Annotated in this window: 426 protein-coding genes, 1 tRNA gene and 3 pseudogenes (2 of these 430 cut by a window edge); 223 read left to right on the top strand and 207 right to left on the bottom strand. The window is 69.5% G+C overall.

The window, feature by feature from the left end:
* Positions 1-936, bottom strand: partial view of a HAMP domain-containing hybrid sensor histidine kinase/response regulator gene (locus tag KME78_RS02910; protein WP_219527123.1) — the 5' portion only. Its footprint begins 2775 nt before the window's first position; only the first 936 of its 3711 coding nucleotides appear in the window; its start codon is at positions 934-936; its stop codon lies beyond the left edge, outside the window.
* Between the two features lie 122 nt (positions 937-1058).
* Positions 1059-1871 carry an SAM-dependent methyltransferase gene (locus KME78_RS02905; RefSeq protein ID WP_219527122.1) on the bottom strand — a complete coding sequence of 271 codons (813 nt, stop codon included), beginning with the start codon at positions 1869-1871 and terminating at the stop codon, positions 1059-1061.
* A 181-nt stretch (positions 1872-2052) separates the two neighbouring features.
* Here KME78_RS02905 and KME78_RS02900 point away from each other — a divergent pair, with 181 nt between their 5' ends.
* Positions 2053-4194: an alpha/beta hydrolase-fold protein gene (locus tag KME78_RS02900; protein WP_219527121.1), complete on the top strand. Its 2142-nt coding sequence runs from the start codon at positions 2053-2055 to the stop codon at positions 4192-4194.
* Positions 4195-4395: 201 nt separating this feature from the next.
* On the opposite strand, the gene KME78_RS02895 is transcribed toward KME78_RS02900, so the two are convergent.
* From KME78_RS02895 to KME78_RS02880, 4 genes are read right to left on the bottom strand one after another with little or no spacing between them, the layout of a single operon-like run.
* Positions 4396-5235 carry an SCO6745 family protein gene (locus tag KME78_RS02895; RefSeq protein WP_219527120.1) on the bottom strand — a complete coding sequence of 280 codons (840 nt, stop codon included), beginning with the start codon at positions 5233-5235 and terminating at the stop codon, positions 4396-4398.
* On the bottom strand, positions 5232-6011 hold the full coding sequence (locus KME78_RS02890; RefSeq protein ID WP_219527119.1) for an SDR family oxidoreductase: 780 nt from the start codon (positions 6009-6011) through the stop codon (positions 5232-5234). The genes KME78_RS02895 and KME78_RS02890 overlap by 4 nt, the downstream gene beginning before the upstream one ends.
* Positions 6012-6058: 47 nt before the next feature.
* Entirely contained in the window at positions 6059-7540 is a 1482-nt protein-coding gene (locus KME78_RS02885) for a long-chain-fatty-acid--CoA ligase (protein WP_219527118.1), read from the bottom strand.
* 56 nt (positions 7541-7596) lie between these two features.
* Complete coding sequence (locus tag KME78_RS02880) at positions 7597-8934, bottom strand: PucR family transcriptional regulator (RefSeq protein WP_219527117.1); 1338 nt, start codon at positions 8932-8934, stop codon at positions 7597-7599.
* A gap of 182 nt (positions 8935-9116) precedes the next feature.
* Here KME78_RS02880 and KME78_RS02875 point away from each other — a divergent pair, with 182 nt between their 5' ends.
* The 5 genes from KME78_RS02875 to KME78_RS02855 are packed head-to-tail and all read left to right on the top strand — an operon-like array spanning position 9117 to position 13793.
* Positions 9117-9878, top strand: coding sequence for an ABC transporter ATP-binding protein (locus tag KME78_RS02875; RefSeq protein WP_219527116.1), 762 nt, complete (start codon positions 9117-9119; stop codon positions 9876-9878).
* Positions 9871-10587, top strand: coding sequence for an ABC transporter ATP-binding protein (locus KME78_RS02870; RefSeq protein WP_219527115.1), 717 nt, complete (start codon positions 9871-9873; stop codon positions 10585-10587). Before KME78_RS02875 ends, KME78_RS02870 begins: the two co-directional genes overlap by 8 nt.
* 2 nt (positions 10588-10589) lie before the next feature.
* Positions 10590-11471: a branched-chain amino acid ABC transporter permease gene (locus tag KME78_RS02865; RefSeq protein WP_219527114.1), complete on the top strand. Its 882-nt coding sequence runs from the start codon at positions 10590-10592 to the stop codon at positions 11469-11471.
* Positions 11468-12523 (top strand): branched-chain amino acid ABC transporter permease, encoded by a 1056-nt coding sequence (locus tag KME78_RS02860; RefSeq protein WP_219527113.1) that lies wholly within the window; start codon positions 11468-11470, stop codon positions 12521-12523. Before KME78_RS02865 ends, KME78_RS02860 begins: the two co-directional genes overlap by 4 nt.
* A 4-nt stretch (positions 12524-12527) precedes the next feature.
* Positions 12528-13793, top strand: a complete 1266-nt coding sequence (locus KME78_RS02855; RefSeq protein ID WP_219527112.1) for an ABC transporter substrate-binding protein — start codon at positions 12528-12530, stop codon at positions 13791-13793.
* A gap of 951 nt (positions 13794-14744) precedes the next feature.
* Here KME78_RS02855 and KME78_RS02850 read toward each other — a convergent pair.
* From KME78_RS02850 to KME78_RS02835, 4 genes are all read right to left on the bottom strand, one after another.
* Positions 14745-15917 (bottom strand): CU044_5270 family protein, encoded by a 1173-nt coding sequence (locus KME78_RS02850; protein ID WP_219527111.1) that lies wholly within the window; start codon positions 15915-15917, stop codon positions 14745-14747.
* Positions 15910-16461: an RNA polymerase sigma factor gene (locus tag KME78_RS02845; RefSeq protein WP_219527110.1), complete on the bottom strand. Its 552-nt coding sequence runs from the start codon at positions 16459-16461 to the stop codon at positions 15910-15912. Before KME78_RS02845 ends, KME78_RS02850 begins: the two co-directional genes overlap by 8 nt.
* A 413-nt stretch (positions 16462-16874) precedes the next feature.
* Entirely contained in the window at positions 16875-17384 is a 510-nt protein-coding gene (locus tag KME78_RS02840) for a WbqC family protein (protein WP_219527109.1), read from the bottom strand.
* A complete protein-coding gene (locus KME78_RS02835; protein ID WP_308126782.1) occupies positions 17326-18204 on the bottom strand; it encodes a YdcF family protein in 879 nt (292 codons plus the stop codon). Before KME78_RS02835 ends, KME78_RS02840 begins: the two co-directional genes overlap by 59 nt.
* Positions 18205-18552: 348 nt before the next feature.
* Between KME78_RS02835 and KME78_RS02830 the strand changes: the two genes are divergently transcribed.
* Genes KME78_RS02830 through KME78_RS02820 form a run of 3 tightly spaced genes read left to right on the top strand, consistent with a single transcriptional unit; the run spans position 18553 to position 19786 of the window.
* Entirely contained in the window at positions 18553-19098 is a 546-nt protein-coding gene (locus tag KME78_RS02830; RefSeq protein ID WP_219527108.1) for a TetR/AcrR family transcriptional regulator, read from the top strand.
* Positions 19098-19460 carry a DMT family transporter gene (locus KME78_RS02825; protein WP_219527107.1) on the top strand — a complete coding sequence of 121 codons (363 nt, stop codon included), beginning with the start codon at positions 19098-19100 and terminating at the stop codon, positions 19458-19460. The genes KME78_RS02830 and KME78_RS02825 overlap by 1 nt, the downstream gene beginning before the upstream one ends.
* Positions 19460-19786 (top strand): DMT family transporter, encoded by a 327-nt coding sequence (locus KME78_RS02820; protein ID WP_219527106.1) that lies wholly within the window; start codon positions 19460-19462, stop codon positions 19784-19786. The genes KME78_RS02825 and KME78_RS02820 overlap by 1 nt, the downstream gene beginning before the upstream one ends.
* 82 nt (positions 19787-19868) lie before the next feature.
* Here KME78_RS02820 and KME78_RS02815 read toward each other — a convergent pair whose 3' ends face one another.
* Together KME78_RS02815 and KME78_RS02810 are read right to left on the bottom strand one after the other, a co-directional pair.
* Positions 19869-21224, bottom strand: coding sequence for an NsdA family TPR-like regulatory protein (locus tag KME78_RS02815; RefSeq protein WP_219527105.1), 1356 nt, complete (start codon positions 21222-21224; stop codon positions 19869-19871).
* Between the two features lie 26 nt (positions 21225-21250).
* Positions 21251-21709, bottom strand: coding sequence for a DNA-processing protein DprA (locus KME78_RS02810; RefSeq protein ID WP_219527104.1), 459 nt, complete (start codon positions 21707-21709; stop codon positions 21251-21253).
* Positions 21710-21773: 64 nt separating this feature from the next.
* Here KME78_RS02810 and KME78_RS02805 point away from each other — a divergent pair, with 64 nt between their 5' ends.
* The 6 genes from KME78_RS02805 (at position 21774) to KME78_RS02780 (ending at position 25030) form a co-directional block, all read left to right on the top strand.
* Positions 21774-22097 (top strand): hypothetical protein, encoded by a 324-nt coding sequence (locus KME78_RS02805; RefSeq protein ID WP_219527103.1) that lies wholly within the window; start codon positions 21774-21776, stop codon positions 22095-22097.
* Positions 22098-22614: 517 nt separating this feature from the next.
* On the top strand, positions 22615-22872 hold the full coding sequence (locus tag KME78_RS02800) for a hypothetical protein (RefSeq protein WP_219527102.1): 258 nt from the start codon (positions 22615-22617) through the stop codon (positions 22870-22872).
* A gap of 259 nt (positions 22873-23131) precedes the next feature.
* On the top strand, positions 23132-23386 hold the full coding sequence (locus KME78_RS02795; protein ID WP_219527101.1) for a hypothetical protein: 255 nt from the start codon (positions 23132-23134) through the stop codon (positions 23384-23386).
* Between the two features lie 54 nt (positions 23387-23440).
* Entirely contained in the window at positions 23441-23581 is a 141-nt protein-coding gene (locus KME78_RS02790) for a hypothetical protein (RefSeq protein ID WP_219527100.1), read from the top strand.
* Entirely contained in the window at positions 23578-23937 is a 360-nt protein-coding gene (locus KME78_RS02785; protein ID WP_246650133.1) for a helix-turn-helix domain-containing protein, read from the top strand. The genes KME78_RS02790 and KME78_RS02785 overlap by 4 nt, the downstream gene beginning before the upstream one ends.
* 448 nt (positions 23938-24385) lie before the next feature.
* A complete protein-coding gene (locus tag KME78_RS02780; protein WP_219527099.1) occupies positions 24386-25030 on the top strand; it encodes an NYN domain-containing protein in 645 nt (214 codons plus the stop codon).
* A 311-nt stretch (positions 25031-25341) separates the two neighbouring features.
* Here the strand turns inward: KME78_RS02780 and KME78_RS02775 are convergent, their stop codons facing one another.
* On the bottom strand, positions 25342-25788 hold the full coding sequence (locus tag KME78_RS02775; protein WP_219527098.1) for a DUF2690 domain-containing protein: 447 nt from the start codon (positions 25786-25788) through the stop codon (positions 25342-25344).
* Positions 25789-26156: 368 nt separating this feature from the next.
* Between KME78_RS02775 and KME78_RS02770 the strand changes: the two genes are divergently transcribed.
* Complete coding sequence (locus tag KME78_RS02770) at positions 26157-26747, top strand: HAD hydrolase-like protein (RefSeq protein WP_219527097.1); 591 nt, start codon at positions 26157-26159, stop codon at positions 26745-26747.
* Positions 26748-27073: 326 nt separating this feature from the next.
* Entirely contained in the window at positions 27074-27496 is a 423-nt protein-coding gene (locus KME78_RS02765) for a hypothetical protein (RefSeq protein ID WP_219527096.1), read from the top strand.
* A gap of 151 nt (positions 27497-27647) precedes the next feature.
* Here the strand turns inward: KME78_RS02765 and KME78_RS02760 are convergent, their stop codons facing one another.
* A complete protein-coding gene (locus KME78_RS02760; RefSeq protein ID WP_219527095.1) occupies positions 27648-30839 on the bottom strand; it encodes a S8 family serine peptidase in 3192 nt (1063 codons plus the stop codon).
* Between the two features lie 185 nt (positions 30840-31024).
* Between KME78_RS02760 and KME78_RS02755 the strand changes: the two genes are divergently transcribed.
* Together KME78_RS02755 and KME78_RS02750 are read left to right on the top strand one after the other, a co-directional pair.
* Positions 31025-31603, top strand: coding sequence for an RNA polymerase sigma factor (locus KME78_RS02755; RefSeq protein WP_308126781.1), 579 nt, complete (start codon positions 31025-31027; stop codon positions 31601-31603).
* Positions 31600-32475 (top strand): hypothetical protein, encoded by an 876-nt coding sequence (locus KME78_RS02750; RefSeq protein WP_219527094.1) that lies wholly within the window; start codon positions 31600-31602, stop codon positions 32473-32475. The genes KME78_RS02755 and KME78_RS02750 overlap by 4 nt, the downstream gene beginning before the upstream one ends.
* A 91-nt stretch (positions 32476-32566) precedes the next feature.
* Here the strand turns inward: KME78_RS02750 and KME78_RS02745 are convergent, their stop codons facing one another.
* From KME78_RS02745 to KME78_RS02705, 9 genes are all read right to left on the bottom strand, one after another.
* Complete coding sequence (locus tag KME78_RS02745) at positions 32567-33790, bottom strand: acyl-CoA dehydrogenase family protein (protein WP_219527093.1); 1224 nt, start codon at positions 33788-33790, stop codon at positions 32567-32569.
* Between the two features lie 20 nt (positions 33791-33810).
* Positions 33811-35925, bottom strand: a complete 2115-nt coding sequence (gene recD2 / locus KME78_RS02740; protein ID WP_308126780.1) for an SF1B family DNA helicase RecD2 — start codon at positions 35923-35925, stop codon at positions 33811-33813.
* A 90-nt stretch (positions 35926-36015) separates the two neighbouring features.
* Positions 36016-37779 carry an ABC transporter substrate-binding protein gene (locus KME78_RS02735; protein WP_219527092.1) on the bottom strand — a complete coding sequence of 588 codons (1764 nt, stop codon included), beginning with the start codon at positions 37777-37779 and terminating at the stop codon, positions 36016-36018.
* A gap of 20 nt (positions 37780-37799) precedes the next feature.
* Complete coding sequence (locus KME78_RS02730; RefSeq protein WP_219527091.1) at positions 37800-38072, bottom strand: DUF2160 domain-containing protein; 273 nt, start codon at positions 38070-38072, stop codon at positions 37800-37802.
* A gap of 2 nt (positions 38073-38074) precedes the next feature.
* Positions 38075-38917 carry a carbohydrate ABC transporter permease gene (locus KME78_RS02725; RefSeq protein WP_219527090.1) on the bottom strand — a complete coding sequence of 281 codons (843 nt, stop codon included), beginning with the start codon at positions 38915-38917 and terminating at the stop codon, positions 38075-38077.
* Positions 38918-38922: 5 nt separating this feature from the next.
* Positions 38923-39882 carry a carbohydrate ABC transporter permease gene (locus KME78_RS63825; RefSeq protein ID WP_219527089.1) on the bottom strand — a complete coding sequence of 320 codons (960 nt, stop codon included), beginning with the start codon at positions 39880-39882 and terminating at the stop codon, positions 38923-38925.
* A complete protein-coding gene (locus KME78_RS02715) occupies positions 39879-40973 on the bottom strand; it encodes an ABC transporter ATP-binding protein (protein ID WP_219527088.1) in 1095 nt (364 codons plus the stop codon). Before KME78_RS02715 ends, KME78_RS63825 begins: the two co-directional genes overlap by 4 nt.
* Positions 40966-42057, bottom strand: a complete 1092-nt coding sequence (locus tag KME78_RS02710) for an ABC transporter ATP-binding protein (protein WP_219527087.1) — start codon at positions 42055-42057, stop codon at positions 40966-40968. Before KME78_RS02710 ends, KME78_RS02715 begins: the two co-directional genes overlap by 8 nt.
* Positions 42058-42278: 221 nt before the next feature.
* Positions 42279-43787 (bottom strand): golvesin C-terminal-like domain-containing protein, encoded by a 1509-nt coding sequence (locus KME78_RS02705; RefSeq protein WP_219527086.1) that lies wholly within the window; start codon positions 43785-43787, stop codon positions 42279-42281.
* Between the two features lie 182 nt (positions 43788-43969).
* Here KME78_RS02705 and KME78_RS02700 point away from each other — a divergent pair, with 182 nt between their 5' ends.
* Complete coding sequence (locus KME78_RS02700; RefSeq protein WP_308126779.1) at positions 43970-45943, top strand: family 10 glycosylhydrolase; 1974 nt, start codon at positions 43970-43972, stop codon at positions 45941-45943.
* On the opposite strand, the gene KME78_RS02695 is transcribed toward KME78_RS02700, so the two are convergent.
* Entirely contained in the window at positions 45933-46817 is an 885-nt protein-coding gene (locus tag KME78_RS02695) for an NAD-dependent epimerase/dehydratase family protein (RefSeq protein WP_219527084.1), read from the bottom strand. The genes KME78_RS02700 and KME78_RS02695 overlap by 11 nt on opposite strands.
* Before the next feature lie 250 nt (positions 46818-47067).
* Here KME78_RS02695 and KME78_RS02690 point away from each other — a divergent pair, with 250 nt between their 5' ends.
* The 5 genes from KME78_RS02690 (at position 47068) to KME78_RS02670 (ending at position 54560) form a co-directional block, all read left to right on the top strand.
* Positions 47068-48375: an ABC transporter substrate-binding protein gene (locus KME78_RS02690; RefSeq protein WP_219527083.1), complete on the top strand. Its 1308-nt coding sequence runs from the start codon at positions 47068-47070 to the stop codon at positions 48373-48375.
* Positions 48372-49319, top strand: coding sequence for a carbohydrate ABC transporter permease (locus KME78_RS66965; RefSeq protein WP_219527082.1), 948 nt, complete (start codon positions 48372-48374; stop codon positions 49317-49319). Before KME78_RS02690 ends, KME78_RS66965 begins: the two co-directional genes overlap by 4 nt.
* Complete coding sequence (locus KME78_RS02680) at positions 49316-50143, top strand: carbohydrate ABC transporter permease (protein WP_219527081.1); 828 nt, start codon at positions 49316-49318, stop codon at positions 50141-50143. The genes KME78_RS66965 and KME78_RS02680 overlap by 4 nt, the downstream gene beginning before the upstream one ends.
* 17 nt (positions 50144-50160) lie before the next feature.
* A complete protein-coding gene (locus KME78_RS02675) occupies positions 50161-52743 on the top strand; it encodes a family 78 glycoside hydrolase catalytic domain (protein WP_219527080.1) in 2583 nt (860 codons plus the stop codon).
* A 131-nt stretch (positions 52744-52874) separates the two neighbouring features.
* On the top strand, positions 52875-54560 hold the full coding sequence (locus KME78_RS02670) for a DUF4434 domain-containing protein (RefSeq protein ID WP_219527079.1): 1686 nt from the start codon (positions 52875-52877) through the stop codon (positions 54558-54560).
* A gap of 99 nt (positions 54561-54659) precedes the next feature.
* Here KME78_RS02670 and KME78_RS02665 read toward each other — a convergent pair whose 3' ends face one another.
* The 3 genes from KME78_RS02665 to KME78_RS02655 form a co-directional block, all read right to left on the bottom strand.
* Positions 54660-55763 (bottom strand): Gfo/Idh/MocA family protein, encoded by a 1104-nt coding sequence (locus KME78_RS02665; RefSeq protein ID WP_219527078.1) that lies wholly within the window; start codon positions 55761-55763, stop codon positions 54660-54662.
* On the bottom strand, positions 55760-56503 hold the full coding sequence (locus KME78_RS02660; RefSeq protein ID WP_219527077.1) for a sugar phosphate isomerase/epimerase family protein: 744 nt from the start codon (positions 56501-56503) through the stop codon (positions 55760-55762). Before KME78_RS02660 ends, KME78_RS02665 begins: the two co-directional genes overlap by 4 nt.
* 66 nt (positions 56504-56569) lie before the next feature.
* Positions 56570-57469: an arginase family protein gene (locus KME78_RS02655; RefSeq protein WP_246650131.1), complete on the bottom strand. Its 900-nt coding sequence runs from the start codon at positions 57467-57469 to the stop codon at positions 56570-56572.
* 29 nt (positions 57470-57498) lie between these two features.
* Here KME78_RS02655 and KME78_RS02650 point away from each other — a divergent pair, with 29 nt between their 5' ends.
* The gene (locus KME78_RS02650) at positions 57499-58074 is read left to right on the top strand and encodes a CGNR zinc finger domain-containing protein (protein ID WP_219527076.1); all 576 of its coding nucleotides are present in this window, start codon (positions 57499-57501) and stop codon (positions 58072-58074) included.
* A 53-nt stretch (positions 58075-58127) separates the two neighbouring features.
* On the opposite strand, the gene KME78_RS02645 is transcribed toward KME78_RS02650, so the two are convergent.
* The 6 genes from KME78_RS02645 to efeU form a co-directional block, all read right to left on the bottom strand.
* Positions 58128-58724, bottom strand: coding sequence for a hypothetical protein (locus KME78_RS02645; RefSeq protein ID WP_219527075.1), 597 nt, complete (start codon positions 58722-58724; stop codon positions 58128-58130).
* 30 nt (positions 58725-58754) lie between these two features.
* On the bottom strand, positions 58755-60158 hold the full coding sequence (locus tag KME78_RS02640) for a DUF2207 family protein (protein WP_219527074.1): 1404 nt from the start codon (positions 60156-60158) through the stop codon (positions 58755-58757).
* Positions 60158-60712: a LemA family protein gene (locus KME78_RS02635; RefSeq protein WP_219527202.1), complete on the bottom strand. Its 555-nt coding sequence runs from the start codon at positions 60710-60712 to the stop codon at positions 60158-60160. Before KME78_RS02635 ends, KME78_RS02640 begins: the two co-directional genes overlap by 1 nt.
* Before the next feature lie 71 nt (positions 60713-60783).
* Entirely contained in the window at positions 60784-62037 is a 1254-nt protein-coding gene (gene efeB, locus KME78_RS02630) for an iron uptake transporter deferrochelatase/peroxidase subunit (RefSeq protein ID WP_219527073.1), read from the bottom strand.
* 13 nt (positions 62038-62050) lie between these two features.
* The gene (gene efeO / locus KME78_RS02625; protein ID WP_219527072.1) at positions 62051-63190 is read right to left on the bottom strand and encodes an iron uptake system protein EfeO; all 1140 of its coding nucleotides are present in this window, start codon (positions 63188-63190) and stop codon (positions 62051-62053) included.
* A gap of 11 nt (positions 63191-63201) precedes the next feature.
* Positions 63202-64035 (bottom strand): iron uptake transporter permease EfeU, encoded by an 834-nt coding sequence (gene efeU, locus KME78_RS02620; RefSeq protein ID WP_219527071.1) that lies wholly within the window; start codon positions 64033-64035, stop codon positions 63202-63204.
* A 135-nt stretch (positions 64036-64170) separates the two neighbouring features.
* Here efeU and KME78_RS02615 point away from each other — a divergent pair, with 135 nt between their 5' ends.
* The 3 genes from KME78_RS02615 to KME78_RS02605 are packed head-to-tail and all read left to right on the top strand — an operon-like array spanning position 64171 to position 67231.
* On the top strand, positions 64171-65019 hold the full coding sequence (locus KME78_RS02615; protein ID WP_219527070.1) for a metallophosphoesterase family protein: 849 nt from the start codon (positions 64171-64173) through the stop codon (positions 65017-65019).
* A 2-nt stretch (positions 65020-65021) separates the two neighbouring features.
* Positions 65022-65681: a 4'-phosphopantetheinyl transferase family protein gene (locus KME78_RS02610; protein WP_219527069.1), complete on the top strand. Its 660-nt coding sequence runs from the start codon at positions 65022-65024 to the stop codon at positions 65679-65681.
* Between the two features lie 53 nt (positions 65682-65734).
* Entirely contained in the window at positions 65735-67231 is a 1497-nt protein-coding gene (locus tag KME78_RS02605) for a lanthionine synthetase LanC family protein (protein ID WP_281428580.1), read from the top strand.
* A gap of 228 nt (positions 67232-67459) precedes the next feature.
* Here the strand turns inward: KME78_RS02605 and KME78_RS02600 are convergent, their stop codons facing one another.
* The 9 genes from KME78_RS02600 to KME78_RS02560 are packed head-to-tail and all read right to left on the bottom strand — an operon-like array spanning position 67460 to position 76551.
* A complete protein-coding gene (locus KME78_RS02600; protein ID WP_219527068.1) occupies positions 67460-68719 on the bottom strand; it encodes a phospholipase D-like domain-containing protein in 1260 nt (419 codons plus the stop codon).
* A gap of 52 nt (positions 68720-68771) precedes the next feature.
* Positions 68772-69788 (bottom strand): ABC transporter ATP-binding protein, encoded by a 1017-nt coding sequence (locus KME78_RS02595; protein ID WP_308126778.1) that lies wholly within the window; start codon positions 69786-69788, stop codon positions 68772-68774.
* The gene (locus KME78_RS02590) at positions 69766-70773 is read right to left on the bottom strand and encodes an ABC transporter ATP-binding protein (protein ID WP_219527067.1); all 1008 of its coding nucleotides are present in this window, start codon (positions 70771-70773) and stop codon (positions 69766-69768) included. Before KME78_RS02590 ends, KME78_RS02595 begins: the two co-directional genes overlap by 23 nt.
* 2 nt (positions 70774-70775) lie before the next feature.
* Entirely contained in the window at positions 70776-71633 is an 858-nt protein-coding gene (locus tag KME78_RS02585; RefSeq protein ID WP_219527066.1) for an ABC transporter permease, read from the bottom strand.
* The gene (locus KME78_RS02580; protein WP_219527065.1) at positions 71630-72556 is read right to left on the bottom strand and encodes an ABC transporter permease; all 927 of its coding nucleotides are present in this window, start codon (positions 72554-72556) and stop codon (positions 71630-71632) included. The genes KME78_RS02585 and KME78_RS02580 overlap by 4 nt, the downstream gene beginning before the upstream one ends.
* Entirely contained in the window at positions 72553-73605 is a 1053-nt protein-coding gene (locus KME78_RS02575) for a LacI family DNA-binding transcriptional regulator (protein ID WP_219527064.1), read from the bottom strand. The genes KME78_RS02580 and KME78_RS02575 overlap by 4 nt, the downstream gene beginning before the upstream one ends.
* A gap of 33 nt (positions 73606-73638) precedes the next feature.
* A complete protein-coding gene (locus KME78_RS02570; RefSeq protein WP_219527063.1) occupies positions 73639-75186 on the bottom strand; it encodes an ABC transporter substrate-binding protein in 1548 nt (515 codons plus the stop codon).
* A 14-nt stretch (positions 75187-75200) separates the two neighbouring features.
* Positions 75201-75530: a hypothetical protein gene (locus tag KME78_RS02565; RefSeq protein ID WP_219527062.1), complete on the bottom strand. Its 330-nt coding sequence runs from the start codon at positions 75528-75530 to the stop codon at positions 75201-75203.
* Positions 75531-75537: 7 nt separating this feature from the next.
* A complete protein-coding gene (locus KME78_RS02560) occupies positions 75538-76551 on the bottom strand; it encodes a DUF6772 family protein (RefSeq protein ID WP_219527061.1) in 1014 nt (337 codons plus the stop codon).
* A gap of 371 nt (positions 76552-76922) precedes the next feature.
* Between KME78_RS02560 and KME78_RS02555 the strand changes: the two genes are divergently transcribed.
* The 3 genes from KME78_RS02555 to KME78_RS02545 all read left to right on the top strand — a co-directional run bounded on the left by KME78_RS02555 (position 76923) and on the right by KME78_RS02545 (position 79392).
* On the top strand, positions 76923-77921 hold the full coding sequence (locus tag KME78_RS02555; RefSeq protein WP_219527060.1) for an ArsR/SmtB family transcription factor: 999 nt from the start codon (positions 76923-76925) through the stop codon (positions 77919-77921).
* Positions 77922-77939: 18 nt separating this feature from the next.
* A complete protein-coding gene (locus KME78_RS02550) occupies positions 77940-78224 on the top strand; it encodes a hypothetical protein (protein WP_219527059.1) in 285 nt (94 codons plus the stop codon).
* A gap of 61 nt (positions 78225-78285) precedes the next feature.
* A complete protein-coding gene (locus tag KME78_RS02545) occupies positions 78286-79392 on the top strand; it encodes a transglycosylase SLT domain-containing protein (RefSeq protein WP_219527057.1) in 1107 nt (368 codons plus the stop codon).
* Here the strand turns inward: KME78_RS02545 and eccB are convergent.
* Entirely contained in the window at positions 79386-80783 is a 1398-nt protein-coding gene (gene eccB / locus KME78_RS02540) for a type VII secretion protein EccB (RefSeq protein ID WP_219527056.1), read from the bottom strand. The genes KME78_RS02545 and eccB overlap by 7 nt on opposite strands.
* A gap of 184 nt (positions 80784-80967) precedes the next feature.
* On the opposite strand from eccB, the gene KME78_RS02535 reads away from it, so the two are divergent.
* Together KME78_RS02535 and KME78_RS02530 are read left to right on the top strand one after the other, a co-directional pair.
* The gene (locus KME78_RS02535) at positions 80968-81282 is read left to right on the top strand and encodes a hypothetical protein (protein WP_219527055.1); all 315 of its coding nucleotides are present in this window, start codon (positions 80968-80970) and stop codon (positions 81280-81282) included.
* Entirely contained in the window at positions 81279-82121 is an 843-nt protein-coding gene (locus tag KME78_RS02530; RefSeq protein ID WP_219527054.1) for a hypothetical protein, read from the top strand. Before KME78_RS02535 ends, KME78_RS02530 begins: the two co-directional genes overlap by 4 nt.
* On the opposite strand, the gene eccD is transcribed toward KME78_RS02530, so the two are convergent.
* Positions 82118-83509, bottom strand: coding sequence for a type VII secretion integral membrane protein EccD (gene eccD / locus KME78_RS02525; RefSeq protein ID WP_219527053.1), 1392 nt, complete (start codon positions 83507-83509; stop codon positions 82118-82120). The two genes, KME78_RS02530 and eccD, sit on opposite strands and share 4 nt — an antisense overlap.
* A 130-nt stretch (positions 83510-83639) precedes the next feature.
* On the opposite strand from eccD, the gene eccCa reads away from it, so the two are divergent.
* Positions 83640-87638 (top strand): type VII secretion protein EccCa, encoded by a 3999-nt coding sequence (gene eccCa, locus KME78_RS02520; RefSeq protein ID WP_219527052.1) that lies wholly within the window; start codon positions 83640-83642, stop codon positions 87636-87638.
* On the opposite strand, the gene KME78_RS02515 is transcribed toward eccCa, so the two are convergent.
* The 8 genes from KME78_RS02515 to mycP all read right to left on the bottom strand — a co-directional run bounded on the left by KME78_RS02515 (position 87635) and on the right by mycP (position 92681).
* Entirely contained in the window at positions 87635-88069 is a 435-nt protein-coding gene (locus KME78_RS02515; protein WP_219527051.1) for a hypothetical protein, read from the bottom strand. The two genes, eccCa and KME78_RS02515, sit on opposite strands and share 4 nt — an antisense overlap.
* Entirely contained in the window at positions 88066-88773 is a 708-nt protein-coding gene (locus KME78_RS02510) for a hypothetical protein (RefSeq protein WP_219527050.1), read from the bottom strand. Before KME78_RS02510 ends, KME78_RS02515 begins: the two co-directional genes overlap by 4 nt.
* A 12-nt stretch (positions 88774-88785) precedes the next feature.
* Complete coding sequence (locus KME78_RS02505; protein ID WP_219527049.1) at positions 88786-89112, bottom strand: hypothetical protein; 327 nt, start codon at positions 89110-89112, stop codon at positions 88786-88788.
* 2 nt (positions 89113-89114) lie between these two features.
* Positions 89115-90431, bottom strand: coding sequence for a WXG100 family type VII secretion target (locus KME78_RS02500; RefSeq protein WP_219527048.1), 1317 nt, complete (start codon positions 90429-90431; stop codon positions 89115-89117).
* Positions 90432-90439: 8 nt separating this feature from the next.
* Positions 90440-90811 carry a hypothetical protein gene (locus KME78_RS02495; protein WP_219527047.1) on the bottom strand — a complete coding sequence of 124 codons (372 nt, stop codon included), beginning with the start codon at positions 90809-90811 and terminating at the stop codon, positions 90440-90442.
* An 8-nt stretch (positions 90812-90819) separates the two neighbouring features.
* On the bottom strand, positions 90820-91119 hold the full coding sequence (locus KME78_RS02490) for a WXG100 family type VII secretion target (RefSeq protein WP_219527046.1): 300 nt from the start codon (positions 91117-91119) through the stop codon (positions 90820-90822).
* A 16-nt stretch (positions 91120-91135) separates the two neighbouring features.
* A complete protein-coding gene (locus tag KME78_RS02485) occupies positions 91136-91459 on the bottom strand; it encodes a WXG100 family type VII secretion target (RefSeq protein ID WP_219527045.1) in 324 nt (107 codons plus the stop codon).
* A 97-nt stretch (positions 91460-91556) separates the two neighbouring features.
* On the bottom strand, positions 91557-92681 hold the full coding sequence (mycP, locus tag KME78_RS02480; protein ID WP_219527044.1) for a type VII secretion-associated serine protease mycosin: 1125 nt from the start codon (positions 92679-92681) through the stop codon (positions 91557-91559).
* Between the two features lie 124 nt (positions 92682-92805).
* On the opposite strand from mycP, the gene KME78_RS02475 reads away from it, so the two are divergent.
* From KME78_RS02475 to KME78_RS65885, 3 genes are read left to right on the top strand one after another with little or no spacing between them, the layout of a single operon-like run.
* Complete coding sequence (locus KME78_RS02475) at positions 92806-93444, top strand: hypothetical protein (protein WP_219527043.1); 639 nt, start codon at positions 92806-92808, stop codon at positions 93442-93444.
* Positions 93441-94631, top strand: coding sequence for a hypothetical protein (locus tag KME78_RS02470; RefSeq protein WP_219527042.1), 1191 nt, complete (start codon positions 93441-93443; stop codon positions 94629-94631). Before KME78_RS02475 ends, KME78_RS02470 begins: the two co-directional genes overlap by 4 nt.
* The gene (locus KME78_RS65885; RefSeq protein ID WP_219527041.1) at positions 94628-96421 is read left to right on the top strand and encodes a serine/threonine protein kinase; all 1794 of its coding nucleotides are present in this window, start codon (positions 94628-94630) and stop codon (positions 96419-96421) included. The genes KME78_RS02470 and KME78_RS65885 overlap by 4 nt, the downstream gene beginning before the upstream one ends.
* Positions 96422-96423: 2 nt before the next feature.
* Here the strand turns inward: KME78_RS65885 and KME78_RS02460 are convergent, their stop codons facing one another.
* The 4 genes from KME78_RS02460 to KME78_RS02445 all read right to left on the bottom strand — a co-directional run bounded on the left by KME78_RS02460 (position 96424) and on the right by KME78_RS02445 (position 100139).
* On the bottom strand, positions 96424-97233 hold the full coding sequence (locus tag KME78_RS02460) for an alpha/beta fold hydrolase (RefSeq protein WP_219527040.1): 810 nt from the start codon (positions 97231-97233) through the stop codon (positions 96424-96426).
* Between the two features lie 82 nt (positions 97234-97315).
* Positions 97316-98785 carry a hypothetical protein gene (locus KME78_RS02455; RefSeq protein ID WP_219527039.1) on the bottom strand — a complete coding sequence of 490 codons (1470 nt, stop codon included), beginning with the start codon at positions 98783-98785 and terminating at the stop codon, positions 97316-97318.
* 74 nt (positions 98786-98859) lie between these two features.
* The gene (locus tag KME78_RS02450; RefSeq protein WP_219527038.1) at positions 98860-99726 is read right to left on the bottom strand and encodes an NAD(P)H-binding protein; all 867 of its coding nucleotides are present in this window, start codon (positions 99724-99726) and stop codon (positions 98860-98862) included.
* Positions 99727-99764: 38 nt separating this feature from the next.
* On the bottom strand, positions 99765-100139 hold the full coding sequence (locus KME78_RS02445) for a nuclear transport factor 2 family protein (RefSeq protein ID WP_219527037.1): 375 nt from the start codon (positions 100137-100139) through the stop codon (positions 99765-99767).
* Between the two features lie 136 nt (positions 100140-100275).
* Here KME78_RS02445 and KME78_RS02440 point away from each other — a divergent pair, with 136 nt between their 5' ends.
* A complete protein-coding gene (locus KME78_RS02440) occupies positions 100276-101295 on the top strand; it encodes a helix-turn-helix transcriptional regulator (RefSeq protein WP_219527036.1) in 1020 nt (339 codons plus the stop codon).
* Here the strand turns inward: KME78_RS02440 and KME78_RS02435 are convergent.
* Complete coding sequence (locus KME78_RS02435) at positions 101264-102205, bottom strand: DUF5996 family protein (protein WP_219527035.1); 942 nt, start codon at positions 102203-102205, stop codon at positions 101264-101266. The genes KME78_RS02440 and KME78_RS02435 overlap by 32 nt on opposite strands.
* A gap of 102 nt (positions 102206-102307) precedes the next feature.
* Here KME78_RS02435 and KME78_RS02430 point away from each other — a divergent pair, with 102 nt between their 5' ends.
* Positions 102308-102841: a hypothetical protein gene (locus KME78_RS02430; RefSeq protein WP_219527034.1), complete on the top strand. Its 534-nt coding sequence runs from the start codon at positions 102308-102310 to the stop codon at positions 102839-102841.
* Between the two features lie 29 nt (positions 102842-102870).
* Here KME78_RS02430 and KME78_RS02425 read toward each other — a convergent pair whose 3' ends face one another.
* The 4 genes from KME78_RS02425 to KME78_RS02410 form a co-directional block, all read right to left on the bottom strand.
* The gene (locus tag KME78_RS02425; protein ID WP_219527033.1) at positions 102871-103068 is read right to left on the bottom strand and encodes a GNAT family N-acetyltransferase; all 198 of its coding nucleotides are present in this window, start codon (positions 103066-103068) and stop codon (positions 102871-102873) included.
* Positions 103062-103487, bottom strand: a complete 426-nt coding sequence (locus tag KME78_RS02420; protein ID WP_219527032.1) for a hypothetical protein — start codon at positions 103485-103487, stop codon at positions 103062-103064. The genes KME78_RS02425 and KME78_RS02420 overlap by 7 nt, the downstream gene beginning before the upstream one ends.
* A 273-nt stretch (positions 103488-103760) precedes the next feature.
* The gene (locus KME78_RS02415) at positions 103761-104486 is read right to left on the bottom strand and encodes a 5-formyltetrahydrofolate cyclo-ligase (protein ID WP_219527031.1); all 726 of its coding nucleotides are present in this window, start codon (positions 104484-104486) and stop codon (positions 103761-103763) included.
* Positions 104487-104498: 12 nt separating this feature from the next.
* A complete protein-coding gene (locus KME78_RS02410; RefSeq protein ID WP_219527030.1) occupies positions 104499-105653 on the bottom strand; it encodes a helix-turn-helix transcriptional regulator in 1155 nt (384 codons plus the stop codon).
* Between the two features lie 141 nt (positions 105654-105794).
* On the opposite strand from KME78_RS02410, the gene KME78_RS02405 reads away from it, so the two are divergent.
* On the top strand, positions 105795-106214 hold the full coding sequence (locus tag KME78_RS02405; protein WP_219527029.1) for an ATP-binding protein: 420 nt from the start codon (positions 105795-105797) through the stop codon (positions 106212-106214).
* Complete coding sequence (locus tag KME78_RS02400) at positions 106211-106531, top strand: hypothetical protein (RefSeq protein ID WP_219527028.1); 321 nt, start codon at positions 106211-106213, stop codon at positions 106529-106531. Before KME78_RS02405 ends, KME78_RS02400 begins: the two co-directional genes overlap by 4 nt.
* Before the next feature lie 255 nt (positions 106532-106786).
* On the opposite strand, the gene KME78_RS02395 is transcribed toward KME78_RS02400, so the two are convergent.
* The 3 genes from KME78_RS02395 to ilvA form a co-directional block, all read right to left on the bottom strand.
* A complete protein-coding gene (locus KME78_RS02395) occupies positions 106787-107029 on the bottom strand; it encodes a hypothetical protein (protein WP_219527027.1) in 243 nt (80 codons plus the stop codon).
* A gap of 113 nt (positions 107030-107142) precedes the next feature.
* Entirely contained in the window at positions 107143-108039 is an 897-nt protein-coding gene (locus KME78_RS02390) for an Ig domain-containing protein (protein WP_219527026.1), read from the bottom strand.
* 638 nt (positions 108040-108677) lie between these two features.
* Positions 108678-109922, bottom strand: coding sequence for a threonine ammonia-lyase IlvA (ilvA, locus tag KME78_RS02385; protein WP_219527025.1), 1245 nt, complete (start codon positions 109920-109922; stop codon positions 108678-108680).
* Positions 109923-110436: 514 nt separating this feature from the next.
* On the opposite strand from ilvA, the gene KME78_RS02380 reads away from it, so the two are divergent.
* A complete protein-coding gene (locus KME78_RS02380; protein ID WP_219527024.1) occupies positions 110437-110982 on the top strand; it encodes an RNA polymerase sigma factor in 546 nt (181 codons plus the stop codon).
* Positions 110979-111869, top strand: a complete 891-nt coding sequence (locus KME78_RS02375) for a hypothetical protein (RefSeq protein ID WP_219527023.1) — start codon at positions 110979-110981, stop codon at positions 111867-111869. The genes KME78_RS02380 and KME78_RS02375 overlap by 4 nt, the downstream gene beginning before the upstream one ends.
* Positions 111870-112329: 460 nt before the next feature.
* Here KME78_RS02375 and KME78_RS02370 read toward each other — a convergent pair whose 3' ends face one another.
* The 4 genes from KME78_RS02370 to KME78_RS02355 all read right to left on the bottom strand — a co-directional run bounded on the left by KME78_RS02370 (position 112330) and on the right by KME78_RS02355 (position 118848).
* Positions 112330-114573, bottom strand: coding sequence for a transglutaminase TgpA family protein (locus KME78_RS02370; RefSeq protein WP_219527022.1), 2244 nt, complete (start codon positions 114571-114573; stop codon positions 112330-112332).
* A gap of 464 nt (positions 114574-115037) precedes the next feature.
* Complete coding sequence (locus KME78_RS02365; protein ID WP_219527021.1) at positions 115038-116162, bottom strand: DUF58 domain-containing protein; 1125 nt, start codon at positions 116160-116162, stop codon at positions 115038-115040.
* Entirely contained in the window at positions 116159-118288 is a 2130-nt protein-coding gene (locus KME78_RS65880; protein WP_219527020.1) for an NHL repeat-containing protein, read from the bottom strand. The genes KME78_RS02365 and KME78_RS65880 overlap by 4 nt, the downstream gene beginning before the upstream one ends.
* Before the next feature lie 137 nt (positions 118289-118425).
* Positions 118426-118848: a YbaB/EbfC family nucleoid-associated protein gene (locus tag KME78_RS02355; protein WP_219527019.1), complete on the bottom strand. Its 423-nt coding sequence runs from the start codon at positions 118846-118848 to the stop codon at positions 118426-118428.
* 133 nt (positions 118849-118981) lie between these two features.
* Between KME78_RS02355 and KME78_RS02350 the strand changes: the two genes are divergently transcribed.
* Positions 118982-119398, top strand: a complete 417-nt coding sequence (locus KME78_RS02350; protein WP_219527018.1) for a hypothetical protein — start codon at positions 118982-118984, stop codon at positions 119396-119398.
* Here the strand turns inward: KME78_RS02350 and KME78_RS02345 are convergent.
* Complete coding sequence (locus KME78_RS02345; protein ID WP_308126777.1) at positions 119329-121260, bottom strand: zinc ribbon domain-containing protein; 1932 nt, start codon at positions 121258-121260, stop codon at positions 119329-119331. The genes KME78_RS02350 and KME78_RS02345 overlap by 70 nt on opposite strands.
* Positions 121261-121331: 71 nt before the next feature.
* On the bottom strand, positions 121332-121961 hold the full coding sequence (locus KME78_RS02340) for an IS607 family transposase (RefSeq protein ID WP_219527016.1): 630 nt from the start codon (positions 121959-121961) through the stop codon (positions 121332-121334).
* Between the two features lie 35 nt (positions 121962-121996).
* Between KME78_RS02340 and KME78_RS02335 the strand changes: the two genes are divergently transcribed.
* Complete coding sequence (locus KME78_RS02335) at positions 121997-122134, top strand: hypothetical protein (RefSeq protein WP_219527015.1); 138 nt, start codon at positions 121997-121999, stop codon at positions 122132-122134.
* Here KME78_RS02335 and KME78_RS02330 read toward each other — a convergent pair whose 3' ends face one another.
* The 3 genes from KME78_RS02330 to KME78_RS02320 are packed head-to-tail and all read right to left on the bottom strand — an operon-like array spanning position 122135 to position 124516.
* Positions 122135-122932: an aminotransferase class IV gene (locus tag KME78_RS02330; RefSeq protein WP_219527014.1), complete on the bottom strand. Its 798-nt coding sequence runs from the start codon at positions 122930-122932 to the stop codon at positions 122135-122137.
* Between the two features lie 13 nt (positions 122933-122945).
* Positions 122946-123389, bottom strand: coding sequence for a MarR family transcriptional regulator (locus KME78_RS02325; protein ID WP_308126776.1), 444 nt, complete (start codon positions 123387-123389; stop codon positions 122946-122948).
* Between the two features lie 26 nt (positions 123390-123415).
* A complete protein-coding gene (locus KME78_RS02320; protein WP_219527013.1) occupies positions 123416-124516 on the bottom strand; it encodes an alpha/beta hydrolase family protein in 1101 nt (366 codons plus the stop codon).
* Between the two features lie 133 nt (positions 124517-124649).
* On the opposite strand from KME78_RS02320, the gene KME78_RS02315 reads away from it, so the two are divergent.
* The 8 genes from KME78_RS02315 to KME78_RS02280 all read left to right on the top strand — a co-directional run bounded on the left by KME78_RS02315 (position 124650) and on the right by KME78_RS02280 (position 131823).
* Positions 124650-125792, top strand: a complete 1143-nt coding sequence (locus KME78_RS02315) for a sensor histidine kinase (RefSeq protein WP_219527012.1) — start codon at positions 124650-124652, stop codon at positions 125790-125792.
* On the top strand, positions 125789-126433 hold the full coding sequence (locus KME78_RS02310) for a response regulator (RefSeq protein WP_219527011.1): 645 nt from the start codon (positions 125789-125791) through the stop codon (positions 126431-126433). The genes KME78_RS02315 and KME78_RS02310 overlap by 4 nt, the downstream gene beginning before the upstream one ends.
* Before the next feature lie 38 nt (positions 126434-126471).
* On the top strand, positions 126472-126828 hold the full coding sequence (locus KME78_RS02305) for a nucleotide pyrophosphohydrolase (RefSeq protein ID WP_219527010.1): 357 nt from the start codon (positions 126472-126474) through the stop codon (positions 126826-126828).
* 75 nt (positions 126829-126903) lie between these two features.
* A complete protein-coding gene (locus KME78_RS02300) occupies positions 126904-127296 on the top strand; it encodes a GntR family transcriptional regulator (protein WP_219527009.1) in 393 nt (130 codons plus the stop codon).
* Positions 127293-128183 (top strand): ABC transporter ATP-binding protein, encoded by an 891-nt coding sequence (locus KME78_RS02295; protein ID WP_219527008.1) that lies wholly within the window; start codon positions 127293-127295, stop codon positions 128181-128183. Before KME78_RS02300 ends, KME78_RS02295 begins: the two co-directional genes overlap by 4 nt.
* Positions 128183-129235: an ABC-2 membrane transporter-related protein gene (locus tag KME78_RS02290; protein ID WP_219527007.1), complete on the top strand. Its 1053-nt coding sequence runs from the start codon at positions 128183-128185 to the stop codon at positions 129233-129235. The genes KME78_RS02295 and KME78_RS02290 overlap by 1 nt, the downstream gene beginning before the upstream one ends.
* The gene (locus KME78_RS02285) at positions 129232-130650 is read left to right on the top strand and encodes a S41 family peptidase (protein WP_219527006.1); all 1419 of its coding nucleotides are present in this window, start codon (positions 129232-129234) and stop codon (positions 130648-130650) included. The genes KME78_RS02290 and KME78_RS02285 overlap by 4 nt, the downstream gene beginning before the upstream one ends.
* Positions 130651-130662: 12 nt before the next feature.
* Positions 130663-131823 carry an alpha/beta hydrolase family protein gene (locus tag KME78_RS02280; protein ID WP_219527005.1) on the top strand — a complete coding sequence of 387 codons (1161 nt, stop codon included), beginning with the start codon at positions 130663-130665 and terminating at the stop codon, positions 131821-131823.
* On the opposite strand, the gene KME78_RS02275 is transcribed toward KME78_RS02280, so the two are convergent.
* Complete coding sequence (locus KME78_RS02275) at positions 131814-133322, bottom strand: MFS transporter (protein WP_219527004.1); 1509 nt, start codon at positions 133320-133322, stop codon at positions 131814-131816. The two genes, KME78_RS02280 and KME78_RS02275, sit on opposite strands and share 10 nt — an antisense overlap.
* Positions 133323-133502: 180 nt before the next feature.
* On the opposite strand from KME78_RS02275, the gene KME78_RS02270 reads away from it, so the two are divergent.
* Positions 133503-134270, top strand: a complete 768-nt coding sequence (locus tag KME78_RS02270) for an AfsR/SARP family transcriptional regulator (RefSeq protein ID WP_246650343.1) — start codon at positions 133503-133505, stop codon at positions 134268-134270.
* The gene (locus tag KME78_RS02265; protein WP_219527002.1) at positions 134270-134704 is read left to right on the top strand and encodes a S26 family signal peptidase; all 435 of its coding nucleotides are present in this window, start codon (positions 134270-134272) and stop codon (positions 134702-134704) included. Before KME78_RS02270 ends, KME78_RS02265 begins: the two co-directional genes overlap by 1 nt.
* Here KME78_RS02265 and KME78_RS02260 read toward each other — a convergent pair.
* From KME78_RS02260 to KME78_RS02245, 4 genes are all read right to left on the bottom strand, one after another.
* Positions 134587-136503 (bottom strand): ABC transporter ATP-binding protein, encoded by a 1917-nt coding sequence (locus KME78_RS02260; RefSeq protein ID WP_219527001.1) that lies wholly within the window; start codon positions 136501-136503, stop codon positions 134587-134589. The genes KME78_RS02265 and KME78_RS02260 overlap by 118 nt on opposite strands.
* Positions 136500-137060, bottom strand: coding sequence for a TlpA family protein disulfide reductase (locus KME78_RS02255; RefSeq protein WP_219527000.1), 561 nt, complete (start codon positions 137058-137060; stop codon positions 136500-136502). Before KME78_RS02255 ends, KME78_RS02260 begins: the two co-directional genes overlap by 4 nt.
* 16 nt (positions 137061-137076) lie before the next feature.
* A complete protein-coding gene (locus KME78_RS02250) occupies positions 137077-137604 on the bottom strand; it encodes a MauE/DoxX family redox-associated membrane protein (RefSeq protein ID WP_219526999.1) in 528 nt (175 codons plus the stop codon).
* 88 nt (positions 137605-137692) lie between these two features.
* On the bottom strand, positions 137693-137923 hold the full coding sequence (locus KME78_RS02245) for a hypothetical protein (protein WP_219526998.1): 231 nt from the start codon (positions 137921-137923) through the stop codon (positions 137693-137695).
* Between the two features lie 150 nt (positions 137924-138073).
* Here KME78_RS02245 and KME78_RS02240 point away from each other — a divergent pair, with 150 nt between their 5' ends.
* Positions 138074-141250 (top strand): AfsR/SARP family transcriptional regulator, encoded by a 3177-nt coding sequence (locus tag KME78_RS02240; RefSeq protein ID WP_219526997.1) that lies wholly within the window; start codon positions 138074-138076, stop codon positions 141248-141250.
* A 7-nt stretch (positions 141251-141257) separates the two neighbouring features.
* Here KME78_RS02240 and KME78_RS02235 read toward each other — a convergent pair whose 3' ends face one another.
* Complete coding sequence (locus tag KME78_RS02235) at positions 141258-141719, bottom strand: SRPBCC family protein (protein ID WP_219526996.1); 462 nt, start codon at positions 141717-141719, stop codon at positions 141258-141260.
* A 79-nt stretch (positions 141720-141798) separates the two neighbouring features.
* Entirely contained in the window at positions 141799-142833 is a 1035-nt protein-coding gene (locus tag KME78_RS02230; RefSeq protein ID WP_219526995.1) for an alpha/beta hydrolase-fold protein, read from the bottom strand.
* A gap of 93 nt (positions 142834-142926) precedes the next feature.
* Between KME78_RS02230 and KME78_RS02225 the strand changes: the two genes are divergently transcribed.
* Complete coding sequence (locus KME78_RS02225; protein WP_308126775.1) at positions 142927-143619, top strand: helix-turn-helix domain-containing protein; 693 nt, start codon at positions 142927-142929, stop codon at positions 143617-143619.
* Between the two features lie 5 nt (positions 143620-143624).
* Here the strand turns inward: KME78_RS02225 and KME78_RS02220 are convergent, their stop codons facing one another.
* Positions 143625-144323 carry a hypothetical protein gene (locus tag KME78_RS02220; protein WP_219526994.1) on the bottom strand — a complete coding sequence of 233 codons (699 nt, stop codon included), beginning with the start codon at positions 144321-144323 and terminating at the stop codon, positions 143625-143627.
* A 290-nt stretch (positions 144324-144613) separates the two neighbouring features.
* Positions 144614-144955 carry a histone-like nucleoid-structuring protein Lsr2 gene (locus KME78_RS02215; RefSeq protein WP_219526993.1) on the bottom strand — a complete coding sequence of 114 codons (342 nt, stop codon included), beginning with the start codon at positions 144953-144955 and terminating at the stop codon, positions 144614-144616.
* A gap of 628 nt (positions 144956-145583) precedes the next feature.
* Between KME78_RS02215 and KME78_RS02210 the strand changes: the two genes are divergently transcribed.
* From KME78_RS02210 to KME78_RS02190, 5 genes and pseudogenes are all read left to right on the top strand, one after another.
* Complete coding sequence (locus tag KME78_RS02210; protein ID WP_219526992.1) at positions 145584-146024, top strand: ArsR/SmtB family transcription factor; 441 nt, start codon at positions 145584-145586, stop codon at positions 146022-146024.
* A gap of 5 nt (positions 146025-146029) precedes the next feature.
* Positions 146030-146722 (top strand): cation efflux transmembrane domain-containing protein, encoded by a 693-nt coding sequence (locus KME78_RS02205; RefSeq protein WP_372454861.1) that lies wholly within the window; start codon positions 146030-146032, stop codon positions 146720-146722.
* Between the two features lie 37 nt (positions 146723-146759).
* Positions 146760-146903: pseudogene (locus KME78_RS63805) on the top strand (DUF3703 domain-containing protein); the annotation flags it as partial.
* Between the two features lie 90 nt (positions 146904-146993).
* Entirely contained in the window at positions 146994-147350 is a 357-nt protein-coding gene (locus KME78_RS02195) for a BlaI/MecI/CopY family transcriptional regulator (protein WP_219526990.1), read from the top strand.
* On the top strand, positions 147347-148279 hold the full coding sequence (locus tag KME78_RS02190; protein WP_219526989.1) for a M56 family metallopeptidase: 933 nt from the start codon (positions 147347-147349) through the stop codon (positions 148277-148279). Before KME78_RS02195 ends, KME78_RS02190 begins: the two co-directional genes overlap by 4 nt.
* Before the next feature lie 20 nt (positions 148280-148299).
* Here the strand turns inward: KME78_RS02190 and KME78_RS02185 are convergent, their stop codons facing one another.
* The 4 genes from KME78_RS02185 to KME78_RS02170 form a co-directional block, all read right to left on the bottom strand.
* Positions 148300-149313, bottom strand: coding sequence for an FKBP-type peptidyl-prolyl cis-trans isomerase (locus KME78_RS02185; protein ID WP_219526988.1), 1014 nt, complete (start codon positions 149311-149313; stop codon positions 148300-148302).
* Positions 149247-149756, bottom strand: coding sequence for a hypothetical protein (locus KME78_RS02180; protein WP_219526987.1), 510 nt, complete (start codon positions 149754-149756; stop codon positions 149247-149249). Before KME78_RS02180 ends, KME78_RS02185 begins: the two co-directional genes overlap by 67 nt.
* Positions 149757-150404 (bottom strand): DUF4142 domain-containing protein, encoded by a 648-nt coding sequence (locus KME78_RS02175; protein ID WP_219526986.1) that lies wholly within the window; start codon positions 150402-150404, stop codon positions 149757-149759.
* 183 nt (positions 150405-150587) lie between these two features.
* Positions 150588-152081 (bottom strand): CehA/McbA family metallohydrolase domain-containing protein, encoded by a 1494-nt coding sequence (locus KME78_RS02170; protein WP_219526985.1) that lies wholly within the window; start codon positions 152079-152081, stop codon positions 150588-150590.
* Between the two features lie 173 nt (positions 152082-152254).
* On the opposite strand from KME78_RS02170, the gene KME78_RS02165 reads away from it, so the two are divergent.
* Both KME78_RS02165 and KME78_RS02160 read left to right on the top strand, forming a co-directional pair.
* Positions 152255-152989, top strand: coding sequence for a DsbA family protein (locus tag KME78_RS02165; RefSeq protein ID WP_219526984.1), 735 nt, complete (start codon positions 152255-152257; stop codon positions 152987-152989).
* Positions 152970-153611: a vitamin K epoxide reductase family protein gene (locus KME78_RS02160; RefSeq protein ID WP_219526983.1), complete on the top strand. Its 642-nt coding sequence runs from the start codon at positions 152970-152972 to the stop codon at positions 153609-153611. Before KME78_RS02165 ends, KME78_RS02160 begins: the two co-directional genes overlap by 20 nt.
* 31 nt (positions 153612-153642) lie before the next feature.
* Here the strand turns inward: KME78_RS02160 and KME78_RS02155 are convergent, their stop codons facing one another.
* On the bottom strand, positions 153643-154554 hold the full coding sequence (locus KME78_RS02155) for a cobalamin-binding protein (RefSeq protein WP_219526982.1): 912 nt from the start codon (positions 154552-154554) through the stop codon (positions 153643-153645).
* A gap of 128 nt (positions 154555-154682) precedes the next feature.
* On the opposite strand from KME78_RS02155, the gene KME78_RS02150 reads away from it, so the two are divergent.
* Positions 154683-155453, top strand: a complete 771-nt coding sequence (locus KME78_RS02150; RefSeq protein ID WP_219526981.1) for an enoyl-CoA hydratase-related protein — start codon at positions 154683-154685, stop codon at positions 155451-155453.
* A 70-nt stretch (positions 155454-155523) separates the two neighbouring features.
* Here KME78_RS02150 and KME78_RS02145 read toward each other — a convergent pair whose 3' ends face one another.
* Both KME78_RS02145 and KME78_RS02140 read right to left on the bottom strand, forming a co-directional pair.
* Entirely contained in the window at positions 155524-156027 is a 504-nt protein-coding gene (locus tag KME78_RS02145; protein ID WP_219526980.1) for a hypothetical protein, read from the bottom strand.
* Between the two features lie 151 nt (positions 156028-156178).
* Entirely contained in the window at positions 156179-158119 is a 1941-nt protein-coding gene (locus tag KME78_RS02140; RefSeq protein WP_372454860.1) for a heavy metal translocating P-type ATPase, read from the bottom strand.
* Positions 158120-158284: 165 nt separating this feature from the next.
* Here KME78_RS02140 and KME78_RS02135 point away from each other — a divergent pair, with 165 nt between their 5' ends.
* On the top strand, positions 158285-158668 hold the full coding sequence (locus KME78_RS02135) for an ArsR/SmtB family transcription factor (RefSeq protein ID WP_219526978.1): 384 nt from the start codon (positions 158285-158287) through the stop codon (positions 158666-158668).
* A gap of 63 nt (positions 158669-158731) precedes the next feature.
* On the opposite strand, the gene KME78_RS02130 is transcribed toward KME78_RS02135, so the two are convergent.
* The 11 genes from KME78_RS02130 to KME78_RS65875 all read right to left on the bottom strand — a co-directional run bounded on the left by KME78_RS02130 (position 158732) and on the right by KME78_RS65875 (position 167599).
* Positions 158732-158911: a hypothetical protein gene (locus KME78_RS02130; protein ID WP_219526977.1), complete on the bottom strand. Its 180-nt coding sequence runs from the start codon at positions 158909-158911 to the stop codon at positions 158732-158734.
* Positions 158912-159014: 103 nt separating this feature from the next.
* Positions 159015-160160 (bottom strand): WD40 repeat domain-containing protein, encoded by a 1146-nt coding sequence (locus KME78_RS02125; protein WP_219526976.1) that lies wholly within the window; start codon positions 160158-160160, stop codon positions 159015-159017.
* A gap of 447 nt (positions 160161-160607) precedes the next feature.
* Positions 160608-161621 carry a LacI family DNA-binding transcriptional regulator gene (locus tag KME78_RS02120; RefSeq protein WP_219526975.1) on the bottom strand — a complete coding sequence of 338 codons (1014 nt, stop codon included), beginning with the start codon at positions 161619-161621 and terminating at the stop codon, positions 160608-160610.
* Between the two features lie 97 nt (positions 161622-161718).
* Complete coding sequence (locus KME78_RS02115) at positions 161719-162849, bottom strand: methyltransferase domain-containing protein (protein WP_219526974.1); 1131 nt, start codon at positions 162847-162849, stop codon at positions 161719-161721.
* Complete coding sequence (locus tag KME78_RS02110; RefSeq protein WP_219526973.1) at positions 162846-163019, bottom strand: hypothetical protein; 174 nt, start codon at positions 163017-163019, stop codon at positions 162846-162848. Before KME78_RS02110 ends, KME78_RS02115 begins: the two co-directional genes overlap by 4 nt.
* Before the next feature lie 137 nt (positions 163020-163156).
* Positions 163157-163795 carry an alpha-ketoglutarate-dependent dioxygenase AlkB family protein gene (locus tag KME78_RS02105; protein WP_219526972.1) on the bottom strand — a complete coding sequence of 213 codons (639 nt, stop codon included), beginning with the start codon at positions 163793-163795 and terminating at the stop codon, positions 163157-163159.
* Positions 163792-164565 (bottom strand): type 1 periplasmic-binding domain-containing protein, encoded by a 774-nt coding sequence (locus tag KME78_RS02100; RefSeq protein ID WP_219526971.1) that lies wholly within the window; start codon positions 164563-164565, stop codon positions 163792-163794. The genes KME78_RS02105 and KME78_RS02100 overlap by 4 nt, the downstream gene beginning before the upstream one ends.
* Positions 164562-165248 carry a 2OG-Fe(II) oxygenase gene (locus KME78_RS02095; protein ID WP_246650128.1) on the bottom strand — a complete coding sequence of 229 codons (687 nt, stop codon included), beginning with the start codon at positions 165246-165248 and terminating at the stop codon, positions 164562-164564. The genes KME78_RS02100 and KME78_RS02095 overlap by 4 nt, the downstream gene beginning before the upstream one ends.
* A gap of 26 nt (positions 165249-165274) precedes the next feature.
* Entirely contained in the window at positions 165275-165781 is a 507-nt protein-coding gene (locus tag KME78_RS02090; RefSeq protein WP_219526969.1) for a methylated-DNA--[protein]-cysteine S-methyltransferase, read from the bottom strand.
* 31 nt (positions 165782-165812) lie between these two features.
* A complete protein-coding gene (locus tag KME78_RS02085; RefSeq protein WP_219526968.1) occupies positions 165813-166490 on the bottom strand; it encodes a response regulator in 678 nt (225 codons plus the stop codon).
* The gene (locus KME78_RS65875) at positions 166487-167599 is read right to left on the bottom strand and encodes a sensor histidine kinase (RefSeq protein ID WP_219526967.1); all 1113 of its coding nucleotides are present in this window, start codon (positions 167597-167599) and stop codon (positions 166487-166489) included. The genes KME78_RS02085 and KME78_RS65875 overlap by 4 nt, the downstream gene beginning before the upstream one ends.
* Before the next feature lie 133 nt (positions 167600-167732).
* On the opposite strand from KME78_RS65875, the gene KME78_RS02075 reads away from it, so the two are divergent.
* The 5 genes from KME78_RS02075 (at position 167733) to KME78_RS02055 (ending at position 175047) form a co-directional block, all read left to right on the top strand.
* Entirely contained in the window at positions 167733-168644 is a 912-nt protein-coding gene (locus tag KME78_RS02075; RefSeq protein ID WP_219526966.1) for an ABC transporter ATP-binding protein, read from the top strand.
* On the top strand, positions 168641-169420 hold the full coding sequence (locus tag KME78_RS02070; RefSeq protein ID WP_219526965.1) for a hypothetical protein: 780 nt from the start codon (positions 168641-168643) through the stop codon (positions 169418-169420). The genes KME78_RS02075 and KME78_RS02070 overlap by 4 nt, the downstream gene beginning before the upstream one ends.
* A gap of 20 nt (positions 169421-169440) precedes the next feature.
* Positions 169441-170586, top strand: coding sequence for an alpha/beta hydrolase family protein (locus KME78_RS02065; protein WP_219526964.1), 1146 nt, complete (start codon positions 169441-169443; stop codon positions 170584-170586).
* Positions 170587-171303: 717 nt separating this feature from the next.
* Entirely contained in the window at positions 171304-173454 is a 2151-nt protein-coding gene (locus KME78_RS02060; RefSeq protein ID WP_219526963.1) for an NACHT domain-containing protein, read from the top strand.
* Positions 173455-173628: 174 nt separating this feature from the next.
* Positions 173629-175047, top strand: coding sequence for an IS4 family transposase (locus KME78_RS02055; RefSeq protein ID WP_219526962.1), 1419 nt, complete (start codon positions 173629-173631; stop codon positions 175045-175047).
* Positions 175048-175194: 147 nt separating this feature from the next.
* Here KME78_RS02055 and KME78_RS02050 read toward each other — a convergent pair whose 3' ends face one another.
* A complete protein-coding gene (locus KME78_RS02050; RefSeq protein ID WP_219526961.1) occupies positions 175195-175536 on the bottom strand; it encodes a hypothetical protein in 342 nt (113 codons plus the stop codon).
* A gap of 530 nt (positions 175537-176066) precedes the next feature.
* Between KME78_RS02050 and KME78_RS02045 the strand changes: the two genes are divergently transcribed.
* From KME78_RS02045 to KME78_RS02020, 6 genes and pseudogenes are all read left to right on the top strand, one after another.
* Positions 176067-176426, top strand: coding sequence for a hypothetical protein (locus KME78_RS02045; RefSeq protein WP_219526960.1), 360 nt, complete (start codon positions 176067-176069; stop codon positions 176424-176426).
* A gap of 67 nt (positions 176427-176493) precedes the next feature.
* Positions 176494-177372, top strand: coding sequence for a thiamine pyrophosphate-dependent dehydrogenase E1 component subunit alpha (locus tag KME78_RS02040; protein WP_219526959.1), 879 nt, complete (start codon positions 176494-176496; stop codon positions 177370-177372).
* Positions 177369-178355 carry an alpha-ketoacid dehydrogenase subunit beta gene (locus tag KME78_RS02035; RefSeq protein WP_308126774.1) on the top strand — a complete coding sequence of 329 codons (987 nt, stop codon included), beginning with the start codon at positions 177369-177371 and terminating at the stop codon, positions 178353-178355. The genes KME78_RS02040 and KME78_RS02035 overlap by 4 nt, the downstream gene beginning before the upstream one ends.
* Positions 178348-179523 (top strand): 2-oxo acid dehydrogenase subunit E2, encoded by a 1176-nt coding sequence (locus KME78_RS02030; protein ID WP_219526958.1) that lies wholly within the window; start codon positions 178348-178350, stop codon positions 179521-179523. Before KME78_RS02035 ends, KME78_RS02030 begins: the two co-directional genes overlap by 8 nt.
* 67 nt (positions 179524-179590) lie before the next feature.
* Positions 179591-180408, top strand: a pseudogene (locus KME78_RS67820) (MFS transporter).
* Positions 180409-180505: 97 nt separating this feature from the next.
* Positions 180506-181072 carry a Uma2 family endonuclease gene (locus tag KME78_RS02020; RefSeq protein ID WP_219526956.1) on the top strand — a complete coding sequence of 189 codons (567 nt, stop codon included), beginning with the start codon at positions 180506-180508 and terminating at the stop codon, positions 181070-181072.
* A 791-nt stretch (positions 181073-181863) separates the two neighbouring features.
* Here the strand turns inward: KME78_RS02020 and KME78_RS02015 are convergent.
* Positions 181864-182082, bottom strand: coding sequence for a hypothetical protein (locus KME78_RS02015; RefSeq protein ID WP_219526955.1), 219 nt, complete (start codon positions 182080-182082; stop codon positions 181864-181866).
* Positions 182083-182180: 98 nt separating this feature from the next.
* On the opposite strand from KME78_RS02015, the gene KME78_RS02010 reads away from it, so the two are divergent.
* From KME78_RS02010 to KME78_RS02000, 3 genes are all read left to right on the top strand, one after another.
* Positions 182181-182441: a GntR family transcriptional regulator gene (locus KME78_RS02010; RefSeq protein ID WP_219526954.1), complete on the top strand. Its 261-nt coding sequence runs from the start codon at positions 182181-182183 to the stop codon at positions 182439-182441.
* A gap of 80 nt (positions 182442-182521) precedes the next feature.
* Positions 182522-182902 carry a hypothetical protein gene (locus KME78_RS02005; protein ID WP_219526953.1) on the top strand — a complete coding sequence of 127 codons (381 nt, stop codon included), beginning with the start codon at positions 182522-182524 and terminating at the stop codon, positions 182900-182902.
* Positions 182899-183426 (top strand): DUF6036 family nucleotidyltransferase, encoded by a 528-nt coding sequence (locus tag KME78_RS02000; protein ID WP_219526952.1) that lies wholly within the window; start codon positions 182899-182901, stop codon positions 183424-183426. Before KME78_RS02005 ends, KME78_RS02000 begins: the two co-directional genes overlap by 4 nt.
* Positions 183427-183436: 10 nt before the next feature.
* Here the strand turns inward: KME78_RS02000 and KME78_RS01995 are convergent, their stop codons facing one another.
* Genes KME78_RS01995 through KME78_RS01980 form a run of 4 tightly spaced genes read right to left on the bottom strand, consistent with a single transcriptional unit; the run spans position 183437 to position 197683 of the window.
* The gene (locus KME78_RS01995; protein WP_219526951.1) at positions 183437-188770 is read right to left on the bottom strand and encodes a non-ribosomal peptide synthetase/MFS transporter; all 5334 of its coding nucleotides are present in this window, start codon (positions 188768-188770) and stop codon (positions 183437-183439) included.
* Positions 188767-194796: a non-ribosomal peptide synthetase gene (locus KME78_RS01990; protein ID WP_219526950.1), complete on the bottom strand. Its 6030-nt coding sequence runs from the start codon at positions 194794-194796 to the stop codon at positions 188767-188769. The genes KME78_RS01995 and KME78_RS01990 overlap by 4 nt, the downstream gene beginning before the upstream one ends.
* A complete protein-coding gene (locus KME78_RS01985) occupies positions 194793-196271 on the bottom strand; it encodes a condensation domain-containing protein (protein ID WP_219526949.1) in 1479 nt (492 codons plus the stop codon). The genes KME78_RS01990 and KME78_RS01985 overlap by 4 nt, the downstream gene beginning before the upstream one ends.
* A 2-nt stretch (positions 196272-196273) precedes the next feature.
* Entirely contained in the window at positions 196274-197683 is a 1410-nt protein-coding gene (locus tag KME78_RS01980; RefSeq protein WP_219526948.1) for a class I adenylate-forming enzyme family protein, read from the bottom strand.
* A 145-nt stretch (positions 197684-197828) separates the two neighbouring features.
* On the opposite strand from KME78_RS01980, the gene KME78_RS01975 reads away from it, so the two are divergent.
* From KME78_RS01975 to KME78_RS01965, 3 genes are read left to right on the top strand one after another with little or no spacing between them, the layout of a single operon-like run.
* Positions 197829-198068 (top strand): acyl carrier protein, encoded by a 240-nt coding sequence (locus KME78_RS01975; protein WP_308126773.1) that lies wholly within the window; start codon positions 197829-197831, stop codon positions 198066-198068.
* Positions 198061-199305: a condensation domain-containing protein gene (locus tag KME78_RS01970; RefSeq protein ID WP_219526947.1), complete on the top strand. Its 1245-nt coding sequence runs from the start codon at positions 198061-198063 to the stop codon at positions 199303-199305. Before KME78_RS01975 ends, KME78_RS01970 begins: the two co-directional genes overlap by 8 nt.
* Entirely contained in the window at positions 199302-201422 is a 2121-nt protein-coding gene (locus tag KME78_RS01965; protein ID WP_219526946.1) for a N,N-dimethylformamidase beta subunit family domain-containing protein, read from the top strand. Before KME78_RS01970 ends, KME78_RS01965 begins: the two co-directional genes overlap by 4 nt.
* Here KME78_RS01965 and KME78_RS01960 read toward each other — a convergent pair.
* The 4 genes from KME78_RS01960 to KME78_RS01945 are packed head-to-tail and all read right to left on the bottom strand — an operon-like array spanning position 201401 to position 205641.
* Positions 201401-203038 carry an NAD(P)-dependent oxidoreductase gene (locus KME78_RS01960; protein WP_219526945.1) on the bottom strand — a complete coding sequence of 546 codons (1638 nt, stop codon included), beginning with the start codon at positions 203036-203038 and terminating at the stop codon, positions 201401-201403. The genes KME78_RS01965 and KME78_RS01960 overlap by 22 nt on opposite strands.
* Positions 203023-203964, bottom strand: coding sequence for a methionyl-tRNA formyltransferase (locus KME78_RS01955; RefSeq protein WP_219526944.1), 942 nt, complete (start codon positions 203962-203964; stop codon positions 203023-203025). Before KME78_RS01955 ends, KME78_RS01960 begins: the two co-directional genes overlap by 16 nt.
* Positions 203961-204650 (bottom strand): PIG-L deacetylase family protein, encoded by a 690-nt coding sequence (locus tag KME78_RS01950; RefSeq protein ID WP_219526943.1) that lies wholly within the window; start codon positions 204648-204650, stop codon positions 203961-203963. The genes KME78_RS01955 and KME78_RS01950 overlap by 4 nt, the downstream gene beginning before the upstream one ends.
* On the bottom strand, positions 204637-205641 hold the full coding sequence (locus KME78_RS01945) for an NAD-dependent epimerase/dehydratase family protein (protein ID WP_219526942.1): 1005 nt from the start codon (positions 205639-205641) through the stop codon (positions 204637-204639). Before KME78_RS01945 ends, KME78_RS01950 begins: the two co-directional genes overlap by 14 nt.
* A 205-nt stretch (positions 205642-205846) precedes the next feature.
* On the opposite strand from KME78_RS01945, the gene KME78_RS01940 reads away from it, so the two are divergent.
* Positions 205847-206656, top strand: a complete 810-nt coding sequence (locus KME78_RS01940; RefSeq protein ID WP_219526941.1) for an alpha/beta hydrolase — start codon at positions 205847-205849, stop codon at positions 206654-206656.
* Position 206657: 1 nt separating this feature from the next.
* On the opposite strand, the gene KME78_RS01935 is transcribed toward KME78_RS01940, so the two are convergent.
* Both KME78_RS01935 and KME78_RS01930 read right to left on the bottom strand, forming a co-directional pair.
* A complete protein-coding gene (locus KME78_RS01935) occupies positions 206658-207176 on the bottom strand; it encodes a hypothetical protein (protein WP_219526940.1) in 519 nt (172 codons plus the stop codon).
* Positions 207177-207235: 59 nt separating this feature from the next.
* Positions 207236-208360 carry an FAD-dependent oxidoreductase gene (locus KME78_RS01930; RefSeq protein ID WP_219526939.1) on the bottom strand — a complete coding sequence of 375 codons (1125 nt, stop codon included), beginning with the start codon at positions 208358-208360 and terminating at the stop codon, positions 207236-207238.
* 62 nt (positions 208361-208422) lie between these two features.
* On the opposite strand from KME78_RS01930, the gene KME78_RS01925 reads away from it, so the two are divergent.
* Entirely contained in the window at positions 208423-208872 is a 450-nt protein-coding gene (locus KME78_RS01925; RefSeq protein ID WP_219526938.1) for a MarR family winged helix-turn-helix transcriptional regulator, read from the top strand.
* A gap of 38 nt (positions 208873-208910) precedes the next feature.
* On the opposite strand, the gene KME78_RS01920 is transcribed toward KME78_RS01925, so the two are convergent.
* Positions 208911-209057: a hypothetical protein gene (locus KME78_RS01920; protein WP_219526937.1), complete on the bottom strand. Its 147-nt coding sequence runs from the start codon at positions 209055-209057 to the stop codon at positions 208911-208913.
* Positions 209058-209089: 32 nt separating this feature from the next.
* Positions 209090-209302 (bottom strand): hypothetical protein, encoded by a 213-nt coding sequence (locus KME78_RS01915; protein ID WP_219526936.1) that lies wholly within the window; start codon positions 209300-209302, stop codon positions 209090-209092.
* Between the two features lie 128 nt (positions 209303-209430).
* Between KME78_RS01915 and KME78_RS01910 the strand changes: the two genes are divergently transcribed.
* The 3 genes from KME78_RS01910 to KME78_RS01900 are packed head-to-tail and all read left to right on the top strand — an operon-like array spanning position 209431 to position 211776.
* The gene (locus KME78_RS01910) at positions 209431-209823 is read left to right on the top strand and encodes a GntR family transcriptional regulator (RefSeq protein ID WP_308126772.1); all 393 of its coding nucleotides are present in this window, start codon (positions 209431-209433) and stop codon (positions 209821-209823) included.
* 46 nt (positions 209824-209869) lie between these two features.
* Positions 209870-210766: an ABC transporter ATP-binding protein gene (locus KME78_RS01905; protein ID WP_219526934.1), complete on the top strand. Its 897-nt coding sequence runs from the start codon at positions 209870-209872 to the stop codon at positions 210764-210766.
* Positions 210763-211776, top strand: a complete 1014-nt coding sequence (locus tag KME78_RS01900; protein ID WP_219526933.1) for an ABC-2 membrane transporter-related protein — start codon at positions 210763-210765, stop codon at positions 211774-211776. The genes KME78_RS01905 and KME78_RS01900 overlap by 4 nt, the downstream gene beginning before the upstream one ends.
* 409 nt (positions 211777-212185) lie before the next feature.
* Here KME78_RS01900 and KME78_RS63795 read toward each other — a convergent pair whose 3' ends face one another.
* Positions 212186-212443: a hypothetical protein gene (locus KME78_RS63795; protein ID WP_246650126.1), complete on the bottom strand. Its 258-nt coding sequence runs from the start codon at positions 212441-212443 to the stop codon at positions 212186-212188.
* On the opposite strand from KME78_RS63795, the gene KME78_RS01895 reads away from it, so the two are divergent.
* The 5 genes from KME78_RS01895 (at position 212442) to KME78_RS01875 (ending at position 217341) form a co-directional block, all read left to right on the top strand.
* A complete protein-coding gene (locus KME78_RS01895; RefSeq protein ID WP_246650125.1) occupies positions 212442-213473 on the top strand; it encodes an alpha/beta hydrolase family protein in 1032 nt (343 codons plus the stop codon). The genes KME78_RS63795 and KME78_RS01895 overlap by 2 nt on opposite strands.
* Before the next feature lie 115 nt (positions 213474-213588).
* Positions 213589-214287 carry a maleylpyruvate isomerase family mycothiol-dependent enzyme gene (locus KME78_RS01890; RefSeq protein ID WP_219526931.1) on the top strand — a complete coding sequence of 233 codons (699 nt, stop codon included), beginning with the start codon at positions 213589-213591 and terminating at the stop codon, positions 214285-214287.
* A 36-nt stretch (positions 214288-214323) separates the two neighbouring features.
* On the top strand, positions 214324-214920 hold the full coding sequence (locus KME78_RS01885) for an ArsR/SmtB family transcription factor (RefSeq protein WP_219526930.1): 597 nt from the start codon (positions 214324-214326) through the stop codon (positions 214918-214920).
* A 324-nt stretch (positions 214921-215244) separates the two neighbouring features.
* Complete coding sequence (gene sigJ, locus KME78_RS01880) at positions 215245-216117, top strand: RNA polymerase sigma factor SigJ (protein ID WP_308126771.1); 873 nt, start codon at positions 215245-215247, stop codon at positions 216115-216117.
* 69 nt (positions 216118-216186) lie between these two features.
* A complete protein-coding gene (locus KME78_RS01875; protein ID WP_219526929.1) occupies positions 216187-217341 on the top strand; it encodes an NAD(P)/FAD-dependent oxidoreductase in 1155 nt (384 codons plus the stop codon).
* A gap of 346 nt (positions 217342-217687) precedes the next feature.
* On the opposite strand, the gene recQ is transcribed toward KME78_RS01875, so the two are convergent.
* Together recQ and KME78_RS01865 are read right to left on the bottom strand one after the other, a co-directional pair.
* Positions 217688-219487, bottom strand: coding sequence for a DNA helicase RecQ (recQ, locus tag KME78_RS01870; protein ID WP_219526928.1), 1800 nt, complete (start codon positions 219485-219487; stop codon positions 217688-217690).
* A 4-nt stretch (positions 219488-219491) separates the two neighbouring features.
* The gene (locus tag KME78_RS01865; RefSeq protein ID WP_308126770.1) at positions 219492-220685 is read right to left on the bottom strand and encodes an MFS transporter; all 1194 of its coding nucleotides are present in this window, start codon (positions 220683-220685) and stop codon (positions 219492-219494) included.
* Positions 220686-220727: 42 nt separating this feature from the next.
* Here KME78_RS01865 and KME78_RS01860 point away from each other — a divergent pair, with 42 nt between their 5' ends.
* The 3 genes from KME78_RS01860 to KME78_RS01850 all read left to right on the top strand — a co-directional run bounded on the left by KME78_RS01860 (position 220728) and on the right by KME78_RS01850 (position 222082).
* Positions 220728-221489, top strand: coding sequence for an SDR family NAD(P)-dependent oxidoreductase (locus KME78_RS01860; RefSeq protein WP_219526927.1), 762 nt, complete (start codon positions 220728-220730; stop codon positions 221487-221489).
* 28 nt (positions 221490-221517) lie between these two features.
* Positions 221518-221763 carry a type B 50S ribosomal protein L31 gene (locus KME78_RS01855; RefSeq protein WP_219526926.1) on the top strand — a complete coding sequence of 82 codons (246 nt, stop codon included), beginning with the start codon at positions 221518-221520 and terminating at the stop codon, positions 221761-221763.
* A gap of 85 nt (positions 221764-221848) precedes the next feature.
* Positions 221849-222082: a DUF3040 domain-containing protein gene (locus KME78_RS01850; RefSeq protein WP_219526925.1), complete on the top strand. Its 234-nt coding sequence runs from the start codon at positions 221849-221851 to the stop codon at positions 222080-222082.
* Positions 222083-222093: 11 nt separating this feature from the next.
* Here KME78_RS01850 and KME78_RS01845 read toward each other — a convergent pair whose 3' ends face one another.
* Positions 222094-222798 carry a maleylpyruvate isomerase family mycothiol-dependent enzyme gene (locus KME78_RS01845; protein ID WP_219526924.1) on the bottom strand — a complete coding sequence of 235 codons (705 nt, stop codon included), beginning with the start codon at positions 222796-222798 and terminating at the stop codon, positions 222094-222096.
* A 196-nt stretch (positions 222799-222994) separates the two neighbouring features.
* Entirely contained in the window at positions 222995-223732 is a 738-nt protein-coding gene (locus KME78_RS01840) for a hypothetical protein (protein WP_219526923.1), read from the bottom strand.
* 191 nt (positions 223733-223923) lie between these two features.
* On the opposite strand from KME78_RS01840, the gene KME78_RS01835 reads away from it, so the two are divergent.
* Positions 223924-224796 carry a sugar kinase gene (locus KME78_RS01835; protein ID WP_219526922.1) on the top strand — a complete coding sequence of 291 codons (873 nt, stop codon included), beginning with the start codon at positions 223924-223926 and terminating at the stop codon, positions 224794-224796.
* On the opposite strand, the gene KME78_RS01830 is transcribed toward KME78_RS01835, so the two are convergent.
* Positions 224793-228056 (bottom strand): galactose-binding domain-containing protein, encoded by a 3264-nt coding sequence (locus tag KME78_RS01830; RefSeq protein WP_219526921.1) that lies wholly within the window; start codon positions 228054-228056, stop codon positions 224793-224795. The genes KME78_RS01835 and KME78_RS01830 overlap by 4 nt on opposite strands.
* 238 nt (positions 228057-228294) lie before the next feature.
* Here KME78_RS01830 and KME78_RS01825 point away from each other — a divergent pair, with 238 nt between their 5' ends.
* The 8 genes from KME78_RS01825 (at position 228295) to KME78_RS66960 (ending at position 236003) form a co-directional block, all read left to right on the top strand.
* The gene (locus KME78_RS01825) at positions 228295-229281 is read left to right on the top strand and encodes a LacI family DNA-binding transcriptional regulator (RefSeq protein ID WP_219526920.1); all 987 of its coding nucleotides are present in this window, start codon (positions 228295-228297) and stop codon (positions 229279-229281) included.
* Positions 229282-229375: 94 nt separating this feature from the next.
* On the top strand, positions 229376-230725 hold the full coding sequence (locus KME78_RS01820) for an ABC transporter substrate-binding protein (RefSeq protein WP_219526919.1): 1350 nt from the start codon (positions 229376-229378) through the stop codon (positions 230723-230725).
* 5 nt (positions 230726-230730) lie between these two features.
* Positions 230731-231597 carry a carbohydrate ABC transporter permease gene (locus KME78_RS01815; protein WP_219526918.1) on the top strand — a complete coding sequence of 289 codons (867 nt, stop codon included), beginning with the start codon at positions 230731-230733 and terminating at the stop codon, positions 231595-231597.
* Complete coding sequence (locus KME78_RS01810) at positions 231594-232523, top strand: carbohydrate ABC transporter permease (RefSeq protein ID WP_219526917.1); 930 nt, start codon at positions 231594-231596, stop codon at positions 232521-232523. Before KME78_RS01815 ends, KME78_RS01810 begins: the two co-directional genes overlap by 4 nt.
* Before the next feature lie 3 nt (positions 232524-232526).
* Positions 232527-234041 (top strand): glycoside hydrolase family 13 protein, encoded by a 1515-nt coding sequence (locus KME78_RS01805; RefSeq protein WP_219526916.1) that lies wholly within the window; start codon positions 232527-232529, stop codon positions 234039-234041.
* The gene (locus KME78_RS01800) at positions 234038-234565 is read left to right on the top strand and encodes a carboxymuconolactone decarboxylase family protein (RefSeq protein ID WP_219526915.1); all 528 of its coding nucleotides are present in this window, start codon (positions 234038-234040) and stop codon (positions 234563-234565) included. Before KME78_RS01805 ends, KME78_RS01800 begins: the two co-directional genes overlap by 4 nt.
* Positions 234566-234590: 25 nt before the next feature.
* Positions 234591-234755 (top strand): hypothetical protein, encoded by a 165-nt coding sequence (locus KME78_RS01795; protein WP_219526914.1) that lies wholly within the window; start codon positions 234591-234593, stop codon positions 234753-234755.
* A 78-nt stretch (positions 234756-234833) separates the two neighbouring features.
* A complete protein-coding gene (locus KME78_RS66960) occupies positions 234834-236003 on the top strand; it encodes a right-handed parallel beta-helix repeat-containing protein (protein ID WP_219526913.1) in 1170 nt (389 codons plus the stop codon).
* 219 nt (positions 236004-236222) lie between these two features.
* On the opposite strand, the gene KME78_RS01785 is transcribed toward KME78_RS66960, so the two are convergent.
* From KME78_RS01785 to KME78_RS01765, 5 genes are all read right to left on the bottom strand, one after another.
* On the bottom strand, positions 236223-237467 hold the full coding sequence (locus tag KME78_RS01785; RefSeq protein WP_219526912.1) for an NAD(P)/FAD-dependent oxidoreductase: 1245 nt from the start codon (positions 237465-237467) through the stop codon (positions 236223-236225).
* Between the two features lie 149 nt (positions 237468-237616).
* Complete coding sequence (locus KME78_RS01780) at positions 237617-239224, bottom strand: PucR family transcriptional regulator (protein WP_219526911.1); 1608 nt, start codon at positions 239222-239224, stop codon at positions 237617-237619.
* A 57-nt stretch (positions 239225-239281) separates the two neighbouring features.
* Positions 239282-239623 (bottom strand): TraR/DksA family transcriptional regulator, encoded by a 342-nt coding sequence (locus tag KME78_RS01775; RefSeq protein WP_219526910.1) that lies wholly within the window; start codon positions 239621-239623, stop codon positions 239282-239284.
* A gap of 86 nt (positions 239624-239709) precedes the next feature.
* Entirely contained in the window at positions 239710-239946 is a 237-nt protein-coding gene (locus tag KME78_RS01770; RefSeq protein ID WP_219526909.1) for a hypothetical protein, read from the bottom strand.
* A 439-nt stretch (positions 239947-240385) separates the two neighbouring features.
* Positions 240386-240778: a hypothetical protein gene (locus KME78_RS01765; protein ID WP_219526908.1), complete on the bottom strand. Its 393-nt coding sequence runs from the start codon at positions 240776-240778 to the stop codon at positions 240386-240388.
* Positions 240779-240901: 123 nt separating this feature from the next.
* On the opposite strand from KME78_RS01765, the gene KME78_RS01760 reads away from it, so the two are divergent.
* On the top strand, positions 240902-241252 hold the full coding sequence (locus KME78_RS01760; protein WP_219526907.1) for a hypothetical protein: 351 nt from the start codon (positions 240902-240904) through the stop codon (positions 241250-241252).
* A 38-nt stretch (positions 241253-241290) separates the two neighbouring features.
* Positions 241291-243540, top strand: a complete 2250-nt coding sequence (gene secD, locus KME78_RS01755; protein WP_219526906.1) for a protein translocase subunit SecD — start codon at positions 241291-241293, stop codon at positions 243538-243540.
* 228 nt (positions 243541-243768) lie between these two features.
* On the opposite strand, the gene KME78_RS01750 is transcribed toward secD, so the two are convergent.
* From KME78_RS01750 to sigJ (KME78_RS01740), 3 genes are all read right to left on the bottom strand, one after another.
* The gene (locus tag KME78_RS01750; RefSeq protein ID WP_219526905.1) at positions 243769-243939 is read right to left on the bottom strand and encodes a hypothetical protein; all 171 of its coding nucleotides are present in this window, start codon (positions 243937-243939) and stop codon (positions 243769-243771) included.
* A gap of 133 nt (positions 243940-244072) precedes the next feature.
* Positions 244073-244891, bottom strand: coding sequence for an NAD(P)H-binding protein (locus tag KME78_RS01745; RefSeq protein ID WP_219526904.1), 819 nt, complete (start codon positions 244889-244891; stop codon positions 244073-244075).
* The gene (sigJ, locus tag KME78_RS01740; RefSeq protein WP_219526903.1) at positions 244888-245781 is read right to left on the bottom strand and encodes an RNA polymerase sigma factor SigJ; all 894 of its coding nucleotides are present in this window, start codon (positions 245779-245781) and stop codon (positions 244888-244890) included. The genes KME78_RS01745 and sigJ (KME78_RS01740) overlap by 4 nt, the downstream gene beginning before the upstream one ends.
* 167 nt (positions 245782-245948) lie before the next feature.
* On the opposite strand from sigJ (KME78_RS01740), the gene KME78_RS01735 reads away from it, so the two are divergent.
* On the top strand, positions 245949-246548 hold the full coding sequence (locus tag KME78_RS01735; protein ID WP_219526902.1) for a dihydrofolate reductase family protein: 600 nt from the start codon (positions 245949-245951) through the stop codon (positions 246546-246548).
* 55 nt (positions 246549-246603) lie between these two features.
* Here the strand turns inward: KME78_RS01735 and KME78_RS01730 are convergent, their stop codons facing one another.
* The gene (locus tag KME78_RS01730; protein WP_219526901.1) at positions 246604-247197 is read right to left on the bottom strand and encodes a TetR/AcrR family transcriptional regulator; all 594 of its coding nucleotides are present in this window, start codon (positions 247195-247197) and stop codon (positions 246604-246606) included.
* Between the two features lie 117 nt (positions 247198-247314).
* Between KME78_RS01730 and KME78_RS01725 the strand changes: the two genes are divergently transcribed.
* The 3 genes from KME78_RS01725 to KME78_RS01715 all read left to right on the top strand — a co-directional run bounded on the left by KME78_RS01725 (position 247315) and on the right by KME78_RS01715 (position 250650).
* Positions 247315-248694, top strand: coding sequence for an MFS transporter (locus KME78_RS01725; protein ID WP_219526900.1), 1380 nt, complete (start codon positions 247315-247317; stop codon positions 248692-248694).
* 11 nt (positions 248695-248705) lie between these two features.
* Positions 248706-249116, top strand: a complete 411-nt coding sequence (locus KME78_RS01720; protein ID WP_219526899.1) for an organic hydroperoxide resistance protein — start codon at positions 248706-248708, stop codon at positions 249114-249116.
* 367 nt (positions 249117-249483) lie between these two features.
* The gene (locus KME78_RS01715; RefSeq protein ID WP_246650124.1) at positions 249484-250650 is read left to right on the top strand and encodes an erythromycin esterase family protein; all 1167 of its coding nucleotides are present in this window, start codon (positions 249484-249486) and stop codon (positions 250648-250650) included.
* A gap of 29 nt (positions 250651-250679) precedes the next feature.
* On the opposite strand, the gene KME78_RS01710 is transcribed toward KME78_RS01715, so the two are convergent.
* The 7 genes from KME78_RS01710 to KME78_RS01680 all read right to left on the bottom strand — a co-directional run bounded on the left by KME78_RS01710 (position 250680) and on the right by KME78_RS01680 (position 258348).
* On the bottom strand, positions 250680-251279 hold the full coding sequence (locus KME78_RS01710) for an RloB family protein (protein ID WP_219526897.1): 600 nt from the start codon (positions 251277-251279) through the stop codon (positions 250680-250682).
* Positions 251280-251363: 84 nt separating this feature from the next.
* On the bottom strand, positions 251364-252602 hold the full coding sequence (locus tag KME78_RS01705; protein ID WP_219526896.1) for an AAA family ATPase: 1239 nt from the start codon (positions 252600-252602) through the stop codon (positions 251364-251366).
* A gap of 269 nt (positions 252603-252871) precedes the next feature.
* Positions 252872-253867 carry a LacI family DNA-binding transcriptional regulator gene (locus KME78_RS01700; protein WP_219526895.1) on the bottom strand — a complete coding sequence of 332 codons (996 nt, stop codon included), beginning with the start codon at positions 253865-253867 and terminating at the stop codon, positions 252872-252874.
* 65 nt (positions 253868-253932) lie between these two features.
* On the bottom strand, positions 253933-255303 hold the full coding sequence (locus tag KME78_RS01695) for a GH1 family beta-glucosidase (protein ID WP_219526894.1): 1371 nt from the start codon (positions 255301-255303) through the stop codon (positions 253933-253935).
* Positions 255300-256103 (bottom strand): carbohydrate ABC transporter permease, encoded by an 804-nt coding sequence (locus KME78_RS01690; RefSeq protein ID WP_219526893.1) that lies wholly within the window; start codon positions 256101-256103, stop codon positions 255300-255302. Before KME78_RS01690 ends, KME78_RS01695 begins: the two co-directional genes overlap by 4 nt.
* Positions 256100-257056: a carbohydrate ABC transporter permease gene (locus KME78_RS01685; RefSeq protein WP_219526892.1), complete on the bottom strand. Its 957-nt coding sequence runs from the start codon at positions 257054-257056 to the stop codon at positions 256100-256102. The genes KME78_RS01690 and KME78_RS01685 overlap by 4 nt, the downstream gene beginning before the upstream one ends.
* Positions 257053-258348, bottom strand: coding sequence for an ABC transporter substrate-binding protein (locus tag KME78_RS01680; RefSeq protein ID WP_219526891.1), 1296 nt, complete (start codon positions 258346-258348; stop codon positions 257053-257055). Before KME78_RS01680 ends, KME78_RS01685 begins: the two co-directional genes overlap by 4 nt.
* 333 nt (positions 258349-258681) lie before the next feature.
* Here KME78_RS01680 and KME78_RS01675 point away from each other — a divergent pair, with 333 nt between their 5' ends.
* Together KME78_RS01675 and KME78_RS01670 are read left to right on the top strand one after the other, a co-directional pair.
* Entirely contained in the window at positions 258682-259761 is a 1080-nt protein-coding gene (locus KME78_RS01675; RefSeq protein ID WP_219526890.1) for a HesA/MoeB/ThiF family protein, read from the top strand.
* Positions 259758-260945, top strand: a complete 1188-nt coding sequence (locus KME78_RS01670) for a hypothetical protein (protein WP_246650123.1) — start codon at positions 259758-259760, stop codon at positions 260943-260945. Before KME78_RS01675 ends, KME78_RS01670 begins: the two co-directional genes overlap by 4 nt.
* A gap of 8 nt (positions 260946-260953) precedes the next feature.
* Here KME78_RS01670 and KME78_RS01665 read toward each other — a convergent pair whose 3' ends face one another.
* Entirely contained in the window at positions 260954-261844 is an 891-nt protein-coding gene (locus KME78_RS01665) for a serine/threonine-protein kinase (protein ID WP_219526888.1), read from the bottom strand.
* A 42-nt stretch (positions 261845-261886) separates the two neighbouring features.
* Complete coding sequence (locus tag KME78_RS01660; RefSeq protein WP_246650122.1) at positions 261887-263635, bottom strand: HsdM family class I SAM-dependent methyltransferase; 1749 nt, start codon at positions 263633-263635, stop codon at positions 261887-261889.
* A 76-nt stretch (positions 263636-263711) separates the two neighbouring features.
* Here KME78_RS01660 and KME78_RS01655 point away from each other — a divergent pair, with 76 nt between their 5' ends.
* Both KME78_RS01655 and KME78_RS01650 read left to right on the top strand, forming a co-directional pair.
* Positions 263712-264482 carry a PP2C family protein-serine/threonine phosphatase gene (locus tag KME78_RS01655; protein ID WP_219526886.1) on the top strand — a complete coding sequence of 257 codons (771 nt, stop codon included), beginning with the start codon at positions 263712-263714 and terminating at the stop codon, positions 264480-264482.
* A gap of 189 nt (positions 264483-264671) precedes the next feature.
* Positions 264672-265721, top strand: a complete 1050-nt coding sequence (locus KME78_RS01650) for a CHAP domain-containing protein (RefSeq protein WP_219526885.1) — start codon at positions 264672-264674, stop codon at positions 265719-265721.
* A gap of 4 nt (positions 265722-265725) precedes the next feature.
* Here KME78_RS01650 and KME78_RS01645 read toward each other — a convergent pair whose 3' ends face one another.
* Positions 265726-266766, bottom strand: coding sequence for a glucose 1-dehydrogenase (locus tag KME78_RS01645; protein ID WP_219526884.1), 1041 nt, complete (start codon positions 266764-266766; stop codon positions 265726-265728).
* 90 nt (positions 266767-266856) lie between these two features.
* On the opposite strand from KME78_RS01645, the gene icmF reads away from it, so the two are divergent.
* Positions 266857-270084 carry a fused isobutyryl-CoA mutase/GTPase IcmF gene (gene icmF / locus KME78_RS01640; protein WP_219526883.1) on the top strand — a complete coding sequence of 1076 codons (3228 nt, stop codon included), beginning with the start codon at positions 266857-266859 and terminating at the stop codon, positions 270082-270084.
* 1 nt (position 270085) lies between these two features.
* On the opposite strand, the gene KME78_RS01635 is transcribed toward icmF, so the two are convergent.
* Positions 270086-270397, bottom strand: a complete 312-nt coding sequence (locus KME78_RS01635) for an alpha-amylase inhibitor (RefSeq protein WP_219526882.1) — start codon at positions 270395-270397, stop codon at positions 270086-270088.
* 146 nt (positions 270398-270543) lie between these two features.
* Between KME78_RS01635 and tpx the strand changes: the two genes are divergently transcribed.
* Positions 270544-271044 carry a thiol peroxidase gene (tpx, locus tag KME78_RS01630; RefSeq protein WP_219526881.1) on the top strand — a complete coding sequence of 167 codons (501 nt, stop codon included), beginning with the start codon at positions 270544-270546 and terminating at the stop codon, positions 271042-271044.
* 24 nt (positions 271045-271068) lie between these two features.
* On the opposite strand, the gene KME78_RS01625 is transcribed toward tpx, so the two are convergent.
* Positions 271069-271872 (bottom strand): SAM-dependent methyltransferase, encoded by an 804-nt coding sequence (locus tag KME78_RS01625; RefSeq protein ID WP_219526880.1) that lies wholly within the window; start codon positions 271870-271872, stop codon positions 271069-271071.
* Positions 271873-272017: 145 nt separating this feature from the next.
* Between KME78_RS01625 and KME78_RS01620 the strand changes: the two genes are divergently transcribed.
* A complete protein-coding gene (locus tag KME78_RS01620; protein ID WP_219526879.1) occupies positions 272018-272767 on the top strand; it encodes a helical backbone metal receptor in 750 nt (249 codons plus the stop codon).
* A 77-nt stretch (positions 272768-272844) separates the two neighbouring features.
* Complete coding sequence (locus KME78_RS01615; protein WP_246650121.1) at positions 272845-273813, top strand: NADP-dependent oxidoreductase; 969 nt, start codon at positions 272845-272847, stop codon at positions 273811-273813.
* Here the strand turns inward: KME78_RS01615 and KME78_RS01610 are convergent.
* From KME78_RS01610 to KME78_RS01595, 4 genes are read right to left on the bottom strand one after another with little or no spacing between them, the layout of a single operon-like run.
* A complete protein-coding gene (locus tag KME78_RS01610) occupies positions 273810-274970 on the bottom strand; it encodes an ROK family transcriptional regulator (RefSeq protein WP_219526878.1) in 1161 nt (386 codons plus the stop codon). The two genes, KME78_RS01615 and KME78_RS01610, sit on opposite strands and share 4 nt — an antisense overlap.
* Positions 274971-274972: 2 nt before the next feature.
* Positions 274973-275818, bottom strand: coding sequence for a carbohydrate ABC transporter permease (locus KME78_RS01605; protein ID WP_308126769.1), 846 nt, complete (start codon positions 275816-275818; stop codon positions 274973-274975).
* Positions 275805-276725, bottom strand: coding sequence for a carbohydrate ABC transporter permease (locus KME78_RS01600; protein WP_219526877.1), 921 nt, complete (start codon positions 276723-276725; stop codon positions 275805-275807). Before KME78_RS01600 ends, KME78_RS01605 begins: the two co-directional genes overlap by 14 nt.
* The gene (locus KME78_RS01595) at positions 276722-278083 is read right to left on the bottom strand and encodes an ABC transporter substrate-binding protein (protein ID WP_219526876.1); all 1362 of its coding nucleotides are present in this window, start codon (positions 278081-278083) and stop codon (positions 276722-276724) included. Before KME78_RS01595 ends, KME78_RS01600 begins: the two co-directional genes overlap by 4 nt.
* Positions 278084-278401: 318 nt before the next feature.
* Between KME78_RS01595 and KME78_RS01590 the strand changes: the two genes are divergently transcribed.
* The 3 genes and pseudogenes from KME78_RS01590 to KME78_RS67815 all read left to right on the top strand — a co-directional run.
* Positions 278402-279484: a zinc-binding dehydrogenase gene (locus KME78_RS01590; protein WP_219526875.1), complete on the top strand. Its 1083-nt coding sequence runs from the start codon at positions 278402-278404 to the stop codon at positions 279482-279484.
* Positions 279481-280266: a sugar phosphate isomerase/epimerase family protein gene (locus KME78_RS01585; protein ID WP_219526874.1), complete on the top strand. Its 786-nt coding sequence runs from the start codon at positions 279481-279483 to the stop codon at positions 280264-280266. The genes KME78_RS01590 and KME78_RS01585 overlap by 4 nt, the downstream gene beginning before the upstream one ends.
* A pseudogene (locus KME78_RS67815) lies at positions 280197-281441 on the top strand (MGH1-like glycoside hydrolase domain-containing protein); the annotation flags it as partial. The gene KME78_RS01585 and the pseudogene KME78_RS67815, both read left to right, overlap by 70 nt.
* A 9-nt stretch (positions 281442-281450) precedes the next feature.
* Here KME78_RS67815 and KME78_RS01580 read toward each other — a convergent pair.
* Together KME78_RS01580 and KME78_RS01575 are read right to left on the bottom strand one after the other, a co-directional pair.
* Positions 281451-282554: a zinc-dependent alcohol dehydrogenase gene (locus KME78_RS01580; protein ID WP_219526873.1), complete on the bottom strand. Its 1104-nt coding sequence runs from the start codon at positions 282552-282554 to the stop codon at positions 281451-281453.
* On the bottom strand, positions 282547-283548 hold the full coding sequence (locus KME78_RS01575) for a Gfo/Idh/MocA family protein (protein WP_246650270.1): 1002 nt from the start codon (positions 283546-283548) through the stop codon (positions 282547-282549). Before KME78_RS01575 ends, KME78_RS01580 begins: the two co-directional genes overlap by 8 nt.
* 64 nt (positions 283549-283612) lie before the next feature.
* On the opposite strand from KME78_RS01575, the gene KME78_RS01570 reads away from it, so the two are divergent.
* Positions 283613-284584 (top strand): glucosyl-3-phosphoglycerate synthase, encoded by a 972-nt coding sequence (locus KME78_RS01570; RefSeq protein WP_219526871.1) that lies wholly within the window; start codon positions 283613-283615, stop codon positions 284582-284584.
* Positions 284581-285711, top strand: coding sequence for a glycosyltransferase (locus KME78_RS01565; protein ID WP_219526870.1), 1131 nt, complete (start codon positions 284581-284583; stop codon positions 285709-285711). The genes KME78_RS01570 and KME78_RS01565 overlap by 4 nt, the downstream gene beginning before the upstream one ends.
* Here KME78_RS01565 and KME78_RS01560 read toward each other — a convergent pair.
* Positions 285683-286477, bottom strand: a complete 795-nt coding sequence (locus tag KME78_RS01560) for a universal stress protein (protein ID WP_308126768.1) — start codon at positions 286475-286477, stop codon at positions 285683-285685. The genes KME78_RS01565 and KME78_RS01560 overlap by 29 nt on opposite strands.
* A 137-nt stretch (positions 286478-286614) precedes the next feature.
* Between KME78_RS01560 and KME78_RS01555 the strand changes: the two genes are divergently transcribed.
* Complete coding sequence (locus KME78_RS01555; RefSeq protein WP_219526869.1) at positions 286615-287172, top strand: phosphatase PAP2 family protein; 558 nt, start codon at positions 286615-286617, stop codon at positions 287170-287172.
* Here KME78_RS01555 and pip read toward each other — a convergent pair.
* The gene (gene pip, locus KME78_RS01550; protein ID WP_219526868.1) at positions 287117-288088 is read right to left on the bottom strand and encodes a prolyl aminopeptidase; all 972 of its coding nucleotides are present in this window, start codon (positions 288086-288088) and stop codon (positions 287117-287119) included. The genes KME78_RS01555 and pip overlap by 56 nt on opposite strands.
* Before the next feature lie 54 nt (positions 288089-288142).
* Between pip and KME78_RS01545 the strand changes: the two genes are divergently transcribed.
* Positions 288143-289054: a threonine ammonia-lyase gene (locus tag KME78_RS01545; RefSeq protein WP_219526867.1), complete on the top strand. Its 912-nt coding sequence runs from the start codon at positions 288143-288145 to the stop codon at positions 289052-289054.
* 4 nt (positions 289055-289058) lie between these two features.
* Here KME78_RS01545 and KME78_RS01540 read toward each other — a convergent pair whose 3' ends face one another.
* From KME78_RS01540 to KME78_RS01520, 5 genes are all read right to left on the bottom strand, one after another.
* Positions 289059-289634 (bottom strand): hypothetical protein, encoded by a 576-nt coding sequence (locus KME78_RS01540; protein ID WP_308126767.1) that lies wholly within the window; start codon positions 289632-289634, stop codon positions 289059-289061.
* 80 nt (positions 289635-289714) lie between these two features.
* Positions 289715-290134, bottom strand: a complete 420-nt coding sequence (gene mscL / locus KME78_RS01535) for a large conductance mechanosensitive channel protein MscL (protein ID WP_219526866.1) — start codon at positions 290132-290134, stop codon at positions 289715-289717.
* Between the two features lie 43 nt (positions 290135-290177).
* Positions 290178-290375, bottom strand: a complete 198-nt coding sequence (locus KME78_RS67810) for a DUF397 domain-containing protein (protein WP_219526865.1) — start codon at positions 290373-290375, stop codon at positions 290178-290180.
* A 139-nt stretch (positions 290376-290514) separates the two neighbouring features.
* Complete coding sequence (locus tag KME78_RS01525; RefSeq protein WP_219526864.1) at positions 290515-290703, bottom strand: DUF397 domain-containing protein; 189 nt, start codon at positions 290701-290703, stop codon at positions 290515-290517.
* 121 nt (positions 290704-290824) lie between these two features.
* Entirely contained in the window at positions 290825-291676 is an 852-nt protein-coding gene (locus tag KME78_RS01520) for a helix-turn-helix domain-containing protein (protein ID WP_246650118.1), read from the bottom strand.
* A gap of 323 nt (positions 291677-291999) precedes the next feature.
* Here KME78_RS01520 and KME78_RS01515 point away from each other — a divergent pair, with 323 nt between their 5' ends.
* The 8 genes from KME78_RS01515 to KME78_RS01480 all read left to right on the top strand — a co-directional run bounded on the left by KME78_RS01515 (position 292000) and on the right by KME78_RS01480 (position 302350).
* Positions 292000-292278, top strand: a complete 279-nt coding sequence (locus KME78_RS01515; protein ID WP_219526863.1) for a hypothetical protein — start codon at positions 292000-292002, stop codon at positions 292276-292278.
* Positions 292275-292826 (top strand): hypothetical protein, encoded by a 552-nt coding sequence (locus KME78_RS01510; protein ID WP_219526862.1) that lies wholly within the window; start codon positions 292275-292277, stop codon positions 292824-292826. The genes KME78_RS01515 and KME78_RS01510 overlap by 4 nt, the downstream gene beginning before the upstream one ends.
* Positions 292827-293000: 174 nt before the next feature.
* Positions 293001-295094 (top strand): glycogen debranching protein GlgX, encoded by a 2094-nt coding sequence (gene glgX / locus KME78_RS01505; RefSeq protein ID WP_219526861.1) that lies wholly within the window; start codon positions 293001-293003, stop codon positions 295092-295094.
* On the top strand, positions 295087-297264 hold the full coding sequence (gene treY, locus KME78_RS01500; RefSeq protein WP_219526860.1) for a malto-oligosyltrehalose synthase: 2178 nt from the start codon (positions 295087-295089) through the stop codon (positions 297262-297264). Before glgX ends, treY begins: the two co-directional genes overlap by 8 nt.
* On the top strand, positions 297254-298966 hold the full coding sequence (treZ, locus tag KME78_RS01495; RefSeq protein WP_219526859.1) for a malto-oligosyltrehalose trehalohydrolase: 1713 nt from the start codon (positions 297254-297256) through the stop codon (positions 298964-298966). The genes treY and treZ overlap by 11 nt, the downstream gene beginning before the upstream one ends.
* A 131-nt stretch (positions 298967-299097) precedes the next feature.
* Positions 299098-300357 carry a hypothetical protein gene (locus KME78_RS01490; RefSeq protein ID WP_219526858.1) on the top strand — a complete coding sequence of 420 codons (1260 nt, stop codon included), beginning with the start codon at positions 299098-299100 and terminating at the stop codon, positions 300355-300357.
* A gap of 37 nt (positions 300358-300394) precedes the next feature.
* The gene (locus KME78_RS01485) at positions 300395-301369 is read left to right on the top strand and encodes a coiled-coil domain-containing protein (protein WP_219526857.1); all 975 of its coding nucleotides are present in this window, start codon (positions 300395-300397) and stop codon (positions 301367-301369) included.
* A gap of 171 nt (positions 301370-301540) precedes the next feature.
* Entirely contained in the window at positions 301541-302350 is an 810-nt protein-coding gene (locus KME78_RS01480) for an NAD-dependent epimerase/dehydratase family protein (RefSeq protein ID WP_219526856.1), read from the top strand.
* Positions 302351-302392: 42 nt separating this feature from the next.
* On the opposite strand, the gene KME78_RS65870 is transcribed toward KME78_RS01480, so the two are convergent.
* The gene (locus tag KME78_RS65870) at positions 302393-303529 is read right to left on the bottom strand and encodes a winged helix-turn-helix transcriptional regulator (protein ID WP_219526855.1); all 1137 of its coding nucleotides are present in this window, start codon (positions 303527-303529) and stop codon (positions 302393-302395) included.
* Positions 303530-303591: 62 nt separating this feature from the next.
* On the opposite strand from KME78_RS65870, the gene KME78_RS01470 reads away from it, so the two are divergent.
* Genes KME78_RS01470 through KME78_RS01455 form a run of 4 tightly spaced genes read left to right on the top strand, consistent with a single transcriptional unit; the run spans position 303592 to position 306384 of the window.
* The gene (locus KME78_RS01470) at positions 303592-304389 is read left to right on the top strand and encodes an ABC transporter permease (protein WP_219526854.1); all 798 of its coding nucleotides are present in this window, start codon (positions 303592-303594) and stop codon (positions 304387-304389) included.
* Positions 304389-305318, top strand: coding sequence for an ABC transporter ATP-binding protein (locus tag KME78_RS01465; protein ID WP_219526853.1), 930 nt, complete (start codon positions 304389-304391; stop codon positions 305316-305318). The genes KME78_RS01470 and KME78_RS01465 overlap by 1 nt, the downstream gene beginning before the upstream one ends.
* Positions 305315-305566, top strand: coding sequence for a hypothetical protein (locus tag KME78_RS01460; protein WP_219526852.1), 252 nt, complete (start codon positions 305315-305317; stop codon positions 305564-305566). Before KME78_RS01465 ends, KME78_RS01460 begins: the two co-directional genes overlap by 4 nt.
* Positions 305563-306384, top strand: coding sequence for an ABC transporter permease (locus tag KME78_RS01455; RefSeq protein ID WP_219526851.1), 822 nt, complete (start codon positions 305563-305565; stop codon positions 306382-306384). The genes KME78_RS01460 and KME78_RS01455 overlap by 4 nt, the downstream gene beginning before the upstream one ends.
* 105 nt (positions 306385-306489) lie before the next feature.
* Here the strand turns inward: KME78_RS01455 and KME78_RS01450 are convergent, their stop codons facing one another.
* Entirely contained in the window at positions 306490-308085 is a 1596-nt protein-coding gene (locus KME78_RS01450; protein WP_219526850.1) for an FAD-dependent monooxygenase, read from the bottom strand.
* A gap of 218 nt (positions 308086-308303) precedes the next feature.
* Here KME78_RS01450 and KME78_RS01445 point away from each other — a divergent pair, with 218 nt between their 5' ends.
* Genes KME78_RS01445 through KME78_RS01435 form a run of 3 tightly spaced genes read left to right on the top strand, consistent with a single transcriptional unit; the run spans position 308304 to position 312901 of the window.
* Positions 308304-308876: an RNA polymerase sigma factor gene (locus KME78_RS01445; RefSeq protein WP_219526849.1), complete on the top strand. Its 573-nt coding sequence runs from the start codon at positions 308304-308306 to the stop codon at positions 308874-308876.
* Positions 308869-309711, top strand: a complete 843-nt coding sequence (locus KME78_RS01440) for a CU044_5270 family protein (protein ID WP_219526848.1) — start codon at positions 308869-308871, stop codon at positions 309709-309711. The genes KME78_RS01445 and KME78_RS01440 overlap by 8 nt, the downstream gene beginning before the upstream one ends.
* Before the next feature lie 37 nt (positions 309712-309748).
* Positions 309749-312901 carry a S8 family serine peptidase gene (locus KME78_RS01435; RefSeq protein ID WP_219526847.1) on the top strand — a complete coding sequence of 1051 codons (3153 nt, stop codon included), beginning with the start codon at positions 309749-309751 and terminating at the stop codon, positions 312899-312901.
* A 95-nt stretch (positions 312902-312996) separates the two neighbouring features.
* Here the strand turns inward: KME78_RS01435 and KME78_RS01430 are convergent, their stop codons facing one another.
* From KME78_RS01430 to KME78_RS01395, 8 genes are all read right to left on the bottom strand, one after another.
* Positions 312997-313287, bottom strand: coding sequence for an MTH1187 family thiamine-binding protein (locus KME78_RS01430; protein ID WP_219526846.1), 291 nt, complete (start codon positions 313285-313287; stop codon positions 312997-312999).
* An 80-nt stretch (positions 313288-313367) separates the two neighbouring features.
* The gene (locus tag KME78_RS01425) at positions 313368-313691 is read right to left on the bottom strand and encodes a hypothetical protein (RefSeq protein ID WP_219526845.1); all 324 of its coding nucleotides are present in this window, start codon (positions 313689-313691) and stop codon (positions 313368-313370) included.
* Positions 313692-313701: 10 nt separating this feature from the next.
* Positions 313702-314379: a uracil-DNA glycosylase gene (locus KME78_RS01420; RefSeq protein WP_219526844.1), complete on the bottom strand. Its 678-nt coding sequence runs from the start codon at positions 314377-314379 to the stop codon at positions 313702-313704.
* Positions 314380-314448: 69 nt separating this feature from the next.
* Positions 314449-315795, bottom strand: a complete 1347-nt coding sequence (locus KME78_RS01415; RefSeq protein WP_219526843.1) for a M1 family metallopeptidase — start codon at positions 315793-315795, stop codon at positions 314449-314451.
* A gap of 72 nt (positions 315796-315867) precedes the next feature.
* Complete coding sequence (locus KME78_RS01410) at positions 315868-316767, bottom strand: carbohydrate ABC transporter permease (protein ID WP_219526842.1); 900 nt, start codon at positions 316765-316767, stop codon at positions 315868-315870.
* A complete protein-coding gene (locus tag KME78_RS01405; RefSeq protein WP_219526841.1) occupies positions 316764-318143 on the bottom strand; it encodes an ABC transporter permease in 1380 nt (459 codons plus the stop codon). The genes KME78_RS01410 and KME78_RS01405 overlap by 4 nt, the downstream gene beginning before the upstream one ends.
* A gap of 12 nt (positions 318144-318155) precedes the next feature.
* On the bottom strand, positions 318156-319481 hold the full coding sequence (locus KME78_RS01400) for an ABC transporter substrate-binding protein (RefSeq protein ID WP_219526840.1): 1326 nt from the start codon (positions 319479-319481) through the stop codon (positions 318156-318158).
* 7 nt (positions 319482-319488) lie between these two features.
* Positions 319489-320736, bottom strand: coding sequence for an ABC transporter substrate-binding protein (locus tag KME78_RS01395; protein WP_308126766.1), 1248 nt, complete (start codon positions 320734-320736; stop codon positions 319489-319491).
* Positions 320737-320864: 128 nt separating this feature from the next.
* Between KME78_RS01395 and KME78_RS01390 the strand changes: the two genes are divergently transcribed.
* Genes KME78_RS01390 through KME78_RS01380 form a run of 3 tightly spaced genes read left to right on the top strand, consistent with a single transcriptional unit; the run spans position 320865 to position 324357 of the window.
* The gene (locus tag KME78_RS01390; RefSeq protein ID WP_219526839.1) at positions 320865-321371 is read left to right on the top strand and encodes a PadR family transcriptional regulator; all 507 of its coding nucleotides are present in this window, start codon (positions 320865-320867) and stop codon (positions 321369-321371) included.
* Positions 321368-322093: an ABC transporter ATP-binding protein gene (locus KME78_RS01385; protein WP_219526838.1), complete on the top strand. Its 726-nt coding sequence runs from the start codon at positions 321368-321370 to the stop codon at positions 322091-322093. The genes KME78_RS01390 and KME78_RS01385 overlap by 4 nt, the downstream gene beginning before the upstream one ends.
* Positions 322090-324357: an FtsX-like permease family protein gene (locus tag KME78_RS01380; RefSeq protein WP_219526837.1), complete on the top strand. Its 2268-nt coding sequence runs from the start codon at positions 322090-322092 to the stop codon at positions 324355-324357. The genes KME78_RS01385 and KME78_RS01380 overlap by 4 nt, the downstream gene beginning before the upstream one ends.
* Here KME78_RS01380 and treS read toward each other — a convergent pair.
* On the bottom strand, positions 324349-326049 hold the full coding sequence (gene treS, locus KME78_RS01375) for a maltose alpha-D-glucosyltransferase (RefSeq protein ID WP_219526836.1): 1701 nt from the start codon (positions 326047-326049) through the stop codon (positions 324349-324351). The genes KME78_RS01380 and treS overlap by 9 nt on opposite strands.
* A 260-nt stretch (positions 326050-326309) precedes the next feature.
* A complete protein-coding gene (locus KME78_RS01370) occupies positions 326310-327944 on the bottom strand; it encodes an asparagine synthetase B family protein (protein ID WP_219526835.1) in 1635 nt (544 codons plus the stop codon).
* A gap of 70 nt (positions 327945-328014) precedes the next feature.
* On the opposite strand from KME78_RS01370, the gene KME78_RS01365 reads away from it, so the two are divergent.
* The 5 genes from KME78_RS01365 to atpE (KME78_RS01345) all read left to right on the top strand — a co-directional run bounded on the left by KME78_RS01365 (position 328015) and on the right by atpE (KME78_RS01345) (position 333928).
* Complete coding sequence (locus KME78_RS01365; protein WP_308126765.1) at positions 328015-329862, top strand: hypothetical protein; 1848 nt, start codon at positions 328015-328017, stop codon at positions 329860-329862.
* A 10-nt stretch (positions 329863-329872) separates the two neighbouring features.
* Positions 329873-330484, top strand: coding sequence for an anticodon-binding protein (locus tag KME78_RS01360; protein WP_219526834.1), 612 nt, complete (start codon positions 329873-329875; stop codon positions 330482-330484).
* Positions 330485-330605: 121 nt separating this feature from the next.
* Entirely contained in the window at positions 330606-331988 is a 1383-nt protein-coding gene (gene lysA / locus KME78_RS01355; RefSeq protein WP_219526833.1) for a diaminopimelate decarboxylase, read from the top strand.
* Positions 331985-333274, top strand: a complete 1290-nt coding sequence (locus KME78_RS01350; RefSeq protein ID WP_308126764.1) for a homoserine dehydrogenase — start codon at positions 331985-331987, stop codon at positions 333272-333274. Before lysA ends, KME78_RS01350 begins: the two co-directional genes overlap by 4 nt.
* A 420-nt stretch (positions 333275-333694) precedes the next feature.
* Positions 333695-333928 carry an ATP synthase F0 subunit C gene (atpE, locus tag KME78_RS01345; RefSeq protein ID WP_219526832.1) on the top strand — a complete coding sequence of 78 codons (234 nt, stop codon included), beginning with the start codon at positions 333695-333697 and terminating at the stop codon, positions 333926-333928.
* 383 nt (positions 333929-334311) lie between these two features.
* Here the strand turns inward: atpE (KME78_RS01345) and tnpA are convergent, their stop codons facing one another.
* Complete coding sequence (gene tnpA, locus KME78_RS01340) at positions 334312-334743, bottom strand: IS200/IS605 family transposase (RefSeq protein ID WP_219527185.1); 432 nt, start codon at positions 334741-334743, stop codon at positions 334312-334314.
* A gap of 49 nt (positions 334744-334792) precedes the next feature.
* Here tnpA and KME78_RS01335 point away from each other — a divergent pair, with 49 nt between their 5' ends.
* Complete coding sequence (locus tag KME78_RS01335; RefSeq protein WP_219526831.1) at positions 334793-336130, top strand: RNA-guided endonuclease InsQ/TnpB family protein; 1338 nt, start codon at positions 334793-334795, stop codon at positions 336128-336130.
* 665 nt (positions 336131-336795) lie between these two features.
* Positions 336796-336942, top strand: coding sequence for a hypothetical protein (locus tag KME78_RS01330; protein ID WP_219526830.1), 147 nt, complete (start codon positions 336796-336798; stop codon positions 336940-336942).
* A gap of 63 nt (positions 336943-337005) precedes the next feature.
* Here KME78_RS01330 and KME78_RS01325 read toward each other — a convergent pair whose 3' ends face one another.
* Entirely contained in the window at positions 337006-337404 is a 399-nt protein-coding gene (locus KME78_RS01325; protein ID WP_219526829.1) for a plastocyanin/azurin family copper-binding protein, read from the bottom strand.
* A 167-nt stretch (positions 337405-337571) separates the two neighbouring features.
* Between KME78_RS01325 and KME78_RS01320 the strand changes: the two genes are divergently transcribed.
* Positions 337572-338438, top strand: a complete 867-nt coding sequence (locus KME78_RS01320; RefSeq protein WP_308126762.1) for an oxidoreductase — start codon at positions 337572-337574, stop codon at positions 338436-338438.
* 196 nt (positions 338439-338634) lie between these two features.
* Here KME78_RS01320 and KME78_RS01315 read toward each other — a convergent pair whose 3' ends face one another.
* The 5 genes from KME78_RS01315 to KME78_RS01295 form a co-directional block, all read right to left on the bottom strand.
* Positions 338635-339189: a hypothetical protein gene (locus KME78_RS01315; RefSeq protein ID WP_219526827.1), complete on the bottom strand. Its 555-nt coding sequence runs from the start codon at positions 339187-339189 to the stop codon at positions 338635-338637.
* A 642-nt stretch (positions 339190-339831) separates the two neighbouring features.
* Positions 339832-340305: a hypothetical protein gene (locus KME78_RS01310; protein WP_246650225.1), complete on the bottom strand. Its 474-nt coding sequence runs from the start codon at positions 340303-340305 to the stop codon at positions 339832-339834.
* Positions 340302-340664, bottom strand: a complete 363-nt coding sequence (locus KME78_RS01305) for a transposase family protein (protein WP_308126787.1) — start codon at positions 340662-340664, stop codon at positions 340302-340304. Before KME78_RS01305 ends, KME78_RS01310 begins: the two co-directional genes overlap by 4 nt.
* Before the next feature lie 199 nt (positions 340665-340863).
* Positions 340864-341001, bottom strand: a complete 138-nt coding sequence (locus KME78_RS01300) for a hypothetical protein (protein ID WP_219526826.1) — start codon at positions 340999-341001, stop codon at positions 340864-340866.
* A gap of 183 nt (positions 341002-341184) precedes the next feature.
* The gene (locus KME78_RS01295; RefSeq protein ID WP_308126761.1) at positions 341185-341637 is read right to left on the bottom strand and encodes a MarR family winged helix-turn-helix transcriptional regulator; all 453 of its coding nucleotides are present in this window, start codon (positions 341635-341637) and stop codon (positions 341185-341187) included.
* 108 nt (positions 341638-341745) lie between these two features.
* Between KME78_RS01295 and KME78_RS01290 the strand changes: the two genes are divergently transcribed.
* Positions 341746-342579 carry an alpha/beta fold hydrolase gene (locus KME78_RS01290; RefSeq protein ID WP_219526824.1) on the top strand — a complete coding sequence of 278 codons (834 nt, stop codon included), beginning with the start codon at positions 341746-341748 and terminating at the stop codon, positions 342577-342579.
* An 80-nt stretch (positions 342580-342659) separates the two neighbouring features.
* Complete coding sequence (locus KME78_RS01285) at positions 342660-343010, top strand: VOC family protein (RefSeq protein WP_219526823.1); 351 nt, start codon at positions 342660-342662, stop codon at positions 343008-343010.
* Here the strand turns inward: KME78_RS01285 and KME78_RS01280 are convergent.
* On the bottom strand, positions 342964-343443 hold the full coding sequence (locus KME78_RS01280; protein ID WP_219526822.1) for an ATP-binding protein: 480 nt from the start codon (positions 343441-343443) through the stop codon (positions 342964-342966). The genes KME78_RS01285 and KME78_RS01280 overlap by 47 nt on opposite strands.
* A gap of 232 nt (positions 343444-343675) precedes the next feature.
* Between KME78_RS01280 and KME78_RS01275 the strand changes: the two genes are divergently transcribed.
* Together KME78_RS01275 and KME78_RS01270 are read left to right on the top strand one after the other, a co-directional pair.
* The gene (locus tag KME78_RS01275; RefSeq protein ID WP_219526821.1) at positions 343676-344497 is read left to right on the top strand and encodes a helix-turn-helix domain-containing protein; all 822 of its coding nucleotides are present in this window, start codon (positions 343676-343678) and stop codon (positions 344495-344497) included.
* A complete protein-coding gene (locus KME78_RS01270) occupies positions 344488-344700 on the top strand; it encodes a DUF397 domain-containing protein (RefSeq protein ID WP_219526820.1) in 213 nt (70 codons plus the stop codon). The genes KME78_RS01275 and KME78_RS01270 overlap by 10 nt, the downstream gene beginning before the upstream one ends.
* Here the strand turns inward: KME78_RS01270 and KME78_RS01265 are convergent.
* The 6 genes from KME78_RS01265 to KME78_RS01240 all read right to left on the bottom strand — a co-directional run bounded on the left by KME78_RS01265 (position 344697) and on the right by KME78_RS01240 (position 354696).
* On the bottom strand, positions 344697-348038 hold the full coding sequence (locus KME78_RS01265; protein ID WP_219526819.1) for a WD40 repeat domain-containing serine/threonine protein kinase: 3342 nt from the start codon (positions 348036-348038) through the stop codon (positions 344697-344699). The two genes, KME78_RS01270 and KME78_RS01265, sit on opposite strands and share 4 nt — an antisense overlap.
* Positions 348039-348083: 45 nt before the next feature.
* Positions 348084-349124: a hypothetical protein gene (locus KME78_RS01260; RefSeq protein WP_219526818.1), complete on the bottom strand. Its 1041-nt coding sequence runs from the start codon at positions 349122-349124 to the stop codon at positions 348084-348086.
* Positions 349125-349197: 73 nt separating this feature from the next.
* Positions 349198-350883, bottom strand: a complete 1686-nt coding sequence (locus KME78_RS65865) for a glycosyltransferase family 2 protein (RefSeq protein WP_219526817.1) — start codon at positions 350881-350883, stop codon at positions 349198-349200.
* Complete coding sequence (locus KME78_RS01250; RefSeq protein ID WP_219526816.1) at positions 350880-352772, bottom strand: glycosyltransferase; 1893 nt, start codon at positions 352770-352772, stop codon at positions 350880-350882. The genes KME78_RS65865 and KME78_RS01250 overlap by 4 nt, the downstream gene beginning before the upstream one ends.
* Entirely contained in the window at positions 352769-354262 is a 1494-nt protein-coding gene (locus KME78_RS01245) for a glycosyltransferase family 2 protein (RefSeq protein ID WP_219526815.1), read from the bottom strand. The genes KME78_RS01250 and KME78_RS01245 overlap by 4 nt, the downstream gene beginning before the upstream one ends.
* A complete protein-coding gene (locus KME78_RS01240; RefSeq protein WP_219526814.1) occupies positions 354259-354696 on the bottom strand; it encodes a hypothetical protein in 438 nt (145 codons plus the stop codon). Before KME78_RS01240 ends, KME78_RS01245 begins: the two co-directional genes overlap by 4 nt.
* A gap of 237 nt (positions 354697-354933) precedes the next feature.
* On the opposite strand from KME78_RS01240, the gene KME78_RS01235 reads away from it, so the two are divergent.
* Positions 354934-356043 (top strand): glycosyltransferase family 2 protein, encoded by a 1110-nt coding sequence (locus KME78_RS01235; protein ID WP_219526813.1) that lies wholly within the window; start codon positions 354934-354936, stop codon positions 356041-356043.
* Complete coding sequence (locus KME78_RS01230; RefSeq protein WP_219526812.1) at positions 356040-357662, top strand: glycosyltransferase family 2 protein; 1623 nt, start codon at positions 356040-356042, stop codon at positions 357660-357662. Before KME78_RS01235 ends, KME78_RS01230 begins: the two co-directional genes overlap by 4 nt.
* Here the strand turns inward: KME78_RS01230 and KME78_RS01225 are convergent.
* Positions 357659-359176, bottom strand: a complete 1518-nt coding sequence (locus tag KME78_RS01225; protein WP_219526811.1) for a glycosyltransferase family 2 protein — start codon at positions 359174-359176, stop codon at positions 357659-357661. The two genes, KME78_RS01230 and KME78_RS01225, sit on opposite strands and share 4 nt — an antisense overlap.
* 159 nt (positions 359177-359335) lie before the next feature.
* On the opposite strand from KME78_RS01225, the gene thrC reads away from it, so the two are divergent.
* From thrC to KME78_RS01200, 5 genes are all read left to right on the top strand, one after another.
* Positions 359336-360394: a threonine synthase gene (gene thrC, locus KME78_RS01220; protein ID WP_219526810.1), complete on the top strand. Its 1059-nt coding sequence runs from the start codon at positions 359336-359338 to the stop codon at positions 360392-360394.
* Positions 360395-360938: 544 nt separating this feature from the next.
* Positions 360939-361985: a homoserine kinase gene (locus KME78_RS01215; protein WP_219526809.1), complete on the top strand. Its 1047-nt coding sequence runs from the start codon at positions 360939-360941 to the stop codon at positions 361983-361985.
* Positions 361986-362441: 456 nt separating this feature from the next.
* Positions 362442-364538, top strand: a complete 2097-nt coding sequence (gene rho / locus KME78_RS01210; protein ID WP_219526808.1) for a transcription termination factor Rho — start codon at positions 362442-362444, stop codon at positions 364536-364538.
* A 409-nt stretch (positions 364539-364947) separates the two neighbouring features.
* Complete coding sequence (locus KME78_RS01205) at positions 364948-366120, top strand: sensor histidine kinase (RefSeq protein ID WP_246650114.1); 1173 nt, start codon at positions 364948-364950, stop codon at positions 366118-366120.
* A 9-nt stretch (positions 366121-366129) separates the two neighbouring features.
* Positions 366130-366765, top strand: a complete 636-nt coding sequence (locus KME78_RS01200; protein WP_219526806.1) for a response regulator transcription factor — start codon at positions 366130-366132, stop codon at positions 366763-366765.
* Here the strand turns inward: KME78_RS01200 and KME78_RS01195 are convergent, their stop codons facing one another.
* Positions 366766-367803, bottom strand: a complete 1038-nt coding sequence (locus KME78_RS01195) for a hypothetical protein (RefSeq protein WP_219526805.1) — start codon at positions 367801-367803, stop codon at positions 366766-366768.
* Between the two features lie 215 nt (positions 367804-368018).
* Between KME78_RS01195 and rpmE the strand changes: the two genes are divergently transcribed.
* The 19 genes from rpmE to KME78_RS01100 all read left to right on the top strand — a co-directional run bounded on the left by rpmE (position 368019) and on the right by KME78_RS01100 (position 385358).
* Positions 368019-368240 (top strand): 50S ribosomal protein L31, encoded by a 222-nt coding sequence (rpmE, locus tag KME78_RS01190; RefSeq protein WP_219526804.1) that lies wholly within the window; start codon positions 368019-368021, stop codon positions 368238-368240.
* A gap of 89 nt (positions 368241-368329) precedes the next feature.
* The gene (gene prfA / locus KME78_RS01185; protein WP_219526803.1) at positions 368330-369382 is read left to right on the top strand and encodes a peptide chain release factor 1; all 1053 of its coding nucleotides are present in this window, start codon (positions 368330-368332) and stop codon (positions 369380-369382) included.
* Positions 369379-370233, top strand: coding sequence for a peptide chain release factor N(5)-glutamine methyltransferase (gene prmC / locus KME78_RS01180; RefSeq protein WP_219526802.1), 855 nt, complete (start codon positions 369379-369381; stop codon positions 370231-370233). The genes prfA and prmC overlap by 4 nt, the downstream gene beginning before the upstream one ends.
* Positions 370234-370323: 90 nt before the next feature.
* Positions 370324-370971 (top strand): L-threonylcarbamoyladenylate synthase, encoded by a 648-nt coding sequence (locus KME78_RS01175; protein WP_219526801.1) that lies wholly within the window; start codon positions 370324-370326, stop codon positions 370969-370971.
* A gap of 503 nt (positions 370972-371474) precedes the next feature.
* Positions 371475-373586, top strand: coding sequence for a hypothetical protein (locus tag KME78_RS01170; RefSeq protein WP_219526800.1), 2112 nt, complete (start codon positions 371475-371477; stop codon positions 373584-373586).
* Complete coding sequence (locus tag KME78_RS01165) at positions 373586-373963, top strand: hypothetical protein (RefSeq protein ID WP_219526799.1); 378 nt, start codon at positions 373586-373588, stop codon at positions 373961-373963. Before KME78_RS01170 ends, KME78_RS01165 begins: the two co-directional genes overlap by 1 nt.
* Before the next feature lie 478 nt (positions 373964-374441).
* On the top strand, positions 374442-375707 hold the full coding sequence (glyA, locus tag KME78_RS01160; protein WP_219526798.1) for a serine hydroxymethyltransferase: 1266 nt from the start codon (positions 374442-374444) through the stop codon (positions 375705-375707).
* Between the two features lie 70 nt (positions 375708-375777).
* Positions 375778-377055: a glycosyltransferase family 4 protein gene (locus tag KME78_RS01155; protein WP_219526797.1), complete on the top strand. Its 1278-nt coding sequence runs from the start codon at positions 375778-375780 to the stop codon at positions 377053-377055.
* 131 nt (positions 377056-377186) lie between these two features.
* Positions 377187-377609, top strand: coding sequence for a Cg1360 family ATP-synthase-associated protein (locus tag KME78_RS01150; protein WP_219526796.1), 423 nt, complete (start codon positions 377187-377189; stop codon positions 377607-377609).
* 65 nt (positions 377610-377674) lie between these two features.
* Positions 377675-377890 (top strand): AtpZ/AtpI family protein, encoded by a 216-nt coding sequence (locus tag KME78_RS01145; RefSeq protein WP_214641702.1) that lies wholly within the window; start codon positions 377675-377677, stop codon positions 377888-377890.
* A 67-nt stretch (positions 377891-377957) separates the two neighbouring features.
* Positions 377958-378749, top strand: a complete 792-nt coding sequence (atpB, locus tag KME78_RS01140; protein WP_219526795.1) for a F0F1 ATP synthase subunit A — start codon at positions 377958-377960, stop codon at positions 378747-378749.
* Positions 378750-378822: 73 nt separating this feature from the next.
* Positions 378823-379053 carry an ATP synthase F0 subunit C gene (gene atpE, locus KME78_RS01135; protein ID WP_185071369.1) on the top strand — a complete coding sequence of 77 codons (231 nt, stop codon included), beginning with the start codon at positions 378823-378825 and terminating at the stop codon, positions 379051-379053.
* 31 nt (positions 379054-379084) lie between these two features.
* Positions 379085-379636 carry a F0F1 ATP synthase subunit B gene (locus KME78_RS01130; protein ID WP_219526794.1) on the top strand — a complete coding sequence of 184 codons (552 nt, stop codon included), beginning with the start codon at positions 379085-379087 and terminating at the stop codon, positions 379634-379636.
* A gap of 8 nt (positions 379637-379644) precedes the next feature.
* Positions 379645-380454 (top strand): F0F1 ATP synthase subunit delta, encoded by an 810-nt coding sequence (locus tag KME78_RS01125; protein ID WP_219526793.1) that lies wholly within the window; start codon positions 379645-379647, stop codon positions 380452-380454.
* Between the two features lie 24 nt (positions 380455-380478).
* The gene (gene atpA, locus KME78_RS01120; protein WP_219526792.1) at positions 380479-382128 is read left to right on the top strand and encodes a F0F1 ATP synthase subunit alpha; all 1650 of its coding nucleotides are present in this window, start codon (positions 380479-380481) and stop codon (positions 382126-382128) included.
* 3 nt (positions 382129-382131) lie between these two features.
* Entirely contained in the window at positions 382132-383034 is a 903-nt protein-coding gene (locus KME78_RS01115) for a F0F1 ATP synthase subunit gamma (RefSeq protein WP_219526791.1), read from the top strand.
* A gap of 1 nt (position 383035) precedes the next feature.
* Complete coding sequence (gene atpD / locus KME78_RS01110; RefSeq protein ID WP_219526790.1) at positions 383036-384481, top strand: F0F1 ATP synthase subunit beta; 1446 nt, start codon at positions 383036-383038, stop codon at positions 384479-384481.
* Between the two features lie 61 nt (positions 384482-384542).
* Positions 384543-384944, top strand: a complete 402-nt coding sequence (locus tag KME78_RS01105; protein ID WP_219526789.1) for a F0F1 ATP synthase subunit epsilon — start codon at positions 384543-384545, stop codon at positions 384942-384944.
* A gap of 36 nt (positions 384945-384980) precedes the next feature.
* Positions 384981-385358: a DUF2550 domain-containing protein gene (locus KME78_RS01100; RefSeq protein WP_308126786.1), complete on the top strand. Its 378-nt coding sequence runs from the start codon at positions 384981-384983 to the stop codon at positions 385356-385358.
* Here KME78_RS01100 and KME78_RS01095 read toward each other — a convergent pair.
* Entirely contained in the window at positions 385355-385945 is a 591-nt protein-coding gene (locus KME78_RS01095) for a cob(I)yrinic acid a,c-diamide adenosyltransferase (protein ID WP_219526787.1), read from the bottom strand. The genes KME78_RS01100 and KME78_RS01095 overlap by 4 nt on opposite strands.
* Positions 385946-386071: 126 nt before the next feature.
* Here KME78_RS01095 and KME78_RS01090 point away from each other — a divergent pair, with 126 nt between their 5' ends.
* The 4 genes from KME78_RS01090 to KME78_RS01075 all read left to right on the top strand — a co-directional run bounded on the left by KME78_RS01090 (position 386072) and on the right by KME78_RS01075 (position 389664).
* Complete coding sequence (locus KME78_RS01090; RefSeq protein ID WP_219526786.1) at positions 386072-386968, top strand: ABC transporter ATP-binding protein; 897 nt, start codon at positions 386072-386074, stop codon at positions 386966-386968.
* Positions 386965-388086, top strand: a complete 1122-nt coding sequence (locus tag KME78_RS01085) for an ABC transporter permease (protein ID WP_308126760.1) — start codon at positions 386965-386967, stop codon at positions 388084-388086. Before KME78_RS01090 ends, KME78_RS01085 begins: the two co-directional genes overlap by 4 nt.
* Positions 388087-388125: 39 nt before the next feature.
* Positions 388126-389256: a sensor histidine kinase gene (locus KME78_RS01080; RefSeq protein WP_219526785.1), complete on the top strand. Its 1131-nt coding sequence runs from the start codon at positions 388126-388128 to the stop codon at positions 389254-389256.
* Positions 389257-389346: 90 nt separating this feature from the next.
* Positions 389347-389664 carry an STAS domain-containing protein gene (locus tag KME78_RS01075; RefSeq protein ID WP_219526784.1) on the top strand — a complete coding sequence of 106 codons (318 nt, stop codon included), beginning with the start codon at positions 389347-389349 and terminating at the stop codon, positions 389662-389664.
* Between the two features lie 197 nt (positions 389665-389861).
* On the opposite strand, the gene KME78_RS01070 is transcribed toward KME78_RS01075, so the two are convergent.
* The 4 genes from KME78_RS01070 to nucS form a co-directional block, all read right to left on the bottom strand.
* Positions 389862-390404 (bottom strand): TetR/AcrR family transcriptional regulator, encoded by a 543-nt coding sequence (locus tag KME78_RS01070; protein WP_246650113.1) that lies wholly within the window; start codon positions 390402-390404, stop codon positions 389862-389864.
* A 144-nt stretch (positions 390405-390548) separates the two neighbouring features.
* The gene (locus KME78_RS01065; RefSeq protein ID WP_219526782.1) at positions 390549-392021 is read right to left on the bottom strand and encodes an aldehyde dehydrogenase family protein; all 1473 of its coding nucleotides are present in this window, start codon (positions 392019-392021) and stop codon (positions 390549-390551) included.
* Between the two features lie 32 nt (positions 392022-392053).
* Positions 392054-393367: a carotenoid oxygenase family protein gene (locus KME78_RS01060; RefSeq protein ID WP_219526781.1), complete on the bottom strand. Its 1314-nt coding sequence runs from the start codon at positions 393365-393367 to the stop codon at positions 392054-392056.
* Between the two features lie 76 nt (positions 393368-393443).
* The gene (nucS, locus tag KME78_RS01055) at positions 393444-394106 is read right to left on the bottom strand and encodes an endonuclease NucS (protein ID WP_219526780.1); all 663 of its coding nucleotides are present in this window, start codon (positions 394104-394106) and stop codon (positions 393444-393446) included.
* A gap of 116 nt (positions 394107-394222) precedes the next feature.
* On the opposite strand from nucS, the gene KME78_RS01050 reads away from it, so the two are divergent.
* The 6 genes from KME78_RS01050 (at position 394223) to KME78_RS01025 (ending at position 406950) form a co-directional block, all read left to right on the top strand.
* Complete coding sequence (locus KME78_RS01050; RefSeq protein WP_219526779.1) at positions 394223-394513, top strand: Rv1322 family protein; 291 nt, start codon at positions 394223-394225, stop codon at positions 394511-394513.
* Between the two features lie 103 nt (positions 394514-394616).
* Positions 394617-395321, top strand: coding sequence for an alpha/beta hydrolase (locus KME78_RS01045; RefSeq protein ID WP_219527182.1), 705 nt, complete (start codon positions 394617-394619; stop codon positions 395319-395321).
* Between the two features lie 163 nt (positions 395322-395484).
* Complete coding sequence (locus KME78_RS01040; RefSeq protein ID WP_219526778.1) at positions 395485-398793, top strand: LamG-like jellyroll fold domain-containing protein; 3309 nt, start codon at positions 395485-395487, stop codon at positions 398791-398793.
* A 142-nt stretch (positions 398794-398935) separates the two neighbouring features.
* Positions 398936-405067, top strand: coding sequence for an RHS repeat-associated core domain-containing protein (locus KME78_RS65860; RefSeq protein ID WP_219526777.1), 6132 nt, complete (start codon positions 398936-398938; stop codon positions 405065-405067).
* Positions 405068-405183: 116 nt separating this feature from the next.
* Entirely contained in the window at positions 405184-405945 is a 762-nt protein-coding gene (locus KME78_RS01030) for an SDR family NAD(P)-dependent oxidoreductase (protein WP_219526776.1), read from the top strand.
* Positions 405946-406125: 180 nt separating this feature from the next.
* Positions 406126-406950, top strand: a complete 825-nt coding sequence (locus KME78_RS01025) for an alpha/beta fold hydrolase (protein WP_219526775.1) — start codon at positions 406126-406128, stop codon at positions 406948-406950.
* Positions 406951-406965: 15 nt separating this feature from the next.
* On the opposite strand, the gene KME78_RS01020 is transcribed toward KME78_RS01025, so the two are convergent.
* The 3 genes from KME78_RS01020 to mce all read right to left on the bottom strand — a co-directional run bounded on the left by KME78_RS01020 (position 406966) and on the right by mce (position 410114).
* Positions 406966-408051, bottom strand: a complete 1086-nt coding sequence (locus KME78_RS01020) for an AI-2E family transporter (protein WP_308126759.1) — start codon at positions 408049-408051, stop codon at positions 406966-406968.
* 142 nt (positions 408052-408193) lie between these two features.
* Positions 408194-409498, bottom strand: coding sequence for a DivIVA domain-containing protein (locus tag KME78_RS01015; RefSeq protein ID WP_219526773.1), 1305 nt, complete (start codon positions 409496-409498; stop codon positions 408194-408196).
* 166 nt (positions 409499-409664) lie between these two features.
* Complete coding sequence (gene mce / locus KME78_RS01010; RefSeq protein ID WP_219526772.1) at positions 409665-410114, bottom strand: methylmalonyl-CoA epimerase; 450 nt, start codon at positions 410112-410114, stop codon at positions 409665-409667.
* An 84-nt stretch (positions 410115-410198) separates the two neighbouring features.
* Between mce and KME78_RS01005 the strand changes: the two genes are divergently transcribed.
* Entirely contained in the window at positions 410199-411383 is a 1185-nt protein-coding gene (locus tag KME78_RS01005) for an acetyl-CoA C-acetyltransferase (protein WP_219526771.1), read from the top strand.
* Between the two features lie 101 nt (positions 411384-411484).
* On the opposite strand, the gene KME78_RS01000 is transcribed toward KME78_RS01005, so the two are convergent.
* The 3 genes from KME78_RS01000 to KME78_RS00990 all read right to left on the bottom strand — a co-directional run bounded on the left by KME78_RS01000 (position 411485) and on the right by KME78_RS00990 (position 413850).
* The gene (locus KME78_RS01000) at positions 411485-411637 is read right to left on the bottom strand and encodes a hypothetical protein (protein WP_219526770.1); all 153 of its coding nucleotides are present in this window, start codon (positions 411635-411637) and stop codon (positions 411485-411487) included.
* A 151-nt stretch (positions 411638-411788) separates the two neighbouring features.
* Positions 411789-412460 carry a DUF4230 domain-containing protein gene (locus KME78_RS00995; protein WP_219526769.1) on the bottom strand — a complete coding sequence of 224 codons (672 nt, stop codon included), beginning with the start codon at positions 412458-412460 and terminating at the stop codon, positions 411789-411791.
* 28 nt (positions 412461-412488) lie between these two features.
* The gene (locus KME78_RS00990) at positions 412489-413850 is read right to left on the bottom strand and encodes a hypothetical protein (protein WP_219526768.1); all 1362 of its coding nucleotides are present in this window, start codon (positions 413848-413850) and stop codon (positions 412489-412491) included.
* Between the two features lie 232 nt (positions 413851-414082).
* Here KME78_RS00990 and KME78_RS00985 point away from each other — a divergent pair, with 232 nt between their 5' ends.
* Genes KME78_RS00985 through KME78_RS00970 form a run of 4 tightly spaced genes read left to right on the top strand, consistent with a single transcriptional unit; the run spans position 414083 to position 417662 of the window.
* Positions 414083-414634 (top strand): MarR family winged helix-turn-helix transcriptional regulator, encoded by a 552-nt coding sequence (locus tag KME78_RS00985; protein WP_219526767.1) that lies wholly within the window; start codon positions 414083-414085, stop codon positions 414632-414634.
* Positions 414618-415556, top strand: a complete 939-nt coding sequence (locus KME78_RS00980) for a tetratricopeptide repeat protein (RefSeq protein WP_219526766.1) — start codon at positions 414618-414620, stop codon at positions 415554-415556. The genes KME78_RS00985 and KME78_RS00980 overlap by 17 nt, the downstream gene beginning before the upstream one ends.
* A 9-nt stretch (positions 415557-415565) precedes the next feature.
* On the top strand, positions 415566-416195 hold the full coding sequence (locus KME78_RS00975; protein ID WP_219526765.1) for a cytidylate kinase-like family protein: 630 nt from the start codon (positions 415566-415568) through the stop codon (positions 416193-416195).
* Between the two features lie 57 nt (positions 416196-416252).
* Positions 416253-417662: an NAD-dependent malic enzyme gene (locus tag KME78_RS00970; RefSeq protein WP_219526764.1), complete on the top strand. Its 1410-nt coding sequence runs from the start codon at positions 416253-416255 to the stop codon at positions 417660-417662.
* Between the two features lie 257 nt (positions 417663-417919).
* On the opposite strand, the gene KME78_RS00965 is transcribed toward KME78_RS00970, so the two are convergent.
* Complete coding sequence (locus KME78_RS00965) at positions 417920-419299, bottom strand: MFS transporter (RefSeq protein ID WP_219526763.1); 1380 nt, start codon at positions 419297-419299, stop codon at positions 417920-417922.
* A gap of 67 nt (positions 419300-419366) precedes the next feature.
* Between KME78_RS00965 and KME78_RS00960 the strand changes: the two genes are divergently transcribed.
* Together KME78_RS00960 and KME78_RS00955 are read left to right on the top strand one after the other, a co-directional pair.
* Complete coding sequence (locus KME78_RS00960) at positions 419367-419978, top strand: TetR/AcrR family transcriptional regulator (RefSeq protein ID WP_219526762.1); 612 nt, start codon at positions 419367-419369, stop codon at positions 419976-419978.
* Between the two features lie 83 nt (positions 419979-420061).
* Positions 420062-420640, top strand: a complete 579-nt coding sequence (locus tag KME78_RS00955) for a YqgE/AlgH family protein (protein WP_219526761.1) — start codon at positions 420062-420064, stop codon at positions 420638-420640.
* A gap of 13 nt (positions 420641-420653) precedes the next feature.
* Here KME78_RS00955 and KME78_RS00950 read toward each other — a convergent pair whose 3' ends face one another.
* Positions 420654-421265: a TetR family transcriptional regulator gene (locus KME78_RS00950; protein ID WP_308126758.1), complete on the bottom strand. Its 612-nt coding sequence runs from the start codon at positions 421263-421265 to the stop codon at positions 420654-420656.
* 157 nt (positions 421266-421422) lie between these two features.
* Between KME78_RS00950 and KME78_RS00945 the strand changes: the two genes are divergently transcribed.
* From KME78_RS00945 to KME78_RS00915, 7 genes are all read left to right on the top strand, one after another.
* Entirely contained in the window at positions 421423-423030 is a 1608-nt protein-coding gene (locus tag KME78_RS00945; protein ID WP_219526759.1) for an MFS transporter, read from the top strand.
* Positions 423031-423148: 118 nt separating this feature from the next.
* Complete coding sequence (locus KME78_RS00940) at positions 423149-423403, top strand: DUF3039 domain-containing protein (RefSeq protein ID WP_219526758.1); 255 nt, start codon at positions 423149-423151, stop codon at positions 423401-423403.
* Positions 423404-423480: 77 nt separating this feature from the next.
* A complete protein-coding gene (locus KME78_RS00935) occupies positions 423481-424518 on the top strand; it encodes a zinc metalloprotease (RefSeq protein ID WP_219526757.1) in 1038 nt (345 codons plus the stop codon).
* Positions 424519-424544: 26 nt separating this feature from the next.
* A complete protein-coding gene (locus KME78_RS00930; RefSeq protein WP_219526756.1) occupies positions 424545-425951 on the top strand; it encodes an MFS transporter in 1407 nt (468 codons plus the stop codon).
* 514 nt (positions 425952-426465) lie between these two features.
* Positions 426466-427254 (top strand): hypothetical protein, encoded by a 789-nt coding sequence (locus tag KME78_RS00925; RefSeq protein ID WP_219526755.1) that lies wholly within the window; start codon positions 426466-426468, stop codon positions 427252-427254.
* A 133-nt stretch (positions 427255-427387) separates the two neighbouring features.
* Positions 427388-429136, top strand: a complete 1749-nt coding sequence (locus tag KME78_RS00920) for a DEAD/DEAH box helicase (protein ID WP_219526754.1) — start codon at positions 427388-427390, stop codon at positions 429134-429136.
* 259 nt (positions 429137-429395) lie between these two features.
* The gene (locus KME78_RS00915) at positions 429396-429773 is read left to right on the top strand and encodes an STAS domain-containing protein (RefSeq protein ID WP_219526753.1); all 378 of its coding nucleotides are present in this window, start codon (positions 429396-429398) and stop codon (positions 429771-429773) included.
* Here KME78_RS00915 and KME78_RS00910 read toward each other — a convergent pair.
* From KME78_RS00910 to KME78_RS00900, 3 genes are all read right to left on the bottom strand, one after another.
* Positions 429763-430290, bottom strand: a complete 528-nt coding sequence (locus KME78_RS00910) for a hypothetical protein (RefSeq protein WP_219526752.1) — start codon at positions 430288-430290, stop codon at positions 429763-429765. The two genes, KME78_RS00915 and KME78_RS00910, sit on opposite strands and share 11 nt — an antisense overlap.
* A gap of 127 nt (positions 430291-430417) precedes the next feature.
* Complete coding sequence (locus KME78_RS00905; protein WP_219526751.1) at positions 430418-430987, bottom strand: nicotinamidase; 570 nt, start codon at positions 430985-430987, stop codon at positions 430418-430420.
* Between the two features lie 15 nt (positions 430988-431002).
* Positions 431003-432286 carry a nicotinate phosphoribosyltransferase gene (locus KME78_RS00900; protein ID WP_219526750.1) on the bottom strand — a complete coding sequence of 428 codons (1284 nt, stop codon included), beginning with the start codon at positions 432284-432286 and terminating at the stop codon, positions 431003-431005.
* A 64-nt stretch (positions 432287-432350) separates the two neighbouring features.
* On the opposite strand from KME78_RS00900, the gene clpS reads away from it, so the two are divergent.
* The 5 genes from clpS (at position 432351) to KME78_RS00875 (ending at position 434935) form a co-directional block, all read left to right on the top strand.
* Positions 432351-432626 (top strand): ATP-dependent Clp protease adapter ClpS, encoded by a 276-nt coding sequence (clpS, locus tag KME78_RS00895; protein ID WP_372454859.1) that lies wholly within the window; start codon positions 432351-432353, stop codon positions 432624-432626.
* A gap of 10 nt (positions 432627-432636) precedes the next feature.
* Positions 432637-433161, top strand: a complete 525-nt coding sequence (locus KME78_RS00890) for a DUF2017 domain-containing protein (protein WP_219526748.1) — start codon at positions 432637-432639, stop codon at positions 433159-433161.
* Positions 433162-433171: 10 nt separating this feature from the next.
* A complete protein-coding gene (locus KME78_RS00885; protein ID WP_219526747.1) occupies positions 433172-433573 on the top strand; it encodes a M67 family metallopeptidase in 402 nt (133 codons plus the stop codon).
* Between the two features lie 140 nt (positions 433574-433713).
* A complete protein-coding gene (locus KME78_RS00880) occupies positions 433714-433986 on the top strand; it encodes a MoaD/ThiS family protein (RefSeq protein WP_219526746.1) in 273 nt (90 codons plus the stop codon).
* Position 433987: 1 nt separating this feature from the next.
* The gene (locus KME78_RS00875; RefSeq protein WP_219526745.1) at positions 433988-434935 is read left to right on the top strand and encodes a PLP-dependent cysteine synthase family protein; all 948 of its coding nucleotides are present in this window, start codon (positions 433988-433990) and stop codon (positions 434933-434935) included.
* 35 nt (positions 434936-434970) lie between these two features.
* Here the strand turns inward: KME78_RS00875 and KME78_RS00870 are convergent, their stop codons facing one another.
* Positions 434971-436800, bottom strand: coding sequence for a DUF3352 domain-containing protein (locus tag KME78_RS00870; RefSeq protein ID WP_219527181.1), 1830 nt, complete (start codon positions 436798-436800; stop codon positions 434971-434973).
* Between the two features lie 151 nt (positions 436801-436951).
* On the opposite strand from KME78_RS00870, the gene KME78_RS00865 reads away from it, so the two are divergent.
* The 3 genes from KME78_RS00865 (at position 436952) to KME78_RS00855 (ending at position 439378) form a co-directional block, all read left to right on the top strand.
* A complete protein-coding gene (locus tag KME78_RS00865) occupies positions 436952-437743 on the top strand; it encodes a thioesterase family protein (RefSeq protein ID WP_219526744.1) in 792 nt (263 codons plus the stop codon).
* Positions 437744-437804: 61 nt separating this feature from the next.
* Positions 437805-438629 (top strand): glutamate racemase, encoded by an 825-nt coding sequence (murI, locus tag KME78_RS00860; RefSeq protein WP_219526743.1) that lies wholly within the window; start codon positions 437805-437807, stop codon positions 438627-438629.
* A complete protein-coding gene (locus KME78_RS00855) occupies positions 438626-439378 on the top strand; it encodes an MBL fold metallo-hydrolase (protein WP_219526742.1) in 753 nt (250 codons plus the stop codon). The genes murI and KME78_RS00855 overlap by 4 nt, the downstream gene beginning before the upstream one ends.
* Before the next feature lie 277 nt (positions 439379-439655).
* On the opposite strand, the gene KME78_RS00850 is transcribed toward KME78_RS00855, so the two are convergent.
* Positions 439656-440894: an MFS transporter gene (locus KME78_RS00850; protein ID WP_246650112.1), complete on the bottom strand. Its 1239-nt coding sequence runs from the start codon at positions 440892-440894 to the stop codon at positions 439656-439658.
* A gap of 68 nt (positions 440895-440962) precedes the next feature.
* Here KME78_RS00850 and rph point away from each other — a divergent pair, with 68 nt between their 5' ends.
* The 5 genes from rph (at position 440963) to KME78_RS00825 (ending at position 446702) form a co-directional block, all read left to right on the top strand.
* Positions 440963-441682: a ribonuclease PH gene (rph, locus tag KME78_RS00845; RefSeq protein WP_219526740.1), complete on the top strand. Its 720-nt coding sequence runs from the start codon at positions 440963-440965 to the stop codon at positions 441680-441682.
* Entirely contained in the window at positions 441679-442269 is a 591-nt protein-coding gene (rdgB, locus tag KME78_RS00840) for an RdgB/HAM1 family non-canonical purine NTP pyrophosphatase (RefSeq protein WP_219526739.1), read from the top strand. The genes rph and rdgB overlap by 4 nt, the downstream gene beginning before the upstream one ends.
* Before the next feature lie 51 nt (positions 442270-442320).
* Entirely contained in the window at positions 442321-444069 is a 1749-nt protein-coding gene (locus KME78_RS00835; protein ID WP_308126757.1) for a molybdopterin-dependent oxidoreductase, read from the top strand.
* A 1905-nt stretch (positions 444070-445974) separates the two neighbouring features.
* Positions 445975-446436: a toxin glutamine deamidase domain-containing protein gene (locus tag KME78_RS00830; protein ID WP_308126756.1), complete on the top strand. Its 462-nt coding sequence runs from the start codon at positions 445975-445977 to the stop codon at positions 446434-446436.
* On the top strand, positions 446433-446702 hold the full coding sequence (locus KME78_RS00825) for an SUKH-4 family immunity protein (protein ID WP_219526738.1): 270 nt from the start codon (positions 446433-446435) through the stop codon (positions 446700-446702). The genes KME78_RS00830 and KME78_RS00825 overlap by 4 nt, the downstream gene beginning before the upstream one ends.
* A gap of 575 nt (positions 446703-447277) precedes the next feature.
* On the opposite strand, the gene KME78_RS00820 is transcribed toward KME78_RS00825, so the two are convergent.
* The 4 genes from KME78_RS00820 to KME78_RS00805 all read right to left on the bottom strand — a co-directional run bounded on the left by KME78_RS00820 (position 447278) and on the right by KME78_RS00805 (position 452458).
* Positions 447278-449767 carry an ABC transporter permease gene (locus tag KME78_RS00820; RefSeq protein ID WP_219526737.1) on the bottom strand — a complete coding sequence of 830 codons (2490 nt, stop codon included), beginning with the start codon at positions 449765-449767 and terminating at the stop codon, positions 447278-447280.
* A 1-nt stretch (position 449768) separates the two neighbouring features.
* Positions 449769-450521: an ABC transporter ATP-binding protein gene (locus KME78_RS00815; RefSeq protein ID WP_308126755.1), complete on the bottom strand. Its 753-nt coding sequence runs from the start codon at positions 450519-450521 to the stop codon at positions 449769-449771.
* A gap of 105 nt (positions 450522-450626) precedes the next feature.
* Positions 450627-451277 carry a response regulator gene (locus KME78_RS00810; RefSeq protein WP_219526735.1) on the bottom strand — a complete coding sequence of 217 codons (651 nt, stop codon included), beginning with the start codon at positions 451275-451277 and terminating at the stop codon, positions 450627-450629.
* A complete protein-coding gene (locus KME78_RS00805) occupies positions 451277-452458 on the bottom strand; it encodes a sensor histidine kinase (protein ID WP_308126754.1) in 1182 nt (393 codons plus the stop codon). The genes KME78_RS00810 and KME78_RS00805 overlap by 1 nt, the downstream gene beginning before the upstream one ends.
* Positions 452459-452604: 146 nt before the next feature.
* Here KME78_RS00805 and KME78_RS00800 point away from each other — a divergent pair, with 146 nt between their 5' ends.
* Positions 452605-453129 carry a hypothetical protein gene (locus KME78_RS00800; RefSeq protein ID WP_219526734.1) on the top strand — a complete coding sequence of 175 codons (525 nt, stop codon included), beginning with the start codon at positions 452605-452607 and terminating at the stop codon, positions 453127-453129.
* Here the strand turns inward: KME78_RS00800 and KME78_RS00795 are convergent.
* Positions 453126-454136, bottom strand: a complete 1011-nt coding sequence (locus KME78_RS00795) for a helix-turn-helix transcriptional regulator (RefSeq protein ID WP_219526733.1) — start codon at positions 454134-454136, stop codon at positions 453126-453128. The two genes, KME78_RS00800 and KME78_RS00795, sit on opposite strands and share 4 nt — an antisense overlap.
* Before the next feature lie 154 nt (positions 454137-454290).
* Here KME78_RS00795 and KME78_RS00790 point away from each other — a divergent pair, with 154 nt between their 5' ends.
* The gene (locus KME78_RS00790; RefSeq protein ID WP_308126753.1) at positions 454291-458064 is read left to right on the top strand and encodes a S8 family peptidase; all 3774 of its coding nucleotides are present in this window, start codon (positions 454291-454293) and stop codon (positions 458062-458064) included.
* 6 nt (positions 458065-458070) lie between these two features.
* Here KME78_RS00790 and KME78_RS00785 read toward each other — a convergent pair.
* Positions 458071-458153 (bottom strand) — tRNA-Leu (locus KME78_RS00785).
* A gap of 89 nt (positions 458154-458242) precedes the next feature.
* Complete coding sequence (gene bcp / locus KME78_RS00780) at positions 458243-458716, bottom strand: thioredoxin-dependent thiol peroxidase (protein WP_219526732.1); 474 nt, start codon at positions 458714-458716, stop codon at positions 458243-458245.
* A gap of 118 nt (positions 458717-458834) precedes the next feature.
* Between bcp and KME78_RS00775 the strand changes: the two genes are divergently transcribed.
* Positions 458835-459127 carry the 5' portion of a DUF3618 domain-containing protein gene (locus KME78_RS00775; protein ID WP_219526731.1) on the top strand. The gene runs 40 nt beyond the window's last position, so the window shows 293 of its 333 coding nt (coding positions 1-293); its start codon is at positions 458835-458837; its stop codon lies off the right edge, out of view.

The raw sequence follows: 459127 nt of genomic DNA, 5'->3' as shown, positions 1-459127 counted from the left end.
TGTGGTGACCTGGGCGATGCTGCGTACCTGGTTGGTCAGGTTATCGGCCATCGAGTTGACGTTGTCGGTCAGGTCCCGCCAGGTGCCCGCCACGCCCTTGACGTCGGCCTGTCCGCCCAGGTTGCCCTCGGTGCCGACCTCGCGGGCGACTCTGGTGACCTCGTCGGCGAAGGAGGAGAGCTGGTCGACCATCGTGTTGAGGGTGTTCTTGAGCTCGAGGATCTCACCGCGCGCCGAGACGGTGATCTTCTGCGACAGGTCGCCGCGGGCCACCGCCGTCGCCACCTGCGAGATGTTGCGTACCTGGGCGGTGAGGTTGCCCGCCATGAAGTTCACCGAGTCGGTCAGGTCCCGCCAGGTGCCCGCCACGCCCTTGACGTCGGCCTGTCCGCCCAGCTCACCCTCGGTGCCGACCTCGCGGGCGACTCTGGTGACCTCGTCGGCGAAGGAGGAGAGCTGGTCGACCATCGTGTTGACGGTGTTCTTGAGCTCCAGGATCTCGCCGCGGGCGGCCACGGTGATCTTCTGTGACAGGTCGCCCCTGGCCACGGCCGTGGTGACCTGGGCGATGCTGCGTACCTGGTCGGTGAGGTTGCCGGCCATGGCGTTGACGGACTCCGTGAGGTCCTTCCAGGTGCCGGATACGGCCGGCACCTCGGCCTGGCCGCCGAGCCGGCCCTCAGTGCCGACCTCGCGGGAGACCCGGGTCACCTCGGACGTGAACAGCGAGAGCTGGTCGACCATGCCGTTGAAGACGGAGGCGATCTCCCCGAGCAGTCCGTCGGCGTCGTTCGGCAGCCGGGTGCCGAAGTCGCCGTCACGGACCGCGGTCAGCCCGGCCAGCAGTTGGCGGAGCTCCGGTTCGCCGACTTCGCCGACGTCGCGGGTCCGATTACCCCGCTCGGACGAACGTGAGGCCCCCGTTGTGTCACTCATGTTCACCCTGGCTCCGATCTTGGATCGTCAAAGCTTCACCAGGGAGGATAGTCAAGCGCCTATGGCGATCGGGCCAACTGTCGGGTTGCGGTCAAGCCATAGTGTGGAAAGGGGATAGAAGGTCAGGATTTGCGACCGACGGCGCCGTACTGCGACACCTCCTGGCCGGCGTACTGGGTGGTCGGTTCGGGGCGCCACTTCGGCAGCGACACCATGCCCGGCTCGACCAGGTCCATCCCCTTGTAGAACCCCATGAGCTGTTCGGGGGTGCGGATCGTGATGGGCGTGGCGCCGCTGTCGTTCCAGATGGCCGCGGCGCGGTCCATGTCCGGGGTGCTCACGCTGGAGGCGACGGTCAGGTGGCTGCCCGAGGGGAGCGCCTCCATCAGCTCGGCGACGACCGCGTACGCCTGCTCGTCGTCGGGCACGAACTCCAGCACACCCAGCAGCATGAGCCCGACCGGCCGGGTGAAGTCCAGCGACTCTGCCGCCTGCCGCAGGATCGTCGCGGGGTCGCGCAGGTCGGCGTCGATGTACATGGTCGAGCCCTCGGGGGTGCCGCGCAGCAGGGCGCGGGCGTGGGCGAGGACGATCGGGTCGTTGTCGACGTACACGATGCGCGCGTCGGGCGCGGCGGCCTGGGCCACCTCGTGGGTGTTGTCGGCCGACGGGATGCCGGTGCCGATGTCGAGGAACTGGCGCACGTCCGCCTCGACGACCAGGTGCCGCACCACGCGGGCCAGGAACTCCCGCTCGGCGCGGGCGATGACGGCCAGCTCCGGCATGACCTTGAGGATCTGGTCGCCCGTCTCGCGGTCGGCGGCGTAGTTGTCCTTGCCGCCCAGCCAGTAGTCGTAGACGCGGGCCGGATGGGCCACCGAGGTGTCTATGCGGCGGAGCTGTTCCATCACGTCGTCGTTCGCGTCCTCGCTCATCAGGCGCCCCCGGATCGTCGTAGTAGAGGAAAGTTCTTGTCGGATCAGAGCCTAAAGCCCGTCGGGGGCGCCGAATGTAAGAATCGTGACTTGTGATCGTTTGTCGTGATACTTGACACCGATCAAGGGGCGCCAGGACACTCTCCTGCACCACTGGTAAACGTTTACGGAGAGTCGGCCGATGCCCTTACCTCGATGGAGCGGCGTCGGTGCGCTCGTGTCCCTCGCCCTCGTCGCGCTGCTGGCCGTACCGGGAGAGGCCCGCGTGCACGCGGACCGGACCGGGACGATCACCGCGGCGTCCGCACCTTCGGCGGCGCTGGGGGAGAGCATCGCCTACAACCTCTACCTGCCTTACGGGTACGCCAAGGGCGCCGATCGCTATCCGGTGCTGTACCTGCTGCACGGCCGGGGCGACACCATGCAGGCGTGGACCCGCGTCAAGGACACGCTCGACGCGATGATCAGGACCCGCCGGATCCCGCCGCTCATCGCCGTCATGCCCGACGCGCCGTGGAGCGAGCGCGGGAGCTGGTACGTGGACTCCCGCTACACCGGCTCCGACCTGCCCGGCCGGCCGGTCGAGACCGCGCTGACCCGCGACCTGGTCGCCCACGTGGACGCGACATACCGTACGGCCGCCATCCGCCAGGCCCGCATGGTCGGCGGCTACAGCATGGGCGGCTCGGGCGCGCTGCGCTTCGCGCTGGCCCACCAGGACCTGTTCGGCAGCGCCATCGTGCTCAGCCCGGCCGTCTACACGCCGCTGCCGCCGTCCGACTCCTCCACCCGCGACTACGGCGCGTATGGCCAGGACGGCGCGAAGTTCACCGACGCCGTCTACCAGGAGCTGAACTACCCCGCCCTGCTCCCCAAGCTGGACCAGGACCTGCCCGTACGGCTGTTCGTGGCCGTCGGCGACGACGAGTACGCCAACCCCGCCCCGGCCGACGCCCACCACGACCTCGACTTCGAGTCCGCCGCCCTCTACAACGCGGCCCGGCGCTCGCCCGCGATCTCGGCGCAGCTCCGCGTCCTGGACGGCGGCCACGACTGGACCGTCTGGGCGCCCGCGTTCGAGCAGGCGATGGCCGAGCTGGGCCCGGCGCTGAGCGTCACGCCGCCGGCCGGGCTGCCCGCCCCGCTGTACGGCACGCCCGCCCAGGACTGGGCCGGTGGCGTCGCGGCCCACGCCGACGGCTCGCTGACCACCGGGTTCGCGGCGAGCGGGCCCGTCGGCGGCCAGCCGTGCGCGGGCCGCCTGGACGCGGTGCTGGTCCGCGGCGGGGCGGACGGCTGGACCAGGCAGCTCGGCACCGCCGCCGACGAGCGGCTGTACGGCGTCGCGGCGCTGCCCGACGGCGGCGTGCTCGCGGCCGGTTACACCAAGGGCGACCTGGACGGCCACCACGCGGGCAACGCCACGGACGACGCGTTCGTGGTCCGGCTGGACGCGAAGGGCGAGGTGCGCTGGCTCACCCAGTTCGGCGCGCCCGGGGTGGCCGACCGCCTCTACGGCTTGTCCGTCGCCCCTGACGGCGGCGCCTATGTGGCCGGGTACACCAAGGGCGCGCTCGACGGCGCCAACAGCGGGGACAAGGACGCGCTGGTCGCCCGCCTGTCCGCCGACGGCGCGGTCTCGTGGGTCCGCCAGTACGGCGGGGTGGGGGAGGACAAGGCCTACGGCGTTGCCTCTTCCGGGACGAACCTCTACGTGGCGGGCAGCGCGACCGCGGCCCTGCCGGGGACGACCGCGCTCGGCGGACTCGACGGCTGGCTCGCCGGCTATGACCTGAACGGCACCCGGCAGTGGGCCACCTCGGTAGGCGGCACCGGTGACGACCGGCTGAACGCGGTGGCCGTCACTACGGCGGGCCTCGCGGTCGCCACCGGACGCGTCGGCGGTGACCTGGTCGCGGCGGCGTACACGGGCGCGGGCAAGCAGCGCTGGCGGACCACCGTCGCCACCCCGGCCGCCGACGAGGGCGCCGCGGTGGCGCCCCTGCCCGGCGGCGCGGTCTCACTGGCCGGCTACACCCGTGGCCGGGTGGGCGTGATGGCGGGCGCGGCCGACGTCCTGACGGTCCGGCTCGACGGCAAGGGCGGACAGCAGACCGCCGCCCAGCTCGGCACCGCCCGCGACGACGGCGTCGACCCGTTCTCCGAGGTCAACCTGTACGCCGCCGCCACCCCGTCGGGCCAGGTGGCCATCTCCGGCCTGACCTACGGCACCCCGACCGGCGGCGCGGCGCCGGGCAACGGCGACGTCTTCACCACCACGATCGACCCGGCCACGGGCCTGCCCACCACTGCCAAAGGCTGACTCTCCGACGCGGGCCTCTTCGAGCCCTGCTCAGGAGGCCCAGCGCGCCAAGGCGGTCCGCATGTGCAGGGCGCGCCTCTTCAAGTGGCGCGCGTTTGGAGGGGCGCGCTTTGAAGGCGCACCTCTCCAAAACGGCGCGCACCCAGAGAGGCGCGCGCCGACGAAGGCCAGCCCGATGTGAGGAGGCCCGCGTCGACGAGGTCAGGCCGGTGTGAGGAGGCCCGCGTCGACGATGGCCCGGCCGAAGGGGCGGGCCAGCTCGGCGAGGCGTTCGCAGCCCTCCTCGCCCAGCGCCGAGTAGGCGGGCAGGGCCAGCGCGTCGGTGCGGGCCTCGATGTGCTGGCGCAGTGTCTTGCCCTCGGCGCTGAGCGTGTGGCCGTCGAGGAGCCCGCGTTCGCGCAGGCGCTCCCCGGCGGCTGCCCACTCCGGCTCCGGCCAGGCCCGGCTCAGCTTGAGGAAGTCCACCGGGACCTCCCCGCTGGCGGCGTGCAGCACGAGCGCGTCCAGCGGCCCGATGCCCTCGGTGACCAGCGTGCTGATGTGCCCGTCGCCGCGGAACTCGCGCAGCAGCGTCTGCGCGTGCCACAGCTGGAGCAGCGGGTCGTCCGGCCAGGCCAGCGCGGCGTGCGCGGCGAACAGCGGGCGGCCCTGGGGGTGCTCGCAGGCGGCCTCGGCGGCGCGGCGGGCCAGCGCGAGGACCGTGTCCAGCTCGGGCAGCTCGTGGATGCCCGCCCGGCGCAGCGCCTCATCGGCTGCCTCGTATCGCGCGGCCAGCACCTGTTCGGGCGTCGCCAGGTCCCAGGCGGCGGGCAGCGCCTTCCGTACGAGGTCGGGGTGGAAGTTGTAGAAGGTCGCGATGACGAGTTCGGCGGAGGCGCGGCCGAGCGCCGCCCCGCGCGAGGCGAAGTAACCTGAGCGGCCGTTCAGCCCCAGCGCGGCGTAGCGCTTCCGGCCCTCGGGGACGAAGTAGATCATTCCGTGCACCGGCTCCAGCCGCCGCCAAGCCTGTCGTGCCGCCTTCATGTCAGCGTCCCCCTTCATGACAGTGAGTCCACGAATCGCGCCATCCCGGCCAGCCACCGGTCGGGATCGTCGGCCTTCCGGCGGGCGAAGTCGGCCACCTCGGGGTGCGGGAAGATGTGGAACCGCTCCGCCGCCAGCCCCTCGACCACCGTGCCGGCCACGTCGGCCGGGTCGAGTATCGCCCCGGACGCGCCGACCGCGCGCGCAGTCAGGTGGTCCTCCGCGACGCCGCGCTCCAGCATGGCCGTCCGTACGCCCTGCGGGCACAGCACGCTGACCTTGACGCCCTTGGGCGCGTAGTGGATCGAGACCCACTCGGCGAAGGAGATGGCCGCCGCCTTGGTCACCGCGTAGGGCGCGTCGCCGGGGCAGCTGATCAGGCCGGCCGCCGAGCAGGTGTTGAGCAGGTAGCCGCTGCCCCGCGAGACCATGAGAGGCACGACCGCGCGCGCGGCGTACACGTGCGCCCGCACGTTGACCGCCCACAGGCTGCTCCACTCCTGGTCGGTGGCGTCCAGCCCGTGCCCGGCGATGACGCCCGCGTTGGAGCAGAACAAATCCACCGGCCCGAACGGCGTCTCGGCCAGCGCGGCCACCTCGGCCTCCACCGACACGTCGGTCCGCACCGCCACGGCCCGGTCGCCGATCTCCTTGGCCACCTCGGCGGCGCCCGCCTCGTCGAGGTCGGCGACGACCACTCCGGCCGCCCCCTCCGCGGCGAACCTGAGCGCCATGGCGCGGCCGATCCCACTCGCCGCGCCCGTGACGACGACGACTTTGTCCCGCACCCGCATGAAGCCACCTTCCTAGCCGACCAGCCGGTATCTAGAACGTAGTTCTACTACCGGTGGCGCGTCAACGTGCCGATGGCGCGTTTGAGGATCTTGCCGGTGGGGCTCATGGGCAACTCGTCGGCGAACGAGACGTGCCGCGGGTACTTGTAGGCGGCCACCCGTTCCTTGACGAAGGCCTGCAACTCGTCGGCCTCGACCGGCGTGCGCAACGTCACCACGGCCGCGATCTCCTCCCCGAGCTCCGGGTGCGGAACCCCGATGACCGCGGCCTGCCGGACGGCGGGATGCTCGTACAGGACCTCCTCCACCTCGCGCGGGTACACCGTGTAGCCACCGCGGATGATCACGTCGCGGCGGCGGTCGACCAGGAAGAAGAACCCGTCGTCGTCGACCCGGCCGAGGTCGCCGGTGTGGAACCAGCCGTCGCGGATCGCCTCCGCCGTGGCGGCCGGGTTGTTCCAGTAGCCCTTCATCACGTTGGGGCCCCGGATGACGATCTCGCCGATGTGGCCGGTCGGCACGTCGCCGTCGTCCTCGTCGACCACCTTCATCTCGACGTCCTTGATCGGCCGGCCGATCGACCCGGGCCTGGTGCCGTTGCGCCCGCGGTTGGACGAGGCGACGGGCGAGGTCTCGCTGAGCCCGTACCCCTCCATGATCGAGCAGCCGAACCGCGTCTGAAAGGCCCGCAGCACGTCGAGCGGGAGCGCCGCCCCGCCGGAGACCAGGATGCGCAGCAGCGACAAGTCGGAGGCGCCCGGATGGTCGAGCAGCGCGATGTACATGGTCGGCACGCCCTGGAAGACCGTGACGCCGTCCCGCCGGATGACCTCCAGCGCCCGCCCCGCCTCGAACCGCCGCAGCAGCGTGAGTCGCGCGCCGGCCTGGACGGTGGCGTTGAGCGAGCAGGTCTGCCCGAACGCGTGGTAGAGCGGCAGCGCCCCGAGCACGACGTCGTCCACCCCGAGCGCGTGCATGCGGGCGACGGCCGCGGCGTTGCCGCCGAGGTTGCCGTGGGTCAGCTCGATGCCCTTGGCCCGGCCGGTCGTGCCGGAGGTGTAATGGATGACCGCCGTCTCGCCGTCCGCGCGCGGGGTGACGTCGAGGTCGGCCGCCAGGCGGCGCAGCAGCCGCTGGAACTCGCCGGGGACGACGAAGAAGCAGTCGGTCAGGGTGCCCGCGGTGCCCGCCTCGGCGGTCTCGGCGAAGGCGTGCCAGGCGATCAGCAGGCGGGGTCCGCAGTCACCGACGTACGCGGCGATCTCCCGCCTGCGCAGCAGCGGATCGAGCGGGACGACCACCGCCCCGATCCGCAGCACCCCGTAGTAGACGACGGCGAACTCGGGGACGTTCGGCAGCATGACCGCGACCCGGTCGCCCACGCCGATCCCACGCCGCCGCAGCAGCGCGGCGACGCGGGCGCTCATCAGATCGAGCGCGCCGTAGGTGAGCGCCTCGTCGTCGAGCGTGACAACCGTCCTCCCGCCGAGCCGATCGGCGGCGGTGTGGAGCCGGTCAGCGAGGTTCATGAAATCGACGGTACGTCGGCGCTCCTACGTCGCTCATCGGTTGCGGTGGCCAGTCTTTACCGCTCGGGATTGGTGGTGGGCGGCAGTGCGTCGTGCAGGGCGATCGCCACGAGCAGATCGAGCAGGTCGCTGATCCGGCGCAGGCTGCGCCCGGTGCGCTCCTGGATGCGGCGCAGACGGTATTGGGCGGTGTTGGGGTGGATCTGCAGCCGTTCGGCGGAGGCACGCAGGTTCAGGTCGGCGGCGGCGAAGGCGCGGATCGTGGCGGTGAGCACGCCGCCGCGCGCCCGGTCCTCCGCCAGGAGCGCGGTGATGCGCGGATCCACCAGGTGGCGGGCGGTGTCGTCGGCTCTCATCGCCAGGTACTGGAACGGCGAGAGCCGCGGCAGCGCGGCCACCCCGCCGTCCTCCGGCAGGAACTCCAGCACGCTACGGGCCTCGTCGTAGGCCCGCGGGATGCCGGCCGTCCCGGCGGCGACCGTGCTGATGCCCATGGCCAGCACGATCCCCTCGTGCAGGAGGTTCTCGCGGACGGCCCGCAGCCGGTCGCACAGCTCCCCGGGATCGCCACCGGGGCCGAGCGCGGGGATGGCGACGATCTCCGACTGCCGCACGACCGACAGCGTCCGCGTGCCGTTCGCCCCGGCCCTGGAGATGGCCGCGCAGGTCACGTGCCGCGCGTCGACGCCGCGGTCGGGGCCCGTGGTGACCGGGTTCCCGCCGGTCACGGCGCCGAGCGCGCGCGGCCCGAGCAGGACCGCGACCACCACGAGCAGCGGCGCGCGGGTGTCGTGCCCCAGCCCGTACGCCTGGGCCGCGGCGAGCTGCCGGCTACGCGTGGGGGCGCCGCCGGCCAGCAGGGTCTCCAGCAGGTCCCGGCTCTCGCGTGCGGCGTCCGCAGCGGCGTAGTGCTGGAACTCCATGTACGCGTTGGCCGCGTGCGTACTGGCGAAGTCGCAGAAGCGCATGATCGGGGCCGCCAGCGAGAGCGCGGCCTCGTGGCCGGCGGCCGAGTGGCCGGCCCGCTCCAGCACCGACCCCCAGAAGACCTGCTGGCCGACGCGGAAGGCGTTGATGTAGTCGGTCAGGGCGAGCCCGGCCCTGGCCCGCCGCATGGCGGCCCGGCGCGCGAAGGCGATGTCGTCGAGCGTGACCGTGCGGTCTTCGAGCATCACGGCCAGCGTGCTGCGGTAGTGGCGGACCACTTGGTCGCGTACGTCGGCGAGGAAGCTCTCGTCCTGGGCCGCGTAGGCGGGGATCTCGGCCCGCATCGTCTGAACGGCTGTGTCGGCCAGTTCGGGTAGGTGATCGAGAAGCTCGGAGAGGATACGCGTGCGCTGGACGCGGACCGCCTCCGAACCGGTGAGCGTTTCCGTGCTGAAACCACCGGACATGTCGGGATGATCCATGCACTTCGCCGGGCGGTCAACGGGTCGTAACCGGTCCGAGACACACCCTGTGCCCGGCGGACAACAGCCAGGACACATCTTGGGTGACCGTGCCCAATGTGGTTTCGGAGAGGTGGCTCCTACGCTTTCAGCACATTGCTCTCCGCTCGCCGTCAGCAGGAGGCCGGATGCTGGAGGTCAGCGAGCTCACGGTCCGCTTCGGAGGCATCACGGCGCTCGACGGGGTGGGCTTCTCCGTACGGCGCGGCGAGATGGTGGGGCTCATCGGGCCGAACGGCGCGGGCAAGACCACGCTGTTCAACTGCCTGACCCGCCGCCACGACGCCGACGCGGGCCGGGTCGCGTACGAGGGGCGGGACCTGCTCGCCGTACCACCGCACGCGATCGCGGCTCTGGGCATCGCGCGGACCTTCCAGAACCTCGGACTGTTCCCGCGCCTGTCGGTCCGCGACAACACGCTGGTCGGCGCGCACCACCGCGGCCGGGCCGGCTTCGTCACCGCGGGCCTGCGCCTGCCCGGCGTGCGCCGTGAGGAGGCCAGGCTGCGGGCCGAGGCCGACGCGGTGCTCGACCGGCTGACGCTGACCGAGGTCGCCGACCACCCGGCCGCCGGACTGCCGTTCGGCACACTCAAGCGGGTGGAGCTGGCCAGGGCGCTGGTCGGCCGCCCGGAACTGCTGCTGCTCGACGAGCCCGTGAACGGGCTCAGCTCGGCGGAGGTGGCGGACTTCGCCGGCGTCCTGCGCTCGATCCGCGACGAGTACGACCTGACGATGGTCGTGGTCGAGCACCACATGGGCTTCGTCATGGGGATCTGCGACCGGATCGTCTGCCTGGACTTCGGCCGCAAGATCGCCGAGGGCGCCCCGGCCGAGGTCCAGCGCGATCCCGGGGTCATCGAGGCGTACCTGGGGACGGCGCATGAGTGATTTGTCGGTCACTGAGCTGGTCGCCGGATATGGGGACGCCAGGGTGCTGCACGGACTGAGCTTCACCGTCGCCCCGGGAGAGATCTGCGCGATACTCGGGCCGAACGGCGCCGGCAAGACGACCCTGCTCCGGGCCCTGTCCGGCATGGTGCGCGGGCGCGGCAGCGTCCGGCTCGGCGGGACCGAGCTGACCGGCCGCTCACCGGACACGATCGCCCGGCGCGGCGTCGCCCACGTGCCCGAGGGCCGCGGCACGTTCATGCCACTCACCGTCGAGGAGAACCTCCGCCTGGGCGCGTACGTACGGCGGCGCAGGACCGGCGTGGACGCCGACCTCGACCGCATCTACACCTATTTCCCGGCGCTGAAGTCCAGGCTGCGGCAGACGGCGGGCAGCCTCAGCGGCGGCGAGCAGCAGATGCTGGCCATCGGCCGGGCGCTCATGCTGCGGCCCCGGCTGCTCCTGCTGGACGAGCCGTCCCTGGGCCTGGCCCCGCTGATCACCCGGGAGCTGTTCCGCATCGTGCGGGCGATAAACGAACAGGAGCGGACCACCGTGGTCGTCGTCGAGCAGAACGCCCATCTCGCCCTCGGCATCGCCCAGCAGGCGCATGTCCTGGAGACCGGCCGGATCGTGCTGTCGGGCACGGCCGAGCGGATCAGGGCGGACGAGCAGGTCGCCCAGTCCTACCTCGGGTACCGGGTCTAGCCATGGCCGGCTTCCTGCAGCAGGTCGTCGAGGGGCTCGGCGCGGGCGCCATCTACGCCAGCCTGGCTCTGGCCCTGGTGCTGATCTACCAGTTCACCGGCATCGTCAACTTCGCCCAGGGCGAGCTGGCGATGTTCTCCACCTACCTCGCCTGGCAGTTCACCGCCGCCGGCCTGCCGTTCTGGCTGGCGCTGGTCATCACGCTGGTGGTGTCGTTCGCGGGCGGCATGCTCATCGAACGGGTGATCATCCGGCCGGTCGAAGGCGCTCCCGAGCTGACCGTGGTGATCGTCACCGTGGGGCTGTTCATCTTCGTGAACGCCGCCGCCGGGTGGATCTGGTCGTTCCTCATCAAAGACTTCCCCAACCCGTTCCCCGAGGGCGCGCTCACGGCCGGAGGCGTCAGCGTGGGGTACTCGACGCTGGGCATCGTCGGCGTCGTCGGTGTGGTCATGGGGCTGCTGTACCTGCTCTTCCAGCACACCAAGATCGGGCTGGGTATGCGGGCGGTGGCGTCCAGCCCGCAGTCCGCCCGGCTCGTCGGCATCCGGGTGGGCTGGACGCTCGCGCTCGGCTGGGGGCTGGCCGCCACGGTGGGCGCGGTGTCCGGCGTCCTGGTGGCGCCGCTGCTCTTCCTGGATCCCAACCTGATGGGCGGGGTGCTCATCTACGCGTTCGCGGCGGCGACGCTCGGCGGGTTCGACAGCCCGGTGGGCGCGGTCGTGGGCGGCCTGATCGTCGGCGTGGCCGAGACGCTCGCCGGGGCGTACGTCGGTTTCATCGGATCGGATCTGAAGATCGGAGTGCCGCTGGTCATCATCCTCGTCGTCCTGCTGCTGCGGCCCCGGGGGCTGTTCGGCCGAGCGGTGGTGGAGCGGGTATGAGCGAGTCGGCGGAGGCGACCGGTTCGGCGGTCGCGAAAGAGTCCGGTTCACCGGTCGCGAAGGAGTCCGGCGGACGGCTCGCCCGGCGGTGGCGGGTCCCGGCGAACTGGCGTGGGCTCATCATCGCGGTGCTGCTCGTGCTGGCCTGCTACGCGCCCTTCCAACTGGTGCCGTTCCGGGTCTTCCAGTTCACCATGGTGCTGATCTACGCGGTGGCGCTGCTCGGCCTGAACCTGCTCGTCGGGCACGCGGGCCAGATCTCGCTCGGGCACGGCGCCTTCTTCGCCGTCGGCGCCTACAGCGCGGCCATCATGCTGCACAGCTGGGACTCGCCCTACCCGGCCACGCTGCCGGTCGCCGCCGCGGTGGCGTTCACGCTGGGGCTGGGGTTCGGCGTGCCCGCCGTCCGGCTGCGCGGCCTCTACCTGGCCCTGGTGACGATGGCCATCGCGATCTTCCTCGGGCCGCTGCTCAAACGGTTCGAGTCGGTCACCGGCGGCTCCATGGGCCTGACACTCGCCAAGCCGGAGCCGCCCACGTGGACGGGGCTGGCCGAGGACCAGTGGCTGTACTTCCTCACCCTGGCCGTGGCCGTCGCGGCGTTCCTGGTGACCCGCGGCCTGCTGCGCTCGCGGGTCGGCCGGGCGCTGCACGCCATCCGGGACAACGAGGCGGCGGCCGAGGTCATGGGCGTGCGGCTGTCGTTCTACAAGACGCTCTCCTTCGCCTGGAGCGCGATGCTCGCGGGGATCGCGGGCTGCGTCTACACCTGGGTGATCGGGTACGTCTCGCCGGACTCGTTCGGCGTCACGCTCTCGATCACGCTGCTGGCGGGCCTCGTCGTGGGTGGCCTCGGCTCGTTCTGGGGGCCGCTGCTGGGCGGGTTGTTCGTGATGTTCGTGCCGAGCATCTCCCAGAGCGTCAACGACGCCGCGCCCGGCGTCGTCTTCGGCCTGCTCATCATCGCGGTCATGTACGTCGCCCCGACCGGCCTGGCCGGGCTGGCGGGCCGCGCCGCGTACTCGATCAAGAAGACCCTCCGGAAGGAGTAACGGCATGCGCGTATCTGTTGTCGGCTGTACGGCGATGCTTCTGGTCGCGGTGGCGGCCTGCGGGGGGCGGGGCGGGAACGAGACGGGCACGACGGCGTCGGGACCGTGCCAGGGCCAGCAGACGACCGGCATCACCGACAAGAGCCTCAAGCTCGGCGGCATCTACCCGCTTTCGGGCCCCGCCTCCGCCTACGGCGACATCCCCAAGGGCATCAAGGCGTACTTCGACTACGTCAACGCCGAGAAGAACGGCATCGGCGGGCGCAAGGTCGAGTTCGTGGTCCGCGACGACGGCTACCAACCGCCCAAGGCGGTCGAGGAGGCCCGCCGGCTCGTCGAGCAGGAGCAGGTGTTCGCGCTGTTCCAAACGCTGGGCACCCCCTCGACGACGGCGACCTGGGACTACACCAACCAGCACAAGGTGCCGCAGGTCTTCGTCGCGACCGGCGCCTCGAAGTGGGGCACCGACACGCAGCACCCGTGGACCATCGGCTGGCAGCCCAACTACATCTCCGAGGCCCGCATCTACGCCCAGTACCTCAAGAAGGACAAGCCCAATGCCAAGGTCGCGGTGCTCTACCAGAACGACGACTTCGGCAAGGACCTGCTCGGCGGGTTCAAGCGGGCCATCGAGGGCAGCGGGATCACGGTCGTCGGCGAACAGAGCTACGAGGTCACCGACCCGAGCGTGGACCCCCAGATGCACAACCTGGCCGGCTCCAAGGCGGACGTGTTCCTCAACGTGACGACACCCAAGTTCGCCTCCCAGGCACTGGCCGCCGACGCCAAGAACACGAGCTGGAACCCGCTGCACATCCTCAACAACGTCTCCGCCTCGATCACCGTGCTCAAACCCGTGGGGTTGGAGAACGTGCAGGGCGTGGTGTCCTCCTCCTACTACAAGGATCCCCGGGACCCGACGTGGAACGACGACGCCGAGATGAAGCTCTACAAGGCGAAGATGCAGCAGTACGCTCCGGGCACCGACCCGAACGTGCCGTTCTTCGCTTACGGCTGGGGGGTGGCCGACGCCTTCGCCAAGACGATGTCGGCGGCGAAGTGCCCGACGCGCGAAGGGCTGCGCGATGCTATGCGCAGTCTGAGCAACGTACAGGTCGGCATGCTGCTGCCCGGGGTGACGATGAACACCGCCGCCGGTGACGGCTTCCCGATCGAGTCGATGCAGCTCATGAAGTTCAAGGGTGAGCGGTGGGAGCTGTTCGGGGACGTCATCGACACCCGCAAGGAGTTCGGTCCGTTGACCGGCTGAACGCATGGGCCTTCGCTTTGGGGGCGCTTCGCGCAATGGGCTTCGGGCTGCGTCTAGTGGGGGGCTCAGCGCCCCCCACACCCCCACAAAAGCATCGTCCTCGCTAATCGCTCGGGCGCCTCCCAAACGCAAGCGGCCCCTTAACCGGAGCGAGCCCACCCAGCCTCAGCAGGCAATCGCTCAGTATCAAGAAAGCCGCGCCAAAGCTGACCACAACGGCGTCCAAGTTCGGCACCCAGTAGTGGTTGCGCCCACGGAAGGGGTGAACCAGCCCCCACCTCCAGTGCGCTCCCGACATACACCCGACCCGTAGCCCCCATAGACGGATCCGACGCCGAGTTGCCAGCAGAGCGGGACGAGATCGTACGTATCACCGAGAGCGTCTATGAGAGCGCCCCTGCGGGGAGCGCGAGCCCTTGGAAGAGTGGGCAGAGACTGCTCTTCCCGAAGCATGCGGTGATCCACCGGGCGCGACTTCACGCCTTCACCGCCGAAAGGAGGACCGAGCCGAGGTATCTGCCACAGCCTGCGCGGCAAGCGTTCGGCAAGGCGAGAGTTGAGGGCTGAAGGGCAGGAACTGAGGTCGATGGCGGCGCTTCAACGAGCCACCCAGCATGTTCACCGCTCACAGCGAAAGGCGTCCACGGTTGCGTCCACGGGAGTGGTGTACGAGTTTGGCCTGGCCATAAGCGTGGCGTCGTGAAATGACGACGGCCATCGCGTGATCCTTCGAGTAGCAGGATCAAGATCGAAGGAGATCAGGCGATGGCCGCATGTCACCCGTAGTGACGGGGTTTGGGCTGATACATCGGAACCGGGTCGTGCGCTAAACCTCTTGTCCGCGCGTGTCTCCGGAGAAGCGCTTGCGCGCGGACAAGCCGGACGCGATCCCGCCGCCCGCAGGCGCTGACAGAAAGGAAGGTGGTGAACGTGCGTGCCCGAGGCGGCCCGTCACGGGAGCGGACGGTCGCTGAACCGGCAGCCGCGCGGCCGCTCGGGGCGTTCGCTGGTCCAGCCCGCCTCAGGCGCCCATGCCTGATAGTCCATGAACGTCCCCTTGGCGAGCCCCTCCGTGCTCTCGACCGCGATCGCGACGTCTACCGCCAAGACGGTGCCGGTCCGCGGGTCGAGGATGGTGGTATACCGCTGCGCCGCCACGTCATCGGTACCGAAGTCGGCGGTGAAGCCCTCGCTCTTTGTGAAGGTGACCTCGATTCCCGCACGTCCCAGAGGGTCGGTGATCGAGCCGCGCACCTTGGTCGTCGGCAGGCCGGCGAGGAGACGCAGGGCGGCTGCCCTGACCGAGGGCTTGACCGGGAGCTCCAGAAGGTGGGAGGAGTCGGCGAGGAATTCTTCGAAGCTGACCTTGGGCTGGCTGTCCTTTCGGGTCTTCCAGTAGGTTCGTAGTTTCTCCCGGAGTTGTTCGGCGTCGGCGGGCAGCGCCGCGAGGTCGGCCAGCGTGAGTTCGCCCAGCCGTCTGTCACCGAGCACGCCGCCCGGCTCGGCCGCGCGCGCGTACACGCATTGAGAGGGCTTGGACCGCAGCTGGACCTTCGCGCAGCCGCCCGGCATGCCGCCCGGCGTGCACACGCGCTGGACCGTGCCCGGAGAACCCGCCGCCCGCCATGCACGCTTGTCGGCCTCGGTGGCGGGACGGACGAATTGCTGCCACTGCTCCCCCTGAACGGGGTCGCCGGGGTCGCGCGGTTGCCAGAGGTCGATTCGTGACGAGGACAGGACGTTGAACGTTTCGCCGCCCGCCCGGACCCTCATCAGCTCATTGTTGAGTAGCGGCCTGCGCCAGTAGGCGCCGCGCTCGTCCGGCAGTTTCGCGATCTGGTCCGCCAGCCGGAGCAGGGCATCGTTGCCGGCTGCGGGCGCGAGCACCGGTGCGGGAACAGCGGTCACGTTCGACACCAGCGTGACGACGGCCATGACGACGGCGATCGTTGTTGCGGCCGCTCCGAGGGTCCATCCCCAGGCGAGGCCACGCCGATTCGCTCTGCCGAGCCGTACCGGCTCGTGCTGGGCGGCGGACAGCAGAGCGCGGGCCTTCTCGACCACCTCCGCCGGGGGTGGCGAAGCGTCAGGCAGCGACCTTGCCAGGAGGCTCAGCTCATCCATGGGTCTCCTCCAAAGGGTTGACATCGCCGAGTGCCTTGCGGAGCTGCTTGCGGGCGCGGTTGAGCCGGGAGGCGACCGTCCCCGCCGGGATCTGAAGGGCGGCGGCGACCTCGGCGTGGCTGAGGTCGCCCAGCACGCTCAGCAGCACGACGTCGCGGTCTCCGCGGTTGAGTCCGGCTAGCGCCCCCGCCAGCTTGCCGGTCAGCTGGTCCGCGGCCACGCGGGCCAGGACTGCGTCCTCGGGACTGTGCTCGGCGCGCTCAGCCGTCCGGCTGAGCGCCTTCCATCTGCGGATCTCGGTACGGCGGTGCCGTGAGATGAGGTGGGTGGCGATGCCGTACAGCCACGGACGCACCCCGCCGCGCGAGGCTTCGTAGCCGCCCCGATAGGCCGCCAGGAACACCTCGGCGGCCAGGTCGTCGGCGACGTCGTCGGACAACCGCCTGGCGATGTAGCGGTGGATTTCGGAGAAGTGCGCGTTGAAGATCTGCTCGAAGTCCACCCGTAGATCGGGTGGGTCGGCCAGGTCAGGTGGAACGGCCATGCAGGCGTCTCCGCTGGGTCAAGTGAACGATGGTCGCCCCTTCTTGCCCGAAGTGCCTTGCTGCTTTCACGGACGGTCGCTGAGCCTCTCGCCTATGTCTGCCTGAGACTATCCAGATCCGTTCAGTCACCGCCTGATCGCCCGCAACGCTCTTGTCATCGGAATCAACTGACCACCCGTCGCTGGCTATGCGTCACCCTGGGTGACAGGGCTCTACTCGTCTCGATTCCATACTTTCAAGACGCAACCCGGGCGCACAGGTGGCAGCGACATCCCCGCAGGTCGGCCAGTCTCGAAAGTGGTTCTCGTAACCCTTGTCATGGCGTGAGCTTTCGATACCACGAGGTTCGTGGACTACGGCTATGCCCGGGTCGTCGGCCAGCCGCTGCGAGCGTTCGCCCTGTGCGAGCAGATCACTGCTGCGCAGGACTCGCCCCGGCCACCTGACCCTCCTCCAGCAGCAGGCGAGTAGACAGTTCCGTCACGTCCGCCAGCCGGTCCGTGCTCTCGAACGCGGCGAGCACGGTTTCGAGCCGCCGCTTGAACGGCGGCCAGTAGGCGCTGTTCCGGTAGTGGTCAGCGAGGAGTTGGGCGACGCGGCGCTGGCAGCGGGTGGGATCAGCCGGGCGTGCTCCGCGGATGGTGGTGGAGCGGCCGTATGGCAGATGGGTGGAAAGGGAGAGCCACTGCGGCAGCCGCGAGCCGTCGAGCGGGGCGAGGCGCGCGCGGTGCTGGTAGTCCCTGCGGGCGAACTGCACGTCGTCCAGGACGATCCAATAGTCGGCGGTGAACAGCTTGGTCAGGGTCGCGAGCCGAGGGAAGAGGTTGGGCTGGTGGATGGCGCACACCTCACCGTACGGCGGGTCAGGGCGTAAGAAGCCTGCTGTCGAATCCGGCGCGGAGAAGCGCCTGGTAGGCGTCATGGACCTCTCCTGGGACGGGTTGCTCGATGGCGTAGCCGAGCTTGGGGTACTCGATCACGCGCTGGAGGTCGCCGACGAGCATGTCGATGACCAGTTTCGGATCGCCGATCGAGCTGACATAGTCGTCCAGCTCCAGCGGCTCGGAGGCGCACACCACCTCGACCTCGGGCCACACCTTCCGCGCCGTGGCATACGCCCGGCGCTCCATGTACGGCTTCGAGATCAGAAGCACCGAACCAGGCTGGATACCCGCATCGGCCAGCACCTGGCGGGACAGGCCGATGTTCTGGCCGGTGTTGGTCGCGTTCGGCTCCAGCAGGATCGCCTTGTCGGGCACGCCGAGTTCCAGCGCGTGCTCGCGGTAGTGGACGGCCTCGCCGCGGGGGAAGCGGGCCGCGGTGGTGGGGCTGGTGGCACCGGAGAAGACGAGCAGCGGGAACCACCCGGCGCGGTACAGCTGGACCGCCGCACGCGCGACTCCCAGATCGTGGCTGCCCAGACCGATGGCGACATCACAGCGGCGCAGGTCGTGGTGCATCTGGTGGTAGTCCCAGATCGTGCGGGCGTACCCCCACTGCTCTTCGGTGAGGACCTGCTGCTTGACGCTCACGTGGCTGCTCCCTGATCGCCGTGGCAGAGGGAGACGGATCTCCCCCTGGATGGTCGGCTGGATGCCCTCGATGCTGCGCAGTTGGTGTGCGAGCCCTTGCTGCGCGGCTTCGCGTGCGGCACGGTCGAGGATCATCAGCCCATCATCCATGGTGGCCCGGTCGGAAAGCTGGATGTGCCCGTCAGCCGTCTCCAGCCGGACCCGCTGCATGGGGGCATCGGTGACGGCGGTGGCGCGGGCGAGGTCACCGCCAGGCGCTGACCGACCTGGTGGCGTCCTCCGGCCTGGGGGCAAGGGCACTGCCGGTGCCGCTGCTCGATTCGCTCACGTACTCGGTGAAGACGGCGAGCGAGGCGTTGGCCGCGGCCGTGTGACTATCCGGTGGCCGGGGACACTGGTCTCCCCGACCAGCGCGCGGACCGCAATACGCGAAGGAGGAGCGGCCATGCCCTCTGACCAGCTGTACCGCTAGTTTTCACAAGATCAGGAGTTGAGGGCCAAGTGCTCGCGGTTCCGCGTCGCTTGCCTACTTTACCAACCGGAAGGTAAAGTAAGGCCATGGCAAGAGACGGAAAGCAACGCATCATCGACGGCGCGCTAGAGCTGCTCCGGGCGCAAGGGGGTGGCTCGATCACCCTGGATGGGGCCGCCAAGCAGGTCGGGCTGACCAAGCCGGGGTTGATGTATCACTTCCCGACCAAGGAGACGCTGATGCTGGCGGTGGTCGACCACGTCGCCGCCCGCTGGGAACAGATGCTGCTCGACCGCCTTGACAAGCCGCTGGCGACCGCGTCGGCCACCGAGCGGATCCGTGCCTACGCGCAGGTCTCACTGACCGAACGCCACGACCAAGCTGAGTTCGCGATCTACTTCGATGCGATGTACCGCGACGCGCTCACCGACGCCTGGGTGCGGCGGCTGCAACCTTGGCTGACCCTGCCCGACGACCTTTCACCGGCCACCCGTGCCCGGCTCACCGTGGTTCGGCTGGCGGCCGACGGCTATTGGATCGCCGCCGCCACCGGCGTGTTCGCCCCGGCCGAGCCAGACCGGGTGCTGTTGGCAACCTTCATCGACAATCTCCTGGAAGACGAGACCGACTGATGAACAAGTGGCTGCTGCTCACCGCGGCGATTCTCCTGGAAGTCACCGCGACCTTGTCGCTGCGCGCGGCCGTGGACCATCCCGGCTGGTACGCGCTCGTCGCGGCTGGTTATATCAGCGCTTTCGCCGCCCTGACCTACGTGCTACGGCTCGGTGTCGGTGTCGGCGTCGCCTACGGCATCTGGGCCGCCGTCGGCGTCGCCCTGACCGCCATCCTCGCCACCATCATCTTCGGTGACCCGTTGACCGGGGTCATGGCTCTCGGCATCGGCCTGGTCATCGGCGGCGTGCTCTGCGTCGAAATCGGATCCCAGGCCGCCCACGCCAAGCAGACCGCTCACACACAAGAAGGGCACGCCTGATGGTCTGGCTCGCTCTCGCCAGCGCCATCCTGTCTGAGACGGGCGGAACCCTGGCGCTGCGCATGGCATCGCAACCCGGCGGCTCCAAAAAGTGGTTCATCGGTGTCGGCGCCGGCTACCTCGCCGCGTTCACCATGCTCACCATCACCCTCAACGGTGGGATCGCCCTCGGCGTCGCCTACGGCATCTGGGCCGCTGCCGGCGTTGCCCTGACCGCCATCTGCTCCCGCATCCTGTTCGGCGAACCGCTCACCAAGGTCATGATGCTGGGCATCGCCATGATCATCGGCGGAGTGATGGCCATCGAACTCGGCGCTCAGCACTGACAGGGATCTGCCCCAGCCCAACGCGCACCACCAGCGGCGGTCAAGGCTAGATCGACCGGGATGCTTGAAGGGGCTGCAGCATTCAGACTCCGCCTACCCGCCAAGCGACTCGAAACAAGTGATCGTCAAGGTCAGCTACGAAGTCTTCGCGTCGCCATCGGCCCAGATCGCGGCGAGCACGGCGTAGGCGGATCGCGACAACTCGACCGCCCGTTTCGGAGGCGGCATCGATGCATTCATGCAGCAACGCGGCGGCCGACCGCGGATCGTCAAGTCGGATGCGGGCAAGTGCCTGATCGGTCGACACGATCGCGCGCTGCACCCGCTCGCGCGGTGCGACAAGCGACTCGGCCGCGCGAGCGAAGTAGTCGTGCGCCTCGGATGGGTCGCCGATATACAGCGACGCCACGCCCTCGAATCCGCGCAGGTGGGCAGGCGAGAACGCGCCCGGCGACGGGTCTCCATGACGGTCGCTGTCAATGTCGTACCACGCGAGTGCGAGCGCTGTCTGCGCGTGTTTCTTCTTGCCGGCTCGGGCTGCGATCTCTGCCTGGAGGGCGTGCGCCCGAGCTCGGACCGTCACGCTCCCGCCGGCTTGGGCATCACGCACTGCCGCGTCGACCAGCGCCTTCGCGACGTCAAGGCCAGGCGTCGAGTACAGCGTGACCAGCGCGTGGCTCAAGTGGACGACCGCGCGGCGCCACGGTGCGCCCAGAGCACTTGCCGCGTCGGTCGCCGCGGCATACAACGCCCTCGAAGCCTCGTCGTCTCGGGTCTCGAAGGCGAACCGACCGGCGAGTGTGTACGCCTGCGCGGCGACCGACCGCAGGTCGAGCACGAATGCGTCGGGAACGGGCGCGTCGAGCAACCGGCGGCACGACTCGATGATCGGGGCGAGCAAGAGCTGCAGCCGCACGAACGGGATGCTGCCAACTTGACTGTTCACGTCGGAGAGGGCGCCGTGCAGCGCCGCGACCAGTTCCTCGTCGAGGCGGGACGGGTCGGCGAGGGCGGCCGAGAGCGCGCCCTGCATCGGCGGGCCGAGCAGCGCGAGCAGACCCCCGCCGGTGTCGGTAGCTGTGCGTACGAGCAGCGTGCGCAGTTCGCCGAGACGCCGCTCGCTGTCTCCCAGGAACCTGAGAGCCTCGAGCAACTCGGCGAAGTCGCTGCCGGCACCGAGAGACACCTGCCCGTCAGTGCCGCGCGCGTAAAGGTGCGCGAGTAGCAGGTGATACCGCTCGCTGGGCAGGATCGGCGCCTTGCTGCTCTCCCACCGGGCGACGGACCGCTGCACACTCGCGACGCTGCAGTCGAGGGGCTGCCTGAGCCGGGCAGCCGTGTCGATGATGGCCCGGGCGGTGTCGGCCAGGGACCAACCGCGGGCGAGCCGTAGCCGCTTTAGTGTGGCACCACCGACGAGTTTGTCGTGCGTGCTCATGCCCCTCATGATGCCTGCCGCATCGTTCACACGGGCACGATCAGCCGTGGTTTCCCCTGCGACGCCCCGTAGTTGATCGTCTGCCAAGTTCCCGAGGTGTCTTCGGCCCCTTCGAGGGGGAAGCCGATCACCAAGGCGGCGCGATCGACCATCCACCGGTTCCGCGCGTGGTACGCCTGCGTCTGTACTTCGGTGGCACGCAGCTCGGTGATCTCGGCTATTCGATCACGGCACTGGGCGATTGCCTGCCTCGCCTCGGCAGGCTGCTGCTCGACAGTGCCGGGGACGACGATCGTGATACGCGACTTCGAGTTCCCAGCGAGCCACAGCAAGGACAAGCTGTCGATGCCGACCGCGCCCCCGATGTTGAAGTGCGCGTCTTCAGTTGCGAACGGTCCGAGGTAGGTGCCGAACAGGTCCGCGAACCAAGTTGGTTCCCGATGTCCGGTCGACCTTGTTCCGGTAATCGCCGCAGCTAGAGGCATTGATCAACTCCGTGTCATAGATTGTCAGATCCCGCTCGCGTACCCCTTGCGGTGTCATCAAGGCATGGACGCGAACCCCTCGGCCATTCTGGCCGAGTTGCTTAGAGCGCGCGGACTGTCCGTGACGGAGAGGGGCGATGGCTCGGTAGCCGCGACAAACCCTCTGCACCCGCTCGTTGGTGAGGCCGTGGGCACCATCAACGGTAGCTATCTCACCAATTACGGATACGAGCTCGGCGAGCAGGGCGACGAGCGGGCGACCGCTGATCGAGTCGCTTTTCTGCTGGGGGTACCTCGCGGGAGTGCCGCCCTCTCCCTAAAAGGCGGCCCCGGCCCGGTGCGCGAACACCGGGGGATCCGGGGCCTTGATCAGGAATCGAGGTCCTGACCCATGCTGCAGCCTAGAGCCCTCCGGATTCGCTGGCATGCGGAGCATCCCCCGATGCCGTTGGGGTGCCGATGGTGTGGAAACGCCCCATACGCCCATGACGGCGCGTCCCTCGCACACCGCCCGCATCACGGCTGGGAGCAGCCGACGGCCGCGCAACTGCGGGCACGGATGGCCACCCGGCGCCGCCTGGAGCAAGGCCGCCAGATACCGCAGGTGGCCCCCGTCGGCTCGTCGGTCCGGCCCATAAGGCCCCACAGCGTTCCGACCCCCTCGCAGGCTGCTAAGCGCCCGGAGCCGGCGAGCTCGCCGCAGGTCGAGCATCGTCCTCCGCCAGGTACTCCGACCTCGAAACGGCGCGGCGGCGCAGTGACCCAGATCTCCTACGCTGCCGCGCCTTCCAACCGCCAGACCGACGAGTACCAGCCGGCGGCGGCGCGACTTCCGTCGTTCTGACCTGTGGTGAGGCTCTGCAGCACACGTTCCAACAGCAGTTTCGGGAAAGGCGGGTGAACTGATGGCGACCGTGGAAGAGACCCTCGCCGACGTCGAGCGCCCGGCTGCTCGGGACGACATCGACGAGCAAATGGCCGAGGCCAGCCTTCAGGCCGCATACCCGGCCTGGACCATCTGGTGTCTGCACGGCATCTGGTACGCCACCGGGCCTTGCCATCTGATCGCGTGCGGTTGCAGAAGGACGCTGCACGCGCCCAGAGGCGAGGGCTTACGCGACCTGCTGGCCGCCCAGAGATCCGGAGGTGAGGAGACGACATAATGCCATCGCTCGACATGCGGGCGCCCACTGCGTTGATTGCAGTCTCTCTACCATTCCGGCGGCTCTTCCCCCGTGTAGCCGCCGGGTTCTGCCCTGCTCGTGCTGAGCCGGGCAGGGCCGGGCCGGGGCCCGCGTCCCACCACGTGTGCGGCCCCGGCCCTCTTCCCGGCGCGTGTCCCACCCGCGCGCCGGGCTTCGAGTCGGCGCGGCGGCGACCTCACCCTGATGTCTGCCGCCGCGCCGCCACGGAGGATTCGCCGTGACCAACTGGGAGCCGTACCAGCGCGCCAAGGGTGAACGCCTGCGGGTCACCGAGACTTCGTGCTGCGGCGAGTACGAGTGGGCCTGCCAGGGCGGTGAGTTCCTGATTCTCCGATACAACGGCAGCGGCTACGAGGAGACCGGCCGAGGCCGGTACGCAGCACGCAAGGTGTGGGAGCACCTCGTGCAGGCGCACAAGGTACGCGCCACAAGACGCCGGGCGAGTCCCGACCGCTGTCAAGACGGATCGTGACCTCAACCCAGAAGGGGATCCCCGCTCGTTCCGGATCAAGAGCCATCCAACACGGTGATCGTGATCCTGACGGTCTTCCGCAAGACACAGGACGGGACGCAGACCGCCGACATCGACCGAGCGATCACCGCCAAGAAGCGGTGTGAGGCAGAGCACGATCTAACCACCACGCACGTGTTCGAGAGGAGCGCATGATGAGTCACAGCCGTTGGGAGACTTACAAGGCGAAGCGTCTGCGCGAGATGGAAGCGGATGCGCAGCCCCACTCCGAATACGAGCAGGCGGGCCGTGATCTAGAGCTCGGAGACCAGCTGCGTGAGATCCGTAAGCGCCGAGGCTTGTCTCAGAAGATCGTGGCGGAGCGCTCTGGGATGTCCCAACCCGCCCTGTCTCGCATCGAGGGCGGTGGCGGCATTCCGGATATAGCGACACTGCTGCGCCTCGGTGCGGCAACGGGGGTTCGGTTCCGCGTCGAGCTCGTCGTCGACGACGACACCACCACCGAAATCGAGCCTCTAACGGTGCATCACCGACAGCTCGCGAACGCATAAGTTGCGGGCGGCCACTTCGAGACTCAGGCCGTAGGCGTACGCTGCTCCTTCCGTAGGAGCGGTCCTCAGCCGCGACGGGCTTGCTCGAGAGCCGGCACCAGGGGTATGAAGAGAGGCCCAGTTCTAGATCACATTCTTGAGCTGGGCCTTCGATGTTGGAGCGGGTGACGGGAATCGAACCCGCGCTGTCAGCTGGGGAACCATCTGCTGATCTTGGTGCCTTGAACTGGGAAAACGGGGGTGCTGGTCAGAGTGGGTCGAGTGACCGCGAGTACCCCTGAGCGACCGCGACTGACCGCCTGTTCTGGCACGCGGGCGGTGGCGCGTGAAGATCGTCGTGAACAAAAAATGCGGCCCCTTGCGGGGCCGCCCAGTTGGCCGTAACCAACTTCGTGTGCCTCCATGCTAGCTACCATCGGCGGGGTTGGCCAATGCTGGAGGTGGCTCGGTGGATGTGGTGGCGTACGTTGACGGCTTCAACCTGTATCACGGGCTGAAGAGCAAGTACGGCCGCGCCTACCTGTGGCTGGATTTGGTCGAACTTATCCGACGGATTCGCCGCCACGACACGGTGATCAAAGTGAGGTACTTCACCGCGATCGTCAAGGGAGAGCCTGACGCGGCGCTGAGGCAGGAAACCTACCTGTCGGCCCTGGCCGCGAACAGCCCTGAAGTGGAGATCATTCGGGGTCACTTCAAGAAGAAGACCGCGCGGTGCCGGGACTGCGGGGCCCGCTGGACATGCGAGTGTGACCCGCCTCAGACGTTCCACACCTTTGAGGAGAAGCTGACCGACGTCGCCTTGGCGGTGGCCATGACCATGGACGCGGCCTCCGGTTACGGGGATATGTCGGTGCTGGTGTCGACCGACACGGACTTTCGGCCGGCGGTGGAGGCATCGCTTCAGCTTGCTCCCGCTCGACCGATTCTGATCGCTTGCCCGCCCGGTCGAGTTGGTCCCAAGCATGACTTCTCGGGGCAGGTCATCGCATTCGCTATCCCGGAGGAGCACTTGGAAGCCTCGTTGCTACCGGACGAGGTCACAGGGCCTGATCGGCGCACCTACAAGCGTCCGGACAAATGGAGCGGGTGACGGGAATCGAACCCGTGCTGTCAGCTTGGGAAGTCTTCCAAGGCCATGGCACTTGAGCTGGGGAAACGCTGGCCTGGGCAGATGTGAGTCGAGTGCCGCTGCGTCACCGTGACTCCCCGCTGATCGCCGTCCGAACGGGCACGCAACGGGCAGGGTGCGCATGCTCCACCCCACCCACTGGTCAGAGATGCGCACGTACGTCTCCTTGTCCGCTTCGCCCACTCAAGACCGTCGGCATCGCCATGCGGGACTGGGTGGTCGCCCACCTGCTCGCTCAGCGATGCCTGACGCAGTAGTGCGCCGATCACAAATCAGCCGCAGGCCTTCCCCGTGGTGCCGCTGCCCTTGTTGACGCGGCCGATCCCGATCGTCACGCTGCCCGTGGCCTGGGCGCAGACGCCGCTTGGCGCGTAGACCATGTCGCCCCAGTGGTGCCCGCCGTTCCCGGCGCGGTAGGTGAAGGAGATGTTCTTGCTGCTGGTGAAGACCGTGATATGGCCGGTCGCGTTCTTGGGCACCGTCACCTCGCCCCAGTTGGTGCCGCAGCGACGGGAGTAATACAGCCGGATCGTGCCCAAGGTGTCATCGATCTCGTTGCTCAGCGAGGCCTTCTTCCCGGTGTAGACCTTGCTGTTGGCGCACCCGGTTCTGTAGGGGTCCTTCCCGTCGTACGTGTGGGCGCTCGCTGGGCCCGTGGTCAGCAAGAGCGTCCCAATCGTCGCTACGGACACCGCAGCCGCTGCTACGTGGATCTTCATATCGGTCGACTCCTTTGTGAGAGGCCCGGGGGTACGAACTCAATTTCTCGCGCCCTTATCTCTCCGCGAGAAAAGATCTCTGGAAGGAGGGAGATGGCCCGATAGGCCGGGGAGGCGAGAACAGCTCCGACTATGCCGGGCGCCTCGAACGGCGGCAACGGACATCCGCCGGACAGCCGTCCAAACATTGTCCAGACCTCTGGTTGGACAAATAGCCCAGGCCGATGGGGGTGGCTACAGAGCGCCGCCCGCAGCGGCGAGGTCGAACGTGACGGGAGCCTGCCCACCTCCGTGGAGAGACCCCACAGCCATAGATCATCTTTGTCGGCACCCTGAGATGAACAGGCGTCACTCTGGGTAACGCTCTGGTGGCTGGCCGCAGCTGGCGGCCTGGACCGTGCTCCGGGGGACGGCCGGCCCTGTGCGAGACGCTCGACATACATGGAATCCCGCGCTCTGATGACTACTTCGAGAGGTTCATCGACCTCCAGGCGCGCGGCTATGAGGAGCGTGCGCATGCGATGCGCCTGCGGGGCCGCGTCCTGCCAGGCGCACTCAATGCGCTACAGGCGCTGAGCTGCGTACCTGGCATCACTCAGTCCATCCTGACGGGGAACACGAAGGCGTCAGCAGAAGCCAAGCTGAGGATCTTCGGGCTGAACCGACTCCTTGATCTGGAGATAGGCGCCTATCGGGAGGATGGCCCCGTGCGTGCCCGCCTTATCCCCATTGCGCAGGATCGCGCCCGCAGCAAGGACGGGCTGACCTACAGTCCTGACCTCACTGTGCTGATCGGAGACACGCCTCAAGACGTCATCGCGGGGAGGGACGGCGGAGCGCGCGTGATCGCTGTCGCGTCGGGCAAGAGCAGCCCTACTGACCTCAAGGCGGCGGGCGCGGACGTCGTCTTTCCCGACCTCACCGACAGCGCCGCGCTCATCCGGACCATCACGGGGTGAGCGGGCCTACCTGCTGATCGATCCACTTGGCCTGGTGAATTCACCATGGAGCCGATCGTGGCTACGAAGCGGCACATCATGCAGAGGTGCCAGGTTGGTTGGTCCAATGTCCAGAAGGTTCGGGGCACCTTAACCAGCCCATACCAGTGCAGTCGGCGACGATAAAGCAGGTCAACCCCCGAAAGCATGGGATGCCGGGTGTGCTGGCCATTAGCGCACCATCAGGATGTGCCCTCACGAGGCGTCAGGCCACCCGACCGAGAAAGACGCCGAGGGCGCTCAGATCCGCTCAGCGGATCGATCGAACATCAACGAAGGGATATCCCATGCGCACCAAGCTTGCCACGGCCGGCCTCGCTCTTGTTCTGGGTGGCGTTGGTCTCGCTCTGGCCCCTGCCGCCAGCGCCGCCGGCGTGTCCTCCGCTTCGCGGACGGCGGGCGTCGCGGCGCCCGAGTTCTCCGTCAATGGCAGGTGGCAGTTCGTTCAGAGCGGCGGGATCACAGTGACGATGAACGTGACACAGGACAGCAGCGGGAGGCTCTTCGGGACCGCCTCCTCCGGCGCCGTGGGGACGATCGAGGAAGGCGCGGTGGAAGGCCGGAATATCTTCTTCACCGTTGGGTGGTCGAACGGAGCCAGAGGCCGATACACCGGCTCGCTGGGCCCGGACAGGCGCCTGTCCGGTACCACGTTCGACCTGAACAATCCGACACACCAGGCGAACTGGGTCACCACCCGCACCTTCTAAGACGAACTACGACGAAGCCGAGGTCGGTGTAGGAGAAGGTGACCTTCTCCGCGCCCAGGCCGCCGGCCTCGGGGCGGTGCCGGTCATTTACCGCCGGGCCGCGGCCGGCCGCGCGGGAGACTTGCGCCCGCGCGGCCGGAGGGCGGACCCGTCACCCGATGGCGTACGCCTTGGTGATGGTCTGTGTCACGCGGTCACCCGCCGCGTCCGTGACCTTGGCACGCAGTGAGACGAACCCGGGGGCGTCCGGGTTTGCGATCCGGGCCGTCCATCCCGAGCCGGCGTGGGTCAGCTGGACCGGCCGCCAGGTCGCCCCGTCGTCGAAGGACGCCTCAAGCGTGATCGACGTGGTACGCGGCGCGGAGGCGCCGGGGTTGTGGTGGAGGCTCACCGGGATGACGGTCATGGACCCGGGCTTGGCGCGGTTGTGGTCGTCCAGGCCCTCGGGGGCGTAGCGGACGGCGGTCAGGGGCAGCGGCCGGGGCCCGGCCGTCCGCTGCGACCGGAACGTCCAGGCCGACTCGACCTTCGTGGACAGCGCCGACGGCCGCCGCGCCGACGCGGTCAGAGTGTAGGTCGCCGGCTCTGCGGGCAGGCGGACGTCCAGCCGGCAACTTTCCGTGTATCCGGGTTCGCAGGTCGCCAGATCGGTCTCGGCCAGTTTCTCCTCGCTGCGGGCCAGGGCGATGGTGCCGGTGGTGTCGTAGTCGCCGCCCATCAGCCCGGCCCGCCCGTCAGCGAGGATGCCGTCGACGTTGAAGTTCAGCCAGTCGCCGTCGCGGCTGCCCGCGGACGTGCCGAAGGCGGGGCCGGTCACGGCGGCGTTCCACAGCTCGGTGACGGGCCGCCGGCCGAGCACCTGGCTCACGCCCGACACCCAGTGGGTGCCCGTCGTGATGTCGGTTTCCCAGGCGAAGCCGGGAGTGCGGTAGTGCGTCATGGTGGCCGGCAGATTCAGGCTCGGGCTCTCGGACAGCCAGGAGCCCCCTGCCCAGGACCCGCCGGGGAGTAGCGGCCCCACTATCACCTCGGCCGTGCCGGGCAGGCCGGGCGCCCGGTACGTCGCGCTCACCTTCACCAGGTCACGCGTGCGCGCCGTGTACGACAGGTCGTCCGGAATTCCGCCGGTGCGGTAGTCGACCAGGTCGTAGCGGTACGGGCTCGGCGCGGCGTCCTTCTTGTGCCAGGTGCTCCCGGCCAGGTACTTCAGGCCGGGCTGGCGCACCGGCAGAGCATAGACGTCGTCACCGAAGCTGGCCCAGCCTTGGCTGAACCAGCCGTTGGCCAGGGTGATCTGCTCACTGCCGTCCTGGACGGCGGTCGGCTCGTCCACCGTGAACGTGATCTCCTTCCCCTGGCGCGCGTCCACCGTCACTTCCTGGTCCGCGCCGTCGATGGTCACGGGCCGATGCGCGGTCGTGGATTGGTCCGAGTTGTAGACGTTGACGTAGAGGTTCCACTCGCCCTTGGGTACCCGTACTCTTGCGACGCCTTGGTCGTCGAACGAGAGCGTCTTCTGGGTATCGGTCTCGAGCTGGTAGAGATAACCCATGGCGGCGCGGGGTGTCTGGCCGTCCCTCTCGATGGTCTTGACGGTCAGGGTGTAGGTCTCGGGCTCCACGTACGCGCCCGCGAGCGTGCGCACGACGGTGTCGCCCGACCTGGCGGTGACGACGCCGGGATAGTCCCCGGGCGCCTTGCCCTCCGCGTGGATCGTCAGCTCGACTGACGCCTCGCCCTTGGCGGGCACCTCCAGCCGCTTGGACCCCAGCTCCAGCCCCTCGCCGTCCGCGGCGAGCTCCAGGGTGAGCGGGGTGTCGCCGGAGTTGGCGTACGTGAGCGTCTTGGTCGCCACGCGCTCGCCGGTGCCGTTCCAGGGGAAGGAGGCCCAGACGTTGCCGGTCGTCGCGGCCACCTGCTGGGAGACCGCGCGGGCCACGTCCACGCGTCCGGCGCCCTCCTCGTAGATTTTGGCGCTCCCGTTGGGGGCGGCGCTGCCGATGAGGGCAGCTTTGAGACGCTGTCCGCTCCAGTCGGGATGGCGCTGGGCGAGGATCGCGGCGGCTCCCGCCACGTGGGGTGCGGCCATCGAGGTGCCGCTCATGGCGGCGTACGGGGCGTCGGCTCCGCCGTTGGCGTTGGCGGCCTTGATGGCGACGCCGGGGGCGGTGAGGTCCGGCTTGATGGCGTGGTCGTTGAGCCGGGGGCCCTTGCTGGAGAAATCGGCCACCTTGTCGTCCCGGCCGACGGCGCCGACTGTGAGGGCCGCGTCGGCGCTGCCGGGGCTCAAGACCGTGCCGGGCTTGGCGTCGTTGCCCGCAGCCACGACGAAGAGCGCGCCGGTACGCTCCGACAGAGTGTTGACCGCCTGCTCGACCGGGTCCACGTCGATCGTGTCCGGGCCGCCGATGCTCATGTTGATGACCTTGGCCTTGACCTCGGCCGCGGCCCACTCCATGCCGGCAATGATGTCGGACTCCTGCATCACGAGGTCGCCGATCTTGCCGATGGCGAGTTTCGCGCCGGGCGCCACGCCGCGCTGTTTCTCTCCCGCTCCCGCGACGATCGACGCGACGTGCGTGCCGTGTCCGTTCCTGTCGCGGATGTCGTCGTGACCGGTGAAGTCGCGTGCCTGCGTGACGACGTTCTTCAGGTCGGGATGTGTGGGGTCGTAGCCGCTGTCGAGCACGGCGACCGTGACGCCCTCGCCGGTGAAGCCCTGCTTCCACGCCTCGGTGGCGCCGATCTGCTTGACGCTCTGGTCGAGGGTGAAGGAGCGGTGGCCGTTCAGCCAGATCTTCGTCCGGCCGGCGGTCAGGGTCTGGACGCCGTCCGTTATGCCCTTCCACGTCTCGGCGGCGCTCTTCTTGGGCACCTCCACGGGGGACATGCCGAGGGAGGACAGCCGCCGGTCCTGGCGGGCGTTCCGGAGCGCGGGCCCATCCCCCTTGGCCGACTGCGTGATCAGCGGGATGTCGCTCCGCTTCGCGTCACCGTACCCCCAGGCCAGGAGCTGCGTGACGTCGAACAGCCGCTCGTCCAGAACGCCCTTGGCCACCAGCGGATGGGCGTCGGACGGGTAGACATACAGATGGCCGTCGCGGTACTGGCTGCTGTAGTGCACCTGCCTGCCCGCTCCGGGCTCCACCCGATGCCCGGCGGCGGTGACGACGACGCGGTCGCCGGTGATCAGCGTCACCGTGCCGGTCGGCCGGTTCGTCGCGCCTTCTTGCCTCGCGACTCCCGGGGTCGGGGCCGGCGTCGCGGCGGCGGGTGCCGGGGCGGTCGTGACGCCGGCCGTTATTGCCAGGATGGCGGCCAGCAGGCCCTTGCCTAACCTCATGCGTTTCCTCTCCATCGGCTGCATGACCGATCGCCGCCGACGACGCTCAGGTACGTTCAGCGGCAACGCATGAGCAAATGTCCGGATGCGGCAGGGTGTTACCGGGTCTCCGGTGAAAACTGAGCCTTTCGAGAAAATGGGCTTTCTTGTGAAACAGAGTTGCTAAGCCGGACATCTGCTGAGATGTGTCCAAACAACGGAGAGAAGGCGACATCGGGCCCCAGGCGCCGGAGCAACGCTTCGAGCAGCTCTACCTGGCGCACTATCCCGCCATCGCCGCCTATGTGGCGCGACGTACCGAGTCCACGGACGACATCGCCGACGTGATCGCCGAGACGTTCACGACCGCCTGGCGCCGGCTGGACGACATTCCCGTGAGGGACGAGGCCCGGCTGTGGCTGTACGCCGTCGCCCGGCGGGTCCTCGCCAACCACTTCCGCGCCGAGGAGCGCCGATCGGCGCTGTCCGCGCGGCTGCGTGCGGAGCTGTCCACATGGTCCAGGCCGGTGGCCGACCGGTACGGCGAGGCCACCCACCAGGCGTTCAGACGCCTGTCGCCCGACGACCGGGAACTGCTCGCCTTGGTCGGCTGGGAAGGGCTGAGCAGCGCCGAGATCGCCAAGGTGCTCGGCTGCTCGCGCGGAGCGGCGCGGCTGCGCCTGCACCGCGCCCGCCAGCGGCTGGCCAAGGAACTGGCGAGCGCCGACCTCGACCTGACCACCTACGGCCTGCGCGCCGTCGCACTCGCGGAGGGAAAATCATGAAGAACAGGGTGGACCGCGTGGTCACCCACCTGTCCCCTGGCGCCGGGCCCGGCATGACCGAGGCGGCCCACGAGCTCATGCGCGACATCATGGCCGCCGAGCCCGCCACAGCCAGGGCCGTCGCACCGGCAGTGCGGCGCGCGCGCCGGCCGCTGATCCTGCGCGCCGCGGTGCCGGGCGTGGCCCTGCTGACCGCCGCGTTCCTCGCTCTGAGCTGGCTCTTGCCCACCGGGCTCGGTCTCGGACCCGGGACGGCCGCGGCGCTCGACATCAAGAAGGAGGACGGGTACTACGTCATCGAGATCAAGGACCTGTACGCCGACGCCGGCACGTACCAGGCGCAGCTCCGTGACGCCGGGCTGAACGTGACCCTCACGGTCATCCCCTCGACGCCGTCGTGGGTGGGCTCCATCTTCCCCACCTCGCCCACCGAGGGCCGGTACCTCGACGAGATCAAGACCATCGACCAGCCGGGGACCTGCGACAAGATGGGCGGCTGCCCCATCGGGGTGAAGATCCCGGAGAACTTCCAGGGACCCGCCGACATCACGCTCGGGCGCGAGGCCCGGCCCGGCGAGCCGTTCGCGAACAGCACCACGATCGACGGCCTGGGCGAGCCGCTGCACTGCCTGCCCTACATCGGCCGGACCGTGACCGAGGTGCGCGGCATGCTGCAGGAGCGTGGCGTGACCATCCAGAACTTCGAGGACATGGACCCCCTAACCGGCGGAACGAAGCAGTCGGTGCCGGACTCGTGGCTGGTGGAGAACGGCTCCATGACGGAGCCGGGCAAGGCGACCCTGAGCGTGTACGAGGGGTCCGAGCCGCAGGAGCCAGGAGGCCGCCGGGGCGAGAACTGCCCGCCCAGTTAGGGTCCAGCGCGGACAGCCCTCGGTCGTCCGTACGGTGCCAGTTGCCGAACGCTGGCAGCGCGAGGATGCCAAGCCGGCCCCAGACGGCGGGTCACAGGGGGAGACCGCCGGTGGCTGCGGCGGTGGAGCCTGAGTCGCGGTAAGCGGCGATCGTCCGCTCGGCGATCCGCATCTGGTGGATCTCGTCGGCCCCGTCGGCGAACCTGGCCCAGCGGGCGTGCTGGAACATACTGGCCAGCGGCGTGTCGGTCGAGTACCCGAGCGCCCCGTGCACCTGGATCGCCCGGTCGATGATGCGGTTGAGGCTGTTGGCCACGAAGTGCTTGGCCATCGACACCTCCGTACGGAAGTCCTCGCCCTTGTCGATCTTGTACGCGGCGTGCAGCACCATCAGCTTGCACTGATACAGCTCCATGGCCGAGTCGGCGATCAGCCACTGCACTCCCTGCTTGTCGGCGAGCAGCGAACCGTGGCTGTATCTGTTGAGCGCCCGGTCGACCATCATGTCGAGCGCCGTCTCCGCCTGTGAGATCCAGCGCATGCAGTGCGCCAGCCGGGCCGGGCCCAGGCGGTATTGGCCGAGCCGGTGGCCGTTGCCGCGCCCGCCGAGCACCTGGTCGTCGGGCACGCGCAGGTCGGTGATGACGATCTCGCTGTGGCCCGTCGAGCCGTGCATGGTCTCGACCTCGCGGATGTCGTTCCAGCCCGGCGAGGGCAGGTCGACGAGGAAGGCGGTGTTGGCGCCGCGCGCGCCTTCGGGAAGGTCGAGCTCGGTCCTGGCGATGAGGATGGCGAAGCCGGCCCGGCGGGCGTTGGAGATGAACCACTTGTGGCCGTTGATCACCCATTCGTCGCCGTCCTTCACCGCCCGCGTACGGATCAGCGTCGGGTCGGAACCGGCGACCTCCGGCTCGGTCATCGCGAAGCACGACATCTTGCTCCCCTCAAGCAGGGGACGCAGGTATTTCTCCTTCTGCTCGTCGCTCGCCCAGTGCAGCAGCGTGTGCATGTTGCCCTCGTCGGGCGCCATGCAGTTGAGCACCCACGGCCCGAGCCGGGTCTTGGCGGCCTCCGACTGCACCATGGCCAGCTCGACGTGGCCGAGGCCCATGCCGCCCCACTCCTTGGGCATGTGCGGCAGCCACAACCCCTCGGCCTTGGCCTTCTCGCGCAGCCGGAAGATGGTCCGCAGGTAGGCCTCGCGGTCGCTCTCCGGCACCTCCTCGACGGCCGGGACGACCGTGCCCTGGATGAAGGCCCGGACCCGGTCGCGGATCTCCTCGTGCTCGGGGGCGAGGGTGAAGTCGATCGCCATGGTGCTCCTTCAGGGGAATGTCAGGCCAGCAGGTGGGCCAGACGCCGGGTGAGGCCGGTGTTGCGGCGGTCGCCGAGCCGGGCGACCGCCAGCTCCAGGGCCTTGCGCTCGCCGACCAGCACCACCCACGACCGGGCCCGCGTGACCAGGGTGTAGAGGAGCCTGCGGCGCAGCATGATGCCGCCGGACTCGGCGACGAGTGGCGCGACCACGAACGGATATTCGCTGCCCTGCGAGCGGTGCACGCTGATCGCGTAGGCATGGGTCAGGTCGTCGAGCTCGTCGAAGCCGTAGGTCACCGTGTCGCCGTCGTCGATGACGATCTCCACGAGCCGCTGCTCCTGGACGATGTCGGTGATCGTGCCCGTCTCGCCGTTGAAGACGCCCTTGTCGTAGTTGTTGCGGATCGGCATGACCCGGTCGCCGACCCGGAAGGCCGAGGTGCCCGACCAGTGCTCGGCTCGGTCGTCGCGCGCGGGGTTGAGCCGCTCCTGGAGCTTGCGGCCGAGCTCGGCGGTGCCCGCCACGCCCTTGCGCATCGGGCACAGCACCTGCACCTGGCCCGGCTCGACGCCCTGCTTGCGCGGGATCGCCACCGTCGCCAGGTGGACGACCCGCTCGGCGACGGCCTCGGGATCGTCGAGCTCCTCGAACCAGAAGCCGCCGCCGCCCGGGATCGCGGGCAGCCGCCCGGCCTTGATGCGGTGGGCGTTCTGGATGATGCCGCTGCCGTCGGCCTGGCGGAAGACGTGGGTGAGCCGTACGCGCGGGATCTCCTCGACGCGCAGCAGGTCGGCCAGCACGCTGCCGGGGCCGATGCTCGGCAACTGGTCGCTGTCGCCGACGAGCAGCAGATGACTGCCCGACGGGATGGCCGAGGTGAGCCGGGTGGCCAGGTGCAGGTCCAGCATGGACGCCTCGTCGACCACGATCAGGTCGGCCTGCGCGGGCGTCTGGTCGAACAGCTTGTCCGGGTCGGGCTGCTGGGCCAGCATCCGGTGGATGGTCATGGCGGGCAGGCCGGTGAGCTCCGACAGGCGCTTGGCCGCCTTCCCGGTGGGCGCGGCGAGCGTCACCCGGCCGCCCATCGCCCGCACGGTGGCCGCGATCACCCGCACCGTGTGGCTCTTGCCGCAGCCCGGACCGCCGGTGAGGACCGAGACGGTGCTGGTCAGCGCCATGGTCACGGCCGCTTTCTGGTCGTCGTGCAGCGCGGGGTCCTCCTGGAAGGGCCGCATGGGCAGCGTCGAGCGGGCCCGCCACAACCTGTCGACGTGTTCGGCCAGCTTGAGCTCGCGACTGTGCAGCTCCTTGCCGTAGACCACGATCTGGTCGGGGGCCGCCTCGACGACCACCCGCCGCTCGGCCGTGAGGGCGTCGATCATCGGCCGCACCACGTCCTGATCCTGCTCCACGAGCTCGGCGGTCTGCGTGAGCAGCGCGGTCATCGACAGGTAGCAGTGACCGCCCCTGGCGGCGGCGCTCTCCAGCCGGTCGAGCAGCGCCGCCTTGATCCGCTGCGGGCTGTGCTCCGGCACCCCCGACTGCAGGGCGATCTTGTCGGCCGTGCCGAACGCGATGCCGCGCACCCGGCCGATGAGCTGGTACGGGTCGGAGGCGACGAGCTCCGCCGAGTCGCGGCCGAAGACCTGGAAGATCTTGGCGGCGAGCAGCGGGCTGACCCCGAAGCCCTGCAGGACCACCATCAGCGCGGCGATCTCCTTCTGCTCCCGCCACGCCTCCAGGATCTGGCCCTGCCGCGCCGGGCCGATGTTGACGACCTCCGTGAGCCGCTGGGGCTCGGTGTCGATGACGGTCAGCGTCGCCTCGCCGAAGTGGCCGACGATGGCCTGGGCGAGCCGCGGGCCGATGCCGCGGATCAGGCCGGAGCCCAGGTAGAGCTGGATGGCCCGGGTGGTGGACGGCACGACCCGCTCGCACGCCGTCACCGTGAAGCGCCGGCCGTGGCGGGGGTGCTCGCCCCACTCGCCGGTGAGCTCGAGCGTCTCTCCCGGCTGGACACCGGCCAGCGCGCGGCCCGCGGCGACGAAGGAGGGTGTGGATTCGGCGCTCATCCGGGCAACCGTGTATTCGTCCTCGCGGACGTACACGAGCTGCTCGACAGAGGCCTCCACGGCACTGATCCAATCATTCGCGCTTACTGGCCGTGTAGGCACACTAAGAAGCGGGACCGACAGATTACCCGCCGGTCCCGCCGCGACTGATCAGCCTCCGGTCTTCCACGTGGCGATGAGCTTGTCGTAGTCGAGCGTCGCCGGCTTGCCGCGCTCGTCGGCCAGCTTCGGCACCGGGGCGCCGGGCTGGTCCAGCCAGTACTGGGCGGACTGCTCAGGGTTCAGCTTGGGCGCGCAGTTGCCGCCCCGGCGCTCCAGCCGGGACAGGATGTCGTCCTGCTGCTTGGCCAGGTTGTCCATCGACTGCTGGGCGGTGGTCTCACCGGTGACGGCGGTGGCCACGTTCTGCCACCAGAGCTGGGCCAGCTTCGGGTAGTCGGGCACGTTGGTGCCGGTCGGCGTCCACTGCTTGCGGGCCGGCGAGTTGTAGAACTCGATCAGGCCGCCGTACTTGGCCGCGTTCTTGGCGAAGTAGTCGCTCTTGATGTCAGAGTCGCGGATGAAGGTCAGACCGGTGATCGACTTCTTCAGCGAGACCGTCTTGGACGTGACGAACTGGGCGTACAGCCAGGCCGCGGCCCTGCGCTCCTTGGGGGTGTTCTTCAGCAGGGTCCAGGAGCCGGCGTCCTGGTAGCCCAGCTTGTTGCCTTCCTTCCAGTAGATGCCGTGCGGGCTGGGCGCGATGCGCCACTTCGGCGTCCCGTCGGCGTTGACGACCGGGAGGCCCGGCTTGGTCATGTCGGCGGTGAACGTGGTGTACCAGAAGACCTGCTGGGCGATGTTGCCCTGCGCCGGCACCGGTCCCGCCTCGCTGAAGTTCATGCCGGCCGCTTCCTTCGGCGCGTACTTCTTCAGCCAGTCGACGTACTTGGTCAGCGCGTACACCGAGGCGGGCCCGTTGGTGTCGCCGCCGCGGGTCATCGAGGAGCCGACCGGGCGGCAGTTCTCCACCCTGATGCCCCACTCGTCCACCGGCAGGCCGTTGGGGATGCCCGGGTCGCCGTTGCCGGCCATGGACAGCCACGCGTCGGTGAAGCGCCAGCCGAGCGAGGGGTCCTTGCGGCCGTAGTCCATGTGGCCGTAGACCTTCTTGCCGTCGATGGTGCCGTTATTGTTCACCTTGTTGGTGAAGAAGTCGGCGATGTCCTCGTAGGCCGCCCAGTTGACCGGCACGCCCAGGTCGTAGCCGTAGGCCTCCTTGAACTGCTTCTTGATCGTGGGGTTGGTGAACCAGTCGTAGCGGAACCAGTAGAGGTTGGCGAACTGCTGGTCGGGCAGCTGGTACAGCTTCTTGTCCGGTCCGGTGGTGAAGCTGGTGCCGATGAAGTCGTTCAGGTCGAGGGTGGGCGAGGTGATCGCCTTGCCCTCTCCCGCCATGTAGTCGGACAGCGGGAAGACGTAGTTGCCGCGGGAGTGGGTGCCGATGAGGTCGGAGTCGTTGACGTAGGCGTCATAGATGTTCTGGTTGCCCTGGATCTGCGTCTGCAGCTTCTCGATCACGTCACCTTCCTGGATCAGGTCGTGCTTGACCTTGATCCCGGTGATGTCGGTGAACGCCTTGGCGAGTTTCTGCGACTCGTACTCGTGGGTGGTGATCGTCTCGGAGACGACGTTGATCTCCATGCCGCGGTAGGGAGCGGCGGCCTTGGTGAACCAGTCCATCTCCGCGAGCTGCTGGTCCTTGGACAGGGTGCTCGGCGTGAACTCGCTCGACACCCACTTCTGCGCCGCCGCCTTCCCCTCGGCCTCGGTGAAGTTGCTCTGGGGTTTCTGCTCACCACTCGAGCAGCCGTTCGCCAGCAGGACGAGCACGGCCAGACCCACCGCCGTGGTTCTGCCCCTAAGACGTCTCATCGCCTGAATGCCTCCTTCGGTCAGCCCCAAATCCCGATCACGATCGTCACCAGGAGCGCGCACGCCAGCGCCAGCCACATGGACAGGTCGGTGACGGCGATCCAGCCGGCGAGTACGACGGCCGCGCTGATCAGGCCGATGTACAAGCGGTCACCACGGTCGGTCTCGATGCGCAGGAAGCCACGCCGGGCGACCGGTGGCGAGAAGTGGCCCCAGACCGCCATGCCACACAGCAGCAGCGCCAGGCCGATGAAGACCAGGGCCGTGGGGAGGGTCCACACCATCCACTGCATCGTCAGACTCTCCCTAGCGCGAAGCCCTTGGCCACGTAGTTGCGGACGAACCAGATGACGATGGCGCCGGGAATGATGGTCAGCACGCCTGCCGTGGCCAGCAGCCCCCAGTCCACTCCGGCCGCGCTCACCGTCCGGGTCATCGTGGCGGCGATGGGCTTGGCGTTGACCGAGGTGATGGTCCTGGCGATGAGCAGCTCAACCCAGCTGAACATGAAGCAGAAGAAAAGCGTCACGCCCACGGCGGAGCGGATCATCGGCAGGAAGATCCGCAGGAAGAATCGCGGCAGGGAATAGCCGTCGATCGCCGCTGTTTCATCAATCTCGCGCGGTATTCCGGACATGAACCCTTCGAGGATCCAGACGGCGAGCGGGACGTTGAACAGCATGTGCGCGATGGCCACGCCGAGATGAGTGTCGAACAACCCCACGCTCTGATAAATCTGGAAAAAGGGCAGCAGGAAGACGGCCGGCGGCGCCATGCGATTCGTCAGCAGCCAGAAGAACAGGTGCTTGTCCCCGGCGAACCTGAACCGGGAGAAGGCATAGGCGGCCGGCAGCGCCACGATGAGCGACATCACCGCGTTCATGGACGTGTAGATGATGGAGTTCAGGTAGCTCGAATACCAGACCGGGTCCGTGAAGAACGTCCGGTAATTGTCGAGCGTGGTCCGCTGCGGAATGAGCGAGAAACTGCCGAGGATGTCCTCGTTCGGGCGGATGGACATGCCGAACATCCACAGCAACGGCAGCATCAGGGTGGCGGCGTACAGCCAGAACACCGCCCGCGCCCATGGCAGCTGCCGCCTGGCCCGCCGCGCCACGGCGACCTGCTCGTCGGCCATCGCGGTCACCTCCCTGCCCTGGTCAGTACGGTGAAGAAGACGTAGGAGACGATCTGTACGACGAGGAAGTACAGCAGCGAGAAGGCGCCCGCCGGCCCCAGGTCGAACTGCCCGACGGCGATCTTCGACAGCAGGATGCTCAGGAACGAGGTGGCGTTGCCCGGCCCGCCCCCGGTCACCACGAACGGCTCGGTGTAGATCATGAAGCTGTCCATGAACCGGAGCAGGATCGCGATCGTCAGCACCCCGCGCAGCCGGGGCAGCTGGATGTGGCGGAAGGTCGCCCAGGCGGAGGCCCCGTCGATCTGCGCGGCCTGGAAGTAGGGGTCGGGGATCGACCGCAGCCCCGCGTAGGCCAGCAGCGCCACCAGCGGGGTCCAGTGCCACACGTCCATGATCAGGACCGTGATCCAGGCGTCGGTGGAGTCCAGGGTGTAGTTGAAGTCGACGCCCAGGACGTTGTTGATCGTCCAGCCGCCCAGCCCGATGTCGGCGCGGGCGAAGATCTGCCAGATGGTGCCCACCACGTTCCACGGGATGAGCAGCGGCAACGCGACGATGACCAGGGCGGCCGACACCCAGACGCCCCGCCGCGGCATCGCCACCGCGAGCGCCACCCCGAGCGGGATCTCCAGCAGCAGCACCTGGGCCGAGAACAGCAGGGTCCGCACGAACGCGGCGCGGATCTCGGGGTCGCGGGAGACGGATCTGAACCACTCCAGCCCCACGAAGATCCGGTCGTCGGGACTGAAGATGTCCTGGACGGAGAAGTTGACGACGGTCATCAGTGGGATCACCGCGGTGAACGCCACCGAAATGACGACCGGCAGCACGAGGAACCAGGCGCGGTTGTTCTTCGGCTTGACGCTCACCCGCGTGTCGGGCGTGCCGTCCTGCGGGGCGGCGGCGGTGACGATCTCGCCGCCCACCGGGCTGCCCGCGACTGTGACGCTCTGCTCGGTCACGGTGCGCCCTCTCCGTCCAGCGGTGCGATGGACCCGCACCGGACCGCGTCCCTGAACAGGAACGCCCGATCCGGTGCGAAGTGCAGGAACTCCACGGCGTCCGGCGTGAACCGGGCATCCGCCTCCGTCTTGGCGATCATCGGGTGGTCGCCGGCCTGGACGTGCACCAGGTTGTAGGCGCCCATCCGGTCGACCGACGTCACGCGTACGGGCAGTCCGGGCGAGGTCTCCCCGGCGCCGAGCCGGGCGAACTCCGGCCGCACCCCGATGTGCACGGGCCCCGGCTCCAGCTCGCCCACAGCCTGCCCGACGTCCGTCCCGCCCACCTTGACCAGGCCGTCGGCGATCTCGGCGGGCACGACGTTCATGCCGGGCGAGCCGATGAAGTGGCCGACGAACTCGTGCGCGGGCGACAGGAACAGCTCCGCAGGCTCGCCCGCCTGCACGATCGCCCCCTCGTTGAGCACCACGACCTCGTCGGCGAAGGTCAGCGCCTCGGTCTGGTCGTGGGTGACGTAGATGAGCGTGTGGCCGGTGTCGCGGTGGATCTCCTTGAGCTTGCTGCGCAGCGTCCACTTCAAGGCCGGGTCCACGACGGTGAGCGGCTCGTCGAGCAGCACGGCGGCCACCTCGGAGCGGACCAGCCCGCGGCCCAGGCTGACGATCTGCTGCCGGCCCGGGTCCAGCCGCCGCGACCGGCGCTTGAGGTGCTCGTCCAGCCCGAGGAGCTGCGAGACCCTGCGCACCCGCTGGTCGATCTCCGCCTTGGGATACTTCCGGTTGCGCAGCGGGAAGGCCAGGTTGTCGTAGACCGACATCTCCTCGTACAGCACCGGGAACTGGAAGACCTGCGCGATGTTGCGGCCCGCCGTCGGCACGGCGGTCACCTCGCGGTCGTCGAACCAGATGCGCCCCACGGTCGGGGAGAGCAGCCCCGAGATGATGTTCAGCAGCGTCGTCTTGCCGCAGCCGCTCGGGCCGAGCAGCGCGTACGCCCTGGAGCTCCGCCACGTCCACGTCATCGGCTTCAACGCCCAGGTCCGGCCGCCGTCGTAGCTGTGCCCCACGCCTTCGAGCCGGATGTCAGCCATGCAGGTCGACCTCCGCGGCCGAGGTGGCGAGCAGGCGCCCGCCGGCGTCGTCGAAGACGAAGATGTGCGCCGGGTCCACGTAGGCCACGGTCCGCTCACCCGGGGTGAAGAGCTGGGTACCGGCGAGCTGGGCGACGAGGTGCCGCCCGTCGGCCAGCATCAGGTGCAGGAAGGTCTCGCTGCCCGTCACCTCCGCGAGCCTGATCTCCGCCGGGAACTCCAGCACGTCGGATCCGCTCCGTTCGATCGTCACCTGGTGCGGGCGGACCGCGAGGACGACGTTCCGTCCCGAGGCGTGCGCGCCGGGGGCGGGGAACGAGCTGCCCAGGCACTCGATCCGGCCGTCGCGCACCACACCGGGCAGCAGGTTGAGCGGCGGGTCGCTGAGCGTCGCGGCGACGGCCAGCGTCGGCGGCTGGGCGTACATGTCCGCCACGTCGCCCACGTCCAGCACCCGGCCCTCGCCCAGGACCACCGTCGGCGAGGCGAAGGTCAGGGCCTCCGCCGGGTCGGCCGTCGAATAGAGGACCACGCTCGGCGAGTCGCGGAACATGTCCTTCAGATCGCCGCGCAGCTGCTCGCGGAGCTTGAAGTCGAGGTTGGCCAGCGGCTCGTCGAGCAGCAGCACGTCGACCGGCCGGGCCAGCGCGCGGGCGATCGCGGTGCGCTGCTGCTGGCCGCCCGACAGCTCGGCGGGCCGGCGGTCGAGCAGGTCGCCGATGCCCATGATTTCGGCGACCTCGCGCACCCGGCGATCCATATCTTTCTTGGGAAAGGAGCGCGCCAGGCGCAGCGGTGAGGCGATGTTCTCGTAGACCGAGAGCGAGGGATAATTGATGAATTGCTGATAGACGAAGGCGACCGAGCGTTTGCGCACGGAAATAGCCGTTACGTCTTTTCCGTTCACCACGACCCGCCCCGCGTCGGGCGGAAGCAGCCCCCCGACGACGCGCATCAGCGTCGTCTTCCCCGCCGCCATCGGGCCGACGAGGGTGGTCATTCCGCTGGATAATTCGAGGTGGATGTCGTGCAGCCAGGTTTCCCCGCGCTGCCGTACGCGGACGCCGTCGAGAACCAGCGCCATGTGCACGAGCCTCCTTGCCGGAGTCCGGATCGACTGCCACGCCGCCCCGATGCGTGGTCGGCCAAGACCCCTCCATCTAACATGCTCTGCTTCAGCGTGCAAAGGGGGAAGTTTCCATCCGCCGCTTTATTAGCGAATGCGCATATATTTATCGGCGGTTATTTGGGCACGACGAACAAGTACGGCCCGCACGATCGGGCACGGGCCGTACCAGATGGATCTCAGACCTTGCTGATGCGGACGGCGTCCGCGATGACGTAGCCGGTGCCGGAGGTCCACCGGCTGACTCCCACGACGTTGGCGGTGCCCGCGTTGAGGGAGAAGGTGCCCAGGCTGTGCCAGCTGCCGCCGCCGGAGCGTTGGTCCACGTACACCGTCTGGTTGCCGCCGGAGGCGGCGACGATGTACGGCGCGGAGCTGTTGTAGCCGGCGTCATCCGGATACCAGACCTCCACGCGGTAGGTGCCCGCGCTGGGGATGGTCGCCTGGTACCAGGCGGGGTCGCTGGCGGCCACGGGGTCGGCGAACCGGTAGTCCGCGCCGTAGCGCTGGGTGGAGTAGGTGGAGGTGCCCCAGTTCGCGCTGGCGGTGAACTGGCCGGAGGTGGCGTTGTCGACCGTGGTGGTCCACGACGGGGTGCCGCCGCCACCGGTCACGTAGCTCATGTACGTGGCCCAGTTCCAGTACTGCCCCGGGTCGGTGTGGTCGGCGCCGGGCACCTCGGAGTGGCCGATGATGTGGCTGCGGTCCTTCGGGATGCCGTACTTGTCGCAGATGTAGCGGGTCAGCGCGGCCGAGGAGCGGTACATCGCGTCGGTGAACCAGGAGGCCTCACTGACGTAGCCCTCATGCTCGATGCCGATGGACCTGGTGTTGTACGACCAGTTGCCGGCGTGCCAGGCGATGTCCTTGTCGCGGACCATCTGGGTGATGGCGCCGTTCGACGACTTGACCACGTAGTGGGCCGAGACCTGGGCGGCCGAGTTCTGGAACCAGGAGATGGTCCCGGCGTAGGAGCCCTGGGTCACGTGGATGACGACGCGGTCGATGGCGTAGGCCGACGGGCGGCTGGAGGCGGTGTAGTTGCTGGAGCTGGCGGCCGTCCAGGTGGCGTCCGGGTAGTCGGGGCTGGCCGCCTCGGCGCTGAGCGAGCGCGTGTCGGCGTACTGGCCGCGGTCGGCGGTCACCTCTTGCGGCGCCACGCGGACGTCCTTGGTCTGGATGCCGAGGCCGAGCAGTTCGTAGACCGCGTCGGCGTAGAGGCGGGCGAGCTGGGGCGAGGCGGTGTTGCCGTACTTGGCCACGGCCTCGTACCAGCGGCCGGGGTCCTTCCTGGCGGCCTGGTCGAGGCCCAGCTCGTCGGCGTTGGCACGCAGCAGCGCGGCGCCACCGAGGATGTTGGCCTCGGTGTCGGCACGCAGCTTCTTGGCCGAGAGCCCGGTGAGCCCGGCCGCCTTCTCCAGCGCCTTCGTGGTGGGGTTGCTGACCAGGTGCATCACGCCGTATCCGCCGCTGGCGCTGGGCTCGCCGTTGTGGCCGTCGAGGTGGGTCTCGGCGTAGGCGAGGGCGACGAGCAGGTCACGGGGAACGTCCTGGGCCGCGGCGGCGCGGGCGAACGCATCGGAGAGTGGTGTGTCCTTGGCCGCGATGGCGGGCTGGCCGGCGAAGACCAGGAGGGCGGCGAGGACCGAAGAGACAAGAGCGGTTAATCGCTTGGGGGAGAGTGACATGGGAGCTCCCTCGATTCGAGTCGACGGCTGCACAGTAAGCGCGTTCCTGACAAATGTCGATAATTGACATTACTGGCGAGTTAGAAGAAACTTTCCGCCCGTGCAGTGGCCGCGAAAGTTGGGCCCCCTCGATTGAGTGAAGACTATTGCGCTCTGGTCGACAGAAGATGAAACTTCTTTTCGTGACCACGCACCCCCTGCGCACCATCCTGGCCACGATCACCCTGGTGCTCACTGCTCTCGTTGTGCCCGCAACGGCTCCCGCGGTCTCGGCCGCGGCGTGCACGACCGATCCCGCGACGCCCAAGAGGCAGTTACGGGGGATGTGGGTCTCGTCGGTCGCCAACATCGACTGGCCGAGCAGCGCGGGGCTGAGCGTGGCGACCCAGCAGGCGGAGTTTCGCGCATGGCTGGACCTGGCCGTGTCGAAGCGGATGAACGCGGTGTTCGTGCAGGTCAGGCCGACGGCGGACGCGTTCTGGCCCTCGTCGTACGAGCCGTGGTCGCAGTGGCTGACCGGCACCCAGGGCAAGGACCCCGGCTATGACCCGATGGCCTTCATGGTCGCCGAGGCCCACGCCCGCAACCTGGAGTTCCACGCCTGGTTCAACCCGTACCGGATCGCCAACGACGACGACCCGAGCAAGCTGGTCGCGACTCACCCGGCACGTACGCACCCGAGCTGGCGGTTCGCCTACGGCGGCAAGCTGGTCTACAACCCCGGCATCCCGGAGGTCCGCGACTTCATCGAGGACGCCATCATGGACGCCGTCACCCGCTACGACCTCGACGGCGTGCACCTCGACGACTACTTCTACCCCTATCCGGTCAGCGGCCAGACCATCCCGGACGCCGCGACCTACGCCCAGTACGGCAGCGGGTTCAGCAGCATCGCCGCCTGGCGGCGGGAGAACGTCAACCTGCTGGTACGCGAACTGGACCAGCGCATCCACACCGCCAAGTCCTGGGTCGCCTTCGGCATCAGCCCGTTCGGCATCTGGCGCAACGCGAGCACCGACCCGCTCGGATCGAGCACGTCGGGCCTGCAGTCCTACGACGCGATCTACGCCGACAGCAGGCTCTGGGTCAAGCAGGGCTGGGTCGACTACCTCGCGCCGCAGATCTACTGGAACATCGGCTACAGCGCGGCGGACTACGCGGTGCTGACCGCCTGGTGGTCGGGCGTAGTGCGGGGGACCGGCGTCCAACTGGTCGTCGGTCAGGCCGCCTACCGGGCGGGAGCCAGCGGCCAGGACGCGGCCTGGCAGGATGCCGCCGAGCTCAGCGACCACCTGTACGACAACAGGAAGCACCCCGAGGTGGCCGGGGACATCTACTTCAGCGCCAAGGACGTCAAGGCCAACCGGATCGGCGCCATCGCCGCGCTGGTCGCCGCCCACTACACCAAGCCCGCCCTGCCGCCCGCCCGCGGCACCGCCGCCGCCCCCGCGGCTCCGACGATCACGGCGGCGACCAGGGGCTCAGGCGGAGTCGCGCTCTCGTGGCAGGCGAGTGGAGCCACGGCCTACGCGATCTACCGGGTCGACGGCTCCCAGCCGGCCGCCGATCCGTGCGCGTACGCCGACGCCCGCAACCTGCTCGGCACGACCAGGCAGACCGCCTTCACCGACACCAAGGCGACGGCCACCGGCACCTACACCTACTACGTGACCGCGCTGAACCGGACCCACCAGGAGAGCGCGCCGAGCGCGGGCTCGGTGGTGACGGGCTCGGGCTCGGGCGCGTTCAGCGTCGTGGTCGACAACTCCGACGCCGGGTTCACCGCCGGCCCGAACTGGGGCACCTCATCGTTCTCGGCGCAGCTCTACGGCGCCGACTACCGCTTCGCCGACCCCGTCGCGGCCAGCGACCCGGCCTGGTACCAGGCGGCCATCCCCAGCGCCGGGAGCTATCGGGTGGAGGTCTGGTACGCCGCCAACGCCGGCTACAACAGCGCCACGCCGTACATCGTGGCGGCCTCGGGCGGGAACCAGAGCGTGGCCGTGGACCAGCGCACGGGCGGCGGCCAGTGGCGGACCCTCGGCACGTACACCCTCAACGCGGGCACCTACAACGTGGTCGGGGTGAGCCGCTGGACCACCACGACGGGCTACGTCATCGCCGACGCCGTCCGCATCACCAAGGTCACTTCGTGAGCGCCCGGCCCTCCTCGTCGAGGTAGTCGCGCCACGAGCGCTTGGGCGCCCAGCCGAGCAGGCGCACCGCCTTGGCGCAGGAGATGCCGGAGGCGTCGGGACGGGCGAGCGGCCGCAGCGGGATCGTGTCGCCGTAATGCTCCCGCATGGCCTTCGCGAAGTCGCGGCCGCCGGCGTTGTCGGGGGAGGCGATGTAGAACACCTCGTGCCCCGGCAGGTCGGACTCGGTCGCCAGCACGATGGCGTCGGCCAGGTCGTAGACGTCGATGTAGGTCCACATTCCGGGCCCGGGCTGGGCGTCGTCGCGGATCAGCGGGCCGAGATTGCGCTCGTAGTTGCCCTCGTGCTGCACCCAGCTCGGGCGCAGGGAGATGCATCGGATGTCTGACCGGCGTACGGCGGCGTCCATGAGCTGCTCGCCGAAGTGCTTGGCGGTGGCGTACGGGTCCTGCGGCCGGATCGGGTGCTCCTCGTCCACGGGCGCGTAGTCGGGCAGGAACGGGCGCTCGGGAAAGAAGAAGCCGGGCACGGTCTCGCTGGAGATGTTCACGAACCGGGTCGCGCCGAACCTGATCGCCGCCTCCAGCATGTTGAAGGTGGCCATCAGGTTGTTCTGGAAGACCACGTGCGGCGGGTTGGTGGTGGGCACGGGGATGGCGGCGGTGTGGACGATCGCGTCGGCGCCCCTGGCCACCGCGTACGCCGCCCCGGCGTCGGTCAGGTCGGCCTGCTGGTAGTGGGGGGCGCCGGGCTCGTGCCGCTCCCAGATCGGGCGGGTGAGATCGACGGCGGTCACCTCGTGACCGGCTTCGAGCAGGGCCTGGGTGGCCGCCCGTCCGACCTTTCCATGAGCACCTGTGACGACGACGTGCATGGGGGCTCCTTAGGCACCGGGGGTCGAACGTCCAGGATAGGGGCCGGGTCGTCGGCACTGAAGGCTTTGAATCGTTTCGCTTCAGGTGGGTGGTTCGGGGGTCTCAAGGGGCGGACGCGCGGTGGGCCTACTGATACGTTTCCGTTTCGTTACCGCAGGAAAGTCTTGACGCTCCCGGAATGTAAAGCCTATGTTAACGCCCTAACGAGGCCATTGAAACGATTTAAGCTTCGAGCCCCAAGGGGTTGTTATGAAGACCACGCGTCACAGGCTTGGGGTGGCCTTCTTCGCCGCCCTCCCCCTCCTCTCATTGGCGGCATGCGGCTCGTCCGGCGGGACGACCGCCTCTGACGGCAGCGTCACGATCTCCTTCCTCTACGACAACGGCGAGGCGACGGTCAACTCGGCCAAAGCCGTCGTCCAGGCCTTCGAGGCGGCCAATCCGAAGATCAAGATAGAGACGGAGTCCCGCCCGGCGGGCACCGAAGGCGACAACATCATCAAGACCAAGCTGTCGACCGGCGAGATGAGCGACGTCTTCTGGTACAACTCCGGCTCCCTCCTCCAGGCGCTGAATCCCGGCCAGACGCTCGTCGACCTCACAGGCGACCCGGTCATGAAGAACGTCGAGGAGACGTACCTGCCCGTGGTCACCCAGGCCGGAAAGGTGTACGGCGTGCCCACGGGCACCGCCACCGGAGGCGGCATCCTCTACAACAGGAAGGTCTACGAGAAGCTCGGACTCCAGGTCCCGAAGAGCTGGGCCGAGTTCACGGCCAACAACGACAAGATCAAGGCCGCCGGGCTGACGGCGGTGATCTCCACGTTCAAGGACACGTGGACCTCACAGCTGTTCGTGCTGGCCGACTTCTTCAACGTCCAGGCCGCCTCGCCGACCTTCGCGCAGGACTACACGGCCAACAAGGCGAAGTACGCCACCACCCCGGCCGCGCTGACCGGCTTCAAGCGCCTGGAAGAGGTGCAGGCCAAGGGGTATCTCAACAAGGGCTTCGGCTCGGCCACCCTGGACGCGGGGATGAAGCTGCTCGCCGAGGGCCAGGGCGTGCACTATCCCATGCTCACGGGGGTGGTGCCCGGCTTCATCGGGAAGTTCCCGCAGGTGGGCACCGATGTCGGCTTCTTCGCCCTCCCGGGTGACGACACCGCGAAGAACGGCGCCACGGTCTGGGAGCCGGGGGCCGCCTACATCCCCAAGACGACCAAGAAGCTCGACGCCGCCAAGAAGTTCCTGGCCTTCATCGCCTCCCCGGCGGGTGCGGCGGCCATCGGTAAGGCGACGCCGCCGGCCGGCCCGTACCGGATCAAGGGGGCCGCGCTGCCGGCCGACGCGGTCCAGGTGGCCAAGGACCTGCAGGGCTACCTCGACAAGAAGGAAGCGGCGCCCGCGCTGGAGTTCGTCTCCCCGGTCAAGGGCCCGTCCCTGGAGAACATCACGGTCGCGGTCGGCTCCGGCCTGACCACCGCGGCGGAGGGGGCGGCCCAGTACGACAAGGACGTGGAGAAGCAGGCCAAGCAACTGGGACTCGCAGGGTGGTGACCTCCTCCAGGCCCGACACGGTCACGTCGTCCGAGCCGCCCACAGCGGCGGCCGGGCGGCGTGCCCCCGCGCGGAAGGGTAAGGACGGGCGTGGCAACCCGTACCCCTACCTGTTCTACGTGCCCGCGGGGATCGTCTACACGGTCGTCTTCCTGGTCCCGACGATCATGGCCTTCTACTTCTCGATGACCAGGTGGACCCTGTTCGACAGCACCTTCGTGGGGCTGGAGAACTTCACCGACTTCTTCGCCGAGCAGAACCTGCGGATCGGCTTCCAGAACACCCTGATCTACGCGGTGACCACCAGCGGGCTGAAGGTCGTCCTGGGGATGGCGCTCGGCGTCGTGCTCACCTCGCGGCTGAAGATGCGCGGCTTCCTGCGTTCGGTGGTGTTCTTCCCGGTGCTGGTGAGCACGGTCGCGGTCGGCATCACGTTCAGCGTGCTGCTCAAGCCTGACACCGGGCTGGTGAACAAGGCACTGGCCCTGGTGGGCATCTCGGGCCCCGACTGGCTCGGCGACGCGAACACCGCGCTGCTGTCGGTGGCGCTCGTGGACGTCTGGAAGGGCGTCGGCCTGGCCACCGTCATCTACATCGCGGGCATGATGTCGATCCCGCGCGACTACTACCAGGCGGTCGCGGTCGACGGCGGCAGCGCCTGGCACCGGTTCAGGTATGTGACGTTGCCGCTGAGCTGGCCCGCCACCAACTCGGTGATCATCCTGTCGTTCATCGGCGGGCTGCGCTCCTTCGACCTCATCTGGACGATGACCCGCGGCGGGCCCGGCTTCACCAGCGACGTCATCGCCTCGATCATCTACAAGCAGTATCAGGCGGGGTTCTTCGGCCTCTCGACCGCCGGGAACGTGATCCTCTTCATCGTGGTCACCGCGCTGGTCGTGCCGCTCACCCGCTTCTTGAGCGCCAGGGAGGTCGCCGCATGAGGGCACTGCGGAGGTCCGGACTCGAACTCGTCGCGGTCGTCCTGGCCGTCGTCATCTTCGTCGTGCCGTTCTCGTTCATGGTGCTCACGGCGGTCAAGGACGAGGTCCAGTCAGGAGAGCTGGACTTCGGCTGGCCGACGAGCTGGCCCGTGGTCCAGAACTTCGTCGAGGTGATCGAGGCCCGCGACTACGTCCTGCTGAGGGCCTTCGTCAACAGCACCGTGCTCACGGTCGCCGCCGTGACGCTGCTCGTGGTCTTCTGCTCGATGGCCGGGTTCGTGCTCCAGCGCCGGGCGGGCCGGATGCGGTCGGTGGTCAACTTCCTGGTGCTGTCCGGGCTGATCATCCCGCCCGCGATCGTCCCGACCATCTGGGTGCTCCAGACAATCGGTCTGTTCAAGACGCTGCCGGGGCTCATCCTGGTCGAGGTCGCCTTCCACATGTCGTACTCAGTGCTGCTTTATCGTGCTTTTGTGTCGGCGGTGCCGCGCGAGCTGGACGAGGCGGCGATGATCGACGGCTGCACCGGGTTCAAGCTGTTCTTCAAGGTGATCTTCCCGCTGCTCCGGCCGGTGACGATCACGGTCATCCTGACGACGTCGGTCGCCGTCTTCAACGACTTCGTCAACCCGCTCTACTTCCTGCCCGGTGACGAGAACGCCACCGTCCAGCTCACCCTGTACAACTTCCAGAGCCAGTACAGCACGCAGTGGAACCTGCTGTTCATGGACATCGTGCTCATCACGATCCCGCCGCTGCTCGCTTTCATCTTCTTCAACCGCAAGATCGTCGCCGGGATGACCGCCGGCGCCGTCAAGGGCTGACCGCTCAGAGGAGCCGCATGACCATCGACCTGCGTTTCGAGCACCACCGAGAGCCGATCGGCATCGGAGAACCCAGGCCACGGCTGTCCTGGACGGTCCGCAACGACCGTCCCGGCTGGCTGCAGCACGGCTACGACGTCGAGATCCGCGATGCGGAAGGCAAGGTCGTCTCGGCGACCGGGCGCTCGGAATCCGTGCTGGTTCCGTGGCCCGGTGACGACCTGAGCTCGCGCGAGCGCCGGGACGTACGCGTGCGGGTCCGCGGTCAGGACGGCAGGACGAGCGAGTGGAGCGAGTGGAACTCGGTCGAGGCCGGGCTGCTGGACGCGGAGCAGTGGCAGGCGGGCGCGGCGGCGCCGCCCACCGAGCTGGTCGGCGCGCCGGACGGGCCCGCGACCATGCTCAGGCGCGGCTTCGCCGTCCGCGGGCCCGTCGAGCGGGCGCGCCTGTACGTGACCGGCCACGGCCTGTACGAAGTGGAGATCAACGGGCACGTCGTAGGCGACGACGTGCTCGCGCCGGGCTGGTCGACCTACGACCACCGGCTGCGTTACCGTACGCACGACGTCACCGCGCTGCTGTCGGAGGGCGACAACGCCATCGGCGCGATGCTCGCCGACGGGTGGTACCGCGGCCGCGTCGGCTTCAGGGACGGCCGGGTCGAGACGTACGGCTCGCGTACCGCGCTCATCGCCCAGCTCGAAGTCGGCTACGCCGACGGCTCGACCGACGTGGTGACCACCGACGGCTCCTGGCGCTGCGCCCGCGGCCCGATCCTCGCGGCGAGCCTGTACGACGGCGAGAAGCACGACGCCCGCCTGATGCCCGCCGGCTGGTCCTCGGCCGGATTCGACGACAGCTCCTGGCTGCCCGCCGACGTCGTCGACCACGACCCCGGCCTGCTCGTCGCCCCCACCGGTCCGCCGGTCCGCCGGGTGGAGACGCTGCGTCCCGTCGAGGTCATCCAGGGCCCCGGCGGCGAGACGATCCTCGACTTCGGCCAGAACATCTCCGGCCGCCTGCGCATCCGCGTCGAAGGCCCCGCCGGCCACACCGTCACACTGCGCCACGCCGAGGTCCTGGAGAACGGCGTCCTGTCGCGGCGCCCGCTGCGCAACGCGGCCGCCCAGGACGAGTACACCCTCGCGGGCGGCGCGGCGGAGGAGTGGGAGCCGCGCTTCACCATGCACGGCTTCCGCTACGCCGAGCTGATCGACTGGCCGGGCGAGCTCGGCCCCGACAGCGTCCAGGCCGTCGTCTGCCACACCGACATGCGCCGCACCGGCTGGTTCACCTGCTCGGACCCCCAGCTCCAGCGCCTGCACGACAACGTGGTGTGGAGCATGCGTGGCAACTTCGTCGACCTGCCGACCGACTGCCCCCAGCGCGACGAGCGCCTCGGCTGGACCGGTGACATCCAGGTCTTCGCCCCCACCGCGAGCTTCCTGTACGACTGCGCGGGCACGCTCGGCTCCTGGCTGGCCGACCTGGCCGCGGACCAGGACGAGTCGGGCATGGTGCCCTACTACATTCCGTGGGTGGACCTCGGCTTCCCCGCCAATCCGGCGGCGGCGTGGGGTGACGCGGCGGTGATCGTGCCCTGGGTGCTCTACGAGCGTTACGGGGACCTCGGGGTGCTGGAGGCGCAGTACGACAGCATGAAGGGGTGGGTCGACCACATCGCGGGCATCGCCGGCGACGACCACCTGTGGGACGAGGGCTTCCAGTTCGGCGACTGGCTCGACCCCGCCGCGCCGCCGGACCGGCCCAGCAAGGCCAGGACCGACGCGTACCTCATCGCCACCGCCTACCACGCGTGGACCGCGCAGGTCCTGGCCGACACCGCGCGGCTGCTGGGCCGGAGCGGCGACGCGGAGAAGTACGGTGAGCTGGCGGCCCAGGTGCGGGCGGCCTTCCGCCGCGAGTACGTCTCACCGTCGGGCCGCCTGGTCAGCGACAGCCAGACCGCCTACGCGCTGGCCCTGCACCTCGACCTGGCGGAGACGCCGGAGCAGCGGGCCCGGCAGGGCAGGCGGCTGGCCGAGCTGGTCGAGGCGGACGATTACCGCATCGCCACCGGCTTCGTCGGCACGCCGCTGGTCTGCGCCGCCCTGGCGTCGGTCGGGGAGTACGACACGGCCTACCGGCTGCTGACGCAGCGCGAATGCCCCTCGTGGCTGTACCCGGTGACCATGGGCGCCACCACGATCTGGGAGCGCTGGGACAGCCTCCTGCCCGACGGCTCGGTCAACCCCGGCGAGATGACCTCGTTCAACCACTACGCGCTGGGCGCGGTCGCCGACTTCCTGCACGGCACGCTGGCCGGCCTCGCCCCCGCCGCCCCCGGCTACCGCCGCATCCGCGTCGCACCGCGCCCCGGCGCCGGCCTCACCCACGCCTCCGCCGAGCACGACACGCCGTACGGTCCGGCGGCGGTGGCCTGGTCCCGGTCGGGCGGCAACCTCACGGTCACCGTGTCCGTACCGCCGGGGACGACGGCCGAGGTCTCGCTGCCCTCCGGCGAACCGGTCGAGGTGGGGGCGGGGATGCATACGTTCACCGCTCCGTACCGGGATCCGGCTGACGATTCGGTGGCTTGAGCGTGGCACCCGGGGCGGCCGTCTTCGACGCCGCTCCGGGTGCGCGGTGTGCTGGGTCGGTAAGGTGCATTGAGTGATCTGACGGGTACGACCGTTCTGGCCGCGAGGGGACGCTCGCGCGAGGAGGTCCTTTGGTATCCGGGTGGGTCCTGCGCTTGGTCGCGGCCGTGGCGGTGATGGCGGCCGCCGTCGTTTCCCTCGGGCGGGTCGAGGCCGCGTCGCCCGCTGTTTCCGGTGTGCGTGCTGTGACCGCGACGCCGGTTGACGCGGTGTGCCCGGCGCGGGACATGCGGGTCACCGCGCCGTACGCGATCACCGGTTACTGGTTGGTGCCGCGCTCCGACCCGTGCGTCACGCGGCGGACCGTGGAGGCGATCCACGGGGTCGGGGCCGACACGCTCATCACGTTCGGCCCGCGCCTGGTGCCGAGCCGGGTCGACCGGGCGGGGCGGCTGCTCAAGGAGGGGGCGCCCGATCCCGACTTCGCCGGCTGCGTCGAGGGCGGGAAGAGCTGCTACCAGGCCGCCCGCGAGGCGGTCCCGCGCATCCGCCGGGTGTACGGCTACGCGGCGAACGAGCTGTTCGGCGACGGCCTGCTGCGCTGCCCGGCGCTGGACCGGCGGATCGAGAGCGGCGGGCGGGTCTACTACCGGCTGCTGCTGGGCAAGTCCTGCACCAGCGGCCCGTACGACCTCGTGCTGATCGCGACCGACGGCGACGGGCTGGGCAACCTGATGGCGGAGGCGGCCGCGTACGGGATGAAGGTGTTCCCCGGGCTGCCCGCCGCGCCGCAGGACGTCAAGCGGCCGTGGCTGCCGGACCTGGCGCACCTCGGCGCCGTGACCGCGTTCACCGAGCGGGTGCTGACGGACTATCGGGGCAGGTACGGGGCCTCTGCGGCGTTCGCCGGGGTGTACCAGTCGTTCGAGCTGGCGGTGAAGTCGCGGCCCAGCGTCGATCCGACCATCGACCTCTACCAGGCCCAGCATGCCGTGGTGGCCGCCGCGCTGCCGGGGAAGAAGATCCTGGTCAGCCCCTATTTCGACGCGCGCAGGGACAAGGGGTTCCCGCCGGAGCGCGTGGGGGCGGGGATGCTCGCCATCGCCGCTACGGCGCATGGCGCGCCCATGATCGTCGCCGTACAGGACGGGCGCGGGACCGGCAAGACGCCCGTCTACGGCCTCGACGAGGCGGACGCCAAGGTCGATCCCCGGCTGGTGCCGGTGGTGGGCGACGTCACCAACCGGCAGGCGTACTACGGCTCGACCTACGACTACATCCAGGCGGCGGCGCGGTCACGGCCGCCGGGGGTGGAGCTGTGGGTGAACGCGGAGGCCTTCGAGCCCGCCCCGGTGCCCGGCGAGTGCGGCCGGGCCGACCCGATGCCGCTGCGTGGCCGGACGACCAAGAAACGGCTCGACGCCCAGATCATGGCGGCCGGGGCGGCTGTGACCAAGGTGATTTCGTATGGCTGGGACCCGTTCCTGACGTGCCAGATCGACTGGATGACCCCGTCGCTGAGCGACGACCTCCACGCCTCCTGGAACGAGCCGCTCATCCTCGGCGCGACCAGGAACGCGGCCGGGATCGCGGTCAAGGGCAGGGACCTCGCGGGCGGCACGGTCAAGGTCCAGTACGCCCGGGCCGGAGGCGGGGCCAAGACGGTGACCGTTCCCCAAGGACCGGACGAATCCACCGCCGCCTGGATCCCCTTCACCGCCCCGGCCGACGTGGATCCCCGGCGGCCGTGGCTGTACATCACGGCCGTGAACGGCGCCGGCCACTCCACCACCAACTCGTACGTCATCCCCGCCTGACGCCGTCCGCGACGTCCGGGGTGCTTCACCGAGGCGGTGGCGCCGCCGACAGTTCGGCGGCGCCATCGTCGCGGTGTCAGAGGTGGTCTGGCGGTGGTGTCACTCCAGCGTGGCGGCGTGCGGGTCCCAGTCTTGGGGGAGTGGCGGTGGCGTTGGCGAGGTGGTGTGGAGGCGGCGGGACTCACCGTCTTCGCCGGCGTCGCCGATGGCGGTCATGATCTCCAGGACGTGCAGGGCGAGCGCGCCCGAGGCCCGGTGCGGGGTCCCGGTGCGCAGGGATCTGGCCATGTCCAGGACGCCCAGCCCGCGCCCGGCGGTCGTGCCCGTGACAGGCAGTTCCCGCCACTCGGCGTCATGCAGGCCGCGAGCCAGCAGCGGTCCGTCGAAGGTGTTGGGGTCGGGCAGCGACAGTGCCCCCTCAGTCCCGATGATCTCGATCATCCGCCGGTCGACGGGCGAGTCGAAGCTGAACGTGGTGGTCGCACTGGCACTGCCCGCGAAGTCGATCAGCGCGTTGACGTGCGTGGGCACCTCCACGGGAAACGCCGTGCCCGCCTTAGGCCCCGAGCCGATCACCCGGTGGTCACGAGCCCGCCGCGTACTGGCCGCGACCCGGGCCGCCGGACCGAGCAGGGCGACGAGGGCGGTCAGGTAGTAGGGGCCCAGATCGAACAGCGGGCCGGCGCCGCGCTGGTACAGGAACTCGGGATTGGGGTGCCACGACTCAGGACCCAGGCTCTGCAGGGCGGCCGTGACGGCGACCGGGGTGCCGATGAGGCCGGCGGCGAGCGCCCTGGCCGCCGACTGGAGCCCCGCGCCGAGGAAGGTGTCGGGGGCGTTGCCGACGAGCAGGTTCAGGTTCGCGGCCTCCGCCGTGACCTTGGCCGCCTCGTCCATGTCCAGGGCCAGCGGCTTCTCGCCGTACACGTGCTTGCCCGCGCGCAGCGCCGCGAGCGCGACGGCGCCGTGCGCGGACGGGATCGTCAGGTTGACGACGATCTCCACCTCCGGCAGCGTCAGTACGGTGTCGACGGTGCCGGCGACCGGCACCCCGTACTCGCGCGCGGCGGTCTCGGCCCTGGCCGTGTCGAGGTCGGCCACGCCGAGCACCCGGACGTCCGGGAACGTGGACAGGTGGCGGAGGTAATGGCTGCTGATCACACCGGCGCCGACGACGGCGACGCCTACGGGGCCGGCGTTCACGAACCGCTCAGCTGCGTGAGGTAGGTGTGGCTGCCCGCGAGAGCGTCGAAGATGTCGCCCGCGCAGCTGTCGAGCTCCACGATCCGCCAGGTGTCCGGGCTGGCCGCGAGGATCTCCGGCACCGGCATGACGCCCTGGCCCACGGCCACGTGCGGCTCGTCCTTGACGACCGGCCCGTCCTTGACGTGCAGCGCCAGGATCCTGGAGGAGAGTCCACGTAGTAAGGCAGGCACGTCCGCACCGCCCACAGCCGCCCAATACGTGTCGATCTCCAGGAACACCTCCGGAGCCAGCAGATCGGCGAGCGCCTCCAAAGCGTGGCGGCCGTCGATCCGCGGCTCGATCTCCCACCAGTGGTTGTGGTAGCCGATCCGCATGCCGTACGCGGACGCCTGCTCGGCCAGGCCGTTCAGCAGGTCGGCGGTCCTGGACAGGCCGTCGCGCGTGGTGAACTCCTCGTGCGCGATGCCGCCCGGGATGATCACCAGGTCGGTGCCGACGGTGGCGATGGCGTCGAAGACCTCGGCCGGCTCCTGGCTGAGCAGGGCGTAGGCGTGCGTGCTCGACACGGCCAGCCCGAGGTCGTCCGCCACCTTCCGGAAGCCCTTGGGGTCGGCGGTGGGGTCGAAGGGCTCAACGGCCCCGTAGCCGATCCCGGCTATCCGACGCAGCACGTTGTCACGGTCCGCGGCTAGTTGGTCTCTTACGGAGTAGAGCTGCACACTGAGCGGCTTGGTCATCCTCAGCTCCCCTGGTGCTTTTAGTCCACAATCTGTACATAATCCTCTGGGGTGGATTCAGCATCGTCAAGGGCCGGTGGTGAGCGCCGACGCGAGGATGTCCACGAGCAGGGCGGCCTGCGTGCCGTCCTGGTCGAGGTCGGGGTCGAAAATCGTGATCTCCAGACCGGCGGCTCCCGGGAGGTGGAGCAGGCCGCGCAGCAGCCCGGCCAGGCCGTCCGCGTCGAGCCCGCCGGGCGTGGGGGAGTCGACGGCGGGCAGTACGGCGGGGTCGAGAATGTCGGCGTCGACGTGGATCCAGAAGCCGTCGAGGTCGTCTCGGACCAGGATCTTCCTGGCGGTGTCGAGGGTGCCGGGGCCGATGTCGGCGACGGGCACGCAGGCGAGACCGGACTCCTCGGCGTCCCTCAGGTCCTCTTCGTCGCGTACGCCGAGCACGATCACGTCCTCGTCGGCCACATACGGGCGCAGGCCGCCGAGGTCCACCAGGTAGTCGTCGCCACGACCGGTCACCAGGGCGAGGGCCTCTCCGCCCGCGGCGCCCACGTGCGGGGAGTTGCCGAGGTGGCGGAAGTCGGTATGGGCGTCCAGGTACGCCAGGCCGTACCGACCTGCTTCGCGCAATGCGACGGCCGGGCCGAGCAGGATCGAGCAGTCACCGCCGAGGACGATCGGGAACGCCCCCGACTCGCGGACGGCGGCGACGCGGTCGGCCAGCTTCCTGGCGTACGCGGCGATCGCCGGGCCGTTGCGGACGCCGTCGCCCGGCTGCCAGGTGGACACATAGCGCGGCGGAACCACCGCGCCCGCGTCACTCGCGCCGATCCGCTCCCGCAGCCCGGCGTCGCGGAGCGCCCACGGGGCCTTGTAGCAGCCGGGGATCACGTCAGGGGCCGGCGGGCGGAGGCCGAGGTTCGAGGGGGCATCGAGGATGGCGAATCTTGCGTCAGGAGTTATAGTGGTCATACTCGTGACGGTAGCAGGAGGATTTGGGAATGCGCCAGTACGTCGATACGGGGTTGGTGGCGTTGGATCTGGCCAACACCTGGGACGAATACCTGGACGAGCCGGAGCGGTTGCCGGACCCTGCGGCGCTGCGGCGGTTCTGCGCGGAGTTCGGCGAACCACAAGAGGATCTGGGGGAGCCGGCCGGTGGGGAGTCTGAGGGGCAGGCGGATTTCTGGACGTCCGAATTGGCCGCGGTGCGGGAGATGCGCGGGCGGTTGCGGGCCGTGCTGGCCTGCGAGGCATCGGAGCGGACGCGGGCGCTGGCCCGGTTCACGGCGGGGCTGCCGGCGCGGGTGGCGGTCGAGGATGTCGGCGGGGCGCCGGTGCTGCGGCTCGTGGCGCCAGACGGCGCGGGGACGGCGGACCGGCTGGCGGTGCGTGCGGTTCGCGAACTGCTCGATGTCGCCGCCGTGGGAGATTGGGTACGGCTGCGCCTGTGCGCGGCCTCGCCGTGCCGCGACGCCTTCATCGACCGGAGCCGTCCGGGGCGGCGGCAGTTCTGCTCGACCCGGTGCGCCAACCGCGCCCACGCCGCCGCCTCCCGCGCCCGCCACCGCACCTGACCGGGCGTTGGGGGATTCCGTGCGGCGAGAATCCCCCAACGCCGGCGACCGGCTCACGCAGGGTGTTTGACGAACATTTCGAAGTCGTTGAACCCGTCGGAGAATATTTTCACGTACTGCTCGTTGAACAGCTCGTGCCAGTTGTTATCGGTGTCCTGCGCCCAAATGCTCTCCTTGGTTATCTTCACGTTCTTCTGGCGCCCCGGCGGCGTGTTCGGAGTGGTCACCGTCAGCGTCAGGCTCGTGAGGTCTTTCCAGCGGAGGTGCTGAGCCGGCTTCGGCCCGGCCAGCAGGTGGACCGTGCTGTAGGTGCTCTGGAAATCACCGAACTTCTGCAGGTGCTCCGGGTCGGAGTCGCAGCCGTTGGTGTTCGTCCTGATGAGCCGGGTCCAGGTGTCGCTACCGGATGCGTCACGGTAGCGTGCGGTCACCCAAACGGGAATGCATTTGTTGGTGTTGGAGAGCTCGCCGACGTCGAATGACATGCTGAACGCCTTGAAGTCCTCGTCGCCGGCGGCTGACGCGGGTGCCGCGTTCATCGGAATGGCGATGAGTGTCGCCCCCAGAAGCACAACGGCCGTCTTGCGAATCGAGCGAATGTTCATGGTGGCCTCTCGTTTCTCTTTCCTGAGCTGCCACTCCAGAATCACTCGTGTATCACCGTGACCGAATCCCCAGATTTAAGGGGCTCCCCACTCCGGGCGGACCTCGCCGAGATTGCGTGGGGCGTCGATCAGGTGGTCCTGGGTGTCGGCGTAGTTACCCCGGTGGGTCGTGCCGCGGCGCACCTCGATCTCGGCGATCCAGCCGACCCGTCGTCCGGCCCTGGCGCGGACCAGGTCGCCCTCCGACAGGCGAGTCCACTGGTCCTCGGCCATGCCGTACGCCCTGAGCTCGCGGCCCCGGCCCTCGTCGATGGCGCACCAGTAGACGTACTTCACGCGGTTCTCGCTGCCGCCCGACTGGCGTCTGCGCAGGCGTACGATCTGGCCCTCGATCCAGGTCTGGCCGGTCAGGTCGAGCAGGGCGCGGACGGCGGGCACGGCGGCGATCGCGAGGCCCACGGCGAAGCCGCCCGGCTGGGTCAGGGCGCGCGGCCACAGGTCGAACGCCGACAGGACGATCAGCACGATCCACGTCCAGAAGCCTGCGAAGAAGCCGGCCGCCAGGCCACGGCCCACGGTGTGCAGCGGCGGCCGGCCCCAGATGAGCCGCGACGGGTAGCGCACGTCCACCGCGTGCCACATGCCGCCGAAGTCGGACCAGGCCCGGCGGTCGTCGGCGGGCACGCTCACCGGCAGGCTGCGGACCGCGCGCGGCGCGAGCCCGAGAGCGGCCGCGTACGCCAGGGGACGGCCCCAGATGGTCACGCTCGCCGCGGGCTTCTCGGCGTAGCGCGCGTTCGACAGCGTCTCGCGTACGCCCAGCCAATGACCCGCCGTCTGGACGCCCAGGTCGGTGCCGCGCTCGCCGTTGAGCCGGCCGGCCAGGTAGACCAGCGCGGCGTAAGCCAGGATGCCCGCGCCGATGCCGCCGTCGTGTTCGGGGTCGGCCACGGTGACCGCGACGGCGACCAGCGCGGCGGGCACCAGCGCGGACGCGAACAGCAGCGTCGCGTGCGCGCGGCTCCAGCGGGCCCGGGACAGTCCCCGCTGCCGGGCGTCGGCGATGACCTTCTTGCGGAAGCTCTTCCACCAGCGGCCCAGGTTGCGCGAGCCCTCGGCCAGCGCGCCGGTGGCCACGACGCCGTCGCGCGCGAGTGAGCGCACGTGGTCGTAGACGAGTTGTTCGTACGGGTTCAGCCCCTCGGCGTGGTGCAGGCGTACCAGGGACAATTCCGGCCCGACCTCCTCGATCTGCACGGCGCCCCGCGCGGCGAGGTCGAGCAGGGTGGCGGAGGCGGCCTCGTCGCACAGGCGCCAGTCACCGGTGATGAGGTCGACCACGGCGGGCGGCTCGTCCGTGAGCGGGGCGCCGGGCCGGCCGGGGGTGATGGCCGGGGTGCGGGTCGCGATCGCCAGCGCCAGCAGGAGCAGCGCCCACAACGCCGCGGCGGCGGCCGAGACGGCGAACCAGACGGTCATCAGAACCGCACCTGTACGGGCCCGCGCTCCTCGCCCGGTGCCTGGAAGTACTCGCGGGGGGTGAACCCGCTCATGCCCGCGATGAAGTTGGCCGGAACGGTCTGGATCGCGTTGCTGTAGGTGAGGACGGCGTCGTTGTAGTACTGGCGGGAGTAGGCGATCCGGTTCTCGGTGGTGGCCAGTTCCTCCTGGAGCTCGGCGAAGTTCTGGCTGGCCTTGAGGTTGGGATAGGACTCGGCGACCGCGAACAGGGTCTTCAGCGCGCCGGTCAGCGCGTTCTCGGCGCCGGCCATCTCGGCGGGGGTGTGCGCGCCGAGGGCCTGCGCGCGGGCGGCCGTGACGGCGGTGAGCGTCTGCCGCTCATGGCCGGCGTAGCCGCGGACGACCTCCACCAGGTTGGGCACCAGATCGTGGCGGCGCTTGAGCTGCACATCGACCTGGGCCCAGGCGTTCTCGACGGCGTTGCGCTTGTGTACTAATCCGTTGTAGATCGAGATGAAGAGGAGGGCGGCCAGCAGGACGAGTACGGCGAAAACGCCACCAAAGACGATCATCACTTGGGTCTCCCTGACGTGTCACTGAGCATGCTCCATGTGAACAAATCAGGCTTGCAACCGGCTGTACGTCAGGCGAAGAGCGCGCGCCCCCAGTAATCGCCCGCGTCACGCATCCCCGGCGGGCACGCCCAGAGCCCGCTGGAGATGTGCTTGATGTACTCGTTGAGGCTGTCGGTCTTGGCCAGACGCATCTGCACCGGCACGAACTGCTTGCGCGGATCGCGCTGGTAGGCGATGAAGAACAGCCCGGCGTCGAGGCGGCCGAGCCCGTCGGAGCCGTCCACGAAGTTGTAGCCCCTGCGCAGCAGGCGCGCGCCGCCGTTCGTGGTGGGGTGCGCCAGCCTGACATGGGCGTCGTTCTTGATGAGCGGCAGGCCGTCCCCGCCCTTGGCCGCGAAGTCCGGCGTGTCGAACTCCGCCTTCTTACCCATCGGGGCACCCACGCCCTTGTCGCGGCCGAAGATCGCCTCCTGCTCGCCCAGCGACGTCCTGTCCCAGGTCTCGACCATCATGCGGATCTTCCTGGTGACCATGTAGCTGCCGCCGGTCATCCAGGCGGGGCCGTCCTGGGCGCCCACCCACAGCTGCTGGCGCAGCAGCTCGACGTCCTCCAGCTTGAGGTTGTTCGTGCCGTCCTTGAAGCCCATCAGGTTGCGCGGCGTCGCCTGGGCGCGCGAGGTGGAGGACGTACGGCCGAAGCCGAGCTGGGACCAGCGGACCGACACCTTGCCGAAGCCGATCCTGGCCAGGTTGCGGATGGCGTGCACGGCGACCTGGGGATCGTGCGCGCACGCCTGCACGCAGATGTCGCCACCGGATATTTCCGGAATGAGCTGTTCACCAGGGAATTTCGGGAGATCGGCGAGCGCGGCCGGCCGCTTGCCCGCCAGCCCGAACCGGTCGTCGAACAGCGACGGCCCGAAGCCGATCGTCAGCGTCAGCCCGGAGGCGGGCAGGCCGAGCGCCTCGCCCGTGTCGTCGGGCGCGGCCTCGGGGACCCCGCCCACTGTCCCGAACGTGCCCGCCTCCTTGCCCTGCACCAGCCTGGCGGCGGCGGCCGTCCACTCCTGCATCAGTTCGACCAGCTCGGCCCGCTTGTCGGTGGTCACGTCGAAGGAGACGAAGTGCAGCCGGTCCTGGGCGGGGGTGACGATGCCCGCCTGGTGTTCGCCGTAGAAGGAGACGGGATCGGAGATCGAGGCCGCGTGCGCGACCGTCGGCTCCTCGACCAGCGCGCGCGTGGCCACAGCCCCGGCGCCGACGGCGGCCGCCCCCGCCGCGCCCAGGCCGAACAGTTTCCTGCGGCTCATGCGATCACTCATGATCTCGCCTTCCCTACTTCGTGATGGCCGGGGCGATCTTGCTGATCGGCTCGGCCAGCGCGTTGATCGCGTCCGACAGCGCCTTCAGCTCGGCCTTGGACAGCTCGTTGTGCAGCTGCCAGCCGTCGCCCTTCTGGTGCTTGCCCAGCGCGGCCTCGGCCGCGGCGAACTTCTCGTCCAACGTCTTGACCAGGTCGGGCGCGCGCTCCTCCAGCACGGGACGGAGCGCCTGTACGGCGGCCTTGGAGCCCTGGAGGTTGGCGTCGAAGTCCCACAGGTCGGTGTGCGACCAGGTGTCCTCCTCGCCGGTGATCTTGCCGGTGGCGACCTCGTCGAGCAGCTCCTTGGCGCCGTTGGCCAGGTTGAGCGGGGTCAGCTCGGCGGCGTTCGACTTCTCCACGATGGTCTTGACGTCGGCGATCAGCTTGTCGGCCACCGGGCCGTCCTTGCTGATGTCCTTGGTGATCCAGAGATCCTTCTCGATCTTGTGGAAGCCGGTCCACTTCTCGCCGGCCGCCAGGTCGGCCTCGCGGGCGTCGATCGCCGGGTCGAGGTCGCCGAAGATCTCCGCGACCGGCTCGATCCGCTCCCAGTACGTACGCGAGACCGGGAAGAGCTCCTTGGCCTTGGCGCTGTCGCCCGCCTTGACCGCGTCGACGAACTCCTGTGTCTTGACCAGCAGCGTGTCGCTCTGCGTCTTGATGTAGCGCTTGTAGCTGGCGGTGGCCTCGGCCAGCTTGGCGTCGGAGCTGAGCGCCTTGTGCTCGCCCGTCACCTTGAGCGCGTTACGCAGGCCCTTGCCCACCATGCCGGGCTTGCAGACCGTCTCGTACGCCCCGGCGGGCAGCTCGGCGATGACCTCGCGGGTCAGGCCAGGCACGATGTTCTCGACCTCGGCCATGACGCGGTCGCCCGGCGCGTACACGTAGAACTCGGTGACCTTGGTGCCGCCGTTGGTGATCGTGAACGTACTGGTGCCCGCGGGCACCTCGGCGGCGGCGACCTTGCACTCGGTGTCGGAGGCGGCCACGCTGATCTTCCCCGGCTTGGCCGGCGCGGCGGAGTCGGGCGTGGCCGGAGTTCCCGAGCCGCAGGCGGCCAGGGATAGCGCACCGAACACCAAGGCGAGGCCGCGGGTGGTGGAGTTAAGCATGATGCTCCTGTTCAGGCCGAGCTGGTGGTGGTTGGTGCCGGTGCGGGGGTGCGCTGGGGGCGCAGGAAGAGGAAGAGGGTGGGCACGAGGTAGAGGACCCAGGCCAGGGCCTCCAGCACGCTCGGCTGCGGGGTGATGTTGAGCATCCCGGCGAGCAGCGCGCCCCACCAGGAGTCGGCGGGCAGGATCGCGCTGATGTCGAAGGCGTAGGTGCTCAGGCCCGGCAGGATGTTGGCCTCCTGCAGGTCGTGCACGCCGTACTTGAAGATGCCGGCGGCCACCAGGATCAGCAGCAGGCCCGTCCAGGTGAAGAACTTGGTGAGGTTGATCTTCAGGGCGCTGCGGTAGATGCCCCAGCCGATCGCCACCGAGGTGAGCAGGCCCAGGCTGATGCCGATGAGCGGCGTCGCGGTGGTGGTGGCGCCCTGGACGGAGGCGAAGAACAGCAACGCCGTCTCCAGCCCCTCGCGGGCCACGGCCAGGAAGGCCATCACGACCACGGCGAGCGAGCCCATCTGGAGCGCGTCCGTGAGCTTGCCGCGCAGCTCCTTGGAGAGCGCGCGGGCCGTGCGGCGCATCCAGAAGATCATCCAGGTGACGAACACCACGGCCAGCAGCGAGGTGATCGCGTCGAACAGCTCCTGTCCCGTGTGGTCCAGGTGGGCGGCCGTGAACGTCAGCAGCGCGCCGAAGCCGATCGACAGGGCGAGAGCGGCGATGACACCGGTCCACACCTGTGGCAGCTTGTCCTTGCGGTCACTTTTGACCAGGAAGGCGATCAGGACCGAGACGACGAGTGTCGCCTCCAGTCCTTCCCGCAGTCCTATGAGATAGCTGGCGAACACCGGTGCTCCTGCGCTGTAGGAAAGGCTTACCTAAATTAGGGCAGGTGAACCCTACCTAATGCAAGCGCGGCATCGGACAAAAGGTGATGCTCTTCACCTTCTTGCCCGTGGGGCGACGCTGTATAGGCTGTGCTGGTGGTCCATGGAGGCTGGGGCGGTGGGCGATTACTGGCGGTCAGCGACCTCCATGTGGCCTTCCCCGACAACAGAGCCGTCGTCGAGAAGATCTTGCCGTCCTCGGACGACGACTGGCTGCTGATCGCGGGAGATGTCGCGGAGCGGTTCGCCGACATCGAATGGGCGCTGACGCTGCTCAAGGGCCGGTTCGCCGCGGTCGTCTGGGCGCCGGGCAACCACGAGTTGTGGACACCGCGCGAGGATCCGGTCCAGTTGCGGGGCGAGCACCGCTACCTCGCCTTGGTGGAGATGTGCCGGGGCCTCGGCGTGCTGACGCCGGAGGATCCTTATCCGATCTGGCGCGGGCTCGGCGGTCCGGTGACCGTCGCGCCGCTGTTCCTGCTGTACGACTACACCTTCGGCGCGAACGGCCAGGGCAAGTGGCCGGCGCTGCAACGGGCACACGAGGCGGGCGTCGTCTGTACGGACGAGTATCTGCTGCACCCCGACCCGTACCCGACGCGCGACGCCTGGTGCCGGGCGCGGCTCGCGGAGACCAGGCGCCGCCTCGGCGAGCGGGATCCGCGCCTGCCGACCGTCCTCGTCAACCACTATCCGCTCGTCCGCGAGCCGACTCTGATCCTGCGGCACCCGGAGTTCGCCCTGTGGTGCGGGACCGAGGCGACCGCCGACTGGCACCTGCTCTATGACGCGGTCGCGGTCGTCTACGGACACCTGCACATCCCTCGCACGACGTACCACGACGGTGTGCGCTTCGAAGAGGTCTCTCTGGGCTACCCGCGCGAGTGGGGCCCGCGCAAACGCACCGGCGGCCCGGTCAGGACCATACTTCCAGCCCCGGAGTGAAGATGATCGAGCAGATCCTCCCCGCGACGGTCGAGGCGTACGACACCTTCGAAGACCCGCCCGGGACGATGCTCTTCCCGGAGGAGGAACAGCTGATCAAGCGGGCGGTGGAGAAGCGGCGCAGGGAGTTCACGACGGCGCGGCTGTGTGCCAGGAAGGCGATGGAGCGCCTGGGCATCGCGCCGGTGCCCGTGCTGTCGGGGCTGCGCGGCGAGCCGCTGTGGCCGCTGGGCGTCATCGGGAGCATCACCCACTGCGCCGGCTACCGGGCCGCCGCGCTCGCCCAGGCCGTGGGGACGATCGGCATCGACGGCGAGCCCAACGAGCCGCTCGCCGAAGGCGTCGTGGAGGCCGTCTCGCTGCCGCAGGAGCGCGAGATGCTCCGCCGCCTCGCCGCCGAGCATCCGGCGGTGTGCTGGGACCGGCTGCTGTTCAGCGCCAAGGAGACGGTGTACAAAGCGTGGTTCCCGCTGGCGCAGCGGTGGCTCGACTTCCAGGACGCGCGGATCTCGGTGGACCCGGTGCGGCGTACGTTCAGCGCGCACCTGCTGGTTCTCGGGCCCCGCTGGCAGGGGCGGCGGCTGGGTGGCTTCACCGGCCGGTGGATGACCGGCGACGGCCTGATCTTGACCGCCATCGCCATCCTGGCCCCGGAGGCGTGAGGTTTCGTCGACAACCCTTAATTTCCTACCAAATGTGTGGGATAATGAAGCGCATGAGCTTGGATCGGACGCGCTCATCGAGCGAGCGTGCTGAGACGCCGCTGAACGCCGCCATCATGGCCGGCCGCTGGATTCGGTCCGCGGCCGTCGACGACGAGCGCGGCCGGCACTGGCGGGCCAACCCCGACCCCCGGGGCAAGTCGGCCCTCGCTCCCGAACCGGCCTCGCTCTACGCGGGGGCGGCGGGCATCGTGCTGTTCTTCCTGGAGCTCGCCGCCGCGACGGGCCACGAGGCGTACCTGGACGACGCCCGCGCGGGCGCCGGCTATCTCGCCGAGACGTGGGGGAAGCAGACCAGCCTGTCGCTCTATCACGGGCTGTCCGGCACCGTGGTCGCGCTCGCCGAGGCCGGCTGGGTGCTCGGGGACGGCCGGTTCGAGGAGGCCGCCGTGGCCGCTGCCGACCGGATCGTCCGCTCCGCCCGCCCCCTCGACGGTGGCCCCGGCTGGTCGCGGGATCCCGCGCAGAGCGGCGACGGCGGCGTGGTGCTCGGCCTGCTGCACGCGTCCTCGATGCTCGGCGTACCCGCCTACCTGGACCTCGCTGTCGAGGCGGGGGCCCGCATCGCCCGCCTGGCCGTTCCCGGCCACCGGTTCGGGCCGCTCGACGACGGGTGCCCGCCGGCCGGATTCGGCGGCGGGAGCCTGCCAGGCGGGCAGACCTGGTCCGGCGGTGGGAGCCTGGCGGACGGGGAGATCTGGCCCGGCGACTCCGCCGACCTGCCGGGGAGGCTCGGCGACGTGGCCGGTGGCCGGGCCGATCTGCCGGTGGACGCTGTCACGCCGGGCTTCCTGTCCGGTACGGCGGGCACGGCGTTCCTGCTCGCCCGCCTGTACGGCATCACCGGCGACCCGCTCTTCCTCGACGCGGCGCGCCGAGGGGCCGGCTTCGTCCGGATGGTCAGCGTCGTGGCCGGGCGGTGCGCCGCCGTGCCGCACCACGTGCCGCAGGGCCGGGGGCTGCACTACCTGGGCTTCTGTTCGGGCTCGGCCGGGGTGGCGCGGCTGTTCTACGAGCTGTACCGGGTCACGGGGGAGGCCGACGACCTGGCCTGGTGCGAGCGGCTGGCGCACGGCATCGTGGAGAGCGGCGTCCCGCACCGGCGCACCCCCGGGTTCTGGAACGTCTCCTGCCAGTGCTGCGGCACGGCCGGGCTGGTGGAGCTGTTCGTCGGGCTGTGGGCGGCGACGGGGCGCAAGTCGTACCTGGACTTCGCCGGGGTGCTGGCCGAGCACCTGATCGGCCGCGCGGTCGACCACGACGGGCGCGGACTGCGGTGGTACCAGGCGTATCGGCGGCTGCGTCCCGGCGAGGTGTCGGCGGACACGGGCTACATGGTCGGCGCGGCGGGCATCGGCGCGGCGCTCCTGCACCTGGACGCGGCCCTGCAGGGCGACCAGGCCCGCCGCGTGATCCTGCTCCCCGACAACCCGTTCCCGGCCATCCCCGTCCCCGCGCACCGCCTGAACAAGGGCAACGACCCGGCATAGCCCGGACGTCCCGCGCTCGAATGTCCCGCGTCCGGACCTCCCGCGTCCGGACCTCCCGCGTCCGGACCTCCGGGCTCGGGCCACCCCCCGGGATCTCCGGGCTGGAGCACCCCCGGACCCTCGGGCCACCCCCAGGTTGGCGGAGCGGTGATCGCCTGCGGGGTGGCGAGGGGCGGTCTGGTGGCGAGGGGCGCGGGGCGGGAGGCGCGAGGTGGGGTGGGGCGGGGGTCAGGTCGTGGAGGCCAGGGGTGCGACCGTGCGCAGTCGCTCGAAGTTGGCGACGTACTGGCGGTACATGTCCGGGTCGGTGAGCCGCAGCAGGGTCTCGTCGTTGCGGCGGAGCGAGGTCTCGATGTAGTTGTGGCTGCCCGTCAGCACCACGTGCGCGTGGGCGTCGTCGGCGAAGGAGCCCTCGACGAGCAGGTACTTGGAGTGGATCCGGCCGGGCAGCGCGTCACCGGTGCCCAGGGTGCGCAGCTCGATCCGGGGCTCGGCCAGCAGCAACTGCTTGACCTCGTCGTCCATGATGCCGTAGACGATCTTGACCGAGCAGCCCTGGGCGGCCAGCGCGCGTAGCTTCTGGGGGATGGCGATGCGGTAGGTGTCCCATTCCGACATGCCGACGCGGATCTTCGTGCCGGGAGTGCAGCGGACCTTGCCGAGGTTCTCGGCGACGGTGTCGGTGGTGACGTCCGTCCCGGCGCGGGGGAAGAACCAGACCCGGCCGGAACGGGTCGTGGTGATGCGGTAGTAGTCCGGGTTCTTCCGCTCCGCCGCCAGATCCTGGAAGTAGCTGTCGTACGCCCGGTACAACTGCTTGTCGCCGGGGAGGACGACCGCGTTGTTCCAGTACGTCGAGGAGTTCAGGTCGGTGAGGTTGGCCGACGACTGCACCACCACGTCGGAGGCGCCGCCGGTCCGCGAGAACAGGTAGAACTTGTTGTGCTGGCCCTTGCTGCCGATGCAGGCCGCCGTGCCGCCCGACGGCGGGCCGGTGCAGACGTGCAGCCAGGAGCCCGCGGAGATGTCCGTGCCGAGTGCGGCCGACAACTGCGACGCCACGGTCGCGCCGCGCGCGTCGCCGTCCAGGATCACCCGCACCTCGACCCCGCGCTGATGCGCCTTGATCAGCTCGCCGGCGAAGTCCGTGCCCGCCTGGCCGGACATGACGAAGTGGGCGACCTGGATCCGGGCGCCGGCCGGGGTCTGGTGGATCAGGCCGCAGAGACGCCGGACGATGGCGGCCGCGTCGCCTCCCACGGGGTCGTTGAAGACCGCGCCCTTGGTGACCGGCGCGTCCGGCGCGTCCGCGCAGGTGGCGGCGCTGGCCGAGGCCGGACCGCCCACCGCCGGACCGCCCACGGCCGGCGTGGTCGCGGTCGGGCTGCCCGCGGCCACCGCCACGCCGGCCGCGGCTGGGCCGCCCCCGGCCAGCGTGGCGGCCAGTACGGCGACCCCCACCAGGGCGGACAGGAATCGGTTCGACATCGATCGCTCCTTCACGAGGCGGACGGAGCCGAGCCGTCCGCCGGGGGGGTCGTCAGGACGGGTCGGTCTCGGGGAAATGGCAGGCCACGGGGTGGGCGGTGCCGCGGTCGAGCAGCACCGGCTCCTCGTCGCGGCATCGATCCTGGGCCAGCCGGCAGCGGGTGCGGAAACGGCAGCCTGACGGCGGGTTCAACGGCGAAGGAACATCTCCGCTCAGGACGATCTCCTGCCGCCCGCCGTCCCGCCAGTCGTCCAGGCTCGGCGCCGCCGACAGCAGAGCCCGCGTGTACGGGTGCGACGGCCGCAGGTAGACGCTCTCCTTGGCGCCGATCTCGACGATCTTGCCCAGGTACATCACCGCGACCCGGTCACAGATGTGGTGGACGACCCCCAGATCGTGGGAGATGAACAGATAGGCGACCCCCAGGTCCCGCCGCAGCTCTTCGAGCAGGTTCAGGATCTGCGCCCGGACCGACACGTCCAGCGCGGACACGGCCTCGTCGCAGACGATCAGCCGCGGGCGTACGGCCAGCGCGCGGGCGATGCTGATGCGCTGCCGCTGCCCTCCGGAGAACTGGTGCGGATACCGGCCGGCGTGCTCGGGTCGCAGGCCGACGCGGTCCAGCAGGCTCCGCACCTCCTCGTCCCACCGGTCCCGCGGCACGATCCCCGGATGGATCCGCCACGCCTCCTTGATCAGGTTGGCGACGGTCATCCGCGGGTTGAGCGAGGCGTACGGGTCCTGGAAGACGAGCTGGATGTCCTGTCGGAGCCCGCGCAGTTCCTTGGCCGGCAGGGTCGCCAGGTCGCGGCCCTCGAACAGGACCTGACCGCTGGACGGGCGTACCAGGCCGACGATGGTCCTGGCGATCGTGGACTTGCCGCAGCCGGACTCGCCGACCAGGCCCACGGTCTCCCCGGCCCGTACGTCGAGGCTCACCCCGGCCACGGCACGCACCTCGGCGCCGGCCCGGCCGAGCCCGCCGCGCAGGCGGTAGGCGGTGACCAGATCGACCAGCTCCAGCAGAGGCGGGCCGGTGCGGGACTCAGCGAGCGCCGGTGTGGACACCCGCGATCACCTCCTCGGCGAAGTGGCAGGCGCTGGCCCGGCCCGGGGCGACCTCTCGCGGTTCGGGCTCGGATTCCCGGCACCTGTCACGGGCGAACGGGCAACGGGGGTGGAAGGAGCAGCCGGCGGGCGGCGCGGTCGGATCGGGCGGCTGGCCGTCGATCGCCACCAGCGGGCCGCCGCCGTCGCGCACCGCGGGCACGGCGCGCATCAGGCCCAGCGTGTACGGGTGCGCGGGACGTTCGTACACCTGCGCCACGGTGCCCACCTCGGCGATCCGGCCCGCGTACATCACCGCCACCCGGTCGGCCGCCCGCGCGACCACCCCGAGATCGTGGCTGATGAGGATCATGCCCAGCCGGTCGGCCCGCTGGCGCTGCCGCAGCAGCCGCAGGATCTGCGCCTGGACGGTGACGTCGAGGGCGGTGGTGGGTTCGTCGGCGATGAGCAGGCGGGGGTCGAGGGCCAGCGCGATCGCGATCATGACCCGCTGGCGCATGCCGCCGGAGAAGCGGTGCGGATGGTCGTCCAGGCGCCGCGCGGCGTCCGGGATGCCCACCTGGACCATGAGCTCCGTGGCCAGGCGCCGGGACTCCGCCCGGCCGAGGCCCCGGTGCCTGCGGAACATCTCGGCGATCTGGTAGCCCACGGTCAGCGACGGGTTCAGCGCGCTCAGCGGATCCTGGAAGATCATCGCGATGCGCTCGCCGCGCAACTGCTGCCACTCCCGGTCGGAGAGCCCGGTGACGTCGCGGCCCTCGATCGCGACGCGGCCTCCGGTGACGCGGGCCCGCGGTGGCACCAGCCCCAGCAGCGCCTGCGCCGTCACGCTCTTGCCGCTGCCGGACTCGCCGACGATCGCCAGCGTCTCGCCCTCGTCGACCTGGAAGGACACCCCTCGGACCGCCCGGAGCGGCCCCTTCGGCGTGTCGAACTCCACGGCGAGGTCGTCGACCTCCAGCAGCGGGGTCACGTCTGGCGTCATCGTCACAGCTCCGTCATCGGGTCGGAGGCGTCGCGGAGCAGGTCACCGAGGATGCCGATGCTGACCACCACCAGCGCCAGCGCGGCGCCGGGCGCCGCCGCGATCCACCACGCCGACGCCAGGTAGTCGCGGCCCTGGGCGATCGTCGAGCCCCAGGAGGCCTGGGAGGGCGGAACACCGAGGCCGAGGAAGCTCAGCGAGGCCTCGGCGACCATGGTCAGGCCGATCTGCACGGTCGCCGCCACCAGCAGTGGCGGCAGGCACGACGGCAGGATGTAGTGGATCAGGATCCGCCCGTGCGAGGCGCCCATCACCCGGGCCGAGTCCACGAACTCCCGGTCGCGGACCGCGAGCGCCGAGCCTCGTACCACCCTGGCGAAGATCACCCAGCGGGTCACCGCGAGGGCGATGATCACGTTCGTCATGCTCGGGCCCAGCACGCCGGCCAGCATGATGGCGAGCAGCAGGCTGGGGAAGGCGAGCTGGATGTCGCCGAGCCGGGAGATGACCCCGTCGGCCCAGCCGCCGAAGTAGCCCGCCAGCAGCCCCATCAGCAGGCCGACCGAGCCGGCGACGACCACGGTGACCAGGGCCACGGTCAGCGAGGTACGCATCCCCGCCAGCACCGCGGCCAGGATGTCCTGGCCGACCTGGTTGGTGCCGAGCCAGGCGACGGCGCCGTCGGACAGCCGGGTCCCGGGCGGCAGCAGCCGGTCGGGCGGGCTGGTGGCTGCGGCGTCGAAGGGCACCAGCAGCGGCCCCAGCACGCCCGCCACCACGAACACCAGCACCGTCCCGAGGGCGAAGTGAGCGCGCGGCGGCAGTCCGGCGGTCCGGCCGCGGAGCTTCAGCGGCATCATGCGTTCTCCAACTGGATCCTGGGGTCGAGGTAGCCGTAGAGCACGTCGACCAGCAGGTTGAGCGTGATGTAGCAGACCGTGATCACGGTCAGGACGGCCTCGACCACGGCGTAGTCGCGGAAGGTGATGGAGTCCACGAGCAGCCTGCCGATCCCGGGCCAGGCGAAGACCACCTCGACGATGACGCCGTTGGCGATGAAGTTGCCCATGAGCAGGCCCAGCATGGTCACCACCGGGACCAGGGTGTTGCGCAGGACGTGGATGTAGAACACGACGCCGTCGCTCATCCCCTTGGCGCGGGCCGTACGGACGTAGTCCTGGTTCATCTCCTCCAGCACCCCCGTCCGCACCAGGCGGCCCAGCCACCCGACGAACGGGAGCGCGAGCGTGAAGGCGGGCAGCAGGAGGCCGGCCATCGTGCCGTCGGCCGTGCTGGGCAGGATCTGCAGTCCCCGAGCGAAGATCAGCGAGAGCATGATGCCGATCCAGAAGGGCGGCAGTGCCTGGCCGACCAGCGACGACACCGAGATCAGGCGGTCGGCCACGGAGTTCGCGTGCCGGGCCGCGTAGGAGCCCGCGAGGAAGCCCAGCACCACGGTGAACACCATGGCCCAGGCGGACAGGACCAGGGTCGGTCCGAGCCGTTCCAGGCAGGCGTCGAGAGCGCTCATGCCCTGCCGCCACGATTGGCCGAAGTCGAGGCGCAGGAGACCCTGGAGATGGTGCAGGTACTGGACCGGCAGCGGGTCGTCGAGCCCGAGCTGGGCACGGAGCCCGGCGAGCTGCTCCGATGTCGCCTGGCTGCCCAGGATCAGCTCGGCGGGGTCGCCGGGCAGCACCCGGAGGGCGACGAAGACGATGGTGATGGCGCCCCAGATCTGGAGCAGCGCCTGGGCCAGCCGGCGCCCGACGAAAGCAGTCATCTGCCGCCCCCGCTCGACGCCCGCTCCACCAGCCGGGGCGGAAAGAGGATCTTCTCCGGGGGCCCCTCCACCGGCGGCCGCTTCAGCCGCCGGAGCATGTGGTCCACGGCGGACACGGCGATCTCCGCCGCGGGCAGCTCCACCGTGGTGAGGGCGGGGATGACGTACGGCGCGAACGGATGGCCGCCGTAGCCGACCACCAGCACGTCCTCCGGGATCCGGAGACCGGCCTCGTCGGCCACCCGGTAGACGCCGAGCGCGAAATAGTCGTTGCCCGCCACGAAGGCCATCGGACGGTCCGCAGTGCGGAGCACGTCCTTGGCCAGCCGGTACGCCTCGCCCGGATCCCACGGCATCGCGCTCTGCTCCAGCCGTCTGGTCGGCACCTTGATCACGGTGTCCGGCTCCACGGGCAGCCCACTCTCGGCCATGGCCCGGCGGTAGCCCGCCACCCGGTCGGTCACCGACGACACGCCCAGGTCCTCCTCCAGGAAGCAGATCTTCCTGACGCCCCGCGCGATGGCGTGACTGGCCGCCTGGTAACCGCCCAGGACGTGGTCGACGCCCACCAGGTCGGCGTTCAGCTCGGGAACGTCCCGGCTGATCAGTACGAGCGGGACCCCGGCGGACCGGAACCGGCGCCAGTGCTCGGCGCCTTCCTGCACCGTCACCACGAGCACCCCGTCGACGCCGCGGCGCAGCAGCTCCTCGGCCGCGCGCCGCTCGTTGTCCAGGCTCTCCTCCGTCGCCATGAGCAGCAGCGAGTAGCCGTGCTTGCGGCAGTGCTGCTCCATGCCGCTGATGAGCTGCGCGTAGAACGGGTTGGACGGATTGGTGATCACCATGCCCAAGGTGCTGGCCGAGCCCAGCACCAGCGAGCGGGCCGTGACGTTGGGCACGTAGCCGAGCCGCTCCGCCTCGGCCTTGACGCGGTTCCTGGTCTCCACGCCGACGCTGTCCTTGTCGGCGAGCGCGCGCGAAACGGTGTTGACCGACACGCCGAGGCTCTCGGCGATGTCCTTCAGGGTCGTCCGGTGTCCCTCAGGCATGGTGTCCCCAGAATCGATGGAGGCGCACGGGCATCACTGCGCGGTCGACACCGTGCGGAACTCGGGCTGGCTGTTGGCCGCCGGGCTGAAGCCCTTGACCGGGGAGCGCAGTCCGTACGTGCTGGACAGTGCCGCGGGGAAGACGCCGACCGCGTCCCGCCAGATGATCTCGCACGCCTGGGCGTAGAGCGACTTGCGCTTCTCCTGGTCGGCGGTCGAGCGGGCCTGGGCGAGGATGCCGTCGAGCTCCTTGTTCGCGTAACCCATGCGGTTGGCCGTACTGGTGTAGAGGCGGCCCAGGGTGTAGTCGGCGTCGCCGGTGGTCACCGTGTTGACCTGGAGCTCGATGTCCCAGTCGAGGGCGGTCAGCCGCTTGATCCAGGCCGCCTTCTCGATCTGCTGTTGCTCCACGACGACGCCCACCTTGGCCCAGGCCGAGATGAGCGACTGCGCCAGCTCGGTGGCCAGCGGGCCGGTGTCCTTGAACCACATCATCGAGGTGCGGATGCCTCCGGAGTAGCCGGCCTCGGCCAGCTCCCGCTTGGCGAGCTCCGGGTCGTAGGCGTACGGCTGCTGACTCGCGTGGCCGAAGACCGCGGCCGGGATCGGGGCGTCCATGACCGTGGCCGCGTCGCCGTACAGGCTCGCCACGATGCCCTTGATGTCGAGCGCGTGGTAGAGCGCGCGGCGGACCCGCGCGTCCGAGAACGGCTTGCGGCCGCAGTTGAACCAGGCGAGGAAGTAGTTCACGCCCGGCTTGCTCTCGATGCGCACGCCGTCCACCCCGGCCAGCCGCTTCAGCTCGTCCGGCGGGATGATCCAGGTGACGTCCACCTCGCCGTTCTGCAGCGACGTCATCCGGGTCGAGGTCTCCGGGATGTACGGCAGGCGCAGGCCGGGCAGGGTGGCGGCGCCGCCCCAGTAGTTCTTGACCGGCTTGAGCAGCAGCTGGGACGACGGGGTGAACGACTCGACGGCGAAGGGGCCGCTGCCGATCGGCTTGCGGAAGAAGTCGGCCCGGCCCAGCTGGGCGGCGGGCAGGATGAAGGCGAGCGTCAGGTTCGTCGGCAGGGTGCCGAGGGGATCGGTGGTGGTGATCCTGATGGTGTGCGGGCCGGGTGCTTCCACGGTGTCGATCGCGGTCCACAGCGGCTTCTGCGGGCCGTCGGACTTGGCCAGCCGCTCCAGTGACGCCTTCACGTCGGCCGAGGTCAGCTTGCTGCCGTCGTGGAAGGTGACGTCGTCGCGGAGGGTGAACTCCCAGGTCTTGTCGTCGGGCTGCGTCCACGACCTGGCCAGCTTCGGGGCCAGCTCCTCCCCGGTCCGGGTGACGAGCGTGTCGTAGATCTGCCGGTTGGCCAGCAGCGACGCCTCGTCCACCGCGCTCGCGCCGTGCGGGTCCAGGTCGTTGATCGGCTGGTTGAACGCGGCGCTGAGCGGGCGGTCCTTCGCCGACCCCGATCCGGCTCCGGCGCCGCCGGGAGCGCAGCCCGCGACCAGCCCGGGAAGGGAGACGCCGGCGACCCCGGCTCCGAGGAGAGACAGGAACCTGCGCCTGTCCACCTCGTCCATTGCTGCCATGTCGGTTGCTCCCGTCAGCTCTTCAGTGCCAGGTAGATCAGGATCTTCGCTTGGGGATCGCCCCCGTCGAGGTGGGCCCGCAGCCGCAGCCAGTGGCCGAACTCCCGCACCCGCCAGCTCACCAGTCCGGCCTCGGTGACCACCTGCTCGGGGGTCTCGTCGTCGTCGCACCAGTGCAGCCCGTCGGGGGAGACCTGGGTGACCAGGCGCAGCTCGCCCTCCAGGGCCAGGGTCTTGACGAACCAGCGCGCCTCCGTCGCCCAGCCGGCCTCGTACGGTTCGGTGGCGAAGTCGGCGGTGAAAGTGGTGTTCCGTTCCAGGACCGCGGTAAGTGCATGCTTCATGCCGACGTCACCAATCCACGGAAATCAGTGCGGAATCGAGGAAGAGAAAGTTGCGGACCGGAGAATGGGTGCGCACGCTGACGTAGAAGTTCAGCAGGTTCTCCAGTCCCTCGTATTTGTCGGGATACTGGGGGACGGGTATCTGTCGCATGTCCATGACCCGGTCATTGACCTGGAGCTCGATATTCGTCCGGGTGCGCGTGTCGAACTGCCAGCGCAGGTAATGCCAATTCACCTTGGTCGGGACCTCGTTGTAGCAGAGGTATTGAGGCTCCTCGTCGAAGGCGTGCCAGTCGGCGGGATCCGGCGCGGTGAAGTCCTCGGTGGGGGACAGGTTCTCCTGGTTGTGCAGGTTGTCCCTGGGCGTCGGCTCGGGCACCACCGGGTAGACCCAGCGCCGGGTGAGCCGGTTGTCCAGGTCGGTGTTCTGGTAGCGGGCGACGCAGTGGTAGCGGATGCCGTCGCCGTCGCAGAGGTCCGTGGCCACGGTGAACGCGCCGAACTGAGCCTCCGACGGGTGCAGGTTGCCGTCCCAGGCCACCTCGCCGAAGGTGTCGCCGAGCGACGTCTCCGCGGTCGCCGCCTCCGTCTTGTAGGTGAAGTACGTCTCGAACTGAATGACGCCGCGCTGGGCCATGGTCAGCCGGCGGATCGCGACGGCGGTGTGACCGGCCACCGGCCTGGTCGCCACCTTCAGCGCGTAGTTGCCGCTCATCGCGCCGTGGGTGCCGATGTCGAAGAAATCGCACGAGCTGAGCTGCGGCGGCCGGAAGTCACGCATGTGGACGTCGACCTTGTCGAGGTTCCCGTAGCCGTCGTGATTGCCGATGAGTTCGCACCAGCCGTGTGTCCCGGTGGTGAACTCGTCGAAGGCGAGTATGCGGGGGAGAGGGTTGAACTTCGAAAGTTTCGGGTCCGCCGCGATCAACGCGCGACGCAGGTCCCCGGCCGGATCATGAATCGTCTCCACGTCCAGGACGCCCTTCCATAGACGATCTTCGCCGCCAGGATGAACGTTCACGTGAACGTTAATCCTAGGTTTCGGGAAAGGTAACTTGTCACATCAGCGGATGTCAAGGGATGTACGCGACAGAAGGGGACATCTGGTACGCCCGGTCTGTGCTGTAAGTGACTTGTAAGTCAGATGTGAGTCTTGAGGCATACGTTCGATTCGCAGCACACAGGCGGAACATCTGAACGGGAGCGCATCATGCGGCTGAGCACCAGAAGTGTCCGCATCACCTGAGCGTGAGGTGACCACATAGCCGGTGGAGACCGGAAGGCGCAGGTCCGGTCTCCACCTCATGCGCCCGTACGACCTGCTTAGCCAGACCTTTCCAGCTTATTTGAAGCATCCATCCAGATATGTCACATCTGCATACAGTACGACCCGTGGGGGCTCCGGTAACCAGAACGAACGTGTGGAGCGAGCTACGAGTGACCTCCGCTCCTCAGCTGTCCGTGTCGATCTCTCCGAACCTGACCGCTCTCGCCGTGATCGCCGACGCGCTGGCCGGTCGCCGGCGCGGCCTGCCCGAGCTGTGGCGGCGCGCGGTCCAGGCGAGGGTGAGCCCGCTGGGACGCGAGGCGGTACTTCCGCTCGCCGCTCCCGGCTACTCCGTCGTGCCCGACAGCGTCGCGCCGATCACCCCCATGGACGACATGTCCGTGTCGGCCCAGGTGAGCGCGCTGAGCGACATTCCGCCCGAGTCATTGATCAAGGACCTGGAGCAGGCGTTCGGCGACGGCGAGCTGCCGACGCACTGGAGGGCCGCCGCCGAGCGGCCCGGCCGCTGGCTGCGCGGGTACGCCACCGCGCTCAACGACGTCTGGCACACCACCGAGCCGCTCTGGCAGCGGGCGCGGCCACTGCTCGACCGGGAGATCGAGCGCGTCGGCATCGCCTCCGTCCGCGGCGGCCCCGAGCTGCTGCTGGGCTCACTGAACGACCGCATCCGGTACGGCGAGCGCGGCCTGCTGATCGCCGACATCGAAGCCAGCACGTACGAGCTGGGCAACCGGCGGATCATCCTGGTGCCGATGCTGGCGGGCAGGGACGCCGTGATCGTCAGCCTGGACCATCCCGACGCGGTGTGGATCGCCTACCCCGTGCCCGGTGCCGAGTCGCTGTGGCGCCGCCCGGTCGCGCCCGACGTGGACGCGCTCTCCGCCCTGGTCGGCCCGGTGCGCGCCGAGCTGCTCTGCCAGCTCGACCAGCCCATGACGATGAGCATGCTGTCCTCCAACGTCAAGATCGCGCCCAGCGGGATCACCTACCACTGCGACCGGCTGCACGCCGCTCGGCTGATCAGCAGGGAGCGCCGTGGCCGCGAGGTCTGGATCGCCCGCACCGACCGGGCCGAGGAACTGCTGTCGCTGTTCCGGCGCTGAGAGAGGATGCACGTGGTCGTGAAATATCACCGTGACGCGCTCGACGGGTGCGGGACGGCGGCCAAGGACGCGTCCGGTGCCTTCGCCGAGGTCGCCGGGTCGGTGTCCGGCGCGGCGATCGACCAGGCCGCCTTCGGCGGGCTCGCGAACGCCGGGGCGCTGGCCGCCGCGGTGAGCGCGCTCAAGGACGCCGCCGGGACCACCTCGCGCACGCTCGGCGACCATCTCCTGGCCGTGGAGCGGGCCTTGGACGCCGTGGAGCGGACGTTCACCGGCGCCGACGGGGCCGCGGTGCGCCGGTGACCGGGCATCGACGGGGTTGCGGTGCCTCGGTGGGCGGCGTCGATGAGGTCGCGGTGCGCCCATGAGCGGTATCGAGGACGCGCGGGGCGTCCCCGGTGGCGCCGAGCTGGCCACGCTGGCCGCGACGCTGGTGGGCGACCCGGGCGCGGCCGGCCGCGTCGCCGAGGTGTGGCGGACGGCGGCCGACACCAGCCGAGGGCAGACCGCCGCGGTCAGGACGGCCGTCGGCGACCTGGACGCCGCCTGGCAGGGGTCGAGCGCCGACGCGTTCATCACGTACATGGACCGGGCCGGAAAGATCGGCGACACCCTGCAGAGTGTGCTGTCGCAGTGCGCCACGCACCTGGCCACCGCCGCCGAGGCCCTCCGGACGGCCGAGTCCCAGGCGAACGGCATCTGCCAGAACTACGCCGCCGCCGTACGCGACTTCCAGGCCGCAAACCCGCAGGCCACACAGGACCAGATCCTGAGCGGTGTCCAGTCGCTGGCCGGTGACGCCCGCAAGCTACTGGAGGAGCAGCGGACGACCGCGAACAACGCCCTGGGCACGGCCGCCGCCGGCATCCAGGGCCTGCTGGGCGGCCTGGCCAGATCCACCGAGAACTGGCCGGAGCCGGATACGGAGCCCTTCGCCCCAGGTCCGGGGAGGGCCATGGACTGGACCCCGTCGCGGCAACAGAACGGCGCGACCCTCGCCGAGAGCGGGACGAGCGGGACGAGCGGGACGAGGGGCCAATCGCCGAGCCTGCCCGGTTTCGGTGGGTACGGGCCGAGCGGCCCGCCCCCGGCAGGCGGCGGACCGGCCCCGCAGGGCCAGGTGGCCGACTGGATCTCGCAGGCCGTCAACGTCCTCAAGGCACAGGGCTACCCGGTCGAGAAGATGAACGCGAACGACATCTGGACCATCATCCGGCACGAGTCGGGTGGCAACCCGAACGCGATCAACAACTGGGACTCCAACGCCGCCAAGGGCACACCGTCCAAGGGCCTCATGCAGACGATCGACCCCACGTTCAACCGGTGGAAGCTGCCCGGCCACGAGAACATCTACGACCCCGTCGACAACATCATCGCCGGGGTCCGCTACGCCATCGAGCGCTACGGCTCGGTCTCCAACGTGCCCGGCGTCGTCGGCACGAAGACCGGCGGAGCCTACCGAGGCTACTGAGCTGGTGCGTCGCCGGCCACCGGCTTGGCGGCGCGCGCCGGGTCCAGCACCGGCCCCTCGGGGATGAGCTGCAGCACGTTGGCGGGCACCGGGGTGGCGCGCTTGGCGTCGTAACCCAGCTTGCCCAGCACGTCCGCGTTCGGCACGGCGTAGCGGCGGCCCTCGTCCGTCACCAGGTAGTACGACTGCACCGCGTCGAGCTGGCCGTCGCCGGGCAGGACACCGGCCACGATCGCCCGGCCCGGCGGTAGCCGTACGAGATCCGTGGCGTCGCCGTGCGGCGCGGGCAGGGTGCCGCCGGACATCAGCCGGGCGCGGACCGAGCCCTTGTCCGCGTCGGCGTACACCGCGCAGAGCGGGCTCGCCGGGTCGTAGGTGGTCATCTTCGGCATCGACGCGGGCAGGCCGTCGGCCGGGATCTTGGTGCGGGAGCGCGGGGCGGCGTTGGCCGTCGCCGCGTCGATCCTGATCTCGGCGGTGGTGCCGCTGTCGTACGCCGCCGGGTCGCTCAGCAGCAGTGTCGCCTGCGTGCGGGTGATGGGGGCCAGGCCGTCGGCCGCCTGTACGTACCAGCGCGGCTCGCCGCCCGCGACGGCCGTGGCCCGGAAGACCTGGCCCACGGCGGCCTTCTCGCCGCCGGGCCCGGTGACCGGGCGGCCCCGCCCCTCGATCGCGGGCGCGGCCAGGTCCGGCCCTTCCGGCAGCGCGTTGAGCCAGGCCACGGGGACGGCCGCCGGGTCGGTGCCGCTCAGGCCGCGCGCGATCCCGGCGGGCACGCGCATCCGCGCGCCGTGCCAGATCGCCCAGGTCTGCCCGCCGACGTCCACGAGCATCGCGCTGTCCTCGGCGAGCGGCCGATCGCCTGCCTGCCGCCCGGCGATCAGCGTCACGTACGGCACCCGCCCCGTGTCGCTCTCGCGCTCCTGGACGCAGACCGACCAGGGACCGCCCGCGAGCCGCTGGGCGGACGGCAGCGAGTCGGGCGCCCCCGGGATGCCGACCGGCGTGCCGCGCTCGTACGAGCTCAGCGCCTCCCTGGCGACCACCCGCTCGGTGATCTGCGGCGAGTCGAGCACGAGCCGGGCCGAGGCGTAGTTGGCGACCGGGATCAGCCGGCGCTGCGGCTGGCTGTAGACGTAGCGGGCGCCGGTCTCGCGTTCGATGATCAGCGTCCCCGGGTCCCGTAGCGCTTTCGTGCCGCTGGGCCGGATCAGCCCCAGGACCGCGAACCCGACGCCCAGCAGCACGGCGACCATCGCGCCGGCCAGGAAGCCGATGTTCTGGCGTCGTAGCGGCCACTCGGGCTGGTTCGGCTGGGCGCGCATCAGGGCCAGGCCGATGCGCTGGACCGTGAGCCGGTACGCCTGGTAGAGGTCGCGCTGGCTGTGCACGCCTCACCTCCCCGGAATTCGCCCGGCCCAATTTATCCAGATAAAAACGACCAGAGCGCGATACTTCAACAGTTCTGTAATGGTGGTCCTCGACGCCAACCCCCGGTTACCGGCGGATGGCGTGATCATTAAATGCGTGCCCGGTTTCGCCGGGAACGTCGGGTGGTGTCGCATAGTTACCGGCGTGAAGCCGGATACGCGTTACATCACGCCCGCCGCGATCGGAGAGGTCCGGCAGGTGCTCAGAGACGACCTCATCCCGATCTTCGACGCGGTGCGCCGGATCCTCGACGAGAACGAGTCCATCGCCTTCCCCGGCTGGGGACTGCTCGGCGAGTGGACGGTCGGCGCGCTCTACTCCTCGCTGCTCGACACGCTCCAGCGGGACGCCGACACGGCCAGGAGCGTGCTGACCGGCTGGGAGGACGGGGCGCTGAAGTACGCGCAGCAGAACTGGATCGCCGCCGAGGACGCCGCGGTCCAGCGGGTCAAGCCGTGAAGGGCGGGATCCGGAAGATCGCGGGCACGGGCAAGGCGGGCTCCGGGGCGTACAAGATCCCGCCCAACCCCGCCGCGGTGCAACGGAGCCTCAGGCAGGCCGCGAAGCTGGAACCCTCCGTCCTCATCGGGCTGCTCGCCACCCTGCCCGCGGTCGCGAACGTGCCCGGCATCTGGGAGGCGGCGGCCAACCTGCAGGCGGGCGCGGGCGGCAAGCTCGACAAGCCGGCCAGCGGCGCGATCAGCCGGGTGATCGCCGACTCGGGCAAGGACTGGATCGCCAGGGACCAGGAGGCGTTCGTCTCGGCGGCGGAGCGGTTCAAGGCCGATCTGGAGACCTACCGCTACAACGTGCAGTGGGTGGCGGGGCACGTCGACAGCATCGGGGACGCCATCGCCGCGTACTGGATCACCGCGGCGAAGATCGCGCAGGAGACCTATCTGAGACTGACCGCGCTGCAGGTCATGGCACTGGCCCCGCAGTCCTCCGTGGCCGCCCGCCTCGCGATGCGGGCGGCCGGCGTGCAGTCCAGCGCGGCCTTGGCCCGCTCCACCGAGCGGCTGTCGGTCTTCCTCAAGGCGGGCGTGGGCGGCGTCGCCGCCGCGATGGGCGGCCCGGCCATCTGGCAGCTCGGGTTCATGCGGACGACCTCCACCTCTCGGGTGGACTTCGCGCGGGCCGGGATCGACACCTCGGACCCGGCGCGGGCCGCCACGTTCCGGCCGCCGCCACCGGGCAGCCCGCTGCCCGACGGCGCCCAGTACTTCGACTGGCGGGTGAAGACCCCGGACGGCGGCCGGACCCTGGACGAGGTGGCCAAGGACCGGCTCACGCCCTAGCCGACCAGCCCGCGGATCGTCTCGTACACATCCAGTACGGCCAGCGCCAGCGGCAGCAGAGCGATCATCAGCACGATGTCAAGGATGTCGGCCAGCCGCCCCCAGAACGGAGTGGGCCGCGCCGACGCGAGCCAGAGCGACACCCCGGCCACCAGCAGCGCGAGCACGACCAGCGCGGGCACCAGGCCGAACAGCACCACCTCGCGAGTCGCGCCCAGCCCCACGGCCAGGGCGAGGAGGCCGGCGCCGAGCAGGGCCGAGGTCAGCAGCCACATCCGCTGGCCGCGGCCTTCGAAGACGCGGGCGCGCAGCAGCAGCGCGGCCGAGAGCGACAGGCTCATCGCGATCGCCGTCCAGGTGCCCGCCACCGCCAGCAGCACCTGCGCGCCGAGCGCGACGAGCGACACCCCGCCGAGCAGGCCCGTGCAGAAGCCGTCCGCGACGACCGTCCGGTCGATCACCATCCGGCCGTCCAGGTCGCCGCCCTCGCGGCGCAGCTCGTCGGCGGTCGTCGGCAGGGCGGGCAGCGGCATCCCGGCCAGCCGGAACGAGACCGACGGCACCACCGTCGTCATGCCCACGGCCAGCGTGGCCAGCAGCGCGGCCATACCGGCCGCCGGCACGGCGAAGACCATGACCGCCACCGCGCCGATCAGCCCGCAGAACGCGGCGAAGGCCACGCCGAGGAACGTCGCCCGACCCTGGGCGACCGCGAACCCGGTGGCCGTGGCCAGCATCAACGTGACCCCGAACGTCGCCAGCAGATGCGGCGCCCCCAGCCCGGCCAGCCCGGTCGGCGAATCGGGTCCGAGTAGTCCGGCGACGAATCCGTACGGCAGCGCCGCGTACCCGATCGCCGCCCCCGCGCCCGCGTCGCCCAGGGCCCGCGACAACGCCACCGCGGCCAGCAGCAGCACCAGCGCGATGCCCGCCGCGACGATGGCGGCGGGCGTCCACGGCGGTCCGGTCAGCAGCAGGGCGGCGGCGCCGGCGCCCAGGGCCACCGAGGCGGCCCGCAGGCCGTAGGACCTGGTGACGGCGGGCTGCCAGCGGCTGGTGCGTTCGAGCACGCCGGTCGCGACGGCGTCGGCCACGTCGTCGAAGACGGTCTCGGGCAGCTCGTGCCCCCGGGGCCGCAGGTGCAGCAGCTCCCCGTCGTGCACGGCCAGGTCCGACAGCGTCACGTTCAGGTCGAACGGCTGCCCGCCCACGCGCTGGAGCACCCAGCCGCCGTGGGCCAGGCCGGCCTCCGCGAGCCCCTCGCCCGCGATGCGCAGCAGCGTCGGCAGCATGCTCGCCAGCGGCATGTCCGAGGGCAGGCCGAGATCGAGGGACCCCCGAGGGGTGACGATCGTGACCCGGCACAGGTCGGTTCCGGTGGCGCTCACTTGGAGGAGTTTATGGACTCGGCTCCCGACGCGCCGCCGTAAATATGTCGAGAAAATTTGAAATGTCGCTGAATGCGGGGTCTGACGGGCTTTTATGAGGGTTGTTTGGTGGCGTGTTCGGTGAGGTGCGGTGAGCGGCAACACATGGGTGGTGCGTCGGCCCGAGCGGCGCAGGCCGCCGGAGCAGCCGAGCGGTGAGGTCCTGCTGGAAGCGCCACCCGAGATCCCCGAGACGGTCACGGGCGGCGGCCTGACCCAGGTGCTGACCTACCTGCCGATGATCGCCGGGGCGGGCGCCATGGCGCTCATGTTCACCGGCGGCGGCACGGGCAACCCGATCATGATGGTGTCGAGCGGCCTGTTCGCCGTCTCGATGGTGGGCATGACGATGGGTCAGCTGCTCAGGACCACCGGCGAGCGCAAGAGCCGCGTCAACGGCCAGCGCCGCGACTACTACCGCTACCTGGAGCAGGTGCGCCGGCGCGTCCGCCGGGCCGCCGAACAGCAGCGCAAGGCGATGACCTGGAACCATCCCGACCCCGTCACGCTGTGGTCGCTGGTCATGACCTCGCGGCTGTGGGAGCGGCGGCCCCGCGACGACGACTTCGGCCAGGTGCGGATCGCCACCTCCGCGCAGCGCCTCGCGCTGCCGCTGATCCCGCCGGAGAGCCGGCCGATCGAGGACCTCGACCCGATGTCCGCCGGCGCGCTGCGCCGTTTCGTGCGTACCCACGCCACGGTCCCCGGCCTGCCGGTCGCGCTGGCGCTGCACTCCTTCGCCCGGATCACCCTCGCGGGCGACCCCGAGGCCGCCCGCGGCCTGGTCCGCGCCGCGCTGGCCCAGGCGGTGGCCCTGCACTCGCCCGAGGACCTGCGGGTCTCGGTGTGCACCGGGGCCGAACGGGCGGCCGAGTGGGAGTGGGTCAAGTGGCTGCCGCACGCCTTCCATCCCCAGGAGGAGGACGGGGCGGGCCCGGTCCGGCTGGTCACCAGGGATCTCGCGGAGCTCGACGACCTGCTCGGGTTCGAGCTGAAGGACCGGCCCAGGTTCAGCCGGGGGCTCTCGCAGGACGCGCTGCCGTACCACGTGGTGATCCTGGACGGCGGCCGGGTGCCGCCGGGCAGCCAGCTCGGGACCGACGCCATCGAGGGCGTGACCGTGATCGACCTCAGCGGGTCGGCGGGACAGGCGCCCGCGCAGCTCTCGCTGTACCTCGACGTCACCGCCGACGAAGTGGTCCGGGTCGCCGAGGACGACATGGGCAAGCAGGTCAGGACCGCGCTCGGGCGGCCCGACGTACTCGGCCTGCCCGCGTTCGCCTCGCTGGCCAGGCAGCTCGCGCCGCTGCGGGCCGGTGTGGCGGGCGGGGTGGAGGAGGAGCGCGACGCGCTCTCCACCAACACCACGCTCACCGACCTGCTCCGCATCGGTGACGCCCGCCGGATCTCGGCCGCCGTGACCTGGCAGCCGCGGCCGGTCAGGAACCGGCTGCGGGTGCCGCTCGGCCTGGGCGCCGACGGTCGCCCGGTCGAGCTGGACATCAAGGAGGCGGCGCAGGGCGGCATGGGCCCGCACGGGCTCGTGGTCGGCGCCACCGGCTCCGGCAAGAGCGAGCTGCTGCGTACGCTCGTGCTCGCGCTGGCGATCACCCACTCCTCCGAGGTGCTGAACTTCGTCCTGGTCGACTTCAAGGGCGGCGCGACGTTCCTGGGCCTGGACACGCTCCCGCACGTGTCGGCGGTCATCACCAACCTGGAGGACGAGCTTCCGCTGGTCGACCGCATGCACGACGCCCTGCACGGCGAGATGGTCCGCCGCCAGGAGCTGCTGCGCTCGGCCGGCAACTACGGCTCGCTGCGCGACTACGAGCAGGCCCGCGAGCAGGGCGCCGCGCTGGCGCCGATGCCGACGCTGTTCATCGTGCTGGACGAGTTCAGCGAGCTGCTGTCGGCCAAGCCGGAGTTCATCGAGCTGTTCGTGATGATCGGGCGGCTCGGGCGCTCGCTGGGCGTGCACCTGCTGCTCGCGTCCCAGCGGCTGGAGTCGGGACGGCTGCGTGGGCTGGACACGCACCTGTCGTACCGGATCGGGCTGCGGACGTTCTCGGCGGCGGAGAGCCGGGCGGTGCTGGGCGTCGCCGACGCCTACGCGCTGCCGCCCGAACCCGGCAACGCCTACCTGATGTTCGAGACGACCGGGATGACCAGGTTCAAGGCGGCCTACGTGTCCGGCCCCTACCAGCCGGCGCAGCGGGAGAGCCGGGCGGTCGCCGCCCGTCCCGGCCACCAGGGCAAGATCGTCTGGTACGGCACCGAGCGGGTGCCGCTGCCGCCGCCGCCCGAGGTCGAGCCCGAGCCCGTCGCCGAGGACCGGGAGCAGCAGGACAGCCTGCTCAACATCGTGGTGGACCGCCTGAACGGGCAGGGACCCGCCGCGCACCGGATCTGGCTGCCCCCGCTCAAGGAGCCGGCCTCGCTCGACCGGCTGCTGCCGCCCGTCCTGGCGACCCCGTCGCACGGACTCACCGCCGCAGGCACCGACCAGGACCGCCCCGGCCGGTTGCACGCCGTGGTGGGCATCGTGGACAGCCCCTTCGACCAGCGGCGCGACCCGTACTGGCTGGATCTGTCGGGCGCGGCGGGCAACGCCGCGATCATCGGGTCGCCGCAGACGGGCAAGAGCACGCTGCTGCGCACGCTGATCGCCTCGCTCGCGATCACCCACACGCCCAAGGAAGTGCAGTTCTACTGCCTGGACTTCGGCGGCGGCACACTGTCGGCGCTGGCCGGGCTGCCGCACGTCGGCGGCGTGGCGACCAGGCTGGACGCCGATCGGGTGCGGCGGACGGTGGCGGAGGTGACGGCCCTGCTGGCGCGCAGGGAGCGGCTGTTCGTGGAGCGGGGCATCGACTCGGTCGCCACCTACCGCCGTCTGGTGGCCTCCGGCGAGTACGAGGGCGACGGCTGGGGTGACGTCTTCGTCGTCGTGGACGGCTGGGCCACGATGCGCCAGGAGTTCGAGTCGCTGGAGGCGCCGCTGAGCGAGCTGGTCTCCCGGGGGCTCGGCTTCGGCATTCACGTCGTCGGCACGGCCAACAAGTGGTCGGAGTTCCGGTCCAACGTGCGCGACATGTTCTCCACCCGGCTGGAGCTCAGACTGGGCGACTCCTTCGAGTCGGAGATCGACAGGAAGGCCGCCGCCAACGTGCCCGAGGGCGCGCCCGGTCGCGGCCTCACCCGCGAGGCCCTGCACTTCCTCGCCGCGCTGCCCCGCGTGGACGGCAAGACCACGGTGGACGACCTGGCCGAAGGGGTCGCCGCGCTGGTGGCGGACGCGGCGAACGCCTGGCGGCAGCCTCCGGCGCCGCCCGTGCGGCTGCTGCCGGACCTGTTCCCCGTGCACACGCTGCCCGGACCGGACCAGAGCGGGCCGCGCATCCCGATCGGCATCGACGAGGCAGCCCTGGCGCCCGTGTCACTCGACTTCGACGCCGACGCGCACTTCGTCGTCTTCGGCGACACCGAGAGCGGCAAGACGAACCTGCTGCGCGTCGTCGCCGAGGGCATCGTCGACCGGTTCACGCCGCTGGAGGCGCGGATCGTCATCATCGACTACCGGCGCTCGCTGCTCGACACGGCCGACAACGAGCACCGCATCGGCTACGCCGCCTCCAGCACCGCCGCGGCCACCGTGCTCAAGGGCATCTACGAGGTCATGCAGACCCGGCTGCCGCCGCCCGACCTCACCTCCGAGCAGTTGCGTACCAGGAGCTGGTGGACCGGCCAGGACCTGTACGTGATCGTGGACGACTACGACCTGGTGGCCACGTCCGCCAATCCGCTGGCCGTACTCGGGGACCTGCTGCCGCAGGCCCGCGACATCGGGCTGCACCTGATCCTGGGGCGGGCGATGGGCGGCGCGGGGCGCGGCCTGCTCGACCCGGTGGTTCGGCGGCTGAAGGAGATGAACACCCCCGCCGTGCTGCTGTCGGGGCCGCGGGAGGAGGGGGCGCTGTTCGGCAACGTGCGTCCGCAGCAGTTGCCGCCCGGGCGGGGGGTCTTCGTGGACCGGCGCTCGGGCGCGCGGCTCATCCAGACGGCCTACCTGGCCCCGCCGGAAGCGGGTTAGGCGTCGTCAACGCGGCGCTGGATGCGGGCGAGCTCGGCCATCGCGTTCTCCATGGCCCTGTCGTACGTGTCCTGCGCGTTCCGCAGGCGCAGGTCGGCCGGGTTGTCGTGCTGGGTGAGGTCCAGCGGGGCCTCGCCCCACGTCTCGGCCATGAGCGCGTTCGACTTCTCCTGCAGGTCGGCCAGCGATCTGGCGATCAGCTCCAGGATCGTGGTGGCGAGCTTGTCCGAGCCCCAGCGGAGCGCGCGCGGGTTGATGTCCAGCCCGGTGACGCCTTGGGCGGAGCACTCGACCGTCACCAGCTTCTCCGCGTCCTGGGCGAACCCCTGCACGGCCAGGACCTGCTGGTAGAGCTCATCGAACCCGTCCAGCGGGCGCTGGGTGCCGGCGATCATGCGGTCGATGGCCGCTTCGTCGAAAGCCCGCGTCATCCTGCCTCCTTCGTCTGCTGATTGCCCTGCGGGAGGGCCGATCCGCTGAGGTCGCCGGCCACGGCCGAGTTGCCGGTCATCCCGCCACCGACGGCGGTCGCCCCGCCGAAGAGCAGCTTCTTGGCGGGCGACACCTTGGCGAACCGGCCGGCGATCTTGCCGACCACACCCTCCGTACCTCTGAGGAACGTCTGCAGCCTGATGGCGCCCTGCCCGGCCTGCTGATCGGCCCGGCGGCCGAACATCGTCGCCGCCACCTCCGCCGCCGGCCGGAAGTAGGGATTGACCCGCCCGAGCTGGTAGATCGTCCCCGCCAGGAGAATGGCGGCGCCCACGTCGAGCATCAGGTCGCCGGCGAAGTCGAGAACATCGGCGGACGTCCGCATGGAGTCCGCCGTGGACTGCGGCAGACCGGCCTTGTCGGCCACCTCGTTGGCGTGGGTGTCGACCGTCTGGTGGAACAGCTCGGCGCTCGTCTCCGTCCAGCGCACATCCTTGACGGACTCCTGCACCTGCTGGGGATGCTCGCGTAGCCCCGCCGACAGTTCCTCCCACTGCTGCGCGGCCCGCCGCAGCTCCGGCGTGTCGGCGACGGTGAGAGCGATGATCAGTCCGGCGTACTTCGCGCGGCCGCCGCCCAGGAGCGCCGCGCCCAGCTGGGCCATGCCCGCGCCCGCGATCACGGATTCCGGTTGTGTCGGCATGTGTCCTCGCTCTCAGCCGGCCATGACGCCGGAGGCCGCGCCGTCGCCCTGAACGGCGGTGTTGGCCGTGTCGAACGCCTTCGACTCCATCTCGGCCAGCTCGTGCCTGGTCGCCGCGACGTACTGGTGGGCGGCCAGCTTGACCTGGTCGAGCGCGTCCTCCAGCGACGAGCCGAAGAAGCCGAACAGGCCGTAGTGGCGGGCGTGCACGTTGAGTCCCGCGACCACGCGGGTCATGTCATTGAGGTGCTCCATGGGCTGCTTGCCGAGGTTGCGGCCCATCTCGCGGACGGAGTCGGCGTCCATCCGCATGCGCTTGAGGTCGTTCTCGGAGGTCATGGTCAGTCCACCACCGGGCGGCCGGGGTCGTACGCGGGACGGAACAGGCCCGAGTCGTCGGGGGGCGGCGCGACCGTCCGGTGCGCGGCGGCCGGCGCACCCTCGTATCCGGTCGGGCCGCCGCCCATGGGCATGAACGGCATGCCACCGGTGCCGGCGGCCGCCCCTGTGGGGCCGCCGGACAATGCCGTCCTGGTGACAGGCCAGGTCCCGTCGACGACCGGCACGACACCGGGCCGTACGGACGGGCCCGTCTCGTGGGGCACGCTGCCGAGCGGGGTGCGGGCCTGATCGGAGGCGGGCCTGGCGGGACCCTCATCCAGGACGGAGCGTGTGGGGTCGGACGGCCTGCCGTCAGCCGACGTGCGGCCGGACGGCTTCGGGTCGGTCGGCGTGCCGTCGGACTGGCGGATGCCGGTGCCGGTCGGGGATCGTCGCGGCTCAGCCGTGATCGGCCGGCGTCCGGTCGGCGTGGGGCCGGTTGTCGGCGGGTAGCCGGTGAGCTGGGCCACGGACGGCGTGCCGCCGGTGGACGTGATCAGCCCGGGGACCTGGCCCGGCGTCGTCCCAAGGGTCAGGGGAGCGGCAGTGCCGGGGATCGACGCGGCGAGCGGTGCCGCCGGGGTGAACGTGTTAGCGGGCGGCGTCACCGAGATCGGTGACGCCGCCCGGTCCACACTGGCCAGCCCCGTGACCGGGCGCGTGGACTCCTGATCGGGGAACTCGATCCCGCCACCCACCGGCGTGCTGTCACGCACGACCGGCGTCGGCGGATACGGCGCGCCGGCGGCCAGGTCGGGGTCCCACGGCAGCCGCGCGGGAAGCGTCCCGTGCGCGTCCGCCAAGCGGCCGTTCAGTTCCGCGAGGAAGCGCTGGGCGTCGGCGTCTGGATCGTTCCCCAGCTCCCGGGAGATGTACGACCCGGTGTCCACCGTGTAGTACTGCTCCTGGGTGGCCTGCTCGAACTTCTCCTTCGCCGTGGCCAGTTCGCGACCGGCCTGCTGAACGGATGGCGGGATGTCGCCGATCTGGCTCCGCAGCGTGCCGAGATACGACTGCACCCGCGCCATCCGTCCGAGCATGGCCCGCGCCGACTCGCCGCCCCAGTTTCCATCGGCGACGAGGCGTGAGGCATAGGTGGCCAATTCCTTGATCGTCTGGTCCAGCAGCGCGCCCGTGGACTGGTAGGCGTCGGCGACGCCGCCGAACTCCTCCGGCCTGGTGCTCATGATCAGCCGCCGGATCGAGTCACGCCCGCCGTAGCTCTCAGGCGCGCCCGCCGGCAGCGCGCCCTGCTTGATCGGCTTCGGTTCTCCCACGCGCCCCTCTATCCGGAAGATCTGGTACGGCGAGCGGCCTCGCCCGCTCGCTGGTCGCCGTCCCTGGCGGTGTCGGCGGTGCCGACCAGATCGTCGACGACCCTTCTGACCAGTTCGGTGACGAGCTCCATCGTGTCCACCGTGGCCATGCGCGCCCGTTGCATGGTCTCGGCGTACCCCCGTGCCACGTCCCAGTCGCCCACGGCCGTGAGCGACAGGTCGGGCACCGCGTGCCCGGCCGATTCGAGCCGGGGCAGCAGGTCCCTCGACATGGCCCCCGCGACGTCGAGCAGCGCGTCCGGCTGGCACATCGCCTGGTCACCGGCCGCCGCCGGGTCGATGACCAGCTCGGGAGGTATCCCGTTCTCGGGTTCGGTCATCGTTCCGCTCAGGTGCCCCAGCGCCGGACGTTGGCCTGCTCGGCGTCGCGCATGATCTCGGTCGCGTCGTGCAGAGCGGGCCCGAAGCGCTGCATGGTGTCACCCATGGACACGACGGCATCGTTCCACTCGCGCTTGGCCTCCAGGTAGACGCCCTTCGCGGAGCCGTCCCAGGTCTCCAGGATCTTCAGGTCGTTCTCCAGGTCGGTCAGCTCGCCGACGAGGTTGGCGTACGCGCGGCCCAGCTCGGCCGCGATCTCCTCCATCTCGTCGAAATTGGCGAGGATGATGTCGCCGCCACCTGTCATGGAGACCCTCCTAAGGTCAGAGCTTGCCGCCGTTGAGCGCGGCCATGAGGTTCTGGGTGACGGCCTGCGCGGAGGTGCTGGCCTCGTCGTACTCGATCCCGGAGCCCTTGAGGTTCTCGGCGATCAGGTGGAGGGCGTCTATGACCTTCTTGAACTGCGGGTTCCACTCGTTGAGAACCTGCGCGTAGACGGACGCCGACTCGCCCTTCCACGCGCTGCCGAGCTGGTCGGGGATCTGGAGCAGCCTGTTGTGGATCTGCGTGATGTGCTCGTGCGCGATCAGCGCGCGCGCGGCCGCGTCGTGCTGACTGCCCTGCTGATAGGTGGTCGGCTGCGCCACGGTTCACCTCCCGGAATCGAACATGGGACAACGCGAGCACCCTAAGCGGGCGCACCGGATGAACGGCTGTGACTTCAACATTCCTCGAAATATTGGATCACCCGGCCCGCCAGCCCCGGCGCCTCGCCCGGGGCAGCATGATCGCCGCGAACACCACCAGCCCGGTCACCGCCACCGTGCCTGCCGCGATGCCGACGGCCAGCCCGCGCGTGCGCGGATCGGGGACGGCGGCCTTGGCCACGACGACCGGCGCGGCGCCGCCCGCCTTCTCCTCGGTGCCCGGCAGTACGGCGGTCACCGCGAGCAGCGGGTTGACCATGCCCGCGCCGGTCCCGGTGGCGCCGCCGCCCTCGGCCGTGGCCTCCACGCGGCGTTTGACCTGCCAGAGATCGAGCTCCGGATGCCGGGCTCTGACCAGGGCCACCACCCCTGAGACGTACGGGGCGGCGAAGCTGGTGCCGTCGAGATCGGTCCGGTAGCCGCCGCCCGTCCACGTGCTGGTGATCGCCGATCCGGGTGCGGTGACGGAGACCCTGGTGGTGCCGTTGGAGAACGCCGATTTCGTGCCGTCGGGGGAGGCCGCGCCGACCGCGATCACGCCGGGGTAGTTCGCCGGGTAGGAGGGCGTCACCTCGCCGTCCTCCCGCTTCACGTTGCCCGCCGCCGCGACGATGACCGCGTCCCTGCTCTGCGCGTAGGCGACGGCCGACTTGAGCTCCGGCTGGTCGTGCGCCTCCACGGACACGTTGATGACCTTCGCGCCCAGTTCGGCGGCCCGTCTGATGCCCCGGGCCAGTAGCGACACCGCGCCGTCGTTCGTCGCGGTCTGCTTGATCGACAGGATCCGGGCGCCCGGTGCGACGCCGAGGAACGGTACGCCACGCGAGGTGAGGTCGCGGCCGGCGATGATGCCCGCCACCGCCGTACCGTGGCCCACGCAGTCCCGCTGGTCCGTGCCGGTCAGGTCCTCGGAGACGGTGACCACCCCGGCGAGCTGCGGGTGCCGGGTGTCCACGCCGCTGTCGACGACCGCGACGGTGACGCCCTCGCCCCGGGTCAGCCGCCACACCCGCTGGAAGCGCAGCCGATCCTGTGGCCAGGGCTTGCCGCTGACGTCCTGGACTCCGGCCTCGGGATTACACGGCGGGGCCTTGGTGTCCGCCCGCGCGGCGCTGACGGGCGTGACGGCCAGCACCAAGGCGAGGGCAGCGGAAATAGCCATGTAAGGGGATTTTGCCGGTCTTGGGCGGCACGCCGGATTCCGTTCCAAATTCTTTGAAGTGAAGCCCCGGCACGGTCAGCGCGGGATACAGAGGACATGCAGACCGACACGCGGGGAGAGATGCATGCCGAAACCTGATGAAGGCGGCACCACGGACGGGCACTCCATGCCGGGCGTCGGCACCCCGAGTGACGAGCGCGAACGGCAGAACAACGGTGAGGCGGGATTCGCGAACTCCACGGAGGACTACTACGCCGACTACCTGGCCCGGCCCAAGACGGACCCCCGCGTACAAGACGACCTGATCGAGTGGCACCGGATCGGCGACTACCCGACCGCGGAGCCCCCCAGACAGCCACCGGTCGATCTGGTCGCCCAGTACCGCATAGACCCGGGCACGGTGCGGAAGGAGATGTCCATCAAGATCGCCGACTTCGTGGACCCGGAGACCGGCAAGCCGCGTCCCGACTCGCCCGTGGAACGGCTCCGCGCCGACCTGGACCGGCTCCGGGGGCTGGGGGACTCGCCGAGCCTGGAGGTCCTCGTCACCCGCGCCACGCTGACCGATCGCGATCTTGGCACCTGGCAGGCGGCCGCCGACATGAAGGCCACCACCGACAAGGCGCAACTGAGCCTCCGCAGCGCCATCACCCAGCTCTGCTCGGTCTACGAGACCATCGTGGAGACACTCGACCAGACCGTGAAGACGGCCATGGACGCCGACCGGTCCGTGGCGGACGGCCTGCGCAAGGCCACGACATGACCGGCAGCTACACCCTGTACCAGCTCAGGGAGGCCAACCGCCCGCAGGTCGACGACATCGCCGCGGTCGGGGGCGGCGACAGCGACTCGAGCCAGGGCATCGTCGACCTCATCCGCAACCACACCAACCCGGCCAGGGTCGAGGCCGCCGGCGGCAACTACGTGACCATCGCCGAGTCGGTCGCGACATCGATCAAGAACCTGCACGACGAGGCCCAGCGCCTCGCCGGATCCATGGGCGGGGAGCCCTTGGAGGGCATCTTCAAGAAGATCGGCGAGCTCCAGAACGACCTGGCCGCGGTGAACCACGGCGCCCAGACCGTCGGGCACCCGCTCGTCTGGTACGGCCGGCAGGTACTGCCTTTCTTCCGCGACAACGTCCCGCAAGTGGGCGATGTAGGCATGGACGACGACATAGGCGATGCGTTCGGCAGCGACGGCAACGCCCACGCTCTGGCCCGGCACCATCTGAAGCAGCTCAACAGGTTCATGGGGGTGGTCTACGACGGGATCGCGCCCGAGATGGAGCAGCGCGCCGCTCCTCCCCAGGGAGGCGGCGTCAACCCCGGTCCGTTGCCGGGGCTCGACGGCTTCGGCAACGGCCGGTTGGGCGGCGGGGTCTCCGATCCGTACTCGGGGCTCGGCAGCCCGTACTCCAGCCTGCCCGGCATGAACGATCCCAGCCTGTCCGGTGTCGGCGCCCAGAACCCGAGCATCCCCGGCCTGGACCAGCCCAGCACCAAGACCCCGGATCTCCAGACACCCCAGACCCCGGATCTCCAGACGCCCCAGACTCCGGACCTGAAGACACCCCAGACTCCGGACCTGAAGAACCCCGGCGACCTCAAGACCCCGGCCCTGCCCGACACCAAGGCGAATCTGGCCGGCTTCCCGGACACCATGACCCCCGACCTGGCCAACCGGGTGAACACCGGCGTACCCTCGACCGGCCCGCTGACCCCGTCAGGGATCGGCACCGCCACGACGGCGGCACAGGGCACGGGCGGGCTGACGGGCGGCGGCGCGGGTGTCCGGGCCGGGACCGGCGGCATGGGGATGGGCATGTACCCGCCGGGCATGGGCGGCGCCAACGGCCAGGAGCAGGATCGCGAGCGGACCAGGTTCCCGATGATCGAGGACGAGGCGTTCGAGACCGATGACCTGGGCGGTCCCGCAGTGATCGCATGACGGTGACGGAGAAGGTCCGCGGCTACCGGCTCCAGGAGCGGGCCGGGCAGGACGGGCCGTGGAGCGCGTACCTCGCGACGGCCGACCGCGACGGCACCTCGGTGCTGCTGCGGACGCTGGCCTGCCGCCGGGTGGACAAGCGCCGGCTCAAGCCCCTGCTGCGCGGCTTCCGCTTCCCCGACGCGCTCGCCGCCCACCCGAACGTGATCCCCGTACTCGACCTGGGCACCACCACCGACGGCCGCCCGTACCTGGTGACCCCCCTGCCCGGAGGCTGCACACTGGCCGAGCGGCCCGGCCGAAGCCTGCCCGCGCCCCCCGCCGAGGCCCTGCGCATCGCCCGCGCCGTGGCGAGCGCGCTCGCCGCCACCCACGCGGCGGGCGGCGTGCACGGCGATCTACGGCCGGAGAACGTGGTCCTGCCCGAGCACGGCGAGCCCGCGCTGACCGGGTACGGCATGAGCGGGCTGATGTCGCTGGCCGAACTCCCCGACGGTACGTCCGTCTCCGTCCACACCCCGCCCGAACTGCTCGAAGGCCGCTCGGCCAGTCCCGCGTCGGATGTGTACTCGTTCGGGTCGATGCTGTACGAACTGCTGGCCGGGCGGCCCGCGTTCGCCCTGGACGGTCCGGACACCTCGGCCCGGTTCGTCTTCGGCGTCCTGAGCGAGGAACCGCCGCCTCTGGCGCACCGCAACCTGCCCGCCGACCTCGTGACCGCCGTCCACCAGGCGATGTCCAAGACCCCCGACGCCCGCCCCACGGCCGCCGACCTCGCCGACCGATTCGCCCAGACGGCCCTACTGGCTGCCCCGCAGTCCCTCCTGCCACCGCCGCACCCCGAGCCGGGTCCGCCATCCTCGCCGACCGGATCGGGCCTTTCGTATGCCGGACCGCCGCTCGTGGCGGGCCTGTCACATACCGGGCCGGGACCCCAACCGGGCGTCTCGCAGACTGGGTCGTCGATGCCGGTGGCCGCTGAGGCGTCGGTGCCGCGTGCCCTCGTGTGGACCGTCGACCCCGACCGCTCGGCGTCGCTTCCCGCCCCGCCCCGGCCGCTCTACCCGTCCTCCTACCAGCCCCAACAGGGTACGGCGGAGCCGCAGGCACCGGCGGAGTCACGGCGCAGGAGCAAGAAGGTCCCTCTGTTCATCGCCGGCACCTCCGGCCTGGCCGTACTGATCGGCGCGGCCAGCGTCGCCGCCGCCATGAACGGCCGCCCGCCGACCCCACCGCGCATCACCCTGGAGCCCCAGTCCGCCACGACCGGAGGTGCCGCCCCCGCAACGACCGGGGGGGCCGTCCCCACGACGACCAGAGGCGCCGCCCCCACAACGACCGGGGATGCCGTCCCCACGACGACCGCCAACCCACCCAGCGCTCTGCCCTCCACCGGACCTTCCATCGCCCGCCCCGCCAAGACCCTGGACGCGGCGGCGATGAGCGCGCAGCGACCCAAGGACCTCACGCTGGTGACCGACAACGGCTCAACCGTGACGCTGTCGTGGAAACAGCAGCGCAAGAGCGACTTCCCCATGGTGATCCAGCAGTCTCCCGGCGATCGCTTGACATCGATGCGGAGCGGCAGCCGCACGTTCACGGTCGCCGGCCTGGACGCGGCCACGGGCTACTGCTTCAAGGTCGGCACGGTGGTCAGACTCGGCCAGCCGTCGTCCGTCGCCTGGTCACCGTCCCTGTGCATCCGCGGCGCGGTCGAAACCGACCCAGGCAGCCAGGACGAACAGGTCCAACCGCCCATCGTCCTCCCACTGGCCACCCCACCCACCTGAAGCTATGTCAGGACATCGGCCAGGGTCGCCGCGAACTCGACCGGCTGGGACCAGTAGCCGGTGTGGTCACCCGGGAAGTCGGCAACGTGCTTTCCCCATCGGCCGGCCAGGGCGGCGCTGGGGCGGTAGGGAAAGTGCTGCCGCGAGTCGCGCCCACCGGCCATCACGATCCGCTCCTGCTGAGCGTCCAGCGCTTTGAGATCAGGGCGGTAACCGGGCGCCTGCCGTACCTCTTGACGAAGGAAGAAGTCGAGGTTGCCTGAGAGCCGGTTGATCAACTCGGGGTCGATGTCGGTCGGCCGCTGGAGCATATCTGCACCGATCCCGGCCATGAACATCTGCATCGCCCGCCCGGCACTTTCACGCCGGTACGTGTCGTAAACCTCTTCGAAGAATGCCCGCCACTCCGACGCGTCCGGCAGCACGTCGGCCAGGGGAGGTTCGTGGGCGATCAGCCTGGTGACCAGGTCGGGGCTCTGGCTGATGAGCGCGAGTCCGACGACCGCGCCCGCACTGCTGCCGAAAACGTAGGAAGGCTCGGCGGCGACGGTCTCAAGCAGGCGGCGCGCGTCGTCCGCGTGCGTCTCGCCCCACTCGGTTTCCATAGGCTCGTCGAGCGTGCTGCGTGAGAACCCGCGTCTGTCGTAGCTGATCACGGTGTAGTGGTCGGCGAGCAGGTCCGCAGCCGCGGCGAACAGGTCGGCGTCGCCGTTGCTTCCGGGGATCAGCAGGAGCGCGGGCCCCGAGCCGCGCACCTCGTAGTAGAGGCGGCCGCCGGGCACCTGTAAGGCGTGAGTCTCTTTGGCGGGCATGACGCGATCCTCTCGTGACTTACTTGCCGTCAGGTAAGTCAGATACTAACCTGCCGTCAAGTAAGTGGAGATGCTCCCTATGTCACGCGGCCCGCCGGGAAACGGAGAGATCGCTGTCGGCTTGCTCACGCGCGAGAAATCCGCCGAGGGCGGCGGCGAGGACGGGTAGCCCGACAACGACGGCAGCGATCGTCAGCCACGGAGTTTCGAAGGGCACTCGTGGCGGATCCTCCCATATGGCCGGCGCCGTCAAGGGCCAGATCAGCAACATCCCGATGGGGCACCCGGCGACCGCGCCCAACACCGTGCCGCAGGCCGCGCTCAGCCCCGCTCGGGAGGCGCCGAACCACCGGAAAGTCGCGGTCGATCCGTCACCGGCCCGCCTCAGCACCCGACCCGGTCGCGCATTCGTGGTCTTGCCATATCCGGTGGTCAATGCACCGTACAGGGCGATGAGAAGCGTCGCCGCGGCGACGGGCAACCAACTGATCGAAGCTTGGAATCCCCGCTCGACATAGGTCTCCGCGACGTCGCCCAGTCGGCTGTCGAGCCGTTCTTGTTCGCTCGCCGAGATTCGACGGAGGGAGGGATCGACGATCAGTTCTTCCGGCTCCAGTCGATAGCCGAGGTCCCGGACGACCTTCGTCGGGACGAAGATCGTCTGCATATTTGGGTCGACGGTTCTGGCGACGATCGCCGGAATGGTCTTGCTCGCCAGCGGGCCGTTGTTCCCGGTCACGTCGTAATCGATCTCGACCGAGTCGACCTTCACGTCGGCGTTCACGACCACCACAGCCTGGCCCTCGTCGTAGGGCGTTGACTGGTCACCCGTGATATACCGCAGCAGCGCCTCGTCGCCGATGACTTCGTGCGGGTAGACCGGCTCTTCCAGCGGATCGAGATTCTCGGCAGACGCGCCGAAGTGTCGGTATTCACGCGGACTCTCACTCTGGGCGATGGGCACTCCGGGTAACTCCTTCTGGATCGCCGCACGTACGGCACCGGCCTGCTCCGCCGAGAAATACTTCACCACGAGGGCGCCGGGCCGGGCGCTGGGGGAGTAGTAGGCCCTGTCCTGCGTCGTCATGCCGACCGCGACGATCGTCAGCGCGATGCCGAAGCTCGTCGCCATCGCGGTCATCGTGATCGCGGCAGCCGTAGTCGCGCGACGACTGGCCAGGTCTCGGACCGCCAGGCGAACGGGCAGCGGCAGCCGTTCCGCGCACCGGCCGAGGATCTCCAGCAGCCACGAGGCGAACGGGCCGAAACCGAGAAGGAGCAGACCGCCGCCTATGAGGGTCATCAGCATGAGCCCGATCAAGACGACGTTGTCGTAGCGCGAGTCTTCACGCGCCGACCACGCACCGAATGCCATCATCCCGACGCCGATGAACGACACGAACAATCCCCCGGCCAGGTATCGCCGACGTATGCGCACGTGGCGATTCCCTGGGGCAGTCAGCGCCGCGACCATCACAGATATGTAGGCGAACACCCCGGGAATGGCCATGGCCAGACTGATTCTCAGGAGTACCGAAGGGTCGAAGATCATGGCCGAATAGTAGTGAGATCCAGTCGGCGCCGTACGGACGAGAAAAGCCAAATAGGCTGCCGATCAAACGCAATTCACAGAGCTTTGAGAGCGGCGGTGACGACGTCTGCGAGAGGGGTGGGCGGCCGACCGATGAGCTGCCGCAGGTCGGTGCTGTTGGTGTACCAGTCGCCGTGGGTGATGGCGAAGCTGGTGTCGGCCAGCAGGTCGGCGAACGGCTCGGGCACACCCCAGCCGGCCAGTGTCTTCGCGTACTCCTCGACCGGCAGGTCCTCGTAGACCAGCGGCTTTCCGGACTGCGCGGCGAACTCGGCGGCCACATCCGCCAGGGTGAACGGCTCTCCTCCGAGTTCGTAGGCCTTGTTCACCGGGCCGTCGCCGGTCAGGACGGCCGCCGCGGCCGCCGCGAGGTCAGGCCGGGCGGCCCCGGAGATCTTGCCGTTGCCGCCCGAACCGATCATCCTGCCCGACGCCAGCGCCGGGGCGAGGTCCCCGAGTTCGCCGCAGTACAGCTCGATGTACGCGCCGTTGCGCAGGAAGACGAAGGGCAGACCGGAGTCGCGGATACACGCCTCGGCCTGCCTGTGCTCATCGGCCAGCCGCAGCGTGCTGGTCGCGGCGTTGACGAAGCTGGCATAGGCGACCAGCGGGACCCGCACGGCGACCGCGGCCCGCACCGCGTTCTTGATCTGGGGGAAGCGCCGGCCGTAGATGGCGGAGGGGATCAGCAGGAGTTTGTCGGTGCCGGCGAAGGCGGGCTCGAGTGTCTCCGGCTGGTCGTAGTCGGCATGGCGTACCTGTACACCGCGCTCGGCCAGGTCGGCCGCCTTTTCGGGGCTGCGCACGGCGGCGACGAGCTCGCCGGCGGGTACGCCGCGCTCCAGCAGTTCCGCGATGACGAGACGGCCGAGGTGGCCGGCGGCGGCGGTGATGGTGATCATGGTGAAGTTGGTTCCTTCTGCGACGTTGCGGGGCCGGGTCAGTGCTGGATGTCGCCTCTGGCCTGAGCCATCGGGAGCCGGTCGAAGACGCTGATCACACGCGTGATCTTGCCGTTCTCGACGGTGATGTAGTCGATGCCGCGGAAGTTCTTCAGGATGGGGGTGTCGGTGGTGTACACGGTCGCCGCGTTCGTGTCGTTGCCGAGGACGTCGATGACGGTGGCGCCGGTGAGCGAGTTCGCGAACGGCTCGAGGAACCTGCGGTAGCCGTCCACTCCCTCGAACGTTCCGCTCGGGGCCTCGCACACGACGTCGTCGGCGAGGAAGCTGAGAGCCTTGTCGACGTCCTTGCCGGTCCATGCGCGGACGAAGTTCTCGGCGATTTCCTGGGCGAGTCCGTTTGTCGTGGTCACGGCACAGTTCCTTTCGTGGATCGGCCCCCTGCCAGGCAGGGATGCTCGGAGCTGCCCCCTGCGGGCGGCCCGTCTACCTGCATGTTCACCGAGGTATATGTCAGGGTGTGTCATATACCGAGGTAATTTTGGAGGCATGAGATCCGAGCGCCTGCTGTCGGTCATGCTGCTGCTGCAGACCCACGGCCAGCTTCCCGCCAGCGAGCTGGCCGAGCGCCTGGAGGTGTCGGTCCGCACCGTCATGCGCGACGTCGAGGCGCTGTCGGCCGCCGGTGTGCCCGTCTACACCGTGCGCGGCCCCCATGGCGGCATCGCCCTGCTGCCCGGCTATCGCACCAACGTCACTGGCCTGACCACCAATGAGGCCCGGGCCCTGTTCGTACTGCTGTCCGGCCAGGCGCACGCCGAGCTGGGCCTGGGGCAGTCCCTCGGCTCCGCACTACGCAAGCTGATGGCCGCCCTGCCCGCCCCGCACCGGCCAGACGCCGACCTGGCCAGCCGTCGCATCCTCATCGACCCAGTGCGCTGGCGCGGCGGACCCACGCGCGCCGTCACCGGCCCCGCCGTCGACCTGGCCGTGCTCCAGCAGGCCATCTTCACCGACCGGCGGCTGCGCCTGCGCTACCGGCACGGCCGCGACAGCCGCGTCGGCTCCTACACCCTCGATCCCTACGGCCTGGTCAACAAGGCCGGCGTCTGGTATCTGGTCGCCGACCACCGCGGCGAGCCCGGACTCTTCCGGACCGACCGGGCCTTGTCGGGCACTGTCCTGGAGGAGCCCGTCCGGCGCCGCGACGGACTGGAACTGGCCGACGTCTGGAACAGCCTGCGCCGGCATATCGACGACATTCCCGCCCCGCTGCTCGTCACGGTCAGCGTTAACCGGGACATCCTGGCCAGGTTCCTGCGCATCCACGAAGCCGACCTGGCCGGCCCCTCTTCCACCGACCACCGGCTGGAGCGGGTGCCCGTCGAGCTGCGCTTCCGCTCCCTGGGCGCAGCCGAAGCACTGCTGGCCTTCGGCACCGACGCCGAAGTCCTCGCCCCGGCCGAACTCCGCCAAGCCCTGGCCCGCAAGGCCGCCGATACGGCCGCTCTCTACGCGACCGGTCAACCCGGGGCCGTCACCTCCCGGCGCGCAACTCCGGATCGGTGACCCCGCCGGGACAGGCGAGCCGGGCGACGTCCCAGCCGGCGCGCCGGGCTCCAGCCTGGTAGGCGCTGTCGTAGAAGGCGAGAACGGCGGCCCGCGGATCAGCCTCGGACCGGGCGTCGGCATGGCGCAGTACGGCCAGATGGCCGCCTCGCTGCTCGATCCACCGCGCGGCCGCCGGTTTCAGGGGTTCGCTGTCCAGGCCATCGGGCTCGGGAGCGGTGTAGGAGTAGAAAGCCGGATCCGAGAAGGCGTCGTCGCCGAACCAGAAGCCGGAGCTGATGACCTCCCGCGAGTACGCTTCCCGCGTCACCGGGTCGGCCCCGGGCGGTTGGTCGATCACACGGTCGGAGAAGCGGCTGCAGGCGATGTCGAAGGTGTGCCAGAAGTGGTGCACCGGGCTGATCTTGCCCGAGAAGCCCGCGGCGAACTCCTCCAGCAGGAGGTTCACCTGACTGAGGACCTGCCAGTAGCGGGTGACCTCGGCCGGATCGTAGTGCGCGTGCTCGGTGTCGTCGGCGAACGGCCGGTCGGCGTCGGGCAGGTCGAACGGCCGCGGCACGGGAATGTCCACCCGCACGTCCAGGGCCGCCAGCGCCCGCATGGTGTGCTGGTAGAAGGACGCCACCGACTGGCCAGGCAGCGCGAACGACAACGCCCGGCCGTCCACCGTGGTGATGAGCAACTGGTGGCCGACGAAGTCGAAGTCGATCGTGAAGATCTGGTTGCCGTCGGCCTGCCCCATCGGACGGGTGGTGATCCCCCGCCCGGTGACATGGAACGGCGCGTTCCACCAGTGGTTGCGCCGGAACGCCGAGGCGAGCCGGATCTTGCCCACTACCTGGCAGAACCGGTGCAGCGTCGCCTTGGTATCCCGCCACTCAGCCGACGGCACGGCGGTGAACAACTCCATGACGCCATCGTTCCCACACATTCGCGGCGCCTACCCATGCGAGGGAACAGGTTCACCCATGCGGGGGATCCCTGACCGAGGTGGCGTGGAGACGCTGAGGACATGGTGAGTGAGCGAACCGAAGTACCTGCCCCGCGTTGGGCCATCCGGGCGGCCTACGCGTCCGCGCTTTCGGCGACGATCGGGTTCATACCGCTGCACGCGGTATGGGCTATGGGAGTTCCCCTCTGGGCTGACGATGGCAAGTTCCGAGACTGGTACGCACAAGGCGGCAGTCCCTATCTCTTCGTCCTCTGCGCCATGGCGATGCTGGCCGGAAGCCTGGCGCTGAGCCTGGTGCGACCATGGGGCCTGGTCTTCCCGCGCTGGGTGCCGCTGGTCTCCAGGCGGAGAGTGCCGCGCCGGACACTTGCCACCACGGCGTTTGCGGTGTCGGTCTTCTTGCTTGGGTACACGGCGTGGGCCGGATGGCAGTTGGCCACCGACTTCAACGACGACGGCATTTTCAGTCCGTGGATCGTCGTCTACGGAATTCCACAGTTCTTGGTCTGGGGCATCGGCCTGTTTCTCGCTGCCTGGTCCTACCGCGCCCGTGCCGCAGTGAGCGTCAGCAGACGAGGCGGCGCCAGCAGATGATCGCGGCGGCGGTGAATTGGTGCGATCGGTTAGGGCTGGGCTCCGCTGTACTGGAAGGAAGCCAAGGGTGAGACCACGCGCCAGCCGAGCCGCTCATAGAGCGCCCGCCCCTGGCCGGTCCCGCCCAGGACACCGACGCTGCCCCCCTGGTCGATGGCCAGATTCTGCAGGGTACGCATCACCACCGTGCCTAGTCCCCGCCGCTGGTGCGGCTCCTCGGTCAGCACTTGTCTACGACCACGGTCTCACCCGTGCGACCCATCTGGCCGCGCGCGGCCTGTTCGCCACCGGCGGTCAGGATCCGGACGAAGGTGGCCGCTCCGGAGGCGGTCACCTCGATCTCGTATCCGGCCGGGCAGCGGGGTTCGGTACGGTCCAGGTCCACGGTCATCATGAAGCCGGGGTCTGTGCGTTCCCACCCTTGAGTGAGGTACGGCGCAGCCTCCTCGGGGGAGACGAAGAGCTTGAGCCAGGCGCCCTGTTCGGTGACGGTGGGCAGCAGCTTCTTCAGCCACTGGAGGTCGGTGACGACGTATCGCCCGATCCCCTCGATCTCGATGCGCCAGCCCCACGGCTCGGCCACTGGCTTTCCAGCCCCCCGTGAGATCGCCCAGCCCTTGGTCCACTGGGATGCAACGTTGATCATGCTTCTGCAGCGTAACGAGTGGCGGAAGCGAAGTAGAACTACTTCACGCTGACGACGACCATCGCCAGCTTCGGCGGTGGGTGCGTACGCCCATGGGAGTAGCCGGGACGCCGCCCCAGGGCGGATGTGAGCCGGTCGGCCGCCACCGCATGATGATCGCTGTCGGATCACCAATCGGAAAGGGCCTGCCTCCCCGCATCACCACCCGCCGCCGCGACTTCGTACGGCACCGGAACTGGATAATGCGCAATGACGCGCTCACCTTCCTCGCCATCACCTCCCGAGTCCCCTCTTCGCTCGCTTCCTCAGCACTGGGATCGCAGCCACCTTCTCCGCAGGCATGCTCGGCCAGATCAGGCCGCTCGGTCGCCGTGCGGAAGGGCAGGCAATGACGTCCTTCTCCGTGATGATGAGATCGACGCGAAAATCGTGCTCCGCCTCAGGCAGAGGCTCGTCGACAACCTGAAGTGAATGGACGGTGGTCACGATAACGGTGTTGTCGTTGACCAGGCTGTCCTCGATGAGAAGTGCCACCTCGATGTCGGAGTAGCCCGCTCCTTTGCCTAGCCGTACCCCTTGGCGGTTGACGGCGACGGTCCCGCACACCACGAGGTCGATTGGCCGCATTTCTTCCGTGCCCACAAGCGGGCTGTTCGCGGCAGCGCCCCTGCTCGTCGCGGCTTCTGTCGGTGACATCCGCGATCGAGCCGGATCGATCAGATAGAACGGCCGCACAGTCGCGATCTTCGGAACAGCCATGTAGAGCAGCTTGTTCTCGGCCAGCGCACGGGCTCGGACAGGCAGTTGCGCGGTGTCGGGATTGGCCTTGACCGTCTCCGCCCGCTGCCACTGTGCTGTCGATGCCAGGAGCTCGGCCGCACGCTCGGAGCCGATGAAGTCAGGGATGTAGCCACGAGCGTCGGGAGCAGATATCTGCGCCTCGATCAGGGTGGACCACACCCGCTCCCTGACGGCGTTCTTCTGATCGTCGAGACTCATGCGCCCACCTCATCATGTGGTCATCAGCCCGAACAACCGATCGCTGATCTCCTGCACCCAGGGCTCATGGCGCCAGGGTGCCAGCTCGCGTCCAGCGGAGAAGGCGATGTTCATGCCGCCCCCGCCGCGGGGCTCCTCGATGAGATCGATCGCCTGGTGCAGCGTGCCGCAGGCCTCTTCCAGCTTGCCTTGTCTGATGTACGCCAGGGTGAGGTTGCCGAGAACGATGGATTGCGACTTCTTCCACTGGATCAGGCTCCGGGCCGTCCGGGTCAGGATCTCTTCGGCCTTGCCGTTCACCCCGAGGAACAGATAGCAGGAGCCGGCCATGCGATCGAACTGCGACGACGAGAACATGGGCATGGCCTCGTCGTCCGAGCGGATCCGATCGAAGCTGACCTCCGCCGCATGCAGGGCTTTCTCGCAGTCTCGGCGCTGTCCGAGCATCGCGTGGGCCTCGCCGACATGGAGGTGGCCGAGGCCGGTCAGGACATTGCTCGTGGACTCGCTGACGAGCGCTGTCTCACGGCAGAGCCTGAGCCCTTCGCTCGGGTCCTTGGTCCCGTAGAGCGCGACGAAGCCCTTCCGAAGTTGGGCGTGCGCCTCCAGCAAGGGGTTGGAGATCTCTCGCGCAGCTGAGATCGCCTGATCGAAATACCGCAGCGGTACGACGTCGTCACGCCTCTGGGACGCGTCCCAGATGAGCTGGCCCATGAGCGTTGCCGACTCGGCGACGGAAAAGGCGAGCGCGCGGCGGATCCGGCCGGTCGGGGCAAATTCGTAGAGGAGGGTGACCTGGCTGTGGCACTGGCCGGCGGCCGCCAGAAGCGAGGCGGACGGGGCGGTGTCGTACCCCGCGCTGAGACGCTCGATCTCCTGCGCCAGGTGCGCGACCGTCACGAGGTCGACTGTTGAAGGATTGCGCAGCGTGAAACTGAGCCGATCAGCTTCGTTGGCCGGTGAAACAGCGAGGACGTCGTCCAACTCGTCTAGCGACAGCTGAAGGATCTCGGCCAGCTTGGGTCGGTGCCACGCCCGGGGTTCGGTCTCGCCGCTCTCCCACCGCACGACCGTCGAACGCTCCACCCCGACGGCATAGGCGAAGCTCTCTTGTGAATATCCCAGCGTTTTGCGGCGTTGCTTCAACTTTTGTCGCCGTTTTGGCATGGCTATCGCTCCCGACGCTCATTTCTCATTGCAGTATTCCTTGTTTCTTCGCAGGTCACAGGCCCTAATGCGGCATTGATGCGCCATTCCCGCACGTATCTGCTGTGGAGGCGATGAGTCCTTCAGTGTTTTCTGCAGGGCATGACGAGCAGCCTGTCGAATGACACTCTGTCGCGCTCCTGCACGCTGTCACCGGTGGCGGCATCGGTGCCTGCCGCGCGGGCCTGGGCACGGCGAATGCTGGTTCGCTGGGAGATCCCCCACCTCGTCGAACGCGTCGAGCTGCTGGTCTCAGAACTGACCACCAACGCGATCAAGCACGCGAGGAGCGGTGGAGCTCCCGTTGGGCTCGTCTTGCGTTTCGTCGGCGAAACGCTTCGGCTCGAGGTCCACGACCGTGACTCCGAGAATCGGCCCGTTCAGCAGAAGCCAGTGGCCGCGGCGGTGGGTGGGCACGGGCTTTGGCTGGTCGAGGCTTACTCCGACCGCTGGGGCATAGAGCCCGCCGAGTACGGCAAAGCGGTCTGGGCGGAGCTGGACGGCTGCGGGGCCGAGACATGAGCGAGCGCAGCGGCACCAGTCCGTTCATCTCCGTCGGCGCAGGTCTCCCAACGCCACATCAGTGCTTCAGCCCACACGCGGCGGCGCCCGGCTCCGAGTCCAAGAAACTGGAGTGGGACGCGCCGCGGATGGGTGAGCGAGTCCGGGTGCTCAAGTGGACGTGCGATTGCCTCACTCCCGTCTACGAGCTCTGCGCGGCAGGCGGCCAGTACTTCATCCGGCGCATCGAGGCCCAGCGAGTCGACGAGAGCACGAGATTGAGATACCGGGATGCTGAGGAACTGTGGACGGCACTCCTGACGGGTTGGAGTTACTGACCGTCGGGTAGCCCTCATGGTCGGCCTTGGACTGATCACCACCCGCTTGGCCGCCAGCACGTCGTGGCAGGAGGTGTCGCTTCTCGTTTGATCTGGCGAGTGGCATCGCCGCTGACCTGGGGCTCGCCACTTGTGCCGGTGGGGCGAGTGCGTCATTTCTTCTCATCCGAACTGGCGAAGTGCGGGAAGTGACCAGCTTGCATCGGCGTGCTGAACCCAGCGTGCGTGTGTGGCTGCCAGGTCCCGGCTGAAGCCTCAGCGGGCGGCTCCCTCGACAGGAAGCTCCGCCGGACGCGCCTTGGCCTCGGCCTGGTCGAAGAACGCGTCGATCCAGGCCTTCATGGCCGCCGCCCACTGCGGCCGGCCCAGCGCGTCGGGGTTGCCCTCGAGCGCGATGAGGGCCAGGTTGACCGCCCGGCCGTCGTCCTGCCCGAGCCGCGCCAGACCCGCGGCGAGGGCGCCGCTCGGGACGGCAGATGTGTTCACGGCGTGTGTCACGGGTTGCTCCTCTCCTACCCGCACCGAGCGGGATCGGAGAGGAGGACCGACCGGGACTGCAGACAATACGCGCCGTCGCTTTTCCGACAGAGTTTCCGTTGGGGGGCAGAAGATCAGCAGGTGGTGCAGAGCTCGCGCCGGACGCGCCAGGTGAAGGTGGTGCTTGCCTGGCCGCCGCCGACGGCCGTGACCGTGACGTTGTAGCTTCCTACCGTGTGGGGCTGGCCGGTGATCCAGCCGGTCGTGCCGATGGTCAGCCCGGGCGGCAGACCGGTCGCCGACCAGGTGTAGGACCCGCTCCCGCCGGTGGCCTGCATCTGCAGCATCACGCTGTCCGGGAGGAGCGTGAGCTGGGTGCCCGGGTTGACGACCGTCATCGCCGGCGGGGGCGTGGGGATATCCGGCGGCGGGCAGTCGAGCAATACCGGATCAGACCCCGTCGATCCGGTGATGAACTCCGGAGACCCCGACAGGTATTGGATCGTGGCGGTCGCCCGGCCCGAGTAATAGCCGGACTCGCAGAACGCGCCCGGGCTGGGGGCGCCGAGGCCGAACACGGGGGTCAGGGTGGTGTTCTGCCAAACCGCGGTGCGGCCGTTCACGGTTACGCCGGGGCCGTTGTTCAGCCCGTGGTAGAGCAGTTCCACGGTGAGGTCGATGCGGCGCACTGGACCGTCGCACTGGACCGTCGCGCTGTAGTTGACGGTCTTGGCGTCGGTCTTGCTTGGTGGGCTGCTCGGCGCGACCCACCAGCAGTTGTGGCCGTCGGGATCGGCGGCGGATGCCGGGGTGGCGTCGATGCGGCGCATTGGACCGTCGCACTGGACCGTCGCACTGGAGTTGACGGTCTTGCTCGGTGGGCTGCCCGGCGCGACGTACCAGCAGTTGTGGCTGTCGGGATCGGCGGCGGATGCCGGGGTGGCCAGGCCCAGGGATGCGATGGAGAGGGCGGCTGCGACCAGGGCGAGGAGGAGGCGTAATCCATTGCGATGCAACAGTTTTACACGCATCGCTGGATGATCTCACGGGGAATCGGCGTCGACAATGGGTGAGCACGGAGCGGGAGATGGGCCGGGGCGTGCACTCGAAGACAACCTGCTCACGCACAACTGCGGCGGGGTGTGCGTCCGGGCCGACCGGGAGCAGCGGCTGCCGACCCTTGTGACGTTGCCTGGTCGGTACGCCGAAGCCGAACGTGAGGAGCAGCGTTCCGCGAGGAGAACGGCAAGGACGTGTCGATCCTCACGGACACCGTGCGCGGGGGGAAACGGCCGCTCACGCTCGCTGAGCTGCGCCGCCGGTACGAAGCCGGGCTTATCACCCGCCGCAGGAAAGCGAAACAGCCCGCACTGTCGGCCGTCGTAGCCATGGGCTTTGCCCCTCTCTCCTGTGTCGGCGGGTTCGCCACATCATCCGAGAACCCCGGCACCTGTCTAAGAATCGCGTCATGCGGCCCAAACGGCGGGCATCGTCGCAGATCACGGTGCGCGCTGGGCGCCACCGGCGGTTCGGCGGCTTGCGGGAAGCAGCGTTCTGGCAAGTTGGGTCACGGCTCGCTGCGCGGTTTGGGCCGGCATGACGCGATTCTTACTGGCAGGCCGTCTTGCCAGACGAGAAACCGTCAGGTCGGGTGAGAACCCACAGGAGGTCAGAGAAGGAAGGTGAACAGCGGCGAGCCAGGTGGGACGCGCTCCACCGTCAGCGGGCTGGCCTTCATGCGGACCAGGAGGCTGTCGAGATCGCTGGCCCGCTCGAGCTCGATACCGACGAGAGCGGGGCCGGTGTCGCGGTTGTTCTTCTTGACGTACTCGAAGGCGATGATGTCCTCGCCCTCACCCAATACCTCGTCCAGGAAGTGCCGCAGGGCGCCGGGGCGCTGTGGGAAGGTCACCAGGAAGTAGTGCCGCAGCCCGATGTGCACGAGAGAGCGCTCCAGCACCTCGCCGTACCGGCTGACGTCGTTGTTGCCGCCCGACACCACGCACACCAGTGGCCCTTCAGCAGAAACCAGCTCGCGGGCCGCCGCGCCCGCGAGAGCTCCGGCGGGCTCGGCGATGATGCCATCGGTCTGGTAGAGATCCAGCATCTCGGTGCACACCGCACCCTCATCGACCGCGACGACCTCATCGACCAGGTCCTTGACCAGGGGGAACGTGGCGCTTCCCACTCTCCCGACGGCGGCGCCGTCCACGAAGGAGTCCAACTCGGGCAGGGCGAGGGGCCCGCCGTGGTCGAGGGCGGCGCGCATGCTGGCCGCTCCGGCGGGTTCGGCGCCGACGATGCGGGTGCTGGGTGAGTGCTCGCGGAGCCAGACGGCGATTCCGCTGATCAGACCGCCTCCACCGACCGGCACGACCACGGTGTGGGGCGCCTCACCGGACTGCGCAAGGATCTCCAGGCCGACCGTGCCCTGCCCGGCCATCGTCCTGACGTCGTCGAACGGATGCACGTAGATCGCGCCGGTGTGCTCGCTGTCGGCGTGCGCGGCGGTGCTCGCCTCGTCGTAGCTGCCGCCGACGACCACGACCTCCACCCGGTCGCCGCCGAGCGCCGCGATGCGCTCGCGCTTCTGCCGTGGCGTGGTGGACGGAACGTACACGCGCCCGCTGATCCCGAGACGCGCGCAGGCGAACGCGACTCCCTGCCCGTGGTTGCCCGCGCTCGCGCAGACCACACCGCGCTGCCGCTGCTCCTCGGTGAGTGAGGCGATCAGGTTGAACGCTCCGCGCACCTTGTAGGAGCGGCAGACCTGGGCGTCTTCGCGCTTGAGCAGCACCTGTCCGCCGAGCAGGTCGGACAGCCGCTGGTTCGGCTCCAGCGCGGTGCGGCGCACCACCGGCCGCAACCGTTCGGCCGCCTGGCTGATCATCGCGGTGGTGAGACGGTCGGTCATGCGGACTCCAGGCGAGTAACAGCGGTTGATCAAGGGATGTTGGCGAGGTGTCGTCGCATTGTAGTGACGACAGCAGCCCAACAGCGGATCACTGGGAACGGTGCCCGTCGCCAAGGCGAGCACATAGGTCACAACGAGCTCAACAGGGCGGACGATTCCCGCAGCGACCATCTCCCGCAGGTGGAGGGCGATCGACCACAGACGCCGACTGGCACAGCTACGGCGAGGGCACACGGACCCCGTCCCGGCAGGAGGCGATGCTGCATGCGGCGGCGACCGCGGTGCGGCCGGCCGCGGACGGGAGGATCATTCCCTGCGGCACGCTCGGCCCGGCGCTGCAGCCGGCTCCACATCGGCGGTAAGTGGGTGTCTACGAACCCAGCACACGATCACAGCCGTGGGCCAGTCCGTCGCGATTTCTGCACTAGATGGCCTTTCCGCTGGCTCGGGCGAAATTCGGGGAGAGCGGGTGGACAAGTGCGGGGTGTAAGTCCACGAACGAAGAGGATGACATGTGGATGATCAACACCGCGCCCGGTTCGAGGCCGTCTACCGCGGTACCTACGAGCAGATGCTCGGCTACGCGCTGCGGCGATGCGCCAGCGCGGAGGACGCGGCCGACGTGGTGGCGGAGACGTACATGATCGCGTGGCGGCGCGTGAGCGAGCTGCCTGATGGTGAGGCTGCCCGTATGTGGCTGTACGGCGTGGCCCGCAAGGTCCTGGCTAACCATCACCGCGGGGAGCGGCGTAGGGCGGCGTGGCACGAGGCATTCGTGGCGGAAGCCAGGCGACTCCAGTCCGTCGCCGATCGATCGCCAGAGTCCGAAGCCGTCGCAGAGGTGATTGCTCAACTCAGTGAAGCAGATCGAGAAGTGCTCATCCTGGCTCTGTGGGAGGACCTCGATCCGGGCCGGATCGCCGAAGTGCTGGGGTGTTCGCGCAACGCCGTGCGCATTCGCCTGTACCGGGCGCGTAGACGGTTTGCCAGGGCACTGAGCCAAGAGGGCGCACCGGGTGGCCGTGTCACGCGCCCGTTCATCCGGGAGGAGATGCAATGAACAGCGATGAGATGTTCCGCAAGGCGACGCCCATCCGAAACCAGGACCTGGCGGGCCTGGCGCACTCCGCAGTGGCGGACGCGTTGCTGGCCCAGATCAGCGCGACGGACACGACGAACACGGCGGACGTGACCGCGCCGGCCTTCCGGCGCACAGCGTGGAATGTGCGGCGGTTGCTCATGGCCGGGGTGGCCACCGCGCTGCTGGCCGGTGGCATCGTCGTTGGGTCGTCGGTGCTCGGCATGCCCGACGAGGTGTACGCGGGGGAGGCGGTGACGATCGATCGGGACGGAAACGACTACGTCTTCTACTTCACCAAGGGCGACCCCGACCCTGAGGCACTACGGAAGGCGTTCAGCACGGTCGGCCTGGACATCACGGTCACGCTGGTGCCCATCTCGCCTCGAGACCCATTCCCATACCACGAGATGGTCAGGACGAAGGACGTCAAGGGCAGCGTCGCGTACCAGGCCGCCGAGTGTGCGGAACGCATCGAGGGCTGTCTGGGCAGCATGCGCGTCAGCGCCGACCTGTCTGGAGGCGCGGAGCTCAGATTGGGCAGGCCGGCAAGGCCCGGCGAGCGGTACGAGGTGCCAGTCGATGCCACTCTGCCAGGGGAGGTACTGGCCGGCGTGCCAATCGAGGGAAAGACGGTGGCCGAGGCGGTGCGGATCGTCGGCGACCGCAGGTTGAAGGTGGGCTACACCCTTGACTGGCCAGCCTCTGGCGCTGGCGACTCCCCAAAGGATGTGGACTTCGAAGAGCGCGTGGCGGCCTCACGCATCGATGCCGGCTGGCGTGTAACGCAGGCCGAGACGCTGAACGATGGAGTGATCACATTGCACGTGCGGCCCGGCCCGGGGGTGACTCGACCGCCCGGTTCATGACGACGACGTCTGTCGGCAACGGCTCTCAGCGCGAAGGAACGCCTGGGCGTTCTCGCCATCGGGATCGAGACGCTTGGCCAATAGCCGTCAGGCCATAGGCCAGGCTGCCCAGTGGTTTTGCTTGACGAATGACGCTTGCCTTCATCCGAAGACCCAGTGCCGACAGCCGCTCACTCGTCGTCTCCGAGCGCGCCGCAGACGATCAGTCGCCACCGTGACCAGCGCCTTCTTGCATGTAGCGACGCGAGTTGGTGGGGGTGCGCTGTGAACAGCGCGCACTCGAAGATTGGCATGCGGGTGACGATCGTGGACGTCTTTCATAGTCCTGCCCGCACGCGCGCCTACCACCATCAGCTACGCGGACGCCAGGGTGTGATTGTGGCCATGCTCCGTTGGGGCGCTCGCCCTGGTGGAACTGGCTGATGAAGAGTGGTACCGCCCAGGCGGTGTGCGGCACTGCTCAGCGGAGCAGCGAGCCGGGGGCTAGGCGGCGGGCGAGGCGGCGCGGTATCGCGACCTTCCGTCTGACCAGCACGTCCACGTCCGCGTAGTGCCGCCACGCCGTGTCCACCGCCGTCTGGTCCACGGGGGCGTCGCCGAATCGGGTGAGGTTCGCCAGGTCGGCCAACCCCGTCAGCGGCTCGTACGCATGGGCGCCCAATGCCGTCACCCCCAGCGTGGCCACCTCCTGAGCCGTCAGAACACTCGACGAGGCCGGAACCCCGGCGGCGCGCAGCCGTACCACCGTCTGCCGCCACGCGCCCGCCACCCCCGCCCGGCGGCGTCGGTGGCGGCGCAAGGGTGGCAGTACGGTCACCGCCAGCAGGTAGCCGACCAGCAGGCCCCCGGCCACCGCGCCCGCGATCGGCAGCCAGGCGATCTCCGTCTCGTGTCCGTCCTTGCCGGGGGACGGTTTTTGCGTGGGTTGGTGGGGCGTCGGTTTCGGGCCGGGCTTCGTGTTCTCGCTGCTGATCTCCTGCTCGACCTCCTGCCGCTGCTTGGACACGCCCTCGGCGACGTCACCGCTCTCGCCCGCGTGGCTGCGCGCCGGGGTCGGGTAGAACGGCACCCAGCCGATCCCCTTGAACTCCACCTCCGCCCAGGCGAGCACGTCGCCCGCCAGCACCTGCCGTACGCCGCCGCCCTGCGACTTGCCGGGACCGAAACCGACGACCACCCGGCTGGGCAGGCCGAGTGAGCGGGCGAGCAGCGCGTACGACGCCGCGAACTGCTCGGTCGTGCCCTTCTTCGCCTCGGTGAGGAAGAACTCGATGCTGCGGTAGCTGTGCCCCGGCGGGGAGTTGACGTCGTAGCCGGCGTGCTTGCGTAGGTAGGCGGCCAGCCGTACGGCCTGCTGCATGGGGCTGGTGGCACCGGCCGTGGCCTTGCGCGCGATGGTGGCGAGGCGGGCTCGCTGCGGTGCCGTACGGCCGTCGGGGCCGTTGGGCAGTGCCAGGGCGGCCTGGTCGGCGGCAGGGACCGCCTCGCGCAACTCCGCGGCGGAGTAGCGGCGAATGCCTGATGTGACCCGATACGTGGCGCCCTCGCGGGCGGTGGCGGTTGCCGTGCTCGCCAGCATTCCGGTCGAGGGGTCGGCCATCAGGCCGGTCGCGGGGGCGAGTGTCGGTTCGGTGCCGGTCGCGAAGTTGGTCGTCGGCTCGGTGCTGCTCGCGGGGTCAGTTGTGGGAACGATGCCGTTTGTGGAGGCGATGCGGTCGGTCGCTGGGCCCGTGAAGCTCACCTGCTGTGGACGGTCCGCCGCAGGCAACCAGGGCCCGGCCAGCTTCTGTAGCGTGAACTGCTGCTCGACCACGTCGCGGGCTCCCCTGTTGTCGTCGCCGGGGACCCGGCCGCCGGTCGGCAGGTAGCCGGCGGTGGAGGTCCATGTGACGCCGTCGAAGCGGTCCAGTACGGCCAGCCGCCAGTTCGCCTCGGCTGTGGATCTGACGGTGAAGAGCTGGCGGTAGGGGTTCTGGAGCCAGGCTGACACCTGGTCGAGCGGGCTCACCCCGGCGAGCGGGCGCGGCGGTGGCTGGGCCACCAACTGCCGCACGTCGTACGGCTTGGCGGCGAACGGCAGCACCGTCCCGGCCGCGACGGCGACCAGCACGAGGCCGGCCAGCAGCGGCACCCCCGCCACGATCGTCCTGACCGACCGGGCCGCCCGGACCAGCGCCAGCACCAGCGCCAGCCCGACGAGGATCGCCGCCGACGGCAGCCGCGAGCCGGGACCGCCCACGCCCAGGACGACAGCGGCGGCCAGCACCGGTACGGCCGGTGCGACCGGCAGCACCACCGCCCTGGTCCGCAGGGTCAGCTCGGTCCCCGCCACCGCCGCCGCCCACACCAGGAAGTGCGCCAGCACGATCGTCCTGCCGTCCCCTTCGGCCGGCAGAATGGTGGTGAGCAGCGCCTTCCACGAGTCGCGCACACCGAGCAGCGCGGCCCGCGCACTGGCCGGGCTCGGCAGGAACCCGGCCATGGCCTGCGCCCTGAACAGGGTCGCCGACACCGCCGTCAGCCAGGCCAGCAGGTTCACGGCGAGGGACGCCCACAACGGCAGGACCCTGACCAGCGCGTACGCCACCACCCCCGGCACAGCCGCCGCCACGCCCACCACGGGGACCAACGCGCCCAGGGCGAACACCCCGTCGAACGCCAGCCCGGCCGTACCCGCCAGCAGGACCACGACTACGACTGACACCACCCGCCGCCACTCAGGCAGCGACGGCAGCGGCGCGGCCTCGCCCGCCGCGGCCCGGCTTCCCGGCGAACTGGACCGCCGCCCCAATGCGGGCTGACCGCCTGTCGCCGCGGTCCGGCCCCCCGGTGAACCGGGCCGCCGCCCGAATACGGATCGCACGCCTGACAGCTCGGGCCGCCCTAGGTGCAGCGCGGACTGCACGTCTGGCGAAGGTGGTGTGGGCGGCATGCCTGGCGCGGTCGGTATGCCCGATGGGGGCGGCCGCGCACCTGGCGGTGTGAGTTGCGCGTCCGGGGTGAGTGGCGCAGCGGGCTGAGCCGACTGCGCGCCCGAGGTGGGCTGCGCACCGGGCTGGGCGGGCTGCGCGCCCGAGGCAGACTGCGCACCGTGGGCGGACTGCGGACTCTGGACAGGCTGCCTGCCTGCCATGCCGGGCCGAGTCGGTGGTGTGCCCGGTGGGGTGGTCAGTGCGGCCATGCTGCCGCCAGTTCCGCCAGGTCGCCGATCTCGATGACCGTCACACCGGGCACCACCAACGGCCCGTCGTCGGCGGACGAGGAGCCGACCCACACGCAGACCACCTGGTCGAAGCGGCGGCGCACCGACGCGACCCCCGTCAGCGCCGTCCGCGCGCCAGTGACCAGGACCAGCGCCCCGCCCGAGCCCGCGCGGCGCACCACGTCCGCCGGCGCGTCCGCGTCGGTGGCGCGTTCGACCAGGGCCAGGCGGTCGAGCACCGTCTCGGCCTCCTCGGCGCCGCCCTTGGCGGACAGGAGCTCGCCGGCGCCGGTCAGCAGGCGTACGGGGAAGCGGCGGCGGGTCGCCGACCAGGCGACCGAGGCGGCCGCGTCCACCGCCAGCTCGAACTCGTCGTCACCCCCGTACGCCCCGGCGCGCGTGTCGAGGATCGTGGTCGTGTACGGCAGGCTGACGTCCTCCAACTCCTTGACCATGAGGGTCCCGGTGCGTGCCGTGGAGCGCCAGTGGATGTGCCGCAGGTCATCGCCGATCACGTAGTCGCGGACCCCGTTGAAGGTGATCGTGCCGCTCGGCGAACGGGAGGCGGAGCCGTCGAGGTGGCGCTGCCGGCCGGAGTTCAGCGGCTCCAGCGGCACCGTGCGCGGCCTGACCAGCAGCAGGTCGGCCTGGCCGTACGAGGTCGTGCGCCGGGCCAGGCCGAACGGGTCGGCCCGGTCGAGCCGCAGCGGGCCCACGGGCGTCTCGCCGCGTCTGCGGGTGGGCAGCCGGTACGACACGGTCCCGGTCGAGTTCCTGGCCAGCGGCGGTACGTCGACCACGATCGCGGTGTCCCGGCAGGTGTCGTGGGCCTCGAGGCCGTTGCGCCGCCAGCGGCCCCGGTTCGTGACGCGCAGCATGGCGATGGCGGCGTCGCCCCTGGCGACCTTGACGGGTGTGACCTCGCGGCGTACCTCCAGCCGTGGCCGGCGCAGCGTCCACAGCAGGCCGGCGCCGACGGCGGCGATCCCGCCGGCCGACAGCGCGCCCGCCTGCTGGTAGCCGAGCGGTGCCGCCACGGCGTCCAGCAGCACGGAGGCGGCCAGGGTGCCCCACCCCGCTCTGGTGATCATTCGCACTCCCAGAGGGGGGCGGCGGGGAATCCCCCCTTCGGGGTGTCCATCAGCACGTCGTTGAGCCAGCCGCTGCCTCGGCTGGACTCCACCTTGTTCCAGACGTCACTGCTCATCCCCGTGTCGGTGTCGGTGTAGCCCGCGCCCTTGGTCTGGCAGATCACGGTCATGGTGATGTACTCGCCCTTCGGGATCCGGCCGGACTCCGCCCCCGCGGAGGGTCCGGATCGGATCAGGGTGTCCCGGTTGTCGTTGTGCGCGTTGCGGAACTGCGCGGACGGCGGCTGCAGCCCGGCCTTCGCCTCGGCGCGATCCTGGCCCTCGCCGGCGTCGTTCTTGGCGCGCAGTGTCCAGGTGTAGTCCTGGCCGTTCTTCAGCCCGGTCACCTCGGCGCTGGTCCCGTCGAGTGTGCCGGGGTGCTGGCCGGGGCCTTCGAGTACGTAGCTGACGCCGCCCTCCTTGGCGTTGTCGGGGGCCGACCAGGTGAGGTCGGCGCCGTGGTTCTTGCCCTTGGCCTCGAAGCTCGCGGGTCTGCCGGGCGCGACGCAGGGGCGTACCGGGATGGTGGGTTCGGAGACGGACTCGCCGCCGTCGTACTGGGCCGCCACCCGGAAGGTGTACTCCTGGTCGCACCGGCCTCCCGTCACCCGGAACTGGAAGGGGCCGTCGGACCTGACCCGGTCCGGGGTCACGTTCGCGCCGGCCGGGGCGCCCTTGAGCGTGTAGCCCGTTGCCTTGCCCTGGCTCGACGGGGTGAAGACGATCTCCATCCAGCCGGGCCCCGAGTTCGCCGTGACCGTACCCGGCGGGCCGGGGGTCTGCGTGGGGGTCGGCGTGGGAGTCGGGGTTGGGGTTGGGGTGGGCGTGGCCGAAGGGGGCGGGCTGGGGGTCTCCGAGCGCTTCGTCGCGGTCGGCTTCGGCGTACGGGTGACCGTCACCGTGGGCCTCGACGTGGGCTGGTCGTTCTGCCGGGTCGGTACGGTCGTCGGCGGCACCACCGTGGGCGTGCCGGTGGGCACGGGCAGGGGAGTAGGGGTGTCCTTCTGGCCGAGTGCCTCGTCGTACTTGCCGACCCGGTGCGCCCTGCCGTCCTGCTCGATGACCAGCGCCGTCTCGCTGAACTGGTCGTTGACCCAGAGCAGCCCGTCCTTGACGAACACCTCCAGCGGCCCCGCCTTACCGGTGACCACCTTCTCGGGATCGAACCTCTTGGCCACCGTGTCGTACACGATGAGCCGCCCGGTGCTCTCGTCGGCGATGTAGACGCGGCGGCCGAGCGCCTGCGGCGGCCCGAGCTTGCCGCCCTTGACCGAGACGGTGCTGAGCGCGCCGCTCGCGGTGTCGACGAGCACCAGCGCGCCCTGCTTGGGCGCGAGCATCGGGACGATCGTGGCCTCGGCGACGGCGGGCATCAGCATGCCGCCGCGCCCGGCCTCGGTCACCGTGCTGGGCAGGCTCACCGTGAGCCGGGTGCCCGTCGAGCCGATGACCATCGCCGAGGCGGCGGCGGAGTTGGTGACCAGCGGTACCCCGTCGGCCATGGTCAGTGTGAGCGGGTCGCCGGGCTCGCCCACGGTCACGGCCTTGCCCTGCTGCGCGCCGTTGATCTGGGCGAGCGTGCCTTCTTCGGGAACGGGCACCCAGAGGGTTCCGTTCTTGTCGATGCCCGCCTGGCCGAGCGGGGCCTTGAGGGTGATCGCGGCGCCGATCGTGTCCACGGTCAGCGGGTTCACCTGCTGGACGGTGCCCGCCCGCGGGTCGATCGCGTACGCCTTGCCCGCGCCCATCACCAGCTGCATGCCCCCGGCGCCCAGGCTCTTGCTCTGCGCGACGTCGAGCTGGGTCGGGTCGATGCGGCTGACCTGGCCGGTCGACTCGTCGACGACGAGCACGCTGTTGCCGTCCTGGACCACCTTGAGCTTGTCGCCCTTCGCGGCGGCCAGGTCCACCCGGCCGTCCACCTGGCCGGACAGGCCGTTGGCGTGGACGACCTCACCGTTGAGCGCGCTCGCCAGCCACGCGCCGATGTCGGCGAGCTTGGGCCGGGCGCTGGACACCCCCGTACCCAGGAAGAATCCGATGCCCGCGAGCACGGCGACGAGCGCGAGCGCGACGAGGCCCGTCATTCGCCGTCGTGCTGCCTTTTGCCACCGAATGGCCACCAAATTCACATCCCGCGACATTCGTGCACATGCATACCAGCGCACACCCTAGAGCGGCCGGGTCCGCCGGGGGCATTCTTCAAACAACCTCGAAGTGTCGCTCAGGTCGTGCCCCGGCGCAGCTCGTCGATGGCCTGGAACTGCTCGTCCATCGACGACTCGAAGGACTCCAGGACCTGGCTGAACCGGTCGTCGAGCGCGTCCTGTGACGGCATCGCCTCGCCGAGCGTGCCGGCCATGATCTCTCTCACCCTCTGCTCGACCTCGTCCTGCGCCGCCTGAACGGCCCGCAGCAGCTCCTCGGCGAGCCGTCCGCTGTCCAGGCGCATCGCTCGGGGGGCTATGACCAGCTCGGTGAGCCGTCCGGTGCCGCCGGCCGCCACCTGGACCTGCCCGTCCGCGCCGGTGCCCCGGCCGACGACCGCGTCGATCTCCTTACGGCTCTCCTCGACGCGGAGCAGCATCTCCTCCGCCTGAGCGGTGATCCGTTCGAGGTCTTCGGGGCGGAATTCCGCAGCATCCATGCCAGGGATAATCGCCGACAGAACACCCAATACGACGATATTTCGGGAAAAGTCGAAGCGTAAATGGATTCGTTGATTCGGGTGGTTTCTTACGGCAAGGTGACCGGCAGGTTAAAAGAAGGGGCGGTTTCCGATGGGCGACGGGATCAGGATCGAGCCCGCCGTGCTGATCGCGGGCGGCAAGGCGTGCGACGAGGCCGTGGCCCTCCTGCGACCGGCCGTCGACACGTTCCGCACCTCGGCGGCGCCGACCTCTGACTGCTTCGGCCTGATCGAGCGGGGCTCGGACGAGCTGGCCGCGTCCTACCAGGCCTTCTGGAACGCCAGGATCGAGGGCAAGTCCTGGGGGCAGACGTTCGGCGACGTGGCGCTGTTCTCCGGCATCGCGGGCGGCTTCAACGGGGCCGTGGGGCGGGCGTTCAACCCGGCGGCGGGGCAGCGGGGCGTGCCGTCACCCCAGTGGTTCCGGAGCGTCTCTAATCAGCTAAGTGATCCTGTGCCAGACGTAGTGTCTGGCAAAGGGATTGCCCATCGTGGGCGGGTGGCGTGAGCGTGGAGATGGAAGCCCGCGCCCAATGCCGCCCCGCGTGGCCGGTGTCGGCTGAATGGGGGTCCCCCCGGACGGGGTCTGGGGGAGGGAGTGCTGATCGTTGTCACGCCCTGGTGCCGGTGGGCTGCGCGGGGCAGCACGTGCTGGTCCGTGTGAGCGTGTCCCTCCGGACGCTGGCCCGCCGGACCCGATGAGCCGGTGGGGGAGGGTGCCCTGCGTCGCCTGGGCGCGGGGCGTGTGGTTTGTCGCCGGGTGGGGCCGGTCTTAGACCGGTCTTTTCGGCCGACTTGGGGTGCGGTCGGGGTGATGGCCGCCTTGGATTCGAGCTTGTCTGCGACGCTGTGGATGACCATCTGCCCGCTGGCGCGATCGGTCATGGTTGTGGCCTGGTGCATCAAGCCGCGGGCGGCGATCCGCTGCCAGGCGCCCTGGTCGCGGTCGCCCTGCCAGCCGCAGCCGGGGTTGGGGCAGAGCGCCCACTTCCAGCCCGGAGCAGTGGGCCGGTCGGGTGCCTTGCGGTGCCGCAGCGGGGTCAGGCACTGCGGGCAGTGCCGGGAGGTGTTGCGGGCCGGAACGGTGACCACGGCAATGCCCGCTTCGGCGGCCAGATACCGCATACGGTCGGCGATCTGTCCGCGTACCTGCTGGGACAGGCGCGTGTTGATGCTGGCGCCCATCCCTTTGGCTTCCATGGAGCGCAGGTCTTCCAGATAGATGACTGTGGCACCGGCCGCGATGGCCTGGTCCACAGCCCAGCGGGCGGCGGACCAGGCCAGGGCCTGGTTGAGGTGCGACCTGCGCTCAGACACCGCCGTGATCTCGCCGGTCAGGACCGCGTGCCTGACGGCCAGACAGTGATCGGTGTCTTGGCTGATCAGCCGCTGGTAGTGGTCGGCCTTGGCGTGTAGGTGTTCAGACAGGCGGCGTAGCCGGTGCTGTTTGGCCGACACGCCGACGGCACGGAACTGGGCGCCCGCCCCGAGCGTGGTGATCCGGCCGTCGTTGTTCAGCCGGGCGGCGCCCGCGCTGAGGAGCGTGTTCAGGCCCCAGTCCACGCCGAGTGCGACCATGTGACCAGTACGCCGGGTCTTGGGGACTGCGTGGGTGAAGGCAAGATCGGCGTGGACTTCTCCCTGGCGGATGCGCAGGGTTGGCAGGTGCAGTACCGCCGAAGCGGGAACGGTCGCAGGCAGGGTAAGCGGGCAGGACACCCATGTCCAGTCCGTGTAGGTGCGCGGGTCGGGACGGGTGGGCAACTGCAGGCGCAGCAGCGCCCGTCGCGAGTCGGTGCCAGAGCGTTCGAGGATGGCCTGCTGCCGGTCGCACGCGGACAGCAGCAGCATCCGCGCTGTGCGCGGCGCTGCCTCTGCCTCGAACACGTCGGCAGGCAACCGCCCATGCGTGCGCTCGAAGGCGGCAATCTGCCGGGTACGGGACGTGATGACACTCGTCGGCAGATGCTGCCCGCCCGCTACCGCCTCACGGACAGCATCCCACTCCTGGGCAGTGCGCCTGACTGGATCGGCGGGCCACGTCGCGAGCACCCCGCAGGTGAGGTCGGCCCGCCACCTCGCGCAGCGCAGGATGCGCCCGGCCTGCTCCTGCACCATGCGCAGGATACGGTCGTTGACTTTGACGCCCTCGGGTGCGGCGGCGCTCCAGCCCAGGCGGCGCACCGCCATCCAGGCATGGGACGGCAGATTCCTGCCGCCCGAGTCCTGACCGCCGGCCAGCACCGTCACGTCGGTGGCGTTCCAGTGCGCGTCAACCAGCGAGGCGACCATGCCGGACACCAGATCGACAGCCCAGCCAACACGCTCCGTCAGCGCCGAAGAACTGAGTTCACCGCTCGTCTCATCCACTCCCGAACGCAAAACGCCACGAGCGCATGCGGTACGGCAGGTCTCACCCTCGGCGAGCGGCGGCTTCCGGCTCACCGACCCTCACCACCATTGGGGCACTGCCCGGACTCCGCCAGCAGCCGCCTGCGGGCATCCGCCGAACGCATCCCGTACAAGCGACCTGCAAAAGTGGTGACCAAGGAAATGAAGTCTTCGAGGAGTTCATCCCGCCCACCCAGCCTTTTCGGGTGCACGACCTCCAACCTCACGCCGTACACGGCGAACAACTGCTTGAGCCACCTGACACCGAAGCGAGCCAGCCGGTCTTCATGCGTGACGCGGACGACCGTAACGCTTCCGTCGGCGACCAGTTGCAGCAGCCGGTTGAGCCCCGGCCGATCCTCCCGCAGGCCAGATGACCGGTCCTTGAAAACACGAACGATCTGTCCTCCGGAGGTGGCCCGCAGCTCCTCTTCCTGCGCGATAAGAGAGGACTCCTGCCCAGAAGAACCGGAGACGCGTACGTACAAAGCCTCCAAGCGAACACCATCCGCACCACTCGTGACTTTCATCGCCTCGACATCAACCGAGGAGAAGCGGCGCTCACGACCGACCCAGGTCACCGGAATCTTCCCCGAGTCAGCCCAAAGACGAAGCGTCACGGGATGAACACCAAGACGCTTCGCAGCCCTTGAGAGCCGAAGAAGTTCCACGGCGATCACGATACTACGATCACTGAGGATCTTTAATTAAATTAGTGAGCCTGCCGCCGATGGCGCAGAGCTCGCTGCTGGGCTTCGCGCCCAGCGTGGGCCTCCGGCTCGCGGTCCCCTTCGCCTCCTCGGCCTCGCCCCTGCGCGTCCCCGACCCGCCGGACCTGCCCGGCGCGAAATAGTCACTGAAGATGTATGTCATCCCAAGGCATCCCCTCGAAGTAGCCGATCAGGCGGCCCGCCGCCGTCTCGTCCACCTTGAGCGTCATGTCGTCGACCCGTCCCACGGGCACGACGCCACGCGAGTTCGTCAGGAACACCACAGGGAAGTCCCGCAGGTCCGCCACCCGCAACACCCGGCTCTCGTACGGCACGCCCGCCCGCGTCAGCCCCGCCTCCATGAGCTGCATCGTGATGCCGTGCAGCATAGGCGCGTCCGGCCAGATCACCCGGTTGCCGTCGAAGCACCCCAGATTGGTGATCGAACCCTCGGAGATCACCCCGTCGTCCGTGGTGAGCAGGGCCTCGTCGAAGCCCTCGGCCTCCACCCGCCGCCCGAGGTAGCCCTGCGGGAAGCCGCCCGTGTGCTTGATGTGCGGCAGGAAGCGCTGGTAGCGGACCGATCTGAGGCTCTGCGGGGTGGTGGCGATCTCGACCGGAGCCGTGGCGGTCACCAGCACGTGCAACTGGGCCACCTCGCACACGTACACCCGCACGGACGCGTCCGGAACGGCCTCCGGCTCGCTGTCCAGGCCCAGGGCGGATCTGATGGAGTCGATGACGAGCCCGCGGTCGAGCGGGCGGCCGAACAGCTCCTCGGTGGCCCGGTCGAGCCGGTCGAGATGGAGGCCGAGGCCGCGTACCCGGCCCTGCCTGACCTGCATCGCGGTGAAGTGCCCGTATCGCGCCGAGACGGCCAGCGTCACCTCCGGCGCTTCGGCGACCTTGCCGTCGATCACGGTGCGTTCGATGTCGATCAACTCCCTGTTCCGGCTAGCGGTTGAGCGTCCTGGGGGTGAGGCGCCGGGCGAGCTCCTCGAGCATGGCGACGGTCTCGGCGATGTCCTGCCGGTCGTCGGTGTCGAGGGCCGCGGCCACGGCGTCGTCCACCGGCGCGGCACGTACCTCCGAGACCCGGTCGGAAACCTGCGGCGACTCCCTGATCAGGGAGCGCCGCCGGTCTCGGGGATCGGTCATGGTCTCCAGGGCGCCCACGGTCTTCAGCCGGGCGACGGCGCCGGAGACGGCGCTCTGCGGCAGGCCGGTGCGGGCCGCGACCTCGCCCACGGAGGTGTCGGGATGCTCCCGGATGTCGCTCACCACGATGAGGACCGTCCGGATGCTGGTGGAATGCTGGCCGATGCCCTCGGTGGGCATGGCCTCCTCGCCGATCTTCATCAGCGTCCGCCCGAGCAGGAACAACTCGATCCCGTTCACCTCAGGCACGATACCGCCGAACCGATCTAGGGCCAGAACGTGACCTCGGGGAAGTCCTTCGACGCCTTGTCCAGCAAGGGCTCCCGCTCCTGGCGCAGGTGCCGGTCGAGGAAGGCGCCGACGTACGCCCGGGTGATCGACACCGAGCGCTCGCCGTCGAGCGCCGGTGCGGGCAGGCCCACCTGCGGCCGGAGCACCGCGTAGTCGGTGAACGAGCCGTGATCCGTGTCCGCGACCGACAGCCAGCGCTTCCAGCCCCGCACCTTCGGCCACCAGCCGGTCCACGACTGGTCACCGGCCGGCATGTGGGTCTGTGCGGTGCCCATCATGAGGAGCGGCCCGTGTATCGCCGTCGTCGGCTGCTTCGGGTTGTAGCTCCCGTCGAGGTTCACCCCGGCCCGCACCCGCTTGTCGGCGGCCATGAGCTGTGGGGCCGCGTTGCCGCCGGCCGAGAAGCCGACCATGCCGATCCACGACCTGTCGACCAGCCGTCCCCAACCCGTCTTCGCGGTGAGCCGGTCGAGCACGAACGACAGGTCCTTCACCCGGCTCTTCGCGACCGCGATGCCCTTCTCCTCGTTGTTCTCTCCCACGCACGCCGCGCAGGTGGTGGTCCGCCCGTCGGGGAACGTGGTGGCCGCCGACTCGTAGGTGTGCTCGACGGCCGCGACCAGATATCCCTTGCTGGCCAGGTCCTCCGCCAGCGAGGTCATCGTCGCGCGGGGGAAGGAGAAACCGGGCGACACGAGCACGAGCGGCAGGCCCTGGCGGCGACTGAGCGGCTTCGCGTCCAGCGTGGCGTACGTCCGGGTCCTGGCCAGCGCGTCGGCGGGGACGTTCGGATAGGGCTTGAGGATCAGCGCCGACTCCTGCGGCGTCACGTAGGGGGCCGGCCGTGTGCCCGCCTTGGCGGCCGGATACCACAGGGAGACCATGAGCTGCCGCGGCCCGTCCTGCGGCACCCACGGATCGGGACGGTCGGCGTCGACCAGATGCAGGGAGGCCAGCCCGACCGGGTACTTCCCGGTGGGCGCGGGCAACGCGGTCCCGCCGGTCTCAGCCCGCGCCGGTACGGATGGCGTCACCAGCAGGGCCATGCCCAGGGCCACGAAGAGATGTCGTTTCATGCGGGCCAGCCTGGGCCCGTACCCACCGGCCCGGCTTGCCCTGTTGGTCGACCGGCACCCCCTCCTTTCGTAGCGGTCCGGATCGACGATCGGCTCGGGTGGCGGCCCGGCGCCGGGCCCTAGGCTGACGAACATGCAGGTGAGCAGACGGATCGAGGGCGGCTTGCCCGTGGTGCTCGGGGTGGGCGTGTTCGCGGCGTCCGCGGTGCCGGTCGACCAGGCGGGCGGGATGACGTCCCCGGTGTTCGTCGCGACGGCGGCCGCGGCGGGCGTGGCGGCGTGGTTCGCGCGGCGGTCGTGGTGGCCGCTCGCCCTGCTCGGTGCCGTCTGCTACGTGTGGCTGGTGATGTGGCCGCCGCTGATGGTCGCCTCCTATTACGCGGGTACGACGCTGCGCGGCGCCCGCGGCGTCACGATCTACCTGGGCGGGACCGCCGTGGCGTTCGGCGCGTCCGTCATCGTCGGCGACCTGATCGGCGGGCGGCGGGAGATGGTCACGGCGACCGGCGCCAACGTGGCGCTGATGGCCATGGCCCTGGTGGGGCTGCCGTTCATGTACGGGCTCTGGACCCGGGCGAAGCGCGACGTGCTGGCCGCCGCCAGAGAGCGCGCCGACCGGCTCGAACGCGAGCAGGTGATGCGGGCCGAGCAGGCCAGGGCCCAGGAGCGGGCGCGCATCGCCAGGGAGATGCACGACGTCGTCGCGCACCGGGTCTCGCTGATGGTGCTGCACGCCGGGGCGCTGGAGGTACGGGCCGCCGACGAGCCGACGGCCCGTACGGCGTCCATGATCGGCGGCATCGGCCGGGAGGCGCTGGCCAACCTGCGTGAGCTGCTCGGCGTCCTGCGCTCGAACCAGCAGCCCGCCGAGCTGAGCCCGCAGCCCACGCTGGCCGACCTCGACCGGCTGCTCGACCAGTCGCGCGCGCTGGGCATCTCGGTGCGCAGGCACGACCACGGCGAACCGCGCGCGCTGGGCTCGACGGTCGAACGGACCGCCTACCGCGTGGTGCAGGAGGCGCTCACCAACGTGCACAAGCACGCGCGCGACGCGCACACCGACGTCCACGTGCGCTTCCTGAACGGCACCCTCCAGGTCGAGGTGCTGAACCGGGGAAGCGCCAACGAAACGGAACACGCCCTGCCCGGAGCGGGCTGGGGGCTGGCGGGCCTGCGCGAGCGGGTCGAGCTCCTCGGCGGGTCGCTCCAGGCGGGCCCCCGGCAGGAGGGCGGCTACGGCGTCACGGCTGCCATCCCCGTACGGGCCACGGCATGATCCGGGTCCTGGTCGTGGACGACGAGGCCCTGGTCAGGTCCGGGCTGCGGATGATCCTGGAGACGGCCGACGACATCGTGGTGGTGGGCGAGGCCAGGGACGGCGAGGAGGCCGTCGGAGCGGCGGCCCGGCTGAGGCCGCACGTGGTGCTGATGGACGTGCGGATGCCCGGCACCGACGGCCTGACCGCCGCCGCCCGCGTGCTGGCCACCGCGGACCCGCCCAAGCTGGTCATGCTGACCACGTTCGACCTGGACGAGTACGTCCACGAGGCGTTGCGGCTCGGCGCGGTCGGCTTCCTGCTCAAGGACACCCCGCCCAGAGACCTGACCGCCGCCGTCCGTACGGTGGCCGCCGGCCAGGCCATGCTCTCCCCGTCGGTCACCAGGCGGCTGATCGACGCGTTCGTCGACAAGGCACCATCGCGCTCGGAGTCGGCCCGCAGGCGGCTCGCCTCGCTCACCGGCCGGGAGGAGGACGTGATCAGAGCCCTGGCCCGCGGCCTGTCGAACGCCGAGATCGGCCGCGACCTCCGCCTCTCGGAGGCGACGGTCAAGGCGCACGTCAGCCGGGTGCTGGCCAAGCTCGGCCTGACCAACCGCGTCCAGGCCGCCATCCTCGTCCACGACGCCGATCTCTGACCTGCCCCGACGAGCCCGCCCCGATAAGGTCGTCAGGCGTGACGAACGAGTTGGGACCACTTGCCGAACGGCTGCGGGAGTTCGCGCGAGCGCGCGACTGGGAGCAGTTCCACACGCCGAAGAACCTCGCCATGGCGCTGGCCGGGGAGGCGGGGGAGCTGCTGGCGGAGTTCCAGTGGCTCACCCCTGAAGAGTCCGCCGACCTCGACCCCGAGACGCTCGCCAGGGTGCGTTCTGAGCTCGCCGACGTGACGCAATATCTGGTCCGGCTCGCGGACGTGCTCGGCGTCGACCTGGTGGCGGCCGCCTACGCCAAGCTCGACGAGGGCGAGAAGCGCTACGACGCCGACCTCTATCGCGGCTCCGCCAGGAAGGCCCCGCCCCTCAACCCGTAACGCTCCCCGGCTCTTTACCGACTCCATACATACAGGTGCCTAAAGTACTAGAGCACTAGATAAATGGAGTAGCCGGTGATCGAGTTTCATCTGGACACGAAGTCAGGCGTCTCGCCGTACCTGCAGCTGGTCCAGCAGGTACGGCACGCGCTACGGCTCGGCCTGTTGCGCGAAGGCGACCAGCTGCCGACCGTCAAGGAGGCCGTGGCGCAACTGGCGATCAACCCCAACACCGTCCTGAAGGCCTACCGGGAGCTCGAACACGAGGGCCTGGCCGCCGCCCGGCCAGGGGTGGGGACGTTCGTGACGGCGACGCTCACCGACACCTCGCTGGCCGCGCACGGCCCGCTCCGGCTCGAACTGCGGCGCTGGCTGGCCAAGGCCCGCCGGGCCGGTCTCGACGACGAGAGCATCGAGGCCCTGTTCATGACCACCTTTCGGACCACCGCTCAGGAGGACATAGCGTGAAGACCGTCCTGGAAGCCCAGGGCCTGGGCAAGAGATACGGCCGGCGCTGGGCGCTGCGCGACTGCACCATCGACATCCCCGCCGGGCACGTCGTCGGGCTGGTGGGTCCCAACGGAGCCGGCAAGACCACGCTGCTGAAGCTGGCCAGCGGCCAGCTGGAGCCCACGACGGGCGGCATCAACGTGCTGGGCGGCCGTCCCGCCGGCGGCGGTCCCGCCCAGCTGGCCAAGGTCGGATTCGTCGCCCAGGACACCCCCGTCTACGCCGGGCTGAGCGTCGCCGACCACCTGCGCTTAGGGGCCCGGCTCAACCCCGGCTGGGACGCCGCGCTGGCCCGGGAACGGATCAGGCTGCTCGGTCTCGATCCCAACCAGCGGGCGGGAAAGCTGTCGGGCGGCCAGCGCGCCCAGCTCGCCCTCACCCTCGGCCTGGCCAAACGGCCCGAGCTGCTGATCCTGGACGAGCCCGTCGCCTCGCTCGACCCGCTGGCCCGCCGTGAGTTCCTGCAGAGCCTGATGGAGGCGGTCGTCGAGCACGAGTTCAGCGTGGTGCTCTCCTCCCACCTGGTCGCCGACCTGGAACGGGTCTGCGACTTCCTGATCGTGCTCGTCGACTCGCGCGTCGAGGTGACGGGAGAGGTGGAAAAGCTCCTGGCCAGCCATCATCGGCTCTCCGGCCCACGCCGCGACCCCGATCGGCTCCCCGCCGACCAGCACGTGGTCTCCGCGCGCCACACCGACCGGCAGAGCACGCTCGTGGTCCGTACCGATGCCCCGATTCACGACCCCGCCTGGACGGTCAGCCAGCTGAGCCTGGAAGACCTCGTTCTGGCCTACATGGAGAAGCACACCGCCGACGACCGGCGAATCGCCCTGGAGGTGCGGTGATGATCTGGCTGACCTGGCGCCAGTTCCGTGGCGCGGCCGTGATGATGGCCGGCCTGCTCGTTCTCCTCGCCGTCGTCCTGGCCCTGACCGGCCCGAAACTGGCCGCCGACTATGCCACCGGGATCGCCGGCTGTGTCCAGGACGACTCCTGCGGCCGCTTCTACGACCGCTTCCTCGGCGCGCACGACACGGCCTTCATGGCCCTGTCCCTGGTCGTGCTGCTGCTGCCCGCCCTCGCCGGGCTCTTCTGGGGAGCGCCGCTGATCACCCGTGAGCTGGAGGCGGGCACACACCTGCTGGTGTGGAACCAGAGCATCACCCGCGGCCGCTGGCTGGCGGTCAAGCTCGGGCTCACCGGCCTGGTCGCCGCGGCCGTCGCCGGACTGTGCGGCCTCATGGTGACCTGGTGGTCCGACCCTTTGGACAAGTCGGCCAATGAGGCCTTGGCCCTGATGGGTCCCCTGGTGTTCGGAGCGCGCGGCATCGCCCCGATGGGGTACGCGGCCTTCGCCTTCGTCCTGGGCGTGACCGTGGGCATGATGGTGCGCCGCACGCTGCCCGCCATGGCCATCACCCTGACGATCTTCGTCGCGCTCCAGCTCGCCATGCCGCTGCTCGTCCGTTCCCACCTGATGCCCCCGGTCACCGCGACCTTCGAGCTCAGCGAGGCGAACGTGGACGGCCTCGGCATCAACCGGGACCGAGGAGGATACGTTGAGGTTCGCCTGAGAAATGCTGTTCCCGACCACGCGGGCGCCTGGGTCCTGTCCAGCAATCTCCTCGATCCGTCCGGACGTCCGGTAGCCGGCCCCGAGCCCGGAGTCGGGCTCGTCCAGATCTCGACGACGTCGGGACCCTGCTCACCGGCGGGACAGCAGGGCATGGGCGCGTGCCCGGCGGAGATCAACCGGCTCGGCTACCGGCAGCAGGCGACCTACCAGCCCCTCGACCGCTTCTGGCCCTTCCAGTGGATCGAGACCGGGGTCTACGCCCTGCTCACCCTCGGCCTCACGTGGTTCTCCTTCTGGTGGATGCGGAGACGGCTGTCATGACCGTCATCAGGGCCGCGGCCGCCGGGCTCGCCCTCCTCCTGGCCGCGGCCTGCACAGCGCCGACGCCACCGCGCGGCGAGGCGAGCGCGGCGGCCAGTACGGTCTGCGCGCCGCCCCAGCGAGCCCCTGGAGCGGAGACGCCCACCACGATCGACGTCATCGAACAGGCGTACTTCTGCATCCTCGGCACCTACTACAGCGGCGCCACACTGGACGCCCGCTCACTGCTGACCGCCGGATTCGTCGCCCTGACCCAGGAGATCAACCGCAGCGGACGCGACGTGCCCGAGGCCGCCATGCCCGCGCTGACCGGCGACCGCAGAGCCGACTGGGCCGCCTTCGAGGCCGTCTATCGGAAGGTCACCGATCAGGTGCCGGACCTGCGTGACAAGCTGGCCGTCGTCACCCTTGAGGCGATGGTGGCCGGCCTCGGCGACAACCACGCCCGCTGGACACACGGCGGCCAACGGCCACCCGACTACTACGACGGTGACGGCTACGGTCTGGGTCTTGAGGCGAACGTCTACGGCCCGCAGGTGGACGGCAATCCCGGCGTCGCCCTCCCCCCGGTGTTCGTCACCACCGTGCAGGGTGGCGCGGCGCAGGCCGCCGGACTGCGCGCGGGCGACGTCATCGAATCGATCAACGGATCGGCGCCCTTCATCGACGGCAAGGCCACCCCCGCGCTCGCCGCCCTCTACCCGCGCTATCCGGAAGCGCGCCCGGTCCGGCTGCGGCTCCTGCGGCAGAGCACCGGCCGCCGCTGGAGCGTGACCCTCAAGCCCGGCCTGTTCCAGCGGGACCTGGCCGCCCTGCAAGTGGTGCGGTCGAAGCTGCTGGACGACAGCATCGCCTATGTACGGATGCGCGGATTCGCTCCCGACTCCGCGAACCGCGTGCTCAACGCGATCTCCAGGCTGCGCACCGGCCGGACCCTCACCGGCGTCGTGCTGGACCTGCGCGGAAACGGCGGCGGCAGCCCCTTGGAGGCGACCCGGCTGGTGAGCGCGTTCGTCCACGGCAAGGTCACCGCCTACCAGTGCACCGTGGACGGCAAGTGCGAGACCTCGCGGACCGACGACACCGTTGAGCTGCTCAACCTGCCGCTGACGGTGCTCACCGACCGCAGTTGCGCCTCGGCCTGCGAGCACTTCAGCTCCGCTATCAAGGACCTGCGGGCCGGCCTGCTGGTCGGCACCAGGACCGCCGGCGTCATCTCCGGCCCGGCGCAGGGGCATCTGCTGCGCAACAACACCCTGCTGGGCTTTCCCACCAGGCATCACCTGGGGCCCAACCACGAGGTGATCGACCGCATCGGCGTGCCGCCCGACCACTACGTACCCCTGACCCCGGAGGACGCGGCCGCCGGACGCGACCCCGCCCTGGCCAAGGCCCTGACCTTGTTGCGCAAGTGAATGGACCTCTCCATGAGACAGCTCCTGGCAGCCGCCGCGGGACTGGCCGTCCTCGCCGCGTCCGCCTGCTCCGCACCCACGCCGCCCCGGTCCGCCGCCAAGCCGTCGGTGACGTCGACCGGCCCCGCCACCCTGCCCGCCCCGACCGGCGCCCATCCGGTCGGCACCACCGCCCTGTATCTGAAGGACACCTCCCGCCCCGATCCCTGGAACCTCGACGTCAATGCCAGGGAGCTCAAGGTCACCCTCTGGTATCCGACCGAGCAACGGGACGGACAGCGGGCGCCGTACGTGACGCCGAAGGAATCAGCGCTCATCCTGAAAGGCTTGAGGACCGCCGCGGGCGTGCCGTCCGACACGCTGAGCAAGACGCGGACGAACGCCATCGAAGACGCCGAACCGGCGGGGCGGAAGCTTCCGCTGGTGGTGCTCTCTCCTGGCTTCACCAAGCCGATGAGCACACTCACGTCCCTGGCCGAGGACCTGGCCAGCCGAGGGTACGTCGTGGCCGGCATCGACCACACCTACGAGAGCTACGCCACGACCTTCCCCGACGGGCGGGTCGCGGAGTGCCTCGCCTGCGACAGCGACACGGACCCGGGTTTCGGCACGGGAGTGGCCCAGATCCGGGCGGCCGACGTCTCCTTCGTCCTCGACCAGCTGCCATCGAAGTGGGACGGTTCTGACCGGATCGACCGCTCCAGAATCGCGATGGTGGGTCAGTCGATCGGCGGGGCGAGCGCGATGGCGGCCATGGTGAAGGACTCTCGCGTGCGAGCCGGGATCGACATGGACGGCACCACCTACGCGCGGATCCCCAAGAGTGGGTTCACCCGGCCGTTCATGTTCCTGGGCTCGCCACCGCACGTCCCCGGAGGCGGCGACAATTCGTGGGCCCGCGACTGGAAACTGCTGACCGGGTGGAAACGCTGGCTCGTCCTGACAGGCGCGGAACACGCGTCCTTCACCGACGGCCCGCTGCTGTCGGGCGCCCTCGGCATCAAGCCCCTCCCCGACGCCCTGTCCGCCGCGCGCTCCGTCGAGCTCACCCGCACGTACGTGGCAGCCTTCCTCGACCAGCACCTGAAGGCGCAGCGGCAGCCCCTCCTGGACAAGCCGTCATCGCGCTACCCCGAGGTCAAGTTCTGCCCGGCGACCTGCGGTCAGTCGTGAGCCCCCGTCGCCAGCGCCGATACCTCCCGCGCGGGGCTGTCGTGCCGGCGGAGCACCGCGATGGTGACGGCGGCGAGGACGAGGAAGACGACCGCGCCGACCGCGGCGACCGTGTTCAGCCCGGTGGTGAAGGCGGCCCTGGCGATCTCCAGTACGCCGGGCAGGTCCTTGGCGACGGTCACCGCGGCGGTGATGCTCTCGCGGGCACCCTCCACCGGCAGCGTGTCCGGTAGTCGGCCGCGGTAGACGGCGGTCCCGAGGCTGCCCAGCACGGCCACCCCCACGGCCACCCCGAACTCGCCCGAGGTCTCGGAGAGGGCCGCCGCAGAACCGGCCTTCTCCACCGGGGTGGCGGCCATGATCACGCTGTTGCCGGCGCCCATCGGCAGCGCGATCCCGGCGGAGGCCAGGATCAGCCCGGCCACGACCAGCCAGGTTCCGCCGACGCTGGGCACCAGGGTGTGCAGGAACTGCCCCGCGGCGCTGACCACCAGCCCGGCCCCCATCACGTACGCCGTCCCGAACCGGTTGGCGACGGCCGGGGCGAGCGTCAGAGCGGCGATCATCGCGAGGTTCTGGGGCACCAGCCAGAGCCCGGCGGCCAGGGGCGACAGCCCGGCGACCGTCTGCAGGTACGTCGTGGACATCAGCGTGGTGCCCGACATCACCACCCCACCGAGCGACAGGATCGCGAGCGTGGCGGCGAACGCGCGGTTGCCGAACAGGCGCAGGTCGAGCAGCGGACTGACCAGGCGGCGCTGGCGGCGGACGAACACCACGCCCGCGGCCGCCCCGAACACGACGGCGGCGAGGGCGACCGGGTTGACACCGTTCCTGGCGATGTCCTTGAGCCCGTAGATGACCGGCAGGATGGCGGCCAGTGACAGCGCGACGCTGGACAGGTCGAGCCGCCCGGCGGACGGGTCGCGGAACTCCGGCAGCAGCGTCCGCCCGGTGGCCAGCACCAGCATCATGAACGGCACGCCGAGCAGGAACGCCGAGCCCCACCGGAAGTGCTCCAGCAGCAGGCCGCCCACCAGGGGGCCGACCGCCATGCCGACCATGAAGCAGCTGAACCAGATCCCGATCGCGGCGCCCATCTGCTTCGGGTCCCGGAACATGTTGCGCAGCAACGCCATCGACGACGGCATCAGCGTGGCCCCCGCGATCCCCAGCAGGGCACGGGTGGCGATGAGCATCTCGGCGCTGACCGAGAAGGCGGCCAGGACGGACGCGACGCCGAAGCAGGCGGCGCCGATCAGCAGGAGCCTGCGGCGGCCGATCCTGTCACCCAGCGTTCCCATGGTGACCAGGAATCCGGCCAGCATGAACGAGTAGATGTCCAGGATCCACAACTGCTGCGGCGCGGTCGCGCCCAGGTCGGCGCTCAGGTGCGGCAGCGCCAGGTACAGGACGCTCACGTCGAGCGAGAGAAGCAGCGCGACCGAGGCCAGGACGCCCAGCCCGATCCATTCCCGGCGGCTGGCGAGGGTGTTCATGGTGGTCCCCTTTCCGTTGCCTCCACCGTGCTGGAACGGCCTTCAGATCCACTTCTCGTGCGCTTAAGGTCTCATGCGGTGGCTGTTTGCCAGAGATCTGCCAGAAAGGAGCGCCACGATGCCGCTGTTGCTCGCGTCGGCAAGACCACCTCGGGAACAATGGAGGCTTCAGTGCGTTTCATGGTGCTCGGCCCGCTGGAAATCGTCGATCAGAAAGAGCCGATAAGAATAACCGCTCCCATGCAGCGATTAGTGCTCGCCGTCCTTCTGATCAATGCCGGTCGGCCGGTGAGCGTGACGCGAATGATGGAGGAGTTCTGGGGCGATCGGCCGCCGCCGAGCGCGCGCAAGACCGTCCACGGGTACGTCTGGCGCCTGCGTGGCCTGCTCGATCGCTCTCACCACCGGCACATCGAGACCGTGGACCACGGCTACCGCCTGCAGGCGGGTGATGTCGACCTCTGGCAGTTCGAAGAGCTGATCTGCGCGGGAAGGAAGGCCTCGGCCGCCGGTGACCTGCCGTTGGCGGGGCGGTTGCTGGGTGAGGCGCTGGCGCTGTGGCGCGGGCAGGCGTTGACGAACGTACCGGCGACACCGCAGATCGTCGTTTCGCGCACCAGGCTCGAGGAGTTGCGGCTCAGCGCGTTGGCGGCGCGGTTCGACATAGATTTGGAAATGGGCCGGCATCGGGCGATCACGCCAGAGCTCAGCGTCATCGTGAGCGAATATCCGTTCAATGAGGAATTCCACGCTCAGCTCATGCTCGCGCTTTATCGGAGCCATCGGCAGGCGGAGGCGCTCGAGGTGTTCTACAAACTGCGATCGTATTTGGTGGCGGAGCTCGGCGTGGAACCGAGTCCGTGGCTGCAGCGGCTCCTTCTTCGTATTCTCGACAACGACCGCGAACTGACCGAGGCGAAGCCCATGCGGCCGGAGGTGGCGCTGTGATGTGGGCTGTCTTGTTCGGCGTCGTGATCTCGGCCGGAGTCGCGATCGTCGTGGCACGGGCGGCGCTCGTGGTCGTCACCGTCCGCGGCGGCAGCATGGAGCCGACGCTGCGCGACGGGGACCGAGTGATCGTCGCCCGGTGGCGCCGTCGGCGGATCCAGCGGGACGCCGTCGTGGTGTGCCGGGCGCCCGACGGCTTGGTCCTCCCCGGTATGCCGCCCAGCACTGCCGCCGACCCCGCGCTTCTCGTCAAACGTGTCTCCGGCGTCGCCGGTGACCGCCAACCGGATGGGAGAATCGTGCCTGTCGGCCACATTTACCTGCTTGGTGATGCGGGTGCCGACCTGGACTCCAGGGAGTTCGGCCCCGTCCCGATCGTCTCGGTCGTCGGCTCGATGATCGGGAGGGCTCCCGGTCTCCCTTCCTCGTCCTGATAGCCCGCCGCCTGCATACGGAAGAGCTCGGCGTAGCGGCCGCCGGTGCGAAGCAGGTCAGCGTGCGAACCCGTCTGCGAGACCCTGCCGTCCTCCACCACGACAATGTGATCTGCCATGCGTACGGCGCTGAGCCGATGCGACACCAGCAAGCGGGTCACGCCGGCGCCGTGTTCGTGCACCACCTGATGGACCTGATGCTCGGCCTCGGGATCCAGCCCCGAGCTCGGCTCGTCGAGGATCAGAAGGTCGCGGTCGCTCCTGAGCAGCATCCGGGCCAGCGCCATCCGCTGCCACTGGCCGCCGGACAGTTGAACTCCCGGGCTGTCGTCCTCCTCACCCATGCTGAAGTGCAGGAGGCTGAGCATGGTGTCGTATCCGCGAGGGAGCCGCTCGACGGCGCCGTCGACTCCTGCCAGCCGGGCCGCGTCCCTGATCCGTGCCAGATCGAAGCGCGTCTCCAGATCGCCTACGCCGATGTTCTCCAGCGCGCTCAGGTCGTATGTCATGTAGTCCTGGAACACCATGCCGATCCGCCGGCGCAGCGACGCCGGGTCGAGCCGGCTCACCTCGACGCCGTCCCACAGGATGCGGCCCTTCGTCGGCTGGTACAGCCCGGCCAGGAGCTTGACGATGGTGCTCTTCCCCGCCCCGTTCACGCCGACGAGAGCCACCGACTGGTGCAGGGGGATGCGGAAGCTCACGCCGTTGAGCACCCAGGGCAGATCGTCGCCGTAGCGGAACCACACGTCGTCGAAGACGATCTCCTTTCGGAGCTCGGGTGCGGCGACCTCACCAGCGGTCGGCCGGTGGTCGTCCGTGGCCATGATGTCGAGGTAATGGCCGATGGACAGCAGGGCCTCCGACCCGACGGACAACTGGCGTACCACTGCCGTGGCGGCGCTGGCCGTTACCGGCAGGGCGGTGAGGATGATCGCGATGTCGCCCGGCGTTCCGCGTGCGGCGGACACATCCGCGACGACGATCCAGACCGCGAGCGCCATGGCTGCCACCGTCGCGGCGTCCAGAATCACCTGTACACGCAGGATCCGCAGGTCGAGCTTGCGCTGGGAAACGTGGACGGCCGCGAGCTCGGCCCGCATGCGCTCCTGGAAGAACCCGCCCAGCCCGAACACGCGCAACTCCTTGGCCGCCCGCGGCTCGTACTGCAAGCGGCTGTAGAAGTATTGGCGCCGCTGCACCGGGCTCAGAGCCGCCAGCAGACCGACGCGGTCCTTCGCCAGCCGCCGCTCGGCCGCCAGCCGCGGAATCGCGGCCGCGGCCAGGAGCAGCGCCGCGGTCTTGCTGACCGCCAGCAGGACGCCTACGAACCCGATCAGCTGGATCGTGCCCTGCAGCAGAGAGCGGGCCGAGCAGACCAACTGGTGCGGAGCGCCCTGACCGGCGCGCAGCGCCAGCTGAATCCGGTCATGGAAATGGGGCCGCTCGAACAGTTCCAGCCCGTGCAGGCTGTTGAGCTTGCCGAACAGCCGGTCCTGCACGATCATCTCAAGCCGTCGCGCGTGCTGGTCCTCGAGGTAGCTGACGGCGGCGTTGCCGACATAGCTCACCAGCAACGCGCCACCCAGTCCCACGGCGAGGAGGATCAGGGTGGTCGGAGGGCCCGTGACACCGGAGCTCAGTTGGTCGATCAGCAGCTTGCCGGCGAGCGCGGACCCCACCGGGCTCGCACCGAGCGCGAGTGTCGCGCCGAGCACCACGATCGTCGTCACTGGGGCGGCCCGCCAGGCGAGGCCCGCCGCGGTGGCGAACCGCCTGGGGACTCCCTCGTCGATCATGAACGGAGCTCTGCGGTTCTCCGCAGTTCCACGGTCGGCAGCGCGTCCGCGGCCCCGGGCGTGGCCATGACCGTCCCGTCCGGTCCGACGAGGAAGAAGCTCGGGTACCGCTTGACGCCGAACGCCGTCTGCATCGACCCGCCGAGCGGTTCCTCGACCACGGTGCCGGGACCTTCCACGGCAGCGATGAGCTGGTCGGCCTCCTCGCGCTCGCCCCGTACGTTCACCACGACGATCATCGACTGCGCGCCGCCCGCCACCGCGTCGTCGGCCTTGGAGCGGATCGTCGGCAGTTGCTCCTCGCAGCTGTGGCAACCGGTGGCCACGAAGGACACGACGGTGACCGAGTCGTGCAGATCGGCGGCGGAGACGGCGGAACCCTCCGTCGCGACGGCGTGAAAGTCCGCCACGGCGTCGCCGACGCCGAGGCCGCCCTCCAACGGGTTCTCCAACGCGGCGAATCGCGTGGTGTGGTCGCGGAGCCGACGGACGACGCCGAAGGTCAGGAACAGATTGGCCAGCAGAATCACGGCCAGAACGGCCTCAGGAAGGGTCACGAGAACCCCTTTCTCATCAGGTCCGGGTCGGATCGGAGAACAGTGCGTGTACGTCGTCGGAGAATGCGGCCAGACACACTCCGAGCGCGGCCGCGATCAGCGTCACCACGACCCCTCCGGGCTGGAGCGCGGTCGCGGGCGCGTACGCCAGGGCCGCCGCGCCCGCGGCCGCGACCGCCCCCAGCGCGACGTTACGCACGACGTGCACCGGTCCCAGCGGGGTCCGCGACGGTCCGAAACAAGGGCACGGGATCCGTCGGCGCTGACGTACGCTCATCGCCACGAAAGCGGCGAAGCCCCACATGAGGACGGTGGCTGCGGCAAGTCCGGCCGGTGCCGTACCCGGTGCGATCACGAGGGCCGCCACACCCAGTTCGGCGGCGATGAGGAGCCGGACCAGCCGGCGGCCGACCGGTTGCCGTGCGACCTTCAGCAGCTCGCTGATGGCGGACTCGACGTCCGTCGGCCCGCGCAGCTTCGATACCACGGCCAGCACCAGGACGCCGGCGATCAAGCAGCGGGACAGCAGTGCGAGATAGTGCATGATCCCTCCTGATCCGCGGGACGCTGACGTGACCGGGCCGACGGACGAGCATCGCGCCGCCGGCCCGGTCCGTCGGGAAGTGAGCGGATCAGCAGTAGTCGTAGATCTCTACTTGGCAGGTGCAGTGAAGGCTGCTGTTCATGCAGCAGCTGTACAGGTGGATGCGCGAGGCGGTGGTACCACAGCAGAAGTAGTTGCACCGGTTCGCGACCGACGGGCAGTTGACACAGGCTGCCGCGTTGGCGGTCGCCTTCGGCAGCAGGGCGTTCACCGTGGTGTCGGCGAGTCGTCCGGCGAACCGCTGGAGTGTTTGGACCATGGTTTCTCCCGAGACAGAGAGCGATCTTCTCCCTGCCCGACTCTGGCACTGCCGGGTGTGCCGCCGGTGTGGTCGCGGTATTGAAGCCCGGGCGCCGAGCGTCACCTCGGATCTTGGAAGCACCTTTCTCGCGCGCTTAAGGTGGCCTTTATGCGCTTTGGGGTGCTCGGGCCGCTGGCCGTATGGACCGACCAGGGGGAGCCCGTCACGATCCCCGGCTTGAAGGTCCGCGCGCTGCTCGCCGATCTGCTGGTGGACGAGGGGCGGCCGGTGTCGTCCGACCGGCTCGTGGACGACCTGTGGGCCGGTGAGCCGCCGGCCAACTCCGCGGGCGCGCTCCAGGTGCGGGTCTCGCAGCTCCGGCGTGCGCTGGAGGACGCCGAGCCGGGCGGCAAGAACCTGGTCATCTCACGCGCGCCCGGCTACCTGCTCAAGGCCGCGGAGGGTACGGTCGACGCCGCGCGGTTCGCCGAGCTGCTGGCCCGGGCCGAGACGGCCGAGAGCCCGCGGACCAGGGCGGAGCTCCTGTCCGACGCGCTCGCGCTGTGGCGCGGCCCGGCGTTCGCCGACTTCGCCGACGAGGAGTACACCAGGTCCGCGATCCTCCGGCTGGAGGAGCAGCGGCTCTCCGCCCTCGAACAGCACGCCGAGGCGCGCCTGGAGCTGGGCGAGCACGGCCTGCTCGTGGGCGAGCTCGGCGACCTGGTGGGCCGGCACCCGCTCAGGGAGCGGCTGCGGGCCGTACACATGCGAGCGCTCTACCGCGCGGGACGGCAGAGCGAGGCGCTCGCGAGCTACGCCGACCTGCGCGAGCGGCTGGCCGACGAACTCGGCCTCGATCCCGCGCCCGAACTGGCCGCCCTGCACCAGGCGATCCTCGGCCAGGACCCGGCCCTGAGCGGCCCCGCCGCCCGCCCCGCCACGAACCTGCCCGCCTCGCTCAGTGACCTGATCGGGCGCGACGGCGCGCTGGCCGAGGTCCGTACGCTCCTGGAGCACAGCAGGCTCGTCACCCTGACCGGCAGCGGCGGCGTCGGCAAGACGCGGCTGGCCTTGGAGACCGCCACCCGGCTCACCGACGCGTACGCCGACGGCGCCTGGCTGGTCGAGCTGGCCCCCCTCGACCGGGCGACCCGCTCACATGGGCGGGTGGTGGCGGAGACCGTGGCGGCGGCGCTCGACATCCGCGAGGACTCGGACGGGACGCCGCTCGCCGAACGGCTGGCCGGGGCGCTGCGCTCCCGGCAGCTCCTGCTCGTCCTCGACAACTGCGAGCACGTGATCGAGCAGGTCGCCGAGCTGGCCGGCCGGCTGCTGCGGGCCGCTCCCGGGCTGCGCGTGCTGGCCACCAGCAGGGAACCGCTGGCGGTGGCCGGCGAGGTGCTGTGGAGCGTGCCGCCGCTGGACGTGCCCGCTAGTACCGAGCCCGGCGAGGTGGCCCGGGCCGACGCGGTCCGCCTGTTCGTGGCACGGGCCGCCGCCTCGGCGCCCGGCTTCACCCTCGACGCGGGCAACGCGGAGGCGGTCGCGCAGCTCTGCCGGCGGCTCGACGGGATCCCGCTGGCCCTGGAGCTGGCGGCGACCCGGGTGCGCGCGCTCGGCGTGCAAGGGGTGGTGGCCCGGCTCGACGACCGGTTCCGGCTGCTCGCCTCCGGGCAGCGCGGCGCGCCGCCGCGCCAGCAGACGCTGATGGCGGTGATCGACTGGAGCTGGCAACTGCTGACCGAGCCAGAACGCGCCGTCCTGCGTCGCCTGGCCGTCCACGCCGACGGCTGCACGCTGGAGGCCGCCGAGGAGACCTGCGCGGAGGACGGGCTCGACGTGCTCGACCTGCTCGCGCGGCTGGTCGACCGCTCCCTGGTGGTCGTGGCCGACGGTACGGAGGGCATGCGGTACCGGCTGCTGGAGTCGGTGGCGGAGTACTGCCTGGAGCGGTTGTCGGAGGCGGGCGAGCTGGATCGGGTACGGCAGACGCACTCGGCCTACTACACGGCGCTGGCCGTACAGGCTGAGCCGTTCCTGTATGGACACTCCCAGCGGGAGTGGCTGCTGCGGCTGGACACGGAGGCCGCGAACATGCGGGCGGCGCTCGACACGGCGACCGGGGCGGGCGACGCGGCCGGTGCGCTGGCGCTGGTGAACGCGCTGGCCTGGTACTGGGTGCTGCGCGGCCGGCTGGCCGAGGGGCGGCGGTCGCTGGAGTCGGCACTGGCCATCGATGACGGCACGGCTGTCGAGGACGGCGTTCTGGTGGCTGCTCGGGCAAGGGCGGGGGCGTGGCGGGCGGGGTTCGCTCTCAAGCTGGGTGAGGACGTCGACTGGCGGTCCGCTCTCGATCGGATCGAGGACCCGGGTGGGCGGGCCAGAGCCGAGTGGTTCATCGGGTGGGTGGTGCCCGACATGCTGACCGGGCAGGAGCTGGTGGCGAGCGCGCTGGCCACGTTCAGGGCCATGGGCGACCGGTGGGGGATCGCGGCGGCGTTGAGCCGGCGGGCGCGGGACGCCTTCACGCAACGGGACTTCGTGGCGCTGGAACGCGATGGCGAGGAGAGCGCGCGGCTGTTCCGGCAGCTCGGCGACCGGTGGGGAGTGCTCCAGGCCACGGAGTGGCTCGGCGGGCTGGCCGAGATGGGGGGCGACAGGGAGCGGGCCAGACGGCTGTTCGCGGACGGGCTGCGGATGGCGGAGGACCTCGGGCTCTGGCCGGAGGTGGCCGGGCGCACCGCCTGGCTGGGCTGGATGGCGCTCGGGGCAGGGGAGTTCGAGCGGGCCATGGAGCTGTGCGGGCGGGCCCTGCACATCGCCTCAGGGCAGGGCCATCGGGAGATCTCGATCATGTCCGAGATGGGGCTCGCCTACGCCGAGCGCCGTGGCGGCCACCTCGACCTGGCGGAGCAGCACCTGAACCACCTGCTCGACGGGATCCCCCGGGGCCCCGGCGTCGAGCCGGCCGTGCACCTGCCTGACGTGCTCGCCGAGCTCGGCTACCTGATCGAGCTGCGCGGTGACGCCGCGACCGCGAGGGACCTGCACCTGGAGGCCCTGACGGCCGCGCAGCGCATCGGCGACCCGCGCACGGCGACGTGGGCCGTGGAGGGCTTGGCCTCCGCCGCGGCGGCCAGGGGTGACCACGAGCGGGCGGCTCTGCTGCTGGGGCTGGCGGCGGGTGTCCGCGAGCACAACCAGACGCCTGCCGCTCCGTCGGAGCTGGCCGAGGTCGAGCGGGTCACCGGGGTCGCCATGGAAGCGCTGGGCGAGGCGACGTTCGGTGCCGCGTACGAGCGGGGCGGCAGACTGAAGCTCGACGACGCGGCCGACCTGGCCTGACCAGCGCTTACCGATGGCTCGCCCTCTGGGTGAGGTGCTCGGCCAGGCGGTCGAAGAACTCGGTCCAGCCGGCCTTGGACTGCTCGGCGTGCTCCTGGTCGGTGTTCACGCCGAACTGGTGGAACCGCATCTCGGTCTTTCCCCCCAGATCGACCAGCGTCAGCGTCACCACCGACGCGGGCCCGTCGCCCGGGTCGTCGGGGTCGCCGGTGGTGAAGACGAGCCGCCCGGGTCCCGCCACCTCCCGGTAGACCCCGTCGAGCGTGGCTTCGAAGCCGTCGGCTCCGACCATGGTGGCCCGCCAGACCCCGCCCGGCCGCAGATCCATGGCGATCCGCTCGGCGGGCGTCTCGAAGATCCGCGGCCCGAACCATTGGGAGAACCCTTCGGGCCGGGTCCAGGCGGCGTACACCTGCTCGCGGGAGGCGTCGTACATCCGGGTGATCTCGATCTCGGCGGTCCGACTCATCGCGGTGCCCTTCTGCGCGCTGCTTCTTCCGACGAGAACCACGATGCCGGTCGGTGCTTACGATCTCCTTCAGGCGGTCTTAAGGCGAGAGGCGGCGGCTCAGCCAGGCCAGGGCGAGCGGATAGCGATACTCGATGGCGCCGTGCCCGGCGTCGAACAGCTCGAAGTAGATCCGCTCGTCCGGCACCCCGGCCGCCTCCAGCGCCCGCCGGAACGCCGTGGCGCCGAAGTCCAGGTAGTACTCGTCCTTGGTGCCCGCGTCGACCCAGATCGCCCGCATCGACCGCAACGCCGCGGCGTACTCGGGCCGCGCCGCCATCACCACCGGGTCACGGGCCAGCCAGCGCTCCCACACCTCGGGTATGACGGCGCCCGTGTCGTCGAACGGCAGACGGACCGTGCCGTCCTCGTCGGCCGAGTACGCCGCCGCGTAGGCGTAGATCTCCAGCAGATCGAGGTCGCCTTCCCTGGTCCCGGCGATCCTGCTGCGGAAGTCGGCCAGGAACTTGTCGTACGAACCGCCGTACATGTCACGCAACTGCCGCACGACCTGCGGCAGCATGGGCCGGACGCTGACGTCGAACAGCGAGTCGCCCGCATGGGTGGCCAGCGCGCCGAACACGTCCGGCCGCAGCATGGCGGTGACCATCGCCCCGCCGCCCCCGCTGGACTTGCCGGTGACCGCGCGGTGGTCGCGGCCGGCCAGCGTGCGGTAGTGGGCGTCCACCCACGGTACGACCTCGTCGCACAGGTAGGAGTGGTAGCGGCCGGTCGCGGGCGAGTCGAGGTATTGACTGCCCGCGAGCGAGGTCCACGCGTCGACGTACACGATGATCGCGGGCGGCACGTCACCGGCCGCGAACACGCCGTCCGTCAGCTCCGGGTACGTCCGGCGGAACGGCGTCCGGTTGAACCACATGGCGACATGCCCGGTGTAGCCCTGCAGCACATAGATGGACGGGTAGCGCCGGTCGGGGTGGTCGTCGTACCCCGGAGGGACGTACACGTACAGGGGCCGCTCGTGCGGATCCCCGAGGGGGTTGCCGCGCAGCAGCTCACTGTCGATGACGTTGTGGTCGAGGCGGCCGACGAGCTCGTCGTACCAGGGCAGCATGGGTTTCTCCCGTTCTACTCTTGGGATCAGCCTGCCATCTCCGCTTCGGCGGCGTGCGGCCGTCCGGGCGTCGGGAGTCGCTAGGCTTCGTCCGTGAACAGTGCGGAACTGAAGAACCGGGTACGCGAGCTGCGAGCCGAAGGCAGGTCTCCGAAGGAGATCGCCCGCACGCTGGGCGTGTCGCCGTCGGTGGTGGCCCCGCTCGTACGCGCGGTGGCGGCCGAGGGCAGCGCGGCGGCGGGGGAGCCCGAGGTGGCCGGCTGCTGGATCAACGTCGGCTGGAGCACCGGCCTCACCGTCGACCCCGCCCGCGGCTGGGCCGACGAGAAGCCGTCGGCCGAAGGGCTGGACGGCAGGGTGTCCGTGCTGGTGGCCCGGCGCCACACCTGGGACCGGATGACGGTCTGCGGCTACCTGGCGGACGTCTACTGCACCGGCGTCAAGGACCTGATCGGCCCGGATGTCATCGACGACCGGCAGCTCAGCCGGTTCCGCGAATACTTCTTCAGTGACTACCTGGGCTGGCAGGAGGCGCCGATCGAGTTGGCTCAGCATCTCGTGTTCGGCGCGGTCGACTATGCCCGCGCGATGGACCTGGAGCCCTTCGAGACCTTCGACTCGGCCTCCCACGTTCTGGGCACCTGGGAGGGCGGCCCGTCGGCGATCACTTTCGGCCGCGACGGGAAGCCGTACTACGTACCGGGCCCGGACGACGAATCCCGCAAGATCGTCAGGATCTTGGAGAGAAAACTCGGCCCGTCCGGCTTCGACTCTGCCGTTGGGTGATCCGTTCACCCGTAATAGCGGTACAGGGCGATCCAGAGAACCGCCACGTGGTCTTCGGAGGCGAATGCGATCACCTCGTCGCGGGACAGGTAGTCCTCGGACCAACGGTCCCAACCGGCATGCGCACCGGCGAAATAGCGACTTCGTTCCGGCGGGAACACGGTGAGGAACCGGTCGGCCAGCTCCGCTCGGCCGGCCTGTGTCTCGGCAAGCTGGATTCGCTCCTGCTCGGTCTGCGGATACTCGCTGTAGTCGCCGTCGTTCATCGACCAGCGCATCCGACCGATCAGCCAGGCCCGCAGGAGGTCGGGGGCGCCGGTCACTTCCTGCCAGGATTCTCGACGATGCGGGGCATCGTCGTCAGGCTGATCGTCTTCGTCCCCGAACCCGGTGGCTTCGGGGACGGCAAGATCTCCGTTGTAGCTCAGGGTTATCCGCTCGCCGGCGGACCCCAGGGCCCGCACACCCGAACCGTAGGGTCCGGGCCCGGCCGGCAAGGGCCCGGCTTCTTCGTCGTCGTCCTCCCAATGCTCGCGCTCTGCCAGCGGCGTGAACGCCTCCGGCAGTCGCTTTTCAAGAAGGGTGTCGAGCAGCCGGAAAATCTCGTCCGGTGCCGTAACAGGGTCGCCATGGAGGGATTGGTAGGTCACTGACGCTGTGCCGTCCGGCACGGCCTCCAGAGCCTCCGCCCGCAGGTCGTCCACGCCGCAAACCCTGACGACGCGCCTTTCCCGATAGAGGTGCGCAACCTTGAAGTCGGCCAGATCCGCCGCCAACGATCCCATCACTCTCGCTTAATCATCTGAAGGTGCCAGGGGGTCGAAAAACCGCCGGGAATGGGTGTCATTCCATGCGTGGTCGAGCAAGCTCGGCCTCGACCTGGCCCGCCGCTGAATAGTCACGCCTTGAAAGCCCCCTCCATCGCGGAGAGGGCTTTCTTCTGCCCGACCGTTCTCGGCGTGCGGCCCTGAGCGAGGGCTCCGCCCGGTAGCCGTTATTGAGCCGCCTTGAACTTCTCCACGATGGTCGCGGCGATGCGGCCTCGCTCGCTCACCGGCAGGCCGTGAGTCTTGGCCCAGTTGCGGATCTCGGCGGACTTCTCACGGCTCATGGCCCGGGACGTGGAGTCGGCCCCGTGGCCGCCACGCCCGGGGCGCTCGGCCCGGATAGGGCGGGCGACGGTGATGTAGGGTGCGAGCGCCTTTTCCAGATCTTCCCGGTTCTTGCCCGACAGGTCGATCTCGTAGGTGGTGCCATCGATGGCGAACGTGGTGGTCTTCTCCGCTTCGCTTCCGTCGATGTCGTCAATGAAAGACTCAACGATCTGCTTGGCCATGCCGGCGCTCCAATATGTGTTATGGGGTTTCGGGTACTGTATCGCTTTTCAGGGGTGCGTTGGGCTGTCAAGAGAATTAACCGGCTAGGGAATCCGGCTCAGCGGCCATTAACTCTCTTCACGCTGGGGTCACGTCCCCGCTCGTTCCGGCATGGCGGTTCAATAGGCGGAACTGAAATCAGCGTCCGTCTCGGCGTGAAGGTGCTAAGTCTACGCGCAGGACGAGTGCTTGGGTGGCAGAATTCAGCGGTTCTGGATCATTGGGCAAATGTCTTCGGGGGATTGGGGGGCATAATGAGATCTGAATCCGGTAGTCCAGGGCGGGGTCCGGTCTCAGCTTCAGAGGTTGCTCCGGCCGCCATCGTGTCTGCGGCCCAAGATCCCTAGAGTGGGATCATGGCGCATGAGGCACTCTTCGCCTACCCGGCCATCGTCGGAATGATCACCACCACTCCCATCCCTGACACCGCCCTGGTGATACGCAGCGCGATGCGTCAGGGACGGGCCAGACAAGACAAAACTCCCATATCGCTGGCGTTGCCGTTGGACGAGCACCTACCGCGTCGCAGCGGCGTCCCGTGGCCGTTGCTCTTGCGATGTCATCCCTCTTTCGGGCTATCATCGCCATATGGCGATTGATAATGACGGTGGCCGGTGTGTAAGCGCCGACATCGCCGCGGGCATCTCTCCCGCGGCGGCGCTGTTCCACTCCCTGGCCGACGAAACGCGGCTCCGTATCGTGGCCCGCCTGGCCCGCGGCGAGGCGCGGGTGGTGGATCTGACCGGTGAGCTGGGGCTCGCTCAGTCCACGGTGTCCAAGCACCTCGCCTGCCTTCGGGACTGCGGGCTCGTGGACTACCGCGCCGAAGGCCGTCAGTCGTTCTACGCGCTGACCCGGCCGGAATTGATGGATCTGCTGGGCGCCGCCGAGCACCTGCTGGGCGCCACCGGGCACGCGGTGGTGCTGTGCCCCCGCCACGGCCCCTCGCAGACTGTCGCCCGGCCCATCGCCGACGCCGGCGATCACCCCGGTCAGGATGCCGCGCCGACGCCGGAGCCGGTGTCGTGACGGCGGTGAACCTTGAGCCGACCCCGCTCCGCCGAGCGACGCTGCGGCGCCGGATCCGGCTGCTGGTCGCCGCGACCATCACCTACAACGTGATGGAGGCCGCCGTCGCCATCACCGCGGGAACCGCCGCCTCGTCCGCGGCGCTGATCGGGTTCGGGCTGGACTCGGTGGTCGAGGTCGCCTCGGCCGCGGCGGTCGCCTGGCAGTTCTCGGCCGCCGACCCTGAGCGACGCGAGAAGGTCGCCCTGCGCGTCATCGCGATCTCGTTCTTCGCCCTGGCCGCGTACGTCACCGTCGACGCCGTACGCACGCTCCTGGGTGTCGGAGAGGCTGAACACTCCACCCCCGGCCTGGTGCTGGCCGCCCTCTCCTTGCTGATCATGCCGTTCCTGTCGTACGCCCAGCGGCGCGCGGGTCGCGAACTCGGCTCCGCCTCCGCGGTCGCCGACTCCAAACAGACCCTGCTGTGCACCTATCTGTCCGGAGTGCTGCTGGTCGGCCTCGCGCTCAACAGCCTGTTCGGCTGGTCATGGGCCGATCCGATCGCCGCCCTGATCATCGCCGCGGTGGCGGTCAAGGAAGGCCGCGAAGCCTGGCGCGGAGACACCTGCTGCGCCCCGAACCTCCTCACAACCGACGCCACCACCCCATCGGCGTGCGCCGACGACTGCTGCGAGAACGACCGCAAGGACACATGATGCGTCGCCGCCGGATGCCTGCCCGCGCGAAGCCCTCGGCCAGGTGATACGGATCATCGTGGCCGCGCCCGGCTCGGCGCTCGGCCGCTACCCCGAAGGCAACACCGGCCGAGCCCGCGTCAACCTGACCCAGCCGATGCCCATGCCCGACGATCTCGCCGCCGTACTGCAGGCTGTCTGAGCTCAAGGAGCGGGCGGCGGGGATCACTCGCTGACAAGCGGCAGCAGAGCGATAGCCTTCTACCCTGAGTAGAACGCGACTGGAGGGATTGTGCAGCTCGGCAACCTTGAGCGATCGATCATGGAAGCCCTGTGGGAGCACCCCGAGGGGATATTCGCCCATGTCCTCGCGGCCAAGCTGCCCTCCCAGCCCGCCACCACGACGGTGCTGACCGTGCTGATGCGGCTGTCGAACAAGGGCATGGTCTCCCGCGAACGCGTGGGACGCGCACACCTGTACAAGGCCACCGCAGGCAAGGACGCCTTCATCGCCGAGGCCATGCGCGCGGCCCTGGACGAGGCGGGCAACGTCACGGCGGCCGTACAGCGCTTCGTCGGGACGGTGACGCCCGAGGTGGCCGCCGCCTTGCGCGAGGCGCTGGGCGAACGGGACGGATCGGCGCAGTGATCGCCTGGCTGGTCGCCGCCGGGGTGGCGCTGTTGCCGGTGATGCTGGGCGATCGCACGGCACGCGCCCTGGCCGGGGCGACGTGGACGCATCGCTGTCCCCGTGCGGCGCTGGTGCTCTGGCAGGCAGTCGGGCTGGCCGCCGGCCTGGGCGCGGTGGGCCTCGGGCTGGTGGCCGCCGTCGCGCCGCTGGCCGCGGTGTTCCCGCACGGCATGCACACCCTGGTACGCCAGATCGTCAGCGGGCAGGGCTTGGACGGGCTCGGGCCGGTTCATCTCCTGGCTCTGGCATGGTCGGCGGGCCTGATGAGCTGGCTGCTCATCCACACGGTGCGCGTCGCGGCCAAGACGATTCGTGAGCGGCGGCGCCAGCGCCTGCTGGTCGACGTGGTCGCCGATCACCACCCGGCGCACGACGCCTACATCCTCCCTGTGGCCGAGCACGTCGCCTACTGCGTGCCGGGCAGGCACGGACGGATCGTGCTGAGCCAGGGCACCCTCGACCTGCTGACCGCCCAGGAGCTGGCGGCGGTGCTCGGCCATGAGCGCGCGCATGCCCGCGGTCACCACGACCTCGCCCTGCTGCCCTTCGTGGCCCTGGCGCACGCCTTCCCCTGGCTGGTCTGCACGCGTACGGCACGACAGGCGGTCGCCGTGCTGCTGGAGATGATCGCCGACGATCACGCCTGCCGAGCACACGGCGAGCTGCCACTGGCACGGGCCCTGGTACGCATGGCGGCAGGCGAGCCCGGACCGGGCAGCGCCACATTCGCCCTGGCCGATGCGGGTGTCGTCGAGCGCCTGCAGCGGCTGCTCACCGAGCGCGGCCAGCCCCGCTGGGTCCCGGCGGCGGCCTACTCGACCGCCGGCCTGCTGCTCAGCGGGCCGCTGGCCGTGCTGATCGCCCCGCTCATCTGCATCACCATCTGATCCGCTGCTTGGGGTGAGCCTCAGTACGCTCCGAGGATGTCGACGACGAAGACCACGGTGTCGTCCTTCTTGATCCCCGGCTGGGGGGCGCCCTTGCCGTAGCCGTCCTTGGGCGGGATGACCAGCAGTACCCGGCTGCCGACCTTCTGGCCGGTGAGCCCCTTGCCGATGCCGGCGATCGTGCCGGTCAGAGATGACAGTGGCGCCACTTCTCCCCGGCTCCAGGAGGAGTCGAAGACCTTACCGTTCCGCCAGACCTGTCCCTGATAGTGAGTGATCAGCATGTGGTCGGCGCGGATGATGGGGCCTGCTCCCTCGATCAACGTCCGCACCCGCAGTTGGTCCGGCGGATCCGACGCCGGAATCGTCACCGTCGGAGGACCGCCTGCCGGCGCGGACACCACCTGGGGGAGGGCCGGGTCGGCCGGGCCTGCCCGGCCGCGCGCCGAGGCGGTCGTCGGATAGGTGGCGAGCAGATCGACGACGTAGATGAGTGTGTCCGCGCCGGTCACCCCCTCCTGCGGGTTGCCGGTGGCGCCATAGCCGTCCTTGGGAGGAATCGACACCACCACCCGGCTGCCGGTCTTCTTGCCGATGAGCCCTTTGTTCAAGCCGGGGACGAGCTCTCCGATCCGCATCACGGCCGGCCTGTCCTGGCCGTGGCTGCTGTCGAGTTGTCTGTGGGAGGTGCCGGTCCACGCGTAGCTGGCGAACTGGACGACGGCCAGGTCGTCCTGGGCCGCCACCACGCCGTTACCCGCGATCACGGTCTCGGCCACCAGGTCCTCGCCCGGCCGCTCGCCTTCGGCGAAGGTCACCCGCGGCTGCTCACCGAAGCCCCCGCTGACCGTCAGAGGGTCCTGCCCGGGGCGCAGGTAGAGCGTTGTCCCGGCGACGATGAGCAGTATGGCCGCGATCACGCCCGCCAGGATGACCAGGCGTGCCGAGCGGTTGTGATGCACGCTGCTCACCTCCCGCTGCCGGTGGCAGACGGCGGCGCGGCGCCCGTGGGCGGCGTCGATGAGGCGCCCCACGTCCCGGTCTCCTGGATGCTCCCGCCCAGCCTGGCTCGAGCGGCGGTCAAGGCCTCTTTGGGGCGCGCGGCGATGATCCAGCGCTCACCGACCAAATACGACCCGCCATACATTTGCGCGTACTCCAGCCAGTCACGCTGTCCCTTGCCGGTGGCGAAGGCCAGCATCGAATACTGGGAACCGGCGGTGGAGCAGACGCCCTGGCGGAAATCGGCCGCATCGACGGTGATGCTCGCCGTGCAGTGAAGGGCCGAAGCCATCTGTTCGACACTGGCCGGACGGGCCGTCACGCTCGCCACCGCAGCTGGGGAGATGCTCTTGCCCCGCGCTTCCCGAGCCGCGTCGGTGGCCGAGCCGCAGCCCATGGCCGACAGTGCGCAGACCACCGCGAGCCCCGACAGAAGGTTCCGCAGAAGGGAGGAGGGCTCGCGGGACCTGCTCATTTAACGGCTCCCCTTTTTCGGGGGAAATGTGAGAGGTGGAGCGGGTGAGGGCGTCGGGGCTTCTGGGAGTTCGTCGTGGTCGACCATGCCGGTGGACTCCAGGTAGGTCATGTGGCGCATGACGAAGTTGATGCCTTCCTGGGCGAACTTCCTGATCTCGGAGTTACGGGTCCCGGCTCGTACGGCCGCCAAGGTGCTGAAGACCTTGCCGTGGGCGGCGCGCAGCAGGTTCGCGTAGTCCTTGTCGAAGGCGGGACCGCTCTCCGCCGCCAGCTGGGCCATCCAGCTCTGCTGGTCGGCGTTGGGTTCGTCGGGCAGCGCCACGCCCAGCTTCTTCGCGGTCTGGCGGGTCATCAGGTCCAGCCGGCTGTGTTCCTCCATGATCTGCTTGCCGACCTGCTTGACTCGCTGGGAGTCGGCGCGGGTTCTGGCGTACTCGCCTGCGGGCATCTCCCACAGGCCGGCCTGCCGCACCTTGACCAGCAGGTCGCGGTCGGCAGCGGTGAGGGGTCCCGAGGGCGTCTGTGTGGCGGCGGCGGAGTCGACCGACGGTGGCAGGACCACCACGATCGTCACCGCGGCCGCCACGACGAAGCCACCGAGCAGGAGCAGCTCGCCGCGCCAGAGCCTGCGCTTGGTCGAAGGCATGCCGGATTCTGGGGCCATGCTCAGTTGCCCGGCGATCGCACGGCGGCCGTCGCGGCCAGGGTGATGTTCGACATCATGGGCGTACCTCCGCTTGACGCTTGTGGTTCCCTCGGAGGTACGCGAGCCCGGCCCAATTGGTTCGACAGAATGTAGAAGCTGGCTGGCGGCCGCCTCAGCCAGGAACTAGCGGACGCGGACGAAGACCGGGTTGGAGTAGAACCACAGGTCTTCCCACGGGCTCTCCTTGCCGTCGGCGAGCGGCTCCATCTCGTCCGTGCCGGTGCCGCGTACCCGGAGGTAGCTGTCGGTCCCCACATCGCGCAGGGTGTACCTGATGACGTAGTCCTGGCCTTGGCGGCGCCAGTCGCGCTCGCCGAACCGCGCCACGACCTTGGTGGTGGGGTTGGTGTCGGCGTCGAGGTTGGCGCTCACGCCGGTGACCTGGCCGACGATGAGGTCGACGCGCCGTACCTGCGGGCGGTCGCCGTTGCCGTTCTCGCCCTCCAACGGGCGGAACCTGATCACTACCTCGACGTCGGTGCGGTCGCGGCTGCTGACGGTGAGCGTCTCTCCCACGGTGGCCTGGCGGCCCTGGTTGCTCGCGGTGACGTCCAGAGCGGTGATCAGGTCGCCGGTGGTGACGAAGATCCGGCCGTTGCGCAGGGCGTCCATGATGTCGCCGTAGTCCTGACGCGCCGCCACGTACGTCTTGCTGTACTCGCCGGGCCAGAAGTCCGAGCCACCGCGGGTCCAGTGCACGTGCGAGTCGGAGGTGGCGGTGATCCACCAGTGCCGGCCCTCGCCGAGCAGCGAGTCCCACAGGCCGCCGACCCGCGCGGTCATCTGGTCGAACCCGCCGTAGGTCGGGTGGTTGCCGTACCCGCCGCGCGCTCCGCCGTTCAGCGGGCCCGCCTGGTGGCCCGGCGCGCCCTCGAAGCCGACGTAGATGTCGGGCGCGGCATTGTTGCCGTTACGGAACTCGCGCGGAGTGTCCTGGCCCCACACACCCAGCCCGGTCGCCGACCGGGCCGCATGGTGGGCGATCACCAGGGGCTTGCGCGGCATGCCCCGAGCCGCCTTGAGGAACTCCACCATCTTGGCCTCGGTGTCGCGGCCCGGGTCGGCGGGGAAGGCGTCGTGCTTGGCGAACCGGCTCTCCAGCTCGAACAGCTGCTGGGCCTCGTCGGCGTGGTGCGGGATCATCAGGGTGTGGTGGTCCAGCGCCGGCGCGTCGAACTCCATCCCCCAGAACTGCAGCACCTCGGGTACGAGCACACGCGAGCGCAGTAGATCGGGGTAGGCCTGCTCCAGGTTGACCTTCGAATGCGTCGGCCCGCCGTGGTCGGTGCACATCGCCCAGGTCAGACCGAAGTACTTGGCCATGATCGCGTTGGTGACGATCGGGTAGACCGCGTCGGCGCCCTTGCGGAACGTCGGCGGGTTCTTCGTGGTGTCGAACGCGCCGCTGTACTCCGAGTGCACGTGGTGGTCGCCCGCGCGCCACCTCCGCCCGTTGGTGCCGCTGTTGCCGAACTCACGCTCGTCGTCGGCCAGCGCCGCGGTCCCGCCCATCAGCGGCGCCGCCGCGGCCAGCGTCGCACCGACACCGGCGTACTTGACCAGGCGACGCCGCGAGAGCCCGGCGAGCTGGGACTCTTCGGCGTTCTTGTCCTTCACGGTGGAGCCTTTCGTCCTGCTGGGAGGCGGGGGTGCCGACCGACGAGTGTCCTGGCAGGCGCTGAACGCCGCATGAACGGAGATCGGGACGACCAAGAACAGAACCGGCACGCCGCAGCATGCAATAAACTTCTACGCAATGTAGAAGTATCTTGGGGTCGTGAGGAGCACAGGTGTCACAGCAGCAGGACCGGGCCGAGACTCGACGCGCCAAGGTCGAGGCCATGCGCGCCGACGACCAGCGCGAAGCCGTACGCGGCAGAAACCTCAAGATCTCCCTGACCGTGATCGGTGCGTTCGTCGTGGTGCTGGGCGCCTTCCTCGCCGCCGGCACGCTCCGCTCGCAAACCGGCACCTCCGCCGTCGCCGCCGGTGATTCGCAGCTGGTGCGCGCCGACAGTCACCGTCTGCAGACGGCCCCGGACGGCAAGGTGACGCTGGTGGAGTTCCTCGATTTCGAGTGCGAGGCGTGCAAGGCGTACTTCCCCGTCGTGGAACAGCTCCGTAAGGAGTACGCGGGCAAGGTCACCTTCGTGGCCCGCTACTTCCCGATCGCCGGCCATTTCAATGCCGAGCGCGCGGCTCGGGCCGTGGAAGCCGCCGCCAAGCAGGGCAAGTTCGAGGCGATGTACCAGCGGATGTACGAATCGCAGACCCAATGGGCGGAGAAGCAGGTCCCCGCCGACGAAGTCTTCCGGGGGTACGCCAAGGAATTCGGCCTGGACATGGCCGCCTGGAACAAGGCCTACGACGACCCCGCCACCCTGGCCCGCGTCAAGAAGGACTCCGCCGACGGCCAGGCTCTCGGCGTGCAGGGCACTCCGACGTTCTTCCTCAACGGACAGAAGATCGAACCCAAGTCCAACGACGAGTTCAAGGCGGCCATCGATGCTGCACTCGCCAAGTGACGTCGCCGCGCCTTCGGCGCACGCCGGCGTCCAGGGCCCGTTCCCTCGCCTGCTGCCCCGGCTGCTTCTGATCAGTGGCGCCATCGGACTGCTCGCCGCGTTCGTGCTCACCATCGAGAAGATCGCGCTGCTGAAGGACCCGGCATACGTGCCCAGCTGCAGCATCAATCCGGTGCTGTCGTGCGGTTCGATCATGCGAACCCCTCAGGCGGAGCTCTTCGGCTTTCCGAACCCACTCCTGGGCATCGCCGGCTTCGCCGTCGTCATCACCATCGGCGCCGCCCTGCTCGCCGGGGCACGGTTCGACCGGTGGCTCTGGCTCGGCCTTCAGACCGGCGTCACCGCAGGTGCCGTCTTCGTGCACTGGCTGATCTTCCAGAGCCTCTACGTCATCGGCGCGCTCTGCCCCTACTGCATGATCGTCTGGGCGGTCACCGTCCCGATCTTCTGGTACGTCACGCTGCACAACGCGATCCAGCGGAACCTGCCTCTCCCCGCCGGCGTCCGCCGGGCGGTCCAGGGGATCAGCGGCTACCACACGGTGGCGCTGACCATCTGGTTCCTGGGCATCGTGAGCCTCATCGGCGTTCGCTTCTGGTCCTACTGGAGCACCCTGATCTAACGGCCTGGCGGGATTTGAACCGCGCCATCCATCAGACCCGATGCGCCTCCCCATCCTTTACGGGAGCGCCGACATGCACACCGTGGAGCACCTGGGCAAGGACCTCCACCCCTCGTACCACGCGCGGCCCGGGCCTGTTGAAGTACGCCGGACCGTCCAGCACCCACACCTGGCCCGCGCGGACCGCCGGTAGGTCGGCCCAGCCCGGGTACCGGGTCAGCAGGCGCCACTCCTCTTGCGTGCGCTCGGGAGGAAAGCCGCAGGGCATCAGCAGGATCACCTCGGGCTGGGAGGCCCGCACCGTCTCCCAGTCGATGGCGGTGGTGTGTTCGCCCGCTTCGGCCAGCAGCGGCTCACCGCCCGCTGCCCGGATCTGCTCGGGGACCCAGTGGCCGGCGGGCCAGAGTGGATCCAGCCACTCGATCGCCGCCACCCGTGGCCTGGGCCGATCCGCGACCATGGACCGCACTGCCGCGAGCCTGTCTTCCAGCTCGGCGACCCGCCGGGATGCCGCGTCCGCCGCTCCAAGCGCCTCGCCGAGGTGTTCGATGGAGCGCAGCACCTCCGGAAGGGTGCGCGGTTCGAGGCTGATCACCCGTGGGCCGGAGTCGAGCAGTCGCACCGCCCGCGACACGCCGGTGTAGGAGACCGCGCACACCTCACACAGGTCCTGCGTCAGCACCACATCGGGGGCCAGGTCCGCCAGTCGTTCGACGTCGAGGGTGTACAGCGACGAACCCCGGTGGGCGGCGCCGCCCACCGCATCGGAGATCTCCCTGCTGCTCATCCGATCCGTGGCGAGCTCGGCCGCCGTGACCACCGGCACCGCCTCCACCACCTCGGGCGGCCAGTCGCACTCATGCGTCCGTCCGACCAGGTCACCGCCCAGCCCGAGCACCGCCACGATGTCGGTGGCAGCGGGCAACAACGACACGATGCGCATATCGCGACCCTAGCCGTGCTCCATGCCCGCCTCGCGGCCGAACGGGTCGTGCGGCGCGCCTGAAGGGGAACAACCTGTTCGTGGCCGATGTCGGTCACGTGGTCCGCGGAACCATCAGGAGCTCGCCCATGAACCTCGATCATGTACTGCTCAGCCGCGACGCCGACTTCGTGACGATCACGATGAACCGGCCGCAGCGACGCAACGCCCTGTCGCTGGCCCATCTGCGTGATCTGATCACCGCGTTCGGCGTCGCCGGCGACAGCGACGCCTCAGGAATCATCCTGGCCGGGGCAGGTCCGGTCTTCAGCGCCGGTCATGACTTCGCCGACGTCGCCGAAGCCGACGTGGGCGCGGTACGCACCCTGCTGGACACCTGTCTCCAACTCATGGAACTGATCGAGTCCGTGCCGCAACCGGTCATCGCCCGAGTCCACGCTCTGGCCACTGCGGCGGGCTGCCAGTTGGTCGCCACCTGCGATCTCGCCGTCGCCGCTGATTCCGCCGGCTTCGCCGCACCGGGCGGAAAGGGCGGCTGGTTCTGCCACACCCCGATGGTCGCCATCGCCCGCAACATCGGCCGCAAACGCGCTGCTGAGCTGGCCTACACCGGTGACACCATCACCGCCGCGCAAGCCCTTGAGTGGGGACTGCTCAACCGAGTGGTGCCTGCCGCGGACCTGGATGCCGCCGTCGACGACCTGCTCAGCCGGGCCACCCGCGGTAGCCGCGCCTCGAAGGCGCTCGGTAAGCGCACCTTGAACCAGCAGTTGTCCCTGCCCCAGGCGGACGCCTACCAACTCGCCACCAGGGTCATGGCCGAGTCCTCGCAATCCGTCGCGGCTCGCGAAGGCATGTCCGCGTTCTTGAGCAAACGCCGCCCGAAATGGAGCGACTGACGCGTCCGGCCAAGGGCAGCCCCCGGCCTCACCCTCGGCAGGTTCGCCGTAATCGGGCGCGGACCGGCGCTCAGCTGGTCGAGGCCTCCACCGAGACACAGCGGTGCAGCACGACGCCCGTCTTGCCGGCGGGGCCGTTGAGCCTGATCACAGGCCTGATGTTGGTCCTTCCCGGACCCACGGGGATCAGGGCGAAAGTCGATCGAGTCTCGGCGAACTCCTGGTGATTGGCGAAGTTGGCGGGTCCGAAAGTCCCTTCCTGCTTGAGGGAGTCGTTCAGGCTGTAGGTGAGCCGCAGCTCGGAGCCCGCCTGGACGGAAACGTCCGCGGTGACTTCCACCTTCACCGTCGTCGCAGCCGGAACGTCGACGAAGACCGGATTGTCGAGGAGCCCCACGTACACGGCCGAACTCGCGGTAAGCGGGAACCCACGGGGATCGCACATCGCCTGGCTGAGGGGAATGGCAGAGGCCGGCCGGCCCAGCGCGAACGTCGTGATCGCCGCGGCCACACCGCAGGCGGCCACCGCGGCGACTGCTTTGCGACGACGCGAAAGCCGGGTCATGAACATCATGGACCTTCCTCGATTCTGTGGAGCCGGCCTTCGGTCCCGGGCCGGTCATCGACACGAGCGTTTCGTCGTGCTCACTTCAGGGGCGTTCCATCCAGTTCCACGCCCAACGAGGAACAGCCGCACCGGACGAGGCGAGGGCTGCCAGTGGTGGTCATCGGGGTCTCCTTGCCGTCGTGGGAAGGGTGGCGGCGCGCCGCCAGGCGGCGTTGCGCAGCAGGCGCAGCCCGTTGAGGCCGACGATGACCGTGGAGCCCTCGTGCCCGGCCACGCCGAGCGGCAGCGGCAGGTCGCCGAGCAGGTCCCAGGCCACCAGTACGGTGATGAAGGTGCCGGCGATGACCAGGTTGGCGATGACCAGGCGGCGGGCGCGCCGGGCCAGGGCGAACACGGCGGGGACGGTGGCCAGTTCGTCGCGGGTGATGATCGCGTCGGCGGTATCGAGGGTGAGGTCGGCGCTCGCGCGGCCCATGGCGATCCCGGCGTGGGCGGTGGCCAGGGCGGGGGCGTCGTTGACACCGTCGCCGACCAGCGCCACCCGCCCCTGCTGCTGCAGTTCCCGTACCGCGTTCACCTTGTCCTCGGGCAGCAGGCCGGCCCGTACGCCGGTGATGCCGGCCTGGTCGGCCACCCGGGCCGCCGCGCGGGGGTTGTCACCGGTCAACATGACGGGAGCGATGCCGGTCAGGCTGGTCAGCTGTCCGACCGCCTGCGCGGCGTCGGAGCGCATGCGGTCGGCCAGGCCGAGCACCGCGGCGGGGCGGCCGTCCAGGAGCATCAGCACGGCGCTGTGCCCGTCGTCTTCGAGCTCGGCCACCACCGCGCGGGCCTGCGCCGCATCATGGGACACGGTCGGGTCCAGCAGGTGGGCGGGGCTGCCGATCTCGACCAGGTGGCCGTCGACGCGGGCGCGTATGCCTTGCCCGGGCAGGGCGGCGAAGCCGGTGGCGGCGGGTAGCGGCAGGCCCTGGTGGTGGGCGGCGGCGACTATGGCGCGGCCCAGCGGATGTTCTGAGCCTTGTTCGGCCGCGGCCGCGAGCGTGAGCAGCCGGTCGGTCTCCGTTCCGGCCTGCCCCTCGGGGTCACCGCTCGAGTGGTCCGCCGGGTGGGGCAGGGCGCGCAGGTGGGCCAGGTGCGGGCGGCCTTCGGTCAGGGTGCCGGTCTTGTCGAAGGCGACGTGGGTGACGTCGGCCAGGTGCTCCATCACCACGGCGGATTTGACCAGCACGCCGTTGCGTCCGGCGGTGGCGATGGCGGCCAGCAGCGGCGGCATGGTGGCCAGCACCACCGCACACGGTGAGGCCACGATCATGAACGTCATCGCCCGCAGCAGGCTGTCTTCCACCGGTGTGCCCCACAGGAGGGGCAACGCGAACAGAGCGATGGTGGCGGCGACCATCACCACGGAGTAGCGCTGCTCGACCTTCTCGATGAACAACTGGGTGCGGGCCTTGGTCGCGCCGGCCTGCTCGACCATCGCCACGATCCGGGCGATCACCGTCTCCGACGCCGGCCGGGTCACATGCACGCGCAGCGCGCCGGTGCCGTTCAGCGTACCGGCGAACACCTCATCGCCGGTCTGCTTGTCCACCGGCAGGCTCTCGCCGGTGATGGAGGCCTGGTCGACGTCGCTGGCCCCGGCCACCACTCGGCCGTCGGCGCCGATGCGTTCTCCTGGCCGTACCAGGATGATGTCGCCGACATGCAGGTCGGCGGCGGCCACGACCTCCTCCCCGCCACTGCCGTCGATACGGGTGGCCTGGTCGGGGGCCAGGTCCAGCAGGCCGCGCACGGAGTCCTCGGTGCGTTTGGTGGCGAGGGCCTCCAGCGCGCCGGAGGTGGCGAAGATGACGATCAGCAGCGCGCCGTCGAAGACCTGCCCGATCGCCGCCGCGCCGATCGCCGCGGCGACCATCAGCAGATCGACGTCCAGCGTGCGCTCGCGCAGCGCCTTCAGCCCGGCCAGGCCCGGCTCCCAGCCACCGGCGGCGTAGCAGGCCAGGTAGAGGGTCCACCACAGCCAGGGCGGCGCGTCGGCCAGCTGCGCGGCGCCGCCGACGGCGAACAGCACGGTGGCGGCGATGGCCCAACGCACCTCAGGCAGCGAACCGGCACCGGACCGCCACCAGGTGGACGCCCGGGGCATCGCTGCGGGGGGTGGGACGGCGGAGGAGCGTCTCAGTTCTGTTATCACCGAAGCATCGTATATGCGTATACACGCAGATATGCAACTTACGAGGTTTGAGGATATGCTGACGGCATGCACACAGATTTGCCCGACTTCGACATGCCGAACGAGGAGCAGGTGCACCTGGCCGCCGAGTCGTTCCGGCTGCTGTCAGACCCCACCCGCATCAAGATTCTGTGGGCGTTGCTGCAAGGCGAATCCAACGTCGCCTGCCTGGCCGAACTCGCCGACGCCGCCCCCACCACGGTCAGCCAGCATCTGGCCAAGCTGCGCCTGGCCGGGTTGGTCAAGGGCCGCCGGGAGGGCACCTTCGTCTACTACAGCGCGGCCGACGAGCACGTGCGTCGCCTGTTGGCCCAGGGCCTTTACCACGCCGACCACATCGACCGCGACGGCCAGGCCGACCATCAGGCTGGTGACCAGACTCCCGCCGTGACCGTACGCACCGCTTCCTGACCTGGGGCCGCGCGGGGCGCCTCGGCGCCGATGCAGCCGACGGGATGGAAACCGTGCCGGCTCTCACTCAGGCTGACCGGAAGAGACAGCGTCCAGCTTCAGATGGGTCCAGAACAGGCCCCGCCGGTCAACCGGGGTGAGCCACGGCGCGGAGACCTCGGCGTGCTCCCGGCCGTCGCCGGTCAGGTCGCCGGCCTTGCCGAAGAACAGGTCTTTGCTGGTAGAGCTGAAGTTCTCCACCACGAATAGGCCCAGACGGTTGTCCCAGGGAAGCCTTCGCAGGTTGCCGCCTCCGATGCTTCAGGGCGATTCCGATTCTCGGGGTGCGAGCGAAGGATCACCTGAATCAAGGCCCCAGGCTCCAGATGCGTATCGCCTTGTCGCTACCGCCGGTAATCAGCACGGGGGTCCCGTCGCTGCGCTTGCCTGCCGCCACAGCGAAGATCGGGCCGGAATGAGCGGCGAAGGATTCTCCCAGCGCCTCTCCGGTGTCCAGATCCCACACGGACACGCTGCCGGAGTCGTCACCGTAGACGATGGCAGGGGAACCGTCACCGCGTCGCCCTACCGCCATGTCCGCGAATCGGGTGGCCGGGATCTTGATGGACTCCCCGACGGGCTTTCCCGTGTTCAGGTTGTACGTCAAGATTTTGCCGTCGGGTGTGTCTTCATCCGGTAGTGGGAAATCGGTGTTCGCGGAGACGGCGACGGGTGTGCCGTCGCGGCGCTTCCCGACCGCCAAGGCTCGGGCCTGACACTCGTGGCAGCTGTAGAGCGGCTTGGTGAGCGGCTTGCCCGTCTCCATGCTCCAGATGCGTGTCCGACCCTCGGTGTTGGCCGTGACGACGACGGGCGTGCCATCGCGGCGTTTTCCGGCCGCCAGGTCTGTGGTCGTGGTGAAGATCTCGGGGAAGGACCTCTTGATGTGTTTGCCCGTGTTCAGATTCCACAGCCCGACGACGGATCTGATTCCCCCTGCGGTGGCGGCGATGACCGGGGTGCCGTCTCGGAGTTTCTCCGTTGCCACGCCCCACATGATGTCGCGTTCGGACACGATGGGTTTGCCGATCGGTTTCCCGGTGTCCAGGCTCCAGATCCGTACGCTGCTGTCCTCTTCACCGCCGGAGATGATCACCGGGGTGCCATCGCTGCGCTTGCTGATCGCCAGGCTGTAAACCTCTTGGCGATGCCCCTTCAAGGGCTTTCCGATGGGTTTTCCGGTGTCCAGGTTCCAGATGCGGATGGTTTTGTCGTACCCGCCAGAGACGATGACCGGCGTGCCGTCGCTACGCCTGCCGACGGCCAACGCCAGCACTGTACTCGCATGCCCTTTTAGGGCGTCACCGATCTGGGTGCCCAAGGGAGGGATGTCGGCTGAGGACGAACGACTCGACGAGAGAACAACCTCGGTCGCAGCGTTGCTCGCCACAAGGTTCAGCGAACCAATGGCTAACAGCACACCCGCAGCAACGACTACGAACCTGGTGCCCACCGCACGTACCTCGTATCTATGTTGATCATTGGCCCGGATCAGACTAGTGGCTGTGTTCGCGCCACAGGAAGAGGCGGACTTCGGACTTCCGCAGTTCGCGGCGCACGCTGGCTCAGGGGCGGTGATTCTCCCCGCGGAGCCATTCGAGGTAGCTCTCGGTCCCCGCCTCCATGCGTCGTTGTGATAGGCGGATTCTCCGTGGTGTCCGTGGTGACTATCGCGAGTCGCCAGAGGGCGGCCGCCTCGCGTGCCTCCAGGGACCGGGATGCCCGAGCGCGCGATGGCCGGCCCGATGACGATCTGCGGCAGGTCTTCGCGATGGTCTGGAGAGCCGAGTCGAACATGTCGGCCTTCAGCGGGTGACGATCATTCCGCATCGGTCTTTGTGCGGGCTGCCCCACGAGACCCACTGCAAATAGGGAACGAGTCGCGCGGCCGTTTCCAGGGTCAGACGGCGAGGGTCGAACCGCGTACGACAAGTTTGGTGGCGAGTTCGATGTGGTTGGATTCGATTTTCTCGCCGGCGGCCAGGCGCAGCGCGGTGCGCAGGGCGACCGCACCCATCTCGCGCAGCGGCTGGCGTACGGTGGTCAGCTGCGGCGAGGTCATGGTGGCGATCTCGGTGTCGTCGAAGCCGACGACACTGAGGTCTTCGGGGATGCGCAGGCCGCGGGCCCTGGCAGCCTGTATGGCGCCCATGGCGCTCTCGTCGCCGGCGGCGAAGATCGCCGTCGGGGCGGGGTGCAGGTCGAGCAGGATGGCTCCTTCTTCTATGCCGTGGGGATAGCAGAAGCCCGGAGTGCGGACATATTCGGCGGGTACGGGCACGCCCGCGGCTTCCATGGCGGCGCGGTAGCCATGCATGCGTGCTTGGTTGGTGGTCGAGGTCGCGGGGCCGCCGAGATAGGCGATGCGGCGATGGCCGAGGTCCAGTAAATGCTGGGTGGCGGACAGGCCGCCGGCGAAGTTGGTGGCGCCGACGCTGGTCACGCCGGTGTCCGGCAGGTTCAGCGGATCGATGACGACCACCGGGAGACGGGCCTTGGACAGCGCGACGAGCTGGGCCGAGGTCGGCGCGCTCATCAGGGTGATCATCGCCCGACGCCCGGCGGCGACCAGGTCGCGAGCCCAGGAGCCGCCCACGCCGGCCAGGTCTTTCGTATAGGTGACGACGACCGCGACGCCCAACTCGGCTCCGGCCTCGACCGCGCCCTTGATGACCTCGGTGGAGTAGGCACACAGATCGTCCACGCCCAGCTCGACCGTGGCCGTCGCCTGCGCTAGGTCTCGGCGTGACGAGGGCGGCACGTAGCCCTGTTCCAGCAGGAGGGACTGCACCAGCGAACGAGTGGCTGGTGCGACGTCGGAGCGGCCGTTGAGCACCTTGGACACTGTGGCCACGGACACACCGGCCGAGGCGGCGACGGTGGCCAGCGTGGCACGCCCAGGGTTGCTCGGCATCGATTCCTCTCTAACGCCCGACACCTACCTTAAGGTGTGACCAGCCGGGACGCCTCCGAATTAACGATCAATCCAGTGGTCGATGGCCGTTGGCCACTCACCGGAGTTCCACGGGGACGGCGAGCGAGTGGTCTGGAGAGTCGAGCCAAATATGCTGGCCTTCAGAGGTGACGGTCATTCCGAACCGGTCTTTGTGCGGGCTGCCCCACGACACCCACCGAAGATAGGCGGCTTCCAGCTCATTCCAGAGATCACGCGGTCCGCGCTGTAGTATCGCTACTCCTTTGTAATCGGGGGCATAGTGCACCTGAGCGTCGGAATCAGCTGACCACAGCGACAGGTGGAATTCCCCGCCTTCCTGGTTTTCGTGCATGCCGTACACCTCCGGCAGCATTCCCGCGATAGCGACCTCCGCTCCATAGGAAGAGCGCACTACTCTGCGGGGATCGAGGTAGGTCGTCGACTTTCGGTAGACGTCCTCAAGCCGGGGGTGACTCCAGCGCTGGGATCGCAGCAGCATGAAGTCCACCCCGCCGTGGAACCTTCCCACGGCGGTGCCGTCTCCGACCGCGATCAACTTGACCAGATGCCCCCCGGCCCAGCGAGGCATCCAAGGGAGCACGATCGCGCCGCCGGGGCGGATCTGTTCCACCCAGGCGTACGGCACCTCGCGTACACCGCAGGTGACATGGACACGATCGTAGGGCGCTCCTTCGCGCCGGCCTTTGGCGCCGTCGCCCAGCACTAATCGGGGCGAAAGTCCGGCCTTCTTCAAATGCTCGGTGGCTGTGGTGAGAAGGGCCTGATCGATCTCGATACTGGTCACGTTCTCGTCACCGAGTCGGCTCGCCAGTAGTCCCGCCGTCCATCCCGTGCCTGTGCCGATCTCCAGGACCTCATCCCCGTCATAGGGGTCGAGCAACGTCAGCTCCGCCGCGACCACGCCTGGTGCGGACGTCGAGGAGGTGTAGTCGCCTTGTCCGTGTTCCAGCTCGGTGGCGCCGTCGTCGATCTGCGTGACGATCGCCGTGTTGGAGTACGCGACATCCAGCCACTTCTCGGGGTCGGCCGTACGGTCGATGAGAAACCCGGGACCGTCGTCAGGATGGCACCAGGCTTTGTCCGGGATGAACAGGTGGCGGGGCACAGCGTGAAACGCGTCCCGCCATTCGTCGTCCAGATCTGTCAGCTGGTCGCTGAGGGCGGCGATGCGCTCACCGATGCTCATTTCTGCCCTGGCTTCTCGTGCTGGCCGGGTTGATCGGGGCGGAAACCGTCCGAGCTCGGTTTCGGCTTCTCGACTGGTTTTTGGGATGGCTTGTCGCCTTCGTGCTTGCCCATCCTTGGAATCTCCTTCCATTTCGCCGGATTTATCGCATCGGCGGGGTCGAAGAGCATCTCGGCGTGAATTCTACGACGGGAGCGAGTGCCGAGTGATGGAATAGAGAAGATCTGGATCGCTGGGCAGGCGTCTTCGGCGAATCGATAAGATGTAAATAACTAGTTCTGTATCCGATAGTCGGGTGGGCGACCGGTCATAGACCTGTTACTCGCATGGTGATGTTGAGGCGGCCCGAGGTCAGACCGGTGGCGGGGTTTCCGGTGCCAGGAAAGACCTTGGGGACGCCGTGGTAGGCGAAGCGTGAAGGGCCGCCGAAGACGAACAGGTCGCCGCTGCCGAGCCGAACGTCGGTGTACGGCCGGCCGCGCGTCTCCGTGTTGCCGAAACGGAACAGGCAGTCGTCGCCGATGCTCAGCGACACCACCGGGGCGGCAGAACGTTCGTCCTTGTCCTGGTGCATGCCCATTTTGGCTTGGCCGTCGTAGAAGTTGATCAGCGCTGTGTCGGGGGTGTAGTCGTCGGCGGGATCGCCGTACGCCGCTGTCAGGGCGCGGCGGCCCAGGGCGACCATCCAGGAGGGGAAGTCGGCGACCTGGAGGCCGTTCACGTCGTTCGCGACGCGGGTGTACTTGTACGGCTGCCAGTGCCAACCGATGCATACGGTCTGCACCGACATGACGCCGCCTCTAGGGAGTACGGTGTGCCGGATCGGGACCGGGGCCGCCGCCCACTCGCGGCACGCGCGTACCAGATGCTGCTGCTCATCCAGCGTCAGCCAGCCGGGCGCGTGGACAGCGCCTGGGGCGATCTCTCGCATAGGGAGCGGGATCATGTCGGGTCCCGGTGGATCAGGTTGCGGGTGATTCGCCAGGTGGTGCCGTCGGTGTCCGCTCCGCGCATGCCCTCCAGTGTTCCGGGGGCGGCGAGGGCGACGGCTTGCGCGGTTGAGGCGAAGCCGAACGTACGTTCAGGGTCCCAGCCGGTGCTCTGGCGGAGTCGTTCGCTCATCCGGGCCCAGCCCAGCGGGGCCCCCGCCACCACCCAGGCGTCCGGCGGACCTGCCGCGAACCGCCTGGCCTGACGGAGCCACGACGCCGCCTCCTCCGGCCAGTCGACGACCGCCAGCACGGTGCCTTGCCTCGGGTCGCCGCCGCCCCGAACGCCGCCTTCCCAGGCGTCCGCGAATGCCTGCGCGGAGAAGCCGGCGTCGCGGCCGTGACCGATCACCACGGTCTCCACGCGCGGCCGGGCGACTTCCAGCAGGCCGAGCAGTCCGGCCAACTCGGCCGATGTGTGCCCATACACCGCCTGCTCGGTCGCTGTGTGCCCAGCCATCGCCAGCCCGTCCGCCGCCTGTTCGGCCTTCCAGAGCTGGTACGCCTGCGGCAAACACACCGCGCACGGCCGGTACCCCGCCGCGATGGCCGTCACCTCATCCACGAAGAACACCCGCTCCTCCACATACCCCCCGCGCGAGATCGCCCGCAGCGCCGACGGGCAGTCCAGCCGCCCGTACAGCCGCGCCCGCCGGTGCCCGCCCAGCGTCCCGGGCACCGGGCTGGTGTACGGCCACCCGTCGGCGCCGATCAGCGTGTACCTCACGCGGCGTCGTGGAAGACGAGGCCCAGCGTGTGCCGCAGCCCCGAGCGGACCGTGCTGACGCCGTGCCGCACCGGCGACGCCGACCACCCTCGGGAGGACTTCACGGGCCGGTCCCGGGTGGTGAAGATCAGTCCCCGGCCCTGCGGCAGCAGGGTCACCGTCCCGCGCGACTGGGCCCGTGGACGCTGTTCCACCAGCAGGAACTCTCCTCCGGTGTAGTCCTCGCCCGGTTGGTCGAGCCCGATGACCACCTGCAGCGGGAACACCAGGTCCCCGTACAGGTCGCGGTGCAGGGCGTTCCAGTCGCCCTCCTGGTACCGCAGCAGGATGGGCGTCGGCTTGGTCTGCCCGGCTTCGTGGCACATGTCCAGCCACTCGTCGAAGCTGTCCGGCCAGGGCGCGGGCCGGCCCAGCCGGGCGGCCCAGTCGCGGGCGATCGGCAGCAGGTGCGGGTAGAACGCCGCCCGCAGCTCCGCCACCAGCGGTGGGAAGGGCTCGCGGAAGTAGCGGTACTGCCCGCGGCCGAACCGGTAGCGCTCCATGTCGATCGTGGAACGGAACCGCCCGACCTCCCCGTACAGGCCGGCGATCTCCTTGCAGTCGGCCGGTGAGAGGACCGGCGGCGTCAACGCGCAGCCGTACGCGTTGACCTCCTCGGCCAGGGCCGTCCAGTCGGCCTTCATGATCTCCTCCATACGTCAGAACGAGGTCAGATGAGCTGCGGCTGCAGCGCGCCTTCGAGCGTGAGCAGCGCGTGCTTGCGCTCGACGCCGCCCGCGTACCCGGTCAGCGAGCCGTTCGCGCCGACGACGCGGTGGCAGGGGCGGACGACGAGCAGCGGGTTCGCGCCGAGTGCCGCGCCGACCGCGCGGATGCGGTCGCGTGGCGCGCCGACGCTCGCGGCGAGCTCGCCGTACGTCGTGGTGGTCCCGTACGGTACGGCGGCCACGGCGGCCCAGACCCCCTCCTGGAAGGCCGTGCCGGTGGTCGCGTGATCCAGGTCGAAGGCGGTCCGCTCGCCCGCGAAGTACTCGCGGAACTGGCGCTCGGCCTCGGCGAACGCGCCAGGCTCCCGCCGCCACTCGGGCCGCACGCCACCGCCGAACGCCGTGCCGGTCAGCGCGGTGCCGCCGAACGCCACGCGGGTCAGCGCGGTGCCGTCGCCTACGAGCAGGATCTCGCCCAGTGGGCTGTCGATCGTCGTGTAGATGCTCATACTCTCTACAACACCGTCGCCACCCGGAAAGTCAGCGGTTTTCGGACCTCTGGGCAGGCCAATTCGGGGAGACCAGGCCCGCGTCGTAGGCCACGATGACCAGTTGCACGCGGTCGCGGGCGCCGAGCTTGGTGAGCAGGCTGGCCACGTGCGCCTTGGCGGTGCCGGGGCTGATGTGCAGGTGGGCCGCGATTTCGGCGTTGGACAGGCCGCGGCCAACGAGGGTGAGGATCTCGTGTTCGCGTCCGGTGACGCCGTTGAGTTCGCGGTGCCGGGCAGCCGGGGGGCGCGTGGTGAAGTCCTCGATCAGGCGGCGGGTGACGCTGGGCGCGAGCAGGGCGTCTCCGGCGGCCACCACGCGGATGGCGGTCAGGATGTCGTCCAACGCCATGTCCTTGACGAGGAACCCGGAGGCGCCCGCGCGCAGCGCGCCGTAGACGTTCTCGTCGTCGTCGAACGTGGTCAGGACCAGAACGCGCGTCGGCAGCAGCTCGGCCGTGATCGTTTCGGTGGCCGTGATGCCATCCATTTCCGGCATCCGGATGTCCATCAGCACAACGTCCGGGCGGAGCTGTCTCGCCAGTTGCACGGCCTGCGAACCGGTCCCGGCCTCTTCGACGACCTCCACGTCCGAGGTTCCGTCGATGACCATGCGCAGCCCGGCGCGCACCAGCGGCTGGTCGTCTGCCAGCAGCACGCGGATCGTCATGAGATCGGCAGCCTCGCCGCGACCCTGAACCCGCCCTCGGGCCGCGATCCGGCGGTGAAATGCCCGTTCAGCAGCGCCACCCGCTCCCGCATCCCGGCGATGCCGTAGCCCATGCCCTCGCGAGCGCTGTCTCCGCGCCCGTCGTCGACGATCTCGACGCTCAGCTCTGAGCCCGCGTAGCCGATCGACACCCGGCAGCGGGCGGCATCCGCGTGCCGTACGACGTTGGTCACCGCCTCCTGGACGATCCGGAACGCGGACTGGTCGACGGCGTCGGGCAACGGGCGGCGTTCGCCCTGCCAGCGGACGTCGACCTGGACGCCCGCGGCGACGGCCGTCGACGTCACCCGGTCGAGGTCGGCCAGCCCGGTGGGCGGCGGATCGGGCCGGCGCAGGACGCCGAGCATCTGCCGCAGCCCCTTCAGGGTTTCCCGGCTGGTGATCTCGATGGCGTCCAGCGCGTCGCGGGCCTGATCGGGACGGGTGTCGATCACCCGGCGGCCCGCTCCGGCCTGGATGGCGATGCTGCCGATGCTGTGGGCGACCATGTCGTGCACGTCGCGGGCGATGCGCAGCCGCTCAGCCGTGACCGCGTGGACGCGCACGGCCTCGCCGTACTCGCGCCGCTGCCGGATCGCGGTCCCGGCCAGCCAGGCGAGCAGGACACTGCCGGCCAGCAGCGCGGTCAGCGCCAGGAACCCGGGGACGAGGGCGTGCGGCCACAGGGAAACCTGCCACACCCCTTCCACTACGGCGAGTGTGACTGCTGCCGTGGTGACCCCGGAGCGGGTGGCCGCGATGACGCAGACCAGGACGTCCGCGGCCAGGATGAGCGGCCAGAGCTGCTCGGGGGACCCACCGACGGCCAGCGCTGCCAGCACGACGGCGAGCACAGGCAGCGGGTAGCGCCTGGCCCATGCCAGGGGCAGTGCCATCGCGACCGCGGCGCCCGCGAGCGGCAGCACCCGCGGGTCCGCGTCGTCGCTGCCACTCAGCAGCGCGGCGAACTGCAGCAACGCGAACCCGGCCACCACACACCACGTGAGCAGCTCCCGCGCGAACGGCGGCAGCCGCTCCAGGAGCGGAGGACGGGGCGGATGGGCGAGCACGCCCTCGATCGTAGCCGCGACCCCGTCTGACCAGCATCGGCCTGGAGGCGTATGCCCGCGGGCCAGTCCTCTGGCCCGGATTCTGGCCTGCGGCCAGATGCCGGGCGCCACGGGCTCCGGCAGCGTTGAGCGGGTGATCGAAGTCAACCAGCTGACCAAACGCTACGGCGGCGTGACGGCGGTGAACGGCCTGACGTTCACCGTACGGCCCGGCCACGTCACCGGGTTCCTCGGCCCGAACGGCGCCGGCAAGAGCACCACGATGCGCATGATTCTCGGCCTGAACCGGCCCACCAGCGGAAGCGCCACCGTCGACGGACAGCCGTTCGCGCGGCGACGTCACGGGCTGCGGCACGTCGGCGCGCTGCTGGACGCGGGTGACGCGCATCCCGGGCGCAGCGCTGCGGCGCATCTGTGGGCGCTGGCCCGGAGCAACGGCCTGCCGCGCCGCCGGGTGGCGGAAGTCCTGCGGGAAGTGGGGCTCGAGGGCGTGGCTCGCCGGCGGGTGGGCGGGTTCTCCCTGGGCATGCGCCAGCGGCTCGGCATCGCCACCGCGCTGCTGGGCGACCCGCCCGTGCTGCTGTTCGACGAGCCGGTCAACGGTTTGGACCCCGAGGGGGTGCGCTGGGTGCGCGGTCTGTTCCGGCGCCTGGCCGAGCAGGGGCGTACCGTCCTGGTCTCCAGCCATCTGATGAGCGAGATGGAGAACACCGCCGACCACCTCATCGTGATCGGCCAGGGCGAGCTGATCGCTGACGAGAGCCGCACCGAGTTCGCGGCCCGTGGTGCCGGTGCCCGCGTCACCGTACGCACGCCCGACCCTGACGAACTCGCCGCCGTGCTCACGCTCGACGGCGCCTCTGTGCGGCGCGACGGCAGCGGGGTGCTCACGGTGACGGGGATGAGCGCCGGCCGGATCGGTGAGCTCGCGTACGAGCGCCGGATCATGCTGCACGAGCTCGCCCCGCGCACCGCGTCGCTGGAAGAGGCGTTCATGGAGTCGACCGCCGGTCACGCCGACTACGTCGTGGGCGGTCGTCGATGAGCCTGCTCGGCGCGGAATGGATCAAGCTGTGGTCGCTGCGGTCCATCCGCTGGGTGATCGTAGTCGGCGTGCTGGTGCTGGTCGCGCTCGCCGTCCAGTCGAGCCTCGACGCCTACGCCGAGTGGCCGGCCTTCCGGGCGCGTGAGAAGGCCATGTTCAACCCGATGACGGAGGCCTTCAGCGGGTTCAGCGCGATCGTGGTCATGATCGGCGCGGGGAGCGTGGGAGCGCTGACGGTCGCCGGGGAGTACGCCGGCGGCCTGATCCGCACCACCTTCACCGCGGTCCCGGCCCGTGGCCGGGTCATGGCGGCCAAGGTGGTCGTCGTGGCGGGGGTCATGCTCGCCGTCGGCGCGGTCGTCTCGCTCACCACGTACGGCGCGAGCCGGGTCATCCTGTCCGGCCGCGGCGCCGGGGGCGCGATCGGCGATCCGGGCGTCGTGCGGGTCCTGGTCGCGAACGCCCTGCTCGCCCCCGTGTCGGCACTGGTCGGCATGGGCATCGGCGCGCTGCTGCGGCACACCGCCGCCACCGTCGTGGCCGTGTGCGGCGTACTGGTCATCCTGCCCACCCTCTTCAAGCCGACCGTGCACCAGTGGGCCAACGACCTGTACGCGATGTTCCCCTTCTACGCCTGGCGGACCTGCCTGTCCCTCCTGCATCCCCGCGACGAAGCCGCTCTGCCCACGATCACCGGGTCGTGGATCGCCTTCGCGCTCTGGCCGCTCGTCGCGGCGGCCGTGACCCTCATCGTCGTGCGCCGGCGCGACGTGTGACATCTGAAAGAGGAAACCCTGTGAAGCAGCCCTACATCCTGGCGCTCGTTCTGCCGCTCCTGCTGATGCCCTGCGCGACCCCGAGTGCCGCCAGTGCGACGACCACCGCCGTCAAGCTGGAGCTCCCTCGCCCCACCGGCCCGTACCCGGTCGGCCGCGACATTCTGCACCTGGTGGACAAGAGCCGCACGGACCCCTGGGTGCCCAAGGACGGCCCCCGGCAGTTGATGGTGTCGATGTACTACCCGGCCCGATCCGCGACCGGTGCGAGCGCCCCGTACATGACCGTCGAGGAGGCCCGCTCGCTGCTGGCGCGCAAGGCTCCCGGCGCCACCCTCCCGGCCGAGGCCATCGCCGCCACCCGCACCTATGCCCACACCGGCGCCGATCCGAAGAAGGGCCGATATCCGCTGGTGGTGCTCTCATCCGGCCTCGGCCTGCACCGCGCCGGCCTCACCTCCCTGGCCGAGGACCTGGGCAGCCGCGGGTACGTCGTCGCGCTGGTCGACCATGCGTACGAGTCCTCCGGCACCGCCTTCCCCGACGGCCGGGTACTCACCTGCGCGCCCCTCTGCGACCAGCCCAAGCCGCCGGAGGGTGGGCAGGCGACCATCACCAAGAGCCGGGCCAAGGACATCTCCTTCGTCATCGACCGGCTGACCGACCGGCACCCGGCCTGGAAGCAGGCCCGCATGATCGCCACCAAGCGGATCGGCATGGCCGGACACTCCCTCGGCGGCGACACCAGCGCCGCGACCATGGGGGTCGACAAGCGGATACAGGCCGGTGCGAACCTGGACGGCACCTTCCACCCCGCCATCCCCGCCGGCAGCCTCGGTAAGCGCCCCTTCCTCCTGATGGGCAGCCAGGCGGACCACGTCCCCGGCAAGGACGACACCTGGGACGGCAGCTGGCCGAACATCAGCGGCTGGAAGCGCTGGCTCACCGTCGCCGGCACCAGCCACAGCAGCTTCACCGACCTGTCCATCCTGGAGAAGGCGGCGGGCATGTCCACCCCCGGCGGCCTCTCCCCGGAGCGCTCCCTGCAGCTCACCCGCGCCTATGTCGGCGCCTTCTTCGACCAGCAGTTGAAGCACAAGAAGCAACCGCTGCTCGACGGCCCGACCCCGGCCAATCCCGAAGTCGCCTTCCACAACCCCTCGTAGTGGGGCGCATACCCGGAAGGCCCGACATGCTTGCCTCATGCGGGCGAGCAGGGCCGAAGCATTCTCGTGCTGTGAGACCGAGTAGTTGCAGGCCTTCGTTGGGGTAGCTGCGGTAGTGGTCGTTGGCGGCAGCGATATTGGTCCAGCCGATCAGGCGGGCCAGGCCGATGGCTAGGTTGCGGAGGCCGGCCATGATCCGGGGTGCGGTGCCGGTGCGGACACGGGAGGCGTCTTCGCGGTAGGTGACGTCGCGGATGTGATGCAGTACCTCGACGCTCCAGTGTCCGCGGAACAGTGCGGCGAGCTGGGAGTGGGTGATCCGTCCGGGTGACAGGCTGGTGACGGCGTAGGCGGTGACGATGGTGGTTTGCCGGTCTTGTGGTCGGTGCGGCGGCGTTTGACCTGGATCGCCTGGGCGGCGTGCGGGAAGGGCAGGTCGGGGCGGACGGTGCAGATCTTCATGCGGCGGATCTCGCGGCGGCTGTGCCCAATTTCGTTTTTACGGTCGTTGAGGATGGCCTCGCGCCAGGGTAGGGCCTTGAGCCGGCGGTGCAGGGTTGGTTGCCCTTGACAATCAGCAGGTAGTGGCCGCCTGTGGCGGCGATCTGCCGCGCGTGCTCCTGCTGAGTGTGCAGGGCAAGCGCCGCAATCAATCCGATATAGATCGTCTTCGCACTCGTCAAGCGGGGCGTCTGCTTCACAGGCCACGATATGCCAATGGATTCACGTGGCACACGCTGGCTATTACTTGTTGCAGGGTGCGCTCTGGTCGCACTAGTCGTCGCCGTCGCTTGGAGGACAAACCTGGCCGAACAGAACCATCTTGCTGACCTCGCTGCCGTGATTTTTGGAGCGATCGCAGTTGTGTTTGGATGGATGGGGTTGGTCTTCGCCTGGCGTCAGAGCAGGCCAGCGTTGCCGGAGCTTCCTGCTGCGGAACAGGTTCTTGCCGAGCAGGTGGAGCAGCAATGGCGCGATGAAGCACGGCTGCTTTTGCTAGATAACCCTCACCCGATCCCGGTTCGATGGCAACTCAGCGTTGACAGAGCATCGATGAGCCAGCCTCATCTGATCGCTAAAGACAATCTCGTCTTTACTGGCAACAGCAATGACATACCCGGCTTGGTCAAGCAATTCCGCGCACTAAAGCGTCGACGGTTAGTGATCACAGGAGGGTCAGGTATGGGCAAGACCACGCTGGCGATCCAACTGCTACTAGAGTTACTGGCCACCCGCAAAGCAGAAATGGCTGCCGCTACTGGCAATGAGATCGTGCCGGTGCCAGTGCTATTGCCGATCAGCGGATGGGATATCGACAAATACCCTCTCCTGCAAGACTGGCTCGGAGTTCAACTTGCACGGAACTACCCAGCGCTAGCCGCAACCAAGCACGGTACCGATGCAGCCGCCAGGCTAGCCAAGGGCGGATACGTTCTGCCGATTTTGGATGGTCTGGACGAAGTATCGGAGGCAGGCCGCTCTCGTGTCATCGACGCACTCAATATCTCACTTTCAGCCCATGACCAGCTGATTATAACTTCCCTTAAGCGGGAATTTTCCAAGGCCGTCAAGAAGGCGGTTCAACCCCTCAACGCTGCCGCCCATATCGTTCCTAAGCGCCTCACTCTACAGGCATCTGTCGACTATCTAAGCGCCTGTCTGCCCGCCTCGCCGCCCGACGCCTGGCGAAAGGTTCTAGCTGCTTTAGAAAACGGCACCGCCCCCGGTTTGACTGAACTCGCCGCCACTCCACTCGGTTTATGGCTAATCCGCAGTGTCTATCTCGCCCCCAATGCTGATCCAAGCCCTTTGATCGAGCATTTAGGCAGCGATGCAACCGCCCTACGCGTTCATCTCCTAGACCGGATCATTCCCGCTCTTATTGCTAGCCGCCCGCCCAGCGGTGATCCGGCGGATCATTTTCGCCCGCGTCGCGAGCTTGACCCCACGGCTACCCGGCGCCAATTAGCTTACCTGGCTCGCCAGTTCTCTACCACGCGCGACATCGCTTGGTGGCGAATTGCAAAAACCGGTTCCCGTGGGCTCAGGCTTTTCATCCAATTCACGGACGGACTAGTGTGGATGCTCGCATCCGGTGGCGTCTTCATCTACATATTCGCAGGGGCGGATGTGGAAATCCCGCGTGGCTTCGGGTTCGCTCTCGGACTACTCTTTGGCGCAGTAGGCGTGCTAGGTGCTATCACCTGGTTCGATGACTCTCCCGGCCAAGCTAGCCTTCGCATGCGCGGACGAACGCTCAAGCTCGTGAGATCCATTTTCTCGTGGCGACACGAGTTTATGGCACCAGTTGCCATGGGAGCTGCAGGCGGAATGGCTGCACACAGCCTTAAAGTTGGTCTCTTGGCCGGAATATCGGGATGGCTCATGGGCGTTGTCCCGCATGCTCTAGTTGAGTGGGCAGAGCAACCCATACTGACATCGATCAGCACACCTCGGTCTACGTGGCGATCCGATAGGACTCTCACGCTGCTGAGGTCACTCGCAACAGGACTCTTGTGCGGACCTGCATTGGGAATGCTCGGGATACTGGAGATACTCGGGAATTCGACTGTCTCCGACGGAGGGCCCATGGCCACATTCACAGTTGGGGTTGGATTCGGGTTCGCGTTTGGCTTCATGGGTGGAACCGCACTCGGAAGGCATCACGCCTGGTTGGCCTGCGCCGCTGCTATCCTCCCGTTAGCTATCGCGAAACAACTGCCCGCACGGATCATGGACTTCCTTGAAGACGCCCATCGACTTGGACTACTGCGAACCGTGGGACCGATCTACCAGTTCCGGCACGCTTTCTTGCACGACCATTTCGCGGCCCACCCCACAGACATCGGCTCAACACGGCGGAACTAAGTCGTCGAGTCAGGGCCGGAGCGTTCTCTGCTGGTGGGGCCCACGCAGGCTCGATTAGGCCGGGTGGCTGAGGGCACCCGGGGGCCAATGCCGTTTAGTTAGCGATCTTGCTGGTAGCGTCGCTCGGTGATCTTGAAGGGTGGGTTAGGCGGTCTGGATCGGCTGACGGATCTGGTGGCGGTCGGCGCGTTGACAGCACTGATCCCTCGCCAGGTCCTGGACGCGGCCATCGCCGCACACGAATGCCGGGAGCGGCGGGTTCGTAAGCTGCCCGCGCACGTGGTCGTCTATCTCCTGATCGCGCTGTGTCTGTTTCCTGACGATGACTACGAGGAAGTCGTCGAGAAGCTGACCGGGATGCTCGCATTTGTGCCGGGCTCGCGGTGGGAGCCGCCGACGCGAGGTGCGGTGACCCAGGCCCGGCAGCGGTTGGGCGCCGAGCCGGTCAAGGAGGTGTTCGAGCGTGTGGCCCGCCCAGCCGCTTCCCCGACGACGACGGGTGCCTGGCTCGACTGCTGGCGGCTGATGGCGATCGACGGATTCGTGCTCAACCTGCCCGACACCGCGGTGTCCGCGGCGAACCTCGAAGAGTTCCCCAAGGACTGCGCGGGCGGGTATGAGACCGCATTTGCGCAGGCCCGGGTCGTGAGCATCAGTGAGTGCGGCAGTCACGCGATCGTCGCGGCGGATGTGTCGGGCTGCTGGGACGGTGAACAGACCCTGGCCTACTCCCTGTACGAGCGGCTGGAGCAGGACATGCTGCTGCTCGCCGATCGCGGCTTCTACAGCTTCTACGCCTGGGGTCAGGCTCGCCGTAGCGGCGCCCAGTTGCTGTGGCGGGTGCAGGCCGGGCTGCGTCCGTACTGGCTGCGGGACCTGGACGACGGATCCTGGCTCGCGGTCATCACCAATCCCGTGGTCGGCCTGCACCGGTCGCAGAAGGACCGGTTGCGTGAAGACGCTCGCCAGGGCCGGCCCCTCGACCCCGACCGGGCGGTGGTCGTGCGCGTGGTCGACTACAGCGTGCCCGATCGCAAAGGCGACCACATCCGGCTGATCACCAGCATTCTCGGCCCGGCCGAGGCCACCGCCGAGCAGCTGGCTTCCTGCTACCACCAGCGATGGGAAGCCGAAACCGGGTTCGACCAGCTGAAAACCCATCTGCGCGGGCCGGGCCGGATTCTACGGTCCCGCACTCCCGACCTGGCGCGCCAGGAGATCTGGGCCTACCTCCTCACCCACTGGGCCCTGGCCACCCTGATCTGCGTCGCAGCCACCACCGAGGGGGTCGACCCCGACCGGATCAAGTTCCTGGCCACCCCTGCGCATCGTGCGCCGCTCGGTCACCGACCGGGCGGCCTTTCCCCCTGCACCCCACGACATCCTCTGGACGCGCACCGTCCACCAGGTCGGCCGACCTCGCAACCGCAACCTCTCCCGCCGGCACCGCAGCTACCCCCGAGCCGTCAAACGCACCCGACGAAGCAGCTACAGAGAACGCCGCCCCTCCGACAAGGGCATCCGGCACGCAGGACCGCCCACCGTCGCACTCCTGCCCCGGCAACCTCGAACCAGAACATGATCGCTAACTAAACAGCATTGGTGCGGGCGAGGCCGACGGAATGATCAGACCATTACCTCGCCATTTATGGATGCTGAAGAGTTCTTGCATGATCTGAACTAAAGGTCGGTCGACCATCGGGGCGGCGGGGTCTTCAGGACTTTCGGTGGGGGAAGGCGCTATTTGCAATCGCTGACTTCTCTTTGGATCTGCTTCTCTTTTGCGCCGAAGGCCTTGAAGTCGTTGCTGACGTCCAGCTTGCCGTCGACGATGCCCTGCAGTGTGGGCTGGTCGCCATACTTAATCATCACGCCGACCATGCAGTCGAAGGTCGATGCCGGGAGTTCCTTGAGATCCGGCGTCTTCTTCTTCATGGCGTCAATCAGAGTTGCCTTGTCGATGGTCCCGGCATCAGTCTTACCTGCGGTGTCGGCGCTGCCTCCGCAGGCAGAGGCCGTCGAGACTAAGACAATGGTCGTCAGGGTCAGCACGGCGGAACGGGCGATACTCGAAATGTTCATGAGGATCCTTCGAATTGAATGGGGGAATCGATTGAGCGCTTTAAGTGCCCGGCGCGCCGAGCGTATCGCAATTCTCGACCGACCCTCGAACGCTCATTGGGTGCGGGAACGGTCGTGCTGAAGCTTTGCCGGGCGAAAAGAGCCTGCCGATGATCGTAATGGCCTTGCGTGTGTGGCCGCAAACCAGCGTGGTATGCCACCGCCCGACCCGAGTAGTTCCACGTCGGCGCTTCCGGGCTGCCAGGTGGGTGAAGATGAAAGGCTGAGTGAGGCTTTTTCATCCCTGATGGCGGATTATTGATCACAGTATGATCGCGAGCCTGGTATTCACCTGACGGCGTAAGAAACCCCTGGTATATGGATTGGCGCCGGCGGGGTAGAACGTCGTGTCAAGAAGATCCGCCACATCGTCCAGGCCAAGCGGAATGTCATTGTCGCGGTTCGGTCGCCTTCCACAACCCCTGACTCCCCGTACGAGCGAAGAGCCCCTCCCTCGTAGGGTGCGTGGGCGGGAACGGTACGTTACGCCCATGTCTTCCACCCCCCGCCCGGACGACCGCGTCTCGTCCGCCTTTCGGTTCGCCACTGAGCTGGTCGCCTGGGTCGCGACTCCGTGGGCTCTGGCCGCCCATTCCGTACTGCTGGCCGTCCTATCGGTGGTGGTGCTGATCGGGTTGCCGACGCTGTTCTCGACCCCGGGTGACAAGCGGAATGTGATCGTCGCGGTGCCGGGGTGGGTGACGATCGCGCTGGTGCTCCTGCAGGTCGTGGCCGCCGTGGCAGCGGCGTGGGTTGCCTGGCATGTGAGCATCGCCGTGCTGGTGTCCGTGCTGGCCGTGGTCACGGTGGTGCTGGAGCTGCCGCGCTGGCGTTGGTTGGTCTCCCAGTGAAGACGTAGACGTGGTATGTCGGTGTTGTATAGCCTTTCTGGAGGTTCTCCCGGGACTCAAGGGGCCCATGAACAGGCTGGCTGACGAGGACTTGGCGCTGCTGCTGCTGATCCGGTCCTTCGAACGGAAGCTGCTCGCGCTCTTCGAGCGGGGCGAGCTCAACGGCACCACTCACACCTGTCTCGGGCAGGAGTACGTCCCCGTGTCCCTGCGGCCGCTGCTGCGGGACGGTGACTGGGTGTTCAGCAACCATCGTGGTCACGGTCACTACCTGGCCAGGTTCGAGGACCCCGAAGGGCTGCTCGCCGAGATCATGGGCCGGAAGGGCGCCGTGTGCGACGGCGTGGGGGGCAGCCAGCACCTGCGCCGCGACCGTTACCTGTCGACCGGGGTGCAGGGGCAGAGCCTGCCGGTGGCCACCGGGGTCGCCCTGCACCTGAAGCGGCGCGAGCCCGGCGGGCTCGCCTGCGTGTACATCGGTGACGGGACGTGGGGCGAGGGGGCGGTGTACGAGGCGTTGAACCTGGCCCAGCTCTGGCGCCTGCCGCTGCTCGTCGTGGTCGAGCACAACGGCATCGCCCAGTCCACGCCGACGGAGCTGCAGATGGCGGGCACCATCGCGGGACGGGCGGCCGCCTTCGGGATCGGGCACACGCGGGTGACGAGCTTGGATATTTCCGAAATAAGACGACAAATCGCGCCTTTGGTGGAGATCGTGAGAGGCGGATCGCCATTAGTCGTCGAGTTCGCCACGCACCGCCTCGGCCCGCACAGCAAGGGCGACGACACCCGCCCGCCGGACGACTTACGCACCGACTGGTACGCCTCCTACCAGGCCGAACACCCCGACCAGTCGGCCCGCCTGGAAGCCGCGGCAAGCTCCCGCATGGACGAGATCGCCGCAGAGGTGGCCGCCCGGCCCCTGGCCACCTGGACGACCGCGTGACGGCAAGGGTCGGCGAGAACCTCAACCAGGCCCTGCACGGCCTGCTCGGCGACGACCCCAGCGTGTACGTGCTCGGCGAGGACCTCCTCGACCCCTACGGCGGTGCCTTCAAGATCACCCGCGGCCTGTCCACCCGCTTCCCCGACCGCGTCCTGACGACCCCGCTCAGCGAGGGCGCGATCGTCGGCGCCGCCTCCGGCCTCGCGCTGGCGGGGGAGAAGGCCATCGTCGAGATCATGTTCGGCGACTTCGCCGCCCTCGCCTTCGACCAGCTCGTGAACTTCGCCAGCAAATCCGTCTCCATGTACGGCCGGCGCGTCCCGATGCCGCTGATCATCCGCTGCCCCTCGGGCGGCAACCGCGGCTACGGCCCCACCCACAGCCAGAACCTCCAGAAGCACTTCATCGGCGTGCCCGGCCTCTCGCTGTTCGAGATGTCGCCGTTCCACGACAACCGCGCCGTCCTCGACCGCATGCTCGCGCTGGCAGAGCCGTGCCTGCTCTTCGAGGACAAGGTCCTCTACACCCGCCGGATGTACGACGTGGACGAGCTGTTCACCTGGGACCTGGTCGAGGACGTGGCCGTGGTGCGGTTCGACGGCGACCTCGACTACGTGGTGATCGCCCCCGGCGGCGTGGCGCACCGGGCCATCGCCGCTATGCGCACGCTGCTGCTCTCCCACGACCTCGCCGGCGCCGTGCTCGTCCCGTCGCGCCTGTACCCGTTCGACCCGGCCGCGCTGCTGCCGCTGCTCGGTCAGGTGGGGGTCGTCTGCGTGGCGGAGGACGGCAGCGCGGGCGGCACCTGGGGCAGCCACCTCGCCGCCGACCTGCATCAGCGGCTGTGGGGCTTGCTCCGGCGGCCGATCCGCCTGGTCAGCTCGGCCGACAGCGTGATCCCCACGGCCTCGCACCTGGAGCGTGCCGTGGTGCTGCAGGACAGCACGATCAGCAGCGCCGTACTGGAGGCGCTCGATGGTTGAGATCCGGGTCCCGAAACTGAACAACAACGACTCGGAGTACACGCTGCTGGAGTGGCTGGCGGCGGACGGCGCGCGGGTGCGGCGAGATGATCCGCTCGTGACGGTGGAGACGTCCAAAGCGGTGGAGGAACTGGTCAGCGAGCAGGACGGAGTGCTCACCCACCTGGTACGCGCGGGCGCGTCGTGCACCCCTGGCCAGCTGATCGCCCGAATCGGCCCGCCACCGGCCGCCCTCCCGGAGCCGTTCCAGGCGCCGATCCCCGCCGCCGACGGTGGGCCGAGGGAGTCGGTCGCCCTTCCGGAGTCGGTCCCGGCCGCCGATGGCGGGCCGATCATCACGGCGCCGGCCCGCGCGCTGCTGGACCAACTCGGCCTCGACCCCGCGCTGGTGGCCAGGCTCGACGTCAAGGTGGTACGCCGGACCGACGTGGAACGACTCGCGGCGGCCACCGGCGCCAGCGAGGCCCCCGAAAACGCCGAGAGCGCCACACCCCCCGAGAAGAGCGGCGCACATCACGACGCCGGACAGACCCGCCCGCTGTCCAACCACCAGCGCGCGGTCGGCAGGACCGTGACGCTGTCGCACCAGTCCATCCCCGCCGGCTACACCGCGATAAAAGTCGACGTAACCCCCGCGCTGACGACCGCCCGAGCCCTGACCAGACGCCTCCGCAAGCTGGTCGGCCTCCCCGACCTGCTCATCGCCGCCGTCGCCCGGCTGCATGCCGACTTCCCGATGTTCTTCGCCGAACTCATCGATGACAGGACCGCCCGCATCCCCGACCAACCACGCGTAGGCGTGACGATCGACATGGGCGCCGGCCTCTACGTGCCGGTGATCCGCGACCGCCTGGCCGTGCCGGACATCGCCGAGCGCCTGGCCGAATTCCGCGGGCTCGCCCAGCACGGCGGTTTCACCGAGGCCCACCTCACCGGCGGGAACATCGTCGTCACCCTTCACCATGACGCCGACATCATCATGGCCATCCCGATCGTCTTCCCCGGCCACGCCTGCGCCATCGCCCTCACCTCACCGCAGCCGGACCGCGAGCGCACGGTGGCGGCGATCGGCCTGGCCTACGACCACCGGCTGATCAACGGCAGGGACGTAGTCCTGTTCCTCCAGGCGCTGAAGGAGATCTTAGAGAGTTCGCCCGAGAGCCTGTAGCCCGATCAGGTCGTCTGGAGTGGCGTCGGCGCTGCTGTCGAGCAGCCCCGGCAGCCGCGACCTGACGATGACCGCGATCACGCCCCTGTCGGGCTGGCTGCTGGACCGCCTCGGTGGCCGCGCCACCTGGATGTGCGCACTCGCGGTGTGCCTCGGCGGCTCCGTCCTGTGCGGGCTCGCCTGGGACTTGCCGTCACTGATCGGCTTCCGAGTGTTCCAGGGGCTGGGCGCGGGGCTGATCATCCCGGCGCTGATGACCCTGCTCACCCAGGCGGCGGGACAGCAGCGGCTGATGACCGCCAGGGGCAGCTTTTCGCTGCTGGTCCAGATCGGTCCGTCCTCGGTCCGGTCGCCGGCGGTGTGCTGCTGCAGAACGCGAGCTGGCGCTGGCTGTTCCTGGTGAACCTCCCATTCTGCGCCGCGGGGCTGATCCTCGCCCGGCTGGCGCTGCCGCCGAAGCGGCCTTCCGCGCAAAAGCGCGCTGGACGCCGTCGGACTCACTCTGCTGGCCCCTCCCTGGTCGGCGTGATCTACGCCCGTTTCATGGTCCCGCAGTGCTTGGCCGTAGCAGGGGCAGCGGGCGGCCGTTGCAATGGCAGCCCCCCTGCCCCCTCCGAACGAAGACCTCGCATGGCGCATATCTGGGTCATGGACCGCGGCCTGGGCCAGACCGAGGACGGCGACTTTTCCTCCTGCATGGCTCGCCCGCACGGACGTGATCCCCACACTCCCGGCGATCAGCTGGGTGCCGGGCCGGGTCCGGCCCGGCGAGGTGAACGCCCCGTACGGTCCCTCGACGCCAGCGCGGCTGCCGGCCGGGACGTTACGCAGGCCGACACTGGTTCCTCACTCGCCGAGAGCTACTGTCGGATGCTGGCCGCCTGAGAGGGGCGTGAGCGAGATCAGCGTGCCGGACTGACGGCAGACAGTACGCTGAATCCAGCGGGATCGGGCCCGCAGCACAGTGTCCGGGAGGTGCTTCATGACGGCCGAGATGATGGCCCCGGCGTGGATGCATGAGCAGATCACGGCGGAGGAGTACGAGTCCTGGTCCGAGGAGCAGTGCGCCGGTATCGAGATCGTGGACGGGATGGTCGTCGTGAGTCCGAGTGCGTCCAAGCGGCACAACCGGCTGGCCCGGATTCTGGCGAACGCCCTGGATGCCGTCTCGGGCCCGGAGTGGAACGCCGACACGGACTTCGACGTCCGGCTTCAGGACGTCCCTCTCACTAATCGCCGCCCGGACGTCGTCGTCTACCGCGCAGACACGATCGACATCACCCCCACCCGCCCTGAGCATGTGCTACTGGTCGCGGAGGTGGTGTCACCAGGCTCGGAGACCACCGACCGGATCGTGAAGGTCGACCAGTACGCCAAGGCAGGCATCGGCTTCTACTGGCGGATCGAGCAGGCCGCAACAGGCGTTCCCCTCGTGTACACCTACATTCTCGACCCCGCGACGATGACCTACCGGGACGGAGACGTGTTCACCGGCGTCCTCAAGGCGGCGGCGCCCTTCCCGGTGGAGATCGACCTCGGTCAGATCTGACCCACGCGCTGCTCAGCAGCCGACAGCGCGTGAGCGATGCGTGAGCGGACAGCCCGATACAGGGCGGCATGAGCCGGATCAAGTGGCTCGCCGTGCGGTTCCGACCAGGGGAAACAGCGCCGCGCGGCAGCGCCGGGCACTCCCCGGCAAGGACTCGACCGCACTCCTAATGTGGGTGTCTTTGTCGAGCTCCACGGCGAGGCCGCGACGCTCGCTGACTTCGGTAGCCGCTGTTGGCGCTGGGGCGATCGACGCCGTGCCCTTGAACGCGGCACCCGATTCCTGAGCAGGGTGATTGGTCCGCCGGCAGAGCGGACGATCAACCTACTGCGCGTGTCGAGGGTGAGCGGATATGTGAAGACGGAGTTGACGCATTTGCCGGGACACTAGGTCGGCAGCTATCGGGGGCGGGGGAGGAGACTCGAGAGAGAGCTGGCCAGGAGTCGCTCGGTTGACCTCTGGTACCTCGAGAGGCGTGGCGGCGCCGTCCCTCCAGATCCCACGCCGCCACGCCCGTTTACCGGACACCTCCGGACAGCAGGGCCATCCAGACGGTCCGAGCTTCATTGACCGGCCATCGCGGGGACTCGTGCACCGTGACGTTGCCGTCGAACTGGACAGTCCGGCGGATGAAGGCTTGCCCGCCGCCGGCGCACAGTTCGTAGAACGTCGCCCTGCACGCGCAGGTCCATGCCATCGGCCGCACTCGGTCGGGCGTCCGGTACGGCTTCCGCCACTCCAACCGCACATGGTCGCGTTGCGCCATCCCCACGTATGGGCTCAGGCACGGCTCAGCCCTGGTCATGGTGAGTTCCCGGTGAGAAGTCACGGTCACGGGTCTGGCGGAGGAATCGGACGATGCGCTTGGCGCGGCGGATCAGTTCCAGGGATTTGAGGGTACCTGCGATCGTGTGCGCGGGTTCCTCGGCTGGCGTTTCGGTGAGTTGGGGATCCCATGCAGCGTCAGGGCGCCGGGTGACGTCGAACGCGGGGATGCTCCAGGTGACCACCCCCGTCATCATAGGAGAACATGTAAACACCTGTAAAGAGACGTCAGTTAACGTCTGCTTCTATCCTTGCAAGTTAAGGCATATCTAGCCTTGGGATCATGTTCAGGTACGACCCGCGCAAGCCCAAGTGGTCGCAGATCGTCGAGGAGATCCGTAGACGGATCGACAAGGGCGAGTACGACGCTGAGACCCTGCTCTCCGAGGTGGCGATGGAGGAGGAGTTCCAGGTCTCCAGGCCGACCGTCCGCAAGGCCATGAAGGTGCTCCGCGACCAGGGGTGGGTCGTGACCTCTCAGGGCGTCGGATCGTTCCCGACCACCGCAGAGGAGCGGGCGGCGAACCCGAGCGGTTCGCAGTAAACCTCGCCTGCCCATCAAGCCTGAACGGGCGGGTACGTGGCGGTAGCATCGAAACAGCCTGGGCGAACGGGAGGGGTGGCATGGTCTATCACCCGATGACACTCGTCGACCTCGCCGCGCGCTTGGTGGCGAACACCGACGACAAGATTCGTTGGAAGCTTGTGTGGGAGTTTCTGGAGGAGTACCGCTGGGAGGCATCCGGCCGGCAGCCCTCATTGCTCCAGTCCGAGCCTGAATCCGTGGGTGACGAACGGTGGGACGCGTTGCTCGCCGCGCTGGCCGAGCATCTTGCCGCCAAGCATGACCTTGCTCCGCCTCCGTGGACGGCGCTCCGGGTGTTGCGACGTCCCTGGTTCCCGGCAGAGCTGGCCAGTCAGCGTGCGGATGCGCTCGTATGGGCCCCGGCAGCGTTCCGCAAGCACGGTGTCTACCTTTCGAGTAAGGACCTTGAGGCGGCGTGAGCGAGGCAGACGATGGACTGCTCGGCCGGGTGGAGCTCGAACGAGCTTTCACGGCGCTGGGGGAGCGACTGACGCGTCGGGGCGTCGTCGCGGATCTCTTCGTTGTGGGTGGAGCAGCGATGGCGCTCGCTTATGACGCCGTCCGCGTGACCCGTGACGTCGACGCGCTCTTCGTGCCGCACGGAGTGGTTTTGGAAGAGGCACGCCGGGTTGCGGAGGACCTCGGTCTGCCGCCCTGGTGGTTGAATGAGCAGGCCAGCGTCTATATCTCGGGAAAGGACGATCCTGGGAAGCGGAGAGTCTTCGACCATCCAGGTCTCCGTGTGATGGCGGCTTCCCCGGAGCACATCTTCGCCATGAAAGCGATGGCGGCACGGACCCGCGACGTAGACGATCTCCGACGCCTCGCAGAGCTCGCTGACGTCACCTCTGCGGATGACGCGCTCACTCTGTGTGAACGGTTTTTCCCTGGCGAGGAGCTTTCCCCAAGAGCACGAGCGGTGCTGGTGGATCTGTTCGGTTGAGCCCCTGACCCTAGAGACCGCGTCCGAGAGCCTGGAGCCCGACCAGGTCGTCCGGGGTCGCGTCGGCGCTCTGGTCGAGCAGCCCCGGTAGCTGCGACCGCAGTGCCACCGCGGCGAGCACTGCCATCGCCACGGCGAACAGCACGTACATCAGCCCCACCCCACGCCCGGCGCCAGTCCCGATGAGCGCCCCGACGGTCGGAGCGAGCGGGCCGTCGGGGGCGAGCAGGGGGTCGAACAGCGCCGCGCCGTACGGGGCCACGAGGCCGAAGCCGAGCGGCAGCGTTGACCAGGCGATCAGCGTGTTCAGCGCGAACACCCGCCCGTGGAACCGCTGTGGCACCTTGACCTGCACGATCGTGGCGTAGATGCCATTCAGCAGCGTCACCCAGAGCGACATCCCGAACGCCCCGATCCCGATCGTCACCAGATCCGCCCGCAATCCCGTCACCAGGCAGAACCCCGCCAGCGCCAGCGTGCACCACAGCACCGCCCGCATCCGCCCCCGGCCAGGCCCGCCCCAGGCCGTCATGGCCAGACCGCCGAGGAAGACCCCAAGCCCGGACACGAACGAGATCCGGCCCACGTCGTCCAGCGTGGCGAAGGAGAGCACCAGCGGCGAGATCAGCAGGAACAGGGGCGACAGGAAGACGTTCAGCACCGCGAAGTAGAGGAGCATCTGCCGGAACCCCAGGTTCCCCCAGGAGTAGCGGAAGCCGGCCGCCATCTCCGCCAGGACCGGCTCCTTCCGGCGCCAGGCCATCGCGGCGGGGAAGCGCACGAGCGACGTCACCACGATCGCGAACACGTAGCTGGCCACGTCGAGCGCCAGTATCCCCTCCAGCCCGATCACCGCCATCAGCCCGACGGCCGCGAGCGGGACGAGCAACTGCGTCATGCCACCGGCCATCTGCACGATGCCGTTGGCGTGCCCGAGGTACCGCTTGGGGACGAGCTGCGGAACGGCCGAGGTGTAGGCCAGCCGCTGGAACGTGAGCGCCACCGACAGCAGCGCGAGGAGGGGGTAGATCTGCCAGGTCTGCAGGTTCCCGGTCCAGAGCAGCGTCCCGAAGACGAGTTGGGTGCCGACGGCGGCGGCGTCACCGCCGAGCATGACGGCCCGCCGGTTTCCCCGGTCGACGATCGCGCCCGCCAGCGGCGCCACCACCATCCCCGGGACCAGGCCGACCACGGACAGCAAGGCGAACTGCGCCAGCGAGCCCGTGGTCAGATAGATCCAGATGGGGATGGCGAAACCGGTCAGCGCCGACCCCAGAAGGGACACCAGCTGACCGCTGGCGACGGCCGTGAACCGTTTCATGCTGGGCTGCGGGCCGGTCGCGACAGCTCGTTCCCGGTCCCGCGACACCTCCCGCACCCGCCAGCTGACCCCGGCTGGCGGGCTGGGGTCCTCAAGGGCGACGTGGGTGCGGGTGACGATCTCGGCGAGCTCGTTCGCCCGATATTTCAGGAAAAAGTGTCCGGCCTCGTCCAGCTCCACCACGGCGGCCGTGGGCGCGAGGAAGTGCCACTCGCGATACCGCTCCTCGAAGTACTCGGTCGCCGGATCGTGCTCTCCCGCCACGCTGACGACCGGCGCCCGCAGCCGCTCCACCGAGCTCGCGAACAGCCCGGTGAAGTACTCCTCCGCGGCCTCGCTGTCGCGCCGCATGTTCCTGATGATGTGCCGAGCCTGCCCCGGCTCCAGGTCGCCCATGTCGAGCCCCATGGACGTCAGCCAGTTGGCGTAGCTCCGGTCACTGCGGAGGAACTCGCGCCGGGCCAGCTTGGACAGCAGCGCCATGGGCCCCTTCCCCGGGCGGGCGAAGGGGAAGATCGCCCCGATGTACACCGCTTCGAGCTCGCGGCCCGCCGCCTCCAGCCGTCGCGCGATCTCGACGATCAAGGCCGACCCCACGCCGCAGTGCCCATACAGCGCCACGGGCCCGCGTACCTTCTCCTGGATCTCGCTCACGCACCGGGCGGCCACCTCGTCCAGCGGCAGCCGCTCCTCGTCCAGCCCGACGTCATGCCCGGGGATGGCCACCGACCACAGGGCGTACGTGCCGGGCAGGGCGTCGGCGAGCGGCTGATACACCACCGCCGCACCGCCGCCGTACGGGACGCAGACGTACGTGAGCTCAGGGGGAGAGGTACGTCGCGGTGTCAGCTCGTGCAGCAGACCGCGCGACGCGGTCGTGGTGCCGTCGACGAGCGCGGCCAGCTCGCGGATGGTCGGGTGCTTGAACAGGTCCACCACGGCGATGGGCGCCGCACCGGGCGGCAGCACCCGGCGCAGCCTGGCCACCACCTTGATGCCCAGTAGGGAGTGCCCGCCGACGTCGAAGAAATCATCGTCAACCCCGAAGGCCGCCCCGGAGAGCACCTCGGCCCAGACCGCGGCGACCAGGCGCTCCGCCTCCGTGGTCGGCGGGATGCGGTCAACGGAACCCTCCGCAGGTGATGTCGGGGCGGGGAGGCGGCGCCGGTCCACCTTGCCGTTGGCGGTCAGGGGCAGGTGGGGGAGCGGGACGAAGCGGGTGGGGATCATGTACGCCGGCAGGGTCTCGGCGAGATGGCCGCGCAGGTGTACCGGATCCACCTGGCCTACCACGTACGCCACCAGCTGGGCCTGGGTGCCCGAGCCATGGGTGGTGACCACGCACTCGGTCACGTCCGGGTGGCGGGAGAGGTGGGTTTCGATCTCGCCCAGTTCGATGCGGTAGCCGCGGATCTTCACCTGCGCGTCGGCGCGGCCGAGGAACTCGATCGTGCCGTCCGGGGCGTAGCGGCCCAGATCCCCCGTCCGGTAGAGGCGTTCGCCGGAGCGGGGGTGGACGATGAAGGCGGCGGCGGTCCGGTCCGGGTCGCGCCAGTAGCCGGTGGCCACGCCCACGCCGCCGATGTACAGGTCGCCGGGCACGCCGATGGGCACGTCGCACAGGCCGCGGTCCAGGATGTGGAAGGACTGGTTGGCCAGCGGACGGCCGTACGGGATCGACGACCAGCCCGGCTCCACCTCGCCGATCGGGTGGAAGATGGACCAGATGGAGCCTTCGGTGGCGCCGCCCAGGCTGAAGATCTCGGCCTCGGGGGCCAGGGCGCGGATCCGGTCGGGGAGGGTCAGCGGGATCCAGTCGCCGGACATCAGCACCAGGCGCAGCGAGCTCAGGTCGGTGCCTTCGTGTTCGGCGTGGTCGACCAGGAGCTCCATGAGGGCGGGGACGGAGTTCCAGATGGTGACGCGGTGCTCGGTGACCAGGCGGGCCCAGGCGGCGGGGTCCTTGTCGGCCGACGGTTCGCCCATGACGAGGGTGGCGCCGGTGGCCAGGGCGCCGTAGACGTCGTACACGGAGAGGTCGAAGCTGAGGGCCGACAGGGCGAGGATCCGGTCGTGCGGGCCGACGTGGAAGCGGTGGTTGAGGTCGCGGACGGTGTTCAGGGCGGCCTGGTGCTCGATCATCACGCCCTTCGGGGCGCCCGTCGAGCCCGAAGTGAAGATCACGTACGCGAGGTCGTCCGGCGCGGCCGGGCAGTCAGGGGGCGTCAGAGAGCTGGCAGAGGGAGTCACCGAAAGGCGGGTCAGGTCGGCGGGCCAGGTCAGGTCCAGCCACGGCTGGGTCACCGCGACCCGGCACTCACCGCGGGCGATCAGCTCGAAGCGCCGCTGCTCCGGCAGGTCCGCGTCGATCGGCAGGTAGGCCGCTCCGGCCTTGTTGATGGCCAGCACCGCGACGACCTGCTCCCACCCCCGCTCCATCACGACCGCGACCAGCTCTCCGCGCCTCACGCCCGCCGACGTCAGCTCGGCGGCCAGCAGCGCGGCCCGCCGCTCCAGCTCCGCGTACGTGATCGCGCCGCCGGGGTGGGCGACCGCGACGGCCTCGGGTGAGTACGGCACCCGCTCCTCGAACGGGCGGTGCAACAGGCCGGGTTCGCCGAGATCGAGCCCGGTGTCGTTCCACCGCTCTCGCTCCGCCCGTTCGGGAGCGGTGAGCAGCTCGATCGTGGACAAGGGGGCGGATGGATCAGCCGCGATCCCCTCAAGCAGGGCGGTGAGATGCCCGGCCATACGGGTGATCCGCTCAGGGGCGAACAACGCGACGTTGTAGACAAACAGGAATGAACCATCGCCACCGGTGTACAACTCCAGATCGAACCGGGCGGCCCACACCCCCGGCGAGAACCCCTCCACGGTCAGCCCACCGGAGGGCGGTTCGCCGCCGTAGTTCTGCATCGCGAACAGGACCTGGAACAGCGGCGACCGCGACACCTCCCGCGGCACGTTCAGCTCCGACACCAGCCGCTCGAACGGCAGCTCCTGGTGCGCGTACGCGTCCATGGTCAGGTCCCGCACCCGGTGCAGCAACCCCAGGAACGACGGATCGCCCGACAGATCCGCCCGCATGGTGAGCATGTTGATGAAGCACCCGACCAGCCCGTCCAGCTCCGGCAGCGACCGCCCGGCCACCGGCGAGCCGACCGCCACGTCCTCCTGCCCGGCGTACCGGCCGAGCAGCGCCGCGAACGCCGCCAGCAGCACCATGTACGGCGTGGCGCCATGCTCCCGCCCGAGCCGCTCCAGCCGCGCCACCAGTTCGGCGTCGATGGCGAAATGGTGGGCGGCGCCGCGGTAGGTCAGCTCAGGCGGCCGGGGGAAATCCGTGGGCAGCTCCAGCGGCGGCAGCCCGGCCAGCCGCTCCCGCCAGTAGGCCACGTCGTCAGCGCCGCCGGGCCGCTCCCGCTGCCAGGCGGCGAAGTCGCCGTAGGTGACGGGAAGGTCGGGCAGGGGATCGCGGTCGTAGCAGGTCAGGATCTCGCGGAGCAGGACGTTCGCGGACCAGCCGTCGGCCGCTATGTGGTGCACGGCGATGGCCAGCACGTGGTCGTCGGCCGCCAGCCGTACCAGCAGGGCTCTGATCACCAGCCCGGCCACCAGGTCGAACGGCTTGGCGAGGAAGCCGTCGACCAGGGCCCGCGCCTCGGCGTCGGTGCCGGCGGAGAACAAACTGAGCGGGACCGTGACGTCGGCCGAGACCGTCACCGTGGGCTGCCCGTCGTCGCCGACCGGGAACCGGGTCCGTAACGGCTGGTGCCGTGCGGCCACCTGGTCCAGCACGTCGCCCAGCAGGGAAGCGGAGAGCGGGCCGCGCAGCCGCAGGACGAACGGGATGGTGTGCGCGGGGTTCCCCGGGGCGTACTGCTCCATGAACCACAGCCGCTCCTGCGCATAGGACAGCGGCGGCGCCTGACCGTCCGGCAGTGCCGGAATCGTCGGCACGCTCTTGCGCCGCCGCAACCGCTGGGTCAGCAGCGCCCGCTGGGCCTCGGTCAGCTCGGTCACGACGTGCCCTCCGGGTCCAGCATGCTCAACACCTGTTCGTCGGACAGCCCGGCCACCTCCGCCACCAGCGCCTCCTCGACGGCGCGCGCCAGCTCGGCGACGGTACGGCGGGCGAACAGCGTACGGATCGGCAGATCCACCCCCGCGATCGCCCGCAGCCGGGCCGCCACCCTGATGGCCAGCAGCGAGTGCCCGCCGAGCGCGAAGAAGTCGTCGAACGCGCCGACCTTGTCCGCGCCGAGCACCTCGGCCCAGACGTCGGCGACCAACTCCTCCGCGTCCGAACGCGGCGGCGTGGCGTCCGTCCCCGCCGCGCGGCCAGGCTCCGGCAGCGCGCTGCGGTCGAGCTTGCCGTTCGCGGTCAGCGGCAGCGCGTCGAGCACCACCCAATGAGTGGGCACCAGATACGGCGGGAGCCGCCCGGCCACGTGTTCGGCCAGCTCGGCCGCCTCGCCCACGACATAGGCGACCAGCTCGCCGTCCCTGGCGACCACCGCGGCCTGCCGCACATCCGGATGCGTGAGCAGGCAGTGCTCGACCTCGCCCGGCTCGATGCGGAAGCCCCGCACCTTGACCTGCTCGTCGAGGCGCCCGAGGAACTCCAGCAGCCCGTCGGGACGCAGCCGCACCCGGTCGCCGGTACGGAAGTACCGGCCGCCGTCGGGCAGCCGGACGAAGCGCCGCGCCGTCAGCTCCTGCTGGCCGAGGTAGCCGCGGGCGACGCCGGGGCCGCCGATGTACAGCTCGCCGGGGGCGCCGGGCGGCGTGGGCGCGCCGTAGGGGTCGAGCACGCGGACCGTGGTGGCGTGGATGGGGCGGCCGATGGGCGGGTGCGGGTCCGGGTCGCCTGTCAGGTCGGCGGCGGTGGCGACGATCGTGGTCTCGGTGGGGCCGTACGTGTTGACCAGGCGTACCCGATCCCCGAACCGTCGCCGCCAGCGGGTCAGGGAGGCGGCGTGGACCTGTTCGCCGCCGATGACGACCAGGCGGAGGGCCGGCGGCCAGGCGATCTCGTCGATCAGGTCCACGAGGTGGTGGAAGTACGCCGTCGGGAGGTCGAGCACGGTGATGTCGGGACGTTCGGCGAGCAGGTCGGGCAGGGTGGCGCCGCCGTCGGGCACCAGCACGACCGTGGCGCCGGTGGTCAGGGCGGGGTAGAGCTCCTCGGCGTGGGTGTCGAAGCTGAGGGAGGCGAGCTGGACGACCCGGTCGCCGGGCCGCAGGCCGTACTCGTGGCGCATCCACCTGACCCGGGCGGCCAGGCCGGCGTGCTCGACCGCCACCCCCTTGGGGATGCCGGTGGAGCCGGAGGTGTAGATGACATAGGCGAGGCCGGGGTCCCCGGTGCGCGGGCTGTCCGCGGTGGTCAGGCTGTCGGAGACGATCAGGCGGGCGCCGCTCGCGGTGATCATGTGCTGCCGGCGGGCGGCGGGGTAGGCGGGGTCGAGCGGCAGGTACGCGGCTCCGGTGCGCCAGATCGCCAGCATCGCCACCACCGCGTCGATCGACCGGCCGAGGTGGAGGCCGACTATGTCGCCGGGGCCCGCGCCGCGCCCGTCCAGCTCGGCGGCCAGCCGGGACACCCGCTCGGCCAGCTCGCCGTAGGTCACGCTCTCGGACCCGCAGATCACGGCCGTCGCACCGGGATGGGCGGCGACGGCCTCCGCGATCATCTCCGGCACGCCGATGGCCGACTCGGTGCTTCCGTCGCCACTCGCCGAGGTGATCAGCGCGGTGTCGGCGGTGGTGAGCATCGGCAGGGCGGACAGGCGGGCGTGCCGGTTGTCCGGGTCGGCGATCCCGCGTAACAGCACCGCGAACCGTTCCGCCAGCCCCGCCACCGTCTCCGCGTCGAACAGCCCCGCGTCATACCCGAACGCCATCCGCAACCGCCCCGGCGCCCGCCAAGCCTCCACCACCAGGTCGAACTTGGCCTGCCGATACCCATCATCGAAGTACGACATCTCCAGATCGTCGGCGAGCCGATCCTGCTCCCCGTCGGCCGTCTGGCTGTTCAATGTGAACATCGTCTGGAACATCGGCTTCCTACTGATGTCCCGCTCGACATCCAGATCCGCCAGCAGCCGCTCGAACGGCACGTCCTGATACGCCATCGCGTCCAGCACCGTCCGCCGCGTCCTGGCCAGCAGCTCGTCCAGCGTCGGATCCCCGGACAGGTCGCCGCGCAGCACCAGCGTGGTGCTGAGATACCCGACGATCGGCTCCAGCTCCACCCGGCCCCGCCCGGCGGTGGGCGAGCCGACCAGGATGTCTGTCTGCCCGGTGTGCCGAGTCAGCAGCACCTGATACGCCGCCAGCAGCACCATGAACAACGTGCTGCGCTGCCTCCGCGCCGTCGCGTCCAGCGCCCTGGCCAGATCGTCGGGGATGTCCAGCAGATGGAAGTCACCCCGCGTGGGTCCCGGCGTGTGCGGCCGGTCGGTGCGCAGCGCGAGCGTGGGCGGGTCGGCCAGCCGCTCCCGCCAGTACTCCAGCGCCGCGCTCCCGTCCTGCTCCCGCTGCCAGCGCGCGACATCCCCATGCTGTACGGCCAGCGGCGCCAAGCCCTCCGACTCGGCGTACAGCGCGGCGAGGTCGTTCAGCAGGACGGTGATCGACCATCCGTCGGCGATGATGTGGTGCAGCACCACACACAGCACATGGTCGTCCTCGCCCAGCCGGATCAGCGTGATCCGCAGCGGCGGCGCCGTACCGAGATCAGGTGGGGCATTGGTGCGGGCGGCCACCAGCGCGCGGGCCTCCGCCTCGTCCCGCGCGTCGAGCCGCTCGACGGCCGCGGGCGTGGCGCGCTCGACGACGGCGACCGGCCGCCCGTCCACTTCGGGAAAGCGCGTGCGCAGCGACTCGTGCCTGGCGAGCAGCGCGGTCAGCGCCCGCCCCAGCGCCTCGGGGTCGAGGGGGCCGCGGAGCCTGCGCACGATGTACATGTTGTACGAGGCGTCGTCGGGATCCAGCCGATGCAGGAACCACAGCCGCTCCTGGGCGGCCGAAAGCGGCGGCAGCGTGCCGGGCGGGCGCGGTGCGAGCGGGCGGCCCGGTTCGTCGGGCAGGTCCTCCAGCGTCGCCGCGAACCCGGCCACCGTCGGCTGCCCGAACAGCGTCCGCAACGGCACCGTCGTCCCCGCCGCCTCCAGCCTGGCGATCACCTGCGTGGCCAGCAGCGAGTGCCCGCCCAGGGCGAAGAAGTCGTCGTCCGCGCCGAGGTCGCCGATTCTGAGCACGTCGCCGAAGATCCTGGCCACCTGCCGCTCCCTGGCGGTACGCGGCTTGCCACCCCGTCCCGCCACGGGTCCCTCCGGCTCGGGCAGCGCCAGCCGATCGACTTTGCCGTTGGCCGTCATCGGCAACGCGTCCAGCGCCACCACGACCCCGGGCACCATGTAGCCAGGCAACCACCTGGCCGCGTGCTCGAGCAGATCCGGCGGCGCGGTCACCACGTAAGCGACCAGTTCGTCGCCGCGGACGACGACGGCCGCCTGCCGTACGTCCGGATGCGACTCCAGCACGGTCTCGATCTCGCCCAGCTCGACCCGGTGCCCGCGCAGCTTCACCTGGCCGTCGCCCCGGCCGAGGAACTCCAGGGTGCCGTCGCGCAGCCACCTGACCCGGTCGCCGGTCCGGTAGCGGCCGTTCGCGAAGCGCTCGGCGGTCAGTTCCGGATTGCCCAGGTAGCCGAGCGCGAGCCCGGCCCCGCCGATCGCCAGCTCACCGGGCACGCCGATCGGCACCGGCGCGCCGAAGCCGTCGAGCACGTGGACGTGGGTGTTGGCGATCGGCCGCCCGATGCTCACCCGGCCGGGTTCGGCGGGGACCTCCCAGGCGGTGGACCAGATCGTCGTCTCCGTCGGCCCGTACATGTTGAACAGCCGCGCCACCCGCCGCCGCAGCCGCCTGGCCAGCGTGAGCGGCAGCGCCTCGCCGCCCGCCAGCGCCACCAGCCCGGAGGCGTCGAGTCCGGCGGAGAGCAGCATGTTCCAGCCCGACGGGGTGGCCTGCACGTGCGTGACGCCCGCGGTGGAGATCAGCCCGGCCAGCGCGGCACCGTCACGCACGGTCTCGTCATCGGCCAGCACCAGCCGCCCACCCGTCACCAGCGGCAGGTACAGCTCCAGCCCCGCGATGTCGAAGGAGAGCGAGGTACTGCCCAGCCAGACGTCCGCCGGCCGGGCACCGAGCAGCTGCTCCATCCCGGCCAGCAGGTTGACCAGCGCCGAGTGCGGCACGGCCACCCCCTTCGGGCGACCGGTGGAGCCCGAGGTGTAGAGCACATAGGCGGCCGATCCGACGTCGGGCCCGGGGCCGTCAGCAGCGGGCAGGGAGTCGTCGTCCAGGGTGAACCGGGCTCCCGAGTCCGCCAGCACGTACGCCACCCGGTCGGCCGGAAGCGCCGGGTCGATCGGCAGATAGGCGGCGCCCGCCAGCATCACTCCGAGCAGAGTTCCGGGCAGCTCCACCGACCGCCGCCGGCGGACGGCCACCACGGCTCCGGGCCCGGCCCCCCGCGCCCGCAGCTCACCCGCGACCCGCTCCGCCTGGGCGGCGAGGGCCGCGTACGTGAGGTGGTTCTCGCCGCACGAGACGGCGACCGCGTCCGGCCGCAACCCGGCCTGCCGCATGACCAGATCCACCACGGTCGCGGCCGGCACGTCAAGGGTGGTGCTGTTCCAGGTCCGGTCGAGCAGCTCGCGTTCGGCGGCGGGCAGCAGGTCCAGCTCCGACAGCCGAGCTTCGGGGGCGGCGAGGATGGAAGCGAGCAACGTCTGGAAGCGGGCCGCGAGCCGGGTCACCGTCTCCCGGTCGAACAGCTCGGTGCTGTAGAAGAACGCCCCGTGCCACCCCTCGCCGGACGGCCAGAGGTCCATCCGCAGGTCCACCATGGCCGGCGGCGCCCCATGGGCGAACGGCAGGCTCTCCATCCCGGCGAACGCCTCCGCCTCCGCGTACCCGACCGCGGAGTTGTGCAGCGCCAGCATCGCCTGGAACAGCGGCGTCCGCGACAGATCGCGCTCGATGTCGAGCGCGGACAGCACCCGCTCGATCGGCACCTCGCGATGCGCCATCGCCTCCAGCACGGTACGGCGGGTACGGCGCAGCAGCTCGGCGAACGGCGGATCCCCCGACAGATCCCCCCGCAGCACCAGCGTGGAGGCGAACAGCCCGACCATCGGCTCCAGCTCCGGCCGGTCGCGACCGGCGGTGGGGGAGCCGACCACGATGTCGTCCTGCCCGGCATGCCTGGCCAGCAGCACCTGGTACGCGGCCAGCAGCACCATGAACACCGTCGAGCGCTCGGCCCTGGCCAGCCGGGACAGCGCCCCGGCGATCTCGGGCGACAGGTCGAACCCCACTTCGTCGCCCGCGCTGCTCCGCTGGGCAGGACGGGGCCGGTCCGTGGGCAGTTCCAGCGGGCGCGCCCCGGTGAGCCTGCCCGTCCAGTACTCGACGTCGGCGTCGGAGCCCCGCTGCTCGTCGGCGTAGTCGGCGTAGCGGACGGGCAATTCGGGTAGCGAGACCGGTACGCCCCGCGTGCGCGCGAGGTAGAAGGCGGCCAGGTCGTCCATCAGCACGTTCAGGGACCAGCCGTCGCCGATGATGTGGTGCAGCACCACGCACAGCACGTGATCGTCGTCCGCCAGCCGGACCAGCGTGATCCGCAGGGGCGGGGCGGCGGCGAGGTCGAACGGCGTGTTGGCCCGCTCTTCGAGCAGCCGCATGACCTCATCGAGTACAGGGCCGGCCGGCCCGTCCGGTCCCGGCCGATCGAAGGCCACGAGCTCCACCGGCACCGCCCCCGGCGGGTCGATCACCGCGACCGGCAGTCCGTCCTGGTCGGGGAACCTCGTGCGCAACGACTCATGCCGCCCCACCACATCCCCGAACGCCCCCGTCAGCGCCTCGACGTCGAGCGTCCCCCGCAACCGCCGCACCACCGCCACCCGATAGGCCGCGTCCAGCGGATCGAGCCGTTGCAGGAACCAGAGCCGCTCCTGGCCCAGAGAGATCATGACCGCAGCCCGCCGATGGCCGCGGCCACACCGGTGATCGTCGGATCGTCGAGGAACACGTCGAACGGCACCTCCACCCCGAGCCGTTTCCTGATCCGCGCACTGATCTGCGTGATGGTCAGCGAATGCCCGCCGAGGTCGTAGAGGTCCTCGTCCGGCGCGATGTGGTCCATCCGCAGGACCTCCATCCAGATCAGCCGCACCTGCTCGACCAGCTCCGCCTCGGCCTCGCCGGGCACCGGCGCGGCAGCCGGCACGACCGGGGCGGCGGAGGTGACCTGGGCGGCGACCGGGAGCGGCAGGTCGGCGACCCGTACGTCCGGGTCAGCGGCGACCGCCCGCAGCACCTTCCTGAGGTGCTCCCCGGCCAGCTCGACGTCCTGCCGGGGGATGACCTCCGGGCTGTAGTGCAGCGTCAGCCGCAGCCCGTCGTCGCCGTCCACCGCCTGAAGGTGGAGGACGTTCCTGACCATGTGGTTGGACATCTTCCACTCGACCGACAGCTCCAGCCCGGGAAAGACCTGTTCGGCCGCGCGTCGCCGGAAGCTGATGGACACCGGCGCCAGCGCCACCCGGGGCTTGATGCCGCCCACCGCCCTGGCGACGGGCACCTCGCGGAAGGCGTTCAGCTCGCGTAGCTCGCTCCTGAGACCCAGAGCCAGCTCCCGGAAGGAGCCCCCGGACATGGACGAGAACACGGGCAGCTCGGTGGCGAACAGACCGATGTGGTCCCGGGTCTCGGCGGTCCTGGTCGACATGGCCACCGCCACGGACGGGTCGGCGTTGCCGTACCGGTGAAGAAGTGCGTGCACCGCGGCGAGGAAGACCTCGAATCTCGTCACACCGGATAAATCCGGCATGTCGTTCGTCAGATCGAGCAGCACGGTCTCGCCAAGCTCGGCCAGCCGTGGCGTCCTGGCCACCCCGTTGATCACCACCTGCGGCACCTCGTGCCAGCGCGCCCGCCAGTACGCCTCCGCCTCCGGCGACGGCTTCTCCTCCGCCCCGTACGGCATGGGCAGCGGCGGAGCGGGCGCCCCGGAGTAGGCGGCGGCGAGATCCCGTACGAGCAGGTCCTTCGAGATGCCGTCGAAGACGAGATGATGCGCCACGAACAGCAGCAGGTGCCGCGACGCCGAGACCTCCACCAGCGTGAACCGGGCCAGCGGCCCGGCGGACAGCGAGAAGGGCCGCGCGATCTCCCGCTCGACCAGCGCCTCCGCGTCCGGCTCCACGACGAACGCGACCGGCGGCTCGACCGTGGCGGGCACCAGGTGCAGCGAGCCGTCGCGCTCCTCGAAGGCGCGGCTCAGCACCGGGTGCCGCGCGAGCACCGCCCGGCACGCCGCCAGCATCGCCTCCCGGTCCAGCGGCCCGTCGAACCACATGGCGAACGGCATGTGGTAGGCCGTGCCGGTGCCGTGCATCACCTCGGTGACCCACATCCCGTGCTGTGCCTGCGATGCCAGGACCATGCTCACTCCTCTGCGATACCGCGCAGTTCTCGCTTGATCACTTTTCCGGCGGCGTTCCTGGGCAGCGCGTCCACGCACAGCAGCCGGGTGGGCAGTTCGTGCTGGGCGAGCCGCTCGGCCAGGAAGGCCCGTACGCCGGCCAGCGTCACCGGCTCGCGGGACACGACGGCTGCCACCACCGCCATGCCCATGACCGGGTGCGGCACGCCGAACACCGACGCCTCGGACACGGCCGGATGCTCGTGCAGCGCGGCCTCGACCTGGATCGTCGACACCTTGAAGGCGCCCGACTTGATCACGTCGCTCTCCCGGTCGACGAGGTACAGGTAGCCGTCGTCGTCGAGGTAGCCGAGGTCGCCCATGCGGACCCAGCCGTCCTGGAAGGTGTCGTGCCGCTGCTCGCCGTAGTAGGCGCGGGAGTGCGCGGCGGCGCGCAGCCACACCTCGCCGGTCTCGCCCGGCGCGGCCGGGTCGCCGTCGGCGTCCGCGATCTTCAGGCTGCTGGCCGCGTGCCCGAGCGCGCCCGGCCGGTCGGGGTCGTAGATCATGATGGTCTGGGCGGGGGCCGCCTCGGTCGAGGTGTAGTAGTTCGCGACCGTCGCGTTCGGGAACGCCTCGGTCAGCTCGGCCGCGACCTTCGGCGGCAGCGCGGCGGCGGCCGAGCCGAGCAGCAGCACGCTCGACAGGTCGTGGCGGTCCTGGACGCGGGCGCCGAGCAGCTCGATGGCCATCGCGGGCACCACGAACACGGTCCCGGCCGCGTACGACTCCACGAGCGCCGCGAAGCGAGCCGGCGTGAACAGCGGCAGGGTGACCACGGTGGGGGCGGCGGTCAGCGCGTGGAGCAGCATGACCTGGCCGGCGTTCGTGCCGATGGGGAAGGCGTGCACGAGATGCCGGGAGTGAGCGAACGGGCGGCGTTTGGGGTGGACGGGCGGGGAGGTGAGGTTCGCGTGGCTGGCCGCCACGCCCTTGGGCTGCCCGGTGGTGCCGGAGGTGTAGAGGATCTGGGCGTAGCCGAGCGGATCGACCTTGACCGGGACCGGGCCGGTCGGGCCGCCGAGCTCGTCGCCGCTCCGGATCATCGTCGTCGCCCCGCAGTGCTTGATCAGGCGGGCCAGCTCCGGCTCGGCCAAGCGGTCCGACAGCGGGACCGCGACCGCGCCCGTCTTCAACACCGCCATCCAGCTCACCGCGTAGTCGAGCCAGTCACGGCCGCCGAACACCAGCGCGACCCTGTCTCCTGGCCGTACGCCCTGGTCGAGCAGGGTGTGGGCAGCGGCGTCAGAGCGTTCGTCCCACTCGGCGAGTGTCAGGGCGCCCGTTCCGGCGACGATGAGGGCCTCGTGGTCGGGGTCGGTGGCGGCTCGTGAACTCAGCAGAGCAGGGACAGGACGGGCCGACTGAACCACCCCCCAAAATTATTATCGGGATGTCGCAAGACGCTAGAAAAAATGCACAATTGCGTCAACCCCTTACCGCCAGGCGCTTGCCGCCATCTGGCCCCGCGTGACACACTCGCCCCGGATTTCCCTGAAAACGGGAGGGCTTTGCCAGGTGCAGACGGACGGGGAACTACGCGGACGGCTCGCCGACATGGTCGCCAAGGCCACCGACGGCGCGGTCGAGGCAGACGAGGTGCTGGCGGGAGAGGCCAGGCTGGCCGATCTCGGCGTCACCTCACTCGGCTATCTCAGGCTGATCGACGCGGTGGAGGCGGAGTTCGGCGTCGAGCTGGACCTGACCTCGGCCGACAGCCTGGACGAGCTGGTGGACTACTTACGGCTCCATGCTTGAGTCGCCGCTCACCTGGGGGCAGCAGGACATCTGGCGGGCCGTCGTGGCGGCGCGGCCACAGGAGCACTATCTCAACATCGGCCGGATCTTCGCCGCGCCGAAGCGGCCCGTCACCGTCGAGCGCGCCATTCAGGCCCTGGACGAGCTCGTCGCCCGGCACGAGGCGCTGCGCACCCGGCTCAGCGGCCCCCGCGACTGCCCTCGGCAGCGGATCTCGCCCATCGCCCGGCCGTACGTCGAGGTGACGGACGAATCCGCTCAGCTGGTGTGCGATCGGCTGTCGGCCGAGCCGTTCGACTACTGGGAGGAGTGGCCGCTGCGGGTGGCGTTCCTCGTGACTGGCGACTATGTCCGGCATGTCGTGCTGGTGGTCTGTCACCTGGCCGCCGACGGGCACGCGGCCGATCTCCTGGTGAAGGACTTCCGGCTGCTCCTGCTGCGCGACTCGCTGCCGCCGGTGGAGAGCGCCACGCCGCGCGAGCTCGCCGAGTGGCAGCGCTCGGCCGAGGGCAAGCGTACGTCTGACGCGGCCCTGGCTTACTGGCTGTCCGAATACCGGCGCATGGATCCCGTGGCCCTGTCGGACGTCCCGCGGCGCCCGCGGTTCTGGGAGGCCACGATGACCTCCGCGGCCATCGCCGCGGCGGCGCAGGCCGTGGCCGCCCGCGAGCGGGTGAGCTCCTCGACGGTGCTGCTCACGGCCGCGATCAAGCTCGCCGGGCGGCTCACGGGCCAGCGGTTCTGCGGCATGCGGGTGATCGTCAACAACCGGTTCGCGGCCGAGCGCCGCGACGTGGTCTCGACGATCTCGCAGGAGGGGCTCGTGCTGCTCGACCTCGGTACGCCGGACTTCGGGGAGCTGGCCCGGCAGGGCTGGCAGGTGGCGGTGCGGGCGTACCGGCAGGCCCAGTTCGATCCGTACGCGATGGAGGAGGCGGTGTCGGCCATGGGGCCGGGGATCAGGTCGTTCGGCTGCTTCAACGATCAGCGGCTGGTGCAGCGCGACGGGGCGACAGGCCTGGACGAACAGGATGTACGCGCTTCCATGGACCGGACCGAACTGGCCTGGACGGACACCATGGACCGCAACATCTGCGACTTCCGGCTGCACATCGGCGGCGAGGCGGGGCGGATGGAGGTGTCGCTGTACGCCGACACCGGGCTGCTCGCGCCGCCGGGGATCGAGCGGTTCCTGTTCGACATGGAGTCGATGCTGGTCGAGGCGGCGTTCGGGTGAGCCTGTACGCGGCGGCCACGTCGTGCGCGCAGGGGGAGACGCTCCGGTTCCACCTGCTCGAAGGCGGGGGCTCGATCCTGGTCGAGGACGTGCCGACGGGGCGGGTAGTGCTCCGGGACACGGCCGAGGGCGACACCTGGACGCTCAAGGTGGGCGCGGACTGGCCCAGCTCGCTCTATCGCACCGTCCTAGGCGATTCGTCCGCATATTTCGTCGTACGGGGGAGCGTGCCTGCTTCGCCGGTTTTGGTGGCGATTCCCTTCCCCACCTGGGAGGCGTACAACCGGCCCGGCGTGCCCGGTGAGGGGCTCTACCAGTCCGAGCAGCCCGATCGCGCGGTCAAGGTCAGCTTCGACCGGCCGGGCGCGGGGCCGCAGGTCGAGGAGTGGGAGCTGGGGCTGCTGCGCTGGCTCGGGCCGTCGGGGTACGCCGTCGACTACTGCTCGGGGCTGGACCTGCACGACGGTCTCGATCTGCTTCGCCGGTACCGGCTGCTGGTGATCAACGGGCATGACGAGTACTGGTCGTGGGAGATGCGGGACGCGGTGGAGGCGTTCGCGCGGGCCGGTGGAAATATCGCCATATTCTCCGGAAACACCTGCTGGTGGCAGGTCCGCTTCGAAGACGATCTCCGGACGATGGTCTGCTACCGCGACGCCGTCGCCGACCCCCTCTCCCGCACCGACCCCGGCCGTACCACGGTCGAGTGGCCCAGCGACCCCGTCAACCGCCCCGAGAACACCCTCACCGGCCTGACCTTCCGCAACGGCGCCGGCTGCTGGGTCGACTCGCGCGTGATGTCCCAGGAGTCCTACACGGCGCGCTTCACCGACCACTGGGTCTACGCGGGCACCGGCCTGCGGGACGGCGACACGTTCGGGAGAGGCGCGCTCGGCTACGAGACGGACGCCGCCGACCTGGAGTGGCTGGACGGCGTCCCCCGTGCCACGGGCCGCGACGGCACCCCGCCATCGTTCGTCGTCCTGGCCACGGCGGACCTGACGCACTGGCGCAGGTACGGCAGGGGCGGCGCGGCCACCATGGGCGTGCACCGGCTGGGCGCCGGGACGATCTTCAACGCGGGCACCATCAACTGGGGCAACACCCTGGCCACCGACCCGATCCTCTCCCACATCACCCGCAACGTCCTGAACCACCTCTCCCACCCCCCGGGCCCACCACAGTGGGAGGCCATCGGCCCCGGCCGCCCGCCCTTGGACACCCCGCCGCTCCCTATCCCGGAGCCCCGGCCCGCGATGGCCGGGCCTCCCGCGACGGCCGGGCCTCCCGCGACGGGCGTGCCTCTCACGACGGGCGTGCCTCCCGCGACGGGCGTGCCTCCCGCGACGGGCGGGCCTCTCACGACGGGCGGGCCTGCCACGACGGGCGCGCCTCCTAGGACGGCCGCTCCCGCCGCGACGGCCGGGCCTCTCACGACGGGCGGGCCTCCCACGACGGGCGCGCCGCCTAGGACGGCCGTCCCTGCCGCGACGGCTGCGTCTCCCACAGCTCCTCCTGTGGAGGCCCCGTCGCAGCCGGTCGCGCTCGTCGTGTGTGAGAACCGGTTGTTCGCGGCCGGGGCCGGAGGGGTGCTGAGCGCGCGTGACCTGTCCGGCCAGAACCTGCCCTGGCGCCCGATCGACACCACCGACGCCCTGGCGCTCGCCGCCCCCCGCGAAGCCCACGGCGGCCCACCGGCGGGCCTGTACGGCCTGGCCCCCGACGGCGCCATCCGCTACCGCGACCCCGTGCTCACCTCCACCCCGTGGACGGACGTCAGCCGAGCCCCGGAGCACGCCACGGGCCTGGCCGCCGCCGACGAGGCCCTGTTCGCCGTCACCTCGGACGACGAGCTCTGGCACCTCCCCATCCGCCGCCTCGCGGACGCCACCTGGACCCGCATGGGCACCGGGGGAGGGGCCACCAGCCTGACGGCGATGAACGGCCGCCTGTACGCCATCGCGGGCGACCGCGTACTGGCAAGACCGGTCGACCGCCACAACACCGCCTGGACCGACCTCGGCCCGGCGCCGCTCCCTTCAGCGCTGGCCGCCGCCGCAGGGCGGCTCGTCATCGCGGCCCCCGACGGACGGCTCTACTGGCGGTCGCTCTCGTAGGCCAGCCACTGCGCACACGTGTGCAGCCCGTAGTCGAGCTCCACCTCCGGCCGCCACCCCAGCTCACTGAAGGCCCGCTCGACGCTCACCACCGCCCCACCGGAGACGGCGGAGACGGCGGCCTCGATCGGCACGGGCCGGACCGCCTTGGCCACCGCCTTCGCCAGTTCCCACCCGCTCACCGGCTCCGGTCCGGCGATGTCGTACACCCCGGCCCCACGGGTCAGAGCGGCGATGACGGCAGCGGCGACATCCCGAACGTGCACCAGCTGCACCACCCCGTCACCGGCCCGCAGTGGCCGGTTCAGCGACGACCGCAGCACCGAGTCCGCCACGATCCCGCCCTGCGGCATCCCCGGCCCGTACGGCTCACCGAGCCGCAACACCACCGCGTCCTCGACCTCCATCCCGCACGAACCGACCACGATCTTCCGACCGCCAAAGCCCGAGAAGCCCGAGAAGGCCAAGCGCGCCAGCCGTACCTCCTCCTCAGGATCGCCGTCCAGCGCGCAGACGTGCACCACCGCGTCGGGATCACCGGCGGCCACGAAGCCCCGGTCGGCGAGCGCCCACGTGACCTGCTCGCGCAGCCACGTGTCAGCCCCGGTCACGGCCACCGTCGCCCGTTCCACAACCTGTGGAGACGCCGCGAGCCCCGCCGCGAGCCCAGCCCGCGCCACGTCGAGCAGTTCGTCCGACAGCCGGGCCAGCTCACGAGACCCGAGCTCATGACAGAGCCCCCCAGGCCCCATGGTCCCCAGCGCCCGATCCATCACCCGAGGATCCCCAGCGTTCGAGCCCACCACTCCCATCGTGAAGGCCGTCAGCCAGAGCGGCCACCACGGCCCGTCGAACCCCGCCCGCAGAGCGCCGACGTCGAAGCCGCGCCCGTCCAGGTAGTCCTCGCACCGGATGTCCCGCCACCCCGAAGCACCGGGCACCGCGCACTGCGCCACCCCTCGCTTGAAGAACGGGATCGCGGCCAAGGACCCGAGCAGCCGATCCTCACGGGAGAGCGGATCGTCGGCGAAGAAGCAGGGCGAGCGCCGCAGGCCCTGGAAGTCGTTCTCCACCAGGCTCGCCAGGTCCTCGTGCTCGGCCAGGCTGGGCACCGCGACGTACACCGGCACGCCGGCCTGTCTGAGATAGCGGCCCATCAGCACGTCGTCCGGCCACGTGTCGCCCCGATCGCGCGCCCACTCCACGTACCCCTCGGCGACCCGGCGGGGGAGGAGCAGCGCCGCGACGGGCGTGTACTCCCCGGCCCCGCGCACCCAGCGCGCCCCGGCGAGCGCGCCCAGCCGGACGGCGGCGCCGTTGCGCGAGTTCCAGAACGCGAACAGCGCCAGCGCCGCGTCCGGCATGGCCTGGGCGGCCAGCGTCGCCCGCTCGAAGAACGTGCCGGACAGCACCATGTCGTCGTGCAGCAGTACGTGGTGCGTGGCTCCCTCGGGGATGCTCGACCAGGCCAGCAGCGACGTCCGGAACGCCGACGGCCGCCCGCCCGGATCCGGGTCGGTGACCACGTCCAGGACACCGCCCGCCAGCCTGATGGCCGCCTCCCTGCGCTTGGGATGCGCCATCACCGCCCCGGTGAGGGTTACGTCCCCAGGCATGTGCCGACCGCGAGTTCGCCCGCCTCCAGGAGGGCCAGCGCGTCACGCCGTCCGTCCCCCTCCCACTGCGCCTCGCGGACGACCAGCAGCCCGGAGCCGCACGCCACCAGCACCCCGGCGCTGCCGGTCGACCAGACCGGCGCCAGCAGGGTGCCCGGCGGCTCCCGGTGGTCACCCCACTCGATGAGGTCGGAGCTGTGCACGAACAGCTTGCGTCCGCCGACGAAGGTGAAGGCGCCCGGGTACGGCGCGGCCAGCGCGCGTACCCAGTCGTAGACCTCGCTCGCCGACCTGGTCCAGTCGATCAGGCCGTCCTCCGGCCGCCGGCGTTCCCAGACCGAGCCGCCCGGCGGCTGCGGGCGGGCCACCACCTGGCCGGCGAGCAGCAGCGGGACGTACTTGGCGAGCAGTTCGATGTTGATCTCGGTCACCTTGCGGTACACCTCGGTGACGTCGTCGCGACGGCTCACCGCGAACTCGCGCTGGGCGATCAGTTCGCCCTCGTCGGCGCCCTCGTTCAGGAAGAACAGGCTGACCGCGCTCGACCGGATGCCCTTGATGATCGTCCAGGGCAGCGGCGCTCGCCCCCGGCCCTCGGGCAGCCGGGTGGGGTGCAGCCCGACGGAGCCGAGCGGGCACGCCGACAGCAGCGGTTCGCGGACCAGCTGCGACCAGCCGGCCACCACGAACAGGTCGATGCCCAGGCTGGTGACCAGCTCGTGCGCCGCGCCGTCGTTGATGTCGGCGGTCTCCAGCAGCGGGATGTCGTACTTCGTCGCCGCCTCCTGCAACGGCGCGTAGCCCGAGCGGTGCTGTAACTGGGGCGGATAGCCGATGAGCAGGGACGGGGGAGTGCCCTGAGCGGCCAGCACGTCCACGGCCGGGGCCGCGAACTCCATGCCGGTGCAGAAGGCGAACTTCTTCACAGGACCTCCCTGAGTACGCCGAACGCTTCGGCGTGAGTGACTCCGATCTCCGCCCCGCGCAGCGTCGCCAGCGCCGTCACCGACTCCTCGCTCCTGATGTGCGGCGAGGGCCGGTGCTGGCTCTGGTAGCCGCGCAGGGCCTCCAGCTTGCGTGCCAGGTGGGAGCTGATGTCGCAGAACGCCGTCGAGCGCGGCATCGGCTCGGCCGCCCACTGGATCTTCGACATCTCGTACAGCAGCACGGTCGGCACCAGCCACTTGCCGAACTGCTGGGCGATGGGCCGGGCCGCCGCGAACCCGGCGCCGAACACCGCCAGGTGGTCCTGGTCGTAGTCGGCGAAGCTCGGCAGCAGCAGCAGTTCGGGCCGCCGCTCGTTCAGCGCCCGCTCGAACAGGTCGACCAGCTCCCGGCGCGGCAGCGTGTCCAGCCGCTCGGTCAGGTCCATGTCGCCGTACGCGATCTCGTACGTGAAGCCCAGCGTGGACCGGACGGCCTCGATCTCGTCCAGCCGCTGCTGATAGCTGGTGGCCCCGTCGAGGCCGTAGTGCCGCATCCCGTCGACCGCCAGATACAGGACGTGAACCTCGGCCCCCGCCTCGACCTGGGCGGCGATCAGGCCGCCGCAGCCGAGTACCTCGTCGTCGGCGTGGGGAGAGATCACCAGCACCCGGTCAAAGCGGCGCATTCACTGCCCTCCGGTCCTCGCGGGCGCGGTAGTACTCGGCGGTGCTCAGGATCAGCTCGTCGAGCGCGATCCGCGGCTGCCAGCCGAGCCCCGTCGCCGCCCGCAGCGCCGGGATCTTGTGGAACGACTCGGCCTCGGCGTAGTGCGGCCCGTGGACGCTCCGGCCGTCGACGCTGACGACGGGCGACGGGCTGCCGAGCAGGTCCTTCACCCGGTGGGCCAGCTCCATGACGGTGATCGCGTTCGCCGGGTTGCCGACGTTGATGATGATGTCGTCGCCGTCCAGCGCCGCGTCCATGTAGTCGATGATGAAACCGGTCAGATCGCTCGCCGCGATGAACGCCCTGACCTGCTCGCCGCCCGCGAACACGGTGATCGGCTTCTCGGCCAGCGCCTGCTGGACGAACGTGGGCATGACGAACCCGCCCGCCCGCGACTGCCGCGCCCCCGCCACGTTGAACGGGCGGATGACGACCCCGCGCAGCCCGTGCTGACGGCTGTTGGAGACCATCGCCTCGGCCAGGGTCTTGGCGATCGCGTACTCGATGCGGGTGTTGTACTGCGTCGGTACGAGGATGTCGTCCTTCTCGTCGAGCACGCCGCTGCGGCCGTACACCTCGGCCGAGCTGAACATGCACAGCGGCGCACCGGCGCCGATACAGGCGTCGATGACCGGCGCGGTGCTGCCGATGATGTCGTGACCGAGCCGGCCGGCCCTGGACAGGATGCTCGCGGGGCCGACGTACGAAGCGGCGTGGATGACGCGGTCGGCACCAGTGAAGTCGCCGCCCGCCGCCAGATAGTCCTCCACTCGCTGCCGGACGACCGTGCAGCGGGGGTCGGCGTCGTAGTCCTCGCCGTCGATGACCGCGCCCGCGTTGGAGTCGATGATCGTTACTCGGTGGCCCGCGGCGAGATACGCGTCCACCAGGTGTGAGCCGATGAATCCGAGACCGCCCGTGACGATGATTTCGCCACTTGGAGCTCCCACGGGCCTGCCTTTCCCCACGAAGCCGTGATTTCGAGGAAAAACGGTCACACGGGGCCTGTGCCGCCCCGGTGGCACCTAGCGTGGGATTAAAACAGTTTTCGCCACACTTGTCACGCATGGCAGTAATTTTTCATCCCTTGTCGGGATGCTGGACCGCTGGGCCGGGCGGGGCGTACGCTCGCCGCATTCCGACACACGGAGTGACATGGCCAGTTCGAGGGAACGCACGTTCACCGGCACGCGCGCCGCGATCGCGGTGCGGGAATGGCCGCACGATCAGCCGCGCTACATCGCCGTCCTGGTCCACGGCTACGGCGAGCACATCGGCCGCTATGAGTACGTGGCCGACACCCTGGTACGGCACGGCGCCGCGGTCTACGGGCTCGACCACGTCGGCCACGGCAAGTCGGAGGGCGACCGGGCACTCGTCGTCGACTTCGAGGACGTGGTGACGGACGTACATGCCGTGGAGGAACAGGCCAGGGCCGACCATCCGCGCGTGCCTGTCGTGCTGATCGGCCACTCGATGGGCGGCATGATCGCGGCCCGCTACGCCCAGCGCTACGGCGACGGGCTGGCCGCGCTCGTCCTGTCGGGCCCGGTGATCGGCGAATGGGAGGTGATCCCCGCGCTGCTGGCCCTCGACGAGGTCCCGGAGATCCCCATCGACCCGGCCACCCTCTCCCGTGACCCGGCCATCGGCCTCGCCTACGCCGAGGATCCGCTGGTCTGGCACGGACCGTTCAAGCGACCCACCTTGGAGGCGTTCGCCACGACGATCGCCTCGATCTCCAAGGGCGGATCGCTCGGCAGCCTGCCCACGCTCTGGATCCACGGCGAGGACGACCAGCTCGTCCCGCTGACCTCCAGCCGTACCGGCATCGAGACGATCCGCGGCGACGACCTGACCGAACGGATCTATCCGGACGCCCGGCACGAGGTGTTCAACGAGACGAACCGGGACGAGGTCCTGACCGACGTCACCACCTTCATCGACCGAGTCCTCGGTCACTGACCTACTTCACCGGTAACCAGAGGTGGCCGGATCCGCGGGTCCGCGTCAGGTCCACCCGGTAGCACCCGGCCTTGGGGAAGACGAACCCCGTGCCCCACTCCTCACCCGGCCGGTGCCATGACGAGCCGCCATGCTGCTCGGGACCGAACGTGGGCTTGGCCCGCGTGCCGTCAGGCAGCGCGGCCGTGACCTTCAGCGGCCCCTCACCGGTCATCCGCCACACGATCTTGACCTCCTTGCCCCGCTTGAACGGAACCGGCGCGAACAGCAACCCCCACGCCTCGGCGTCCCGCGAAATCCCACGCACCTCGGGAAACCCATCGCTCTGGGTGATCACCGACGTCCCATGACACGCCTTCTTGGTGGAAATGGTGGTCGGCGTCTCTGCCGCCTGCGTTCGCGACCCGGCCCCGCCGGTGGCGGCGGGAGCCGTGGCCGCTGATCCCGGCTGTGCCCCTTGGCCGCTGGTGGTGCAGCCGACCGCCACTATGAGCACCGCTGCGATGGTCATCCGCTTCATCGAACCTCCTTCGCTCTCACGACACGTACGCCGTCGAGCGGCCAGAGGTTCCCAGGCTTTCAAGGTGCGGGCGCGGTCAGGCGGTTGCTGAAGCGGGCGAGCATCGCGGTGAGGGATGTCTCCGGGAACAGACGGCCGATCAGCGGGGGGATGCGCCAGTTGGCGGGATTGCGCCGGGCCATTCGGGAGACCAGAGAGATGTGCGGGTAGCGGGCCTTTTCGTAGGCGCGCAACCGTACCGACGGATCGTCGGCGTCCTCGGCGAGCTCGCGCCCGAGCACCCATGCGTCCTCAAGGGTCTGGTTGGCGCCCTGTCCCAAGGTGGGTGGCATGGTGTGGGCGGCGTCACCGACCAGGGTGATGCGGTTCTCTCCCCACACTCGGCGGACCTTGTTCCAGTGGTGGGCGAAGAATTCGAGGTCGTCCTCGGAAGCGGCGGCGAGCACCTCGGGGACGGGCGAGGCCCAGCGGCCGAAGCGGCGCCGCAGCTCGGCCAGCGGTGCGGTGGGCCGCGTCTCGGAGGGTGACCAGGGCACGTCGAACCACCACTGGAGCAGGCCCTTTCCGGCAGGCATGAGGCCGCACGCGCCCTCCCGCCCCGTGATCATGAGATGGCGGGTCGTGTCGGTGATGTCGATGTCGATCGGGCTGAGGCCCTGCCAGGTGCCGAAGGTCGCCGGTCGGACGGCGTTCTCGCCCCACAAACGGCGCCGTACGACCGAGTGGTGGCCGTCGGCTCCGATGAGCACGTCTCCCGTGGCCGTCGATCCGTCGCTGAAGACCGCCGTGACCCGGCTGTCGTTCCGCGTGACGCTCTGGCTGCCCACGCCGTAGTGGACGACGTCGTCGGGCAGCCCGTCGGCCAGGCGTTCCAGCAGGTCGCGGCGGGCGATGGCCTTGGTCGGGAAGCCGTAGCGGTCAGCCGCGTGGGCGATGTTCATGCTGTTGCGCAGCCTGCCGCCGGCGGTCAGCGCGTCGATCCGGTCGATGCGCGCGCCTACGCCGTCCAGGCTGACGCCGAGATCGTCCAGAACGGCGTTGCCGTTGCTCCAGATGAGCAGCGCCTTACCGCCCGTCCGCCGGGCCGGGGCCTGCTCATAGACCCGCACCTGGTGACCGGCGGTCAGTAACACCCGCGCGACGGCCAGACCGCCTATCCCGGCGCCGATGACGAGAACATCCATATCCTCTCCATTTCAAAGTATCTTCAATTCGAAGATACATCGGACTGGAGTAGATTGGGAGGGTGGCCAAGCGTCCGGAAGAAATGATCTTCAGTGAGTTCCTGATCGCGGTTCTCCTGCACAACGAGGCGGTCGCTGACCGGCTCGGCCTGCGGCCGGTCGACGTCGCCGCCGCCATCCTGCTGGAGACGCGCGGACCACTCGCCGTAGGGTCGATCGCCGAGGAGCTCGGGCTGCCGTCCGCCTCGACGACGCGGATGATCGACAGGCTGGAGAAAGCGGGCTACGTACGACGGGTGCGTGGCGAACGCGATCGGCGCATGGTCACCGTAGAGCTGGTCGAGGGTGGCCTGGACGATTACGAGGCCGCCTGTGAGTCGTCCAGGCGGCACCTGGACGAGATCGCCCTGCACTACGGGCCCGAACAGGTGCCGCTGCTGCTGGACATGTTCGGGCGCGTCGCCACCGCCTATCGATCGGCCACCAAAGAACTACGCGAGGACGTGACCTGAGCCTGTGGGCGCCGAAAACTCTGCGCGATGATCGTCCTTTATGATCGTAAAAAGAAATACCAGATCAGGCCCAGGGTAATCAGCCAGATAATCGCGCCGATGCCACAGATCACCAGGCAGCCCGCGATGACTGTGCGTTTTCTACCTCGATCGCCCCATTCGTGACGACCGCGATCCGGATCCATCTTCAGAGGCTACGGCGTCCCTCTCGCCGCCGCTAATTGCCCATGTTCGCGATAAAGTGGCATTTGCGGCTTTTATCCGAAAATCGGAACGACGGATATTCCGTGAAAGATGTCGAATGAGCTGCGCCGTGTCCGCACAGCCCCCGCCCATCGGAGGATCGGCGCGTCAGGGTGATCGAGCCGGCCTCGGCGAGCGGTCCGGAGGTCATCATCTTGATCACCTTGCGTTGGATCCAGAAGGCCATGGGGGAGGCGGGCAGGAAGCCGTTGACGCCGCCGGACGGGGCGATCGTCGAGCAGGCGTCCCCGGATTTTGCCGAGCCGCCTCCTCCAAGGTCTAAAGTGCTATATAAATAGCTAAATGGAGGAAGGCGTGATCGAGTTTCATCTGGACGGGCGGTCCGGTCTCTCGCCGTACCTGCAGGTGGTCCAGCAGGTACGGCAGGCGCTGAGGCTGGGTCTGCTGCGAGAGGGTGACCAGCTTCCGACGGTCAAGGACGTGGTGGCACGGTTGGCGATCAACCCCAACACCGTGCTCAAGGCATACCGCGAACTCGAACACGACGGGCTCGTAGCCGCCCGCCCGGGTGTCGGCACGTTCGTGACCCGGACGCTGGCCGACGCCTCGCTGGCCGCGCACGGCCCGCTGCGGCAGGACCTGCGGCGCTGGCTGGCCAAGGCCCGCCGGGCCGGTCTCGACGACGAGAGCATCGAGGCCCTGTTCATGACCACCTTTCGGACCGTCGCTCAGGAGGACATAGCGTGACCGAGCGCAGCGAGGGCATCGATATGGGGGCTCCGGAGGAGACCTCATGACCGCGGTCCTGCGGGCCCGAGCACTGGGCAAGAAGTACCAGCGGCGCTGGGCGCTGACCGACTGCACCCTGGAGATCCCGCCCGGGCACGTGACCGGCCTGGTCGGCCCCAACGGCGCCGGGAAGTCGACGCTGCTGAACCTGGCCGCCGGGATGCTGACGCCGACGACGGGCACCATCGAGGTGTGCGGCGGCCGCCCCGGCAGCGGCCCGGCGCAACTGGCGAAGGTCGGCTTCGTCGCCCAGGACACCCCCATCTATGCCGGGTTGACCGTCTCCGACCACCTGCGCCTCGGGGCCCAGCTCAACCCGAGCTGGGACGACGCCTTGGCACGCCGGCGGATCGAGCGGCTCGGCCTGGACCCGCACCAGCGGGCCGGGAAGCTGTCAGGTGGTCAGCGCGCCCAGCTCGCCCTGACCGTGGGCCTCGCCAAACGGCCCGAGTTACTGATCCTCGACGAACCGGTGGCCGCCCTCGACCCGCTCGCCCGGCGGGAGGTCCTGCAGGACCTCATGGAGGCCGTCGCCGAACACGGACTCAGCGTCATACTCTCCTCCCACCTGGTCGCCGACCTGGAACGCGTCTGTGACCACCTCATCGTGCTGGTCGCCGCCCAGGTCGCGATCACCGGGGAGATCGACGAACTCCTGGCCACCCACCACCGCCTGGTCGGACCCCGCCGCGACGTCGCCACTCTCCCCGCGGACCAGCACGTCATCTCCGCCAGCCACACCGACCGGCAGACCACGCTGATCATCCACACCGAGGCACCGATCCTCGATCCCGCCTGGACCGTCAGCACGGTCGGCCTGGAAGACCTCGTCCTGGCCTACATGGGCCGGGCCGCCGGCGCCGGCTCCGGCCGTCGCCGCGCCCTGGAGGTACTTCGATGATCTGGCTGACCTGGCGGCAGTTCCGCGCACAGGCCATGACGGCGTACGGACTCCTCGCCGCTCTCGCCATCCTCCTCGTGATCATCGGCCCGCCACTGGCCGGCACCGGCGCCGCGCGGCTCACCTCGGCCGAGGACACGGTGTACAACGCCGGCATCATGCTGGTGTACGGGCTGCCCGCAATCATCGGCGTCTTCTGGGGTGCCCCGCTGGTCACCCGGGAGCTGGAGACCGGCACCTACCGCCTGGTGTGGAACCAGACCGTCACCCGCACCCGCTGGCTGGCCACCAAACTCGTCCTCACCGGCCTGGCCGCCGCGACCGTGGCCGGGCTGCTCAGCCTCGCGTTCACCTGGTGGGCCGGTTCCATCGATGCTGGCAGCCGGCCTTCCACCGTCATCGGGTTGCCCGGGGACGAGTCCTTCGCCCCGCGCGTTTCGCCGCTGGTGTTCGGCGCGCGCGGGATCGTGCCCGTCGGCTATGCCGTCTTCGCCTTCGTCCTCGGTGTCGCCGCCGGGATTCTCCTGCGCCGCACCGTGCTCGCCATGGCCGTCACCCTCGCCGTGTTCGTCGCCGTCCAGGTCGCCGTGCTTCTCGCGGTGCGCCCGTACGTGATCCCCGCGGTGCGGGACACCGTCCCGATCACCTCGGCGAACGTCGCGAAGCTGGGCGTGACCGGCTCCGGCGGGCTGGCCGAACTGGCCGTGGCCGGTCCGCAGGGCGCCTGGGTCCTGGCCACGGAGACCGTCGACGCCGCCGGACAGGCAGTCACGGCACCGCCCTGGACGGTCACCTGCGTGGCCCCGCCGCCGCGGGTATCCGACGCTCATCCTGTGGCCCGCCAGGAGTGCTTCGCGAAGCTCGCCGCTCTTGGCTACCGGCAACGCGTGACGTACCAGCCCGCCGACCGCTTCTGGGCCCTGCAAGGGATCGAGACAGCGATCTTCCTGGCCCTCTCCGCCCTGCTGACCTGGCTCTGCGTCCGATGGACCCGCACCCGCCTACCCTGACCGACCTCCTGGCCCACCCACCCCGCAGAGGAGCGGCCTCAGCCGCTCGCCTCTCCGCCACGCCCCGGCGACCGACCTCCTAGCCCGGCCAGTCCGCTGAGGAGCACCGACCTTCTAGCCCGACCAGTCCGGTGAGGAGCACCGATCTCCTAGCCCGGCCAGCCCAGTGAGGAGCGGCCGACCTTCGCGGCCCGCCTCTTCGGCACGCCCAGCCTTGTACCTCCCCCGCAACGGTGCTCACCGCCTGACGCCTGTTCCGGGGGCACTCGACCCTGCCCGAAATCAGGCCGCCGGCGGGAGCCTCCCGACGCGGCAGCAGTCCCACCGAAAGGACAGACACCTCCATGAGTCATGCCATCGAACCGCGAAACGCGCCCACACCGCCCGGCAGCGCCGCCCCGGCCCGGCCTCAGCGCCGGGTCACGCGCGGCGGTGCCGCCGCCGGACTCCTCGCCGTGATCACCTTGGTCTGCGCCACGGCTCCCGCCGCGTCCGCCTCCGCCCGAGCCGCCTCCGCCCCCGCCGTCTCGGCCCCCGCCGCGTCCGCCCTCGCCTCCGCCGCGTCCGCGTCGGTCGCGTCCGCGTCCGTCGCGTCCGCCACGACGTCGGCCGGGGTGAGCGCGACGCCGATCCTGCCCAAGCCGACCGGCCCCCACTCGGTCGGCATGACGTCCCTGTACCTGAAGGACACCTCCCGTCCCGACCCGTGGGTCCCCTCCGTGAAGGCGCGAGAGCTCATGGTCTCCCTGTGGTACCCGGCCAAGTCGCCCGGCCGTCAGCGGGCGCAGTACCTGACACCGAAGGAGTCGGAACTCCTCCTCAAAGAGGGAAAGATCACCGGCGTCCCGTACGACGTACTGAGCAAGACGCGGACCAACGCGTTCACTGACGCGAAACCGGCAGGCCGTAAGCACGGCCAGCCCCTTGTGGTGCTTTCCCCCGGCTTCAAGAAGGCCCGCGGCACGCTGACCGGCCTCGCCGAGGACCTGGCGAGCAGGGGCTACGTGGTGGCCGCAATCGGCCACACCTACGAGAACGTCGGCCAGAGCTTCCCCGACGGACGCGTCACCACCTGTGTCCCCTGCGTGGGCGACCACGACGAATCCCTCTTCACGAAGATGTCGAAGGTTCGGGCGGCCGACGTCTCCTTCGTACTCGACCAGCTGACCGGGCGGCACCCGAAGGCGAAGGGCGCCTCCCTGATCGACCCGTCCCGGATCGCGATGGCCGGCCACTCCGCGGGCGGCGCCGGCGTCATCGCCGCGCTGCTCAAGGACTCCCGGATCCGCGCCGGGATCGACATCGACGGCACCACGGACGAGGGGATCCTCGACACCGAACTGTCGCGGCCGTTCATGTTCCTGGGCAAGTCGGCCACGTACACGCCGGGGTCAGGCGGCGAGGCGGTCGCCTCGTGGGAGCGTGACTGGAAGCTCATGACCGGGTGGAAGCGCTGGATCCTGCTGACCGGCGCCATCCACGAGTCCTTCACCGACATCGTGATGCTGGCTGAGGAGCTGGGTCTCGACGTCGGCGCGGACGTGAAGGGGACGCGCTCCCTGCAGATCACCCGCGGGTACGTGGGCGCCTTCTTCGACCTGCACCTGCTGAAGAAGCCGCAGCCCCTGCTGGACAAGCCGTCGGCGACCTACCCCGAGGTCAAGCTCTGCACCCCGGAAACGAACACCTGCAAGTAGCGGATCGCTGACATCGATCCCCAGGCACGCCCGCCGCCTGGGGATCCCCCGCCCTCCGCACGACCGGTGACTTTCCACCCTCCGCGTTGTCTGCACAGGGGAGAGGGAGGCAAAAATGCGAAAGTCCCCACCCCCGACCAACGCCGACGCCACCACTGATCCCTGGATGGGCGGGGTCGCTCTGCTGGAACAGGCCATCGGCTACGCGCTGGGCTGCCTGAGCCTGGTCACGCCCGGCGACCTGAACCGTCCCACCCCCTGCGACGGCTGGGATCTGCGCGCGTTGCTGGCGCACGTGAACGACTCGTTCACCACGCTGGAGGAAGCCGCGGCCATCGGCCACGTCGCCCTCGTCCCGCCGATCAGCGACGGCCACAACAAGCCCAACGCGGCGGCCACCAACGCCGCCGCCCATGGTCCGGCCTCGGCAGGTCCGGTCGTGGGCGGCGGCGCGGTCGATCCTGTGCTCGCGTTGCGGGACCGCGCCACCGGCCTGCTCCACGCCTGGTCAAACGCCCGGGACGCCATCGTCTCCATCGGCGGCTGCCCGTTGACGGCCGCGATCGTGTGCGGCGTCGGCGCCCTCGAGGTGACCGTGCACGCCTGGGACGTGGCCCGATCCTGCGGTCACCCCAGCCCCATCCCGGCGTCCCTGTCGGCCGACCTCCTGCCACTGGCCCGCCTCTTCGCCACCGACGCCGACCGCCCGGCCCGGTTCGCCTTACCGTTGCGCACCGCCCCCCAGGCCCCCGGACAGGATCGGCTGCTCGCCTACCTGGGCCGCGACCCCCACTGGACGGACAACAGCAGATAGCTTGACAGCATTAATTGTCGGTGTCAGCGTGGAGCCATGTACGAAGTCGCGGTGATCGAGGACCCGGCCGCCGCCGAGGCGTCGCTGGATCCGGTACGCGCCCGGCTGCTGGCCGAGCTCGCCGAGCCCGGCTCGGCCACGATGCTGGCCGGCAAGATCGGTCTGGCCAGGCAGAAGGTCAACTACCACCTCAGAGCCCTGGAACGCCACGGCCTCGTGGAGCTCGTCGAGGAGCGGCGCAAGGGCAACTGCACCGAACGCGTCATGCAGGCATCGGCCGCCTCCTACGTCATCTCGCCGACAGCCCTCTCAGCGGTCGAACCCGACCCGTCCCGAGCCCCCGACCAGCTCTCGGCCCGCTGGCTGCTGGCCGTGGCCGCTCGCCTGGTGCGTGACGTGGGTGCCCTCATCACCGCCGCGGCGAAGGCCAGGAAACGGGTCGCGACGTTCGCCGTCGACGGCGAGGTCCGCTTCGCTTCGGCCGCCGACCGGGCGGCCTTCGCCGAAGAGCTGTCCGGGGTGGTGGCTTCGCTGGTCAGCAAGTATCACGACGAGCAGGCCGAGGACGGACGACCCCACCGGCTGATCATCGCTATCCACCCTTCCGTCGGGAAACCGCCCACCGATGGGTGATGGGTGATGAAGTTGCGCGACAAGCGGCGCAGTATGTCCACCGCTACTGCCCTGGTGTCGGTCGGAGCAGGGGCAGGCGTCGAGGCGTGGCTATCACCCCGAGGGCGCCTACACCGAAAGGCGACCCTCCTCGGTCGGTGCGGTCAGAGATCGTTTGCCTAGAACCGGAGGCCGGTCACGGATCCGAGGGGGAGGAGACCGAGGGGGAGGAGACCGAGGGGGAGGAGACCGAGGGGGAGGAGACCGAGGGGGAGGAGACCGAGGGGGAGGAGACCGAGGGGGAGGAGACCGAGGGGGAGGAGACCGAGGGGGAGGAGACCGAGAGTGGAGCTGATCGGCAGGTTGGCGGAGGCCGACTGGGCGGCGCATCGCCCCGCGGTCTTCGGGGCGGCCTACCGGATTCTCGGCACCGTCGCCGAGGCCGAGGACGTGACGCAGGAGGTCTGGTTGAGCGCCGCCGCCGCAGACCTGTCCGAGGTGCGGAATCTGCGGGCCTGGCTGGTGACTGTGGCCGCCCGTACGTCCTACAACGTGCTGAAGTCGGCGCGCGTCCGGCGCGAGTCCTATGTCGGACCCTGGCTGCCCGAACCGCTGCTGACCGGGCCTGACGCCGCCACCCAGGTGCTCATGGGCGAGTCGGTGAGCACCGCGATGCTCGTGGTCATGGAGCGGCTCACCCCCGCCGAGCGGGTCGCGCTGGTGCTGCACGACGTCTTCGACTTCCCGTTCGGCCGGATCGCCGAGGTGCTCGGCGGCACCCCCGCCGCCAGCCGCAAGCTCGCCTCCCGCGCGCGGGCCCGGGTCGCCGAGGTCGAGGAGCGGCCCCGGGCGTCCAGGGCCGAGGCCGAACGCGTGCTACAAGCCTTCAAGGCGGCCGCCGACGCGGGGGACATAGCCGCGCTCGTCGAGTTGCTGCACCCCGAGGCCGTCTACGTCGCCGACGGCGGCGGCAAGGTGACCGCCGCGCGCAGGCCGGTCCGGGGCGCCGAGACGATCGCCCTGCTGGCGGTCAGGCAGATCGAGATCAGGCGCCCCGACGCGTTCCAGATCATCGAGGTGAACGGGTACCCGGCCCTGGCGACCTACCGCGGCGGCGAGCTGGTCTGGCTCGACACCATGGAGATCGCCGACGGGCGGATCACGGCGTTCAGGAGACTGGCCAATCCCGAAAAGCTCGCCCACATCGGTCACATCTGAGCCGGCCATCTTGACTCCCTGCCGAACCCCCCGATCCCCCGGGGGGCGAGGCTGAGAGAGGACGACACGATGGCACACGTCGTGATCATCGGAGGCGGTTTCGCGGGTGTGTGGAGCGCGGCGGGAGCGGCGCTGGCACGCGGAGAGGCGGACCTGCGCATCACCCTCATCGCGCCCAACGAGTATCTGGTACTGCGGCCACGCCTGTACGAGCCGGAGCCGGACCTGGCCAAGGTGGAGCTCAGCAGGATCCTTGAGCCGATCGGCGTCGAGCACCTGCGGGCCTGGGTGAGCACGATCGACACCGACCGCCGCGTGGTGGTGGCCGACGGCGAGGAGGTCGGCTATGACCGCCTGGTGCTGGCGGCGGGCAGCAAGCTCGTACGGCCCCAGGGCCTGCCCGGCGCTGAACGGCTCTTCGACATCGACACCTTGGACGGGGCCCGGCGGCTCACCGAATTCCTGCGCGACCGGGAGGACTACTCCGCCGTGGTCGTCGGCGCCGGGTTCACCGGCCTGGAGGCAGCGACAGCCCTGGCCGCCCGAGGCCGGGTGCTGCTGGTGGACCGGTCGGAGATGGTCGGAGCGCAACTCGGCCCGGGCCCGCGCGAGGAGATCGAGGCGGCGCTGGACGAGCTGGGCGTCGAACGCCGCCTCGGGACGACGGTGACGGAGGTCGGCGACGGATACGCCGTCCTCTCCGACGGCAGCAGGGTCGAAGCGGACGCGGTGGTCTGGTCCGTGGGGATGAGGGCCAGCGACCTCACCCGGCAGCTCTCCGACGAGCTCGACCACCTCGGCCGGGTGCCGGTGGACCGGCGGCTGCGCGCCCTTCCCGAGGCGTTCGTCGCCGGGGACACGGCCGCGGCGGCGTTCGACGCCGACCACACGGTCGTGCAGGCCTGCCAGCACGCCACCCCGCTCTGCAAGGTCGCCGGGTACAACGCGGCGGCCGACCTGCTCGACCTGCCACTGCGCGACTTCACCCCCGGCCCGTACGTCACCTGCCTGGACCTGGGCGGCGCCGGTGGGCTCTTCACCCGGGGCTGGGACCGCAGGGTGATGGCCTCGGGCGCCGACGGCGCGGCCATCAAGAAGCGGATCAACCAGGCGATCCACCCACCGGTCGACGACGCCACGAAGATCCTCGCCGCCGCCGACCGCGTCTACATCGAGCTCCCCTTCTTCCCCCGCGACGAGGAGACGGCCGCCCCCGCCCTATGAACCCGTACCCTCCCCAGACGCCCGCTCGGAAACGCGGGGCCCCAAGGAAGACCTCGATACCCCCGTCATCGCCCGCATAGCAGCGAAGCTGGAGCACCATATAGCGCTCAAAGTCACATATCTGGTTGTTAATCGGGGCGCCGGCGACGGGTGATCCGCCCGAGATGCGGGTACGGATAGCGGCGCATGAGTGCGAGGGCGGCCCCATACCCCGGGCCGTACCAGACGATGTGCATGTGCGGCCCTGCCGGCGCGGCGGCGAACCCCAGCGCCGAGCCCAGGGGAGCAGCGTGGTGGCGACGGCCGATCTTCGTGCGGCCGTCGCCCCCACTAACACCCGCCAGGCTCAGGACGCGAGCGTCTCCAGGACCTGGTCGCCGTATTTGGCCAGTTTGTTCTCGCCCACTCCGCTGACCGTCCCGAGCTCGGCCAGCGTGGACGGCGACAGTGTCGCGATCTCCCGCAGCGTCGCGTCATGGAAGATCACGTAGGCGGGCACTCCCTGCTCCTTGGCCGTAGCCGCCCGCCACGCCCGCAGCCGTTCGAAGACGGGCTCGGCCGCCGCCGGCAGCTCCACCACGGGACGGTCCTTGGCGGCGGTCTTGGCCCGGGCGACCCGAGGGGCGTCGCGGCGCAGGCGCACCTCGCGCTGCCCTCGCAGCACGTCGGCGCTGGCGTCGGTGAGGACCAGCGCGCCGTAGTCGGACTCGACGGCCAGCAGCCCCTGGGCCAGCAACTGGCGCACCACCCCGTGCCACTCGGTGTTGCCCAGGTCGGCGCCCACCCCGAACACGCTCAGCGAGTCGTGGCCGTGCTGCAGCACCTTGGCCGTCTTCTTGCCGAGCAGGATGTCGGCGATCTGCCCGACGCCGAACTTCTGCCCCCGCTCGCGGCGCAGCCGTAGCACCGTGGACAGGACCTTCTGGGCGGGGACCGTGCCGTCCCACGACTCGGGCGGCGCCTGGCAGGTGTCGCAGTTGCCGCACGGCTTGGAGTCCTGCTGGCCGAAGTAGTCGAGCAGCATCACCCGGCGGCACTCGACCGTCTCGCACAGCGCCAGCATCGCGTCGAGGTGGAGCACCTGGCGGCGGCGGTGGGCGTCGTCGCCCTCCATGGCCAGGCGCCGGTGCTGGACCACGTCGTGCAGGCCGTAGGCCATCCAGGCGGTCGCGGGCAGCCCGTCGCGCCCGGCCCGGCCGGTCTCCTGGTAGTAGCCCTCGACGGACTTCGGCAGGTCGAGGTGGGCGACGAAGCGTACGTCGGGTTTGTCGATGCCCATGCCGAACGCGATCGTCGCCACCACGACCAGCCCGTCCTCGCGCAGGAAACGCGCCTGGTGCGCGGCGCGGGTGCGGTTGTCGAGGCCCGCGTGGTAGGGCACGGCGGCGATGCCGTTGTCGGCGAGGAAGGCCGCGATCTTCTCGACCGAGGAGCGCGACAGGCAGTAGACGATGCCCGCCTCGCCCGGGTGCTCGGTGCGCAGGAAGTCGAGGAGCTGGCGCTTCGGCTCGTTCTTGGTGGTGATGCGGTAGTGGATGTTGGGCCGGTCGAAGCTGGCCACGAAGTGCCGGGCCTGCTCCAGCCGCAGCCGGGAGGCGATCTCGGCATGGGTGGCCGGGGTGGCGGTCGCGGTCAGCGCGATGCGCGGCACCTCCGGCCAGCGCTCGTGCAGCTCCGACAGCGCCAGGTAGTCGGGGCGGAAGTCGTGCCCCCACTGCGACACGCAGTGCGCCTCGTCGATGGCGAACAGCGAGATCTCGCCCTTGGCCAGCAGCCGCAGCGTCGTCTCGACCCGCAGCCGCTCCGGCGCGAGGTAGAGCAGGTCGAGCTCGCCCGCCAGGAAGGCCGCCTCCACCCGTTGTCGTTCGTCGAAGTCCTGGGTGGAGTTGAGGAACCCCGCACGCACGCCGAGCGCGGTCAGCGCGTCGACCTGGTCCTGCATCAGCGCGATCAGCGGCGAGACGACCACCCCGACGCCCGGACGGACCAGCGCGGGGATCTGGTAGCACAGAGACTTGCCGCCGCCGGTCGGCATGAGCACCAGCGCGTCGCCGCCCTCAACGACGTGATCGATGATCTCCTGCTGCCCGGCCCGGAACGAGTCGTAGCCGAACACGCGGTGGAGAGCCTCGGTGGGGGTATCCATGCGGCTACCTTACGTGTTCGGCGGAGGTCGCTCGCTCTGTTCGCCCACGGCGATCGTAGGCCACCAGGGACAGGGCGCCGAGCCCGCAGGCCGCCGCCACCGCGATCATCACCGAGGGATATCCGGCCAGCTGCGCGACACCGGCCGCGAGCAGGGGGGCGACGGCCTTGGCCACGGTGATCGGCAGGGCCAGGGCCCCGCTCAGCGTCGCGTAGGCGGTGGTGCCGTACCGGTCCGCGAGCAGCGCGGGACGGGCGATGGTGCTCACCCCGAACCCCAGCCCGAACAGCACCACGGCGCAGACCGCGCCCGCCGCGCTCCGCCCGGCCACCGGCAGCAGCAGCGCGGCCGCGCCCTGCAACGCGAACACGACCGCGGTGATCAGCGCCACCGGCCACCGCCCCTGCAGTCCGGTGGTCACCAGCCGGCCGGTCACCGACAGCACACCGAGCAGGCCCGCGACGGTCGCCGCGAAGACGGGGGAGTGGCCGAGCGTGATCAGGTACGTCACGAGCAGCACGCCCATGACCGCCACGGCGCCCGTCTGCGTCAGGAACGCCGCCGCCAGCAGCCAGAACGGCCGCTCCCGCAGCGCCGCCCCGACGACGCTCCGGTCGGTGTCCGCGGAGAAGGGACGGCTCCGCACGACCAGGAAGTGCAGGGGGACGGCCGTCACGGCGTATCCGGTGGCCAGGATGACCAGCGCCTGCCGCCACCCGTACCGATCGACCAGGAAGCCCGTCAGGGGCAGGAAGATGCTGGACGCGAAGCCGGCGACGACGGTCACGGCGAGCAGGGCCCGCGCCCGTCGCGCCGCGTCGAACCGGGCGACGATGACCGCGAAGGCGGCCTCGTACAGCACCATCGCGGAGGCGACGCCGAGCACCGCGCACACCAGGTAGAGCTGGACCAGCGTCTGCACCTGCGACCAGGCGAGCACGGCCGCCGCGCCGAGCGCCGAGCCCGCCGTCATCAGGCCGCGCCCGCCATGCCGGTCGAGCCGGCGACCGATGAGCGGCGCCACGAGCGCCGAGACGAGCACGGCCAGCGTTATCGCGCCGGTGAGTTCGGCGACCCCCGCGTGCATATCGCGGGCCATCGGGGTGATGAAGACGGAGAAAGCGTAGTAAAGGATGCCGTACCCGGCGGTCTGCGTGATCGCCAGCGCACCGATCAGGCGAGCAGGCGAGGCGATCACGAATGGTTTCGTTCCCCTTCATCCCACTGTGGACACTGTGACATGACTCCCACCTATGTCGTCACCGGTGGAGGCAGGGGCATCGGCCGGGCCGTGGTGGAGCGGCTCCTCAAGGACGGGGGCACCGTGGTCGCCGTCGAACGCGACGCCGCGGCGCTGGACTGGGCGGGCCCCCGGGTCGTCCCGGTCGTCGGTGACGCGGCGGACGAGAGCGTCATCGAGCACGCCGCCGACCTCGCGCAGGCCCAGGGCGGGCTGTCCGGCTGGGTGAACAACGCCGCCGTCTTCAGGGACGCGTCCGTGCACACCGCCACGACCGCCGAGATCCGCGCCCTGATCGCCGCCAACCTGGATCTCGCCGTCGTCGGCTGCGCCACCGCCGTGCGGCGTTTCCTCGAGGCCGGTACGCCCGGCGCCATCGTCAACATCACCTCCCACCAGGCACGCAGGGCGGTGCCCGGCAGCCTGCCGTACTCCACCGCGAAGGCCGCCATCGAGGGCCTGACCAGGGCGTTGGCCGTGGAATACGGCAGGCGCGGCATCCGGGTCAACGCGGTCGCCCCCGGCTCGGTGGCGACGGAGCGGTACGCCGAGTTCCTGGCCGCCCAGCCGGCCGAGATGGCGGCGGGAATCGAGGCGGAGATGGCCAGGTTGCACCCCCTCGGCAGGGTCGCGGGAGCGGACGAGGTGGCCGCCGCGGTGGTCTATCTTCTCTCGGACGGCGCCGCCTTCGTCACGGGCGCGACCGTCCCCGTGGACGGGGGCCGGGCGGCACTCGGAATCGACCCGGAATCCAGGGAATGAAAACCATTGTCGTACGGTTGCAGGGGGCATGAGAAAGAACCTGCACCCCTCGTACCAGCCCGTCGTCTTCCGCGACCCGAGCGTCGGGTTCGCCTTCCTCACCCGCTCGACCCTGACGAGTGACAGGACCGTCGAGTGGGAGGATGGCCACACCTACCCGGTCGTCGACGTGGACGTCTCCTCGGCGAGTCACCCCTTCTACACCGGACGCGGGCGGGTCCTCGACACCGCCGGTCGCGTGGAGCGCTTCAAGCAGCGCTACGGCAAGGTCTGATCGCCACTTCCGCCCGGTGGAAGCGGTATGTGCTGGTTACTACTGGGTACATGGCTTTCACCGGCGTGGAGTGATGGTGGTCACAATGAGTCTATCTGGGAGGGAACGCCGCATCCTCGGGGAAATCGAGCAGGCACTTGAGCTGGAGGACCCCGACCTGGCGCGGCGTGTAGCCGCAATCAACAAGATCGAGACTGGATCGGACGCGGGTTACTATCGCGCGCGGATGCAGTCGTGGGCCACGACGCACATCTGGCTGATCGTGCTGCTCGGCGTGGTCGTCGTGCTGTTGCTCCTGCTGGCAGTCATAACGGCCTGAGCCGCCTGAGCTCAGGCCAGGCACCGCAGAGCCGAGGCGACCCGCGGGTCGACATCGTCGTCGGGCGTCAGACGCCCCACCGTCGCCTCGACGAACTCCGGGAACGACAGCGTCGTGGTCAACCCGGCCGTGTGCACCCACATCTGCTCGGCCGTCTGCTCCACCTGGACCTGGGCCCCCTGCTCCGACAGGGCGAACCGGCCCACCGCCACCCGCCAGAGCGTCCGGGCGTCGGCCTCCTCCTTCGCCACCGGGGCGCCGACGTCGTCGGCGTGCGTGGCGTACTCGGAGTCGTAGTGGAAGGCCTGCATCCCCACCGGGTACGGGCCGGCCATCGTGTCGAGCGACGCGTCCCGCCCGAGCTCCCGCATGCGGCGCCGGGTTTCGGCGTTCTCGGTCCGCCACTCCTGGAGCACCTGTTCCACGGGCATGTTCCGGCGCTGGCGTACGCACCACTCGTTGAAGTCGTGGAAGCCCTCGACCCCTTCCCTGGCGAGGCGGGCCAGCAGGTCCTGCACGTTGCCGTCGAGACAGGCGTGGTTGTAGAGCTCCTCGCCCGCCAGGTGGCCCAGGACGTCGCGGACCGACCACCCCTCGCAGCGCGACGGCCGTGCCCATCCGGCGTCGTCGAGCCCGGTGAAGAAACGGTCCAGCCGGGCCGCCTCGGCATCGAAGACGTCGAACGGATCGAACTCTTTCAGCAGGTCCTCAGCCATACTTCGACGCTACCTCTCGGGCCGGGTCTTTCACGGACGGCGCGACGAGGGCCGGTCGACCAAGGCACTCAGAAACAGACCAGCGGCCCGGCCCCCAATGTGGGGACCGGGCCGCCCTGCTCATTGCCTCACTTCGTGAGGCGGGTCGGCCGCTTTAGAAGCTCCCGACTTCGTCGGGAGCGCGGCCTCCCTGTGACTAGCGGTGCCAGCGCGGGACGACCCGCACGTAGTCGGCGCCGCTCGTCGCGCCCTCGAGCTCGTCGTCACCCGCGTACACAGCCTTGAACAGGCCGCTCTTGTACGCACGGGTGTCGGCCTCGAACCGGCCGTTCCAGCCGGTACGGTCGGAGGCGACCCACTTCCAGCCGCTGGAGCCGTTGGCCTTGTAGAAGATGCTGACCCGCTCGCCGCGGACGCCCTTCCAGCGGTCGTCGTCGTTGACCTGGAGACGACCGGAGAACTCGATGAGCCTGCCCTTACGGACCTTCGACGGGTCGGCGCTGAAGCGCGAGATGCGCGTCTCCGCCTTGCCCTTCTCGATCTCTACGGCGAAGAACGCGGTGTCGGTGTCGACGACCTTGCCGTCCTTGTCGTAGGCCTGGGCGGTGGCCTTCCACTTGCCGTCCTGGTCGTTCTCGTTGAACGGGACGGAGAAGCGCCAGCTCTCGACCTTGTTGACGTCCTTGGCCCGCAGGGTGCGGTAGCGCGGGTCGACCGGCTCCACACTGAGCTGGACCTTCTGGACGTCCGAGCTGGCGTCGACCTTGAAGAAGGCCTCCGTCTCGCTACCGGCCTTGACCACGACCGGGTTCGGTGAGATGTCCCTGATGTCGACGGTCGGAGCCTTCGTCGTGGCCGACGCGGCACCGGCGCCTGAAATCAGGAGCGTCCCGCCCACAAGGGCTGAGACGATACCTACAGCGATGTTCTTCATGAGGGTGCTGATTCCTCTCATTCCCCGTTTCGCTGAGGCCGGCTCGGGATCGCCGACCTCCTCTACTACTTTGATGCACAAGATGGGGACAATGTTCGTTAAAGTTACAGAAAATATTTGATCACGGCCGTGACCAGGAACGTTACTCAAAAATCCGATTTGTAATCTCATGACCGACTACAGTCGGCCGCATGACGGACGTCTACACGCTCGGCGAGGCGCTGGGGGTCGTGTCCAGTGGCCGGGTACGTCATGAGACCGAAGCCCGGTTGGACGTCACCGGCCCGGAGTTCAACCTCGCCATCGCCCTGTCCCGGCTCGGGCACCGGGCCGCCTACCTGGGCAAGGTCGGCAACGACGAGCTGGGCGCCAGAGTTCTCACCGTGCTGAAGGGCGAGGGCGTCGACGCGGCCGACGTCCGGGTCATCGAGGGCGCGCACACCGGAATGCTGCTCAGGGAGTCCCGCGTGGGCCGCGAGCCGCGCCTGACGCACTACCGCAGCGGATCGGCGGGCACGAGCCTGACGCCGGGCAACGTGCCCATCGACCGGATCGGTTCCTCGAAGATGCTGCACGTCACCGGTCTGACGGCGGGACTCGGCAGGAACGCGCTGGAGGCGGTCCGCACGGCCGTGAGCGCGGCCAAGACCGCCGAGCTGGTCATCTCCTTCGCCGTCGAGTACGTACCCGAGCTCTGGCCGTCGGTGCGCGAGGCGGAGGAGGTGCTGGGCGAGCTGGCCTGCGCCTCCCACCTGCTCTTCCTCGGCCAGGACGAGCTCGACCTGGTCAAGCCCGCGCTCACGCCCGAGCGCGAGGTCGTGGTGAACCGCGGCGCCAAGGGCGCGAGCGTACGGTCGGACCGGATGCGGTACGACGCGCCCGCCCTGCAGGTGCCGATCGTCGACACCGCCGGCGCGGGCGACGCGTTCGTGGCCGGGTACATCAGCGCCGCCCTGGACGGGCTGACCCCGCCGGAGCGCCTGCACCGCGGGACGCTGTTGAGCGCCGCCGCGGTGACCAGCGCGAGCGACTGGCAGGGCCTGCCTACCAGGGCTGATATCTAGGGATTTACCGTGATGGCAAAGGTCGACGTCGTGTTCTTGATGTTCTGAGCGTTGTTGCTGAACCTCAGGTTGTTGAACGTGACGGAGCCGACAGCCGGGCCCTGAGTGTCCTCCGGCAGCTCGTTGGCCCAGAGGCCGAAGCCGGACTTGGCGTCGAAGGCGTCACCGCTCTTCTGGGCGCCGCTGATCGACACGTTCGTGAAGATCGTGTCCTTGATCGGGTTCTGCGGCTGTCCGCCCACGTAGTTCGTCTGGAACATGATGCCGTGGTAGGTCGGATCGACGATGTCCAGGTTGCTGACCCTGATCCCCTGGAACACCTTGGAAGCGGAGAACAGCCACATCGCCGGGAAGGTCTGCTGGCCCCAGAAGTGGCCGCCGGTCCTGACCAGCGAGATGTTCTCGAAGCTCGTGGGCGGGCTGGCCCCGAAGCCGAGCATCGGGATGCCGAAGTCCAGCGAGCTGATCGTGACGCCCGAGTAGACCAGCGTGTCGGCGACGTAGATGTTCCGGAAGGTGTTGGCGTACCCGCCGTAGACCGCGACGCCCGCGGCCCGCCAGGTGAGCAGCGACGTCAGGTTCTCGAAGACGTTGTCCCGCTGCTCGCCGTTGTTGATGTCGATGGCGGAGAACAGCGCGAAGCTGTCGTCGCCGGTCGAGCGGGCCTCGATGTTCGTGACCAGGTTGCCGGTGCTGCCGTTGGTCATGTTGATGCCGTCCGCGAAGGTGTCGCGGATGCGTGAGTTCTTGATCGTCATGTTGTCGGTGTTGGAGCCCCAGAGCAGGCACATCTGGTGCTCCACCCAGATGTTGTCGATCACCATGTTCGCCACGCCGGCCAGGTCGAACACCTTGCCGGGCCCGTCGTTGCGCGAGGTGTAGTTGCCGAAGGAGGCGAAGTTCGCGAACGTCGACCCGTTGGCCGTGGCGTCCGCGCGGAAGCCGGTGTCGGTGTTCTCCTGGCCCGATGGTGAGACGAACCTGGTGAACCACGGCCCGGCCCCGACGACCTTGACCGCCTTGCCGTACACCTGGAACTTACTGGCGGTCTGGTAGTCGCCCGCAGGCAGGTAGACGCCGACGAGCGTGCTGTCCTGGCGCGCCTTGTCGAGCGCGTTCTGCACGTCCTGATGGGTGAAACCGGCCGGTACGGCATAGTGCGCCGGGTCCGGGTTGGGGAGCTGCGTCACCTGCTCCAGGTCGACGAAGTCGATCGTGTACGTCGAGCCGTTGGCCGCGTCCTTCTGCAGCTTGATCTTGTGGCCCGCCTGGACGGTGGTGCCGAGCAGCAGGTTGGCCTCGTCGTAGATGTGCCTCGGTGTCCCGGAGCCGGGGGAGTTTCCGGGGCCCGCCTCGGCGCCGTAGAGCCAGGCGTAGCGCGAGGTCAGGTCGATCGCCTTGAGGAAGGTGCCGTCGACGTAGACGTTCAGCGTCGAACTGTTCCCGCCGCCGCCCGCCGCGTCCGGAATGGAGAACCTGGTGACCAGCGTGTTGGTGGCCGCCCTGGTGGTGAACTCGACGTAGGAGCCGTTCGTGCCCAGCGTCACCGCCCGGCGCCCGGACGCCTCGCCGGCGAGGTCGCCGATGGTCCGGTTCGGGCCGATCCGGGTGGCACCGCCGCCGACGGCCGCGTCCTCCGCCTCATAGGTGTCGTACGGCATGTGCGCGCCGCGCCCGACGAACAGCTGCTGCGTGCTGGTGTTGTTGGCCCGCTTGACCGGCAGCTCGTTGGCGTCGTCGGCGAGCACCACCTTGACCGTGTACTTGCCGTTGACGGCGGTCCAGGTGCCGAGCCCGGCCGGTCCGGCGGTGGCGCCGGGGGCGATCGCGCCGCTGGTGGCGCCGGTCAGCGTCTTGACGACCGTGCCGGACTCGTCGGCGATGGTCAGCGTGATGTCGTGGGAGCCGCCGCTGGAGGCGATGGTGCCCTGGTTCTTGATCCCCACCGAGAACGTCACGGTGTCGCCCTGGGCGGGATTGCCCGGCGTCCAGGCCACCGGCGCGGCGACCAGGTCGGCGGTGTCGACGGGCTTCACGGTCAGCGACGCGGTGGCCGTGTTGTTGCCCTCGTTCAGCTCGGTGACCTTGTCGTCCTCGTCGACCTTGGCGCTCACCTGGTAGGTGCCCGCGTCCCGCGTGCCGATGCCGCTCGACACGGTGGCCGAGGCCCCGGCGGCCAGCGCGCCCACGTTGGCGCTGCCCGCCTTGACGGTGCCCAGGTAGAAGTTGACGGAGGTCGCGGCAGAGGGCGCGGTGCCGGAGTTCTTCACGGTGGCCGACAGCGTGACCGCGTCGGTCTCCACCGGAGCCGCTGGTGACGCGGTCAGCCCGCTGACCGTGAGGTCGGGGTTGGCCGACGGGGTGCCGAAGATCTGGAACTCGGCGACCTGCCCGCCGGGCGCCCCCGAGTTGGCGGTGATCTTGAGCTGCACGTCCGCGACCTTGGCCGTCACCGGGATCGTCACCGAGTTGCCGGTGGCCGGGTTGAAGGTGTAGACGGCCTGCGCCACCAGGCTGGACAGGCCGGTGGCGCTCTGCTCGCGGCCGAGCACCTGGATGGTCTGCGTACGCGTGGCCCAGGCCGGGTCCGGGTTGAGCTTGAGCACGATGGAGGTCAGGTCGGCGTTCGCGCCGAGCTGCACGGTCAGCGTGCCGGGGTAGGCGGCGCCTTCCCAGTACGTCTGGACATTGCCGTCGTTGGCGTTCGCCGCCACGTAGGTGTGGGTGTGCGACGACTCGGTGATCGGCTTGCCGGTCGCCAGGTTCGTCCCGTCACCTGGGTTCCCGGGGTCCGCCTGGCCGTACACCTCGAACTCGGAGAGCTGGCCGGCCGGCCAGGCGCTGTTCGCGGTGATCTGGAGCCGGACATAGCGCGTGCCGGACGCGCTGACGGCGATCGTCGCCGTGGGGTTGAAGGTGTAGGTGGCGGCGTCCTTGATCGTGCTGAAGCTCGTCCCGTTCGCGCTGCCCAGTACGGTCAGCGTCTGCGTACGGCTGGGCCAGCCGCTGGGGAGCTTGAGCGTGAGCTGGTTCACGGTGGCGGTCGAGCCGAGGTCCACCTGCACCCACTGCGGGAAGGCGTTGTTGGCCGACTCCCAATAGGTCGCCTGGTTGCCGTCGGTGACGTTGGGCGCGGGGTAGACGTCGGTGTAGCTGCTGGCGGTGGCGGTCTTGCCCGCGGCGAGATTGGTGTCGGCCGCCCACGCGGGGGCGGCCAGGAATCCGATGACTAACGCAAGGGCGGCTAGGACAGCTCTCATGGGGGATGGCCCTTCGAGGAAGACGTTGGGCGAACCATAAGATGTCGAGCAGATGGCAGCAATATTTCGACGAGATTTCGCAAACAATTGACTGACGGGTGACGACTCGCCAGCGTCTCCCTGGCTGGTCAGAAGGGTCAAGTGCGCTGAATATCCGCGAGAACCACCCGCAAGAGGGCGACGTCGGATCCCTGTAAGCGGTTGCAAGTATTTGCGCTGTCGGCCTTATAGTTTGCGCATGACACGACGACTCGCAGAGGTGGCCAAGAAGGTCGGGGTGAGCGAGGCGACCGTGAGCCGCGTGCTCAACGGCAAGCCCGGGGTGTCGGAGGCGACCCGTGAGGCCGTGCTCACCGCGCTCGACGTCCTCGGCTACGAGCGCCCCACCCAGCTGCGCGGCGACCGGGCCCGGCTGGTCGGCCTGGTGCTGCCCGAGCTGCAGAACCCGATCTTCCCCGCGTTCGCCGAGGTGGTCGGCGGCGCGCTCGCCCAGCAGGGCTTCACCTCGGTGCTCTGCACCAGGACGGTCGGCGGCGTCTCCGAGGCCGACTACGTCGATCTGCTGCTCCAGCAGCAGGTCAGCGGCGTGGTCTTCGCCGGCGGCCAGTACGCGCAGGCCGACGCCTCGCACGCCCACTACGCGCTGCTGCACGAGCGCAAGCTGCCCACGGTCCTGGTCAACGCGGCCGTCGCCCACCTCGACTTCCCGCAGGTGTCGTGCGACGACATCGTGGCCGCCGAGATGGCCCTGGCCCACCTGCGGGCCCTCGGTCACGAGCGCGTCGGCATGGTGCTCGGCCCCAAGGACCACATGCCGTCGCGGCGCAAGCTGGAGTCGTTCCTGGCCGGTGGCGGCGACCCCGAGCTGGTCGAGCACACGATGTTCTCGCTGGAAGGCGGGCACGCGGCCGCCGCGCGGCTGGTCAGGCGGGAGGTGAGCGGCGTCATCTGCGCCAGCGACCTGCTCGCGCTCGGCACGGTCAGGGCGGCCCGGCGCGCGGGGCTGTCCGTGCCGGCCGACGTGTCGGTCATCGGCTTCGACGACTCGGCGCTGATGAACTGCACCGAGCCGCCGCTGACCACGGTCCGCCAGCCGATCGACGCGATGGGCCGGGCGGCCGTGGACCTGCTGGTCGCCCAGATCGACAAGGCCGTGGTCCCCGCCGACGAGCTGCTCTTCGAGCCGGAACTGGTCGTACGCGCCTCTACGGCGAGGAAGACGTGACGTAGTCGTTATCTTGCAATCAGCCGTCGCAATATTGCGGACATCGGTCGGCGATCCTATGGTGTGGGCACCTCGCATTTAGAAGGGTCAGCCCATGCAGAGATCCACAGGACTGTTAGTCGTCACCGTTCTCGGCCTGTCCGCCACGGCCTGTGGTTCGGGCGAGCCCGCCAAGTCCACGGCGGGCGGAGCCGCCCCGGTGTCGATCACGGTGGCCTGCCAGCCGGCGAAGTCCGCGCCCAAGGAGCGGCAGGCTTGGGACGACGACGTGGCCACGTTCATGAAGGCGCACCCCGGCGTGACGGTGAAGAGCACGGACCAGCAGCCGTGCTACGACCCCAAGACGTTCGGCCCCAAGCTGGCGGGCGGCCAGATGGAGACCGTCTTCGTGGTGCCCGTGACCAACTACAACGACGTGATCGGCCAGAGCCAGGCGCTCGACATCACCCCGTACACCAGCGAGATCAAGAACTGGAACGACCTGCGCTCCGACGTCAGGGAGTTGGTCACCAAGGACGGCAAGGTGTACGGCGTGCCCAACGTGCACTACGGCGTGGGCCTGGTCTACAACCGCGCGCTGTTCACCAAGGCCGGGCTCGACCCCAACACCCCGCCCAAGACGTGGACCGAGGTCCGCGAGGCGGCCAAGAAGATCGCCGGACTCGGCGCCGGCTACGTCGGCTACGGCGAGTACTCCGGCGGCAACACCGGCGGCTGGCACTTCACCCAGGCCATCTACGGCCGCGGCGGCAGCATGGTGACCGACGACGGCAAGAAGGCCGCGTTCAACTCACCCGAGGGCAAGGCCGTGCTGCAGAACCTGCACGACATGCGCTGGGTCGACAACAGCATGGGCAACAAGCTCCTGGTCGGCTGGGAGTCGCTGATGATGGCGATGGGCAGCGGCAAGGTCGGCATGATGCTCGGCGCTCCCGACGTGGTCACCGACGTCGTTAACAAGTTCAAGGGCAGCGTCGCCGACTACGGCATCACCGGCTTCCCCGAGGCGAAGGCGTCGCTGAGCGGCGGCGAGGCGTTCATGGTCAACCCGAAGGCCACGCCCGCCGAGGCCAAGGCGGCACTGGAGTGGATCGACTTCCGCTTCGACACCGCGGGCAAGGGCCGGTTCGACTTCGCCCGCGGCAAGACGCTCGGCAACCCCGTCGGCGTGCCCGACAACGACGTCTTCGGGGATTCGGCCACCGGTAAGGCGATCCAGCAGGACCGCACCGCGAACGCCACGCTGCCGGTCGCGAACTACCAGCCGTACGTGGACGCCGCGGCCACGGTCCCGCCGAAGGCCGAGCCGGTGCACGCCCAGGAGCTCTACGCCATCCTCGACGTGGCCATGTCGGGCGTGCTGAGCCGCCAGGACGCCAACATCGACAGCCTGCTCTCCGACGCCGAGACCAAGGCCAACTCGATGCTGGCGACCAAGGGCTGACCTGCATGCGTGTCCTCAGGCGCAATCTGACGGCCTACGGGTTCCTGTGCGCGGCGCTGGCGTGCTTCGCGGTGTTCGCGTGGTATCCGATGATCAGGGAGTTCGTCCTCAGCTTCCAGAAGACCACCCTGGTCAACCCGCCCACCTGGGTGGGGCTGGACAACTTCCTGACCGTCGTCCAGAACCCGTCGTTCGGCAAGGCCTGGCTGAACACCGTGGAGTTCACGGCACTCGCCCTGCTCTGCGGCTACGCCGTGCCGTTCGTCATGGCGCTGGTGCTCAACGAGTTGCGCCACGCCCGGGCCTACCTGCGGTTCGTGGTCTACCTGCCGGTCATGCTGCCGCCGATCGTCGCGGTGCTGCTGTTCAGGTGGTTCTTCGATCCCGGGCCCGGGCTGTTCAACCAGGTGCTCGACTTCTTCCACCTGCCCGCGCTGGCCTGGCTCGACTCCTCATCGACCGCGCTGATCTCCCTGGTCATCGTGGCCACCTGGATGAACATGGGCAGCGCCACGCTGATCTACCTGGCCGCGCTGCAGAACATCCCGCCCGAGCTGTACGAGGCGGCCGAGCTCGACGGGGCCGGCATCTTCAAGCGGATCAGGCACGTCACCATCCCGCAGACCCGGCTGATCCTGCTGCTCATGCTGATGCTGCAGGTCGTGGCCACCATGCAGGTGTTCATCGAGCCGTACATGCTCACCGGCGGCGGCCCGGAGGACGCCACGATGACGGTCGCCTTCCAGATGTACCAGTTCGCGTTCACGCTCCAGGACTACGGCGCGGGCGGGGCGCTCGGCATGATGCTCATGATCGTGCTGCTCGCCTTCGCTGCCTTCCAACTGCGGTTGACCCGGGAGGACAAAGCATGATCTCCGTCGGTGCCCGGGCGGCTACCGGGCGGAGACGGGAGAAGCGGGCGCCCAAGCGGATCGAGGTGCAGTTTCGTACCATCGTTTCGCCGCATCAGCTCAACAGCAGGTGGGGACGGCGCATCTACTGGAGCGTGCTGATCGCGGTGGTCACCGGCTCCACCCTGGTCTTCGTCTTCCCGCTCTACTGGATGATCACCGGCGCCATGAAGACGGGCGAGGAGATCGCCCAGATGCCGCCGACCCTCTTCCCCGCCCATCCCACGTTCGACGCCTTCATCGAGGCGTGGGACCTGTTCGACATCGGCGTGCTGCTGAAGAACACCGCGTTCTACGCGCTGGGCGCCTGGGTGTTCTCCATGGCCGTGGACGTCGCGGCGGCGTACGCGCTGTCGAAGCTCCGGCCGATGTTCGGGAACGTGGTGCTGGGCGCGATGCTGGCCACGCTGATGATCCCGCCGATGGTGGTGATCATCCCGCTGTACGTCACGATCGTCGACCTGAACCTGCTGAACAACGCCTGGGGGCTGTGGTTCCCGGCGGCGGCGAACGGCTTCAACATCTTCCTGCTCAAGCGCTTCTTCGACTCCATCCCACGGGAGCTGGTCGAGGCGGCGCAGATCGACGGCGCCGGACCGCTGCGGGTGCTCTGGTCGGTGATCCTGCCGATCTCCAGGCCGATCCTCGGCGTCGTCTCCATCTTCACCATCGTCACGGCCTTCAAGGACTTCCTGCTCCCGCTGCTGGTCATGACCGACAGCGAGAACATGACAGTCAGCGTGGGCCTGTCGCAGACCGCCGGCGCGGTGTCCCAGAACCAGATCATGGGCGGTCTGGTCATTGCCGGCATCCCGATGATCATCGTTTTCTTCATCTTCCAACGGCACATCATGGCGGGCCTCACCGCCGGGAGCATTAAGGGATAGCGCATGTCGCAAACGTGGTGGCGGGGGGCCGCGATCTATCAGGTCTACCTGCGCAGCTTCGCCGACGGCAACGGTGACGGCATCGGCGATCTCGCCGGGCTGCGCTCGCGCCTGCCGTACCTGAAGGATCTCGGCATCGACGCCATCTGGCTGAACCCGTGGTACCCGTCGCCGATGGCCGACGGCGGCTACGACGTGGCCGACTACCGGGGCATCGAGCCGGTGTTCGGCACGCTGGCCGAGGCGGAGAAGTTCATCGAGGAGGCGCACGAGCTCGACATCAAGGTCATCATCGACGTGGTGCCGAACCACAGCTCCACCGAGAACGCCTGGTTCCAGCAGGCGCTGGCCGAGCGTGGGGCCAGGGACCGGTTCTGGTTCCGCGACGAGCCGAACGACTGGCAGTCGATCTTCGGCGGGCCCGCCTGGACACAGGTCGCCGACGGGCAGTGGTACCTGCACCTGTTCGCCCCCGAGCAGCCGGACTTCAACTGGGACAACCCGGAGGTCCATCGCGAGTTCGAGGACGTGCTGCGGTTCTGGTTCGAGCGGGGCGCCGACGGGTTCCGGATCGACTCGGCGGCGCTGCTGTTCAAGTCCGAGACCTCGTACGAGGACCTCGACGGGGTGCACGAGGTCTACCGGCGCTGGCGCGAGATCGCCGACGAGTACGGCGAGCGGGTGCTGATCGGCGAGGTGTGGCTGCCCGACCAGGAACGCTTCACCCGCTACCTGCGCCCCGACGAGCTGCACACCGCCTTCAACTTCGACTTCCTGTCCTGCCCCTGGGAGCCCGCCGAACTGCGCCGGGTCATCGACCTCACGCTGACCACGCACGCGCCGGTCGGCGCTCCGCCGACCTGGGTCCTGTCCAACCACGACGTCACCCGCCCGGTGACCAGGTATGGCCGGTCGGACACGACGTTCGCGCACGGTGGGCGCCTGCACGGCATGCCCTCCGACCCGGAGCTCGGCCACCGCCGGGCCAGGGCGGCGGCCCTGCTGGCCATGGCGCTGCCCGGCAGCGTCTACGTCTACCAGGGCGAGGAGCTCGGGCTGCCGGAGGTCGAGGACCTGCCCGACGACCAGCGTCAGGACCCGATGTACCGCCGCTCCGGGGGCACCAACCGAGGCAGGGACGGCTGCCGCGTGCCGCTCCCGTGGGCGGGCGACGAGCCGCCGTTCGGCTTCGGCGGGACCCGCACCTGGCTGCCCCAGCCCGAGAGCTGGCGCAAGGTCACGGCCGAGGCCCAGGCGGCCGACCTCGGCTCGATGCTCAACCTCTACCGCACCGCGCTCGCCCACCGCCGCGACCTGCTCGGCGACGGCACGCTCACGTGGCTGGCGATGGGCCCCGACGTCCTGGCCTTCACCCGGGAGTCCGGCCTGACCTGCGTGTCCAACCTCGGTACCGCTCCCGTACGGCTGCCGGCGGGCCGGGTACTGCTGGCCAGCGGCCCCTTGGAGGACGGCGCCCTGCCGTCCGACACGACCGTCTGGCTAACATCGCTGAAATGACGCGCCTGCCATCCACGCCACCGGCCCAGCTCGACGCCAACGCCCTGGCCCTCTACGAGAAGATCACCGCGGGTCCGCGCGGCACCACGATGCTCGACGACCAGGGCGTGCTGGTGGGCCCGTTCAACGCCATGCTGCTCAGCCCGCCGGTGGGCGACGCGCTGCAGGAGCTCGGGGCGGCGATCCGTTATCGCTCCGGCCTGAGCGCCCGGGCCAGGGAGATCGCCATCCTGGTCGTGGCCGGTCACTGGGACAGCGCCTTCGAGCTGCGGGTGCACGAGGAGATCGGGCGCGGGCTCGGGCTGACCGAGGACGAGCTCGCGGCGCTGCGTACCGGGGCCCCGCTGGAGCTGGCCGATCCGGGGGAGGACGCGGTGCTCCGCGTCACCAGGGCGCTGGTGACGCGGGCCGACCTCGACGACCCGGAGTACGCGGAGCTGGGGGAGAGCGTGGTGTTCGAGCTGACCACGCTGGTCGGTTACTACGCCACACTCGCGCTCCAGCTCCGCGTCTTCCGCGTCTAGCCCTCTCTTGAGGTGCGTTGCCGCCGTGTCCGTCGCCGCGGGTCCGGCTGCGGCTTCGAAGGCGCCGGGACGCGGTGTCTCCTCGGCCACGACGCTCGGCGTGGGTGGCAACGGGTCGGTCAACACCCTGTCCGTGAAGGTGTCCTCGATCACCGACAGGTCGGCGACCGTCCACCTCGCACCACTCTGACGCCATGAGGACCCCAAGTTTCGGGCAGAGAGCGGGAGTCCTCCTGGCAGATCGGCCTCCGTCCAAGAGGCTCGGCACGTGCCTCAACCATGCCCACGCCAGATCGGGGGCGCCATAGCCCTGACACTGGCCGCGTCCGGCAGCGCGGCGGTGATCATGCCGGTGCTCCCGGCCACGGCCACCCGGGTGGACGCCACCTGCGCCGACAACGCCGGCGACGCCAGGATCATCCAGGCTGCCATCGACTCCTCCAAGGAGGGTGGTGAGGTCGTCTTCAAAGGCCCATGCCTGATCAACAAGACCATCTCCCTGCGCGGTCGCCGGACGTACCGGGGCGACGCCAAGGCCGGGACGGTGATCAAGCAGGCCGACGGCGCGAACCTGCCCGCCATGCTGGCCTCCGAGTCCTGGGTCGCCAACCAGCCGTACAGCTCCGACCCCGTACGCATCGAGCGGCTGACCCTCGACGGCAACCGCGACCACAACACCGGCACCGTGGGCCTGATGCTGCGTTCGTGGGACAGTCGCGTCTATGACGTGGACATCCTCGGCGCGCCCGCCGACGGCATCCGCATCAGCAACCCGTCCAGGAACGGCACCACGCTCCGCAACACCATGGTCAACAGCGTGATCAGCGACGTCTACATCGAGCGGTCGGGCGGCTCCGGGCTCAAGGTGGTCGATCCCGGCAACGCCGTGAGCGACTGGACGTTCCAGCGCTCCTGGATCGGCTTCAGCGGTACGAGTGCCATCGAAACGGACAACGCGGCCGGATGGACGTTCAGTGACCTGCACCTGTACGCGACGCCGAAGAACGCGATCGACGCCCACCGCTGCTTCGGCACCTCCATCCGGAACAACTACATCGAGGACTTCGGTACGAAGGCCACCGCGAAGCAGACCTATTACGGCATCCGCTGCGACCTTCAGGGCGAGGCCGGCACCACGATCGCCGGCAACCGGATCCACAAGTTCGGCGCCGACGGTCTGGTCCAGTCCAAGAAGCCCGGCCAGCAGCCGGACGCCCGCTTCGTCTACCTCGCCCTCGACTCCGTGAACTACGGCACCGGCCACGCCACCGTGACGGGCAACACCATCCTCGGCCACGGCACCAGACAGGAGACCGGGCTGCTGTTCAGGAGGGGCAAGGGCGACAGGTTGTCCATCGTCTCGACCGGCAACCTGGTCGATGATGTGGGCACCCCGCGTACGACCGGCCCCGGCGTACGGCTCACCAGCGGTTACTGACGCGTCAACGCCAGGTTGACGTAGCTTCTATCGTCAACTTATGGTTGACGCATGACGACGCGCCCGGCGTTATGCCTCGCCCTCGCGACCCTGATCCTGGTCGCCGTGGTGATCGGAGCACTGTGACCGAACGGACGGCGGACGACTGTCGGAAGGTTCCAGGCATTTCTCGGCCGACCCCGTCGTCCGGGTAGACGATGGAAGCGGCGATTCGGCATTTCAACGCAGAGGATCGAAGTCGACCAGGGTGGCGGGCTGCTTGCCGGTGGTGATCCACTCGGCCAGCAGCCGGCCGGTGATCGGGCCATGGGCCATTCCCCACATGCCGTGGCCGCCCGCCACGTAGACGGTGGGCGCCACCGTCGCGCCGATGAGCGGCCGTCCGTCCGAGGTGACGGGGCGAGACCCGACCCAGACGTCGGTGCGCTCGTCCCAGTGCACGCCCCGCAGCAGCGGGCGGGCGGAGGCGATGATGGCCTCCAGCCGGGCGGGCACCCGCGGGGCGTCCGGGTCGCGGAACTCCATGGTGCCCGCCACCCGCAGCCCGCCCTGGTACGGCGTGCACGCGACTCGGACATCGGGCAGGTAGATCGGGCCAGGGACAGGGTGGTCCACCGGTACGGTGAAGGAGTAGCCGCGACCCGCCCGCACCGGGACGCGCACGCCCCACTGGCGGGCCAGGCGGGGTAGCCACGCGCCGGTGGCCAGCACCACCGCGTCGGCCGACAGGACGGTTCCCTTGGCCGAGCACACGATGGCCTTCCTGTCGTCGGTGCGCACCTCGTCGACCTCGACGGCGTACACGGTCGCGCCGCGCCGCATGACGGCCTTGCCCAGGGCGTGCACGAAGGCGCCCGGGTCGACGTAGCGCTGCCCGTCGATGCGCACGCCCGCGCCCAGTTCCCGTCCGGAGAGCGGGACCTGCTCGGCGAGTCGCTCACGGTCCAGCACGGTGTGCTCGACGTGCTGGCCGACCGCCTGGAGTCTGCGCAGCTCGCGCAGCAGGCCCTCGGCCTCGCGGGGCGTGCGGAACGCGGCGGTGATCGGCGCCGCGACGACTGGGGCCGACACGCCGTTGGCGGCGAGCACCTCGTAGGCCTCGACGCACTCGTCGTTGAGCGGTACGTTGGCGCGCGCCGCCCTGGTCCAGGAGCGCCAGTGGCTGTTGGCGGCGAAGCGGGTCAGGAAGGCCCACAGGCCCGGGTCGAGGCTCGCGGGCACGTGCAGCGGCGCGGCCGGGTTCAGCAGGGATCGCAGGCCGTAGCGCAGCACGGCGGGCTCGTTCAGCGGGATGGCCAGGCCCGGCGCGATCCAGCCGGCGTTGCCCCAGGACGCTCCGGACGCCACCCCGCCGCGATCGACCACGTCGACCTGGACGCCGTGCTCCTGCAGGAACCATGCCGTCGACAGGCCCACGATGCCCGCGCCCACCACGATCGCCGAGCGCGGCCAGTTGCCGACCATGTCCAACCTCCAAGGGGTACGAACGCCGATGTCACGGCCAGCATCACCCATGCGGTGACCTGCGGCGTTGTGGGCGGGCGACAATCGTGGCGCGCTGATTGTGGATCCGGCACCACGCCCTCACCGGCACGGCGGGTAGGTGATCCAGGTCATCGGTGGGGTTCGTCCTCGGTGGCGGCGAGCATGATGGTCATGGCCAGGCGCTGGCGGGCGTCGCCCAGGTCCAGCGGAGTGAGCTCGTCCATCTTGCGCAGCCGGTTGCGCACGGTGTTGGGATGCACGCCGAGCCGCTCGGCGGCCGCGGTGAGGTCGCCCTGGGATCCCAGCCAGGCGCGCATAGTGGCGGCGAAGTGGGTGCCGTGTCGGGCGTCGTGCCGCAGCAGCGTGCTCACCGGCCCGCGGGGCGGGGTCCGGCCGGTGTGCGCGGCCATCCGCAACCGCCGCAGCAGGATGTCATCCCAGGACTCATCGTAGGCGGGCGCGAGGCCGCCGGGTCTGCTCTCGTGCAGCGCCAGACATTCGTCGGCCTCCTGGCGGCTTGCGGGTAGTTCCTCGATCTCGGCGGGTGCGCCGATCCCGGCCGCGACGTGCACCTGGGCAGGCAGCTCGGCACACAGCGCGCCGATCCATCGACGGGCCGCGTCGGCCTGCTCGGCGGGCAGGACGGTGTAAAGCGTTTCGCCGAGCAGCGCACTGCGGCCTGGCCTGGACCAGCCGAAGCCGGTGGTGGCCTGCTCGAAGGCCAGCAGCAGCGCGGCGTGGCGCTCGCCGCCGGTGCTCGCGCGCACCGCGACGACCCGCCACGGCTGCGCCGCCAGGCCCAGCCGGCTGATCACCGCGATGGCGTCGGCGCCGCCCTCCAGCAGCCGGATGACCAGGTCGGACTCCACCTGCCGCTCCAGGTCCGCGCTGGCTCGGGAGCGCAGCAGGTGCAGCGCTACCGTCCGCGCGCCGTCGGCCAGGGCGCGGCGGTGGGCGCCGGCCAGCGGACGTTCGCATGTCACCCAGACCGAGCCGAGCAGCTTTCGGCCGACCCGTACCGCCACCGCCATCCGCCCCGTCAGGCCGTGCTCGGCGTCGGCCGGGACGAACACCGGCTCGTCCGTCGCCGTCAGCCGGGTGAGAACCCCCTGCCGGTGGAACAGCTCGCGCAGCCGGTCGGGGACCCGGCGAGCGAGGATGGTCTCCAGCCGGGCCGGATCGCCCGCCTGCTGGGAGCGGGAGTAGGCCAGCACCCGTGAGAGCCGGTCCTCGATGGTCACCGCCCCGCCGATGGCGTCGGCCAGGCTGTCGGCCAAGGCGAACAGGTCGGTCGGGCCGCGTCCCGAGGCGGTCTCGCGGCTCTCCAGCACCAGCCCGTACACCACGCCGGCCAGCTGACTCCACGAGACCGTGGGATCGGCCAGCAGCACGGCCACACCGTACCGGTCGCCGAGCCCGGCGGCCTGCCGCTCCACCTTCGCGCCGCTCCTGCTTCCGTCGCCGGGCTCGCTGCCGTTCTGGTCGCCGTTCTGGTTGCCGGTGCCGGTGAGGGTGGGGCGGACCAGAACGGCTGTGGCCGTGGCAGCGACGGCCGACCGCACCGCCTCGGCGAGCGAGCCGGTGCCGATGGCCAGGAGCAGGTCGCCGGCGACGTGACGGTCGTCGGCATCGGACACGGCCACGCTGCGCAGCCATGCGACGCGGGCCTCGGGACGGTTGCATAGCCGCACGCCGTACCCGCCGAGCACGTTCAGCAGTCGATCCAATGTGATCATGATCAGCTCCCGGATGGGAGAAGGGGGCAGGATGTCCTGCCCCCTTCTTGTCGGGTGTCAGGCAACCTCGTGCTGCCGCTGGCAGTTGATGCAGGTACGCGCCAGCGGCCGGATCTTGAGCCGTTCGAACGGAATGCCCGCCTCGCAGTGGGTGCAACGGCCGTAGGTGCCGGCCACCAGCCTGTCGGTGGCCTGGGACAGCTCGGTGACGGCGCGCTCGGCGGCGGTGACCGAGACCATGAGTTCTTGCCAGGTGCCGTCGCCGCCGTTGCTGTCGCGTTCCTGTTCGCGCAGCCCGTCCAAGTGGAGCCTGCGCTGCTCCAGCTGCTCGGTCAGGTCCTGGTGCAGCGATTGCAGTTGCACGCCGCTGAGGTGGGTGTTCGTACGACGCCCGGTCATGATCATTTGTTCCTTTCTGCGACAGTACTCGTCAGGAGGCTGCGACGGGGAAGGTCCGGGGGGAGATGCTGTTGTGCCCGACCGCCTCAGCGGGCGGACAGGGCGGAGCCTGCGGCCAGGGCCGGTTGCAGGCACAGCCGCATCAGGCCGCGGACGGTGGCGTATTGCGGCTTGGGCGCCGCGGTGACGGGCATCCGCAGCGCGACGCGTAGCCGGCGCAGCAGATGCTCCTGGTGCGCGCCGCCACCGGTGACCAGCAGGCCGCGGGCCCGGGCGGCCGGCCGGGTGACGGCGGGCAGGCGGCCGAGCAGGCCCGCCGTCATGTCGACGACGCTGTCCAGCGCATAGGAGGTCAGCCCCGTCTCGGTGGTGGTGCTGAGCTGGAGGCCGACCGCGTCGCTGACGGTCCCGTCCCGCAGGACGACGGCCTCGACGATGCCCGCCCCGACGTCCAGCAGCAGGCGGGGGCGAGCCGCACCACAGGGCCGCCCTGCCTGCCGGGCACGGACCCACGCGGGCGCTTCAGGCCAGGCGAGAGGTGAACTGATCTGACACCGGTCATCACGATGATCGGCTCCTAGGTGGTGTCGAGGCAGACAGCGGCACGGAAAGGCGCCGCTGCTCGCCCTGCCATTGAGGACAGCTCGTGAGATGTCTTCGGATGCGGCGGCACGCGAACTTCGGCACCAGCGGAACCTGGGCGTGGGCGCGCGGTCAGATTTCGCGGCGGGTGGCCGCGAAACCGGACGGGAAGAACATCGACTAGGCGCGCGGCGGGCTGCGTGATCCCGCGGCGCGGTGCGCCAGTTGCTGCGGATCGCGGAAGGTGTCCGCGTCCGAGCCCGGTGACGGCAGCAGCGCCAGATGGGCGAGCGCACCGTGACGTGCGCCGCGCAGCGGCGGCCACAGCGACAGCACGTGGTGCTCGCGGACGCTTCCCGCCTGCGGCGGCAGGCTGGACAGGTCGGCGTCCTGCCCGCTCAGAGTCCACATCGTGCCGGAGACCGAAGCCTGCGCAGTGGCTGGGCCGCTACCGCTCGCCCCGCCCGCGGCACCGGTCAGCATCAACGACAGCAAAACCAGGGACAGCAGGACCAGGCCCATCGCGTCGGCGAGCGCGATGGACCTTCGTGGTGCTCTCCACGGTCCCCTCATGGGGCCGACCATAGCCCAGACCAGTGGAAAAGGCATGCCAGGCCATGACCGGGGCAGACGCACCCGTGCCGAAGCCAGGGTACGGTGGCCGCAATACCCACCCGAGCTCGGCCAGGAGGAGACGTGCGCAGCAGACTGCCCGCCGTCCTGCTCCTGCTGTTGTCGGTCTTCCTGCTGGGCCCCGCGCCCGGCGACGTCCATCCGCCCGGTGACCTTCACCCGCCCGCCACTGCCGGGCCGCAGGTCTGGTGGAGCGGCCCGTCCGAGCACGCCACGCAGGATGAGGCCCTGCCTCGGCTGCACCCTGCCCCCGGCGCGCCCACGCTGCCGATGTGGCTGGCCGTGCTGCCGTCCACCGCGCGGCCGGGCTCCCCGCCACGCCTCTTCGAGGCCGCCGCCGAACCTCCGGCCGCGGCGCCGCAGCCGGCCGCGCGCCGGGCCGCGGCACGAGCACCGCCTTCCACGACGCGCTGACGTCCCTTTTTCCTTTTCGACAGCCCGTGGAGGCTCTCATGTCCCGCGCGCCCTTCTGGCGCGCGGTGGCGGCGTGTGTCATCGTCGCCACCGCATTGCTCCTTTCCGTCACCATGTCGCCACGCCTCGGCCTGGACCTGCGCGGCGGCACCCAGCTCGTCTTCGAAGCCCGCGACACCCCCACGGTCACGGCCGACGCCGAGACCACCGACCGCGCCCTGGACGTGCTGGGCCGCCGCGCGGACGCGCTCGGCGTGGTCGATCCCACCCTGATCCGCTCAGGCGAGCGGCGCATCATCGTCGAACTGCCCGGCGTGCTCGACCCGCGCCAGGCCGCCGCCGTCATCGGCAAGACCGCCCAGCTCACCTTCCACCCGGTCCTGGGAGAGGCCGGCGACGCCGCCGCCGGCGCCGGGACGCGGGTCCTGGCGGACGAGTCCGGGCAGCGCCTGCGACTCGGCCCGGCCACGATCACCGGCGACGGCGTGACCGACGCCGCCGCGGGCCACGACCCGCAACAGGGGGCTGACTGGTACGCCACCGTCGACTTCCGCGACGCCGACGCCTGGGGGCGGCTGACCGGCGAGGCCGCCTGTCACGGCTCCGGCGACCCCCGCCGACGAGTCGCCATCGTCCTGGACAACGAGATCATCTCCTCGCCCCAGGTGAACCAGGGCGTGCCCTGCAAGACCGGCATCTCTGGCGGGTCCACGCAGATCACCGGCTCCTTCACCCACCAGGAAGCGCAGGATCTGGCCGTGCTGATCAAGGGCGGCTCGCTGCCCGTCCCGCTCGCCCTGATCGAACAGCGCACCGTCGGCCCCACCCTCGGCACGCAGGCCATCGAGGCCAGCGCCAAGGCGGGCGTCGCCGGCGTCCTGCTCACCGCGCTGTTCATCTCCCTCACCTACCGTCTGTCGGGGCTGATGGCCACCGTTGCGCTGGCGGCCTACGGGCTCATCTCCTACGCCGCCCTGGTCGCCCTCGGCGCGACGCTGACCCTGCCGGGCCTGGCCGGATTCGTCCTGGCCATCGGCATGGCGGTCGACGCCAACGTCCTGGTCTTCGAACGGGCACGCGAGGAGTACGGCCGCGCACCGCGCCGCGGCCTGCGCACCGCCCTGCAGCGAGGCTTCGCGGGCGCCTGGAGCGCCATCGCCGACTCCAACATCACCACTCTCCTGGCCGCCGGACTGCTGTTCTTGCTGGCCTCGGGGCCGGTGCGGGGCTTCGGCGTGACACTGGCCATCGGCGTGCTCGCCTCGTTCGCGTCGGCCATGCTCATCACCCGCGTCCTGACCCACGCCGTCATCGGCAGGACCGGTGCCCGGCTGTCGGGTCTGGCAGCGCAGGGCCGGGTCAGGACTTGGATCACCCGGCGCGACCCGGCCCTCATGGCCGCCGGCCGGCGCTGGCTGGCCGCGGCCGCCGTCCTGGTCGCCGCGGCCGTGGCCGGGCTGGTCCTGCACGGGCTGAACTTCGGCATCGAGTTCACCGGCGGCCGCATGGTGGAGTTCACGGCCGCGCGGCCGGTGAGCGCCGAGGCGGCCCGGGCGGCGGTGGCCGAGGCCGGGCATCCGGCGGCCAACGTGCAGATCTCCGGCGACGCCGTGTCCGTGCGGGCCGGCCAGATCAGCGCCGACGACGTCGCCGCCATCGAACGCGCGCTCGACGCCCGCGTCGGCGACGTCACCAAGCAGCGCGACGAGCTCATCGGCCCCAGCCTGGGCGAGGAGCTGCGCCGCAACGCGCTCATCGCGCTCGCCGTAGCGCTTGCGGCGCAGCTGATCTACTTGGCCGTCAGGTTCCGCTGGACGTTCGGCACCGCCGCGGTGCTGGCCCTTGTCGTGGACGCCGCCGCCGTGCTCGGCCTGTTCGCCTGGCTGGGCAAGCCCGTCGACGGGGTCTTCCTCGCGGCCATGCTGACCATCATCGGCTACTCCATCAACGACAAGGTGGTGGTCTTCGACCGCGTCCGCGAGCTGTGGCAGGCCCGGCGGCAGACCCGCTTCGCCGACGTCGTCAACGCCGCGATCCTGCAGACCGTGCCGCGGACCGTCAACACCGGCCTCGGCGCCCTGTTCATCCTCACCGCGCTGGCCGTCTTCGGCGGCGACACGCTGCGCGACTTCGCCATCGCCCTCATCGTCGGCATCGTGGTGGGCACCGCGTCCTCGTCATTCGTGGCCGGTCCCCTCGCGATCGAGCTCGAACGCCGCAGCAAGCAGCCCCCGCCCCAGCCGCCCGCGCCGCGCCGACGACGGCAGGGCACCGGCGCGGTCCTGTAATCCAACAGCCGCGCCGTCCGCGAACCGGCCGGACCCGCGGACGGCGCGGCCCCTCCGGACCTCGCGCAGGCCCGCAACGTGCACCGCCCGGCCGGTCCGAGCAACGCTCAGGTCAGACGTCCTTAAGGGCGTCAGCGAAGGGCAGCGGAAGCCCACCCGATCGCCACCTGGGTCACCCAGGCGAACAGGAATCTCGTCATGGACCCACAGGATGTCGTGCCGTCGAGATCAGGCCAGCGGGCGTACGGTCACAAGGGCGATCACCAGAGCGAGGACCAGGACGTCGACGGAGATCGCCGCAGCTGAGTCGGCGACCCGCACCCTGCTGACGATCGCGCCGGCCATCAGCACGAGCAGCAGACCAAGCCGTATCGACATGACGACGGTCACGATATGCATCGGCGTTCTCCAGGGAGTCGGCGGGTGTGCCGTGAACCCCGGGGCGCGACTCGAGATGCAGGACGACGGCAATGTCGTCATCTACGACGGCAGCCGCCCGCTCTGGTCCACGAAGACAGGCAGGTAGCCCGGGTCACTGCCGGAAGGCGTCGGCGTGGTCGGCGACCCACTCGGCAAAGGTGCGCGGGGGGCGGCCGAGGATCCGCTCCACCTCGCCGGTGATCGGTACGGGCTTACCGATGCTGTCCGCGAAATAGCTCAGCAAGGAGTCGACCTGCTCCTTGCGTACCCCGTGCGCCATCATCGCCTGCGCGGCCATGTCCGGGCTGATCTCCTGGTACCGCAGCGGTCGTCCCACCACCGAGCCGATGATCTCCACCTGCTCGGCGAAGGTCAGCCCTTGCGGCCCGGTCAGCGCGGGCGCCTGCCCCAGCAGTTCGTCCCCGAGCAGCGCCCGCACGCCGACGGCGGCGATGTCCGCCTCGTGAATAGGCGACGTGCGGGCCTGGGCGTACGGTCCGCGGACCACATCCCCGGCCCGGAGCTGGGGCACCCAGCGCAAGGAGTTCGCGGCGAAGGCGCCTGGGCGCAGATGCGTCCATTCCGGGACGGCGGCCTCCACCGCCTCCTCCAGCGCCCGGTGGACCGCGGCGTTGCCGCCCTCCTCCGGGTCCGCCTCCTCGGCGACGACCAGGGCCGAGACGGTGACGACCCGCCGCACCCCCGCCGCCCTGGCCGCCTCCAGCAGGGCGACAGAGCCGCCCGTGCTGTTCAGCACGAGGGCGGACACACCGTCGAAGTCGGGCCGGCCGCTGTCACACGCCTCGACCCCTTCGGGAAAACGGGCCGTATCGGGGGTACGGGTCAGCGCGCGTACCTTCACACCCTTGGCGGCCAGCTCGGCGATGAGCGGCCGGCCGATGTTGCCGGTGGCTCCGGATACCAGAATCATGCGGTGCCTCTTTCCAGGTGAGAGAGTTTGTCGGGGTTGGTCACGGCGTAGATGCCGCACACCTGATCGCCGTCGGGGACGAGATCGAGGACGATGACCGCGAACGGCGTGTCACCGGACAGCAGCAGCGCCGACGGATCGCCGTTGACGGTCCGGAAACGGATGTTGAGATCGGAGACGGGCCGCCGGATCGCGTTGCCGACGATGACCCGGGCGATCTTGTCCCGCCCGTGGACCGGCCGCAGACCGGCCGCCCGCGCCTTGCCCCCGCCATCGGCCCACATGACCACGTCCGGCGCCAGCACCCGCATGAGCGCGTCGAGGTCCCCACCGGCGACGGCCGCGATGAACCGCTCCGTCACCTCCTGCCGAACCCGCGGGTCGGCCGGGTAACGCGGGCGCCGGGCGTGCACGTGCTCGCGGGCGCGATGAGCGAGCTGGCGGATCGCCGACGGGCTGCGGTCCAGGATGCCGGCGATCTCGGTGTGGGCGTACCCGAAGACCTCGTTCAGCACGAACACCGCCCGCTCCAGCGGCGTCAGCGTCTCCAGCACCACCAGCAGCGCCATCGACAGCGATTCGGTCCGCACCGCCGGATCCACGGTGTCGGGCGGCTCGGTGACGATCGGCTCGGGCAGCCAGGGACCGACGTAGTCCTCCCGGCGGCGGCTGATGCTCTCCTGCCGGGCCAGCGCCCGGTTGACCGCGATCCGCACCAGGTACGCGCGCGGGTTGACGATCTCCTCACCCGCCGCGCTCCTGGGCGCCCAGGCCAGCCAGGTCTCCTGCAGGACGTCCTCGGTGTCGGCGACGCTGCCCAGCATGTTGTAGACGATCGAGAACAGCAGCTCCCGATGACCGGTGAAGACGCTCGTCGCCTGCTCGCTCATCGTGCGCCCCTCCTTTCAGGGTCACTATCTGAGAGCGGCACCGCACCCCGGAGTGTGACCAGATCCCGGCAAATGTGACCGGCGTCTCACCCTCGCCGATGTACAGAAGGAGAAGACGGCTCCGACTCTTCCGTGAGACGAGCACCCGGAACGTGGGAGGCAGTGAGATGAGCAAGGTCACCTGTGACATCGCGATGTCCGTCGACGGCTTCGTGGCGGGCCCGAACCAGAGCTTGGAGCACCCGCTCGGCGAGGACGCGGAGGAGCGCCTGCACCGCTGGATGTTCGACGAGCGCGAGACGCACGCGGAGATCATCGAGGGCGTCCTCGCGGCCGGGGCCTTCATCATGGGGCGCAACATGTTCAGCCCCGGCCGGGACGCCTGGGACCTGGACTGGAGCGGCTGGTGGGGCGACGAGCCGCCGTACCACGCGCCGGTCTTCGTCCTCACCCACCACCCGCGCGAGCCGCTGCCGATGAAGGGCGGCACGACGTTCATCTTCGTCACCGAGGGGATCGAGGCGGCCCTGGCCCAGGCCCGCGAGGCCGCCGGCGCCCGCGACGTCGCCATCATGGGCGGCGCGTCGACCGTGAACCAGTACCTGGCGGCGGGGCTGATCGACGAGCTGCGCCTGCACGTCGCGCCGGTGATCCTGGGCAGGGGCGAGCGGCTGTTCGACGGCGTGGGGGACACCAACCTCGAACCCGTCGGCGACGTGTCGGGCACCGGCCTGGTCACGCACCTGAGGTACCGCGTGATCCGGTAGCGCGGTGAAGGTCGTAAGGGCGAGCCCGCCGGCCGCGCCAAGGCCCAACCTGCCCTCAGGAGGTGGGGACGTGCGCGGGGATGTGCTGGTCGATGAGGATGCGTGCCGCGGCGACGGATCGGGCGGCGGGGCCGGAGGGGCCGAGCGTGGCCGCGTTGGCGTAGAGGCCGGAGATGATGAGCATCAGCATGTCGGCCAGGGCGTCGGGATCGGTGGCGCGTGCCGCGACGGCGAGGGCGCGCAGCCGCTCGCGTAGCCGGCCGAGGTGGGAGACGGCCTCCCGGCGGCCAGGATGGCCGGGGTCGCGGAACTCCGCCGAGGTGTTGTAGAAGGTGCAGCCGTGGGCGTCGGAGCCCTGGGTGCTCTCTTGCGCGTGCTCCACGATGGCCAGGAGCTGGCGGGCGGGGTCGCCCTCGTGTCGGGCGATCGCGCTGTCGATCTGTGCCCAGGCCTGGTCGTGCAGCTCGCCCACCCAGGCGCTCACCAGCTCGTCCTTGCTGGTGAACTCGCGGTAGAGCGCGCTCTTGCCGAGCCCCGTCTCCTCGACGACCTGCTGCATGCCCACGGCCCGCGCGCCCTGCTCGCCGAACAGGCGGGCGGCCGTCTGGAGGATGCGCCGGCGAGTGCCGGGAACGGGTCTGCGCGTCACCGTCGGGTCCTTTCGCGAGGAGTTCAAGGATCTACGTTGACAGCCTAGCGCCCTGCCCCCAAGATTGGACCGATCGGTCCGGACTGATCGGTCCGTTATGAATGGGGGTGTTCTTGTATGACCGAGACCGCGGCCGGCACCCGGAGAGGGAATGCCGGTCTGCTGCTCGCGGTGATGTCCGCCGTACAGTTCCTGGACGCGATGGACATCGCCAGCATCGGGCCCGCCCTGCCGCTCCTCCAGCGTGACCTGGGCATGTCGCCCGAGGCATTGCAGTGGGTGGTGAGCGGCTACGCGCTGGGTTTCGGTGGATTCCTGCTGTTAGGCGGGCGGCTGGCCGATCTGTTCGACCGCAGGAGGCTGTTGCTCGGCTGGCTGGTGGTGTTCGTCGTCGCCAGTCTCGTCGGCGGTCTGACCAGCGAGGGCCTGTTTCTCGTGGTCGCCCGCCTGCTCAAGGGCGTCAGCGCCGGCTTCACCGCGCCGGTGGCCATGGCGCTGTTGCTGGACACCTTCCGCGAGGAACGGGCCCGCAACCGCGCGCTGGGAACCTTCCTGGCCATCTCCTCCTCCGGCTTCTCACTGGGCCTGGTGTTCGGGGGCGCGCTGGCGCAACTCCACTGGCGGCTGGTCTTCCTGCTGCCCGCGGCGGTCGGCGTCGTCGTCACGCTCGTGGCCGCCGCCGTGGTGCCGCAGGACAGCACGGGAAGAACCCGGACCGGGCGCCTGGACGTCCTCGGCGCGATGCTGGTCGCGGGCACCGCGATCACTCTCGTGTACGGAGTCAGCCAGGCCTCCATCGTCGGCTGGAGCCATCCGCTCACCCTGGCAGCGCTCGGCGTGTCCGCCCTCCTGCTCGCCCTGCTCCTCGTCGTGGAACGCGGGCATCCGGCGCCGCTCATACCGCTGTCAATCTTCGCCAGGGCAGGGCTGGTGCGGGCGAACGTCGGCATGCTCATGTTCGGCGCTTACGTGGCCTTCCAGTTCGTCCTGACGCTCTATTACGAGAGCACGCTGGGCTGGTCACCGCTACAGACGGCGCTGTCCTTCCTGCTCGGCGGCCTGCTCACCGGCACCACCGCCAGGTACTGGGCGGCGGCGGTGACCAGGTTCGGCGCCTGGCCGGTCGCCACCGCCGGGCTGTTCCTGCTCGCCGCCGGCTACGCGGTCTGGGCCGTGCTGATCGGCCGAGTCGAACCACTGGCGGTCCTGCTCATCCAGCAAGTGCTGGGCGGGGTCGGGTTCCCCGCCGCCTACTCGGCTCTCAACATCGCCGCCGTGGCAGGCGCTGGACCGGAGGAGCAGGGCCTGGCCTCGGGCTTGTTCAACGCAAGCGCCCAACTCGGTACCAGCTTGGTCACCGCCGTCACCGCCACCATGCTCGTCGCCAATGGCGGGGCGATGGTGGGCGGCTACCGGGCCGGACTCTGGACAGTCGTCGCTGTGTCCCTGGCCATCACCCTGCTGTCGGCCCTGGGAACGAGAACTCCACAACCATGAAAGGAAATCCCATGCGCATCTACACCGCCACCGCCACTTCCGAAGGCCGCGACGGCCGGGCGGTCTCCTCGGACGGCCGGCTGGACGTCCAGCTCGCCCTGCAGAAAGAGCTGGGCGGCGACGGCGCCGGCACCAATCCCGAACAGCTCTTCGCCGCCGGGTACGCCGCCTGCTTCGCCACCTCCATGAAACTCGTGGCGGGCCGGCAGAGCCTCGACGTGTCCGACGCCTCGGTCACCGCGGAGGTCGGCCTGTCACCCAACGGCAAGGGCGGCTACGCGCTGGACACCGTCCTGCGCGTGAAACTGCCCGCCACTCTCACCGAGGAACAGGCACGAACCCTCCTGGACACCACGCACCAGGTGTGCCCGTACTCCAACGCCACCCGCGGCAACATGCCCGTCGAACTGCTCCTCGACTGACGAACACGACGCCCGCCCCAAATGTACGAGCTGCGCCTGCACGTGGCGCCGGTGATCCTCGGCAGGGGCGGGCGGCTGCGTCGGGGTCTCATAGGCGTTGCTCCGCTGGGCCGACAGGCGAGTCCCCTAATGAATGGGAGGGAGTATGCGACAGCCGGGCGGGGCCGGCATCTCGCCGAAGTCTCACAGTCCTCTCTCTGGGTTGAAGCACCAGCCGCTCGCAGTTGGCCGGCCGCTGCAGAGGCGTACGTGCTCGCGCCAGGTCCACTGGCCTCATGAATACATCGCCGATTGAAGGTCCATCGCGGTGAGAGCCGGGATTCCCACGAAAAGTTTATACCGAATGTTCAACGATACCGTTGAAGGCATGGACATCAAGGACACGGCCCGGCCGTTCGATGGTGCGGGCGTCTCGGCATTCCTCCGGTCGCTTCCCGCCAAGCCCCTGCTGCTCGGCCTGGGCGAGGCCAGGCACTTCGTGGGGGAGTTGGGCGAGTTGCGCAACGAGCTCTTCCGGCATCTGGTCGAGCACGAGGGCTACCGCTCGTTCGCCATCGAGAGCGACTGCCTCATGGGCCTCGTGGTCGACGACTACCTCGCGACGGGCGCGGGCACGCTCGATGACATCATGGAACGCGGCTTCAGCCACAACTTCGGCACGTCAGAGGCCAACCGCGAGCTCGTACGCTGGATGCGGGAGTACAACGAGCAGCATGATGAAAAGCTCCGGTTCTTCGGCTTCGACGGTCCGGTGGAGTACTGGGCGGCGAGCCCGCGCCAGGCACTGACCGCCCTCTACTCTCTCCTCGACGGCCCGCTCCCGTGCACGATGGAAACCCTCGACACGCTGCTGGGCCCCGACGAGCGGTGGTCGAACGAGGCCACGGCCATGGATCCGTCCCAGTCGATCGGCCAGTCCGCCGAAGCCCAGCGACTGCGCGTGATCGCCGACGACCTGGTGGCCCTGCTCGACACACAGTCGCCGCGGCTGAGTGCGGAGGACAGGGAGCTGGCGCACCTTTACGGGCGCACCGCCGTCGGCCTGCTCCGCTACCACCACTGGATGGCCGACGCGTCGCCGGCACGGTGGACCCGGCTGTCGGCCCTGCGGGACGCGATGATGGCCGCCAACCTGCGTGCCATCGCCGAGCGCGGCCCGGTCCTGGCCTTCTCATCCAACCTCCACCTGCAGCGGAACAAGACCCTCATGTCGTTCGGCGACCAGCAGTTGGAGTGGTGGAGCGCGGGGGCGATCGCCGGGACGCACCTGGGCGACCGGTACGCCTTCCTGGCCTCGGCCATCGGCACGGCCGGCGACGACATTCCGTCCCCGGACACCATCGAGGGCATCCTGTCCACCCTCCCGTGGGACCACGCTCTCATCGATGCCCGCCGCCTGGCCGAGACCATCACGAAGCCCGCCCCGCGCATCTCCCACGATTTCGCGTATTTCCCGCTGGACCCGGCCCAGCTCGACATGATCGACGGCGTCGTCTTCCTCAAGCAGGCGGTCAGGCTGAAAAAGCTGGGTTGACAGGCGTGCGCGGTTTGGCAGCTGCCGGTTCAGCAGACCACGATGCCGAGCTCGACCAGTAGCCTCCAGACATCCGTCGAAGGAACGCGGTCAAGCACCTTGCAGTCGTCCGCATGTCCGAGCTTGGCCGTGCAGGCCAAGCTCGGACAGTTGGTGATCAGATTTCTCGCCCGGCTGACGGCGTCCTTCTCCCTCCCGTCCAGTGCCTGCCGACAGGTGGCACTGATGTGCTTTTCGAAGTCACGAAAGGCACGGTGAGCAGCTCTCAGCCGGTTCTGTACGTTCTTCGACGTATACGTCCCCGCCGCCCCTGACCCGAAGTGAAGCAGCAACCAGAGTTCGAAGCACGGGTGAGAGAACGCGACCTTCACCCCCATCGCCTCGGCTCGTGCGTGGGACCGCTCGACGTGGCTGTGGTCGTCTCGGTCGAAGAACGCCCACACCTGTTCGCGCCCGGGATCATCCAACTCACCGAGCTTTTCGAGCGCCCAATCCACTACTTCGTGGGGCTTCAAACCCTTGCGTTTCCAGAGGACATGGATCTCGAAGGCCCGTGGATCACCGCTGAACCGCTCCTCCAGATAGCCGAGATAATCCCGCTCGGTGCTTTCCCCCTTCCACCACGGCATAGATCACTTCGCGCTTCCGGCCTTCGGTCACCGAACGCGGCACACGTGCACCACCGGTCGGTGGGCCCTTCTTCTTGACTTTGCTCACGTGTCCGCCTCGGCGGCCCGCTGCTCGACTTCCACGGCCATGCCACCAAGCCCGATACGTGGTACCCCGCCATATCTGCCGCGCAAATATCCACGCTCCAGGCTCTCGTCCGCACGCACGCCCACCGAGGTGAGCGGATAAAGCTCAGATTCGCCGGTCTTTCGCTTCTCCGTGATCCATACCTGCTCCCGGTTCAGCGGCCGCTCGACGTGAGCCTTGCTCAGCAACGTGGCATCGTGCCCGGTGAACACGAGTTGCGCGCCCAGAGGGTTGGCAACAGGGTCCTCGAACAGCCGGACGACCTCGGCGACCAGCACGGGATGCAAGCTGGAATCGAGCTCGTCAACCAGCAGCACCGCTCCATCATCGAGTGCTTTGAGCAGCGGCCCCAAAAGGGCGAACCAGGCGAGCGTGCCGAAGGACTCCTGGTGGAGGAAGTCGAACGGCACTGGACCGTCTTTGCCGTGATGCAGGAGGGAGACCTCCGGCATTTCCTCGCCCCGGTCCTCGACCTCGACTCCGGTCACCCCCAGGTCGGCGACGGTTATCAGCCCCTCGACTCGGTTGCGGAACTCGGGGTTCAGGAGCTTCGAGTGGGTGTAGACATCGCGCTGATACGGATCGTCACCCGGGCCGACCAGCCACAGATTGTCCTTGAACCAGTCGTGCAGCGGCATCAGCTGCTTCATCTGAAGCGATCCGGCGGCTGTGAGAAACAGCGCGTTGGGCCGCGTGTACTCGACCACCGGCTTCTTGGCGCCCTTCAGTCGATCGCTGGGAAACCGGTATTCGTCCCCGTCCCGGTCGGCGTCCCGGTCGAACCAGACCTGCCGCCGGCGGCTGCCTTGCGGGAAGACATGCAACCATTCTGTTTCGACTCGCTCGTCGGACGCCTCGAATCCATAGACGTATCTGTCCTCTCCGATGAGCACGTCGACCTCGAACAATGAGGCTTCGTTCATCGCCTCGCGATCCAGGACGAACGGTCGCCGCGGCACGCCTTTGAGACGCGCCCAGTCGGCCACCGAATCGAGAACGGCGTGGCGCATCCACCGCATGGCATCGAGCACATTCGTCTTGCCGGAGGCGTTGGCGCCGAAGATAGCGGCTACCGGGGAGATACGAAGGCCGTTGACGGTGCGTGCTGCGCGGTCGCCTCCATCTGGAGCCAGTAGTGACAGCTCGAACTCGCCGCGAAACGACAGGACGTTCGCCGCTCGGAACCCTGTCAGCATGCCCGAGCCTCCAGCCTCGATGAGGTGTCCGTCATCATTCTAAGCCTTCATTCGTTAGAAACCCACGACAGACGACTTAGAATCCGGCTCATGTCCTGATCGAGATTTCCCATGGAAGTGGTTCAGGCCGGGGGTAGGGGGGCCGGCAGGCCACCGCCACATGGCGCAGCCCCAAGGAAGACAGCCCGAGCGAAGAGCGAGGACCATGCTTGTAAATGGGGGCGTCAGCCCCCGGCAACACAGTCCGACCCTTGAGGGAGGTCCTCGCTTTAGGCGGATTCGCGAACGACCAGCTCGGTGGGCAGGATGACGGGCTCGGCGGAGCCGCCCGTGAAGAGGTCCAGCAGCAGTTGCACCATGGCCGCCGCCTGCTCGGCGACCGGGTGTCGCACGGTGGTCAGCGGTGGTTCGGTGTACTTGGCGGCCTCTATGTCGTCGAAGCCCACCACCGCCACGTCGTCCGGCACCCGCCGACCGGCCAGGCGGAGTGACTGCAGCGCGCCCACCGCCATCAGGTCGTTCGCCACGAAGACGGCGTCCAGTCCGGGGTCGTCGCCCAGGAGCTGGCGCATGGCCACCGCGCCGGATTCGCGGGTGAAGTCGCCTACCGCGACGATGGAGCGGCGGTCGGAGTCGCGCAGGATGTTGCGGTAGCCCGTGAGGCGGTCCTGGCCGCCGATCATGTCCTGGGGGCCGGCGATCGTGGCGATGCGGCGTCTGCCCGACTCGACCAGGTGACGGACCGCTGACTCGGCGCCGCCGATGTTGTCGTTGTCGACGTACGGGATGTCGATGGGTACGGCGGGCCTCCCGTACGAGACGACCGGGACGCGCAGGCGGGACAGCGCGGTGGGGAGCGGGTCGGCGCCGTGCATGGAGATGAGCATGACGCCGTCCACGTGGCCGCCTGCGATGTACCGCTCCACGCGCGCGTGGCTCTTGGCGGAGGAGGCCAGCATGAGGACGACCTGCTTGTCGGCCGCCTCCAGTTCGACGCTGGCCGAGCGGATGGCCGTGGCGAACATCGGGTCCTCGGAGAACACCCTGGTCGGTGGCTCGGAGACGACCAGCGCGACCGAGTCGGTGCGCTGGGTGACCAGGCTGCGCGCCGCCGGGTTGGGCAGGTAGCCCAGCTCGTCGATGGCGCGCAGCACGGCGTCGCGGATGTCCGGCGCCACAGTCGTCTGCCCGTTGACCACCCGGGACGCGGTGGCGCGGGAGACCCCCGCACGGGCGGCGACCGCCTCCAGCGTCGGCCGCCTCATGGCCGCGCCGCATCAGGGCGGGCGGTCGCATGGTCTTGCGCCATGTGGGAGAGCACGGAAGGAATCTACAGGCCGTTCCTGCCGATCACGTCCCGATACCACAGCGCACTGTCCTTGGGCCGCCGAGCGAGCGTCTCGTAATCCACGTGCACGATCCCGAACCTGCGCCGATAGCCCTCCGCCCACTCGAAGTTGTCCAGCAGCGACCACACCAGATAGCCCCGCAGGTCGGCCCCCGCCGCGATGGCCCGGTGCACCTCGCGCAGGTGCCCCTCCAGGTAGGCGACCCGGTCGGTGTCGTGCACCCGGCCGTCCGTCACGACGTCGTCGAAGGCCGCGCCGTTCTCGGTGACCATCAGGCCGACCCCCGGGTAGTCCTGCGAGAGCCGTACCAGCAGCCTGGACAGGCCGTCCGGGACGATGGGCCAGCCCATCGCGGTGGTGGGCGCGTCGGCGGTACGGAAGCGCACGTCCTCCGAGCCCGGCCACGCGGGGTCGACGGGGGAGCCGGGGCCCGCCTCCACGACACAGGGGTTGTAGTAGTTGATCCCGATCTGGTCGATCGGGGCGTTGATGATCTCCAGGTCGCCGTCGAGGATGTGGTCGGTGCCGCCGTTGCGCGCGGCCGCCTCCAGCACCTCGGCCGGGTAGCTGCCGTGGCGGGCGGGGTCGAGGAACTGCCTGGTCAGCAACGTGTGGATGCGGTGCACGGCGGCCGCGTCGGCCGCGTCTGGGGTCGCCTGCGGGTCGTTGACCTGGGCGGGGGTGAGCACGGGGGCCGAGTTGATGACGAGCATGATGTTCTCGGCGCCCAGCGAGCGCAGCCGCCTGGCGGCCAGGCCGTGGCCCAGGAGCAGGTGGTGCGCCGAGCGCATGGCGTCCGCGGCCCGCCTGCGGCCGGGCGCGTGCACGCCGTTGCCGTAGCCGAGGTAGGCGGCGACCCACGGCTCGTTCAGCGTGGTCCAGTGGGCGACGCGGTCACCCAGCTTCTCGTGTACGGCCTGCGCATAGTCGGCGAAATAGTACGCCGTATCGCGATTTGTCCAGCCACCCTCACCCTCAAGCGCCTGCGGCAAATCCCAGTGATAAAGCGTGACATAAGGCGAAATGTCGGCGGCCAGCAGCGCATCCACCAGCCGGGAGTAGAACCCGAGCCCTTGAGGATTGACCTTCCCGCGACCGTCCGGCTGGATCCGCGGCCACGCGATCGAGAACCGGTAGGCCGCCAGCCCCAGCTCCCGCATCAGCGCGACGTCATCGCGATACCGATGGTAATGGTCACAGGCCACGTCCCCGGTGTCGCCGTCCGCCACGTTCCCGGGGCTGTGGGAGAAGGTGTCCCAGATGGACTGGCCGCGCCCGTCCTCCTTGACCGCCCCCTCGATCTGGTAGGAGGCGGTGGCGGCCCCCCACACGAAGTTCTCCGGGAAAATCATCCCTTAACAGCTCCTTGCATGATTCCGCCGATGATCTGCTTGCCGAACAGGGCGAAGACCAGCACCAGCGGCAGGGTTCCCACCGCCGTGCCGGCCAGCCCCAGGACGTAGTCGTTGACGTACCCGCTGGCCAGTGTCGACAGGGCGACCTGCACCGTCGGGTTGTCCGGGTTCAGGACGACCAGCGGCCAGAAGTAGTCGTTCCAGGCCGACATGAACGTCAGCATGCCGAGCACCGCCGCAGCGGGCCGCGCGACGGGCAGCACCACGTGCCAGAACAGCCCCCACGTCGTGCACCCGTCCACCCGGCCCGCCTCCAGCAGCTCGGTCGGCAGGGCCCTGGACAGGTACTGCGTCATGAAGAACACCCCGAAGGCGTTGACCAGGGCCGGCACGATCAGCGCGTAGTTCGTCCCGGTCCATTCGAGTTTCACCATGAGCAGGTAGAGCGGGATGATGCCGAGCTGCGTCGGCACCATCATGGTCGCGACCGTGACCAGCAGCATGATGTTCTTGCCCCTGAAGCGCAGCTTGGCGAAGGCGAACCCGGCCAGCGTCGAGAAGAACATCACCGCGAGAGAGATCGACCCCGCCACGATGACCGAGTTCGCCAGCGCCAGCCCGAAGGGCACGGTGTCGAAGACCCGGGCCACGTTGGCGAAGAAGTTCCCGCCGGGCAGCAGCGGCGGCGGCACCTCGGCCAGCGCCGAGTTGTGCCGGGAGGCCACGACCACGCTGTAGTAGAGCGGGAACGCCGAGAAGAAGGCCACCCCGGTCAGCGTCAGGTAACGGAGCCTCATAGCAGCCCGCCCTTCACCCGCCGGGTCAGCAGATAGTTCACGCCCGCCACGACCACCACGGCCAGGAACATCAGCCAGGAGGCCGCCGAGGCGTAACCGAAGTCGAACTTGGTGAACCCCTGCTCGTACACGAACAGCGCCAGCGTCTGGAACTGCCGGTCGGGCCCGCCGCTGACGGCGCCGCCCCCGGCGCCGCTGCTCGCCCCGAACAGCAGCGGTTCGGCGATGATCTGCATCGCGCCGATCGAGGAGACGATGACGACGAAGATGATCGTGGGCCGGATCATCGGGATGGTGATCTTACGGAGCTGGGTGAAGCCGGACGCTCCGTCGAGGGTGGCGGCCTCGTACAGCTCACGCGGTACGGCCTGCATCGCGGCGAGGAAGATCAGCGCGTTGTAGCCGGTCCAGCGCCACATGATCATGGTGGACAGTGCGACGTGCGAGCTCGCCGTGCCCGCCGCCCAGTCGACGCTGCCGGCCCCGAACCAGGACAGCACCCAGTTGATCAGCCCGAAGTCCCGGCCGAACAGCTGGCTGAAGATCACCACGACGGCCACCACGCTGGTGACGTTGGGCAGCAGCAACGAGATCCTGAACAGCGTCTGCATCCGCAGCCGCCGGTTCAGCAGGTGCGCCAGCCAGATGGCCAGCAGCAGCTGCGGCACGGTCGACAGCACCCCGATGGACAGCGTGTTGAACGTCGCGTTCCAGAAGTAGCCGTCGCCGAGCAGCGTGCCGAAGTTCTTCAGCCCGACGAACGTGTGCTCCTCGGACAGCAACGTCCAGTCGTGCAGGCTCACCCAGGCCGTGTAGGCCAGGGGGAACAGCCCGAAGGCGCAGAACAGCAGGAAGAAGGGGGCGACGTAGGCGTACGGCGACGCCCTCACGTCGAGGGTGTGCCGCACGCTGCGCCCGCGCCGCCTGGCGACGGTGAGCGGAAGGGAGCTCATTTGATCTTCTTGACGTCCTCGAGCACCTGGGCCCACGCCTGGTCGGGACTCTGCTTGCCCTGCTCGACCCGGCCGAGCCCGTCCCCGACCACCGTGCGGACATCGGCCTCCTTCGGGCCGAGATGCTGCGGCTTGAGCGACTTGGCGGCCTCGGAGTAGATCTTGCCGATCGGCGCGTCACCGAAGAACGGCTTGGTGAAGTTCTGGATCGACGGGTCGTCGTACAGCGCCGGGATCGACGGGAACGTGCCCTCCTCCTTGAACACCTTGGCCTGGTTGTCCTTGGAGGTGAGGAAGTCGATCAGCTCGGCCGCCTCCTTGGGGTGCTTGCTCTGCTTGGGGATCATCAGATGTGAGCCGCCACTGTTGCCCGAACCACCGGGTACGGGAGCGATGTCCCACTTGCCGGACGCGTCCTTGGCCTGTTCCTGGATGAACCCGGTCATCCACGCCGGGCAGATGATCGTGGCGAACGACCCCTTGGCGAAGCCGGTGTTCCACGGCGGCGAGAAGGCCGCGAGCTTGGCGGTGAGCCCGTTCTGGGTGAGCTGGTTGGACAGGTCCCACGCCTTCTTCACGTCGGGGTTCGTGGCCACGATGATCTGGTCCTGGGCGTCATAGAGCCCGACCGGCGCCTGGTTCACCATGGCGCGGAAGATCTCGCCGGGCGCGTCCACGAACTTGGTGCCCGAAACGCCGGCCGCCGCGAACTTCTTACCGGTCTCGATGTACTGCTCCCAGGTCGGCCAGAGCCCGCCCACCTCGGTACGGTCGGTCGGCAGCCCGGCCTTCTTGAACAGGTCCTTGCGGTAGCACATGGCCAGGCCGCCCACGTCGGTGCCGAGGCCCAGCACCTGCTGCCCGTCCTTGCTCAGGCCCTGCTGCCACTTCCAGTCGAGGTAGTCGCCCTGCCGCTTGTCGAGCCCGTACTGCTTGAGGTCGACGAACTTGCCGGGCTGGGCGGTGAACGTGCTGATGTAGCCCACCTCGACGGCCTCGACGTCACCCGCCCCGGCGTTCGTGGCCAGCCGCTTGACCAGGTTGTTGTGGTGATCGTTGAACTGGGTGACGTTCTCGACGATCTCGATGTTCGGGTGGGTCTTCTTGTACTCCTCGTAGAGGGGCTTGAAGCCGAAGTCGCCGAAGAGGCCGACGGTCAGCTTGACCTTCTCTCCGGGCGCGGCCGTCGTGCCGGCGGTGTTGTTCGCGCCGCCGCCTCCGCACGCCGATGCCAGGGCGAGGAGGGAGGCGGTGAGCAGGGGTACGGCGAGCTGCCGGAAGCGGGGGGTCATGGAGCCCTCCAAGGTTTCGAAGGAGACTGAGAGAGCGCTCTCTCAAGAGATTCGCGGCCATAACATGGGCCTGTCAACGAGTGTTGGATAACGATCCGAGCTACTGGGAGAGCGTGTTCACAAGGAGCTCCGGCATGTGGCGGAAATGTGGCGATTTTGTGGTGGCGTCAAGGAGATTGATCACAAGAACCCCGAGAGGAGGACTCCATGAAGATCGAGGTCCGCAAGGTCGAGCCCATCAAGGCCACCATCAACGGCACCGTCTGACGGCTCTTCCCGGGTGGGGGCGCGCCGCCGCCCTCACCCACCCCCCAGAAACACGGAGGAGACGCGGTGCGGGTTGCACTGAAGGAATGCGCATGGGAACCGCTGGGCGAGGACGTGCTCGTTCTCGTCGACCCGCGCGAGGTGATCACGCTCGGCGATGAGGAAGGCCAGGTGGCGGCCCTCTTCGCGGCGCTCGACCGCGGCCCCTGCACGGTGGCCGAGCTCCGCGGCCGGCTCGCGGAGACGGGAGTGGATCTCGACGAGGCCGACGTGCGCGCCGCGATCGAGGCGCTCGACTCGCTCGGTCTGGTCGAGTGCGAGAGCGACCGTACGCTCGGCGACCCCGACCTGGACGCCAGGCACTTCTCCAACCTCGCCTTCTTCGGCGGATTCGCCGGGCTCGACAAGCCCCGGGCGGACTTCGTCAGCAAGCTCAGGCGCTCGCACGTGCTCGTGCTCGGCGTCGGCGGCGGCGGCTCCTCCCTGGTGCAGTGCCTGGCCGGGCTCGGCGTGGGCAAGCTGACGCTGGTCGACAGAGACGACGTGGAGCCGCGCAACTTCGCCAGGCAGTTCCTCTACCACCACGCCGACATCGGCAGGTCCAAGGTGGAGTGCGCGGCCGAGTGGGTACGCGCCTACGACCCGACCATCGAGGTGCGGGCCGTGGACCGCTGGATCTCCGGCCCCGAGGACCTGAAGGACCTGCTCGACGGCGTGGACCTGGTGGCGGGCGGCCTCGACGGCCACCCCGAGGCCCACCTGTGGGTGAACGAGGCCGCGGTACGCGCCGGAGTGCCGCTGGTGATGGGCGGGATGACCCGTTCGCAGGTCAATTACTACTCGGTCGACCCGGGCCGCAGCGCGTGCGTCCAATGCGACTGGAGCGACCGGCCGGCGCTCGACGAGCCGACCGCGGCCGGCTTCGTGGAGCGCAACAGGGCCAAGCTGGTCCTGCAGAACACGCTGATCGCCCCGATCGCCATGCAGATCGGCTCGCTGCTCGCCTACGAGGCCCTGCGCTACCTGACGGGCTTCGAGCCGCCGCAGGCCGCCGGCGCGTTCATCAAGGTGGACCTGCGCAACGGCCTGACCCCGGAACGCCAGCCCTTCACCGTCGACCCCCATTGCCGGGTGTGCGGGCGATGACCACCCAGACGGTACGGCTGCGCCGCCTCAGCCTGGTGGACGAGGGCGAGGAGGTGCTGGTCGGCGACCCGGAGGCAGGCACGTTCATCTCGATCCCCGCGGTCGGCGGTGTGGTGATCGCCGCGCTCATGGACGGCGCGACCATCGAGGAGACGGCCAGGCGGGCCGAGGAGTACGCGGGCGAGCCCGTGGACGTGCCCGCGTTCGTGGAGACCCTGCGCGAGCTGGGCTTCCTCGATGAGAGCGAGGATGAGGACGATCCCGGCGGCGAGCGGATGCCCGTCGCCACCGCGCCCATCCAGGGCCGCCGCTGGCTGAGCGGCCTGCGCCCCGAGCTGGCCAGACCGCTGTTCGGCCGCGTCGCCTGGTTCGTTTACGGCGCCGCCGCCCTGTTCAGCCTGGCCGCGCTGGTCCTCGTGCCCGCGCTCAGACCCGACCCCACCAGCGACGCCTTCGCCGTGTCCGACATCGGGCTCGGCGCGTTGCTGGTCTACCCGATCACGCTGGTGCTGGCCGGGGTGCACGAAGGCTGGCACTGGCTGGCGGCCCGCGCGCTGGACCTCCCGGCCCGGTTCGGCATCGACCGGAGAATGGCGTTCCTGGTCTTCGAGACCGATCTGTCGCTGCTCTGGTCGGTGCCCAGGAGGCGGCGTTACGGGCCGCTGCTGGCCGGGCTGGCCATCGACTTCGTGCTGCTGGCCGTGGTGCTCGGCTGGCGGATGGTCGCGGACAACACCGTGCTGGGCGCCGTGGCGTACATCCTGGTCTTCCAGGTGGCCTGGCAGTGCATGGTCTTCCTGCGCACCGACCTGTACGCGGTGCTGATCACCTGGCTGGGCTGCAAGGACCTGTGGCGGGTCAAGACGCTCCTGCTCCGCCGGGCCTTCGGCCGGCTCCGCGAGGGCGAGGCGGCGGAACTGGTCGCCGCCGACCCGTGTGACGTGCGGGCCGGGCGCTGGTTCCGCTGGCTCTGGCTGGCGGGGCTGTTCGTGGTGGCCGCCTGGCTGGCCTTCTTCCTCCTGCCCGTGCTGGTGAGCCTGCTGCGGTGGACGGCGGCCGAGGTGGCGGCCGGGCCCGCCGCCTGGCGGTTCTGGTACGCGCTGGCGTGTACGGCCCTGATGCTCGGGCCGTGGCTCGCCGTGGCCGGGCTGGCGATCAGGAGCCGCCTCACCCGCGAGCGGTGAACCCTGGGCTAACCGCTGAGGACGCGGCCGACCATCCGGGCGTACATCCGGCCCGGGCTCGGCGACCTGGTCAGGAAGCCGGGCAGCATCGGCAGGCCGACCGCGAACGGCTCCAGCCGCCCGTACAGCGTGTCGGCGTCGGCGGGCCGGTGGCCAGGCTTCTTCTCCAGCAGCCCGGCCAGGAGCGCACTCAGCGCCTCCGGCAGGCCCGGGATCGCGGGCGGACGCTCCTTGACCTGCTTCTCGAAGACCACGTAGTCGGTCGGCCCGGTGAACAACTGACGGCCCGTCAGCATCTCGTGCAGCACGCAGCCCAGCGCGTAGAGATCGCTGCGCGGCTCGGCGATCCCGTGCTGGATCTGCTCGGGAGCCATGTACGCGGGCGTGCCGAGGATCTGGCCGATCCTGGTGAACGTGGTGACGTCGGCGTCACGCAGCAGGGCCAGGCCGAAGTCGAGCACCTTCACGCTGCCGTCGGGGCAGAGCATCAGGTTGGTCGGCTTGAGGTCGCGATGGCAGATCGACAGGGCGTGGGCGGCCGACAGGACCGCGCACGCCTGGGCGGCGATCGCGGCGGCCCACGGCACCGGCAGGGGGCCGTGCTCGCTGACCACGTCGGCCACCGTGACGCCCTCGATGAACTGCATCACCTGGAAGAGGCGCTGCTCGTGGGTGCCGAAGTCGTAGAGCACCGGGGCACCCGGATGCTCCAGCCTGGCCAGGATGCGCGCTTCGCGGATGAAGCGGCGCTCCAGCTCCTCGTCGGGGCCGCTCGGCAGGTGGAGCAGCTTCACCGCCACCCGGCGGTCGAGGTGGCGGTCGTGGCCCGCGTAGACGGCCCCCATGCCGCCCTGGCCGAGCGGGAGGTGATCGAGCACATATCGATCACCGATGACCATTTGCCCCTCCCCGCCGCCACTTTTCGGGAAAAAACTACACCGTCAAGACTGCGGGTGCAGGTGGCCGTCGCTCAGGCCGTCGAGGCCGAGCCGGATGAGTGCCTGGCCGAGCGCCGAGGTCTCGCGCAGCGCGTCTTCGAGCACCGCGAGCTGTCTGAAGGCTTCACCGTAGGACTTCTGGTCCTTGAGCGGGAGGCGGGGCAGGCGGGTGCGGCGCACGTCGAAGCGGCTGGAGCCGGTGGTCGCGCGCCCGCCGGCGGCCCTCAGATGGCCGGCCAGGAAGTCGGGGTCGAGCCGGCGCGCGTCGACCCGGTAGAGCGTCAGATGCGGGCCGAGCACGCAGCCGCCCTCGGCCATCACCCGCACGCTGGAGTAGGAGGCCACCACGTCGCCCGGCTGGACCAGGACCAGCCCCTGCTGCGCCGGAGCCCGGCCGGAGGCCATGGCGCCGCTGGTCACGTCGTCGGCGGTGAGCATCGAGACGTCGCCGCCGCCGGTCGCCATCTTGGGCGGCGCCTGCAGCGTGGTCAGCAGGCCCTCCTTGATCAGGTCGCCGACCGTGGTGACGGGCTGGTCGAGCGGCTCGTCGAGCACCTTGAGGTCGGGCGGGGTGGCCGCCGCGGCCAGAAACCGGTCGCGTGCCTCGGTGAATGCCCGCCCGAGGTCGTCGCGCCGCTGGTGGCGGGCCGGAGTCATGTCGACCTCGTCGGCCAGCAGGTCGATGATGCGTACGGTCTGGTCGGAGCGGTCGTCGAGATAGGCCCGCCACGCCGGCCCGACGACGGAGTGGTCGGCCGTGGCGTCGACGATCAGCACGTCGGACGGCGGGCGCTCGCCCGCGGCCGGACGGCGCAGCAGCCACAGGTCGGAGCCCGCCAGCGCGACCACGGCACGCAGGGCGCCGGCGCGCAGCAGGTTGGCCCGGATCCGCCTGCCCGCCTTGCGGCTGGCCGCGGCCGGGGGCATCAGCATGGCCACCATGCCGCCCGGCCTGACATGGGTGAGGCAGTGCTGGACCCAGGCCAGCTCGGGCTCGCCGCGCGGCGGCAGGCCGTACTCCCAGCGGGGGTCGCCGGTCAGCTCCTCGTAGCCCCAGGCCCGCTCGTTGAACGGCGGGTCGCAGACGACCGCGTCGGCCTTCACCCCGGCGAAGCCGTCGTGGCGCATCGAGTCGCCGGGCACCACCTCCGCCTCGGCGCCGCGCAGGCGCAGCCGCGCGGCGGTGATGAGCGCCGAGGTCTCGCTGAGATCCTGGCCGAGCACCTTGGCGGCCCCGGAGTTGAGCAGCAGGGTGCCGACGCCGCAGGCGGGGTCGAGGATCGTCGCGCCGTCGGTGTGGACGAGCCCGACCATCAGCTCGGCCACGTCGTCACGCGTGACGGACAGCTGCCGGGAATGTGCCTCCAGGTAGCGCTCGCAGAGGAATTCGTAGGCGGTGAGCGGATCGTGCTGCTCGGCCAGCTCGGACAGCAGTCCGGCCAGCTCGGGCTCCAGCTTGCTCTCGCCTGTGGTCAGCAAGAGGCCGGCCTGCGCCACCAACTCGCCCAGCCGCAAATCGCCGGCGGCTTTCAGGCGTTGCCACACACGATCTCCCAGCGAGACCTGGTAGGACTTCCCATAGCGCCGCAACCATGATTCGACCTGGCGCAGCGAGAACAACGGCTGATTGGCGGTGCCGCCGATGGGCAGAGGGAAGTCGTCGTGGCGGCGGCGCCAGTTGCTCACCGCGGCCCGCCCGACACCGGCGAGCCGGGCTATGTCCCCGGCGTTCACGGTCGGGTCGTGGGTCATGGAGCCCACAGTAGTTCACAAGAGTCTTCAGTGCATCTGCTTGTGAAGTCTTTCAACCAATGATTTACTGCTGGGTATGAAGCACAACATCCGCTATGCCGCCGGATCAGACGTGGGCCGCCGCAGGGAGCAGAACGAGGACTCCGGCTATGCGAGTGGCCGCTTGCTCGTGGTGGCCGACGGGATGGGCGGACACGCGGCCGGCGAGCTGGCGAGTTCGGCTGCGATCGCCGTCATGCGCGAGCTGGATGCCACGCTTCCCGAAACGGGCTCGGATCTGGAGGCCGCCCTGGAGGGCGCCGTGCACGAGGCGGCCCGCAGGCTGGTGGAGCTGGCGGACATCGACCCCGCGCGCAGGGGGATGGGGACCACGGTGACCGCCTTGCTGTGGGACGGCTACCGGTTCGCCCTTGCTCATCTCGGTGACTCCCGCGGATACCTGCTGCGCGATGGTGCTCTCTACCAGATGACCAAGGATCACACACTTGTGCAGTCCATGGTGGACGAAGGACGGATAACAGAGGATCAGGCCGCGGTGCACCCGCGCCGGTCGATGGTCCTGCGCGTGCTGGGCAGCGAGGGCCGGGCGGAGCCGGACATGGCGCTGCGCGAGGCCGAGCCGGATGATCGCTATCTCCTCTGTTCTGACGGACTCACCACCGTGCTCGGGCCCGAGGTCCTGCACGAGGTGCTGACCACGGTGACAGACCCGTCGGCGGCCGTCCAGAGGCTGATCGACCTGGCGAACGAGGGCGGCTCGCCGGACAACGTGACCGTGATCGTCGCCGACGTGGTGGCGCCGGGCGCGGGCGACGAGCAGGTCTTCCGGGTGGGTGCGGGGGCCTGAGTACGGTCCCGCGTAGTAGCCAGTCCCACCAGCCTCACCAGTCACATAGCCGAAATTTCGCCTCATAGGTTGACACTTTCCCGGTGTTCGGCGCGCGAGCTCGATGTCGCTACTACAGTCCATCGTGATCTGCCGGTTTTTCTGGAGGAGTGGATCCTGGACTCGATCGCGGCAAGTCTGCTGAAAGAGGTGCGTGGGGAAGTCGGCTACCGCGAGAAGGGCGGCCAGCTCACCAAGTTCGGACAGTGGTACGCGGATCGCGTCAAGGACCCGCAATACCGGGACGCGCCGTGGTGCGACATGTTCATCGCCTGGGCGGCCGACAAGGCCGGGATCGGTGACTACGTCGGCCAGTTCGCCTGGACCCCCTCGCACGCGGCCTGGTTCATCAAGCAGGGCGCCTGGTCCCAGCAGCCCGAACCCGGAGCCCTGGTCTTCTACGACTGGGGAGGCGGCAAGAGCTACAAGGGCATCGACCACGTCGGCATCGTCGAACGGGTCGACGGCAAGAAGATCCACACGATCGAGGCCAACGTCGACCGCGTCTGGCTCAAGCGCAAGTCCCGCGACATGCACAAGGACGTCGTCGGGTACGGCCTGCCGCGCGTGGTGCAGGCCAACGCCACGCTCAACGACATCCGCTCCACCGAGCACCCGCTGGCCCGCCAGCCTCAGCCGATGCCGCGGGAGTCGCCGTTGGACGTCCTGGGCTCCCCGCTGGCCCTGCTCACCGTGATGGTGCTGACCACGGTCGTGGTCTCCTTACGCCTCGCGGGCCGCCGCCGTGGCACCCACCGCCGCTTCACCTGGCCATGGAACGCCTCCGGCAAGCCCGCCTCCGGCAAGCCCACGGCCACCGAGCCCGCGCCCACGAAGCCGCGATCCGGCAACGCCAAGCCGCAACCCGGCAACGCCAAGGCGCGCCGGGCCACCGAAAAGCCGGGCCCGGCCACCGAAAACCCCGCGCAGCCCGCCTCTGCCAAGTCCGCCTCTGCCAGGTCCGCCTCCGCCAAGCGGGGGTCGGCCAAGGTCGGGTCGGCCAAGGCGGCGTCGCGTTCCGGCTCCGCCAAGTCGGCAGCGCGGGGCGGTGACAAGGACACGAGATCCGCCAGCTACGCCGAGGCGCCTCTCGAGCCGGTCCGGGTGGGTGGCCCGCCCACTCCGGCCAGGGCTCTCGTGCCCGCGCAGACCCCTCACCACTCCACCACCCGCCGCAAGCCGTACGAACCGCGCTCCTGACCGTTCACAGGTCGATGACGACCTTGACATCGCCGGTGCCCGGCTGGAACGCCTCGAACGCCCGCTCCAGCGGCAGCCGCCGGGTGATCAGCCGCTCCAGCCACCCGAGATCCGCCGCGGCCAGCGCGTCGGCGGCGAGCCGGAAGTGGTGCTGATTGCCGTTGACCGATCCGAAGACCACGCTGTTGGTGAGCACGAGGGCACGGTTGATCCCTTCCACGTCCACCGGCAGCGACGCGCCGGACGAGGAGACGCCGGTGAGGCAGACGATGCCGGCGGCGGCGGTGCGGGTCATCGCGTCGATGATCAGCCGCCCGGTGCCCGTGGCCTCGATGATGACGTCGGGCCGGAGGTCGCCGACCGCGTCGAGCGTCGAGCCGCGGTGGTAGGTGCCGCCGAGCGCGGTCACCAGCTCCGGCTTGAGCCCGCCGGCGACCTGGTCGAGCACGTGCACCTCCAGCCCGCGCTGCCTGCCGAGCAGGGCCGCGAGCAGGCCGATCGGCCCGGCGCCCGTGATGAGCACCGAGCGTGGCTCGAACCCGGCGCGTGAGCCGATGTGCTCGATGTGCTGCCAGGCCTTGGCGACCACCGAAGCCGGCTCGATCAGCACGCCGACCGGCTCCAGCGCCGGATCCAGCGGCACCGCGTAGCCGGTCTCGACGGTCCAGCGCTCGCTGCCGTACCCGTCGAGCTCCTTGATGCCGCGCTCGGTGTAACGGCCGTTGCGGCACATGTCGAACTCGTCCCTGGCGCACGCCGGGCACGGCTCGGGATCAGGGCGGCGCACCACGCCGACCACGAGGTCGCCGGGGGAGAAGCCGGAACCGGCGGGCGCCTCGATCACCCGCCCGAGCGACTCGTGGCCGAGGATCATGCGCCGCTCCGACGGCCAGCCGAAGTCGGCCGCGGCGAGCTCCCTGTCTGTCCCGCAGACACCCATGGCCAGTCCCCGTACCAGGAGTTCGTCCGGTTTCGGCGCTGGATCGGGGACCTCTTCCACCGCGAGAGACCCTTGTACGCCCGGCCGCCACGTCAGTGCTCGCATGCCGGATTACTACCCCGCCGGGAAACGTTGGGAATTAGTAGGACGTCCTAGTATCTTGTGAGGAGAGCCCCCACAAAGGAGTGATCAGGCGTGCACGTACCGGCGAACCCTGTCCGTTTTGTGACCGCCGCGGCGCTGTTCGACGGCCACGACGCGGCGATCAACATCATGCGGCGGATCCTCCAGTCGCAGGGGGCGGAGGTCATCCATCTCGGGCACAACCGTTCCGTGGACGAGATCGTCACCGCCGCCGTCCAGGAGGACGTCCAGGGCGTGGCGATCAGCTCCTACCAGGGCGGCCACGTGGAGTTCTTCAGCTACCTGGTGGATCTGCTGCGTGAGCGCGGCGCGGGGCACGTGAAGGTCTACGGCGGTGGCGGCGGCGTCATCGTCCAGGACGAGATCGACCTGCTGCACTCCCGTGGCGTCACCCGCATCTTCTCGCCGGAGGACGGCCAGCGGTACGGCCTGCCCGGCATGATCAACAAGCTGATCGAGGAGTGCGACGTCGAGCTGGACGGCGTCCCCTCGGTCGAGGCCGTCGGCTCCGGCGACCAGACGGCCCTGGCCAGGGCGATCACCCTGATCGAGTCGGGCCGCGCGCCCGCCGCGCTCCTGGAGGGCCTGCGCGCCGCCGGGGCCCGTCAAGCCCCTGTGCTCGGCATCACCGGCACCGGCGGGTCCGGGAAGTCGTCGCTCACCGACGAGCTCGTCCACCGCCTCCGCGTGGACAACGACGACAAGCTGCGCATCGCCATCATCGCGATCGACCCGACCCGCAGACGCGGCGGGGGAGCGCTGCTCGGCGACCGCATCCGGATGAACAGCCTCGGCCCGCAGACCTACTTCCGCTCACTGGCCACCAGGGGCGCCGCCAACGAGGTCCCCGTCTGCCTCGACGACGTGATCACCGCCTGCCGGGCCGCCGGCTACGACCTGGTCATCGTCGAGACGCCGGGCATCGGGCAGGGTGACGCCGGGATCGTGCCGCACGTGGACGTGCCCATCTACGTCATGACCCCGGAGTTCGGCGCGGCGTCCCAGTTGGAGAAGATCGACATGCTCGACTTCGCCGAGGCCGTCGTGATCAACAAGTACGAGCGGCGCGGTGCGGAGGACGCCCTGCGCGACGTCCGCCGTCAGCTGGTCCGCAACCGCGAGGCGTTCGGGGTCGCGCCCGACGACATGCCGGTGTTCGGCACGATCGCCGCCCGCTACAACGACGCCGGAGTCACCGCGCTCTACCACCACCTCAAGCAACTGCTGGTGGACAAGGGCATGCGGACCGAGCCGGGCCTGCTGGCGCCGGTGCGCGGCCGTACGTCCCAGGTCGCCGCCGCGATCGTCCCCCCGGCGCGCGTCCGCTACCTCGCCGAGATCGCCGAGACCGTCCGCGACTACCACGCGGAGACGCTCGCCCAGGCTGAGGTGGCCCGCCGCCGCCAGCAGCTCACGGCCGTCCAGGCCCTGCTGGAGGAGGGCGCGACGGGCGAGATCCCCACTGACGGCAGGCTGGCCGAGCTCGCGGCCACGGCCGAGAGAGAGCTGAGCGACGAGAGCCGCACGCTCCTGGACGGCTGGCCCGCTGTCAAGGAGCAGTACACCGCCGACGAGCTGGTGGTGAAGGTACGCGACCGGGAGATCCACACCCCCCTCTGGCGCGAGACCCTCTCGGGCAACCGCATCCCCCGCGTGGCCCTGCCCCGCTACACCGACCACGGCGAGCTGCTCAGGTTCCTGCGGAGCGAGAACCTGCCGGGCCGGTTCCCGTTCACCGCCGGGGTGTTCGCGTTCAAGCGGGACGACGAGGACCCCACCAGGATGTTCGCCGGAGAGGGCGACCCGTTCCGCACCAACCGGCGCTTCAAGCTGCTGTCCGGAGATCAGTCCTCGACGCGGCTGTCCACCGCGTTCGACTCGGTGACCCTGTACGGGCACGACCCCGACCTGCGGCCCGACATTTACGGCAAGGTGGGCACGTCCGGCGTGTCCATCGCGACGCTCGACGACATGAAAGTGCTTTACGACGGGTTCGATCTGACCAGTCCCAGCACCTCGGTGTCGATGACGATCAACGGCCCGGCCCCGACGATCCTCGCCTTCTTCCTCAACGCCGCGATCGACCAGACCCTCGAACGGTTCGAGGCCGAGCACGGACGCCGGCCGTACGAGGAGGAGGAGCGCGAGCTGCGCGCGCGGACCCTCGCCACCGTCAGGGGGACCGTCCAGGCCGACATCCTCAAGGAGGACCAGGGCCAGAACACCTGCATCTTCTCCACGGAGTTCTCGCTGCGGATGATGGCCGACATCCAGGAGTGGTTCATCCGTAACGGCGTCCGCAACTTCTACTCGGTGTCGATCTCCGGCTACCACATCGCCGAAGCCGGGGCCAACCCGATCAGCCAGCTCGCCTTCACCCTGGCCAACGGCTTCACCTACGTCGAGGCGTACCTGGCGAGGGGGATGCGGATCGACGATTTCGCGCCGAACCTGTCGTTCTTCTTCTCCAACGGCATGGACCCCGAGTACAGCGTGCTCGGGCGGGTGGCCCGCCGCGTCTGGGCGGTCGCGATGCGGGAGAAGTACGGCGCGGCGGAGCGGTCGCAGAAGCTCAAGTACCACGTCCAGACCTCGGGCCGGTCCCTGCACGCCCAGGAGATGGACTTCAACGACATCCGCACCACCCTGCAGGCGCTGATCGCCATCTACGACAACTGCAACAGCCTGCACACTAATGCCTTCGACGAGGCCGTGACCACGCCGTCGGCCGACTCGGTGCGCCGGGCGATGGCCATCCAGCTCATCATCAACCGCGAATGGGGCCTGGCCCGCAACGAGAACCCGCTCCAGGGCTCGTTCATCATCGACGAGCTCACCGACCTGGTGGAGGAGGCGGTGCTGCGGGAGTTCGAGCGGCTGTCGGAGCGGGGCGGCGTGCTGGGCGCCATGGAGACCGGCTACCAGCGGGGCAGGATCCAGGACGAGTCGATGCTGTACGAGTCGCGCAAGCACGACGGCTCGCTGCCCATCATCGGCGTCAACACCTTCCGCAACCCGCGCGGCGACGAGCCCCACCAGAAGAAGGTGGAGCTCGCCAGGGGGACCGAGGACGAGAAGCGGTCCCAGCTCGACCGCCTGCACGGCTTCCACGACCGCAACCGGGCCGAGGCCCCCGCGGCGCTGGCCCGGTTGCGGGACGTCGCCATGTCCGACGGCAACGCGTTCGAGGTGTTGATGGAGGCGGCCCGCGTCTGCTCGCTCGGCCAGATCACGGACGCGCTGTTCGAGGCCGGGGGACAGTACCGCCGCAACGTTTGATTCAGCAGTACTTGGCGCCGTCGAACGTGCGGACGCCCCTGGGCACCCTGCTCCAGATGGTCCCCTTCGGGGCCACGGACTGGCAGGCGCCGTCGGAGCCGTGCGCCCAGACGATCTTCATGTTCATATAACGGCCGCACCCGTTGTAGGCGTAGCCGGTCTTGTAGACGGTGCCCTTCTTCTGCCAGAGGCTCACGCAGGACGGGACCTTGCCCTGCGTGCTGGCCTGGGCGGGGGCGGCGGCCACCAGACCGGCGGACGCGGCTCCGGCGATGACCAGGGCGGCGACCGACTTGCGGAGGGTGATGTTCATTGTCGTGTTCCTCTCTCGATGTGCTCGATGTGCTCGATGAGAGGAAGGTAGGTCCGTGGGTGTTGAGGATCTGTTGAGGTTCTGTGCGGTCCCGTGAGCGTCGATAGGATTGCAGGTCGGGGCACTATCGCTAACTGGAGGTATTCATGTCCGACGTCACGTTCAAGGGCAACCCGATCACCGTGGGCGGCACGTTTCTCAAGCCCGGCGACCAGGCGCCCGCGTTCCAGCTGGTGGGCGGGGACCTGAGCGACACCACGCTGGCCGGTTTCGGCTCCGCGACCAAGGTGCTCAACATCTTCCCGAGCGTCGACACCGGTGTCTGCGCCGCCTCGGTGCGCCGGTTCAACGAGGTGGCCGCCGAGCACCCCGGCGTCGCGGTGCTGTGCGTCTCGGCCGACCTGCCCTTCGCGCAGAAGCGGTTCTGCGGCAGTGAGGGCCTCGACAACGTGACCATGCTGTCGCTCATGCGGGGGCGCGAGTTCCTGCGCGACTACGGCGTGGCGCAGGAGACCGGGCCGCTGGCCGGCCTGGCCGCGCGCGCGGTGATCGTGCTCGACGGCGACAACCGGGTCGTCTACGCCGAGCTGGTGCCCGAGATCACCCAGGAGCCCGATTACGAGGGTGCGCTGAGCGCGCTCAAGTAAGCCGTAGCGCGGAGCCCCCGGGTCTCAGCTCTTCCTGCCCACCCCGCAGAGGACGAGCGAGGACTCGGGGTGGTCCGCGAAGTCGATCAGGTCGGCCTGGTCCGGACGCCACTGCGGCAGCCAGGTCAGGCCCGGCTCGACCAGTTCCCAGCCCGCCAGCAGCTCCTCGATCCGGTGACGGCTACGCAGGGTCAGGGGGGCGTCGGTCCGGCGGTAGACGTCGGTGGCCCTGGTGACGGCGGCGGAGCGGGCGTCGCTGGTGCCGTGGGACATGACGAGATAGCTGCCGGGGGCCAGGGATTCGCGGATGGCGGTCATGATGCGCACGGGATCGTCGGCCTCGCCGATGAAGTGCATGATCGCGACGAGCAGGACGCCCACCGGCTGATCGAAGTCCAGCGCCCCCACCACGTCCGGATTTTTCATGATGTCGTGGGGATCGCGGAGATCGCCCTCCACCACCGTGGTCTGACCGCTGTCCGCCAGCAGCGCCCGGGCATGGACCAGCACCACCGGGTCGCGGTCGACGTAGACCACCTTCGACTCGGGCGCGACCGCCCTGGCCACCTCGTGCACGTTGTCCCGCGTCGGTAGGCCCGTACCGATGTCGAGGAACTGGGTGACGCCGAGGCCGGCGAGGAAGCGTACGGCACGACCGAGAAACGCCCGGTTGGCGCGGGCGGCGGCCCGCACTTCTGGAGCCACCCGCAGAATCCGCTCAGCGGCCCGCCGATCGGCAGGGAAATGATCTTTTCCGCCGAGGTAGTAGTCGTACAGCCGGGCGACGTTGGGCGTGTTCGGGTCGAAGCCCAGCGATTCTCGCTCCAACCAGCGATCCCCCGATCGATAGTTAACGATCTTTTCTCAGGATTCTACGGATATGTGACCGCACTTGGGGCGATATTCCTGCACGCTGGGCGTTACTTGGCTTTAGTCCCTTTTGTCACATGGGTAGCGGTCTAAAGTGCGAGTTGTGAGCCTCGACGACACCGGTGCGCCCGTCCATGTGCCCTCGAACGTTCGGCGGATCGTGTCGCTGGTCCCGTCGCTCACCGAGTCCGTGGCGGCGACCGTCCCGCGGGCGTTGGTCGGCGCGACCGACTGGTGCTCGCATCCTCCGGACCTGGACGTGACCAGGGTGCGGGGGACCAAGAACCCCGATCTCGACGCCATCCGGCGGCTGGCTCCCGACGTGGTCCTCGCCAACGCCGAGGAGAACCGGCAGCCGGACATCGACGCGCTGCGGGAGGCGGGCATCGCGGTGTGGGTCACCAGGATCGAGACCGTGGACGAGGCGTTCCGATCCCTCGACCGGATGTTCCGGGACGCCTGCCGGACCGCGCGGCCCGAATGGCTCGATCGGGCGGAGTCGGTGTGGGCCGAGCCAGTGGAGGCGCGCCGGACCGCGATCATCCCGATCTGGCGGCGGCCGTGGATGGTGGTGGGGCGCGACACGTTCACCGGCGACGTGCTCGGCCGGCTCGGCGTGCGCAACCTCTATGCCGGTCACGCCGAGCGGTATCCCAAGATCGCACTGGCCGAGCTGGTGGAGCGGGGCGCCGACCTGGTGGTCCTGCCCGACGAGCCCTATGCGTTCAGTGCCGACGACGGGCCTGAGTCGTTCCCCGGCCACAGGTGCGTGCTGGTCAACGGGCGTGATCTGACCTGGTACGGCCCCTCTCTCGTCCATGCGCGTGAGCGCCTCCTCGGGGCTCTGGGTTGACAAGCGGAGCACCGCTCCGCATATGCTGCGGAGCAGTGCTCCGGATCGTGCCCGCGATCCACCGGCAGAGGGGACGAATGATGATGAAGGCTGTGCGGCTGCACGCGTTCGGCGGCCCGGAAGTGCTCAGGTACGAGGAGGTCCCGCTGCCCGAACCCGGGCCCGGCGAGGTCCTGATCCGCGTGCACGCGGCCGGGCTGAACCCGCCCGACTGGTACGCGCGCACCGGCTTCGCGAACATCCCGGAGGCGGTGCGGCCGAAGCTCCGCCTGCCGTTCGTCCCGGGTTCGGACGTCTCGGGCGTCGTCGCCGGCCTTGGCCCGGAGGCCACCGGGCTGGCCGAAGGCGACGCCGTGTTCGGGCTGGTCCGCTTTCCCGACCTCGACAACGGCGGCAGGGGCTACGCGGAGTACGCGACCGCGCCCGTGGCCCATCTGGCCCGCAAGCCCGCCGGGCTCGACCACGTCCACGCCGCCGCTGTGCCCATGGCGGGGCTCACCGCGTACCAGTTCCTGTTCGACCACGTACGGCTCGAACCGGGCAAGACCGTGCTGGTCAACGGCGCGGCCGGCGGGGTCGGGCACTTCCTCGTCCAACTCGCCAAGACGAAAGGCGCGTACGTCATCGGCGTCGCCTCGGGACGACACGAGGCGTTCCTGCGCGAGCTGGGCGTCGACCGTTTCGTCGACTACACCACCACCGCGGCCGAGGAGGTCGTCCGCGACGTCGACCACCTCTTCGACACGGTCGGCGGTCCCCACGGCCACCGGTTCCTCCCGACGCTCAGGCGCGGGGGCACGCTCAGCCCGGTCTTCGTCGGCGAATACCACCGCGAGCGCGCCGCCGAGCTGGGCATCACGTTCGTGTCGGGACAGGTCCACTCCGACGGCGGGCAGCTGGCCGAGCTGGCCCGGCTGATCGAGGCCGGGCACATACGCGCCGGGATCGACGGCGTCTTCCCGCTCGCCGAGGCCGCCAAGGCCCACGAACGCGCCGAGCAGGGCCACATCCAGGGCAAGATCGTCCTACGGGTCGCCGAGGATTAAACCGCTTTCGTCCGCGGCGGGCCGGCGAGGGCGGCGTCGACGGCGGCGGGGGACAGGACGTGCTCGATGACGAGCACCGCCGTCCCCACGATCCCCGCGCGATCACCCAGCGAGCTGTTCACGATCTCCAGGTTGCGGGTGGTGTACGGCAGGCTGCGGCGGTACACGCTCTCCCTGATGCCCGTCAGGTAGTGCTCCCCGGTCTCCGCCATGTCGCCCGCCAGCACCAGGACGGCGGGGTTGAGCAGGCTGACCGCGGTGGCGAGGACGACGCCGACCGTGCGGCCCGCCTCCTGGGTGAGGGCGATGGCCGTCGGGTCGCCGGCCTGGACCAGGCGGACGACCTCGCGGCTGGTCTGCCTGCCGAGGTTGGCGGCGAGGGCCTGGCCGCTGGCCAGCGAGGCGACGCAGCCCCGGGAGCCGCAGGTGCAGACGCGGTCGTCGCTCTCGTGCAGCCGGACGTGGCCGAGGTTCCCGGCGGCGTCCTCGACGCCCCGGTAGATCCGGCCGTCGAGGACGATGCCGGTGCCGATGCCCGTGGAGACCTTGAGCAGGAGCAGCGACCGGCTCCGCCGCCAGAAGGACCACCACTCGCCGTACGCCATCGCGTTGGCGTCGTTCTCGACCAGGACCGGCACGTTGAACGCCTCCCGCAGCGCCGCGCCGATCGGGTGGTCGTCCCAGCCGGGCATCAGGAACGACCTGATCACCCGGCCGGAGTTGTGGTCCACCGAGCCCGGCAGGTCCATGCCGATGCCGCACACCTGGGCGGACGTCCGTCCCGAACGGTCGAGCAGGCGCTGGAAGGCCTGCTGGATCCAGGAGAGCACGGCCTCGGGGCCGCGGTCGATGCGTAGCTCGGCGTGCTCCTCGGCCATCGGCCGGGCCGCGAGGTCGGTCAGCGCCACACGCGCGTGACTGGCGCCCAGGTCGGCCACCAGCACCAGGCGGTTGGTCGCGTCGATGTCGAGCACCGAGGGCGGCCGCCCGCCGCCGGAGGCGCCGACACCGGACTCGTGGATGTATCCGGCCTCGATCAGCCGGTCCACCCGTTCGGTGATCGTCGATCGGGACACGCCCGTGTAGGCGATGAGCTCTTTGCGGGTACGGCAGGTGCCATTGCGGATCAGCTGGAGGATCTGCCCTGCCGTCAGCATGGTTATCCCTTCTCCGCTCCTGCCGTGAGTCCCTCGGTCAGGAGCCGCTCGCCGGCGAAGAACACGATCACGATGGGCAGTGTCAGAACCACCGATCCTGCCATGAGAACCGTCGTCGGGATCTCGATACTGCCCGCCAGCTGGGAGAGTCCCAGCGAGACCGTCCAGCTCTCCCGTTTCTCGACGAGGAAGAGCAGGGCGAACAGGAACTCGTTCCAGGCGATCATGAAAGCGTAGAGGCCGGTGGCCATGAGCGCGGGCTTGGACAGCGGCAGCACCACTCGCCAGATGGTCGACAGGCGGGTGCAGCCGTCGATCGCAGCCGCCTCCTCCACGCTCTGCGGCACGGTCTCGAAGTAATTGCGGAGCATGTATACCGTGACGGGCACCGTCTGTGCGATATAAACCAGGATCAATCCCAGCAAAGACCCCCGAAGCCCGAGCATCGTGAAGAGCACGAACAACGGGATGGCCAGCACGATCGCCGGAAACAGGTACACGGCCAGGAACACGAAATGCACCTGCCGCCGCCCGAAGAAGCGCAGCCTGGCCACCGCGTACGCGCCCGGGATCGAGATCAGCAGCGTGACCGCCACCGACGAGACGGCCACGATCGCGCTGTTGCGCATGAAGCTCAGGAAGCCCTGCTTGGTCAGCACGTTCGTGTAGGTGTCGATGGTGAAGCTACGCGGCCAGATGGAGCCGGGGTCAAGGATCAGCTCCTGGATGTCGCGGAACGACAGCGTCACCATGTAGAAGAACGGGAACGCGGTGATCACGAACAGGAACAGGATCACCAGCGGCTTCAGCACCCGGAACAGTGCGCGCTCGAACCTATCCCTGCTCACGCTCACCTCCCGAGAAGAACCTCAGATACAGGACCAGGAACACGACCAGGACGACCGCCAGCACGATCGCCTGGGCGGCCGAGGCGCCGATGTCGTCGCGCGCGGTCAGGAAGTTGTAGACGCGCACGCTCACCACCTCCGTGCCGGCCCCGCCGCCGGTGAGCAGGTAGACGTCGTCGAACTTGGTGAAGGTGAACACGAACCGCAGCACCGACAGCAGCGCGATGATCCTCCAGAGCTGCGGCAGGATCACGTACCGGAAGCGCTGCGTCGGCGTGGCACCGTCGACCACGGCCGCCTCGTCCAGTTCCGCCGGCAGCGCCTGCAACCGGGCCAGGATGAACAGGAAGGCGAACGGGAAATACCGCCACGCCTCGAACGCGATCACGGTGAGCAGCGCCACCGGCACCTGGATGCCGAGGAAGGTGCCCTTGGCCTGGGTGAGGAAGGCGATGGGCTCGCTCAGCCAGGAGTTCACGATGCCGTACTGGGGGTTCAGCATGGTCTCCCACAGGAAGGCCACCGCCACCACCGGCGCCACGTACGGCACCAGGATGGACGCCCTGACCAGCGTGCGGCCCTTGAAGCGGTCGCGCAGCGCCAGCGCGGCCACCAGCCCGATCACGATCGACAGCCCGGTGCCCGCCACGGTGTAGACGAGCGTGTTGACCAGAGCCGTCCAGAACCCCGGCTCGGACACGACGTAGCCGAAGTTCTCCAGCGTGTAGTGCCCGAAGACGCCCACCCGGCGGATGTTGATCAGCCGGGCGTCCTGGAACGCCAGCATGATCGCCCAGAACAGCGGCAGCACCACCACCACGAGTGTGATGACCAGCGTCGGGGAGATCAGCGCCAGTCCCGCTCTGCCCTCCTGCTCCCGAAGTGTCGCGCCACGCCGGTCCGTCACTGCCGGATCCCGCGCTTGATGGTCTCGACGTCCTTCTTGGCCTGCGCCGCCGCGGCCTGCGGGGTGAGCGAGCCGTCCACGATCTGGCTCAGCGCCTTGGGCACGGGCAGCTCGCCCATGGTGGCCCCGACCAACTTGCCCTGCCCCTGGGGGATGCCCCAGCGGGCGAACGTGTCAGGGCTCTTACGCAGCGCGTCGAGCACCTCGGCCGGGTAGACGTCCGCGAGCGGCTTCTTGGTGTCGACCCCGGCGGGCAGCTTGTTCCACTTGTCGGCGAACCCCTTCCGGGTCGGGAACTTGCCCTCCGGTGCCATCCCGATCCACCGCTCGTAGCCCTCGTTCATCATGTACGAGACGAACTGCGCGGCGGCGTCCTTGGCGGCGTCGCGGGTGACGGCCCAGGAGACGATCTCCCCGTACTGGGCGGGCGTGCCGTCGGGGCCCTTCAGCGCCGTGACCACCCCGGTGTTCTTGGCCAGCCACTCGGGATCCTGCCGGCACTCGGCGCAACTGGGCAGCGCGTCGTTACGCAGCCCCGCCAGCTCGTCCAGGATGAACGACGACCAGATGGTCATCGCCGCCTTCCCGGCGAAGTAGGTGGCTCTGGTGGAGTCGACGTCCTGCTTGCCCTTGACCGAGTAGTCCTTCGCCAGCTTCGCGTAGTACGCGAAGGCGTTCACGCACTGCGGCGAGTCAAGGGTGACATTTCCGGAATTGTCGACCAGCTGGCAGCCGTTGGCGAGCGCCACGTGCTCGAAGCTCTGCGCCGTGAACGAGTCCTTCGGCGCGATGGCCAGCGTGATGCCCGCGACTCCGCCGGTGTTGAGCTTCGCCGCCGCCGTCTCCAGTGCCTCGTAGGTGTCGGGCCGCTCCAGCCCGGCCTTCTGGAACAGGTCCTTGCGGTAGAGGATCAGCTGCGCCCACGCGTCACTCGGTACGGCCAGCAGCTTCCCGCCCGACGTGTCGAGCTCCAGGGCCCGCGCCGAGAAGCCGCTCTTGCCCAGCTTGTCGACGACCTGGCCCGGCGTCTCCGTGTCGAGCAGGTCGTTGGCCTCCAGCTCCCTGATGGAGGCCAGCGGGAGGGCCCCGATGACGTCGGGCAGGTTCCCCGCGGCCGCGGCGGAGGTCACGACCTGGCTGAACTGGTCCTCGGCCACGCCGACCAGCTTGACCTTGATGCCGGTCTTCCGGGTGAAGTCGGCGATGATCTGGTTCTGCACGGTCATGCGATCCTCAAGGTTCTCCTCGGTCCAGACCGTGATCTCGTTGGCGGCCTTCCCGGCGTCGTCGCCACACGCGGCCAGCGAGGCCGCGGCCAGCAACGCGACGGAGAGGACGGCGGTTACCTTCTTCGGCATGGCACGCTCCTCCGAACGGGGATACGCCGCACTTACCCTGAACCGACACGACACAACTAGCCGTGCGATACCGAGACCCGTCTGTACCCCGGCCGTGTTCGTTCACGGTCTTTCTGGCGCGTCGATCTAGGAATGCGACCCCGGAGCGGGTTATGTCGGTAAGATCGCTTACCGGAAGACACTTGGTAAAAACCCAAATTTCGGTAGTCGGCTCTGGCGGAAGTCGTAGACTTAAGAGTGTTCTGGGCACGACTATGGTGTGCAAACGACTACTAAATCTTAAACTTTTGTCTGATCATAAAGCGTAAGTGTTGGGGAATGCGCGTCATCACCTTTGAAGAGCCAGGCCGTGTCCGCGTCGGCCTGGAGTCGCCCGCCGAGCTCGAGCCGGGTTGCGTGCGGGTCCGCACGATCTACTCGGGCGTCTCCGCCGGCACCGAACTCACCGCCTATCGCGGCACCAATCCCTATCTCACCCGGAAGTGGGACGCGGAGCAGCGGCTGTTCCTGGAGGGACAGACGCACGCCTACCCGCTGACCGGCTGGGGCTACCAGGAGGTCGGCGAGGTGGTGGAGGCGGCGCCCGATGTCGCCGACCCACCCGTCGGTCACCTCGTCTGGGGCATCTGGGGCCACCGGGCCGAGGCGGTGGTGCCTGCCGAGAAATTGGTCGGCCACGTGCTACCGCCCGGCGCCGACCCGCTGGGCGGTGTCTTCGCCCGGGTGGGCGCGATCGCGCTCAACGCCGTGCACGCCGCCGACGTGCACCTGGGCGACCAGATCGCGATCTTCGGACAGGGCGTCATCGGCCTGCTGGCCACCCGCCTCGCCGTGCTGAGCGGCGCCCGGGTCGTGGCCGCCGACGCCATTCCGGCCCGCCTGGAGCTCTCCAGGCAGTACGGCGCGGCCGAGACGTTCGACATCACGGGCGGCTCCGTGGCCGAGTTCATCCGCAAGCGGATCGAGGGCGCCGACACCGCCATCGAGCTGAGCGGCAGCCACCTGGGCCTGCACGAGGCGATCAGGAGCGTCCGCAGGGGCGGCAGGGTCGTGGCCGGCGGCTTCTACCAGGGCGACGGCATCGGGCTCCGGCTGGGTGAGGAGTTCCACCACAACCAGGTGCAGCTCGTCTCCTCCCAGATCGGCGGCGTCGCCTCCTGGCTGTCCCAGCGCTGGGACGTCGAGCGGCTGCAGCGTACGTTCATGGACCTCGTCCACGCGGGTGAGATCGACGTGCTCGACCTGGTCAGCCACGTCATGCCCGTCGGCGACGCGCCCGGGGCCTTCGACCTGCTCGACAAGCACCCGTCCGACGTGCTCCAGCTCGTCTTCTCGTTCGAGGACGCGCCGATCGAGGGTTCACCCAAGGACGAGGATTCACCGAAAAAGGAGTCACTGTGAAGCTCGCCGTACAGGAGCAGCTTCTGCCCGGCCGTTCCCTGCAGGAGAAGTTCGCGTTCGCGACCGACGCCGGGTTCGACGCGATCGAGCTGCGGGGGAAGGGGGACTTCCACTTCGCCAACCGGCTGACCGAGCTCAAGCGGGCACTCGCCGACGGCGTGGTCATGCCGACGGTGTGTGTGGACATGCCGCACTTCATCGGTGACTTCGATCCCGCCAAGCGCATGGACGCGATCCAGCAGCTCAGGTCGCAGCTCACGGTCATCGCCGAGCTCGGCGGCGTCGGGGTGATGACGCCGGCCTCCTGGGGGCAGTTCTCGCGCCGGCTGCCGCCGTTCGAGCCGCCGCGCAGCGCCGAGGAGGACCGCGAGGTGCTCACCGAGGCGCTGGGCGTACTCGGCGAACACGCGCAGCGCAACGGCGTGCTGATCATGCTGGAGCCGCTCAACCGCTACGAGAACCACATGGTCAACACCCTCGCCGAGGCCGTCTCGTACTGCTCGATGGACTCCATCAGGGTCGTCGGCGACACCTACCACATGAACATCGAAGAGGACGATCCCTGCCGCTCGCTGATAGAGGCGGCACCCTTCCTCGCGCACATGCAGATCAGCGAGTCGAACAGGAAGGAGCCCGGCACCGGCCACCTCGACTGGAGCGCGCAACTGGCCACGCTCGACGCCCTCGGCTACGAGGGTTATCTCGCGCTCGAATGCCGTCTGAGTGGCGAGGCCGAGATCGTCCTTCCCCAGACGGCGGCCTTCATCAGGAAGTTCCTATGATCCTCCGCGACGCCGTGCGCGTGCTGGTCGCCAACTGGGACGGCAGCTACACGGTGCCCTCCCGCCGCCTCTATCCCCACCAGTGGAGCTGGGACTCCGCCTTCATCGCGATCGGCAACGCCCGCTGGTCCCCGCGCCGGGCCAGGTCGGAGCTGCTCGCCCTGTTCGGCGCCCAGTGGCGCGACGGCAGGGTGCCGCACATCGCGTTCAACCCCAAGGTGCCCGAGGGCTCCTACTTCCCCGGCCCCGAGTTCTGGGAGGCGCGGGCCCCGTCCGGCTGGAAGACCTCCGGCATCGTGCAGCCACCCGTGCACGCCCTGGCCGCCTGGCAGGTGCATCTGGCCGAGCCGAACCCGGCCTTCCTGCGCAGGATCTATCCCCGGCTGGTGGCGCAGCAGCAGTACCTGCGCACCGCGCGGCGGTCGCCCGAGGGGCTGATCTCGATCGTGCATCCGTGGGAGTCGGGCATGGACAACAGCCCGGCCTGGGACGTCCCGCTGGCCGCCGTCGAGACCGGGTCCGCCGGCGTCACGCGCAGGGACCTCACCCACGTCAGCGCCGACGAGCGGCCCACCGATCTCGACTACGAGCGCTACACCGAGCTCGCCCGTGCCTATCGCGACACCGGCTACCGCCGGGCCGGCGCGTTCTGCGTCGAGGATCCGCTGTTCAACGCCGCGTACGGCGTGGCGGAGCTGACGCTGGCGAAGATCGCGAAGGCGTGCGGCGGCGACCCGGAGCCGCACCACCGCGAGGCCGCCGCGGTCACCGCGGCCATGGTCGAGCATCTCTACGACGACGGTCTCTTCCACCCCCGCGACGTGCTCACCGGCTGCCCGATCCGCTCCAACAGCGCCGCCGGGCTGGTGCCGCTCATGCTGCCCGACCTGCCGCGCGACATCGTCAACGCGTTGATCGGCACGGCGCTCGACCGGTTCGGGCTGAAGGACGGCGTGCTGCCCAGCTTCGCGCCCGCGGCGCCGGAGTTCGACCCGGTACGCTACTGGCGCGGGCCGAGCTGGATCAACCTGACCTGGCTGGTCTGGCAGGGCCTGCGGCACCGCCGCCCCGACCTGGCGGCCCCGCTCGCCGACGGCATGATCAGGGCGGTCACGGAGTCCGGCTTCCGCGAGTACTTCGACCCGTTCAGCCTGGAGGGTCACGGTTGCCACGACTTCAGCTGGTCAGCGGCGCTCATCCTCGACGTGGCCGCGGAGCACGGCCTGGACGGAGTGCCTCCTGCGCGCGGCGAGATCAGCCAGGAACTGGGGGGCCTCGGCGAAGCCGACGACATCGGTGATCACGTGCTGACGTAGCCCGTCGCCCCGCTGTCTGAGCAGCGCGATCGTCTCGTACGACAGCCGCTCCCGATCCCAGGCGTGGGCCAGCCCGCGCGGCACCCGGCCGATCTGGGCGCAGCGCAGCGAGAGGCCGTTGTGGTGGAACTCCTCGCCCAGCCGCACCTCGTCGGCGCCGTCGGTGTAGAACGCCAGGTCGATCACCGTGCCCTGCGGTCTGCTCAATCTCAGCGCCAGGGCGAGGGCGCGGGGCCTGCCGCGACATTGGAAGACAACGTCGGCGCCGCGGTCGTTGGGCGCGTGCCGCCAGCGTCGCTTCAGCTCGACGGCCGGATCCTCCTCGAAGGTCAGGGCCTCGGCGCCGAGCGCCTCGGCGATGTCCAGCCTGGCCTGGGTCTCGTCCACGACCACGACCTCCGCCGCACCGTACGTGAGGGCGAAGGACGCCGTCAGCAGCCCGACCACGCCCGCGCCGACGACAGCCACGCGCCGCCCGCGTACGCCGTCGCCGAGCTCCCTGACATGGGGACCGTGCAGGTCGGTCGCGGCGTGCAGCAGCCCGTTCGCGCAGATCGGCCCCATGTGGGCGACGAAGACGCCGAGCATCGGGTCGAGGTCGCCGGGCAACTCCACGAACCGGTCGGTCATCGGATCGGCCACGTAGCCGGTGCGGTGGCCGTAGGCCATCGCGACCAGCGCTCCTTCGCGCACGGCCCGCGTACGTGTCTCCACTACCCTGCCCACCTGCATGTATCCGATGCCGCGCACCGGATAACCGATCGACGGGGTGCCCTCCGTGAACAGCCCGAGCACCGGATCCCAGGTCGCGGACAGGTAGGGGTTGCTGCCTTTGACGTAGGTCAGCTCGGTGCCCGCCGAGATCCCGCTGTACATGGTGGCCACCTGGAAGCCGCCGTCGGGCACGGCCGGCAGCTTCTCCTCGACCAGCGTGATCTCGCCCGGCGCCTCGATGCTCAGCACCTCACACATCGGCTGTCGTCACCGGCCTTCCCTCGGCCGCGGACCGCGCGAGGGCGAGCGCCAGCCGGTGGGTCTTCAGCGCCTCCCGGTACGGCACGCGTACATCGGCCTCCTTGCCCTGTACGGCGTCGATGAAGGTCCGGTCCACCCGCACCTTCGCCGCCCCGCCGTCCTGGACGGTGGTCTCGCCGTCCACCAGCAGCCGGTCCTCGCTCAGGTCGAGCGAGACGCCCTCGGCGTGCACCTCCAGCCCCGCCCGGTGCTTGCGCGCGAGCAGGCTGGTCGCGGCCAGCATGCCGGCGGCGCCGCCCGCGAACCGCAGCACCGCCGCCGTGGCCCGATCGACCTCCCCGTCCGTGGCGTTCTCCGCCGGTACGGCGTGCACCATCGTCACCTCGCCCACCAGGACCCTGGCGAGGTCGAGGACATGGACGGCCTGCTCGACCAGTTGGCCGCCCGACATTTCAGGCTTCAGCCACCAGCCGACCGGGGGCACCTTGTCCAGCCAGTGGCCCAGCGCCAGCCGTACCGGACGGTCGGCCAGCAGCTCACGGGCCTGGTCGACGATGTCCAGGTAACGCCAATGGTGCCCGACCGCGGAGGGCAGGCCCCGGCGGTCGATTTCGGTGGCGATCTTTTCCGCTGTGGACAGGTCAAGCGAAAGCGGCTTTTCTACAAAAATCGGGAGATTGCACTCTAGAACATCCTCTTCCGGGTTACCGTGCGCAAAAGGAGGCACGCAGATATAGACCGCGTCCAAACCGCCGGCGTCCAGAAGATCGGTATGGCTACCGTAGGCAGGGCAGCCGTGCCGAGCGCCCAGAGCCCCGGATCTTCGGGGATCTGTGTCGGCGATTCCCGCGATCGTCACGTCGGAGAAACCGGACAGCACGTCCGCGTGACGAGCGGCGACATTTCCGGCACCGATGATGCCGACCCGAGTAGTAGTAGTGGGGAACACAGTCCGGCTTATCCCACAATTACGTGGAATGAAACAAAACATGTTCGAAGATGCATTGACGGGGCAGATGTCGCCGACCTGACCAGTAAAGATCGGGGCTAACCGCATGGAGACAGATCTGCGCGCATTGGCCAAGGTCCAGGAGTGGTACGGGCCGCACTCGAGCGTGGCAGCCGAGTGGCCGGTCGACGCCCTCCTCTTGGCCAAGGGACGGGCCACGGTAAGCGTAATCTTGCCGGCCCGTGACGAAGAGCGGACAGTCGGCGACATCGTCGGCGTGATCCGTCGCGACCTCGTCGAGCGGGCACCACTCGTGGACGAGATCATCGTGGTCGACTCGAACTCCACCGACACCACCGCTGCCCGAGCGGCCGCGGCCGGGGCCCGGGTGGTGGTTCAGGACGCCGTGCTCGCGCATCTGCCGCCGCTGACCGGCAAGGGGGAGGCGCTGTGGAAGGGGCTGGCGGCCTCCAGCGGGGAGCTGATCGTGTTCGTGGACGCCGACCTGCGTAACTTCGGCGCGCACTTCGTCTCCGGGCTGCTCGGGCCGCTGCTGTTCGACAAGCGGATCCAGTTCGTCAAGGCCGCCTACGAGCGGCCCTTCACCGGCGCCGACGGGGTGTTGTCGCGCGGCGGAGGCGGGCGGGTCACCGAGCTGGTCGCGCGGCCGCTGCTCAACATGTTCTGGCCGGAGCTGGCGGGATTCGTCCAGCCGCTCGGCGGGGAGTACGCCGCCCGCCGCGAAGCGCTGGAGAAGGTGCCGTTCGTCACCGAGTACGGGGTGGAGTTCGGGCTGCTGGTGGACCTGCTGGAGCTGGTCGGGCTGGACGCGATGGCCCAGGTGGATCTGGGCGTCCGGGTGCACGGGCACCAGGCCATGCCCGCGCTGGGCCGGATGGCCGGGCAGATCATACTCACCGCCTGGTCACGGCTGGAGCGCCAGGGCCGCGTGCTGTCCGCCATTCCGCCCGAACACCGGCTGCTGCAGTTCGGGCTCGACGGGCAGGCCGACCTGGTGGACATGGCCGTGGCGGAGCGCCCGCCACTGGCCTCCCTGGCCATCGAGGGCGTGGCATGAACATCCTGGTGAACGCCGGACCGTGGCTGCCGGTGCCGCCGCCGGGCTACGGCGGAATCGAGAACGTGGTGGCCACGCTGGTCCCGGCCCTGCGCGAGCGCGGGGTGCGGGTGGTCCTGGCCTCCGTCGGATCGAGCACGCTCGAGGTGGACGAGCTGATCAGTGTCTTCGACGAAGGCCAGTTCGCCGAGCTGCAGAAGCCGTACAACCAGGTCATGGGCCTCGCCCACGCGCACCAGGCCCGCGTGGCGCTCGAACTCGGCCGCCGCGACGACCTCGACCTCGTCCACGATCACCTGGAGGTGGTCGGCCCGGCCGTGCTGTCCGCGCTCGGCGGGCTGCCCGTCCTGCACACCCTGCACTGGGACCTGCGTAAGCACGCCGCCTTCTACGGAGCGTTCCCGCGCTCGATCGCGGTCAACGGCGTCTCGGACTCCCAGCTCGCCCGCGCGCCCGCCGCGCTGCGTGCCGCCTCGCTCGGCGCCATCCACCTGGCCACCCCGCTCGCCGACCGCGACCTGCGTACCGAACGGGGCGAGCACTTCATCGCGATGGGCCGGATCTGCGGGCTCAAGGGCACGCACGTGGCGGCCAGGATCTGCCAGAAGCTCGGCCTCCCGCTGGTCCTCGCGGGCCCGGTGAGCGGCCTGAACACCCCCACCGAGCTGGAGGCCATCGTCCAGGACCCGGACCATCCGCTGAACGGCCACCCCGACGTCCGCTACCACCTGCACGCGGTCAGCCCCTATCTCGACGGCGACCTGGTCAGCTGGGTCGGCTCGGTGGGAGGCGAGACCCGCGACGAGCTGTACGCCTCGGCCCGCGCCGCCCTGTTCCCCATCCAGTGGGACGAGCCCGGCGGCACGGCCGTCGTCGAGGCCCTCGCCCTGGGGGTGCCGCCGATCGGGCTGCGCCGCGGCTGCCTGCCCGAGATCATCGACCACGGCCGGACCGGGTTCCTCGCCGACACCGAGGAGGAACTGGCCGAGTGGATGCTGCGGGTGGACGAGCTCGATCCCGAGGAGTGCCGCCGGGAGGCCCGCCGCCGCTTCTCGCCGGCCGTCATGGCCGAGCGCTACCTGGAGCTGTACGAGCAGGTCAGGAGAACCCGCGCGGCAGCACGGTGACGGGACAGGACGAGGCCCGCAGCACCTTCATCGCCAGCTCCCCGAGGAACACCCGGTGCGGCTGCGCGTCCTCACTGGCCGCGCAGATCAGCAACTCGCCGGGCAGCCATTCGAGCGTCTCCAGCGCCGCGGTCACGTCGTGCCCTTCGGCGATCTCCGCCTCCGCCTCGATCCCGGTCGACTCCCAGGCCAGCCGTACGGCCAGGGCCAGGTCGTCCCCGAGCCGGCCCGGATCGTCCGTACGCAGGTCGAGCGTGATCAGCCGGAGCGGCACGCCGAGCCTGAGCGCGGCCTGCGCGACCCGTTCGACGGCCTCGTCGCACTGCGGGCGGTGGACGTAGGCGAGCGTGAGCCGGGACGGCTCGTCCGGCGGCTGGTAGCCGGCGGGCGCCAGCATCACCGCCTCGGTCGACAGGTGGAGCAGGTGGTCGGAGGTCGCCCCGATCGAGATCCGGCCGTTCTGGCCGCCGTCCGTCGAACCGACCACGATCAGATCGGCCCTGATCCGGCTGGCCAGCACCGACAGTCCGCGCCCAGGACCTCTGCTCTCGAACGCCATGTACTCGGCCGGCGCCGGGCCCAACTCCTCCGCCGCGTGCGCCAGGTTGGCCTGCGCCTCGACCGCCAGCCCCGGGCTGCCCGGCGGGTAGATCGCGGCCACCGTGAGCTCGCCGCCGGTGATCCGCGAGATCGCGGCGCCCAGGGCGAGAGCGTCGCGTCCCCCTGACTCGCCGGTGTAGCCGACGATCACGTGCTCTCCGATCACGACTGCCTCCCTACCCGATCTCAACTGGGAATACGCGGAGCCCTGCCGGTCCTTGGCCTCTTGGACTTTCGGCCGAGGCACCGGGCGGTGATCGTTCGTAAGGTTGTGTCCATTACCCGTTCATGGATTGGACATGTGTGTACCGCGACATCGTCGACTTCGCTCTCACCACTCCCGCCTGGCTGCACACTCTCGCCGAGGTGGGCACGGACGCCGGACTGTTCGTCTTCGCCGCGCTGTTCGCGCTGTGCTGGTGGCGGGCGCGGAACGCGCCGGCGCGCGACCTGGCGATCACGATCGCCGGACCGGCCGGGGTGGTGTGCGCGTACGTTCTCAGCGAGGTCGTGAAGACGTTCGTCCAGGAGGAGCGGCCGTGCCGGGGCGGGATCGCGACGATCGCCGAGTGCCCGCCGCCGAGCGACTGGTCGTTCCCGAGCAACCACTCCGTCATCGCCGCCGGCGCCGCCGGGGCGCTCATCCTGGCCTGGCGCGCCCTGGCCTGGGTGGTGCTCCCGCTGGCGGCGGTCATGGCGTTCTCACGGGTGTTCGTCGGCGTGCACTATCCGCATGACGTCGCCGCGGGCCTCCTGATCGGCCTGGTCCTGGCCCCGCTCTGCACGCTGCTGCTGGTGGGGGCCGTCACGCCGATGGTACGGCTGGCGCGAAGCCGTCTGTCGCCGCAACGAGCCGGCTGACGATGCCCGGCTCGGTGGCGGCGTGCCCGGCGTCGTCCACCACCTCGAACCGCGCCTCCGGCCACGCCTTGTGCAGGTCCCAGGCGGTGGACATGGGCGTACAGACGTCGTGGCGGCCCTGCACGATGACGCCCGGGATATGGCGGATCCGGTCCACGTTCCTGATCAGCTGCTCGGGCTCGAACCAGCCCAGGTTCGTGAAGTAGTGGTTCTCGATCCGCGCGAACGCCAGCGCCATCTTCTCCTCGCCGAACTCCTCGACCAGCTCGGGATCGGGCCGCAGCGTGACCGTGCTGCCCTCCCACCGCGACCACGCCGTGGCCGCGGCCAGCCGCGCCTCGGGATCGTCCCCCTCCAGCCGGGCGCGGAAGGCGGCGATCAGATCACCGCGCTCCTCGACGGGGATCGGCGCGAGGAACGACTCCCATGCGTCCGGGAAGAAGTGGGAGGCGCCCTCCTGGTAGAACCAGTGGAGTTCGCCGGGTCGGAGGGTGAAGATCCCGCGCAGGACCAGTTCGGTGGTCCTGTCCGGATGCGTCTGCGCGTACGCCAGGGCCAGGCTGCTGCCCCACGACCCGCCGAACACCTGCCACCTGTCGATGCCCAGGTGCTCGCGCAGCCGTTCCATGTCGGCGACCAGATGCCAGGTGGTGTTGGCCGCCAGCGAGGTGCCCGGATCGCTGGCATGCGGCAGGCTCCGGCCGCAGTTGCGCTGGTCGAACAGGACGATGCGATAGAGCTCGGGGTTCCACTGACGGCGATGCCCCGTGCCGCAGCCACCGCCGGGTCCGCCGTGGAGCATGACCGCGGGCTTGCCGTCCGGGTTGCCGCAGACCTCCCAGTAGAGCTGGTTCCCGTCGCCCACGTCGAGCAGGCCCGAGTCGTAGGGCTCGATGGGCGGGTACAGGGTTCTCACTTGGTGCATCTTTCCCCCATCTGTCGTCGATCATCGAGAACGTAAGGTGGGCGTATGGAGCTGGTAACGATCGACGATATCCGCGCGGCGGCCGATCGCATCAGGCCGGTCGTGGTGCGGACCCCGCTGGTGCCCATGGGAGAGGTCTGGGTCAAGCCGGAGAGCCTGCAACGGGTGGGCTCGTTCAAGATCCGCGGCGCCTACAACGCCGTCGCCGCGCTGCGGCCCGCCGGGGTCGTCACCCATTCCTCCGGCAACCACGGCCAGGCGCTGGCGTACGCGGCCAAGCAGTTCGGCGTGCCGTGCGTCGTCGTGGTGCCCGAGGGGACCCCCGAGGTCAAGGCGGCGGCGATCAGGGGACACGGCGCCGAGCTGGTCGTCGTACCGCCCGAGCAGCGTCTCGTCGCGGCCCTGAAGCTGGCCGAGGAGCGGGAGCTGACCATGGTCCCGCCGTACGACCATCCGGCGGTGATCGCCGGTCAGGGCACGATCGGCCTGGAGATCGTGGCGGATCTGCCCGACGTCGAGGTGGTGGCGGTGCCGGTCAGCGGAGGCGGCCTCGCCTCGGGCATCGCCACGGCCGTCAAGGCGCTGAAGCCGGACGTCACCGTGCTGGGCGTCGAACCGGAGCTCGCGGCCGACGCGGCCGAGAGCCTGTCGGCGGGCCGCCCGGTCAGCTGGGAGCCGGCCCGGACGTTCCGTACGATCGCCGATGGGTTGCGGGCTGATCTGTCCGAGCTGACGTTCGCGCACCTGCGGGAGCGCCTCGACGGCATCGTTACCGTCTCGGAGGACGAGATCCGCCACGCCATGGGCCACCTGGCCCGTTCGGCCCGCCTGGTGGCGGAGCCGAGCGGAGCGGTCACGACGGCGGCCTACCTGTCGGGCCGCGTCCCCGAGGGCCGGACGGTGCTGGTGCTGTCCGGCGGCAACGTCAACCCGGACCTGTTCCGCGAGGTCCTGTGAGCAGCTAGGCGGTCCAGTCGTGGCGGGCGAGGAACGACCGGTCGCCGGTGGCGTACTCGTGGAAGGCCCGCTGGACCTCCGCCAGCTCGGCCACCATCGTCCGCGCCAGCGCCTCTTCCTTGTACTCCAGCTCGTAGCCGGGGGAGACCTGGATGAAGTGGCGGCCGAAGTTCACCAGTGTGACGAACGGGTTCTGCGGCGACATGGTGGCCAGCACGTCATGCACCAGCCCGAGATCCGGGTCATGCACGATCATGCCGTCGCCGGTGTGGAGCTGCATGCCCTCATAGACGCCGAGCGGTGTCACATTGTGCACGAGATCGCGCTGCGGGTCGTAGCAGACGAGCCCGTGAGCCCGCGCGACGGTGAACACCTGGGCCGACATCTCGTCCATCGTGTCGAGGTCCATCGTCACCAGCACATGTCCGGGATAGACCGTGACCACGCCGGGCAGTTCCTTGGCCACCTCCGGCACGTCGCCCGCGACGGGTTCGCTCTTCTTGACCGCGAGGTAGGCGGCCCGCGCCTGATCCCTGCTGATCGGCGCGGACTCGTCCCAGACCATCAACTCAACGCTCACCCGCTCATCTTGTCGGATAGAGCCACACTTGGTGTCACTCACCCCCGGACAAGCGGGAACGCCCATCTTCATGACCGCGTCTAGCGCGGCTTCTCGGACTCCGGAACCAGTTCCACCGTGCAATGGGCGCATCGGCGCGCCTCGATGGGGATCTCACTCAGACATTCCGGGCACTGTCTGGTCGTCGCGGCCTTGCCCTTGTCGAACAGGCTGATCAGCCGGGTCATCGGCATCACGATCAGCCAGTAGATCACCGCAGCGATGATCAGGAAGGTGAGCAGGTGGTTGAGGAAGTCGCCGTACTTGAACTGGCTCCCGTTGACGGTGAACGAGTATTCGGCGAAGTTCGGCTGCCTCCCGCCGGTGATCGCCCCGATCAGCGGTGTGATCAGGTCGGAGACCAGCGCCTGCACCAGGCCGCTGAAGGTCGCGCCGACGATCACCGCGACCGCCAGCTCGACGATGTTGCCACGTAACAGGAAATTCTTGAATCCGCCCATGGCATCGGTAAATAGCCGGGCAGGGAACGGTCAAACCTGGTGGCTAGATGATGTCGAAGGTCCCGGCTTTGATGCCGTCTCGGAAGCCTTCCCAGTCTTGCCGGGTCAACGACAGATGCGCTCCCGCGGAGTCCGTGCCGACTCGGAGGAGGACTCTGTCGGCTTGCTTCGCTACCTCCACGCAATTGCCGTTGTTGCACGAGTGCCAGGTCAGATCGCGCGGAGCCTGGGGGGAACTCATGCGGTACCTCGCAGGGGGTCGGCGGCAGGGCATGGTGCTCCGTCATGGTAACCCGACATCTCGCCCATTCTTTGAGCGATGAGGCGGATGTCACGCAAGGGGCAGGCGGCCTCCGCCCGCCCCCGTACGTCGTCGAGCGCTACCCCTTGATGCTCCCGATGAAGCTGGCCCACTCTTCAGGAGAGAACTGCAGGATGTCGCCCCCAGCCACCTTGGTGTCGCGGACGGCGATTCGACCGTTGGGAAGCACCGCCACGGCGACACAACTACCGTTGTTGCAGCGGGAAGAGACCCGCCACTTAGGCTCCAGCTGAGGATGCGAGGTCATTGTCACTCTCCTGCCTAGGAACGGCGGATCTCCTAGGAGCGCGCGCCGTGTTGATTACGACGCATGCTAAACCCCGTTTGGCAAGTGCCGTGGGTAATTTCGAACGCTTGGCGAATCGTTTTCAACCTTTGTGAGCTGCGAAGACATCGCGCTGCTCCAATATCCGTTTCCGGGAGTCGCCGGGGTCGAGTGCCGCGGCGCGAAGATGGTTCAGCACCTCCTCGAAGCGATCGAGCTGGCTGGGCTTCTCCAGGAAGATCTGGCCGGCGAGGGTGTCGAAGTAGACGGTGTTGGCCACCCCGGCACTGGGGGCGAACCTCAGCAGCATGAACGCGCTGTCGAACCCCATGTGAGCGCCGATGCTGTAGGGGACGACCTGAACGGTGACATGCGGCAGCTGGCTCAGCTCGGCGAGCTGGGTCAGCTGCGCCGCCATGATCGGCCAGCCGCCGACGTGGCGGTGCAGCGCGGATTCGTCGAGCAGGACCCAGTAGCGCGGGGGCGACGGCTTGTGCAGGGTCTCCTGGCGCTTCATGCGGACCGCCACGCGCTCATCGAGCACGTCTGCCGCGATGCGCGGCAGGAAACCCTGGATCACCGCTCTGGCGTAGTCCTCGGTCTGGAGCAGCCCCGGAATCGTGGTCGTCTCATACTCGGCGATCTCGACGGCCTCGGTCTCCAGCCCGATGAGCGGCCGGAAGCCCACGTCCTCCGAGTCCTGCCACCAGCTCAGCTGCTGCGCCTCGCGGGCGAGCGTCATCAGCTCGGTCGGGTCGGCGACCTCGTAGAGCCGGCACAGGTCGCGGACGTCGCGCAGGCTGGCCCGGCGCTGGGCCGTCTCGATGCGGCTGACCTTGGCGGGGGAGCAGAGCAGTTGCTCGGCGACCTCGGCGATGCTCAGGCCGGCCTCGGCGCGCATTTCGCGTAGTCGCTTGGCCAGCTGCCGCTGGCGCAGGGTGGGGTTGGCCATCATCCCTCATCCATCTGTGCGGCGCGGTCGGCCGATCACCTCTTCGTGACGCCGTGCCGAGATCCTATGCCCAGCTGACGGTGATTGCCTACGGCATGTGAGTAAGGCAAACGTCACCGACATGTTCCACTGGCAATTGCCATAGGCATGCGCATTGCGGGTAAACAACCACCGAAGACAAAGAAGGAGGACGTGATGCCCGTAGGAGGACTCACCCGGTCCCGGACCTGTGCAGGGACCAAGACGCGAAGCTGGACCGGTGTAGCCGCACCGGCCCAGCTGAAGAACGATCATCCCCCACTGCCAGAGCAGAAGGACGATCCACCATGGATGTTAGCAACATAACCAGAAAATCGACCGTTCGTAATCCCGTCCGTCGCCTTCTGGCCGGCCTGCTCGAAGTCCTCGACGCCTGGGCGTTCGCCGAGCTGGATGCCAGGGCCAGGGGACAGGGCTGGCAGGTGCGCCGGCCGGCCCCGCTCATGAGGGTCTATCGCGCCCCCGAGTTCGACACCTACGTACGCTGTGCCGCCTGCGAGGGCGAAGGCGTCACCAGGCGGGGTCTGTGCCGCGCCTGCCTGGGGTTGGGCAGAGTGCGGCGATGAACCGGCCGCTCCTGGACGCACTGAACCGTGCCACCACCCCCATATCACGGCCGAATCCCCTGGTCGTGCTCTGGCGGTGGCGGTATGAGGTCGCGACGGTCGTCTGTCTGCCACTCCTCATCTACCTGATCGTCACCTCGTTCGGTCCCATCTCCCTGGCGGTGGTAGCCGTGCCCGCCGTGGTCGTCCTCTGGCCGCCCGCGCGGTCAGGGGCGTGGGGGCGGATCCGGTGCGTGGTCACCGCGCACCGGATCCGTGTCGGCCTCGTCGAGGCGTACGTCGTCAACAGGCGGGGCAAGATCCCGGTCATCGTGTGGTGCGCGCCGGCTCCGTTCGGCGAGCGCGTCTGGGTGTGGTGCCGGGCCGGGACCACACCTTCGGCCATCGAGCAGGGCCGGGAGGTCATCGCGGCCGCCTGCTGGGCGAGCGAGGTGGTCGTCCGGCCGCGCGCGGGCAGCCCGCACTGGGTGCTGCTCGAAGTCATCCGGCAGGGGCGTTCCGTACGAATCCTGCCTGAGGAGCCTCGGTCGGCCAGAGGCATGCTGTGAACGTGGGCCGCTTCTGATACCGCGCCGTCAGAGGCGGCCCGCCAGGCAAAAAGCGTGCAAAGCCGTCTTATGGGAAGGACCTGTTGATCCGCCATGCCGGGCGGCTCCTTCGAGGCTGGGCTTGTCGGGCGAAGCGAGGGAACGGAACATGGGAAAGACGGCAAGGGAGCCTCGATGATCGAAATCTGGCCGGGAGACCCCTATCCTCTCGGGGCGACCTATGACGGGGCGGGCACCAACTTCTCCCTCTATACGGAGGCCGCGTACAAGGTTGAGCTCTGTCTGTTCTCCGAGGACAACATCGAGTCCAGGGTTCCGCTCGCCGAGGTGGACGGGTTCATCTGGCACGGCTACCTGCCGGGCATCGGGCCGGGGCAGCGCTACGGCTATCGCGTCCACGGGCCCTACGAGCCGGCGCAGGGGCTGCGGTGCAATCCGGCCAAGCTGCTGCTCGACCCGTACGCGATGGCGATCGAGGGTGGCGTCACCTGGAACGAGGCAGTCTACGGCTACCCTTTCGGGCAGCCCGACGCGCGCAATGACGCCGACTCGGCGCCCTATGTCCCCCGCTCTATCGTGATAAATCCATTCTTCGGGTGGGGACACGACAGGCCGCCCGCGACGCCGTACCACGACACGGTGATCTACGAGGCGCACGTACGCGGCCTGACCATCAGCAATCCGAAGATCCCCGAGCATGTACGCGGCACCTACGCGGCACTCGGTCACCCGGAGATCATCGATCACCTCACCAAGCTCGGCGTGACGGCGATCGAACTCATGCCCGTCCATCAGTACGTCACCGACGACATCCTGGAGCAGCGCGGGCTGTCCAACTACTGGGGCTACAACTCGATCGGCTTCTTCGCGCCGCACAACCGCTACTCCAGCCAGGGGCAGCGGGGCGGCCAGGTGCTGGAGTTCAAGGCCATGGTGCGGGCGCTGCACGAGGCGGGGATCGAGGTCATCCTCGACGTCGTCTACAACCACACGGCCGAGGGCAACCATCTCGGCCCGACGCTGTCGTTCCGGGGCATCGACAACCCCGACTACTACCGGCTGGTCGACGGCGACAAGCGTTACTACCTGGACACCACGGGCACCGGCAACAGCCTGCTCATGCGTTCGCCCCACGTACTCCAGATGATCATGGATTCGCTCCGCTACTGGGTCATCGAGATGCACGTCGACGGGTTCCGCTTCGACCTGGCCTCGACCCTGGCCAGGGAGCTGCACGAGGTCGACCGGCTGAGCTCGTTCTTCGACCTGGTCCAGCAGGACCCGGTGCTGTCGCAGATCAAGCTCATCGCCGAGCCGTGGGACCTGGGGCCGGGCGGTTACCAGGTCGGCAACTTCCCGTCGCGATGGACGGAGTGGAACGGCCGCTACCGCGACACCATCCGCGACCTGTGGCGCGGACAGCCCGCGACGCTGCCCGAGTTCGGCTCCAGGTTCACCGGCTCCAGCGACCTCTACCTGGACGACAGTCGCCGGCCCGCCGCCTCGATCAACTTCGTCACCTGCCACGACGGCTTCACCCTGCAGGACCTGGTCTCGTACGACGGCAAGCACAACGAGGCCAACAAGGAGGGCAACCGCGACGGCACCGACGACAACCGGTCCTGGAACTGCGGTGCGGAGGGTCCGGCGGGCCTGGCCATCGAGTCGCTGCGCGAGCAGCAGAAACGCAACTTCCTGACCACGCTCTTCCTGTCGCAGGGCGTGCCGATGCTGTCCCATGGCGACGAACTGGGCCGTACCCAGCACGGCAACAACAACGGCTACTGCCAGGACAACGAACTGACCTGGGTCGACTGGTCCGACGTCAGGGAGAACTGGCTGCTCCTGGAGTTCACCCAGCGCCTGGCCGCGCTGCGTAAGAAGCATCCGGTGTTCCGGCGCAGGCGCTTCTTCTACGGCAAGCCGGTGCGGGGCCTGAACGACATCGCATGGCTCACGCCGACGGGGGAGGAAATGACGGACGACGACTGGAATGTCGGATACGCCAAGTCACTGGCCGTCTTCCTCAACGGCGAGGCGATCACCGAGCCCGACAGGCGCGGCCGGCCGATCAGGGACGACTCGTTCCTGCTGCTGTTCAACGCCCACAACGAGACGATCCAGTTCACGATCCCCAAGGATTATGGCGAGATGTGGCAGACCGAGATCGACACCGCCATGCCGATCTTCCTGGAGGTCCGGATGAGCCGAGCGGGGGAAGGGGTCGCGGTGCCTGGTCGCAGCGTACGGGTGCTCCGGCGTGTCTAGGCCGGTCTCGACCTATCGGGTCCAGCTGACGCCCGCCTTCGGGTTCGCCCAGGTGGGGGAGATCGCCGGTTATCTGCGGGATCTGGGCGTCAGCCACGTCTACCTGTCGCCGATCCTGCAGGCGACGCCCGGCTCGCTGCACGGCTATGACGTCACGGACCACTCCCGGATCCGGGAGGAGTTCGGCGGCGCCAAGGGGTTCCGCGAGATGGCCGAGCTGCTGGCCGCGCAGGATCTCGGCATCATCCTCGACATCGTGCCCAACCACATGAACACCACGAACGCCCAGTTCTGGTCCGTGCTCGCCGAAGGCCCGGCCTCGCCGTACGCCCGCTGGTTCGACATCGACTGGGACGGCGGGAAGGTGGCGCTGCCGGTGCTCGGCGACGACGTCGAGCCGGTGGTCGACGGCGACGTGCTGCGCTACCACGAGCACGTGTTCCCCCACCCCGGGCACTATCGGCTGGTCGACTGGCGTCAGGGGCCGGGCTACCGGCGCTTCTTCGACGTGTCGTCGCTCATCGGGCTGCGCGTCGAGGACCCGGAGGTGCTCTTCGCCACCCATGAGGTGATCTTCTGGCTGCTCGACGAGGGCCTGGTCGACGGGCTGCGCGTCGACCATCCGGACGGGCTGGCCGATCCGCGCGGCTACCTCGAACGGCTGCGTGCCAGGTCCGGCGGCGCCTGGACGGTCGTGGAGAAGATCCTCATCGGCGAGGAACGGCTGCCCGAGGACTGGGCCTGCGAGGGCACCACCGGCTACGAGGTCCTGAACCGGATCAACGGCCTGTTCGTCGATCCGGCCGGCGAGGCGCCGCTGGTCGAGCTGTTCACCCGGCTGACCGGCCAGCCGGCCGACTTCCGGCCGGTGATGGCCGAGGCCAAGCGCGAGGTGATCGAGCTGTTCTTCGGCGCCGAGATCCGGCGCCTGGCCCGCGCCGCCGGCTGCGCGCCCGCCGCGGTCGCCGAGCTGCTCGCCGCGATGCCGGTGTACCGGGCGTACATGGCGCCGGGCGAGCCGCCTCCGCCCGAATCGGTGGAGATCGTCGAACGGGCCGCCGCCGAATGCTCGCCCGCCGTGCAACCGTTCGTCCAGCAGGTCCTGTACGGCCCGGCCGACGTGATCACCCGGTTCCAGCAGACCTGCGGTCCGGTCATGGCCAAGGGGGTCGAGGACACGGCGCTGTACCGGTGGTTCCCCCTGTCGTGCCTGAACGAGGTCGGCGGCGATCCGGACCTGTTCGGCGTTCCGGTGGCGGACTTCCACGCGTTCTGCCGCGAGCTGCGGCCGCACACGATGACCACGCTGTCCACCCACGACACCAAGCGGTCGGAGGACGTACGGGCTCGGCTGTCCGTGCTGTCGGAGCTGCCCGGCGAGTGGGCCCAGGCGGTGTCCGAATGGTCGGCGGCCGTGAGCTTCGACCCGCGGCTCGACTACCTGGCCTGGCAGAACCTCATGGCGGCCTGGCCGATCTCCGCCGAGCGGTTCGCGGATTATCTGCTCAAGGCGGCTCGGGAGGCGAAGACCGCCATCTCCTGGATAAAGCCGGATCAGGGGTACGAGCAGCGGCTGCGCGACTTCGCGGCCGCGGCCGTGAAGCTGCCGGTGGGCGAGTTCACCGAGCGCATCGACGCCTTCGCCATGGCCAACTCGCTCGGGGCCAAGCTCGTCCAGCTGATGATGCCGGGGGTGCCGGACGTCTATCAGGGCAATGAGCAGACCGATTTCTCCCTGGTCGATCCGGACAACCGGCGCCCTGTGACGTTCGGGCGCTCGCCGATGTCCCGCTGGGACGCGGCCAAGCTCGCCGTGACGACCCAGGCGCTGCGGCTGCGCCGCCGGCTCGACCCCGCCGCGCCGTACACGCCGATCCTGGCGGACGGAGAGGCGGCGGAGCACGCGATCGCCTTCGCCCGCGGCGACGACCCGCCGCAGGCGGTCGCGGTCGCCACACGGCTCCCCGTCCGGCTGGCCCGCCGAGCGCAAGCCGAGGAGGTACAGGCCGGCGAGCGGGAGATGTGCCTCGGCTGGGGCGGCACCACGCTGACCCTGCCGACCGGCACCTGGCGCGAACTGCTCACCGGCGGCCTCTACACCGGCCGCATCCCCCTCGCTCACCTGCTCGCCCGATACCCTGTCGCCCTGCTGGAGAGACATGATCTTTGAGGTGTGGGCACCGAACGCCGCGACCGTGGAGGTCGATGTCTTCGACGGCCGCCGGGCGATGAGTGCCGGTGAGGGCGGCTGGTGGTCGGCCGACGTGCCCGAGGCCGGGCACGGGACCCTTTACCGGTACGTACTCGACGGCGAGGGCCCCTACCCCGACCCCCGCTCCCGCCGCCAGCCCGACGGCGTCTTCGGGCCCAGCGCCGTCTACGACCACGCGCGCTACACCTGGGCCGACCACGAGTGGACCGGCCGTGACCTGCGCGGCGCGGTGGTCTACGAGCTGCACATCGGCACGTTCACCCAGACCGGCACGTTCGAGGCGGCCATCGAGAAGCTGCCGCACCTCGTCGAGCTGTCCGTCGACTTCGTGGAGGTCATGCCGGTGGCCCCGGTGCCCGGCGGGCGCAACTGGGGCTACGACGGAGTGGACCTGTACGCGGTCAACGAGACGTACGGCGGCCCTGACGGGCTCAAGTCGTTCGTCGACGCCTGCCACCGCGCCGGCATCGGCGTCATCCTCGACGTCGTCTACAACCACTTGGGACCATCCGGGAACTTCCTGCACCCGTTCGGGCCCTATTTCGCCGGATTCGAGGGCAGCTACTGGGGCGAGGCGGTGAATCTCGACGGGCCGGGGTCCAACGAGGTGCGCCGCTACTTCATCGAGAACGCGGTGCAGTGGCTGCGCGACTACCACATCGACGGGCTGCGCCTCGACGCCGTGCACGCGCTGCACGACAGGCGGGCCACACACCTGCTGGCCGAGCTGTCCGACCAGGTGGACGCGCTGTCCTGCGCGGTGGGCCGGCCCCTGTCGCTCATCGCCGAGTCCGACCTGAACGACCCCCGCATGGTCCGCTCCCGCGACGCGGGCGGGCTGGGCATGACCGCGCAGTGGGACGACGACGTCCACCACGCCTTGCACTGCGCGGTGAGCGGCGAGAGCCACGGCTACTACGCCGACTTCACCAACCTGTCCACGCTGGCCAAGGCGCTGACCGGCGGCGTCGTACACGACGGTGGCTGGTCGAGCTTCCGCGGCCGCACGCACGGCGCGCCGTTCGCCGGAGTGCCCGGTCACCGGCTGGTCGCCTGCCTGCAGAACCACGACCAGATCGGCAACCGCCCGCTGGGCGACAGACTGCCGGTCTCCGCGCTCAAACTCGGCGCCGGGCTGCTGCTGACCTCGCCGTTCACTCCGATGCTGTTCATGGGGGAGGAGTGGGGGGCCGGTACGCCATTCCTGTTCTTCTCCGACCACGTCGACGCGCAGCTGCGGGAGAGCGAGGGCGGGCGTCGGGAACGGGAGTTCGACGGGTTCGGGTACGCCTGGGACGCGCCTGATCCGTCGCGGGTGGAGACGTTCCTGCGGTCCAAGCTTGATTGGGATGAGGTGAAGCAGGAGGTTCACTGGTCGTTGCTCTGCTGGTATCGGGACCTGATCGCGCTGCGTAAGGCGCTGCCTGAGCTGTCGGATCCGCGGTTCGATGGGGTTCGGGTGGAGTTCGATCCGTTGGGGAAGTGGCTGGTCATGTGGCGGGGGTCGCTGTGCGTCACCGTCAATTTTGGAGAGGATTCTGGTATTTTGCCGGTTTCTGTGGGGGCTGTGCTGTTGGCCTCTGATGAGCCGGTCGCTGCTGGTGAGGAGGGTGTCTGGCTGCCGGGGCAGACGTTGGCGATCTTCAGATCGGCGCCCTGACCTTTGCCCACAGATTTTTGTCCACAGTCGTGAGCCGGCGGCCGATGGTTATCCCCAGAACGCCGTTCGCCTCCACGCGGTCGCCTGCCGGTCGCGGATCCTGAGTGCCTCACCGCACTCTGGAGGCTCTCGTGAAGATCACTCTCCCCTTGCCTGATCGGCTGACGTCCCACTTCGTCGTTCCCGTCGAGCGGACCCCCTTCGACATCGAGTCGTTCATGCCATGGCGGGTCGGCAGGCCGTACAGACGGGGGGTGAGCGCGGCCCTGGGCAGTCCGCTCCTCACTGTCACCCATCACCGCACCCCGTGGCGGCCGGCTGGTGTGACGCTCGCGGTCGAGGAGCGTCACCTGCTCCGCCGGGCCCAGCAGCATGTCGTGATCTCCTCCACGGCACCTCCGCACGCGCTGCCCACCAGCGTCCAGGTGGCCCGCGCCGCGGCCCGCGCGGTCGCCCAGGAGTGCGGCGGCCTGGTCATCGACCCGCTGACCGGCATCACCCTCCTCACCTGCGAGCGGGACGCCGACAATCCCACCGTTTCGTCGCGGGCGAGTGCGGGTGGGCCGTCCGGTGTTCGGGCTGCGGGTGGGCCGCCAAGTGTCCGGACTGCAGGTGAATCGTCCGGATTCCGGGCTGGGGGAGAGCCATCCGGTTTCCGGTTGGCCGATGATTGGCTGGGCTGGGACGTGCAAGTGCACGGGGACGCCACCTGCCCGCCATGGGACCCGGCCGACACCGGCGCCTGCGACTGTCTACGCGTCACGTCCAGAGGGCTGAGCCGCTTCGCCCTGCCCGAGATCACCCTCGACGGCGCGGCCTGCGCCCACAGTCTGTGCGCCACCCGCCTCCTCCGCAGAGTGGCCAACCACCTCCTCACTGATCACCTGACCTTCGTCGCGACCCACCCGGACGCCACCGAGCGCGTGATCGACGACCACCAGCGCATAGCAGCCTCAGCCGGCCACGGCAGCTCACCGTTCACCGTCCACCTCACCCCCTGCGCCGCCGACCCGTCCGGCCACGGCCGCATAGGCCGCATCGGCCGGCTCAAGGTCGGTCCGCCTCCCGGCGCCGGCCAGGTCGCCTACCTCAAGGCCGGTCCACCCCCTGGTGTGAGCCAGGTTGCCTACCTCAAGGCCGATTCACCCCTTGGCGTGGGCCACGTCGCCCACCTCAAAGCCGACTCCGCCCCTGCCATGGGCCAGACCGCCTCTCCCAAAGCCGGTCCACCTCCTGGCACAGCTCTTGTCACCCACCTCAAGGTGGGCCCGCCATCGGATTTCACCGGCTCGCTCAACGACTGGCTGTGCGCCACCCAGCGCACCACCCACGACGTACCGATGGTCATCAGCTGTGACTTGACGGACCGGTCCTCAGCCCTCGTGGCCTGAACCCGACCACAGCCTCCAAGAAGGAACGGAACCCCACATGCTCACCATTCGTAGAACCCATGTGGACGCTTTCGAAGACGTTGACCGTAAATTACGAGAGTCCCGCGAGCAGACTCGCCGATTCGACCACCTGACCACCCGCCGGAAGACGACAACCGTCCAGATCCGGGAGGTCACCGAGCTGACCAGCCAGTTGGAGACACAACTGGCCAAGGAACAGCGCGACGTCACCCGCCTCGAAGGCAAGCTCGGCGGCTTCCTGGCCGTGCTCGCGGGCCCCATCGCGGGCTCCAAGGAGGAGCGCCTGACCAGGGAACGAGCCGAAGCGGAGGCCGCCTGGCAACGGCTACACGGCCAGCGCCGCAGGCTCGACGACCTGACCGCCGACCTCGAGGCCACCGAACGAGAACTGGCCGAGATCTCGGGGGCCCATCAGACGTACGAGAACCTGCTGGCCGACAAGGAGCGACTCCTGATCGGGCTGGACGACGAACGCGGCCAGAAGCTACTCGAGATCTCGAAGAAACTGGCCAACACACAAGCCGACCTCAGGGAGCACACCGAAGCCCGGCACGCGGGCATGGCCGCGGGCGAGGCACTGGGCGTCGTCCTGACGTTCCTGAACAAGGCACGCGGCGCGTCGACCTGGGACATGCTCGGCGGTGGCTTGGCGGCCGACGCCATCGAACACGGCCATCTATCAAGAGCGGACGAAGCAGCCTGGCACGCCCAACGAGCGCTCGACATCTTCTCCCGCGAACTGGCAGATGTCGGGTTTGCCGCCGAGCTCCAGATGCCCAAGGTGGACACGCGGTGGTTCGTGGACTCGTTCTTCGACAACATCATCACGGACGCGCTCAAACACCAGCGCATCAACAAGACCCGCGACGCGGTGGCCTCTCTCCACCAGTGGGTCACCAAAACCGTAGAGGTCTTGACCAGGCGCGGAGAGCAGCTGGAGGCCCAGCGCAGGGCACTGCTGGCAGAGCGGGAGCAGTTAATCGCCAGCTGACCGCCTGACGGGGAAAGATCGCGTGAGCCGACTTCTGGCCGGCAGAACCGCGGTTCGCGAAGGGTCGCGGGTCCTGGAAGTTCCAGCAAATGATCTAGGAATACTCGGCGGGATTGGCCGTCAACGCGCCAGAGGATCAAATGTCGGTGACCGCTGGCACACTTCAGCCCTATGACAGTGGAGACGGTCGTTCTCACCGGTGCCGCCGGACAGGTTGGCTCTGTGCTGCGTGAACCGCTACGGCGTCGGCTACGCCGGCTGATCTCGGTCGATCGCGCACCGCTGACCGCCGAAGGACCGAACGAGGAGGTCCATCAAGCCCAGTTGGCCGGCATCGAGGATGCGATATCGGTCATCGATGGTGCCGACGCGGTCGTACACCTGGCCGGAGTGCCGGACGAGGCGCCGCTCGCCGACCTTCTGGAAGGCAACGTCTTGGGCACCCACCACGTGCTGGAGGCGGCACGACGCACGGGAACCAAGCGTGTGGTGCTCGCCAGTAGCAACCGGCTGACCGGCTGCTATCCGGCAGCGCAGACGGTCTCGGCGCAGATGCCGCCCCGCCCCGACGGGCTGTACGGCGTCAGCAAGGTCGCCGTGGAAGCCTTGGGCCGCTTGTACGCCGACAAGTTCGGCCTGCAGGTGGTGTGCCTGCGCATCGGCAGCCTGGAGGCGGAGCCGAGCGAGCCGCGGCACCTGGCCACCTGGCTGAGCCCCGACGACTGCGCCGGGTTCGTCTGGGCCGCACTGACCCGGGCCGACGTCACCTTCACCGCCGCGTACGCGGTCTCTGCCAACAGCCGCCGGTTCTGGGAGCTCGACGACCGGCTCGGCTACCGTCCTCGCGATGATGCCGAGGCCTACGCCGACCGGATCCCCGGAGTGGCAGGTTATTTCGCTGGTGATCAGCTTCAGGGCGGCGACTACGCCACCGCTGACTACACCCTCCGTAACGCCTTCGATGAGCGGTCGACCTGTTAGTAGCTCGCAGGGGGCCGACGGTCGCCAGGGGTGTGTGGGGGATCAGGTGATGGCCTCGGTGGCTGTCAGCGCCTCGGTGATGGCGGCTGGGATGTCCAGTACGGGGAAGATGACGTGGCGGATCACGCGGAGGCGGTCCACGACCAGGATCAGGCGCTTGAGCCGCAGGGCTTGACCGGCGCGGAACGTGGGGAGACGGAGGGCCGCCGCGAGCCGCAGGTCCATGTCCGAGAGCAGGGGGAACGGGATGCCTTCCGCGGCGGCGAAGGCGGTTTGCTCGTCAGGCCGTTGGGTGCTCACTCCGTGGATGGCGATGTCACGGTCGGCGAACTCGGCGTGCCTGTCGCGGAAGATGCGGTTCTCGAGCGTGCAGCCCACTGCTCCCGGGACTTGATTCCAGCCGGGCGGTAGCGGCGCGGGCATGCCCGTCGCCGGATAGCCGAACAGGACCGTCGCCCGTGCCTCTGACACGACATCGAGCAGCGGCGTTCGCGCACCCACCGACGCCGGCGGACCGACAGCTATCGGGGGACGGCCGGCGGTCTGGCCGCGGGTGGATGGTGGATGGTCGGCGGTGTCGGTCTGGCCGGGGGTGGTCGGTGGGTGGTCGGTGGCGCTGGTTTGGTCGGTGGTGAGTGGTGGATGGGTGGCCGTATCTCGGGGTCCGGCGGCGGCGGTGTCGGTCTGGTCGGTGGTAGCGGGCAGCTGGTGGAGGGTGCCGGGCCGGTTGGTGGTGGTCAGCGGACGGTTGATGGTGGCGGGCAGCGACAGGGGGGTCGGGACGCGGGTGCCCACCAGGGCGTGGACGCGGGCGGCTTCCGCGCTTCGCGGTGCCGCCACCCCCGTGAGGGTGCCGTCGCCCAGGAGCCAGCGGTCCGCCCAGTCCTGCATGGTGATCAGCATGGGCGCCAGCGCCCACCCCGCGTCCGTCAGCACATACTCGTAGCGCACCGGTCCGCTCTGATACGGCTCCCGTACCAGCACCCCATGCTCCACCAGGTGCTTGAGCCGCTCCGTTAGCACCTTGCGGGAAATGCCCAGTTCGCCCAGCAGGTCGTCGAACCGGCGGTGGCCGCGCGTCACCTCGCGGACGATGAGCAGGCTCCACCAGTCGCCCATCACGGCGGCCGCCTGCGCGATCGAGCACTCGGCGTCCTGCGAGCGCAGCTCTCTAGCCATACCGTGACTTTACCGCCAAGTGAGTCTCTGATAGAAACTCAGTCAGTTCCCAAAGGAGACTCATGAGCGTGGCATGGGCGACCCTGAGACGGTCGTGGTTGGTGACCAGGCGGGCCTACCCCTGGTCATACTTCATCGGCACCCTGTTGCTGGGTGTCTTCACCATCGGGCTGGCCTATCTGGGGCTGCGGGCCGTGGCAGGTGGTGAGATATCCGCGGAGTTCCGCGGGAAGGCGGGCACCGGCGACTATCTCGGATACATCGCCGTGGGCGCCGCCGCGTACATGTTCGTCGTGCACGGCATTCTCTGGACCGGCAAGGCGATGATCCAGGAGCAGCGCGAGGGCACGATGGGCGCGTTGATCGTGGCTCCGGCGCGGCGTCTGCCCTACCTGCTGGGGTTCTCGGCGTTCGCCTTCACCGCGGTGGCGGTCGAGGTGGCGGTGCTGTTCGGGTTCGCGGCACTGTTCGGGGTACGGCCGGCGCCGACGGGAGCGGTGGACGCGGTGCTGGCCGTGGCGGGGCTGGTTCTGGCGGTGTTCGGGATGTCGGCCGTGCTGAGCAACGTGATGATCGTCGCCGGTGAGGCGCACATCACCCAGAACAGTGTGTTCCACGCGATCGCCTTGCTGTCCGGGTTCGCCTTTCCGCGGGATTACCTCCCTGAGGCGGTCCGGTGGCTCGGCGAGGCGGTGCCGGTGACGGCCGCCATGGATGTGATCCGCGGCGTCTTCACCGGCGGCACCGGGCTGGATCCAGGCCGCCTCGCCGTAGCCGTCGCACTCGGCCTCGCCTACACCGCCGCCGGATTCCTCGCGATGCCCTGGGCGGAGCGCAGGGCCATGGAACGGAGTTATTGATGATCGAGACCGTCAACCTGCGCAAGGAGTTCGGGGAAAAGGTGGCCGTCGACGGCCTGAACCTGTCGATCCCCGGCGGCCGCGTCACCGGGCTGCTCGGGCTGAACGGCGCCGGCAAGACCACCACCATCAAAATCCTCGCCACGCTGCTCCGGCAGACGTCCGGCACCGTCAGCGTGGGCGGCCTCGACCCGGTCAGGCAGCCACATGCCGTACGGAAGCGGATCAACCTGATCGCCGGCGGCGAGCGCATGGTCTACGCGCGCATGACCGGCCGGGAAAATCTCTGGTATTTCGGCCAGCTCTACGACATCCCCACCAAGGTACTCAAGCCGCGCATCGGCCAGTTGCTCGAACTCGTCGGGCTGACCCATGCCGCCGGCACACGGGTCGAACAGTACTCGCGCGGCATGACCCAGCGGCTGTCCATCGCCCGCGGCCTGATCAACGACCCCGACTACCTGCTGCTCGACGAGCCCACGCTGGGGCTCGACGCGCCGATCGCCCGTGACCTGCGCAAGGTCGTGGCCGGGCTGGCCGAGCAGGGCAAAGGCGTGCTCCTCACCAGCCACTACCTGGCGGAGGTCGAGCAGCTCTGCGAGCACGTGTACGTGATCGGCGACGGCCGCCACCTCGCGGCGGGCTCGCCGGCCGAGCTGATGGCCCAGACCGGTCGCCATCGCACGGTCCGGATCACGGTCACGAACCTGTCGCCCCAGATCGAGGCCGCCGCGCTGGCCTTCGACAGCCGCGTACGGCTCGCACCTGGCGGGGTGGTCGAGCTGAACCATCCGGACGACCTGACGGGGGCGCTGACCACGACGATCATCGAGTCGGGCGGCGCGCTCGGCGGGCTGGAGATCGTGGAGCCCTCCCTTGAGGACGCGATCCTCGCGCTGAGCGACCGCTCGCTGAAGGTGGTCGCGTGATCGGGCCGCCCGAGGGGACGGGCACGACCTGGTCGCCGTGTCGTACGGGGATGGGCGTGACGTCGACGTGGTGTCGCGTGCGGCTGGGTGCCACTCCGTCGTGGGCCCGGTCGGAGGTGGGTGCCACCCCGTCGTGGGCCGGTGCGGATGCGGGCGCGCCGCCGTCGTGGTGCCGCACAGAGACCGGCACCGGCTGTACGGCCAGCGCGCTCGGCAACCGCACCAGCCGGTGGCCGGTGATGACGTGAGGCACGCGTTGAAGGTCATGCGAGCCGAGGCGCTCAAGCAGCACCGCCAGATCTTCGGCAGCAAGCTGGTCCTGTTCTCGATGCTGGTCTGGCCGTTGCTGAAGCTCGCCGAGACCTACTACACGCTCCGGCCGCTGGCCGCGACGCCGGGCATCGCCGAGCGCTGGCCGCTCGCCGCCGACCCGGAACGGCTGCTCGCCTTCCTGGCCACGGGGGCGCTCGGGTTCACGTTCTTCTTCTCGCTGGTGCAGTCGGCCTGGCACTTCTCCTTCGAGCGCCAGACCGGCACGCTGGAACTCCTCTTCCTGTCACCCGCGAACCGGCTGGCCGTGGTCGTCGCCAACGGGTTCGCCGCGCTGGTGCAGAACGCCTGGCTGTTCGCCTGTTTCGCGGTGGCGATGTTCACGCTGCTGGACGTGGTGAATGTGGCGCATCCGGCCATGTACGCGGTGGTCTTCCTGGCCATGCTGGTGCCCGCGGTCGCGTGGGGGGCGTTCCTGAACAGCGTGCTGATCTTCTCCAGAGACGCCGCCTTCCTCTACACGCTGCTGGACGATCCGATGTGGTTCGCCAGCGGGGTGCGGCTGCCGGTGTTCGCGCTGCCCGGCTGGATCCGGGCCGTCGGCTCGGTGCTTCCGCTCACCGGCAGCCTGGCGGTCGTGCGCGGCGCGCTGCTCGACGGGCAGGGCATCGGCGACCTGGCCGGGGAACTGGCAGGGCTGACCGTACTGTCCGGGGTCTTACTGCTGGCGGCGGTCGGGGCACTCCGGCTGGGCGAGGCCCGAGCCCAGCGAACCGGGCAGTTACGCCTCTTCTGAGGCAGGTTGCCGGTGCCACTTCGTTAGCGGCTCGCCTCTTCTGGGTGCCGTCAGCGTGCGGAGGTGGGACTGCGCACGGGTGGGCGCGGGCCCTCTGAGCCCCCGTCAGCGGCTGAGCACCTGCCTGAGGACCCGTTCGAGGGTGGTCGCGGGGTCCGGGTCGGTGTTCGGTGAGCGCCAGGCGACGTAGCCGTCGGGGCGGACCAGTACGGCGCCGCCCCTGCCCACGCCGTACCTCTCCGTCCAGCAGCCCTCGACGTCCATCAGCTCTTCGTCCACCAGCACGCGGGTGAGCTGGATGCGCAGCCGCTCCTTGACCAGCCGCCCCGCGTCCATCCAGGCCCGCCCCTCAGGCCCGGCGATCAGTACGAACCCGGCCCCGAACAGGTCGATGGTCGAGATCAGCTGGCCGTCCCAGTCGAGCGGCACGTGCGGTGCGCGGCTGCCCGGACGCCCAGTCGGTACGCGCGGATCCTCCAGGAGCGCCCCGTCGTCACCGGGCTCCTCCAGGATCGCCGTCGAGTGGTAGCGATATCCGATGATGACGCCCATGGGGTCTTCGAGCGGTTCCGGATAGTCGGTACGCATCGCGGGAGGCATCCGGACGCCGAGGTTGGCGAGCTGGGCGTCGGCCGTCAGCGTGCCGATGGGACGCCGTTCGGCGTCGTAGCTGTCGAGGAAGTCCGGTCCGGCCTGCCCGGTCGCCACCAACCAGAGCCGCCACGCGATGTCGCAGCCGTCCTGGAGCGCGGTGCTCCCGCCCTGCCCGCCGGTGGGCGGCATCGTGTGCGCCGCGTCGCCGGCCAGGAACACCCGCCGGTCGCGGTAACGGTCGGCCAGGATGTGCGCCATGGCGAAGGTGGTCTTGTCGAGCACGCGTACGTCGAGGTCGGGCACGCCGGTCGCCACCCGTACCAGCTCGACGCAGCGTTCCTCGGTGAAGTCGGCCTCGCTCTCACCTCTGGCGGGGTCGTAGTTGACGCCCACCACATGCGCGCCCACGCCCGTGCCGGTCACGATGACGCCGGTGAAGACCTCGTTCTGCAGGTACCAGAGCGTGACCTCGCGTTCCCGTACCAGCTCGCTCAGATCGGCGTCGAACATGATCGAGCACATCAACCCCAGCTCGCCCTTCCCCGAGGTGGGGATGCCCAGCCGGGGGCGCAGCGGGCTGCGGAAGCCATCGGCGGCCACCACGTAGTCGGCCCGTACGACACTGTCGACGCCGTCGGCGCGGATGACCGCCGTGACACCCTCGGCGTCCTGCTCCAGCGAGATCAGCTCGGTGGAGAAACGCAGGTCGGCGCCGAGCTCCTCGGCCTTGGCCCGCAGCACCCGCTCCACCTCCGCCTGCGGGGCGCCCACCTGCGCGACGGGCGTGATGTCGGCGAGAAAGGCGAACTCGTCCTGTTCGTTGGTCACGATCATGTGCGGGTTCGGGGCGGCCAGGTTCGGCGCGATCGCGATGCGCATGCCATCACCGATGCCCTGCGAGATGTCCCGCAGCGACTGCTCGATCCCGGGCACCGGTCGCAGTAACTCGAGGGCTCTGGGGCCCACTCCGAACGCCTTGGGCTGGATCGACGTACTGGGATGCCGTTCGACCAGCATGACGGGCACTTCGCGCCACGCCAGCAGCGCCGCCGCACTCAACCCGGCGTAACCGCCGCCGACGACAAGAACGGGTACTCGCTCGTGCACTGAACCCACCTCCGGGAACGCGTAATATCGCGTCATTGGTCGGAGCAACACGATATGTCGCGTTCAACGGACGGGTCAAGACATATCTCGAAATCGAGCCTGGGCAAGAGGATAGATCAATCCACGCCAGCGCGAGGGAAGACGATCCTGGCTTGCGGCGAAGGATGGGGGAAAGTGACCACCGCCCCGGAAGGCAGGCTTATGCCGGAGATACGAACTTGATCGCCGACGTGGGCGAACAGCTGACCGACGCTGAACTGGTCGCCCGGTTCCGGCGAAACCCTGACCTGTTCACCGCCGTGCACGACCGCTACTACCGCGACATCTACCTGTACGTGGCCGGTCGGCTCGACACGCAGATCGCCGAGGACATCACGGCCGAGACGTTCCTGCTGGCCTTCGACCGGCGCCACCGGTTCGACCCGGAACGCGGGAGCCTGCGGCCCTGGCTGTTCGGCTTCGCCACCAACCTGATCGCCAGGCACCGGCGCAAGGAGACGCGCCATTACCGGGCGCTGGCCCGGCTGGGTCCGGATCCCGTCACGGAAGGTCACGAGAACCGGGTCGTCTCCGATGTGGCCGCTCAGCGTATGCGGCCCCACCTGGCCAAGGCGCTCGCCGCGCTGTCCAGCGGCGAGCGCGACGCCCTGCTGCTGGTGGCCGTGGGCCAGCTCAGCTACGACGAAGTGGCCCAGGCGCTCGGCATCTCCATCGGCACGGTGGGCTCCAGGCTCAGCCGGGCCCGCACGAAGATCCACGCCCTCATCGACAAGGAGAACGTCCATGGATGACCTGGACAGCACGCTCGCCACCCTGCTGGCCAAGCCGGAGCCGTCCACCGAAGCGATCAACGGCAGCAGGGACCGGCTCAACAAAAGGATGCGAGGCCGGCGGCGGGTCGGATGGCTGGTGCCAGGACTCGGTCTGGCCACCGCCGCCGCCGCGGCGGCCGTGGCCGTGATCGCCACAGGCGTGACCGCGCCCGCCGCCGCACCGGCCTCGGCCAGGGAGGTCCTGCTCATGGCCGCCGTCAGTGCGGAGCGTACGCCTGAAGGTTCCGGCGACTACTGGCACGTCACACGTAAGTGGAGCGACCCGGAAATGCCGCAGGAAGAGAGCTGGACCAGCCGAGATGGCCGGCGCTGGTCCAAGGGCGAGCCGGGCGACCCTCCCGACGCCGTCGTCACAGACCCGGCCCCGCTCGCGCTCAAGGGCGTCAAGGTGACCTTGGAGGACCTCGACCGGCTGCCGACGGATCCGGAGGCGTTGAAGGCACGGATCGATGAGCTTCCGGGGGATGACAGCGGCCTGCGCGCATCCGAAGCGCGGAATCTCTCGCTGTTCGCGCTCATCACGGAGCTACCGGCGCCGTCGGAGGTCCGTTCCGCGGCGTTCCGGGCACTGGCCACGCTGCCGGAGGTCAAGAGGACGGGCACGGTCGACAACGGGGAGGAGCTGCTGATCGCTGATCCTGACGGCAAGCTGGAGATCAAACTGGTCATCGATCCCGACAACGCTCGGGTGATGCGCACCAACTATCTCGTCGCCGACGACGGCAGCCTCGCGGGGGGCCCTGTCGGATTCATCTCGGTGACCACCGGCTGGACGGATCAGCCTCCTCAGTGAGCCGCACGGATCCCCTTCTCTCAACATGGGGAAAATCATGCAATTAGGCAAAACGCTGCTAGCCGTTCTCATGGCTGGAGCGATCGGCGCCGCGCCCGCCTGGGCTGCCACACCGGCACCTGAGCGCTCCCCACAGGCGAACGGGGTGACGCTGATCACCGGTGATCAGGTCCTGGTCACGGGCCGCGGACACCAGGTACGGCCCGGACTCGGAAGGAAGGTGGACTTCACCAGCCAGGTGCGAGACGGGCACCTGTACGTCTTCCCTTCGGACGCCATGCCGTTGATCGCGCAGGGGGCGCTGGACCAGCGGTTGTTCGACGTCACCCAACTGCTGGCCTGGCGGTACGACGATGCCCACACCCCCGACATCCCCGTGATCTCACAGGGTATGGCCGGGCCGCAGGGCACCCGTCAGGTCCGGCAGGTGTCCAGCGTCGGGATGAGCGCGGTACGCGTGCCGAAGGCGAGCGCCGCCCGGACGTGGAAGGAGCTGACCGGCGCCCGCTCCTTGACGGCAGGCCAGGCCAAGCTGTGGCTGGACGGTCGCAGATCGTTCTCGCTGGACGAGAGCGTCAAGCAGATCGGCGCTCCCCAGGCATGGCAACAGGGCCTGACGGGCAAGGGCATCACCGTCGCGGTCCTCGACTCGGGCTACGACCCTGGCCATCCGGATCTGAAGGACGCGGTGGTACAGGAGCGGAACTTCAGCGACGAGCCTGACATCCACGACCCCATCGGTCACGGCACCCACGTCGCCTCCACGGTGGCGGGCCGCGGAGAGAAGTACCGGGGGGTGGCACCGGAGGCCAAGCTGGCCATCGGGAAGGTGGGCGGGGCCTGGGGCCTGACCGAATCGAGCATCCTCGCGGGCATGGAGTGGGCCGCGGTCGAGGTCGGGGCCAAGGTCATCAACATGAGTTTCGGCGACGTGGACGGACCGGAGCTGGATCCGGTGGAGCAGGCGGTGAACACGCTGTCGGAGCGGACCGGCGCACTGTTCGTCGCCGCGGCGGGGAACGACGGACCCACCGGCAGGGTGTCCACGCCCGGCAGCGCGGAAGCGGCGCTGACAGTGGGTGCGGTGGACAAGCAGGGTCGCCTGGCCGATTTCTCCAGCCCTGGGCCGCGGGTGGGCGATCACGCGATCAAACCCGAGGTGACCGCGCCTGGCGCGGACATCACGGCCGCCGCTGCCGGGGGCACCTACCGATCGATGAGCGGCACCTCGATGGCCGCCCCGCATGTGACGGGGGCGGCGGCCATCCTGGCCCAGCGTCATCCCGAGTGGACGGGCGCGCAGCTCAAGGCCGCGCTGATCGGCAGCGCCGCCCCGGCCCAGGAGGCCACTCCCTACCAGCAGGGCGCCGGGCTGATCGACCTGGTCCGTGCGCTGAAGCAGCAGGTCACGGCCACTCCGGGCAACCTGTGGGCGGCGTTCCCATGGAGCGGTTCCGGCGAACGTACGGCGACAAAGACGATCACTTACGCCAACACGGGCGACGCTCCGGTCACCCTCGACCTGACGGCGCAGGGCGAGGTGCTGAAGCCGGCAGCCGATCAGGTCACGGTCCCGGCCAAGGGCGAGGCGTCGGTCACGCTCACCATCGACGCGGCCGGCAAGGCGCCCGGCGACTACCCGGGAACCGTCACCGCCAGATCGGGCGAGACGGTGATCCGCACGCTGGCCGGGGCGTACGTCGAGCCGGAGTCGTACGACGTCACCGTCACCGTCCTCGGCAGACAGGGCCTTCCGGCCACCCCCAGGATCAGCCAGATTTACGATGCGAAGACCGGGACCATTCATTCGCTGGCCTTCCGCGACGGCGTGGCGCGAGTCCGGCTGCCCAAGGGCGACTGGAGCGTCTACAGCGACCTCGAGGAGAAAATCGACGGGGGATTCGCCAGGACGATGGCCGTTACCCCGTTGACGATCGACGGCGGCGATCAGCGGCTCACGGTGGATGCGCGGCGGGGCAAAGCGGCCAAGGCCACGCTTGACGACCCCACCGCCCGGCTGGAACTCGGATACCAGACCGCGCTGGTCCACGGCGCTTGGAACACCATGACCCTGGCATTGAACGCGGACGTCAACTCCGAGCTCTACGTCGTTCCCGCCCGCGTGCCAGGTCTGACCTACAGCCTCGGGACCCAGTGGGTCAGCAAGGATGTGTCCCCCAGCCCGTACCTCTACGACCTCGTCGACCAGCGCAGGGACGGCCTTCCCGAAGATCCTGCCTACAACGCCAGGCAGAAGGAGCTGACGAAGGTCAGCACGACCTACCGGGCGTCAGGCGTGGCGGCCACGGGCACACCGATGGCCGGACCGCGCCTCTCGCCCAAGGACGCGTTCTTGATGCCTCTGGGCGACGACATCCCGCTGCCCGGCACGCTCGTCCAATACCGCACCCCCGGGCTGGTCTACGGCAGCGGGATACAGATCGGCACCCAGCTGATCTTCGATGACGGTCGGCTCATGAAACGCGGTCACATGAGCGAGACGTGGAACACCGCGGTCACTGGGCCGTCGTTCCTGCTGCCGAGCGGCAGCCGTACCGGCGACAAACTGGACTTCTCCGCGGCGGCGCTGTTCGCGGACGGAGAGCCTGGACGAACGGGTTCGGACCTCGCCGCCACGGGCACCGCCACTCTCGGCAAGGACGGGCAGGAACTCGCCAGGGCGGATCTCGCCAACTGCGATATCGAGCAGCCGGCAGGGTGTGACCTGCACGCGGATCTTCCGGCCAGGGCCGGGGCGTACACGCTGACGGCGTCGATGCGCCGGCAGGTGCCGCACTCGGCACTCACCACGGCGGTGGAGTCGGTGTGGACGTTCAGGTCGGCGACCACGGACAAGAAGCAGCCGCTGCCGCTGCTCGCCGTCCGCTACCGTCCCGTGGGGCTGGACGACTTCAACCGCGCCGCGCCGGGCACCATGACCCGTCTGCCTCTGTTGATCGAGCGCAATCCCGGGTCGCAGGAGGCGGCAGTGAAGTCGATCGGGCTGGAGATGTCCACCGACGACGGTGCGAGCTGGCACCGCGTCCCGGTCAAGCGCACCGGCTCCGGCTGGACCGCCATCCTGCCGAATCCGCGCGCGGCGGGGTTCGTCTCGCTCCGCGCGGTGGTGACCGACACGGCGGGCACCGGACTGACCCAGACGATCACTCGCGCCTACGCCGTCGGCTGACCGGCGACCAGGTCTCGCTCACCCGCGGCCAGCGCCTCGGGTGAGCACGATCAGGACAGGTATCAAGGCGGCCTGGGTCGGCGGGAATCCAGCGGTCAGGACAGGTGACGCTCGAGAGACTCGATCTTGCTGGTCATGCCGTCAGTGACCCCGGCCCGCAAATCGGCCTTCAGCACCAGGCTGACCCGCGGCGCCACCTCGGCCACCGCGTCCACAGCCCGCTTGACCACGGCCATGACCTCGTCCCACTCACCCTCGACGGTGGTGAACATGGAGTCCGTCCGGTTGGGCAGCCCGCTCTCCCGCACCACCTTGACGGCGCGCGCGACCGGCTCGGCGACCCCCTCGCCGACGCCCAGCGGCGTGATCGAGAATGCGACGATCAATGAAGTACCCCCTCAGAACGCGCAGAACTCACAGCGCGGGCCACGGTGCCGGACAAGCGACGCCGCGGCCCGCACCGGACTCAAGCGTGCTCGTGGTCGTCCTCTTCCTCATCCTCGCTGGGGCCGTCGGACGGCTCGACGCCCAGCACGGCCTCGCGGGGCTCGATCTCGTCGATGTGGTCGACGAGCTGGAGGACGTGGTCGGGCTCGATCAGCCACTGCAGGGCCGAGGCGCCGGTGTCGTCCGACTTGACGAGCTCGGCCTGCTCGACGCGCTCGTCGTCGCTGAGCTCGGCGTCGGGGTGCCGGATCTCGGCCAGCGCGGCGGCCTGCAGCGCGTCCACGTCAAGCACCTCGACGGTCAGCTCGACCGTCAGGCGCAGGAATTTTTCGTTATCACTCATGGCGAAGATGCTAGGGCAGCTTCCACTCGACCGGACCGGCGCCTTGCTGGACGAGGAGCTCGTTGGCGCGGCTGAAGGGCCTGGAGCCGAAGAATCCGTTGCGTGCCGACAGCGGTGACGGGTGCGCGGACTCGATCCGCGGCACATTGCCGAGCATCGGTGCCAGGTTGCGCGCGTCACGGCCCCACAGGATCGCGACCATCGGCTTGTCGCGGGCAACGAGCGCGCGGATGGCCTGCTCGGTGACCTCTTCCCAGCCTTTGCCCCGGTGGGAGGCGGGCTTGCCGGGCATCACCGTGAGGACCCTGTTGAGCAGCAGCACGCCCTGGTCGGCCCAGGGGGTCAGGTCGCCGTTGGACGGCCGTGGCAGCCCGAGGTCGGTCTCCATCTCCTTGTAGATGTTGAGCAGGCTGCCGGGCAGCGGCCGCACATCGGGGGCGACGGAGAACGACAGCCCGATGGGGTGACCGGGAGTGGGATAGGGGTCCTGGCCCACGATCAGCACCTTGACGTCGTCGAAGGGCTGGTTGAAGGCGCGCAGTACGTTGGCGCCCGCGGGGAGATACTGCCGGCCTTCGGCGATCTCGTTGCGGAGGAACTCACCCATCTGGGAGACACGCTCGGCGACCGGTTCGAGCGCATTGGCCCATCCGGCTTCGACGACTTCGTTCAAGGGACGACTGGCCATGGCCGTTGAGCTTAGTCAGGTCTGCTACGGCTTGCGGCCCGAATCCGGACGGCCGCCGTACCAGAATGATCACAGCGCAGGCTTGCCCCGCTGGTACAGCCAGAGGTCGAAGAGCGTGCCGAGATCCTTGCCCGAGACGCGCTGAGCCAGGGAGATGAAGGCGGCCGTGTCGGCGTTGCCGTACTTGTGGTCGTTGACCCAGGTCCTGAGGATGGTGAAGAACGCCGGATCGCCGACCGTGCTCCGCAGGACGTGCAGCGTCATCGCGCCGCGGTCGTAGACGGCGTCGTCGAAGAGCTTGGCCGCGCCGCCCGGGTCGGCGGTGGGCGTCTGCCAGAACTCGTCCTCCGGGGTACGGCTGTACGCCTCGTCGAAGGAGTCCTGGAGCTTCTTGGTGCCCAGCTTGTCCTGCCAGAGCCATTCGGCGTAGGTGGCGAAGCCCTCGTTGAGCCAGATGTCCTTCCACCGCGTCGGCGTCACGGCGTCGCCGAACCACTGGTGGGCGAGCTCGTGGGAGAGCAGCGACTCGCTCGGGACCTTGGGGTAGATCGGGCGGGTCTGCGTCTCCAGGGAGTAGCCGATGTCCGGCGCGTGGTCGATGATGCCGCCGGTCGAGGAGAACGGGTAGGGGCCGAAGAGCGAGCTGAAGTAGTCGAGCACTGGTTTGTGGCGCTTGGCGAAGTCTCCGGCTTTCGCCGCGTCCCGTGGGTCCACAGCGGTGATTACGCGGAAATTTCCGATCTTGGTGTCGGAAAGCTGGAATTTTCCGATGGTGACGGTGGCGAGGTAGCTGGCCATCGGCTCCGTGGAGTTCCACACATACGTCGTACGGCCGCCTTGGGACGTCCTCGACACCAGGTCACCGTTGGCCACCGCCACCCGCGTGCTCGGCACGGTCACCGTGAAGCGATAGGTGGCTTTATCCGTCATGTGGTGATTGCCGGGGTACCAGGACATCGCGCCCTGCGGCTCGTTGGCGTTGAAGACCCCGTCGTCCGTCCGGATCCAGCCGTCGCGCGAGCCGTCCGGGTCGACGACGGACTTCGGCTTACCGTCGTAGCGGACCACGACGGAGAAGGAGCGCCCCGAGGCCAGCTTGCCGGGCGGGGTGACGACGAGCTCGGGGCCGCTGCGCTTGAACGTGGCCGCCGCGCCGTTCACCGTGACGGACCGCACGGCCAGGGTGTCGACCAGGTCCAGGTCGAAGCGGCTCAGCTCCTGCGTGGCCCGGGCGGTGATGGCCGCCACGCCGCTCAGCCGGTTGGGGCCCGGGTCGTAGCCCAGCGCGAGGTCGTAGTGCCCGGCGTCGTAGCCGCCGTTGCCCTGCTGCGGGAAGTACGGATCTCCCGCTCCGGGCGCGCCGGGAGTGGCGCCGAAGGCGAGGGACGTGGCGACTGCCAGCGCGAGGAGCTTCATGTCTGATTTTCGGATCTGTGAGAGGGAGCGTTACGGGCGCCCGCGTCCGGTGGGCTTCTGCGTCGTGTCCGTCTACTTCACCGAACCGGCCATCATGCCCTGCACGAAGTAGCGCTGGAAGGCGAAGAAGAGGACCAATGGGATGATCAGCGACAGGAAGGCGCCCGAGGAGAGGATGTCCACGTTCGACCCGAACTGCCGCATCTGAGACTGGAGTGCCTTGGTCATCGGCTGGTTCTCCGGGTTGGCGAAGACCAGCGCGATGAGCATGTCATTCCATACCCAGAGGAACTGGAAGATACCGAGCGACGCGATCGCCGGCTTGCCCAGCGGGAACACCACCCGAATGAAGATCGTCACCTCCGACGCCCCGTCCATCCGAGCCGCCTCCAGCAGAGACGAGGGGATGCCGACGAAGAAGTTCCGGAGCAGGAAGATCGCGAACGGCAGTCCGAACGCCACGTGGAACAGCACCACGCCGGGGATCGTGCCGAAGATGCCGACGCCGCCGTAGAAGCTGGCGACCGGGATCAGCGCGATCTGGATCGGCACGATGAGCAGCCCGACCACGATCAGGAACCCCAGGTCGCGGCCCGGGAAGTCCATCCACGCGAACGCGTAGGCGGCCATCGCGGCGATCCCGATCACCAGGATCGTGGTGGGCACCGTGATGAACACGGTGTTCCAGAACGACGCGGTGAAGCCGCTCGCCAGCAGGTTGCTGTAGTTCTGGATGGTCAGCTCGGCGGGCTTGGTGAAGACGGTCCACCAGCCCTCGGCGCTGTTGACCTTCACCGAGCGCAGCGAGACGACCATCAGGCCGAGCGTCGGGACCAGCCAGAACAGGCCGAGCAGCACCATCACGACCTGGACGGCGCCGCCGCCGAGACGGTCGACGATCCGCGTGATCACGGTTCTGCGGGGAGCGCCCGCGTACACCTCTGCGGGTGCCGCGGCGGTTGCCGTCGTCACGTGTCTTCCCTCCTGAACCGGCGGATATTCATGATCATGAAGGGAAGGACCAGGATGAGCAGGAAGATCGCGAGCGCGCTGCCCAGTCCCTGGTTGTTCCCGCCGCCGAACGAGACCCGCCACATCTCCAGCGCGACCACGTTCGACTGTGGCTGGACCGATGGTGGCGCGATGATGAAGACCAGGTCGAACACCTTCAGCGTATTGATGATCATCGTCACGAAGACGACGAGCAGCACCGGCGACAGCAGCGGCACGGTGATCCGGCGGAACACCTGCCACTCCGTGGCGCCGTCGATGCGGGCCGCCTCCAGCGAGTCACGCGGGATGGCCGCCAGACCGGCGGCGATCAGCACCATGGCGAACCCGGCCCACACCCAGATGAAGGCACCGATGATCGCGGGCGTGATGAGCGTCGGGCCGAGCCAGGTCAGGCCGTGGTAGGCGGCCTGGAAGTTCGACTGCGGCAGCCGTACGACATAGGAGCCCGCGGGCAACCCGTCGAAGCGGAAGGTGCCGTCGTCGGCCGTCGTGGCGGTGCCGGCCACCTTGCCGTCCTTGACCGCTTCCACGGTCATGCCGGGCAGGCCCTTCTCGCTGGCGTCGACGGCGCCGTTCTTGCCGCCGCCGCCCGCGGTGAAGTCGAACCACACCGTTCCGGACAGGTCGTTGCCCGGTGGGGCGGCCTTGGCGGGCTGCGCGTCGCTCGGCATGATCTGCGGCTTGATGCCGACGATCGGGATCAGCACCGGCTGGCCCGCCTGGACGGGCTGCTTGGTGACGACCGCGCCCTTGTCCGCCGCGACCGCCGACTGGTCGCCCTCACGGGGGCGCGCCTCGGGGTAACCCTGCGAGGAGGAGAACGTGTCGTGAATCGTGGTCAGTACGGCGTTGGCCACGCCCTTGTCGGGGTCCTCGTCGTACACGAGCCGGAAGATCACGCCCGCGGCCATCAGCGAGACCGCCATCGGCATGAACACGATCAGCTTGAACGCGGTCGCCCACTTGATGCGCTCGGTGAGCACCGCGAAGATCAGGCCCAGCGTGGTCACGATGATCGGGGCGACGACCACCCAGATCAGGTTGTTCCTGATCGTGGTGAGCATGCCGGGATCAGTGAAGATCGTCGTGTAGTTGCCCAGGCCGACGAACCCGTTGCCGGCGGCGTCGAACAGACTGCGGAAGATCGAGTAGACGATCGGGTAGACCACCCAGATCCCCAGCAGCACGGCCGCCGGGAGAAGGAAGACGAGGGCGACCGTCGGCGAGGGGCCGATGAGGCGTTGCTTTCGGGGGGTTTCATCAGGTCCGGAGGCGGACCCGCCCGAGGTGTCGTCCTCGAGCGGGGCCTGCGGGCCGTCCAACCGTTCGGTCACGGCCTTACCTCTTTACTTCCAGGCCTTTTTGGCCTCGTCCTCGAGCTTGGTCTGGGCGCCCTTGATGTCGGTCGGCGTACGCAGGAAGTCCTGCAGCACCTTCCATTCGCCCTTGCCGTCGGTCCCGCCGAAGGCGCTGGGCGACAAGTCGGACATGTCATAACGGACCGCGTCGCCGGCCGAGATGATCGTCTGCCCGAGCGCCTTGGTCAGCGGGTCCGGGTAGTTGTCGGGGGAGACGTTCTTGTTGGGCGAGAGGTAGCCGGGCAGCTTGGCCCAGATCTCGCCACCCTCCTTGGAGGCCAGGAACTGCAGCAGCGCCATGGCGCCGGGGGAGTCCTTCATCGCGACGGCCACGTCGCCGCCGAGCACGACCGGAGCGGTGTCACCGGCCTTGGGGAACGGGAAGTACTTCGCCTCCTCGCCCACCTTGGCACCGTCCGCCGTGGCCTGGGTGGCCACGAAGTCGGCCTCGATGACCATGGCCGCCTTCTTCTGGCCGAACACCTTGGTCACACAGGTCGGGAAGTCGGTCTGCAGCGCGCCGGAGTTGCCGTCGAGGACGAACTCCTTCTTGCCCACGATCTGCGCGATCTTCTGCAGGGCGGTGGCCACGCTGGGGTCGGTCCACGGGATCTCGTGCTTGGCGAGCTTGTCGTAGTTCTCCGGGCCCGCGCTGGACAGGTAGACGTTCTCGAACAGGTCGGTCAGCGTCCAGCCGGAGGCGCCGCAGAAGGAGAACGGCGGGGTGCCGGAGTCGGCGATCGTCTGGGAGGCCTTGACCAGCTCGTCCCAGTTCGTCGGCACCTGCACGCCCGCGTCGTCGAACGCCTGCGAGCGGTACCAGACCAGCGACTTGTGCGCGGCCTTGATCAGCACACCGTACGACTTGCCGTCGGCGGAGCCCAGCTCCTTCCAGTACGGCGTGTAGTTGGTGTCGATCTCCTTGGTCACCTCGGGGGTGAGCGGCTTCAGCGCGTTCTGCTTGGCGTACTGCTGCACCAGGCCCGGCTGCGGCAGGATCGCCACGTCGGGCGGGCTGCCGCCCTGGATGCGCGGGCCGAGGTAGGCGCCCGTGTCTTCACCGGTGGAGGCGTAGGTCACCGTGGCGCCGGTCTTGTCCATGAAGGCCTGGAGCACCTTCTGGAAGTTCTTCTGCTCGTCGCCGGTCCACTTGGCGGCCACCTCGAGCTTGACGCCCTGCAGCGTCTTGCCGCCGCCGGCGGTCGCCGATGCCGAGCTCGACGCCGCGGGCTGCGTGGTCGTCGGCGCGTTTCCGCAGGCGGCGACCGCTACCGCGAGCCCCGCCAGGATCGCTGCTGCTCTGGCTTTTTGCATTGCTGCCTCACTGGGTTCTGATGATCTCTTGCAGTTCGGACTTCATTGAGGTCGCGACGTCGTCGGCGGCCTCGTGGTACGGCGGGCTGAGCGCCTTGGCGACCGTGCTCGCGATCACCAGGCTGATCTGGTTGTAGTTCGCGCTCACCGGCCGCGGCTTGGCGGCGAGGATGCTCTCCTTGAGCACTGGCAGGTAGGGGAACCGCTTGATCAGGTCCGGATCGTCGTAGAGCTCGGTCCACACCGGCGGGAACGAACCGTCGGTGAGCACCCGCCGCTCGTTCTCCAGACCGGTGAAGTAGCGGATGAACTCCTGCGCCGTGCGCTGGTGCTCGGAGTAGGCGCTGACGGCCAGATTGACGCCGCCGAGCGTGCTCGATCCCGGGCCGTCCAGGCCGGGCAGCCTGGTCACCGCGAACTTCTTGCCGAGCTTGGCCGTCGCCGGCCCGTACGCGTGGGGCCAGTTGCGGGCGAAGGCGAGGCGCCCCTCCTGGAAGGCCAGGCGGGACTCCTCCTCCTTGTAACTCAGCGACTCCTTGGGGATCCAGCCCTCGCGCAGGCCCTGGAGGAGGAAGTCCAGCGCGATCGTGGCCTTGGCCGGGTCGAGGGTCACCTCCGTGCCGTCGGGGCTGAGTATCTGCCCGCCTGCCGACTGCACGGCCTCGGAGAAGTTCACGGTCAGCCCCTCGTACGCGAGGAACTGCCCGGCGTAACCCTCAATATCATGCTTTTTCGTTACTGCTAGGGCTTGCTGGCGAAGGTCCGCCCAGGTGCGGGGCGGTTTCTTGATCAGGTCTGTGCGGTAGTAGAGCAGGCCGGCGTTACTCGTGTACGGCACCGCCCACAGCTTGTTCTTGTAGACCGCCGTGTCCACTACGGGCGGCAGGAGCCTGTCGAGCGGGAAGAACCCGCGCTCCAGGGGGATGATCCAGCCGTTCTCCGCGAACTCGGCAGTCCACACCACATCCAGCCCGAGCACGTCGTAGCGGTTGCTCCGGGCTTGGAGGTTGGCCGCCATCTGAGCGCGTTGCTCGTCGGCGGCCTCGGGCAGTTCGAGGAGCGTCACCTTCTCGGCCGGGTGGGCCTGGTTCCAGCGATCCAGCAGGGGTTGCAGATACGCCGTGGTGTCGCGTCCGGTGGCGAAGGTGATCGGGCCTGTTCCGCCCGTACCGGTGTCGCCGCCGCCCTCATCACCCGTCGCCGCGCAGGCGGCCGTCAGAAAGACGGCAAGCACGATCGGCAACGAGCGAAGCACCCTGTTACCTCCCTGTTCAGAATGATTACATTCGTGTTAGGTAGATGCATTCATGTTATGCACACATGTAATGTGGCGGTCAACGGATAGCCGCGTAACGCATCTGTAACGCAAGGGGGAGGTGAGGTGTGCGGCCACACCTGCTGGCGCTCCTGGCCAAGGAACCTGCCCATGGCTACGAGCTCAAACAGGCTCTTGAGCAGACCTTCGGCAGCGCTTATCCGTCTCCCAACATCGGCCAGATCTATGTGACGCTCGGCAGACTGGAGAAGGACGGCCTGGTCAGGGCCGTGGACGTGGAGCAGTCCAACCGGCCGAACAAGAAGGTCTACTACATCACGGCCAAGGGCCGCGACGTGCTCACCACCTGGGTGGACGAGCCGACCGAAGGCCCGCGGGTGCGTGACGAGTTCTTCATGAAGCTCGTTCTGGCGCCGCTCACCGGCATCGCCGACCGGATGGCGCTCATCAACCGGCAGCGGCGGCACTATCTTTCGCTCATGAGCGATCTCAACGATCTCCTCGCCCGCACTCCGGCGGCCGACCGCGTGGCGCTCCTGCTCATCGAGGGGGCCATGCTGCACCTGCAGGCCGACCTCGAGTGGCTCGAACGCTGTCAGGAGGACCTGGCATGAGCGTCCTCAAGGCCGTCAACCTGGTGAAGATCTACTCCGGCGGCGCGGTGCCCGTACCGGCCGTACGCGGGGTGGATCTGCAGGTGGAGCCGGGCGAGTTCGTCGCGATCATGGGGCCGTCGGGGTCGGGCAAGTCCACGCTGGTGCACATGCTCGGCGGGCTCGACTCCCGCACCAGCGGCGAGATCTGGCTCGACGAGAAGCGGGTCGACACGCTGTCGGAGAGCGCGTGGGCGCTGCTGCGGCGCAAGAAGATCGGCTTCGTCTTCCAGTTCTTCAACCTGGTCGCCAACATGACCGTGGCCGACAACGTGGAGCTGCCCGCGCTGCTCGCCGGGGCCTCGCCCCGCGAGGCCCGCGAACGCCGGCAGCACCTGCTCGGCGCCCTCAACCTCACCGAACGCGCCGACTCCGCGCCCGGCCAGCTGTCCGGCGGTGAGCAGCAGCGGGTCGCGCTGGCCCGCGCGCTGGCCAACCAGCCGAGCGTGCTGCTGGCCGACGAGCCGACCGGCAACCTCGACAGCCGCAACACGCGCGACGTGCTCCGCCTGCTCACCGAGGTGCACAAGGACGGCCAGACCATCGTCATGGTCACCCACGACGCCCGCGTGGCCGCGCTCGCGGACCGCCTGGTGTCCCTGTTCGACGGCGCGATCGTCGACGACGGCCGGATCGCCCGCCGGCGTACGGGGACGGCGGGCGAAGTGATCGACCTCAGATGAGCACGGCCAGAGCGGGCAGCCGGTGGGTCCAGGCCGACCTGCGAGCAAGGCGGGGCCAGGCGCTGCTCACCGTCCTGGCCGTGGCCGGGATCGTGGCCGCGCTGATCACCGCCGTCACGCTGCTCGAAGACAGCACCAACCCGTGGCGCAGCCTGTTCGCCCAGACCGACGGCGCCCACGTGTGGTTCTACACCAAGGACAGCCCTCAGGTGGCGCTGGGCGGCATCGACGGCGTCGCGCAGATCGCCGGGCCCTACCGGTCCGCGCCCGTCACCGTGGTGCAGAACGGTAAGAAGGAGCCCGCGTCGCTGCACGCGATGCCCGCCACGCCGCCGCGGGTCGCGCATCCGGTCGTGGCCGAGGGCCGCTGGCTCGACCCCGCCCAGCCCGACGGCGTGGTGGTCGAACACTCCTTCGCCAAGGCACTGCGGCTGAAGCCCGGCGACGCCTTCTCGATCATCACGCTGATCGGCAAACGCTACACGCTGTACGTACGCGGCATCGCCGACTCCGCCGAGCAGGGCTTCTACCCCGAGTGGACACCCGGCCTGGCCTGGGTGCTGCCGGAGACGCTTAACCAGATCGAACCCATGCTCGGCCACAGCGAGTGGATGACCGGGCTGCGCCTGACCGACCCCGACGCCACCCAGGTCGTCTCCCAGCGCGTCGTCGTCATGCTGGAGGGCCAGCTGCAGCGCGTCTACAACTGGCGCGAGGTGCGGGCCGCGATGGAGCTCGACAACCGGCTGCTCGGCACGCTGCTGGCGCTGTTCGGCGTGGTCGGGCTGGTGGCCGCCGCCCTGGCACTGGCCAACGCGGCCGGCGGCCGGGTGCTCGGCCAGCTGCGCGACCTGGCCACGCTCAAGTCGATGGGCTTCACCAGGGGCCAGGTCGCCCTGCTGCTCCTGGTCGAGCACGGCGCGCTCGGCCTGCTGGGCATCGGCCTCGGCACGCTCGCCGGATGGGCGGTGACGGTGGCGGTGCTCGGCACCACCTCCGTGGCGCCCGTACCCGTGCTGGCCATCGTCGGTGGCACCGCGCTGACCGTGCTGGCCGCCGTCGGGGTGCCCGCCTGGCGCGGCGGGCGCACACCGCCCATCCCCGGCGCCCCCGCGGCGCCGCCGCGCGGCCACCTGTCGCGACTGGCCCGGCTGGCCCTGCTCGTACGCCTGCCACCCGCGCTGATCCTCGGCACCCGGGACGCCTTCACCAGGCGGCTGCCCGCGTTCCTGACCGCGTTCGGCCTGGCCGTGCCGATGATGATGATCACGATCGGGCTCGGCGTCTGGTCCACGCTGGACAACTTCCTCAGCCACCCCGAGCAGGTCGGCCAGCACGCCAGCCTGTACGTCAGGCCGGGCAAGCTCGAACCGGCCCAGGCCCAGAGCTACGCCGAATCCGACAAGGACGTCCAGACCGTCTACCCGGGCGCTGACGTCAACGCTCTGGCCCCCGGCGAGGCCCGCTCGGTCAGGGTGCGGGCCCTCGGCAGTTCGGCCGACCCGTACCCGTTCCCGGTCGTCGAAGGCCGCATGTACGGCCAGCCAGGCGAGGCCGTCGCCGGGCAGGGGCTGCTCGATCTGCTGGGCGCCAAGATCGGCGACCGGGTCCGCCTGACCGTCGGTGGCTCGCCGCTGATCGTGCGGATCGTCGGCCGCACCGTGGAGCCGGATCTCGACGGAGAAGTGCTCTCCGTGGGGCTCGACAGCCTGGCCGCCAAGGACTCCGTGCCGCCCGAGTTCTACGCCCTCGCGCTACGCCAGGGCGCCGACCCGGGCGAGGTGCGCGGCAGGCTGCTGGCGGCGTCGTCGGAGAACCTCGACGTGCAGCGCGTGGTCAACCCGGCCGACCGGCTGTCGGTCATCCGGGTGGTGATCGTGTGGCTGATCGTGGTGCTGGCCCTGATCGGCCTGGCCAACCTGCTCACGGCCAGCGCCCTCGGGCTACGCGACCACGCGTTCGATCTGGCCGTGCTCAAGGCGATGGGCCTGACACCGCGGCAGGTGATCGCCACGCTGGTGACGGGCACCGGGCTGCTGGTCGTGCTCGGCATCGTGGCCGGCACGGCTGTCGGGGCCTCGGTCGTGACCGGGCTGATCGACCTCCAGGGCTACACCAGCGGGGTCGGGGCGGGCATCGGCCGCCCGCCCTCGCCCCTCACCCTCGTCCTCGCCGTGCTGGTCGCCGTGGGCGCGGCGCTCGCGGTCGCGCTCATTCCGGCCCGCCGCGCGGCCCGCGCCCAGGTGCCCGTCACCTCACGCTGAGGGGATGTTCTTGAGCGCGAACCAGTAGAACCCGTGGCTGGGCAGCGTGAGCAGGTAAGGCAGCTCACCGATCAGCGGGAAGTGCACCCCGCCCCGTGCCTCCACCGGCGTCATGCCCGTGAAGCGCCGCAGGTCGAGCTCCACCGGCTGCGGGTACTTCGACAGGTTGTTCACGCACAGCATGATGTCGTCGCCGTCCTCGCGTACGTAGGTGAGCACGCTGATGTTGGACGACCACATCTCGGTGTAGGCACCGGTGCCGAAGACCGGGTGCTTACGGCGGATCTCCAGCATCCGGCGGGTGAAGTGCAGCAGCGAACCCTCATGGCGCTGTTGCGCCTCGACGTTGACCGCCTGGAACCCGTAGATCGGGTCCATGACCGCGGGCAGGTAGAGACGCCCCGGGTCGGCGGAGGAGAATCCGGCGTTGCGGTCGGGGCTCCACTGCATCGGCGTGCGCACCGCGTCGCGGTCCTCCAGCCAGATGTTGTCGCCCATGCCGATCTCGTCGCCGTAGTACATGACCGGCGAGCCCGGCAGGCTCAGCAGCAGGGCCGTGAACAGCTCGATCCGGTCCCTGTCGTTGTCCAGCAGCGGCGCGAGCCGGCGGCGGATGCCCAGGTAGGCCCGCATGCGCGGGTCCTTGGCGTACTCGTTGTGCATGTAGTCGCGCTCTTCCTCGGTCACCGTCTCGAGCGTGAGCTCGTCGTGGTTGCGGAGGAAGATGCCCCACTGGGCGGTGTCGGGCAGCTTGGGAGTGCGCGACATGATCTCCGAGATCGGCTCGCGCGTCTCCTTCTTGACCGCCATGTAGATGCGCGGCATGAGGGGGAAGTGGAAGGCCATGTGGCACTCGTCGCCGCCCACGGTGGGGTCGCCGAAGTATTCGACGACGTCCTCGGGCCAGCCGTTGGCCTCGGCCAGCAGCACCCGGTCAGGGTAGAGCCGGTCGACCTCGGCGCGGACCTTCTTCAGGTACGCGTGCGTCTCGGGCAGCCCCGAGCACGATGTGCCCTCCCGCTCGAACAGGTAGGGCACCGCGTCCAGCCGGAAGCCGTCGATGCCCAGGTCCAGCCAGAACCGCAGCACCTCCAGCATGGCCTCCTGCACGGCCGGGTTGTCATAGTTCAGGTCCGGCTGGTGGTGGAAGAAGCGGTGCCAGTAGTACTGCTTGCGCACCGGGTCGTAGGTCCAGTTGGACTCCTCGGCGCCGATGAAGATGATCGGGGCGTCGGGAAAGCCGGTCGGCTCGTCGGCCCACACGTAGAAGTCGCCGTACGGCCCTTCCGGGTCGTGCCGCGACGCCTGGAACCAGGGATGACGGTCACTCGTGTGGTTCATCACCAGGTCGGTGATGATCCGCAGCCCGCGCTCGTGCGCCGACTCGATCAGGTGTACGAAATCTCCGAGATCCCCGAAGTCCGGAAGGATCTTCATATAGTCGGAAATGTCATACCCGCCATCGCGCAGCGGCGACTCGTACAACGGGAGCAGCCAGAGGCAGTCGACGCCCAGCCACTCCAGATAGTCGAGCTTCTCCGTGAGACCACGCAGGTCTCCGGTGCCGTCGCCGTTGGAGTCCTTGAACCCTCGGACAAGAACTTCGTAGAACACCGCCCGCTTGTACCAAGAGGGATCCTCCGAGATGAATGCCTCGGAAATCGGCTCCGGTGTTGGGGATGCGTTGATCATATGTCGCTCACAGAAGGAGATGTGGGCAGGACGGAGTCACCGGTTTCCCCGGCGTTACTAGCTGGTGACCGCGCCGCCTGAGGTCGTCATCCCTGCGAACCTCATGCCCTGAACGGACCGGATTTGTGACCCGGTGCCCGCTTGTGCGGCGCTTACGGGCCGAACACTACCAGCCCGTTGGCTTTCCGGAACCCGCTTGTGCTGTGCTCGTCGTAATACCCGCGAGATCGCTACGTAACCGTGATGTTACCGAGAGTTCATCAGAAAGGGGATGACACTTCACCTAGATCGTTCTCGAAGTCGTTCAGCCAGAGCCCGAACAGCACCAGCCCGCGGATCCAGAACCGGTCGTTCCACCCGCTGAACCGGGTCAACGCGTCGGGGCCGCCGGCGATCACCATGTGCAGCTCGTCCGACAGCAGGCCGGGCACCCGCGCGGCCACCGTCTCCAGCATGCGGTGCGCGTACGCGCGCGCGGGCGCGGCCGTGGACCGCAAGGGGACCCGCAGCAGCGGCTGCTTGACCACGTTCGTGGACGGCAGCGCCGCCACCCGCGGGTTGGCGGCGTGCAGCACCTCGCGATAGAAGCGGCCCTTGTCCTTGCGCGCCACCCCCACCGACAGCGCCGCGTCGAAGAAGTCGGGGTGGATGAACGGCGCCGCGAACGACGCCTCGGGCCCGACCAGGTTGACCGCCGAGCGGGCGATGCCCCGCACGGTGCGGGTGTGCAGCACCGACAGCGGCAGCTCGGCCCGGTGCCCGTGCAGCATGGAGGTCGCGGCGGCGAACTGCTCGCGCACCGCCTCGTCCATCCAGGCACTGGCCGCCTCCGACAGGAACGGCTGCGACGGGGCGCCGAGGCTGAGCGACTTCAGCACCGCGGCCGACCGCTCGGCCTGTGAGGTGGCCTCCAGAGCCGCCCCGCTCACCATGAAGTTCTTCAACAGCGGCCCGCCGGCCAGGCCGTCGACCAGCACCCGGCCCGACCGGTGCACCTCCTTGGCGAACGGCGCGTACCAGGCGTGATGCGGCGTCAGGTATTCGAGCCGGCGCGCCACCTCAGCCGCGTCGCCGGGATAGGCGTCGGCGGACTGGGTGATCACCCGGTGGGAGATGCCCAGCTCGCGGGTGATCGAGCGGGCGAAGGCGATGTCGGTGTCGGTGCCGTCGTCGGGGCTGGTCGTCCAGGACTCCACGTCGAAGCCCCGCGCCCGCGCCACGCTCGCCAGCAGCCGCGAGTCGTAGCCGCCGCTGACCGGCACGAGCAGCTTGCGCCCGTCATAGTCCTTGTAGACCTCGTGCAGGAGCTCCACGATCTCGTGGGCGCTCGTCCAGGTCTCGTACGGCTCGCTGCGCAGCCAGCGCGGCAGCCCGCGCTCCGTGGCCAGCCGCTCGCCGTCGAACACCAGCGCGCTCGACCCCGGCAGCCGCTTGACCCCCTGGTAGGGCGTGACCTCGCCGAGCGGGAACGTCACCTGGAGGATCGAGGCCCAGGCCGACCAGTCGATCTCGATCGGGACCAGCGACAGCAGCGGCTGGATCAGGGACGAGAAGTAGATCGCATCGCCATGCCGTACGTAATAGACGTCGACCAGCCCGAGCGCGCCCGCGTGCAGCGTGACCCGCGAGCCGTCGCCGATCAGCCCCGGTGTCTCGTACGTCTCGGCGACCGTCATCCAGCCGTCGAGAGCCGCAGGCCGGCGCTCGCCCCAGGAGAACGCGAACGAGCCCCCGGCGCGGTGATAGGGCGGCAGCGGCGCCGAGCTGAACAGCGCCGCCTCGGCCGTCTGGAGCGCGGGCCTGACCCGCGGCCCCGCGGCGGCGAGCTTGCCGAGCACGACGGTGTCGATCCGGCCGAGGCCGCCGCAGACATAGGGCCGCACGTTGAACTGCACCGGATCTCATCCCTTCAAGCCGCTTCCCGCAAAAGAGTATCCTTTGCCGGGCTAGGAATCGGAGGTCTCGGTGAGCACTGAGCTGGAGAGCACTAGGCGAGCGCTACGTGACGCGATCGCCCAGGCCGAGCACGCGGCCGAGCTGGCCAGGCTGCTGGACGCGGCCCAGGCGCGGCTCGTGGAGGCCGAGCACCACGCCGCTGAGGCCAAGGCGCTCACCGAGCGGCTCACCGACGCGGAGGAGCGGCTGGAGAGCGAGCGCGCCGCCGCGGAGAAGCTCCGCAAGGAGCTCGCCGAGCAGCGCTTCCAGGCCGAGGTGGCCAACTGGAAGCTCTCCTCGATCAAGGTCGCCCGCTGGAACCGGCTCGGCGACGCGATCAGGACCGGCAAGAGCAACCCGGTCCGCCTGGCCAGAGGTCTCAAGGGCGCCGCCAAGCCGGTCAAACGGCCCGTCGCCCCCAAGCGCAAGCCCATCGCCGTCACCAGCAAGGACAAGGACGAGCGGCCCGGCGCCGCCTATCAGGCCACCACCTCCGTCCGCACGCTCAACGGCGCCTCGTTCAGGCTCAAGCCGTTCCGCGTGCCCACCGGCCCCAACACCCGCCCGCACCTCACCGCCGCGGTGATCGCCGACCCGCACACCGAGGCGCTGCTGCGCTACGAGTGGCGGCAGACGACCGGCTTCACGCCGCGCGACTTCGCCAGGGTGCTGCCGCAGGAGGTGCCGCACCTGCTCGTGGTCGAGTCGGTCACGAAGGGGCCGTGGGCCGAGGAGATCACCGGCGAGCCGGGCGAGGGGCTCAAGGCCCTGCTGGCCTGGTGCGCCGAGCGGGGCATCCGCACGGTGTTCTGGCACACGCAGGGCGACGCCGCCCCCTATGCGGCCGCCGCGGAGCTGTTCGAGCACCGTTTCACCAACGACCTCACGGTGGGCTGGCCGCGCCTGCACTTCGGGGTGCAGCCGCGGGTGCACAACCCGATCCCGCTGTCGGGCGGCCGGATCGACCGCGTGCTCACGCTCGACCAGCTCCTGCCCGAGCACCTGACCTACCCCGACGTGCTGACCTCCTACCGCTGGCCCGCCGCCGTCACCTGCCCGCCCGGCACGCCGCAGTGGGTGCTGGCCGAGCTCGCGGCGTGCAACACCTCGATCGGCACCGAGCCCGACGATCGCCGGGCCCACGTCGCCCTGCGCCGCGCGCACGCCACCGGCACGATGTCCGAGCGGACCGACGAGCTGCTGGAGGCCATCGGCCTGCCCGCCGTACGCGCCACTCTCAACACCTCGGTCATGCTGCCCGTGCCCGACTCGGCGCTGCTGGAGCACGCGCTGGCCCAGGTGGCCCGGCAGTCGGGGGTCACGCAGATGGTGGTGTTCGCCTGGCGCGGCGCCGAGCAGCGCGTCCGCGAGGTCCTGACCGGCGTCGACGTGGTCTTCCGCGACCTCGACCCGGCCGCAAGCACGGGCGCCATGCTCGACCACGGCCTCGACCTGTGCGAGGGCGACCTGGTCGCGGTGATGGACCCGCGCGACATCTACGGCGCCCACTACCTGGCCGACCTGCGCAGGGCGTTCCTGTTCAGCACGGCCGACATCGTCGGCAAGGCCGCCTTCTACGCCCACCTGCGCAAGCCGCAGGCGACGCTGCTCAAGCAGCCGGACGCCGAATACTCCTACCTGCCGGAGATCGCCGGGGCCACGCTGCTGGCCCGCCGCAACACGCTTCGGGAGCTCGGGTTCGCCGATCTCACCGACGGGTGGGACGAGGTGATGATGCGGCAGTGCCGGGCCGACGGGATCAAGGTCTTCTCGGCCGACCGGTTCGGCTACGTGCGGGTGCGCGAGGAGGACCGGTGGCTGCTGGGGGCCGCGCAGCTCGTCGAGTACGGCTCGGCCGAGCCGCACGCACTTATCTAGCTCGGGTCTCATGACGCCGGAGCAGCTCGCCGAGGTGCTGGGGGAGCCGCCGGTGCCGGAGGGCACGTGGGAGCGGGAGGCGGTCTACGTCTCGGCCGCCGCGCTCCGTCGCGGCCTCCCGCCCGCCTCGCTGGCGGCGCGGCTGCGTGGTGCCTCTTCCGTGCAGGTGCTGGACAACGGGTTTCTGCGGATCGTCGTGGAGGTGCCGGGGGCGCTGGTGGACTCGGTGGAGCCGGTCGACGTTCCTGACCTCTGGCCGGATTTCCCTCGTACGTGGGCGAACCCAGGCTTCGTCGTCCACTACGGGCACGCGCGTGCGGCGGCCGTCCAGCGCTGGGCCCGTGACCTGGGCGTCCCCGCCGGGCCCTTCCGGCCGGAGCTGCTCGCCGATCCACGCGACCGCGCCGTGCTACGAGTGCTGGCCGAGCTGCCGGGGCGGCGGCTGAGCAGGGCTCCGGGGTGGGAGACCTATCTGGTACGGCTGGCGACGGCCTACCACGACGCCCACGAGCTGGCGCCCGCCGTACCCGTGGGAGACGAGCCGCCCGCACCGGTGCACACAGCACGCGTCCGGCTGGCGGCGGCGGCGCTGAAGGTGTTGCCGGGACCGGACCGGCTGTGATTGGCAAAATATCCGGCTAAAGGGCGAAAAATCGTAAAAATATCCCTTCTGGAGCTTGATCGCGTCTCGATACGTGGGCAGCGGGTCCGGGGGGTTCGGCGGGTCCGATAGCCTCGTTCGGGTGAGTCGATTCGTCCATCCCGCCGGGGACAGGCACGCTGAGATGCTGCCCCATGAGCGCCCTCCGCTGGCGCCTGCCGACCTCAACCGGATCAATCCCGCGATCTGGCCGCGAACGTCGAGCCGGACCGATGGCGCGCTCACGATCGGCGGCGTGGACGTCCGCGATCTGGCCGGCGACCACGGCACGCCCCTCTACGTGCTCGACGAGGACGACGTGCGCTCCCGCATGCGCGACTACGCCACGGCCTTCGCGGGCTCCGAGGTCCACTACGCGGGCAAGGCGTTCCTGTGCAAGGAGATCGTCCGCTGGCTCCAGGACGAGGGCCTCGGGCTCGACGTGGCCAGCGGCGGCGAGCTGGCGGTCGCGCTCAGCGTCGGCTTCCCGGCCGCGCGCATCACGCTGCACGGCAACAACAAGTCCGCCGCCGAGCTGTCCAGGGCGCTGGAGGCGGGCGTCGGGCACATCGTCGTCGACTCCTATGAGGAGATCGCCCGGCTCGGGTTCCTAGCCGAGAAGTACGGCGTGCGGCCCAAGGTCATGATCCGGGTGACGACCGGGGTCGAGGCGCACACGCACGAGTTCATCGCCACCGCGCACGACGACCAGAAGTTCGGGCTGTCGCTCAACAGCGGGGCCGCCGCCGAGGCCGTCCGCCGCATCCTCGCGCTGCCCGCGCTGGAGCTCGTCGGGCTCCACTCGCACATCGGCTCGCAGATCGTCGACACGGCCGGGTTCGAGGTGGCGGCGCGCCGCCTGGCCACGCTGCTCGTGCAGATCAAGGACGAGCACGACGTGGTGCTGCCCGAGCTCGACCTGGGCGGCGGCTACGGCATCGCCTACATCGAGGGCGACGAGGCCCCCGACATCAAGGAGATCGCCGACGGCCTGCGCGGGATCGTCACCAAGGTCTGCACCGACGCCGGGCTGCCGGTGCCGAAGCTGACCGTGGAGCCCGGCCGCACGATCGTCGGGCCAGGCGGGATCACGCTCTACGAGGTCGGGACCGTCAAGGACGTCGAGGGGCTGCGTACGTACGTGAGCGTCGACGGCGGCATGAGCGACAACGTGCGCACCGCGCTCTACGGCGCCGAATACACCGCCGTGCTGGCCAGCCGCGAGAGCTTCGCCGAGCCCATGCTCAGCCGCATCGTCGGCAAGCACTGCGAGAGCGGCGACATCATCGTGCGCGACTGCTTCCTGCCCGCCGACCTCGCACCGGGCGACCTGATCGCCGTGGCGGCCACCGGGGCCTACTGCCGGTCGCTGGCCAGCAACTACAACTACCTGCCCAAGCCCGCCGTGGTGTCCGTCACCAACGGCGAGGCGCGCGTCATCGTGCGGGGCGAGACCGAGGACGACCTGTTGAGGGGGCAGCTGTGAAACCGCTGAAAGTGGCCCTGCTGGGCTGCGGGGTGGTGGGCTCGCAGGTCATCCGGCTGATGCACGAGCAGGGCGACGACCTGGCCGCCCGCATCGGGGCGCCGCTGGAGCTGGCCGGTGTGGCCGTACGCCGGATGGGCCGCAAACGCGACGTCGACGTGGCTCCCGAGCTGCTGACCACCGACGCCGAGTCACTGGTCACCCGCGACGACGTCGACATCGTGATCGAGGTCATCGGCGGCATCGAGCCCGCCCGATCGCTGATCGTGTCCGCCCTGTCCGGCGGCAAGTCGGTGGTCACCGCCAACAAGGCCCTGCTCGCCGAGGACGGCGCGACCCTGCACGAGGCCGCCCGCGTGGGCGGCGCCGACCTCTACTTCGAGGCCAGCGTGGCCGGCGCCATCCCGCTGCTGCGCCCGCTGCGCGAGTCACTCGCCGGCGACCACGTCAAACAGGTCCTCGGCATCGTGAACGGCACCACCAACTACATCCTCGACAAGATGGACTCCACGGGCGCCTCGTTCACCGACGCCCTTGAAGAGGCCCAGACGCTCGGCTACGCCGAGGCCGACCCCACCGCCGACATCGAGGGCTTCGACGCCGCCGCCAAGGCCGCGATCCTGGCCGGCCTGGCCTTTCACAGCCGGGTGACCGCGGCGGAGGTGCACCGCGAGGGCATCACCGAGATCACCGCCACCGACGTGGCCTCGGCCAAGGCCATGGGCTACGTCATCAAGCTGCTGGCCATCTGCGCCCGCTCCGACGACGGCCGCTCGATCGGGGTCCGGGTCTACCCGGCGATGATCCCCCGGACACACCCGCTGGCCGGGGTACGCGAGGCGTACAACGCGGTCTTCGTGGAGGCGGCGTCGGCGGGCCAGCTCATGTTCTACGGCAAGGGCGCCGGCGGCGCCCCAACGGCCTCGGCGGTGCTCGGCGACCTGGTGGCGGTGGCCCGCAACCGCCTGGCGGGCACCCGCGCCCCCGCGGAGTCGACGTACGCCGACCTGCCCGTGCATCCCATGGGGGAGACCGTGACGCGGTGCCATGTGGCGTTGGACGTGGCGGACAAGCCGGGCGTGCTGGCTCGGGTGGCCGACCTGTTCGCCAAGCATGACGTGTCGATCCAGACGGTGCGCCAGGAGGGGCACGGGGACGACGCCCAACTCGTCATCGTGACCCACCGCGCCACGGACGCGGCACTTTCGGCGACCATGGAGGAACTCCGGGACCTCGACATCGTGCGGGCCGTGGCCAGCGTGATGCGGGTCGAAGGCGACCTCTAAAGGTCCTTCGCCGGTTGGGGCGCTTCGCGCTTTGAGGGCTTGGGCTGTGTTTTGTGGGGGGCTCAGCGCCCCCCACACCCCCACAAGGGCATGGTCCTCGCTACGCTCGGGCGTCCTCCCGCAGGAGGGCTCCGCCCTCCTGAACGCAGGCGGACTTTTGACCTGAGCGCGTCCGGCTGTCGATGACGGACGCTTGATCCGGGCATGTTCAGTGGCGGGCCGCGAAGGCTGGGGTCGCGTTGGCCGGGCCATCTGCCCAGGTCCGGCCGGCAAAAATGCTCAAGCCAGTTTGTCTAGCGCGTTTATTGACGAGTGATCCCGTAAAAACTTGGTCTGACCGAATATTCCTTTCGCCGCAGTCTATGTGAAGAAATGATCTTAACCGTAATGCTTCACTGGATGTCCAGAAAGGGAACCACAATGGATGTTCTCGCTCAGGTCTCTGGCAACATCACTGCGATCGGTTATGGTCTCGCCGCTATCGGTCCCGGCATCGGCGTCGGCATCATCTTCGGGCAGGGCGTGCAGGCCATCGCGCGCCAGCCGGAAGCATACGGGCTGATCCGCCAGAACATGCTCCTCGGCTTCGTTCTCACCGAGGCCCTCGCCCTCCTCGGCTTGGTCGCGCCGTTCATCTTCAGGCTCATCAAGTAAATCTGCGCGATGTGTCGAGCGATCAGAACGTCTTCCATGGCATCGGATCATCGCTGAATGGCGAGCGATCGTTGTGCAAGGTTGCCTCCGTCAGGCTGACGGCATCGTGATGGCAGCGTGTTATGTCACGCTGCCTAGAGCAATCAATCCGCGGTGACATCACCTCTATGGAGGAACGATGCGCATGCAGTCGAAACTCGCGGCCAAAATCGTCCTCTCCGCGCTGCTCGCGACTCCCTTGGCCTTGGGGATGGGCGCGGTGGCGGCGAGCGCGTCCGTGAAGGCGGATACCGCAGAAACTCCCGAGCAATGGCGCGATCGCCGGCGGAGGTACATACCATTGCGGCTTTTACCTGGGGCTCGTAGCGCGGATCCAGGAGCGGTCAGGTGGGGCGGCGTTGTTGTTCGATGTACGTCTTGATGATCGATGGTGGGGCTTCGCCGCAGGAGGCGGCGAGGTAGGAGGGTGACCAGAAGGGGCCGTGCGTGATGGCGGGGTTGATCCGGCTGGTGAATTCCTTGCGGAGGTAGTGCGAGGAGACGCCCTTCAACGAGTTGACGAGTTTGGAGACCGCCATCTTCGGGGGGTAGTGGACGAGGAGGTGGACGTGGTCGTGTTCGCCGTTGAACTCGCGGAGTTCGGCCTCGAAGCTGTCGCATACCTCGATCATGATGTCTTCGCAGCGTCGCGGCATCGCGTCGTTGAACACGTTTGTGCGATATTTGGTGACAAAGACCAGATGGACGTGCATCGCGGAAACCACGTGTCTGCCTCGTAGATATTCCACTTCCCAGCCCGTAGACCAGGCGATAATGTGTTCGAGTCGATGAGAGGTGGGTGTCGCACCGCGAGGGGGTTCCATCGTGTTGGCGGGTCGCAAGTATCGGCTGGAGTTCGACTTCGGGCAGCGGGTGTTCGCCGAGCGGCTGGGCGGGATCTGCCGGGCCGTGTGGAACACCGGGCTCGAGCAGCGCCGTGAATACCGGCGGCGAGGCGCGTACCTCAGCTACGAGGAGCAGTGCGCGCAGCTTGCCGAGGCGAAGAAGGATCCGTACTGCGACTGGTTCGCCGACGCTCCCGCCCAGGTGATCCAGCAGACGCTGAAGGACCTGGATAAGGCGTGCCGCAAGCACGGCACCTGGAAGGTTCGTTGGAAGTCGCGGACGAGGTGGAGGCCGTCGTTTCGGTTCCCCACCGCGAAACACACTCCCGTCGAGCGGATCAACCGCAGGTGGGGGCGGGTGTTCCTGCCGAAATTCGGGTGGGTGAGGTTTCGGATGTCGCGCCCGCTGGGTGGGGTGGTGAAGTCCGCGACCGTCTCCCGCGACGGCCGGCATTGGTTCATCTCGTTCCTGGTGGAGGACGGCCTGGCTCAGGTGGACCAGCATGTCCATCCCGGCGCGCATGCCGGGGTGGACCGGGGTGTGGTTACGGCGGCGGTCACCTCTGACGGGGAGTTCTTCGATCGCCGCCACGCCGGAACCGGCAGCGTGTCCAGCCTGGTGCCGCCCTCTGAGCGGAAAGGGGACCGGCAGCGCGATCTCGGGTTCCTGGCTGCGGGTGAGGCGGAACGTTATCTGCGGCTGCAGCGGCGGCTTGCCCGGTCGAAGAAGGGTTCTGGGCGGCGTCGGCAGGTCGTGGCGGCGATGGGCGCCATCATGCGGCGTGTCCGGTGGCGTCGCGCGGATTTGCACGCGCAGGCCGCGCATCGCCTGACTCGCCGCTACGGCGTCGTGGTCCTGGAGGACCTCAACATCGGCGGTATGACCGCCGCCGTGCGGCCCAGGCCCGACCCCGATCAGGTGGGGCGATGGCTGCGTAATGGGGCGGCGGCGAAGTCCGGGTTGAACAGGGCGATCCTGGACAAGGGCTGGTACGGCCTGGAGAGCGCCCTGCGGAGCAAGGCCCGCTACACCGGGACCGTCGTGGTGAAGGTCCCGGCCGCGTACACGTCGCAAACGTGCCCGGCACCTGCCTGCGGGACGGTGGATGACAAGAGCCGCGAGAGCCAAGCGGTCTTCTCCTGCACCGCCTGCGGGCACGCCGAGCACGCCGACATCGTCGGGGCGAAGAACACGTTGGCCAGATATCGGGCGGCCGGGCTGGTCGTCCCAGGGCGTGGAGACCCATCCGGGTCCGAGAAGCGTCAAGCACCCCGTTCCACAGCACGCGCCGCACAAGCGGCACGAGCTGCCGCGTAAGCGGCACGGGAACCTCCGTCTTTCAAGGCGGAGAGCAGGTCAAAAGCAGGATTGCATCGACACCGGAACAACATGGCTGACAGCGGATATACGGTCGGTCCCATCATCTACTCTCCTGTCAGCGGCTACTCCTTCGACTACTGGTGGTAACCGCTCGTCGTTCGCGCGCTCTGGGCGGCCCGGTGGAAGGTCGGCGCGGTGCTTGGCTGCGACCGTCCGAACACCGGTCCCGCTCCAGGGCGCCCTCGGCTGCTGAGGGATCTACGTGACGCGCGCCCGGCAGCAGGCTGGGACCGCCTTGGGAGGGGGTCGTTTCCATTGACTTCGGAATTTGTTCTGAAGCGGATTTGCGGCATGGCCACTCCGACCGTGCCCTTCTCCGACCTCTCCAAGCACTCCAAACGAGTCGCCGACGCGCTCGACCGAGTGCAGCGGTTGCATGTCAAGCGCCGGGACGGCGAAGACCTGTGCATCACCACCGCGCGGCACGATCGGGAGCGGGAGGAGACGGCTGACGTTATGCCTCGCCTGCTTGCCGCCCTGGTCGCGAGCGATGAGGGGGCTCGGGCGGTCGAACGTTCCCTACCCGTGGTCTTCCCGTGGGTTCGCCACCTTTCCGTGGGCGAGCGTCAGGAATTCGTCCGCGACGTCGCGCAACTCGCGACGTGGTCGACCTCGACGTGCATGCCACTTTGCATCGAGTCACGGCGGAATGGCGGGCGACCGCCAGAATCCTGGCTGATCCGGCATTGGCGGCGCAGGCGGGCCAGCCCTTGCCCGACGAGGATCACGGCGAGGCATTCGCACCGTGAGCCCAAAGCGCGGGGACGATGTGGCACCGCCACCGGTGGGTCCCGGATGGCGGGTGTGGGTCGCTATTTCACGCTGATCGTCGTCATCATCCCCATCGAGCGGTGGTTATCCACCGGGCACCATAGCTCGTACGTCCCCTTCTTCAGCGCGACAGTGAGCTTCGTCGACTTTCCGCCTGAGACGATGCTGGAGGTGGAGTTGACGCCGGGCCCCTTGATCGACAGGCCATGCGAGGCTGTCCCCGCATTGTTGATCGTGAATATGTAGGTCCCTGGGGTGAAGTTCTTCGTCGAGAGCGTGAGAGAGAACTCCCGCTCGGTCACGGTGACAGGCGTAACGCTTGCCCAGGCCCGGGGCATTGCCGCGGCGGTTGTGCCCCCGCCGACCGCCAGCGTCAACGCGGCGGCGACGAGCCCTGTCGCCAGACGGGGCGTGCCTCTGGAACGAATCGCAGCGGACATGATCGCCATCCCTTCATAGCGGCGGCATCGATGTCAGCCATGGCAGACGCGCTCTCCGTATTCCCGGGCACATGTAACGCTAGACCCGCGAGATCTCCAGTACCGTGCCGACTGTTCGCCACAACGGCTTTACGGTTGTGTTGATCTAGCGTCTAAGGTGAGTGATCGTGACGACGGAGCGATGGGCATTCGGCGGCGACCTGAGCGTCGCGAGGGTCGGATACGGCGCGATGAAGCTGACCGGTTGGCCGAGAGGCGACGAGCCGCCCAGCCGGGAGACGGCCCTTACCATCCTGCGCCGGGCCGTGGAGCTCGGCGTGAACCACATCGACACCTCGCACTACTACTCACGTGACGGGGTGGCGGCCAACGAGCTGATCTGGGAGGCGCTGCATCCCTACCCGGACGACCTGGTGATCGTGACCAAGGTGGGGGCGCTGGTCGAGGGCTCCGACACCGCCCTGCCGGCGGCGGAGATGACCGGCTTCACGCCCGACGGCCTGCGCCGTGGCGTCGAGGCGAACCTGCGCTCGCTCGGCGTGGACCGCCTGGACGTGGTGAACCTGCGGATGGGCGGCCACGACCGCAGCCAGACGACGTCACTGACCGTGCCCTTGGAGACCCTGCTCGCGCTGCGCGAGGAGGGCCTGATCCGCCACCTGGGCATCTCCAACGTCACTGCCGAGGAGTTCGCCGAAGCCTGCAAGATCGCGCCGATCGCCTGCGTTCAGAACCTCTACAACCTGTCCCGGCGCGATGACGACCCGCTCGTCGACGCCTGCGCGGCGGCCGGCATCGCCTACGTCCCCTTCTTCCCGGTCGGCGGTTTCCAGCCGCTCACGGCCGAACGCCTGGACGCCGTCGCCGCCCGGCACAGCGCGACCGTGCCGCAGGTGGCCCTGGCCTGGCTGCTGGCCCGATCGCCGAACATCCTGCTCATCCCCGGCACCGGCTCACTGGCCCACCTGGAAGAGAACATCGCCGCCGGCGCGCTGAAGTTGAGCGCGGAAGACATCGCCGAGCTCGTCGGGTAAGTGAAGGCGGATCCCAGGCATCACGTGACAGGGGGCGCGGAGGTGTCCGGCCGGATCCGGCTCTTGTCAGAGGTGAGTAGGTAGGGCGCCGAGGTCGGTGACGACTCGTGCGAAGGCCCGGATGAGGTGTAATTCCAATCTTTCTCGCGCCAACAGAAACATCTGGCAGCTGAAAAGCACTCAGTCGTCGAGTTGCTCAAACACTACCCGAAGCGTAGTCATCCGGGTTAAAAGCCTCGGGGTGCAGGAAATACTGGAAGTTTCTACTCGTAGTCTTGAGCACCGCAGGATCACGAGAGGGCTCCGGCCAGATCTGAAGATAGTGATCGAGCGCACCCTCATGGCGGTCCAGTCCTGTGATGTGAAACCTCATGCGGTACGGTCCAGGACCAGTCGGGAGCGGCGTGAGGCCGTAAGTCTTAGGCTCATCCCAGTCCCACTCCACCAGCTCAATCCGGCCTGACGGGGACTCGAAAGCGATCTCCACGATGTCTTCATATCCTTCGAGGTCAGCGCCCGGATCCTGGTCGGCCACAGCGACCGTGATTGGCACTTCCCCTGATTGGATGCCTGTGCTCAGGACGGCAAGGCCCGGTGTCACCCGTATGACGCCCACGGAAGCGGTTGGCGGGTCCTCGGAATCGCCCGATATGTCTCCCTCAAGTTGTTCGTCCGCAATGTAGAGCTGCCCATACCACGCCTTCACCATCGTTCGGCTGGTCTGCACGGCAAACGGCTTACCTTCGCCCATGTCGGCAAGTATAGGATCGGCCAACGCCCAGTCAGCTCGATGTGACTTTGTGGTCCGGCAGCCGAATGCAGGATTCTGCGCGAGCGAGGAATCGAATCGGAGTAGCTGAGAACTGGAGTTGGCCCGGTTTGGTGGACACCTGATCTCTGGGCAGGGCCGAAGCGTTCTCACGTTGTAAGACCGAGGAGCTGAAGGTCGTCCGGTCTTGGCTATTGCTTGATCCCCTGGTTGGTGGCCATGATGATCAGATGTTCCGTTGCAAGAAATGTGGGGGCCTGTTCCACGAATTTGACTATTTTCGTGAGTACGGATATGAGTCGTACTGCAACGAGTGCGGGGGTGCGCTGGAGGCCGAGGCAATGCGGAGGTCCATCGCCGCCCACGAGCGCAAGCACAGACCACGCTATCCTCGCGGGGGCTGCTTCGGGTTGGTCGTGGTGGTGATCGCGCTGTTGATCCTCGCCGTGCACTGCTAGCGCACGGTGCAGAGTCCTCTCCGTCCTCCAACGCACTTGCGAACGTGAGCACCTGAGAGCGGAGATCGCCGCGAAACGGATCGTGACTGCCAGGTGGGCGGGGGAACCTGCGGCGGCAGTTTTGGGGTCGCCAGCTGGCGCCCTTCACCTCAGGGCCGAAGCGTTCTCAGGTAGTGAAGCCGAGTAGCTGAAGGCCGTCGGCGGGGTGGCTGCGGTAGTGGTCGGTGGCGGCGGCGATGTTGGTCCAGCCGATCAGGCGGGCCAGGCCGATGGCCAGGTTGCGGAGGCCAGCCATGATCCGGGGTGCGGTGCCGGTGCGGACGCGGGAGGCGTCCTCGCGGATGTGGTGCAGGGCTTCCACGCTCCAATGGCCGCGGATCACGGCGGCGAGTTGGGCGTCGGTGATCCGTCCCCGTGGGAGGCTGGTGACGACGTAGATCGTCGCGATGGTGGTCTTGCCGGTTCTGCGGTCCGTGCGGCGGCGTTTGACCTGGATCGCCTGGGCGGCGTGCGGAAAGGGCAGGTCGGGGCGGACGGTGCAGATCTTCATGCGGCGGATCTCGCGGCGGCCGTGTCCGGTCTCGTGGGTGCGGTCGTTGAGGATCGCCTCGCGCCAGGGCAGGGCCTTGAGCCGGCTCAGCAGCGTGGGCTGGTTGCCTTTGACGATGAACAGGTAGTGGCCGCCGGCGGTGACGATCCCAGGGTGCTGGCGGCCAGCCGTACCGTGCCGGGTAAGCCGGCTCGGGCGCGCAGGTCTGGGTCGTATCCCGCGATGAACCGGGCGATCTTCACCAGGGAGGTCGCTCCGCCGAGTACGACGAGCAGGGATAACGCCAGCAGCGGGCCGAGCCGGTAGCGGCGTCCCCGGCAGCTGCGCGGATCGGGCACCGTGTCCAAGACCTCGGCCAGGGTGGGCAGATCGAGCAGGTCGGCCGGCGGGTCGGCGACAGAGACGTGCTCCAAGTGGCGAGCGAGCACGTCGATCGGGGATGATGGCACGCGAACGCGGCCCCTGTTCTTGATCGACTGGCGTAGACAACCGACGATCATCGGGGGTCACGTTTGTCAATCGTGTCCCGGGGTGCCCTTCGACCACCCAGCTGCGTCATGCCCGCATGTGTCCACCAGCCGAGAACGCTTCAGCCCTGGATCTCTGGGAACCCTGTTCCTGGAAGACGGAGTCTGCTGCGCCGAACAACTACAGTATCCGCCGGAGTTTCGCCGGCAGATGGTGGAGTATGTCCACCGTTCCGCCACCCAGCGCCCATGCCGCCTCGACCTGCTCCAGCGCCTTGCCCTGCCCGGTCCCGGACGCGTCCTTCACTGTGGTGCGCATTCACTCCAGCGGTTCGCGCTGCAGCTCCACCGGCGTCCGCCCGGCCGGCAAGATGTTGATCGCGTCCTGCTCGTCCTTGCGTACATCGCTTCGACGTGCTGATCCACCTGCACAAGGTCAAGGCCGCCACACTCCTGCCATGACGCCTGGGAGGCTTCCCAAAGGCGCTCTTCCAGCAATCCGTCAGCCCCGCAGACGGGTCAGCGCCTGAGGAGTCAGTTGTCCGGCGAGTTCGTCGAGCAGGGCGCCGACCTCGGCCACCTGTTTGGGGTCGCCTGTGCCCAGGGCTGTTGCCAGCGCCTTGTCGATGGGTGTGGATCGGATCTCGTTCACGCGGTTCGACGGCTCGGGGGCAGGCTGGATGACCAGCCGGCGCCGATCGTCGGGGTCGGGTTCGGTGACGATGGCGCCCGTCGCGCGGAGCCGGGCGACCGCGCCTGACACCGCGCTCTGCGGAAGACCGGCGCGGACAGCGATCTCGCCTACCGCGCTGCCCGGGTGAGCGCGCACATCGCTCGCCACGATGAGGACGGTCCGGACGCTGGTGGCGTGATGGCCGATGCCCTCGGTGGGCAGCGCCTGCTCACCGATCTTCATCAGGGTCCGTCCGAGTAGGAACAGTTCGACTCCGTTCACAAGAGCAAAGTACATCATTTCTGATGCATCTATCTTGATGCATCAGAAATGATGCGTTATGGTCATGGTCAACAGGGCGCACCAGCCCCTTGCCGGAAAGGACACTCGATGGACACCGCCTTCACCACGAACACGTTGCCTGTGCCGAACGCCACGCTGTACTACGAGGTCCGGGGCGCCGGCCCGCTGCTGTTGATCTCCCAAAGCGGAGAGGGCGACGCCGGACGCAGCAAGGATCTGGCCGACCAACTCGTCACCGACTACACCGTGGTGACCTACGACCGCCGCGGCCTGTCCCGCAGCACCCTGGACGACCCGGCCCAGGGCGTGACCCTCGCCGAGCACGCCGACGACGTGCACCGCCTGCTGGCCGAACTCACCAGCACGCCGGCACTCATGCTCGGCTGCAGCCTCGGCGCCTCCATCGGCCTCCATGTGGCCGTCGACCATCCCGGCCAGATCAGCACGCTCGTCGCCCATGAGCCCGTCACGCCACGGCTGCTGCCGGCCGAACAGCGCGCCCACCACGAGAAGGAGCTCGAGCACATCCAGCAGGTCTACCGGCGCGACGGCCTGTCCGCCGCCTTCACCCTGATAGCCGACGTGCTCGGCATCGACCCCGCCAATCAGGACACCGAGCCCGATCTCACCCCGCAGCCGCTGAACCAGCAGCGGATCAGCAACTTCGGCTTCTTCATCGAGCACGACTTCAGCGCGGTCATCGCCGACACCCTCGACGTCGCCGCGCTCAAGAACGCCCCAACGCGCATCATCCCCGTGACGGGTCGCACGACGCCACGCACCGTCTTCGACCACAAGTGCGCCGCCGCGCTGGTCGACCTGGTCGGCGCGGAGCTCCAGGAGTTCCCAGGTGGCCACAACGGCAACACCACTCACCCCAGGGCCTACGCGGCCGCCCTGTGCACGGTCCTCACTGCCTGACAACGCGGTTCGCCATCACTTTGATGTGATGAAGGAGCCTGACAGGTCTTGGCCGATCGCCGTCCTGGCAAGATAGCGGCATGGAACATGTGTTGGGCATCGGTGGACACTTCATGCGGGCCGCTGACCCGGCGGCCCTGAGCGCGTGGTATCGCGATTGCCTAGGCCTGGACACCGATGAGCAGGGCCTGTGGCGTCAGGAAGCCGGGCCGACGGTGTTCGCGGCGTTCGACTCCGATGCCGACTACTTCGCCCGCACCCAGCAGACCATGCTCAACTTCCGAGTCCGCGACCTGGATGCGATGCTCGCGCAACTGCGCTCCAAGGGAGCGGACGTGGCCGAAGAAACGCACGACACGGAGGCCGTCGGTCGATTCGGCTGGGTCACCGATCCTGAAGGCAATCGGATCGAGCTGTGGCAGCCCGTCTGACCGCGTTTTCGTGGCTTGGAATTTTCAGGTCGGCCCATACGGCGCGATGGCCCGATGATTTGATGTACGTTCCCCAGCTGTTCTCGGACAGCTCCCTGACAATCCGAATGCCTCGCCCCGATTCAAACTCCAGCGGCAGATAATCGGGAATGTGAGGTTCGGAGGCGAATGCGCCGGGGTCGGTGACTTCAATGCGAATGAAGTCGGGGCCGAGGCTGATGCTTACCGCGACCCATTCGCGATCCGCGCCGCCCTCCACGTGCGTGCAGGCGTTCGTGACCAGCTCACTGACGACCTGTTGCGCGTCCGGCAGAACGGGAGGACCGGTCGCGAGCCACCACGCGACGGCCGCTCGTGCCTGCTTCGGTGCTTTGTCGCTGCGGCGCAGCCTGGTCGCTCCAATGAGCGTTACGTCCTCTGTTCTCATGAACATGGGAAATCACCGACTTCGTCCCGTCGCTTTGCTTGTCGCCTGCACACAAGATTGCGTGTCTGGTGTAAGAACTGACCTCTCACGCAGATGTCTCTCGGAAGTCACCTCTCACAGTGCCAGCGAATGGCTACGTTAAGTGAGAGGTCCGCAGGACAATCACCGCACAGATTAGGCACATGTTGTGTGTGTCGGCCTGTGTGGTTCCGTGGCGACAGAACGGCGGAGGCGCTGAATGAGCGTTAAGGAGTTGGACCCGGACGCTGGACCACTGGCTCGGTTCGGCTGCGAGTTGCGGAAACTCCGTATCGACAAAGGGCTCACTCTCGAACAGCTCGCGGACAGAGTCGGTTTCAGTCCGAGCCTCGTCGGCAGCGTCGAGCGGGCCGCCAGAAACCCGAGCAAGGACTTCGCCGAACGTTGCGAGGAAGCGCTGGGCCTGTCCGGCGAGCTTCTCGCCCGCTGGCCAAGCATCAGCCGGGAGCGCAGCCCGAAGTGGTTCCGGCCCTGGCTGGAGATCGAGCAGAGCGCCACGGTCTTGCGGACGTGGGAACCGCTCATCGTCCCGGGGCTGCTGCAGACCACCGACTACGCTCGTGCCATTTTCAGCGGCAAGCCGGGCACGACACCGGACCAGATAGAGGAGGCGCTTGCCGCTCGAATGGAGCGGCAAGCCATCTTCAAGCGCTCGAACCCGCCGATGTTCTGGGCTGTTGTGGATGAAGGAATCCTGTACCGTCCAATTGGCGACGAGGCTGTGACTCGCCGCCAACTCGAACACCTCATCGCATTGGCGGAAAGTCCCTGGATCACGATCCAGGTGCTTGCCCACTCTGCCCTGTCCACCACTGGCCTCCTCGGAGGGTTCATGTTGGCGCAGGTCAACGGAATGCCGGACGCCGTCTATCTCGAATCAGCCGGCCATGGCCAGGTGCGGGACGCGCCGGACGAGGTTGCCGCGCTGAGTGTTAGATACGAGGCGATACGCGCGGAGGCCCTTCCCCAGCACGTATCCCTGAAGCTGATCAAAGAGAGGCTGGCGGCCGCATGGAACTGAGCGAGGAACTGAGGACGGCGGCGTGGCGCAAGTCCTCATTCTCTGGTGACAACGGCGGAAATTGCATCGAGGTCGCCCCGTTGAGCGGTGGGCGGGTCGCGATGCGGGACACCGAGCGTCCCGAGATGGAGCCGTGGGTGGTCAGTGGCTCGGTCTGGGCCGCGTTCGGCAAGGGCTGGCGAAACGGCGAATTCGACTTCTAGCAGACCCTCCTGAACGGCTGGCCAGGTACGTACCGGGTCCATTCGGCCTCGGTCAGTGTCCGGCCGGCCCGCGCGCACGCCGCCTTCACCAGCGGCTCGATCGCCAGCGGAACCTTGGTCAGCCGCCCCATCCTCCCCATGGCCAGCAGTTCGGCGGAGTCGGCGGAGAAGGCGATCGACCGCGCGCTGTCCCAGAGCTGGATCGTGGGTCCGGCCGGCCGGCCTTGCCGTACGTCCCAGACGATCAGCGACGTCTCCTGGGACGCGAACGCGAACAGCCGGTCGTCGGCCGAGAAGGCGGCGGTCCACGACACCCCGCCCACCCGCAGCCAGTCGCCGACCTGCGCGCCCGTGTTCGTGTCCCAGATGCCTACTTTGCCGGCGAAGTTCGCCGCGACCAGTTTCAGATCGGCGCTGAACCAGACCTCCTCCGCGTTGCCGGAGAACGGCAGCCGCGGTCCGAACCGGCGCCCGGTCTCGAGGTCCACCAGGCGTAGCAGGCTCGCGTCCAGGCCGATGAGGCGCCCGTCCGCGGCGACCGTCCAGCCGAGCAGGCGTGGCCTGGTCACCTGCTTGAGCCGCTTGCCGCCGGGGACCTGCCAGAGCGTGAAGGTCTTCTGGTCGGTCGTCCAGAGTCCGGCCGGGGCCGGCAGCGCGCCGTCCGAGTCGGGAGCGGTCGGGACCTTGGCCAGTTTGTGCCAGGTGGCGGTGTCCCAGACGGTGACATCGTCGCTCCGTTTGATCGCCAGCCGCCTGCCGTCCCGGCTGAAGGTGAGCTCGCTGTCGTAGTCCGGGAGCGTCCCCGCCTCGAACGCCTTGCTGTTCAGCGTGATCTTGGTGGAGCCCAGGGCGTGCGTGGCGATCAGGTGGCCGTCGGCGCTGAACTCCACCTCGTCCACGGTCTCGTCCGCGGCGACGTACGGCTGGAGCGTGATCACCGTGTCCTCGCTCAGGTAGCGCAGCCCGGTCGGGCCGAAGGCGACCGCGGACACCGGGTCCGCTATGGCGCGTTCGAGCATCAGCGGTTCGTCGGCGTTCAGATGGTAGAGCCTGATCGTCGAACCGATCCCCGCGAGGACCTTGCCGTCCGGACTGAACACCGGCGAAGCCATGGGTTCCCAGTCCGCGATCGTGGTGATCTCCTTGCGGGTACGGGCGTCGAAGACGGTGAGGCCGCCGTTGTCGGCGATGGCCAGGAGCCGCCCGTCGCGGCTGAACGCCGAGACAGGGGTGCAGTCGGCGCAGATGCCGGGAAAACCGCGTTGGGCCTTGCCCGATGGCAGCGCCCAGCGCTCGTGTCCGGCCACGGCGTAGTCGCCGCCCGGGTGGATCGCGGCCTTGACGAGCGTGGGCAGCGTGGTCGTCTTTCCGGTACGCGGGTTGTAGGCGCTTTTGCCCTGTCCGACGTCGACGACGAGCAGGCCGCCGCTGAAGCCGATGCTCAGGTCGAGCATCTCGCTGGCGGGCAGGCGCCGGCCCGTCCGCTTGCCGGTGGCCAGTTCCCAGAGGCCGACGCCTTCGCTGTCGGCGACGGCCAGCAGCCGCCCGTCCTCGCTGACCGCGGCCTGGCGCAGGAGCCTGCCGGTCAGGCCGAGCCCGGTGAAGCCGCCGGTCCGCCTGCCGGTCGTCACGTCCCACACCCTGACCTCGCCGGGACTGACACTGATCAGCGAGCGGCCGTCGGCGCTGAGCGCGCGTACCACGTCGGGCCCGGTGTCGGGGTCGTGAAAGGCCGCGCCACCCTGGTCGACGACCGAGGCGAGCAGGCTCGACCTGGCCTCGGCGGTGGAGGACAGCCGCGCGGCCGCGGTGCTGAGCAGCATGCCCAGCACGGGGTCCTTGCCTCTCACCGTGTCGGCCACCCCGGCCAGGCGGGCGGACTCGGCCACGTCGCGTTGATCGGCGAGCATGATGCTCTGCCGTACGGCCAGACCTCCCGCCACCAGGGCCAGCACCAGGAGCACGGCGAGCCCGATGGACAGGAGCCTGGTCCGGCGGGATCGGCGCCTGCTGAGCGTGGCTGCCGCCGAGAGGAAGTCCCGCTCGCCGGGGGTGAGCGTGATGTTCCTGCGGTCGGCCGCGGCCCAGCGCAGCGCGTCGTCCAGCGAACTGCCGTGGAACAGGTCGGCGTCCTTGCGCCCGTGCTCCTCCCAGCGCTCCGCGGCGGTCCAGATCTGCCGGTGCACGACCAGTCCGTCCCGGTTCGCGGCGATCCAGGCGCGCAGCCGGGGCCAGGCCAGCGGTAGGGCGGGGCGCAGCAGTCGTACCGGATCTCCTTTGGAGACCAGGTACGTGAACGCGTCCAGCACCCGGTCGATGCCGTCGGGGAGCTCGGACCTGCGGAGTTCGCGCAGCGCCAGCTCGTCCTCGGCGGTCACCGTGACCAGCCGCAGGAACAGCTCGGGGACCAGCTCCTTGTCGGCGGGGCCGAGAGCGGCGTAGGCGTCCTCGGCGATGACGCCCAGCGCGGGGTCGTCGGCGGTGGTCCCGATCCGTTCGCCGTCGCCGGCGCCCTGCTCGAGCAGCCGCGCGGTGTCCAGCCGTCCATCGCTGTTGACCAGCCCGAGCAGGAGTTCGAGCGCGGTCGGGCGGAGGCCGGGGTCCTTGGCCAGCGCCGCGCGCACCAGGCGGCGCAGCGGTTCGGGCAGCGCGGCCAGGTCGGGTTCGTGGGAGAGGACGCGGTGCATGACCGCGCCCAGCGCCTCCGCGGTGAACGGATCCTCGCCGGTGGCGGCGTACAGGATGATCGCGCCCCAGGCGAACACGTCCGCGGGCGGCCCCGCCCGCTCGCCCGAGAACACCTCCGGCGCCATGTAACTGGGCGTGCCCGCCACCTCTCCCGTGGCGGTGAGCGACATCTCCATCGTGCGGGCCACGCCGAAGTCGATCACGCGGGGCCCGTCGGGGCCGAGCAGCACGTTGTCCGGCTTGAGGTCACGGTGCACGACGCCCGCGTCATGGATGGCGGTCAGCGCCGTGGCGATCGCGGTGGCCAGCCGGTGCAGGTCGTCGCCGCGGAACACCCGCCCGGCCCCGCGCAGGCTCGGGCCTTCGACGTACTCGCTGACGATGTACGGCCTGGACCCCTCCAGATGGACGCCGAGCACCCTGGCCGTACAGAACGAGGCCACCCGCTGCGCCGCGACCGCCTCCTTGGCCAGGCGATCGCGCAGCTCGGGCCGGCTGACCGGGTCGCCGCGCAGCACCTTGACCGCGACCCTGGTGCCCGCCGGGTCGTAGGCCTCGTACACGACGCCTTGCCCGCCCGCCCCGATCCGGCTGGCCAGCCAGTATTCCCCGAGCCGCTGCGGGTCGCCGTCGATGAGTGTGCTGCGCATGACGGGTTGGACGACCGGTGCGACCAGATGGTTGCGTGGCGTTACTCAACCTCGTCCAGCATCCGGAGGTGACGACGGGACGAAGTTGACCCGCTCCAGGTGCGGCTTGTAGTCGGCCGGACCGGCGATGAGCTTTTCCTTGATCAGATCGAGGTCGGCGACGCCGGAGAAGGCGACGCGCTGGAAAGTCACCGTCTTGCCGCGCTCCCGCTTCAAGATGACGTGCTCGTCGTCGTACCAGCCGGCGAAGGCCTGGATGCCCCGGCCGCCGACCCGGTGAAGGATCTTTCCGGTCGACGCCTCGACGATGCCGATGTCACGCCCGTTGTCGTTCTTACGCACCACGGTGGCGAAGAAGCGTCCCGAAGGTGAGGAGACCGTCCCGGCGCTCCATTCATCGAAGACGCCGACGCCCGTGTAGAACCTGCGCCGCTTTCCGTCCAGCCCATAGACGGCGATGCGGCTCTTGGCCGATGGGGACTCGGCCGCGTCGTGCCTGGCCAGCACCCCGTCGGCCTGGCCGGCGAAGTAGAAGCGGAAGGAACGCCCGATGGCCCAATCGGTGACGCGATGGCGGGGTCCCGTCTTGACCAGGTGGGGAACGCGGTCGGTGACGTTCAGGGTGATGAAGCCGATGATGGTCAGGCTGCCGTCACGGTGTTCCTGGTACGCGGTGAGCAGGAGCGTACGGCCGTCCGGTGACCATTCCGGGGATGTCACGGGCGCGGGCAGGGCGATCGTGTACGTGCGCCCGCTCTTACGGTCGATCAGGTCGATCTTCCTCATGGCCATCCAGAGCCGGTAGTCCGGAATCCCGGCCACCCACCTCTGCCCCGGCGCGACCAGCGCCTCGCGGTAGGGCGTCTTGCCGAACTTGTCGCCCGTGCGCATATAACCGTAGTAGCCCTGGCCGGCGTCGAAGACGAGGGAGTACGAGGCCAGACGGACCGCTCCCTGTTGGTCGTAGAGCTCGCCCGACGTACCGGCGAGCTTGATGCTTCTTGGCGCCTGCGCGCTTGCTGACGGCACGCCGGCCACGATGATCACCATGGCTGCGAACGTGGCGGCAATGGACCGGAAGAACATGCGACCCCTCCTCGCTCACCTGATCAGACAAGCGATCACGGAGTTTGGTTCGGCGCCGCCGGGTGATCGCCGGTCAGGTGTCCGGGAAGGCCAGGTTGCGGACGCGGCGGACGGCGCGTTTGAGTACCGTGCGGTCCCGGTCGCGGTCCCTTGCGCGGGTCAGGCGGACGGCCTCGCGGCGCCACGACTCGGCCTTTTCGCGCCACCGTTCCGCGTCTCTGCGGCCCTTGCCCGCCTCTCTGCGGAGTTGGGCGAGTTCGGCCTGCATGAGGGCGGTGCGTTTGCGGAGGCGGGTGACCTCCTTCTCGTACTGGGCGGTGATCCGGTCCAGTTCGGGGACGCGGCGGCGGGGCGGGTAGAGCGGGGGGCGGCGGGTGAAGCCCCAGGTGTCGCCGTCCAGCCATTCCAGGCCGAAGACCTCGTCCAGGACGGTGTCCAGGTGTTCGCCGGGGTGGGACACCAGGGCGGCGCGGGAGAGGGCGGCGGTGCGTTCGAGTCTGGCCACGGTGACGCCCTGGTCGTTCTCGTCGAGGGCGATCAGGAGGGCGCCGCCGTCGTGCTCTTCCAGGTGGTTGACGAGGCGTTGCAGGGTGTCGCGCGCGGGAACCCAGCCAGGCGGCACGAGGAGACGGAACGGCGGCACGACCTCGGGAGACCCCGAGGTGTCGGCCAGCCGTACCCGGGGATCGTGTTCGAAGGTGGCGTGGATGAGGCGGAGGTCCAGGTCGGGGTCGCTGAGCGGGGAGCGGCGGCCGTTCCCCAGCGCGGACCAGGGGCCGGTGATGGTGATCGCGACGTCCGGCACCGAGCTCGCCAGCAGGCCGTCGACCGTCGCGCGGACGTCCTCGTAGCCCGCCGCGGGGACGGTCGCGTCCACGTACGGGACGAGCCATTGCCGGCCCGGGTCCGTGCGCAGGTAGCGCCGGTACGGTACGCGGTCCGCCACGTAAGGGTCGTTGTACCGCTTCAACGACAGGAAGTCGCGCATGGCCGTCGGCAGCCCGATGTGCCACGCGCGCGAGTCCGGGTCCGGTACGTACACGGCGCCCGCCTGGGTGAGCCGGTAGCCGAGCTCGGTGTCCTCCGCCAGCACCAGAGAGGTGTCCAGGCCGCCGACCGAGCGCAGCAGCGAAGCGGGGTAGGAGACGGTGGCGCCCACGTGGATGCGGGTGGCCAGGGAGTTCGGGGCGGTGCGCAGGCCCTCGTGGTCGAGGATGATCTTCTCGGCCCAGTCGTGGCGGTGCGGGGAGAGGGGGAACAGCTTGTCCTCGTGGCCGTCTTCGAGCGCCTGGCGCACCTCGCCGGGGGTGGGCAGCACCTCGCCGGCGGTGAAGTCGATCCACCCCAGTACGACCAGGTACGGGGCCAGGTGGTGCCAGCGGAGCTGGGCCTCGACGTGCCGGCGATGGGGGACCATGTCCGCGTCCAGCACGAAGATGATCTCACCGGTGGCGGCGTCGATGCCGGCCTGTACGGCCCAGGCGCGGCCCCAGCCGCCGGGCGGGCTGGTGATGAGGCGGGTGCGGGCCGGGGTGAGTTCGGGCAGGTGTACCGGCACCGCGCTGCCGTCGTCCACGACGATCACGTCGAGCAGTTCGGCCGGGTAGCTCTGCGCGGACAGGGCGGCCAGCGTGAGGTCCAGCGTCTCCTGGCGGTCGTGGGCCGGGACGACGACGGTGACGGTCAGCTCGGGTGTCCACTGGCCGAGGAGGGGCGGGGTGAGCACGCCGTAGTCGTTGCCGCGGATACGAGGGGTCACGGCTGCGCGCTCCCTTCCAGTTCCATCAGGGCACTGGGGCGGAAGCCGCGCCACTGGTTCCTGTTGCGCTGCAGGAACGTGCCGATCGGCTCCTGCCAGGTGTGGTTGGCGGCGGGGCCGCGGCGCAGGATGTACCCGAGGCCGTGCGTACGGTAGATCTGCCCGCCGGCCGCCTGCAGCGCCTCCTGGAACTGGGTGTCGACCGACCGGCGCAGCGGCCGGAAACCGCCCACCGCCTGGAACGCCGAGCGTTCCACCAGGATCGTGCCGCCCGCGACGAAGCTGGTGATCTGCTCGGTGATCTGCTTGCGGTGCACGGTGACGTCGATCGACGACAGGTAGACGAACTCCGGCACGGTGCCCACCACCTGGGCCCCCGAATAGGAATGCGCGAGCAGCAGGTCGGCCAGGAAGTCGGGGCCGTACCAGTCGTCGTCGTCCATCTTCAGCAGGAACGACCCCGAGGCCCGCGCCGCCGCCTCGTTGAGCACCTCACCGAACACCGCCTGGTGGTCCGCTTCCAGGATGGTCAGCGGGCCGTCGAAGGCGGCGATGGCCGCGGCCACGTCTGTATGGCCCGGGGGTACGCCGTGGAGGGCGAGGATCACTTCGAGCTGGACGTCGCGCTGCCGGCCGACCTGGTCGAGCGCGAACCCGACCATGTCGGCCCGCCGCGTCGCCAGCAGGACCGAGGTCAGCGGGGGAGCGGGGGCGGGGGCGCCGAGCTGCTCCCAGCGGGCGGCGACGCCATGGGTGCGCAGCGCCTGGCGGCGTAGCCGGATGCTGTGCTCCTCGCGGCGGAGCTCGTCGGAGAGATCGGGATCGCGGAGCAGCAGCCTGGCGAGCTCGTCGCCGAGGGCGCCCGCCCAGCGCGGCACCGTGTGCGCGATCAGCGGCACCCCGGCCGCGGCCAGGCCCGTGAGCACGCGGACGGCGGCGAGCGGGCCGCTGTGGGCGTGGTGCCAGTCGATCTCCACGCCGCGGATCTGCCGGAGCCTGCCCACGTCGGCGTCCGTCACGCCGCCCGACTCGGCGAACGCCGTCACCACCTTCCCGTCGAGCACGACCGACCAGCGGCCGTCGCGCTCCACCAGGGACGCCAGACCGCGCGACGGGGTGGTGACGAAGCCCTGCGGGTTGACCAGCCGCTCGTCGACCGGCGGGATCATCGACGGCTCGCCGAGCACGTCGGGATCGACCAGCGACAGCCCGGCGCCGCCGGGGCGGCCGAGCCGCTCCCAGCTCGCGGACCGCGAGGTCGGCCGCTCGATCGGCGTCTGCGACCCGGACCAGTCAGCCGGGGCCGGAGCCGGGGCGTCGTCGAGCGTGCGCAGCACGACGTCGCTGCCCGGGGCGCCGACTCGTTCCGGCACCGGCCCGGTCACCTCGGCGGGCGTCGCGTTCGGGTCGCCGGGACGCCAGGCCGCCGCGCCGACGCCGGCGATCGCCGCCGCGGGCGCCGTGATCACGTCGAGCCGGTGCCCGGCGAACGCCCGAGCCGTCGCGGTCACCGTACGGCCGGCCGGGGTGGGCGCCGAGAACCGCGCGTCCACCACCCACACCCTGTCCTTCGGCTGGTGGACCCGCAGATCCGTGAGCGAGCGCCAGCGGTGCGCGGGCGTCGGGGTGGGCACGGGCGCCGGATGGGAGGCGGGCGTGTCGAGCACGGCCACGACCACCCGCCGGGCGTCCGGCAGCAGCTTGTGCAGCGTGGCGGCCCGGCGCAGGTCGGCAGGGGTACGGGCGAGGATGAGCACCTCGTGCACCTTCTCCGCCTCCGCGAACGGCTCCAGCAGGTCCCGGTCCAGGTCCACGGCCTCGACGTCGTGCTCGACCCCGGCCAGGAAGATCCGGGCCTTGGGCAGCTCGGCCAGCAGTTCGCGGATCATCCGGCGCTCCGCAGGTGCTTGATGAGCGAGGTCAGCGGCCCGGCCGGAGCGTCGGGGACGGGATCGGCGGACAGCCGGTCCACCTCGGCCGTCAGCCGCTCGATCTCCGCCTGCAGCTCCTTCACCTCGTCCTGCCGCTTGCCTGCCAGCGCCCGCCACTTGGCCGGGTCTCCGGCCAGCGGCTCGGCCTGGTCCTCCGGGGCGAAGCCGTACTCGGCCCCGCTCACCCAGAGCGATCCGAACATCTCGTCCACCAGATCATCGATCCCGCCGTGGAAGAGGGCCGCACGGGAGAAGGCCGCGGTGCGCTCCAGCCTGGCGGCCACGACTCCGGCCTCGCCCTCGTCGAGCACGGCGCAGACGAGTCCCAGCGTGTCCTGGTCGGCCAGCCGTACGAGCCGGGAGAGCGTGTCGGCGCCCAGCACCCAGCCGGACGGGAGCGTGAGCAGGAAGGGCGCCGGGGCCGCCGAGTCGGGCGCGGACGTCACGAACGTGACGCGCGGTTCGTTCCGGTAGAGGTTGTGGATGAGGCGCAGGTCGAGCAGCGGGTCGTCGAGGCTGTCACGGCGCTCGTCCGTCAGCTTGTCCCAGGGGCCGACGATGGCCACGGCCGTGTCGGTGATCGTCCCGGCCAGCGCGGAGTCGGCACTGGCGCGCGTCCGCTCGTAGCCGGCCGCCTCCACGACGACCTGGACGTACGGCACCAGCCAGCGGCGTCGCGGATGGCCGCGCAGCCAGCGCAGCTCGGGGAGCAGATCGCCGAGGAACGACCAGTTGTGCCGGTGTACGTCCTTCTCGCGGCGCATCACGGTGGACGGGCCGACATGCCAGGCGCGAGCCTGCTCGTCGGGGATGAACACCGCCCCGGCCTGCGCCAGCCGGTAGCCGAGCTCGGTGTCCTCGGCCATGTTCAGGCTGGTGTCGACGCCGCCCGCGTCGCGCAGCAGGTCGGCGCGTACCGAGGTGGAGGCGCCGGTGTGCAGCAGGTACGCGCTCGAACCCGCGTCCTTGAGCATTCTGGTGGACTCCAGGGTCATGCGCGTGTACTCGGTCCGGGTGCCCTCCTCGCCCAGGGCCGACACGAACCGGGTGTCGCTGATCACGACGGCGTGGTCGATGAGGTGGTGCCAGCGCATGTGCGCTTCCAGGTGATCCGGGGCCAGGACCATGTCCGAGTCGAGCCAGTGGATCACGTCGCCGGTCGCGGCGAGCCGGCCGGTCTCCCTGGCCGCGCCGCGTCCCCAGCCCTCGCGTACCCGGACCACCCGGACGCCGGGCAGGTCGATGGGCGGTTCGCTGCCGTCGTCGGCGATGACGACCTCGACCAGCGCGGCGGGATAGGTCTGCTCCGCCAGCGCGGCCACGGTCCGGGCGAGCGCCGGTGCGCAGTTGTAGGCGGGAATCACCACGGAAACGGTCAGAGCGGGCTGCCAGGCGCCGATGGCCGGCGGCTCGAGCGTTCCCCAGTCGTTGTGCCTGACCCGCGTCATGCCGGGTCCTTGGCCAGCGCGCGGATCTCCTCGCGCAGCTCCTCCACCTCTCGCGCCCGCGTCATCGCGTTGACCCGGTCCTCGCCCAGCGAGGCCAGGATCGCGCCGAGATCATCCTCGCGACGCTTGGCCGACTGCTCGACGGCCTCGGTCAGGCGGTCCAGCCGCGACTCGATGCGCTTGAGCGCCGTGGCGGTCTTGGCCAGCTCGGCCTCGTGCTTCTTGACTCGCAGGTCGATGCGCTGGGCCTTGCCGTCGATGCGCCGTACGGTCAGCACGAGCAGGGCGAGCCCGGCCAGCGTGATGGCGAACGCCCCCGAAGTCGCGGCGGCGCCGAGCGTGAGCAGATCGGCAAGGACGAGCAGCGCGAGCACGGCAACGGCCAGAACTCCGAGGATTGCGGCGGTCGCTGCCAGTCGGCGGGGCGAGAACATCCGCGCATACCTTTCGTAGTCATGACATATCTGGCGTCAATGGAGTATTGACACCTTAATAAACATTCGCCACTACCGTGCCACAGGTTCCTGGACAAAAACTGGGAGAATCCTGCAGGTTCGGCCTACGGTACCTTCTCTCTGGCCATCCACCCCAGGGTGCACTCAACGTCTCACAGAGTGTCAGAGCGGCGTAAGGTGGGCGCCTGACTGAGTCCCCGTCGGTCGAGGAGCACCATGCCCGTCACTCCCTGCGGCTTCGCGCGTACGCCGGAAAAGGGGCTCGCCCGCCTGCACTGGAGCGATGGCCGCCCCGCCGAGCTGCCCGGTGTCTTCGCCGGGTGGGCGGTCGACGGCCAGGAGCCCGACGTGTCCGCGCTGCGCCCGCTGCGCGGCCTGGAGATCGAGTGGCCCGAGCGCGAGGTGCCGCTGGCCGGGGTGGTCCGGCTCGCGGCCGCGGGCGTGCCGCTGACCGCGCACGACGCCCCCGCCTGGGTCCCCGCCGAGCTGGCGGCGCTGCTCACCGACCGCGACTGGCTCGGCCACACCGGGACCGGCCCCAGGTCGCTGGCCGACTTGCGCCGCGAGGAACACAGCGTGCGGCTGCGCCGCCTGACCCACCGCCTGCCGCCTTCGCGTACGCCGCGGATCAGCGTGGTCATGTCCACCAGGCGCCCGGCGATGGTCGCCGGCGCGCTCGCCCAGATGGCCCGCCAGCGCGACACCGACATCGAGGTGCTGCTCGGCCTGCACGGCGTCCCCTTCGACGAGGTACGGCAGGCGGTCGAGAGCTGTCCCCTGCCCGTGACCTGGGTCGAGGCCCCGGCCGAGACGGTGTTCGGCGAGGTGCTGAACGAGGCCGCGGCCCTGGCGTCCGGCGACTACGTGGCCAAGTGGGACGACGACGACTGGTACGGCCCCGACCACCTGGCCGACCTGGTCATGGCGGCGTCCTATTCAGGGGCCGACATCGTGGGCACCACGGCCGAATTCTTTTACCTTGAGCCGTTGCACGCCACGATCAGGCGCACCACGTTCGCCAGTGGCGCCGCCTATCCGAGCGAGGTCTCCAGCGATCACGTAGCGGGCGGCACGATTCTCGCAACAAAAACGATATTTCGTGACGTAGGGGGATTTCCGGCTCAACCGCGGGCGGTGGACCGGGACTTCCTCAAGGCCGCCCACGAGGCCGGGGCGAGCATCTACCGCACCCACGGCCTCGGCTACGTGCTCCGGCGCACGCTGAGCGACCAGCACACCTGGCAGCTCCCGCTCGCCCACTTCCTCAAGGTCGCCACCAACCAGTGGCGCGGTTTCCGCCCGAGCCTGCTTCTGGAAGCGGTATGAGCAGGGTCCGCGGCAACGACTACCGGATGCTCGAACCGCCGGAGGTATACCAGCCGACGCTGCGGGTCAGCGTGGTCGTGCCCGCGTACGGCGGCCAGGACAAGCTCGACCTGGTGCTGGCCGCGCTCGCCCGGCAGACCTACCCCGCCGGGCTGATCGAGGTCATCGTCGTCGACAACGGCAGCTCCTCGCCGCTGCGGTTGCCGGAGGAACGCCCCGAAGGCACCCGGCTGATCGTCTGCCCGGAGCCGGGCCGGGCCGCCGCCCGCAACGCCGGGCTCGCCGCGGCCACCGGCGACGTGATCCACTGGCTGGACTCCGACGTCCTGCTCACCCCCGGCTCGATCGAGGCGCACATGCGCTGGCACCACGCCGCCCCTTACCTGGCCGTGACCAGCTACATCAGGTTCACCGAGTCGCCCGTGCCCGCCGAGCTGCCCGACGACCTGGAGAAGGCCTTCGAACCCGCCGAGCCGCACGCCTGGATCGTCGACCTGATCGAGCGGACGAACGGCCTCACCGACAACACCCAGCGCCCGTTCAGCCTGCACGTCGGCGGCGCGACCTCGGTCAACGCCCGGCTGGTCGCCGCCGCCGGGACGATGGACGACGACCTGATACTCGGCCAGGACACGGAGATGGGTTACCGGCTCTACCAGGCCGGGGCGGTGTTCGTACCGGAACCCAGGGCCCGCGCCTACCATCTTGGGCCGACCATGCGGATGCGCGACCAGCGGCCCATCGACCGCGTGAGCTACGCGTTCGTCGCCGACCGCATCCCCGCCTACCGGTGGCTCCGGTCCCACCCCTCCCGCCAGTGGAAGGTCCCGTACGTCGCGGTCGTCGTCGACGGCACCGCCGGATACGAGCAGGTCCGCGCCACGGTCGACGCCCTGCTGGCGGGCACCATGCTGGACCTGTCCATCGTCGTGGTCGGCCCCTGGGACTCCCTCGAACGCGAGCGCCGGGCCCCGCTGAAGGACCCCGCCCTCGACCTGGTGCTGGTCCACGGCCACTACCTGCACGAAGGCCGGGTACGACTGGCGGACTCCGGCGAGGTCGACCCGGCCGTGCCGTACGTGCTGCGGCTGCCCCCCGGCTGGGTGCCGGGGGAGGACAGCCTGGCCAGGCTGCTCGACCTGGCCCGCGGCGAAGGGCTCGGGCTGGTGAACGTGCTGCTCCGCGAGTCGCCGGACGGCGTCGTGGCCGCGCGGCTGGAGCGCGCCTCCGCCTTCGGCCGGGCGCGGATCGTGGTACGCCCCGGCGAGGACCTCGATGACGCGGTGGACGACGTGTCGGGCGTCTCGTGGGTGGAGGGCGAGACGTACGGGTTCGCGACGGAGGCGGCGGAGCTGCTCGGCCGCCGCAGCGCCTACCGGGCCAGGCTCAAGGCGGAGGCGGAGGCGGTACGGCTGGCCAAGGAGGCCGAACGCCTGCGCGCGCAGGTGACCAAGTGGCGCGACGAGGCCGGGCGCTGGCGCAAGAGCGCCGTGGAGCTGCGGCGCGACGTCAGCACACTGCGCCGCCAGCTGGCCGCCGCCAACCGCGCCCAGCAGAGCATGCGGGTGCTGCTGGCCACCACGGTCAAGCGCGCCCTGGGCAAGCGGCTGCGCGGCTAGTTGGAGCGGAGGGCCGACTTCAGGCGGCCCAGGAGGCCCCGTTCCTCGGCGGCCGAGGTGGGAATCGTGACGACCGGCTGCTTCGGCGCGGCAGGGCTGTCCAAAGGCTTCTGGACTGCGGGCTTCTGGACTGCGGGCTTCGGCGGTGTGGCCGGGGGCCAGTAGCGGTCCGGGGCCTCGTGGCGTATGCCGTGCGTGGTCTCGATGATCTTGTCGAGGTCGTCGCCCGGGGCGCTGAGCAGCAGGGCCCGGCCCAAGGCGGAGGTGCGTTCGAGGCGGGCCGTGCGGCCGTCGGGCAGATCCACGACGAGCACGCCCGTCAGGTCCTTCTGCACCGTCTCGATCATCCGCTCCAGCGTCGCCTTGTGCAGCGGCACGTCCACCGGTCCCCGATAGCGGAACGGCGCGGGCGCCGGCGTCGGGGCCGCCTCGTCGATCAGCCGGATCCGGTCGTCGTGCGCGAACAGGTCGCGCATCAGCCGCATCTCGAAGCTCGGGTCACTGAGCACGGCCCGCCGCCCGTCTTGCAGCCGCGCCCACGGTCCCACCAGCGTCACCACGACGTCCTGCAGCTTGCCGTCGAGCGCCGCCGCCACCGCCTGCCGTACGACCGCTTCCGAGGTGTCCGTGACGTCCAGAACGATCTCGACGTACGGGACGAGCCAGCGGCGGCCCTGATCCTTGCGCAGGTCGCGGCGGAGCGGGATACGGTGCGAGAGGTACGGCTCGACGGCCCGCACGGCGCGTTCCCGGTCACGGTGCTGCGCGGGCAGCCCGAGATGCACCGCCTGCGCCTCCATGTCCGGGATGAACACGACACCGTGCATGGCCAGCCGGTAGGCGAACTCGGTGTCCTCGCCGCGTACGACGTTCGGGTCGAGACCGCCCACGGCGTGGAAGACCTCCCGGGGAAGGGCGAAGGTCGGTCCTGTGCACACGTGATAGGGATTGCGGCTCTTGCGCAGCCCGTCGGTCTTGGCGATCGTCGCCTCGGTGGAACTCGACACCCCCGACGCCAGATCGAACACGTCTCCCAGGTGTCCCGCCCGGAAGACCTGCTCGGCGGTGAGCGCCGGCACCTCGACGAACCTCTTCATCCCGATCGTGACCAGATAGTCGGTCTCGTGGTGCCACCGGGCCAGGGCCTCGATGTGCTCGCGGCAGGCCACCATGTCGGCGTCGAGCCGCTGGATGATCTCGCCGTCGGCGGCCTTGGCGCCGGTGTTGACGGCGTTCGAGATGCCCCAGCCGGTCTTCACCGGGACGATCCGGGTGTTGACCGGCCGGATCTCCGGCAGCCGGATCGGCGGCTCGCTGCCGTCGTCCACGACCAGGACCTCCATGAGGTGGTCCGGGTACGTCTGAGCGGCCAGCGCGGCCAGCGTCAGCTCCAGGTGCGGCCCACCGTGCGCGGGTATCACCACGCTCACGGACAGGGCCGGTGACCAGGCGCCGAGCTCCGGCGGCGTCAGCGGAGAATAGTCGTTCTGCGTCATGGCAGGACGCGCGTTCATGGTGATGACCCCCCTGCCGGGGACCATACCGGGAGATGCTGAGAATTTCCCGAATTGTTGGTTGTTGAAGCCACCGCTCAGCAACCCGGGACTCGGCCCGCCGCCCACTGCCAGGACCCCGGTACACTCGGTGGCCAAGACCGCAGGTAGGGAGTCAATATGAGCAGGTCGTGGCGTGGCCTCATCGAGGAGTACCGAGAGCGCCTTCCGGTCACCACGAAGACGCCCGTCATCACACTGCTGGAGGGCGGCACGCCGCTGGTGCCCGCGCACCGTGTCTCCGCGCTCACCGGGTGTGACGTCTACCTCAAGGTGGAAGGCGCCAACCCGACGGGCAGCTTCAAGGACCGCGGCATGACGATGGCCATCAGCAAGGCCGTCGAAGAGGGGGCCAAGGCGGTCATCTGCGCCTCGACCGGCAACACCTCGGCCTCGGCCGCCGCCTACGCCGTACGGGCCGGGCTCACCTGCGCCGTGCTGGTGCCGCGCGGCAAGATCGCGATGGGCAAGCTGGCCCAGGCGCTCGTCCACGGCGCCACGCTGCTCCAGGTCGAGGGCTCGTTCGACGACTGCCTGGAGATGACCCGCAAGCTGTCGTCCAGCTACCCGATCGCGCTGGTCAACTCGGTCAACCCGTTCCGGCTGCAGGGCCAGAAGACGGCCGCCTTCGAGATCGTCGACACGCTGGGCGACGCGCCCGACATCCACTGCATCCCGGTGGGCAACGCGGGCAACATCTCGGCCTACTGGATGGGCTACCGGGAGTACGCCGCGGACGGCATCGCCACCAAGGCGCCACGCATGTTCGGCTTCCAGGCCAGCGGCGCGGCCCCGATCGTCAACGGCGCGCCCGTCGCCCACCCGCACACGATCGCCACCGCCATCCGCATCGGCAACCCCGCCTCCTGGCAACTGGCCACGGCGGCCCGCGACGAGTCCGGTGGCGCCATCGAGTCGGTCACGGACCGGCAGATCGCGACCGCGTACAAGCTGCTGGCCCAGGAGGAGGGCGTCTTCGTCGAGCTCGCCTCGGCGGCCAGCGTCGCCGGCCTCCTGCAGGCGCACGCGCAGGGGCTAATCGCACCCGGGCAGCGCATCGTCTGCACGGTCACGGGCAACGGCCTCAAGGACCCCGACTGGGCGATCGCCGGCGCCCCGGCTCCGGTCACCATCCCCATCGACGTCCACGCGGCCGCCGCCGCCCTCAACCTGGCCTAGGAACGCTACTCGCGCCCGTATGAGCGGGAGTGTGCGATTCCCCACAGACCCGGCCTCTCGGGACCCGGCCTCTCGGGACCCGGCCTCTCGGGACCCGGCCTCTCGGGACCCGGCTTCACGGGACCCCGCTTCACGGGGCCGGTCTTTCGGGACCTGGCCTCGCCGGGCGGTCCGGCGCGCTGGACCGTGTTGGGCGTGCGGGACCCTGTGGTCGGGCCCGCGTGTGCCGGACCCGACATGCCGGACTATGTGGTGCGTGCCGTACGTTCGGTGGGTGCCTGGTCGTGCGGCGCGTGCCCTGCGTCCGGCGCACGCCAGGTCGTGCCGCGTCCGGCCGGTGCGTGCGGGTGGGACGGTCCGGCACTCTCGCGGACCCAGCGCCGGGTCGGCGGGATGTGGTGAGGTGGAGGGCGGCGCAATACGCACGGCGCCCGAGCTGGGCCACGGCAGGCGGTCAAGGGGCACATGTTCCTGCCCTGCCGTACGAGAATCCAGCCGAGAAGAACAGCCCCGCCCGCACCGACGGCGGGAGAGAGACAGGCGAATGAGCACCGTTGACATCCGCGTGCCGGCCACCTCGGCGAACCTTGGCCCCGGCTTCGACTCCCTGGGCCTGGCGCTGGACCTGTACGACGAGGTCCGGGCCACGCTGACCGGCGAGCGGGGCGTCCACGTCACCGTCGAAGGAGAGGGCGCGGGCCAGGGCGAGCTCGATCTCGGCGAAGGGCACCTGATCATCAAGGCCATGCGCAGGACGTTCGACCGCATGGGGGTCCCCCAGCCCGAGGGCATCAGGCTGCACTGCCGCAACCGCATCCCGCACGCCCGCGGCCTGGGCTCGTCCTCGGCGGCCGTCTGCGCGGGCATCCTCGCCGCCCGCGCCCTGGCGGGTGCCGGGTCAGGTACCGAAACACATACCGAATCGCGAACGAAAACTGACCCGCGTCCTGAATCCGCGTCACGGACCTCCCCGCCACGCGCGGAAGTGAGCGACGGCGGGCCGCGGGCGGGCGGATTCGCCGAGGGCGTAGGCCTTTCGGACGACGAGGTGTTCGCGCTGGCCACCGAGATGGAGGGGCATCCGGACAACGTGGCGCCGTGCCTGGCCGGCGGGCTGACGATTGCCTGGACTGACCACTCCGGATCACCGCGTATGGTGAAACTGCTCCCGGATGTGCGCATCCGGCCTGTCGTGTTCGTTCCGGCGACGCGGTTGGCCACGGAGACCGCACGGGGGTTGCTGCCGAAAGACGTGCCCCACAAGGACGCCTCTTTCAACGCCGGCAGGGCTGCGTTGCTGATCGCGGCGCTGACCCAGCGGCCGGAGCGCGGGTTGCTGTTCGCCGCCACCGAAGACCGACTTCACCAGGATTACCGTGCGCCTGCGATGCGGGCCAGTGCGGATCTGGTAGAACGTCTCCGTGCAGTGGGCGTGCCCGCGGTCGTTTCGGGAGCGGGTCCCACAGTTCTTGCGTTTTCTACACCGGATTCGCAGGATTTGATCGCGCCAGAAGTGGGTAATGACTGGCACATCCAGCTTATGGACGTCGACCCAGTTGGTGCGAACGTTCAGTTCCCCGAGACACGCTGATGCCTCTTTAGACCTTCAGGGAATAGCCGTGTGCGCTGGTGATGTTAGGCTGATAGCCGCACCAGATGCCCCCTTGGTGGGTGCGTGCTTGTCAGCCACACATCGCTGCATAATGCTGCACGTCGCGAGGCGTGTGCAGCGCGGCTGTCTCCCCGGAATCCGTTGCCTCCGGTTGGCCCACACCCGGTTGGCCCAACGTGAGGCGGCGACGACGGGGGTCTGCGCGTTCGAATCACCTCGACATCTGGCTGGCGACAGCAATCTGAGGGGTGTCATCCACGCGTCACTGTCCTGTGGTCGCTTGGACGCGCCTCTCCCAAGAGTGGCGGTCGTCCCCAGCGGCGGCCGAAGATCGCAACGTGCACCCCGACCCGGTCTGTCCCGCCGGATCGCAAGCACCTCCGGGACGCCCGGCAGAACAAAAACCGGCGCCCGACCCCTGGGAAGGACCTTTAGTTGAGCGACACCACCGAACTCCTCTCCGACGCACCAGGCTCACCTGCGCAGCCCGCGTCCGGCGACACCCCCACCCGCGCCGCGGCCAAGCCCCGTGCGCGTCGCTCCGGCACCGGCCTGTCCGCCAAGGTGCTGCCCGAGCTGCAGAAAATGGCCGCTGAGCTGGGCATCAGCGGCACCGGGCGCATGCGGAAGAGCCAGCTCATCGCGGCCATCCAGGAGAAGCAGGGTGGCGGCACCGGAGAAGCCGCGCCCGCTGCCGTAGCCGAGGCTCCGGTCGCCGCCGAGGTGGCGCCCGCCGCGGAGCGGCCCACCAGGACGCGCCGGGAACGTTCCCGCCCCAAGACCGTTGAAGAGCCCGTCGCGCAGGCCCCCGAGCCGGTGGCCGCGGCCCCTGAGCCCGTTGCCGCCCCGGCCGAGCCGGTCGTGGAGCAGGCGCAGGCCGCCGAAGGCCAGCTCGACTCGCGTGCCGACCGTGGCGAGAGCCGCCGTGAGCGGCGCACCAGGGGCGAGCGCCGCGACCGCGGTGACCGTGGCGGCAGTGACCGTTCCGGTAACGACCGCGGCGAGAGTGGCCGTGACGTTCGTGACGGTCGTGGCGAAAGCAGCCGCGACATTCGTGACAGCCGTGACGGTCGCGACAACCGCGACAACCGCGACAGCGGTCGTGACAACCGCGACAACGGCCGTGACAGCGGCCGCGCCGACCAGCGTGAGCGTGTCGCCGACGGCGGCCGCGGCGGTGACCCGCGTGGCGGCAGCGACCAGCGCGGTGACCAGCGCGGTGACCAGCGCAACGACCTCCGCAACGATCAGCGGGGCGACTCGCGCAACGATCCGCGCGGCGGCAGCGACGACGACGACCGCAGCGGTCGTGGCAGGCGGGGCCGGTTCCGCGAGCGCAACCGCGGCCGTGGCCGTGAGCGCTTCGAGAGCAACGAGCCCGTGATCGGCGACGATGACGTGCTCATCCCGATCGCCGGCATCCTCGACATCCTCGACAACTACGCGTTCGTCAGGACGAGCGGTTACCTGCCGGGCAGCAACGACGTCTACGTCTCGCTCGCCCAGATCCGCCGCAACGGCCTGCGCAAGGGCGACGTCATCACCGGCGCCGTCCGGCAGCCGCGCGACGGCGAGCGCCGCGAGAAGTTCAACGCCCTGGTCCGCCTCGACACCGTCAACGGCATGGACCCGGAGCAGGCCCGCAACCGGCCCGACTTCAACAAGCTCACGCCGCTCTACCCGCAGGACCGCCTGCGCCTCGAGACCGAGCCGAACATCCTCACCACGCGGATCATCGACCTCGTCTCGCCGATCGGCAAGGGCCAGCGTGGCCTCATCGTCTCGCCGCCCAAGGCCGGTAAGACGATGGTGCTCCAGGCGATCGCCAACGCGATCACCCGCAACAACACCGAGTGCCACCTGATGGTCGTGCTGGTGGACGAGCGGCCTGAAGAGGTCACCGACATGCAGCGGTCGGTCAAGGGCGAGGTCATCCACTCGACCTTCGACCGTCCCGCCGAGGACCACACCACGGTCGCCGAGCTCGCCATCGAGCGGGCCAAGCGTCTGGTGGAGCTGGGCCACGACGTGGTCGTCCTGCTCGACTCGATCACCCGGCTCGGCCGCGCCTACAACCTCGCGGCTCCCGCGAGCGGGCGCATCCTGTCCGGTGGTGTCGACTCGACCGCGCTCTACCCGCCCAAGCGCTTCTTCGGCGCCGCCCGCAACATCGAGAACGGCGGCTCGCTGACGATCCTCGCCACGGCCCTGGTCGAGACCGGGTCCAAGATGGACGAGGTCATCTTCGAGGAGTTCAAGGGCACCGGCAACATGGAGCTCAAGCTCAGCCGTTCCCTGGCCGACAAGCGCATCTTCCCCGCGGTGGACGTCGACGCGTCCAGCACCCGTAAGGAAGAGATCCTCATGGCCAAGGACGAGCTCCAGATCGTCTGGAAGCTGCGTCGCGTGCTCCACGCGCTCGACATGCAGCAGGCGCTCGAGCTGCTCCTGGAGAAGATGAAGGAGACCAAGTCCAACGCCGAGTTCCTCCTGCAGGTCCAGAAGACCACAGTGAGCAACGACCGCGACTAGGTCCGTTCACGATCAGGCCTGCTTGTGACTAGGTCTGTTCGCGACCAGGTCCTTTGATGAGGGGCGGTGGGGGTTTCTCCCTGCCGCCCCTTCTCCTTTCCGGCTCTTGTACGTTTTCCGGGCTCTTGAACGGCACAGCCTGGTCGGCGCCAGACGCCGACCGTGGCTGAGGGCCTCCAGGGACACGGCCGCTGAGCCCGCACGGGGCCGGCCGCCGTGACGTGACGGTGAGACCGGCTACGGGGGATAACCCCACCCCAGGACGGAAGTCCACCGCATTCTCCGTGGCCGGTGGAAAGGGCACTCTGGTGGCATGGTTGCTGTGCCGCTGAGAGAGCGCGTGCCGTTGGGACCTCGGGGACCTGTCGGCGTTGTCACGGATCCGGCCACCTGGCGGGCCGTGCCCTACATGCTGGTCAGTTTGGCCTTCGGGGTGGGCTGGTTCGTCGTGCTGGTCGTGGCGGTGCCGTTCTCCCTGATGCTGGTGATCTTCTGGGTGGGCATCCCGCTGGTGCTGCTGACCATGGTCGTGTGGCGTGGAGCGGCGATGCTGGAGCGGCGGATGCTGCGGGCCGCGCTGGGCGTGCGGATCGCCGATCCTTACCGTGAGCGGCCTGAGCGAGGCATCGCAGCCCACATGGGCTGGTTGTTCAAGGATCCGGCCACCTGGAAGGACCTGGGCTATCTGTTATTGCTGTTCCCGCTGAGCCTGGTGGAGTTCGTCGTGTCCGTCGTGTCGTTGGCGACGACCCTCCTATTGATCACCTCGGTCTTCTGGTACGCGTACGGTGAGGTGCTGTGGTTCGGCGAGGACCTGGGCATCGACAACTGGCCGGGGGCCGTGCTCGGCACGATCCTCGGCTTCGGCATGCTGGCCGTGACCGCCTACGCCGTACGCGGGATGGCCTGGCTGCACGGGACGCTGGCCGTGGTGCTGCTCAGCGGGAGCGAGGAGGAGCGGCTGCGGGCCAGCAGGGCCAGGGGCATCGACGCGGCCGAGGCGGAGCGGCGCAGGATCGAACGCGACCTGCACGACGGCGCCCAGCAGCGGCTGCTGTCCGTCGCGGTGGACCTCGGGCGGGCGCAGGCCAAGCTCGACCATGCCCCGGAAGAGGCCAGGATGCTGATCGCCCAGGCACATTCCGGCACGAAGGCCGCGATCGCCGAGCTGCGCGACCTGGCCAGGGGCATCCATCCGGCCATTCTGAGCGACCGTGGGCTCGACGCGGCGCTGTCCGGGCTGGCCGCGCGGGCGCCGGTGCACGTGGACGTGTCGGTCGAGCTCGGCGCGAGCCGGCCGCCCGCCGCGGTGGAGAGCATCGCCTACTTCATCGTGGCCGAGGCCCTGGCCAACATGGCCAAGCACTCGGCCGCCACCGAGGCGTCGGTGCGCGTGGCCAGGGAGGACCGGCGGGTGCTCGTCGACGTGTGGGACAACGGCATAGGCGGCGCCCTCGTCAACGCCGGCGGCGGCCTGTCAGGGCTGGCCGACCGGGCGGCCACGATAGACGGCGTGCTCATCCTGCACAGCCCGGTCGGCGGTCCCACGCTCGTGCGCGCGGAGTTGCCCTGCGAGTGGTAGTCATTGCACATGCGTGTCGTCATCGCCGAGGATTCCGTACTGCTCCGCGAGGGGCTGGCCCGGCTGCTCGCCGACGGAGGCATCGAGACCGTCGCGACGGTCTCCGACGGGCCCTCCCTGGTGGCCGCGGTCAAGGAGCACGGCCCCGACCTGGCGATCGTCGATGTCCGGATGCCGCCGAGCCACACCGACGAGGGCCTGCGCGCCGCGCTGAAGGTCCGCAAGGCCCAGCCGGACTTCCCGATCCTGGTGCTGTCGCAGTACGTCGAGGAACGCTACGCGGGCGAGCTCATCGGCCCGGCCGTCGGCTATCTGCTCAAGGAGCGGGTGGCCGACGTGGCGGATTTCCTGGAGGCCGTGCGGCAGGTGGCGGCGGGCGGCACGGTCATCGACCCCGAGGTGGTGATGCAGCTCCTCAGCAGGCAGCGGCGTGGCGCGCCGCTCGACACGCTCTCCCGTCGCGAGCGCGAGGTGCTCGCGCTGATGGCCGAGGGCCGCTCCAACACCGCCATCGCCGCCCGGCTGGTCGTCACCGAAGGGGCCGTGGAGAAGCACATCTCCGGCATCTTCGCCAAGCTGGCCCTCGGGCCTGCGCCCGAGGACCATCGGCGGGTGCTCGCCGTGCTCACCTATCTGGGACGTTGACTACCTGACGTCCACGAACTCCTGCGGCGAAAGCGCGCTGCGGGTCTTGCTCGTGCCGGGCGCCTTGACGCGGAAGTAGCCGTCCTTCTTGATGGTGAAGGACTTGGCGTACTTGCCGGTCGAGTTCGTCTTCGCGAAGCGCAGGAGCTTGTACGTACTGGTGCCCTTGACCTTGAAGTAGACCTCTACCGTCTTCTTCGGGTACGCCTTGGAGCCCTTGTACACCTTGCCGGAGACCTTGACGGACGCGCCCTTCCGCACCTTGGCCGGGGCCTTGATCGTGACCCTGACCTTGGCCTTCTTCGAGGCGCCGCCGGCCGGGGCGACGACCGTGAAGGAGCTGACGCCCTTGAGCGACTGGCCGCCGCGGTTGGCGTAGACCTCCAGCGTCCAGTCGCCCGGAGACGTGTCGTCGCTGAAGAAGGTGCTGCCGCGGTAGTAGTCGTCGGAGCCGCGGTCCAGGTCGCCCAGGTCGAAGGACTCGTTGGACTCCTCGCTGACGAGCTTGGCGGAGACCGAGTCCGCATCGGTCACCGAGGCCTTCACCGAGACCTTGACGTCCTTGCCCTTGACCAGTTGCACCGGGTTCGGCGTGACGCCGCCGCTGGTGATGCCCTGCTTGCCGGAGACCGGGAGCACGAAGTCGTTGCTCCCGGTGCCGCCGGCGCGCGGGACCCTGACGTTCAGCCGCCAGTCGCCGGCGGGGTCGTCCTTGCCGATGCTGAAGCTGCCGGTGATCACGGTCTCCGCGACCTTGTCCGCCGAATTCGGCCTGAAGTCGAAGGACACGTCACGTCCTCCCTTGCCGGGCGGTGTGATGCTGCCGGTGACGGCCGCCGTGACGGTCGCCGGGTCCTTCAGCCTGAGGGTGACGCTGACGTCGATGTCCCTGTCGACCGGGATGAACGCGTCCGACGTGGCAGCCCCGTTGAAATCGCCTCCGGCGCTGGCCGCCTGCGCGGCCGAGAGGTTCACGCATCCGAGGAGAAGCGCGGCCCCCGTGGCGGTCGCGAGTAGCGACCGCAGCCTCTTCTTCATCTGATAGCAGTCCTTATGGTGATGAAAGTAATGGTTTGTGCGCCGGAGCCTAATGTGACCTGAGTGACGGCGCCATAAGGATCCGGGAATGCCTGGTGGCCTGGGCGGGTTACAGCATCTGGCACACTGGTAGCTGACCCGCAGCGGTTCCGGCTCCCGCCCGCGTTCGATCGCGACTTCTGGCGACCCGGCGACCGCACCTCGAAAGGACAGCAATGAAGCCCGACATCCACCCCGCGTACAACGTGACCCAGGTGACCTGCACCTGCGGCAACACGTTCACCACCCGTAGCACCGCCAAGAACGGCACCATCCACGCTGATGTGTGCTCGGCCTGCCACCCGTTCTACACGGGCAAGCAGAAGATCCTCGACACCGGCGGCCGGGTCGCGCGCTTCGAGAAGCGCTTCGGCAAGAAGTCCTCGGGCAACAACTAGCTTCACCGACGCCGACTCGGTCGCACGCACGTGCGCCGGGTCGGCGTTCTTGGTGAACAGACCGTTACACCCCAGAAGAAGGACGCACGGTGAACCTCGACGAGTTGCTCAAGGAGTATTCCGAGCTGGAGCTGCAGCTCGCCGACCCCGCCGTGCACGCAGACCAGAACAAGGCCCGCACCCTCGGCAGGCGCTACCGGCAGCTGACCCCGATCGTGGGCACCTACCGGGAGCTGATGTCGGCCCGCGACGACCTGTCCGCCGCCAAGGAGCTGGCGAGCGAGGACGAGGCGTTCGCCGCGGAGGCGGCCGAGATCGAGGAGCGCATCCCGCGCCTCGAAGAGCGGCTCCAGCACCTGCTGATCCCGCGTGATCCCAACGATGACAAAGACATCATCATGGAGATCAAGGCGGGCGAGGGCGGCGAGGAGTCCGCGCTGTTCGCCGGCGACCTGCTCCGCATGTACCTGCGGTACGCCGAGCGGCTCGGCTGGAAGACCGAGATCATCGACACCCAGCACTCCGACCTGGGCGGCTACAAGGACGTCACGGTCGCGATCAAGGCCAAGGGCGACGAGGGCGTGTGGTCCAGGCTCAAGTTCGAGGGCGGCGTACACCGTGTGCAACGGGTGCCCGTCACCGAGTCGCAGGGCCGCATCCACACCAGCGCCGCGGGCGTGCTCATCTACCCCGAGGCGGAGGACGTCGAGATCCAGATCGACCCCAACGACCTGCGCATCGACGTCTACCGCTCCAGCGGTCCCGGTGGCCAGAGCGTCAACACCACCGACTCCGCGGTCCGCATCACCCACCTGCCCACGGGCACCGTGGTCTCCTGCCAGAACGAGAAGAGCCAGCTCCAGAACAAGGAGTCGGCGCTGCGCATCCTGCGCGCCCGGCTGCTGGCCATCGCCCAGGAGCAGGCTGAGGCCGCCGCGCAGGCCGAACGCAAGTCGCAGGTCCGGACCGTCGACCGTTCCGAGCGGATCCGCACCTACAACTTCCCGGAAAACCGCATCTCGGATCACCGCGTAGGCTTCAAGGCGTATAACCTCGACCAAGTTCTCGACGGCGAGCTCACCGCCGTCACCCAGGCCCTCATCGACGCCGAGATGGCGGAGAAGCTCGCACAACACTCATGACATTTCTGCTGGACGAAATCGCCCTCGCCACCGCACGGCTGGCCGAGGCAGGTGTGCCCTCACCTCGTACGGACGCGGAGGAGATCGCGGCATTCGTCCACGCCGTGCGCAGGAGCGAGCTGCACACGGTCAAGGACGCCGACTTCGACGCCCTCTTCTGGGAGGGCGTCGCCAGGCGCGAGGCCCGCGAGCCGCTGCAGCACATCACCGGCCACGCCTACTTCCGCTACCTGGAGCTCGCGGTCGGGCCCGGCGTGTTCGTGCCGCGCCCCGAGACCGAGGTCATGGCGGGCTGGGCCATCGAGACGCTGCGCGCGATGGACGTCGCCGCGCCCCTGGTCGTCGATCTCGGCACCGGTTCCGGCGCGATCGCGCTGTCGATCGCCCAGGAGGTCGCGCTCTCCGAGGTGCACGCGGTCGAGGTCGACCCCGACGCGTACGCCTGGGCGAAGCGCAACATCTCCGAACACGGTCAGGGCCGCACCCACCTGCACCCGGACGACCTGGCCGAAGCCCTGCCCGAGCTCAACGGCAAGGTCGACCTGGTCATCTCCAACCCGCCCTACATCCCTCCCGGCGCGATCCCGCGTGACCCCGAGGTGCGCGACTACGACCCCACGCGGGCCCTCTACGGCACCGGGGACGACGGGCTCGGCGAGGTGCGCGCGGTCGAACGCACGGCGCGCCGCCTGCTGCGCCCCGGCGGCTGGGTGTCCGTCGAACACGCCGACGAGCAGGGCAGGGCCGTCTACCTGACGTTCCCCGAAGACAACGGCTGGCGCGACGTACGCCTGCGGCAGGATCTGACGCGCAGGGACCGCTTTGTCACGGCCAGACTCGGCCAGGACTAGGATGCACGCGAGCGGCGCGGCCTTCTTGGGGAGCATGGGGGAGGCCTCGAGAGCGCCGCTCGCCACCGAGTGGAGTGAGGCGATAAGACCGTGGGACGACGCTTTGACTGCGCGGACCTGGAGCAGCGGGCCGAGGGCCTGACGGAGGCCGCCTCCGCCGTACGCCGCGGCGAGCTGGTGGTGCTGCCGACCGACACGGTGTACGGGATTGGCGCCGATGCCTTCACACCCGCGGCGATCACCGCCCTGCTCGAGGCCAAGGGTCGCGGCCGCGACATGCCGCCGCCGGTCCTCGTCGGCACCGTCCGGGCGGCCAACGCCCTGGTCGACGATCTGGGCCCGTACGGTCAGGACCTCATCGACGCGTTCTGGCCCGGGCCGCTCACGCTGGTCTGCAAGGCCAACCGGGCGCTGTCCTGGGACCTGGGCGACACCAAGGGCACGGTCGCGCTCCGCATGCCGCTCCACCCGGTCGCGCTCGACCTGCTGAAGGAGACGGGGCCGATGGCCGTCTCGAGCGCCAACCGCTCGGGCGCGCCGGCCGCCGTGACGGCGGCGGAGGCGGAGGAGCAGCTCGGCGACTCGGTCGCGGTCTACCTCGACGGCGGCAAGACCACCGACAACACCCCCTCGACGATCCTCGACCTGACCACGGCGGTGCCGCGAATGCTGAGGCGGGGGGCGATCCCGGTGGAGAAACTACGCGGGATCATCGGCTACGTCGCCACGGACGACTGACCACCTGGCCTGTCTGCTCGCCCTGCCTGGCCGCTTGGTCCGGCTGGCGTGTCTGCCCACGTGGCCCACCTTGGTCCGACCGCCCGATCCGACTGGCTTTGTCGACTGGCTTTGTCCGCCCGGGCGGCCTGTCCGGCCGGTTCGTCTGGTCGGCCCTTTCTGCGCGCCCGGCCTGTTCGTCCACCTGGGCTCGTTTGTCTGGTCAGTCTGCTGCCTGGCTCGCGTGACTCGTCTGCCTCGCGCCGTCCATCCGCCGGGTTCGTCCGGTCGGCCCTTCCCGCCTGCCCGGTTCGCTTTGTCTGTCCGGCCTGCTCGGTCAGCTCGGCTGGTCTGTTAACTGCCCTCTGCCCGGTCCGCCCGTACGGTCCGTGCGTCCGTTCGTCCGTCCGGCGTGTTCGGCCTGGGTGGACGGATGACGTATACCGTCTGCTTATCCCGGCTGCGGCGACGCTGACAGGCCCTTACGGTGAAATCCGGAGCGGCGCGACGTCCGGGAGTGACCCATGGGCAAGTTCGACGGGATGGATCCCAAGCTGGTCCGTGATCTGCTGGCCGAGGTGAAGCACGCGGTCACGCAGATGCGGTCGGTTGAGGGGCGTGTCGGGCAGGTCATGAGCGCGGCCGGTCTGGCGACCCAGACCACTCACCGGCCGGTTCAGGTGGCCGATGCCGCTGAGGTCATGGTCCGCGACGTGACGGCCCGGCTCGGACTTCTGGAGAAGAAGGCCGACCATCCGCGGGTAGGGGATCAGAGCAAGGACGCCGCACCGACGGTGGGCGGTGACGCGAAGGACGACGACCAGCCCAAGGAGGACCGCGGGGACGAGCGGTCCAAGTACAAGAACCCACGGGCCGACGACGGCACCCCTTCCGACGACTCCAAGCCGGACGCCAAGGCGGGTGAGGACAAGCCCGATGTGAAGACGGGCGAGGACAAGCCCGACGCGAAGACTGATGACAAGCCGGACGCGAAGACCGGTGAGGACAAGCCGGACGCCAAGACGGGCGACGACAAGCCGGACGCCAAGACCGGTGAGGACAAGCCCGACGCCAAGAACTGCGACGACGACAAACCGGACGCGAAGACCGGGGACGACAAACCCGATGCGAAGACGGGTGATGACAAGCCGGACGTCGAGAACATCACGCCTGGCACCGACAGCGGCGACGAGCCCAAGGACGACGACATCGCCAGCAGGCGCGATCGCGGGGCCGACTCCGACAGTGGGATCATCGACACTCCGGCCAAGGACCACCCCGACGACTCCGACCCGCACAAACCGCAGGTCATCGTGGTTGATGGCGTCAAGGTGCTCCAGGTGCCCATCGATCCGCCCACGGCCGAGGCGTTGCGGGACCTGCTCGACAACCTCGACAAGGTCCAGCCCGCCGACATGCCCTCGCCGACCGACGCCGGGTCCACGAACGGCACGGATGTCCCGTCCACGAACGGCACGGATGTCCCGTCCACGAACGGCACGGACGTCAACGTCGGGGCCAACGATGGCGGCGATGTGGTGTCCGTCGATGCCAAGCCGATGAACCCGGACGAACTGGCGACGGTGGTGGACCACGCGCGCGACATTCAGCCGATCGACATGCCGACGGTGAAGGTCCCGGCGGGGGAGTACGGCACAGGCGAGTGGGCCGGCATGCACGTCGGTCCCGATGGCCAGCCGGGAACGATCGACCCTGGCAGCGTCTCCTCTGCCCACACCCCATCCACAGGGGACTCCATGACCGGGATCCCGTCCGTCCATGACGTCTCAGGCTCGACAGCCGACAGAGCCGCGACGGCGGACACGCCGTCGACCGTGACCGACACACCGTCGGGCACAACCGATACCGGCGATTGCCAGGCGACGGACACGGGGACGCGCTCAACCGGCGACGCGGCGGTGGTCAAGCCCACCGATCCGCCGGGGCAGCAGGTTCCGGATGACGGCATGGGTCGTGTGGCGCCGACGGATCCGCCAGGTCAGCAGGTCCCGGACAATGGGACGGGGCGTGTGACACCGACGGACCCGCCGATACAGCAGGTCCCGGATGACGGTACGGGGCGTGTGGCGCCGACGGATCCGCCAGGTCAGCAGGTCCCGGATAACGGCACGGGGCGTGTGGCGCCGACGGATCCGCCGGGGCAGCAGGTTCCGGATAATGGGACGGGCCACGCCGCCCCGAGCGAGCCATCTGGGCAGCGGGCTGCGGACGACTCGACGCCCACCGTGGGTGAGCCGGTGATGGTGGGGCCTACTGAGCCGTCGGTGGATCAGGGTGGGGCAGCCACGCCGCCTGCTGCCGATGCCACGACGCCCCCGGTTACTGACACCCCCAACCGTCCGACGCACGCTACGACCGTCTACGCGGCGGCCGGGGGCGATGCAGCTGCGTGGGGCGGTGCCGTTCATGACGTCGACTCCGTTGAGGCCAAGTCTTTGGGCTCCGACGCGCTCAGGGCCCTTGTCCAACACCACCGTGACGTTCAGCCGCTCGGCATGCCGAGTGTGGAGGTGCCGCCAGGTGAGTACGGCGAGGGCCAGTGGGCGCTCAGAGACATCCAGCCTGATGGGCCACCCGGCACGATCGAGCCGGGGACCCGCGAGAGGAGCGTGTGATGTACGTGGACCCGCCCGCCCCTCAACCCCGCCAGCCGGGCGAGAACCCGCCACTCAACGGCAACGGCAACCCCCTGGAAGCCCTTCCACGGGCCTGGGAGTTCAACCCCGAGTACCAGCGACTGGTCACCGCCTGGCAGACCGTCCTACCCCTGCTGGAGGGCCTCACAACGGCCCTTGACAAGGCGTACCAGCTGGCCAGGAGCCCTCAGACGTGGGATGCGCCCGTGGGGACGCGCTATGTCGAGGACATCGGGGCGTGGCGGTCCAGGCTCGCCCTGTACCGCCAGGCCGTGCTGACGTCGATCAGCGAGGAGGCCGCCGACACGCCGCGCTGGGTGCCCAGCGCGATCGGCGCCCCCCACGCGTTCTCCTGACGGGCACCAGCGAGGGCCGTCAGTGCGGGGCCGCCAGGGACGGACGCCAGGGACGGGCGCTAGGAGCGGAGGCCAGCAAGGGGCGTTAGAGAGGGGCGCTCGCGAAGGACGCCAATGAAGCCTCCAGCGCGGCACGCCGGCGAGGGCCGCCAGAGTGGGCCGCCAGAGTGGGCCGCCAGCGACGGGCGCTAGGAGCGGAGGCCAGCAAGGGGCGCCAGCAAGGGGCACTCGCGAAGGACCCAGTGAAGCCTCCAGCGCGGCACGCCAGCGAAGGCCGCCAGAGAGGGCCGCCAGGAACGGAGGCCAGCAAGGGGCGCCAGCGAGGGGCACTCGCGAACGGACGCCAGCGAACGGACGCTGGCGAAGGATGGCAGAGCGGGCAAGACGTGCAGGTCTGCCGCCTCACGGACGGGTGCCTGAAAGCTCCACAAACCCAAGGAAGATGGGAAAACCGGACAAATAGCCGTACAGTGGAGCAATGGGTGTACCGCCCTACTATGGCCCCGACTTCGGCCGACTCCAGCGGCAAGACCCCGAGCTGGCTCAAGTGCTGCTCGACGAGCTGGACCGGGTCCGCGGCGGTCTCCAGTTGATCGCGAGCGAGAACCTCACCTCCCCAGCCGTTCTGGCCGCCCTGGGCTCCACCCTCAACAACAAGTACGCCGAAGGCTACCCGGGCAATCGCTACTACGGCGGCTGCGAGGTCGTCGACCGGGCGGAGCGGCTGGCGATCGAGCGGGCGTGCCAGCTGTTCGGTGCCGAGCACGCCAACGTGCAGCCCCACTCGGGAGCCTCCGCGAACCTGGCGGCGTACGCGGCGCTGCTGCAGCCCGGCGACACCATGCTGGCCATGGACCTCCTGCACGGCGGGCACCTCACTCACGGCTCGAAGATGAACTTCTCCGGAAGATGGTTCGACGTCGTGTCGTACGGCGTGCGGCGTGACACCGAACTCATCGACTACGACGAGGTCCGGGACCTGGCGGTGCGGCACCGGCCGAAGGTGATCGTCTGCGGCGCCACCTCCTATGCCCGGCTGATCGACTTCGCCGTCTTCCGCGGCATCTCGGACGAGGTGGGCGCCTGGCTGCTCGCCGACGTGGCGCACCCGATCGGGCTGATGGCGGGGGGCGCCATCCCGTCCGCCGTGCCGTACGCGGACGTGGTCACGTACACGACGCACAAGGCGCTGCGCGGACCTCGCGGGGGCGGGATCCTGTGTACGGCGGAGCTCGCCGGGCGGATCGACCGGGCGGTGTATCCGTTCATCCAGAGCGGTCCGCTCATGCACGCCGTGGCGGCCAAGGCGGTGGCGTTCGGCGAGGCGCTGCGGCCCGAGTTCGGCGAGTACGCCAAGCAGGTGGTCGCCAACGCGCAAGCCCTGTGCGACTCGCTGGGGGCCGAGGGGATGCGGCCGGTGTCGGGCGGTACGGACACGCATCTGATGCTCATCGACCTGCGCGACCTGGGCGTATCGGGCGCCGAGGCGGAGCGACGGTGCGCCGCGGCCGGGATCACGCTGAACCGCAACGTCATCCCGTATGATCCGGAGCCTCCGGCCGTGACGTCGGGGATGCGCGTCGGCACCCCGTGCCTCACCACACAGGGCATGGGGCCCCAGGAATTGAAAGAAGTGGGGACCCTGGTCGTGCGGGCCGTGCGCCATCCGGGTGCCGCGGCCGAGGTCAAGGAGCGGGTGTCGGCCCTGTTGGCCGCCTTCCAACCGTATGACAGCGAATATTAAGAGCGAATATTAAGCTGGTGTGTGTCGATTTCCGGTCACAGCCGGTCGGAGCATCCAGGAAACTAGGTCCGTGCGCGAATACCTGTTCATGGCGCTCATTGCGGCAGCGGTGACGTATCTGCTCGTCCCGCTGGTGCGCCGCTTCGCCATCCGCATCGGCGCCGTGCCCGAGGTCCGCGACCGCGACGTGCACACCACGCCGACGCCGAGACTGGGCGGTCTGGCCATGTACGGCGGGCTGGTCGTCGGGCTGCTGGTGGCCGGCGAGCTGACCAACACCGGCAAGGTGCTGCACGACGCCGAAGGCAGTCCGGTGATGGCGTTGATCATCGCGGGCGGCCTCATCACGGTGACGGGATTCCTCGACGACTGGTGGGGCATGGACGCCTTCATCAAGCTGGCCGGTCAGATCGCGGCCGCCGGCGTGCTCGTCTCCTTCGGCCTCCGGCTCACCTACATCCCGCTGCCGAAGGACTGGGGCGGCTCCACCAGCCTCGATTCCACGCTGAGCACGACCATCACGATCATGGTCGTGGTGGTGGCGATCAACGCGGTCAACTTCGTCGACGGCCTCGACGGCCTGGCGGCGGGCATCGTCTGCATCGCGGCCATGGCCACGTGGGCCTACTCGATCTTCCTCAAACAGAGCATCAGCGGCGACCGCATCGCGACCACGGCGGCCATCGCCGCCATCCTCATCGGCTGCTGCCTGGGCTTCCTGCCGCACAACTTCCACCCCGCGAAGATCTTCATGGGCGACACAGGGGCGATGCTCATCGGGCTCGTGCTCGCCTCCTCGATCATCACCGTGACGCCGGTCGACCCTTCGGTCATCGAGGGCATGAACCGGGTGCCGGTGTTGCTGCCGCTGCTCGTGCCCGCCGCGGTGCTGGTGCTCCCGCTCATCGACCTGATCACCGCCGTCGTGCGGCGCACCTCGCACGGCATGTCGCCGTTCGCGCCCGACCGCGGCCACCTGCACCACCGCCTGCTCGACATCGGCCACTCCCACCGCCGCACCGTGCTGATCATGTACGCGTGGACGTTCCTGTTCGCGTTCGGCATCGTCGCGCTGTCCACCATCGGCGTGCCCATCCTGCTGTTCCCGGTGGTCATCCTGCTCGCGCTGGGCGTGCTGGTGCTGATGGCCGCGCCGCGGTGGCGGGGCAGGGGCGGCCTCCACTCCCGCGGCAAGTCCGACGATGACGGCCCGCCCACCGGGCCCATGCCGCCGATCCTGCCGCAGACCGAGATCGGCCGGCAGGTTCCGCCGCCCGCCGACGGGTCGCAGGAACGCGCTAGCGCCGCAGGAAAACCGGTCATTCCTGCCGTTCCGGGTCGTTCATGATCGCGAACTAGAAACGGCAGGTAAAAGCGGTCTTCCGTGAGCTTGTGATATCTTTCACGAGCAGGGGCCCCCAATGCACCGGCTTTGGGGGTAGCAAACGCTCGCTTGATAACATGCTTACTGGAGCACCGATGCAGGCCAACGACGTGCGCGTACTCAAGAGTGCCGCGATCCCCACCCTTGCGGTTGGGGTGGTCGCCGTGGTCGTGGCCCTGCTCCTGGCGGGAGCGAAGGGAGCGCTGGGCGCGACCATCGGCACTCTGCTCGTCGGTGTTTTCTTCAGCATCAGCGTGGTAGCGGTCTCCTATGCCGCCCGAATCTCCCCACAGCTCATGGCCATCGCCGCGATGGGCAGCTATCTCGTCAAAGTCGTCGTCATCATGCTGATGCTGGCGGCCTTCGGCGACACCACGGCGTGGAACTCCAAGGCTTTCGCCTGGTCCGTCGTGGTGGGAACGATCGTCTGGACGGCCGCCGAGGTGCGGGCGTTCATGAAGACGAAAATGCTCTATGTCGACCCCGAAGCCAAGGTCCCCGGGAACGGTGGCGCATGAGGCTGGTAAAGGGATGGGGTCCGATATGACTAGTCCTCTACTGGCCTGCTATCGTCGGCCCCGCGATGAGCGAACAGGAACGCCGACCGGAAGACGACGGTCAGGACTTCGCCAACGCCGCATGGTCGATCCCCAGCTACCTGCTCGCCGGGATGGCGATCTATGGCGGTGGCGGCTGGTTGCTGGACCGTTGGCTCGACACGTCCGCGTTCTTCCCTATAGGCGTCGTCCTGGGGATCGTGCTGTCCGTGTACCTGGTCTACCGCAAGTACGGTCGCTAGCCGCACGGCGCGACCACTTCGCTGAGGAAACCCTTGTGATCCGCTACGACGTTGAAGGGAACGCCGCGTGAGTGCGCTGACGGTCCTCGCCGATGATCAGTTCAAGGCGCCGTCGCCTGATGAACTGTTCAATTTTGCCCCCATCATTCCCGGGGTGGACTGGTTCACCAAGCCGGTTCTTCTCGCGCTCCTCAGCTCGGTCATCGTGATCGGCTTCTGCTGGGCGGCCTTCGGCAACCCGAAGATCGTGCCCAGGGGAGTCCAGAATGTCGCCGAGTACGGCTACATGTTCGTCCGCGACCAGGTCGCCCGGCCCTTCCTGGGCAAGGACGCCGACCGGTGGATGGGCCTGCTGCTGACGCTGTTCTTCGTGGTGTTCCTGTGGAACATCATGGGCGTCATTCCGCTCCTGCAGTTCCCGGTGGCCTCGCACATCGCCTTCCCGGCCGTGCTCGCCATCTCGATCTACGTGCTCAAGGTCTACCTGGGTGTCAAGCACCAGGGTGCGGTCGGCTACTTCAAGAACATGATGTTCCCGCCGGGACTGCCCAAGCCGATCTACATCCTGCTGTCGCCGATCGAGTTCCTGTCGAACATGATCATCGCGCCGTTCACGCACGCGGTCCGACTGTTCGCCAACATGTTCGCCGGCCACATGCTCCTCGCGTTCTTCAGCATGGTGGGCTTCTGGTTCCTGTTCGAGAAGCTGACCCCGCTCGGCGCGTCCGTGGGCGTCATCGGCGTTGTCATGACCATCATCTTCACCGCCTTCGAGATGTTCATCCAGTTCCTGCAGGCGTTCCTGTTCGCCATGCTGGCGTCGATGTACATCGGCGGCGCACTTCACGCAGAGCACTGAGAACCATCCATACCGGAATATCCATGACCGGTGGAGACACGCTTCACCGGCCGTCCAGTAAAGGAATACAGCAATGAGCGTTCTCGCTGAGGTCTCCGGCAACGTCACCGCCATCGGTTACGGTCTCGCCGCCATCGGCCCCGGCATCGGCGTCGGCATCATCTTCGGTCAGGGCGTGCAGGCCATCGCGCGTCAGCCCGAGGCCTACGGCCTGATCCGCCAGAACATGCTCCTCGGCTTCGTCCTCACCGAGGCCCTCGCCCTGCTCGGTCTGGTCGCGCCGTTCATCTTCCAGGCGCTCTGACCAGAAGAATCCCTGACGAAAGGCTGCATCCATGACTATGGCAGCTACGATCCTCGCCGCGGAGGAGGGGTCCAACCCCCTCATCCCGCACACATTCGAGCTCGTCGTCGGTATCTTCTCGTTCTTCGTCGTCCTCTTCTTCGTCGGTAAGCTGCTCGTCCCCCGGATCCAGAAGACGCTGGCCGAGCGGACAGACGCTATCGAAGGCGGCATAAAGCGAGCGGAAGAAGCTCAGGCCGAGGCACTGAACCTGCAGAAGCAGTACCGCGACCAACTGGCCGAGGCCAGGCACGAAGCGGCTCGTCTCCGTGAGGAAGCTCGCGAGCAGGCCGCGCAGATCAGGGCAGAGCTCCGCGAGGACGCGCAGGCCGAGGCCCGCCGTCTCGTCGAGGCGGCGCACGCGCAGATCGAGGCGGACCGGCAGGCGGCCTTCGCCCAGCTCCGTACCGAGATCGGCCGTCTGTCGACCGACTTGGCCAGCCGCATCGTCGGCGAGTCCCTGGAGGACGAGGCCCGGCAGCGTCGCGTTGTCGACCGCTTCCTCGACGAGTTGGAGAGCTCGGACGCGCAGGCGGTTCGGTGAGTGACCACATGAGAGGCCTCAGCAAGAACTCTCTCGCCGTGGTCGAGGAGCGGTTCAACGCTGCGGCGGGCTCGGCGGACCTGGGCCGGCTGGCCGAGGACCTCAACGCGATCGCCGATCTGCTGGACCGTGAGCACGGACTGCGCCGGGCCCTGTCGGACCCGGCCAGGCCCGCCGCTCAGAAGGCTCAGGTTGTCCGGGGCCTGCTCGACGGCAAGGTCGCCGAAGCCGCGATCGCCACGGCCGAGGCCGCGGTCGAGGCCAAGTGGTCGCGCGCCGGTGACCTGGCCGACGTGCTCGAACGGCTCGGCGTCATCGCCGCGGCCGCGGAGGCCGAGGCGCAGGGCACGCTGGACGACGTGGAGGACGAGCTCTTCCGCTTCGGCCGGATCGTCGCCGCCAACCCCGAGCTCCGCCGCGCCCTCACCGACCCGAGCGCTGCCGAGGAGGGCAAGCGGCAACTGCTGCAGGACCTGCTCGGCAGCCGTGTCGCCCCCACCACCCTGCGCCTCATCACGCAATTGGTCCTGCACCCTCGTGGACGTAGCCTGGAGGCAGGTCTGGAGGAGCTCGGCCGGTTGGTGGCACAGCAGCGCCAGCGCCTCGTGGCGACGGTGCGCAGTGCGGTCGAGCTGACCGAGGAGCAGAAGCGGCGCATCACCACGTGGCTGCGCACCTCCTACGGTCGCGACGTGCACATCAACGTCGAAGTGGATCCCCGAGTGCTCGGTGGCTTCTCGGTCCGCATCGGCGACGAGATCATCGACACCACCATTGTGGGACGAATCGAAGAAGTCCGCCGCCGGTTGGCCGGCTAGGGCGATAGAGGAGACAGAGAAGAGATGGCGGAGCTTACGATCCGGCCGGACGAGATCCGGGACGCGCTTGAGCGCTTCGTCCAGGCGTACGAACCGGAAGGCGCCGCGCGCGAGGAGATCGGGACCGTCGTCGACTGTGGCGACGGCATCGCCCATGTCTCCGGCCTTCCCTCGGCGATGGCGAACGAGCTGCTCGAGTTCGAGGACGGCACGCGCGGCCTGGCACTCAACCTCGACACCCGCGAGATCGGTGTCGTGGTCCTGGGCGACTTCAGCAGCATCGAGGAGGGCCAGACGGTCCGCCGGACGGGCGAGGTCCTGTCCGTGCCCGTCGGCGACAACTTCCTCGGCCGCGTGGTCGACCCCCTCGGCAACCCGCTCGACGGCAAGGGCGCGATCGAGGCCGAGGGCCTGCGCGCCCTCGAACTCCAGGCGCCCTCGGTCGTCCAGCGGCAGCCGGTGAAGCAGCCGCTGCAGACCGGCATCAAGGCGATCGACGCCATGACGCCGATCGGCCGTGGCCAGCGTCAGCTGATCATCGGTGACCGTGGCACCGGCAAGACCGCGATCGCCGTGGACACCATCATCAACCAGCGCGACAACTGGGCCTCCGGTGACCCGGAGAAGCAGGTGCGCTGCGTCTACGTCGCGGTCGGCCAGAAGGGCTCGACGATCGCCCAGGTGCGGGCTCGCCTCGAGGAGGCGGGCGCGCTCGAGTACACCACGATCGTCGCCGCTCCGGCGTCCGACCCCGCGGGCTACAAGTACATTTCGCCCTACACCGGTTCCGCCATCGGGCAGCACTGGATGTACCAGGGCAAGCACGTTCTCATCGTCTTCGACGACCTGACCAAGCAGGCCGACGCCTACCGCGCGGTCTCGCTGCTGCTGCGCCGCCCGCCGGGCCGTGAGGCCTTCCCGGGCGACGTCTTCTACCTCCACTCCCGCCTGCTGGAGCGCTGCGCCAAGCTCTCCGACGACATGGGCGCGGGGTCGATGACCGGCCTGCCGATCATCGAGACCAAGGGCAACGACGTCTCGGCGTTCATCCCGACCAACGTGATCTCCATCACCGACGGGCAGTGCTTCCTGGAGACCGACTACTTCAACGCCGGTATCCGCCCCGCCATCAACGTCGGTGTCTCGGTCTCGCGAGTCGGTGGCTCGGCGCAGATCAAGGCGATGCGGAAGGTCGCGGGCACGCTGCGGCTGTCGCTGTCGCAGTATCGCGACCTGGAGGCCTTCGCGGCCTTCGCGTCCGACCTCGACGCGGCGTCCAAGGCTCAGCTGGAGCGCGGTCAGCGACTGACCGAGCTGCTCAAGCAGGCCCAGTACTCGCCGTTCTCGGTCGAGCGCGAGGTCGTGTCGGTCTGGGCCGGCACCACCGGCGAGCTCGACGAGGTGCCGGTCGAGGACGTCCGCCGCTTCGAGTCGGAGTTCCTCGACTACCTGCAGACCAGCCACAAGGGTGTCTTCGACAGCATCCGCGAGACCAAGGATCTGCTGGACGACACGGTGACCACCCTCAAGGACGCCGTCACGGAGTTCAAGAAGGGCTTCACCACCTCCTCCGGTGAGCTGCTGGTCAAGGATGAGCCGGTCGCGCCGCTCGAAGAGGGCGAGGTCGGCCAGGAGAAGATCCGTAAGGTCGTCCGCGCGGCGGAGAAGAAGTAGCCCATGGGTGCCCAGCTAAGGCTGCTGCGTCGGCGGATCAAGTCGGTCAAGTCGACCGCCAAGATCACCCGTGCCCAGGAGCTCATCGCCTCTTCGCGGATCGTGAAGGCGCAGATGCGGATGCAGGCGGCGCTGCCGTACGAGCGTGAGATCACTCGCGCCGTCACCGGCGTCGTCAGCAACGCCTCCAGCGTCGACCATCCGCTGACCGTGGCGAAGGAGAACCCCACCAAGGCGGGCGTGCTCATCGTCACCAGCGACAGCGGGTTCTGCGGCGGCTTCAACGCCAACGTCCTGCGTGAGGCTGAGGCCCTGCGTGGACTGCTGAAGAGCCGTGGTCTGGACGCCATCCCGTTCGTCACCGGCCGTAAGGGTGTCACCTGGCACTCCTTCCGTAATCGGGAGATGGGCGGGCAGTGGGTCGGCTTCTCCAGGAAGCCCGCCTACGGCGACGCCAAGGAGATCGCCGAGCTGCTGATCGAGTCGTTCAAGGACGAGAACGGGATCGACGAGATCCACATCGTCTCGACCGAGTTCGTCTCGATGCTCACGCAGAACGTCGTGGTCAAGCGCATCCTGCCGCTGGAGGTCGAGGAGACCGAGGCGAGCGAGAGCGACGCGATCCCTCCTTACTTCGAGTTCGAGCCCACCGCGGCCGACGTGCTCGAGTCGCTGCTGCCGCGCTACGTGGAGTCCCGCATCTTCACGGCGCTGCTGGAGTCGGCGGCTTCAGAGGAGGCCGCGCGTCGCCGCGCGATGAAGTCCGCCACGGACAACGCCAACGAGCTGATCCGCGTGTTCACCATGCAGATGAACCAGGCTCGTCAGGCCGAGATCACCCAGGAAATCAGCGAGATCGTCGGTGGCGCCAACGCGCTCGCTGACGCCGCAGCGGGGAAAGAGTGAAATGACTGCAGAGGCTGTTGAGACCGTTGAGACCCCGTCGGCCGGTGTCGGCCGCGTGGCTCGCGTCACAGGGCCCGTCGTCGACGTGGAGTTCCCCGTCGAGGCGATGCCCGACATCTACAATGCGCTGACCCTCGAGGTCACCCTCGGTGAGGAAACCAAGGTGCTGACCCTCGAGGTCGCCCAGCACCTGGGTGACAACCTCGTCCGGGCCATCTCCATGCAGCCCACCGACGGCGTGGTCCGCGGTGCGGCCGTCGCCGACTCCGGCGCGCCGATCTCGGTGCCCGTCGGCGACGTCGTCAAGGGTCACGTGTGGAACACGCTCGGCGAGGCGCTGGACGTGCCGACCGCTTCTCTCAAGATCAACGAGAAGTGGGGCATTCACCGGCCGTCGCCGCAGTTCGACCAGCTCGAGTCGCGCACCGAGATGCTCGTCACGGGCATCAAGGTCATCGACCTGCTCATGCCGTACGTGCAGGGTGGGAAGATCGGCCTGTTCGGCGGCGCGGGTGTGGGCAAGACCGTCCTCATCCAGGAGATGATCCGCCGGGTCGCCCGTAACTTCGGTGGCACCTCGGTGTTCGCCGGCGTCGGCGAGCGCACCCGTGAGGGCAACGACCTCTGGCTGGAGATGGAGGAGGCGGACGTCCTCAAGGACACCGCGCTCGTCTTCGGCCAGATGGACGAGCCGCCGGGCACCCGTCTGCGGGTCGCCCTGTCGGCGCTGACCATGGCCGAATACTTCCGCGATGTGCAGAAGCAGGACGTGTTGCTCTTCATCGACAACATCTTCCGCTTCACCCAGGCCGGTTCCGAGGTGTCCACGCTCCTCGGCCGTATGCCGTCGGCGGTGGGTTACCAGCCCACGCTGGCCGACGAGATGGGTGTGCTCCAGGAGCGCATCACCTCGACGCGCGGTCACTCGATCACCTCGATGCAGGCGATCTACGTGCCCGCCGACGACATCACCGACCCGGCGCCGCACAACGCGTTCGCGCACCTCGACGCGCAGACCGTGCTCTCCCGGCCGATCTCGGAGAAGGGCATCTACCCCGCGGTGGACCCGCTCGACTCCAGCTCCCGCATCCTCGACCCGCAGGTCGTGGGTGAGGAGCACTACGCGGTGGCCCAGGAGACCAAGCGGATCCTGCAGAAGTACCGCGAGCTCCAGGACATCATCGCCATCCTCGGTATCGACGAGCTGTCGGAAGAGGACAAGGTCGTCGTTCAGCGGGCCCGCCGTATCGAGCGGTTCCTGTCGCACCCGATGTACGCCGCCGAGGCGTTCACCGGCCAGCCCGGCGAGAACGTGCCGCTGGACGAGACCATCGCCTCCTTCAAGGGCCTCTGCGCGGGTGAGTACGACCACCTGCCCGAGCAGGCGTTCTTCATGGTCGGCGGCATCGACCAGGCCATCGCCAAGGCCAAGGAACTCGAGCGCTGATCGCCCGTAGTGGGGGCATAGCGCAAGCCGTGCCCCCACTCCTGTCCGGAAAGGAGCCTACGTGGCGAAGCTAAGAGTAGGCGTTGTCTCGCCCGAGCGTGAGATCTGGTCGGGCGAGGCCGACATGGTGATTGCCAAGACCGTGGACGGCGAGATCGGTATTATGCCGCAACACGCACCTGTGCTCGGCGTCCTCGTCGAGGGCGGCGTGCTGCGCGTGAAGCGGGAGGGCAAGGGCGACCTGGTCGCGGCGGTGCACGGTGGGTTCATCTCCGTGGCCGACGACGAGGTCTCCGTGCTCGCCGAGGTGGCCGAGCTCGGTTCCGAGGTCGACGTCGCGGCTGCCCGTGACGCTCTCGAACGGGCACAGGCCGCGATCGAGGCCAGTCAGGAAGACGCCGACGCGGCCATCGAGGCCAAGCGCGCCAAGGCCCGGCTGCGTGCGGCCGGCGAAGAGGTCTAGTTCTTTGATGTGGGTTTAGGGCAAGGGGGCGGCTTGGTGGCGACGGTTCTCATCTGTGTGCTACTGGTCGCCGTCCTGGTGGCGTTGCGCGGGCTTGTGGTGGCGCGCTCCAGGGGGAGCGTGCCCTGCCGCCTGCGAGTAGGCGACCAGGGCTGGCAGCGCGGGGTAGCCCGCTATGCCGACGGAGAGCTCCATTGGATCCCGCTCATAGGTGTACGCCTCAGGCCCCGCCACGCGATCGCGAGGCGGGGCCTTGTCGTTTCCTCCCGGCGCGAGCTGGACAGCGGTTTCTACGCGGTGGACTGTTCCGGCACCACGCGCGACATGTCGCTCGCGATGAGCGCCGACGCCCTGACCGGCTTCCTCGCCTGGCTCGAGTCCGCGCCGCCGAGCGCGTATCTGGACGTCGCCTAGCGGGTGCCGCCCGGCTTCCAGAGGATCTCGCCACCCGCGTGCGCGACCCTGCACAGGATGAACAGCAGGTCTGACAGGCGGTTGAGGTAGGCGGCCGTCAGCGGGTTCATGTCCTCGTGCGTCTGCAGAGCCGCCCACGTCGTACGTTCGGCGCGCCGGACCGTGACCCTCGCCACGTGCAGCCCCGCTATGGCCGGGTCGCCACCGGGCAGGATGAAGCTGCGCAGCGGCTTGAGCTGCTCGTTGAACTCATCGCACCTCGCCTCCAGCCAGTCGATGTAGGACTGTTCGACCCTGAGCGGCGGGAACTCCGGATTGTCGGTGACCGGCGTCGCCAGGTCGGCGCCGACGTCGAAGAGCTCGTTCTGGATGCGGATCAGCACCGCCGTCAGCTCCACCGGCAGCGTGCCGTGCGACATGGCCAGCCCCAGGTGCGCGTTCGCCTCCTCCACGTCCGCGTAGGCCGCCAGGCGCGGGTCGGTCTTGGAGGCGCGGCTCATGTCGCTCAGAGCGGTGGTGCCGTCGTCCCCGGTACGGGTGTAGATGCGGGAGAGGACGACCGGCTTGTCCTTGTCGGCGCGCGTCATGGGGCCAGCGTAATGACAAAAGTCACCCGGAACGGACGCGGGGCGCATACCGCTCCGGTGATTTCCTCGACTACCAGCGCGAATCCCTACCCGCGACGATGGACCCATGATGAAGGAGAGGATCTGATGCTCGAGATCAGCGAACTGCGCAAGCGCTTCGCCGGTGGGCCGGACGCACCGGAGGGCAAGGTGGCCCTCGACGGGATCAGCTTCGTCGTACGGCCGGGCGAGATGTTCGGATTCGTCGGCGCGAACGGCGCCGGCAAGACGACCACCATGCGGATCGTCATGGGCGTGCTGCAGCCCGACGCGGGCTCGGTGAGCTGGCAGGGCAGACCGCTGGAGTACACCGAGCGGCGGCGGTTCGGCTACATGCCCGAGGAGCGGGGGCTGTACCAGAAGATGCGCGTCGCCGAGCAGGTGGAGTACTTCGGCCGGTTGCACGGGATGGACGCCGCGGCGGCCAGGGCGGCGGCCGGCGACCTGCTGGAGCGGCTGGGGCTGACCGAGCGCAGGGGCGACGCGGTCGAGGCGCTGTCGCTGGGCAACCAGCAGCGCGTGCAGCTCGCCGTGGCGCTGGTGCACGACCCCGAGGTGCTGGTGCTCGACGAGCCGTTCTCCGGGCTCGACCCGATCGCGGTCGACGCGCTGGCCACGGTGTTGCAGGAGCGCTGCCGCGGTGGCGTACCGGTGATCTTCTCCAGCCATCAGCTGGAGCTGGTGGAGCGGTTGTGCGACTCGGTCGGCATCGTGTCGGCGGGCCGGATGGTGGCCAGCGGCACGGTCGGCGACCTGCGGGCGGTGGAGAGCCGTACGCTCCGCGTCGTGGTGCGCGACCCGGCGCCCGGTTGGGCCGACGGCCTGCCCGGCACCGTCACCGTCACCGGCGACCGGCACGTGCTGCTCACCACCGACGGCGACGGTCAGGAGATCCTGCGCCGTGCCATGAAGGCCGGGCAGGTCGAGCACTTCGGCACCGACCAGCCGACCCTTACCGAGATCTTCAAGGAGGCCGTGGCGTGAACGGCGGCATGAGCAGTGTGATGCTGGTGGCGCGACGTGAGGTCGCCACCCATATCCGGACGAAGGCCTTTGTGATCGGGCTGCTCATCACCGCCGTGCTGGTGGGCGGGGTGGCGTTCGCGCCGAAGGTCTTCGACAGGCCCGACTCGTACAAGATCGGTGCCGTGCACTCCCAGGAGCTGCCGCTGAAGGCGGCGGCGCCGGACGCGGAGTTCACGTGGCGGACGTTCCCCGACGAGGCGGCGGCCAAGAAGGCGGTGCTCGACGGCGACGTGGACGCGGCGCTGATCGACAACAAGAAGGTCCTCACCGACGGCGAGATCGGCACCGAGCTCGGCGTGCTGCTGCAGAGCACCAACCGGGAGCTCAAGCTGGGCGCCGCGGGCGTGTCGATTCCGCCGCTCCAGATGGTGTCCGTGGGCGCCGACACCCGTTACCAGGCCGCCAGGACCGGGATCGCCGTGGTGCTCGTCCTCGTGCTCTTCATGCTGATCATCGGACAGGTCATGATGGTCGCCATGGGCGTGGTGGAGGAGAAGGGCAGCCGGATCGTGGAGATCCTGCTCACCTCGGTGCGGCCTTGGCAGCTGCTCGCCGGCAAGATCATCGGGCTGGGCGCGCTCGGCCTGATCAACCTGGGCACGATCCTCGTGGTCGGCATCTCGGCCTCGCTCGTCTCGGGCATCGCGGTGGACTTCCCGCCCGGCCTGCCGGGCATCGTGGCGGGGGTGCTGGTCTGGTTCGTGCTCGGCTACGCCTTCTTCGCCACGCTCGCGGCCGCGCTCAGCTCGCTGGTCTCCCGGCAGGAGGAGGTGGGCAACGTGATGTCCCCGCTGACCATGCTGATCATGGTCACCTACTTCGGGGCCTTCTACGTCACCACCGACCCCACCGGCACGCTGGCCAGGGTCGCCTCGCTCGTGCCGCCGTTCTCCTCGATGGTCATGCCGGTGCGGATGGCCGCCGCCGAGGTGCCGTTCTGGGAGGTCGGCCTGTCCATGGTGCTGATGGTGCTGGCCGTGCTCGGCGTGCTGTCCTTCGGCGCGAAGGTGTACGAGCGGGCCGTGCTGCGTACCGGGGCCAGGGTCAAGCTCGGCGACGTGTTGCGTGTGAAATAGGTGGACGCGATCAAGCGGGCACGGCGAATCTCTCTATGCGTGCTGAACGCGGCAGTCGTGATGATGTGGTTCGCCATCGTCATGGCGATTCTCGGCACCGTCGCCGGTGGTACGGCCTCGTGGCTGCGTATCGTGCCCGCTCTGATCGCCATGATCGGCTTCACCTGGTTCTTCCTGCGCATCACCCGCGCTGTCCTCGAGCGTCGCTATCTCAGAAGAGAGGTCGTGGCGGCCGGCGCTCTCGCCTTGCTGGGCACCGCTATGGGCGGAGGCGACCCGTTCGGGTGGGGCTTCGCTCTGCTGGCGTGGGTGTCCGTGGCGACGATCGGGGTCCGCGCGTGGACGGCCGTGGGCCTGGCGGTGGGGACGCTCGCGGCCGGCGCCGGGCTGGGCGCCATCGCGGTCCTTTCCGGACAGGGCCTGCTGTCGGCCCCGGTCCCGGGCGACAGCGGGGCGATCTTCTTCATGGGACTCCTCTACACGGTGATGTGCGCCTTGTTGCCGCCGAGCAACCGGTTCTGGGCCTGGATCTACACGCTCGCCGTACAGGCACATGAAGGCAGGGAGGCGCACACCCGGCTGGCGATCGTGGAGGAGCGGCTGCGCTTCGCCAGGGACTTGCACGATCTCGTGGGGCACCAGCTCTCGGCCATCGCGGTCAAGACCGAGCTGGCCGTACGGCTCTCGGAGGCCGACACCGTCGCCGCGAAGGCGGAGATGACCGAGGTGAACGCGCTGACCAGAACGGCGCTGCGGGAGCTGCGCCAGGCCGTGCGCGGCTACCGCGAGCTCGACCTGCACGCCGAGCTGGACAGCGTGAAAGGGGTGCTCGAAGCGGCCGGCATCCGCTGCGAGCTGCAGCTGCCCTACCGTGAGCCGCCGGGCGGCGTGGCGCCCGCGTTCGCCTACGCCGTCCGCGAGGCGGCGACGAACGTGCTCAAGCACAGCACGGCCTCGTTCTGCGAGATCACGCTCCGCTTCACCGACGAGGAGGCGGAGCTGCGGGTGCGCAACGACGGCGTGGGCCGCCGCCAGGTCGCCGACCTGGGCAGTGGCCTGACGGGCATGGGGGAGCGGCTGGCGAGCGTGGGTGGCAAGGTCACGGCGCGTCCAACGGGCGATGGAGAGTTCCTGTTGCGGGCGGTTGTGTCACTCCCGATCTGTGGGTAGTGGACAAGTGCCGGGTTCAGCCCGGCAAGCGCCCTGCGGAAGGGTACGACTACGCCGCGTGAGACACGTGGCGTGACTTGAGGAGGTGGCATGCGCGTCCGGGGCGATCCAAGTGCCCAGGTGGTGCGGATCGGGACGAGACTCGACGCCGGAACGTCGGCGGGAGTGCGGACGCGTCTGCACGACGCGGTCGACTCCGGCGAGGGAGACCTGATCCTCGACCTCTCCAAGCTGGAGATGATCGACGCCACCGGCCTCGGAGTGCTCGTGGGCACGCATCGGCGCGCGATCAGCGTGCAACGCCGCCTCGTTCTTCGGGGGGTGCCGCCGCGGATCATGCGGATCCTGGCGGTGACCCGGCTGAATCGGGTGCTGCCTGTGGAGGCTTCGGAGGTCGCGGTGGCCTGAAGCGGTGGCCGGCGGTGCACGGGAGTACGCCGGATGTCGCGATATATAGGGCGAGCAGCGATCAGCCGCTGCTCGCCGTTTTCGTGGGCCAAACTCCCACACGCGGTAGTAGTTCGAAGAACGCCGGATATCCTGATTAGCGCGGCGATTATTCGCCATACCACATTGCCAAATAAACACGATCCGTAATCAGGGCCTCACGACGATCCGAGGGTTCTGCCGAAGATGTGTACGGCGACGCCGACCAGTTCGTCGATGGGCGGCGGGTCCTCCGCCAGCAGCCATTCGATGAGCAGCTCTTGTAGCGCTCCAATAGCTCCTAGCGCCACCAACCGTCGATTCGGCCGGCCCGACTGCGGGAATTCCGCCGCGGCCTCCTCGACAAGGCGGGCGAAGGAGTCGACGGCACGCTGGCGAGAAGCCGTGAGAACATCGCCCGACCTGCGCACCTCCAGGTGCATGATGCGAGCGCGACGCCAGTCGGCCGTGGCGAACTCGATATACGCGCGAATCCCCGCCCGCACCCTGTCCTCCAGGGTCGCGGGCGCCTCTTGTAACGCCTTGGCAACAACTGCGAGGCTTTCCTCCACGCATCGCTCGTGCAGCGCCTGAAGAAGTTCCTCTCGGCCACCGAAACATTCGTAGAAGGCACGGTTCGAGATCCGGGCCTCCGAGCACAGTCTTTCGATCGTCGTCGCCGCGAAACCTGGCTTCGCGTATAGCGTGTAGGCGGCTGCCATCAGCCGCTCGCGTCTGTCCGCCAGCCTTTGCTCAGCCGACATTCCCCGGTAAGACCGGTTCACATTCCACCCGTCCAACATGATCGTGGCCCCCAGAGCACACAATTATGGACGGATGATCCGTTTTGGGAAAGAGCATATACTTTATCTCTTACGTCGCCCGTGCAAGAACGTGACAAGCCTGATCAGCCGCTCAAGCTCCTTGGGCCCCCTGCTGAACGAGGTCAGGTTCATGCCGGGCATGGCGAACCGCTGTCGGCTGATCGCTTTGGGCCTGGCGAACTCCCGCAACCCATCGGCTCCGTGGATGCGCCCGAAGCCCGAATCACCGATCCCGCCGAACGGCAGCGCGGGCACCCCGGCGAATGAAATGACCGAGTTGACGGCCGTCATCCCGGTGCGCATCAGCCGGGCCAATTCCATGGCCCGGCGGGCGTTGCCGGAGAAGACGGTGCCTGCCAGCCCGTATGCCGAGGCGTTGGCCAGCTCCAGCGCCTGTTGCGCGTCGCGGGTGCGTCGTACGGTGATGGTCGGGCCGAACGTCTCCTCGCGCACCGCGGGGGAGTCCTCCGGGACGTCCTCGACGATCACCGGGTCCACGTACGGGGCGCGCACCGAGTCGGGGCCGCCTGTCACGACTTTTCCGGACTTGGTGGCGTCGTCGATGTGGCGCCGGATGATGTCCAGCTGGCCCGGCATGGTGATCGGGCCGTAGTCCTCGCCCGCTTTGACCGTGGCGACCCGGTCCGACAGCTCGCGCATGAAAGTTTCATAGACGGCGTCCACGACGTACACCCGCTCGACACCCACGCACGTCTGCCCGGCGTTGGACATCGCTCCCCACAGGCAGGCGTCGGCGGCGGCCTTCAGGTCGGCGTCGGCGTCGACGATGAACGCGTCCTTGCCACCGCACTCGGCCACGATCGGCGTCAGGTTCTCGGCGCAGGCCGCCATGACCCGCTTGGCCGTGGCCGTCGAGCCGGTGAACGCCACCTTCTTGACCCGAGGGTCCTTCGCCAGCAGCGCGCCCGTCTCCCCGAGCCCGGTCACGGTCTGGAACACCGGCTGCTCCGGCACCGACTCGGCGAACAGCTCCGCCAGCCGTACCCCGACGCCGGGGGTGAGCTCGCTGGGCTTGAAGACGACCGCGTTGCCGGCCGCGAGCGCGTACGCGATCGAGCCCATCGGCGTGAAGACCGGGTAGTTCCACGGACCGATCACGCCGACCACGCCCAGCGGCAGGTATTCGAGCGTGGCGGCCAGGTTGAAGCCGATCATCCCGGTCGAGACGCGGCGCCGCCCCAGGACCCTGTCCGCGTTGCGGGCCGCCCAGTCGAGGTGCGTGATCGCCAGCACGATCTCCAGCGTGGCGTCGCCGACCGGCTTGCCCGTCTCGTCGTGCACGAGCCCGGCCAGCTCCTTGAGGTGCTGGGTGAGCACGGCCTTGTAGTCGAGCAGGCGGCGGCGGCGTTCGGCGGGGGCCAGCCCGGCCCACCACGTCGCGGCCTGCTCGGCCCGGCCGACGCTCTCGCGCACGGCGTCGGCGGACTGCTTGGGGTGACTCCCGACGACCTCGCCGGTCGCCGGGTTCAGTGAGTCGAACGTCAGCGTGGTCATGGCGTCACCATAAACCGGTAAGCCATCGCTTACTAGCGTGGGCCGTCCGCCAGCCACGTCCCGTGGAAGCCGGCCGGAACACGCTGAGGCAGCCGGACCGACGCCACGTCCGACAGGTCGGTGGCGTCGAGGACGAGCAGCTCGGAGCTCTCGCCCGTGGTGACCACCGACAGCAGCCAGCCCTCGTCCTCGGCCCGCGCTCCCTCGGCCGCCACGAACACCGCCTCGCCCGTGTCGCCGCCGGTCTCCCGCACCTGGGCCGCGCCGGTCTGGTGGTCGTACTTGACGATGGAGTGCGAGTTCTCGCCCACCGTGTAGAGGTAGCGGCTGGCCCGGCCGAGCAGGGCGTCGTTGTACGTGGGGAACTCGATGCCCCGGTCGTCCTGCGCCTCCTCCTTGACCGAGCCGGACGCCGGGTCGAGGGTCCATCGGTGCAGCGTCGCGGTGGCGATCGTGGCCGCGTGCCTGGCCGGGTCCCCGGTGTTGCCGATGTGCGCCCACAGCCCGGTGAACCCGGCTTGCGTGTAGCGGGCGGCGTTGAGCACGATCCGGCCGTCCGCGTCCTCCCAGGCGTTGCCGACGTGGAAGACGTAGCACGGGTCGACGTCGAACCACCTGGTCGGGCCGCCCTGCCGGGGTGACACGCCGATCCGCGCGCCGTATCCGTCGTCCCAGGCGTACGGCATGCCCGCGCGCCCGAGCTCGAACACGAAGGGCAGGTCGAGCCAGATCAGGTAGTGCTCGGTGACGGCGAAGTCGTGCATCATCGTCGACTTCGGCACCTCGATCTCCCGGCTCTCCACCAGCTCGCCGTCCGCCGACAGGCGGTGGTAGGTGACGAACGGCGGGAAGTAGCCGTAGCCGAAGAAGTGCAGCTCCCCGGTGACCGGGTCCTCTTTGGGGTGCGCGGTCATCGCCGTGGCCAGCCGCCCGCCGAAGTCGCACGGGCCGACCGTGGCCAGCTCCGGTGTCAGCTCGTGCGGCAGGCCGTTCTCGACGAGCGCGAAGATGCGGTCGGCGTGTCTGATCACAGAGGTGTTGGCCGTTACCGCGGCCAGGTCGACGCCGTTCTCGCTGATGAAGGGCGCGTTGTCGGTGAACTTCTTGGTGTGCACCCACCGGTTGCGGTACCACTCGGCCCGTCCCCGGTCGAGGCGTACGCCGTGCAGCATCCCGTGGCCGGCGAACCAGTGGCCGGGGTCCTCGCCCGGCCTCGGGTTGGGGCCGTTGCGGAAGTATCGCCCGGTCAGCTCGGTGGGCAGGGCGCCGGAGACGGGCAGGTCGTACGCCTCGGTCTCGTCGGAGATGGGGGCGAGGTTGCCGCTCAGGTAGGAAGGCGTCGTCATATCACGCTCCAATCTTGATATGTCAAAACTAGAATGTCTAGCCGTGACATGTCAACACAGGAACGTCGTCCGCGTATCAGAAGAGCGTGGGGTTCTCCGGTTCGATTCCGCGTAGCGTGTCGTAGTCGAGGGTGACGCAGTGGATGCCCCGGTCGGCGGCCAGCACCCGGGCCTGGGGCTTGATCTCCTGGGCGGCGAAGACGCCGCGGACCGGGGTCAGCAGCGGGTCGCGGTTGAGCAGGTCCAGATAGCGGGTCAGCTGCTCGACGCCGTCGATCTCGCCGCGGCGCTTGATCTCGACCGCCACCGTCGCGCCGAGCGCGTCACGGCAGAGGATGTCGACCGGGCCGATCGCCGTCATGTACTCGCGGCGGATCAGCGAATAGCCGGGGCCCAGTGTCGTGATGTGCTCGGCGAGCAGCTCCTGCAGGTGCGCCTCGACGCCGTCCTTGATCAGGCCGGGGTCGACGCCGAGCTCGTGGCTGGAGTCGTGGAGGACCTCGGCCATCGTCAGGACCAGCTTCTCGCCCGACTTGCCGTGGGTGACGGTCCAGGTCTCGCCGTCCTCCTTGAGCTTGCACGGCGGGTTCATCCAGTTGAGCGGCTTGAAGGCGCGGTCGTCGGCGTGGATGGACACGCTGCCGTCCGCCTTGATGAGAATGAGCCTTGGCGCCATCGGCAGGTGAGCCGTGAGCCGTCCGATGTAATCCACGCTGCATCGCGCGATGACCAGCCGCATGACGGCCAACCTTACCGGCTCTGGAAAACTGGACGCATGGCGTTCGAGATGGTGGGAGTGGCCGGCTTCGGCATGACGAGGGCGGGAGGCGCGGCGGGGCCGGCGCGGCGGGAGACGTGAGCCCGCGCCGCGCCCGCCGCAGGGAGTCGTCCCGTCCCCTCGGTTTTCCCGGGGGCGTGGACCGGGTCGAGGAATGGCCGGACGGCGAGTGGAAGGTACGCACGCTCACCGGCTCCACCTCGACCAAGATCTACCGTTGCCCCGGCTGCGACCAGGAGATCCGCGCCGGGCAGCCGCACCTGGTGGCCTGGCCGGCCTGGAGCGGCGGTGACGACGAGCGCCGCCACTGGCACCCGGCCTGCTGGCGGAAGAGACTGGATCGCGGCCCCGGCCGCACCCGCTACTGAAACGGCCACGGCAAGCCCCCCGCCGCAAGCCCCCCGCGACATGACCCCAAGGCGCACCCCCCGTGACCCGCCCGCCGACATGACCACACTGAAGGGACCGACGTTGGAGATTCGCGCGGCGACAGTGCTGCCTGCCCGGCGAGAGCCGATCGAGTTGCACACGGCCGACGGCCAGACCCTGGTCGGGGAGCTGGCCCTGCCCCTCGACCGGCCCCCCGTGGCGACGCTGGTCACCTTCCACCCGCTGCCGACGCACGGCGGGTTCATGGACAGCCACGTCTTCAAGAAGGCCGCCAACCGCCTGCCCGCCCTGGCCGACCTGGCCGTGCTCCGCTTCAACACGCGCGGCACGTCCTCCGAGCGCGGCACCTCCTCCGGCACCTTCGACGGCGGGGAAGGGGAGCGGTTCGACGTGGCGGCGGCGCTGGAGTACGCCGAATACCACGACCTGCCGCACGTGTGGGTGGTCGGCTGGTCCTTCGGCACCGAGCTGACGTTGAAGTGGGCCCGCGACCCGCTCGTCGAGGGCGCCATCCTCCTCTCGCCGCCGCTGCACCGGGCCACGGACGAGGACCTGGACGCGTGGGCCGGGTTCGGCCGGCCGCTGGTGGCCCTGGTGCCGGAGTTCGACGACTACCTGCGGCCCGAGGAGGCCAGGCGGCGGTTCGCGCGGGTGCCGCAGGCCGAGGTCATCGGGGTCGACGGGGCCAAGCACCTATGGGTGGGCGAGCCGTACGTACGCATCGTCCTGGACGAGATCGTCCGCCGGGTGCACCCGTCCGCCGCTCCGCTGCCCGTCGACGTCTGACGTGGCGATTTTTTTCAGACATGTCGCAATTTTTGACGAAATTTGGCAGGGATCTAGACGAACCGCTTCTCCCGGGTGACAATCCGATCGTCAAATGAAGATCGTGGAGACGCCGGGCGGGCTTGACCTGCGCGGCGTCCCGGCTCGGCAGCGGCGAGGGTGAATGCGCTTAGTTCGTGGGCTGGTCGTGGTGATGTTGGCAGGGGCGGTAGCGGCAGGGCCCCTTGATCATCTGGACGCCGTCGCCAGCGCGCGACAGAAGAGTACGGACGCCGGCCTTCGACAACAGAGCAAGAACGCGGCGCCGGAGGAGGAGCCCGCGCTCGCTCTCGCCCGCCGGACCGGCAAGCCGGTCGAGGTGGAGGCGATGCGCACCGAGACCCGCCAGGTCTTCGCCAAGCCGGACGGCACCCTCACCCTGGAGCAGTACGTGCGGCCGGTGCGGGTCCGCCAGGCGGGCGCATGGGTGGCCGCGGACGCCACGCTCCGGTCGCAGCCCGACGGGTCGCTCGCCCCGGTCGCCACCGCAGTGGGGCTCACGTTCTCGGGCGGTGGGAGCGCGCCGCTCGCCCGGATGAACCGCGGCGGCAAGACACTGGAGCTCGCCTGGCCCGGGCAACTGCCGAAGCCGACGCTGAGCGGTGACACCGCGACCTACCCCGAGGTCCTGCCCGGCGTGGATCTCCAGGTGAAGGCGGACGTCGACGGCTTCTCGCATCTCCTCGTGGTCAAGTCGCGGGCGGCGGCCGAGAACCCGGCCCTGGCCGAGCTGAGCTTCCCGATCAAGACCAGCGGGCTGTCGATGAAGTCCACCCAGGGCGGCAACCTCGAAGCCAACGACGCGAACGGCGGCACGATCTTCACCGCCTCGCCGCCGATGATGTGGGACTCCTCCGGATCCTCGGCCGCCCGCACGCTGGCCGCCGGGGAAGGCTCGCCCGCGGACGCCCGGCACGAGGTGATGGGCCTCAAGCTGGTCGGCCAGAAGCTGGTGCTCAAGCCGCACCGGGGCATGATCGAGGATCCGGCGACCCGCTATCCCGTCTACCTCGACCCGTTCTTCTCGGCGGCTCGCGGCTCGTGGACGTCCGTCTGGAGCAACAACCCCACCTCCAACTTCCTGAACGCCAACGACGTCGCCAGGGCGGGACACGTCTCCGGGCAGACCAACCGGTCGTTCTTCCAGATGGCCACCGGCGCGACCATCCACGGCAAGCAGATCATCAAGGCGACGCTGCGTACGTACGAGACCTGGTCCTACTCCTGCACCAAGCGGCAGGTCGAGGCCTGGTCCACCGGTCCGATCAGCAAGACCACCACCTGGAAGGTCCAGCCGACGTGGAACAGGCTCCTGTCCACGGTGAACGTGGCGAAGGGCTGGGGATCGGCCTGCCTGCCCGGCGGCGTGGAGTTCGATGTCACGTCCGTGGTGGTCGAGGCGGCCGCGAAGAAGTGGCCCACGACCACGATCGGGATCAGGGCGACGAGCGAGACGGACAGCTACGGCTGGAAGAAGTTCAAGAACAACCCCAGCCTGGTGATCGAGTACAACTCGCTGCCGTCCGCGCCCGTCGCCGCCGACGCGTGGTCGGACCCGGGAGGCGGCTGCGTGTCCGGGGACGCGCGACCGATCATCAGCGGCGCGGCGCCGAAGCTGTGGGCCAAGCTGCGTGACGTCGACAACTCGGTCAGGGGCCGGTTCGAGTGGTGGAACGCGGCCGGTGTGAAGGTGGGCGAGTACGTCACCGGGCTGGCCAGCACGGGCAGCGCCTTCTACGCGCAGATCCCCGCGGGCGCCTACGCCGACGGCTCGCAGATCCGCTGGCGGGTCCGCGCCGAGGACGGCAAGGCCGACAGCGCGTGGGGCCCCTGGTGCGAGGCCACGGTCGACGCCTCCGCCCCTGGCAAGGAGCCGGAGGTGACCTCGCCGGAGTACCCGGAGGGCGGCTGGAACGACGGCCTCGGCCGGGTCGGCTCCTTCACCTTCGCCGCCAACGGCGTCCCCGACGTCGTCACCTACGTCTATGGCCTCGACACCGCGCCGAAGACGGAGGTCGCGGCCACCCAGTCGGGTGGGGCGGCGACGATCCAGCTCACGCCGCGTCACGACGGCCCCAACGTGCTGTCGGTACGCAGTAAGGACCGCGCGGGACAGCAGGGCCCGATCCGCACCTACCTGTTCAACGTCAACGCGGGGACGGCCCCCGACGGCCACTGGACCCTGGACGAGGGCCAGGGCACCGTCGCCGCCGACGGCACGGGTGCCCACCACGCCACCCTGTCCGGAGCCACCTGGACCACCGGCAGGACCGGACTGGGACTGCGGCTCAACGGAACAGGCGCGTACGCGGTGACCAGCGGCCCCGCCGTGTCCACCCAGCGCAACTTCACCGTCTCCGCCTGGGCGCGGCTGACCAGCACGACCGCCACCGCGACAGCGGTCAGCCAGGATGGCGCGCGGACCGGTGGCTTCTCCCTGCAGTACTCCAAGGCCGACGACCGCTGGGCCCTGAGCCGTACGGTCGCGGACGCCGACGGGGCGCAGAGCGTGCGCGCGCTGTCGGCGGCGGCGCCGAGGCTCGGTGAGTGGACCCACCTGACCGGCGTCTACGACTCGGCCGCCAAGGAGCTGTCGTTGTACGTCAACGGCCGGCTGGAGTCGACGGTCCCCTTCACCCAGCCGTGGGACGCGACCGGGTCGCTGGCGATCGGCCGGGGGAAGGTCAACGGCGCCGGGGCGGAGTTCTGGCCCGGTGACCTCGACGAGGTCCGCGTCTACGGCCGGGCGATGTTCGCCGACGAGGTCGCCGACCTGGTGAACAGCGCCGCGACGCTGGTCGGGCACTGGAAGCTCGACGAGGAGTCCGGCACGCTCGCCGCCGACTCCTCGGGCCGGGCCACCGCCGCGACGCTGGCCGGCACCGCCACCTGGGGCGAAGGCTGGCTGGACGGCGCGCTCGCGCTCGACGGCGTCAACGGCCACGCACAGGCCGGCGCGCCCGCCGTCAACACCAAGGCCGGGTTCACCGTCGCCATGTGGACCCAGCTCGACTACCTGCCCACCCGCGACGCCGCCGCCGTCTCCCAGTCCGGGACCAGGGCCAGCGGTTTCCAGCTCGGTTACGACAAGGAGCAGGGACGGTGGGTCCTCGGCATGGCCGCCGCCGACACCGACACCGCCGCGCTGGTGCGTACGCGGTCCGACGCCGTACCCGCGCCGCTGGAGTGGACCCACGTGGCCGGGGTCTACGACCCGCTCGCGGGTGAGCTGCGCGTCTACGTCAACGGCCGCCTGTCCGACAGCACCATCACCGACCACGTGAGCGCGTGGAACGCCACCGGCCCGCTGCAGCTCGGCCGGGCCAAGGCCGCGGGCGTCTTCGCCGGCTACTGGCCGGGGACCGTGGACGACGTCCGCACGTATGACGGGGTGCTGAACGCCGAGCAAATCTCCCAACTAGCCGCCCAATAACCCCCCAAAAGACCGGGAGAGGTCGGAAAAAATGGATCAGCCGAGTGGGTTAGACCTGCCGGATTCGCACTGGAATCGTTTACAGCAACCACTGAAACGGTCGTCATGGCCCCGACGACTGGCGGCCACCCTGTCCGTCGTCATGGTCAGCACATTGGTGTCCGCGATGCCCGCCCAGGCCGCGGGCCGCTCAGCCCCGACCGTGCAGAAGGAGACCCCGGTACGCGGGCAGAAGGTCCCGGTGCTGCCCCCTCAGGCTGATCCGGCCCAGAAACAGGCGTGGAAGGCGCCACCAGGTATCACCTGGCCGAAGGCGCAGACGGTCGAGCTGACCGCGACCGGCGACGCGCAGGCCAAGACGCTGGACGCCACCACCTTCCCGATCCGTCTGGCCGCGCCTAAGGGGACGAAGACGGCCAAGGCGGCTACCCCCGACCCGGCCCGCGTCGAGCTGCTGGACCCCGCTCAGACGCAGCGGGCCGGACTGCTCGGCCTCGCCCTGCGGGTGTCACCCGGGCAGGGACTGACGGCCAAGAGCGGGAAGACCCGCCTGGCGATCGACTACTCCGGCTTCCGCTACGCCTACGGCGGCGACTACGGCGCCCGGCTGCGGCTCGTCCGGCTGGACGAATGCGTCCTGACCGCCACCGCGACCGGCTGCCCGCAGCCGGAGCCGGTGCCCGGCGACAACGACACGAAGGCGGGCACCCTGACCGCCGACGTGGACATGCCCGCGCTGTACGCGGTGGCGGCGGCGCCTTCCGGGTCGGCGGGCGACCACGGGGCCACCTCGCTCGCCCCCTCGGCCCAGTGGAGCGTCGGCGCCCAGTCGGGTGACTTCACCTGGGGGTACGAGCTGCGAGCGCCGCCCGCGCTGGGCGGCGACGAGCCGGACCTGTCGCTCGACTACTCCTCCCAGAGCGTGGACGGCCGCACCGCCTCCACCAACAACCAGCCGTCCTGGGCGGGTGAGGGCTTCGAGCTGAACCCCAGCGGCTACGTCGAACGCCGCTACAAGTCCTGCATGATCGACGGCAAGAAGACCGGCGACCTGTGCTGGGACCAGGAGAACGCCACCCTGTCCCTCGGCAACTCGGCCGTCGAGCTGGTCAAGGACGCCACCACCAAGCAGTGGCGCCCCAAGCGCGACGACGGCACCCGGATCGAATACCTCACCGGCGCCGTGAACGGCGACAACAACGGTGAATACTGGCGCGTCACCGCGGCCGACGGCACCCAGTTCACCTTCGGCCTGAACCGCCTGCCCGGCTGGGTCACCGGCAAGCCGGAGACGAAGTCGGTCCAGACGGTGCCGGTGTTCGGCAACAACAGCGGCGAGCCCTGCTACAACAGCACTCCGGCCAACGCCTGGTGCCAGCAGGCCTACCGGTGGAACCTCGACTACGCGGTGGACACCCACGGCAACGCCACCACGTACTGGTACGCGCTCGAGAACAACTACTACGGCCGCAACATGAAGCCCGAACTGGGCACCGTGTACAACCGGAGCGGCTACCTTTCCCGCATCGACTACGGCTACCTCAAGGGCGAGCTGTTCACCAAGGCGCCCGCGGCCCGCGTGGTCTTCGACGTGGCCGAGCGCTGCCTCCCCAGCGGAACGATCACCTGCGCCGCCGCCGAGCTCAAGAAGGAGACCGCGAGCAGCTGGCCGGACGTCCCGTTCGACCAGATCTGCGACTCCGGCGTGAAGTGCACCGACCGCCTGTCGCCGACGTTCTTCACGCGTAAGCGGCTGACCAAGGTCACCACCCAGGTGGTCAACACCGACACCGCCAAGTGCGCGGGCGCGCAGTACTGCCCGGTGGACTCCTGGACGCTGACGCACCAGTTCCCCGCCACGGGTGACGGCCTCAGCCCGTCGCTGTGGCTGGCCTCGATCCAGCAGAGCGGCCTGGTCGGCGGCACGATCACGCTGCCCAAGGTCACCTTCACCGGCGTCCAGCTGCCCAACAGGGTGGACGCCAACGAGGGCCGCGCCCCGCTCGTCAAGTGGCGCGTGCAGTCGGTGAACAACGAGAGCGGCGGCGAGCTGCGCGTCAACTACGCGCCGGCCGACTGCAAGCCGGGCGACGTGCCGGCCGCCGACAAGAACAACAGGCGCTGCTTCCCGCAGCGCTGGGCCCCGGCGAACGAGACCGAGGTCACCGACTGGTTCCACAAGTACGTGGTGACGCAGACGGTGGAGGCCGACCGGGTCGCCGGCTCGCCGAACGTGGTCAAGGACTACGAGTATCTGGACGGCGGCGCCTGGCGCTACGCCGAGAACATCCTCGTCAAGCCCGAGCACCGGACGTGGTCGGACTGGCGCGGGTTCGGCCGGGTCCGGGTGCGCGAGGGCGACGGCCAGGACACCAAGCGCACGCTCACGGAGTTCAGGTACTTCCGGGGCATGGACGGCGACAAGCAGGCCGACGGCTCCAAGCGTACGGCCGAGGTGGTGGACACCGAGGGCGTCAAGCTGGCCGACCTGGACCAGCTGTCCGGGTTCGAACGCGAGGAGATCCTCTACGACGGTGACGGCGGGTCCATCCTGACCGCGACCGCCGAGGAGCCGTGGTCGCTCAAGACCGCCGAGTCCACGCAGAGCGGCGTCACCAAGGCCGCGTACATGGTCGAGCCCAAGTCCATGGTCACCCGCACCGCGTTGAGCGGCGGCAAGTGGCGGCGTACCGGCGAGGAGCGCGCGTACGACGCCAAGGGCCTGCTCAGCCAGGTGGAGGAGAAGGGCGACCTGGCCAGCACCGACGACGACCAGTGCACCCGCTACACCTACGCCCGTGACGACACGGCCTGGCTGATCGACTACACCAGCAGGATCCAGAAGGTCGCCGCGGGCTGCGGCACCGGAGTGTCCAAGCTGGCCGCCGAAGAGGTGATCTCCGACCAGCGGGTCCAGTACGACAACAAGGCGTACGGCCAGGCCCCGAGCAAGGGCGACGTGACCGCGGTCCAGCTCGTCACCGGGGACGGCACGGCGAGCACCGACAGCACCCACACCTACGACACCTACGGCCGCGAGACCAGCGAGACCGACGCGGTCGGCACCAAGTCCGTCACCACCTACACCCCGGCCGCGGGCGCGCCCGCGACGGAGATCGTCGAGACCAACCAGCTCGGCCACGTCGACCGCACCCTGCTCGAACCGGCCTGGGGCGAGCCCATCGCCGAGGTCGACGCGAACAACCGCCGCGTCGACATGGAGCACGACGCGATCGGCCGCCTGGTCAAGGTCTGGCAGCCCGACCGCAGCAAGTCGGCGGGGCAGTCGCCCAGCACCGAGTACTCCTACCAGATGCGCAACGACGGCCCCAGCGTCGTCACCACGAAGACGCTGCGCGCGGACGGCGCCTACACCACCAGCTACGAGCTGTACGACGGCCTGCTGCGCGAGCGGCAGACCCAGGAACCCGCGCCCCTCGACACCCAGACGCAGGACCCCGCGCTGCGTGAGGGACGCACGATCACCGACACCATCTACAACTCGCTCGGCGAGACGGTGAAGTCCAACACCGGCTACTTCGCCACCGGGGCGCCCTCCACCGAGCTGCTCGCGGTGGCCGACGCCGACGTGCCGACCCAGGTCGTGTCGACCTTCGACGGCACCGGCGACGTCAGCGCCCAGGCTCTCAAGGCGAAGGGCGTGGAGAAGTTCCGGGTGTCCTCCACGCAGGAGGGCGACCGGATCCACGTGACGCCGCCGCCGGGCGGCACCGCGACGACCCGCATCGGCGACGCCGAGGACCGCCTCATCGAGCTGCGCCAGTACAAGGGCGCGACCCCGACCGGCGAGTACGAGGCCACCAAGTACACCTACGACCACGCGGGCCAGCTGTCCACGGTGACGGACCCGGCGGGCAACGTGTGGCGCCACCACTACGACCTGCGCGGACGGGAGATCAAGACCGAGGACCCCGACAAGGGCGTCACCACGATGACCTACAACGACGCCGACGAGCTGCTCAGCACCACTGACTCCCGCGGCAAGACGTTGTGGTACGTCTACGACGAGCTGGGCCGCAAGAAGGAGATGCGGGCGGACTCCGCGACCGGCACTCTGCTGGCCGAGTGGAAGTACGACGCGCTGGCCAAGGGCCACCTGAACGCCAGCATCCGCTACGTGGGCGGGCAGGCGTACAAGGCGGAGATCAACGCCATCGACACCAGCTACCGCACGCTGCGCCAGACCGTCACCGTCCCCGAGCGGGAGGGCAAGCTGGCCGGTTCGTACCAGCTCAACACCCGCTACACGCTCGACGACCAGGTCCAGTCCGTCAGCTTCCCCGCCGGTGGCGGCCTGGCGGAGGAGTCGGTCGTCTACTCCTACGACGAGCTCAGCCAGCCGACCAAGGTCACCGGCCTGTCGTCGTACGTCACCGCGACCCGCTACTCCAAGCTGGGCGAGACCCTGCAGTACGAGCTGGGCGCCGGAGGCAAGAAGACCTGGCTCACCTACACCCACGACGAGTCCACCCGCAGGCTGACCAGGATGCGGCTGGACAGGGAGAGCGCCACCGCGGCCGATCTCGACCTCAACTACACCTACGACGCGGTCGGCAACATCACCAAGGTCGCCGAGCAGGCGAGCGGCCAGGACACGCAGTGCTTCAAGTATGACCATCTGCGCCGCATGACCTCGGCGTGGACGGCCACCGACGACTGCGCCAGCGGCACCCCGCAGTCCGACAAGATCGGCGGCGTGGCCCCCTACGCGGTCAGCTACCAATACGACGCCACCGGCAACCGGATCAAGGAGACCAAGCACGCCTGGGGCGGCGCGGCCGAATCCGTCCGTACCTCCACCTTCCCGGCGGCCGGCGCCAAGCAGCCGCACGCGCTGCAGGCGGTCGGGGCGGACGTGTTCGCCTACGACGAGGCCGGCAACACCACCAGACGCAAGGTCGGTAACTCGGACCAGACCCTGGTCTGGGACGCCGAGGGCAACCTGGAGTCGGTGACGGAGGCGGGCAAGAGCACCTCGTTCGTGTACGACGCGGACGGCGAGCGGCTGCTGCGCAAGACCACGACCGACGCCACCCTGTACATCGACGACATGGAGCTGCGCTTCGACTTCGCCAAGGACGCGGTCGAGCAGACCCGTTACTACACCATCAACGGCGAGGCCATCGCGGTCCGCACACCGGACAACCAGGTCTACTTCCTGGCCAACGACCACCAGGGCACCGCGCAGGCCGCGGTGAACGCCGGGAGCGGGGCGGTGGCCATCAGGAGGATGACGCCGTTCGGCGAGGACCGGGGATCTCCACCAGAGTGGTGGCCGGGGCAGCGCGGGTTCGTCGGCGGCGGGAACGACCCGACGACCGGGCTGGTCCACCTGGGCGCCCGTGAGTACGACGCCAAGAACGGCCGCTTCCTGTCGGTCGACCCCATCATCGACGAGGAGGACCCGCAGCAGCTCAACGCCTATGCCTACGCCAACAACAGCCCCGTCAGCATGAGCGACCCCGACGGGCAGCTGTTCTGGATCGTCGTCGGCATCGCGGCCAGGATCGCGGCCAGGATCATCGCCAGGAAGCTGGCGCAGGCGGCCGCCAGGCGGGCGGCACTCGCGGCAGCACGGGCGGCTGCCAGGCGCGCGGCCATCGCGGCGGCCAAGCGCCGGGCCGCGGCACTGGCCAGGAAGAAGGCCCTGGAGCTGGCCAAGAAGAAGGCCGCTGAGGCGGCCAAGAAGCGGGCCTTGGCGGCGGCCAAGAAGAAGGCCGCCGAGAAGATAAGAAAGGCCGCGGCTGCTGCGGCGAAACGACGGGCCGCCGCGGCGGCGAGAAGGGAAGCCAGGAGAAAGGCAGCTGAGGCGGCGGCGAAGAGGCGGGCCGCGGCGGCGGCCAGGGCGCGCAACCACCGGGCCGGCCGGCTCCCACGCGGGATCCAGCAGGCACGCCAGCGTCCGGCACACCGGCCGACCAGCCAAAGAGCGGTACAGCGGCAGTCGCCGCCCAAGGCGAGCCGGCAGCCGGCGCAGCCAAGGCCGAGCCAGGTCTACCGCAACGACGGCTCGACACAGCAGACCCAGTCCTACACCGTCTACGGCAACGGCCGGATGTACCCCGAAGGGCGACCTCCGACGCGCCTCCCGGATCGCGCGGGCTCCGGAAGCGCGGAGAAACAGCTCTGGAAGAACGAGGAGATCGAGCTGACCAAGAGGTCCGGCGCGATCGCCGAACTGGGTGCCCGAAGCCAGAAGATCGTGGACAACATCGTGGACACCATCGACACCCTCTTGGGCGGGCTGGGGTAGCACCTCTCTCCTGCCGATGACGTGCCGGCGCGGGGCCCTCGTGGCCCCGCGCCGGTGGCGTTTCCAGGCACCCAGTCCATAGAATCTTGTTCGGTTCCGAGGCGAGGAGGCATCCCGTGGGCGCGTTCGATCTCAGCGGTAAGCAGGCTCTGGTCACCGGGGCGTCGAAGGGCATCGGGCGGGCCATCGCGCTCGCGTACGCCGAGGCCGGGGCCGACGTGGCGCTCGTGTCCCGCTCGCCCGAACCCCTGGCCGAGGTGGCCAAGGAGATCGAGGCGCTGGGCCGGCGCGCGGTCGTCCTGCCCGCCGACCTCACCGACCGCGACGCCGCCACGGGCGCCGTGGCGGCGGCGATCGACGGGCTCGGCCACCTCGACATCGTGGTCAACAACGCCGGCGGGTCGAACTTCCTCGTCGAGTTCAAGGATCTCCGGCTGTCCGGCTGGGACAAACTCCTCCGGCTCAACCTCGACTCGACCATGGCGGTCTGTCACGCGGTGGCACCCCACCTCCTGGACAGAGGCACCGGCTCGGTCATCAACGTGGCGTCGGCTGCGGCATTGGGCGCGCCTTTCCTGGCCCCTTACGCGGCGGCGAAGGCGGCGGTCGTGGCGTTGACCAAAACTCTGGCCGTGGAATGGGCGCGAGCCGGGGTGCGGGTCAACGCGCTATGTCCCGGCTGGACCGCCACGGGTCTCAACCGCAACCTGTGGGAAGACGAAGCGTCGAACGAGGCGACGGTGTCCAGTGTCCCGATGCGTCGCTGGGGAACACCTGAGGAAATGGCTCATCCCGCGGTCTTTCTGGCGAGTGGGGCATCGGCGTATATGACGGGGCAGGTGCTGTTCATCGACGGGGGCGCGACGGCCATCGGATAGGGCGGCAATGGTGAAGAACGCGCACGTCACGGCGCCCGGCACGGGAGCCGGAGGAGCGTGTCCCTGGACGGGCCCCGGCCACGTATGGCGGTTGGGGCCGGCCACTGCCGGCCGTAAAAAAGACTGGTGTAACAGAAAGCGGTCAGCACACGAGGCAATATCGGCATAAGCCGAGAAGTGATGGAAGGACAAAAGAGGTCTACATTATCGTGCGTGCAGCTTTACACGAGATCAGCCGGAACGGGACTCCCGGTCGTACTGCTTCACGCGTTTCCGCTCTCGTCGGCCATGTGGCTGGCGCAGCGAGAGGGGCTGGCCAGGTCGTGTCGCGTGATCACACCTGACCTGCGCGGCTTCGGTGGGTCGCGGCTGGGGGAGGAAGAGCCGTCGGTCGAGGTGATGGCCGACGACGTCGCCAGGATGCTCGACGGCGAGGGGATCGATCGCGCGGTCGTCGGCGGGCTGTCGATGGGCGGCTACGTGACGATGGCGTTCTGCCGCCGCCACCCTGATCGGCTGCGGGGCGTCATACTCGCCGACACGAAGGCGACTCCCGACCCTGAGCCCGCCCGCGCGAACAGGGAGCGCATCGCCAACGCGGTCCTGTCCGACGGCAGCGCGGTGCTCGTGTCGGAGGTGCTGCCCGCGCTGATCGGGCCCACCACCAAGGAGCGCAGGGCCATGGTGTTCGGGCGGGTCAAGGGGCTCGTGCAGTCGGCTCCGCCCGGTGCGGTGGCCTGGGCGCAGCGGGCCATGGCCGGGCGGCCCGACTCGTTCGACACGCTGGCCGCGCTCAAGGTGCCGCTGCTCGTCGTGGTGGGGGAGGAGGACGAGCTGGCGACCGTGGCCGACGCGGAGGCGATGGCGCGGGCCGTACCCGACGGGCGGTTGGAGATCATTCCGAAGGCCGGTCACCTGTCGGCGGTCGAGCAGCCGGAGGCGTTCAACGCGGCCGTGGCGGAGTTCCTCAACTCCGAACTCGGCGGCGCGGCACCACCTCGCTGACTGCCACCGCCGCGGTCAGGCCTGTGCTTGGCGGGGGAGGACGAACTCGCGGATGATCAGCGCGATGGCGGCCGCGACCGGGATGGCCACCAGCGCGCCCACGATGCCGAGCAGCGCGCCGCCGAACAGCGCGGCGATCACCGTCACCGCCGGCGTCACGTCCACGGAGCGCTTCATGACGCGCGGGTAGATCAGGTAGTTCTCGACCTGCTGGTAGATCACGAAGAACACCGCGCAGGCGAGTCCCACGGGCAGCGACTGGAGCAGCCCGACCCCCGTCACCAGAATCGCTCCGATGGTGGCGCCGACGAGCGGGATCAGGTCCGTGAGCGCGACCACCAGCGCCAGCGCCAGCGCGTACTTCACGCCCATGACCGACAGGAAGATCCAGGTCAGCACGCCGGCGATGACCGAGATGAGGACGTTGCCCGCGACATAGCCGCCGATGCCGTCGAGGATCTGCTCGCTGATCTCCCTGGTCCGCTCCCGCCGGGAGGCCGGCACCAGCTTGAGCAGGTACGCCTTGATCGTGTGCAGGGAGCCGAGGAAGTAGAGCATGAGCACCAGCAGCGTCACCGTGGTGAACACGCCGTCGAGCACCACCAGCCCCGCCCCCACGACCCCGCTGGCCAGCGAGGGCCCCAGCTGGCTGGTGACGAACGTGGCCACCTTCGGCAGGATCTGGTAATCGGCGTCGAGCTGCCGGAGCGTCGGATGATTGCTGAGCTCGGTCACGTAACCGGGCACGGCCGCGATGAACTCGGTCAGCTGCTTGCTCACCGGCGGCACCACGGCCAGCCCGAACAGCGCGAACGCCACGATGACCCCGGCGAACACGATCGAGATCGCCCAGCGCCTGGCCAGTCCGCGCCGTTGCAGCGCCTCCACGGCCGGGTTCAGTCCGACCGCCAGGAACATCGCCACCACGACCAGGACGATCACGCTGAGCGAGCGCACCACCATCTGCGCGAGCGCGATCGCGGTCAGCACGCCCAGCCCGCCGACCAGCCCGAACAGGAACGGCCCCCGGTTGAGCGGCAGCGCGTATGGCGGGGGCTTGGCGACGTCCTCCACGGCAGGGGATTCGGCTTCTGCGGACACGGGGGCTCCTGGAAGATCACGACAAACCACGGCAGTTTTTGACATATGGCCTATGGAACGACAAAGAGAGCCTAGCGACCCCAAGGTCACCAGGCTCTCTTCAACCGTCAGCCAACCCCCGTGTAGTCGACCTCGGTGGCGGCTACTCCTGCCACCACTCCGCGTCGTCTTCGCCCTTGGTCTCGGCCTTGGCCGGCGCCGGTGCCGGTGCCGGTGCGGCGGCCGGGGCGGGCTTGTCGGTGACCGGTGCGGCGATCGCCGGCTTCGGCGGGGCCGCGGTGACCGCGGGCTCGGGCTCCATGCCCGGCAGAGCGGCGCCACCGAGCAGCTGACGCAGCTGCGCCAGGTGGCTGGTGATGCTGTCGCGCTGGCGGGTGAGCTCGTCGACCTGGCGCTGCATCGCCGTGCGGGTGCGCTCGGCGTCGTTCTTGGCCTCGGTGACGATGGTTTCGGCGCTGGACTTGGCCTCGGAGACGATCGTCTCGGAGCTCTTGCGAGCGTTGGCGACCAGCTGCTTGGCGTGCAGGTCGGCCTCGCGCCTGGTCTGGTCGGCCTGCTGGGTGGCCTTCGTGGCCCGCGACTCGGCCGTGGCCGCGCGCTGCTCGGCCTCGGCGACCAGCTTCTGCGTGTTGGCCTGCGCGGTGGCGTGGCGCTCGGCCTCCTGGCGCTCGGCCTCCTCGCGGCGGGAGGCCAGCTGGATCTCGAACTCCGCCTCGTCCTGCGCCCGCTTGGCCTCGGACTCCTCCAGCACCCGCTGAGCCTGCGCGCGCATCTCGTCGGCCTGCCGCTTGGCGGTGGTCAGCACCTCGTCGCGCTCGCGCTTGGTCGAGGCACGCAGCTGCGCCACCTCGCGCTCGGTCGTCGTGCGCAGCTTGGCGATCTCGCGCTCGGCGTCGGCCCGCTTCTCCGCCACCTCGTGGTCGGCGGTGGCCCGCAGCTTGGCGACCTCGCGCTCGGTGGTGTTGGTCAGCTCGTCGGCCAGCCTACGAGCGGTCGAGCGGGTCTCCTCCGCGTCGCGCTCGGCGCTGGTGCGCATCTCGTCGCTCTCGCGCGTCGCCTGAGCCCGCTTGTCGGCGGCCTCGGCCTCGGCGGCGGCCCGTACGTCGGCGGCCTCGACCTTGGCGGCGGCCTTGATCTCGTTGGCCTCGGACCTCGCGGCCTGGACGAGCTCGGTGGCCTGCTCCTCGGCGAGGCGCAACAGCTGCTCGATGCGGGCGCCGAGACCGGAGTAGGTCGGGCGCTCCTGCTCCTGCAACTGGCGCTGGGAGTCGGATAGATCGCGCTGCAGGGACGTCACCTGCTCGCGCGACTGGCGAAGCTCACCGTCGAGCTGCTTCAGATGATCGTGAACCTGATGGCGGTCGTAACCACGGAGCACGACGTCGAACTCGCGTGCTGGGGCATCCTCGAAGAAGTTGTTGAGCTGGGCGTCGATGTCGGACTGCATGGAGGCTCGATCCTGGGTTGTCGAGACGGCTACACGGGCCGGACGGGGGGTTCGGGACAGCCGAGCCAGGAGCCTGTGCCTCGCGGCAGGCGCCTTGTCCGGTGGAAAGCCAGCGTACTCCGCCAGCCCCGCCTGAGAAGCCCCGTCGGACTATCTGCGTGACTAGTTACATACGATCGGTTTTGACGTTTGCCGGAGCTCCGGCTGCCTGCACCAGCTCAGTGAGCATCCCTCCCACGTCCTTGGGGTGCGCAAACGCGATCTCCGACCCCATCGAGCCGTGTCGCGGGCGCTCGTCGAGCAACCGCACGCCCTTACCCGCCAACCGTTCCATCGCCTCGGCCACGTCCGGCACCCCGAACGCCACATGGTGCACGCCCTCGCCCCGCTTGGCCAGGAACTTTCCCACCGGCGTGTCGGGAGACAGCGGCTCCAGCAACTGAATGTAGGAGCTCCCGCCCTCGCCGTCGGCGATGTGGAGCATGGCCTCCCGGACCCCTTGCTCCTCGTTCACCTCGCGTGCCACGACGGTCAACTCGAACGTGTCCGAGAATAGCGCGATCTTCGCCTCAAGGTCGTGACAGGCGATCCCGATGTGGTCGATCCGCATGAACATGTGTGGCCTGCCTCCATAGCGAGCGTGCACCTACTCGTGGGTATGGTGTCAAAGAACCCCTCGCGCGCACAGGAGGCCGTCGCCATGTCTGGGTCCGTCATCGTAGCCGGAGCTCGTACGCCCATAGGCAAGCTGCTCGGCGCCCTGTCCGGGCTGCCCGCCGTGGAGCTCGGCGGCATCGCCATCAAGGCCGCACTGGAACGTGCCGGAGTCGCGCCTGAGGCCGTCGAGTACGTGATCATGGGCCAGGTGCTCCAGGCGGGCGCGGGCCAGATCCCCTCCCGCCAGGCCGCGGTCAAGGCGGGCATCCCGATGACCGTCCCCTCGATCACCATCAACAAGGTCTGCCTGTCGGGGCTCGACGCCATCGCCCTGGCCGACCAGCTCATCCGCGCGGGCGAGTTCGACATCGTGGTCGCGGGCGGCATGGAATCGATGACGAACGCGCCGCACCTGCTGCCCGGCCTGCGCAAGGGCGTCAAGTACGGCGGCACCACGGTGCTCGACTCGATGGCGCACGACGGGCTGTTCTGCGCGTTCGACCAGTGCGCGATGGGCGAGTCCACCGAGCGCTACAACGGCCGCCTCGGCATCGGCCGCGAGGAGCAGGACGAGCTCTCCGCCCGCTCCCACCAACTGGCCGCCGCGGCCACCAAGAACGGCGTCTTCGAGGACGAGATCGTGCCGGTGGAGCTCCCGCAGCGGCGCGGCGAGCCGGTGGTCGTCAAGGAGGACGAGGGCATCCGCGGTGACACCACCGTGGACACGCTGGCCCGGCTGCGGCCGGCGTTCGCCGCCGACGGCACGATCACGGCCGGCTCGGCCTCGCAGATCTCCGACGGCGCCTGCGCAGTGGTCGTGATGTCCAAGGCCAAGGCCGAGGAGCTGGGTCTGCCCTGGCTGGCGGAGATCGGCAGGCACGGCAACGTGGCCGGCCCCGACACCTCGCTGCAGTCGCAGCCGGCCAACGCCATCAAGCAGGCGCTGGCCAAGCAGGGCCTGAGCGTCGGCGACCTCGACCTGGTGGAGATCAACGAGGCGTTCGCCAGCGTGGTGCTCCAGTCGGCGAAGGAGCTGGGCGTGCCGCTCGACCAGGTCAACGTCAACGGCGGCGGCATCGCGCTCGGCCACCCGATCGGCGCCTCGGGCGCCCGCATCGTGCTCACGCTGGCCCACGAGCTCAGGCGCCGGGGCGGCGGCCTGGGCGCGGCGGGGCTGTGCGGCGGCGGCGGCCAGGGCGACGCGCTCATCATCCGCGTACCCGCGTAACGCGTCAGGGGTGAGAGCTCGGCTCTCACCCCTGATGTGCGTCTATGGAGGTTGGTGAGCCCGGCCGCGAGGGAGGTTGCGGCCGGGCTTTCTTGCGGTGGTCATGAGGAGAGGAGCTTGGCGAACACCGAGCGGTGACGACGCTCGGCCTTCTGTCCCTTCTGCGCCTCGCGTGCCCGGCGGTGCTGGGCCGCGGCCTCGCGGAGCTCCTCCGCGTGGTTCTTCATGACGACGTATTCGAGTTCGGCGTTCATCCGAGTGCTCCCGGTTTCTTGCGGTCCTTTTCCCTGGCACTTTCCAGATTGCTCCTAAGGCCCCTGCCATCACATCGGGCGGATGTCCTATCTGTGGCATTAGGTCGATGTGCGGAGCTACCTAGGGCGCCGGTCGCAGGACCTAAGGCACCTAGGGCTGGTCGGCGAACTTCACCGTCACCTTGGTGAACCCGAGCGACTTGAGCATCCCTTCGAGCATGGCCTTGGTGTTGGCGTCTGCTCGGGCGCGCAGGTCACTGGACGACGCGGCTTCGGCGATCTTGGTCTCCGCCAGTACGTAGAGCTCCCGCTGGTCGTTCGGGGACGACGACAGGAAGCCCTGCACGCGGTCCAGCAGCCCGCGCTGCTGCGCGAAGACGTAGGAACGCCGGTTGTCGAGGTTGGGCTTCTCCAGTTGCGCGCGGGGCAGGCGGATCGTGGCCTCCGTACGGTCCTTGTTGACCGTCACGCCGTTGGCCCCCATGGCGGAGAAGTCGACGTAGGCGTCCACGTTGCCCGCCCCCACGAACAGCGTGCGGGTGCCCTTGACCGCGTCGGGCAGGAAGCGGGCGTCCTTCTCCAGGTCGACCACCACCTGGAAGTTGCCGGTTGCCGCCTCGAACCGGCTCAGGTCCTTGATGGACTGCAGGAGAACCGGCTGGCTGCGGTCGATGGTCTGCTCGCCCAACGGGTTGAGCCAGGTCCAGGCCAGCCGGCCGCCGACCACGAGCAGGACCGCCACGACCAGGAAACCGGCCAGATATCGCCACCTGCGGCGCCGCCGCGGGGTGACCGCGGGGGGCGCCGTATGGGAAGTCGTCATGCGACTGTGACTACCCGACCGTGGATCATCATTGCCAGCTTTTTGGTGACATCTCCGATCCCCAGTCGGCAGACCGCTCTTCGTCGCTGGGATTCGGATAGACCGGATAGACCTGTGGCGAGCCGGTCGAGGCCGCCACCGGGGCCGCCGCCGCCCCCGCCGGCCCGCCGCCGAAGTGGGTGCTCGACAGCTTGCACGCCTGGAAATCGCTGAAGAACATGCGCAGCCACTCGCGCCGTTGATGCTCGCTCAGCCCGGAGAACCAGGCCGCCGCGTACTGGTGCTCCGGCAGCGGGCCGCCCGGCAGCGGCTCGCCGCGCAGCCAGGCCACCACGATCTCGCGGTAGCCGTCGCCGGGCGTGTCGGGGCACTGGGTGGCCAGCGACTCGACGTACTCGTAGACGGCCTCGTCGGCGAAGCCCGCCGACAGGTCGGGCACGTGGATCTGCGCGAGTCCGGTGGACGGCTGCAAGGGCTCTTCCAGTGGCCGCTGCTCGACCCGGGTGAAGGCGGCGGGCGTGCCCGCCAGGCGCGAGGCGATCTGGGTGAAGGCCGCGCCGAGCTCGGCCAGGCCCGCGCGCATGCCCGGATGCAGGCAGACCGTGATCGGCCAGTCCTGGCAGCTGTAGGCGATCTCCTGGGCGGCGGCGGGCTTGGTCGCGGCCAGCAGCCGCGCCACCCCCGTGCCCGCCGCGAGCACGGCCAGCAGCGCGCACGCCAGCACCAGGGCCTGCCTGGTCACCACCGCCGCCCAGCCGAGCAGCAGCGCCGCCGTGACGCCCAGCAACCAGAGCGTCTGGTCGAGGAACGCCGCGCCGCCGAGCCCCTGGAACAGGTCGTACGGCTCGCCCGTGCCGGGCGCCAGCTTGTCGGCCCAGCCGTTGCCGCCGGCCAGCCAGGTGAACAGGCCGTAGCAGCCCAGCCCGGCGAGCGGCGGCGTGCAGACCCTGGGCAGCAGCCAGCCGGCGATCCAGCCGATCACCGAGTAGAGCGCCAGCCCGGCCATGCCCACGCCGAGCCCGGCCAGGCTCAGCCGTCCCGACTGCTCGGTGAGCACCGTCTTGACCGCCAGGACCAGCACGGTCGCGCCGAACGAGCCCAGCACCACCACGACGATCGCCAGCGGCGCCTTCAGCGCCCGCCAGGTCGTCAACGAGCGGCCGCGCAGCGCCCTGCGCTTGCGCATCGCCACCCACGCGGCGAAGGCGGCGGCCACGGGACCGGTCAGCCGGAGCGAACCGATGACCGCGGCCACGATATTTTCCCACGCGTCCACGCCAGGTATCAGGACGCTCCACGCCGCGATCAAGCCGAGAGCAAGGAGCACGGCGACCGTTACGGCCGCGCTCTGCTTCAACTCTTCACGTGAAACGCCCGCGTGCTCACGCACCCGTTTTTCCATTGAAGTTCACCAAGCACCCCCCGTGCCCCGTCGGTGCGGCGGAAGCGAGGCAAGTCCTGGCCGGTCCCCACGGCGAGTGAACTTGGCTTCCGCGTCACCATTCGATGTGAGAACCATAACGGAGCGTGATGATTGGCGTCCGGATTCTTGGTCAAGCCGTGAGTCCGATCGCTCTGCGTAATCATACTAATCAGGACGAGCGGCGCGCTACCGTAGCGCTGTGTCGCAGCCGAAGCCGCTCAATCTGCCGTTCGACCCCATCGACCGTGCCGCGGAGTCGTGGCGCGCTCACTTCGGGGCTTCTTCCGCGATGGCCGCCGTCACCTCGATCATGAGAGCGCACCAGATCCTGCTGTCGCAACTCGACTCGCTGCTCAAGCCGTACGACCTGACCTTCGCCAGGTACGAGGCCCTGGTGCTGCTGACCTTCAGCAGGACCGGAGCCCTTCCGCTGTGGAAGATCGGAGAGCGGCTCATGGTGCACCCGACGAGTGTGACCAACACCATCGACCGGCTGGAGAAGTCGGGTTTCGTCTGCCGGATGCCCAACCCGGAGGACGGCCGCGGGGTGCTCGCCGAGATCACCGACGCGGGGCGCGACGTCGTACGGCGGGCCACGGCCGATCTGATGGCGGCGGACTTCGGCCTGACCATGTACGGCGAGGACGAGCTGCGGCAGCTCTTCGACGGGCTGCGCACGCTACGGGTGGCGGCGGGTGACTTCTCCACGGCGTCGATGCGGCAAGATGATGAGCATGGCGGACTTCTCTAGGCCCGGGTCGCTCTACGGAGCCATAGACCTGGGCGCGCGTAAGCAGGCACTCGAGGCACAGGCCCGGCGGGAGGCCGGGGGTCCCCAGGCGGCCACGTCGGGCTCGATCGTCGACGTGACCGAGGAGACGTTCACTACCGAGGTCATTGACCGCTCGATGAGCGTGCCGGTCGTCCTCGACCTCTGGTCTCCGCGTGCGCCCGGCAGCGCTCAGCTCAGCCCGGTGCTGGAGAAAGTGGTCGGCGAGCTGGGCGGCCGGGCGATCCTGGCCAAGGTCAACGTTGACGCCAGCCCCCAGATCGCGCAGGCGCTGCGGGTGCAGGCGGTGCCGACCGTGCTGGCCATCTTCCAGGGGCAGGCCGTCACCGGCTTCCAGCAGGTGCTGCCCGAGCAGGAGGTGCGCCGCTGGCTCGACGAGCTGATGGGCGCGGTCGAGCAGTTCTACCAGGCCAACCCCGACGCCCGGCCGGCGGATGCGGGTGATCGGCAGGACGAGCCCGCCGGGCCGCCCGCCGATCCCGACCTGCTGGCCGCCGAGGAGGCCGTCGACAAGGGCGACCTCGACGCGGCCGAGGCGGCCTACCAGCGGCTGCTGGCCCGCACGCCGGGCAACGAGGACGCGAAGATGGGGCTGGCGGGCGTCGGCCTGATCAAGCGGACGGCCGACGTCGACCCCGCTGACGTGCAGCGTCGCATGCAGGACCCGGCCGACATCGACGCCCAGTTGCTGGCGGCCGACCTGGAGATGCTGTCGGGCTCGATCGACGAGGCGTTCGACCGGATCATCGGTGTGGTCAAGCGCACCTCGGGCGACGACCGCGACAAGGCGCGGCGCCACCTGCTCGGTCTGTTCGAGGCGCTACCCGCAGAAGACCCTTCTTTGGCCAAGGCACGTAGAGCTTTGTCCAGCGCGCTGTTCTAACCTGGACCTATGCGGGTCGTCACGATCTCGGCGACGTATGGCACGGCCGGCAGCCACATCGGCCCGGCCGTGGCCGAGCGCTTGGGCGTGCCCTTCGTCGACCGCGCCATCCCCAGCACCGTCGCCCAGGAGCTGGGCTGCACGCTGGAGGAGGCGCTGGCCCACGACGACCGGGCCGAACACGGCCTCGGCCGGTTGCTCTCCGGCGCGATGCGCCTGCCGACGGTCACCTTCGGCGGCGTCGACATGTACGTCCCCGGCGCGATGCCGATCGCGCAGGAGGAGTTCGTCCGCCGCACCGAACGCCTGCTCAAGGACACGGCGCGCGGTCAGGGCGGGGTCTTCCTCGGCCGGGCGGGGGCCGTCGTCCTCGCCGACCATCCCGGCGCGCTGCACGTCAGGCTCGACGCCCCGCTGAAGCGCCGGGTGCGGCAGACCGCCACGCTGGGCGAGCTCAGCGAGCGTGAGGCGCGCAAGATCGTGGAGGACAACGACCGCGCGCGCACCGCCTACGTGCGCCACTTCTACCGTGCCGACCCGGCGGATCCCTCCCTATATCACCTGGTCATCGATAGTACGAGTATTCCTGTGTCGACCTGCGTGGATTTGATAGCCATCGCGGCCGAGGCACTCGACTGACCCGAACTCCCCCTACCATGGGAGAACTTCTTGGTCAGTCCCGAAGGAGCATTTGACGTGGCGACCGTCCCCAGTGTGTCGTACTCCATCACCGTGCGACTTGAGGTGCCCGCAGGCGGCAAGGCCGTCAGCCAGCTCACCCACGCCGTAGAGTCGGCGGGTGGTGTGGTCACCGCGCTCGACGTCACCAACGCGGGCCACGAGAAGCTGCGCATCGACGTCACCTGCGCGGCTCGGGACACCGACCACGCGCAGGCGATCGTCGACCAGCTCGAGTCCGTCGACGGCGTCGTCATCCACAAGGTCTCCGACCGCACCTTCCTCATGCACCTCGGCGGCAAGATCGAGATGGTGTCGAAGGTGCCGCTGCGCAACCGCGACGAGCTGTCCATGGCCTACACCCCCGGTGTGGCGCGTGTGTCGATGGCCATCGCGCGCAACAAGGAGGACGCGCGGCGGCTGACCATCAAGCGCAACACGGTCGCCGTCGTCACCGACGGCTCCGCCGTGCTCGGGCTGGGCAACATCGGCCCGGAGGCGGCGCTGCCGGTCATGGAGGGCAAGGCGGCCCTGTTCAAACGCTTCGCGGGCATCGACGCCTGGCCGATCTGCCTCGACACGCAGGACGTCGACGAGATCGTCCGTACGGTCCAGGTCATCGCGCCGGGCTTCGGTGGCATCAACCTCGAGGACATCGGCGCGCCGCGCTGCTTCGAGGTCGAGCGGCGGCTGCGTGAGCTGCTCGACATCCCGGTCTTCCACGACGACCAGCACGGCACCGCCATCTGCGTGCTGGCCGCGCTCACCAACGCGCTGCGCGTGGTGGGCAAGCCCATCGAGGGCGTCAAGATCGCCATGGCGGGCGCGGGCGCGGCCGGCAACGCGGTGCTGCGCCTGCTGCTGGCGGCGGGCGCGCGCAGCGTCGTCGTCTGCGACTACCTCGGCGCCGTGCACAAGGGCCGCGACGACCTCGACGAGTCGCTGCGCTGGATCGCCGACCACACCAACGCCGAGGGCTACTCGGGTGACCTGCGCGGGGCGCTCAAGGGCGCCGACGTGTTCATCGGGGTGTCCGCACCGGGCATCCTGACCGGCGCGGACATCGCCACGATGGCCGACGACGCGGTGGTGTTCGCCCTCGCCAACCCGGAGCCCGAGGTGTCGCCGGACGACGCCCGCGAGCACGCGGCCGTGGTGGCGACCGGGCGGTCGGACTATCCCAACCAGATCAACAACGTGCTGGCGTTCCCGGGCGTGTTCCGGGGTCTGCTCGACGCGCAGGCGACCGAGGTGAGCCAGGAGATGCTGCTGGCCGCGGCGCACGCGCTCGCGGCCGTGGTGGCTCCGGAGGAGCTCGGCCCCAACTACATCGTGCCGAGCGTGTTCCACCCGGACGTGGCGACCGCGGTCGCCGCCGCCGTCCGCGACTCGGCGGGCGGGCGTGCGAGGGGCTTCACCGAGGCCTGATTTTCAACGGCACAGAAGCGATTTTCTTTTACGGCACAGCCGCCCCCACCGCCACCCGCCGACCAGGGCTGAGGGCCTCCAGGAAGACGGCCGCTGACCGGATGGTGGCTGGGCGCCGTTACGGCGTCTTCTGGGCCGGTGGCGGCTCTTTCGAGACCGTCGGGATGATGCGGTAGTCGGCCGGTGGCGAAGAGGGCCTCCGTGGGTCGTCACCTGGCCGTGGGTGCGGTCGCGGAAGTGGCGTAGCGAGGCCTCGTTCACAGGCGGTCTTCCCTTCTGATCGCGGTGTGGGCGGCGATGGCCAGGACCAGGGCCGCGTTGATCAGGACTGCGGTCGTCACTCCTTGGAGGATCGTGCCCATGGCGGCCGTGACCATCGCGCTCATGACCGGGATGCCCATGGTGATGCCGATCTGCTGCGTCATCGTGGCGAGGCCCGTGGCCAGACCCTGTTCGGAGCTGGGCAGGCCAGAGGTGGCGGTCACCATGAAGGCGACGATCGCCAGCATGTTGCCGACGCCGCCGATGAAGGTGGCCACCAGGAGGAGCCAGATCCAGCCCGCCTCCGGGCCGAGGAGGGTCAACGCCGCCGTCGCCGCCGCCTGCACCAGGAAGCCGGCCGCCAGCGTCCGGCGGTTGCCGAGGCGGGACAGCACGCGCGGGGCCGCGATCCCGCCGAGCACCGTGCCGAGGCCGAGCACGCCGAACGCCAGTCCCGTGGCCAGGGCCGAGTAGCCGAGGACCTTCTGCAGGTAGAGCGTCATGAGGAAGACCAGCGACGTCTCCGTGGCGAACGCGACCAGCCCCGCCAGGTTGCCCCACTTCACGGTGGGCCTGGCCAGGATCGTCACCGGTACGAGCGGCGCGGGCGCCTGCCGTTCGACGAACCAGAACGTCACCAGCAGGACGGCCCCCGCCAGCAGCGCACCGATCCCGGCCGGGTCGGTGAAGCCGTGCTCGCCGGCTCGGGTGAGCCCGAACACTAGCGCCAGCAGGCCCGCGGTCACCGTCACCGCGCCCGGCAGGTCCATCCTGGGCCGGTCCGCGGGGCGGCTCTCGGCGGGCAGGACCGGGGCGGCGGCCAGGACGGCGAGCGCGACCGGAACGTTCACGAAGAACGCCCACCGCCAGCTCAGCAGGTCGGTCAGCAGCCCGCCCAGGATGGCGCCCGAGGTGAAACCGGCCGACATCAGCGCCCCGTTCAGCCCCAGCGCCCGTGCCCGCAGCGGCCCCTCAGGGAACGTGGTGGTCAGCAGAGCCAGCCCGGCCGGGGTGACGGCGGCCGTGGCCAGCCCCTGGGCCACCCTGGCGACCAGGAGCAGGCCGGGCGACGTCGCCAGCCCGCCGGCCAGTGAGGAGAGCCCGAGCAACGCCATCCCGCCCAGGAACAACCGGCGCCGCCCGAACAGGTCCGCGATCCGGCCGAACAGCAGCGTGAACCCGGCCGCCGCGAGCGCGAACGCGGTCGCCACCCACTGCAGGTCGGCCAGCTCGAACCCGAGCCCGGCGCCGATCACCGGCAGCGCGACGTTCAGGATGGAGAAGTCGACGGCGAGCATGAACTGGGATCCGAGCAACAGCACCAGGACCAGCCGCTGCCGCCCCGTCATCCGGACGGCTTGCGAGGTCACGGTCATGTCATCCCCCTAATGGGTCTTTTGTTCCGTTAAGATGGGGATGACGGTAGCACGCTGAGGAGGCTTAATGGAACAGGATTCCCGTTTGGCTGGGACGGTGCGCCCCGGTGGCCGTACGGCAAGGGTCCGGGCGGCGGTCCTGGAGGCCGCTCAGGACGAGCTGGTGCTCCATGGCTTCCACGGCCTCACCATGGACGCGGTGGCCGCCCGCGCGGGCGTCGGCAAGACCACGGTCTACCGCCGCTGGACCGGTACGGCGGGCTTGGTGGCCGACCTCATGACGGAGCTGGCCGACCAGTCGGCCGCCCACGCGAACACCGGCACCATCGAGGAGGACCTGCGCGCCAACGCCCTGGGTGTCCTGAACGCCATCACGGACCAACGCCTCGGCCCCACACTTCAGGCGGTCATCGCCGCTGCCACCTGCGACGACGAGGCGGCGGCTGCCCTGAGCGCCTTCTATGACCGGCGGATCAGGGAATGGGCCAAGTCGATCGATCTTGCGGTCCGGCGCGGCGAGCTCCCGGAGGGCACCGACGGCGAAGAGGTCATCAGGGCGATCTCGGCCCCCCTGTACTACCGACTGCTGGTCACGCGGGAGCCGGTGGACAAGGAGACGGCTGAGCGATCGGTGGCTCGCGCTCTGGTGGCGGCTCGCAATGGCGCGTTCGTGGAGTGACGTCTAGTGCCCATATGGTGGCAGAAAGTAACAACAGGGTGGTAGGGGAGCGAGATGCGGGGTTGACCCTTCATGATGGAGGTATGGCGGAAGCGATCTACGTCGGCGGTTTACTGGTGGCGACGCCGCTTCTCGACGACCCCAACTTCCGGCGTAGCGTCGTGCTCATCCTCGAACACGACGTCGACGGCGGCACTCTCGGCGTGGTCCTGAACCGGCCGAGCGACATCTCGGTGACGCAGGTGCTGCCGGTGTGGGACCCCCTGGTGACCGGGCCATCGGTGCTGTTCGAGGGCGGTCCGGTGCAGACCGACAGCGCGCTGGCGCTGGCGGCGGTGCCTAGCGGTCAGGAGCCGCTGGGCTGGCGCAGGCTGCACGCGGGCACGCCCGCGGTCTCCCGGCTGGGCACAGTTGATCTGGACGCGCCGCCGGAGATCCTGCAGGGCGAGATCGCGCAGATGCGGATCTTCGCCGGATACGCGGGCTGGACGTCCGGGCAGCTGGAGAGCGAGATCGCCGAAGGGGCCTGGTACGTCGTCGACTCGGAGGCGGGCGACACCTTCCACACCGACCCCGGTTCGCTGTGGCGCAACGTGCTGCGGCGGCAGCCGGGCGAGCTGGCCTTCGTGGCGACCTGCCCGGACGATCCGACGCTGAATTAGATGCGACGCCGAACTAGACGTCCCAGCCGGGGCGGAAGGCGTTCTGGGCGAGTTCGAGGGTCTCCTCCATGCGCTCCACGAGGATCCGCACATCCGTCACCTCGCGGTGCGGGCATTCGAACCCGACCCGCAGGATCGACATCGCGAACGCGACGATGAGGTGGGTGCGCTGATCGGTGGTCACGTCGACGTTCCTGCGGGCGGCGATCTCGACGGCCAGGCGGCGCTCGGTCGCCGCGCCCCTGGCGACGGACTGGCCCACCAGATGCGGATTCTCCTCCATGAGCCGCCGCAACTTCAGGAATCTTGCCGTGTCCTCGGGCGTTGATCCCTCCATGTCGCGGACGACCGCGCGCAACCCCTGGATCAGCGCGGTGAAGGAGGGCTCGTCGGCGGGGCGGTTCCGCAGGGTCTCCAGCATGATCTCCTCGCCGTGGTCGTGGAACCACAGCGCGAGATGGTCCTTGCTGGTGAAGTAGCGGAAGAACGTCCGCGGGGAGATCTCGACCGACCCCGCTATCTGGTCCACCGTGGTCGAGTCGTACCCTTGTTCGAGGAACAGGTCGAGCGCGGCGTCGAGGATCGCCAGGCGCGTCTTCTCCTTCTTGCGTTCCCTTAGACCCACACGCGTCACTCCCTAGAAACTTTCCTGTCATGGTGTGTCATAAGTCATACGCCGTCAAATAAAAGCCGTTTGTCATCTGTCAGCGACTGCCATAGATTACCTGAGGCTTAAGTGACTTATGCCCCGGTGTGGGGCGGTACGTACTGAGGGGGATCTCATGGCTAACGCGAGGACGGTCGAGGCGCCGTCGTCGCCCGGCCCCGGGGAGACGGGGTCCGGCGGCAATCCGTGGTTGGTGCTGCTGGCGGTCTGCCTGGGCGTCATCATGGTCATGCTCGACGGCACCGTGGTCGGCATCGCCAATCCGTCCATCCAGCACGACCTGGGCGCATCGCTGTCCGACCTGCAGTGGGTGACCAGCGGTTACCTGCTGGCGCTGGCGGTGTTCCTGATCACGGCGGGCAAGCTGGGTGACCTTTTCGGGCACAAGCGGGTCTTCCTGATCGGTGTCGCCGGGTTCGCGCTGTCCTCGATCGGCATCGGCCTCAGCCAGGAGCTGGCGGACATCGTCCCGGGTGTGTCGCCGATCGGCGCGCTGATCGGCCTGCGGGTGCTGCAGGGCCTGTTCGGCGCCCTTCTCCAGCCCGCCGCCCTGGCCCTGCTGCGCGGTGCCTTCCCCGGTGAGAAGCTGAACGCGGCCATGGGCGCCTGGGGTGCCATCATCGGCCTGTCCAGCGCGGCCGGCCCGATCGTGGGCGGCGTCCTGGTCGAGAACGTCAGCTGGCAGTCCGTCTTCTTCATCAACGCGCCGGTGGGGATCATCGCCCTGGTCATGGGCATCTTCCTCATCAAGGAGAACCGTATCCCGTCGCTGGCCAGGATCGACTGGCTCGGCGTGGTGCTGCTGTCGGGCGCGATGTTCTCGCTCGTCTGGACGATCATCAAGGCCCCCGAGTGGGGTTGGGGCGACAGCACGACGCTCAGCTTCATCGCCGGGTTCGTCGTGCTCATCGCCGCCTTCGTCTTCTGGCAGAGCAAGGCCAAGCAGCCGCTGGTCCCGCTGTCGCTGTTCAAGAACCGGTCCGTCTCCATCGGCACCGTGCTGATGATGATGGTGGCGTTCGCCATGTTCGGGGCGATGTTCTTCCTGGGCTTCTTCTTCCAGGGCGTTCACGGCCTGTCCCCGCTGGACGCGGGCCTGCGCATGCTGCCGATGAGCGCCGGCATGATCGTGGCCTCGCCGCTGGCCGGCATGCTGATCGGCAAGATCGGCGCGAAGTACACGATGGCCGCCGGTCTGCTGATCACCGCGACCTCGATGTTCCTCATGTCGCAGTTGAGCATCGACGCCACGTTCTTCGAGAGCGCCGTCCCGTTCGTGCTGCTGGCCTTCGGCCTCTCGCCGGTCTTCGTCGGCGCCACCGAGATCATCGTGGGCAACGCCCCGATCCAGCTCAGCGGTGTCGCGGGTGGCCTGCAGCAGTCGGCCATGCAGGTCGGCGGCGCGCTCGGCACCGCCATCCTGGGCGCCGTCATGGCGTCCGAGATCTCCAGCAAGCTGCCCGGCTACCTCGGCCCGGCGGCCAAGGCGATCCCGGCGGACCAGCTTCCCCTGCTGGAGAAGGCCGCCGCCTTCGGCGGGCTCCCGCCCGGCACTCCGCAGCAGCTCCAGCAACTGGTGGGCGGGGCCGTGCACAACGCGTTCATGGACGGCATGCACCTGGCCTTCCTGGTCAGCACCGGCATCGCGATCCTGACCGCGGGTCTGACGCTGTTCGTCAAGGCCGGGCGCAAGAGCGAGGGCGCGCCGGTGCACATCGGCTGAGCCTTTTGTCGTCCGTACGGCCCTCGCCTGGTGGCGGGGGCCGTACGCGTGTCCAAGGGGTGGGCTCGGCCGTCTCGGCCGGGAAGACTCGGTCGGAGGCGGGCATAGACTCGGGGGGGTGAGTACGAAGATCCTCCCTGAGCAGGAGACCACCCCGCGGACATCGCATGGCGACGGCGATCACGAGCGGTTCTCGCACTACGCGGACAAGCACAAGATCACCGAGAGCATGGTCACCGGCACTCCGATCCGGGCCCTGTGCGGCAAGGTCTGGGTGCCCAGTCGCGATCCCAAGAAATATCCGGTGTGCCCCGAGTGCAAGGAGATCTACGAGGGGCTGCCGTCGGGTGGGGGCGACGACAAGAACGAGTGAGTGTTGATCACATGTGATCACCCACGGGAGAGCTACCGTCTGCATACGGACGTACTCATACCGTAACGGGGGATTGCATGGCCCGGCGCGCGACCGCCGTCTCTTTGGCATGCCTGCTCGCGGCCGGGCTCACACCGCCGCTCCGCCCTGCCGCCACGGCCTGGGCCGCGGCCGACTGCCCCGCCGCGCGGCGCGAGGCGGATCCGCGCACGGCCCACAGCGGCGCGTCGAGTGGGGTGGGTCTCCGAATGGCCCACGACGGCGCGTCGAGCGCGGGTGGTCCGGATGCGGCTCGCGATGGCGCGTCGAGTGCGGCGGTCTCGGGGCTGGGGGATGATCCGCGGTCGCCGGGGCCGCGGGAGCCCAAGCCGCGGGACGTGCAGCAGGTGCTGGCCGAGCTCGACCAGCGGCTCGCCGGGGTGACGGTGCCGGACGCGGTCACCGTTCCCACCTGGGTGCACGTGCTGACCGACGGCGTCCGGCGGGCCTCGGACGCGGCCATCAAGGCGCAGATCGACACGCTCAACGCCGCCTACAGCGGTGCGCTGGGCGGTGCCCCCAGCGGGGTGCGGTTCCGTCTCGACGGCATCTCGGTCAAGCAGAACGCCACCTGGTTCGTCGACCCGATCGCCAACGAGCGCGCCATGAAGACCGCCCTGCGCAAGGGCGGTCCCGAGACCCTCAACCTCTACATCGGCCAACTGGGCGACCTCGTCCTCGGCTACTCCGCCTACCCCTACTGGTACAACGACAGCCCCGCCCTCGACGGCGTGGTCATCGACTGGCGCAGCCTGCCCGGCGGCACGATGGTCAACTACGACCGCGGCTACACCGCCGTACACGAGATCGGCCACTGGCTCGGCCTCTTCCACACCTTCGAGAACGGCTGCGCCAGCCCGGGCGACGGCATCGCCGACACGCCGCCCGAGGCCAAGCCCACGGAAGGCTGTCCCGAGACCAAGGAGACCTGCGCGGAGCTGGGCGGGGATCCCATCCACAACTTCATGGACTACGCGCATGACCGGTGCATGTGGGAGTTCACGCCTGAGCAGGCGAAGCGCATGCACCAGATGTGGGCCGTCTACCGGGGCCGGGGCCTGCTGGCCGCACCCTGAAATAACGGCACAACTAGGATGTGTGAGTGACAGCACCGAAGGCACTCGACACTCCATACGATCAACCGCGCATCTTCGGTTCGGCCTACCGGGCGGCGACCATCGGCATCCTGCTGGTGATCACACTGATCGCCTTCGAGGGCATGTCGGTGAGCGTGGTGATGCCGGTCGTCTCCCGGCAGCTCGACGCGCTCGACCTCTACGGCCTGAGCTTCTCGGCCTTCCTCATCGCCAGCCTGTTCGCGAACGTGGTGTCCGGGCTCTGGTCGGACCGGCGTGGCTACACGATGCCGTTCCTGCTCGGGGTGGTGCTGTTCGTGGTCGGGATGGGGCTGGCGGGGGCGGCGGCGACCAAGGTGCTGTTCCTGGCCGCGCGGGCCGTGCAGGGGCTGGGCGCGGGATGCACGATCGTCGCCGTGTACGTGATGATCGCCCGGGTCTATCCGGCCGCCCTGCGGCCCAAGATATTCGCCGGGCTGTCGGCGGCCTGGGTGGTGCCCGCCATGGTGGGCCCGGCCGTGGCCGGGTTCGTGGCATCCGCGTGGGGGTGGCGGTGGGTGTTCTTCGGGATCATCCCGCTCGTGGTGCCGGCCCTGGTGATGTTGGTCCCCGCCCTGAAGAAGCGCGCCGACGAGCCGGCGTCCGACGAGGGTGGGGGGTCGTCGCAGGGTGCCCGGTCCAGGCCGTTCGCGATGACCGTGGCCGCCACCGCCGCCGCCGGTGGGGCGGGCGTGCTGCTGTACGGCGTGGACAAGCTGCACATCTCACCGGTGCCGAGCGCCGTCGCGGTGCTGGCCGGGCTGGCCTGCCTCGGTTATGGCCTGTCCAAGCTGCTGCCGCCGGGCGCGCTGCGCTTCGGACAGGGTCTGCCGACCACGATCATGATGCGCGGCATGTTCTCGGCCGCCTTCTTCGGCGTGAACTCGTTCATCCCCCTCGCTCTCCAGCAGGTCAAGGAGTTCGGCCCCACGGCGGCGGGCATCGCGCTCACGACCGGCGCCCTCGGCTGGTCCACCGGCTCCTACCTGCAGAGCAGGCGCGCGGTCGAGCCGTATCGGCGGATCCGGCTGGGGGCCGCCTGCGTCATGGCGGGGGTGCTGCTCGGGCTGCTGTCGGTCCTGCCCGGGATCACCGGCTGGGTCGCGGTGCCGGCGTGGATCGTGGCGGGGTTCGGGATGGGCATCGGCATGACCACGGTCAGCGTCACGGCGCTCAAGCAGTCGCCGGTCAACGAGCAGGGGGCCAACTCCGCCGCCCTCTCGGTGACGGACATGCTGGGATCGGCGCTGGCGGTGGGCGCGGGGGGCGCGCTGGTCAACGTCATCGGGCACAGCCCGGGGATGATCGCGCGCGGCTTCGTGGTCATCTGCTGTCTGATGTCGGCCATCGCCCTGGCCGCTACTCTCCTCGCCTCCCGTACCCGCTCCGATTGACGAGCGTTTCCTGTCCCTCCTGTCACAGCGATCACGGAACGCCGGATCCGCGCGAGAAGGAGTGATAGGACAGCGGACAGGAGGTGTCATGGAGGACGATCGCCGCGTGTGGCCGCCGAGTTCTGGAGCCAGGCACCGCCGGACACTTCCCGACCCGCCTGAGCCTTCCGACCCGCCTGAGCCTCCGGCTGAGGCGGCGCCGAGGCGGGTTCGCAGGGGCGGGGATCCGTATCCGCGGGGTGGGCGGCGGGACGAGGGGGCGCGGCCGTCCAGGCCCGCGCAGCGCGAGCCCACGGCCGTCGACGACGACCCCGGCCAAGCGCTTCGAGAGGCCCTGACCCGGCGAGCTCCCGTGAGTGGGCGAGGCTCCGTGGTCGGGCGAGATCCCGGGAGCGGGCGAGACCCTGTAACCGGACGAGACTCCGTGGCCGGGCGAGATCCCGGCAGCGGACGAGACCCCGTGGCCGGGCAAGATCCCGGGAGCAGCAGAGACTCCGTGAGCGGGCGAGATCCCGTGACTCGGTTCGGACGGTTGCGGCGCGGCTCCGCGGGTGGTGATGACGGGTTCTCGTGGCACGGGAGGAGCGGCCCGGAGGGTGGTGAGCGGGACGAACCGGAGGATCTGTGGAATCCACGGCCGCGGCGCACCACCGAGCGGGGCCTTGACCGGGACGACGGCGACCCGCAGGTGCCGTGGGAGTCGCTGCCCCCGTCCGCCCGTCACTACGGGGCGCCCGCCGATCCAGGCCTGTCGAGGCGGGTGTCGGTACGGCGGTGGGGGCGGCCGGCCGAGGCGGTGATCGCGCTGCTCCTGGCCGCCGGGCTGGTCGCGGCGCTGGTCATGGTCGTGCTGCGGATCGCCGTCCCGAAACCCGCGACGGCGCGGTTGACCGACTCGCTGGCCGGCGTGACGATCACGCTGCCGGCCGGGTGGCAGGAGGGCGCGGTGCCGCCTGTGACCGGATTCACCTCGGTCGCCAGGAGCGACGGCGCGCTCGTCATGGCCAGGCCGGTCCCCGATCCGGTGGCCGATGTGACAAAGGCCACCAAGGACGCGGCGGAGCTGTACTCCAGGCTCCTGCTCAAAGGTGACAAGGTCGATGTCGTCGAGGACAAAGCACTCCCTCAGGGACACACGCGTGCGCTACGAGCGCAATACCAGGATGTGGTGAACAGACCCGCCTACCTACGTGTCACACTCCTCAACCGGGGCGGCAAGGCAGTACTGCTGGTCGGGCTGCTCCAACCCGAAGAAACCACCCGAAAGCAGGCACTCGACGCGCTGATGTCGAGTGTGCGATAAGCCCCGTACGCCCCTTAGCACGCGAGGATGAGCTTGGCCAGGATCCACGGTGCACGGCACGTCTTGTCGGTGGGCCCGATTACTCTTGGGTCACTGTGAGACAGCGAAGCACACGAACCCCAGAGGTGATGCGGTGAGCTCCTTCGCCGCATCCCATCTTTCGCCTTCCTACCCCGACCGCGCCGCATGGGGCACCGCCCCAAAGCTGCGCGCCTGGCAGCAGCAGGCGTTCGACCTGTATTTCAGGCGCGAGCCGCGTGACTTCCTCACCGTGGCGACGCCGGGCGCGGGCAAGACGACCTATGCCCTGCGCATCGCCAGCGAGCTGCTCGCCAACGGGGTGATCAGGGCGATCACCATCGTCACCCCCACCGAGCACCTCAAGCGCCAGTGGGCCGACGCCGCGAGCAAGGTCGGCATCGGCATCGACCCCGAGTTCAAGAACAGCCAGGGCGCCACCTCCCGCGACTATCTCGGCGTGGCCGTGACGTACGCGCAGGTCGCCATGCACCCCGCCCTGCACCGGGCGCGCACGGAGGCCCGCAAGACGCTCGTCATCTTCGACGAGATCCACCACGCGGGCGACGCCAAGTCGTGGGGCGACGGCATCCGCGAGGCGTTCGAGCCCGCAGTCCGCAGGCTGCAGCTGACCGGCACGCCGTTCAGGTCCGACGACAACCCGATCCCGTTCGTCGGCTACGAGGAGGACACCGAGGGGCTCAAGCGCAGCGTCTCCGACTTCTCCTACGGCTACGGCCCGGCCCTCGACGACGGGGTCGTCCGGCCGGTCATCTTCCTGGCCTACTCCGGCGAGATGAAGTGGCGCACCCGCGCGGGCGACGAGCTCGCCGCCACGCTGGGCACGCCGCTCACCAAGGACCAGCTCTCCCAGGCCTGGCGCGCCGCGCTCGACCCCAAGGGCGACTGGATCCGCCAGGTCATGGAGGCCGCCGACCGGCGGCTGACAGAGGTGCGCCGCGGTGTTCCCGACGCCGGTGGCCTGGTCATCGCGACCGACCACGAGGCGGCCCGCGCCTACGCCCGCCACCTGCGCAACATCTCCGGTGAGGGCGCCACCGTCGTGCTCTCCGACGACCCGGGCGCCTCCAACAAGATCAAGCAGTTCGCCGCGTCCGGTGATCGCTGGCTGGTGGCGGTCCGGATGGTGTCCGAAGGCGTCGACATCCCGCGGCTGTGTGTGGGGGTCTACGCCACGTCGACCTCCACGCCGCTGTTCTTCGCCCAGGCGGTGGGCCGCTTCGTGCGGGCCCGCAAGCGCGGTGAGATGGCCTCGGTGTTCCTGCCCTCGGTGCCGACCCTCATGGGCCTGGCCAACGAGATGGAGCTGGAGCGCGACCACGTGCTCAACCGCCGTCCGCCGGAGGACGGGCTGGACGACAGCCTGCTGGAGGACGCCAACAGGAAGAAGGACAATCCGGACGTCCTCGGGGACGAGTTGCCGTTCGAGATGATGGAGACGTCGGCGACGTTCGACCGCGTGCTGTTCGACGGCGGCGAGTTCGGCACCGGCGCGGAGGTCGGCTCGGCCGAGGAGGAGGACTTCCTCGGGCTGCCCGGCCTGCTGGAGCCCGACCAGGTGGCCACGCTGCTGCGCAAGCGGCAGTCGGACCAGCAGGCCGCCAGGGCCAAGAAGACCGAGAGCGCCCCGCCCGCGCTGGCGCCGCACGAGCAGATCGCCGAGCTCCGGCGCGAGCTCAACGGCCTCGTGGGCGCCTGGAACCACCGCACCGGCCAGCCCCACGGCGTCATCCACTCGGACCTTCGCCGGGCCTGCGGTGGGCCGCCCATCGCCCAGGCCACCGCCGCCGAGATCCAGGAGCGGATCGACAAGATCCGCCAGTGGGCCACCCAGCGACGCTAGCCGAGCCGCCCGGTTTCATCAGCCGGGCGGCCGACCGCAATCTTGGCGTTCCGGTGGCCGTGGACCCCGAGAAGTGTCACGGTTAGGACACGGCAGCGAAGAGCCTGCTCATGGCCACGCCGGACGCCGATCCAGAGATCGTCATGCTCTGGCCCCCTCTACGCGTTTGGTCACACCGCCGTGGCCTATCGTTAGACAACCACCGGAACCGGCAACACCAGACGATGGCTGCCTTGGGAAACACAGAAGGACTTCACCCATGTCATCTGGGGGCACGGGAAAATCGGCGTTCGTCGTCACTTCTGGCCTCTCGGGAAACGCCATCATCACCCGGCTGAGCGGCGATCTCGACGCCTCCGCGGTGCCGGCCTTCCGCGAGCACATGGCGCGCATCTGGGCACTCCCGGCGAAACCCTTCCTGATCCTGGATCTGCGGGAGATCACCTTCTGCGACTCCGTGGGGATGAACGAGCTCGTCGAGATCCTGCAGCGGTGCGAGGCCAGGGAGACCCGGCTGCTGCTCGGCGGGGTGCAGGGGGTCATGGGGCGGGTGCTGTTCATCACGGGGCTGCGGCACGCGTTCGAGGTCTACACCGACCTGGACGACGCGCTGCGGCAGGGTTCGGTCATCTCGTAGGAGTCGTCGGCCGGGGGATGGGGCGCCCGGTGCGGCCGTCGACCGGGCGCAGACGCGCGGCGGCGGGCGGGTCGAGCGGCACCCGCAGCGAGGCGGCTCCGTGGGCGACGTGTACGGACACCGTACGCACCCCTTTGCCTTCCTCGCGGACCGGCCCTTCGCGGACCCAGACGCGCAGCCTGCGGCCTTCGGGGCGGAGCGTGACCTGCGCCGTCGCGCACTCGTCGGGCGCGGCCGCCCAGGACAGCGTGAGATCGTCGCGCGGGCCGCTCAGCCGTGCCGTCTCGGGCACCGGCGCGTGCTCCGCGCAGCCCATCGAGAACACGCTGGGCGGCGGCACGTCATGGGCGACGACCGCGGCCTCCCGCTCCTCGGTGGTCATCGCCACCGTGGCCGCCTCCAGCAGCACCAGCGTCAGCACGGCCCCGGCCCTGGCCGGGTTGCGCCCGCGGACGAGCACCCAGAGGCTGAGCGGGGCGAGCAGCAGCCAGGCCAGGCCGAGCGAGAAGGTGAGCATGGGGAACCTCACACATGAGGACGACATCGCATCGCTCTCCGTGGCGGCGCATGTTCGGAGAGCATTCGCCCTCTTGGATATCACATGACCGCAGCGTCGCGCACCGCGTACTCCTCGTGGTCGAGGGTCAGGCCACGGACGGCGTGCCCTGCAGGACGGCGCCGGCGGCACTCAGCTCCGACAGCGCGATGTCCGTGGTCTGCCGCGCCACCCCCGCCGTGAGGTCGAGCAGCACGCGTACGGCCAGGCCGTGCGCGACCGCGTCGAGCGCCGTGGCGCGCACGCAGTGGTCCGTGGCGATCCCCACCACGTCCACCTCGCTCACCCCGCGCTCGGCCAGCCAGTCGGCCAGCGACACCTCGTCACCGGAGGCGCCCTCGAACCCGCTGTAGGCGGCGGCGTGCGCGCCCTTGGAGAAGACCTCCTCGACCGCCGAGACGTCGAAGGCCGGGTGGAAGTCCGCGCCCGGCGTGCCCGCGACGCAGTGCGCCGGCCAGGTCGTCACGTAGTCGGGGGCCTCGGAGAAGTGGTCGCCCGGGCTGACGTGATAGTCGCGGGTGGCCACCACATGGTCGTAGCCGTGATCGGCCACGTAACGGGTGATCGCGGCGGCCACCTCGGATCCGCCCGCCACGGGCAGGCTGCCGCCCTCACAGAAGTCGTTCTGCACATCGACGATGATCAGCGCGCTCCCCATAGGAAGCACCATACGTCAGGCGAACTCCGTGGCGATCGCCGCGTACCCCCGGCCCAGATGCAGCGCCTCCTGGGGGAGGCCCGCGATGGTCCTGGCGTGCCGCTCGCGGGCCGCGCCGAGCGGCTCCCTGCCGATGACCTCGCCGTCCCGCACGAGCTGGTGCAGCAGCGGTACGCCGCCCTCCGGCGCCGGCCCCGACGTGGTGATCAGCTCGGTCTCGGCGTGCCCGCTCTCGTCGAACAGGCGGTAGGGCTCCTTGCGGCCGCCGCGCGACGGCTTGCCGACCGACCGCTTGGCCACCGGCTCCATGACGCCCGCCGAGGTCTCGCGCGCCACCATCTTGTAGACCAGCGCGGCCGTGGGCACGCCCGAGCCCGTCACCAGCGAGGTGCCCACACCGTAGCCGTCGACGGGGGCGGCGGCCAGCGCGGCGATGGCGTACTCGTCCAGGTCGGAGGTGACCACGATGCGGGTGTTGAACGCGCCGAGCGCGTCGAGCTGCTCGCGTACCTCCTGCGCGGCCGCCGCCAGGTCGCCGGAGTCGATCCGCACCGCGCCCAGCTTGGCGCCCGCCAGCTCGACCGCCGTGCGGACCGCCTCGGGCACCTCGTAGGTGTCGATCAGCAGCGTGGTCTCCGGGCCGAGCGCGGCGATCTGGGCTTCGAACGCCGCCCGCTCGGTGTCGTGCAGCAGCGTGAACGCGTGCGCCGCCGTACCGGCCGTCGGAACGCCGTAGATCTTCCCCGCCATCAGGTTGGAGGTGGAGGCGAAGCCGGCGATGTAGGCGGCGCGGGCGGCCGCCACGGCGGACCACTCGTGGGTGCGGCGCGAGCCCATCTCGATGATCGGGCGGTTGCCCGCCGCGTTCGTCATCCGGGAGGCGGCCGAGGCGATGGCGCAGTCATGATTGAGGATGGAGAGCGTCAAAGTCTCGAGGAGTACGGCCTCGGCGAACGTGCCTTCCACCACCATGATCGGGGAGGCGGGGAAGTAGACGTCGCCCTCGCGGTAGCCGTACACGTCGCCGGAGAAGCGGTAGTCGGCGAGGAAGGCGAGGGTCGGTTCGTCGACCACCTGCTTCTCCCGCAGGTAGGACAGCTCCTCGTCACGGAAACGGAAGTCTTCCAGCTCGTCCAGGACACGTCCCGTCCCGGCGACAACCCCGTATCGCCGTCCGCCCGGCAGATGCCGGGCGAACACCTCGAAAACCGCCCGCCGATGGGCGGCGCCGCTCCGCAGCGCCGCCTGGAGCATCGTCAGTTCATAGTGATCTGTGAGCAACGCGGTGCTCATGGTCATACCCACGACTCGAAGACTACGGCCGGGGTAGGGCAGGATGGGGGATGTGGGGAGCACTGCGCCAATGGCCGTCGAGCGTCCGTCAACGGACGTCCGGCCCGATCTGCCGTGGGTGACGATCGTCTGGAACGACCCGGTCAACCTCATGTCCTACGTGACGTACGTTTTCCAGACGGTGTTCGGCTACTCCAAGGAGAAGGCCGAGAAACTCATGATGGACGTGCACAAGAAAGGCAAGGCCGTCGTGTCCAGCGGCACCCGGGAGGAGATGGAGCGCGATGTGCAGATTCTCCACTCCTACGGCCTGTGGGCGACGGTCCAGCCGGATTCGGTGAAGTGAGGCGGCACACGTGAACTCGGGGTTCTCGACGCGGGACGGCGGCGGCGTCATCGCGAAGTTCGAGGCGGCGGAGGTGTCGATCCTGCGCTCGCTGGTCACCCAGGTGCTCGGATTGGTGGCGCCCGGCGAGACCGGGGACGACCCGCTGGAGCGGGCACTCGGCATCGGAGCCGGGCTGGCGCCGTCCGACCCGGTGCTCGCCCGCCTGTTCCCCTCGGCCTACGACGACGCGGAGGAGGCGGCGGAGTTCCGCCGCTACACCGAGGCGACGCTGCGCGACGGCAAGCGCGCCGACGCGCAGACCATGCTCGACAGCGCCAGACCTGGGCGTAGCGAGCTCACGCCCGAGCAGGCCCAGGCGTGGCTGCGCGCGCTCAACGACGTACGGCTGGCCCTCGGCACCAAGCTCGAGGTGACCGAGGAGATCCACGACGAGATCGCCACCATGTCCGAGGACGACCCCCGCTACCCGGCCTACGTCACCTACGACTGGCTGACCTACCTGCAGGACACCCTGGTCCGGGCCCTCTGGTAATTTCCGGGACATGCTGACGATCGCGCAGGAACTGGTTGACCAGATCGTCGCCCATGCGCGGGCCGACCACCCCGACGAGGCATGCGGCGTGATCGCGGGACGGGACGGCGTGCCCGAGCGGTTCGTCCCGATGGAGAACGCCGAGCGCTCGCCCACCTTCTACCGCTTCGACTCGATGGAGCAGCTGCGCGTCTGGCGTGACATGGACGACCGCGACGAAGTGCCCGTTGTGATCTACCACTCCCACACGGCGACCGAGGCCTACCCGTCGCGCACCGACGTGACCTACGCCTCCGAGCCGGACGCCCACTACGTCCTGGTCTCCACCAGGGACGCGGACGAGACGGAGTTCCGCTCCTACCGCATCCTCGACGGAGTGATAACGGAGGAAGAGGTAAGATTTCTCCCATGATGGTCAGGCCGGTGCAGAGCTACCTCTTCGCGCATACCCCGGCTGTCGTCGTCTACGACTGTCGCTGATCAGGAATCCGTGTTCAGCCGTCGGTGTTGCTGCCGATGGGACGACGACCTGACCCGAGGAGACTGACCGCGATGGCTATCGAGGTTCGCATTCCGACCATCCTTCGTACCTATACCGACGGCGCCAAAGCCGTCGACGCCGAGGGCGCCACCCTCGACGAGCTGATCAGCAACCTGGAGTCCGCGCATCCCGGACTCAAGGCCCGCCTGATCGACCAGGGGAGCCTGCGCCGCTTCGTCAACGTGTACGTGAACGACGAGGACGTGCGCTTCCTCGGCGGCCTCGGCACGCCGGTGTCCGACGGTGACACGGTGACCGTGCTGCCCGCTGTCGCCGGCGGGTGACATGCGTTTCGAATCGCTGATCGACTCGGTCGGCCGCACGCCCCTCGTCGGCCTTCCCCGGCTCTCGCCGTCGGCCGACGTACGGCTCTGGGCCAAGCTCGAGGACCGCAACCCGACCGGTTCGATCAAGGACCGGCCCGCGCTGTGGATGGTCGAGCAGGCCGAGAAGGACGGGCTGCTCACGCCCGGCTGCACGATCCTGGAGCCCACCAGCGGCAACACCGGCATCTCGCTGGCGATGTCGGCCAAGCTCAAGGGCTACAAGCTGATCTGCGTAATGCCGGAGAACACCTCCGAGGAGCGCCGCCAGCTGCTGCGCATGTGGGGCGCGGAGATCATCTCGTCGGCCGCGGCGGGCGGCTCCAACGAGGCCGTACGAGTGGCCAAGGGGCTCGCGGCCGAACATCCGGACTGGGTGATGCTCTACCAGTACGGCAACCCGGCCAACTGGCGCTCCCACTATGAGTCGACGGGGCCGGAGATCCTTGAGGACCTGCCCGGCGTGACCCACTTCGTCGCCGGGCTCGGCACGACGGGGACGCTCATGGGGGTGGGGCGGTTCCTGCGCGAGCGCGTGCCAGGTGTGCGGATCGTGGCCGCCGAGCCGCGTTACGGCGAGCTGGTCTACGGGCTGCGCAACGTGGACGAGGGGTTCATCCCCGAGCTCTACGACGAGTCCGTGCTGACCACGCGGTTCTCGGTGGGGTCGGCCGACGCGCTGCGCCGTACGCGGGAACTGCTCGCCGCGGAGGGGATCTTCGCCGGCGTGTCCACGGGGGCGGCGTTGCACGCCGCCCTGGGCATGGCCGCCAAGGCGGTGAAGGCGGGGGAGAGCGCCGACGTCGTCTTCGTGGTCGCCGACGGCGGCTGGAAATACCTGTCCACAGGAGCCTACGAAGGCACCCTGGACGAAGCCGAGCACCGCCTCGAAGGCCAGCTCTGGGCGTGACAGTGGCCGCCCCCTGAGGGGCGGCCACCTTTGCTCTAGTTGAACAGCACCCGCAGCGAGAAGCTGGCCTCGTTGGCCGTCTGCTTGCCGCTCAGGCCGACCGCCCGCAGCACCTGGGCGTTGGCCTTCTCGTCGCCCTCCATGCTCGGCAGATAGTACTTCTCGACCTTGTCCAGGTCCACGAACAAGGCATAGGTGGCCTCGTCGGCGTCCGGGACGGCGTCCTTGAAGGTCTGGCTCTCACCCAGCGTGCCCTCGGCGGCCAATGCCTTGGCGTACTCGTCGCTGGTGGCGACGGTGAACGTGCCGTCACCCGCGATCTTGGCGAGCTGGGGAGTGGGCTGGCCACTGGACGACATGGCCTTCTGGATCTTGTCGTACACGGCCTGCGCCTTGGCCGGGTCGGTCGTGATGCGGACGCCGGCCTTGATCTTGTCGCTGTCCAGGCCCTGGGCGTCGACCGCGAGGGTCAGGTTCTTGCCGAGGACTGTGGCCAGGTCGTCGGGCAGCTGCAGGCCGTAGGTCTGCTTGGCCTGGTCGACGAACTGCTTGAACTGGGCCCCCGCGGGCGTCGCCGCGATGGACTGCTCGATCTCGGCCCACTTCTTGGTGATGATCTGGTCGAGGCCCGAGTAGGACAACGCGCCAGCGGTGGAGGCGGGCAGCGCGGACAGCTTGGCGGGCTCCAGGTCGCCCTCGACCATGCCCTCGGCGCCGCGGACGACACCGGCCAGCTCGGCGTAAGCGCTGTCGAAGCGGAGCGCTCCGGCGAACCTGGCGTTCTTGACCTGCTCGAGCGCCTTGGCCTCCTCGCTCGACTTGTCGGTCACCGCCAGCTCGCCGACCTTGCCGAGGTGCGCCCAGTAGGACAGCACACCCTGCTCGCCGATCGCGTTCACGTCGTCGTTGAAGTCGGCGTTGTCGGCGAGGCTGGTGGTGTCGGCGGCGTACTTGTCGGCCAGCGTCTGGCTGGAGGTCACCAGCGCGTAGTCGTCACGGAAGGACAGGCCGAACTTCTCCTTGCCCATCAGCTTGGTGATGCCGGCCTTGGCCTGCGCCTCGTCCTTGACCTGGACGGCCACGGCGAAGTCCGGCTCCTTGCCGCCCGACGGGACGACGGCCAGGCCGATCCTGCTGCCCAGCCAGGGGTCGACGTCCTTGGCGAAGTCGACCTTGGACATGCCGGAGTCCTGGGCCAGGTCGAACAGCGCCTGGCGCGGGTCCTCGCCCTTGAAGGTGTCCTTGGTGACGGTGAACTTCCTGGCGATCTGGAACAGGGCGACCTTCTGGTTGGCCGCCGGGTCCAGGTCGAGGCGTACATAGGCGATCGAGTTGGCGGGAAGCACCTCGTGCGGTTGCGTGCCGCCGCCGCCGATCGCGCCGACCGCCCACACCGCGCCACCGCCGAGCAGGACAACGGCCAGCGCCGAGGCGATGGCGATGATCCAACCCTTGCGGCCCTTCTTGGTGGGCTCGGCGGGGCCGAAGCCCTCGGGGCCCTGCTGCTGCCAAGCGGTCTGGCCGTACGGGTCCTGCTGGCCGTACTGGGGCTGCTGCCCAAATGAGGGCTGCTGGCCGTAGGACGGCTGCTGCTGCCCGTACTGGGGCTGTTGTTGCTGACCATAAGACTGCTGCCCGTAGGTGGGCTGCTGCTGCCCGTACTGGGGCTGCTGGCCATAGGACGCCTGCTGCCCGTAGGGGGCCTGCTGACCTGAGGGGGCCTGCTGGCCGTACTGGGGCTGCTGGTAGGACTGCTGCGGAGGATACGGCTGGTCCGGCGGATTCCCGGGCTGCTGCTCCTGGTTCCAGCGGTACGCCGTGGTCCGATTAGGATCCTGGCCACTCGGGGGATTATTAGCAGACATCACTCAACTCACAATGTGGACTTTTGACCACAAAGAAAGTAGCTGATGTTGCTAGACGGTCGCTTGCAATGTACTTAGACGCCTGAGAGTTGGTGCTTTGCCGGGCTGATGTAGGGTTACTAGAATATAGTTCCGTACCTGAGGCAGGGCGATGACCAAGTTCGATGAGGCCACGCAGGCGATCCGGGTCGACGAGAGCACCTACGACGTCTGCCTCGACCCCGGCTACGTGATCGGCGGCCCGCTCAACGGCGGCTATCTGCTGGCGGTGATCCTGCGCGCGGTCGTGGACGCGTCGCCGTTCGAGCATCCGGTGAGCACGTCCGCCCAGTTTCTCAAGTCGCCCGTGCCCGGTCCCGCGCGGGTCCGGATCGAGCAGCTCAAGGCGGGCAGAACGGCGGCCTTCACTCGGGCGACGCTCGTCCAGGACGGTGTGGCGCAGATCGAGAGCCTGATCACCACGGCCACGCTCGGCGACGTCGAGCCGATGTACACCGATAAACCGGGATATGTCATGCCGCGGCCGGAAGACTGCGCCAAGCTGCCCGACCCCAGGCCCGAGTCGAACATGACGCTCAACGCCCAGATGGAGATGCTCTTCGACCCGCCCACGATCGGCTGGCTGACCGGCGAGCCCAGCGGCCGGCCCGAGTCCAGGGCGTACTTCAGGATGGCGGAGCCCCAGGACCCCGACCCGTACGTGCTCGCCCTGGCGGTGGACTCGCTGCCGCCCGTCGTGTTCTCGGCCGGAGCGCGGGGCTGGGCGCCCACCGTGGACCTCACCTGGCACCTGCGGGCGCTGCCCGCCCCCGGCTGGCTCACCCTGATCGGCAGCGGCCGGCTCGTCTCCGACGGCTGGTTCGACGAGGAGGTCGAGGCCTGGGACTCCCAAGGCCGGCTGGTCGCCCAGTGCCGTCAGCTCGCCCGGGTGGGGCGTAGGTGACACGCGGGCTGTGAGCATTCTTACGCAGTGAAGATGTCGCAGGTCGCCTACCCTCTTAAAGGTGCCGGACACGAGTATCGGGATCTTCGACAGCGGGGTGGGCGGGCTGACGGTCGCCAGGGCGATCATCGATCAGCTCCCCCATGAGTCCATCACCTATGTGGCCGACACGGCCCGTCAGCCGTACGGGCCGAAACGCATCGCAGAGGTTCGCGCCTACGCGCTGGAGGTGATGGACCACCTCGTCGCGAACGACGTCAAGATGCTCGTGATCGCGTGCAACAGCGCCAGTGCCGCCGTGCTGCGCGACGCGCGCGAGCGTTACGACGTGCCGGTCGTCGAGGTGATCCAGCCCGCGACCCGGCGCGCGGTGCGTGCCACCCGCACCGGCAGGGTCGGTGTGATCGCCACCAGGGCGACCATCGAGTCCATGGCCTATCACGACGCCTTCACCGCGGCTCCCGACGTACAGCTCACCGGCGTGGCCGCCCCACGCCTGGTGGAGTACGTCGAACGCGGAGAGACGGCGAGCGAGGAGCTCATCGAGGTCGTGCGCGACTACCTGGACCCCATCAGGGCGGCCGGGTGCGACACGCTCATCCTCGGCTGCACCCACTACCCGCTGCTCACCGGCGCGATCTCCTATGTCGCCGGTGACGGGGTGACGCTCGTCTCCAGCGCCGACGAGACGGCCAAGGACGTCTACCGCATCCTGCACGACCGTGACATGGCGGCAGGAAGCGAGGCCACCCCCCGGCACCGCTTCCGCGCCACAGGCGACTCCTTGCTCTTCGCCCAGCTCGGGCGACGCTTCCTCGGCCCGGAGATCGACGCGGTCGAAGTCACGCCAGTGGGGGGTACTACCTCAAACGGGAGGCCCACATGAAGGTGACCATCATCGGCTGTTCGGGTAGCTTTCCAGGCCCCGACAGCCCTTCGTCCTGTTATCTGGTCGAGGCCGAGGGGTTCAGGCTGCTCCTCGACTTCGGCCACGGGTCCCTGGGAGTGCTTCAGCGGTATATCGGGCTCTACGACGTCGACGCCATCTGCTTGAGCCACCTGCATGCCGACCACTGCCTCGACATGTGCGCGTACCACGTGGCCCGTACGTACGGGCCGGCCGCGCCCTACCCCCGAGTGCCCGTCCACGCGCCCGCCGACGCGCCACGCCGCCTGGCCGCGGCCTACGGCATGCCGGACGAGCCGGGCCTGGAGACCGCCTTCGACTTCATCCCGCTGACCCCGGGCCCCTTCGAGGTCGGGCCGTTCACCCTCGTCGCCGGTCAGGTCAACCACCCGGTCGAGGCGTACGGCTTCCGCGTCACGCACGGCGGCCGGAGCCTCGCCTACTCGGGCGACACCGGTGAGTCCGCCGAGCTCGTGCGGCTGGCCGCGGGCGTCGACCTGATGCTGTGTGAGTCATCGTTCCTCGACCAGCCGGGGATGCCGGCCGACCTGCACATGTCGGGCCGTCAGGCCGCCGAGCACGCCGCCAAGGCCGGAGTGGGCAGGCTGGTGCTCACGCACCTCGTGCCCTGGCACGACCAGCTGCAGATCATGGACGACGCCTGCCGGGGCGGCTACGGCGGCCCGATCGACCTGGCCCGCAGCGGGGCCGTCTACGACTTGGCCTGAGCGATCGGAACGGCTTGCGAGGTCTCAATCACGTACGGTAAGGTTCCCGTGATCGAACTGGCAAGCGATAACCAAGCTGGCCGTGAGATCGCTTCCTGGATTCATCGGTACAACGAGGCCGCCGGACGGGCGGTGACAGGACGTGGAGACTTGCCGGTAGGCGGGTCGGTGAAGCGTCAAGCATCCCGTTCCACAGTTCGTGCTGCTTACGCGGCATAAGCTGCTGCGTGAGCAGCACGGGAATCCCCGCCTCTTCATCTTCCGGGCGGGGAGCACGTCAAGACTTGGCCTGAACCTGGGAGAAGTCGCGCAGACGCGGCAGCGGCGAGAACATCAGCGGCAGGAACGAGACCAGCCGCGCCCCCATGAACACCCAGAGTGCCTCCCGCACGCCGATCTGCTGAGCCACGATGCCGCCGAGCAACGCGCCCAGCGGCATCGTGCCCCAGACGATGAACCGGACCGACGCGTTGACCCGCCCCAGCATCCCCTCCGGCGTGACGGTCTGCCGATAGGTGAGCTGCCCGATGTTGTAGATGATCGCGCCCCACGAGAGCGCTATCGAGGCGATCGCGAAGAAGGAGATCCGCCAGCCAGCCTGCGTCATGGGGAGCAGCAGGCCGAAGGGTGAGGTGACGGTGATGGCCACCCAGGTCATCCTGGCCGTGCCGTACCTGCCGAACAACCGGCTCCCGGTGAGACCGCCGAGCAGCCCGCCGACCGCGCCGGACATGAGCAGGACGCCGATCAGGCCGGCCGGCAGGCGGACCACGTTCGCCAGGAACAGCACGGACAGGCTGACCACAGCGCTGAGACTCAGGTTCGTCGCCGCGGTCGTGGCGACGATCGTCCGCAGCAGCCGGTCGCGCCAGACGAACCCGAGCCCCTCAGCGATACCGGGGAACATCCGCGGTCGTTCCCCGGAGACCGGTGGCTTGTCGGGGGCCTTGATGGCGCTCAGGAAGAGCACCGAGCCCAACGCGGCCACAGCGGTGGCCAGCATCGTGCGTGAGGCCCCGACCAGCTGCACGAGCGCGCCGCCCAGGCTGGGACCGGCGAGTGCGCCGCCAGACCGGACGAACTCGAGCTTGGAGTTGCCGTCGCTCAGACCGTCCTTGCTCACCAACTCCGGCAGGTAGGTCTGGTCGGCGACGTCGTTGAATACCTGGGCCATGCCGGCCAGCAGCGCGACCACGTACAGCATGCCGACCGATAACAGGCCGAGAGCCTCGCTGACCGGGATGCTCGCCAGCAGCAGGCATCGGACCAGGTCGGAGGTCAGCATCACGCGGCGCCGGCGCAGCCGGTCCACCCAGACGCCCGCGGGCAGGCCGATCGCCAGGAACGCCGCGGTCTGCAGCGCGGAGAGCACGCCGACCTCCATCGGACTGGCGTGCAGTGCCAGCACGGCGACCAAAGGGAGCGCCACGCGGGAAATGTTGGCTCCGAGTTCGTTGGCCACGTGCGAACTGAGGAACCGGAGAAAGTCAGGGTTTCGCAACACCCCCGTTGTCATTGCGTAAGGATCCATGTGTCGGACACATTCGGTCAAGAGCGTTGCGGCACGGAGATAGGGTGATCTGCATGTCGCGACAGGATGGCCGAAACCCCGACCAGCTCCGCCCGATCACCATTACCAGGCAATGGATTACCCATGCCGAAGGCTCGGTGCTGGTGGAGTTCGGTGGCACCCGGGTTCTGTGCGCGGCGTCCGTGCAGGACAGCGTGCCGCGCTGGCGCCGGGGGAGCGGCCAGGGCTGGGTCACGGCCGAGTACGCGATGCTGCCGCGCGCCACCAACACCCGCAACGACCGTGAGTCGGTCCGCGGGAAGATCGGCGGTCGTACGCACGAGATCTCCCGGCTGATCGGCCGCTCGCTGCGGGCCTGCGTCGACTACAAGGCCCTGGGCGAAAACTCCATCCTGCTCGACTGCGACGTCCTGCAGGCCGACGGCGGCACCAGGACCGCCGCGATCACCGGCGCCTACGTGGCACTGGCCGACGCCGTGGCGTGGATGCGCGAGCGCCGCATGTGCCCCGGCGATCCGCTGGTCGACTCGGTGGCCGCCGTCTCGGTCGGCGTGGTCGGCTCGGTGCCGATGCTCGACCTCTGCTACACCGAGGACGTGGCGGCCGAGACCGACATGAACGTCGTGATGACCGGCGCCGGCAGCTTCGTCGAGGTGCAGGGCACCGCCGAGGGCGCCCCGTTCGACCGCGGCGCGCTCAACCAACTCCTCGACCTGGCCGTCGCCGGCTGCGAGGAGCTCACGCTGATCCAGCAGGAGGCGCTGGGGAAATGAAGATCGTCCTGGCCACCCGCAACGCGGGCAAGATCACTGAGCTGCGCCGGATCCTGACCGGGTTCGACATCGTCGGGCTCGAAGAGTTCCCCTCGATCGGCGAGGTGGCCGAGACCGGCGTCACGTTCGAGGAGAACGCCCTGCTCAAGGCGCACGCCGTGGCCCAGGGCTCGGGCCTGCCCGCGGTGGCCGACGACTCGGGCCTCTGCGTCGACGTGCTCAACGGCATGCCCGGCGTGTTCTCGGCCCGCTGGTCCGGGCGGCACGGTGACGACCAGGCCAACCTCGGCCTGCTGCTGGCGCAGATCTCCGACGTGCCCGCCGACAAGCTGACCGCCCACTTCGCGTGCGCGGCCGCGCTGGCGCTGCCGTCAGGGGAGTCGCGCGTGGTCGAGGGCACGCTGGCGGGCCACCTCGTCACCACACCGCGCGGCACCAACGGGTTCGGCTACGACCCCATCCTGGTGCCCGAGGGCGAGACGCGCACCGCGGCTGAGCTCTCCGCCGACGAGAAGGACGCCATCAGCCACCGGGGCCGCGCCTTCCGCGCCCTCGCCCCGATCGTCCGCGACCTCATCACCCGCTGACGTAACCATCGCGTAAGAACCGCCGGCCGCCAGAGGCGTAGCGTCATAACCGTGCAGAGGAACAATGTGGTGCCCGCCTGGGCCGGGGCGCTGGCGGGAGTGGTGGCCGGGGCCGTGGCGCTCGGCGTCGCGCAACTCGTCGCCGGGCTGCTGAATCCCAAGGCCTTCCCCGTGGTGGCGGTGGGCAACGTGGTCGTGGACAACACACCCGCGTGGCTCAAAGAGTTCGCCATCAGCACCTTCGGCTCGAACGACAAGACCGTGCTCATCGCGGGTGTGCTGGTGGTGCTCGCGGTGGTGGCCGCGGCCATCGGGGTGCTGGCGCTTCGTCGGCTCCGGTACGGGCTGGTGGGGCTGGGGGCGTTCGGCGTCGTGGGGATCGCGGCGGTGATGACCCGGCCTGGGGCGGGAGTGTTCGACGTGGTGCCGACCTTGGTGGGGGTCGGTGTCGGGGCGTGGGCGCTCACGTGGTTGCTGGCGCGGGCGGTCGGGGAGTCGTACGGGGAGGCTGGGGAGGCCTCCTACGACTCGTCAGATGCGTCTTCGGACGCGTCGGCTTGGGGCTCGGCCGCTTCGAGCGCGCCCGATTCGGGTCCGGCGACCTCGGCCGCGCCCGCATCCGTGTCATCCGCACCCGCGTCTGCCGGCCTCCTGTCCGACGAGTCGACTCCCGGCGAGCCTGCTTCTGAGGCTGAGCGGCCGGCCGTGATGAGGGCCGGGGCGGAACCGTACTCGTTCGACCGGCGGCGGCTGCTCGGTGGCGTCGCGGGCGGTGTGGCGGCCGCCGGGGTCGCCACCGTGGTCGGGCGGTTGCTCGGGGGGAGCCAGGAAGCGGAGTCCGCCCGAGTGGCGGTCGCACTGCCGAAACCCGCGGTTCCGGTCAAGCCGCTGCCCCAAGGGGTGGATTTCGGGATAAACGGTCTCTCGCCATTCGTCACCAAAAATCGGGACTTCTACAGAGTCGACACCGCACTCATCGTCCCTCGCGTCGATCCCCAGCAGTGGAAGCTGCGCATCCACGGGATGGTGGACCGGCCGATCGAGCTCACGTACGCCGATCTGCTGAAGCGCCCCCTCACGGAGGAGTACGTCACGCTGACCTGCGTGTCCAACGAGGTCGGCGGCGAGTACATCGGCAACGCCCGCTGGCTGGGCGCCCGAATGGCCGACCTGCTGCGCGAGGCCGGCCTGCAGCCGGGCGCCGACATGCTCCTGTCCACCTCCGACGACGGCTTCACCGCCGGAACCCCGGTCGACGTGGTGATGGACGGGCGCGACGCGCTGTTCGCCATCGCGATGAACGGCCAGGTCCTGCCCGTCGAACACGGCTTCCCGGTACGCCAGGTGGTGCCGGGCCTCTACGGGTACGTCTCGGCGACCAAGTGGGTGGTGGACCTCAAGGTGACGCGGTTCGACCAGGACGAGGCGTACTGGACGCCACGCGGCTGGTCCGCCAAGGGGCCCATCAAGACGGAGTCGCGCATCGACGTACCCAAGGATGGAGCGTCGCTGACGGCCGGCCGTACCGCGATCGCGGGGGTGGCCTGGGCGCAGCACACCGGGATCGACGCGGTAGAGGTACGCGTAGACCGGGGCGAGTGGCGGCAGGCGAAACTGGCCCAGGTGCCGGGCCCGGACACCTGGCGGCAGTGGTCGCTGGAGTGGGACGCCACCTCCGGCCAGCACACGATCGAGGTCCGGGCCACGGACGCGGCCGGCCACACGCAGACCGAACAGCAGGCGCCGCCGGCACCCGACGGCGCGAGCGGCTGGCACTCCATCCAGGTGAAGGTCGCCTGAGCTTCTCCTTGTTTGTGCAGGTACGGCGGGTCGCCGTACCTGCAAAAACTCGCTGACTTCCCCTCCTTTGGACGGCGGTCGCTCTACGATCGGTCGTCGAGCCATGACAGGAGGCAGGACGTGTTCCGCGACCGCAAGTCCAGCGTGCGGTGGGTCCTTCCCGAGGGGCACTACGACCCCGTGGTCGGTGACGGGGTGAGGTGGCGCGACTACGAGCGCGCCGCCGACTCGGACGTACCCGCCTCCCCGTCCTCTCCCGCCCACCCACCGCCCGAACACTCGGTGATGCCGTGGGCCACCCGGCCGGATGCCTCACCGGCGGCACCGTCGGACACATCGCCCGGCCGGTCGACCGCGCGCTGGCCGGGCCCACCGGGAGAGCCGGCCGCGCGGTCTGTCGCGCCGTGGGCTGCCTCTTCGGGTGCTCCGCCTGTTACGTCGTCGAGCGGTCAGCCGCTCACGTCGTCGGTCGGGTCCACCCTGATTGCCGGTCAGCCACCTACATCGTCGGTCGAGTCTGGTCCGTCGGCTGGGCAGTCGGTTGCGCCGTGGGCTGTTCAGGCGGGTGCTCCGTCTGCTCCGTCTGTTCCGTCGTCTGGCGGGCAGCCGTCCACGCCGTCGGCCGGGGGCGCGTCCGCGCAGTCGGGTGTTCTGTCGGGCGGCCGCCACGAGGCGCCTGCGGCCTCCCGGCGTGCGGCATCGAGTGGTGCGCCGGGTGGCATGGCGCAAGTGGGCGAGTCGGGGCTGACCAACGGGCCTGTGCCTGCGAGCGGCTTGGCTCCCGGGGCGCTCACTGGTGGCCCGGCTTCCCGGCGTGGCTCGACCTTCGGGAGTGGGTCGGCGCTCGCCGATGGCTCAGCCCCAGGTCACGGCCCGTCGGCTGCGGCCGGCACGCTGGGTGGCTCTGGGGATGCAGGTGGTGCGGCGACTAGTGGACCGGCGGTAGGCGGCGCCGGCGTTGCTCGCGGGACGGCGGCAGGCGGTGCTGGGACTTCTCGTGGGATAGCGGGGGGTGGCGTCGGGGCTGGCGGTGGCGGCGGTGCGGCTGGTGGCGAGGGTGCGACCGGTGGTGCCGGTGGATCGGGTGGCGCCGGGGCTGCCTGCGGGACGGCGGCAGGTGGCGCTGGGACTTCTCGCGGGATGGCGGGAGGTGGCGCCGGGACTGGCGGTGGCGGCGGTGCGGCCGTTGGCGATGGCGCTACCGGTGGTGCCGGTGGGGCGGGGGCGTTCGGGGCTTCGGCGGCGGCCATTCTTGGGCTCTCGCCGGACGGCGTCGCTCCGGGGTCGGCGGGGGTTGATGCGGCAGGCCTCCGGGGAGCTGGGGTGGATGCGACTGGGCGGCAGGGCCCCGGAATGGCGGCGATGGGACCGCAGGAACCCGCGGTCGGGGAGGCCAGGAGGCCAGGCGCTGCGGCGAGAGCGGCCAGACGACACGGAGCCGGTACGACGGCGGCTGGGTGGCGTGAGACCGGTACGACGGCGTCGGGGTGGCATGGGGCCAGTACCACGTCGGCCAGGCGACATGGAGCCGGTACGACGGCGGCTGGGTGGCATGAGGCCAGCGCGACAGCGGCTGGGTGGCGTGAGGCCGATACGACGGCGTCGGGGTGGCATGGAGCGGGGACCACGGCGTCGGGGTGGCATGCGGCGGGTACGACGGCGGCCAGTCGGCATGGAGCCGGTGCGACGGCGGCTGGGCAGTGGGGGACCGGGGTTGGGGCGGCTGGGCGGCAGGAGGGCGTTGAGGGGGACTGGTTCGACCGGATCCAACGGCCGCCGAGGTTGGCCGGTTATCGGCCCTACGGTGTGCCTGGGGGGCTGGCGAAACCCGACTCGCAGGTGGAGCATGACCTGGCGATGGCGATCCCGCTCGGTACACGGTTTCCCGATCCGCGTGGGACCTGGGTGAGGCTGATCAACGGTGGTGGGCCGGCCGATGACCCGTTCCGGGCGTCCAACGCCGCCGACTGCGCGCTGGCCGTGTTGTCCACCTGGCATGGTGAGCCTGCTGCTGCGGCGCCGAGGTGGCCGGATTACGACCGGATCGGCAGGCCGCTGGTCACCGGTGAGGTCGGGGGTACGGCGCGGATCGAGCGGTGGGTGGGGCAGCGGTTCCAGTACTTGGGGCAGGGGCGGCACGCTTATCCGATGGTGGCGCGGCGGCTGGTCGAGGCGGGGCATGGCGCGGGTGCCGTGATCGTGGTGCGTTGGCCGGGTGGCGGGTCCCATGCGTGGAACGCGGTCAACTCGGGGGGCGAGGTGATCTGGATCGACGCCCAGCGGGGGCACATGGCTGTCGAACCGCCTTATACGACGGTGACCGGGGTGTTCTGTGTGATCGTCGACAGGCAGGGGCAGCCGGCATGAATCTGGACCAGGCCAGGGCGCTGGCTGAGGAGTACTTCAATGGGGTGCGGCGGGCGGATGACTCCGTCTCGGTGGGGATTCATGGCTTCAATGAGGGATATGTCGCTTGGGTGCGGGAGCTGGACCCCGATGACCCGGCCACCCTGCCCGACACGGTCGGCGGGGGCTGCATTGTGATCGACAAGGCGTCCGGGGAAGTGTTCACCCGCCCGCTCCTCGATCCGGAGACGGTCGCCGAGCTGTGGCCCGGCCGCACCCCTCGCTGACCAGGAGGGTCGCCGCTGCGCGGTGACCTGGGAGGTCGCCCCCTCGCGCGCCTACGAGCTCCCACCTTCGCGCACCTGGGAGGTCATCGCCTCGCGCGCCTACGAGCTCCCACCTTCGCGCATTCAGGAGTGCTCACCTTTCGCGCGTTCAGGAGATCCCGCCTCTCGCGCGCCTAATGACCGCGCCTCTCGCTGACCAGGAGGCCCGGGGGCAGGGTGGTCGGGACGCAGGGTGGTCGGGGCGCAGGGTGGTCGGGGCGGCGGCGCCGAGCGGCGGGCGTCCCTCGTCGGGCGTCGCCTTCTCGGGATGTTGGGTCGCCACGCGGATCTGATGTGGGTCCGGCTGCCGGGCGCCACCCCCAGGACGCCCGGCAGCCGTGTGCGGCTCGCCTGCGCACGGTCCGTTGTGCGCGTACGCCAGTGCCGCTGCACGCCAGGCCGTCGTACGCCGGGTCGGTGTGTGCCCGGCTGCCGTGCGGGCGGAGCCACGAAAGGTGGGGCCGCGAGGGGTGAGGCTCGCCGCCCCAGGTGTCCTCTATCCGAGATTTGACACCTTTATCACGATTTATCGCACTTTATCCGGTTGCCAGCGACCCCACGATCGACGCCCGAGCCGCCCGCCGCGCCGGCAGTACGGCCGCCAGCACCCCGGCCAGCCCCGACAGCACCACGAACAGCGCGATCTGCCCACCAGGCACCACGAACCCGGCGCCCGCGATCATCGCCCGCATCGCCGCCCACCCGAACACGCCGCCGAGCACCACCCCGACCAGCGCCCCGATCAGCCCGAGCACCAGCGCCTCCACCGAGAGCATCCGCCGCAGCTGCGGCCTGGTCAGCCCGAGCGCCCGAAGCAGCGCCGACTCCCTGGTCCGCTCGTGTACCGACAGCGACAGCGTGTTGGCGATGCCGAGCAGCGAGATCAGGATCGCCAGTCCCAGCAGTCCAGTGATGATCATCAGCATCATGTCCAGCGATTCGTCGAACTGCCCGCGTACCTCCGTCGCGCTCGTCACCTGGACCATCGGGTAGGTCGCCGTCGCGGCGTCCACCACCTTGCGGGCTTGGGCGGCGGGCACGCCGTCCTTGATGTTCACCATCACCCGCGAGTCGGGCACCTGGTCGAAGTACTCGTCGAAGGCCCGTTCGGCCACGGTGAGCGCCGGCAGGGCCGACGAATCGGCGTTGAGGACGGCGACCACCCGTAGCGTGACGGTCCCGGCCTTGGGGGTTCCTACCGCGACCGTGTCGCCGAGTCGCAGCCCGAGCTGCTTGACCGCCTGGTCGGACACCGCTACCTGCCCGGACTCCAGCCGAGCCATCGAACCGGACGTGACCTCCGGCTTGATGGGGCCGTTGAAGGTGCCGATTTTGACCGAATCGCCGGAGACCTTGGCCTTGGTCTCGCGGATCTGCAGCACCGAGGCCAGTTCGGGGCGGCGCCGCAGCTCGTCGGCCACCGACCGGGGGACGGCGGCCTCGCGTTCCTGGGTGGCCAGCAGGTAGTCGATGGGGAACTGGCTGTCGAGCCTGGCCGTCATCGTCTCCCGCGTCGAGGCGGTGACCACCGAGATCAGCGTCATGAGCGTCACGCCGATGGTCAGCGCCACGGTCGTGGTGGCGGCCCGGCGGGGGTTGCGGCCGGAGTTGTCCACGGCCAGGCGTCCCGGCACGCCGAACAGCTTGGCCGGGATCCAGCCGACCAGCGCGCTCAGCGGCTTGACCAGCACCGGTCCGAGGATCAGCACGCCCAGGAAGGTCAGCGCGCCGCCGGCCATGACGACGAAGAGCGGCACCATCCCGCCCGGGTCCAGCGCCAGCGCCCCGACGCCGGCCGTACCGAGCCCGGCGACGAGGAAGACCGCGGCGAGGATCACGCGTATGACGCCCGTGCGGAACGTCTGCTCCTCCGCCTGCGTACGCAGCGCCGCGATCGGTGCGACCCCGGTGGCGGCCCGCGCGGGCAGCAGCGCCGCCCCTACGGTGACCAACAGGCCGAGGGCCAGGCCGCTGGCCATCGTGGCCGGCGACAGCGCGACGGTCGCGTTCGTGGGTAGCGGGGAGTCGAGCGCGCCGAGCACCGCCAGCGTGGCGGCGCCCAGGCCATAGCCGACGAGCAGGCCGAGCGCGGACGACAGCAGCCCGACGGCCGTGGACTCCAGCATGATCGAGCCGAACACCTGCCCGCGGGTGGCGCCGATGCAGCGCAGCAGCGCCATCTCCCGGGCCCGCTGGGCGACGAGAATGTTGAACGTGTTGTAGATGACCAGCGCGGCCACCAGCATCGACACCAGGCCGAACAGCAGCAGCCCGGTGGTCAGCGACTCCAGCTCGACGCCGGCCGCGGCCGACAGGCTCTCGGCGAGCTCCGCGCCCGTCTTGACCACCGCTCCCGCTCCGGCGGCGCCGGCGACCGCCTGCTTGAGCCCGGCGGCGTCTCCCGCAACGTCGATCTCGACGAAGCCCTTGGCCCCGGTCATGCGCTGAGCCGTGGCCGGGGTGAAGCCGATCGCGCCGGAGTAGCCCAGCTCCTGGTCCAGGCCGGTGTCGATGATGCCGACCAGCCTGAACCGCTGCTCGCGGTGACGGGGGTCGAGCACGGTGATCGTGTCGCCGGGCTTGAGTCCCTGGGCCTCGGCGGTGTTCTTGTCGAGCACCGCCGCCTGGTCGTCGGAGCCGGGGCCGGTGCCGGTGATGATGGCGGCACGGCCGAGCCGGCCGGACACGATCGAGATGCCGATGGTCGCCCGGCTGCCGACGGTCTTGCCGTCCTTGCCCAGCAATGGCGCACTGCCGCGGATCAGCCCCTGCGCCTCCAGGACGCCGGGCAGGCCGCGCACCTGTTCGAGCGTGCGTTGCGGCAGGGTCGCGTCACCGTCCTTGGGCAGTACGGCCAGGGCGACCTTGTCCGCCTCGGCCGTCGCCTGCTGCGAGAAGCCGGCCTTGACGGTGTCGGTCAGCACGAACGTACCGGCGATGAAGCCGACGCCCAGCGTGATCGCCAGCGAGGTGAGCAGCAGCCGCAGCTTGTGCGCGCGCAGCCCGGCCAGAGTCGTCTTCAGCAACTCAGGCCTCCAGCTTCATCAGCGTGTCGTGCACGGACTGCGGCGAGGGCGCGCTGATCTCGCTGACCAGCTCGCCGTCGCGCAGGAACACCACGCGGTCGGCGTACGCCGCGGCCACCGGGTCGTGCGTGACCATGACGATGGTCTGGCCGAGCTCGCGTACGGACGTGCGCAGGAACGACAGCACCTCGGCGCCGCTGCGCGAGTCGAGGTTGCCCGTGGGCTCGTCCGCGAAGATCACCTGAGGCTTGCTGATCAGTGCCCTGGCCACGGCGACGCGCTGCTGCTGGCCGCCGGAGAGCTCGGTCGGCTTGTGGGCGAGCCGGTCCCGCAGCCCGACCGTGTCGATGACGCGGTCGAAGAGCAACTGGTCCGGCTGGCGCGCGGAGATCTCCAGGGGCAGGCGGATGTTCTGCTCGGCGGTCAGGGTCGGCAGCAGGTTGAACGCCTGGAAGACGAAGCCGATCCGCTCGCGGCGCAGCATGGTGAGCTGTTTGTCGTTGAGCCCGGTCAGCTCCACGTCGCCGATGTGCACGGTGCCGGAGGAGGCGGTGTCGAGGCCGGCCAGGCAGTGCATCAGCGTGGACTTGCCGGAGCCGGACGGGCCCATGATCGCGGTGAACGCGCCCGTGGCGAAGGCCACGTCCACGCCGCGGAGGGCGTGCACCTGCGCGTCGCCTTGGCCGTACACCTTGGTCAGCGCTCTTGCCACCACCGCCGAGGGGGCCTGGCGCCGGGTATCGGTGAGGGTCACGTTCACTCCTTCTCATCTGCGGGAACGTGACCAACCTAGGAGCGGAAAATGCCCGAAACATGGGCCCTGAGGAGGGACTCCGGGTAGGCCCAGCGATGACCCGGGTCAGCCTTTCGGCTGATGGGACGGGACCACCAGCCCGGCCTCGTACGCGTAGACCACCACCTGGGCGCGGTCCCGCAGCCCCAGCTTGGCCAGCACCCGGCCCAGGTGCGTCTTCACCGTCGCCTCCGCCAGGACCAGCCGGGCGGCGATCTCCAGGTTGGACAGGCCGCGGGCCACCATGAGCAGCACCTCGCGCTCGCGGGGCGTCAGTTCCGACGCGTCCGCGAGCTGGTCCGTCGGCAACTGGGCGGCGAACCTGCCGAGCATCCGCTTGAGCGTGCTCGGCGCCACGACGGCGTCGCCCGCGTGCACCGACCTGATCGCGCTCACCAGGTCGTCGGGCGGCACGTCCTTGAGCAGGAAGCCCGAGGCGCCGGCCTTGACCGCGGCGAAGGCGTACTCGTCGAGGTCGAACGTGGTCAGGATCAGCACCTTGGGGCCGTCGATGTGCCGGGTCGCCTCCACGCCGTCCATCCTCGGCATGCGTACGTCCATGAGCACCACGTCCACCTCGACGTCGCGCAGCACTTCCAGCGCCCGCACCCCGTCGCCGGCCTCGGCCACCACCTCGATGTCGGGCTGGGCGCCCAGCACCATCCTGAACCCGGCCCGCAGCAACTCCTGGTCGTCGACCAGCATCACCCGGATCACTAGGCCGCCCTGGTGCCCGGCACCGGCAGCCGGGCCAGCACCTCGAATCCGCCGCCTGTGCGCGGACCCGCCGACACCGCTCCGCCGTACATGCCGACCCGTTCCCGCATCCCGACCAGCCCGTGACCGTCGGGGCTGCGCGGCGCCATGGCGCCCCGGCCGTCGTCGGTCACCCGCACGACCAGCTCGCGTCCGCCGTACTGCAGCTCGACGAGCGCGTGGACGCCGGGGCCGCCGTGCTTGAGCGCGTTCGTCAGGGCCTCCTGCACGATGCGGTAGACCGCGAGCTGCTGCCCCTCGGGCAGCTCGCCGGGCGGGCCGCCGACCCGCAGCCGCGCGGGCACGCCCGCACCGCGGACCAGCTCCTCCAACTGCCCGAGGCCCGGCTGCGGCGTGTAGTCGGTCCTGTCGGAGCCGTCCTCCCGCAGCACGCCGACCAGCCTGCGCATCTCGGCGAGCGCCTCGCGGCCGGTCTTGGAGATGTTGTGTACGGCCTGCCGCGCCTGGTCGGGGTCCCTGTCGATGGCGTATCCGGCGCCGTCGGCCTGGACCACCATCACGCTGACGTTGTGGGCCACCACGTCGTGCAGCTCCCTGGCGATCCTGGTGCGCTCGGCGGTGGCGGCTATCCGGGCCTGCTGGTCGCGTTCGCGCTCGGCGCGTTCGGCCCGTTCCTCCAGGCTCTCCATGTAGCGCCTGCGGGTGCTGGCGTACAGGCCCATCAGCCAGACCGTCACCACGAGGATCGAGCCGCTGAAGAAGAGGCTGAACGTCGGCGCGTTCCAGTGCACCATGACCAGCAGGACGCCGATCTCGGCCACCGCGCCCGCGGCGATCGCCCAGCGGGACGTGCATCGCAAGGCCACCGAGTAGAGCGCGACCAGCACCGCGATGTCGGCGGGCATTGGATCGATCTTCGCCAGCCACTGCGCGAAGCAGGTCAGCGAGAGGATCGCGAAGACGGTCAGCGGCCGGTCGCGCCGCCACAGCAGCGGGACGATCAGCGCCACGCACAGCACGAGGTAGCCCGGCACCCCGATGTACAGGCTGCCGTTGTCGAACGGACCATTCGCCCCATAGGGCACGGCCATGAACAGGCAGAACACTGCCAGCGGCGCCACCCGGAGGCCGTCCATGAGCTTGCCGTGGCGTCCCGACCAAGCCAGTACCCTGCCGAACACATCATTACGATACGGAGGCTGCAGCGTGCGTTTGTCCGCCTGTAGGGGGAGATCCGGGTACGACCCAGGTCTTACACCAGCCTTACGGGGCATCGGGCACTCTTGTCGTTGGGAGCGCCCTTTGGGGCGAGTAAAGGGAGATCGTGATGGCGGATCATGATCGTGACGCCGGGTCGCGTGGCGAAGAGGAAGCGCCACGCGACCCGACCCCTGGAGACGGGTTAGGCGCCCCGCGCTCCGGTGACACTGCGACATACGCGCCTCCGCGCTCCGACAGCTTCCGCGACTTCATTCGCCAGAAGCCCGCGCAGATCATCGGCGCGGGTCTCATCGGACTGATCATCGGCGGCGTGCTCGGGGGCGGCGCCGTGGCGGTGATCAGCGGCATCGTCCACGGTCACGACGTGCCCCGCGTCTACTGGCAGAGCCCGGCCTGGGAGCGCTACCCCGGTTACCCGGACTGTCGCCCGCTCCCTGGCGGCACCTACTGCCGCCAGCAGCCGCCGTACGTCAATCCGATGCCCAGGCTCGGCCCCGACGCCGTGCCCTCCACCTGGCCCACGTCGACGCCCATGCCCACGATGGTCCCCACGGGCATGCCGACGCCCGTGCCCACGATGCCCCGCACCGGTACGCCCACGCCCGTGCTCACCCCCACCAAGGGTGGTTAGGGCGCATCGCGGTCGAGAACCAGCAGGTCGTGCTGCGCGGCCAGGAACCCGGCATGGAACCGGGTACGAGCCCCCAGCCGCTCGCAGAGCTCCTGCACCCGGCGCTGCACGGTACGCGGGCTGAGACCGAGCTGCCGCGCGATGGCGTCGTCCTTCATCCCCACCGCCAGCAGGGCGAGAACCTCGGTGTCGCCCGGCTGCGGCCACACCTCCCGCTCGATGCGCGCGGCCGGGTCGGCCGACAGCCGCAGCGGCACTGCCGCCTGCCACAGCACCTCGAACAGCCCCACGAGCGCGTCGAGCAGCGCCGACGGGTGCACGACCAGCGCGCTCTCCACCGCCCTGTGCTCGTCGGACACCAGCGGCAGCATGGCCGTGCGGCCGTCGGCGATGGCCAGTTTGACGGGCACCTGCCCCAGCCGGGCCTGCTCGCCGTCGGCGATCGCCTGCCGCGTGTGCGCCAGCATGCCGGGCTCCTCGAACGCCAGCGGTCCGTAGATGCCGCGGACGACCGGGCCCTGGTGGGCGGCGCGCTGCTGGTTCTCCTGATCGTCCAGGATGTCGACCGCGTACGGCGGGCGCACCAGCACGAGCATCTCGGTCGTGACGCTCCGTTCGAGCTGGAGATAGCGGCGCGCAACGGCGAAACGGCCGGTCACCACCTCCAGCACCTCCTCGGGATGCGGCCCGGTGCGGTCGGCCACCTCGGTGGCGAGCAGCGCCGCGGCGGCCCGGCTGTGCGTGATCTCCTCCTGGCGGCGGGCCACCAGCACGTCGATGGCGATGTTCGGCGGCGTGGCGATCAGCCGCAGCGGTCGGCCCGCCACCCGGGAGATCAGCCCCAGGTCCTCCAGCCTGGGCAGCATCCGGCGGATGGCCGCGGCGGACGCGCCGGTCTCGGTGGCCAGCTGGCTGAGCGTCGCGGGGCCGTGGCGGAGCAGCGCCCGGTAGGCCGTCTCCTCGGCGACGCTGACGCCGAGGCCCTCCAGTAGCCGCCGCTGCGCCATGGCCGCTCACCACCGTCCTGTCGTCCCGTAAGGGAGCGTAGTCCAGGCGGGTTTACGACAAGTCGGGATCTCGCCAGGCGAGACCTATAGACCGGAACGCCCCCAGGTCACTAGGAATTGGGTCGGCACATTACTCGCCTTCTGGAGGTGGCCCGTGAGGCCCAGGCGTTGGACAGCGGTGGCCGCCTCCCTGGCGGTGGCCACGGCCACCATGGTGACCGGCGCGGGGGCGCGCGCCGACGGAGCTCCGGCACCGACGGCGGACCCCGCGAAGCAGGGCTACGACATCACGCTGATCACCGGCGACCAGGTGCACGTCTCCTTGACCGCCGACGGCCGCCAGAAAGCGAGTGTCACGGCCGCTCCGCGCGGGGACGGGCCGCCGGCCGGCTTCCGCATCACCGAGGACGCCGGGCAGCTCACCGTGCTGCCCAGCGACGTGGAGGCGCTGGTCCCCGGCCGCCTCGACCCCGACCTCTTCAACGTGACCGCCCTCGCCGCCCAGGGCTACACCGACGCCCAGTCGGACGCCATCTCGCTCATCGTGACGTACGGCAAGCAGGGCGCCTTACCGGTGATCCCCGCGCTGAAGGCGGTCCGCACGCTGGAGAGCATCGGCGGGTCGGGTGTCCGCTTGGCCAAGAGCGCGGCCAGGGGGTTCGGCGGCGACCTGTCCGCGCTGGCCGCCGGACGTGCGAAGAGCCCGCTCGACGGTGTCGCCAAGATCTGGCTCGACCGCAAGGTGGAGCCGGCGCTGGACCACAGCGTGCCGCAGATCGGCGCGCCGGCGGCGTGGTCGGCGGGCTATGACGGCACGGGCACGACGGTGGCGGTCCTGGACACCGGCATCGACACCGGGCACCCGGACCTGGCGGGGAAGGTCGCCGACGAGCGCGACTTCACCGACAGCGGCAGCGCGACCGACGAGTTCGGGCACGGCACGCACGTCGCCGACATCATCGCGGGCAGCGGCGCCGCCTCCGGCGGCTCGCGCAAGGGCGTCGCTCCCGGCGTCAAGCTGCTCAACGGCCGGGTCCTGGACGCCGGCGGCGAGGGGCTCAGCTCGTGGATCATCGACGGGATGGAATGGGCGGCGGGGGAGAAGCACGCCGACATCGTGAACATGAGCCTGGGCGACACCAGTCCAGGCGGTCCGCTGACCGACGCCCTGGGGGAGCTGTACGGCACGTACGGCACGCTGTTCGTGGTGGCGGCGGGCAACCGGGGCTGCGAGGCCTGCGTCGGGAGCCCGGGAGACGCCCCCGCCGCGCTGACCGTCGGCGCGGTGGACGGCCAGGACCGGCTCGCCGAGTTCTCCAGCTACGGCCCCATCGGTCTGGAGCGCGCGGTGAAGCCCGACATCACCGCTCCGGGCGTCGGCATCGTCGCGGCCAGAGCCAAGGGCACCTCGCTCGGCGAGCCGGTGGACGACAACTACACCCGCCTGTCCGGCACCTCCATGGCCACCCCGCACGTCGCCGGGGCCGCCGCGCTCCTGCGCCAGTCCCGCCCCGGCATCTCGGCCGGCGAGCTGAAGTCCCTGCTCATGGGTACGGCCAAGCCCATGCCCGACACGCCGGTGGACAAGCGCGGCACCGGCCGGGTCGACGTGGCCGCGGCGCTCGGGGAGCCGGTGCTGGCCGCCGAGGGCCCGATCGACTTCGGGCTGTCCGAGGCGCCCGCCGGGAAGCCGGTGACCCGCGAGATCACCTACCGCAATCCCGGCAAGACCCCGGTCACCCTCGGCCTGGCCACCGGTGGCCCGTTCAGCGTCTCGCCCGCTGAGCTCTCCCTGCCCGCCGGCGCGAAGGCGACGGCGCGGATCACCCTCGATGCAGCCAAGGCGCAGCCCGGGCGGCAGCGCGCGGAGCTCGTCGCGACGCCGCGGGGCGGCCGGCCGATCCGCACCTCACTGACCGGCAGCGTCGAGGTCAAAAGGGTCCGGCTGCGGGTGAGCGCGATCGCCAGGGACGGCCGTCCCGCCCTGGCCGCCGTCACCGCGCTGAACGTGGACGACGGCACCCGCGACGGCCGCGAACTGCCCTTCGACCCGGTGCGGAGGTGCGAGGAGGACCAGGCCGGCACGTGCGTGCTGGTGCCACCCGGCACCTACTCCGTGCTCGGCGTCATCAAGACCCTGCGCCCCACGGTCGACAGCATGTCCTACCCCGACCGCGGCACCGTGCTCAACGTGAGCCTCGCCGGAGACCCCGAGCTGAAGGTCACCGGCGACGCCAAGGTCGTGCTCGACGCCCGCAAGGCGGTCGAGGTGAAGGTCGACACGCCTGACCACCCGACCAAGCGGAACCGGGGCACCGCGACCAAGCTCATCTGGGCCCGTACACCCGCCAAGGGCACGCCGCTCACCGAGACCATCCTGCAGGACGAGAGCGCCGACGAGACGTACTACCTGCAGCCGACGAAGCTGGTCTCCAAGGGCGCGTTCGCCGTCGCCACCCGGTGGCACCTCGAAGCCCCCGCCATCACCATGCGGACGGCCGGCCTGGAGCTGAACCCCGACTACGTCGACCCCGTGTGGTTCAGCGACCTGTCCGCCGACTTCCCGCGGCTCGACGGCTCCGCGCTGCTCCTGGCCGTGGACGCCGGGACCGGCACGCCCGCGGACCTCAAGGGCCGCGACCTGCGCGGCAGGCTCGCGCTGATCCGCCGCACCGCCGACCTGACGGTCGCCGCCCAGTCCAACGCCGCCGCCGCGGCCGGGGCCCGGATGGTCGCGGTCTACGGTGATCTGCCGGTGTCGGAGAGCGGGGTGAAGCTGAAGGTGCCGACCGTCGCGCTCACCGGCCGCGAGGGCACCCGGCTGGCCGAGCGGCTGCGCCGGCTGCCGGTGCCGATCCTGGCCAAGGGCATCGTGGCCAGCCCGTACGTGTACGACCTGTACCTCAGCGAGGAGGGCAGGATCAGGGACAAGCTCGACCACACCGTCCGCGCGAGGTCCCTGGCCCGGGTGGACTCGGACTTCTACAGCCAGCTCGCCGACGACGTGACGCTCTCCGAGAACCGCTTCGGGTGGCAGCCATGGGAGACCACCTCCTGGGACACGGGCCGGCCCGTCCCCCGGACCCCGCGTGACCGGGTCGACTACCTCTCCGCCGGTCCCGGGGTGCGCTGGAGCAGCAGCATGGAGACGCCGGAACGGCCCTACAACTACACCTGGGAGCACGACCGCGCCCACATCGGGGTCGCGGGCCCCGACGACGCGCCCTTCCAGGCCGGTGAACGGATCGAACGCACCTGGTTCAAGCAGCCGCTGCTGCCCGGACCCGGGCCGGTCCGGCCGCTGCGCAGGGTGGGCGACCAGCTGCAGATCGACCTGTGGGGACTCATCGACGCGGGGCGGAACACCGGCGTCGCGCAGACCGACGACTTCGAGACCGGCATGAAGACCGGCTGGCGGTTGTACCGGGGAGACACCCTGCTGGCGCAGACCGACAGGCGGCCCCAGGGAGTCCTGCTCGTTCCGGCCGGGGCCGCCACGTATCGGATGGAGTATGACATCGAGAACCGCGCCACCTGGGCCCGGCTGTCGACCAGGACGAAGACGGCCTGGACGTTCCCGTCGGAGCACGACGCCGGGTCGGGGACGACGGTCCCGCTGCTGCTGGCCGACTATGCCGCGCCGACGGACCTGCGCAACCAGGCCGCCTCGCCACGGCTCGGCCTGACCCTGCGCCACCAGGACGGCGCGGTGGCCAGTCCCATCAAGGACGTGTCGCTGGAGGTGTCGTACGACGACGGCGCCTCGTGGCGCGCGGTCCGGCGGCTCACCTCGAAGGGGAACGGCGCCTATGAGGCCACGCTCGACCGGCCGCCGGCCTCCGGGTATGTCTCGCTGCGGCTCAAGGCCGCCGACACGCGCGGGGCGGCGCTGGCACAGGAGGTGATCAGGGCTTACGCGCTGAGGTAGCCGAGGTGCGGGCGGGGGGACTCGAACCCCCACAGTGTCTCCACCAACAGGACCTAAACCTGCCGCGTATGCCATTTCGCCACGCCCGCGCAGCTCCCGCCGACGCGGGCCTGAGCCGAGTTTAGCGTCCCGGCGGTGCGCTGGGGGCCCGTCGCACGGGGGACGGGCCCCTGCCTTTTCAGGCCAGCCCGAGCTTCTTCTTCAGGCTCGCCACGTGGCCGGTGGCCTTCACGTTGTAGAGGGCCTGCTCGATCTTGCCGTCGGCGTCGATGACGAAGGTCGAGCGGATCACGCCCACGACCTCCTTGCCGTACAGCTTCTTGGGGCCGTACGCGCCGTACGCCTTGTGCACGTCCAGCTCGGGGTCGGCCAGGAGCGGGAAGTTCAGGGAGTCGCGCTCGGCGAACTTGACCAGCTTGGCCGGCTTGTCCTTCGACACGCCGAGCACCACGAAACCCTCCGCGGTCAGCTGACCGAGATTGTCGCGGAAGTCGCACGCCTGCTTGGTGCAGCCCGGCGTCATCGCGGCGGGGTAGAAATAGAGGATCACCCGCTTGCCGCGGAAGGTCTCGAGGGAGACGGCCTCGCCGTCGGCGGCGGGTAGCGTGAACTCGGGCGCGGCGTCGCCGGGCGCGAGCTTGGTTTCGGTCATGGGGCCCTCCAGAGTTCGTCGAACAAAACCTACCGGCCTGCCCGGCGTGCCAGGCGGGACGGCGACCTGACAGACTGATCAATGAACAATGCCTGCGTCATTGGTCGAAAGGAGAGCCATGGCTGACACCGATCCCGACGAGCTGGAGCGGCGGATCGCGCGGACGCGCGCGGAGCTGGCGGACACGGTCGACGCCATCGCCGACCGGGTGAGTCCCAAGCGGGTCGCCGAGCGCACGGTGGCCGACGTCAAGACGCGGGCGGGTCAGCTGGTGGCCTCGGTCGGCGACGCGCTGGGGATGACACCGCGCCCGGCCGAGCCGGGCGACAACCCCGACCGGCTGTGGGACGACGAGGCGCCCGGCCTGGCGCCGGTGCTGATCGGTGTGGGCGCGGTGCTGGTGATCGGCGC

The sequence above is a fragment of the Nonomuraea guangzhouensis genome, assembly GCF_019396345.1.
GTDB classification, from domain to species: domain Bacteria; phylum Actinomycetota; class Actinomycetes; order Streptosporangiales; family Streptosporangiaceae; genus Nonomuraea; species Nonomuraea guangzhouensis.
Note: the sequence above shows the minus strand (reverse complement) of the source record. Positions and strands in the feature narration are given on the sequence as shown.

Coding starts and splice junctions, on each gene's coding strand:
- KME78_RS02905 (WP_219527122.1), bottom strand. CDS start 1,871: ATGAGCGAGGACGCGAACGACGACGTGATGGAACAGCTCCGCCGCATA.
- KME78_RS02900 (WP_219527121.1), top strand. CDS start 2,053: ATGCCCTTACCTCGATGGAGCGGCGTCGGTGCGCTCGTGTCCCTCGCC.
- KME78_RS02895 (WP_219527120.1), bottom strand. CDS start 5,235: ATGAAGGGGGACGCTGACATGAAGGCGGCACGACAGGCTTGGCGGCGG.
- KME78_RS02890 (WP_219527119.1), bottom strand. CDS start 6,011: ATGCGGGTGCGGGACAAAGTCGTCGTCGTCACGGGCGCGGCGAGTGGG.
- KME78_RS02885 (WP_219527118.1), bottom strand. CDS start 7,540: ATGAACCTCGCTGACCGGCTCCACACCGCCGCCGATCGGCTCGGCGGG.
- KME78_RS02880 (WP_219527117.1), bottom strand. CDS start 8,934: ATGTCCGGTGGTTTCAGCACGGAAACGCTCACCGGTTCGGAGGCGGTC.
- KME78_RS02875 (WP_219527116.1), top strand. CDS start 9,117: ATGCTGGAGGTCAGCGAGCTCACGGTCCGCTTCGGAGGCATCACGGCG.
- KME78_RS02870 (WP_219527115.1), top strand. CDS start 9,871: ATGAGTGATTTGTCGGTCACTGAGCTGGTCGCCGGATATGGGGACGCC.
- KME78_RS02865 (WP_219527114.1), top strand. CDS start 10,590: ATGGCCGGCTTCCTGCAGCAGGTCGTCGAGGGGCTCGGCGCGGGCGCC.
- KME78_RS02860 (WP_219527113.1), top strand. CDS start 11,468: ATGAGCGAGTCGGCGGAGGCGACCGGTTCGGCGGTCGCGAAAGAGTCC.
- KME78_RS02855 (WP_219527112.1), top strand. CDS start 12,528: ATGCGCGTATCTGTTGTCGGCTGTACGGCGATGCTTCTGGTCGCGGTG.
- KME78_RS02850 (WP_219527111.1), bottom strand. CDS start 15,917: ATGGATGAGCTGAGCCTCCTGGCAAGGTCGCTGCCTGACGCTTCGCCA.
- KME78_RS02845 (WP_219527110.1), bottom strand. CDS start 16,461: ATGGCCGTTCCACCTGACCTGGCCGACCCACCCGATCTACGGGTGGAC.
- KME78_RS02840 (WP_219527109.1), bottom strand. CDS start 17,384: ATGACGCCTACCAGGCGCTTCTCCGCGCCGGATTCGACAGCAGGCTTC.
- KME78_RS02835 (WP_308126782.1), bottom strand. CDS start 18,204: ATGCAGCGGGTCCGGCTGGAGACGGCTGACGGGCACATCCAGCTTTCC.
- KME78_RS02830 (WP_219527108.1), top strand. CDS start 18,553: ATGGCAAGAGACGGAAAGCAACGCATCATCGACGGCGCGCTAGAGCTG.
- KME78_RS02825 (WP_219527107.1), top strand. CDS start 19,098: ATGAACAAGTGGCTGCTGCTCACCGCGGCGATTCTCCTGGAAGTCACC.
- KME78_RS02820 (WP_219527106.1), top strand. CDS start 19,460: ATGGTCTGGCTCGCTCTCGCCAGCGCCATCCTGTCTGAGACGGGCGGA.
- KME78_RS02815 (WP_219527105.1), bottom strand. CDS start 21,224: ATGAGCACGCACGACAAACTCGTCGGTGGTGCCACACTAAAGCGGCTA.
- KME78_RS02810 (WP_219527104.1), bottom strand. CDS start 21,709: ATGCCTCTAGCTGCGGCGATTACCGGAACAAGGTCGACCGGACATCGG.
- KME78_RS02805 (WP_219527103.1), top strand. CDS start 21,774: ATGGACGCGAACCCCTCGGCCATTCTGGCCGAGTTGCTTAGAGCGCGC.
- KME78_RS02800 (WP_219527102.1), top strand. CDS start 22,615: ATGGCGACCGTGGAAGAGACCCTCGCCGACGTCGAGCGCCCGGCTGCT.
- KME78_RS02785 (WP_246650133.1), top strand. CDS start 23,578: ATGATGAGTCACAGCCGTTGGGAGACTTACAAGGCGAAGCGTCTGCGC.
- KME78_RS02775 (WP_219527098.1), bottom strand. CDS start 25,788: ATGAAGATCCACGTAGCAGCGGCTGCGGTGTCCGTAGCGACGATTGGG.
- KME78_RS02765 (WP_219527096.1), top strand. CDS start 27,074: ATGCGCACCAAGCTTGCCACGGCCGGCCTCGCTCTTGTTCTGGGTGGC.
- KME78_RS02760 (WP_219527095.1), bottom strand. CDS start 30,839: ATGAGGTTAGGCAAGGGCCTGCTGGCCGCCATCCTGGCAATAACGGCC.
- KME78_RS02750 (WP_219527094.1), top strand. CDS start 31,600: ATGAAGAACAGGGTGGACCGCGTGGTCACCCACCTGTCCCCTGGCGCC.
- KME78_RS02745 (WP_219527093.1), bottom strand. CDS start 33,790: ATGGCGATCGACTTCACCCTCGCCCCCGAGCACGAGGAGATCCGCGAC.
- KME78_RS02735 (WP_219527092.1), bottom strand. CDS start 37,779: ATGAGACGTCTTAGGGGCAGAACCACGGCGGTGGGTCTGGCCGTGCTC.
- KME78_RS02730 (WP_219527091.1), bottom strand. CDS start 38,072: ATGCAGTGGATGGTGTGGACCCTCCCCACGGCCCTGGTCTTCATCGGC.
- KME78_RS02725 (WP_219527090.1), bottom strand. CDS start 38,917: ATGGCCGACGAGCAGGTCGCCGTGGCGCGGCGGGCCAGGCGGCAGCTG.
- KME78_RS02715 (WP_219527088.1), bottom strand. CDS start 40,973: ATGGCTGACATCCGGCTCGAAGGCGTGGGGCACAGCTACGACGGCGGC.
- KME78_RS02710 (WP_219527087.1), bottom strand. CDS start 42,057: ATGGCGCTGGTTCTCGACGGCGTCCGCGTACGGCAGCGCGGGGAAACC.
- KME78_RS02705 (WP_219527086.1), bottom strand. CDS start 43,787: ATGTCACTCTCCCCCAAGCGATTAACCGCTCTTGTCTCTTCGGTCCTC.
- KME78_RS02695 (WP_219527084.1), bottom strand. CDS start 46,817: ATGCACGTCGTCGTCACAGGTGCTCATGGAAAGGTCGGACGGGCGGCC.
- KME78_RS02690 (WP_219527083.1), top strand. CDS start 47,068: ATGAAGACCACGCGTCACAGGCTTGGGGTGGCCTTCTTCGCCGCCCTC.
- KME78_RS02680 (WP_219527081.1), top strand. CDS start 49,316: ATGAGGGCACTGCGGAGGTCCGGACTCGAACTCGTCGCGGTCGTCCTG.
- KME78_RS02675 (WP_219527080.1), top strand. CDS start 50,161: ATGACCATCGACCTGCGTTTCGAGCACCACCGAGAGCCGATCGGCATC.
- KME78_RS02660 (WP_219527077.1), bottom strand. CDS start 56,503: ATGACCAAGCCGCTCAGTGTGCAGCTCTACTCCGTAAGAGACCAACTA.
- KME78_RS02655 (WP_246650131.1), bottom strand. CDS start 57,469: ATGACCACTATAACTCCTGACGCAAGATTCGCCATCCTCGATGCCCCC.
- KME78_RS02650 (WP_219527076.1), top strand. CDS start 57,499: ATGCGCCAGTACGTCGATACGGGGTTGGTGGCGTTGGATCTGGCCAAC.
- KME78_RS02640 (WP_219527074.1), bottom strand. CDS start 60,158: ATGACCGTCTGGTTCGCCGTCTCGGCCGCCGCCGCGGCGTTGTGGGCG.
- KME78_RS02635 (WP_219527202.1), bottom strand. CDS start 60,712: ATGATCGTCTTTGGTGGCGTTTTCGCCGTACTCGTCCTGCTGGCCGCC.
- efeB (WP_219527073.1), bottom strand. CDS start 62,037: ATGAGTGATCGCATGAGCCGCAGGAAACTGTTCGGCCTGGGCGCGGCG.
- efeO (WP_219527072.1), bottom strand. CDS start 63,190: ATGCTTAACTCCACCACCCGCGGCCTCGCCTTGGTGTTCGGTGCGCTA.
- KME78_RS02610 (WP_219527069.1), top strand. CDS start 65,022: ATGATCGAGCAGATCCTCCCCGCGACGGTCGAGGCGTACGACACCTTC.
- KME78_RS02605 (WP_281428580.1), top strand. CDS start 65,735: ATGAGCTTGGATCGGACGCGCTCATCGAGCGAGCGTGCTGAGACGCCG.
- KME78_RS02600 (WP_219527068.1), bottom strand. CDS start 68,719: ATGTCGAACCGATTCCTGTCCGCCCTGGTGGGGGTCGCCGTACTGGCC.
- KME78_RS02590 (WP_219527067.1), bottom strand. CDS start 70,773: ATGACGCCAGACGTGACCCCGCTGCTGGAGGTCGACGACCTCGCCGTG.
- KME78_RS02585 (WP_219527066.1), bottom strand. CDS start 71,633: ATGATGCCGCTGAAGCTCCGCGGCCGGACCGCCGGACTGCCGCCGCGC.
- KME78_RS02580 (WP_219527065.1), bottom strand. CDS start 72,556: ATGACTGCTTTCGTCGGGCGCCGGCTGGCCCAGGCGCTGCTCCAGATC.
- KME78_RS02575 (WP_219527064.1), bottom strand. CDS start 73,605: ATGCCTGAGGGACACCGGACGACCCTGAAGGACATCGCCGAGAGCCTC.
- KME78_RS02570 (WP_219527063.1), bottom strand. CDS start 75,186: ATGGCAGCAATGGACGAGGTGGACAGGCGCAGGTTCCTGTCTCTCCTC.
- KME78_RS02565 (WP_219527062.1), bottom strand. CDS start 75,530: ATGAAGCATGCACTTACCGCGGTCCTGGAACGGAACACCACTTTCACC.
- KME78_RS02545 (WP_219527057.1), top strand. CDS start 78,286: ATGAGCGGTATCGAGGACGCGCGGGGCGTCCCCGGTGGCGCCGAGCTG.
- KME78_RS02515 (WP_219527051.1), bottom strand. CDS start 88,069: ATGACGCGGGCTTTCGACGAAGCGGCCATCGACCGCATGATCGCCGGC.
- KME78_RS02510 (WP_219527050.1), bottom strand. CDS start 88,773: ATGCCGACACAACCGGAATCCGTGATCGCGGGCGCGGGCATGGCCCAG.
- KME78_RS02505 (WP_219527049.1), bottom strand. CDS start 89,112: ATGACCTCCGAGAACGACCTCAAGCGCATGCGGATGGACGCCGACTCC.
- KME78_RS02495 (WP_219527047.1), bottom strand. CDS start 90,811: ATGACCGAACCCGAGAACGGGATACCTCCCGAGCTGGTCATCGACCCG.
- KME78_RS02490 (WP_219527046.1), bottom strand. CDS start 91,119: ATGACAGGTGGCGGCGACATCATCCTCGCCAATTTCGACGAGATGGAG.
- mycP (WP_219527044.1), bottom strand. CDS start 92,681: ATGGCTATTTCCGCTGCCCTCGCCTTGGTGCTGGCCGTCACGCCCGTC.
- KME78_RS02475 (WP_219527043.1), top strand. CDS start 92,806: ATGCCGAAACCTGATGAAGGCGGCACCACGGACGGGCACTCCATGCCG.
- KME78_RS02470 (WP_219527042.1), top strand. CDS start 93,441: ATGACCGGCAGCTACACCCTGTACCAGCTCAGGGAGGCCAACCGCCCG.
- KME78_RS65885 (WP_219527041.1), top strand. CDS start 94,628: ATGACGGTGACGGAGAAGGTCCGCGGCTACCGGCTCCAGGAGCGGGCC.
- KME78_RS02460 (WP_219527040.1), bottom strand. CDS start 97,233: ATGCCCGCCAAAGAGACTCACGCCTTACAGGTGCCCGGCGGCCGCCTC.
- KME78_RS02455 (WP_219527039.1), bottom strand. CDS start 98,785: ATGATCTTCGACCCTTCGGTACTCCTGAGAATCAGTCTGGCCATGGCC.
- KME78_RS02450 (WP_219527038.1), bottom strand. CDS start 99,726: ATGATCACCATCACCGCCGCCGCCGGCCACCTCGGCCGTCTCGTCATC.
- KME78_RS02440 (WP_219527036.1), top strand. CDS start 100,276: ATGAGATCCGAGCGCCTGCTGTCGGTCATGCTGCTGCTGCAGACCCAC.
- KME78_RS02435 (WP_219527035.1), bottom strand. CDS start 102,205: ATGGAGTTGTTCACCGCCGTGCCGTCGGCTGAGTGGCGGGATACCAAG.
- KME78_RS02430 (WP_219527034.1), top strand. CDS start 102,308: ATGGTGAGTGAGCGAACCGAAGTACCTGCCCCGCGTTGGGCCATCCGG.
- KME78_RS02420 (WP_219527032.1), bottom strand. CDS start 103,487: ATGATCAACGTTGCATCCCAGTGGACCAAGGGCTGGGCGATCTCACGG.
- KME78_RS02415 (WP_219527031.1), bottom strand. CDS start 104,486: ATGAGTCTCGACGATCAGAAGAACGCCGTCAGGGAGCGGGTGTGGTCC.
- KME78_RS02410 (WP_219527030.1), bottom strand. CDS start 105,653: ATGCCAAAACGGCGACAAAAGTTGAAGCAACGCCGCAAAACGCTGGGA.
- KME78_RS02405 (WP_219527029.1), top strand. CDS start 105,795: ATGACGAGCAGCCTGTCGAATGACACTCTGTCGCGCTCCTGCACGCTG.
- KME78_RS02400 (WP_219527028.1), top strand. CDS start 106,211: ATGAGCGAGCGCAGCGGCACCAGTCCGTTCATCTCCGTCGGCGCAGGT.
- KME78_RS02390 (WP_219527026.1), bottom strand. CDS start 108,039: ATGCGTGTAAAACTGTTGCATCGCAATGGATTACGCCTCCTCCTCGCC.
- ilvA (WP_219527025.1), bottom strand. CDS start 109,922: ATGACCGACCGTCTCACCACCGCGATGATCAGCCAGGCGGCCGAACGG.
- KME78_RS02375 (WP_219527023.1), top strand. CDS start 110,979: ATGAACAGCGATGAGATGTTCCGCAAGGCGACGCCCATCCGAAACCAG.
- KME78_RS02365 (WP_219527021.1), bottom strand. CDS start 116,162: ATGATCACCAGAGCGGGGTGGGGCACCCTGGCCGCCTCCGTGCTGCTG.
- KME78_RS65880 (WP_219527020.1), bottom strand. CDS start 118,288: ATGACGGGCCTCGTCGCGCTCGCGCTCGTCGCCGTGCTCGCGGGCATC.
- KME78_RS02355 (WP_219527019.1), bottom strand. CDS start 118,848: ATGGATGCTGCGGAATTCCGCCCCGAAGACCTCGAACGGATCACCGCT.
- KME78_RS02350 (WP_219527018.1), top strand. CDS start 118,982: ATGGGCGACGGGATCAGGATCGAGCCCGCCGTGCTGATCGCGGGCGGC.
- KME78_RS02320 (WP_219527013.1), bottom strand. CDS start 124,516: ATGAAACGACATCTCTTCGTGGCCCTGGGCATGGCCCTGCTGGTGACG.
- KME78_RS02315 (WP_219527012.1), top strand. CDS start 124,650: ATGCAGGTGAGCAGACGGATCGAGGGCGGCTTGCCCGTGGTGCTCGGG.
- KME78_RS02310 (WP_219527011.1), top strand. CDS start 125,789: ATGATCCGGGTCCTGGTCGTGGACGACGAGGCCCTGGTCAGGTCCGGG.
- KME78_RS02290 (WP_219527007.1), top strand. CDS start 128,183: ATGATCTGGCTGACCTGGCGCCAGTTCCGTGGCGCGGCCGTGATGATG.
- KME78_RS02285 (WP_219527006.1), top strand. CDS start 129,232: ATGACCGTCATCAGGGCCGCGGCCGCCGGGCTCGCCCTCCTCCTGGCC.
- KME78_RS02280 (WP_219527005.1), top strand. CDS start 130,663: ATGAGACAGCTCCTGGCAGCCGCCGCGGGACTGGCCGTCCTCGCCGCG.
- KME78_RS02275 (WP_219527004.1), bottom strand. CDS start 133,322: ATGAACACCCTCGCCAGCCGCCGGGAATGGATCGGGCTGGGCGTCCTG.
- KME78_RS02270 (WP_246650343.1), top strand. CDS start 133,503: ATGGTGCTCGGCCCGCTGGAAATCGTCGATCAGAAAGAGCCGATAAGA.
- KME78_RS02265 (WP_219527002.1), top strand. CDS start 134,270: ATGTGGGCTGTCTTGTTCGGCGTCGTGATCTCGGCCGGAGTCGCGATC.
- KME78_RS02260 (WP_219527001.1), bottom strand. CDS start 136,503: ATGATCGACGAGGGAGTCCCCAGGCGGTTCGCCACCGCGGCGGGCCTC.
- KME78_RS02250 (WP_219526999.1), bottom strand. CDS start 137,604: ATGCACTATCTCGCACTGCTGTCCCGCTGCTTGATCGCCGGCGTCCTG.
- KME78_RS02245 (WP_219526998.1), bottom strand. CDS start 137,923: ATGGTCCAAACACTCCAGCGGTTCGCCGGACGACTCGCCGACACCACG.
- KME78_RS02240 (WP_219526997.1), top strand. CDS start 138,074: ATGCGCTTTGGGGTGCTCGGGCCGCTGGCCGTATGGACCGACCAGGGG.
- KME78_RS02235 (WP_219526996.1), bottom strand. CDS start 141,719: ATGAGTCGGACCGCCGAGATCGAGATCACCCGGATGTACGACGCCTCC.
- KME78_RS02230 (WP_219526995.1), bottom strand. CDS start 142,833: ATGCTGCCCTGGTACGACGAGCTCGTCGGCCGCCTCGACCACAACGTC.
- KME78_RS02215 (WP_219526993.1), bottom strand. CDS start 144,955: ATGGCCAAGCAGATCGTTGAGTCTTTCATTGACGACATCGACGGAAGC.
- KME78_RS02210 (WP_219526992.1), top strand. CDS start 145,584: ATGGCGATTGATAATGACGGTGGCCGGTGTGTAAGCGCCGACATCGCC.
- KME78_RS02180 (WP_219526987.1), bottom strand. CDS start 149,756: ATGAGCAGGTCCCGCGAGCCCTCCTCCCTTCTGCGGAACCTTCTGTCG.
- KME78_RS02175 (WP_219526986.1), bottom strand. CDS start 150,404: ATGCCTTCGACCAAGCGCAGGCTCTGGCGCGGCGAGCTGCTCCTGCTC.
- KME78_RS02160 (WP_219526983.1), top strand. CDS start 152,970: ATGCTGCACTCGCCAAGTGACGTCGCCGCGCCTTCGGCGCACGCCGGC.
- KME78_RS02155 (WP_219526982.1), bottom strand. CDS start 154,554: ATGCGCATCGTGTCGTTGTTGCCCGCTGCCACCGACATCGTGGCGGTG.
- KME78_RS02150 (WP_219526981.1), top strand. CDS start 154,683: ATGAACCTCGATCATGTACTGCTCAGCCGCGACGCCGACTTCGTGACG.
- KME78_RS02145 (WP_219526980.1), bottom strand. CDS start 156,027: ATGATGTTCATGACCCGGCTTTCGCGTCGTCGCAAAGCAGTCGCCGCG.
- KME78_RS02135 (WP_219526978.1), top strand. CDS start 158,285: ATGCACACAGATTTGCCCGACTTCGACATGCCGAACGAGGAGCAGGTG.
- KME78_RS02120 (WP_219526975.1), bottom strand. CDS start 161,621: ATGCCGAGCAACCCTGGGCGTGCCACGCTGGCCACCGTCGCCGCCTCG.
- KME78_RS02115 (WP_219526974.1), bottom strand. CDS start 162,849: ATGAGCATCGGTGAGCGCATCGCCGCCCTCAGCGACCAGCTGACAGAT.
- KME78_RS02110 (WP_219526973.1), bottom strand. CDS start 163,019: ATGCTCTTCGACCCCGCCGATGCGATAAATCCGGCGAAATGGAAGGAG.
- KME78_RS02105 (WP_219526972.1), bottom strand. CDS start 163,795: ATGATCCCGCTCCCTATGCGAGAGATCGCCCCAGGCGCTGTCCACGCG.
- KME78_RS02095 (WP_246650128.1), bottom strand. CDS start 165,248: ATGAAGGCCGACTGGACGGCCCTGGCCGAGGAGGTCAACGCGTACGGC.
- KME78_RS02090 (WP_219526969.1), bottom strand. CDS start 165,781: ATGAGCATCTACACGACGATCGACAGCCCACTGGGCGAGATCCTGCTC.
- KME78_RS02085 (WP_219526968.1), bottom strand. CDS start 166,490: ATGACGATCCGCGTGCTGCTGGCAGACGACCAGCCGCTGGTGCGCGCC.
- KME78_RS02070 (WP_219526965.1), top strand. CDS start 168,641: ATGAGCCTGCTCGGCGCGGAATGGATCAAGCTGTGGTCGCTGCGGTCC.
- KME78_RS02060 (WP_219526963.1), top strand. CDS start 171,304: ATGGATTCACGTGGCACACGCTGGCTATTACTTGTTGCAGGGTGCGCT.
- KME78_RS02050 (WP_219526961.1), bottom strand. CDS start 175,536: ATGAACATTTCGAGTATCGCCCGTTCCGCCGTGCTGACCCTGACGACC.
- KME78_RS02045 (WP_219526960.1), top strand. CDS start 176,067: ATGTCTTCCACCCCCCGCCCGGACGACCGCGTCTCGTCCGCCTTTCGG.
- KME78_RS02040 (WP_219526959.1), top strand. CDS start 176,494: ATGAACAGGCTGGCTGACGAGGACTTGGCGCTGCTGCTGCTGATCCGG.
- KME78_RS02030 (WP_219526958.1), top strand. CDS start 178,348: ATGGTTGAGATCCGGGTCCCGAAACTGAACAACAACGACTCGGAGTAC.
- KME78_RS02020 (WP_219526956.1), top strand. CDS start 180,506: ATGACGGCCGAGATGATGGCCCCGGCGTGGATGCATGAGCAGATCACG.
- KME78_RS02010 (WP_219526954.1), top strand. CDS start 182,181: ATGTTCAGGTACGACCCGCGCAAGCCCAAGTGGTCGCAGATCGTCGAG.
- KME78_RS02005 (WP_219526953.1), top strand. CDS start 182,522: ATGGTCTATCACCCGATGACACTCGTCGACCTCGCCGCGCGCTTGGTG.
- KME78_RS01990 (WP_219526950.1), bottom strand. CDS start 194,796: ATGATCTCTCTGGGCCAGGAGCGGCTCTGGTTCCTGCAACGGCTCGAT.
- KME78_RS01985 (WP_219526949.1), bottom strand. CDS start 196,271: ATGGTCCTGGCATCGCAGGCACAGCACGGGATGTGGGTCACCGAGGTG.
- KME78_RS01970 (WP_219526947.1), top strand. CDS start 198,061: ATGCTTGAGTCGCCGCTCACCTGGGGGCAGCAGGACATCTGGCGGGCC.
- KME78_RS01960 (WP_219526945.1), bottom strand. CDS start 203,038: ATGCCTGGGGACGTAACCCTCACCGGGGCGGTGATGGCGCATCCCAAG.
- KME78_RS01950 (WP_219526943.1), bottom strand. CDS start 204,650: ATGCGCCGCTTTGACCGGGTGCTGGTGATCTCTCCCCACGCCGACGAC.
- KME78_RS01940 (WP_219526941.1), top strand. CDS start 205,847: ATGGCCAGTTCGAGGGAACGCACGTTCACCGGCACGCGCGCCGCGATC.
- KME78_RS01935 (WP_219526940.1), bottom strand. CDS start 207,176: ATGAAGCGGATGACCATCGCAGCGGTGCTCATAGTGGCGGTCGGCTGC.
- KME78_RS01930 (WP_219526939.1), bottom strand. CDS start 208,360: ATGGATGTTCTCGTCATCGGCGCCGGGATAGGCGGTCTGGCCGTCGCG.
- KME78_RS01920 (WP_219526937.1), bottom strand. CDS start 209,057: ATGGATCCGGATCGCGGTCGTCACGAATGGGGCGATCGAGGTAGAAAA.
- KME78_RS01915 (WP_219526936.1), bottom strand. CDS start 209,302: ATGGCCTTCTGGATCCAACGCAAGGTGATCAAGATGATGACCTCCGGA.
- KME78_RS01905 (WP_219526934.1), top strand. CDS start 209,870: ATGACCGCGGTCCTGCGGGCCCGAGCACTGGGCAAGAAGTACCAGCGG.
- KME78_RS01900 (WP_219526933.1), top strand. CDS start 210,763: ATGATCTGGCTGACCTGGCGGCAGTTCCGCGCACAGGCCATGACGGCG.
- KME78_RS01895 (WP_246650125.1), top strand. CDS start 212,442: ATGACGTCCCTGTACCTGAAGGACACCTCCCGTCCCGACCCGTGGGTC.
- KME78_RS63795 (WP_246650126.1), bottom strand. CDS start 212,443: ATGCCGACCGAGTGGGGGCCGGTCGGCTTGGGCAGGATCGGCGTCGCG.
- KME78_RS01890 (WP_219526931.1), top strand. CDS start 213,589: ATGCGAAAGTCCCCACCCCCGACCAACGCCGACGCCACCACTGATCCC.
- KME78_RS01885 (WP_219526930.1), top strand. CDS start 214,324: ATGTACGAAGTCGCGGTGATCGAGGACCCGGCCGCCGCCGAGGCGTCG.
- KME78_RS01875 (WP_219526929.1), top strand. CDS start 216,187: ATGGCACACGTCGTGATCATCGGAGGCGGTTTCGCGGGTGTGTGGAGC.
- recQ (WP_219526928.1), bottom strand. CDS start 219,487: ATGGATACCCCCACCGAGGCTCTCCACCGCGTGTTCGGCTACGACTCG.
- KME78_RS01860 (WP_219526927.1), top strand. CDS start 220,728: ATGACTCCCACCTATGTCGTCACCGGTGGAGGCAGGGGCATCGGCCGG.
- KME78_RS01855 (WP_219526926.1), top strand. CDS start 221,518: ATGAGAAAGAACCTGCACCCCTCGTACCAGCCCGTCGTCTTCCGCGAC.
- KME78_RS01850 (WP_219526925.1), top strand. CDS start 221,849: ATGAGTCTATCTGGGAGGGAACGCCGCATCCTCGGGGAAATCGAGCAG.
- KME78_RS01845 (WP_219526924.1), bottom strand. CDS start 222,798: ATGGCTGAGGACCTGCTGAAAGAGTTCGATCCGTTCGACGTCTTCGAT.
- KME78_RS01840 (WP_219526923.1), bottom strand. CDS start 223,732: ATGAAGAACATCGCTGTAGGTATCGTCTCAGCCCTTGTGGGCGGGACG.
- KME78_RS01835 (WP_219526922.1), top strand. CDS start 223,924: ATGACGGACGTCTACACGCTCGGCGAGGCGCTGGGGGTCGTGTCCAGT.
- KME78_RS01830 (WP_219526921.1), bottom strand. CDS start 228,056: ATGAGAGCTGTCCTAGCCGCCCTTGCGTTAGTCATCGGATTCCTGGCC.
- KME78_RS01825 (WP_219526920.1), top strand. CDS start 228,295: ATGACACGACGACTCGCAGAGGTGGCCAAGAAGGTCGGGGTGAGCGAG.
- KME78_RS01820 (WP_219526919.1), top strand. CDS start 229,376: ATGCAGAGATCCACAGGACTGTTAGTCGTCACCGTTCTCGGCCTGTCC.
- KME78_RS01815 (WP_219526918.1), top strand. CDS start 230,731: ATGCGTGTCCTCAGGCGCAATCTGACGGCCTACGGGTTCCTGTGCGCG.
- KME78_RS01810 (WP_219526917.1), top strand. CDS start 231,594: ATGATCTCCGTCGGTGCCCGGGCGGCTACCGGGCGGAGACGGGAGAAG.
- KME78_RS01805 (WP_219526916.1), top strand. CDS start 232,527: ATGTCGCAAACGTGGTGGCGGGGGGCCGCGATCTATCAGGTCTACCTG.
- KME78_RS01800 (WP_219526915.1), top strand. CDS start 234,038: ATGACGCGCCTGCCATCCACGCCACCGGCCCAGCTCGACGCCAACGCC.
- KME78_RS01785 (WP_219526912.1), bottom strand. CDS start 237,467: ATGGTCGGCAACTGGCCGCGCTCGGCGATCGTGGTGGGCGCGGGCATC.
- KME78_RS01780 (WP_219526911.1), bottom strand. CDS start 239,224: ATGATCACATTGGATCGACTGCTGAACGTGCTCGGCGGGTACGGCGTG.
- KME78_RS01775 (WP_219526910.1), bottom strand. CDS start 239,623: ATGACCGGGCGTCGTACGAACACCCACCTCAGCGGCGTGCAACTGCAA.
- KME78_RS01770 (WP_219526909.1), bottom strand. CDS start 239,946: ATGACGGCGGGCCTGCTCGGCCGCCTGCCCGCCGTCACCCGGCCGGCC.
- KME78_RS01765 (WP_219526908.1), bottom strand. CDS start 240,778: ATGAGGGGACCGTGGAGAGCACCACGAAGGTCCATCGCGCTCGCCGAC.
- secD (WP_219526906.1), top strand. CDS start 241,291: ATGTCCCGCGCGCCCTTCTGGCGCGCGGTGGCGGCGTGTGTCATCGTC.
- KME78_RS01750 (WP_219526905.1), bottom strand. CDS start 243,939: ATGCATATCGTGACCGTCGTCATGTCGATACGGCTTGGTCTGCTGCTC.
- KME78_RS01745 (WP_219526904.1), bottom strand. CDS start 244,891: ATGATTCTGGTATCCGGAGCCACCGGCAACATCGGCCGGCCGCTCATC.
- sigJ (WP_219526903.1), bottom strand. CDS start 245,781: ATGAGCGAGCAGGCGACGAGCGTCTTCACCGGTCATCGGGAGCTGCTG.
- KME78_RS01735 (WP_219526902.1), top strand. CDS start 245,949: ATGAGCAAGGTCACCTGTGACATCGCGATGTCCGTCGACGGCTTCGTG.
- KME78_RS01725 (WP_219526900.1), top strand. CDS start 247,315: ATGACCGAGACCGCGGCCGGCACCCGGAGAGGGAATGCCGGTCTGCTG.
- KME78_RS01720 (WP_219526899.1), top strand. CDS start 248,706: ATGCGCATCTACACCGCCACCGCCACTTCCGAAGGCCGCGACGGCCGG.
- KME78_RS01715 (WP_246650124.1), top strand. CDS start 249,484: ATGGACATCAAGGACACGGCCCGGCCGTTCGATGGTGCGGGCGTCTCG.
- KME78_RS01710 (WP_219526897.1), bottom strand. CDS start 251,279: ATGCCGTGGTGGAAGGGGGAAAGCACCGAGCGGGATTATCTCGGCTAT.
- KME78_RS01705 (WP_219526896.1), bottom strand. CDS start 252,602: ATGCTGACAGGGTTCCGAGCGGCGAACGTCCTGTCGTTTCGCGGCGAG.
- KME78_RS01700 (WP_219526895.1), bottom strand. CDS start 253,867: ATGAGGCGGCCGACGCTGGAGGCGGTCGCCGCCCGTGCGGGGGTCTCC.
- KME78_RS01695 (WP_219526894.1), bottom strand. CDS start 255,303: ATGATTTTCCCGGAGAACTTCGTGTGGGGGGCCGCCACCGCCTCCTAC.
- KME78_RS01690 (WP_219526893.1), bottom strand. CDS start 256,103: ATGAGGCTCCGTTACCTGACGCTGACCGGGGTGGCCTTCTTCTCGGCG.
- KME78_RS01685 (WP_219526892.1), bottom strand. CDS start 257,056: ATGAGCTCCCTTCCGCTCACCGTCGCCAGGCGGCGCGGGCGCAGCGTG.
- KME78_RS01680 (WP_219526891.1), bottom strand. CDS start 258,348: ATGACCCCCCGCTTCCGGCAGCTCGCCGTACCCCTGCTCACCGCCTCC.
- KME78_RS01670 (WP_246650123.1), top strand. CDS start 259,758: ATGACCACCCAGACGGTACGGCTGCGCCGCCTCAGCCTGGTGGACGAG.
- KME78_RS01665 (WP_219526888.1), bottom strand. CDS start 261,844: ATGGTCATCGGTGATCGATATGTGCTCGATCACCTCCCGCTCGGCCAG.
- KME78_RS01660 (WP_246650122.1), bottom strand. CDS start 263,635: ATGACCCACGACCCGACCGTGAACGCCGGGGACATAGCCCGGCTCGCC.
- KME78_RS01655 (WP_219526886.1), top strand. CDS start 263,712: ATGAAGCACAACATCCGCTATGCCGCCGGATCAGACGTGGGCCGCCGC.
- KME78_RS01645 (WP_219526884.1), bottom strand. CDS start 266,766: ATGCGAGCACTGACGTGGCGGCCGGGCGTACAAGGGTCTCTCGCGGTG.
- KME78_RS01635 (WP_219526882.1), bottom strand. CDS start 270,397: ATGAACATCACCCTCCGCAAGTCGGTCGCCGCCCTGGTCATCGCCGGA.
- tpx (WP_219526881.1), top strand. CDS start 270,544: ATGTCCGACGTCACGTTCAAGGGCAACCCGATCACCGTGGGCGGCACG.
- KME78_RS01615 (WP_246650121.1), top strand. CDS start 272,845: ATGATGATGAAGGCTGTGCGGCTGCACGCGTTCGGCGGCCCGGAAGTG.
- KME78_RS01610 (WP_219526878.1), bottom strand. CDS start 274,970: ATGCTGACGGCAGGGCAGATCCTCCAGCTGATCCGCAATGGCACCTGC.
- KME78_RS01595 (WP_219526876.1), bottom strand. CDS start 278,083: ATGCCGAAGAAGGTAACCGCCGTCCTCTCCGTCGCGTTGCTGGCCGCG.
- KME78_RS01590 (WP_219526875.1), top strand. CDS start 278,402: ATGCGCGTCATCACCTTTGAAGAGCCAGGCCGTGTCCGCGTCGGCCTG.
- KME78_RS01580 (WP_219526873.1), bottom strand. CDS start 282,554: ATGTGTGAGGTGCTGAGCATCGAGGCGCCGGGCGAGATCACGCTGGTC.
- KME78_RS01575 (WP_246650270.1), bottom strand. CDS start 283,548: ATGTTTTGTTTCATTCCACGTAATTGTGGGATAAGCCGGACTGTGTTC.
- KME78_RS01570 (WP_219526871.1), top strand. CDS start 283,613: ATGGAGACAGATCTGCGCGCATTGGCCAAGGTCCAGGAGTGGTACGGG.
- KME78_RS01565 (WP_219526870.1), top strand. CDS start 284,581: ATGAACATCCTGGTGAACGCCGGACCGTGGCTGCCGGTGCCGCCGCCG.
- KME78_RS01545 (WP_219526867.1), top strand. CDS start 288,143: ATGGAGCTGGTAACGATCGACGATATCCGCGCGGCGGCCGATCGCATC.
- mscL (WP_219526866.1), bottom strand. CDS start 290,134: ATGGGCGGATTCAAGAATTTCCTGTTACGTGGCAACATCGTCGAGCTG.
- KME78_RS67810 (WP_219526865.1), bottom strand. CDS start 290,375: ATGAGTTCCCCCCAGGCTCCGCGCGATCTGACCTGGCACTCGTGCAAC.
- KME78_RS01525 (WP_219526864.1), bottom strand. CDS start 290,703: ATGACCTCGCATCCTCAGCTGGAGCCTAAGTGGCGGGTCTCTTCCCGC.
- KME78_RS01520 (WP_246650118.1), bottom strand. CDS start 291,676: ATGATGGCCAACCCCACCCTGCGCCAGCGGCAGCTGGCCAAGCGACTA.
- KME78_RS01515 (WP_219526863.1), top strand. CDS start 292,000: ATGGATGTTAGCAACATAACCAGAAAATCGACCGTTCGTAATCCCGTC.
- KME78_RS01510 (WP_219526862.1), top strand. CDS start 292,275: ATGAACCGGCCGCTCCTGGACGCACTGAACCGTGCCACCACCCCCATA.
- glgX (WP_219526861.1), top strand. CDS start 293,001: ATGATCGAAATCTGGCCGGGAGACCCCTATCCTCTCGGGGCGACCTAT.
- treZ (WP_219526859.1), top strand. CDS start 297,254: ATGATCTTTGAGGTGTGGGCACCGAACGCCGCGACCGTGGAGGTCGAT.
- KME78_RS01485 (WP_219526857.1), top strand. CDS start 300,395: ATGCTCACCATTCGTAGAACCCATGTGGACGCTTTCGAAGACGTTGAC.
- KME78_RS01480 (WP_219526856.1), top strand. CDS start 301,541: ATGACAGTGGAGACGGTCGTTCTCACCGGTGCCGCCGGACAGGTTGGC.
- KME78_RS65870 (WP_219526855.1), bottom strand. CDS start 303,529: ATGGCTAGAGAGCTGCGCTCGCAGGACGCCGAGTGCTCGATCGCGCAG.
- KME78_RS01470 (WP_219526854.1), top strand. CDS start 303,592: ATGAGCGTGGCATGGGCGACCCTGAGACGGTCGTGGTTGGTGACCAGG.
- KME78_RS01465 (WP_219526853.1), top strand. CDS start 304,389: ATGATCGAGACCGTCAACCTGCGCAAGGAGTTCGGGGAAAAGGTGGCC.
- KME78_RS01440 (WP_219526848.1), top strand. CDS start 308,869: ATGGATGACCTGGACAGCACGCTCGCCACCCTGCTGGCCAAGCCGGAG.
- KME78_RS01435 (WP_219526847.1), top strand. CDS start 309,749: ATGCAATTAGGCAAAACGCTGCTAGCCGTTCTCATGGCTGGAGCGATC.
- KME78_RS01425 (WP_219526845.1), bottom strand. CDS start 313,691: ATGAGTGATAACGAAAAATTCCTGCGCCTGACGGTCGAGCTGACCGTC.
- KME78_RS01420 (WP_219526844.1), bottom strand. CDS start 314,379: ATGGCCAGTCGTCCCTTGAACGAAGTCGTCGAAGCCGGATGGGCCAAT.
- KME78_RS01415 (WP_219526843.1), bottom strand. CDS start 315,795: ATGAAGCTCCTCGCGCTGGCAGTCGCCACGTCCCTCGCCTTCGGCGCC.
- KME78_RS01400 (WP_219526840.1), bottom strand. CDS start 319,481: ATGCAAAAAGCCAGAGCAGCAGCGATCCTGGCGGGGCTCGCGGTAGCG.
- KME78_RS01385 (WP_219526838.1), top strand. CDS start 321,368: ATGAGCGTCCTCAAGGCCGTCAACCTGGTGAAGATCTACTCCGGCGGC.
- KME78_RS01380 (WP_219526837.1), top strand. CDS start 322,090: ATGAGCACGGCCAGAGCGGGCAGCCGGTGGGTCCAGGCCGACCTGCGA.
- treS (WP_219526836.1), bottom strand. CDS start 326,049: ATGATCAACGCATCCCCAACACCGGAGCCGATTTCCGAGGCATTCATC.
- KME78_RS01360 (WP_219526834.1), top strand. CDS start 329,873: ATGACGCCGGAGCAGCTCGCCGAGGTGCTGGGGGAGCCGCCGGTGCCG.
- atpE (WP_219526832.1), top strand. CDS start 333,695: ATGGATGTTCTCGCTCAGGTCTCTGGCAACATCACTGCGATCGGTTAT.
- KME78_RS01325 (WP_219526829.1), bottom strand. CDS start 337,404: ATGTCCGCTGCGATTCGTTCCAGAGGCACGCCCCGTCTGGCGACAGGG.
- KME78_RS01315 (WP_219526827.1), bottom strand. CDS start 339,189: ATGGGCGAAGGTAAGCCGTTTGCCGTGCAGACCAGCCGAACGATGGTG.
- KME78_RS01300 (WP_219526826.1), bottom strand. CDS start 341,001: ATGCGCACCACAGTGAAGGACGCGTCCGGGACCGGGCAGGGCAAGGCG.
- KME78_RS01290 (WP_219526824.1), top strand. CDS start 341,746: ATGGACACCGCCTTCACCACGAACACGTTGCCTGTGCCGAACGCCACG.
- KME78_RS01285 (WP_219526823.1), top strand. CDS start 342,660: ATGGAACATGTGTTGGGCATCGGTGGACACTTCATGCGGGCCGCTGAC.
- KME78_RS01280 (WP_219526822.1), bottom strand. CDS start 343,443: ATGTTCATGAGAACAGAGGACGTAACGCTCATTGGAGCGACCAGGCTG.
- KME78_RS01275 (WP_219526821.1), top strand. CDS start 343,676: ATGAGCGTTAAGGAGTTGGACCCGGACGCTGGACCACTGGCTCGGTTC.
- KME78_RS01270 (WP_219526820.1), top strand. CDS start 344,488: ATGGAACTGAGCGAGGAACTGAGGACGGCGGCGTGGCGCAAGTCCTCA.
- KME78_RS01265 (WP_219526819.1), bottom strand. CDS start 348,038: ATGCGCAGCACACTCATCGACGGCGACCCGCAGCGGCTCGGGGAATAC.
- KME78_RS01260 (WP_219526818.1), bottom strand. CDS start 349,124: ATGTTCTTCCGGTCCATTGCCGCCACGTTCGCAGCCATGGTGATCATC.
- KME78_RS01250 (WP_219526816.1), bottom strand. CDS start 352,772: ATGATCCGCGAACTGCTGGCCGAGCTGCCCAAGGCCCGGATCTTCCTG.
- KME78_RS01245 (WP_219526815.1), bottom strand. CDS start 354,262: ATGACGCGGGTCAGGCACAACGACTGGGGAACGCTCGAGCCGCCGGCC.
- KME78_RS01240 (WP_219526814.1), bottom strand. CDS start 354,696: ATGTTCTCGCCCCGCCGACTGGCAGCGACCGCCGCAATCCTCGGAGTT.
- KME78_RS01235 (WP_219526813.1), top strand. CDS start 354,934: ATGCCCGTCACTCCCTGCGGCTTCGCGCGTACGCCGGAAAAGGGGCTC.
- KME78_RS01230 (WP_219526812.1), top strand. CDS start 356,040: ATGAGCAGGGTCCGCGGCAACGACTACCGGATGCTCGAACCGCCGGAG.
- KME78_RS01225 (WP_219526811.1), bottom strand. CDS start 359,176: ATGAACGCGCGTCCTGCCATGACGCAGAACGACTATTCTCCGCTGACG.
- thrC (WP_219526810.1), top strand. CDS start 359,336: ATGAGCAGGTCGTGGCGTGGCCTCATCGAGGAGTACCGAGAGCGCCTT.
- KME78_RS01215 (WP_219526809.1), top strand. CDS start 360,939: ATGAGCACCGTTGACATCCGCGTGCCGGCCACCTCGGCGAACCTTGGC.
- KME78_RS01205 (WP_246650114.1), top strand. CDS start 364,948: ATGCTGGTCAGTTTGGCCTTCGGGGTGGGCTGGTTCGTCGTGCTGGTC.
- KME78_RS01200 (WP_219526806.1), top strand. CDS start 366,130: ATGCGTGTCGTCATCGCCGAGGATTCCGTACTGCTCCGCGAGGGGCTG.
- KME78_RS01195 (WP_219526805.1), bottom strand. CDS start 367,803: ATGAAGAAGAGGCTGCGGTCGCTACTCGCGACCGCCACGGGGGCCGCG.
- rpmE (WP_219526804.1), top strand. CDS start 368,019: ATGAAGCCCGACATCCACCCCGCGTACAACGTGACCCAGGTGACCTGC.
- prmC (WP_219526802.1), top strand. CDS start 369,379: ATGACATTTCTGCTGGACGAAATCGCCCTCGCCACCGCACGGCTGGCC.
- KME78_RS01170 (WP_219526800.1), top strand. CDS start 371,475: ATGGGCAAGTTCGACGGGATGGATCCCAAGCTGGTCCGTGATCTGCTG.
- KME78_RS01165 (WP_219526799.1), top strand. CDS start 373,586: ATGTACGTGGACCCGCCCGCCCCTCAACCCCGCCAGCCGGGCGAGAAC.
- glyA (WP_219526798.1), top strand. CDS start 374,442: ATGGGTGTACCGCCCTACTATGGCCCCGACTTCGGCCGACTCCAGCGG.
- KME78_RS01150 (WP_219526796.1), top strand. CDS start 377,187: ATGCAGGCCAACGACGTGCGCGTACTCAAGAGTGCCGCGATCCCCACC.
- KME78_RS01145 (WP_214641702.1), top strand. CDS start 377,675: ATGAGCGAACAGGAACGCCGACCGGAAGACGACGGTCAGGACTTCGCC.
- atpE (WP_185071369.1), top strand. CDS start 378,823: ATGAGCGTTCTCGCTGAGGTCTCCGGCAACGTCACCGCCATCGGTTAC.
- KME78_RS01130 (WP_219526794.1), top strand. CDS start 379,085: ATGACTATGGCAGCTACGATCCTCGCCGCGGAGGAGGGGTCCAACCCC.
- KME78_RS01125 (WP_219526793.1), top strand. CDS start 379,645: ATGAGAGGCCTCAGCAAGAACTCTCTCGCCGTGGTCGAGGAGCGGTTC.
- atpA (WP_219526792.1), top strand. CDS start 380,479: ATGGCGGAGCTTACGATCCGGCCGGACGAGATCCGGGACGCGCTTGAG.
- KME78_RS01115 (WP_219526791.1), top strand. CDS start 382,132: ATGGGTGCCCAGCTAAGGCTGCTGCGTCGGCGGATCAAGTCGGTCAAG.
- atpD (WP_219526790.1), top strand. CDS start 383,036: ATGACTGCAGAGGCTGTTGAGACCGTTGAGACCCCGTCGGCCGGTGTC.
- KME78_RS01095 (WP_219526787.1), bottom strand. CDS start 385,945: ATGACGCGCGCCGACAAGGACAAGCCGGTCGTCCTCTCCCGCATCTAC.
- KME78_RS01090 (WP_219526786.1), top strand. CDS start 386,072: ATGCTCGAGATCAGCGAACTGCGCAAGCGCTTCGCCGGTGGGCCGGAC.
- KME78_RS01075 (WP_219526784.1), top strand. CDS start 389,347: ATGCGCGTCCGGGGCGATCCAAGTGCCCAGGTGGTGCGGATCGGGACG.
- KME78_RS01070 (WP_246650113.1), bottom strand. CDS start 390,404: ATGGCAGCCGCCTACACGCTATACGCGAAGCCAGGTTTCGCGGCGACG.
- KME78_RS01065 (WP_219526782.1), bottom strand. CDS start 392,021: ATGACCACGCTGACGTTCGACTCACTGAACCCGGCGACCGGCGAGGTC.
- KME78_RS01060 (WP_219526781.1), bottom strand. CDS start 393,367: ATGACGACGCCTTCCTACCTGAGCGGCAACCTCGCCCCCATCTCCGAC.
- nucS (WP_219526780.1), bottom strand. CDS start 394,106: ATGCGGCTGGTCATCGCGCGATGCAGCGTGGATTACATCGGACGGCTC.
- KME78_RS01040 (WP_219526778.1), top strand. CDS start 395,485: ATGCGCTTAGTTCGTGGGCTGGTCGTGGTGATGTTGGCAGGGGCGGTA.
- KME78_RS65860 (WP_219526777.1), top strand. CDS start 398,936: ATGGTCAGCACATTGGTGTCCGCGATGCCCGCCCAGGCCGCGGGCCGC.
- KME78_RS01025 (WP_219526775.1), top strand. CDS start 406,126: ATGGAAGGACAAAAGAGGTCTACATTATCGTGCGTGCAGCTTTACACG.
- KME78_RS01015 (WP_219526773.1), bottom strand. CDS start 409,498: ATGCAGTCCGACATCGACGCCCAGCTCAACAACTTCTTCGAGGATGCC.
- mce (WP_219526772.1), bottom strand. CDS start 410,114: ATGTTCATGCGGATCGACCACATCGGGATCGCCTGTCACGACCTTGAG.
- KME78_RS01005 (WP_219526771.1), top strand. CDS start 410,199: ATGTCTGGGTCCGTCATCGTAGCCGGAGCTCGTACGCCCATAGGCAAG.
- KME78_RS01000 (WP_219526770.1), bottom strand. CDS start 411,637: ATGAACGCCGAACTCGAATACGTCGTCATGAAGAACCACGCGGAGGAG.
- KME78_RS00995 (WP_219526769.1), bottom strand. CDS start 412,460: ATGACGACTTCCCATACGGCGCCCCCCGCGGTCACCCCGCGGCGGCGC.
- KME78_RS00980 (WP_219526766.1), top strand. CDS start 414,618: ATGGCGGACTTCTCTAGGCCCGGGTCGCTCTACGGAGCCATAGACCTG.
- KME78_RS00975 (WP_219526765.1), top strand. CDS start 415,566: ATGCGGGTCGTCACGATCTCGGCGACGTATGGCACGGCCGGCAGCCAC.
- KME78_RS00965 (WP_219526763.1), bottom strand. CDS start 419,299: ATGACCGTGACCTCGCAAGCCGTCCGGATGACGGGGCGGCAGCGGCTG.
- KME78_RS00960 (WP_219526762.1), top strand. CDS start 419,367: ATGGAACAGGATTCCCGTTTGGCTGGGACGGTGCGCCCCGGTGGCCGT.
- KME78_RS00955 (WP_219526761.1), top strand. CDS start 420,062: ATGGCGGAAGCGATCTACGTCGGCGGTTTACTGGTGGCGACGCCGCTT.
- KME78_RS00945 (WP_219526759.1), top strand. CDS start 421,423: ATGGCTAACGCGAGGACGGTCGAGGCGCCGTCGTCGCCCGGCCCCGGG.
- KME78_RS00935 (WP_219526757.1), top strand. CDS start 423,481: ATGGCCCGGCGCGCGACCGCCGTCTCTTTGGCATGCCTGCTCGCGGCC.
- KME78_RS00915 (WP_219526753.1), top strand. CDS start 429,396: ATGTCATCTGGGGGCACGGGAAAATCGGCGTTCGTCGTCACTTCTGGC.
- KME78_RS00910 (WP_219526752.1), bottom strand. CDS start 430,290: ATGCTCACCTTCTCGCTCGGCCTGGCCTGGCTGCTGCTCGCCCCGCTC.
- KME78_RS00905 (WP_219526751.1), bottom strand. CDS start 430,987: ATGGGGAGCGCGCTGATCATCGTCGATGTGCAGAACGACTTCTGTGAG.
- KME78_RS00900 (WP_219526750.1), bottom strand. CDS start 432,286: ATGACCATGAGCACCGCGTTGCTCACAGATCACTATGAACTGACGATG.
- clpS (WP_372454859.1), top strand. CDS start 432,351: ATGGCCGTCGAGCGTCCGTCAACGGACGTCCGGCCCGATCTGCCGTGG.
- KME78_RS00885 (WP_219526747.1), top strand. CDS start 433,172: ATGCTGACGATCGCGCAGGAACTGGTTGACCAGATCGTCGCCCATGCG.
- KME78_RS00880 (WP_219526746.1), top strand. CDS start 433,714: ATGGCTATCGAGGTTCGCATTCCGACCATCCTTCGTACCTATACCGAC.
- KME78_RS00875 (WP_219526745.1), top strand. CDS start 433,988: ATGCGTTTCGAATCGCTGATCGACTCGGTCGGCCGCACGCCCCTCGTC.
- KME78_RS00870 (WP_219527181.1), bottom strand. CDS start 436,800: ATGTCTGCTAATAATCCCCCGAGTGGCCAGGATCCTAATCGGACCACG.
- KME78_RS00865 (WP_219526744.1), top strand. CDS start 436,952: ATGACCAAGTTCGATGAGGCCACGCAGGCGATCCGGGTCGACGAGAGC.
- KME78_RS00855 (WP_219526742.1), top strand. CDS start 438,626: ATGAAGGTGACCATCATCGGCTGTTCGGGTAGCTTTCCAGGCCCCGAC.
- KME78_RS00850 (WP_246650112.1), bottom strand. CDS start 440,894: ATGACAACGGGGGTGTTGCGAAACCCTGACTTTCTCCGGTTCCTCAGT.
- rph (WP_219526740.1), top strand. CDS start 440,963: ATGTCGCGACAGGATGGCCGAAACCCCGACCAGCTCCGCCCGATCACC.
- rdgB (WP_219526739.1), top strand. CDS start 441,679: ATGAAGATCGTCCTGGCCACCCGCAACGCGGGCAAGATCACTGAGCTG.
- KME78_RS00825 (WP_219526738.1), top strand. CDS start 446,433: ATGAATCTGGACCAGGCCAGGGCGCTGGCTGAGGAGTACTTCAATGGG.
- KME78_RS00800 (WP_219526734.1), top strand. CDS start 452,605: ATGGCGGATCATGATCGTGACGCCGGGTCGCGTGGCGAAGAGGAAGCG.
- KME78_RS00795 (WP_219526733.1), bottom strand. CDS start 454,136: ATGGCGCAGCGGCGGCTACTGGAGGGCCTCGGCGTCAGCGTCGCCGAG.
- bcp (WP_219526732.1), bottom strand. CDS start 458,716: ATGACCGAAACCAAGCTCGCGCCCGGCGACGCCGCGCCCGAGTTCACG.